The organism is Actinomadura coerulea (assembly GCF_014208105.1).
Classification (GTDB): domain Bacteria; phylum Actinomycetota; class Actinomycetes; order Streptosporangiales; family Streptosporangiaceae; genus Spirillospora; species Spirillospora coerulea.
The window spans coordinates 6,847,426-7,300,645 of sequence record NZ_JACHMQ010000001.1 but is presented as its reverse complement, the minus strand read 5'-3'; the positions used below and the strand labels follow the sequence as shown (position 1 = coordinate 7,300,645).

Genomic DNA, 453,220 nt, shown 5'->3' with positions numbered 1-453,220 from the left:
CATCGAGGTCGCCACGACGTCGGCCGGGTCGCCGCCCTCGGGGTCCTCGATGACGTCGGCGAGCTCGCCGTCGCCGTCCTCGCCGAGCGGGGTGTGCAGGGACAGCGGCTCGCGGGCCTGGCGCCGCAGCCACTCGACCTTCTCGGGGGTGACGTCGAGCTCGACGGCCAGCTCCTTCGAGGTCGGCTCGCGGCCGAGGTCCTGCATCATCCGCCGCCGGACGCGCGTCATCCGGTTGAGCACCTCGACGACGTGCACGGGGATGCGGATCGTGCGGCTCTGGTCGGCCAGCGCGCGGCTGATCGCCTGCTTGATCCACCAGACGGCGTAGGTGGAGAACTTCAGGCCGCGGCGGTACTCGAACTTCTCCACGGCGCGGATCAGGCCGAGGTTGCCCTCCTGCACGAGGTCGTTCAACGGGAGGCCGTGGCCCATGTAGCGCTTGGCGAGCGACACGACGAGGCGCAGGTTGGCCTCGACCATGTGCTCCTTGGCGCGGGCGCCGTCGGCGGCGATCCACTCCAGGTCGTGCTTGTCCTGGAGGCTCAGTTCGTCGCCCACGGTCCTGAGGCGCTCTCGGGCGAACAGGCCGGCCTCGATGCGCTTGGCCAGGTCGACCTCCTGCTCGGCGGTGAGCAGCGCGGTGCGCCCGATGCGGGACAGGTAGTCCTTCATCGGGTCGACGAGGTTCACGGTGGAGCGGGGGGATGCGCTCGGCGCGTGGCTGGCGTTCAGGGCTGTGTCCTTTGCTCGTCCGGCGGCCGGGAGGTAACGGTCACCCGGTCTCGGTACCCGTCCGGCCCCGAAGCCAAACTTGGATCCGACCTAATTATGTATCAGGTACGAACTTAGGTCGACTTATGAGAGGATGGCGCCATGGGCCTGCGGGAGACGAAGAAGCAGCAGACGCGCCAGAGCATCTCCAACCATGCGACCCGCCTGTTCCTGCGGCACGGCTTCGACCGGGTGACCATCGCCGACGTCGCGGCGGCGGCGCAGGTGGCGAAGATGACCGTCACCAACTACTTCCCCCGCAAGGAGGACCTGGCGCTCGACCTCCACGAGGCGTTCACGGCGTCCCTGGCGCGCACGGTCGCCGAGCGCGCGCCCGGCGAGTCGGCGCTGGCCGCGCTGCGCCGTGGCTTCCTGGAGGCCGTCCGGCGGCAGGACGCCGTGATCGGCTTCTCCGGTCCCCCCTTCGCCCGGATGATCACCGGGAGCCCGGCGCTGGTGGCGCGGCTCCGCGAGTTCCACGAGGAGCGGGAAGAGGCCCTCGCCGCCGTCCTCGCCGAGGAGACCGGCGCGGGCCCGGACGACGTCCTGCCACGCCTCGTCGCCGCGCAGCTCGGCGGCGTCCACCGCGTCCTGTTCCAGGAGACCCTGCGCCGCAACGTGCGGGGCGAGACCCGCGAGGAGATCGAGGCGGCCCTCGCGGAGTCCGCGAAGACCGCCTTCGACCTGCTCGAACCGTCCTTGGGAAGCTACGCGACGCGTCCGGCCTCCGAGGGACGCGGGGCGCCCTAGGCGCCGTCCTGGATGACCAGGAGGAGGTCGCCGGCCTGGACGGGCGTCGCCTCCGGGACGGCCAGCCGGGCGACGGTGCCCGCGACCGGGGCGGTGATGGCCGCCTCCATCTTCATGGCCTCGATGGTGGCGACCACGTCCCCCGCGGCGACCTCGTCGCCCTTGGCCGCCCGCAGCGTCACCGAGCCGTCGAACGGGGCGGCGACGTGGCCGGGCTCGGCGGGGTCGGCGCGCTCGACCGGCGGCGCATCGGACTTGACGGACTTGTCGCGGACCGAGAGCGTCCGGAGCTGGCCGTTCACCGAGCAGATGACCTGCCGGACCCCCGCCTCGTCGACGTCGCCGACGGCCTCCAGCCCGGCCAGGACGCGGACCCCGGGTTCGAGGTCGAACGCCACCTCGTGCCCCGCGCGGAGCCCGTAGAGGAACGGGCCGGTCGGCAGGACGGAGAGGTCCCCGTAGGCGGCGCGGGCTTCGCGGTAGTCCTTCGCCGGGCCCGGGAAGAGCAGGCGGTCGAGCGTGTCGCGAACCTCTGGGCCGGCCAGGGCCTTCTCTTCGGCACCGTCCAGTTCGGCCCGGGCGGGCGTGTACCGGCGTCCTGCGAGGGCCTTGGTGCGGAACGGCTCGGGCCAGCCGCCGGGCGGGTCGCCCAGTTCGCCGTTCAGGAACCCGATGACGCTGTCGGGGATGTCGTAGCGGTCCGGGTTCTCGGCGAAGTCGTCCGGATCGGCGCCCGCCGCGACGAGGTGCAGGGCCAGGTCGCCGACGACCTTGCTGGACGGGGTGACCTTCACGAGCCGCCCGAGGATGGCGTCGGCGGCGGCGTAGAGGCGCTCGATCTCCTCGAAGCGGTCGCCGAGGCCGAGGGCGACGGCCTGCTGCCGCAGGTTGGACAGCTGCCCGCCCGGGATCTCGTGCCCGTAGACGCGGCCGGTCGGCGAGGGGAGGCCCATCTCGAACGGCGCGTAGAGCTTCCGGACGGCCTCCCAGTACGGCTCCATGACGGTGAGCGCGTCCAGGTCGATGCCGGTGGCGTGCTCGGTGAAGTCGGTCGCGGCCACGATCGCCTGGAGCGGCGGCTGGCTCGTGGTGCCCGAGAGGGGTGCGGCGGCGCCGTCGACGGCGTCGACACCCGCCTCGATGGCGGCGATGTAGGTGCCGATCTGCCCGCCGGCCGTGTCGTGGGTGTGCAGGTGGACGGGCAGGTCGAACCGCTCGCGGAGGGCCTTGACGAGGGTGCGTGCGGCGGGCGCCCTGAGCAGGCCTGCCATGTCCTTCACGCAGAGGATGTGGACGCCCGCGTTGACGAGTTCCTCCGCCAGCCGCAGGTAGTAGTCGAGCGTGTAGAGCCGTTCGTCTGGGGAGGACAGGTCGCCGGTGTAGCAGAGCGTGCCCTCCACCAGTGCGTGAGTCTGGAGGGCCGCGTCAATGGCCGGACGCATGCGGTCCACGTCGTTCAGGGCGTCGAACACACGGAAGATGTCGACTCCCGTACTGGCCGCCTCCTTGACGAAGGCCCGAGCCACCGAGTCGGGGTACGGCGTGTAGCCGACGGTGTTGCGGCCGCGGAGGAGCATCTGGATGCACAGGTTGGGTGCAGCCTCGCGGATCGCGGCCAGCCTGTCCCAAGGCGACTCGCCCAGGAACCGGAGCGCGACGTCGTATGTCGCCCCGCCCCACGCCTCGATCGAGAGGAGTTGCGGCGTCATGCGAGCGAGGTAGGGCGCCGCTGACAACAGGTCATAGGTGCGTACTCGCGTAGCGAGGAGCGACTGATGCGCGTCGCGGAACGTCGTGTCAGTGACGGCCAGGGCGTCCTGGTTCCGGAGCTGCTCGGCGAACGCGCGCGCGCCGAGCGCCAGCAGCCGGTCGCGCGACCCTTCGGGGAGCGGCCCGTCGAGGTCGAGCGGCGGCAGCTTCGTCGCCGGGTCCAGGTCGGTGGGCGCTTCGCCGTGCGGCTTGTTGACCGTGACGTCCGCCAGGTACCGGACGAGCCGCGTCGCGCGGTCGCCGCTGGAACGGGCCGTGAGCAGGTCGGGGTGGTCGGCGATGTAGGACGTGGTGACGCCGCCCGCGCGGAAGTCGGGCTCGTCCAGCAGCGCCTGGAGGAACGGGATGTTGGACGCGACGCCCCTGATGCGGAACTCGGCGACGGCCCGGCGCGCCCGCCGCACCGCGTCCTCGAACGTCCGGCCGCGGCACGTCAGCTTCACCAGCAGCGAGTCGAAGTGCGGCGACACGATCGCGCCGCCGTAGGCCGTCCCCGTGTCGAGCCGCACCCCGGCGCCGCCCGGGGACCGGTACGCCGAGATCTTCCCGGTGTCGGGGCGGAAGCCGTTCGCCGGGTCCTCGGTCGTGATCCGGCACTGCACGGCGAACCCGCTCACGCTGACCTCGTCCTGCGCGATGCCGAGGCCGGCGAGCGTCTCGCCGCCCGCGACGCGCAGCTGGCTCTGCACCAGGTCGACGCCGGTGACCTCTTCGGTGACGGTGTGCTCGACCTGGATGCGGGGGTTCATCTCGATGAAGACGTGCTCGCCTCGGTCGTCCACGAGGAACTCGACCGTTCCCGCGTTCTCGTAGCCGATCTCCTGGGCGAACCGGACCGCGTCGTCGCAGAGCCGCCGGGTGGTCTCCGGGTCCAGGCCGGGCGCGGGCGCGATCTCGACGACCTTCTGGTGGCGCCGCTGCACGGAGCAGTCGCGCTCGCGGAGGTGGACGATGTGCCCGGCGGCGTCCGCGAGGACCTGCACCTCGATGTGGCGGGGCCGGTCCACCGCCTGCTCCAGGAACACCGTCGGGTCGCCGAACGCGCTCTCGGCCTCGCGGCGCGCCGTGTCCACGGCGGCCTCCAGGTCCTCGCGGTGGTCGACGCGGCGCAGCCCGCGCCCGCCGCCGCCCGCCGCGGCCTTCACGAACAGCGGGAACCCGACCTCGTCGGCCGTCTCCAGCTCCCGTCCCCGCTCGGGCGTCGCCGAGCGCAGCACCGGCAGGCCCGCGCGCCGCGCCGCCGCGACCGCCTCGATCTTGTTGCCCGCCAGGCTCAGCACCCGCGACGGCGGGCCGACGAACTTGATCCCGTTGCGCTCGCAGGCCGCCGCCAGCTCGGGGCTCTCCGACAGGAACCCGTAGCCCGGGTAGACGGCGTCGGCGCCGACCCGCAGCGCGGTCTCCACGATCCCGTCCACGTCGAGGTAGGCGCGGACCGGGTGGCCGTGCTCCCCGATCTCGTACGCCTCGTCCGCCTTCTGCCGGTGCAGGGACAGACGGTCCTCGTGCGCGTACACGGCGACGCTGGCGATACCGAGTTCGTACGCCGCGCGGAAGGCGCGCACGGCGATCTCGCCACGGTTGGCGACGAGCAGCTTACTGATCACGTGTGTCTCCCAGGAGAGGCTCGGGGCGCGTCCGGCCGCGCCCGACGGCCTCCTGGGCTCCACGCTGAGCCGCTCACGGCGGGACGACCCCGCGGGCGAACCGGATCCTGGGATACCTACCCAGCCGAGCGGTTCGGACGGCCCCGCCCGCCGTGGAGAACAAAGGGACAGATGGTACGATACGTGAAAAGAGGGGAAAGTTTCGCCCATGGTGGGGCGTGCGTCCCGGTAGAGGACGCCCTCACGAGGTGCGGCGGCGCCGGTCACGCCAGATGCGGCCGGCGACCAGGGCCAAGAGGACCATGGCTCCGACGAGGAGAACGGCGAGGAAGCCGGTGTGCGAGCCGTCCGGGGCAAGGAAGACCCCGCCGAGGAAGGCGGCGCCCAGAAGGGCGCCGTACCAGGCCATGAAGCCGTAGAAGCGCTTGCTCCAGAAGTTGTGTCCGGACGGCATCCGGGGGACGTCGCGGAGTCTCGCCTCAGGGCCGATGGACGCCGCCTTCGGCCGCTTGAAGTACTCGAAGCAGATCCACGTGCCGCAGGGCTCCCAGCCGTCCGGTGCGAGCCGGTCGACGACGGCGTCGCGGCGCCCCCGCAGGACGGTTTCGCGGCGGTACTCCCAGCGCTGCGGGGCGTCCGGGTCGCGGTGGCTGACGAAGCGGCCCGTGCCGTCGACCCGCTCCACCTCCCAGCCCTCGTCGCCGTACCGGTTGAGGACGTCGCGCTCGTGGAAGGCGTCGGCCCTCCACTTCCAGGTCTCGGCCTCGTCCGGCGGGACGGGGCCGGTGCGGGCGCCCGCCCGCGCCTCGTCCGGGGCGACCTGGGAGGCGAACTCCGCGGGTGCGCCGAACTCCTGCGCCGGGTCGGTGCCGGACTCGGCGGCGAAGGCGGCGAGATCGTCGACGGTGCGGGACACCTCGTCCTCCGGGAGGCCGCGGGCGCGCAGCCGATCCGCCAGTTCGTCGAAATAGGGGTTCGTCATCGTCCCGCTCCATCGGTGAGCATCCTGCGCACGGACTCGTCGAAGTCGAGCCACAGTCCGCTCTGTTCTGCGAGCGTCACGCGGCCCACGTCGGTGAGGTGGTAGTAGCGGCGGCCCGGGCCGCGGTCGGCGGCACGGAACTCCGCGGAGACCAGTCCCGCCTCTTCCAGGCGGTTGAGGATCGGATACAGGGTGCCGCCCTTGATCTGCCCGAGGCCCGCGTCGGCGAGCGTCTTGGCGATCTCGTAGCCGTAGCTCTCGCCCCCGGTCAGGCTGGCGAGGACCAGCAGGTCGAGGACGCCCTTGAGCCAGCTGGCGCGGCGGTCGGCGGGCACGGCGGTCATCCCGCGCGGTCCGGGTGCGGGCACCCGGGCCGGTCCGCGCCGTCGAGCGGAGTCTGCATGGTTCGCCACCTTTGAGTAGTCGGCCCATCTAGTTGGTCCAGCGAGCTAAACCGTATGGCAACCTAGTTAGGTATGCAACCTAGATGGCGCCGCCGTCCTGAGGGGCGAGTCAGAGCAGGTCGGCGATAAACGGAACGATCACTCGGAATAGCCGGAAGGATCTTGCCGTTGCAACGAACGTGCGTGACCCCGCCCGCCGGGGTAGCACCCATGTCAGGACCTATGGAGGTGAACCGTGCCGAGCAGCATTCCCCGCACCCGTTCCACCGGTGAGCGCAAACGCGTGAGAACCACGTCGCTCCGCGCCCTGGCGGTCGCCGCGCAGTTGGAACGCAACCATGCCCCGGAGGGTCCACCGGGCAACGCGGAGGGCCGGGCGGAGAGCCGCCGCCGCCGGCGGACCCCCGACCCGGCCTGACACTTCCCCGGCCCGGCCGCACCTCCGGGCAGGCATGGGAAAGCCCCCGCACCGCGGGGGCTTTCGCGTTTCCGGCTAGGCGCGGGCCAGGCCGAAGAACTTGTGGACGGTGGCGCGGGTCCGCTCCCTGCCGACGCTCTCCACCATCGCGGTGAGGTGCTCCGCGCCGAGGACGGCCAGAAGGGCGTGCGCGGCGGCCTCGCCGTCCGGAACGGCGTCGCCGCGCTGGTCGAGCAGGATCGTCAGGTGCCGGTGCCAGAAGCCGTAGGCGCCGATCCGGTACCGGGCCCCCGGTGAAGCGGTCTCGGACATGCGCACCAGCGACAGGTGGTCGAGCGCGTAGTCCAGGTAGGCGTCGGCAAAGGCGTGCAGCCGCTCGGACGGGGCCACGGCAGCGCCGTCCTCGCCGGGGCCCAGCGGAGGCGGTCCGGAGAGGATCGCGTCCTGAAGCGCGCGTTCGCGCTCGTTCAGAAGCGCCACGGCGAGGCCCGCCTTGTCGCCGAACCGGCGGAAGAGCGTGCCCTTGCCGACGCCCGCCTCGGCGGCGACGGCGTCCATCGAGACCGCCTCCACCCCGTGCCGGGCGAAAAGCGCGGCGGCGGCGTCCAGCACCTTCACGCGGTTGCGGGCGGCGTCGGCCCGCTCCTTGGGCGGCGGGGTCCGCATCAGCTCCAGATCCACGCGTCTCACACCGGCCGGACGACGGTCCATCATCGCCTCCTCCCCTGACCCTACAAGCGGACTATAGTCCATTAAGTGGCCGCGGCCACCATCGTTTGATCACCCGCTTCGCCGAGCGCTTACCATCGTTGGCCATAGTCTTGCGGAACGATCCTGGCACGATGCGGAACTACGGGGAGCGAGTGGTGTGACGGACAGGACGATGCCGGACGCCCATCCACTGAAGTCGGGGGACCCGGGCGAGCTCGGCGGATACGAGATCCTGGGCCGCCTCGGGGAGGGCGGGCAGGGCGCGGTCTTCCTGGGGCGCCCGCGCGGCGGGGCCGGGGCCGTCCGCGCCGACGACCACGTCGCGATCAAGCTACTGCACGGCAGGCTCGCGGGGGACGAGTCCGCCCGCGCCCGGTTCGTCCGCGAACTGGAGGTCGCCAAGCGCGTCGCGCGCTTCTGCACCGCGCAGGTCCTGGACGCCGACGTGGCGGGCGACCAGCCCTACATCGTCAGCGAGTACGTGCCCGGCCTCTCGCTCTTCCACGTCGTGCGGACGGAGGGCCCGCGCAGAGGCGGCGCGCTGGAGCGGCTGGCCGTGGGCACGCTCACCGCGCTCACCGCGATCCACCAGGCCGGCATCGTGCACCGCGACTTCAAACCGCGCAACGTCATGATGGGCCCGGACGGGCCGCGCGTCATCGACTTCGGCGTGGCGCGCGCGCTGGGTGCGGCCGGTGAGACGCAGAACGTCGGCACCCCCGCCTACATGGCCCCCGAGCACTTCACCGGCGACCAGGTCGGCCCTGCGTCCGACATGTTCGCCTGGGGCACGACCATGACGTTCGCCGCGACGGGACGCCCCGCGTTCGGCAACGACGAGATGGCCACGGTCATGCAGCGGATCCTGACGGGCGAGCCGGACCTCGGCGACCTGCCGAGCCCGATGCGCGAACTCGTCCTCGCGTGCCTGGCCAAGGACTCCGCGCAGCGCCCGACCGCTCGCGAGGCCCAGGAGCGGCTGGTCGGCGCGGCCAGCGGCACGTCCTCGGCCGTGTCCTCCGTCCCGCCGCTGCCCGCCGTCCCGCCGCTGCCCGCCGTCCCGGGGCTTCCCGCCGAGATCCCCGCGCCCCCGCACGCGTCCGCGGCGCCCGGATCGACCAACCCGTACCCCGCCCCGTCCGCCATGGCCGCCGCGGCGCCGCCTCCCGATCACGCCACGGACCCGTCCGGCGGCCGTCCGGGGACGGCTCCGCAGCCGCGCCCGTTCGCCGTCGCGGCGCCTCCCCCGGGCGGTCACGGCCACGGGGCGCTCGCGATGCCGCCGAGCCCTCCTGAGCCGCCCGACGGCCACGAGTCGGACGGCAGGGGGCGCGGACGCCTCGCCATACCGATCGCTGCGGCCGTGGCCGTGGCGCTGGTCATCGCGGGCGGCGCGGCGTGGGCGGCGACAAGGCCGAGCGGCGCGAAGGACCGGCCCGTCTCGGCGTCCGACGAGAACCACGGCGCAGGAGGCGGCACCGGCTCCGCGAACGGCGCGGCAGGCAGCGTCCAGAACCCGACGAAGACGAAGCCGGGGCAGCCGAAGCCTGGAAAGAGCGGGACCCCCGCGAGCCCCAGCGCGTCCCCGAAACCGGGTTCGCCCCAGCAGCCCGGCGGGTCGACCCCCACGAGGGGCACCGGCGGGGGCAGTACGACGCCTCCCAAGGAACCGCCCAACAAGTACACGCCGCAGTCCGCGTGCAACAGCGGCGGCAAGGGAAGCGGGTACTACACGCTGCGCTCCATGGCCGTGTCCGGCGGCGTCGCCTACCTGCTCTACAGCAACTCGACCAAGTACAACTGCGCCGTCACCATGAAGACGAAGCACGTCGGTACGAAGTCGTCCGTCTCCACCTGGATCCAGAAGAAGGGCGGAAGCGCCATCAGCGACAGCGGCTCGTTCGCCTGGTACGCGGGACCGGTGTACGTGAACGCGCCCGGCGCGTGCGTCCGCTTCGGCGGCAACGGCAGTACCGCTCCCTACGGCAACTGCGGCTGACGCGGGTCTACCCAGGGCCGGAATGAACAAGGCCACCCTCGCGCCTGGGGTGGCCTGTGTCTCCTGCGGAGGTCGGGTCGACGTTCGGGTGAACCGGTGCCGACCCGGCCGCTGCTGGATCAGTTACGGGAGGCGATGAGATGGTCGAAGTCGCCGTCCTTGGCACCAAGGATGAGCGCTTCTATCTCGGGGCGGGTGTAGATGAGGGCCGGGCCCTCGGGATGGCGGGAGTTGCGCATCGCGACCTGCCCATCGGGCAGTTCGGCGATTTCCACACAGTTCCCCTGGGAGTTGCTTCGCCGGGACTTCAGCCATCGTGCTCCGAGGAGCTCGGCGGCCGGCATCCCGTTGTCGTAATCGGTCTGGAGCATCATGTCTCTCTGAGAAGATCACCGAGAAGCTCGACGGTGCGCTCCGGGGTCGCACTGTCGACACACAGGCGTTCCATCGCCTGCAGGTAGGTGTCGACGTCGTCGCGCTTGTCCAGGTACATCGCGCCGGTGAGGTTCTCGACGTAAACCACGTCCGGCAGATCCTGCTCGGGAAAGCGCAGGATCGTGAAGGCGCCACCCTCGGCCGCGTGGCCTCCGAACCTGAACGGCATGATCTGGATGGTGACGTTGGGCAGCTTCGACATCTCGATGAGGTGCTCGAACTGGCCCCGCATCACCTCAGGCCCGCCGATGGGGCGCCGCAGCGCCCCCTCGTCCACCACGGCCCACAGGCGCGGGGCCTCCGCGCCCGTGAGGCGTTCCTGACGCTGCAGGCGCAGCTCCACGCGTTGGTCGATCTCGTTTTCGGCGGCCCCGGCGTTGCCCAGGCGGATCACCGCGCGCGCATACCCCTCCGACTGCAGCAGTCCCGGGACGAACTGCAGTTCATATGTGCGGATCAACGCCGCCGACTCCTCCAGGCCAACATAGGTCTGGAACCAGCCGGGCAACACGTCGTTGTACCGGTGCCACCAACCGGGGGTGTTGGCCTCCCGCGCAAGCTGTAGCAGCGCCTCGCGTTCCGTCTTGTCGCCGACGCCGTACAACGTGAGCAGGTCGTCCACGTCTCGTTCTTTGAAGCTGACCCTGCCGAGCTCGAGCCGGCTGATCTTCGACTCCGACGCGCGGATGACGTAGCCGGCGTCCTGACGGGTCACGCCCTTCTGCTCGCGCAGACGGCGAAGCTGCGACCCGAGCAGGATCCGACGAACCGTCGACCCGCTTCCCGGCGTCTCTGGAGTCACGCCCAACCTCCCGGCTATTCGGCGGACAGCGAACCTAGTGTGCCACTGGCCTCAGCGTCCTGCGGTTACCTCCGATCACCCGCATGCGATCCGCGTCGCCCCACACCCTCGCGACGCGGATGCACGTGCATTGGGCCTTGCATTCGCACGCTACGATGCGCAGGATAACGCACGAGACTTCCGAGCCACGGCTGCACAACGAGATCACTCTGCGGGGTCCGGTGGAATGACGTCACGCCACGCGCACGACGACACGCGGTGGGAGCTCGGCCCTCTCGCGGGGCCGGACGACCCACGGGCCCAGGCTGGGCGCTCGACGCCCGTCCCGGAGGCGTTCGACCTGCCTCCGCGCCTGGACAGGGCCGTCACGGCGCTGACCGAACTGCGGGGCTCCACGGTCTCGTTCATCGTCGAGCCCGATCCGGAATCGGTCACCGAGGCCCGGCACTTCGCGATCTCCAGGCTGGCCGAGTGGAGCATGGCCGAGCTCGCCGACGACGTCGGCCTCGTCGTCTCCGAGCTCGTCACGAACGCGCTGCGGCACAGCGGGAAGACGGCCGGCGGGCGGCCGGGCGACGACGTGCACCGCGAGGGCGTGTACGGCGACCCGGCCGACCCGCTCGGCTCCGCGCCGTCGGCCATCCGGCTGCGCCTCGGGCACGAGGGACCGTGGCTCCTGTGCGGGATCATGGACGCGAGCCGGACGGCGCCCCGCCGCAAGGAACCCGACTACATCGCCGAGACCGGACGCGGCCTGCACCTCGTCGAGTCGTTCAGCGTCCGGTGGGGGTGGCGTGCCCTCGCGCGCGGAAAGGTCGTCTGGGCGCTGTTCCGGTCCCCCTGACGGACACGACCAGAACAACGCGCGTAACGGCGCGCGACGGGGGTAACAATTGAGTTCCCCCGACGATGCCCTAGAACTTCTCCAGGGTTGGACGAGGCGAGGGGCAGAGAGGAGCACCGGTGGACTTCGCCGTCGAGCATCGCGTCGAGAAGGGCCTCACGGTCGTCAAGATCAGCGGTGAGATCGACGTCTTCACCAGCCCCCGCCTGCGCGAGGCCCTGCTCGAGATCATCGACAACGGCGGCGCGCACCTGGTCATCGACCTCGGCGAGGTGACCTTCCTGGACTCCACGGGCCTCGGCGTGCTCGTCGGGATCTACCACCGGCTGCGGGCGCGGGACGGATCGATGTCGTTCATGGGCGTCAACGACCGGGTGCGGCGGGTGTTCCACGTCACCCAGCTCACCAAGATCTTCGTTCTGCACCGGTCGCTGGAGGACGCGATCGCGGCCCACGAGTCCGCGGCGTCCTGAGGCTCGCGCCTCCCTGGTCCCCCGCCTCCCGCCCCGCCGCGCCCGCCCTCGCGCCTTTCCCCGGCGCGGGTTATCCACAGTTTCCGTCGGCGCTCCCCGCGCCGGGCGCACCCGGTACGGTGAGACCGAGATCAAGCCCGCCGCCTGGGAAGCCTCCCGACGCGCGCGGTGCTGTCCGGCCCATCGAACGGACGGGAGCGCTCCGTGGCAGAACAGCCGCTGCATGAGCACACGCTCGGCAATGGCCTGCGCGTGGTGGTCTGCGAAGACCACGTCGTACCACTGGCCGCCGTGAACATCTGGTACGGGGTGGGCTCGCGGCACGAGCGGGCCGGCCGCACCGGCCTCGCGCACCTCTTCGAGCACCTGATGTTCCAGGGCTCGGCGAACGTCGCCGAGGGCGAGCACGCCGCGCTGCTGGAGAGCGCCGGCGCCGCGTTCAACGCCAGCACGTCCTTCGAGCGCACCAACTACTACGAGACGGTGCCGGTCAGCCACCTGGAGCTCGCGCTCTGGCTGGAGGCCGACCGGATGGGCACGCTCCCCGCCGCGCTGACCCAGGCCAACCTCGACAACCAGCGCGACGTGGTGAAGAACGAGCGGCGCCAGCGCTACGACAACCAGCCCTACGGGACGGCCTTCGAGCGCCTGTGCGCGCTGACGTTCCCAGAGGGCCACCCCTACGCGCACACCCCGATCGGCTCCATGGAAGACCTGGACGCCACCACCCTCGACGACTGCACCGACTTCTTCGCCACCTGGTACGCGCCGGGCAACGCCGTCCTGTCCGTCGTGGGCGACGTCGACCCGGAGAAGACCCTGGAGGCGGTCGAGCGCTACTTCGGCGGCCTGCCGGCCGGCCCGGAGCAGCCCGCCGCGCGTCCCGGCGCGCTCGGGCCGCTGACCGGCGTCCGCGGCGAGACGCTCGACGAGGAGGTCCCCTCCCCCGCCTACTTCGCGATGTTCGCGCTCCCCACCGACGGCGGCGACGACATCGAGGCCGCCGAGCTCGCGGTCGAGATCCTCGGCGGCGGCTCCGGCTCCCGCCTCTACGACCGGATGGTGCGGCGCGACCAGATCGCCACCGAGGTGTGGGCCGGGGTCACCCGGCTCGCGTCCGGCCCGTCCCTGGCCATCGTGGACGCCGTCGGCCCGGACCCCGAGAAGATCGCGGCCGTGCTCGACGAGGAGCTCCAGAGGTTCGCCGCCCACGGCCCGGACGCCGACGAGACCGCCCGCGCCACCGCCCAGGCGGAGCGCGGCTTCCTTGAGCAGACCGAGACGGTGACGGGCCTGGCCAACGCGCTGTCCCAGAACGCGACGCAGTTCGACGACCCGGCCCGGGTCTTCACCGCCCCCGGCCGCGCCGCCGCGGTCACCGGGGACGCGATCCAGGAGATGGCGGGCCGCTGGCTGGCCCCGGGCGCCCGCACCGCCCTGACCTACGGAGGCACCTCGTGAGCAGCGGCCTTGCACTGCAGCCCCGTCCCGTCCCCGGTCCCGTCCCGGCCTGGGCGTTCCCGGCCGGCACCGCGGGCCGCGTCCCGGCCGGCCCCGCGACGCTGCGCTGCGACCTGCCCGGCCGGCGGCTCGCCGCCGTCCGCCTCGTCCTGCACGCGGGGGCGGGCCGCGAGCCGTCCAGCCTCGACGGCGTCGCGACGCTGGCCTCCCGCGCCCTGCTGGAGGGCACCGAGCCCGGCGGCGGCACCGCGCTGACCGCCGCGTTCGAGCGGCTCGGCGCCAGCCTCTACGCGCACGCCGACCTGACCGCCCTGCGCATCGCGCTGGACGTCCCGACCACGCGGCTCGGCGCGGCCCTGGACCTGTTCTCCTCGGTGGTGCGCCGCCCGGCCCTCGACGACGCCGACGTGCGGCGCCTCGTCCGCGAGCGCCTGGAGGAGATCGCCCAGGAGGACGCCGACCCCGGCACGCGCGCCATGCGCGAGCTGCGCGCCGTCCTCTTCCCCGGGCAGGCCCGCGCCTCCCGCCCGACGGGCGGCACCCCCGACTCGGTCGGCGCGCTGCAGGGCTCGCACGTCCGCGACTTCTACGGTTCCGTGGTCCCCGCCGAGGCGACCGCCGTGGTCGCGGGCGACCTGGCCGGGACCGACGCCGACGGCGCCCTCACCGCCGCCCTGGAAGGCTGGGCGGGCTCGGCCGCGCCGCTCCCGACCGCCGACCGGATCATGCCCGAGTCCGCCGCCCGCATCGTCGTGGTCGACCGCCCCGGCTCCGTGCAGACCTACCTCAGCTTCGGCCACGGCGTCCCCGACCGCTCCCACCACGACTGGCCGTCCCTGATGGTCGCGTCGCACGTCCTGGGCGGCGGTCTGACGTCCCGCCTCAACGCCGTCCTGCGCGAGGAGAAGGGCTACACCTACGGCATGCGCGCCGGCCTGCTGCGCATGCGGCACTGCGGCCTGTTCATCGCCCAGGGCGCCGTCCACACCGAGGTCACCGCCGACGCGGTCGCCGACGCCCTCACCGAACTGCGCGGCATCGTGTCCCGCGGCATCGACGCCGAGGAGCACGGCTCGTCCGTCCGCGCCCTGGCCGACCGTGCCCCCGCCGAGTACGAGACGGCCCGCGCCGTGGCCGCCGAGCTGGCCGACGTGTCCGCCAACGGCCTGGGCGCCGACTACCCGAGCGCCTACCTGGCCGCGGTCCGCGCCTCCACCCCCGACGGCGTGGCCCGCGCCTACCGCAAGCACATCGCCCCCGACGCCCTCACCGTCATCGCCGTAGGCGACGCCGCCCAGATCCGTGAACCCCTGGAAAAGCTCGCCTACGCCCCCGTGACCGTCACCCAGAAGGAGACCTGACCACCGCAGGCGCGCCGGGCGGGGAGTGACCACACGGTCACGGAGCCGGCCCCCGCCCGCCGCCACCGCGAAGGACCCCCAGGGGAGCGCGGCGGGCACGGCGTGACCCGCACGTTCCCAGGGTCCGCCCCGACACCACTCCATAGGAGACAGACTCCGGCAGGGCGCGCCGGGGACGGTGCAAGAGCCGCCAGGCGAGCGAAGTGGGCCGGGACTTTGAAAGACGGTCGTGGCGGCCGCGCCCGCGATGAGCACGGTGCGCCGGGGCGGGCAGGGCTTCGGACAGGACGCCGGCCAGGAACGGGCCGAGGCCGGCGCCGAAGACCATCGCGGACGAGGCGAGCAGCGCGGCAAGGCGGCGGGAGGGCCGGCGACGTCGGTGACGGCGGCCATTGAACGACGCGAGCGTCGGCCACGGGACCGACCGATTCGATGCTCACCGCGGCGTTCTCAACCGACCGCCGCACGCGCGAGGACGGCCGCAGGCCCCTGCGCCGACGGCAGCCGCCCCAGCGCCGGGCAAGTGCCAAGGGGCGGGCCCGCCCAGGACAAGGTTCGGCCGGACGACGTCGCCGGGGGTGGCTCGCGGCACCTATCGGCGGATGCGAGCACGTGGGTGGAAATCGGAGGATTGGTCCGGGCGGGGTGAACCGGTGGCATGGTGGAGGGGGTCTAAGTTTCTGGTGCGCGCGGCCGGTCCGCGCGGGCGGTGGGCGCGAGGCGTGTCGCCTCGCGGTGGGAGAGGGGAACGGCCTGTGTCCTACGGGCATATGGCGGGCGGTGGACCGTCCGTCGACACGATCCTTGCTGAGCCGAACTGCAAACCCGGCGGGGTCGTGGCGGGCAAGGTGCACCTGCGCGGCGGCGCCGGGCCCGCGGAGATCCGGCAGGTGACGCTCGCGCTGATGCCGCGCATGCAGAACCACGGCGGCGAGACCGCGGGGCCCGAGGTGTACCGGGGCGCTCTGACCCGCGGGTTCCGGTTGGACGCCGGAGGACAGCGCGACCTGGCGTTCTCCATCCCGCTGCCGTACGAGCTGCCGTTCACGACCGTCCTCGGCCACGAGCTCCCGGGCTTCACCATCGGGATGTGCACCGAGATCGACGTCGCGGGGCAGCCCGACCCGGGCGACATCGACCCGATCTCGGTGGAGCCGCTCGAGTCCCAGCAGTGGGTCCTCGCCTCGATCGCCCGGCTCGGCTTCCAGATCACGAACGTGACGTTCGAGTCGTCGAAGCTGCGCGGCGTGTCCCAGCAGCTGCCGTTCCACCAGGAGATCCACCTCAACCCGCCGCCGTCGCACCAGGGGCGGATCGAGAAGGTCGGGCTGAGCTTCGTCGCCAGCCCGCGCGCCATGGCCTTCGTCCTGCGCGCCGAGGACCGCGACACCCCGCGCGACGAGTCGTTCGGCGTGTTCACGGTGCCGCACGCCGAGGCCGCGGAGACCGACTGGAACGCCAAGATCAGTCAGTGGCTGGAGGCCGCGGCGGCGCTGCCGCGGTCGGCCCGGCCCGGCCCGGCGGCGCAGGGCGGCCCCCCGCCGCCTCCCGGGCGGGCGCCGCTGCCGCCGCCCGGCGGCCACCCGGGCTTCCCGCCACCGCCGCAGCCCGCGGCCGCCTACGGCGGGCCGGGCGAGTACGGGTCGCACGGCAACGCGCAGTTCCCGCCCCCCGCGCCGGCGCCCGGCAGGCAGCAGCCCGTGCCGATGGCCGACCAGGGTTACCCGCCGAATCCCTCCGGCATGCCCCCGGCGCCCGGGCACGGCTTCCCGCCGCCCCCGCAACCGCCGATACCCGGTCACGGGATGCCGTCGCACGGCGCCCCGCCCCATGCCGCGCCTCCACACGGGATGCCGTCGCACGGGGCACCCCCTCCGGCGCCGCCGGGGCCGGTGCCGTACGCGCCGGCCGCCCACGCCGGGCCGCCCCCGCCCGCGCCGCCGGGGCCCCCGCCGTACCCGCCGCACGGCCACCCGCCGCCGGCCCACGTCCACCACGGCCCGCCCGGCCACCACGGGCACCGCCACTTCGGCCACGGCGCCGCCGCGGCAGGGCTGGTGGGCGGCGTCGCGGCGGCGGGCGTCGTCGGCGGCGTGGCCATGGGCGCCATGGACGCGGCCGGGTACGCGCAGAACGTCGCGGGCTACGTCGGCGGCGCGCCCGTGGACGCCTTCGGCAACGCGCTCGCCGGGTACGCGGGCAACGTCGCCGGCAACGTGATCGCGGACGCGGCCGGCGGCATCGCCGGAGACATCGCGGGCGACGTGGCCGGCGAACTCGCGGGCGGCGCCGCCGAGATCCTCGGCGGCCTCCTGGGCGGCCTCTTCGGCTGACCCACCGCGCCCCCGGGAGCCCTGGTGTTCTCGGGGGGTGGCGAGTCGGGCTCGCGAGTGTCCGGGGGGCTTGGGCTCGTGTCCGCGTCACCGGGGTCCCGGGGGCGGTTCGGGTGGTGGGGCGGGGAGGCCGCAGGGCCCTGTTCAGCGGGGTTTCGGGTGGGTCTCGACAATGATCTCGGAGGGTATCCGGGGCGACGGCGGGTAAAGGAAACTAGGGCGTTTCAGACGGGATCCGCTGCGCACTCGGCCAACCCGGCCGGGGGTGGTTATCGTCGTGAGCGCAGCCCGCTTCCCGAGGAGTCACATGACCACCGTGATCCTGGTTCTGCTCTGCCTCGCGATCGCCGGACGCGAGCTCTACCTGGCGTCCGACAAACGGCTTCCGCAAGCCCAGGCGGAACTGCGCAACCTGCGCAAACAGCTCAACGAGCTCGCGCGGGACCACGACGTGCTCAAGCGGGTGGTGGACGAGGCGACCGAGCCGGTCGGCATTCCCATCCCGCCGCCGCAGCCCGAGGGGCCGCCGTCCGACGTCGCGGAGAGGCTGGAGACCGTCACCGGGCGGGTCGAGCGGCTGGAGAAGCAGTTCGGCGACCTGTCGGACGAGCTGGGAGGCCTCGACCTCGACCGCGACGCCCAGCACGCGCTGGCGCGGACGCTCGACGCGGTGGAGCAGGACGTCCAGGAACTGCACCGCGAGATGCTCGACCGGCTCGACCGGGAGGAGGGCGTGGTCACCGGGGCGCTGCTGAGCGAGGAGGGGGAGAGCGAGGCGCTGCTCGCGGAGGCCTACGAGCAGTGCGCCGCCGAGTGCGGGCTGCGCGTCCGGCTCCGCGACCAGCGCTCGGAGCAGGCCACCGGCACCTACTGGGGCACGGTGTACCAGATGTCCGGGCGGCGCCCCGACGTCCTCGCCGAAGACCTGTTCTCCTTTGTGCGCGGCCTCTACGACCCGAAGGACGCGGCCGCGGTGACCGTGCTGCTCTCCGAGCTGGCGTCGCTGCGGGGCGGCGGCGTCGCGCGGTTCGGGCCGTTCGTCGCGGTCAGCACGCAGAGCGCGGTGCTGTGCGGCGTGCTGCCGGACGAGGAAGCGCCGCCGACCGAGCCGTGGCGGCTCGTCGAGCACATCCGCGAGCTGCCCGCCGACCGGCAGCGCGACCTCACCTGGCTGCGTTCCGACGACTGATCAGGGGCGGACGAAGCGGGGGGCTCCGTCCGTGCGGTCCACCCTGAACGCCAGCAGGCACCTCGGGACGCGGGCCGCGTCGATCTGGAGGCACAGGCCGAGCCCGAGGTCCGGGTCGACGACCACGACGCGCCGCAGGGCCCGCAGCGCGCGGCGCGCCCGGACGCGCGTCTCCGGACGGCCCGCCTCGCGCACCGTGCCGGCGACCACCCGGCCCGCGTAGCGCCAGAGCGCCACCGAGTCCAGCACGCGCACGCCCGCCGACGTCAGGTTCGCGACGATCACGACGCCGCTGTCGTCGTCCTCGGAGGCGGACGGGGCCTGCAGGGCCCCCTCCCCCGGCAGGTCGCGCGGCGCCCGCGGCCCGCCGACCGCCCGGTGGTAGCGCAGCGGGTCGAGCGTGTCGATGACGAAGGCCCCCGCGTACGGCCGGGATGCGCGCGGCGGGCGTGCCAGCCCGTGGGTCCGCGCCCGCGCCGCCCGCGCGCCGAGGCGGGCGCTGAGGTCGAGGACGATCCCCGCGTCGTCCAGCCACGCCGGCACTCCGAGCTTGACCGCGGACGTCCGGTCGAGGGGGTCCATGGTCTGCCACAGCTCGTCGGTCCGGCGGGACAGCGTCGAGGCCATGCCCAGACCGGGGAACGCGCTCTCCAGCACGGCCAGGGTCGCCTGCCATGTGGTGCTGCCCACGAACTCCGCCACGAACGCGTCCGCCATCGCCCTGCGCCGCTCGGGGTCGGCCATGGGGCCGGGCCGCTGCGGAGGCGCCCACTCCTGGACCGGGATGTCCGGCGCGGTCACCGAGGGCGGCTCGGCGGCCAGCCCCTTCCCCGGCAGGAACGGCTCGTCGTCACTTCGCGCGTGCCGCCCCGTGGGCGCGGTCTCCGCGGGCGTCCAGGGCTCGCCTGGCGACGTCTCGCCCAGGCCGAACCCGGAGGGGGCGTCGCGCACCGCCCAGAGCGGCTCCTCCTGCGACACCGGTGTCTCCACGGGCGGAGCCGGGGGCGGCACCGGGGCGTGGGGGGTCCAGGGTTCCTCGGGTTCCGGCGGGGGCTGGACGGGGACCCAGTCGGACGGCTGCTCCTCCGGCGCGGGGGCCGGTTCCTGGACAGGGTCCGGGGCGTTGCCCTTGCCCGCCACGTGGACGTCCTCGGGGTAGGGGCCTGGGCGCGGGCTGGTCTCGGGTCCGGCCTCCTCGGGTCCGGGGTCTTCGGGCTGCGGGGTGCGACGGTCACGCGGGCCGAATCTCACGATGTCGATCCTGCGCTGAGATCACAGCCGTAGGCAAGCTCATCCGGGCCCGAAGAGCGTGGCGCACAGGGACCGGAGGCGGTCGGGGCCGTCCTCCACGGGCAGCACGGTGAGGACCGGGTCCGGGGACGGGTCGTGGCGCAGCCGCACGGGGACCTCGCGCCGCATCGGCTCGTCGGCGCCCTGAGCGGCGGCGATGTCGCGGAGGCCGACGGAGACCACCTCGGGGATCTCGACGACGAGGGGCTGCTCGCCGGCGGGCAGCTCGTCCAGCCAGAGGTCCAGGACGTGGTGGGCGAGACCGTTCAGCAGGCGCCCCCAGGGCTCGACGAGGCCCGGCGGGACGTGCTCGGTCTGCAGTTCGGGGAGGCCGAACCTGGCGAGTCCCCTGGTGGTGATGTAGGAGCCGTCCCGGCCGGTGGTGTGCGGCAGGAGGATCCAGTCGGTGAGCCGGACGGCGCCGCCGGGCCCGGGGAGGGAGCGGAAGAGCCGGTCGTGCGCGAGGACCTGCGGGGTGAAGACGTCGACCACCGGGGCGGACGTGGCCGCGCCGACGGCGCCCGCGACGGCGCGCGCCGCCCACTCGTGGGCGGGCGGCCGCCCTGGCCGGTACGCGGCGCGGACGGCGAGGACGTGCGCCGCGGCGGCGACCGCCTCCACCTCGGACGGGGGGCCGCCGTACACGGCGAGCAGGTCGGCGGGCAGCGGCGGGAAGCCCTCCGCCGGGCGCTGGTCGAGGGTGAGCATGGGGCTGCCGAGCATGCCGAGGACGAGGTCGCGCAGCGGCGGCGCGGTGCGCCGCAGCAGCTGCTCGCGGGCGAGGGCGGCCGGGTCGCGGATCGGCTCGGCGAGCGCCACGGCGTAGGTGCCGTAGAGCGTCTCGGGGACCGGCAGTGTCAGCTTCTCACCCAACTCATCTCCCGCGGCCTCGTCGAACGGCGACACTTCGATCAGAACGAAGCGGGCGTTGGAAAGTATCTGGCGCGAACGGGACAGTTACCTCACACCGTCGCGAGCCGCGCCCGCGACGGCGGCGTCAGCGCCGGGGACCCGCTGCTCGAACCAGACGACCTTGCCGCCCTCGGTGCGGTGGGTGCCCCAGCGGGCGGCCAGGTGGCCGACGAGCTGGAGGCCGCGGCCCGACTCGTCGGTGGCCTCGGCGTGCCGCAGGTGTGGCATGTCGGCGCCGTCGTCGTGCACCTCGCAGAGCAGCGTGCGCCCCCTGATCAGGCGGAGGCCCACGGATCCGGCGCCGTGCACGAGGGCGTTGGTGACGAGCTCGCTGACGAGCAGCCGCGCGGTGTCGGCGAGGCAGGGCAGGCCCCAGTCGGCGAGCCGGGCGCCGACCTGCGCGCGGATCCACGGGACGCTGGCGGGCACGGCTTCGAGCTGCCAGGTGACGACGTCGTCGAGGGGGATGCCGTCGAAGCCGACCGCGACGATGGCGATGTCGTCGGCGGGGGTGGGCCCGGCGAGCCGGTCGAGCAGGTCGTCGCAGGTGCCGTCGAGGTCGGCGGACGTCTCGGCGAGGCGGGCGCGCAGCTCCTCCAGGCCGGTGTCGAGGTCGCGGTCGCGGCGTTCCAGGAGCCCGTCGGTGCACAGCACGAGCCGGGACCCGTCCTCGACCTTGAACCCCACCGTCTCGAACGGCTCGCCGCCGACTCCGATGGGCACGCCCGGCGGGACGGGCAGCACGCGGCTCTCCCCGTCTGCCGTGACGAGGACGGGCGGGACGTGCCCGGCGCTGGCGACCGTGCAGCGCCGCTCGACCGGGTCGTAGACGGCGAACAGGCAGGTGGCGAGGTAGTCCTCGCCGAGCCGGCGGGCGAGGCCGTCGAGCTGGCGCAGCAGCCGGTCGGGCCGCATGTCCTCGGCGGCCAGGGTGCGGACGGCGGTGCGCAGCTGGCCCATGATCGCGGCGGAGGTGAGGCCGTGCCCCATGACGTCGCCGACGACGATGCCGAGCCGGCAGCCGGGCAGCGGGATGGCGTCGAACCAGTCGCCGCCGACCTGGGCGGCCTGCTCGGCGGGCCGGTAGCGGTAGCGGACGCGGGCCCCGGCGACGTCCGGCGGGTCGTCGGGGAGCATGCTGCGCTGCAGCTCCTCGGCGACCTGGACCTCGCGCCGGTAGAGCCGCCCGTTGTCGACGCAGAGCGCGGTACGCCGGGCCAGCTCGTCGACCATGGCGAGGTCGAGCTCGTCGAACCCGTACCGGTCGGGCTTGCGCAGCAGCATGAACGTGCCGAGCACCCGGCCCCGCGCGATCAGCGGGGCGACGAGCAGCGCCCGGCCGGTGAACAGAGGGCGTAGGTCCCGGGCCCCGAACGCGGCGGCGAGCCGGGCGGCCCTCGCCTCGTCGACGCGGGGGATGTGCACGGGCCGCCCGGTCCGCATGGCGTGGACGGACGGGGTGCAGGACGGCACCGACAGCGGCTCGTCCTCGGGGACGGCCTCGTCCCAGCGTCCGGGCTCGTCGTTGTGGGCGACGGCGACCCGGCGCATCGGCGTGGTCTCGTCGACCTCGCCGGCGGGCGGCGCGGAGTCGGCGACGACGCTTTCGAGCAGGTCGACGGCGGCGAGGTCGGCGAGCCGCGGCACGAGGACCTCGGCGAGCGTGCGGGCGGCCTGCAGGTGGTCGAGCGAGCTGCCGATCTGCTCGCCGGCCGCGCCGAGGTAGGCGAGAGGCTCCAGCGCGTGGGAGAGGTTCCGGCGGGCGCGCGGCGGCCGGGGCGCCGGGGCGCGCGTCAGCGGCCGGGGCAGCGGGACGGTGGGCGCGGGGGGCGGGACGGCCTCGGTGTGCGGGACGATGGGCAGCCGGATGGTCAGCCCCAGCGACACCGCCGGGCAGCCGAGGCCGAGGACCTGCGAGGCGATCCTCCCGAACGCCGGGGGGTCGAGCGCGGGCAGCAGTTCGGCGAGGCGGTCGGCGAACGGGCCCGCGAACGGGTCGGGCCCGTCCGGTGAGGGGCCCGCGAGCGTGGGCTCGACCCGCAGCAGCCGGACGGCGGCCGGGCGGAGCGCGGCGGCGCCGGCCGGGCCGGGCCCGGCGGGCGGGGCGAGCAGGAGGTCGCCGACGGTGATGCCGATCCCGTCGCGGCGGAGCCTGCGCAGGTCGGCGGCCAGCGCCAGCACCCTGACCCCGTGGTCGCCCGGGGCTCCGTCGATCGGGTAGATCCACCAGCCGATCTCGGCGGGCTCCCCGTTGTCGGCCCGCCGCAGGGTGCAGGCGCCGCACCAGACGTGCCCGAAGGCCTCCGGCTCGAAGGCGCCGCGGTGCTCCCTCGGGAGCCGGAGGACGTCGCCGGGCGGGCGGCCCAGGGCCTGCGGGCGCGCGGTGCCGAACAGGTCGGCGGCGGTGTCGTCCCAGTGGCTGATGCGGCCGCGGTCGTTCACCGTGACGGCCGTCATCCTCGTGACGCCCAGCAGATCCGCGATCACCATGCGGTCCCCCTCCCCCGAGTGGAACGACGCGCGACAGCCGTTGCGGCAACTCACGGTGAAAGTGAAGCTACATGCTGTGAGGGCGGTTCGCTCGGGATCCGCCGAATATCACCGGGTGAGCACCCACTCATCGTCTCCGGCCCGTGCTAACGTCCAGCGGGGAAGCGAGGTGCGGACGGTTTGGCGACACGGACGGAACCCATGCGGGACCGGATCCTGGCCGCGGCGGTCACGGTGATCCAGGCGCGCGGCATCGTCGCCGCGACGACCAAGGAGATAGCGCGCACCGCGGGCGTGTCCGAGGGCAGCCTCTACAACCACTTCGCGAACAAGACCGCGCTGTTCGCCGCGGCCCTCGCCGAGGTGACCGGGACCGCGCGCACCGCGATGGTGGAGCTTCTCGGCTCGGCCGGGCTGCACACGGTGGAGGAGAACCTCACCCGCCTGGCGACGGAGATGGTCCGCTTCTATGGCGAACTGCTGCCGATGACCGGGCCCGTCCTGGCCGACCCGGAGCTGATCGAGTGGCTGCGCGGCGACGGCCCCGGCAAGGCTCAGAACGATGTCGCCGCCAGGTCGCGCGCCCGGACCTCGGGCGGCCGCACCGGCGAGCCGCCCGCTCCGGGGGCGCCCGGCGGCCCTCCGGCGGGCCCGCCCGGCGGCCCGACGGCGGGCCCGGTGACGGGGCACGCCGCCCTGATCGGGTATCTGGAGGCGGAGCGGAAGGCCGGCCGCCTGCTGGACGGCGCACCCCTGCCGTTCATCGCCGCCGCCCTCCTGGGCGGCTGCCAGCAGCACGCCTTCCTGACCCGTCTCGCGGGCGCGGAGGCCGTGGCGGCGGGCGCCCGGCTCCCGGCCGCGCCGGCGGAGTTCGCGGCCCGGCTGGTGCGGGCCGTCCTCGCGGGCCACCTCGCCACGCCCTGACCGGAAGCGGGCGAGGGCGAGCACGCGTCTGATCATCCGCCCCCCTGCTCCCGGGCCCCGCCACGCGGCTCCGGGAGAATCGGGCTCTATACCGGCTGATCAGTACCGCTTTGACCAACAAACGACTCGGTGTGATGGAGGCCACGTAGATCCTGGCAACCTTTTGGCCCGTTCCATGCGTCTTACAGTGCAGGAAGACCCACCGGCGGATGGAAGCGCTCGATCGGGCAGGCCCGCGACGTCCCGGCTACGGGGTCGCTCTGGCACAGCCGAAGCGCGCCGAACCCTCGGTCCACGCCCCATGCGAGACCGAGGCCACACCGAACCCGCCGGGAACGGTGGCACGTACCACTTGACGGGGGGCGGTTCATCCGCCCGGCCCGCGCGTGCCCCCGACCACGCGCCAGGCAACCGTCCCCTCTCACCAGGGGCACAACCACGGGGAGCGACGATGACCGCTGTCACCACGCCCGTCCATCGCAACGCCAAGGGCGACAACGGCCGCAACGCCGACCGCACCGCGACGTCCGAGAAGGCGCGCCGCTACGAGCGCGACGTCCTGCCCCTCGCGGACCCGCTCTACATCAGCGCCGTGCGCATGACCCGCAACAGCGCCGACGCCGAGGACCTCGTCCAGGAGACGCTGGCCAAGGCCTACGTGAACTTCCACCAGTTCCAGGAAGGCACGAACCTCAAGGCGTGGCTGCACCGCATCCTCACCAACAACTTCATCAACACCTACCGCAAGAAGCAGCGCGAGCCCCAGCGCGCCGGCTCGGAGGAGCTGGAGGAGTGGCAGATCGCGCAGGCCGAGGCGCACGCGTCCGGCTTCCGCTCCGCCGAGTCCGAGGCCCTCGACCGCATCCCCGACTCCCAGGTGGTCGCCGCCCTGCGCGCCCTCCCCAAGGACTTCCGGGACGCCGTCTACCTCGCCGACGTCGAGGGCTACCCCTACAAGGAGATCGCCGACATGATGGGCACCCCCATCGGCACCGTCATGTCCCGCCTCCACCGAGGCCGCAAGCAGCTCCGCGACTCCCTGTCGGACCACCGCGCCGCCCACACGCTCGCCGCCTAGTCAGTAAACGTTGACCCCGTCGCTGCATTTCAGCGGCGGGGTTGTTCGTTCTCCTGCACGATCTGTTATTGGTCGGATACTTTGAGCGACATCCCTCGGAAACTCGGGAGTCGTGTATGCCGAACCTTCTCAGTGCGGTTGTCGTGGGGGCGGTGGTCGCTTTGATGCCCGCCGCGCCTCCCGGGGCGGAGACGTCGCTGCGGCTCTCCGTCACACATCCGGGCGGCGGTACGTCCGGGAGCCGGACGGTCACGCTGCGTTGCGGTCCGCCGGGGGGCGAGCACCCCGAGGCGGCGCGGGCCTGCCTGGAGCTGGAGGGGTCGGGCGGCCGGTTCGAGCACCGGCCCGACGGCCGGATGTGCACCGCCGTCCACGCGCCCGTGGTGGCCCGCGCCGAAGGGCGCTGGAAGGGGCGGCCCGCCCGCTTCCAGGCCGAATACGGAAACGACTGCGTGATGCTCTCGCGCACCGGAACCGTGTTCGCGTTCTGACCCGGCGCAGGTCGGCGGCCGATTCACAAACCGTCCGAATAGGGCCGCCGACCGTGGGTAGGGCGCGCACACACGGGCCACGCGAGGCGTCGGCTATTCGGGAGGATGTGCGCGCTATGTCATCGAGGGTCAGCGACGTGATGACGGCGGCGCCCCAGTCGTTGCCGCTCGACGCCACGCTCTACGAGGCGGCTCGCATCATGCGGGACGAGGGCATCGGCGACGTGCTGGTCACCTACGCGGGACGCCTGTGCGGCCTCGTGACCGACCGCGACATCGTGATCCGCGCGGTGGCCGAGAGCCGCGACACCTCGCTCACCCCGCTCGGCGACGTGTGCACGGCGGAGCTGACCACCGTCCACCCCGAGGACGACACCGACACGGTGGCGCGGCTGATGAGCGAGCACGCCGTCCGGCGCCTGCCGGTCGTGGACGCCGAGCACCACCCCGTCGGGATCGTGTGCATCGGCGACCTGGCCCTGGCGAACGGCGACTCCGGCCCGCTGCCGGAGATCAGCAAGGCGCCGCCGAACAACTAGGACCCCTCATGAGGCACCAGGGCCGCCCGGCCGAGCAAGGCCCGCCTGCGCATCCCCTGGGGCAGGCTACTCTCGGAAAGGTGACGCCCACCGAAACGGTCCTGACGGACCAGCTCGCGCTGGAGATCGCCCGGCTGGGCATGGTCGGGGAGTCGTCCGACGTGGGCACCCTGCACCGGGTGACCGAGCTCGCGGCTCGCGCCGTGCCCGGATGCGCGGGCGCCGCGACCGTGCGCTGGGCGCTGCCGAGCACGTACGGCGGCGCGGGCTCCACGGTCGTCATCCCCGAGCGGTCGAGCGGCATGCCGGACATGCCCCTGCGGGACGGGCGCGGCGCCGCCGCGGAGGAGAACCGGCCCGAACCGCTGGCCGCCGCGGCCAGCCATCCCGACCTCGCCGAGGTGACCGACCGGCAGCTGTCCCGCGGGCACGGGCCGCTATTCGACGTGGTGGCCGACCGCCGGGCGCGGACCTCCGACGACATCCTCGCCGAGACCCGCTGGCCCGAGGCCATGTCGGACATGCTGCGCCGCGGGGTGCGCTGCTTCACCACGAGCCCGCACCTGAACCCCCCGGTCCTCGTCACGCTCACCCTGTACGGGGTGACGCCGAAGTCGCTCGGCTCCGAGCGGCACGCGATCGCGTCGCTGCTGGTCGCGCAGGGCACCGCGGCCTTCTCGAACAGCCGGCAGTACGACGACGTGCACCGCACGGCCGTCCAGCTCCAGGCCGCCGTCGAGGCGCGTGCGGTGGTCGATCAGGCCAAGGGAATTCTCATGCACGCGCTCGGTTGCGATGCCGACGAGGCATTCGCCGAGATGCGTCGCATCTCACAGACGCGCCACGTGAAGCTCACCGCGCTCGCCCAGCGTATCGTCGGTCATCAGGGCCTGCCCTAGGTGCGGGCGGGGAGCATAGGCTGCGTGAAGCGGCCCCGTAGAACGGTGTCCGGCCCGGGACGGGCGGGAGCCGCCCTGGTTCCACCGTGGTGACGCGGACGAAAGGAGACCAGATGCACGATCGGCCTGACCAGCTCGAGCCCGAGTCCCTCCTACGGGAGATCTCGGATCTCGAAGGACGCATCGGCGAGCTGCGCCAGGCCGCCGGCGTGCCCGAGCCCGACCTGCGCGCCACGCTCGACGCGGCGCTGGTCGAGCTCGAGCTGGCGCTGACCGTGCTGCGCACGATGGGCGGCGAGCAGTCCGGCGAGGCGGGCGGGTCCGCCGCCGCCGAGAACGAGCGGCGCGTGCTGCGCACCGTCTTCCAGGACGCCCCCGTGCCGCTGTTCCTGCTCGACCGGACGACGAACGTCCGCCGCGTCAACCGGCAGGCGGCCACGCTGCTCGGCACGTCGGCGGGATACGTGTCGGGCAAGCAGTTCACGGCCTTCTGCGACATGGCGACCCGGGCGGCGGTCCGGTCGCAGCTGGCGGCGGCGATCCGGACGGGGCAGCGGCGCCGCGTCAACGTGCGGTTCCTCGGCCGCGACCATCCGATCGACGCCGTGCTGACGGTGGCGCGCGTGTGGATCCGCGGCGAGCCCGACCCGATGGTCGTGGTGGCCGCCGGGCCGACGACCACTCCCGCCGACGACGGCGGGCCCGCGGCGTCCAGGGCCCCGGCGGCGGGCGCCGCCCGGGTGCGGGCCGCCGACGGCGGGCAGGGCGACGACGAGGCCGTGGCCACGATCGTGCACCGGATGGACGTCCTCGCCACCGCCAGCGAGCTGCTGCTGGACGAGCCGGTCTTCAACGAGACCGTGGCCGTCCGGCGCTGCGCCCGGCTGCTGGCCGCCGAGCTGGCGGACTGGGCGTTCATCGACCTGACCGGCCCCGGGGCCGGCGCGCCGGGCGGCGCGCCGGCCGGCGCGACCAGGGCGGGCGCCGCACCCGCGCTGCGCCGCCAGGTCGTGATGGGCCCCGAGGACGAGCGGTCCGTCGAGGCCGCGAGGATGCTCGAAGAGGTGGACCCCGCCGAGGACACGCTCCCCCACGACGTGTTCGTCACCCGGCAGAGCGCGCTGCGCCCGCACGTGGAGGACCTCGACGTGCTCGGCATGTGCCCGGACGGGCTGCCGGTCTGCGGCAAGATCGGCGTGACGTCGGTGCTGAGCGTCCCCATCGAGGACGGCGACCGCGCCATCGGCACGATCACGCTGGCGGCCAGCGGCGAGTACGGCCCGTTCGACCTCATGGACCTCGGGGTCGTGCAGCGGCTCGGCCGCTACCTGGCCCTGGTGATCCGCGCCGCGCGGCTCTACCGGCGCCGCGCCGAGGTGGCGGACACGCTGCAGGCCGGGCTGCTGCCGAAGACGCTCCCGTCCATCCCGGGGGTGAGCGTGGCCGCCCGGTACCTGACGTCCACGCACGGCTCGGAGGTGGGCGGCGACTTCTACGACGTGTTCCGCACGGAGAACGGGTGGGGGCTCGTCCTCGGCGACGTGTGCGGCAAGGGCGAGGACGCGGCGGCCGTGACGTCGACCGCCCGGCACTGCGTCCGGCTCGCGTCGCGGTGGAAGGCCCGTCCCGGCGACGTGCTCGCGACCGTGAACGAGGCCCTGCTGGACGAGGACCGGTTCGTCACCGCCGTGATGGCGAGCCTGACGCTGGAGACCGAGCGGATCACCGTGTCGCTCGGCACCGCGGGCCATCCCCCGGCGATCGTCGTCCGCGCCGACGGGGTGATCAGGTCGGCGTCGCGCGGCGGCGTCCCGCTCGGCCTGTTCGAGGACTTCGAGGCCGGGCTCGACACGATCGACCTGTCCGTCGGAGACACGCTGATCCTGCATTCGGACGGGGTCCTGGAGGCGTGCGACATGACGCGGCAGGAGTTCGGCCAGGAGCGGCTGCTGGAGGCGCTCGCCGGGCACGCCGGAAAGCCGCCGGAGGAGATGCTCGCCGGGGTGGAGCGGGCGCTGCTCGACTACTGCGACGGCGACCTGCGCGACGACGTGTCCATGCTGGCGCTGCGGGTGGAGCCGCCGACGCTCGGCTAGAACGTTTCAGCCGCGCGACTGACGGGCGTTTTGCCGGGGTAAACGCCATCCATGAGCGTCGACCCCTCGCGCAGATTCCGCAACGAGACCGAGCACGAGCGGCTGGACCGGCAGCTGATGGAACTCCTCCAGGGCTTCCGCGTCGCGACCACCGGCGTGCAGGTGCTGTTCGCGTTCCTGCTGACCGTCCCGTTCTCGGCGCGTTTCGACACGAAGGTCGGCGACACGGGCCGGGCGCTGTTCTACGTCTCGCTGTTCGGGGCGGGGCTCGCGTCCGTCTGCTTCATCGCCCCCGTGATCCAGCACCGGATCCTGTTCCGGCTCGGGCAGAAGGCGCTGCTGATCCGGCGCGCGAACCGGTTCGGGATCGCCGGCGCCTTCGCGCTGGGCGTCTCGATGACGGCCGCGACCACGCTGGTCGTCCAGGCGCTGTCGGAGAAGGCGGCCGCCACCTTCGCCACGGTCGTGGTCGCGGTGCTCCTGTGCGGGTGGGCGTGGTTCGTCCAGCCGTACCTGACGAGGCGGCGAGCGGAGGCCCGCTCGGCGAAGGACGCCTGACCCGGGCCGTGGCGGACCGGCACTCCCCCTTGACGCCGCAGGGCGGGTCCGTCCACGACGGGCCCGCCCTGCCGCGGCCGCGGAATGCGCGGCCGGACGCGTCCTCAGTAGGCGCGGCCGAAGATGACGCGCTTGCCGTAGGCGGACGGGCGGTCGCACTTCACGCAGACGCCGGTCTCCTCGGGCGCGTCGGTGGCGATGACGCGCGGGGTCGCGGCGGTCTCGGCCTTGATGTCGTCCTCGCAGGCGGTGTCGCCGCAGTGGAACGCGCGGGCCCAGCCGGTGGCGACCTGCGCGGCGAACGCGTCCCAGCCGTCCACGACGGCGGTGTTGTCCTCGCGGAACTTCTCGGCCCTGGCCAGCAGGAACGACTGGAAGTCGGCGAGCATCCCGGGCAGCACCTCGGGCACCTTGTCGAGCGGGATCTGCTCCTTGCCCTGCCCCTCGACGGTCGGGAGCCGCCGGACGACGGTCGCGACGCCGTTCTCGATGTCGCGCTTGCCGAGTTCGATGCGGATGGGGACGCCGCGCATCTCCCACTCGTTGAACTTGAAGCCGGGCGACAGTTGCGGGCGGTTGTCGTCGACGTGCACCCGGATGCCCGTCGCCTTGATCGCCGCGCCGAGCCGGCGGGCCTCGGCCGCGGCCTGCTCGCCCTGCTCCTTGCGGCCGATCGGCACGATGACGACCTGGTAGGGCGCGAGCCGCGGCGGCATCACCAGGCCCTTGTCGTCCCCGTGCGTCATGATCACGCCGCCGATCATGCGGGTGCTCATGCCCCAGGACGTGGTGTGGGCGAGGGTCAGCTTGCCCTGCTCGTCCTGGTACTGGATCTCGAAGGCCTTGGCGAAGTTGGTGCCGAGGTAGTGGGACGTGCCGGACTGCAGGGCCCGGCCGTCGCGCATCATCGCCTCGATCGTGTAGGTGCGCACGGCGCCCGCGAACCGCTCGCCGGGCGTCTTCTCCCCCGACACGACCGGGATCGCCGCCAGATCCCGCGCGACGCTCGCGTAGGCGTCGAGCGCCCACATCGTCTCGCGCATCGCGTCGTCCTCGTCGGCGTGGGCGGTGTGGCCCTCCTGCCAGAGGAACTCGGTGGTGCGCAGGAACATCCGGGGGCGCATCTCCCACCGGACGACGTTCGCCCACTGGTTCAGCAGCAGCGGCAGGTCGCGGTGCGAGTCGATCCACTTGGCCATGTACTCGCCGATGACCGTCTCGGAGGTCGGCCGCACGATCAGCGGCTCCTCCAGGTCCTTGCCGCCGGCGTGCGTGACGACCGCCAGCTCCGGGGAGAAGCCCTCGACGTGCTCGGCCTCGCGCTTGAGGTAGGACTCCGGGATGAACATCGGGAAGCAGGCGTTGTCGTGCCCCGCCTCCTTGATGCGCCGGTCCAGGTCGGCCTGGAGCAGCTCCCACACCCGGTAACCGTACGGGCGGATGACCATCGTGCCGCGAACCGGTCCGCGGTCGACGAGCTGGGCCTGCACCACCAGCTCGTTGTACCAGGCGGAGAAATCCTCGCTCTGCGGCGTCACACCTTCTCGACTCACGGCCCCAAGGGTACTGACCATCACTCCTTGGTCAGGTCACCTTCGCTAGGCTCGCGTGATGCGCTGGTCCCAGATGTTCGCGCCCACGCTGCGGGAGGACCCCGCGGAGGCCGACGCGCCGAGCCACCGGCTGCTGCTGCGCGCCGGATACGTCCGGCAGCTCACGGCGGGCCACTACTCGCTGCTGCCGCTGGCGGTGCGCGTCCGAGCGAAGATCATTCAGATCGTCCGGGCGGAGATGGACGCGGTCGGCGCGCAGGAGATGCTGCTGCCGGCGATGCACCCGGCCGAGCCGTGGCGGCGGTCGGGCCGCTGGGACCTGATCGGTCCGGAGCTGTTCCGGCTGCGCGACCGGCGCGGCGCCGAGCACGCCCTCGGCCTGACGCACGAGGAGATCTTCGCGACGGTCGCCCGCGAGCTGGACTCCTACCGGCGGCTGCCGCAGCAGTGGTACCAGGTCCAGACGAAGTTCCGGGACGAGCCGCGCCCCAAGGGCGGCCTCCTGCGGACCCGCGAGTTCACGATGAAGGACGCCTACAGCTTCGACGTGGACGGCGCCGGCCTGGACGCCTCGTTCGAGGCCTACCTCGGCGCCTACACGCGGATCTTCGAGCGGCTGGGCCTGCCGGCGCTGGCGTGCGAGGCGTCCAGCGGCACCATGGGCGGTTCGGACTCCACCGAGTTCATGTGCCCGGCGGAGACCGGCGAGGACCTCGTCGTCCGCTGCCCGGCCTGCGGGTACGCGGCCAACATCGAGCGGGCGACGTCGGCGCTGCCCGCCGCGCAGGACGGGCCGGGCCCGGCCGCGCCGGAGCCCTTCGACACGCCGGGCGTCCGCACCATCGAGGACCTGCTCGCCTACGGCGCGCCCGCCGACCGGCAGGTCAAGACGCTCGTGTACGTCCTGGACGGCGCGCCGACCCTCGTGCTGCTGCGCGGCGACCACCCGCTCAACGAGCAGAAGCTCGTCGACGCGACGGGGGCCGCCGGGATCCGCGCCGCCGAGCCGGCGGAGATCCAGGACGCCCTCGGCGCGCTCCCCGGCAGCCTCGGCGCGGTCGGCGCGGCCCTTCCGGTGATCGCGGACGAGGCCCTGCGCGGCCGCCGCGACATGTTCACCGGCGCCAACGTCGACGATGTCCACCTGCGCGGCGTCGACGTCGAGCGCGACATCGGGGTCGGCGCCTGGGCCGACCTGCGCGAGGTCGCGGAGGGCGAGGCCTGCGTCCGCTGCGGCGAGCGCCTGGAGGTCCTGCGGGCGATCGAGGTCGGGCACATCTTCAAGCTGGGCGACCGCTACTCCCGCGCGCTCGGCGTCGAGGTGCTGGACGCCGACGGCCGCTCCGTTCCGGTGATCATGGGGAGTTACGGGATCGGGATCGAGCGGGCGATGGCCGCGATCGTCGAGACCCACCACGACGAGCGCGGGATCGTGTGGCCGGTGGCGGTCGCGCCCTTCCAGGTCACCGTCGTGACCGCCCAGTCCGACGACGCCGGCGTGGCCGCGGCGGCGGAGGAGGTCTACGCGGGCCTGTCGGCGGCGGGCGTCGAGGTGGTGATCGACGACCGGCCCGAGCGCGCGGGCGTGAAGTTCCGGGACGCGGAACTGACCGGCATCCCGTTCCGCGTGACCGTCGGGCGGCGCGGCCTTGCCGAGGGCGCCGCCGAGGTCACGGTGCGCGCGACGGGCGACACGTCCAAGATCGCCCTCGACTCCGTGGTCGACCACGTCCGGGCGCTGCTCGCCGGTTGACCGGACGGCGGCCGCACCGCTCCGGCCCGGCCCTCTCGGCCTCGGTCCGGAACGCGCTGCCGACGGCCTCGATGTGGGCTCCGAGTCCAGCGCGATCCTCTTCGGCGTGGACGACGACGCTGATGGACCTGCCCAGCACCAGGAGCCGGTCGATGTCCTTGAAGTCTGAGGTGAGAGGTTCCATGGGGCACTCCTGAGGGATCTCGTCGTTAATTGGATTGACGGTCCGGGGCGGGGTTCTCGACACTCGGCTGCATGGGACACGTCGAGGTGGGCCACGTCGGCCATGTGCTGCCGGACGGCCGGATGCTGCTCGACGACGTCTCCTTCCGTGTCGGCGACGGCGTCACGGCGGCCCTGGTGGGCCCGAACGGCGCGGGGAAGACGACTCTGCTGCGCCTGATCGCGGGCGACCTGGCGCCGCAGTCCGGGACCGTCGCGCACAGCGGGGGCGTCGGCGTCATGCGCCAGTTCATCGGCAGCGTGCGGGACGAGTCGAGCGTGCACGACCTCCTTCTGTCGCTGGCGCCGCCCCGGGTGCGGGAGGCGGCGGCCGCGGTGGAGGCGGCCGAGCTGGTGATGATGGAGCGCGACGACGAGCCCGCCCAGCTCCGCTACGCCACGGCCCTCGCGGGCTGGGGCGACGCGGGCGGCTACGAGGCCGAGGTGCTCTGGGACGCGTGCTGCGTAGCGGCCCTCGGCGTCCCCTACGACTCGTGCCGGTGGCGCGAGGTCCGCACCCTGTCGGGCGGCGAGCAGAAGCGGCTCGCGCTGGAGGCCCTGCTCCGCGGCCCCGACGAGGTCCTTCTCCTGGACGAGCCCGACAACTACCTCGACGTCCCCGGCAAGCGGTGGCTGGAGGAGCGGCTGCGGGAGACGCCGAAGACCGTCCTGCTGGTGTCGCACGACCGCGAGCTGCTCGACCGCTCCGCCGACCGGATCGTCACCGTCGAGGCGTCCCGGGTGTGGGTCCACGGCGGCGGGTTCTCCACCTACGCCGCCGCCCGCCGCGACCGCAACGAGCGCCTGGAGGAGCTGCGGCGCCGCTGGGACGAGGAGCACGCCAAGCTCAAGGAGCTGGTCAACACCCTGCGGACCAAGGCCACGGTGAACGACGGTTTCGCGTCCCGCTACCGGGCGGCGCAGACCCGGCTCCGCAAGTTCGAGGAGGCCGGGCCGCCCGAGGTCCCGCCGCGCGACCAGAACCTGAGGATGCGCCTGCGCGGAGGCAGGACCGGCAAGCGCGCGGTGGTCTGCGAGAGGCTCGAACTGACGGGTCTGATGAAGCCGTTCGACACCGAGGTCTGGTACGGCGAGCGCGTCGCCGTCCTGGGGTCGAACGGCTCCGGGAAGTCGCATTTCCTGCGGCTCCTCGCGGCCGTCGCCGAGGCGCTCCCGCGCGGCGCGGTCCCGGTGAGGCCCGTCGCGCACACGGGGGCGGCCCGCCTCGGCGCGCGGGTGGTGCCGGGCCTGTTCGCGCAGACCCACGCCCGTCCCGACCTGGCCGGACGCACCCCGTGCGAGATCGTCATGACCGAGCACGCGCGGCTGCGGAACGACGCGATGAGCGCGCTCACGCGCTACGAGCTGAACGTGTGCGCCGAGCAGCCGTTCGAGACGCTCTCCGGGGGCCAGCAGGCCCGCCTGCAGATCCTGCTGCTGGAGCTCGGCGGCGCCACCCTGCTCCTGCTGGACGAGCCGACCGACAACCTCGACCTGGCCAGCGCCGAAGCGCTCCAGGAGGGTCTGGAGTCGTACGAGGGCACGGTCGTCGCGGTGACCCACGACCGCTGGTTCGCCCGGGCCTTCGACCGGCACCTGGTGTTCGGGTCCGACGGCTCGGTGTACGAGTCGGCGGAGCCCGTCTGGGACGAGACCCGCGTGGCCCGCCCCCGCTGAACCGCGCGGACACGGCGGTCCGGTGCTCGCCCCTCCCGTCTCCGCACGACCTGCCCGGGGCACCGACCTTCAAGATCGTTTAGGATGGTCGTCGACCCGGTCGCCAAGGACCGGGTCGCCTCGCGTTCGCGAGGCTGAAACCAGACGACCCAAGGTTGTGATCTGTATGGGCGACACACACGACGCCAAGACGTGGAACACCGGCGTGGACATGATCACGAGCAGCGACCAGCAGGTCCGGGACGCGGGCTTCAAGGCGCTGGAACTCGCCGAGAACAACACGGACGGGACCCACCCCGGGGGCGGCACCAAGCCCCAGGGGGGCACGAGCCAGAGCTGACCGGACTTCGCCGCTGACGCGGTGAGGGCCGTTTTGGTGGCCGGACGTCAGTCCGGCCACCTTTTTGGTCTCGGCACCGGGGCGAAGCCCGTGTCCCCGTGTCCCGGTGGGGAGTCCCATGTGGGCAGGGACGAGACCCCCTGTCCCCTTTCGGGATGTCATGGATAAAGTGCCCGGGTGCGGGTGGTGGTCACTGGTGCGGCGGGGTTCATCGGAAGCCATGTCGTCGACGCGTTCTCGGGGGCGGGGCACGAGGTGCTGGCCGTCGACGCGCCCGAGCGTTCGCTGAGTCCCGGCGTCGCCCGGCGGACGTGGGCGAGGGTCGCGACCAGGCCCGGGGTCGTCGCCGCCGAACTCGACCTGGCGGTGGACGATCTCGCCGCCGTCTCGGCCGCGGACGTCGTGGTGCACCTGGCGGGACGTCCCGGGGTGCGCGACTCGTGGGGTCCGGGCAAGGCGGTCGTCGAGCGGGACAACGTGGCGGCGACGCGGCGCCTGCTCGCGGCCTGCGTGCAGCGGCCGCCCCGCTCGCGCCCGAAGGTGGTCGTCGCGTCGAGCTCGTCGGTGTACGGGTCGGCGGGGCGGCGTCCGAACCGGGAGGACGATCCGCTGAAGCCGGCCAGCCCGTACGCGGTCAGCAAGGCGAAGGCGGAGCGGCTCGCGCGGACGGCCGCCGGAAGCGGGCTGCGGACCGTCCTGCTCAGGTACTTCTCCGTCTACGGGCCCCGGCAGCGGCCCGACATGGCGTTCCACCGGTTCGTCGAGGCGGCGCTGGAAGGGCGCCCGCTGCCGGTGTTCGGTGACGGGCGCAGCTCCAGGAGCTTCACGCACGTGCGGGACGTCGTCGCGGCCACGCTGGCGGCGGCGGCCGAGGATCTTCCGCCCGGCGTCGCCGTCAACGTCGGGCATCCCGAGCACGTGGCGGTCCGCGACGCGATCGCGTCGCTCACCGGCGCGCTGGGCGTCCCGGCGCAGATCCGGCGCGAGACGCCCGTGGCCGGGGACGCGACGCGCACCTGGGCCGACACGTCCCGCGCCCGGGAGCTGCTCGGCTGGACGGCCGCGACGGACCTCGCCGAGGGCCTCGCGGACCAGATCGCCTGGCACCGGGGGCTGCGGACGGTGCCGGAGGGGGCGGCGGTCGGATGAAGGACGGTGCCGGCCAGCACGGGCCCATGCGGCACAGGGCGGCGTACGTCGCGTTCGACCGGTTCCCGTCCAGCAAGGGGTCGGCGGTCCACATCGCGCAGATGGCCGACGAGCTCTTCACGCGGTTCGGGGGCGGTCTGCTCGCCGCGATCGGCGGCGGCGACCTGCCGCGCTACCAGCGGGAGGGGACGCGGGAGGTCGCGCGGTTCGACGCCGCGGTCCCCAACCTGATCGACCGGGCCGAGGCGTTCTCCGGCTGGGTCGCGGCCCATCTGCGGCCGCACTGGGAGACGCTGGAGGTCTGCCACGTGCGTGACCCGTGGAGCGCGCTTCCGGCGGTCGCGGACGGGCGGCGCCACAAGGTCGTGTACGAGGTCAACGGGCTGCCGTCCATCGAGATGAGCCACACCTGGCCCTGGGCCGCGCCCGCCGCGCTCGGCAAGATCCGCGAGCTGGAGCGGTTCTGCCTGGAGCGCAGCGACGCGGTGGTGGTGCCGTCGCGGGTGATCGGCGAGGCGGTCCGTGGCCTCGGGGTGCCGGACGGCCGGATCCACCTCGTCCCGAACGGCGCCGACGTCGTCGGCAGGCCGCGGCGTCCCGCGGACGCGCCCGAGCGGTATCTCGTCTACGTCGGCGCGCTCCAGCCCTGGCAGGGCCTGGACGTGCTGATGCGCGCGTTCGCGCGGCTCGCCGACATGCCCGGTCTGCGGCTGGTGGTCTGCGCGTCCGTCCCGGAGCGGCGGGCCAAGCCGGTGCGGCGGCTGGCCGAGCGCATCGGCGTCGCCGAGCGGGTCGACTGGAGGTTCACGCTGCCGCACCACGAGGTCGCCGCGTGGCTCGCGCACGCCGAGGTGTCGGTGGCGCCGCTGACCGGCTGCGCCCGCAACCTGGACCAGGGGTGCGCGCCGCTGAAGGTGATCGAGTCGATGGCGGCGGGCGTCCCGGTGGTCGCCTCGGACCTGCCCGCCGTCCGCGAGTTGATGGCGGACGGACGGCACGGGCGCCTGGTCCCGGCGGACCGTCCCGCCGAGCTGGCCCGGGCCGTCCGGATCCTGCTGGAGTACCCGGATGAGGCCGCGGAGATGGGGCGGAGGGGCCGCGCGCACATCGAGGAGAGCCTGACCTGGGCGCGGTCGCGCGCCCGGCTGGCCGAGGTCTACCGCACGCTGACACGGGGTCGATAGGTGGTTCGTCATGTTCTGGCGTAAGCAGAAGGCCGCCATCGAGCGGTTCCATCCCCTGCACAAGGCGCTGACCTTGGAGAAGGGCTTCTCCGTCTCGCTGAGGCGGGACGACTGGGAGCCGATGATCCAGAGCCTCGCGCAGCACGGGGCGCACGTGCGGCGGCGCCGGTGGCGGCTGCACGATCGTGTCCCGGGCGTGCTCGTGCCGCTGCTGCGGGTGCTGTCGGCCGACATGCCCCCCGACGGGGTGCTGTCGGTGTCGGCGGACATGCGCGGGACGCGCGTGCCTGAGAAGAACGGTCCGATGCAGGACCTCCCCTCCCGGCCCCCGATCTCGGGGCTCAAGCAGTGGTACGCGATCGACCCGTGGCTGCGGATGCGGGCGGAGCTGCGCGACGGCAGCGTCATCGAGCTCTCGGTCACCGACCGGGTGCGCAACCGCAAGTACCGCAAGAAGAACGCGCGCGGCAAGATCAAGTTCAAGAGCAAGTCGAAGACGGTCCAGCTCGTGCGGGTCACCCGGCGGCTGGCCAAGGACGCGGCCGTCCGGCGGCCCGCGTCGCCGCCGCCCCGCTGGGTGAGGGTGCAGGTGAAGCAGGGCCGGCGGCTGGTGGTCCGCGCGAGCGGGAAGTTCCCCGGGCCGGTGGAGGACAGGATCCTGGTGGACCGGATATTGCAGGTGTCGACGGAGCCGTTCCGGTGGACGCCGCCCGGCACGGCCGCGAGGAGGACCACATGAACCGCTGCACCGTGACCACGGGGTTCTTCGTGCTCGGACGCTGCGGCCGGTCCGCTGTGGCGGCGTGCCCGCAGTGCGGCCGTCCCGTGTGCGGCGAGCACGCCGGGCCCAACGCGCTGTGCCCCGAGTGCGCCGCGGCTCAGGGGTACCGGACGCAGGACCCGCACCACCCGGGCTGGACGCACGGCTACCGGCGCGAGTACTACCAGGGCAGCTCGCAGGCCTACAACGACGGATACTGGTACTCCTCGTTCGACCAGTACGACCGCGGCGCCTTCAACCCGGGCGACGACTACTCCTACGGCGGCGACTGGGGACCGGACGACGACACCGGCTTCGTGGACAGCTGATGCACCGCGTCCTGTGGATCACCGAGCACTACCCGCCGAGCCGGGGCGGCATGGCGCAGTCGTGCGACCGGATCGTGCGGGGCCTGCGGGCCGCCGGGACCGAGGTCGACGTCGCCCACCTGACCCGGCGGTCACGACCGTGGGGCGTGTCGCGGGAGCACGGCGGCCGGCTCGTCACCGCGCCGCTCGGGGACGACTCCGAGCACGCGCTGCGCCGCCTGTGGACGACGGTCACCGCCGAGAACCTGACCGGGTACGGCCACGTCGTGGCGTTCGGCGGCGTGTACGCGATGCTCGCCGCGCCCGTCCTGTCCGCGCTGCTCGGCGCGCCGCTGGTGACGCTGCTGCGCGGCAACGACATCGACGTCGGCGCCTTCTCGATGCGGCGGCGCGGCGTGCTGGCGGACGCGCTGCGCGCCTCGTCCCGCGTGTGCGTCGTCGCCCGCTCGCACGCGCCGCTGGTGTCGGCGCTCGCCCCGGACGCGGCGGTCGCGTTCGTCGCCAACAGCGTCGACACGGCGCAGTGGCGGGTGCTGCCGTCCGAGCGGGAGCGGGGCCGGGCCTGGCGGGAGGAGAACGTCGCCCCCGGGCGCCGGACGATCGGGCTCATCGGCCAGCTCAAGGTCAAGAAGGGCGTCGGCTTCTTCCTGGAGGCGCTGGCCGCGTCGCGCCGCACCGACGCCTTCCATCTGCTGCTCGTCGGCGAGGTCGAGGACTCCGTCCGGGAGTGGCTGGCCGAGCACGACGTCCCGCACTCGTTCCTGCCGTTCCTGGAGCGGTACGACCTCCCGGCCGTCTACGCGAGCTGCGACCTGGTCGCGCTCCCCTCGTTCTACGACGGTATGCCGAACGTGGCGCTGGAGGCGGCGGCGCTCGGCGTGCCGCTGATCGCCTCGGACGCGGGCGGGCTGGCGGACGTGGCCGACGACGAGATCGGGTTCACCTTCCCGGCGGGCGACCCGCACGCGTGCCGCGCGGCGGTCGACCGGGCCGCGCGGGCGGGCGGCGAGGAGCTGGCCAAGCTCGGCGCGGCCGGCGCCGAGCGGATCCGGCGCGACTTCACCCCGGCCGCCGAGACCGCCGGATACCTGGCCGTCCTCGACGAGACGCGTTGATCCTCTGCTACGCGGCCGGTGACGGGCTGGGGCATCTCACGCGGCTCCGGGCCGTCCTGCACACCCTCGGGCGGGAGGGGCCGGTCACCGTCGTGACCGGGTCCCGCTTCGCGTCCGACGCGCGCGTGACCGAGGGCTGGGACGTGGTGGAGGCCGCCGGTCCGGCGGCCCCGCGGCCGGACGAGGTGATCGTGGACGCGTTCCCCGCCGGGTTGAGGGGCGAGCTGACCGGACTCCCGTCCGGGGCCGGGACGACGCATCTGGCGCGGCTGCTGCGCTGGGACGCCTACCGGCCGCTGCTCCCCGCGAACCCGCCCCGTTTCGACCGGACGTTCGTCCTGGAGGAGCTCGACCCGGCCCACCACGCCTACCTGCGCGAGGTCTCGGACGAGGTCGTGCCGTTGACGCTCGCCGATCCCCCGTCGGAGCCGGTGGACGTGGAAGGGTGGCTCGTCGTGCACAGCGGTCCCGACGCGGAGACACTCCAGCTCGTCGCCTACGCACAGGACATGGCGGCGGCCGAACGGGTCCGCCCGCCGATGACGCTGGTGTCGCCCGCGAGACCGGACGGCCTGCCCCCGCATGTCGTCCACCTGGACGTCTACCCCGCCTGGGTGCCGGGCCCGGACGTCGAGCGGATCGTCACCGCGGCGGGGTTCAACGCCGTCCGCCAGTACGCGCCTTGGCGGGAACGGCACCGGATGATGCCGTTCCCACGCAGCCTGGACGACCAGTACACGCGCGCGGCCCGCGCCAGAGGCGGGCGCTAGAAGTAGGTGGAGGTCAGGTCGCCGGTCGGCCAGGTCTTCACCGCGTTCGCGGCCTTGTGCAGCGCCGCGTCGATGTCGGCGTAGTTCGCCGCGCTGCCCTCCTGGCGCTGGTCGAAGAGGACCGCCCACGACAGCCCGTCGTACCGGCGGACCATCAGCGTGTACGTTCCGGCCAGGCTTCCGTTGTGCCAGGTGTTGCGGCCGCCGGTCACGGGGCGCACCTGCCATCCGCAGCCGTAGTACCAGCCGTCGGAGTTGATGCCCGTCTCCGGCTTGGCGAACGCCCGGCTGATGGACGCCGACGTCAGGATCGACCCGCCGTCGTAGATGCCCGCGAAGCGGGTGAGGTCCATGGCGGTGGCCAGCCAGCCGCCGTGCGCGTCCATGTTCTCCAGGTTGAACGCGCCGTACGGGAAGGGCACCTTGGTGCCGCTGTTGTCGAACACGGTGGCGCCGGTGTAGGTCGAGTAGTACGGAACCTCTCCGGTGACCTTGGTGCGCGATCTGCCCAGGCGCATCCGCGTGATGCCGCGGGGAGCGAGCACGGTCTGGCGGACGTAGTCCTGGTACTTCTTCCCGGTGACCTTCTCGATGATCCGGCCGAGCAGCATGTACCCGTAGTTGGAGTAGGCGTACTGCGTGCCGGGCGCGTGGTCGAGCGCGCGCCCCGACGTGTACTTCATGATGTTCGCCTGCGACACCGGCAGCGCGACGCCGAGCGCCTTGGCGATCGTCGCGTCGCGGAACATCGGGTCGGGCGTGATGTCGCGGTCCCAGCCGCCGAGGTGCTGCAGCAGCCGCAGGACCGTGACGTCCTTGAGGCGCGGGTCGGCCGTCGTGGAGAGCCCGAGCAGCGTCGCCACCCGGTCGGTGAGCTTCAGCTTCCCGTCCTGGACGAGCCGGAGCACCGCCGTCGCCGTCACGGGCTTGGAGATGCTGGCGACGCGGAACGGCGAGGTCGGCTGCGTCTTGAAGGCGCCGTCCTCGGCGTAGGTGTAGCCGCGCGAGAGGATCAGCTTGCCCTTGCGGACGACGGCGAGCTGCCCGCAGGGGATCGTCCGCGCCTGCATGAAGCTCTTGAGCGTGGCGTCGAAGCCGCCGAGGCCGGCGAGCGCCTTGCCGGTCACTCCCCAGGTGCGGGCCGCGGCCGCCGCCTGCGCCGTCCTGGTCGACCCGGACCCGCCGGACGCGCAGCCAGCGAGCAGCGCCGGCGCGGCCACCAGGCCCGCCGCCTTGCCGAAGTTCCGCCTGCTCAGCTCTGCCACCGCGGCCCCCTGAAGATCGTCTGTCCGGAATGCGGTGATCATGCACCTTAGTGCATTCGATCTTCAGAGACCGGGGAAACGGCGGCACGGGCGCCCCGGGCGACCCCGCCCGGTGCTCCCCGGCCGGTGCTCCCCGGCCGGTGCTCCCCGGCCGGGCCCTGCGGCGCTACCCGGGCAGCCGGACGTCGAACTCGATCTCGACCTCGTCGGCGAGCCGGAGCGCGCCGAAGAACGCCGAGTAGGGCTTGATGCCCCAGCGGCTCTGCTCGACGGTGACGCCGCCGCGGACCCGGTCGCCGTCCCTGGCGGCCGCGAGCCGCACCGGCTTGACCCGCCCCATGATCGTCAGGTCGCCCTCGACGGCGTCCGCGCCGATCGCGGTGGAGACGAACCGGATCTGCGGATGGCGCCGGACCTCCAGGACCTTCCGCAGGTTCTTCACGATCTCCGCGCGGTCCTGGTCGGTGAGCGGCTTCACGCCGCCGGCCCCCTCGCGCACCTCCAGCCCGTCCACCTCGACGGTCACCTCGACCGACGAGGCGTCCAGGGGCTCGCGCGCCTCGACCGCCGCCGACCAGCGCGTCGCCTCGATGGTCAGGTCGTGCCCGGCGCGCCGGCCGAGCCCGCTGCGCCCCGTCCGGACGAGCAGCCGCCCGTCCCGCGGTCCGAGCTCGAACTTTCCCTCCATGCCCTCCACCCTGCCACGCGGGTCAGAGGCACTCCACCTCGGGCTGCGGGCGGTACTCGGTGTGGAACCTCTGGCGGCGCACCTCGCGGCCGCCGGCCAGCAGCGTCCGCCACACGTCGACCTCGAAGCCCTCCCGGCCCGCCATGGGAATGCACTCGCCGCCGCGGCCGACGCCCGACTCGAACGGCCTGAACCCGTACCGCTCGGACGTCCGCGACCGCACCTCGTACCTGCGCCGGCCCCACAGGTTCACGGTCAGCGACGTCGCCGAGTGGGCCACCTGGATCCGCACCGTCTCGCGGGTGTCGTTCCTCCAGGTGAAGTCGAGTTGCGGATAGAACACCGCGGCCTCGCGCCCTTCCGGGTACTCCGGCATCCACAGGGTGTGGGCGCGCGCCTTCCGGATGTCCAGCCCGGCCAGGAACACCGCGTTGTACAGCGTCGTGGACACCTGGCAGATGCCGCCGCCCACGTCGTCCGCCAGCCGCGAGCCCATGATCGCGGGCGCGGGCACGTACCCGCGGCTCCTCGTGCGGGGTCCGACGGCGTCGTTGAACGAGAACGTCGCTCCGGGCTCGACGACCCGCCCGTCCAGGGTCCGGGCGGCGAGTTCGATGTTGCGCACGCGGGGCTCGCCCGGGGCGAACCGCGTCGTGAACGTGCTCATCAGGCGCTCGGACGGCAGCGCGCCGGGCCCGTCCCGCCCGCCCGGGCCGCGGTGCGGCACGGTGAGCGCCGCCGACACGCCCGACAGCCGCGGGCCCTCCAGGTAGGCGCCCAGCAGGAGCCCCGTCGACGCGACGGCGCCCGCCACGATGGGCCACCACCGCCGGACGCCGCGCCGCAACCGGTCGCGGCGCGCTCGCCCCTCCCGGCGGCGCCCAGGCCCGATCCGCCCCACAGCCCACACCCCCCGACGATCCCCACGGGACCACTCACGGACCCTGCCGCTCACCCGCGGCGGGCGCCCGCGCCTTTACCCGAACAGAACGAACGTCCGAACAACACCGGGCCCGCCACGGGCACCGGGGCCGTCCGGACGGCAGGCGCGGGGGGTGCGCGCCGGGCGCCGTCAGCGGGCGCGGGCCCCGGCGCGCATGCGCTCGGGGTCGATCTCCCTGCCGGGACGCCGGCGCAGGTACTCGGCCTCCATCTCGTTCATGCGCCGCGTGTGCTCGCCGTAGGCCTGGTCGGCGGCGTGCCGCAGCGCGTCCAGCCTCGTCTCGTACAGGTGGCCGAGCTCACGGAACAGGTCGTCGTCGCTGAGGTCGCCGGGCGCGACTCCCAGGTCACGGCTCGTCATCGTGTGATCTCCTCCTTGGTGGGCGTCCCGTGCCTTACCCGGTCACCGGGGCATGAATCGTGAACACCCGGAGTGCACGGGGGTGCTTGCCGAAACGCACCGCGCGGGGCAGCGACGCCACCTCGCCGTCGCGCGCCAGCCGGAGATCGCCGGCCGCCGAGATCACCTCCATGCCGGTCGTCCGCCACGAGCGGTACCCGGGCGTCAGGCGCAGGTGGCCCACGATGATCGCGGCGACCGCGCGGACGCGGGGCGCGCCGCCGCCTGCGGTGACCATCCGCACGTCGAGCCTCCCGTCGTCGAGGCGCTCGCGCCAGGTGGGCGCGGCGCCCCACGAGCCGAAGACGCCGTTGCCGACGAACGCGAGCCAGACCCGCCGGCGCCTGCCGTCCACCATCAGCTCGACGGGCTCGGCGTGCCTCAGCGTGCGGACGGCGGCGACCGCGAGCGCGGGCCACTTCCCGATCCGCCTCTCCAGCCGGACCCGCCTCTCGACGACCTCGGTGTAGGCGCCGATGCTCGCGGTGTTGAGGAAGACCTGCTCGGCCTCCTCCCCCGCCTCGGCGGACACGGGCGTCGCGTAGGAGACGTCGGCGCGGCCGACGCGCCCCTCCCGGTAGGCCCTGATCGCCTGCGTCGCGGTCTCGACGCCGATCGCCCGCGAGAAGTGGTCGAACGTCCCACCGGGGACGACCAGCAGCGGGACGTCGCGTCCGAGCGCCGCCCGCGCGGCCGCGCTCACGGTGCCGTCGCCGCCGACCACGGCCAGCACGGCGGCCCGCTCGGCCGCCTCGGCGCACGCCTTGTCGACGTCCGCGCCCGGCTCCACCCGGACGATCTCCGCCGCGGGCAGCTCGGCCTCGAGCAGCGCGAGCGCGATCTCCGAGCGCCTCGGGAGGATCCCGGCGCCGGTCTCCGCCGAGGGACCCGAGCCCAGGTTGACGACGGCCACGACGCCCCGCCCGTCCTCGGCGGTCCGCAGGACCCCGCCCCCGGCCGGGGCCACGCGCGCCACCGGAGGCCGCGAGGGCCACACCAACCGCGTCCCGGCCCCGGCGAGCGCGCCGATCCCGAGCCCCGCCAGGACGTCGCCCGGATAGTGGGCGCCGGTGTAGACGCGGGAGAAGGCCACCGCCGCGGCCGTCGCCGCGACCGGGACGGCCACCGCGGCCGGCGCCTCCAGCGCGACGCCCGTCGCGAACGCGGCGGCCGACGCCGAGTGCCCGGAGGGGAAGGCGTGCGAGGTCGGCAGCTTCCACCGGATCCGGATCGGGGGGACGAGGTCGACGACGGGGCGCCTGCGGCGGAAGGCCTGCTTTCCGACGATGTTCACCGCGGGGCTCGCCACGGCGATCGCGATGGCCCCGCGCAGCGCCGCGCGCCGCAGCCGGGGCCGTCCCGCGACGCCCATCGCGCCGGCCGCCGAGAACCACAGCACCCCGTGGTCGGCGAACCGCGACAGGCGCGGCAGGACGTACTCCAGCCCGCGCAGCCGCGCCGACGCCACCTGATCGAACGCCCACCGGTCCATCCGGCCGAGCCTGCGCAGCAGGGGGACGCGCTGGGGCCAGGCCCGATGCTCCTGAGCCTGCCGCGACCGGCGCCGAGTGACGGAACGTGACGGCACGAAAGTGCGCCGTGAATGGTTGACGCGCATGTCGCGGGTATCCCCAGGGAGGCCGACATGATTCCGTAAAGATCTCAAATCGGGGGTCACATGCGGGCGAACGTCACTGTGGACTCAACGACTGCAATAGGCTTCGCGACATGAGTCACCCGGAACGGCTCGGAACCCCGGGTGGCGAGTCGGTCGGAACGATCGCGGAGCCTCCTCACGTGAACGGAACCCTGGCCGACTACGCCGCACGATACGGGCTGAGGCAGAGCGCTGCGCGCCCCCCGCTGCGCAAGTACATCCAGGATGTGTGGGCTCGCCGGAACTTCATCTGGGCGTTCGCATCCGCCAAGAACATCTCGATGTACAACGACTCCCGACTGGGTCAGGTGTGGCAGCTGCTGACCCCGCTGCTCAACGCCGGGGTCTACTACCTGATCTTCGGTCTGCTGCTCGGCACCGGGCGCGGCGTGCCCGACTTCATTCCCTTCCTGGTGACGGGCGTCTTCCTGTTCGGGTTCACGCAGCGGTCGGTCACCTCCGGCGCCAAGTCCGTCGGCGACAACCTGTCGCTGATCAGGGCCCTGCACTTCCCGCGCGCCACGCTGCCCCTGGCGATCGCGATCGTGGAGATGCAGCAGCTCCTGCTCGCGCTGGTGGTGCTGTTCGCCATCGTGTTCGCGTTCGGCGAGCCGATCACCTTCCAGATGCTGCTGCTCGTCCCCGTGGTCGCGCTCCAGCTCATGTTCAACGTGGGCATCAGCATGGTCATGGCCAGGCTGGGCGCGTTCAACCGCGACATCACCCAGCTGCTGCCGTTCGTCATGCGGGTCTGGCTCTACGCCTCCGGCGTGATCTTCTGCCTGCCGGTGATGATGAAGCCGGGCGGCCGGCTGGCCGGGTACCCGTGGCTGGCGGAGCTGCTCCAGCTCAACCCGGCGTACGTGTACGTGGAGCTGAGCCGGTCCGTGCTGCTCGGCGAGTACCGGGGCTTCGTCGCGGGTATCCACAACGCCGCCTCGCCGGGGCAGTTGTGGCTCTACGGGATCGTGTGGGCCGCCGTGATGCTGGCGGGCGGGTTCCTGTTCTTCTATCGTGCCGAGGAGCGATACGGCCGTGGCTGACACGAAGGTCCGCGGAGCCGTCGACATCGACCCGACCCGGGAGCCGATCGTCGTCGTGGACGACCTGCACATCGTCTACCGGGTGTTCGGCGCGGGAGGCAAGGGCAACGCCGCCAGCGCGTTCTCGCGCATCCTGCGCCGCAAGCACCGCCCGTCGATGACCGAGGTCCATGCGATCAAGGGTCTGTCGTTCGTCGCGTACCGGGGCGAGGCGGTCGGCATCATCGGCACCAACGGCTCCGGCAAGTCGACGCTGCTGAAAGCGATCGCGGGGCTGCTGCCCCCGCACCGGGGCGCCGTCTACACCGACGGCCAGCCCTCCCTGCTGGGCGTGAACGCGGCCCTCATGAAGGACCTCACCGGCGAGCGCAACATCGTCCTCGGCTGCCTCGCCATGGGCATGACCCCGGCGGAGACGAAGAGCAAGTACCAGGAGGTCGTCGACTTCGCCGGGCTGAAGGAGGGCTTCATCCAGTACCCCATGCGGACGTACTCCTCCGGCATGGGCGCCCGCCTCCGGTTCGCGATCGCCGCGGCCAAGACCCACGACGTGCTCCTGATCGACGAGGCGCTCGCCACCGGCGACGCCAAGTTCAAGACCAAGAGCAAGCGCCGCATCGACGAGCTGCGCAAGGACGCCGGCGCGGTCTTCCTCGTCGCGCACCAGCTCGACACGGTCAAGGAGATGTGCGACCGCGTCATCTGGGTCGACGAGGGCCGCATGCACATGGACGGCGACCCCGAAGAGGTCATCGCCGCCTACATCGAGGCGACCGGCAAGTAGCGCCGCCGGTCCGGCGCCGGACGGCGCCGGACCGTGGTCGTGGCATCGCCGGGTTCGCCGCGGGGGCCGTCAGAACGCGACTCCTCCTGGTAGAGATGGGGTGTCACGATGATCCTGATAGAGGAGGTCGCCATGCCCGGCAAGCCCCCGCTTCCGCACGAGCACCTGCCCGACGTCCCCTCGTTCACGGTCGCCAGCGACGACATCGCCGAGGGCGAGCGGCTCGCTGACCGGCACGTGTTCGACGACTGGGGTTTCAGCGGCGGCAACGAGTCGCCGCACCTGCGCTGGTCCGGGTTCCCGGAGGCGACGAAGAGCTTCGCGGTGACCTGCTACGACCCGGACGCGCCGACCGGCAGCGGCTTCTGGCACTGGTCGCTGTTCGACATCCCCGCGAGCGTCACGGAGCTGCCGACGGGCGCCGGGACCGAGGACGCCAAGGTCGGCGTGCACGCCCGCAACGACTACGGGGTCAGGGCGTTCGGCGGCGCCGCTCCGCCGCCCGGCGACCCGCACCGCTACGTCTTCACCGTCCACGCGCTGGACGTGGAGTCGCTCGGCCTCGGCCCGGACACCTCCCCGGCCGTCGTGGGCTTCAACATCACCGCCCACACCCTCGCGCGCGCCGCCATCGTCGCCGAGTACGGCGTCTGACGCCGCCCGGCCTCCCAGGCCGTCCCGGATCCTCCCGGGGCGGCCTCGTCGGTCGCGGCGGGGGTCAGCCGGCTCCCATGAGGACGTCGCCCACGGCCGTGCGGCGGTAGAGGACGGAGCGGCCGCTGCGCTCGCGCGTGACGAGGCCGGACTCCCGCAGCACCGCGAGGTGGTCGCCGATCCCGCCGACGCTCATCCGGAGGCGGGCGCTCAGCCAGCTGGTCGTGGCGGGCTCGGCGAGCAGGCGCAGCAGGTCGGCCCGCGTGCGGCCCACCAGCCTGGCCAGAGCGTCCTCGTCGCGCGGCTCCCGGCTCTCCCAGAGGGCCGCCACTCCCCTGGCCCGGTACATGAGCGTGTACGGCCAGTCCTGTTCGAGCGCCGCGCCGAGTTCGGCGAAGACGACGGGCACGAACGTCAGCCCGGCGCCGTCGAGGCGGTAGGTGGCGTCGCCGTGCATGTCGGCCTCGATGACGCCGTCGCGCCAGCGCACCTTGCGGGACAGGCCGTCCAGCGCCGCCGCCCAGCCGTAGGCGGCCAGGCGCCCCGCGCGGTGGACGATGTCGCGTTCCAGGATCGAGCGCAGCACCGGCCAGTCCGGCTCCAGGAGGGCGCGCCAGGCCGTCTCCAGGCCCGCGGCGAGCCGCTCGACGACGTCGGGGGCCTCCAGCACCTCCCGGACGGCGGGCTCCGGCTCCGGCAGCCCCTCCAGGTTGCGGGCGAGCTCGCGGCGCGCCTGGCCGAGCGGTGTCGCCCTGACGGTGACCAGCTGGTCGGCGACCGTCAGGTTCGGGCGGGCGGGCGGCGGGACGACGAAGTCGGCCATGTACCCGTGCGGGCGGCGCAGGAAGACCAGCGCGCGCAGGGCCGGGTCCCCGGCCACCCGCCGGTACGCCGGCCGCACCCGCTCCACCCAGGGCCCGAGGGGCCCGACCGGCATCCGGCCCGCGACCACGCCGAGCGCGCTGTGCACCTCGATCAGCGGGGCGACCCCGAAGCGGCTGGCCGCGAGGTCGCCGGGGCCCACCACGATGCGGTACATGTTTCGCTCCTCCCCGAAACATTGTCCCGCACGTGGCCGGTGCCCGCAGAGTCGCCGCCATGACCGCTCCTACGACGACCTCCGCCCGGTACCGCGACGTGTTCGGCGTCCCGGAGTTCCGGACGCTGTTCTCCCTCCAGACGCTCCAGGTGGGCGGCGACTCGGTCCGGACGATCGCGCTGTCGGTCCAGACGTTCGAGCGCACCGGCTCGCCCGTCGCGGCGGCCCTCGTCTTCGCCGCCGGGATGCTCCCGTACGTGGTCGGCGGCGCCCTGCTGCTCTCCCTCGCCGACCGCGTCCCGGCGCGGCGGCTGCTCACCGGCTACCACCTGCTGCGCCTCGCGGTCACGGCCGTCCTCGCGGTGGGCGGGCTCCCGCTGCCGCTGATCATGGCGCTGCTCGTCGCGGCGGGCCTGTTCGCCCCGGTCGGCAGCGCGGCGGTCCAGGCCCGGCTGCCCGTCCTGCTCCCCGGGGACGGCTACGTGCTCGGACGGTCCCTGTTCTCGATGACCAGCGCGGGCGCCCAGATCGCCGGCCAGGCCGCCGGCGGGCTCCTGCTGTCGGTGCTCGCCCCGGCCGGGACGCTCTGGCTCGCGGCCGCCGGCGCGGCGCTGGCCGCGGGCCTCGCCCGGTTCCGCCTCCCGGACGCTCCCGCCCCGTCCCGGGCCGTGTCCACCGGGACGGCGCGGGCGACGTGGCGGACCAACCGGCTCCTGCTGGGCCGCCGCACGACGCGCGGGCTGCTCCTCGCCGGCTGGCTGCCGATCTCCCTGTCGGTGGCGGCGGAGGGGGTCGCCGTCCCCTACGCGGGGGGACTGGGGCGCCCGGACGCGGCGGGGCTGCTGCTGTCGGCCGCCGCGGCCGGGATGTTCGCGGGCAACCTGGTCGCGGGCCGCTGGGTCCGCCCGGACCTGCGGGACCGCCTCGCGCTGCCGCTGGCCGCGCTGACCGGTGCGCCGCTCCTGCTGTTCGCCTTCGGGCCGGGCCTGGCGGCGGCGTGCGCGCTGATGGCGGCGGGGACGTTCGGGCTGGGCTACGAACTGCCCGTGCAGCGGCGGCTCGTGGACGCGGTGCCCGAGGAGATCCGCGGGCAGGCGGTCGGCCTGTACGGCAGCGGCCTCATGACCGGCCAGGCGGCCGGCATCGGCGCGGCGGGCGCCCTGGGCGAGGTGATGGCGCCCGGTCAGGTCATGGTGCTGTGCGGCGCCGCGACGCTGGTCGCGTGCCTCTGCCTCCACCGCTCGCTGCGCTGAAGGGTGTGGCGTGTTCGCCCGGTCAGGGGCGAACACGCCACGGGCGTGGCTACTTCTGCCAGGGGAAGCGGTCGGCGAAGGCCGGCTTGAGGTGGTCCAGCCAGACCGCCTCGGGGTCGTACTGCGCGAAGAAGGGCTTGCCGACGAGATCGGCGTCGCGGCACTGGATGAAGTGCAGCGCGAAGACCTTCTGGCCCGCGATCTCCAGGACGCCGTCCACGCAGACCTTGCCCGGCGTGGCCGACATGGACGGGCCGCGGACGGTCCGCGCCAGCCCCGAGACGTTCTTGTAGGCGTCGCGGAAGATCTCGTAGGCCTGGCCGAGCGGCACGGCGAAGTAGTCCTGCGGCCCCGTGTCGCGCTCGACGAACATGTAGTAGGGGATCAGACCCATCCGGGTCTGCGTGCGCCACATGTCCTGCCAGACGGCGGCGTCGTCGTTGATCGTCCGGATCAGCGGCGCCTGGGTGCGGATGACCGCCCCGGTGTCGCGGATGCGGCGGCACGCCTCGGCGACCATGAGGGGTTCGAGCTCGCGCGGGTGCGTGAAGTGCGCCATGAACGCCAGGTTCTTGCCCGAGGCGGTGACCTGCTCGAACAGCCGGAGCATGTCGTCGGCGTCGGGGTCGGTGACGAACTTCTGGGGCCAGTACGCCAGCGACTTGGTCCCGATCCGGATGGATTCGAGCTGCTCGATGTCGAGCAGCGGCTCGACGTAGCGGCGCAGCACCGGCTCGCCCATGATCATGGCGTCGCCGCCGGTGAACAGGACGCTCGTGACCTCGGGGTGCGCGAGGATGTACTCGCGCAGCGCGGTGGGCTCGTCGCCCGCCATCTTCAGGTCGGCCTCGCCGACGAACTGGGCCCACCGGAAGCAGTAGGTGCAGTAGGCGTGGCAGGTCTGGCCCTGCTTGGGGAAGTACAGCACCGTCTCGTCGTACTTGTGCTGCATCCCGGGGATCTTGCCGTCCCCGAAGCTCGGGATGTTGAGCTCCATCTGGCCGGCCGGATGCGGGTTCAGCTTCATCCGCACCTTGTGGGCGGCGGCCTCGATCTCGGCCTTCGGCGCCTCGCGGCTCAGCAGGTCCGACAGGTGCGCGACGTCCCCGGCGGGGAGCATGTCCTCCTGCGGGAAGACGAGCCGGTAGATCGGATCGTCGGGCGCGGCCGACCAGTCGATGAGCTCCTCGATGACGTATGCGTTCGTCCGGAAGGGCAGGACCGTCGCCACCGCCCGGGTCGCGAGCCGCTGCGCGGGTGTCAGCCCCGCGCGAGCCGTGAGCTCGTCGAGGTGCTTCGCCGTGAAGGCGCGGAACTTGCGACCGGTGGATCGCACTGCGGGAGCCGCGTCGTTCACCAGTGTCACGTGTTGGTACTCCTTGCTGTCAGCGGGGGAGGCGCACCCGGGCGCGCCGCCACGTACCGTGATCAGAACCGCCTGGGCCACCCTCATTCAACCGTTTGGGGTGGCTTCATGCCGAATTAATACCCCCTGTACGTCCCCGACAAAGCCATGGTCAGGATGATCCCGACATATAGGCTCCGTCATCATCGTTGACGCCTCATGTCTTGTCCAACGACTACGGGACGTCAACTTCTCCGTCAGCCCCCGTTAAGGCTTCGGCCAGCGGATACTCCGCTAAGACCGACCCAGGTCATGAGCCTGCGGCCGGTTCGGAAATACTAAGGGGCGTGTAGGACCGATCGGCGCACGGGACGTGCGGGCGTGAGGGGGCCGGGTGGACTCTGACCAGCGGGGCGGGCCGGGTGTCGTCCCCATGCGCCTGATCGTCCTCGCGGGGCTCGCGTCGGTCACGTACGCCAGCTTCGTGCTGGAGAACGTCCTCAGCCCCAAGCTGGACTTCATCAACGGCTACGTGAGCGAACTGTCGGCCTCCGACCAGCCGTTCCACCTCGTCTACAGCGCCGGCGACCTCATCACCGGCGTGCTGTCGATCCTGGTGGCGGCCGGGACGCTCCGCAGGCTCACCCGCAAGCCCCTCGCCACCGCCGGGTGGGTGTTCCTCGCGCTGTTCGGCGTGTGCGCCATCGGCGACGCGTCCTTCCCCCTGGACTGCGCTCCCAGCCTGGAGACCTGGTGCGCCCTCCGGGAGCGGTCCGAGAACGTGTCGTTCTCCCACGAGTTCCACTCGGTGACCAGCAGCGCAGTGATCGTCTGCGGGGTGGCGGCGCTCCTGCTGCTGTCCCTGGCCGCCCGCCGGTACGGCTGGTGGCCCGCCCTGGCCCGCTGGGGCTGGCTGCTGGCGCTCGCCGAGTCGGCGGCCGCGCTCGGGACGCTGGTGGCGATGTACGCCGGGCAGTGGCTCGGGATCGTCCAGCGCGTCCAGATCGGCATCCTGTGCCTGGGGCTGCTGACCATCGCGTGGGCGCTGTACTCCGACCACAGGGACGCGGCGCGCGCGGCACGGCACGCGTCGGACGAGCGGGCGGAGGCATGCCTGTGAGCCGCACCGGCGGCGGGGCCCGCGGCCCCGGCGAGATCGTGAACGTGGGACGCGAGCAGGTCCACGTCGTCGAGTCGGGCCCGCCGGACGGGCCGCCGCTGCTGCTCAGCTCCGGGCTGGGCGGCGCCTGGTTCGACTGGGAGCCGTCCGCCGAGCTGCTCCGCGAGGGGTACCGGGTGATCGTCTACGACCGTCCGGGCCTCGGGCTCAGCCCCGCCGCCGCCGCGCCGCCCTCGCTGCGCCGCGACACCGCCCTCATGGGGGCGCTGGCGGAGCGGGCCGGCCGGCCGGTGACCGTCCTCGCGCACTCGATGGCCGCGTTCGCCGCCGAGGCGCTGGCCAGGACGCGCCACGGGCTCGTGCGGGGCCTGGTGCTGCTCGACCCGAGCTACGAGGGCGACGCGTGGGTGCCCGTGCGGCTGGCCGCCGCGCTGGCCCCGCTCGCCGCGGCGGCGGGCGCGGTGCTCGGCGCGACCCGGCTGGCGCGGGTCGCCGGGCCGCGCGGCCGCCGGATGGTCCTCAGGCGCACCAGTCTCCGGGAGGACGCCGTCCCGGAGGAGGTCGTGCGGTCGGTGTACGGGCGCGGGACGGTGCTCGGCACGGTCCTCGCGGAGGAGCTGGCCTACCGGGAGATGGCCGCCGACCTGGCGGGACTGCGCGAGCGGCGCCCCTTCCCGCCCGTCCCGCTGGCCGTGGTGACCGCGCTGGGCGACGTGGACGGCGACGACCGCAAGCGCGCCTGGGCCGAGGCGCACGAGCGGCTCGCCGCGATGAGCCCGCGCGGCAGGCGGATCGAGCTGCCGGACGCCCTGCACATGGTCCCGCTCGACCGTCCCGACGCGGTGGCCGACGCCGTCGCCGGCCTCCACCGGACGGAGGGAGCGGCATGAGGCGCCTTCCCGCCGCCGTGCTCGCCGTCCTGCTCGCCGTGACGATGTCCGGCTGCAAGGTCATGCAGAGGATCTCCGACGGGGCCTACCGCAACGCCGTCACCGACGGGGTCGTGGACGAGCTGGACGCCCGGGGCGTCGAGCTGCGGGAACGCCCGGAGTGCAGATCGCCGGGGCGGGAGACCGACGCCGTGGTGCGCGTCGACTGCACGGCCCGGACCACGGCCGGGGAGCCGGTCGCCGTCGAGGGGATCGTCCACGACGCCGACACCGAACGTCCGCGCGAGTCCTACGTGGTGACCGTCGGCGGGCGCCAGGTGCTCCGCAAGGACTGCCTCGGCCTCGGCTGCGAGCACCCGGTCGGCTGACCGGGCAACGAATCCGCATACGGAACGGAAAAACCCAACACGCAGCGCATACACACCCGTACCGTCGGTGACGTAGCGAGTGTGAAGATACCCAGCGTGAAGATGCCGCGCCTCAGGATCGGCCGCAAGCCGGCCCTGATCCTGGGGTCCGCAGCACTCCTCGTGATCGCCGCCGTGGGCGGCGGCGCGTTCCTTCTGCTGTCGGGCGGCGAGGAGTTGCAGTACAAGACGCAGGCCGCGCTGCGCAAGGCGCTTCCCGTGACGGCCGCCGCCGAGCTGCACGAGCACGGTGTGCGGCTGGCGGCGCCGCTGCGGTGCGCGGACCTGCCCGGCTGGACGAAGACGAAGATGCGGGTGTCCTGCACCGGCATGACCTCGGACGAGAAGCCGGTCGAGGTCATCGGCAGCGGTGAGCAGGAGACGCGCCGGAACTACTACACGATCCTCGTGGACGGCCGGCCGGTCGTGGAGAACGCGTCGTGCCTGGGCGCCGACTGCCGCAAGCAGGAGGGCTAGGCCGGCGGCGTGAGGATCGCCACTCCGGGCGTGGGGCGCCGAGGCAGGCGAAGGGACGCCATACGATGCGATGAGCTGCGTTCTTGCGGCCCACCGTGTTTCCTTTCGTCCTCCTGGAGCGGCCATGACCGGCACCGGCGAGCCGTCGCGGCCCGTGACGCCTCGCCCGGCGGAGCCCGGCCCGCCCGCGACCGGCCCGTCCGAGCCCGGCCCTCCTGAACCGGGCCCCGCGCCCCGCACGAACGCGGCGCCGCCGCGGCGAGCCGCCCAGCCGGCCAGGAGCACCGCACCGTCCACGAGCACGCCGCCCGGGAGCACCGCGCCGCGCCCGGCGCCGCGCCGCCCGGCGACGGTGCGCCCGCTGCCGATCGCGGTCGACACGATGGGCGGCGACCACGCCCCCGAGGAGATCATCGCGGGGGCGGTGGCCGCGGTCCGCGAGCACGGCGTCCGGCTGGTGCTGGTCGGGCGGGCGGCGCGGATCCGGCGGGAGCTGGACCTGCACGGCGTCCTCGGCACGATCCCCATCGTGAACGCTGACGAGGCCCTGGACATGGGCGAGGGCGCGCTGGCGAGCTGGCGCAAGCCCCGCTCGTCCATCGCGATCGCCTGCCACCTGATCAAGCAGGGGCGGGCGTCGGCGCTGGTGTCGGCGGGCAGCACCGCCGGGGTGGTGGCGACGTCGCGGCTGCGGCTCAAGGGCCAGCAGGGCGTGATGCGGCCGGCGATCGCCGTGGCGCTGCCGACGCGGCCGCACCCCACGATCCTGCTGGACGCGGGCGCCACCGCGGACGTCAAGCCGGAGGGGCTCGTCCAGTTCGCCGCGCTCGGCACCGCGTACGCGCAGATCCTCCTCGGCGTGGACCGCCCGTCGGTGGGGCTGCTCAACATCGGCGCCGAGCCGGGCAAGGGCAACAAGCTCACCAAGCGGGCGCACGAGCTGCTCGCGACCGGCAGCCACGGCATCGAGTTCGCCGGGAACGTGGAGGGCCACGACCTGCTGAGCGGGCGCGTCGACGTCGTCGTCGCCGACGGGTTCACCGGGAACGTCGCGCTCAAGGCCGTGGAGGGCACCATCGCCACCGCGTTCGCGGAGATCCGCGAGGCGATGACCTCCACCCCCGCCGCGCGCATGGGCGCGCTGCTGCAGCGGCGCCGCCTCCAGGACCTGCGCGACCGCCTCGACCCCGACACCTACGGCGGCGGCGTCCTGCTCGGCCTGAACGGGACGGTCGTGATCGCGCACGGCGCCTCCCGGGCCCGCGCCGTCACCTCGGCCTGCGACCTGGCGCACCGGCTGGCCGCCGGACGCATCGTCGAGCGGATCCGCGAGCAGGTCGCCGCGACCCGCACATCCCGGTTCGGGCGCTGGACGCACGGCGAGCGCGACGGCGACAAGCCCGCCGAGAGGCCGGCGGACCGGCCCGGCGACACGGCCCCGGAGGTCCCCTCCCCCGCCGCCGACACCGTCCCCGACCGCAAAGAGCCGCCCGCCGGGCACTAGCCCCGCGCAAAACCGATTCCGGGGCCCGGCGCGTCGCCGATAACCTTGGGACATGCCCGATCCGCAACTCGTACTCGCCGCCCGGGTCCAGGCCGCGCTGAGCGCCGCCTTCGGACCGTCGTACGCGGACACCGACCCGGTCATCCGGCCGTCGCAGTTCGCCGACCTTCAGGCCAACGTGGCGCTGCCGCTGGCCAAGAAGCTGGGCCGCAAGCCGCGAGACGTGGCGGAGGCGATCACCGCGCACCTCGACACGGCGGGCGTCGTGTCGCAGGTCCAGGTCAGCGGTCCCGGGTTCATCAACCTGACGCTCAGCGACGGGTGGATCGCCGGCGAGGCGCAGCGGGCCCTGGAGGACGAGCGGCTCGCCGTCCCCCTCGCGGACAAGCCGCAGAAGGTCGTCGTCGAGTACTCCTCCCCGAACGTGGCGAAGGAGATGCACGTCGGGCACCTGCGGACCACGATCGTCGGCGACGCGATCGCGCGGATCCTGGCGTTCCTCGGGCACGAGGTCGTCCGCGACAACCACGTCGGCGACTGGGGCACCCCGTTCGGCATGCTGATCGAGCACCTGCTCGACCTCGGCGAGGACGCCGCCGCGCGGGACGACTCGTCCGTCAGCGACCTGACCGCCTTCTACCAGGCCGCGCGGGAGAAGTTCGACGGCGACGAGGCGTTCGCCGACCGGTCCCGGCGCAGGGTCGTCGCGCTCCAGGCGGGCGACGCCGAGACGCTGCGGCTCTGGAACGTCCTCGTCGACGTGTCGAAGCGGTACTTCAACTCCGTCTACGGGCGGCTCGGCGTCACCCTCACCGACGACGACATCAAGGGCGAGAGCTACTACAACGACCTGCTGGCCCCGACCGCGCGGGAGCTGGAGGGCAAGGGCATCGCGGTGATCAGCGACGGGGCGCTGTGCGCGTTCCCGCCCGGGTTCACCGGCCGGGAGGGCGAGCCCCTCCCAGTGATCATCCGCAAGAGCGACGGCGGCTACAACTACTCCACCACCGACCTCGCCACGATCCGGTACCGGGTCGACACCGAGCACGTCGACCGGATGGTCTACGTGGTCGGGGCGCCGCAGTCGCTGCACTTCCAGATGGTGTTCGCCGTCGCGCGCATGGCGGGCTGGCTGAACGACGAGGTGAAGGCCGAGCACGCGCAGATCGGCAACGTCCTCGGCACCGACGGCAAGATCCTGCGGACCCGGGCCGGCGGCACCGTCAAGCTGGCGGAGCTGCTGGACGAGGCGGTCGAGCGGGCCGGGGCCGTGTTCGACGAGATCCAGCACGACGAGCCGTTCGACGACGCCACGCGGGCCGAGATCGTCCAGGCGGTCGGCATGGGCGCGGTGAAGTACGCCGACCTGTCGGTGGCGCGCGACAGCGAGTACACCTTCGACTTCGACCGGATGATCTCGTTCAACGGCAAGACCGGCCCGTACCTGCAGTACGCGGCCGCGCGGATCCGGTCGATCTTCCGCAAGGGCGGCCTGGCCCCCGAGGACGCGACCGGCCCGATCACGCTCACCCATCCGGCCGAGCGGGCGCTGGCGCTGGAGCTGCTCGGGTTCGGCGCCGTGCTGAAGCAGGCCGGCGAGACCGCCGAGCCGCACCGGCTGGCGAGCTACGTCTACTCGGTCGCCGACGCGTACACGACGTTCTACGAGAACTGCCCGGTGCTGAAGGCTCCCGACGAGGAGACCAGGGCGTCGCGGCTGGCGCTGTGCGCGGCGACGCTGCGCACGCTCGTCACCGGCCTCGGCCTCCTCGGCGTCCCCACCCCCGAGCGCATGTGAGACGGGCGCCGCGCGTCACGGCACGCCCGTGCCGTGCGGCGACGGACGGCCTGCCTGGGGCGGAGCCTCCGGCCGGGCCTCCCTCTGCACGGGCCCCTGTGCGGGCCCCTGGGCGGTTCCGGCCCGTTCGCGGGTGACCTGCTCCCGGACGGCCGGCACGATCTCCAGGGCGAACACCGGGAGCTGCTCGGGGTCGCCGCCGTACAGGAACGAGTCGACGCCGTGCCCGACGGCCAGCTCCGTCAGCTCGTAGATCCACTGGCGCGGCGGGCCGTGCAGGAAGCCCCGCGACTCCCGCCCGTCGACCTCCCCTTCGAGGACGTAGACGCGGCGGATCTCGCCGGGCCCGCGGCCGGCCCTCAGCGCGGCCTCGTCGATGCGGCGCTGCCCGTCCGCGAGCCGCTTCGGCGGGACGAGCGACGACGGCGCGATCCAGCCGTCGGCGACCCTCCCGGCGAGGTCGAGGCCGCGCGGACCGGTGACGCCGAGCCAGATGCCGATCTGGTGCGCGGGCGCCGGGCCCGCCTGCGCCGCCGCGAACCGGTAGTGCTCGCCCGCGAACCGCAGCCCGTTCTGGTCGCTCCAGTGCAGCCGGATGAGCTGCACGGCCTCCTCCAGGGCGCGCCGCGACGCCGCGCCGTCCAGGCGCGGCCCGCCGTAGGCCTCCACGCCGCCCGGCTCCATCCCCGTGCCGAGACCGAGCTCGGCGCGGCCTCCGCTGAGCCGGTCCATCGTCGCGATCGCCTTGGCGAGCGCGGCCGGCGGCCGCAGCGGCAGGCACGCCACCGCGGGCAGCACCCGGATCCGGGACGTGCCGGCCAGCACGGCCGCCATCAGCGCGAGCGCGTCGGCGGTGTCGCGCCGGTACGGCTGGTCGCGGATCCCGAGCAGGTCGAGCCCGAACCGGTCCGCCTCCCGGGCGGTGTGGAGCAGCGGAGCGGAGGCGTCCGGGACGACGGACAGGCCGAACCGCAGCGGGCGCCGCGGGCGGGGCGCCGTCATTGCAGGTAGCCTTCGACCTCGTCCGGCGGCCGGATCTCCGCGCCGCCGGGGTCCTCGCCGGCCTCCAGCCTGGCCCGGCGGCGGCGCAGCAGGTCCCAGCACTGGTCGAGCGCGACCTCCAGCCGTTCCAGCCGCCGGTGCTCCTCCTCGCGGTCGAGCTCGTCGCGCTGGTACCGCTCGCGGAGCCGCCGCTCCTCCCCCACGTACTCGTCGATGCGAGCCAGGATGTCCTTCTCGTCCATCGTGGTCTCAGCGCTCGCGGCCGACGTCGGTGAGCCCGCTCAGGAACCCGCCGTCCGTCCGCGTCGAGTGCTGGAGCGAGTTCGTCTTCGGCTCCACGACGGGCGGCGGCGGCGCGGGCCGCGCGGCGGACGTGCCCGCGGTCGTCGTCCGCGCGGGCGTCTTGCGGGCCGGGGCCGCGGACTTGGCGGCCCCGGATCTGGCCGACCCCTTGGCGGTGCCGGACCTGGTGCTCGCGGTCGTCCGCGACGACGTCGACTTGCGGGCGGCGCTGGTCCTGGACTTGGGCGCGGCCGCCTTGCGGGCCGTTCCCGACGTCTTGGCCGCCCCCGACGTCTTCGCCGCGGAGGTCTTCGCCGCGGAGGTCTTCGCCGTGCCGGACGTCTTCGCCGAGGCCGACGTCCGCGACGTGGCCGCCTTGGACGTGGACTTGCGCGCCGCGGACGTCTTCGTGCCGCCCGTCCGGGCCGACGCCGTCCCGGACCGGCTCGACGCCGCCGCGGTGGACTTGCGGGCCGTGGTCCGGCTCGTGCCGCCCTTGCTCGCCGCCGTGGTCTTCCTCGCCGTCGTGGCGCGGGTCCCCGTCGACTTGGCGGTGGTGGTGATGACCTTCGCCGCCGCGTCCATCGCCTTGGCGGCGTCGGACATGGCCTTGGTCGCGCTGGTCATCGCCTTGGTCATCGCCGTCATGGCCTTGGCCGACGAGGACGCCTTGGTCGCCACCGACTTCATCTGCGTCGCGGCGGTCTTGGCCTGGCTCGCGGCCTTGGTGACGCGGGTCGCGGCGGCAGACGACGACGCCGACGACCGGCTGGACGACGCCGGCTTCTTCGCCGTGCCGCCCTTCGCCGCGGTCGTCCGGCTGGTCGTGGACCGCGACGGCGCCTTCGCCGCCGAGGTCCGTTTCGCCGCCGGCTTCTTGGCTGCGGTGGACTTGGTCGCTGATGTGCTCTTCGTACGGGCGGCCGACCCTCGGCTCGCCGTACGCGGTGCTGTCTTGGTAGGCACTGATCTCCCCCCACTGTGATCAGTTACGGGGAGATCTATTCCACACTTCGTGACCCTCTACACACGCGGCGTCATTTCCGCTTAGACGCCCACCGGATGCCAGACGGTCTTGGTCTCCAGAAACGCGGTCATACGTGCCGTTCCCGGCTCACCGGCCCAGTCGTCGCCCGTCGGGCGCAGCACGCGCTTGAGGTTCCCGGCCGCCTCGTCCTCCAGTTCCCGGACGTGCTCGGGGAGCGCGCCCGCGAGGTCGACGGCGTTGACGTCCATGTGGGCGGCCAGCCAGGGCGCGATCTCGGTGCGGCGGCCGGTGAGGAGGTTCACGACACCGCCCGGCAGGTCGGAGGTCGCCAGCACCTCGGCCAGGGTGACGGAGGGCAGCGGCGCCGGTTCGGAGGCGACCACCACGGCGGTGTTGCCGGACACGATGACCGGGGCCAGGACGGACACCAGGCCGAGCAGCGGCGAGTCGGGCGCGACGACGGCGACGACCCCGGTGGGCTCGGGCGTGGAGAAGTTGAAGAACGGCCCGGACACGGGGTTGGCGGCCCCGGCGACGGCGCCCAGCTTGTCGGCCCAGCCCGCGTACCAGACCCAGCGGTCGACGGCGGCGTCCACCTCCGTTCCGGCGGCGCCCTTGGACGCGCCGGCCTGGCGCAGCTCGTCCACGAACTGGTCGCGGCGGCCTTCGAGCATCTCGGCGATCCGGTACAGGATCTGGCCGCGGTTGTAGGCGGTGCGTCCGGACCAGCCGGGGAAGGCCTTGCGGGCGGCGACCACGGCGTCGCGGGCGTCCTTGCGGGACGCCTGGGAGGCGTTGGCGAGGAAGCGGCCCTTGGAGTCGGTCACGGGGTAGGACCTGCCGGATTCGGACCGGGGGAACGCGCCCCCGATGTAGAGCTTGTAGGTCTTGCGCACGGAGAGACGGTCAGGCATTGAGGTAGGCCTCCAGTCCGTGGCGTCCGCCCTCGCGGCCGAACCCCGATTCCTTGTAGCCGCCGAACGGGGAGGCCGGGTCGAACTTGTTGAACGTGTTGGCCCACACCACCCCGGCCCGGAGCCGCTGCGCCGTCCACAGGATCTGCGACCCCTTCTCGGTCCAGATGCCCGCCGACAGCCCGTACGGGGTGTTGTTGGCCTTGGTGACGGCCTCCTCCGGCGTGCGGAACGTCAGCACGGACAGGACGGGCCCGAAGATCTCCTCGCGGGCGATCCGGTGCGACTGCGCCACCCCGGTGAACAGGGTGGGCGCGAACCAGAACCCCTGGGACGGCAGCTCGCAGGGCGGCGACCAGCGCTCGGCGCCCTCGGCCTCGCCGGCGTCCGACAGCTCCCGGATCCGCGCCAGCTGCGCGGCGGAGTTGATCGCCCCGATGTCGGTGTTCTTGTCGAGGGGGTCGCCGACCCGCAGCGTCGCCATCCGCGCCTTCAGCCGCTCCAGGACCTCCTCGGCGACCGACTCCTGGACCAGCAGCCGCGACCCGGCGCAGCACACGTGGCCCTGGTTGAAGAAGATCCCGTTGACGACGCCCTCGACGGCCTGGTCGAGGGCGGCGTCCTCGTAGACGATGTTGGCGGCCTTGCCGCCGAGCTCCAGCGTCAGCCTCCTGCCGGTCCCGGCGAGGGTGCGGGCGATCTGCCGGCCGACGCCGGTGGAGCCGGTGAAGGCGACCTTGTCGATCCCCGGGTGCGCGACGAGGGCCGCGCCGGTCTCGCCGGCGCCGGTGACGATGTTGACCACGCCGGGCGGCAGCTCGGCCTGGCGGCAGATGTCGGCGAACAGCAGCGCCGTCAGCGGCGTCGTCTCCGCCGGCTTGAGCACGACGGTGTTGCCGCACGCCAGCGCGGGGGCGATCTTCCAGGCCAGCATCAGCAGCGGGAAGTTCCACGGGATGACCTGCCCCGCCACCCCGACGGGCCTCGGGTCCGGTCCGAACCCCGCGTGGCGCAGCTTGTCGGCCCAGCCGGCGTAGTAGAAGAACCACGCCGCCGCCAGCGGCACGTCCACGTCCCGCGACTCGCGGATCGGCTTGCCGTTGTCGATCGACTCCAGCACGGCCAGCTCCCGCGACCGCTCCTGGACGATCCGCGCGATCCGGTACAGGTACTTGGCCCGCTCGGCCCCGGGCATCGGGCCCCAGACCTTGTCGTGGGCGGTGCGGGCGGCCCGGACGGCGCGGTCGACGTCCGCTTCGTCCGCGCAGGCGATGTCGGCCAGGACGGTCTCGTCGGCCGGGTTGACGGACTTGAACGGCTCGCCGTGCCCGTCGGTGAACTCGCCGTTGACGAACAGCCCGTAGGAGCCGCGGATGTCGACGACGGACCGGGACTCGGGTGCCGGCGCGTACTCGAAAACCATGATCAGTCCTGCGTGAAGTAGTCGGGACCGGAGTACACCCCGGTGGCGAGCTTGCGTCGCTGCATCAGCAGGTCGTTCAGCACCGAGGAGGCCCCGAGCCGGAACCACTCGGGCGCCAGCCAGTCGGGGCCCGCGGTCTCGTTCACCAGCACCAGGTACTTGATCGCGTCCTTGGTGGTGCGGATGCCGCCCGCGGGCTTGACCCCGACCTGCCGCCCCGTGGCGGCCCGGTAGTCGCGGACGGCCTCCAGCATGACCAGCGTCACCGGCAGCGTCGCCGCGGGCGACACCTTGCCGGTCGAGGTCTTGATGAAGTCGGCCCCGGCGCGCATCGCCAGCCACGAGGCGCGCCGCACGTTGTCGTAGGTGGCCAGTTCGCCGGTCTCCAGGATCACCTTCAGGTGCGCGGACCCGCAGGCGCCCTTGACCGCGACGATCTCGTCGTGCACCTTGGCGTAGTCGCCGGCCAGGAACGCGCCCCGGTCGATCACCATGTCGATCTCGGCCGCGCCCGCCGCCACCGCCGCCCGGGTGTCGGCCAGCTTGGCCTCCATCGGCGCCCGCCCGGACGGGAAGGCCGTCGCCACGCTCGCGACGCCGATCCCCGTCCCGGCCAGGGCCCGCACCGCGGTCTCGACCATGTCGGGGTAGACGCAGACCGCCGCCACCGTCGGGACCGAGGCGTCCGCCGGGTCGGGGTGCGCGGCCTTGGCGCACAGGGCCCGCACCTTCCCCGCCGTGTCGGCGCCCTCCAGCGTGGTCAGGTCCACCATCGAGATCGCCAGGTCGATCGCCGCGGCCTTCGCCGACGTCTTGACCGACCGGGTGGCGAGCCGCGCCGCCCGCTCCTCGGCGCCCACCTGGTCCACCCCGGGGAGGCCGTGCAGGAAGGCGCGCAGCTCGGCGGCGCTGTTCAGAGTCTCCATTGACACTCCCCCAGCATCGCCGAACTACGTCCCAGGCACAAAACGGGCGCTCAGCGCAGTGGTTCGGTCGTCCACCGGGCGGGGTCGGCGCCGAGCGGCGTCGTCCTGCGGTACAGGCCCGTCAGCCCGCCGCCGGCCTGGAGGCGGCGCAGCGGCTCCCCGGTCGCCATGAGGTCGACGTCGAACCCGCGCACCCCGTAGACCGTGAGGATCTGCGATCTCGACGGGGGCACCCGCCCGATCTTCGGCCCGGGGTGGGGCAGCCGCGTGTCGAACGCCGGGTGCCCGTCGAGCGTCGTGTTGGGGTGGCCGGACCGGCCGCCGTCCGGGCGGGACGGGCTCACCGAGATGACCAGCTCACCGTCCCGCCCGGGGACGGCGAGCGAGATCATCACCTCCGCGGGCGCGGCGACGGAGGTTCTCGTGGACCTGAGCCCGTCCGGGAGCCCGGTGACGCGCACGGGGAACGCCGCCGGGCGGTCGCCCCCGAACGTCACCCCCGCCGCGACGCGCTGGACGGTCGCCGGGTCGGCGACCGCGCGGTCGTTGACCGAGAGGATCGCCCAGCTCTTCGGCCGGTACTCCCACCGGAACTCCGCCGGCACCTGGTCGGACCCCGGCCCGCCCGGTGCGATCGACCAGTAGGCGGGCCGCCCGTTGACCGGATCGGCCCTGGTCAGGTGCCCCTTCCGGCCTCCCGGCAGCAGCGGCACGCCCGGTGCGACCCCGGGAGGGCCCACGGTCAACTCGATCGACGTGCTGCCCGGCGCGCGCCCGGCCGACACCGTGAACACCGTCCCCCGCTGGGCGTCCTGGCCCACCCGGGTGCGCGCGTAGCCGGGGGGCAGCCAGCCGAAGGCGGCCTTCTCGACCAGCGGACTCGGAAACCTGGACGGCCCCGCCACCGCGCTCGGACGGTCGCCCGAGGACGGGGGGACCACCGCGATCCCGGCGGCGCCCGCCACGACTCCGGCGGCGACGGCCAGGGCGGCCGCCCGCCTCCTCCGCCGGATCCGCCGTGCCCGCGCCACCGCCGCCGCGACGTCCACGGCCGGGGCGGGGGCGGGGGCGTCCGCGAGGCTTTCCAGCCTCTCCTTGAGGTCGTTCATGCCAGCCTCTCCCCTTCCGCGAGATCCCGTGCCGGCTCCAGCGCGCGCCGGAGCGCGTCCAGGCCGCGCGCGGTCTGGCTCTTGACGGTCCCCGCCGAGCAGCCGAGGACGTCGGCGGCCTGCTCGATGGACAGGTCGCAGTAGAACCGCAGCACCACGGCGGCCCGCTGCCTCGGCGGCAGCGCCGCCAGCGCCGCCCTCAGATCGATCCGGCCCGCGTGGTCGGCGGACTCGGCGGCCTCGTCCGGGATCCGCTCGACGACCCGGACCCGCTGCCGCCACCCGCCCCGCTGCTCGGCGAGGAACACCCTGACCAGCACCGTCCGCGCGTACCCGTCGACGTTCTCGGCCGCCGACGCCTTCCGCCAGTGCAGGTACAGGCGCGTGATCGCGGACTGGACGAGGTCGTCCGCCCGGTGCCAGTCCTGGCACAGCAGGTAGGCGACCCGGCGTAACCACACCATCCGCGCCGTCACGTAGGCGGTGAACTCCTCGTCACGGCTCGAGGACCGCGCGCTTCCCGACTGTTCCACACCCCCCTGATGCGCCGGCCCCCGCAAAAGGTTGCACGCCCGTCCGGAAACCCTCACACCGCGATCCGGGCCCAGACCCATTTGCCGCGCGGAACGGTGGGAACCACGCCGCACTGCGCCGCCAGCGCATCGACGATCATCAGGCCGCGGCCGCCCATCCCGTCGTCGTCACCGGGGCCGGGGGCCGCGGCCTCCGGCGGGCCTCCGGCGGCCGTCGCCGCCGGGGGCGGCCTGCGCACCGGCCGCCGGTCGCAGGCGTCCCACACCTCCAGCAGGACGCCGTCCGCCTCCCGGGTGAACCGCACGCGGATCTCTCCCTCGCCCGCGTGCAGGACCGCGTTCGTCACGAAATGCTGGTCACACCGCACCTCGCCTTTCTCGTGGGCCATGACTCACCGATGTTCCACATAAAGCGGCAGCAGGAAGACGGGCTGTACGACCGTTTCGCCTATCACGTCGCCGAACTCTGGAACGGCGGGCGCTCCACCACCGAACTCGCCGCCCGGTAGCACCGCCACCGGTAGCACCGCCACCGGCGGTGGCCGGCGCCGCGCCCTCACCTTCTGGACCCGCTGCCACGGCGTCCTGTCCCTGGAGCTCGCGGGCCATTTCGCCGGGATGGGGTTCGACCCGGCGCAGCTCTTCGCGGCCGAGGTGGACGGCCTGGCCGCGCACTGACCCGGCGGCGCATTCGAGGGGCGCCCCGCCGCCCGGAACCCGGCCGGGGGTTTCCGCTTCCGACCAGTGGAAACTTCGATCACATGAGCCAGCGAACCCACGAGCACGTCGACGAGCGGACGGCCCGCAAGGTGGCCGAGGAGGCCCGGGAGGCCGAGTGGCGGCTGCCGAGCTTCGGCAAGCAGCTGTTCCTGGGCGACCTGCGCCTCGACCTGATCCATCCGCATCCCCGCCCGTCGCCGGAGCAGCGGGCTAAGGGCGAGGCGTTCCTCGCCCGGCTCTCCGCGTTCTGCGCGGCCGAGGTCGACCCGGCGCGGATCGAACGGGAGGCGCGCATCCCCGACGAGGTCGTGCGGGGCCTGCGCGACCTCGGCGCGCTCGGCATGAAGATCCCCGAGAAGTACGGGGGGCTCGGGCTCAGCCAGCTCTACTACGGCCGCGCGCTGATGGTCGCGGGGTCGGTCAGCCCGGCGCTCGGCGCGCTGCTGTCGGCGCACCAGTCGATCGGCGTCCCGCAGCCGGTCAAGATGTTCGGGACGCCCGAGCAGAAGGACGCGTGGCTGCCGCGCTGCGCCCGCGAGGTCAGCGCGTTCCTGCTCACCGAGCCCGACGTCGGCTCCGACCCGGCGCGGCTGCGCGCCACCGCCGTCCCCGACGGCGACGACTACGTCCTCGACGGCGTCAAGCTGTGGACGACCAACGGCGTCGTCGCCGACCTCGTCGTGGTGATGGCGCGCGTGCCGAAGTCCGACGGGCACCGCGGCGGCATCTCCGCGTTCATCGTGGACATGGCCACGCCCGGCATCACCGTCGAGAACCGCAACGCGTTCATGGGGCTGCGCGGCATCGAGAACGGCGTCACGCGGTTCCACGGCGTGCGGGTCCCGAAGGCGAACCTGATCGGCGCGGAGGGCGCGGGCCTGAAGATCGCGCTGACCACGCTCAACACCGGGCGGCTGTCGCTGCCCGCCATCTGCGCGGCGGGCGGCAAGTGGGCCGCCGGGGTCGCACGGCAGTGGTCGAGGGAGCGGGTGCAGTGGGGGCGGCCGGTCGGCGAGCACGAGGCCGTCGCCACCAAGATCGCATTCATCGCCGCGACGGCGTACGCGATGGAGGCGATGCTCGACCTGTCCGGGCAGCTCGCCGACGACGAGCGGGGTGACATCCGGATCGAGGCCGCCCTGGCGAAGCTGTGGTCGTCGGAGATGGCGTGCCGCGTCGCCGACGAACTGGTGCAGCTGCGCGGGGGGCGCGGCTACGAGACGGCCGAGTCGCTCGCGGCGCGCGGCGAGCGCGGCGTGCCCGCCGAGCAGCTGCTGCGCGACCTGCGCATCAACCGGATCTTCGAGGGCTCCAGCGAGATCATGCACCTGCTGATCGCCCGCGAGGCCGTCGACGCGCACCTGTCGGTGGCCGGGGACATCATCGACCCGGACGCCTCCACCGGCCGGAAGGCGCGGGCCGCGGCGAAGGCGGGCGGGTTCTACGCGCGCTGGCTGCCGACCCTCGTCACCGGCGCCGGGCACCGCCCGAACGCCTACGCCGAGTTCGGTCCGCTGGCCCGGCACCTGCGGTACGTCGAGCGGGCGTCCCGCAAGCTCGCCCGGTCCACCTTCTACGCGGCGGGACGCTGGCAGGGCGGCCTGGAGTACCGGCAGGGGTTCCTCGGCCGCATGGTCGACATCGGCGCCGAGCTGTTCGCGATGAGCGCGGTCTGCGTCCGCGCCCACGCCGACGCCTCCGCGGAGGGGCCGCTCGGCAGCATGGGCGCGAACGGCACCGGGCCTGCCACGGCGCCCGGCAAGTCCGCCCTCCTGCTCGCCGACGCCTTCTGCCGGCAGGCGCGCGTCCGCGTCGAGGAGCTGTTCGACGGGCTGTGGCGCAACACCGACGCGATGGACGTGAGGCTGGCGCGGGCCGTCCTCGCCGGGAACTTCGCCTGGGTGGAGGAGGGCGTCCTGGACCCGTCCATCCCGGGGCCGTGGATCGCGCCGTCCGAGCCGGGCCCGAGCGAGCGGGACGACGTGCACCGGACCATCGGCTGACCTGGCGGGACCGGGCACGACACGCCCGGCGGACCTGCGACGGGGAAGGGCGCCCCGCCACCTCGGGGCGCCCGGCTTCGGCGCGGGAGTAGACTGTCCCGACCTTCGCGCCAGAGATCGAACCGTCCCGAGGGGGCGGGCGACCGGTCCGGCGAACGAGAAGCCGAACGCCAACGCACCCAGCGAGCGGGAAGTAATGCAGTCATCTGGTCAGAAGAAGTCCATCGCAGGCACCCTCCTCAGCCTCCTCGGCAGCGGCCCGAAGAAGGCGGGGCCGGCCGCCGGGCCCGCCCCTGACGGGGACGTCGTCCAGCCCGCCGCAGGCGAGGGCGCGCTGGAGAACCACCTGGGCGGGGACGAGGCCCGCAACTACCGCAAGTACGAGTTCGAGACCGTCGCCCCGCACGTCGGCCGCTCCATGCTGGAGGTCGGGTCCGGCCTCGGGCACTTCTCCGAGCAGTTCGCCGGGCGCCTCGACTACCTCGTCGCCAGCGACAACGACCCGTACTGCGTCGCCGAGCTGCGCAAGCGCCACGAGGGCAACGACGACGTCGAGGTCATCGACCTGGCCCTGCCCGCCGACATCAAGATCCGGCGCAAGGTCGACACCGTCGTCATGATGAACGTGCTGGAGCACATCAAGGACGACGTCCAGGCGCTGCGCGACCTCGCCGCCGTGACCGAGCCCGGCGGCCGCATCGTCATCTGGGTGCCCGGCTACATGCAGCTCTACGGCGACTTCGACCGCAAGGTCGGGCACGTCACCCGGTACACGCCGGCCACGCTGGAGGCGTCGGTCCGGGAGGCCGGGCTCGTCCCCGAGGTGCTCAAGCCGATCAACTTCCTGGGCGGGATCGCCTGGTGGTTCGCGGTCCGCCGCGGCGGCGCCGGCTACCCCGACCCGAAGCTCGTCAAGATCTACGACCGGACGGTCGTGCCGCTCACCCGCACCATCGAGCGCTTCGTCAAGCCGCCGTTCGGCCAGACGGTCTTCTGCGTCGCGCGCGTCCCGCGCTAGCGCCGCGCTCCTCGCCGCGGACGGGGACGGATCACCACCGGTGGTCCGTCCCCGTCGCTTTTTTCTTGACGCCGAAACGGTATGTCCCGCCTCGCCGTGCGGGCCCGGGACCGCGAGACTGTGCAGTGGCCGGAACGGGACCCGGTCCGCCTCTCCGGGCGGAGAAGCACCGCCTGCTTCCGCGGGCCGCGTCCCCGAAAGGCCAGCCACGAAAGTTCCCGTGTGGTCCGACGGTTCGCGGTGGGGGATCCGGGAGGGGAGATTCCCCGCCGTGAATCAGGCGGGCGGCTCAGGCGCCGACCTTCGGGGTGGCGAACAGGGCCATCCGGTGAGCGGTCGCGGCGGCCTCGCCGCGGCTCGCCACCTCCAGCTTGCCGAGGATGTTCGACACGTGGACGCTGGCCGTCTTCACCGAGATGAACAGCGCCTCGGCGATGTCGCGGTTGCTGCGGCCCTCGGCGACCAGGCGCAGCACCTCGAACTCGCGGGGCGTCAGCCCGAGCGGCGCGGAGGCGTCGCCGCGGCGCGGCATCCGGGTGCGGCGCAGCAGGTCGGCGACCCTCTCCGCGAGCGGCCGGGCGCCCAGCCGGTCGGTGAGCTCGGCGGCGGTGTGCAGCGCCGCCGCGGCGGCCTCGTGGTCGCCGGCCGCGAGCGCTGCCTCCGCCGCGCGGGCCAGGGCCCGCGCCCGGTGGTAGGGGTTGCCGAGCGCCTCCCACGCGGCCGCGGCCTCCTCCCAGGCGGCCCGGTCGAGGATGCCGCGCGCCCGGGACAGTTCGGCGGCGAACGTGAGGCAGTGCGCGTGCTGGAGCGGACCGGTCGTCGTCAGTGCGGCGGCGCGCTCCTCCAGGCGGCGCAGGCGGTCCTCGGCGGGTCCGCCGATCTCGCCGCAGGCCGCCGCGCCGACGATCAGCGCGGGCCACGCGTAGCGGGCGTCGTCCGGCATGCCGGTGTGTTGGAGGACGGGCTCCAGCGCCGCCAGCGCGGCCTCGGGGCGGCCCTCGGCGAAGGCGATGTTCGCCTCCAGCCACAGGGTGCTGAAGTAGTCCTGCGTCTTCATCCACTTCAGCTTGAGCTTCATGATCTCGCGTGACCTGGCCAGCTGCGCCTTGGCCGTCGCGATGTCGCCGCGCGCGAGCGCCACCCAGCCCAGCAGGACGAGCAGCGAGGTGCGGGTCGTGATGGCGGGGTCCTGCTCCATGGCGTGGTTCATCACGGCCAGGGCCTCGTCCCACCGGCCGAGCGAGACCAGCGGCTCGGCCTCGTTGATGGAAAGGAACGTTCCCTGCGTGCGGCCCACGCCGTACTGGCGGGCCAGTTCCGCGCCGTGCCCGGCGACGGCGGCGGCCTCCTCGTGCCGCCCGGTGCCCTCCAGGAAGTGCGACCTGATCACGTAGTAGCGGAGCAGCACCCGGTGGTTGCCGCTGCGCTCGGCGCTGTCCCCGACCTCGGCGATGCGCGTCTCGTCGTCGTAGTCGATGTCGGCGCAGAACAGCGTGATCAGCGCCTCGGTCTCCGCGACGGGGTCGCCGAGGGCGCGCGCGATGGACAGGGACTCCAGCGCCGCCTCGCGGGCCTCCTCGATGGAGGTGGTGATGCGCACGTAGTTGCCCAGCGTGGACAGGGCCCGGGCGCGCAGGATGGTCGGCGGGTCGGCGGGCAGCGCGTCCACCGCGGCGCGCAGGTCCTCGACGAAGCCGGGGCGCGCCACGTGGTAGAGCATCCGGCCGCGCTGTTCGAGCAGCGCGGCCCAGCGGGCGGTGTCGCGCTCGCCCGCGGCGGCCTCGACCTCCTTCAGCGCGGCGGTGGTGAGCTTGATGCCGCGGTCGAACTCGCCGGCCAGGTCGGCGGCGTTCGCGGCGTCCTCCAGGACCGAGACGTGGTCGGCGCCGATGCGCTCCGCCGCGTCCGGGACCTTGTCCCACAGCTGGAGCACGCGTTCGAGCATCGCCAGGCACTCGGCGTAGGCGACCGCCTTGCGGGCCTCCCGCGCCGCGCGCCAGGACGCCACCAGGGCCCATGTGCTGTCGTGGGCCTGCGTCCAGTGGTAGCTCAGCTCGACCCAGAGCCGCCCGGCCGGGACGAGCCCGGGCTCCTTCTCCAGGGCCTCGGCGTAGCGGGTGTGCAGGCGCGTGTACTCGCCCGGCAGCAGGTCGTCGTGGACGGCCTCGCGGATCAGGGCGTGGCGGAACGCGTAGCCGTCGCCGTCCACGACCAGGACGTTGGCGGCGACGGCGGGCCGCAGGACGCGGGTCAGCGCGGCGTCGTCGAGCCCGGACACCGCGGCCAGCAGCGCGTGCTCGATGCGGGTACTGCCGCCGCTGGCGTCCCGCAGGACGTCCTGCGTCTCCTCGGGGAGCCGCTGGACGCCCGCCAGCAGCAGGTCGCGCAGCGACTCGGGCAGCTCGCAGGCCAGCGTGCCGTCGTCGTCGAGCAGCGCCTCGATGAACAGGGGGTTGCCCTCGCTGCGGGCCTCGATCCGCTCGACGAGGCCGGGCGGCGGGACGTGGCCGAGCAGCTCGGTGACGAGCGCGGCGACGTCGGCGCGGGCCAGCCGGCCGATCTCCGTCCGGCGGACGCGTTCGAGCCGCTCCAGGCCGGCGAGCAGCTGGCGCAGCGGATGGGTGCGGTGCAGCTCGTCCGACCGGTAGGTCATGACGATCAGCACCGGCGCCGAGCCGAGATTGCGGATCAGGAAGGCCAGCAGGTCGCGGGTGGACCGGTCCGCCCAGTGGGCGTCCTCGATGACGAGCACGACCGGGCCGCGCTCGGCGAGCCGCTCCAGCAGCGTCAGCACGACCTCGAACAGCCGGGCGCGCTCCTCGCCGGACGCGGCGTCGCTCTCCGGCTCCCCGAACTCGGGCAGCAGCCGGGCGAGGGCGCCGGTGTCGCCGCGCGGGACGAGGCCGGCGACGCCCTCGATGCCGATGTCGCGGACGAGCCCGCGCAGGACGGTGGTGAACGGCGCGAAGGGAAGGCCGTCGGAACCGAGCTCCAGGCAGCCGCCGACCAGCGTCCTGGCGTCGGCGTTCCGGCTGAACTCCCTGATCAGGCGGGTCTTGCCGAGCCCGGCGTCGCCGCCGAGCAGCACGGCGCCCGGCGCGGCGCCGAGGGCGTCGCGCAACTGCCGCAGCTCGGCCGACCTGCCGATCAGGACGGGACTCATCGCACGCGCGTTCACGTCACAACTATGCCAAAGGGATCGGACAATCCCACCCGTATATCACTCCGTGAGACGCCAGCCCTGGCCCCGGTGCTCGTCCAGCTCCGGAACCGCTCCCCGCGGAAGCGGCGGGTGGACCGCCGTCCGCACCGGCCCCTGCTCCTGGACCCCGCGCGCCCTGAAGTGATCGAGTTCGAGCATCTCGGCGCGTGACAGCAGGGGCGCCACCGGGGCGCCCGCCCGCGTCAGGCGCTCGACGGCCTCCCGCGCGGTGAGGCCGGACACCGCGGCGGCGACCGCGCCGTCCAGCTCGCGGATCCGCCCGAGGCGCTCGGCGAACGGGACGGCGGCGTGCTCGCCGATGCCGAGCGCGCGGCAGGTCGCCGCCCAGAGCCCGTCCTCGGACACGACGCCGAGGGTGATCTTCTGGCCGTCCCGGGTCGGGTAGACGCCGTAGCCGGGCACCGGTCCCGCGCCCGACCGCCGGGTCGCCGCCGGGACGGTGCCGACCCAGTGCGCCAGGACGTCCGCCATGCCGAGGTCGATGCGGTCGCCGATCCCCGTCTCGCGGGCCCTGAGGCAGGCGGCGGTGATCGCGAAGGCGGCCGTCGTCGCGGCCGCCATGTCCGCGAGGGGCAGCTCGTCGGCCTCGGGCGACACCGCGTCGGGCGGCAGCGCCGCCGCGTGGGCGCGGTAGTTGATGTCGTGTCCTGGAACGTCCCTGAGCGGCCCCTCCGCCCCGTACCCGGATATGGAGCAGTAGACGAGCCGCGGGTTCGCCGACCTGAGGGTCCGGTGGCCCACGCCCAGCCGCTCGGCGACACCGGGCCTGAACCCCTCGACGAAGACCTCGGCGTCCCCGGCCAGCTCCCTGAGCGCGGCGAGCCCGTCCTCGGACTTGAGGTCGAGCACCATGCCGCGCTTGTGCCGGTTGAGGACGTCGAAATGGTCGCGGAACATCCGCATCGGCTCCCCGCCGGGCGGCTCCACCTTGATCACGTCAGCGCCGAGCTGGGCGAGCAGCTGCGTGGCGTACGGCCCGGGCCGCCACATCGTCAGATCGAGGACGCGGAGTCCGTCCAGCGGCGCCATGGCGCTCCTCGCTTGTCGGAAAGCATCACCGTGCCGGTCCGGCGCACCTGGAGTCAAGCGAGCGCTTGGTTCCCAAGGTTCGCGCGGAGCGGCCGCCGCCCCCCCGTCCCGGAAAGAAGAACGGGCCGCACGCCCGGCGCCGGTCGCTCGGAAGCGACCGGCGCGGGGTGCGGCCCGCCTGTTGCGCGTGGAGGCCCGGCGGGGCTTCCCCGTTGTCGCGTCCGCCCGGCGCCGGGGCGCCGGGCGGACGCGGTCTTGATCAGAACGCGTCGCTCACATCCAGTCGGGTGCGGGGACGCCGAGGAGGTCCAGGCCGGTGACCAGCGTGCGCAGTGTGACCGCGCACAGCGCCAGCCGGGATGCCTTGATCTCCTCATTGGGGGCCTTGAGCACCGGGCAGGCCCAGTAGAAGGCCATGCTCAGCACGGCGAGGTCATAGAGATACCTCGCCAGCAGGTGCGGTTCCGAGGCCGCGCCCGCCTGCCCCAGCGTGAGGCCGAAGTCCAGCAGGTGCAGCACCAGGGCCCGCTCCTCCCCGGTCTTGATCATGATCGGGTCCGAGGCCGGTTCCGGCGCCCGCTTACCCTTGCGGAGGATGGCCGCCATCCGGGCGGTGGAGTACTGCACGAAGCCGGTCGTCCTGCCGGTGAACCCGATCATCCGGTTGACATCGAACGAGTACCGGTCGTGCCGCGCCACCAGCAGGTCGGCGAACCTCACCGCACCGTCGGCCGTGGCGTCGATGATCGCGGCACGGGCCTCGGCGTCGAGCCGCGCGCCGCGCCCGCTCTCGTCGAACACCTCGGCGGCCCGCTCACGCACCCCGGCCAGCAGGGCGGACGCCCTGAAGGCCTCGCCGGAACGGCTCTTCAGCTCGCTTCCGGTCCTGGGGTCGATCACGAGACCGATCTCGGCGTGTTCGAGCGCGGCCCCGGAGGGCTCCATGCCCGTCATCCGGGCGACGGCGAACAGCAGTTCGAGGTACTCCCTCTGCTCGCCGCCCGCCAGATAGACCAGCCGGTCGACGCGCTGGTCCTCGATCCGGTGGCGGATCGCGGCGAGGTCGGCGTTGAAGCAGTCGAGCCTCGCGCCGGCCGCGGTGCGCGAGGACGCGCCCCGGTCGCCGGCGCGCCTCTCCCGGATCACCTGATTGCCCAGGAACTCCAGGATCCGGGCGACGGCGTCGCCCACGATCTCCGTCCGCAGGTGACCGGCATGCATCACCTCCGCGACGTCGGGTGAGGAGTACTCCAGCAGGACCCGCTGAGGCGTGGCGGCGACGGGCACCGCGAGGCGCTCGGAGGCCGATATCGGCGAGAGCCGCTTGGCGACCCACTCGGTGTTCAGCGTCAGGTTGATATGGCCGAGCGCACTGATCCGGACATCCGAAACGAAATCCCCGACACGGAGCATCTTGACGATCTCCCCCGCCACGTACGGGGCGGGAAACGGTTTATTGGCCAACGCCAACGCGACGTTGGCCTGCAGATCCGCATGACGCGACCGCCGGACGAGCGGGTCGGTACCCGCGTACTTACCGCCGAAGGCGACCCTCAGCGCGGCCCGGAACCAGGCCTCGATCAAGGGCACCGGCGACCGGCCGGTGACGGTGAACCCATCCTGCAAATGGCTCATCGCACTTTCTCCCTGTTCTGGTTTGTGGCTCTGCGGGACTATCCCGCACCGGTTACCGTTCGCCACCGCCCGGGAACGGCAACCCGGCGCCCGCCGCCGCTACGACTTGATGGACGGGCGTCCGGCGATCAGGTCGCTCAGCCGGTCCCCGAGGCGCTGGACGGGGAGGCGGTACCTGCGCTCCCGGGTCCGCGCCCGCCGCTCCTTGCGGGACCCCTCCGCGTAGCGGCGCCGGGCCCACGGCGAGTCCGGCCGCGCCAGCCGGATCGCCCCGACGATCGCGACGAGGCCGATGAACAGGCCGATGACGCCCGTCCAGACCTTGCCCTTGAGCAGGGCGATCATCGCGACGCACAGGTTGAACAGCAGGATGCCCGCGATGCCCCACACCCCGTCCCCGGCGGCGTCGTCCACGCCGAGCGGCCGCAGGCCCAGCAGCATCAGCCCGCAGAGCGCGATCGTGATGAAGACGACCTCGACCGACAACCGGCCCTGCTCGCTCCAGTAGACGTCCTGGAGGTGCAGGACCAGGGCGAACTCGTCGAGGACGAGCGCGGTGCCCGCCCCGAACACCGCCGCGGTGGCGGCCGCCCATCCGGACGAGTCCGCCGTGATGGCCAGGCCGCCCACGCCGCCGACGCACATGAGCACGAGCCCGAACACGACGTGGTGGATGTGCCGTCCGCCGGGCGTCACGTTCCCGGGCCACCACCGCACCTGCCGCCGGATCATCCGCACGCTGAACCGGATGAACAGGAACGCCGCGACGAACGCCACGAGGAAGCAGAACAGCCGGAGCCGCCCGGCGTCCGCGATCTCGCGCGTGAACCACTCCCCCACATCCGCCCCCTTCCCCGGGGCGGGCAAAGGCCACCTTTACCCGCCGGCCCTCTCCGCGGGGCGGGGGCGCAGGCCGAACCAGACGAGGACCGCGCCGGCGAGCGTCACGGCCACGTCCACGCTCAGCGCGAGGCGGATGCCGGCCAGTTCCGCGCTCCGCGTCGCGGCGACCGAGGCGAGGATCGGGATGCCGACGGTGATGGCCACCTGCTGGGTCATCAGCGTCAGCCCGGTCGCCAGGCCCTGCTCCTCGTTCGGCAGCCCGGAGGTGCCGGTCACGGTGTACGCCACGATGGCCGTCACGTGCCCGAAGAAGCCGATGAACAGCGCGGGGACCAGGATCAGGAGCGCCGTCCGGCCGGTGCCGAGGAGCACCAGGGGCAGGGTCGCCAGGCCCTGCACGGCCAGGCCGCAGGTCAGGACGGTCCGGCCGCCGAAGCGCCCGATGGCCCGCCCGGCGAGCACGCCGGCGCCGACGGACGCCAGGCCGGGGACGCCGAAGACCAGTCCGGTCGCCAGCGGCGAGAGGCCGAGGACGTTCTGCAGGTAGAGCGTCGTCAGGAAGATCATGGCGGGCTCCATGGCGAAGACCAGCAGGCCCGCGAGGTTGCCCCACTTCACCGTGGGGCGGCGGAGGATGCGCACCGGGGCGAGCGGCGCGGGAGAGCGCAGTTCGATCACCCAGAAGGCGGCCAGCAGCACCACGCCGGCGACGGCGGCGACGGCGTTCCGCTCGATGACCGCGTAGATCGCGGCCAGCAGGCCGCCGGTCACGGTGACCGCGCCGGGCAGGTCCAGCCGGAGCCGGGCGGGGCGGCTGCTCTCCCCGATCAGGGCCGGGGCGGCCACCAGCACGGCCACGGCGACCGGGACGTTGATGAAGAAGGCCGCCCGCCAGCTCAGCAGGCTGACGAGGGCGCCGCCGACCAGGGCGCCGACGGTGAAGCCCGCGGAGAGCAGGGCGCCGTTGAGGCCGAGGACGCGCTCGCGCAGCGGGCCCTCCGCGAACGTGCTGGTGATCAGGGACAGCGCCGCTGGGGTCGCCATGGCGGTGGCGACCCCCTGGAGGGCCCGGGCGGTCAGGAGCGTCCCGGGGCCGGCCGCGAAGCCGCCGAGCAGGGAGGCCGCGGTCAGCAGCGCCATCCCGGCGAGGAACAGCCTGCGGCGGCCGAGCAGATCCGCCAGCCGGCCGAACACCAGCGTGAAGCCCGCGGCGGGCAGCGCGTACGCGGCGGTGATCCAGGGCAGGCCGTCCACGCCGAGCCCGACGCCCTCGCCGACCATCGGGAGGGCGACGTTCAGGATGGAGAAGTCGACGGACAGCGTGAACCCGGCACCGAGCAGGACGAGCAGGATCAGCCGCTGCCTGCGGTCGATGCGCGGGGGTCCGCTCGCCGCCGTGGGCGGGGCCGCCGCCGTGGGCGGTGTGGTTTCCGTGGGCGGTGTGGTTTCCGTGGGCATGGCGAAGCGCCCTTTCCGCAGGGGTTCAAGGGGGCCGGACGATCAGGGCGTCGTCCGGCGTGAGGCGGCCGTGAGCGGCCGCCGGATCGGCGGGGGGCGGGGGGCGGGCCGGGGGCTCTAGCGGGCGTCGCGCTCCGCTGCTTCGGCGATGCGCTTGATGTTCGCCAGGCGGCGGTCCCAGTCGGCCGCCAGCGAGGCCATCCACCGCGCCGTCGCGTTCAGGGCGGCGGGCCGTACCGCGTACCGCACCTCGCGTCCGACCCGGCTGCTGGAGACCAGCTCGGCCGCGTCCAGGACGCCCAGGTGCTTGACCACCGCCTGCCGGGAGACCGGGAGCCGCTCGGCGAGGGTCGTGGCGGTGGCCTCGCCGTGTTCGGCGAGCAGGTCGAGCAGGCGGCGCCGCGTCGGATCGGCCAGCGCGTTGAGGACGCCGTCGACCGGCGCGGCGCCGCCGTCAGGACTGTCGGTCACGCGGATTCGACGCGGGTCTTGAAGGCGTCCAGCACCTGCGGCCAGCCGCCGGTGTTGTCCTCCACGGCCTTGCGGCGCAGGTCCTCGGATCCGGCGAGCGCCGCGAACCCGCTCTCGACGACGCGCAGCCGCGTCTTGCCGCCCTCGGGGGTCAGCGTGAACTCCACGAGGGTGCTGTTGTCGTCGCGCAGTTCCTCCCCGGGGAAGGCGCTGACCCATCGGTAGGCGACGTAGGTCGGCGGCTCGACCTTCTCCACGCGCACGGGGAAGTCGCCGTGCTCGGCGTTCCTCACCACCATCGACTCGCCCTCCGCCGCCCCGCCGGGCGGGCCCGGAACGTCGGCCACCCAGAAGCCGGGGTCGGCCACCAATGACCAGACCCTCTCCAAGGATGCCGCGATCAGGGTTTCGCGTTCAATTCGGTTCTCACTCATCCGGCCGCTCCCATGTCCGTCATTCTTGCAACCTCAGGGTTGCACATGGGGCGCCAGATGCGCAACCTTGTGGTTGCGCTTTGGTGGAGTGATCTTGTCTGGGCAGGTCAGGGGCGGGTGATGTCCGCTCCAGCCGGGCGCACTTCGCACGCCCCTTCCGCGCCCGCTTCGGCCTGACCCCCTCGGAGGCGCGGGCCGCCTCCTGACCTGCGGTTGCGCCGGTGAGCGAGCCCGGAAAGGATGATCCGCACGTTTAGCAAAGGCGGCGATATGGACATCTCGGTCAAATACCAGCCCACCGAAGACGAGGTGACCCGGGCTTTCACCCAGGGTTTCAAGAGGCAGCTCACGATCCTGTACGCGTTCCTCGTCGTCGTCCTGCTCGGGGGCGCGGCGTACAGGTTCGCCGCGGGCGACCTGGGATTGGGCATCGGCGCGCTGGTGGCGGCGGTCCTCAGTCCCGCGGCGGGGACCTGGTGGCTTCGCAGGCGCGCCAGGCGGATGCTCGCGTTCCTCTGCGTGCCCACGACGGTGCGGGTGACCGACAGCGGCTACGAGTGCCTGACCGAGGAGTCCACCACGGCGATGCGCTGGACCATGTTCTCCCACGTGTTCCCCACCCCGGAGTTCTGGCTGCTGTACGTGAACAACCAGCCCGCCGCCTTCCTCCCCAAGGCCGCCTTCGACGCCGCTCAGCGGAGCGAGATCGACGCCTTCCTGGCCGCTCGCAAGATCAGTCGGAGTCGGTGACGGCCAGCACGGCCACCGTCCGCCGGTCGGAGCGCAGGGCCGCGATGCCCACGTCCAGCGGCGGGACGACCTGGAGGTGCCAGTCCGAGCCGTAGAAGAGCCATGTGCACCGGTCGGCGGCCTGCTCGATCGCCGCCGGGCCGGTCGCCTGAACGCCCGCCAGCGCCGCAAGCGACTCCCATGACGCCTTGCGCGCATAGGCGCCGTGCATGCGGGGCCCGTACGCGCCGCCGGAAGCGGCCCCGCTGAAGAGCGTCCGCAGGACGTCAACGGTGGCGACCCGCCGCACCCCGGTCACCGTGGCGCCGGTGCTGGCGGCCGGCAGGAGCCGGAGCAGCGAGGCGCCGAAGTCGGCCGGGGCCAGCGGGCGGTCCAGTCGGAACAGCCGGGCTTCCATGGCGTCGGCCCCCGGCGGCCAGTCGCGGTAGGCGCTCAACGCCTGCCGGGCCCCGGGCCAGTCGACCGCCGCCGCATCGATGTCGGGACCGGAAGGCCCTGGAGCGTCCGGTGCCTCCGCGCCGGGCGGCCGCCAGGGCTCGGCCGGGCCGGGGTGCCGGGGCAGCCCGAGATGCCGCTCCGCCCCGACCGGACGAAGCGGCAGGTCCGCCAGCGGATGCCCGGCGGCCCGCAGCCTCCCGGCGAATGCGGCGGCGGTCGTCGCGTCGTGGCGCAGGGCCGTCTCCTGGAGCAGGCAGGCCGCGAGTTCGTCCGACGCGTCGGCGTCGTCGAACACCGCGAGGAGATGCTCGGGGGGCTGGGCGCAGGCCAGCCACTCCGCGACCTCCGGCAGGCCGTACCGGAGGTCGCCGCCCCACCTCCGCCCCTCGGCCGCGAAGGCGCGGACGCGCGCGGTGCGCTCCGCGTCCCCGGGCGCGCTCGCCAGCCGCCTGAGCGCGACCTCGAAGCCGTACCGCATCGGGTAGGTGGGCCTCTCCACCTCCAGCAGCGCGGCCAGAAGCCCTTCGAGCCACTCCGGCTCCGCCTTCTGGACGGCGTTGTCGGTCACCTTGACCGCCCTGCCCCAGTGCCGGTCCCTGTAGGTGTCCGCCATCCCCATCCGCCGGACGGCCTCCTCGATCTCCACACCGCGCAGTCTCACACCCGGAATGCCGGAGAGCGACCCTAGGCTGACCCGATGATCACGTTTCCGCGGTATGCCACCACCTACAGCCTCTTCGTCCCGGACGAGGAGTCCGCCCGCGAGGGGGCCCGGGTGCTCACCGGACGCGGTCACGCGATCGTCCGCGTCGCCCCGGACACCACGACCGACTCCGGGTGGCGGATCGACGGCCTCGACGAGGGCCCCTACCCGGACGGCGACGACCGGTGGTGGGCGGCCGCCGAGCACCGCGCCGTCGCGGCGCTGGCCGAGGAACTCGGCGGTCGCCTCTCGACCTCGATGGCCCTCCCCGAGACCGCCCGCCGCTTCTTCCCCGAGGGAGAGGGCGTCCGCGACCCGGGAACCGTGCGCGAACTGCGGTTGGGCGTCCTGTCGCGCGAGCCCGCCCGCACGCCCGCGCCGGCCGTCGTCCACGGCCTCGGCAGGCGCGAGCCGTCCGGGGGCCCGACCGGCGGGCCGATCGTCCTGGACGGTCTGGACGACGTCGACTGGGCCTCCCTGACCGGTGCCTACGGACCTGCCGACGAGGTCCCCGACATCCTGCGGGGCCTCGCCGCCAACGACGAGGAGTGGGAGGGGGCCGTCGAGGAGTACTTCAGCACGGTCGTCCACCAGGACACCTGCTACGACTGCACTCCGGAGACCATCAGGTTCCTCGTCCAGCTCGTCCGCTCACCGCGGCTGTTCCCGGCCTACCGGCTGGAACTGCTGATCCACATGGCCTACGTCGCCACGATCGACCCCGTCCCGGCCACCGGCGAGGCCGACTCGGACGAGGCGGCCGCCTGCCGGGCCGTCGTGGATCACCTTCCCGACCTGCTGGCCCTCTGGCCGGAGGCGTCCGCGGCGGTGCGCGCGTGGCTGATCGTCCTGGCGGCCGTGCGGCCCGGCGCGCAGCCGCGGCCCGAGTTCGAGGAGTTCCGGAGGCGGCTGGACGGCCCGAGCCCCGCCCTCGATCTCGCGCTGGCCCTGACGTCCGGCGACGGCGGCGCCGTCCGCGACCTGACGCTCGCCGCGGCCTCATGGGACGAGGAGGTCTCCGCCATGCTGGAGGAGCCCTTCACCCGCCGCACCCGCGAGCTGAAGATCCTCTTCCACCTCGCCCTGACGGAGCTGGCGCCCTCAGACTAGGGCGGCTCAGTGGCCCTGGAAGTCTGGGGGGCGGTTCTCCAGGAAGGCGGTGATGCCCTCCTTGGCGTCCTCGGTGGCGGTCAGGCCGACCAGCTCCGACAGCAGGTGGGCGACCTGGTCCTCCAGGGGGCGGCCCTCGATGGCGAAGAACGCGTCGCGGCCGCGGCGCAGGCCGACGGGGCTCTTGGACGCGATCACGCGGGCCAGCTCGTCCACGCGGGCGTCGAGTCCGGCGCGCGGGACGACCTCGGTGACGAGGCCGATGTCGCGGCCCTCGGCGGCGGTGACGCGGCCGCCGGTGTAGTAGAGCTTGAAGGCGTGCTTCGGGGCGACGTTCCGGTTGATGATCGCCATGATCATCATGGGCCAGAGGCCGACGTTCACCTCGGGGGTCGCCAGCTTGACGTCGTCGGCGGCGATCACCAGGTCGCAGGCGGCGGCGAGGCCGAGGCCGCCCGCGACGGCGTGCCCGGCCAGCCGCGCGATGATCGGCTTGCCGAGCCGGGGGAAGGCCGTGAAGAGCCGGTAGGGGGCGCTGTCCCGGACGGCGGCGGGGTCCGCGACCGAGCGGCCGTCCGCCTGCGCCCGGCCGAGGCCGCCGAGGTCGGCGCCCGCGCAGAACGCCCGGTCCCCGGCGCCGGTCAGGACGATCACCCGGACGCCGGTGTCGGCCCCGGCCCGCTCGAACGCGTCGAGCAGCTCGCCGATCATCTGGTCGCTGAGCGCGTTGCGGGCCTCGGGACGGTTCAGCGTGATCCGCGCGATTCGCTCGTCCACCGAATACAGGATCGTCTCGTACATGTCCCCTCCCACCTCCGAACGGAACCGCCCCCTGGAGCGGGCTCCAGGGGGCGGTTCCCCAGGCGTGCCTAGATGCGCTCGATGATGGTGGCGTTGGCCTGGCCGCCGCCCTCGCACATCGTCTGCAGGCCGTAGCGGCCGCCGGTGCGCTCCAGCTCGTGCAGCAGCTTGGTCATCAGGACGCCGCCCGTCGCGCCGAGCGGGTGCCCGAGGGCGATCGCGCCGCCGTTGGGGTTGGTCTTGTCCAGCGAGGCGCCGGTGTCGTGCGCCCAGGCCATCGGGACCGGGGCGAACGCCTCGTTGACCTCGAAGACGTCGATGTCGTCGATCTTCAGCCCGGCGCGGCCCAGGGCCTTCTCGGTGGCGGGGATCGGGCCGGTCAGCATGTAGACCGGGTCGGAGCCGCACACCGCGAGGGTGTGGATGCGGGCGCGCGGGGTGAGGTTGTACCGCTTGACGGCCTCCTCGGAGGCGATCAGCACCGCGGAGGCGCCGACGGAGATCTGCGAGGCGACGGCGGCGGTGATCCGGCCGTCCTCGCGCAGGGTCTTCAGGCCCGCCATCTTCTCCAGCGTGGTGTCGGCGCGGGCGCCCTCGTCCTTGGACAGCCCGGCGATGGGGGCGATCTCGCGGTCGAAGTAGCCGGCCTCGATGGCCTTGGCGGCGCGCTGGTGGCTCTCCAGCGCGAACCTCTCCAGGTCCTCGCGGGTGAAGCCCCACTTCTCGGCCATCAGCTCGGCGCCGCGGAACTGCGAGATCTCCTGCATTCCGTAGCGCTCGATCCAGCCGTCGCCGTACGGGAAGGGCATGCCCTTCTCCAGGGCCATGGCGACCGAGGACCCCATCGGGACCATCGCCATCTGCTCGACGCCGGAGGCGACGACGAGGTCCTGGGTGCCGGACAGCACGCCCTGGGCGGCGAAGTGGATCGCCTGCTGGGACGATCCGCACTGCCGGTCGATGGTCACGCCGGGCACGCCCTCGGGCAGCCCGGCCGACAGCCACGCGGTGCGCGCGAGGTCCAGGGACTGCGGGCCGACCTGCATGACGCAGCCCATGATCACGTCTTCGACCCCGGACGGGTCGACCCCTGTGCGGTTGACGAGCTCCTTGAGCACGTGCGCCCCGAGGTCGGCGGGGTGGACGTCCTTGAGGGCGCCCTTCTTGGTACCGACGGGGGTACGGACCGCGCCGACGATGTACGCCTCGGCCACTACGCCTCCAAAGATCTGGGGTTCCGTCCCGAAACCGAGTGTGATTCGGTTAGTCGGTACGAGATTACATCCTCCCGGCGCGCCGCGCTGTGAGGTGGATCTCGGGCACCTACGTCCCCTGCCCGGCGGACCGCGTCCCGGGCCCGAGGACCTCGCCGTCCGCCTCGTCGCCGAGGGACGCCTCCGCCAGCCGCGACAGGACGTCCGCCAGCTCAGGATGCTCCTCGGGGGCCCAGCCGTCCAGATGCCGGGCGAGCCCCTCGCGGCGGGCCGCGAACAGGCGCTCGGCGGCGTCCCGCCCGGACGGCGTGACGGTGAGGGCCCCCTCGCGCCGCAGGACGTAGCCGGCGTCCACGAGCCGGTCGACGTACGGGCGGCCCTGCTCGACCGGGACGCCCGCGCGGTCGGCGAGGTCCCGGCCGGTGACGGCCTCGTCCTTGGCGATCCGGCACAGCGCCCACACGCTGCCCGCCGGCAGGGACACGCCCGAGAACGCGGCCAGCCGGTCGTACAGCTCGAAGGCCCTCGCGTCCCTGCGCATCAGCTGGCTCAGGGCGCGCTCCATCTCGTGCCTGGACGACCGGGCGGTCGGCGCCGCGCCGAACCCCTCCCCGTAGTCGTGCGTCTGCGAGGTCTCCCGCAGCGGGACCTCGCGCAGGAACCAGGTCAGCACGAACGCGGCCGCCGCGACCGGGACCGCCCAGAAGAACACCGAGTCGATCGACTCCGCGTAGGCGTGCAGGACGGCGTCCTTGACCGCGGCCGGGTACCGGTCGAGCAGCCCCGGGTTGCCCTGGACGGCCGCCGGGTCGAACCCCGGCGGAAGGATCCGCGCGAGGTCCGCCACATGGCCGGCGAGCTGGTTGCTGAAGATGGAGCCGAACACCGCGACGCCGAACGACCCGCCGATCTGCCGGAAGAAGGTGACGCCGGACGTCGCGGAGCCGAGGTCCTCGTACGACACCGCGTTCTGGACGGCGATGACGAGCACCTGCATGACCAGGCCCAGCCCGAAGCCGAGCAGCGCGAACCGCAGGCTCATGCTGAGCGTGGTGGAGTTCTCGTCCAGCGACGAGCACAGGTAGAGCGCCAGCGCGATGATCGGCGTGCCGACCACCGGGTAGATCTTGTAGCGGCCGTACCGGGTGATCAGCTGGCCGGAGCCGATCGAGCTGAGCAGCATGCCGAGCATCATCGGCAGCAGGTAGACGCCCGACAGCGTGGGCGAGACCCCGTGCACCACCTGCAGGAAGATCGGCAGGAACGTCAGCGCGCCGAACATCGCGAAGCCGACCGCGAAGCTGATCGCGGCGCCGAGGGCGAACACCGGGTGGCGCAGCAGCGACGGCGGCATGATCGGTTCGGCGGCACGCCGCTCGACCAGAAGCCACACCGCGATCAGCACCACCGAGCCGGCGCCCAGGCCGATGATCGGCGCGGACGCCCAGTCGTAGCGCGTCCCGCCCCAGGTCGTCATCAGCACCAGCCCGACGGCCCAGCCGACGATCAGCAGCGTGCCGAGGTAGTCGATGCGGTGGCGTTCCCGCTCGCCCGTCGCGTGCAGCACGGCGGCGATCACCGCCAGCGCCACCACCCCGATGGGCAGGTTGATGTAGAACACCCAGCGCCACGTCAGGTTGTCGACGAACCAGCCGCCGAGCAGCGGGCCGCAGACGCTCGCCACGCCGAAGACCGCGCCGAACAGGCCCTGGTACCGGCCGCGCTCGCGGGGCGGCACCACGTCCCCGACGATGGCGACGGCGAGCACCATCAGCCCGCCGCCGCCGAGGCCCTGCAGGGCGCGGAACACGATCAGCTGCGTCATGTCCTGCGACAGGCCGCACAGCGCCGACCCGATCAGGAAGATGACGATCGACGCCTGGAACAGCCGCTTGCGGCCGTACTGGTCGCCGAGCTTGCCCCACAGCGGCGTGGACGCCGTGGAGGACAGCAGGTACGCCGTGACGACCCACGACAGGTGGTTGAGCCCGCCGAGGTCGCTGACGATCGTCGGCAGCGCGGTGGACACGATCGTCTGGTCCAGCGCCGCCAGCAGCATGGCGAGCATGAGGGCGCCGAGGACCACGTAGAGGTCCCTGCCCTTCGGCATGGCCCGCTCGTCCCGCGCCGCCGCCGTCGCCGTCATGTCGCCGTCGCCGTCATGCCGTCGTCCCCCTGCCGCCGCCCATCCGCCGGGTACGTGCGGAGAGATGCCTACCCACGAGCCGGACGGGATCACCCGGCCCGGGCGGGCGGTCGGGGGGAGGGGTCAGCGCACCAGGTCGCGGGCGACCTTCGCGGCGCCGATCGAGGCGGCCCCTCCGGCGACCGCCACCGCGCCCGCGGTCACCCACAGCGGCAGGCCCCTGCGGGTCTTCAGGCCGCTCACCACGTCGATCGAGTCGACGGCGAGGCCGATCCCGGCCCAGAGCCGGCGCCCGGAGGCGTCGCCGCTGAGCAGGTAGCCCGCGCCGAGCGCGATCTCCCGGGCGGCGAACATCCGCGCCACGTAGTCGCGGCCCGGGTCGGCGGCGCCGCCGAGGCCCATCAGCCTGGCGGTCAGCCTCGGCGCGGCGAGCGCCGCGAGCCCGAGGGCCACCCGGCCGCGCGCCAGGCCGGTCGCCAGCTCGTCCACCCTGTCCCGGCCGTCTTCTTCCTTCGCATCTGCCACGAGGGTGAGGGTATCGGCCCGCCTCCGCTCCCCGACCGGCGGGTAACCCCTGCCTTACACGTCTATGGTTCAGAAGGCGGCTCTCCCCGGACGAAGGTGGCCATGGAAGGCATCCTCACTCTCATCGTCGTGTCGCTGCTCGCGGCGTTCTGCGTGCGCTGGGCCGCGGCGCGGCTCCGGCTGACCATGCCGGCCCGTGCCGCGGTGATCATCGTGTTCGTCATCGTCGTCCTGGCGCTGTACGGCCAGCACCTGCGGAACTGACCGGCGGACGTGCACGGCGGGTGAATTTCCGGGACCGGTTCCGAACCTCCCGGCCCCCCGGAGAGTCATAACTGGCGAAACCGGCTTCACGCCCGTTCGCTGCCCGCCGGCGCCGACGCGCCCCGCCCGTCCCGGGCGGGATCCCCCCGGCACGCGCCTGCACGGTGGACGCGAACGGTACCCCGCACGGCGAAGCCGGCCGAGCCGAGGGAGAGCACCCGTGCCGCATCCGGCGCCCGCCGTCCAGGAGACCGGGGGCACGATCGCCCCGCATCTGAGGCGCCTGCTGGAGTTCGTCGAACCCCATACCGGTGACGTGTGCCTGGACGTCGCGCGCGGCCGCGGCCCGATGCCCGCCGCGCTCGGCCCGCACGTCCGCCACGTGACCGCGGTGGACGCGACGCCCGTGGCGGCGCCGTCCGCGCGGGCCAGGACGGGCCGGATGGAGACCGTGGAGTTCGGGACGGGCCCGGTCCGCATCACCGGCGAGACCCGCGGCCCGGACGGCGCCCGCCACGGCCACGACGGCGGCGCCGCCCGCCCGAGACCCCCGTCCGCCATGACCCGCGAGGACCCGCGGCCGGGGGCCGCGCGTCCCGCCCCGCGCGTCCCGATCAAGGCGGACGCCACCGCGCTGCCGTACAGGGACAACACGTTCTCCCTGGTGACGGCCCGTTTCTCGCTCTACAACCTGGGCGATCCGGGTGACGTGCTGCGGGAACTGCTGCGGGTGTGCCGGCCCGGCGGGCGGGTGATCGTCGCCGACCTCGTCCGCGGCAACCTCGCCGGGCCCGAGCGCGACCGGATCGAGCGCCTGCGCGACCCCGACCACCCCGGCACCCCGTCCATCGCCCGGCTCACCGAGATGATCACCTCGGTGGGCGGCAGCATCCGCCGGCTGGACGTGTTCACCGTGGAGCGCCCGGTCGAGCCGTGGCTCGCCGGGGCCCGTGACGGCGCCGCGGCCGACCGCATCCGCGCGGCCATGCTCGACGAGGTGGACGGCGGCCCCCGCACCGGCGCCAAGCCCCGCGTCATAGGCGGCGAACTATGGTTCACCCAGTCCTGGGCGCACGTGGCCGCGGAGCCCATCTAGCCGTCGAGTTGCGGCGTGTTGCCCTTATAGGCGCTCCCAGAAGGGCAACACGCCGCAAGTCAACGTCTACTTCCTGCGGATGGTCATCTGCGGGTACATCTCCGCATAGCCCTTGCCGCCGAAGTACGAGGTCAGCTGCGCGTGGTTCGCGCCGGACGCGGAGGGGAGGCCGCCGCGCAGGTCGGCGATCGGCGCCGCGAACCCGCAGCCGTTGGTCTTCGGCACGGCGAACGTGTCGTCGGTGGAATTGATCTTGACCCAGAACGTGCCGTCCGCCCCCGAGGCCCCCGTGATCTCCTTCAGGTCCAGGTCGAGGTCGATCGGCGCCGCGTTCGAGCCGACGTAGCACGTGTCGCCCAGCAGCTGGTTGATGAGCTTCATCTTCAGGCTCAGCCGGGTCCTGCGGTTGGGGATGTCAAGGTCGATCTTCCCCGCGTACTGCGGCTTGACCTTCAGGGCGAACAGCGGGATCCCCTCGGTCCCGGGGACGCCGAGCGCGCCGCCGGCCACGCTCATCGCCGTGCTCCGCATCTTCACGAACTTGGAGATCTCGGCGCCGGTCTTCGGGTCGTAGCCGGCCAGCAGCGTGATCCGCATCGGCGCGGTGATCTGCTGGTCGATGTTGCCGATCTTCATGCTGCCGCCGCTGGTCACCAGCACGTTGCAGTACCAGTTCGCGGGATCCGCGCCGACCGGCAGGACGTCGGGGCAGTCCGACAGGTCCAGCGACGCGGGCGGCGCGTCCGCGGCCGCCTGGGCGCGCGGCTTCGGGGCGGTCCGCGCGGACGCCGCGGGCACGGCGGCCACGGCGGTGGCGGCGAGGCCCGCCGACAGGGACAGCGCGGCCAGCCGCTTGAACATAGGCGACACGGGGGTCCTCTCGCTGGGGTGGAAAGCGCGGCGGGGGGCCTCCCGAGTCGACCGGCCCGAGCTGGCTACTCGCGAGTATGGAGCGATCCAACGGCATAGAAGACGCAGTGTCAACAGGGGTCCGGCACAACCGCCGGAAGGCGGCGAGAGGGACGGGCCGCGGAGGACTCCGAGCTCAGCGGCGCCGACCCCCGAAGCGGGACCGAGCCGTAGCGCGGAGCGAAGCCTCTAGGGGACGAGGACGGCCGCGCCGGTGAAGCGGTCCGCGGCGAGGTCGGCGAGGGCGCGGTCCGCGTCGTCGAGGGTGTAGGCGTGCGTCGTGACGGCGACGTCGAGGCGGGCGGCCAGCGCCAGGAACTCCTCGCCGTCGGCCCGGGTGTTCGCCGTCACCGACCGGACCTCGCGCTCCTGGAACAGGTGCCGCTGGTAGTCCAGGGGCGGGACGTCGCTCAGGTGGATCCCCGCGACGGCGCACGTCCCGCCGCGGTCGAGGCGTTCGAGCGCGGCGGGCACCAGCTCGCCGGCGGGCGCGAAGACGATCGCCGAGTCCAGCGGGGCGGGCGCGGCGTCGAAGGAGTCGCCGGCCCAGGACGCGCCGAGCTCGCGGGCCAGCCCGCGGGCCGCCGGGCTGCGGGTGAAAACGTGCACGTCGGCGCCCTCGGCGAGCGCGATCTGCGCGGCCAGGTGCGCCGAACCGCCGAACCCCCAGATGCCGAGCCGCCCGCCCGGCGGCAGGGACGCGCGGCGCAGCGCCCGGTAGCCGATGATCCCGGCGCACAGCAGCGGGGCGGCGCGCACGTCGTCAAGCTCGGCGGGCAGCGCGTAGGTGTAGGCGTCGGCGGCGAGCGCGTACTCGGCGTAGCCGCCGTGCGCGTCCCAGCCGGTGTAGACCGAGGACGGGCACAGGTTCTCGGCCCCCCGGCGGCAGAACCGGCACGCGCCGCACGTCCCGCGAAGCCAGGCGACGCCGACGCGGTCGCCGGGCCCGTGCAGGCAGCCGGGGCCCGCGGACTCGACCCGCCCGACGATCTCATGGCCCGGCGTCACGCCCGGCAGGTGGACGGGCAGATCCCCCTCGGCGACGTGCAGGTCCGTCCGGCAGACGCCGCAGGCCAGCACGCGGACCAGCAGTTCGCCCGGACCGGGCGAGGGGACCTCGCGGTCGGCGCGCCGCAGGGGCCCCGCCTCTGTCGGGGACGGTGTCTCCACCACCCAGGCGCGCACCGGCTCACCCCGGGTTCAGCGGCAGCTCGAACCAGACGGCCTTGCCGTCGGACGTCGGGCGGGCGCCCCACCGGGTGGCGAGCTGGTCGACGAGGTAGAGGCCGCGGCCGCCCTCGTCGGTCTCGCCGGCGCTGCGGATGCGCGGCAGCCGCATGTCGGAGTCGAACACCTCGACCCAGATGGCGTCCGCGCCGCGCCGCAGCCGGAGCCGGAACTCCTTGGTCGGCGGCTCGCGGCGGCCGAGGTCGGCGCCGAGGTTCCAGTCGTCCTCGTCGAACGCGCCGCCCTCGAAGGGATCGGCGTCCAGGGCGCCGAAGTCGGTGTTGAACTGCACCGCCGGCGGCGCGCCCAGCGGCTCCCCGCCGCGCCCCGGCGGCCCGGCCGGGACCGGGACGACCATCTCGCGGCGCGGCGAGGGCGTGGCGGTGGCGTGCAGGACGACGTTCGTGACGACCTCCGACACCAGCAGGCACGCGAGCTCGGCCTGCTCGTCGAGCATGCCCCAGGTCGCGAACGCGTCCGAGGCCATCCGGCGCGCCTCCGACACCATGATCGGCTCGGCGGTGAAGGTGCGCTCCTCCACGGCCAGCTCCTCGGCGGCGGTGCGGATCACCACGATCGCGACGTCGTCGTCGATGTCGCCGGGCACCGCGTCGTAGGCGGCGTTGGCGATCGCCTCGACCCCGCCGCGGGCGACCCCGGCGACGGCGGCGCGGACCATCTCCCGCGCCTCCTCGCGCGTGTGGTAGTCGCCGTCGTCCTTGGAGCGGCGGTCGATCAGGCCGTCGGTGTAGAGGACGAGCGTGGAGCCCGGCTTCAGCTCGGCCGACTCCTCGTTGAACAGCAGCTCGCCGCCCATGCCGGGGGCGCGCAGGCCGAGCATGCCGCCCTCGCTCTCGAAGTCCAGCTCGCCGACCTCGCCGTCGACGATCAGCAGGGGCGGGTCGTGCCCGGCGTTGGCGAACTCCAGGACCCGCGACCAGGCGTCGTAGACGAAGTAGGTGCACGACACCAGCGGCGGGCGGACGAGGTCGTCGCTGTTCCAGCCGGACCGCATCCGCTCGGGGCGCGTCATCGTGCGGACCCACTCGTCGAGCTTGCGCAGGATGTCGGCGGGCGGCTTGTCGTCCTGGGCGAAGGCGCGCAGCGCGGCGCGCAGCTGCCCCATGACGGCGGCGGCGCGGGCCCCGCGCCCCTCGACGTCGCCGATGACGAGGCCGACGCGTCCCGCCGACAGCGGGATGACGTCGTACCAGTCGCCGCCGACCTGCGTCTGGATGCCGTGGCCGTGCGCCTCCAGGGGCCGCGCCGGCTCGTACCGCCAGGCGATCTGCAGGCCGTCCAGCGGGGGCGGCCGGTCGCCGGGCAGCAGGTGCTTCTGGAAGGCGAGCGCGGTCTCGCGCTCCTCCTCGAACAGCATCGCGTTGTCGACGGCGAGCGCGACCCGGCTGGCGATCGCGCCGAGCAGGTCGCGGTCGAAGCCGTCGTAGTGCGGGTCGGGGCGCTTGGAAAGGTTCGACAAGGCCAGGCTCATCACGCCGAGCAGCTCGCCGCGCACCAGCAGCGGCGCGGAGATCACCGAGGTGATGCCCATCTCGTGGCCGAGCCGCTGGGACGACTCGTTCGGCGCGGTGAACCGGTGCTGGATCATGTCCTCGACGAGGACGGCGTCGCGGCGGTCCATCGCCTTGGCGCTGAAGTGGCCGGGCGGGTAGGAGACGGGCTCGCCGACCTCCGCCCAGGTGCCGGGCGGCGGCTCCCAGCCGCCCGCGTGCCGCGACACCCGCCGGTAGAGGCGGTCGCCGCTGTAGAGGTCGATGAAGCAGTGGTCGGCGAACTGCGGGACGAGCGTGTCGGCGACGCGGCGCAGCGTGCTCTCCAGCTCCAGGGACCCGGCGAGCCGCTCCCCGATCCGCTCCATGAGGCCGTAGCGGTCCTGCTCGCGCTGGTTGGAGCGCAGCGCCTCGCGCGCGAAGATCACCACTCCGTCGACGGCGCCGGAGGGGTGCCGCAGCGGGACGGCGTGCGCCCGCGTGTACACGGTGGTGCCGTCGGCGCGCAGGTTGCAGAAGGTGCCCTCCCACACCCCGCCCTTGAGGACGTGCTTGGCCAGCTCGGTGGCCTGCTCGTGGTCCTCCTCGGCGATGCCGAGCGACAGGATGGAGTGGCCGATGATCGCGTCGCCGCCGAAGCCGAACAGCTGCCGGGCGAAGGAGTTGCCGTAGATGATGTTGCTGAAGCGGTCGCAGACGATGACCGCCATCTCCATCTGCGCGAGGACGGTCCCGGGCGGCAGGTGCGCCTCGTCAGGCGCTTCCCCCCAGTGGTTCATCTCCCCATCCCGATACCAGTCCCGATCCTCGCCCCGATGACCACCGCGCGTCGCGGCGCGGACGTCCTACGTGGTTGCCTCGTCGTATTGAACGACGAACCCGCCGCCGGGATACGCCCGAAAGGCGCGATGTTATGGAGATCTTCGGTATAGACCGTCGAGGCGGGGGTGCGCACGCCGACCGTGTCAGCGCCTGCTGACGAAGACGTGCTCGGCGATGCCGCGCGACAGTTCCGTCGCGGGACTGTCGTCCTCGTCGTCACCGATCACCCGTACCCCGTCGTCGGTCGCCCGGAGAATCACCTCTCGTCCCGGTTGTATCCCTATCTGCTTGAGTCTAAGCATCAGGTCGCTGTCGCTCTGCACCTGCTCGCTGATCCGGCGGATCACCGCGCCCGCGCCCTGGGGGCTCGCCACCGCGGTCATCACCGCCAGCGGCGCCTCCTCGGCGTCGTCGCCGTGCCCGCCGAGCTCGTCCAGGCCGGGAATCGGGTTGCCGTGCGGGCAGGTGGTCGGGTTGTCGAGCAGCGCGACCAGGCGGCGCTCGACCTCCTCCGACATCACGTGCTCCCACCGGCACGCCTCGATGTGGACGTCCTCCCAGGGCAGTCCGATGACGTTGACCAGGAGGCATTCGGCGAGGCGGTGCTTGCGCATGACGCGCGTGGCGAGGCCGCGCCCGCTGTCGGTCAGTTCGAGGTGCCGGTCGCCCTCGACCCGCAGCAGCCCGTCGCGCTCCATCCGCGCGACCGTCTGGCTCACCGTCGGGCCGCTCTGGGAGAGCCGCTCGGCGATGCGCGCGCGAAGGGGGATGATCCCCTCCTCCTCCAGCTCGAAGACCGTCCGGAGATACATCTCCGTGGTATCGATCAGGCCGTGTGAGGTCACAGCTCCCTCCAGTCTTATGGGCAAGAGTCTACTTGCTGGGGCCCCACGTCGCCGGGCCCTGCGAATTTCCCCCTGAAGCCGGGTACGGATGAACGCGAGATGAACGCGAAACCTTCCCATGACGCGGAACCTTTCCTGCCCGGGACGCCCGAGGAGCGGGCCGACCTGGAGGCGCTGCGCCGCACCGCGGCCGACTGCCGGGGCTGCGACCTCTACCGGAACGCCACCCAGACCGTCTTCGGCGAGGGCTCTCCCGGCGGGCGGATGCTGCTCATCGGCGAGCAGCCCGGTGACCAGGAGGACCGCAAGGGCCACCCCTTCGTCGGCCCCGCGGGGCGCGTCCTCGACCGTGCCCTGGAGGAGGCCGGGATCGAGCGCGGCGACGTCTACGTCACCAACGCCGTCAAGCACTTCAAGTTCAAGCGGCAGGAGGGCGGCAAGCGGCGCATCCACGAGGCGCCGAACGCCGGAGAGATGCGGGCGTGCCGCCCCTGGCTCCTCGCGGAGCTGCGGCTCCTGGACCCGGAGGTCGTCGTGGCGCTGGGGGCGACGGCGGGCAAGGCCCTGCTCGGCTCGTCGTTCCGGGTCACCAGGCAGCGCGGACGGCTCCTCCCCCTGCCCGGCCTTGAGGCGATCGGCACCCCGGCCGCCGCGCGGGAGGCCGGGGACGAGCCGCCCGGCGACGGCGGCGCGCGGCTTCTCGCGACGATCCACCCGTCGGCCGTGCTGCGCGCCGAGGACCGCGAGGACGTCTACCAGGGCCTGCTGGACGACCTGAGGATCGCCGCCTCGGCCCTGCGCTGACGGCGGCTCAGTCCTCCACCGGCAGAGGCTCGGCCGGGACGTCCCCCGCGGTGCGGATGTCGTAGCGGAGCAGGGAGGGGACGGCGAGCCCCGCCGCGACGACCAGCGCGGCGCAGGCCAGTCCTCCGCCGACCCAGGAGGCGGTCGCGCCCACGGCGCTCGCGGTCGCCCCGGCCCGGACGTCCCCGAGGCGGGGACCGCCCGCGACGACGACGGTGAAGACGCCCTGGAGCCGTCCGCGCATCTGGTCGGGCGCGTACGTCTGGAGCATGGACTGGCGGAACACCGACGACACCAGGTCGGCCGCGCCGCCGACGGCGAGCAGGACGACCGCGAGCCACAGGCTGCCGGCGAGCCCGGCGGCCGCGACGGCGAGGCCCCACACGGCGATGGCCGCCACGAGCGCGATCCCCTGCCGGTGCACCCGCCCGATCCAGCCGGACGACAGCCCGCCGAGGAAGGCCCCGACCGCGATCGCGGCGAACAGGTAGCCGACCGCGCCCTCGCCGCCGAACCGGGTCTCGGCCACCTCGGGGAACAGGGCGCGCGGCATGGCGATCGACATCGCGATGACGTCCACCGCGAACGACATCAGGAGCACCGGCTGCGTGGCCAGGTAGCGCAGCCCGTCGAAGACCGACCGCAGGCCCGGCGCGCCGGTGACGTCGCCGAGCGGCGGGATGGGCGGGAGCCTGAGCGCCGCGTACAGCACGACGGTGAACAGCACGGCGTCGAGCGCGTAGGCCGCCGCGTAGTTCCAGCGGGCCAGCAGGACGCCGGCGAACAGTCGGCGGGGGGCTGCTGTTCCGGTGTCACGGGGACAGTCTTTCCGCCACCCATCCCTCCGGGTCCCCGGGGGCCGCCCGGCGGTAGCGGATCCGGTCGTGCAGCCGGTCGCGGCGGCCCTGCCAGAACTCGATCGACTCGGGCTCCACGCGGTAGCCGCCCCAGAAGTCCGGCAGCGGGACGGCGCCGGCGGCGTCCCCCTCCGGCGCCTCCGCCTCCCCGGAGGCCGGATCCGGCCAGCGCTCGGCCGCCTCGGCGTAGCGGCGCTCCAGCACCTCGCGCCCCGGGATGACGCCCGACTGGTTCTCGCTCGCCCATGCGCCGATGCGGGACCCGTACGGCCGGGTCCGGAAGTAGGCGGCCGTCTCCTCGCGCGGAAGTTCGGACACCGGGCCCGCGACCCGCACCTGCCGGTACAGGTCGTGCCAGGGGAACACCAGCGCCGCGCGCGGGTTCTCGGCGATGTCGCGGCCTTTGCGTGAGGTCAGGTTGGTGAAGAACCGGAAGCCCTGCGGCCCGTACCCCTTGAGCAGGACCGTCCGGGCGCTCGGAACCCCGTCGCCGGAGGCGGTGGCGAGGATCATCGCGTTCGGCTCGGCCAGCCCGGAGGCGTGCGCCTCGGCGAACCACGCGGCGAACAGGGCGAGCGGATCGGAGGGGAGCGCCGACTCGGACAATTCGCCCATCTCGTAGGATCTGCGGAGCCGTGCGGGGTCCGGCGTTGGGGAATCCACAGCGTCAGAGCCTCTCACCCCGAGCCCTGTGCAACTTGCAGGGCCCCGGGGTACTGGTCAGTAAGGCGGGCAGGGTTCAATGGCACGGCACCGCCTTATCACACGGGACGAAAGGCAGGACGACATGTCCGACTTCAAACCCGGTCTCGAAGGGGTCGTCGCCTTCGAGACGGAGATCGCCGAACCGGACAAGGAGGGCGGCGCCCTCCGCTACCGGGGCGTCGACATCGAGGAACTCGTCGGGCGTGTCTCCTTCGGCGACGCCTGGGGCCTCCTCGTGGACGACAGCTTCGACCCGGGCCTGGCCCCCGCCGAACCGCACCTGCTCCCGGTCACCTCCGGGGACGTGCGGGTGGACGTGCAGAGCTCCCTCCCCACCCTCGCCACCGCGTACGGGATGAGGCCGCTGCTCGACATCTCCGACGAGGAGGCCCGCGCCGACCTCGCCCGCGTGTCGGTGACGGCGCTGTCGTTCGTCGCGCAGTCCGCGCGCGGCGTCGGCAAGCCGATGGTCCCGCAGCACCGGATCGACGAGTCCGGCACCATCACCGAGCGGTTCATGGTCCGCTGGCGCGGTGAGCCCGACCCCAAGCACGTCAGGGCCATCGACGCGTACTGGGTCTCCGCCGCCGAGCACGGCATGAACGCCTCCACCTTCACCGCCCGCGTCATCGCCTCCACCGGCGCGGACGTGGCGGCCAGCATGTCCGGCGCGATCGGCGCCATGTCGGGGCCCCTGCACGGCGGCGCCCCCGCCCGCGTCCTGCCGATGATCGAGAAGGTCGAGCAGCTCGGCGACGCCCGCAAGGTCGTCACCGACATCCTCGACTCCGGCGACCGGCTGATGGGCTTCGGGCACCGCGTGTACCGCGCCGAGGACCCGCGCGCCCGCGTGCTGCGCCGCACCGCCAAGGAGCTGGACGCGCCCCGCTTCGGGGCCGCCAAGGCCCTGGAGGACGCGGCGCTGGCCGAGCTGCGCGAGCGCCGCCCGGACCGCCCGATCGAGACGAACGTGGAGTTCTGGGCCGCGGTCATCCTCGACTTCGCCGAGGTCCCGACCTCGATGATGCCCGCGATGTTCACCTGCGGCCGCACCGCCGGGTGGGCGGCGCACATCCTGGAGCAGAAGCGCACCGGGCGCCTCGTTCGGCCGAGCGCCCGCTACACCGGCCCCGGCAGCCGCTCCCTCGACGAGGTCGCCGGCGCGGCGGAGGTCCTCAAGCGCAAGGCCGGCTGACCCGGTCCGTCCCCCGCCCCGACGCGCCTGAGGCCCCCGGTCGAACCGGGGGCCTTCGCCGTGCCCGGGCCCGGCCGCGCGGGCCGCTTCCCCGGGTCCGCTTCGCGGTGGCTACTTCGCGGTGGCGCCGCCCCGCCCCTCCCCCGGCGGGCAGTCGGCCCGGCCCTGCCCGCCGGCGACGAGGCGGCCGCACACCTGCCTGACCTCGGTCGTCCCGTCCTGCCGGATCGTCGCGAGGATCACCGGCCGGTCGATAACCTGGTGGCCCGCGCCGCGGGAGCCGAACCGCAGCACGCCGCTGGCGCCGTTGCGCAGCACGTCGTGGTCGGGGTCGTTGAGCGCCGCGAACACCGAGCCCGCCGACGGCAGCGCCTTCTCCTGCCAGTACACCTTGCTCGCCACGGTCGCGACGAGGGTCGCCGCGTCGTACCCGACGGCGGCGCGGGTGATGGACGGCCGGCGCCCCGACGGGTCGTCCTCGTCGTCGGTCATCTCCCGGACCCCCGGGTCGTAGTCGGAGTAGAACGTCTGCGGCGCCTGGTCGCCGATCCAGCGCCACGTCCACGCCTCCCGGGCGGCCAGTGGCGTGAAGAACAGGTCGAAGGTGTTCTTGCGGCCGAGCTCCTCGGCGTTGTCGCTGACGTACTTGGCGATCTCGTCGTCGGCGAGGACCAGCGGCCGCTGGGGGCAGGAGAGCTCCAGGACGTTGACGAACGAGCGGAACTCGTCCGACCGCCCCGCGTAGTAGAAGAGGTCGGGCTGGTCCTGGCACGCCTCCCTGACCGACTTGTTCAGCTCGCCGGGGTTCCGGTACGGGCGCATCAGCGCCCTGCCGGGCCGGAACGACCGCTGGAAGTCGGCCGCGAGGTTCGCGCTGTAGAGGTCGTCGGGGTCGCCGTCGTAGATGACGACGGCGCCGTCGACCTTCCTGCCGCCGACGTCGCCGCGCCGCGCCCAGTACGCGGCGTGCCGGGCGGTCCGCGCGTTCGGGGACGCGAGCCGGAAGTAGTAGGGCGAGTAGCCCGCGTCGCCGTCGAGCAGCGCCGTCCCGTCGTAGCTGTTGGCGGTGCCGACCAGCGGCAGCGCCGACTTGGCCAGCAGCCTGATCGCCCGCTGGGTCTGCCGCCGGCTCTGCTCGAACCCGATCACCGCGACGATCGAGCGGTCCTTCAGCGCCCGCCCGCGGATCTGCTCGGCGACGTCCTCGGCGTAGCGGAACTTGGCGCCCGCGTTGGCGACCAGCACCCGCAGCCGCAGGTCGTCGCCCTCGGCGGCGTCGTTGAACCGCTTCTGCGCGATGGCCAGCCCGATCAGCTCGCCCTGCACACCGGCGAGCAGGTCGATCCGCTTGTTCTTGATGGACGGGTCGGCGGTCACCGGGCCGAGGTAGACCACGGTCGCGTACGGCTTGCCGGACTCGGTGACGTGGTCGTTCAGCGACTCGATCCGGTCGAGGACCTTGTTGAGCCGGTTGTCGTTGTTCTTGCCGCCGGAGTCCTCGCCGAAGCGGAACGACCCGTCGGTGATGCCGACGCACTCGCCGTTCGCCATCCGCCTGATGCCGAACGGCGAGCAGTACCGCACCACCTGCACGGAGATCACCGAGACGGACGCGGCGGCGACCGCGACCATGGCGATCCACGGCAGCGCCGGGTGGGCGAGCCGGGGCCGCCGCCGCACCGGCCGCACGGGCGGCAGGTCGCCGCCCGGGTCGCGGGTGACGTCCACGCGCAGCTCGCGGCGCGAGCCGAGGGCGCCGACGCGCCGCTGCTCGCGGGTGTAGCGGTCCCACAGGCCGCGCGCGGCGATCACGCTCTGCGGCTCGTCCGACGCCACGTCCACCCGGACGGCCCGCGCGAGCCGCTCCAGCAGCCGGGGCCCGGGCGGATCGGCCGGTCCGGCGCTCGCGGGGGCGGCCGGGTCGACCCCGGCGACGACCACGAGCGGGTCGAACCCGGGCGGCCGGTCGCCCGCCTGGCCGTCGGCGCGGACCCGCTCGACCAGCTCCACGAACGCCACCCCGGGATGCCCGGCGGACAGGTGCTCGAAGATCAGCACGGGGTAGCGGACCCGGGCCCAGGCGGCCCGCCGGTAGTCGCGGCGGTAGTTGCGGCGCAGGTCCTCCAGGAAGGCGGCGACGAGCAGCAGGTCGAGCTGCTCGCCGTGGTCGTCCGGCTCGACCGGGCGGGGGTCGAACACGCCGAGCGCGAAGCCGAGGAACCCGGTGGAGTCGCGGTCGATGTAGGGCTGGCGCAGGAACCAGCCGTAGCGCCGCACCCCGTACCAGCCGCGGGTCCGGGCGGCGATCTGCACGGTCACGAACGCCAGCCCGATCACGGCCGCGAGCACGGCGGAGGCGAGGTCGAGCGCCGCCGCCGTCCCGGCGCTGATCAGCGCGACGGCGGCGATCCCGATGGGAGCGATCTGCTCCAGGAACGATAAGAAGGTGGCGCGCCTGCTCGGCACCTCCTCGAGGTCGCGCAACACGTCCCGGCCGCGCCGGCGGATCACCCGGTTGAGCTCGCGGCGGCGCGCGTTCTCGTTGTCGCCGACCGGCGGGTGCGTCAGCCGCCGGACGAGCAGGTGGTTCTCGCGCTCGGACGAGGCGGCGCCGCGCGGCGGCGGCCGGTCGCCGGCCAGCCGGATCTCCCGCAGGTCGCGCAGCCACAGCGCCATCTCCAGCAGCGGGAACCGCAGCGCGGGCTCGCCCCGGGCGCGGCTGCTCGGCTGCGACAGCTCGCGCTTGGCCTCGCGCAGGACGCCCGCGACGCCGGTGGCGGGCGTGTCGGCGGCGATGTGCGACACCGGGGCCCGCTCGTCCTCGCAGCGGGACTTGAGCATCTCGGCGGCGTGGGAGGCCGCGCGCTCCGGCCCGAGCAGCAGGAGCAGGGGCCGCAGCCGCTCCCGCCACCGCCACGGCGGCCGCTCCCGCAGCCGCTCGAACAGGTCGAGGACCCCGCGCAGCCGATCTTCGCTCAGGATCCGGTCGCCGCCGCCCGCCATGCGCCACGCCTCGCTTCCCTGTCTCGCCCGCCCCCCGCTTCCGGCCCGGCCGCCCCCCGGCTCGTCCTTGCCCTCGTTCAGGTTGGACGCGGCGGACGGCCGATCGGATCGGAAATTTCCGCTGATCATGCGCCGGTCCCCCCGGAGCCCGGCCGCTTTGTCATCATGGGCGCCATGAAACGAGCCCCCGCCGGAGACGACGAGCCCCTCGAAGGCGACATCGGCCCCGCGGCCGGCGCCGTGTCCCCCGCGGCCCCCGGCCCCGCCCCGGCGCCCCCGGTCTCGGAGGCCGCGGAGGCGGCGCAGGCGCTGAGACGCTTCGACGCGGAGCGCGAGGAGCGCCGCCGCGCCACCAACGCCGCCGCGGGACGGATCGCCGTCGCGCTCGCCGCCCTCTTCCTGGCGTTCCTCACCTACGACTCCGGCGCCACGGCCGTGCGGGCGCACTCCCGGGGCGACGCCTGGATCTACCCGCCGGCCATCGTCGGCGGTGCCTGCGCCGCCGGCCTGGTCGCCCTGCTGACCTGGGGGTGGCGCCGCCGCCGTCTCGCGATGTGAACTCGACCCACGATCTTCGCCGCAGGTCAGATAGCCTCGGGTGAGTGACCGACAGCGCGAATCCCACCATCGACATCCCCGCCGATCTCAGGCCCGCCGACGGCCGTTTCGGGTGCGGTCCCTCCAAGGTCCGTCCCGAACAGCTCGCCGCACTGGCCGAGTCCGGCTCGACCTACATGGGCACCTCGCACCGGCAGAAGCCGGTGAAGTCCCTCGTCGGCCGCGTCCGGGAGGGGCTGGCCGAACTCTTCTCGCTGCCCGAGGGGTATGAGGTCCTGCTCAGCAACGGCGGCACCACGGCGTTCTGGGACGCCGCCGCGTTCGGCCTCGTCCGGCAGCGGTCGCAGCACCTGACCTTCGGCGAGTTCTCCAGCAAGTTCGCCAAGGTCACCACTGGTGCGCCCTGGCTGGGGGACCCCACCGTCATCTCCAGCCCGCCCGGGACCCACCCCGAGGCGTCCGCCGAGGAGGACGTGGACGTCTACGCGCTCACCCACAACGAGACCTCGACCGGCGTCGCCATGCCGATCAGGCGCCCGGCGGGCACGACCGCGCGGGACGGCCTCGTCCTGGTGGACGCCACGTCCGGCGCGGGCGGCCTGCCCGTGGACGTGTCCGAGACCGACGTCTACTACTTCGCGCCGCAGAAGTGCTTCGCGGCGGACGGCGGCCTGTGGGTCGCGCTCGCGTCCCCCGCGGCGCTCGAGCGGATCGACGAGATCGCCTCGTCCGACCGGTACGTCCCGGAGTTCTTCAACCTGAAGACGGTCGTCGACAACTCCGCCAAGGACCAGACGTACAACACCCCGGCCGTGGCCACGCTGCTGCTGTTCGCCGAGCAGATCGAGTGGATGAACGGGCAGGGCGGCCTCGGCTGGACGACGTCCCGCACGGCCGACTCGTCCCAGCGGCTGTACACGTGGGCCGAGAAGACCTCCTACACCACGCCGTTCGTGGTCGACCCGGCGCAGCGTTCGCAGGTCGTCGGCACGATCGACTTCAGCGACGACGTGGACGCGGCGGCCGTGGCCAAGGTGCTGCGCGCCAACGGCATCGTCGACACCGAGCCGTACCGCAAGCTGGGCCGCAACCAGCTGCGCATCGGCATGTTCCCCGCGATCGACCCGAGCGACGTCGAGGCGCTGACCGCCTGCGTCGACCACGTCGTCGAGCGCCTCTAGGACGAGCCGGAGCCCTCGGGGGGCCACGCCGCTCCCCCGAGGGCCGGTTCAGGCGACGGTCAGCAGACCGCCGGTGCCGCCCGGCTGCTCCACGACCCGGTGGAGCAGGCCGGCCCGGTCGCCCTCGGCGTCGGCCGGGGTGAAGCCCGCCCAGACGCGCGGGTCCATGTCGGTGTCCCGCGCGGTGGGCACGAACGCCGCCGTCGCGAGGACCTCGGGCAGGTCGCGGCGCCCGGGGCGCCGCTCCATGCCGACCTTCAGGTAGGTGCCCTCGCGCAGCAGCACGACGGTGGCGAAGCGCACCCGGGTGTGCCGCTCGACCTCCCGGAACCAGCGCGGGTTCGACGCCCAGTAGATGTTCTGGTCGGTGTCCACGGCCACGGTGAGCGGGCTGAGCGCGCCGCGCGCCAGGTGCACCTCGGTGGGGCGGTCGCGCTCGACCCACGCCAGCGCGACCCGCCCGACCAGGGCCTGGAGGACTCCGGTGATCTCGGCCGGGGTCCGGCGGCCGGCCAGCAACTGGAAGATCGGCTCACTGTCGGTGGCGCCGGACGCGGGCGGCGGCGCGAACCGCGCCCGCAGGCCGGCGGCGTCGACGTCGCCGTTGTGCGTGCCCACGACCGTGGCCGACGCCCCGGCGACGACCATGGGACCGGCGTTGGCGGCCTCGGCCGGGGACCCCTGCGTCGCCCAGCGGGTGTGCCCGACGGCCACGGCGGCACGGTCCAGCTCGGGCAGGAACTCCGGCCGCCAGACCGCCGAGAACCGGCCGCGCCCCTTCACCACCCGGCAGCCCCCGCCGCCGGCCCCGCCGAGCCCCGGGGCGGCGCCGAGCAGGGCCAGGCCCGCCGAGTCGGTCCCCCGCTCCTCGGCGAGCGCGCCCAGCATGACGAACACGTCCGACGCCCGACCCGGGTCGGCCGCGAACGGCGAGCGCACCACCCCGAACAATCCGCACATGCAGGTTGAGATGCGGGCCGCGCCCGGACGGTTCGAGCCTCTTCCCCCGGCCCCGTTCGCCAGTATCGCCCCATCAGCCACATTGGTCCCGATTAATTCCAATCATTGATCGCGCATCCGGGGTACGGATCTGTCCAGGGCCCTGGGGCCTACTTCCCTGGCCGCATGTGGACCTTTCACTCGCCGTTGATCAACACTCGGCACTTCGGCGAGAATGGCCAGGCAGGGCGGCCTCCGGAGGGAGAGTGGAAAATTCCACTCTCCCGGGAGTGCGTCGGCGGCGGCGGCGGACGACTCTCGCACTCACGCGCCCTGAGCAGGCAGAACACCTATTCCGTCGACCGCGTGTCAGGACGGATGTGACAGGATTTCTCGAACGTGTCACCGGCCCCGGGAACCTTGGTGCCGCACGTGGCATCGAACAATGCGATGCTCCCCGGTATTGGCGCCGACATCCCTGCCGGAAGGACTAATCCCTTGAATGGTGACAGCCGTAATGACTATAGTCAGCGATTCCGTGACCAGGCGAATAGATCGTCTGCCGTTCGGTCACCGTTCAGGACGGGAGGGTTCCGCCCGGTGAGGCCTAAAGATCATCTGGGGTGCCCGTGACCGCGGTGGTGCTCGTCGGAGACTTCCCCAGCACGGGCGTCCTGCAGGCCACGGTCGCTCAGCGGGTGGCCGTAAAGGGCCCGGGCGACGAGGCCGCGCCCGCCTTCGTCGACCACATGGCGCACGCCCTGCGGCAGCGCGGCGCCGTGCTGGTGCTGTATCCGGCGTGGAGGAGGGGCCGCGCGCAACGGCTGGTGCGCCTGGCACGCTCCGCCCTGCTCACCGACCGGATCGCCGGGCTGCCGCTGGACGTCCCGCCGCTCGCGCTGTCGCTGGTCGCCGACCAGTTGGCGTTCGCGTCGGCCCACGCACGGCCCGGCGTCCTCGCGACTCTCGCCCACCGGCTCTGCGAGACCCTTCAGGCGGGGGCCTGGGTGAACAGCGTGGCCCGCCTGGAGCACGTCAAGACCGGGCTCGGGGCGCACGTCTCCTCCTATCTGCCCGGCGGCGGGTTCGCGGTGACGGCCGGCGCGCACCCCGCGGTGCACCGCATCACCGCCTCCAAGCCCGTCCCGCGGCTGACGTCGCGGCCCGCCGACCCCGTGCTGATGCTCGTGGCCGACGCGAACGGCGATGCCGGCTGGCTCCAGGACAGGATGCAGCCGGTGCTCGCCGCGGTGACGTCGACCGCGGTGGCCCCGCAGCCGATGGGCGCGGAGTACTGGGGGACGAAGAAGTACACCGAGTTCGTCGCGTTCAGCGGACACCCGCAGGCGCTGCGGAGCCTGCTGGCCGGCTCTCCGTACAGGCCGTGCGGATGGTGCGGCGAACCGACCGCCCTGCCCGAGTGCCCGTTCTGCCTCATGGTGCAGCCGGCCCGGGAGGCGGCGCCCGCCGGATCCGTTCCCTCCGGTCACCCCCAGCGGCCGTCCCCCCAGCCCTCGGGGCACCAGCCTCCCCAGCCCTTACCGTCCCAGCCCTTACCGTCCCAGCCCTTACCGTCCCAGCCCTTACCGTCCCAGCCGTCCCCGTCCCAGCCCCAGCACCAGGCGCCGGCTCCCCCGCAGGTCCAGCGGCCGGCCGTCCCGCCGCAGCCGTCCTGGCCGCAGGCTCCGCATCCCCCCGCGTCTCAGCCCGGCCCGCCTTCGCCGGTCCAGCCAGACGAGGAGGCGCCCCCGACGCGCCCGCAGTACCCGCGCCGCCAGGGCGGAGGTCCGCCGCCGGCGCCTCCGCCGGCGCCGCCCGACCAGACCGGCGACGCCCCGTCCCTCACCACGCTCCTCAACGGCGCCGCGCAGGACGCGGCCCCGGACCCCCCGCCGGAGCCGACGCCCCGGACGACTCCCGACGACGAGTGGCGCGCAGGAACCGTCGTCTTCCGTCCGCCGCGCCGCCAGTGAAGCCTCCCTGACCCCCCGACCAGAAACGGAGTCCCATGAACCCGCGCCAGCGACGTGGAGTTCTGCTGATGATCCTGGCTGCGCTCGGCGCCGTTGCCGTGTTCATCAGCATCATCGGCTATGTCGGCTCTGTTCGGGCCGAGGTCGGTGTGAAGACCGACGTGCTCGTGCTCAAGCGCGCCGTCCCCGCCTTCGGCCCGGTCACCGCCGCGGACCTCGACCGCATCCGGGTGCCGAAGCGGTGGTCGCCGCAGACGATGGTGACCGACACCGCGGCGCTCGCCGGCAAGGTCGCGGCCGCCGATCTCCCGGCGGGGGCCTACCTGCAGACGGGGATGCTCGTCCCCGGCCCGACGCTCCAGCCCGGCCAGCGCGAGATCGCGATCATGATCGACGCGGAGACGGGCGTGGCGGGCAAGGTCCACGAGGGCATGCCCGTCGACATCTACGCGACCTACCAGACGCAGAAGGGGAACCAGCAGCAGTCCTGCGCGGCGCGGATCGTCCGGGCGGCGAGGGTCATCCAGATCGGGCAGGAGACCCAGGTCAAGGACGAGAAGAACAGCTCGGTGACGCAGTCCCAGGTTCCGATCACCTTCGCGCTGAGCGCGCAGGACAGCCTCAAGCTCACCCGTGAGGAGAGCTTCGCGACGAAGATCAGGCTCGCCCTCATCGGCGGGGCCGGAACCGGCCTGGACGGCACCCGGCTCCCGCCGGTCTGCGAAACGCTCCCGGCGAGGTGAGACCGGTGAACATCCAAGTCCTCCTCGGCGCCGAGGACCGCGATCTCGCCGCCTCCCTCAGCGGGCAGTTCCGCGAGATCCCCGACATCGAGCTCGTCGCGGTCGAGACGACGTCCAACCACCTGGCGGGAACGGTCGCGACGACCCCGAACCTCGACGTGGTCCTGGTGCACCAGGGCCTCGGGCCGCTGCCGGCGCTCGATCTCATCCGCGACCTGGTGATCCGCCAGCCCCAGCTCGCCGTCATCCTGATCGCCGACGACGCGACGGCCGAGATGCTGGCGGCGGCGATGGCGGCCGGCGCGCGCGGGGTGATCTCCAACGAGCCGACCCTTTCGGAGCTGCAGAACCGCGTCCAGCAGGCGTCGGAGTGGTCGCGCAGCATGCGCCGGCACTTCACCTCCGCCGAGATCCCCGGCCGCCCGGGCCGCATGGCCAGGCTGGTCACGCTCACCGGCGCGAAGGGCGGCGTCGGCACGACCACGCTGGCGATCCACCTCGCCATCGCCGTGTCCAGCGCCGGGCGGACGGTGTGCCTGGTCGACATGGACCTGCAGAACGGCGACATCCCGGGCTACCTCGACGTCCAGCACCGGCACAGCCTGGCCGACCTCGCCGCGGCGGCCGGCGACCTCGACGGGGCGGTCGTGGCCGAGGCGCTGTTCGTCCACCCGGCGGGCCCGCACCTGCTGCTCGCGCCCGCCAACGGCGAGGACGCGGAGGAGATCTCGGCCCGCGCGGTGCGGCAGATCCTCACCGTCATCCGGTCCCGGTACGACGTGGTGATCGTGGACGGCGGCACCCATCTCGCCGACGCCAACGCGATGGCGGTGGAGCTCGCGGACGAGGCCGTCATCGTCACCACCCCGGACGTGCCGGCGCTGCGCTCGGCCCGCCGGCTGGCGCAGATGTACGCGCGGCTCGCGATCCGCAAGGAGGACGAGGTGAGCGTCCTGCTCACCCGGCAGGACAGGCGCAACGAGATCCAGCCCGAACTGGCGAAGAAGATGGTCGGCTCGCCGCTGCGCGGCGTGACGGTGCCGGCGGTCTTCCGCGCGCTGGAGGAGGCGGCCAACACCGGCTCGCCCGGCGCGGTGAAGAACGCCGACTTCCGCAAGGCGATCGGCAAGGCGGCCATGGACCTCGGACTGCTCGACTCCGGGGCCGGGCAGGGCGCCGGCGCGGCGGCGCCGGCGCCGCCGGATACGGGCGACCGGGGCGAGGCCGCGATCGGGTTCGCCGGCGTCTTCCCGCTGATCCTGCTCGTCCTCGTGCTGGTGTGGCAGGTCGTGCTGGTCGGGCTGACGTCCACCTACTCCAGCCACGCGGCGAACGAGGCCGCCCGGGCGGTCGCCGTCATCGGCTACGACAAGCGCGACACGCCCGAGGCGAGAGCCAACCGGGAGGAGGTGCGGCGCCGCGCCGTGGCCCGGATCAAGGGCGGCTGGAAGGACCGCGACCACCTCACGATCGACGTCGTGGACGGCTACGCCGTGGTCACCATCGACACCCCCGTCCTCATCCCCGGGCTCCGCAGCTCGTGGGGCATCCGGACCAGAAGCAAGATCGTCTATGAGGGTGAGGGGTGAGGGACGTGGCGGCGCATGACTTTCGGCGCCGGGACGCGGGCGCGGCCGCGGTGGAGTTCGCGGGCGTTCTCCCGGTCGCGCTCCTCGTCGTCTTCGTCGCCTTCCAGGCGTACATCTCCTTCACCACGGTGTCGCGCGTGGAGAACATCGCCCGCACCGGGGCCCGCGAGGCCGCCCAGCACTACGACCCGTCCCGCTGCGTCGAGTACGCGAACCGGGTCAGGCCGTACTGGCTGAACGACTACAAGATCGATGGAGGGCGGACCGAGGTGGCCGGAGCCGACGCCGTGTACTGCCATGTGGAGGCCAGGTTGCCGGTGCTGTTCAAGGGGGTCCCCCTCGACTACACCGTGAACCGGACCGTCACCATGCCGCTGGGATAGCCGATGGCACTCAAGGACCGTCTCGACGACGACCGGTCGTCCAGCGACCGGATGAGCAAGAGCACCGTCCAGCACTGGCGGCAGCGCCTGCTGGAGGAGGTGAACCTCGACGAGCTGGCGCGGCTGACGATGGCGCAGCGGCGGGCCCGGCTGGAGAAGGTCGTCGGCCTGCTGGTGACCCGGGAGGGCCCGGTGCTGGCCGCCGGGGAGCGCGCCGGCCTGATCCGCCGGGTGGTGGACGAGGCCCTCGGCCTCGGCGTGCTGGAGCCGCTGCTCGCCGACCCGACCGTCACCGAGATCATGGTGAACGGCCCGGACTCGATCTTCGTGGAGCGGGCGGGCCGGGTCCACCGGCTGGACGCGGGGTTCGCCAACGAGGACCAGCTGTACCAGACCATCGACCGGATCGTCGCCCAGGTGAACCGGCGGGTGGACGAGTCGAGCCCGATGGTGGACGCCCGGCTGCCCACCGGCGAGCGCGTCAACGTGATCATTCCGCCGCTGTCGCTGGTCGGGCCGATCCTGACGATCCGCCGGTTCCCGCGCTCCTACAGCGTCGAGGAGCTGGTCTCGCTGGGCTCCATGGACCAGGCCACCGGCATGCTGCTGGCCGCGTTCGTGCGCGCCCGGCTCAACCTGGTCATCGCCGGCGGCACCGGTACCGGCAAGACCACCATGCTGAACGCGCTGTCGGCGTTCGTGCCCGAGTCCGAGCGCATCGTCACCATCGAGGACTCGGCGGAGCTGCGGCTCAAGCAGGAGCACGTGCTGTCGCTGGAGTCGCGTCCGGCCAACATCGAGGGCAAGGGCGCGATCACCATCCGCGACCTGGTACGCAACGCGCTGCGCATGCGGCCCGACCGGATCATCGTCGGCGAGGTCCGCGGCGGCGAGACGCTGGACATGCTCCAGGCGATGAACACCGGCCACGACGGCTCGCTGGTGACCGTGCACGCCAACTCCACCGAGGACGCGGTGTACCGGTTGCAGACGCTGGCCAGCATGAGCGACGTGCGGCTGCCGTTCGAGGCGATCCGCGACCAGATCGGCAGCGCCGTCGACGTGATCGTGCAGCTCGCCCGGGGCCCGGACGGGTCGCGGCGCATCGTCGAGGTGGCGATGCTGGAGCACGCCCGGCGCGGCGAGATCACCACGCGTCCCGTGATGCGGTTCGAGTCCGATCCGATCGGCGCGGACCGGGTCGTGCGCGGGCGCTTCCGGCCGGTCCCGCTGCCGCGGGACCTGCTGACCAAGCTCTTCCACGCCGGGGAGAGCGTGCCGCCCGCGTTCGCCGGCGCGCCGTCCCCGAACGGGACCGCGCATCCCGGCGGCCGCCTGCGAGGGGAGCAGTCCTCATGAGCCTTCCACTCCCGGTGATCCTGGCGATGCTGGCCGCCGTCCTCGCCGTGGCGACCTGGGGCATCGGCGACCTGGTCGCGGGCTGGGGGCAGCAGCGCCGGCTGATGGCCCGCACCGAGATCGGCGGCGAGGGCGACCGCATCGACGGCCTGCTCGGCCGGCTGGACGTCGTGCTGCGGCGCACCGCGGTCGGGCAGGCGCTGGCCCGGCGGCTCGCGGCCTCGGGGATGCGGATGCGGGTGTCCACGCTCGTGCTGCTCATGACGGGCAGCGGGCTGGCGGCGATCGTGCTGATCAGCCAGTGGATCGCGCCGGTGTTCGGGGTGGCCGCCGCGATCGGCGTCGGCTTCGCCTTCCTCGCCTACCTGCGCCGCAAGGAGGACCGGCGCCGCGAGGCGTTCATCGCCCAGCTGCCCGAGCTGGCGCGGGTGCTGGGCAACGCCACGCACGCCGGGCTGGTGATGCGCACCGCCATCGAGATCGCCGCCGACGAGCTCGCCGACCCGGCCGGGGAGGAGGTGCGGCGCACCGCCGACGCGCTGCGCCTCGGCCAGTCGGTCGAGGACGCGCTGCGCGACCTCGGCGGGCGGCTGCCGTCCCGGGAGCTCGGCGTGCTGATCAGCACCCTGCTCGTGTCGGCGCGGGCGGGCGGGTCGCTGGTCACCGCGCTGCGCACCATCGCCAGCACCCTGGAGGAGCGCAAGGAGACCCGCCGCGAGGTCAAGACGATCATGGGCGAGGCGGTGGTGACCAACTGGGTCGTCGGCGGGTTCAGCGTGATCGGCGTCATGATGATCAACTTCATGGTGCCGGGGGCGCTGCGCACCATGAGCGAGCACCTCGGCGGTCAGATCGTCCTCGCCGCCGCGGCCGCGATGTTCGTGGTCGGCCTGGTCGTCATCGGCCGGATCACCCGGATCGACGTGTGAGGCGGTGGACGAACAATGATCATTCTGGCCATGGCCGGCGCCGCGGCGCTGTGCGTCATCCTGGCCGCCTGGGGGGTCTCGCTGGTGGCCGCGGGCCAGCGGGTCGCCGCCTCGGCGGTGCCCGAGCCGCCCAAGGCGGCCAAGAACGAGGTGTTCATCCTCGACGCGATCGCGGACCGGGTGGGACGGCCGTTCACCGGCGCGGCCATGGAGCTGCTCAGCCCGTGGCGGGCGGCGATCCGCAGACGGATCGACGCGGCGGGCCGTCCCGGCGGCATCACCGTCGAGGGCTACGCGCGCAGGACCGCCGGTTACGTGGTCTTCTTCCTCGCCTTCGCGCTGCTGCTGGCCCTCAACGGGCATCCGCTCTACGGCGCCGTCTGCCTGATCGGGTGCCTGCAGAACGAGTTCGTCATGTACGGGAAGAGGGTCGCCAGGCAGGACGAGATCCAGCGCTCCATGCCCGACTTCCTCGACGTGCTGGCGGTCACCGTCAGCGCCGGTCTGAGTTTCCGCCTGGCGCTGCACCGCGTCGCCGAGAGCATGCCGGGCGCGCTGGCGGACGAGTTCATGGTGGCGCTGCGGCAGATGGAGCTGGGCACGCCGCGCCGCGAGGCGTTCGAGGACCTGCGCGACCGCAACAACTCCGAAGCGGTCAACCAGTTCGTGACAGCGCTGCTCCAGGCGGAGGAACTGGGCGCGCCGCTCACCACGGCGATGATGGACATCGGCAACGACATGCGGCGCGAGGCGGCGCAGTGGGCCAAGCGCAAGGCGCAGCGCACCACACCGAAGATCACGGGAATCACCCTGGGGCTGACCCTGCCCGCGCTGATGCTCGTGGTCATGGGGGCCGTCTACTACGGGTCGGGGGTGGGAGCCGGTGGTGGGCTCTTCGGCAACTGAACACGTCTTACCCGCGGGGGGCACGATGGGCGACGCGCCGGGTTCGCCGGGGGGCGCCCGGGCCGCGGCCTGGGAGCGGCCGATCCAGGAGGAACTGACCGAGCAGGTCGGCGGAGCCTTCCAGCTGCTCCTGCAGATCCGCATGTTCATCACGGCGGTGACGCTGTCGCTGGTCCCGCTGGAGGTCGAGTACCTGGGCGTCTTCCTTCTCGTCCTGATGGTGGCGCTGCTGTCCTGGCTGGCCGGACGGTACTGGCGCCATGTCGCCCCCCGCCTCGCGCGCCACCCCCTGCTGTTCGCGCTCGACATGGCCGCCTCGTTCACGGTGCTCGGCCTCGGCGGCACGTCCGGCCCGTACCTGCTGGCGACCGTCGCCACCGCCGCCCTCGCGGGCCTGCTCTACCACTGGCGCGGCATGCTGACGGTGGCCGGGCTCCAGATCCTCTGCTACTACGTCACGTTCGCGTTCACGATCGACTCCCTGCAGACCCCGACCTTCCAGGACGTCCTCGGACAGCCCCTGTGCTACCCGCTCGCGGGGTTCGCCGGCGTGGCGCTGCGCCGGCAGCTCGACGCCAACGCCGAGCAGGAGGCGGCCCGCCGGCTGGCCGAGGTCAAGGCGGCCGCGGCCGAGGAGCGCGCCCGCCTGGCCCGCGAGATGCACGACTCGCTGGCCAAGACGCTGCGCGGCATCGCCCTGGCCGCCACGGGGCTGCGCGTCTGGGTCGACCGGGACCGGGACCGGGCCCTCGCCGAGGCCGACCGCATCGCCACCGCCTGCCAGGTCGCCTCCCGGGAGGCGCGCAGCCTGCTGTCGGAGCTGCGCCGCGACGCCGTCCCGCGCTCGCTGTCGCAGGTGGTCGCCGAGGCCGCGCGGGACTGGTCCGACGCCGCGGGCGTCCCGGTGGACTGCGACATCGCCCCGGACATCGACCTGCCTCTGCGGGTGCGCCACGAGGCCGTGGCGATCCTGTCCGAGGCGCTGACCAACGTCGAGCGGCACGCCGGAGCCGGTTCGGTGCGGGTCCGGCTGGACCGCGGGGACGGCGAGGTGCGGCTGACGGTACGCGACGACGGGACGGGATTCCGCCCGCCCGACCTCACCACGCTGGCGCGGGAGGGCCACTACGGGTTGATCGGCCTGCACGAGCGGGCCCAGCGGGTCGGCGGCGTCGTGAAGATCCTTTCGACCCGGGGAGAGGGCACGACCGTGCTGGTCAGGCTGCCCATCGACGAGCGAGCGCACCGATTGGCCGAGGTGAGTTGAACCATGGACGCTGCCCGAGTCGTCGTCGTCGACGACAATGTCGTCGTGCGGTCCGGATTAGTGTCGCTGCTGGAGGCCTCGGGCATCGAGGTGGTCGGCGAGGCCGGCGACGGCCGGACCGCCATCGAGATCGTGGAGCGGGTGCGGCCCGACCTGGTGCTGCTGGACGTGCAGATGCCGCTGGTCGACGGCGTCACCGCCGCGCAGACGCTGAGCCGCGTCACCAGGGTGATCATGCTGACCTACACCGAGGATCCGCGGATCGTGCGGGAGGCCATCGGCAACGGCGCCTCCGGCTACCTGGTGCACGGCCAGTTCTCCGCGCAGAGGCTGGCCGACGCGGTCCACGGCGCGCTGCGCGGGGCGAACCCGCTGTCGGAGGCCGCGGTGTCGGCCCTCGTGGGGGCGTTACGCGAGGTCTCCGCCCGCCCCGACCCGCCCGGCGCCGACCCCGGCGCGGAATCCGGCGGGGAGCCCGACGGCGACCCGCCGGCGGGGGCCCGCCCACCCGGCCGGCCGGCGGGGGCACCGTCCGACGAGGGCGAGCGGCGGGTCGCACGGTTCGGCCTCTCCGCCCGGGAACTCGACGTGATGCGGTTGATCGTCCAGGGCAGGACGAACGTCGAGATCGCCGGACACCTGTTCCTGGCGGAGAAGACCGTGAAGAACCACGTGAACCGGATATACGCGAAACTCGGCGTCACCTCGCGCGCCGCCGCGATCGCGCAGTGGATGGGAACCGCAGGGGAGACCACCCGGTGACGGCGGCCGGGAATTCCAGGGGATTGGGCCTGTGGACCCTACGGGAATTAGGCCCGCGCCAGGCCCGCGATTGGGCCGACGGACCCTGGGACTCCATCGCCGATTTCCGTAATGTTCCAGTCAATGGAGCGGACGGAAACGGCGGCCAGGAGGCAGAAAATGAACCCGATCCTTCCCCTGTACGTGCACACCGACACTTTTGTGCGGAATCGCGCCGACGACGTCCAGGACTTCGTCCGGACCCGGATCGAGCGCATCCGCGACGCGGAGGACCGCGGGGCCAGCGCGATCGAGTACGCCGGCCTGGTGCTGATCGCCGGAATCATCGTCGTCTTCCTCATCGGCGCCGCGAAGAACACCATCCTGCCGAAGATCACCGACGCCATCAACCAGATGTTCGGTGGCGGCGAGGGCGGGGACCCGAAGAAGAAGTAGCGCCTCGACTGACCGCGGTCGCCGAGCTGCGGCGCGGACGACAGGGAGAGCCACCGGCCGGGCCGGTGGCTCTCCCTGTCGTTTTCACATGGATTATCCATTCCGTGGGACGGGAGCAGAGAGATGTTCGAACGTGACCGGGAACAGTCTTGGGGCTTTCGAGCCGGAGTGGGGGCGGCCGCCCTTCTTTTGGCCCTGTCCGCATGCGGCGGTGGCGACGACGGTTCCGACCCGCCGAAAAAGACCGGCGGACCGGCCGGTAAGGCGCCCGGCACGGGGATCGCGGTTCCCATGGCGCACCGCGCGGGGCCGGCGCACGTTGAGCTTCTCGCGTTGAGCCGGACGTCCGGCAGCGCAGTCACCGGGCAGTTCCGCATCGTCAACGACGGCCAGAGCCAGCTGAACCTGCACATCAGCCTGTTCGAAGGCGGCCGCGAGGGCGACATCCGCAGCCTGGAGGCCAACGGCATCGGCCTCCTCGACGGTGCGGGCGGGAAGCTCTACATGCCGCTGAGGACGGCCGACGGCAAGTGCCTGTGCTCCTCACTCGGCGACAAGGAACTCGCCCCCGGTGCCTCTCTGGACATCTACGCCGTGTTCCCCGCTCCGCCCGCCGGGGTGAACAGGGTGACGGTGACGCTTCCGCTGACCGTGCCCATGCAGGACGTCCCGATCTCAGGCAACCCCGTCCGGGCGCTGCCGGACCAGACCGATCCGGCTTCGGTGTCCCTGGCGTCACCGCGCGTCCTCACCGTGGCGGGCGTCGCCGAAGGCGACGAGCAGTCCGTGGACGACGACGGCGACAACCGTGCCGTGCGGCTGTCGTCGGACGTGCTGTTCGCGCTGAACAAGGCCGAACTGACCCCGCAGGCCGACAAGCTCCTGCGCGGCGTCGCCAAGCAGGTCGACGCCTCCCGCGGGAGCACGGTCAAGGTCGACGGCTACACCGACTCCAGCGGCAACAACGCCATCAACCAGCCGCTGTCCGAGCGACGCGCCACGGCCGTGGCCGACCGGCTCAAGCAGCTGGTCACCCGCACCGGCGTGACCTTCCAGACCGCCGGGCACGGATCGGCCGACCCCGTGGCCCCGAACGACACCGAAAGCGGACGCCGCAAGAACCGCCGGGTCACCGCGAGCTTCACCATGCCTCCCCCTCCGCCCGCCCCGGCGGGCGGACAGCCCTACCGCTGGGCGCCCGGCAAGCCGGCCTCGTCCAAGACGGCCCCCTTCACCGCGCAACAGGCCAAGGGCCTGCAAGTGGAGGTGAACTCCATGCACCGCGATCCGGCGGGCCTGACCACTTTCGTCTGGACGTTGCGCAACAACGGCCAAGCCCAGGCGAACGTGGGCTCGGCGTTCCAGCTGGACCCCCAGTACAACGGCAGGCTGAGCCCCGTGGCGCAGAGCACGGACGGCATCTCCATCCGCGACACGGCCAGCAACGTCTGGTACTACCCGCTGCGCGCATCGAGCGCCGAGTGCGTCTGCACGTCCCTGCCCCGCGGTGACGCGAAGAAGGTCCTCGCCCCCGGGGAGAGCGTGACCTACTCGGGCGTCTACCGGCTTCCCGCCGATGCCCGGACGGTGGACATCGACTTCCCCTGGTCCGGCCAGGAGGGCCTCCGCATGAAGGGCGTCGCCGTCAGGTGACCGGGGCGAACCGGCGTGGTCCGTGCGGCCCCCGAGACCGCACAGACCACGCCCGTCAGCGGCGGTTCATCTTCAGCAGCTCGAACAGGGCCGAGTGGGCGTCGGTCCACACGGGCCCGCCGCCGCGGATCTGGTGCCAGCGGGCGGAGCGGACGGCAAGGGGACGCAGGTCGTCCGCCGACCGGGCCATCGCCACCCACTCGGACGAGAACGACAGCCTGTCGCCCTTCGGGGCGGTGTCGGACGCGGTGAGCGTCGCCAGCCCGGCCGCCCGGCCGGTCGCGCCCAGCATGGGGGCCAGTTCCAGGTTGCGGTTCGACACGTTGAAGACCAGGACGCCGCCCACCGCGAGCTTGCGTGCGTACAGCCCGATGGCCTGCCGGGTGAGCAGATGGGTCGGCACCGCGTCGGAGCTGAAGGCGTCCAGGAGGATCATCCCGTACGAGTGGTCCGGTGCGCGCTGGAGTTCCAGGCGGCCGTCGCCGACGATGGTCCGCGCGCGGCAGCCGCAGTCGCGGAGGTAGGTGAAGTAGCGCGGGTCGCGGGCGATGCGGACCACCGCCGGGTCGATCTCGAAGAAGTCCATCTGCTGGCCCGCGCGACCGTACGCGGCGAGGCCGCCGGCGCCGAGCCCCACGACCGCCACCCGCCCGGACGGGGGCCGCGCGCCGTAGGCGGCGAACACGTCGCCGATCGGCCCGCGCCGCGCGTAGTACGAGACCGGCGTCATGCGCTGCCCGGGAGCGCGGAGCTGGAAGCCGTGGACGGTCGTCCCGTGCACGAACGTGGCCCGCTCGTCGGTGAGCCGCACCTGGTACTGCCCGAAGAAGGTGCGCTCCCGGTCGGTGTTGTGCGCCTGCTTGACCGTGAACGGGACCAGCACCGCAAGCACCGCGACGGCCGCCAGTACGCGGGGCCGCCGGGCGATCAGCAGGATCCAGGCCGCGGCCAGCGCGAATCCGGCGCAGCGCAGCGTCGGCGTGTGCATGAAGCACAGCAGCAGCGCGGCGGGCGGCGCGGTCACGAGGAACGCCCACCGGGTGAGCGCGGGCCCCGGGATGCGCCGCGCCGGCCACCGCGCCGCCAGTGGCAGCAGGCCGAGGCTCGCCACCACCACCGGGAGTTCCGCGGTCCAGTTGAAGACCAGCGGGGCCGCGATGCCGTTGAACAGACCGCCGAGCGCGCCGCCGACCGAGGTGACGAAGAAGAACTCCGTCAGGCGCCGGGGGGCCGGCCGGTCGGCGGCCAGCAGGCCGTGGCAGGTGAGGCCCGCCACCGCGAGCAGGGCCAGGTCGAGCGCGATGGCCGCCGGCGCGTACCCGATCCCCCCTCTGATCAGCGTCCAGGGCAGCACGACCGCGGCGACCGCCGAAACGACGACCGCGGCGGGCAGCCGGCGGTGCGTGCGCAGCGCGAACGCCACGATGAAGGTGACCAGGTACAGCGCCAGCGGGATCACCCACATCAGCGGCACGGGCGCGATGTCGGTGGACATGTGCGCCGTGACGCCCAGCATGAGCGAGGACGGCACGAACGCGAGGAACAGCCAGCGGCCGCGCCGGCGCCAGTCGATGCGCTCCTCCCCCGTGTCCTTCCGCGCGTCCTGGGCGGTGGTCTCCTCCGCGGGCCCCGGTTCGGGAGCGTCGTCCGCGCCGGGCCGGGCCGCCCGTCGGACCACCACCGCGCACGCGGCCATCAGCGTCACGAACACGCCGTAGCCGATCGCCCACCAGGTCGCCTGGCCGCGCACCTCGGCCGCCGGCTCGATGAAGAGCGGGTAGGACAGCAGCGCCAGCAGGCTTCCGGTGTTCCCGGCCGCGTAGAGGAAGTACGGGTCGCCGGAGCGCGGCAGGTCCGACCAGGAGTACCAGCGCTGGATCAGCGGGCTGGTCGCGGCGACCGCCGTGAACGGCGCGCCGACCATGACGGTCAGCACCAGCAGGAGCCACAGCGCGGGTGGAGCGGACGCCGGGGCGCCCACCCATTCCGGCGCGGCGATGGGAAGCAGCGGGAGCGGCAGCAGAATGAGGACCGCGTGGAGGATCGGCTGCTTTCCGGCGCCGAGCCGCTGAGCGAAATGCGCGTACCCGTAACCGAGCAGCAGCGCCCCCTGGAAGAACAGCACCGCCGTGTTCCACACCATCGGCGATCCGCCGTACGCCGGCAGGATCATCTTGGTGACCATCGGCTGCACCACGAAGAGCAGGCCCGCCCCGACCAGGCTGGCCAGGGTGTAGATCCCGACCAGGGCGGTCGACCGCCACCGCCCGCTCCGCGCTGCCCGGTCGCTCCGGCTCGGGGACTCGACGACGACGCTCAACTGCGCGCTCCTCGCGATAGGTCGGTGTCCGCATGCGGCGGTATTCGTCGATGAAGACTTCTCCGCGGCCGAGCGTAACTGTGCTCTGGAGTCATTTTTGAGGGCCCGTGGGCCCAAATTCGGCCCGCTGTGCATGGGAGAGAAAACCTGGGTCCGAGGGCCTAGCAATGCCCACTCGGGAGAAATGCGCGAAGAGGTGTCCGTACGGGTCGCCGGCGGCTTAACGGGCCGCCCCGCTCAGCGGTCGAGGCCCCAGCGGTAGAGCACGTCGCGGCCGTGGGTCAGCCACGTCCCGTCTCCGAACGGCACGGCCGGGGTGAGGTCGTCGAGGTGGCTCTGCTCGGGGTAGGCGATCATCCCGAGCGCCCGTCCGGACCTCACCAGCCAGTGGCTGGACGGGCGCCAGCGCTCCGCCCCGAAGAGCTCGGTCTCGATCTCGTCATAGGCGTCCTCCATTTCGAGGAGCAGGAGATCGTCGCTCAGATGACCACCGCTGTGGCCGGTGAGGTTGGGGGCGATGTGCACCGGCTCCGTGTCCCGTTCGGAGGCGAGGAGGCCGGCGCATGTGACCACGGTGGCGGTGTCGTCTCCGCGGGCGGAGTGCCATCGCACGTCGGTGGTGTCGCCGCCGTCGCTCAGGCCGACGGTGACGAATCCGGAACCGCTGGGGTCGCCGTCCAGGAGTGCGCGGTCCGCGGCGTGCGAGACCGCGCCGCCGGGGCCGACCCGGAAGGTCATCGCTCGGGCGGCGACGCGGACGCCCGCCGCTAAGGGGCGCGCCTCGGGCCCCAGGACGAGGTCGACCGAGCGCTGACGGCCGCCGACCGGGAGGGTCAGCCGGTCGAGTTCGTCGCCCGCGACGCTGTAGAGCGCCAGGTCGATCGCTTCGTTCGGGCGCCCGCCGCCGGGAGGGACGGCCAGCCACACCCGCGGCTCGGCTCCGGACGGCTGGGCCCAGCGCACGTAGCGGACGGGGTTGCCGGCCGGGCCCGTGTCCGGGCGTTCCCACAGCAGGGTCCCGTCCCGCGTGACGAGCCGGTAGGAGTCCTCGTCCACGAGCACGGCGTGGGACAGGTCCGGGGCGACGGGGCCGGCCCCGATGATCGCTCGTCCCCGGGCGCGACCGGGGAAGAAGGCCGCGGGCTCGGCGGACCGGGCGCCTTCCGCCGTCATGTCATGGACGGCCAGACCCTTCTCGGTGCGGATCAGCAGGCGCGGCACGGACCCGGTGCGGTCGATCACTCCGGCTCCGCTGCGCAGCAGCCTGGTGTGTTTCGTGCGGTACACGAGCAGCAGCCGTGGACGAATCACTCTGCCTACCTCCTCCGGGCGGCGCGCCGCCAAAGACGATGCTCGGGGACCACGACTCGCTCCCACCGTGCCACACCCCGAATTGGCGGCACGGTGAGGCCGTCATGGCGGATTCAGGGCTTTCACCGGGTCGGGATACATGGTGTAGAGGTACGGTTTCCCGTTCGCGTCCAGCTTGTAGATGGCGCGGATCGTCGCGTTCTGGAAGTCGATCGCCTTGAACTGCCTGGGGTCGGCCGCGTCGCGGTACCAGCCCTTCATCCGGCTCGCCGCCCCGGCCGGCAGGTCGTTGATCGAGACCTCCACCGCCTGCGTGCCGCTCGGAGGGAAGTTCGTGAGCTTCGCGCGGGCGGCGCCCTCCGCAAGCGCGAAGTCGAGCGGGTCGCTGAACTTGGTGGAGAAGGGCCCGACCTTGTGCGTTCCGTTGGTTATGGCGTCGGTGTTGTCGAGCGTGCCGTCCGGGCGGCGGGGATTCGGGTTCATGGGGTCGACCTTGGTGGCGTTGTCGCCCTTGACGTACCCCTGGTAGTTACTGGTCGGGCCGTAGAGCTGCGGCGTCCCGTCCGGGTTGTACTTGGGCTCGCCCAGGCGCAGCTTGATGCGGTCGTCCGGTGGGTCGAGGTGGCGCTGGACGCCGTGGGCGCCGGGGCCGGCGTTGCGGAGCTGCGCGATCTTCTTCAGGGCGGCGTCGCGCAGGGCCTGGTCGACCCTGGTCTTGCTCGCGTCGGCCTTCTCGCACGGGGTCTTCGGCGCCGCCGCGCGCAGGTGGACGGCGAGTCCCTCTGCGCCGCGGAGGACCGGCAGCGTCAGCGCGCCCGCGGGGGCCGAGAAGGATCCCCCGCGGGGCGGGCCCAAGGCCCCGGGTTTGCAGCCGGCCAGCCGTTTGGCGTCGTCGGCCTTCTGTTTCGCCTCGTCGGCGGCCTTGCGGGCACCGACGAGATCGCCGGACTTGGCGGCCTTCGCGGCGCGTTCGGCGGCGCCGGCCGACTCCTCGGCCAGCTTGCCGGCCTTGCCGAGCTTCGAAGCGGCCCTGCCCAGCTTGCCGAGCTTGCCTATCTTGCCGACGCCCTTGCCGACGTCGTAGTAGGGGATGAACCAGGAGCCGACGTTCCAGATCGTGCGGCCGGTGGCGCCGAGGTAGTTGCCGTCGTTCCACATGTCGACGGTCTCGTCGTCGACCACCATCTGGCGGAGCGCGTCCCAGGGGTGCTCGAAGATGTACTTGCCGGCGTCGATGATGGTGCCGGGGTCGGTGACGAGGTCCACCAGGCCGGTGACGTCGTCGACGATCGCCTTGCCGAGGCCGTCCCAGAACAGTTGCTTGACACCGGTGCCGAGGCCGCTGAAGAAGTTGCCGACCTGGTCGCCGAAGCCTTGCGTGACCGCGTGAAGCGGCGATAACCCGGTGTACGCCTGGTTCCAGCCGGGCCCGTTGCCGCCGTTGTTGCCGCCGCCGTTGCCGCCGTTGCCGGTTCCGCCGTCCGTTCCGGTCCCGCCGTCGGTTCCGGTTCCGGTTCCACCGTCGGTGCCCTGGCCGGTGCCGCCGTCCGGATTCCCCGTACCCCCGTCGGCTCCGTTCCCTCCCCCGCCTTCGGGCGAGACGCAGCCGTCGCCCTGGAACACCTTGCAGATCGCGCCCCTTGTCCTGGGCGAGACCACGTTGGGAATGGACATGGCCAGCAGCCCGGTGATGATCGCGGAAGCGACGAGCACCAGGCTCGCGTACTCGATCGCGGAGGCGCCGGAATCCCCTTTTCGGCCCTGCCAACGACCGCACCACATCGCGCGAACCCCCGCTGCCCCGTGCATATCAAGATTGATGAGAGTAGACGGAGTTTCTCTGCGGGGCTTGGGCCCTGGGACCCAATTCACTTGCCGGAGACTAATGCCGCGCCGACGCGTGGGCGCATGAAGCTCCGCCGCTGGGCCCGCAGGCCCAGAACCCGAGCGGAAATGCCAGGACGCGCACGTCCGGACGGGTCCGGAGGCCCTGGGATTTCCTCGTTAAATGTTTACCGTGCTGGACTATGCGCGCTCTGCTTTCGGCCTGGTTCGCGGCCGCGCTCGTGGCGGCGCTCGCGGTCTGCACGTTGAAGGTGGCGGCCCCCGCGATCGAGCGGGGCGAACCCGTCGACGAATACGCTCAGGTCCTGCGGGTTCACCTGCCCTGGCTGCTGTTCTGCACCTTCATGGCCATCACCTCCGGCAGCTACGTGCGCGACCGGAGAGGCGGGCCGGGCCGGGTCCTCGCCGCGCTCCCCGTCCCCCTGCTCGGCAGTCTCGCCGCGGCCGCCCTCGGCATCCCGTTCTCCGACACCGCGGTCGGCCTGATCCTCCATCTCATCGAAGCCGTTCTCGGCGTCGCGCTCGGTCTGGCCCTTTCCAGAACCCTTTCCCGCCGCTGGGCCGCGGAAGTGGCGGACACCGGCGAACGCCGCGGCCGGCGAAAGGCCCGCCGGTGAGCGGATGGGCCGGGAACTGGGCCCGAAAAAGGGTCCAGGGGCTCTGGGAGGCACGACTCGCCCCGATCTAGTTTCGAGCGATGCGGTCAGAAGGCTCACGGCATGTGTTCAGCGGGCGAGCACATCACGAGCGAGGTGCGAGCGGCCTGGAATACGGCGCCCTCATTCTCGTCGGCGCCATTATCGTGGGCACGCTGGTGACGCTCGTCTCGACCCGGGTCGAAGGACGCCTCGGCAACGCGGTCTGCGGTGTCTTCGGAGGGCAGTGCGCGGACACTCGGCAGGGGGCCGGCGGCGCCGGTGACGGCGGAGGGGGCGCGGGCCACGGCCCGACACGGCTGCCGAGTCCGAGCCCCGGGCCGCCCGTCCCGCAGCCGCCGGCACCGCCGCCGCCCAAGGAGCAGCCCGAGACCGAGGCCGTCCTCAACGAGACGCAACTCGGCCGGGACGCGCTCACGTGGGTGAAGGACCACGGGGTGCGCGTCATCTACCGGCCGGGCGGCGGGTCGTACTACGACGGTGACGCGAACGTCTTCTACGTCGACACCAAGCAGTCGCCGGAGGGCCGGGCCAACACGTTCGTGCACGAGGTGAACCACGCCGAGCACCGGAACGACCCCGATATCAAGAAGCTCAGCCGCGCCGAGTTCATCGACAAGTCCATCGATGAGGAGACCGAGGGCACGGTCGAGGCCATCCAGAACAACCAGGAGTTGCAGAGGAACCGGAACGGCAACGCTCCCGGCACCCTTCTGCAGCAGGAATACGAAGACGCCTACAACGCCGCCGTCGCACAGGAGAACGCCGCACGTCAGAAGGCACAGCGCCCGCCGCTGGACGCCGCCGGCGAGAAGGCCGTGGGAGAAAAGGCGGGGCGTGAGAGAGTGAAGCAGGCATTTGTCAACGGAGAGGTCGTCTCCTCGGTGGACAAGCACAAGTACGCCGACAACTACGGGAAGGCATGGGATGACGCACACGACTGTTTCCTGTGGATCTTCTGCTGACCGGCGTCGTCCCGGCCGCCTCTTCGCGGGCCTGGCGCTCGCCCTCGCGGTGCTGGTCCTGGCGGGGTGCGCGTCGAGCTCCGGGGCGGACGGCTCCGGGACGCCCCGGCCGAGCGCGAGGCCGGACGAGCGGCTCCGCCAGACGATCAGCCAGGGGTTGCTGGCCGAAGGCCGGCAGGAGGAGGCGCGGATCGTCGCGCTGGGCGGCAGCCGGCTGACCCGGGTGGAGGCGCCGTTCCTGCGGACCTGGGCCATCTACCGCGTGGACTACCGGCAGAGCCCGCATCCGGTCCAGCTGCACGTCGCCACGGGCGGCGGACGGGTCGAGCTGCTGACCGGCGTCCCCGAGGCCTTCGGAAGGGTGACCGCCGCCGACGGGACGGCCGTGGGGGACGCCGCCACCGCGGTCGCGCTCGCGCGCGCCTACGTGGAGACGACCCGCCCGGGAGGCGTCCTCACCTATGTGGTCGGACGGGTGGAGGACATCGAGTTCCGGCCCGGCATCACCGGCGCCGCGGCCGAGCGCCGCGACGAGATCCTCGCCGAGTACCGTCCGCGCATCAAGCAACCCGCGGCCGAGGCGAGCGGCAGAGGCTTCACCGCGACCGTCTATGCGGTCAAGGACAAGGCACTGCAGCGGCACGACATCGGAGTCACCGCGAAAGGGGCCGTCGACGACAGGGTGAAGACGCTCGTGCCGGATCTCCCCGTCCCGTACACCCTCTGACGCGCCAGGGCCGGCGGGCCGCCGGCGCCATTTCTCATTGGGCCTCAGGGCCCTGTCTTCCCGATCAACGGCTCCTTAGAGTTTTTCCGGGGGTAATGGGGCCGATCTCGTGAAGATGGGGCGCAGATGCTGCGACGGATCAGATCCGCTGGCGGGCACGGGGGCGACGCGGGGGTCGCGACGTCGGTCCTTGTCATGGGCGTCGCCATCATGCTCGCCGGCGGCTTCCTCATGTTCGGCCGGATCGCCCAGGCGGGCGACATGCGAAACCAGGCGCAGATAGGCGCGGACGCGGCGGCGCTCGGTACCCTCGCGCCGCTCCGCGACAAGGCCGTCGACCAGCTGGTCGGCTGGGGCCGCGACCCGTCGTCGGTCGGCTACTGGATGGTGGACTCCCCGCCCGAGAAGGTCGCGGAGAAGTACGCGGACAAGAACGAGACCCGTGCGACCAAGGTCCGGTTGAGCGGGATGATGGGCTACACGGCCATGGTGCAGGCCGCCACGAAGCTCTGCCAGCTCAAGCGGGAGGACGAGCTCACCGAGCGGGAGAAGGACGATCTCCGGAACGGCCGGAACCTGTGCACCGACAGGGCGGGGAAGAAGGGCATCGGCCGTTCGGGGACGGCACGGGCCGTCGCGAGGTTGATCCCGCCGCACTGCGACTACACGACCGGGCCGGGCCCGGAGGGCTCCACGGGCAGCGGGCCCGTCGTGGAGATCAGATGCGGCGACGACGACATCCTGGCCTTCCCCAACGGCGACCGGGCGGCCATCACCCGGCTGTTCAAGATCAGGCTGGTCGACGACGAGGACCCCGTCGCCTACACCGGCGCGCCGGACGGGCTGAGCGGCGGCAGCGGCGCGGTCGTGTCCGAGTGCGCGAAGACCGGCAAGAAGCCGGCGGAGGACCTCGAGTTCGGCGCCGCGGTGGTGGCCTGGTCGCTGTGCTGGCTGGGCACGCCGTACGCGTGGGGCGGCGGCAACTACAGCGGGCCCACCCGGGGCATCTGCTGCTCACCGGGCGGCTATGACGGGCGCCTGTACTTCGGGTTCGACTGCAGCGGCCTGACGCTGTACGCGGTGTACCAGGCGTCCCGGGGACGGATCGCGCTCGGGCACTACACCGGCGACCAGGTCAGCGACCCGCGCGGCAGCCATGTTCCGACGAACGCCCTTCGGCCCGGCGACCTGCTCTTCTTCGGTTCTCCGCCGCATCACGTCGCCATTTATTACGGGGACGGCAAGATGGTGGAGGCTCCGCAGACGGGGGACGTCGTGAAGATATCCCCGCTGCGGCCGGTGACCTCGGCGCGCCGATTCGGCTGAGGCCCGCGGCAGGGCCCAATAGCATATCGGGCCCCCCTCCGGGTCCGCGGGCCCTGGCAGCAGAAAAAGGGCCGGTCTAGCGTTTCCGGCATGCGTGATGGATCCCGTCGAAACGTCGGCGCGCAATGGCGCGATTCCGGAGCCAGTGCGATCGAGTACGCGGCCCTGGTCGGCATCGGATCGATCCTGATCGGCATGCTCGTGCTGATGATGCCCAATCCCGTCCTCCCGGCGGTGAAGAAGGCGATCTGCGAGGTGTTCGGCTCCGGCTGCGAGGCGCCGGAATACAACTACAAACCTCCGGCGTCGGCGTGCGTCACCGGCTCCGACTCCAAGAAGGTCGGTTATTCGATCACCGCCTTCTCCGTGAAGTTCGGGCAGAACTTCCAGTTCGTGAAGATCAAATATGCGGACGGCTCGACGCGCATCACGATCGTGCCCGCCGACTACAAACTCGGCGCGGAGGCCGAGATCGGGGCGAAGGCGCAGTTCGGCAAGGCCGGCTTCGGCGGGGATCTGGGAGCGAAGGTCGAGGGGTCCGTCAACTTCAAGTACGGCGACACCTGGGTGTTCCCCGACGACAAGGCCGCCGAGGACTGGCTCGACGACGTGAAGTGGGACCTGGCGCGCAAGGAGGCCGAGAAGGTCAGCCCGGGGCTCTGGGCCTTCGACAAGATCACCGGTTGGGAGCCCAGGACCCGGGATCCCGAGATCACGCAGTGGGAGGTCGGCGCCGAGGGCGTGTTCAAGGTGGCCGCCGCTCTCGGGAACCTGACCACGAGCACCTCCGGCGAGAAGAAGGTGAAGGACGCGGCGACCGGACTCGAACTGGAGGGAAAGGCCGGGGACGCCGTGCTCGTCACGACGGACCGGAGCGGTTCGGCGAAGGACGGCTATCCGAAGACCACCTACACCTTCCAGGTGAAGGGCTCCGTCAAGGGCGGGGCCAAGGTGCTCGGCTACGGGACGGGCGGCGAGGCCACCTATCTGGGCCAGACCAGGATGACCTTCGACAAGGACGGCAGATTGGCGAGCATCACCTGGCTCACCACGCAGGAGAGCAACTCCAGCGAGAGCCTGAAGAACCCGGGGAAGAAGACGGGGAGCGGAACGGGGACCGGCAAGCAGGTGACCACCACCGCGACCACGGTCAACTTCGACGACTCGAACCGGGCGATCGGTGAGAAGTGGATCCGCGACAACTCCTTCATGATGCCGTTCCAGACGATCCGCAACGCCGTCGACGAGAACGGCTCGGTGGTCTCGAAGGACCCCGGGCCGAACGCCGATCCGCTCGACCGGCTGATCTACGAGCGCGGTCTGGTCAGCCGGAACGTCTACACGGGCGACGTGGACGAGTTCAAGATCGCGGCAGAGCTCGCCGCGGAGATCAAGTTCGGCGTCGAGGGCGGTTACGAGGGGGAGACGCAGCAGATCACCGACTCCCGGTACCTCGGCCCCCCGCAGAATGGTGAGCGGACCTTCCAGCAATGGCCGGAATGCGCGAAGAACTGAGAGGGCTGCGATGGGTGTGAAGAGACTGACGGTGGTGGCGGCGGGCGCTCTCACGATCATCGCCGCGGCGGCCGGCTGCTCGTCCGGCGGGTCGGGCAGGACCCCGGACGGATACGTCCGGGGCGACGCGAAGGCGCTCACGGTCGCCTACCCGAAGGACTGGGGGCGGGGCCCGGACGGTGACGCCGCGCTGTCGGTGCAGGATCCGCGGCGGACGGCCACCCTGTCGGTGATCACGGAGCTGGGCGAGCGGGGCCGTCCGGAGATGCTGGAAGCGACCATCGAGGCCGCCTCGATGATGAACGCCAGGAACTACCACCGGACGGGGTCGAAGTCGATCAAGGTCGCGGGCGCGGAGGACGCCCTGCGCGTCGACTTCACCTTCAGCGGCTTCCGGGGCACGGGCGCCCCCGGGCAGGCCGCCGACGTCGGCGTGATCGGCAAGGACGGCACGATGCACGTGGTGCGGCTGATCTGGCAGCGCGGCCGGCTCGAGAAGGACGTCGTGGACGGCGTCATCGACTCGATCAGGGTGCGCTGAGATGGTCCGGGTGCTGGGCGCCTGGGGCGCCGCGCTGGCCGTCTGGCTGCTCGGCTTCTCGATCGTGGCGCGGCTGGCGGCGGGGGCCGGGGGCGGCGGCGAGCCGTTGTCCGACCTCGACCGGATCCTGCGGCTGGACCTGCCGTGGATCCTGGTCAGCGTGTCGATGGTCGTGGTGGCCGGCGCCGTCCAGCGGGACCGGACGCGGCGGGCGCGCTGGCTCGCGAGCGTCCTCGCGGTGCCGCTGCTCGCCCTCCTCGCCGGGGTCGCCGCCCCGGTCGGCGGGGACGCCGACGCGCTCTCCGCGGTGCTGTACGTCGCCGAGGGGGTCGCGGGGGCGGCCGGAGGCCTGGCCCTGGCCGCGCTCTTCGGGGCCGGGCGCGAGGAACTCGGCGGGTACTGGTGACGCCGCGCCGCGGCGCCCGCGAGGTTCAGAAGTAGGAACCGGCCGCCGTCGCCCTTCCGCCGAAGTAGGCCTTCGCCTCGGGGCGGAACAGCAGCACCAGGATCACGATCGGGAGCGCCAGGTTGAGGACGCCCCGGGGGTCTCCCTGCCCCAGCCTGGCGAGCGAGAGCAGGATGTAGAACACTTCGAGCGCGATGATGCCGCGCCGCAGGCCCGTCCCGCCGTTCGGGACGCGCAGCGCCAGCAGCAGGCTGAGGGCGCCGGGAAGGGCGAACCAGAGCGCGGCGCCGATCGCGGCGGCCGTGACCCCGACGGCGGCGAAGAACGCCAGGGTCATGACGAGCGTGAGCCCGGCGGCGACGAACATCAGCACGCGCACGGTCTTGACCTGATTCGGCATGACACCACCATCGCTTGGAAAGAGCCCTTCGCACAACGCCCGGCCGCGGCGCCGACACAATTCGGGCCCTTGCACCGGCCATTTTTAGGTCCCAGGACCTAATGCGGACCCAGTGGAAGCGATTCGCATTCATCGCGGCATGCCCGTAGCGCATGAACCGCGCTTTCCTCGATGCCAGTGGCCCGGTTGGGTCCTGGGGCCCATGTGCGGGCCCGGCACGGCGGATTGAATGGGGCGGGGCGCCCGGCCAGGCGTCCGCCCGGTCACGTGCCGGGGCTCGGACAGGGGCGGATCGGGGCGAGGGTCGATGGTCGCGTTGGTGCTGATGCCCGTCGGGCTCGTCGTCGGTGTGCTCGCGGTGCCGCTGGCGGCGCCCTACGTCGGTGACGTCACTCGCCGGCACCGCGTCGTCCTGGGCTTGGTCACCGCGGCGCTCTTCGGTGTGCTGGGGTGGCGGGTCGGGTTCGAGCCCGTCCTGCCCGCGCTGCTGTACCTGGCGGCCGTGGGCGCGCTCCTGGGCTTCATCGACGTCGGCGTCAGGCGGCTGCCCGACCGGTTCACCCTCCCCTCCTACGGCGCCGCGGCGGCACTGCTCGCCGCCGCCGCGCCGTTCACCCAGGACGGCCCGCGGCGGTTCGGGCACGCGCTCATCGGCATGGCCGCACTGCTCGCGCTGTACTTCGCGCAGGTACTGCTGGTCCCGTCCGGCATCGGGCTGGGAGACGTCAAACTGTCCGGCGTCCTCGGCCTCTACCTCGGCTGGTTCGGACAGGACACCTGGATCACCGGCCTGCTGGCCACCTACCTGCTCGGCGGCCTCGCCGCCCTCGCCATCATGATCGCCCGCCGCTCCCGCAAGGGCGAGTTCCCCTTCGGCCCCTACATGCTCGCGGGTGCGCTCGTCGCGGTGCTGGCCCTGAACGCGGGATGAGATGCAGATCATGGGCGGACGGTTCGAGGCGGCCGGGAGGCCGAATAAGCTCAGGAGCGTGAACCGCGCGCCCCAATGGCTGCTGCCCACCGTGCTGACCGCGCTCATCCTGGCCGTGGTCGTCGGGGCGCTGCTGGGCTGAGCGGCGCTGATCAGGTGATCGTCGGGGCGCGGAACGGGGATGATCGATCCATGTCAGCACGCCGGACCGCCGTCCGCGCGGGCACCGCGGTCGTCCTCGCCGGAGCCCCGGTCTGCCTCCTGCCCCCCACCGCCTCCGCCTCCTCCCCCGCCGCCGGCACGGGCCGCGGCGACGCGGTCGCCTTCACGATCAAGGACCCGCGGATCACCGAGTCCAGCGGGCTCGCCGCCAGCGCCCTGCACCGCGGCGTCGTCTACACGCACAACGACTCCGGCGGCGTCCCGCAGGTCTACGCGCTCGGCCCGGACGGGAAGGTCGCCGCGGTGCTCACGCTCGCCGGCGCGGGGGCCCGCGACTGGGAGGCCATGGCGCTCGGCAGGGACGGCCGCGGCCGTCCGGCTATCTTCGTGGCGGACATCGGCGACAACCTCGGCGGCGCCTGGCCGTACGTGACCGTCTACCGGATCCCGGAGCCGACCCGGCTGGTGAGCCAGACGCTGCGGGCGACCCCGTTCCGGATGAAGTACGAGGACGGGCCGCGCAACGCCGAGACCATTATGGTCAACCCGCGCACGAACCGGCTCTACATCGCCAGCAAGCTGTTCGGCGGCAAGGTCTACGAGGCGCCGGCGCGGCTGCGGACCGGCGGCTTCAACACGCTGCGCGAGACGGGGGACGCGCCCCCCATCGCGACCGACGGCGCGTTCGCCCCCGACGGGCGGACCTGCGTGATCCGCACCTACTTCGGCGCCCGGCTGTACTCGGTCGGCGCCGACGGCCGCCCCGGCAAGACGATCAAGTCGCTCGACCTGCCCCGGCAGGTGCAGGGCGAGTCGGTGGCCTACACCCCGGACGGGAGGTCGCTGCTGGTGGGGTCCGAGGGCGGGAACCAGCCGGTCTACCGGCTGCCGCTGCCGGAGGAGGCGCGCCCGTCCCCGGCGTCCTCCCCCGGGAGCGCGGGCGAGGACACCACCGGCGGCCGCCGGGACGCGACCAACACCCGGACCGCGCTGCTGTTCGCCCTCGCGATCGCGGGGGCGGTCGGCTACGGCCTGGTGCGGCGACGGCGGTGAGAGGACGGCGGTTCCACGGAGGCGGGGCTCACGCGAGCGGTGAGCCCCATGTGACGGCGGTGGAGTCCCGACCTGACCGGCGCGATGGAAGTCGGTTCCGGAGGGCGACCGGATCGTGGAAGGGGGCGACGGTCCCGCGGGGACCCGTGTGAGGATGCGGACTGTGGAGCATGAGCTGGTGGGCCTCGCGGGATCCGGCGGCCGGTGGCGCCCCGTCGCCGCGGGTCCGTTCACCGTCCTCGCGGTGGCGCTGGCGCTGCTGCCGATCTGGCCGGTGTGGCTGTGGGCCGCGCTGATCGGCGCCGTCGCGGCGTTCCCGTGGCTGCTCGGCGCGGTCCCGGAGGCGCGCCGCCGCCGCCCGCGACCGTACTGGCGGCTGTCGGCGGCGGGTCTGGAGCGCGTCGGCCCCGGCGGGCTCGTGATGGACTCCTACGAGCGGTCCCGGATCATCGGCCTGGCCATCACCACCGGCGACGGCGTGCTGACCGTCTTCCACCGGTTCGGCCGCACCGCCGTGGGCGGGATGACGGCGATGGGCCTGGAGCCGCTCGCGGTGTTCGTGGCGGCCCGCAGGCTCGGCATCCCCATGCACGTCCTGGACGGCGAGGCCACCGACCTGCTCGACCCGGCGCTCGACGAGGCCCTGCGCGTGTCCGGGCTGGAGGACGACGTCCCCGGCGGCGGCCCCCTGCCGCGCGACCACGCGGCCGAGAAGCGCCTGCTGGACCAGGAGGCGGCCCTGCTGGCCGCGGCGCACGAGCCGCCCGCCGCGACCTCCTCCCGCCGCCCGTCCCGCGCGACGCCCGAGGAGCAGCGGCTGGCCACGCCGGAGCCGCTCCCGAGCCGCCGCCGGATCGTGCTGCTCGGCGCGCTCACCGCCCTGCTCGGCGCCGTCATGATCGTCCGGATCGCGCTGGACGGGACGGGCGAGTTCGGCGCCCGGCTCGCCGCGGGCTGCTGGGCGCTCGCCGCGATCGGCGGCGTCCTCGCCGCGCGCCGCCGACTGCTGCGGGCCGCGCAGGTCCGCTGGACGATCACGGCGGAGCGGCTGCTGGTGCGGGCCCGCCCCGGCCGCCGCCGCGAGACCCAGGACCTGCGCGCCGAGAACGTCGCCGCGGTCGTCGTCGGGCCCGGCCTGCGACTGGACCCGGTGAGCGGCGAGCCGCGCCGCGCCGACCTCGCCGCGCTGGCGTTCGGGCACCGGCTGGAGCTGGTCGCCCGGCTGCCCGCGCACGGCCTGGACGGCTTCCAGCTCGCGCACGCCCTCGACGACCACGGCTACCGCGTGATCACCTCGGGGGCGCGGTCGCCGCGCCGTCCCGACTACGGGCTCGAAGGGCTGCCGGAGATCTTCGCGCAGGTGCCCGGCGGACGCCTGGTCGTGGAGGGCGACGGGCTCGGCTGGGCCGACGCCGCCGGTGACGTGGTGCTGAAGATGCCCCAGGACCGCATCGGCGGCATCGAGCTGCTGACCGTCTCCGGGCACGCCTGGGTCCGGCTGTACGACTCCGACGGCGACGAGTTCTTCTCCGCGCCGCTGTCGGCGCTGCGGATCTCCCGCACCGATCTGCGCGACTCCGCCCGCCGCGCCGGGCTGCCGGTCAACGACGCCGAGTACGACGCCTACCTGAGCGCCGCGTTCCACTCGGCCATGTCCTCGCTGTCGGCCCCCGGCCCCGAGCCCGCCGCGGCCCTGACGGCGCAGGGCACCGCGCGCGAGGGAGCGGCGGCGCTGCCGGAGCCGGCGGAGGAGTCCGGTTTCGTCTTCCCCGCCCCCACTCCGCCCGGCCCGGTGACCGCGCCGGGCGCGGTCCTGGACGCGACCCGCCGGTCCCGCGCCGGCGCCTACGGCACGAGCGTCCTGCTGTGCGAGGCGGTGGCGCTGCTGGGCGCGGTGTGGCTCGGGCCCGACCTGGGCGGGTTCAACACCACGGCGCTGTGGTCGATGCCGGCCGGGGTCGTGGCCGGGCTGCTCGGATACTGGCTGTACGACCGCGACCGGTCGCAGCTGCGCGTGTCGTCCGCCGGGGTCGCCGTCATCACGCGGCGCGGCCGGGTCGAATGGGAGCTGGCCCGCGACCGCCTCGGCGGCGTCGGCATCGACGACGCGGTCGAGCGGATGCCCCGCCTGGTGGTGTGGGGGCCGTCCGGGCGGGTGCTGCGCCAGATCACGTTCCCGCCCGACCTCGGCGAGCTGCGCCGCGCCTGCGAGCGCTACGGGCTCCCCTGGGGCCCGCCGGACGCCGACGCCCCCGCCCCTCCGCCGCCGGAGCTCTGACGCAGCGGCCACGTCATCAGCGGCTCGTACGCCAGCTGGGCGTTGTCCTTGCCGGGCAGGTGGCTGCGCATCAGGTGGACCGAGTCCGCCGTCCACGGCATGCCCGCGAACGATGAGAGCGCCTCGACGAGCGACCGGACGTCCACCGGCCGCCGCGACCGCGCCAGCGTCATGTGCGGGCGGAAGCCGCGGTGCTTGTCGGGGATCGTCCCGACGCGGCGGCCCGCGGCGGTGGTGGAGGCGGCCAGCCTCGCCAGGGCGCGGCGGTCGCCGTACAGGCCCGTCCACAGGACGCGGGCGTGCGCTCCGTTCCCGGGGAACGCGCCCGCGCCCGCCAGCGACAGCGTCATCCGCTCGTGGCGGCGCACGGCGCGCTCCAGCCTCGGGAGCAGGCGCTCCAGGGTGCGCTCGTCGACCTCGTCGAGGAACGTCAGCGTGACGTGCATCAGATCACGCCGGATCCAGCGCAGCTCGGAGACCGTTCCGAGATGGGGCCGGACGGCCTCCGCGAGCTCGTCCAGAACGTCCGTCGGCGGAACGAGCGCCACGAAAAGCCTCATGAACGCTTCCACAGGGCCACCCCGTCAGCTTTTCAGCAGGCGGCGTTCCTTGTCACGCAAATAGGGTCAACCGAATCGCCGTACCGCGCCGGTCTTATGGGGCCCGTGCGAGGGCTTTACCGCTCGGCGACCCGGGCGCGGCGGAACCGGGCGAGGGCGGGGCGCACCGCCCCGTGCCGGTCCGGCGCTTCCCTCTGCTCGTCGGTCCTCCAGCGCAGGGCCAGGGCGCCCACGGCGAGGGCGGCGACCACGGAGACCAGCCCGCCGAGGACGAGGGAGGCCCGCGCGCCGAAGTGCTCGGCGAGCCAGCCGACCGCGGGCGCGCCCAGCGGGTTCGTCCCGAGGAAGACCAGCATGTAGAGGGCCATGACGCGGCCGCGCATCTCGGGCGCGACGCCGAGCTGGACGGACGCGTTCGCCGCCGTCATGATCGTCATCATCGCGATCCCGGTCGGCACCAGCAGCGCCAGGAACGACCAGAACGTCGGCATCAGGCCGGTGAGGACCTCCAGCGCCCCGAACGCCAGGCCCATCGCCACCAGCAGCCGCAGCCGGGGCCGGGCGACCCTGCGGGCGGCCAGCAGGGCGCCGCTGAACGCGCCCAGCGCCAGCATGCTGGACGCGAGGCCGAACGCGGAGGCGTCGGTGTGGAAGACCTGCTTCGCCACCAGCGCGACCGTGGTGCCGAAGTTCATCCCGAACGTGGCGAGGAATCCGACGAGGATGAGCACGAGCATCAGGTCGCGGCGCCCGCGCACGTAGCGGAGCCCCTCGCGGAGCTGGCCCTTGGCGCGCTTGACGGGGGCGTCCGGGCGCAGTTCGTCCGCCCGCATGGCGTAGAGGCCGAACAGGACGGCGCCGAACGACGCGGCGTTCACCAGGAAGACCGGGCCGGTGCCGATCAGCGCGATCAGCACCCCGGCGACCGCCGGCCCGAGCAGCCGCGCGCCGTTGAAGGTGGCGCTGTTCAGCGCGATCGCGTTGGGCAGGTCGCGCTTGCCGACCATCTCGACCACGAACGACTGGCGGGTCGGGTTGTCCACCACGGTCGCGACCCCGAGCCCGAACGCCAGCACGTACACGTGCCACACCTGCGCCGCGCCGGAGATCGTGAGAAGGCCGAGGACCAGCGCGAGCACGCCCATCGACACCTGCGTCAGCATCAGTACGCGGCGCTTGGAGTAGCGGTCGGCGATGACGCCGCCCCACAGGCCGAACAGCAGCATCGGCAGGAACTGCAGGCCGGTCGTGATGCCGAGCGCGGTACCGCTGCCGTGGGCGAGGTCGAGGACGAGCCAGTCCTGCGCGATCCGCTGCATCCACGTCCCGGTGTTGGAGACGACCTGGCCCGCGGTGTACAGGCGGAAGTTGTGGTTGCGGAGCGAGCGGAACATGCCCGCGCGGCCCTCGGGCTCCTCGGCGGGCGTCTCGTCCCGGTCCGCCGGTTCCGGGCCAGCGGCCTCGGGGACGGAGGATTCGGCCGCGGAAGGCTCGGCCGCGGAGGCTTCGGCGGCGGAGGGCTCGGGCGCGGGTTCCGGGACGTCCGCCACGGTCTCGTGGAACGTTCCGGCCTGGTCCTTCACGGGCGCGGCGGGGGTGGCCTCCGGGCGCGCGGCGGGGCGGGCGGGCGCGTGCGGGGCGAGACGCGGGGCGGTACGGCGGCGAGCGCGGGCAGGACTCGCGACGGCGGCGGCCCGGGCCGGATGTGCGGCCCGCCGCCCGCGGGCCCCGCGCGCCGCGGTCCCGTCGGGTTCCTCAGGGGGTTCGTTAGCAGAAGTCATTACCAAGGCTAACGGTAATCGTCCCGCCCGCATTCCGGCAAGTGCGGGGAAACCCGATCAAGCGGACACCGCCGCCCGCGGGCCCCGGGCGGCGGCTCAGGAGCGGCTGAGCTTGTCGATGACGGGAGCGGCGCGGCGGAGGATCTCGCGCTCCTCGGCGGTCAGCTCGCCGAGGCGCATGGCGAGCCAGGCCTCCTTGCGGCGGCGCTCGTCGGCGAGCAGGGCGGCGCCCTCGTCGGTGGCGTTCAGCACGACCTGGCGCCCGTCGGTCGGGTGCGGGCTGCGCGCGACGAGCCCCCGCTCCTCCAGGTAGGCGATGACGCGGGTCATCGAGGGCGGCTGCACCTTCTCGTGGTCGGCCAGCTCGCGCGGCGTCATCGACCCGTGCCGCTCGATGGCGGCGAGCGCCGCGAACTGCGTGAGCGACAGCGGGCTCGGGACGCCCTCGCCCGCCGCGGACGGACGCAGCGTGCGCAGCCGGCGCGACAGCCGCGCGATCGAGATGCGCAGCTCCTCGGCCAGCCCGGGCGCGGACGCCGCGCGGCCCCGGATCGGTGGCGTTGTCATCGTCTTCGGTCTCCTGTGCTGCCCATGCTGCCACGCCCCACTTGACACCTTCGCTACTCTTCTTAGCCTCGAAGCTAAGTAGATTAGAGGAGGTCGCCGATGCCCCGTGCGGGACTGTCGCCCGACGCGGTCGTGGACGCCGCCGTCGCCGTCGTGGACGCCGAGGGCCCCGGCGCCCTCACGCTGGCGGCGGTGGCGGGAAGGGCCGGGGTCGCGACACCCTCCCTGTATAAGCATGTCCGCAATCTCGCCGAGTTGCGACACCTGGTGACGGCGCGCGTCCTGGAGGAGCTCGCCGCGCGGCTCGGGGAGGCCGCGCTCGGACGGTCCGGCGACGACGCCATCCGGGCGGTGATGTACGCCTACCGGGCGTACGTGGTGGAGCATCCGGGACGCTACGGGGCGATGGAGCAGACGGCGGTCCCGGAGGGCGGGCCCGCGCACGAGGCGGCGGAGCGGCTGCTGAACATCCTGTACGGGACGCTGCGCGGCTACGCCCTGGAGGGGCCGGAGCTCGTCCACGCGGCGCGCTGCCTGCGCTCGGCCGTCCACGGGTTCGCCGTCCTGGAGGCGGCGGGCGGCTTCGGCCTGCCCGCGGATCTGGAGGCCAGTTATGAGCTGCTCATCACGATGGTCACCGGCGGACTGCCGGGCCGCGCCGCGTAGCCTGATCGCATGAGCCCTCCGCGCCGCCCGGATCCGCCCGCGATGCAGACCAACGACGTACGCGTCGCGGCCGCCGGGACGGCCGCCTGGGCGGTGGCGCTCGTCGTGCTGCTGATCGTCGGGCTGCCACCGCAGGACCGCTGGTGGCTGTGGGTGTGCTGCGCCGGCATCGGCATCGGGCTCTTCGCCACGTGGTACGTCCCCCGGCTCCAGGCCGGGCGCGCCCGGCAGGAGGCCGAGCGCGCCGCCAGACGCGAGACGCCCCGCTAAGGCGTGTTCCGAAGTGAGATGAGCGGCGGCGTGTCATGCGCCGGACGCAGTGAGGTCTCCGGTAGAGCGGTCATCGACCAAGAAGAACAACACCGGGCCGACCCGCCCGGTGGAAGGACGCCCGAGCCCGACGATCACGCCTAGGGACGTTCGCGGGGCGGGCTGTCGACCAAGCCACTCCTTGCCTGCGAGCAGGGCCAAAGCCGTTGTCGCTGGTGGTCACCGCCGGGCAGCGGGGGGCGCTCCCCTGTTCGAGGCGGTCATGGCCGGGATCCGGGTCGCCCGCGCCGGCGGCGGGAACCCGCGCGCTCGACCCGAACGGGTGCGCGGGGCCAAGGCGTACTGCTCCAGGGCAATCCGGGCTCACCTGCGGCGGCGGGGCATCGCGGCCACGATCCCCGAACCGGCCGACCGGGTCGGCCACCGCGGCGGTGGGGTCAGGGAGCGGCGCGTCCGATGCGGGCGGCGATGCCGTCGAGGATGAGATCCAGGCCCAGGGAGAAGTCCGCGTCGGCCACGGCCGCTCCGGCCTCGGGGGGCGCGGACGGCGCCTCGAACAGCGCCGAGGCGAGAAGGCGGGCCGTCTGGGGGAAGCGCCCGGGGTCGACGAGCCGGGCCAGCGCGCGAGCGTAGTCCCGCTCGGCGTCGGCCTGCTCCCGGCCCTCGCCCCTGCCCTCGGCGAGGTCGCTGTGCTGGCGCACCGACTGGACGACGTAGCCGCCGATCAGCGACAGGACGCTGACCTTGTCGACCCAGTCCAGGCCCGTGCCGGACATGGCCGCCAGCGCGACCTCCATCCAGGCGATCTGGTTCGGCCCGGAGGGCGGGCCGGAGACGGGGACGCGCGTCAGCCACGGCCGGCGCTGGAACACCGCCCGCTGCTCGAACGCCCACGCGCGCAGCCCTCCGCGCCAGTCGCCGGAGTCTGGTTCCGGGGGCGCGCCGAGGGCGGCGTCGGTCATGAGTGTGAGCAGTTCGTCCTTGGACCCGACATGCCGGTAGAGCGACATCCCCGTGAACCCGAGGCTTTCGGCGACCTTGGGAAGGGTCACCCCGGCGAGGCCGTCGCGGTCGGCGATCTCCACCGCCGCGGTGACGACGGCGTCGACGTCGAGGGCCGGGGGCCGCCCCAGGCGCGAGGGCTGCGACATCCTCCACAGTCGGCGCAGCGGCGCCGGAACGGAGTCTTCGCTGGTCATGGCTCCCTCGTCCGCCCGCGGAACATGGGCCCCCATCATGCCAGGGCGCATTTAGTTTATCTCTGATACTTTGTCACTGAAACTAATACGGAGCGTGAAGGGGCACAAACGTGAGCATTGACACCGCACCGCGGTCGACGGGAGGGCCGGTCCGGCGCGCCGAGCGCGCCCTCGCACCGGACCTGGCCCGGGGAGCGATGCTGCTGATCATCGCCGTGGCCAACGCCGCCGGAGTCGTCTTCGCCGGCGAACCCGGCCTCGACACCGCGCCCGAAGGCGCCGACCGGGGCCTCAACTTCCTGCTCTTCGATCTCGCCCACGCGCGCGGGTATCCGGTGTTCGCCCTGATGTTCGGCTACGGCATCGTCCAGCTCGCCCGCCGCCAGGACGCCTCGGGCGCCACACCGCGGCAGGTCCGCTCGGTGCTGATGCGCCGCAACCTCTGGCTCGTGGTCTTCGGCGCCGCGCACGCCGCCCTGCTGTACTACGGCGACTTCCTGGGCGCCTACGGGATCGTCGGCGTCGTGATGACCCTGGTGCTGCTGCGCCGTGGCGACCGGTTCCATCGGATCGTGCTGGTGATCTGGGCGCTGTCCGCGGTCGAACTCCTGGTCGTCGGGGCGATCGTGGTGAACGGGATCGTGTCCGGTCCGGGCGGTCCAGTCCCGCTTCCGGTGGGCCACGTCGACTCGCTCGCGGCCTCCGGCTACCTCGACTCGGCGCTGGACCGCGTGCGCGAATGGCCCGCGCACACGCTGACCACGCTCCCTCTCGTCATCATCGCCTGGCTGGGCATGTGGGCGGCCCGCCGCCGCATCCTCGAGGAGCCCGCCCGCCACCGGGTCCTCCTCGTCCGGACCGCCGTCGCCGGGCTCGGCGTCGCCGCCGCCGGAGGACTCCCGGCCGCCCTGATCAGCGCCGGATGGCTGAGCGTGAACGAGTCGACGGCCGGCACGGCGCTGCTGCTGCACGGCGGCAGCGGCATGTTCGCCGGTCCCGGTTACGTGGCCGTCCTCGGGCTCGTCGCGATGCGGGTCACCCGTCCAGGCGCGGTCGTCGGAGCCCTCTCCGCGCTGGGACGGCGGTCCCTGTCCGGATACCTCTTCCAGTCGGTGGCCTGGATCGTCCTGCTGGCGCCCTACACCCTGGACCTCGCCCACCGTTCCGGCAGCCCCACGGCGGTGGGCCTGGTCATCTCGGTCGTGGTCTGGTTCGGCAGTGTCCTGCTCGCCCGTCTGCTCGACGGGAGCGACCAGCCTGGCCCCGCCGAGCGCGTCCTGCGCCGCCTCACCTACGGCCCTCGCACCAGGTAGCCGTCACGCACGGCGCACCCGGCCCGGGAACCTGCCGCGCCGCCAGTGCGGCGGGTTCCCGGGCGGAACGTCAGTCCAGGTCGTGGTGGGCGCCGTGGAGCGCTCCGCCCGGGACCCTGGCGGCCGCGAACCGGCCCCGCGGCCGCCGCGCGCCGACCGCGCCGATCATGGCGGCGAGGAGAGCCAGTCCCCCCATGGCGCCGACCGCGACGTGGAAGGCGTCCACGGAGGCCGCCGAGAGCACCTCCCGTACGCGGGCTCGCTCCGAGACGGGGACGTCCGCGGAAGGAGTGCTGGCCAGGGGCCGGTCCTCGGCCTGCCGGACGACGGCGGGCGGCAGGCCGTGGTCGTCCAGCGCCGCCGGGAAGGTCGCGGAGACCACGAGCCCCACGGCGACCGTACCGAGGAGGCTCCCGATCCTCGCCACGGCGTTGTTCATCCCCGAGGCGGCGCCCGTGAGTCCGTCCGGCGCGGCGCTGAGGACGGTCGAGGTCAGCGGCGCGACCAGCATCGCCAGTCCCACGCCGTGGACCAGGACCGACGGGAGGACGACGGAGAGGAAGTCGGCGTGGGCGTCCGTCCGCAGCATCAGCAGGATCCCGGCGGCGACGACGAGCGCGCCCCCGACGATGAACCGCCGGGGCCCGTGGCGGTCCGCCAAGGCGCCGAAGCGGCGGGAGAGCACGAGCAGGACCACCACCGGAACGGCCGCCGCCAGCCCCGCGGCCGCCGGCGGATAGCCGGCCGTCTGCTGGAGGAACAGCACGGTGTAGAACCCGGAGGAGATCAGGGCGCCGTAGAGGACCAGCGTGACGGCGTTGAGGGTCATGAACGCCGGGACCTGCAGCAGGCGCACGGGCAGCAGGGGGTCGCACGCCCGCGGTTCCCACCACGCGAGACCGGCGATCGCCGCGGCGCCGGCCACCAGTGCGCCGACGACCAGCCTGGAGCCCCACCCGCTCCCGGGTCCCTCGATCAGGGCGAACACCGGGCCGCCCACCGCCGGGACGGTGAGGAGGGCGCCTCCCCAGTCGACGCTTCCCGCCTGGGCCTCCCGGGCTCCGCGCGGTGTCGCGCGGAGGATGAAGAACAGGGTGAGGGCGGCCATGGGCACCAGCACCCCGTAGACGGCCCGCCACGACACCACATCCACGAGCACCCCTCCGGCGAGCGGGCCCCCGATCACCGAGAGGCCGCTCCACGCGGTCCAGGAGCCGATCGCCCGGGACCGCTCGTCCCCCTCGAAGGTCGTGGTGATCACCGCCAGCGCGCCGGGGACCAGCAGGGCGGCGGTGGCGCCCTGCGCGAGCCGCCCGGCGACCAGCAGCGAAGCGGTCGGGGCCACCGCTACCACCAGGGCGGACGCGCCGAAGCCCGCGGCGCCCGCGGCGAAGATCCGCCACCGGTCGACGACGTCGCCGAGCGCGCCGCCGACCAGGAGCAGGCTGCCGAGGGCGAGGAGGAAGGCGGCGACCACCCACTGCTGTACCGCGAGCCCGGCGTTCAGGTCGTCGGCGAGGTCGGGCAGGGCAACCGGCGTCATCATGCCGTCCATCCCCACCAGAGAGGACGACAGGATGCAGGCCATGAGGGCGGTGCGCTTCGGGGCGAGGTCGCGAGGCCCCGCCGCCGCCGCGGCCTCAGCCGGCATAGGTCAGTTCGGCCCTGGTGATGGCCGAGCCCTCCACACTGAAGGCATAGTTTGCCTCGAATCCTCCCGTGCCGCCCGGCGCGAAGCGGACCAGGAGGCGCTGGTGGCCGGGACGGTTCTCGGCGACCCCGAGCACCGTCAGCCTGCCGCCGACGACCTCCTTGGCGGCCCAGTCGCGGATGGCGGCACGGCCCTGGATCCGGCGCCCGACGTCGACGACCTCGGCGTCCTCGGCGAACGCCCCCGCCAGTGCGTCAAGGTTCCCGCCGTTGACGGCGCCAACGTAGGCCTCCACCGGCGCCAGCAGGCCGTGCACGCTTCCCGGCGCCGTGGCGGAGCAGGCGGCGGGAGCCTTCGCGGGGTCCTCGGCGGACAGTTCACGCCCGACGGCCTTGATGTTCTCCTGCACGATCGTCGGAAGGTCCGCGACCGGCGGGTGGCCCGGGTAGGCGCGGTCCATCTCGACGGTGATCGACTTCTGCTCGCCCGCGTCGACCGTCCGCCCGCCGGGCGAGTCCGCCGCGACGGCCGGGCGGACGAGGGCGCGGAACCGCTGGAGGTAGCGGCGCTGCTCGTCGATCAGCGCGCGTGCCGGGCCCGGCGCGCCGTGCCCCGGGTAGATCGTCCCGGCTCGGGGGAACCGCCGTCCCAGCCGGTCGAGGATCTGGAGCCAGCCGCAGCTGTTCCCCTCGATCAGCGCGGGCGTGACCTTGCCGCCGGCCAGGTCGCCGGAGAAGAGGTCGCCGGTGTCGGGACGGAAGTAGACGGTCGCGTTGTCAGACTCGCCGGCGCCGAATCCGGCGGTCTCGAAGCGGAGTCCGCCGACCCGCAGCGGTGTGCCGTCCTCAAAGGTCCGGTCGGCGTAGGTGACCTCGGCGGGGAAGTTCTTGTTCGCCGATCGGGCCAGGGGGTAGAAGCCGCGCCTGTCCTCCCGCATCGTCTTGTCGGTCGCCTTCGAGGCGTGGACGGGGGCTTCGGGGAACGCCTCGTGCAGGGCGCGCGCGCCGCCCACATGGTCGGGATGGGAGTGGGTGAGCAGAATGGCGGCGACGGGCCTGCCGGCCTTCCTGATCTCCGTGATCGCCTTCTGCGCGTCGGCCGGGGTGCGCAGGGTGTCGATGACGACCAGTCCCCGCGGAGCCTCGATCCAGTAGGTGTTGACCGAGCCCGGATGGGACGAGGCGAAGCGCCCCGGCCGCGCCGTCTTCGCGTCGCCGCCGTCAGGTCCGTCGTCCGAACAGCCCGCCACCGGCGCGATCGCGCATGCGGCGGCGGAGCCTGCGGCGAGAAGGCGCCGCAATCTCTGGTTCATCTGAAGCCTTGGTGAAAGTGGGTGAGGTGTGGTGGCCGCGGGGCTAGCGGAAGTCGTCCGCGTGGGCTAGCGCCCACTGCCTGAAGCTGCGGGGCGGGCGTCCGGTCAGCTTCTCCACGGTGGGGTAGATCTTCGACTCGTCGAGGGTCCCGTCGGCGTAGAAACTGAAGAACGCGTGGATGTACTCCTCTGGCACACGCCCGGTCATGTCGGCCCGGGCCTCCTCATCCGTGAGGGCCCGGAAGCGCAGGTCGCGGCCGAGGACCTCGGCCAGGACGGCCAGGCGCTCGGCGGGCAGGAGCCGTTCCGGGCCGCTCAGCTCGTACACGCGCTCCTCGTGCCCGGAGTCGAGCAGGGCCCGAACCGCGACGGCGGCGATGTCGTACGGGTCGACGGAGGCGATGGGCACGTCGCCGAAGGCGTCCTTGACGACGTCGCCCTCGCGCAGCTGCGGCAGCCAGCGCAGGGCGTTGGACATGAAGGCGTTGGGCCGCAGGAAGGTCCAGGCCAGTCCGGACTCGCGGACCGCCGTCTCCGATCGGATCATGAACTCGGAGATGGCGTTGCGGGTGTCGGCGGAGACGGCGGCCGGGCTCGACAGCAGCACCGCCCGCTCCACCCCCGCCCGCCTCATCGAGGCCAGCAGGCCCGGCATGTCGCGGTAGCCGGGCAGCAGGAACACCCCCCGGACGCCGTTGAGGGCGCCGGCGAGCGAGTCCGGCTCGTTCAGGTCGCCGACGGCCTCCTCGACCGGCAGGCCGGCGGGTTCGCGCACCAGCGCCCGGACCGGCCGGCCGGCTCCGACGAGCGCCCGCACGACCTCACCGCCGACGTTCCCGGTGGCTCCGGTGACAAGGATCATCGCAGGGTCCTTCCGAAGTGGGCGGTCACGGTGTCGGCCGCGAGCGTGACCTGGGGGTCCTGGTCGTAGAAGTCGAACTGGGTCCCCTCCGTCCAGAGGATGTCCTTCCGGCCGGTGAGCCCGGCGTGGAAGCGGCGGGCGCCGTCGGGGATGGCGGCGTCCTCGCTGTGGACGAGCAGGGTGGGCTGGGTGATCTGCGGCGCGATGGCGATGGAGTCGTAGGTGAGCCACCCCTCCCAGGCCATCACGGCGAAGCGGTTGGGCCAGGCGGGGATGCCGCCGCGGGCCGGGTTGAGGTAGAAGTCGATGTCGTAGGGCATGGCCGCGCGCTCGTCGGTGGTGCTGACCACCGGGACGTAGTCGATCTCGCCGGTCTTCTCGAATCGCGCGCGGGCCTCCCGGGCAGACTTGATCTTCTGGGCGACCGCCTCCGCGCCCCCGTAGGCGGCCTCGCAGACGGCGGCGTCGTGCAGCCACGGCGCGACCAGGGCGAGGGAGCCGACGCGAGGGTCGGCGGCGGCGTTGCCGGCCATGTACATCCCGGCGGCGCAGATCCCGAGGGCGCCCAGCCTGCCCGGGTCGATCGACGGGTGGCCCACCAGGAACGTCACCGCGTGGTGGATGTCACGGATCTTGCGCGCGGGGTCCTCCACGTCGCGCGGCCCGCCTCCGGACTCGCCGAAGCCGGTGAAGTCGAACGACAGCGCGGCGTAGCCGCGGTCGGCCAGCCGTTCGGCGTACCGGTCGGCCATCAGCTCCTTGACGCTGGTCCAGGTCCCGGCCACCACGACCCCGGGGGCCGGGGCCTCGGTGCCGGGCAGGAACAGGTTGCCGGTCAGCGTGGCGTCGTCGCTGCTGAAGGTGACCTTCTGCTGAGTCGTCATGAACGGTCCTTTCTCGTATGGCGTCGGCTCGGGGGGAGATCGGCCGGACGGTCCGGCGGGGCGGCCCGGTGCCGCGGGATCATCCGGCCGCCTCCGCGGCCGGCGCCATCAGCTCCCGGTTGCCGTCCGCCCACGTCGCCGTCATCACGACACCGCCGATCCTCCATCCGCCGCCGGCGCGGACCAGGTCGAACCGGTAGGTGCCGCCGAGCGTCCAGAGCGGCGAGCCGAAGGGGTTCGCCAGCCGGTGGGTGGCCTGGAACGACGCCGTGCACACCGCGGTGTCGCCCTCGATCGTCACCAGGTGGTTGCCGACCAGGTGCTGCGTGGCGTCGAACCCGCCCAGCACGCCGGACCAGGCGTCCGCGATCTGCCGCGGGGACAGCACGGCCGGCTCGCCGCCGTTCAGGCTCGTGTAGTCCAGACGCACCTCGTCGGCGAACACGCTTTCCATCGCGTCCCATTCACGTTGGTCGGCGTGCCACGCCATGCGCGTGCACACCTCGACCACGGCCTGGCGGTCGACGAGACGAAGCATCTCCGCCTCGAGGCCGGGACTGGCGGTCGTGCTCACTGGAAACCCCCTGTCATCGCGTTCCGAATCGGTTCGGGCGGCTGCCGCGACCGGGTCGCGGCGCGAGACGCCTGCACCGCGTCCTCCGTCCGCCGCGATCGATTCTGGGCGCCGCGATGCCGCGAGAGGAAACAAGGATGAGCTGGGGCGAGCACAGCGGATCGTTGTGGCCGCTATCTTGAGTTTTGTGAGCGACCTCGATCTCCGGCACCTGCGCTCGTTCCTGGCCGTGGCGCGGGAGCGGTCCATCACCCGCGCGGGGGCGGTGCTGCACCTGACGCAGCAGGCGGTATCGACGCACATCCGGCAGCTGGAACGTTCCCTTGGCGTGGTCCTGCTGGTCCGGACCTCGCGCGGGGTCCTGCTCACCGCCGCCGGGGAGGAACTCGCGGCGGGGGGCGCGACCGTCGTCGACGACGTCGACCGCTTGGCCGACCGGGTCCGTGCCGTGGCCGACGCTCAGTCGGGCACCCTTCGCCTGGCCTGCTGCCCTGCCTCCACCTCCCTGTTCGCCGTCGACGTGGCCGACGCCCTTGAGGGGATGGTGCCCGGCCTGCGCGTGACGTTGCAGGGCGCGCGGCACCCCAGACACGAGCTCGAGCTTCTCAGCGACGGCCGCGCGGACGCGGCCTTCATGTGGATGCCGGTCGGGGACGTCGGGCTGCACCACGCCGTCGTCCGCAGGGATCCCCGGGCCGTGGTGCTGTCGCCCCGCCATCCCCTCGCCGACCGCTCGGCCGTGACCATGGCCGACCTCGCCGGCGAGCCGGTCGTCCGTCCCGACGTCCTCACGTCGCCGGAGGCCGAACGGTTCTGGATCGTGGACCCGAGGCCCGAAGGCGGCCCCGCGCCACGCGGCCCGCTCGTGCCCAGCGTGGAGGACTGCCTCCTGGAGGTGGGCCGCCGCCGCGGCGTCTGGCTCGCCCCGCGCCCGTTGGAGGTGCTGGCGCCCACCGGCAACCTGCGCTGGATCCCGGTCACCGGCGCCGAGTCATTCGACCTCGCCGTGGTGTGGACCGACCGCGCGCCCCAGCCGCTGATCACACGCCTGATCAGCGAGGTCCGCACCCTCACCGGACACAACCAGGGTCTGCACGCCGCCTGAGGTCGCGCCAGGCCGCTAGGCCTCCAGGTCGTCCTCGGCGAGCAGGACGGGCAGGGTCTCGGGGGCCCGCAGCACGGCCTCCACCAGGAGCCGGTCGGCCCAGTTCCCGGTGGACCACGCGAGCGCCCGCGCCAGGCCGGCGACGCCGTTCGCGTGGACCCGGCCGTCCCTCGTCCACCACGGGACGTCCTGGCCGTCCACGACGAGGCGCTCATGGGCGAGATAGCCGGCGGGGGCGTCGGGCAGAACCGCCCTGACGGCCTCCGGGACGGGGCGCCCCTCGCCGTCCGACTCCACGAGCCCCGGGATCTCCTCCCCGGCGAGCGGCAGGTCCAGGAGTTCGGCCAGGCGCGCGTCGCGGCCCTGCGCGGCGATGACGAGGGGCTGCCCTTCGAGGAGGGGAAGCACGTCGGGGCCGTCGAGGACGAGGGCGTCCGCCGCGTCGACCACCTCGACGTCGCCGTCGACGACCGCCCGCACGCTCTCGGGCGGCTCGACGTCCGCGTCCGGGGCGTCGGCCAGCGCCGTCCAGAGCCCGCCCAGCTGGGACCGCCCCACCCGCCGCCGGGCATCGCCCAGGCGATCGAGCAGTTCCTGCGCGCCTCCGGGCTCATCGAGCAGTTCCACCAGTGACGTGCGGACGCCCAGGGCGAGCAGGAAGTGCTCGTCCAGTCCCTCCGGCGCGACGTCGTAGAGCCCTGCGAGCGCTTCGTCGCCGCCCAGGCGGAACTCGCCCGGCCTGCGGCCGTCCAGAACGGGGTGACGGCTCAGCCACCACGCCGTGTACGACGGGACGACGACCCGCCGCCCGTTGTGCAGGGCCGCATGGGCGGGATCCACGATCGCGGACCGCCACGGCGGCGCGGCGAGAACCCTGAGCGCCGCCGCCCAGTCGTCGACGAGTTCGAGGTCGCGGACCGCCGCGAACTCCGGGACGAGCGGTGGGAGGTCCTGCTCGCCGATCCGGCGCAGCACGTCGTCCGCCCACACGTCCTCGTCGTCGAGTTCGAGGCTCTCGGCCTCGTCGGCGAGGCCCGCGAGGTTGACGTCCTCGGCCCTGGCCAGCGCGAACCCGTCCAGGACGCCGGCGGCAGCGAGCGTCTCCGCGCCCCACCGCTCCAGGACCTCGCCGTCCACCACGCCGAACGGCGCGTCGCCGGCCATGATCCCCCGCAGCGGGCTCTCCGGCAGCAGCAGCTCGCCCGCCGGGTAGAGCTCTCCGTCGTCGCCGGGCAGCGCCAGCTCGGCCAGCCACGGCTCGTCGCCGGGATCGGCGTGCGCGGCCGCGACCAGGCCCAGCACGGCCTCGGCGACCGCGTCGGGGTCGTCGGCCTCGAAGGACTCCTCGACGGCGGCCCGCACGGCGGCGTCGGCCAGGACGGCCCGCGGCCCGGCCTCGACCGCGCCGAGCCGCGCCAGGAGCGGGTGCACGGCCTCCGGGTGGACGAAGCGCAGCCCCAGCGCGTCCAGGCCCGCGGGATCGACGCCGTCCGCGATCAGCAGGCCGCGCGGCCCCCGCACCACGCGTCCCGCCTCCCCCGCCAGCGGCACCGGCAGAGCCCCCAGAGCGTCCGTGGCGGCCCCGGCGAGCGCGTCGTACACCCGGTGCCACCACGCCGGTTCCCGGTCCACAGCGGCCAGCTCGTCGATCACATCGGCCAGTTCCACCCGCCGCACCCCGAGCGCCGCCAGCGCCGGGCTCCGCGCGGGCCACTCCGGCGGCAGCAGGCCGCCCACGACGGCGTCGGGCTCCGCCTCGGCGCCGCGGCCGCCGAGCACCTCGACGAACGCGGCGGGCGCGTCCACGGCGATCGCGTCGCGCCCGCGGGTCCGGTGGGGCAGGACGGGCGCCTCCGGAAGCCGCTCCCGGATCCCCCGCCGGATCCGCGCGTCCAGCTCCCCGGCGGCGATCGGCCCCGGCACGAGCTCCAGGACCTTCGGGGAGACGGGCAGCTCGCCGAGCAGCCGCACGTACGCCTCGGCCGCCCGGTCGACGAGCAGGTCCGTCAGCGCGCCGGGCGCGACGTGCCGCCGGTCGGGCGCGAGCGGGAACGACGCGATGAGCAGCGCGGGCAGGTCGAGGCGCTCGTCGCTGGGCGTGGGCGCGTGCAGGACGCCGGGCGTGTCCTCGGGGAGCCCGCCCTCGGGCAGGGCCCACCGCACCTGCCAGAACGGCCGGGCCCGCTCCTCCACGGGACGGTCCCGCAGGAGCTCCGCGGGGATCTCCCCATGGCCCTCGGCCGTCCGCCACAGGCCGCCGTCGATGACCACCTCGCCGGGGGCGCGCCGTTCGGCGGTCAGCGTCCGGACGTCCCCGTCGACGTCGATCTCGACGTGCTCCAGCGCGGGCAGCGCCAGCATGAGCGCCGCCCCCACCTGCCGGAGCTGCCGCAGGACCGGCTCGACCGCCTCGTCCCGCAGCGGCAGCCGCACGACGCTGTCGAAGCCCGCCGGGACCTCGGGGGCCCGTTCCAGGGCGAACGGCAGCCGCAGCAGCGGCACGTGGCCGCCGCGCCGCTCCAGCTCCTCGGCCAGCCCCGGGATCCCCTCGACCAGTTCCCGGGCTCGTGTCAGCGACCACTCGACGCCCGCCGCCCCGGACGCGATGGCCGGGGTGTCGGACACGGCGACGACGGCGGCGAAGCCCACGCCGAACCGGCCGGCGGTGGCCGGCTCGTCGCGCTTGGCCGAGGCGCGGAGCGTCGAAAGAGCCTCCACCCCGGCGGCGTCCAGCGGCGCCCCGGTGTTCGCCGCGGTCAGCAGCGGCTCCCCGCCGGTGCGCAGCGTGAGCCTGAGGCGGCCCGGCACGGCGGCGCGCCGGGCCGCGTCGGCGGCGTTCTGCGCAAGCTCGATGACCACACGGTCGCGGTAGCCGCCGAGCGCGTGGTCCTCCTCGGCGTTGGCGTCCTCGCGGAAGCGCGCCGGGGACTCGGCCCAGGCGCGCAGGACCCGCTCTCGCAGGGCCCGCGCGCCGAACACGTCCTCCATGGGATCAGCTGTGGCCGAGCGCCTCGTCGTCGAGGGACGCGGCGTCCTCGTCGCCGCCCGTGGGGACGACCTCGTAGCCGAGCTCGTCGATGACCGGCGGGTTGTGCTCGGACACCGCCGGGAGGGAGACGGCCTCGGAGTGCGCGCCGCAGCCGTGGTCGGCGGAGACGACGCGGCCGTCGTCGGGCGCGTACTCGTTGGCGCAGACGCCGAACACCTGCCGCAGCCCGCCCGCCAGCGCCACGTAGAAGCCGCAGGTGGAGCACTGGGCGGGAGCGGACGCGGCGATCGGGGCGCGGGGCCCGGCGACGCCGTCGTACCAGCGGGCGGCGGCCTCGTCGCGGCCCTCCCGTGACAGCACCCGGACCCGGCCGAGGCCGAGCTCCCACTGGGCCTCGCGGTCGGTCGACTCGTCCACCTGCGTGAAGCCGGGCGCGAGCCGCACGTCGTCGGGCGCGGTCGGCAGCAGGTCGCCGGGGCCGAGGTCGCCCGGGCGCAGCCGCTCCAGCCACGGCACCCACGGCGGCGCGAGGAGCGCGTCGTCGCCGGGGAGCAGGACGCACTCGCTGACCGTGACGTTCTTGGCGCGCGACGCGCGGGTCACCGTCACGGCCCACCGCCAGCCCGTGTACGCGGGGTCGAGGCACACGAAGTAGTGCGTGACCACCCTGTCGCCCTCGGCGCGCAGGCCGAGGTGCTCGCCGACCTGGGCCGAGCCGGCGGTGTCCTCGGCGGCCTCGCGGGCGAGGTCGACCGCCTCGGCGCAGGCGGAGTCGACGGCGGGTGTGCGGGACCGGCGGGCGGCCCCGGGAGTGGTGCGCGCGGCGGCGGATCGCGCGGGGCTGGACTGGCGCTGTGGGCTCACATGTCAATTCTCGCCCATGCGGGCACGTGTCCCGCACAAGGCGGGCGTCGTCCGCGAGGTGATCCCGCATTCCAGCGGGGAACGTACTCTCAGTCGAGGACTCCGATGGCCGCCCCCGGCCCCGTGCCGGGACGACCGCGAGGAGAGATCAGGGCGGATGGCAGACCGGACACGGGCGGGTCGGTCCGCGCGCGCCGTCACCGGGGGTGCGGCGCGGGCGTGCCGCGCAGCGCGCTCGGCGGCGCTCGGCACGGGGCGGCTCACCCGCCGCGCCACCCACGCGCAGGGCGCCGGCCGCAGCGGGCTCGGCAGCCTGATCGAGGCGTGCGCGTTCAACTCCGCCGGGGACGCGCTGGTCACGGTCGCGCTCGCGGGAACCCTGTTCTTCGGCCTCGACGTCGACCAGGCGCGCAGCCAGGTCGCCCTCTACCTCGTCGTCACGATGGCGCCGTTCGCGCTGGTCGCGCCGCTGATCGGCCCCGCGCTGGACCGGGCCCGGCACGTCCGCCGGTACGCGATCGCCAGCACGTTCGTGATGCGGGCGCTGCTGTGCTGGGCGCTGGCGAGCGCGCTCCCGCACGGCGACCAGGTCACCTTCCTGCCGGCCGCGTTCGGCGTCCTGGTGCTGTCCAAGGCCTTCGGGGTGCTGCGCGCCGCGGTCACCCCGCGCGTCCTACCGGAGGAGATCCCGCTGGTCACGGCCAACGCGCGCTGCTCGTTCGCCGGGCTCATCGCCGCGTCGATCACCGCGCCCGCCGGGGCCGGCCTCGCCGTGCTGGTCGGGCCGGGCTGGGTGCTGCGCATCGGCACCGTCCTGTTCCTGCTGGGCGCCGTGTTCACCATGCGGCTCCCCCGGCACGTGGACGTCCCCGAGGCCGAACCGGCGGCGGAGAACGCCTCCCCGCGCCGCGCGTGGCGGGCGTGGCCCCGCGTCGGCCCCGTCGTCGCGGAGGCGATGCAGGCGAACGCGGTGCTGCGCGCGTTCTCCGGCTTCCTGATCATCTACCTGGCGTTCCTGCTGCGCCAGGAGCGGTTCGACCCGGTGTCGCACCACGTCGCCCTCGGCCTGCTGGCGGCGTGCGCGGGCGCGGGCGGGCTGGTCGGCACCGGGCTCGGCGCCTGGATGAAGGCGCGGGCGCCGCGGTTCATCGTGTCGGCGACGCTGGCGTGCGTCACCGGCGTCACCGCCGCGGGCGCCGCGTTCTTCGGGCTGTGGGCGGCCCTCGCCGTGGCGACCGCGGCCGGGCTCGGGCAGGTGCTCGGCAAGCTGTCCATGGACGCGGTCGTGCAGCGCGAGATCGGCGAGGAGGTGAGCTCGTCCACGTTCGCGGTCTCGGAGACCCTGCACCAGCTCAGCTGGGTCCTCGGCGGACTGCTCGGACTCGGCATGTCGATCGTCGCGGACGGGCGGCTCGCGCTCGCGGTCGTCGCGGCGGCGCTGGCCCTCGCGTTCGGGCTGCTGGTGATGCGGCAGGCCGGAGTCCAGCGCCGGGCCGGGGGGCCCGACCCCGCCGGCCCGCTCAACGACGCGCACCACGAGATGCGCGCCTGACCGCCGGCGCCGGGGCGCCGGCCGCGGTCAGGGCGCCAGGTCGTCGGCGACCGCGCGCAGCACTATGGCGATCTTCCTGGCCTCCGCGGGGGCCGGGTGCTTGCCCCGCCGGTAGGTGTTGGAGATCCCGTCGAGCAGCTTGATCAGGTCCTCGGTGATGACGACCATCTCGTCGGGCTTCTTGCGCCGCTGCTTGGCGATGGTCTTCTCCACCGACGGCAGCGTCTCCAGCACCCGCACCTGCAGGGCCTGCTGACCGCGGCGCCCCTCGACCACGCCGAACTCGATGCGCTGGCCCGGCTTGAGGGTCGTGACCCCGGCCGGCAGCGCCGACGAGTGCACGAAGACCTCACCGCCGTCGTCGCGGGTGAGGAAGCCGAACCCCTTGTCGGAGTCGTACCACTTGACCTTGCCAGTCGGCACCGGAGACCTCGTTCGGTAATCGTCCTGAATCGACCCCAAGATTAGTGCCTCGCCGCGGGCCGGTGAACATGCCGGGGCCACCGCGAAGCCCACGGGGCAACGGGATCGACGCTATCCCGGCCGCCCCGGGACGGCATCCGAATATCGCCGCGCAGCTCAGCCCGCCGGGGCGGCGGGTCAGCCCGCCCGGAAGCCGCCGAGCCAGCCGGGGAACGCCAGCAGGTCCGGCAGGACGACGTCCGCGCCGTAGGCGGTGAGGGCCGCCGAGTCGTACGCGCCGGTCGCGACGGCAACCGCCACCGCCGAGGCGGCCCGGGCGGCGTCCACGTCGCCGGTGTGGTCGCCGATGTAGGCGCGGGCGCCGTGCTCGCGCAGGGCGGCGCCCTTGTCGGCGCCGAACAGGCCGCCCACCACGGCGTCCGCCGCGACCCCGAGGAACCGGACGGTCCGCTCGGTGTCGGCCTGGTTCTTGCCCGACACGACGACCACCCGCCCGCCGCGCGCCCGCACCGCCTCCAGCGCCGCGGCCGCCCCCGGCATCAGGACGGTCGCCGGCACCGCGACGTCCGCGTAGATCGCCCGGTAGCGCGCCGCCATCGCCGGGACCTCCTCCGGCGGGAACCAGTACGCCAGCTCCTCCTCCAGCGGGGGCCCGATGCGCCGCACCACCTGAGCGGTGTCGATCGGCACGCCCGTCTCCGCCGCCAGGGCCGCGTAGACCGCGCTGATCCCTGCGCGGGTGTCGGCGAGGGTCAGATCGAGGTCGAAACCGATGGCGAGGCTTTCGCGGGACGGCGCCGAGGAGGGGAGATCGAGCACGTTCACAGGGTAAGGGGGGTGGACACACGCAAGGACCCGCGCTCTCCTGGTAGTGGCGATGCGACGGGATCCGAGTAGGAGAGCGCGGGACCGTGCCTGCGATATACCCGGGCCCTCGGCCACAAACCACCTGACCAGGGAAAACGCAGCACAGGAACGCACCACCCCCGCCCCAAGTATGATCAGCGCCCGACCCGGTGAAGGAGGCCGCAGATGGCAGGGACCCAGACCGAGCCGGGCGGTGACCACCGCGCCCCGCGCGCCCGCCGGCTTCCGGCCGCCGCGGCCCGCCGCCGCGCCGTCGACCTGCTCGCGGCGGCGGTCTCCATCGTCACCACGCTCGTGGTGACGGTCCTGGCCGTGCACATCGCCTTCGTCGCGTTCGAGGCCAACACCGCCAACGACCTCGTCCGCTGGTTCGGGGACCGGGCCGCCGACCTGTGCTGGCAGTTCAAGGACGTCTTCCAGCCGGACGACCCCAAGGTGGACGTCGCCGTCAACTACGGTCTGGCAGCCGTCGTCTACCTGGCGGTCGGCCGCATCCTGGTCCGCCTCGTCCGCCGCCTGGGCCAGTCGCGGCCGGGCTAGTCGCGGCCGGGGAAGCGGACCTCGTCGAAGGGCCACGCCGTGCTGACCCAGCCGCGGACGAACCCCTCCAGCTCCTTCTCCAGGACGGAGTTCTCCTCGTCCGACCGCACCCAGAACACCACCACCGCGTCCGAGCCGGGACGGTCCGACGGGGCGACGTGGATGCGGCCGAGCTGCCGCTCCCCGTCCGGTGTGGTCACGACGTAGCTGAACGAGCGCCGCAGCTGCCCCTGCTTCTGCAGCCACGCGACGTCGATCAGCGCCTGCTCGAAGGTGAACTCGCGGTCGGGCCAGCCCCACTCGGGCCCGAACCGGCCGGCCAGCCGGTCCAGGCTGCCGATCACGGCGCCGTAGTCCTTGACCACGTCGTGCACGGTGATCGGACGGATCTGGAAGTCGGGCCCGGCCACCAGGGCGGGTACCACGAAGTCCTCGGGCAGGAAGGCCCCGTCGGCCGCCTTCCGCGGAGACTTGAACATCGCCGACCTTTCCTGGCGACGCCCCTCCGGCGACGGGGCGCGGACGAAGGAACTCTAGTCGCCGGGCACCTCGCCGCGAGCGGCATCACGGATTCGGGCGCGCCGCGCGCGACGCGGGGGACCGGCCGCCTGAACATGCCTTACTGTTCTTGCGGAGGAATTCATCACCATGACGACATCTACGCGCGACCGCATCGTCTCCGAGTCGCTCCGGCTGTTCGCCGACCGGGGCTACGCGGCGACGTCGGTCGCCGAGATCGAGGCGGCGGCCGGCCTGTCCCCGGGCGCGGGCGGTCTCTACCGGCACTTCCGGTCCAAGGAGGAGGTGCTCTCCTCGGCCATCCGCGAGCACATCGAGCGGACCCGCCGGCAGATCAGCGACGTCCTCACGCAGTCCACCGCGTTCGAGGAGCGCCCGCTCGAGACCCGGCTGCGCATGACGTGCCAGGCCGGGCTGGCCAAGATGCGCGAGGAGCAGGACCTCATCCGGGTCCTGTTCCGCGACCTCGACCAGTTCCCGAACCTGGTGGCGGAGATGCGCGAGGGCATCGTCAACCCGCTGTACGACGGGATCGCCACCTGGCTGGCGGCGCAGCCCGAGTTCGAGGGCTTCGACGAGGACTGGCCCGCCGTCGCGTCCATCCTCGGCGGCGCCGTGGTGAACTACTGGCTCGCGAACGAGGCGATGTACGAGCCGCCCACGCGCATCGACGAGAAGCGGTTCGTGGAGAGCTGGGCGCGTCTCGGCCTCGGGCTGGTGCATCTGGAGCGCACACCCGCCACCTGATCGCGGTCCGCCGGAGTTCCCCACCTCGCGCGGGCCTCTAACCTGGAGGCCCGCGTGCCTGCGGCATGCACGCGACTTAAAGTTGGGGAACGGCATGGAAACGTATGCGGACTGGTTGCGCGCGCGCGGCGACGACGAACTGCGCGCGCTGCTGGCCGCGCGTCCCGAGCTGCTGGCCCCCGTCCCCGCCGACCTGACCGCGCTCGCCGCCCGCGCCGCCACGCCCGCCGCCGTGTCCCGCGCGCTCGACCGGCTTGACCGCTTCACCCTCGCCGTCCTGGAGGCCCTGCTCGTCCTGCCCGCGCCCGCCGGGCCGGACGCGCTCGCCGCCGCCCTCGACGCCACCCCCGGGCAGGCCGAGGGCGCGCTCGCCACCCTCCGCCGGTTCGGACTGGCCTGGGGCGACGGCGCCCCGGCCACGGCGCCCGGCGTGCGGCAGAGCCTGCCGCACCCCGCCGGGCTCGGCCCGCCCGCCCGCGAGGTCTTCGCGGGCTACTCCGCCGAGCGGCTCACCGACCTGGTCACCGACCTGGACGGCGAGGCCCCGCGCGGCTTCGCCGACTCCGGCCGCCTCCTCGCCCGGCTCGCCGAGCTGCTGGGCGACCCCGCCGCCCTGATCGAGGACGCCGGGCCCGAGGCGCGGGCCGCCCTCGACCAGCTCGCGTGGGGCCCGCCGGTCGGGCGGGTCGCCGACGCACGCCGTCCCGTCCGGCTCGACACCGCGACCACCCCCATCGAGCGGCTCCTGGCGCGCGGCCTCCTCGCCGCCGAGGACGACCGCACGGTCACCCTGCCCCGCGAGGTCGCCCTGCACCTGCGCGGCGGACGCCTGTTCCGGGACGTCCCCGCCGAGCCGCCGCCGCTCACCCCGGCGGCCGAGCCGCGCCGCGAGGACGTGGTGGTGCGCGCCGCCGCGGGCGAGGCCGCGGGCGCCGTCCGGCTCATCGAGGAGCTGCTGGAGCGCTGGGGGCTGGAACCGCCGCCCGTCCTGCGCAGCGGCGGCCTCGCCGTCCGCGACCTGCGCGCCGCCGCGACGCTCCTGGACGTCCCGGAGTGGAAGGCCGCCCTGCTCGTCGAGGTCGCCTACGCGGCGGGCCTGCTGACCCGCAGCGGCGACCTCGACGGCGAATGGCTGCCCACCCCCGCCTACGACCTGTGGCTGATGCGCGACACCGCCGGGCGCTGGACGGAGCTGGCCCGCGGCTGGCTGAAGTCCGACCGCGCCGCCGGCCTCGCCGGCGACCGCGACGACCGCGACCGGCTCATCAACGCCCTCAGCGAGGCGATGGTGCGCAGCAGCGCGCCGTCCACCCGCCGCGCCGTCCTCGACGTCCTCGCCGGCGCGGGCCGCGGCGTCGTCGTCGGTGAGGACGCGCTCCTGGCCCGGCTGGCGTGGCTGCGGCCCCGCCACGGCGGACCCGCCCGCGACCGCCTCGTCGGCTGGACGCTCCGCGAGGCCGCCGCCCTCGGCCTCACCGGGTTCGGGGAGCTGGCCCCGTTCGGCCGCGACCTGCTCGCCGGCGACGACCCCGAGCCCGCGCTGGAGAAGTACCTCCCGGAGCCCGTCGACGAGATCCTCGTCCAGGCCGACCTGACCGCCGTCGCGCCCGGCCCGCTCGTCACCGAACTCGCCCGGGAGCTGGCCCTCGCCGCCGACGTCGAGTCCACCGGCGGCGCCACCGTGTACCGCTTCACCGCCGAGTCCGTCCGCCGCGCCCTGGACGCCGGGCGGACCGCCGCCGACGTCACCGACCTGCTCGCGCGGCACTCGGCGACCCCGCTCCCGCAGCCGCTCGTCTACCTGATCGACGACGTCGCCCGCCGGCACGGCCACCTGCGCGTCGGCGCCCTGTCGTCCTACGTCAGGACCGACGCGCCCGCCACCCTCGACGAGATCCTCGCCGACCGGCGCGCCGCACCGCTGCGGCTGTACCGCCTCGCCCCGACCGTCCTGGCGTCCGGGCTGCAGCGCGCCGACCTGCTCGACGGCCTGCGCGCCATGGGCCTCGCCCCGGTCGCCGAGGCGCCCGGCGGCGGCGTGATCGTGACCCGGCCGGACGCGCAGCGCGCCGACCCGCCGCCCACCGCCGAGATCGTCCGGCTCCGTCCCGACGACCGCACCGACGCCTCGATGATCTTCGCGGCGGTGCGGGCGCTGCGGGCCGGCGACGAGGCGTCCATGCACGGCGCCGAGCACGCCCGGCAGGCCCCGTCCGGCGAGCCGCCCCGCTCGCCCGCGATGGCCACCGTCGAGCGGCTGCGCGGCGCCGTCGAGCGCGGAGGCCGCGTCTGGATCGGCTACCTCGACCAGCAGGGGCAGGCGTCCAGCCGCATCGTCGAACCCGTCCGCGTCGAGGGCGGATTCCTCACCGGCTACGACGCGACCCGCGCCGCCGTGCACCGCTTCGCGCTGCACCGCATCACCGGGGTCTCCGAACTGGACGACGCCTCCTGAGCAGCCCCGACGTCATCCGCCGCTGTCCGGAACCGGACGCCGGCGACGGCGGGAACCAGCGAACCTCGCATACGGTCCAAACAAGGGTCCATCGGACGGGATAGCGTGTCCGGGCGAATGGTGCGAGGAGGCTCCCGATGAGCGGGTACGGAGGGCGTCCGCCGTCGGGCTGGGACGACCCCTACGGCGGGGACCGGAACTGGGACGCGGGCGGCGTGTACGGACAGCCGCACGGGCAGGGCTACGGCTACACCCAGCCCGGATACGGCCAGCCCGGATACGGCCAGCCCGGATACGGGTACGGGCCTCCGGGCGTCCCCTACCGGCCCGCGAGCAACGGCTCCACCATCGCCGCGCTCGTCTGCAACGCCATCGCGATCGTGATGTGCTGCAACATCGTGGCGATCCCCGGCGTGATCACCGCGGCGATCGCGCTCGGACGCGTCCAGACCGACCCGCGGTCCGCCCGGAGGCTGACGGTCTGGAGCTGGTGCCTGTTCGCCGCGGCCATCGCCATCGGCGTCATCCTCCTGATCGTCTACATCGCCATCGGCGTCATGTCAGAGCCGGACTACAGCTCCTCCGAGGGCATCTGACCCGCGCCGCGCCGGCGCGGCCGCCCGCAATAAAGGCGGCGGCCCGGGCGTTGAAGACCCCAGTCCCTCTCCGGAACGCGCGAACCGCGGTCGCCGCTCGGGTAGCGTGCGGCAGCGATGCCACCGTCCGGACGAGGCATCGATCTTCCGAAACCCGACGGGGGCTTCTGCTTTGACCGACGGTCCGCTCATCGTCCAGTCCGACAAGACGCTGCTGCTGGAGGTCGACCACGACCTGGCCGACGCCTGCCGCAAGGAGATCGCCCCGTTCGCCGAGCTCGAACGGGCGCCCGAGCACGTCCACACCTACCGGGTGACGCCGCTCGCGCTGTGGAACGCGCGCGCCGCCGGCCACGACGCCGAGCAGGTAGTCGACACCCTGATCCGCTTCTCCCGGTACCCCGTCCCGCACGCCCTGCTCGTGGACGTCGCCGACACGATGGCCCGGTACGGGCGGCTGCGCCTGGAGAAGGACCCCGTCCACGGGCTCATCCTGTCGTCCTCCGACCGGTCGGTCCTGGAGGAGGTCATGCGCGCCAAGAAGATCAAGGGCATGATCGGCGACCGGGTCGGCGACGACGCCGTCGCCGTCCACCCGAGCGAGCGCGGTGCCCTCAAGCAGGCCCTGCTCAAGCTCGGCTGGCCCGCCGAGGACCTCGCCGGCTACGTGGACGGCGAGGCCCACGCCATCTCCCTCGCCCAGGACGGCTGGGAGCTGCGCTCCTACCAGAGCGACGCCGCCTCGGCGTTCTGGCACGGCGGCTCCGGCGTCGTCGTCCTGCCCTGCGGCTCCGGCAAGACGATCGTCGGCGCCGCCGCCATGGCCCGCGCCCAGGCGACCACGCTGATCCTCGTCACCAACACCGTCTCCGCGCACCAGTGGAAGCAGGAGCTGCTGCGCCGCACGTCCCTCACCGAGGACGAGATCGGCGAGTACACCGGCACCAAGAAGGAGATCCGGCCGGTCACCATCGCCACCTACCAGATCATGACGACGCGCCGGAAGGGCGCCTACGCGCACCTGGAGCTCTTCGACGCCCGCGACTGGGGCCTGGTCGTCTACGACGAGGTCCACCTGCTGCCCGCGCCGATCTTCCGGATGACCGCCGACCTGCAGGCCCGCCGCCGCCTCGGCCTCACCGCCACCCTCGTCCGCGAGGACGGGCGCGAGGGGGACGTGTTCTCCCTCATCGGCCCCAAGCGGTACGACGCGCCGTGGAAGGACATGGAGGCCCAGGGCTGGATCGCGCCCGCCGACTGCGTCGAGGTCCGCGTCACCCTCACCGACTCCGAGCGCCTCGCCTACGCGACCGCCGAGCCCGAGGAGCGGTACCGCTTCTGCGCGACGACCGACACCAAGACCAAGCTCATCCAGGCGCTCGTCGACCGGCACCGCGGCGAGCAGACCCTCGTCATCGGCCAATACATCGACCAGCTGGACGAGCTGGGCGCGCTCCTGGACGCCCCGGTCATCAAGGGCGAGACCCGGATCCGCGAGCGCGAGCGGCTGTTCGACGCCTTCCGCAGCGGAGAGATCAACGTCCTGGTCGTCTCCAAGGTGGCGAACTTCTCCATCGACCTGCCCGAGGCGTCCGTCGCCGTCCAGGTCTCGGGCGCCTACGGGTCCCGTCAGGAGGAGGCTCAGCGGCTGGGCCGCCTTCTGCGGCCCAAGGCGTCCGGTGCGGGGGCGCGCTTCTACGCCGTCGTGGCCCGCGACACCCTGGACCAGGACTATGCCGCCCACCGTCAGCGCTTCCTGGCCGAGCAGGGCTACGCCTACCGGATCGTCGACGCCGACACCGTCCTCGCGGGCGACGAGTTCTGACGCCTCACCGCAGGTCCCGCTCGCCGACCCTTGACGGGGTCGGCGGGCACCGGCCGAGGGCGAGCCGGCGGTCCGCACGGTGCCTCTCCACCAAGCCCTTGAATGGTCGCGGGGCGACGGCGTCAGCCGGTCTCCCTGCGATCCATCCAGCGAAGAGGTCGACCATCTGGATCCGAGGTCAGCCAGGATCCGTCCCCCAGCGGCTCCAGATCGTATGAATGGCGGGAATGTGCGTCGAACCGGTCGGTCACGCCACCGGTGCGCAGATCGACCCGATAGTGGACGTACCATTCCCGTTCCTCGTCCGCCACATCGTCCTCCTCCCGCTCACCGCAGATCGTGACGACGGCGGTGTCGGCGTCCAGATAACCGCCGCTCCACTCGAAGGTCGCGCTCTCGGGATCGTGGCCGAACACCGCCACCGGCAGGGTCAGCACGACCTCGCCGCTCGGACACTCGTGGAAGGCCACGTCGGCCTGCCCGTGGTCGATGCTCATGAACTGCCCGCCGCCCGGCGCCAGGGCCATGACGCACCGGTCGTCCCACGGGTACCGCTCCACTTCGAGCGTCTTCCCCTTGAGGGAGCCGGCGAAGACGAGTGAACCGTCCTGGCCCTCGCCCACGTCGAGCAGCATCCGTGACCCGTCCGGCAGTGGCAGGTGCTCCCCGCCGTGCCCGCAGGACCCCAGATCGGCCTGTGCGCGGACCTCACCGGACCAGGCGTCGAGGACCACCCAGGTGTCGGGGCTTCCGCGACCTGCCATCGCATCCGGCCGGTACACCCAGAGCAGCGTCCCGTCCGGCGAGAACGCGGCACTCGGCCTGTGCCCGTACTTCTCGGTCGACCTGGGGAGCAACGCGTATCGCCACAGCTCGGTACCGTCGCGGCCCAGGCAGACGAACTCGTGCGTCGTCGCGTAGACGATCCGGTCCCCCTGAGGGGCGACGGCGAGCCCGCACACGTCCAGGCCGGCACCGACCGGAACGGACCGCACCGCCTGGAGGAGGCCTTCCGCGGCGGCGTCGATCTCGTAGACGCGAAGACACCCGTCCAGATACCGGGCGAACAGGTCATTCATGGCGCGCAGACTAACAGCGGGTTGTGACAGGAAAAACAGAAAAAGGGCCCCGCCGGCAACGGCGGGGCCCTTTTCCAATATGTGTCCGGCGGTGTCCTACTCTCCCACACGGTCTCCCATGCAGTACCATCGGCGCTGAAGGGCTTAACTTCCGGGTTCGGGATGGGACCGGGTGTTTCCCCCTCGCCAAAACCACCGAACGTCTCAACGCACCACCCCCACAAACACCAGGAGGGCGTGCAAATCCACGTCCGAACCATTCGGCTCAGAATTCACTTATCAAAACAGCGGTCACCCAGTTGTTTCCTGGGAACCACACAGGGACGCGAACATCGTCTCGCAGCGACTCACTCTGAACGTTCAGTGTGTTCAAGCCACTCGGCCTATTAGTACCGGTCGACTCCACACGTTACCGCGCTTCCATCTCCGGCCTATCAACCCGGTCGTCTACCGGGGGCCTTACACCCACAAAGGGGTGGGAGAACTCATCTCGAGGAAGGCTTCCCGCTTAGATGCTTTCAGCGGTTATCCCGACCGAACGTAGCCAACCAGCCGTGCCCCTGGCGGGACAACTGGCACACCAGAGGTTCGTCCGTCCCGGTCCTCTCGTACTAGGGACAGACCCTCACAATTCTCCTACGCGCACAGCGGATAGGGACCGAACTGTCTCGCGACGTTCTAAACCCAGCTCGCGTGCCGCTTTAATGGGCGAACAGCCCAACCCTTGGGACCTACTCCAGCCCCAGGATGCGACGAGCCGACATCGAGGTGCCAAACCATCCCGTCGATATGGACTCTTGGGGAAGATCAGCCTGTTATCCCCGGGGTACCTTTTAGCCGTTGAGCGACACCACTTCCACACGTAGGTGCCGGATCACTAGGCCCTGCTTTCGCACCTGCTCGACACGTCCGTCTCACAGTCAAGCTCCCTTGTGCCCTTGCACTCGCCACCTGATTGCCAACCAGGCTGAGGGAACCTTTGGGCGCCTCCGTTACATTTTGGGAGGCAACCGCCCCAGTTAAACTACCCACCAGGCACTGTCCCCCACCCGGATACACGGGTGCGGGTTAGACGCTCAAAACGACCAGAGTGGTATTTCACCAACGACTCCACCCAGACTGGCGTCTGAGCTTCACAGTCTCCCACCTATCCTACACAAGACGCTCCAAGCGCCAATGCCAAGCTATAGTGAAGGTCCCGGGGTCTTTCCGTCCTGCTGCGCGAAACGAGCATCTTTACTCGTACTGCAATTTCGCCGGGCCTGTGGTTGAGACAGCGGGGAAGTCGTTACGCCATTCGTGCAGGTCGGAACTTACCCGACAAGGAATTTCGCTACCTTAGGATGGTTATAGTTACCACCGCCGTTTACCGGCGCTTAGATTCTCAGCTTCGAAGGAACAAGTCCCCCTAACCGGTCCTCTTAACGTTCCGGCACCGGGCAGGCGTCAGTCCGTATACAGCGTCTTACGACTTCGCACGGACCTGTGTTTTTAGTAAACAGTCGCTTCCCCCTGGCCTCTGCGACCCCACCCAGCTCAGGCAGCAAGTGCCATCACCGAGCGAGGTCCCCCTTCTCCCAAAGTTACGGGGGCAATTTGCCGAGTTCCTTAACCACAGTTCACCCGATCGCCTTGGTATTCTCTACCTGACCACCTGAGTCGGTTTGGGGTACGGGCCGCCGGTACACTCGCTAGAGGCTTTTCTCGGCAGCATGGGATCACTCACTTCACCTAAAACGGCTCGGCATCAGCTCTCAGGATACGCGAGAGACGGATTTACCTGTCTCTCTCCCTACAGCCTTACCCCGGGACAACCATCGCCCGGGCTGAGCTACCCTCCTGCGTCACCCCATCACTCACCTACTACCCCCTCGGGTCCCACGCTCCCCATCCAACAGGCCCGAAGGCCTCAAGAATGGTTCGGGTGGTTAGCATCAGAGGATTCAGCGTTGGCGCATACCAGCGGGTACGGGAATATCAACCCGTTGTCCATCGACTACGCCTGTCGGCCTCGCCTTAGGTCCCGACTTACCCTGGGCGGATTAGCCTGCCCCAGGAACCCTTGGTCATCCGGCGCACACGTTTCTCACGTGTGATTCGCTACTCATGCCTGCATTCTCACTCCCGCACCCTCCACCCCTGGGTCACCCCGAGGCTTCACCGGATACAGGACGCTCCCCTACCCATCAACACTTACGTGTCAATGCCACGGCTTCGGCGGTGTGCTTGAGCCCCGCTACATTGTCGGCGCGGAATCACTTGACCAGTGAGCTATTACGCACTCTTTCAAGGGTGGCTGCTTCTAAGCCAACCTCCTGGTTGTCACAGCAACTCCACATCCTTTCCCACTTAGCACACGCTTAGGGGCCTTAGCCGATGATCTGGGCTGTTTCCCTCTCGACTACGAAGCTTATCCCCCGCAGTCTCACTGCCGCGCTCTCACTTACCGGCATTCGGAGTTTGGCTGACGTCAGTAACCTGGTAGGGCCCATCAGCCATCCAGTAGCTCTACCTCCGGCAAGAAACACGCGACGCTGCACCTAAATGCATTTCGGGGAGAACCAGCTATCACGGAGTTTGATTGGCCTTTCACCCCTAACCACAGGTCATCCCCCAGGTTTTCAACCCTGGTGGGTTCGGGCCTCCACACCGTCTTACCGGCGCTTCACCCTGCCCATGGCTAGATCACTCCGCTTCGGGTCTACAGCATGCGACTAAAAACGCCCTATTCAGACTCGCTTTCGCTACGGCTACCCGCCACCGGTTAACCTCGCCACACACCATAACTCGCAGGCTCATTCTTCAAAAGGCACGCCATCACCAACAGAAACCCCGAAAGGTAACTGAGGAGGCTCTGACGGCTTGTAGGCACACGGTTTCAGGTACTATTTCACGACCCCTCACCGGGGCACTTTTCACCTTTCCCTCACGGTACTGGTCCGCTATCGGTCATCAGGAAGTATTCAGCCTTACCACGTGGTCGTGGCAGATTCACACGGGATTTCACGGGCCCCGTGCTACTCGGGAACACACCCAGAAGCCACTGAAATTTCGTCTACCGGACTCTCACCGTCTACGGTCGGCCATCCCAAGCCATTCGACTATCCCAGCGGTTTATAACTCCTCGCCGTCTCGGCAGAGACGACCGGGTGATCCCACAACCCCGCACACGCAACGCCTGCCGGCTATCACACGCGCACGGTTTAGGCTCCTCCGCTTTCGCTCACCACTACTCACGGAATCACTATTGTTTTCTCTTCCTGCGGGTACTGAGATGTTTCACTTCCCCGCGTTCCCACCAACCTGCCTATACATTCAGCAGGCGGCGACACCCCATGACGGGTGCCAGGTTTCCCCATTCGGAAATCCCCGGATCAAAGTCTGGTTGCCGACTCCCCGAGGCATATCGCAGGCTCCCACGTCCTTCATCGGCTCCTGATGCCAAGGCATCCACCGTATGCCCTTAAAAACTTGAACACACAAAACGATCAGAACAAATCGCAGATAAACAACAAGACCAACCCGAAGACACCCTCCCGAAGAAGGGTCCCTTCAAAGCGGCTCTCATCGTTCACCAGAGATGCTCGCGTCCACTGTGCAGTTCTCAAAAAACAACCGGGCCCACCAAAACCCCACCACCTTCCGGTGATGCGGTCCTGGTCCCGCAGTCCGAGGTCACCCGGGCTCGCGCCCGTTCCCTCAGGACTCAACAGCGTGTTCAGCCTCCCAACCGCCCGGAGCTCACCTTTCCCACTCCCCGAGGTCACCCTCGAAGCGGTACTAGCTGAGCCGCACGGCCAGCAGACTGAGTAGCCAGTGCTCCACATCTATGAGCAGCCACCTGACAGACATTCGCTGTCAACGGCAGCCACCGACCTGAGCCTTCCCCGAGAGGAAGCAGCTCCGGCCAGTTGGTGCTCCTTAGAAAGGAGGTGATCCAGCCGCACCTTCCGGTACGGCTACCTTGTTACGACTTCGTCCCAATCGCCGGCCCCACCTTCGACCGCTCCCCCCACACAAGGTGGTTGGGCCACGGGCTTCGGGTGTTGCCGACTTTCGTGACGTGACGGGCGGTGTGTACAAGGCCCGGGAACGTATTCACCGCAGCGTTGCTGATCTGCGATTACTAGCGACTCCGACTTCACGAAGTCGAGTTGCAGACTTCGATCCGAACTGAGACCGGCTTTAAGGGATTCGCTCCACCTCACGGTATCGCAGCCCTCTGTACCGGCCATTGTAGCATGTTTGCAGCCCAAGACATAAGGGGCATGATGACTTGACGTCATCCCCACCTTCCTCCGAGTTGACCCCGGCGGTCTCCCATGAGTCCCCACCCGAAGTGCTGGCAACATGGAACGAGGGTTGCGCTCGTTGCGGGACTTAACCCAACATCTCACGACACGAGCTGACGACAGCCATGCACCACCTGTCACCGGCCCAAAAGGACCCACCATCTCTGATGGTTTTCCGGCGATGTCAAGCCTTGGTAAGGTTCTTCGCGTTGCGTCGAATTAAGCAACATGCTCCGCCGCTTGTGCGGGCCCCCGTCAATTCCTTTGAGTTTTAGCCTTGCGGCCGTACTCCCCAGGCGGGGCGCTTAATGCGTTAGCTGCGGCGCGGAATCCGTGGAAGGACCCCACACCTAGCGCCCAACGTTTACGGCGTGGACTACCAGGGTATCTAATCCTGTTCGCTCCCCACGCTTTCGCTCCTCAGCGTCAGTACAGGCCCAGAGAACCGCCTTCGCCACCGGTGTTCCTCCCGATATCTGCGCATTTCACCGCTACACCGGGAATTCCATTCTCCCCTACCTGCCTCTAGTCTGCCCGTATCCACCGCAGACCCACGGTTAAGCCGTGGGCTTTCACGACAGACGCGACAAACCGCCTACGAGCTCTTTACGCCCAATAATTCCGGACAACGCTTGCGCCCTACGTATTACCGCGGCTGCTGGCACGTAGTTAGCCGGCGCTTCTTCTGCAGGTACCGTCACGTTAGCTTCGTCCCTGCTGAAAGAGGTTTACAACCCGAAGGCCGTCATCCCTCACGCGGCGTCGCTGCGTCAGGCTTCCGCCCATTGCGCAATATTCCCCACTGCTGCCTCCCGTAGGAGTCTGGGCCGTGTCTCAGTCCCAGTGTGACCGGTCGCCCTCTCAGGCCGGTTACCCGTCGTCGCCTTGGTAGGCCATCACCCCACCAACAAGCTGATAGGCCGCGAGCCCATCCCCAACCGAAAAACTTTCCACCACACGATCATGCGACCAGTGGTCATATCCGGTATTAGACCCAGTTTCCCGGGCTTATCCCAGAGTCAGGGGCAGGTTGCTCACGTGTTACTCACCCGTTCGCCGCTCGAGTACCCCCGAAGGGGCCTTTCCGCTCGACTTGCATGTGTTAAGCACGCCGCCAGCGTTCGTCCTGAGCCAGGATCAAACTCTCCATCAAGGTCCAACGACCAACCAGGGGGCGAACCCCAGCCGGCCAAACCTCAGGAAACAATCCCGGCATCACCATCCCCAACGGGATGGCATTGCCTCAAAGAAATCCCCACCACCCCACAAAGTGGAGCGGCACGGGGCGACCCGGCCAAAACATGGCCGAGCCGATAAAGGCACTGGCTTTTAACACGCTGTTGAGTTCTCAAGAAACGGACACCCACCGCGCTGGACTCGCTTTCGCGTTTCCCGCCCCGGGGCGACTTGTCTTACTTTATCAGATCCGCTCGGACTGTCAATTCCGGGCTTTTCCGATCTGCCATTCCGGTTCCGCTTGCGCGGTTCCTTCCCGGCAGTGGTGCTATTTCATCAGATCCGGTCCGATTGTCAAATCGAGCCTTTTCCGACCCATCCCGCTCGTGCGGGCGCGACGAAGCCGCGTCAGCTGATCGAGGATGGTTCCCCCGGGCCGGCCGCCGTAAGGCGTCCCGCACTCCCGTGGGGCGAAGTGAACAGTATGCCCAAGCGGGGGGGACGTCAAACCAGGTCGCACGCGCCAATGGCGCCGGCGCGCCCGCGCGGCCCGCCCCGGGGCGCTCCAGCACGCGACCGACCTCGGGTTTCGTCCTGCTTCGCCCCTGCTTGAACCGTCCGAACAACGCATTCGCGCGGTCGAGGTTTCTTTTCGGCAACGCCGGCCGTTCGGCGCGTCTCAGGGCTTGGCGAGATATCCGCCGATGAAGAGCACACCTTCGGCGATCACCCACAGGAGGGCCGCGACGGCGAGGGCCGCGCCCAGGCGGCGGGCCTTGCGCCGGACGACGGGCGTCGACCACGCGGTGACGGCGAGGGCCGCGGCGATGGCGGCGGCGGGTGCCGAGATCCGCACGGCGTCCTCGAACCCGGCCGCGCATCCGGGGTCGCGGCCCTCGTCCTCACCGCAGAAGGCTGCGTCGCCCCACCCGCCGAGAGCCGAGAAGGCCCAGAGGACGGCCAGCGCGCAGTTCGCGATCGTCGGAATCGCCGGCGAGATCCACCAGCCGTTCGGGCGCCCGGACATGGCCTGCACGTCCGGAACGTACCGCGCTCGGCGGGAGCCGGGAACCCCTCCGGCGGGCGTCCGCCGGCCCGTCAGGTGATCTCTTTGGCCTCGTGCAGGTTCATGTCCATGACGATGGCCGTCATGACCGCCATCGTCCGCAGCGGCTCACGGACGGGATCGGAGATCTCCACCGTGTACCGGTCGGCCGTCGTGAGCAGGTGGGTGGCGAGTCCCGCCCACTTCTTGCGGACGTGCGCCACCTTGCCGCCGTCGGCGTCCTTCACCTCGAAGTTGTTGCGCGGCACGTCCACCTCGACCGTGCCGATGAGCGTCCCGTCGTCGTCGTAGATGACGTAGCGGCGCCCGACCCTCTCGGTGACGAAGGAGCCGACGCGCTCCCCGTCCGGCCGGAGGATCTCGGTGTACTCCCGGCCGCTCGGCTTGTCCACGACGTACAGGGGGTCGCCGTCGGGCGTCGTCAGCAGGACGGCCCGGGCGTCGAGGTTCGACTTGCCGGGGAACAGGCCGCGCATGACCGCGGCGTTGCCCTTGTCGTCGGTCGGCGCCGCGATGGCGAGGACGGTCCCGCCATCGTCCAGCACCTTGTACCGCGACTTGGCCAAGGGTCCCCTGCGAGGCTGTTCGACCCTGAGCACCGGGGAGCTGAACACTTCGCTCACGTGTTCTCCTGCCTCGTCGACCGCGTCGGCGGCCGCGTCGGCGACCGCCTCACTGTTCACTTTGCCGGCGCTCACACCCTCCGTGGCGCCCTCCAACCGGCGATCCTGCCAAGCGCCGGGCCCGCAGGGGAAGCACTTTGCGCGCCCGTCTCCGCCCGCCGGAACGGCCGCGCCCGCGCCCGGCTCACTGACCTGCACCGGCGCGGACCGACGTGGGCGGCCGAGAGACATTCTTCTTTCGGACCGGCGTCCCCCGACCATCCCCGCGGCCATCCCCGGCGCCCGTACGGCTCCCTGGGGCGCCGTGTCCCGGACCGGGCGCCGCGGGCAGGGAAAAGGGCGGTCCCCGAAGGAACCGCCCCTTTCACATGCACTCGGAAGTGCGAACCGCGGACCTGCTCAGAAGTCCATGCCGCCGGCGTCGGGCATGCCGCCCGCCGGGGCCGGGTTCTTCTCGGGCTTCTCGGCGATGACGGCCTCGGTTGTCAGGAACAGCGCGGCGATCGACGAGGCGTTCTGCAGCGCGGACCGGGTCACCTTGGCCGGGTCGAGGATCCCCGACTCGAACATGTTGACGTACTCGCCGGTGGCGGCGTTCAGGCCCTCACCCGGGGTCAGGTTGCGGACCCGCTCCACCACGACGCCGCCCTCGAGGCCGGCGTTGACGGCGATCTGCTTCAGCGGCTCCTCGAGAGCGCGCTTGACGATGTTCGCACCGGTGGCCTCGTCGCCCGCAAGCTCCAGCTTGTCGAACGCCTTGGTGCCGGCCTGGAGCAGCGCCACGCCACCGCCGGGGACGATGCCCTCCTCGACCGCGGCCTTGGCGTTGCGGACGGCGTCCTCGATGCGGTGCTTGCGCTCCTTGAGCTCGACCTCCGTCGCGGCGCCGGCCTTGATGACCGCCACACCGCCCGCGAGCTTGGCCAGGCGCTCCTGGAGCTTCTCGCGGTCGTAGTCGGAGTCGGTGTTGTCGATCTCGGTGCGGATCTGGTTGACCCGGCCCGCGATCTCGTTGGCGTCACCGGCGCCGTCCACGATGGTGGTCTCGTCCTTGGTGATGACGACCTTGCGGGCGCGGCCCAGCATCTCGGTCGTGGTGTTCTCCAGCTTGAGACCCACGTCCTCGCTGATGACCTGGCCGCCGGTCAGCGTGGCGATGTCGCCCAGCATGGCCTTGCGGCGGTCGCCGAAGCCCGGCGCCTTCACGGCGACGGACTTGAAGATCCCGCGGATCTTGTTGACGACCAGGGTGGCCAGGGCCTCGCCCTCGACGTCCTCCGCGATGATCAGCAGCGGCTTGCCGGACTGCATGACGCCCTCGAGGACGGGCAGCAGGTCCTTGTTCGCCGACGCCTTGCCCTGAACGATCAGGATGTACGGGTCCTCGAGGACCGCCTCCATCCGCTCGGGGTCGGTCACGAAGTAGTGCGAGATGTAGCCCTTGTCGAAGCGCATCCCCTCGGTCAGCTCGAGCTCCAGACCGAAGGTCTGGCTCTCCTCGACCGTGATGACGCCTTCCTTGCCGACCTTGTCCATCGCCTCGGCGATCATCTCGCCGATCTGCGGGTCGCCCGCGGAGATGGAGGCCGTGGAGGCGATCTGCTCCTTGGTCTCCACGTCCTTGGCGAGCTTGGACAGCTCCTCGCTCACCCGCTCGACGGCGGCCTCGATGCCGCGCTTGAGCGACATCGGGTTCGCGCCGGCGGCCACGTTGCGCAGACCCTCGCGCACCAGCGCCTGGGCCAGCACGGTGGCGGTGGTGGTGCCGTCACCCGCGACGTCGTCGGTCTTCTTGGCTACTTCCTTGACGAGCTCCGCGCCGATCTTCTCCCACGGGTCCTCGAGCTCGATCTCCTTGGCGATCGACACACCGTCGTTGGTGATCGTGGGAGCGCCCCACTTCTTCTCCAGCACGACGTTGCGGCCCTTGGGACCAAGGGTCACCTTCACGGCGTCGGCGAGCTGGTTCATGCCGCGCTCGAGACCGCGGCGGGCCTCCTCGTCGAACGCGATCATCTTTGCAGCCATAGGCTCCAGTCCTCCCGGAACAAGGTGGCTTAGACGGATCGAGCCGACGCCCGCGACGGACGGCCCCGCCGACGACTTCCATTCCGCCGCCGACCTGAGGCCTCATCGCCCCGACCCATGACTGTGTGAAGTTGTCACTCTCCACAGCAGAGTGCCAATGTTTGTTTAGCACTCTACCCCGTCGAGTGCAAGCGCCACACATCCCCGTCGCCCGGTGTCTCCCGCGGCCGCCCAGTCCGCCCTGACCAGGGGCGGGACGTCCAGAAGACCTGTTCACAACCGGCCCATGGGCCACCGCGGGCGGCGCGGGTCGGCCGGAAGTTCCGCCGGTGGCGTAGCGGGCCGGGCGACCGTCAGGACGTGTTCACGAGTCCGCCGCCCCGCCGCCTCCCAGCCGACGGGTGGCGGGCGAGGCGCGGGCGGCGACAACCGGACCGGGGGTACCGGGATCTCACCTCCCAGTGAGGACGGATACCCCTGCGGCCCCGCTTCCGCGCACCGGCGTCCGCCGAGTCGGCGCACCCGGGGGGCCAGCGGCGATCAAGGTCTCACTCTTCGGGCAGGGCCATCGCAAATGTGGACGGCCGGTGCAGAAATGCGTCTGCCCTGTCGGGCGGCCGGGCCCGTACGGTGGTGCGCTCGTCGAGGGGACACCGCATGCGCGCACTTGCGGCGGCGCATATTCGCGAGGGCGTTTGCGGCGGCCCGATGCCCCGGGGTCACCACGGCCCGGTGGGCCGCTTCGTGGAGTGTGGCGAATGGTGAGGATGTTTCTTCGTTCCCGGGCAAAGGGCCACCGCAAACGGGTCCGGACATTGGGCGGCCGCTCCGGCGTCGATGCGTGACCGGGCCGGAGCGGCCTTGGTGCTCGTGTGTTCTGCTAAGAACCGCGGTTCACCGCTTGGTGGACTCCTGCTCGGGGCCCTCGATCGCGTTGATCACGGTGTTGTGCGTCCCGCCGTGGATCCGGTTGGTGATGGGCCCGGTCATCGTCGCGCTGTTGCCGGCGTAGACGTTCGAGCGGGGCGATCCGCTGAGGTTCGTGAAGATCGCGTCGCCCGAGCCGTTCTCGCTGTTGGAGACGGGGCCGTTCTGGCCGACGACCGCCTTCTTGACCGCGTGGACGTTCACCGGCTTGGGGTGGTCCCCCGTGGTGGCCAGCCGCTGCCCGGCCTGAGGAGCGTTGGCGTCGGCCTGCTGCTGCTCCGGAGCGTTCTGCTGAGCCTCCTGCTGCTGAGCCTCCTGCTGCTGAGCCTCCTGCTGCTGGGCCTCCTGCTGCTGAGCCTCCTGCTGCTGGGCCTCCTGCGGGGCGGCCTGCTCGGCACCCTGCTCCGGCGCGGCCTGCTGCGCGTCCTGCTGAGGGGCGGCCTGCTCCGCCTCCTGCTGCGGGGCGTTCTGCTGGGCCTCCTGCTGGGGAGCGGCCTGCTGCTCCCCCTGCTGCGGGGCGGCCTGCTCGGCACCCTGCTCCGGAGCCGCCTGCAGGGACTCCTGCTGCGGAGCGGCCTCCGGGGCCGCCTGCTGCTCCGCGGCCTGGTGCTCGGCCGCCTTGGCGAGGGCGACCTTGGTGGCCTCCTGCTCGGAACCCTCGACATCGGTGACGGCCGTGTTGTGCTTCCCGCCGTGGAGCTTCGTGGTGATGTCACCGGTCTTCACCGGCTTGTTCCCGATCACCGGCGCGGCCTTGGGAGACCGGACGATGTCGGTGTAGATCAGGTCGCCCGGGCCCTTCTCGCTGATGTACGAGGGGCCGTTGTGCCCCACGTAGGCCTTCTCCACCGCGTAGAAGTTGATGTCGGCCATGGCCGAGGGAGCCGCGAGGACGGCCGCTCCCATCGTTATCCCGGTCACGGCCATCGTGCGCAAAATGCGCTTCATGCCTTTCCTCACTCTCGTATGCCGATCGGCGCCCCAGGGAGCGCCACTCCGGATTCAATCTTCCAGGACGCGGCCTGCGAAAAACCCAAGCGACGGGGAGGCGGAGATCAAGATCAAAGCCGCGAAACTGGCGCTCGCTAAAGCTTTTCCCATGTGCGTTTAGCCGGGCGGGCAGAACAGTCACCCAATCCAGCATCCACCGGGGCAATCGCGTTTCTGAGAAGGGGGGAATCGGCCGGTGTGCAAGGAAAAGCCCCGGCACGGTGGACGTGCCGGGGCCTCAGGGACGAGACGGACGTCAGCCGCCCGCCACCGCGGGGATGATCGAGATCTGGGCGCCCTCGGGCGTCGGGGTGTCGAGACCCTCGGCGAAGCGGACGTCCTCGTCACCGACGTAGACGTTCACGAAACGGCGGATCTTGCCCGCGTCGTCCAGGATGCGGGCGGAGATGCCGGAGTAGCTGGCCTCGAGGTCGGCGACGACCGCGCGCAGGGTCGCGCCCTCGGCCTTCACCTCGGACTCGCCCCCGGTGTAGGTCCGCAGGATCGTCGGAATACGGACGGACACGCTGCTCATGCTGCTCCTTCGTTCTCAGGCGATGCCCGCGGCGCGGAACGCCTCCAGGGACGGGGCGATGTTCGCCGACGGCGCGACGACCGGGGCGACGGCGTCCAGGGTCTTCAGGCCGTCCCCGGAGTTGATGATCACGGTCTCGGCGCCCGGGTCGAGGGAGCCCGCCTCGACGAGCTTGCGCAGGGTCGCGACGGTGACGCCGCCGGCCGTCTCGCCGAAGATGCCCTCGGTGCGGGCCAGGAGCCGGATGCCCTCGACGACCTGCTCGTCGGTGACGTCCTCGACGGCGCCGCCGGTGCGGCGGGCCACGTCCAGGACGTAGGGCCCGTCGGCGGGGTTGCCGATGGCGAGGGACTTGGCGATCGTGTCGGGCTTCACCGGGCGGACGACGTCGTGGCCCGCCTTGAACGCGGCGGCGACCGGGTCGCACCCGGCGGCCTGGGCGCCGAAGACGCGGTACGGCTTGTCCTCCACCAGGCCCAGCTTGATCAGCTCCTGGAACGCCTTGTCGATCTTGGTGAGCTGGGAGCCCGACGCGACCGGCACGACGATCTGGTCCGGCAGCCGCCAGCCGAGCTGCTCGGCGATCTCGTAGCCGAGCGTCTTGGAGCCCTCGGCGTAGTAGGGGCGCACGTTGACGTTGACGAAGGCCCAGTCGTCCTGCTCGCCCGCGATCTCGGACGCGAGCCGGTTGACGTCGTCGTAGTTCCCGTCGACCGTCACGAACGTCCCGCCGTACACGGCCGTCGTGATGATCTTCTGGGACTCCAGGTTCGACGGGACGAACACCGCGCTGCGGATCCCGGCGCGGGCCGCCGCGGCGGCGACGGCGTTGGCGAGGTTCCCGGTGGACGGGCAGGCCAGCACCTTGAACCCCAGCTCGCGGGCGGCGGCGAGCGCCACGGCGACGACGCGGTCCTTGAACGAGTGGGTCGGGTTACCGCTGTCGTCCTTCACCCACAGGCTCTGCAGGCCGAGGCTCTCGGCGAGGTTGTCGGCGCGGACGAGACGGGTCAGGCCCGGCTCGGTGTTCGGGGTGTCGGCCACGTTGGGCGGGACGGGCAGCAGGCCGCGGTACCGCCAGATGTTGCGCGGCCCGGACTCGATGGACTCCCGGCTGACGCCGCCGAAGTCGTAGGCGATCTCCAGGGGGCCGAAACACTCTTCACACGCGTAGAAGGGACCGAGGTCCCGGGACGAGCCGCATTCGCGGCAGACGAGAGCGGTAGCCGGTCCGAGGTCTGTGGCAGGCGTGAGTGCCATGAGGGCGAGGCCTTTCTCCCCATCTTCCCTGCGCCACCTTGGTCGCAGGCCGGAGTTGGCACCATCTCCCGGCCGGCCTCGCAGGATCGCGACGCGCCGCAGCCGGGTGGTTGCCGGGGCTTCGCAGGGCCGGTCCCTCCACCCCTCTGGATGAGCAATATGAAGTTGTCGATCATGAGAGCTTTGAGCTCGTATGCGTGACTTTACATGAACTGACCGGATGCCAGACAGGTGGGTCCAGCGAGTGAGACGTTACCCGGCGGAGGTCTTGATCACGCGCTGGGTGGGGTCGAGGAAGACGTGCCGGACGGTGGGGACGCGCTCGCGGAGCCGCCGGTCGATCTCGCCGGCGACGTCCTCGGCCTCGTCGGCGCTGATGTCGTCGGAGAAGTGCACCTTCGCGGCGACGAGGAGCTGCTCGGGGCCGAAGTGCATGGTGAGCAGCTCGTCCACGCCGGTCACCCCGGGCGCGCCGCAGATCTCGGCGCGGATCTCGCGCTGCTCGGCGGGGTCGGCCGCCCGGCCGATGAGCAGCTGCACGCTCTCCCGGCCGATCGAGAACGCGAGGACGACCAGGAGCACGCCGATGAGGGCGGACGCGAGCCCGTCCCAGAACTCCGAGCCGGTGATCTGGCGCATCGCGAGCCCGCCGGCGGCGAGGGCGAGGCCGACCATCGCCGCGGTGTCCTCGAACAGCGCGGTCTTGAACGTCACGTCGGGCGACTTGCGGACGTGCTCGACGAGGTCGCGGTCGCTCTCGCGCGTCTCCTTCTTCGCCTGGTGGAAGGCGCGGATCCAGGACGCCCCCTCCAGCACCGCGCCGAGGCCGAGGACGGCGTAGGCGAGCCACACCGTCGTCCCGCCGGCGCCGTGGCCGGTCATGGTCAGGATGCCCTCGAAGATCGAGAATCCCGCGCCGGCCACGAAGATGCCGAACGCGGCGAGCAGCGACCACACGTACCGCTCGTTGCCGTATCCGAAGGGGTGGCGCCGGTCGGGGGGCCGCTCGCTGCGCCGGAGCGAGGTGTAGAGGAAGCCCTGGTTGAGGGTGTCCGCCACCGAGTGCGCGCTCTCCGCGAGCATGGCGCTGGACCCGGCCAGCAGGCCGGCGAACAGCTTCGTGATCGCGAGGATGAGGTTCGCGGCACCGGCGACGAGCACGGTTTTCGTCGTCTCGGACTTGCTCATTGCCGCCGGATACCCCCTGGGTGAATGACTAATCGGGCGGAACGGACACAAGCGCGGGCGACGGCGGCGACCTCGCGGGTCCCTTTGGTGCGCCTCGGCCGCAACTGAGACCCTTCCCGTATGAGCCAAGTGCTGGTGGCCTCGAACCGGGGCCCGGTGTCGTTCTCGCTGTCGGACGACGGCGGGCTCACCCTGCGGCGCGGGGGCGGCGGCCTCGTCTCGGGCCTCGCCGCCGTCACGGGCGCCCCGCGCGACCCGGGCCCGCCGCGGCCGGCCGGGACGGCGCGGGAGCCGTCCCCCACCGGATCCGACGTCCTGTGGGTGTGCGCGAGCCTCGGCGAGGCCGACCGCACGGCCGCGCGCCGCGCCCCGGACGGACGCCTCGACCTCGCCGGGTACGAGACCGGCGGAGCCGCGGTGCGGATGCTCGACATCCCGGCGGCCACGTTCGACCGCGCCTACAACGGCGTCGCGAACTCGACGCTCTGGTTCATCCACCACCTGTTGTACGACACACCGCGCAGCCCGCACTTCGACGCCCGCGCCCGGCGCGACTGGCAGTCCTACGAGGCCTACAACGCGGCCTTCGCGGACGCCCTCGCACGGGACGCCGCCCGGGGCGCGAAGGCGGCGATCCAGGACTACCACCTGTCGCTGGCTCCGCGGATGCTGCGCGACCGGCGTCCCGACCTGAAGATCGTGCACTTCTCCCACACGCCCTGGGCGCCGCCGGAGTACTTCAGGCTGCTCCCGGACGACATCGGCGCGCAGGTCCTTCTCGGCATCCTCGGCGCGGACCACGCCGGCTTCCTCACCGAGCGGTGGGCGTCGGCCTTCCTCGACTGCTGCGAGCTGCTGCCCGGCGCGCGCGTCGACCGCGTGGCCCGCACCGTCACCTGTTCGGGCCACACCACGCGCGTGGGCGTGCACGGCCTCGGCGTGGACGGGGCGGCCCTGCGCCGGCGCGCCGCCGAGCCGGACGTCGTCGAAAGGGCCCGCGCGCTGCGCGAACAGGTGGGAGACCGCCGGCTCATCGTGCGGATCGACCGGACGGAGCTGTCCAAGAACATCGTGCGCGGGCTCGCCGCGTACCGGGAGATGCTGGTCAACCATCCCGAGTGGCGGGGCCGCGTCGTGCACCTCGCGTTCGCCTACCCGTCCCGCTACGACCTGCCCGAGTACCGGGAGTACACCGAGGCCGTGCAGCGCATGGCCGGGCAGATCTCGGAGGAGTTCGGCACGGCCGACTGGGACCCGCTGATCCTTCAGGTGAACGACGACTACCCGCGCTCGCTCGCCGCCTACGGCCTGGCCGACGTCCTGCTCGTGAACCCGATCCGGGACGGGATGAACCTGGTCGCGAAGGAGGGGCCCGTCCTGTCGCGGAACGGCTGCGCGCTCGTGCTGTCGCGGGAGGCGGGCGCGGCGGCGGAGCTGTCCGAGGACGCGCTGGTGGTCAACCCCTACGACGTGTCGCAGACGGCCGAGGCCCTGCGGCAGGCCCTGCTGATGCCGCGCGCCCGGCGGGCCGAACACTGCGCCCGCCTCGCCGACGCCGCGACCGCCCTGCCCCCGCAGCGCTGGTTCGCCGACCAGCTCGCCGCGCTGGACTACTAGCCCCCCGCGAGAGGGAGCGGCGTCCTGCTCTGCGGGCGTCAGGGCGACACGCCGGGGGTCCGGTCAGGGGGCGGTGCTGGTGGACCGCTCGGCGGTGAGGAGGCACTCGACGGGGTTCGGCTCGTGGTGCTGCCTCCAACGTTCGCGCAGCGCGGCCTTGCTCTGCGCCATGCGCCGGTGGGCGGCGGTACGGGTGAAGCGGGCGAGCTGGGCCGTGGACGGCTTCGGCAGGCCGCTCGGCTCGTAGCCGTACTCGGCGAGCCGCTCGCCGAACGCGGCCTCGGCCAGGCTGATCTCCCAGGCGTCGAGGCGCTCGGCCCACGAGCCGACGCGGTTGGTGGTGACGGCGTCGTGCGTGCGGCCGTGCCACTTCTTGGTGGACGGGACGATCCGCTTCGCGAGGCCCTCCGGGTGGATCATCTGGGCGTCGAAGTCCTCGCCGAGGAAGCCGCAGAGCCGGGCCAGCTCGTCGGCGGGGTCGGCGACGAGCCGCTCGTACTGCAGCTCGTAGTAGGAGTCGGGGCCGAGGCGCTCGGCGAGCCGGCGACCGCGGTCGATCGTCTCCCGCCAGGCGGAGACGGCGTGGTGGATGTCGGCGTCGAACCACGGCATCTCCATCAGCGAGGCGACGCAGTCGCGGCCGTCCCGGATGAGATGGACGAACTGGGCGTCGGGGAACATCCGCAGCAGCGCGCCGACGTGCTGGGAGTAGCTCGGCCGCTTGTCGCCCCACCGCGGCTTGCCGTGCAGGCATGCGTAGGCGCGGAAGACGATCCCGATCGCCGAGCCGAGCGTCGGCGGCCCGCCGGCGATCTCCTCGATGAGCCCGTCGGGGTCCACGCCGAGCGCCCGCACCTTGGTCGACCGTTCCCCGACGATCCACTCCGCGAGCATCCGCCTGTTCTTGCTCTCCCGGAGGTCACCGTAGTCGCACCTGGCCGTATAGGCGGGCAGGACGAACCTGGTCTCCGCCGGGATCGCGATGCGGGCGTGCGAGTGCAGCATCAGGCGCAGCAACGTCGTGCCCGAGCGAGGACAGCCGAAGATGAAGATCGGACGATCGTGGCGGAGGGCCGGTCCTGGTGACATGCACCGCATGCTGGTGCAGAAGCCCAGCTCAGGACCCGGCTTCTGCACTCACTGTTACCGGCCGATGACCCACCCTTGACCGGCGGTCAGGTGTAGGACTCGCCGAGCGTCTGCCTCACCTGCTTGCGCGCCTCGTGGATGCGGGACTTGACCGTGCCGAGCGGAAGCTTGAGCTGCTCGGCGATCTCCGCGTACTCCAGCTGCGAGACGTCCCGCAGCACGAGGGCCTGGATGAGGTCCGGCTTGCGGGCCTCCAGGTCCTCCATGGCGTCCAGGATGTCGACCCGGGAGCCGGCGATGACGCTCGTCCGGCGCGGGTCGGGGCGCTGCTGCGGAAGCTCGCCCGCCTGCTCGACCGAACGCCGCTTCAGCGACCGGTAGGTGGAGCGGGCGGAGTTGGCGACGACGACGTGCAGCCAGGTGCTGAACCGCGACCGGCCCTCGAACCGGTGGATGTTCCGGGCGACCTGGAGCAGCGCGTCCTGGCACGCCTCCTCGGCGTCCTGTCGGCAGGGCAGGAACCGGGAGCTGTGCCGCAGCACGTCCGGCTCGATCTTGCGGAGGAGCTCGTTGAGGGCGCCCTGGTCGCCCTGTGCGGCCTTGACCGCCAACTCCTCGGTCCTCTCGTCGAATGCCATGCCGCCTCATTGCTCGTTCGCGCGCTCACCCCGTTGTTGGGATGATACGGGAGTGTCTTTCCCACCATCAGTAGGCCGTTACCGGATCGATCGCGTCCTGGGTTCGGGGGCGTTCGCCTCTGTGTGGCTGGGTCACGACGACGCCCTCGAGTCCCAGGTCGCCATAAAGGTGCTGAACGGCAGCCTGATCGACGATCTGGACGTGCGCAACAGGTTCCTGGAGGAAGCCCGGATCCTACGCCGCGCCGACTCCGAGCGGCTCGTCCGGGTCCACGACATCGGCGAGCTCCCTGACGGGCGCCCCTACTTCGTGATGTCGTACGCCGACCGCGGAACGCTCGGCGATCGAATGCGTGAGCGGCCACTTCCGGTCAGTGAGGCGGTGGCGCTCGCCGAGCAGATCGCCTATGGCGTCGAGGTCATCAACACGCTGGGCGTCATCCACCGCGACCTGAAGCCGTCCAACGTGCTGTTCCAGTCGACGCCGGACGGCGGCGAGAAGCTGCTCATCGCCGACCTCGGCCTCGCCAAGGCGCTCGCGCACGCGTCCGGCGCCTTCACCCTGCCGGTCGGCACGCCCGGGTACATGTCGCCCGAGCAGGCGCGCTTCGGCGGCGGGCTCGACATCCGCGCTGACGTGTACGGGCTCGGCGCGCTGACGTACCACATGCTCACCGGACGGGCCCCGGGCCCGGCGCCGGTCAAGAAAGCGCCGAGCGAGCTGCGCGAGGGCCTGCCCCCCGCGTTCGACCAGGTGGTCCTGCGGGCGCTGGAGGTCGAGCGGGAGAAGCGGTGGCCGAACGCCGAGGCGTTCGCCGAGGCGCTGTCCACGCTGCGGCCGACCTCCGCGCAGGGGGCGCCGGCGCAGGCCGCACCGGCGCCCGTCCACGCCGCGCCCCCGCCTCCAGAGACTCCCGCGCCGCAGATCGACGCGGACGCGACCGTCCAGGACTTCTACCGCGAGGGCGTCCAGGGCCAGCGGCAGCCCACTCCCGCGCAGCAGCCCGGCCCCGCGCAGCCAGGTGCGGCGGCGGGGCAGGGCGCGCCGCCCGGCATGCAGACACGGTTCGACCAGCCCGGCGAGGACGACCTCCACACGTCCGAGATGGGCGTCCCGCCCAGTTCGTCGTCCGAGGATGCGACGGTCGTCGACCGCCCCAGCGGGCGCTCCGCCCCCTTTACCCAGGTGGAGGGGCCCACGGCCCCGGACAACGACAACAACCCGACGATCGCCTACCAGCCCCCGCCGCAGGGCCGGCAGCAGGGCCGACCGCAGGCGCCGCCCCAGCCCCAGGCGCCTGACGACAAGACGACCGCGTTCCCGACCCAGCCGCCGCAGGGCGGAGCCCCGCAGGGCGGCCCGATGCAGCAGATGGGCCCGGGCGGCCAGCAGCCCTACGGGCCCCCGCCGACCGGGTTCCAGCCTCCGCCCCCGGGGCCGGTCCAGGGCGGCGGGCAGGGCGGGCCGCGGGGCGCCGGCGCGCCGAAGAAGTTCGTCACGCCGCTGATCATCACGGCGGTCGTGCTGGTGGTGGCGGTGATCGGCGGGCTGACCCTCGGCATGATGTTCTCCGGCGACGACGGCAAGGACGGCGGCAAGGACGGCAAGGGCAAGAAGCCGGCGGTGCCGAAGGACTTCGCCGCGGTCGCCGACGGCTCCGGCAAGATCAAGACCGCGGTGCCGAAGGCGTGGCCGGTGCAGGGGCAGGAAGCGACGTGGACGCCGTCCGCCGTCGGCCTCACCGACGCCCAGCCGCGGCCGGTGCTGCGCGCGACGCCGGACAAGGCCGCCTTCCTCGGCAACGGCAAGGGCCCCGGCGTGTTCGTCGGCGTGACCACCGACCTGGGTCAGGGCCAGCTCCCGCCGCCGCGCGCCGCCGTCCATCCGCAGTGCACGAAGGCCGCGCCGGAGAACTACACCACACCGGACGGCGCCCTCAGCGGGACGATCACCCGCTTCACCGCGTGCAAGACCGGCACGCCGTCGGTCACCGAGGTCGGCCTCAAGGACAGGTCCGGCAAGTTCGGCCTGTGGATCCGGGTCAAGGAGACCGACGGCCGCGACGCCACCAAGGACATCCTGGACAACCTGAAGGTCACCGGCCCCTGATCCAAGGCCCGGACCGGTAGTACGAAGACCCGCGTATCGAGGCGCGGAGCGGCCGCCGCTCCGCGCCTCGTTCCGTTCGGCACGGGCACACTCCGTAGTGATCTGCATCACACTTGTTGCATCGCGACATGTTAGCGATATATCGTCGAAGCATCGCAACCGATCAACAGGAGAAGGAGACTGCGATGCACGAGCACACGATGAGAAGGCGCGGCGGCTTCGCGGGCCCCAGGGAGCGGGGGCGCCGCGGCGACCCGTTCGGCCCGTGGGGACCCGGCGGCCCGGGCGGACCCGGCTTCGGGCCCGGCCAACGCGGACGCGGCGGCCGCGGCCGGCGCACCCGGCGCGGCAACGTCCGGGCGGCGCTGCTCGCCCTGCTGGCCGAGCGGGCGATGCACGGCTACGAGATGATCCAGGAACTGGACGGCCGCACCGGCGGCGTCTGGCGTCCGAGCCCCGGCTCGGTCTATCCGACCCTCCAGATGCTGGAGGACGAGGGCCTGGTCACCAGTGAGGAGCAGGGCGGCAAGCGGCTGTTCTCCCTCACCGACTCCGGCCGGGAGGAGGCGTCGGCGCAGACCGCCGCCCCCTGGGACGAGGTCACCGAGGCCGCCGGCGAGAACGTCCTGCGCGGACGCGAGGCCGTCGGCCAGCTGATGGGCGCCCTCCACCAGGTGATGGCCGTGGGCAGCGAGGCGCAGAAGGCGCGCGCGCTGGACGTGGTCAACGACGCCCGCCGCCGCCTCTACGGGATCCTCGCCGATGACCCCGAAGCCGAGTGAGCCTCAGGAAGCACCGACCGGAACCGCCGTGGCCGCCAAGGCCGCGGCGGTTTCACTTTCCCTTCGGGAAGGGCGCCCGACTGGCGAGGCGGTCGGCCATGTAGAGCTGCTTCCACACGTACAGGGCCATGTCCGAGCGCCTGACGCCGCGGTCGACCGGGACGCTCACCGTCGCGCGGACCAGGTACGACGAGCCCGGCGGCAGGTACTTGTCGCCGCCCTCCCCCGCGATCAGCGCGCCGCCCGCGAGCCGCCGCACGAACTGGCTGGCGGTCGGCGGCGTGCACAGGGCCTCGGGGACGCCGGCCTGCGGCATGCAGCGTCCCCGCGCCGCCGGCGTGACGAGGTCGCGCCTGACGAACACGTCGCCGGGGAAGTCGAGCAGGACCTTCCCGCCGCTCGGGTTGCCGAGGATGTACTCGATGTAGGGGAACGCCGTCCCGGACGGCGGCGCGGACCTGGCCGTCGTCACGACGCCGTCGCTGATTCCGGACGTCACCGCGGCGATCCGGTACCTGGAGCCGTCGGCGGTGCCGACCGTGATGGGCGAGCCCGCGGGCGGCAGCTTGGCGGCTCCGCCCGGCGCCCGCTCGCCCGCGGCGGGGGCCGCCTCCGTCGCGCCCTCGCCGCCGGAGCCGGGCGTGAGCACGAGCCCGGCCGTGACCAGACCGGCCAGGACGAGCACGCCGGCCGCGACCAGGCCGCTGCGGCGTCCCTTGCGCCGCCGCTCCCGACGCTCGCGCTCGCGCTCACGCGGCCCGAGCCGCACCTGGACGCCGCTGGTCTCGCGGACGCCCATCGGCCCGGTTGTCGACGACCGCTCCTCGGGCGCGGAGTAGGCGTCCTGCGCCTCGGGCACGGCGGCCCACTCTGGCCCTCCGAGCGGCTCGGGACGCGGCCGCGGCGGCTCGGGAGGCGAGGGCGGCGGCGTGCCCCAGACACGCGGCGGCGCCTGCGCCGCCGGAGCGCTGTGGACGATCGGACGCGTCGGTGCGTCCGGTGGAATGGGAGGCCCCGACGGACCCGGGCCGCCGGGCGGTACGTGGGCGCCGGGCGGGCGGACCGGAGTTCCTTCCCTGGGCGTGGCCCTCGGGATGCCCTGGGAGGGCGTGTGCCTGGTCTCGCCTGGACGGCGCGGAAGTCCCGGTTCCGTGTCCACCGTCTAGCCTCCCGATGTCCCTCGTGCGGCTCCCCCGTGAAGCCGCACTCCCCACAATTCATCACATTTTGACTTAATCGCCTCCTCGCGCCACACCGGCCCCCGGAGTCTCGCGAGATACGACAAGTCGAGCCGCGGCTCTTGTCACCTGACGGACAACTCTCCGCGCTCCGGCGCCCGGGTGGCGCCGGAGTCCGCGGGAGGAGTCGGACGAGGGAGGGCTCAGGAGAGGGAGTCGGCGAGCGAGCCGATGAGGTCGACCACGCCGGCGGGCCCGTCGACCACCAGGTCCGCCCGTTCGGCGAGCGCGGTGACCTCGGTCGAGCCGCTGCACACCAGAACGCCGGGCACGCCCTCGGCGCGCAGCGCGTCGACGGCGTCGAACGCGGCGAGGTCGCCGAGGTCGTCCCCGGCGAACAGCACGGCGGAGGGGCGCGTCCCCCGGTCGTCGAGGTACGCGCGCAGCGCCTTGCCCTTGTCCATGCCGGGCGGGCGCAGTTCGAGGACGTACCGCCCGGGCTCCACGGCCAGCCCGGTCCGCTCGGCGAGCGCGGCGAGGATGCTGCGCAGCCGGTCCAGCGCGACCTGCGGTTCGGCGCACCGCCGGGTGTGGACGGCGAGCGCCTGGCCCTTGTCCTCGACGAACGTCTCGGGCGGGGCGCCGGCGGCGGCGAGGACGCCGGGCAGCTTCGCGCGGGCCTCGGCGACGCCGGGCGGCGGCTCCGGCACGGTCAGCGCGCCGGAGTCCCAGCGTTCGAGGCCGTACTGCCCGAGGACGACGAGCCCGTCGACGTCCTCGAATCCGCCGTACTCGACGGCCACGGCGGCGGGCCGTCCGGTCACGATCAGCAGCGAGCCGACCAGGGGGGCCAGCCGGGCCAGGGCCGGCGCGGCGTCCGGATGGGCCCTCGCCGCGGCGGGGTCGGCGACGATCGGCGCGAGGGTGCCGTCGAAGTCGAAGCCGAGCACGGCTCCGGCCGGGTTCTCGCGGATGGCGTCAAGGCCTACGGCACCTGCGGCCGTCAGAGAGCGGGGAGAGTTCACGTGACCAATGGTGGCCAGCTCAGGGCCGGATGCCGAGCCGCCGCGCGGCACGGCTCCGTTGCCGCTGTGTCCGCATCCGGCGCAGGCGCTTGACGAGCATCGGGTCGCACTCCAGCGCCTCGGGCCGGTCGATCAGGATGTTCAGGAGCTGGTAGTACCGCGTGGCCGACATGTCGAACGTCTCGCGGATGGCCTGCTCCTTGGCCCCGGCGTACTTCCACCACTGCCGTTCGAAGGCGAGGATCCCGCGGTCGCGCTCGGAGAGCCCTCCGGCGCTGAACGCCGCGTCGTCCGCTCCGTCCTCCGCGTCGGCGGGGCCGGGCTCGGCCGGGGGGCGGCCGTCGTCCATGGCTCGGCCCTGCGGGGGGACGTCACCGCGGGGGTCACCGGGGGCGTTCGCCGCTCGCATCAGGTCCCCTCTGTGGTTACTGATCCCGGGTCGTCCGGGTTCGGGCGGGAGCCATGCTACGCGTCCTGGCGGACAAGTACCGGCGGATCCCGGGGAACGGACGCCGGTGGTTCAGTGCATCACATCCCCGTTCACCTGGGGCTCTTCAGCGCCAGGTGTCTCACCGGCAACGAGGTTCACGCCGCACCGGGAACGTATGTACTCTGCATACGTTAGAGTGGGTGATCCGCAGCGTTCGGCGTCCGGAACGGAGACCTTGCATGGCGACGGAGACCTCCGCCACGGGACGGACCGCCGAGCGGGCCGCGCCCCGGGACGGGACCCCTCCCGAACCCCCCGTCGACGGCGTCCTCACCGATATCGCGACCGCGCTGTTCCATCTGCGCCGCGTGTGGGCCAAGCCCGACCTCGTCAAGCGCGTCCGCGCCCAGACCTCCACCGCCGCCGACGGGCGCCCGCTGCAGCTGTCGAACCTCATGGTGGTGAACGCGGTCGCCGCCCTCACCGGCTGCGAAGGCCCGGACGACCCGTCCTGCGAGGTCACGGTCGGCGCGGTCGCGGAACGGCTGGAGATCGACCCGTCCACGGCGAGCCGCCTCGTCGGGCACGCCATCGACGCCGGCCTGGTGTCCCGGCGCCCCTCCCCCGTCGACGCGCGTCGCGCCAACCTCGGCCTGACCGAGTCCGGGCGGCGCGTCAAGCAGGTCTCCGACCGCTTCCGCCGCGCCTACCTCGACGACCTGATGGCCGACTGGTCGGAGCGGGAGCGCACCGAGTTCGCGCGGCTGCTCACCCGCTTCGCCGACGCCGCCGTCCAGGCCCCGATGTACCCGGACGGCATCGACCGCATCTTCGAAGAAGCGGCCGCCGACTAGCCGGGCCCGGCGTCGACTTGCGGCGTGTTGCCCTTATCAGCGCTCGCAGAAGGGCAACACGCCGCGACTCAACGCGCTAGTCACGTAGGGCGGACATGCGGACGTGGTACTCGTCCTCGTCGATCTCGCCTCGGGCGAACCGCTCGGCCAGCACCGAGCGCGCCTTGGTCATCGGGTCTGCCGCCGCCCTGGCCGCCGCCGCGCCGTCGTGCACGCGGCGCCGGATGAGGTAGAAGGCGCCGCCGAGCACGGCCAGCCAGAACAGGCCGAACGTGATGGGGAAGACCGGCCAGAACGCGGGGGCGTCCCCGTCGTGCCAGCCGCCCGGGTGCATCGCGGCCGCCTGCGTCGCCAACGTCGTCAACATGGTTCTTCGACCTCCCTGTGTCGGATAGGTCGATGCTCGGCGAGAGGTACGGGGGGCCGCGTCGTCCGGCCGGAGGCACTCGCGCTACGCCCGCCGGAGTACCGCGCTCACCACCAGGGCGGCCGGTAGTCCTCGTCTTCGCCGGGCCGCGGCCGCCGCGAGTGCCGTCCGCGCGGCTCACCGTCGGCCGGGTCCGGCGGCGGGACGGGCCCTTCCGGCGGCTCGGCGCCGCCCAGGCCGGGCGGCGGAACGTCGGGGAACGGCTCGGCCGGTCCCTGGTCCGCGTGGGGTACGGGCGGAAGCGGCGGTTCGCCCGGCAGTTCCGGAGGTACCGCGAAGGGCGGATTCGCCGTGCCGGGCTCGGGCGCGTCCGGCGGCTCCAGGGCGCCCCGGCGGAAGGCGTTCCAGTCGTCGTCATCGAGGATCGACGGCTCGTCCCGCGCCGCCCCGTTCAGCCCGTCGCCGTTGCGCCCGTTCCCATTGAGAACGTCGTACCCGTTGAGCGCGTCGCTCCCGTTGAGCGCGTCCCTTCCGTTGAAAGCGTCGCTCCCGCTAAGAGGGTCGTGGCCGTTGAGGGGGTCGCTCCCGTTGAAGGCGTCGGCCCCGTTGGAGGCGTCGGCCCCGTTAAGGGGGTCGGTCCCGTTAAGGGGGTCGGCTCCATTGTGGAGGGGGTCGGTCCCGTTGCGGGGTCCGTGGGCGCCCGTGCCGAACTCGCCGGGGACGAACGGGCGCAGCTCGTTCGGCATCATCGGCGGCTGCTTCGGCTCGATGGGGGGCGGCAGCCGCCCGTCCCAGCCGGGGGACGGCGGGGGCTCGGCGGGACCGGGGTCCGGCGGCATGAAGGAGACGGGGCCCGGCGCGGGCTGCGGCGGGTCCCACAGCGGGGCGTCCTGCGGCACGGCGCCTGGAAGCGGAGGCTCCTCGAAGGCGGCCCCCGAGTAGACCTCGTTGTTCTGGAAGAGCGGCGCGTTGACCGGCGCGACCACGGGCGCCGCGTACGTCTCGGCGGGGGCCGCGGGCATGGCGGCCGCGGGTTCGCGCGGCGCGGCCGGGGCCGACGGCAGGCCGTAGTCGGCGACGGCGTCGGTGTCGGCGGCGTCCTCCTCGGGGCGCCGCCGCTGCCGCCACCCGAGCACGAGCCCGAGGAGGACCAGCAGCCCTCCGCCGCCGAGGACGAGCGGGAACAGCACGCCGGAGTCGCGGTCGCCCGGCTGCGCGGCCGGCCGCGGCGTCGCGGCGGGGGGCGGTGTCTCCACCGGCCCGCTGGAGGTCTTGTTGATCTGGTTGGCGGCGACGAGGGTGCGGACAGCGTCCACCGTCCCGCGGCATTCGGGCGTCCCCGTGGGCTGGGCGGCGCGGGCCGGGGAGCCCTGGATGAGCGCCCGCCGGACCTCCGCGGGGCTCAGCCTCGGGTAGCGGGAGCGGACGAGCGCGGCGACCCCGGCGACGATCGCGGACGAGGCGCTGGTGCCCGTCCCGACGACGTAGCCGTTGCTGGCGTCCGCGCTGACGATCTCGACGCCGGGCGCGCAGACGGCGGCGCCCGAGCGGCGGTTGCTGTCCTTCCAGAGGCGCAGGCGGCGGTCGAGCGCGCCGACGGCGATCACGCCCGGGTAGGCGGCGGGGAAGTTCCTGCGGTTGGCTCCGGAGCCGTCGTTGCCGGCGGAGGCGATCAGCACGACGCCCTTGGAGAGCGCGTACCGGATCGCCTTCTCCTGCGAGGGCGTGCCGTTGTAGGACTGGCGGCCGCCGCCGAGCGACATGTTGATGATCCCGGCGCCGTGGTCGACGGCGTACCGGATGCCCTGGGCCACCGCGTCGCGGTCGCCGCCGGCGCCGGGCTGCTGCCCGTTGTCGCGGCGCAGCGGGTCGTCGTTCTCCAGCGTGACGCGGACGGACAGGACGCTGCTGAGCGGCGCGACGCCCATCATGCCCTGCGACAGCTCGGGGCCATGCCCGTGACCGGCGATGATGCTGGCCATGGACGTCCCGTGCAGGCCCCAGTAGCGGCTTCCCGGACGCCGTACGCCGCCGGTCAGGTCGGGGCCGGTGACGACGCGGCCGGTGAGGTCGGGATGCCGCCGGTCGACGCCGGTGTCGAGGACGGCGACCGTGACGCCGCGCCCCCGGGAGTACCGCCACGCCTTCTGGGCGCGCAGGACGTCGAGGTGCCACTCGCGGGAGCGGATCTGGTCGGTCGGCGCGTGCAGCAGGGGCCCGGCCACGGCGCCGGCCGACGCACCGCGAACCGTCCGGCCGTGCGCCGGGGTGTCGGAGACGATCGCCGCGGGCACCGCCACGGCGGCGCCGAGCGTGAGCGCGGTGAGGGCCGCGGTCGTCCGGGCGCCGAGCCGGAGCAACGGCACGGCCGGTCGGGGGTGCGCCGGACGGCGCCGACCGGCTTCGGACACGCCGCCCCTCCCTCTGGCTGACCGCCGCGCTCCACGGCGGGTGACATTCTGCCACGCGAACCGCCCCCGGCCCGGGCACTCGGCACATTAGGGCACGGGCCCGGACAGCGCGGATCTTCCCGGCTCAGCCTTCCGTACTCACGGGTAATCAAACCGGGCACGGCATGCTAACCCGTGCGCGCCGTCCTGGTCACTGTGATCCCGCACCCGTCAGGGCCCTGACCGACAGGTCGTCGTAGCGCTCCCGGTCGGCCTTCTCCCGTCCGGCGAAGGTGCCGGCGACCGCGCACGCGAACCCGATCGGGATCGACACGAGGCCCGGGTTCTCCAGCGGGAACAGGTGGAAGTCGACGCCCGTGGGGAACAGCGACAGGCTCTGCCCCGTCACCGGATCGACCTTGCCGGAGACGACGGGGGAGAAGAAGACCAGCACCAGCGACCCGATCAGCCCCCCGTAGATGCCCGCGACGACCCCGGCGGAGTTGAACCGGCGCCAGAACAGCGACAGCACGATCGCCGGGACGTTCGCCGAGGCGGCCATCGCGAACGCCAGCGCCACCAGGAACGCCACGTTCAGGTCGCGGGCCACCACCGCCAGGACGATCGCCAGCGACCCGACGAGGAACGAGGCGAACCGCGCGACCGCGACCTCCTGCGACTCGCGCGGGCGGCCGAGCATCAGCACCTGGCCGAAGTAGTCGTGCGCCAGCGACGCCGACGACGCCAGCACCAGCCCGGACACGACCGCGAGGATCGTCGCGAACGCCACCGCCCCGATGAACGCCAGCAGGACGTCCCCGCCGACCCGCCCGCCGACGTGCTGCCCGACGGCCTGCGCGAGCTGCGGCACCGCCGTGTTGCCCGACGGGTCCTGCGCGACGATCGCGGACCGCCCCACCAGGGCCGCCGCGCCGAAGCCGAGGGCGAGCGTCATCAGGTAGAAGACGCCGACCAGGCCGATCGCCCAGGACACCGACGTGCGCGCGGCCCGCCCGTCCGGGACGGTGAAGAACCGCGCGACGACGTGCGGCAGGCCCGCCGTGCCGAGCACGAGGGCGAGGGCGAGGCTGATGAAGTCGAGCTTGTTGACCACCGTCCGGTAGGCGTCGCCCGGGACGTCCTGCCCGTACTGGAGCCCGGGGCGCAGGAACGCCTCGCCCTTCCCGCTCGCGTCGGCGGCCGACCCGAGCATCGCGCTTGCGTCGAACCCGAACCTGCCGAGCACCAGCGCCGTCAGCACCACCGCCCCGGCCATCAGCAGCCCGGTCTTGATGATCTGCACCCAGGTCGTGGCCTTCATCCCGCCGAACGCCACGTAGAGGATCATCAGCGCGCCCACCGCCACGATCGTGACGGTCTTCGCGGTGCCCGCGCCCATCCCGAGGAACCGCTCGCCGCGGTGGATGCCGAGCAGCAGCGACACCAGCGCCCCGGCCCCGACCATCTGCGCGAGCAGGTAGAACACCGACACGGTCACGGTGGACACGGCCGCGGCCCGCCGCACCGGCGCCTGCCGCCGCACCCGGCGCACCAGCACGTCCCCCATCGTGAAGCGGCCCGCGTTGCGGACCAGCTCGACCAGCAGCAGCGCGAGAAGCCACGCGACGAGGAACCCGATCGAGTACAGGAACCCGTCGTACCCGTTCAGCGCGATGATCCCGGCGATGCCGAGGAACGAGGCCGCCGACATGTAGTCGCCGGCGAGGGCGATCCCGTTCTGCGGGCCGGTGAACGTCCGCCCGCCCGCGTAGAAGTCGTCGGCGCCGCGCGTGGTCACCCGCGCCCGCACCGTGATGGCCAGCGTGACCAGGATGAACACCAGGAAGAGCCCGAACGTCAGCGCGCCCCCCGTCACCGCAGCTCACCGGCCAGCGGGTCAAGCCGCCTGCGCGCGTACACCAGGTAGCCCCAGGTCAGCGCGAACGTCGAGGCGAACTGCAGCAGCCCCAGCAGCAGCGCGACGTTGACGCTCCCGGCGACCGTCCGCGCCATGAAGCCGCGCGCGAACGCCGCCAGCCCGACGAAGACGAGATACCACCCGAGGAACCCGGCCGTGACCACGACCGCCGCCCGCCGGAACCGCCTCCGCAACAGCAGGAACCTCTCATGTCCCGCAACGGGCGCAAGTCCCCCCGCCATTCGGTCTCCCCCCGCCCCTTCGCTACTCTCCGCGTCCTTTCGGTCGCACTATGAGAGCAAAGAATCGCCGACCGCAAGTGCCGTTTGACGAGATCCGCATGGCGGCGGCCGGAGACGGCCAACGCCCGCGACGGCGAGGCGGCAGCCGCGAGCGCGCAGGCCAGGAAGGGGTCGACGCTGCTTCTGGACCCTTTTGCGGGACCGCGGTCAGCGTTCGTAGCGGCGATGGCCGCGCCTTGCCCGGAGACCGGCGACGATGGCGACACCGAGCACCGCCAGGCCGATCTGGAAGACCAGTTCGATCCAGTCGATCCCGTTGGTCGTGGCCACGCCCACCTGCTGCGCGACGGCCGTCCCGACGATCGCGGCGACGATACCGACGATCACGGTCAGGAGGACGCCGATCGGCTGGCGGCCGGGGAGCACCAGCCGCCCGAGCGCCCCGATGATCGCGCCGATCACGATCGCGCTGATGATGCCTGAGATGTTCATGTCCTGGCCTGTGCCCATTACAGCCCGGACGTCACCTTCCCGGGGCGTCCCCCATGGACCGCGGGTCGCCGAAGGCCGGCGCCGTCCCGCCGAGCTCCCCGGGACGTCCGGCGCGCAGGCCGTCGATGAGCAGGTCGAGGTGCCGGTGCGCGGGGTCCTCGCCCGTGTCCCGCGGCGGCGGGCCCGGCAGCGGGCGCGACAGCCGCACGAGCAGCATCCCGACATCGCCGTGGGTGACGTCCGGACGCAGGTCGCCGTTCTCCTGCGCGGCGGCGACGAGTTCCTTCATGACGGCGGCGCCCTCGTCGCGAGCGGCGGCGATCTCCTCGTCGTCGAACGGGATCTGGTCCAGCAGGACGGGGAAGACGGCGCCGATGCGGATGTCCAGCACGCGGTGCATGTAGCGGACGAGGGCGTCGAAGGCGGTCCGCTCCTCGTCCCGCGCGCGCTTGAGCTCGTCCCTGGTGCGCTCCAGGGCGTCCAGGGCGACGGCCCTCGTCAGGGTCCGCCGGTCCGGAAAGCGCCGGTAGAGCGTGGCGATGCCGGTGCCCGCGCGCCGTGAGATCTCCTCCAGCGGCGCGCCCGGGCCCTGCTCGACGAACACCTCACGGGCGGCGGCGAGGATCCGGTCGCGGTTGTCCCGCGCGTCGGCCCGCAGCGGCCGCTGCTTCGCACCCATGAGCACAGCGTAGTGGAGGCCCGTCCTCCGATTCTGGCCCGCCCCGCCGACCGTCCGAGCCGCCTACCTCCGCACGACCCGCATCGGAAGGACCCCGGCAGGACGGAACGTGATCTCCGCCCGGACGGGCACGGCCACGCCCGGCACCAGGTCGAGCCGGTGCGTCCGGGCGATGGTGGCGAGCACCAGGGTCGCCTCCAGCATCGCGAAACCGGCGCCCACGCAGATGCGGCGCCCGCCGCCGAACGGCAGATACGCGTACCGGGGGTGTGCCTGCTCCCCCATGAACCGCTCGGGCTGGAATCCCTCAGGGTTGGGCCAGACCTCGGCGTTCCGATGGATCAGGTACGGGGGGACGGCGATCGTCGATCCGGCCGGCACCCGTACCCCGGCGACCTCGTCGTCTTCCAGAGCGTCACGCTCGATGGTCCAGGCGGGCGGGTAGAGCCGCATCGCCTCCGACAGGACGGCCTTCGTCCAGGGCAGCCGCTCGACGTCCTCGGCCGTCGGTTCTCTGCCGCCTAGGACCTTGTCCACCTCGTCCTCTAGGCGGTCCCTGGCCGCCGGGTACTTCGACAGGAGCATGAACGTCCAGGCAAGGGAAGCCGCCGTGGTCTCGTGTCCGGCCAACAACAGGGTGAGAACCTCGTCGCGCAGCTCCGCCTCGCTGATCTGACCGCTCTCCTTGAGCAGATTCAACAGTTCGCCACCGGACGAGCCCTTCACGACCCGCTGGACCATGCCGTCAAGGTGCTTCATGGCACCCCCCAGCCCCGGCACCCGCTGGTACACGCCCCGCTTGGCGGTCGCCCCAGGCAAGAAGGTCCCGACAACGGCCGCTCTCTGGAGCGCCTCAAGCGCCCGCCCCGTCCTCTCGGCCTCCCCTTCGAGCTCACTGCCGAACAACGCCCGTCCCACGATGCCCAACGTGAGGCGTCGCAATTCCCCTGCCGCGTCTAACGCGACCCCGTCGGGCCACCGTCCGACGGCTTGAGCGGCCGTCTCGGCCATCTGCGACGCGAACCCGACGACATGCCGCTGCGCGAACACCGGCTGCACCACCCGCCGATGCCGCCGCCACGTCTCACCTTCGCTGGTGAGGAGCCCGTCCCCGAGGACGGCCCGGAGCGGCCGATACGTGAACGCCTTCACGTAGTTGTCCTGGTTGGCGACGAGGATCCGCTCGGCATGCTCGGGACGCGACAGAAGGAAGAACGCCCGGTTCGGTCCGAACGGCACCCGAACGGCGTCCCCGTAGCGTCTGGCCAGGGCCCCGTAGGTGCCGATCGGGCTCCGGGCCATCCGCCCCCACCACCGAACAGCCTCGAACGCCCCCGGTCCCCGCACACCCCGTTCGTCCATGCCTCAACCGTAGGAACCACCCCAGCCCACGACAACCCACTCTTCGCTCCCCGCTACGGGTGAGAGCACGGATGGCTCACACGCTGGATGTGCGCCCGAAGCGCCGCTCCTTATCGTCCCGATGCATGATCACAAGAAGCCTGATCCCCCGCGGCGCTGCGGCCGTCGTCCTGGCCCTGGCGGTCGGTGTCTCGGCCACCCCGGCGAACGCGGCCACGCCCCGCCCCACGAACCTGCGACAGGTGGTGGAGAGCCTGAGCGGTCCGGACGGCGCTCCGGGGGCGCTCGCGCAGATCCACGACCGGCACGGCCGTCTGACGGCCACCAGCGGAGTCGCCGACATCCGCACGAACACGCCGGTCAACCCCCGAAGCCGCTTCCGGATCGGCAGCCTGACGAAGCCGTTCGTCGCCACCGTCGTCCTCCAGCTCGTCGGCGAAGGCCGCGTCGAACTCGACGCTCCCGTGGAGCGGTACCTGCCCGGCGTGGTGCGCGGCGCGGACAACGACGGGCGGCAGATCACCGTCCGCCAGCTGCTCCAGCACACCAGCGGGCTGCCGGACGTCCTGGACCACATGTCACCGCTGGAGGTGCTCAAGGACCCGCTCCGGCACTGGGAGGCCCGCGAACTGGTGGACATCGCCCTGCCGCACCAGCGGGAATTCGAACCCGGCAAGGGCTGGAGCTACTCCAGCACCAACTACCTCCTGGCCGGGATGATCATCGAGAGCGCGACGGGGCACCCCTTCGGCGAGGAGATCCGCCGGCGCGTGATCCGTCCCCTCGCACTGCACGACACCTTCGTACCGACGGACGCCCCCGGGATCCCCGGCCCGCATCCCCGCGGCTACGTCCGGCCGCAGTCCGACCTGGTGGACATCACCCGCCTCAACCCGACCGTCGCCGGAGCCGGAGGCGGCATGATCTCCAGCGCCTCGGACCTCAACCGCTTCCTGGCGGCCGTCCTCCAAGGACGCCTGCTGAGGCCGGCGCAGGTGCGGGAGATGCTGACCGCCCGCCCCACGGGCCGCACGTCAGGCTCCAAGTACGGCCTGGGGCTGGAGTGGACGCCCGTCGAGAACTCGTCCATCTGCAAGGACGGCTTCTGGGGCCATGACGGCGACATGCTCGGCTTCAGCGTCCGCGCCGGCGCCACCACGCACGGCCGGCAGGCCACCGTCATGGTCAACCTCAACCCGGGCGGCGGCCCGGCCCTGGACAGTGCCATGCGTGCCGCCCTCCCGCACGCCCTCTGCGGCACCTGACCACCATCATCACGAACAGTAGCCATCTGACCACATAAGGCCATCGATGCAGGCTGACGGGATGTCACTCTCCGTGTAACTCTTGTCGCGCGGCGTCACCCATGCCGCGAACCACGACATACGAAACGGAGAGCCCCCCATGGCCAATTGGAAAGCGCGCCTCCTGGTGACCACGACCGCCCTGGCCGCCTGCGCCACCATGACCGGCCCCGCTATATCGACCGCCGCCCAGGCCGCCACCGTCACGGCGCACCCGGCCCTGGCCGACCTGCCCCCCGGCGTCGTCAAGCTCGACGACGCCGAGGGCTGCCCGCCGGGCACCCTCTGCCTCTACCGGGACTACAACCGGCAGGGCCCGGCCTACGGCATCGGCGCCGGCTACAAGGTCGACCTCAAGGCCCTGCCCATGGGCGACGACACCGCCGCCAACAACGTCTCCTCATGGGTCAACAACGCCCACGGCCTCGCCGTACTGATCGACGAGGCCAACGGCAAGGCCCGCCCCCTGTACCCCGGCCAGCCCCTGGAGGAGCCGCCGTCCGACAACGACACCGTCGACCTGGTCGACTGGGCCTGACGATCTAGAACTGGCCCCCCGCTCCCCCTCGGCCGTCCGGCCGGGACGTCCGATCCCGGCCGGACGGTATCACCTCCCCACGCCGCAGCACCTCACCTCTCCGATCCGCTTTCCTTGCGCGCTGCCACGAGAACGACACGGTAAGGAACCGACCGTCCGCACCAGGCGCGGGCGGTGACGCAAAGCAAGGGAGGACCACGTGGCGACTCATGTCCGCAAACGCGGGAAAAGAAAGTGGTGGGTGCTGGAAATCGGCACCGACAAACCGATCTCCGGGCCTCACGACACCAAGGAAGAGGCCGAGAAGGCGAGGGACGCTGCGAAAAGCTGACCCACCTTTCTAACTGGACTACCGGCTCCCCGCGCGCTGCGCGGGGAGCCGGTTTTGTTCACGCCCTGCGATAACGGCGCCCCACCCCGACGAGCAGCGGCGCCGGCCGGATCAGCCCATGCGCTCCCTCCGCCCCACGCGCCCGGGCATCCCCTAAGCGAACGGACGGCGAGCCAGAAGTCTCGCCGACCGGTTCGGCGAGACCACCTCCGCGCCCTTGGGGGGTGACCGGTCCGCACCAGAAGCTTGCGCAGCGGGCCGCCTTGGGGACGGTCAGAACCGCAGGCGTGCTCGGCACGAACTTATTCCGACAACCCCAATCATTCGCGGCCGCACTCAGCGCGGCCTCTCACAAAGGAAAGAATTCATGCGCATCAACCGCGACAACGACACCGCGACCCTCGTCACGGCCGTCATCGCCCTCTTCTTCGTCCTCGTCACCTTCCTTCTCAACGACGGGGCCGACTTCATCTGCATCGCCATCGGTGGCGGCCTGGTCGTCGGCGGCTACGTGCTCAACCGGCGCTCCTGGACCAGCCACTCGGGGACCGACTCCGTGAAGCGCCCCCTCACCGGCAGCATCGTGCTCACGTCCTTCGTCATGCTGGCCATCTTCGGCAGCGGCGGAGACAGTGGGCTGTCCCACATCGTCACCGGCTTCGGTGGCACCGGCCTCGTCATCGTGCTGTGGCTGCTCTTCAAGCACTTCGTGTTCGCGACACCTCGCGACTCGAAGTAGAGCCATCGGGGCTCCCGCCGAGCCCCGATCCGATCCAAGAGCGGCCCCCCGGGGCCGCTTTATCGGTTTACCCGGGTCAGCGGCCGATGGCCGCGAGGACGTCGTTGGCGATGGCCTCGTCGATCCTGCCGTCGGGTGCGCCGCCGACGCCGATGCCGGCGATGGGGAAGCCCCTGTACTTGACGGGGACGCCGCCGGGCAGCACCAGAGTGCCGGGGATCTGCTTGATCGTTTCGTTTCCGGTCAGGGCGCTCGTGGGCTGGCCGAACGCCACGGCGGTGTAGGCCTTGCGCTTGGCGGACTCGTAGGTCTGCGGGCCCGCCTTGCGAGTGCGGACCACGAGCCGGATGGTGCCGGCCCGTTCCATGATGACCATCGTCACGTGCTGGTTCCCGTGCCGCCGCGCCGAGTGCACCAGGGCCCTGGACGCCCGGACGAGCGCACTGTCGGACAGGACCCGTTCCGGTGCCGTGGCCTTGCCGTGCCCGCCGTGCCCGCCGTGCCCGCCGTGCCCGCCGTGGACGGTGATGGCGGCTGCCGGCGCCGCGGCCGACGCCGTCCCCGCACCTCCGAAGGTCCCGGCCGCGACCGCGGCCAGCGCGACGGCGCCGCCGACGAAATGTCTGATCGACATGTCTCCCCGATTCCCCAGCATCCGATTACATAGAGTGATCGTTCAGACATGCACGGTAATCGGATCGGGGGCCGGTAACAACCCGCGGTGCACTGTGCGCTGAGCAACACTCGGAAAACGAACCACCACGGGGCCCCAAAGCGGGGCCGGGCGGTCGTCAGCCGAGCGCCAGGGCGAGCACGAGCGCGAGGAGGAGAGAGTCGAGCCTGTCGAGGAGGCCGCCGGCGCCCGCCAGCCATGAGCCGGAGTCCTTGGCCTCGACCCCCCGCTTGACCATCGACTCCAGCAGATCCCCGAGCGGGGCGCCGAGCGCCACCGCGACGGCCCAGGCGGGTGTGAACGCACCGAGCACGGCCAGTGTGCCCAGGCCCGTGACCGTCCCCGCGAGCAGGCCGCTCCAATGCTTGGACGGCGACAGCGGGGACAGGAGCGGCCCACCGAGGGACCGGCCGGCCAAGGAGGCGGTGATGTCGGCGATCGACACCGCGGCGAACAACGCCAGGCTCTCCCGTCCGAGCAGGACCACCCCGGCCAGCGGCGCGAACCAGACCACTCCCAGCACCCCGAAGCACAGCCTGGAGAGGCCGCCGGCCGCGTCTCCGGCCAGCACCGGCACCAGGGCGACGGCCGCGAGGGTGAGGGCGAGAACCTGGGGCAGCTGAGCGGGCGCCGCCCAGGCCGCCACAGGCGCCACGGGCACGACGACGGCGAGCACCGCGCGGTCCGTCCGCGGAAGGCCGGTCAAGCCGCCGTATTCAAGGGCGCACGCCACTCCCGCCGATGCGGCGAGGACGGCCGCGCCACCGGGGCCCATGGACAGGGCGACGACCACGACGGGCACGCCCACCGCCCAGGCGCACCAACGGAGCATGTACTCCCGCCGTCCGGACAGCACCACCGCGATGCCCCCGACGAGCAGCGCACCGGCGAGGTAAGGGAGCGGATCCGCGACCCCGCTCACGCCATGCCGAGCGGGGCGCGCAGAGCCTCGGCGACGGTGACCGCCACGCGGGCGTTAGCCGCGGCGTCACGTACCGCGATCCGCACCGTCCTGCCCTCGAACGCCGACGACATCGGCGACAGGTCGCGCAGGAACACGCCCCGCCGCCGGCACCGGTCGACGAGCCGGGACGCCGTGAGCCCGCCCTTGGGCAAGGTGAGCAGGACGAAGTTCGCCACCGACTCGTGAACGGCAAGGTTCTCGTCGATCTCAGTGAGCGCCGCGGCCAGCTCGCCGCGCAGTACCGCCGTCTGGGCCCACCTGGAGGCGTAGTAGGCGGGATCCCGCAGCGCGCTCACCGCGGCGATCTGGGCGGGCAGGCTCACCGCCCACGGCGGGGTCCAGCGGCGCAGGTCCGCCGCGATGGGCGGAGGCGCGGTCAGGTAGGCCGCCCGCAGGCCCGACAGGGCGTACATCTTCGACAGCGATGTGCTGACGACCACATTGTCGGCCTCTGCCGCGTAAGGCTCCAGCGTCTGCTCCGCGCCGACGTAACCGGCGTACGTCTCGTCGATCCAGAACCGGGTCCCGTCCGGCGCGCTCTCCAGCACCTCCCGCAGCCGGGCCGCGTCGAGATGGACGCCGGTCGGGTTGTTGGGGTTGACGATGACCACAAGGTCGTAGCGTTTCCGCAGGACGCGGGCGAGCCGTTCCGGGTCTATCCGCCACCCCTCCGCGCGGTGCAGCGGGAACCGGTCGGCCCGGCAGCCGATCACCCGCTCGACGACATGCGCGTACTCACCGTAGGAGGGGTCGATCAGCAGCACCCGGCTGGACGCGTCCAGCCAGCCGCGGAACGCGCGGAAGATCAGGTCAGAGGAGCCCGCGCCGACGGCCAGGACGTCCTCGGGCAGGCCCCGCCGGCGCGCGATCTCCTCGATGAGCCCGTCCGCCCGCACCGGCGGAGACGTCCGGGAGATCCAGTCCAGCCCGCGGGTCAGGGCGGCGACCGCGGCGGGAGCCGGCGGAAACCAGGCGTCGAGCACGTCGGCGGGAACCACGTCGCCGCTCGCGTCCAGGGTCTCGAATCCCCGTCCCAGCGCCTCGACGGACGCACCGCCGTGGGAGCAGGAATCGTCCACGGGCAGGAACGGGACCTCAAGCCCCCACCGCAGCGTCCGTCCCAGATCGCGCAGCAGCGGCTCGTGCCGTCGCGCGGTCCGGCCGGTGAGCTCGGCGACGTCGCCGGTCAGAAGCTGGAACTCGACGGCCCCAGAGCGCACCGCCGCGCCGGTGGACGCGAGCCCGAGCGCCAGGTACATCGGCAGCAGCTCGATCCGGCCCAGGGCCACGATGCCGCGGCCCCCCTGCCCCGCCACCCAGCGAAGCGCCGCGTACATCAGCAGCCTGCCGATCATCCCGCCCCGCAGGCCCGGATCCACGGCCAGGATCCGGATCTCGAACAGGCCGTCCTCGTCCAGCGCCGGATGCTCGTCCCTCCGCAGGTGCCTGTCGATCGAGAAGCGACCCGCCCACGGAGGCGTCACGCTGATGAACCCGGCCGGTTCCCCGCGGCGGACCGCCACGATGTAGACGTTGCTCCCGTCGAGGTCATCGGTCAGCAGACCGGTGGCGGTGGGGGCGTGCTGGCCGAGTTCCCTCGCGTAGACCTCGTGCCGGAGACGGCCGATCCACTCACGGTCCGCTTCGGACGACATGCGGATCTCCAGCTCGTCGACGACCGGCGCGACGAGTGGCCCGGCGGCGGCCGGTCCCGGGGATTGCTGGTTCATGGTCATTGACATCACCTCGGGCGCCACTTTGCCGAGGCCATCGCGCCGGCGCCTGGGTACTCGTACTCAGCCGTCCGGCAGCTTCTACTCAACGCCGCCGGACCCGGTCGCCCCGTGGCGGTGCCATCGAACCGGGACATCTGGTTACATCGAGTCACCCGGACGCGGGAGGACGCGGCGACGGCCTGGAATGATCTCCGGCCCGGATCGGGCCGGGATTCCGTCCGTCTCGCGTCCGCAGCGTGCCGCACGCATCAGCCGCACCCGACAAGGAGCCCTGTGACCGAGCGCGCCACCGACGGCCAAGTCTGGGATCCCTACGGCACGCTTCGCCGGGTCCTGTGGATCGGAGGCGGGCAATGGGCCGGAAAGTCCACCGTTGCCCGGCTGCTGGCCGACCGCTACGGGTTGACCGCCTACAGCTACGACTTCCACGACGCCCGCGGCCACAACGACCGCCGGATCGCCCGCCGGATCAAGCTCGGCCACTCGCCGGCCGGCCCCGACCCCGAGGCCACCTGGGTGGATACCGCCCCGCAGGACATGGCCGCCGAAACGCTCGCCGGCTTCCCCGTCCGCTTCGAATGGGCCCTGGACGACCTGCGCGCCCTCGTCTCGGGACGTCCCGTCCTCGCCGAAGGCTGGGGCCTGCGCCCCGAACTGGTCGCGCCGATCATCGACTCGCCCCGGCGGATGGTCGTCATGGTGCCCACCGAAGCGTTCCGCGACCGGCAACTGCGCGAACTCCCCCGGGCCGCCGGCGTCGGACACGACCTCAGCGACCCCACCCGGGCCCAGCGCAACCGCCTCGAACGAGACCGCCTCGTCGCCGAAGACGCGGTCCGCTCCGCCCGGCGCCTGGGCATCCGCGTGATCGAAGTCGACGGCACCCGCGACGCCGACGCCGTCGCCGCCCTCGTCGCCGACCACTTCCGCCCCTATCTCCCGCCCGCCGAGGACCGCAAAGCCTGACCGGCCGCCCAGGTGGTCAAGGGGGGGTTCAGGGGGTTCGCGCCGGCGGCACGATCTCGCCCACGGCCCCCGAGGTCTCCAGACGGACAACGGTGGCGCCGCGCTCGCATTCCCATGTGGTGACGTTGGCGAAAGTCGTCTCCCCGTGGCGCCAGAGCCCCCCGTCCTGGTGAATGTGACCGAACAGGTGCAGCTTGGGACGAACCTGCCGTACCCGGGCCAGCAGGTCCTCGCAACCGTGGCGTCCGGGGTAGGCGTTCGCGTCACCGATCCCGAGCGGAGGCCCATGAGTGACCAGGACGTCGACGCCGTCCGGAATCAGAGCCCACTTCTCCGCGAGGGGACGACCCCGGGGGAGATTGAACGCCCACTGGTTGAACTCCGGCTGCCAGGGACTTCCCCAGAACGTGACGCCGCAGATCTCCGTCCCGCTGTCCTCCAGATAGCGGATGCCGCGATCGGCCAAGACGGCACGGGCCCGCCCCGGATCGTCCAGGAACATCCAGTCGTGGTTGCCCGCGACGACCACCTTCGTCTGGTGCGGCAGGGCATACATCCAGTCTGCGGCGTCCTCGAGTTCTCTGAGGTCCTTACCGCGCCGGCACAGGTCACCGGCGTGCACGAAGACATCCCCCTCGGGGACAGCGAGCTCGCGATGATAGGTGTGCGTATCGGCGACCGCGACAATTCGCATGACAGAAGCGTACTGAGCGTCCACACCACCACCGGAGCCTGAAATTGCCTCTGCGCTCAACCGGTGTAGGCAGTCATTCGCGTAATGCGTCTTCGGCGGCGGATGCATCCTGATTACCTGGCGCCGCTGGTCGGCCGGTGCACCGTCCAGGTGTGGACTCGGCCAGCTAGAGTGCGCGCGTGGAATGGAAGATCGGGTTCGATTGGCAGGCGGTCGTCCACCGGGACTTCGACGTCGACCTGGACGAACCCGGCCGGCGCAGTGGCGCGGCGCTGGAGGCGCTGCTGGCCGACCTGAACGTGGAAGCCGAACCCCCGCTCTCCTTCGGCGAGTGGGCCGACCGGCTGCGCGCCTCCGCGAGCGCGGAGCCGACCGCGTTGCTGGAGCGGCTCGACCACCCGGACGTGCGGATCCGCCGAATCCTGGCCGTCGCGCTCGCCTACCTGGACATGCCCGACGATGCGGTCTTCGGCATCCGCGCCAGCGTCGCGAGGGAGCCGGACGCCCCGACCAGACTCGCGCTGCTCCTGGCCCTCGGCCGGTATCCCCAGACCCATGACTACCTGCGCCGCCACCTGAATCGCGAACCATCCGACGCGCTGGGCGCCGCGCTAGGCCTGTTGCTGCACAAACCCGAAGCGGTGGACGACACGGTGCTCGACGCACTCGCCCACTGCGACGGTGAGGCCGGATCGGCCCTGACCGAACTGGCCTGGGCCGACCCCGAATGGGCCGGCTTCCCGCCGTCCGGCGCCGTCGAGACCGTCGACGACTGGCTTCACCCCACGCCCGACCTGCGCTCCCGCTGGCTGACCCGGATGCTGGCGCGGTTGCGGACCGGCCGGCTGGACGCAGCGACGGCCGGAATCCTGGTCAAAGCCGCAGACCGCCTGTACCAGCGGTTCCCAGAACACGCCCCCGCCGTCGCGTCCCTGCTCCGCCACCCAGACCCCGCCGTCCGGCGAGCGGCCGCGACCACGAACTATCTGCCGTCTCATGACGCATACGCCGATGCCCTGGCGGCCTCCCTGAGCGACTCCGAGTTGTCGGAGAAGGCCCTCATCGCACTGACCCCGCGCGGCGACCCTCGATGCGTCCCCCCGCTCCAGCAGCTGATCCGCCATGGGACGTTGGACCTCCAGCTCCAGCACCGGTTCCGTGCGGCATCGGCGCTGGCCGAGCACCTTTGGCCACAGGTCCGAGCGCGGCTCACCGCGTCTCCCTCTGCCGTCGAGGCCAGGGCCCTACTGTCGTGGACCAAGAAATGGCCCGATGGGCAACAGGCCGTCCCCGAGGTCACCGCCATCCTGAAGGGGCTGGCCCCGCGCCTCGACGTCCCCGCCCCCGACAGCAACGAGCTTGAGACCGCCGCCGCGTGCTGCGTGTTCCTGCGCAGATGGGGTCTGACCGACGAACAGGCGCTGAGCGTCCTCCGGCAGGTCGCGTCGGGCCCGGACCCGGAGACCGGCCTCGCCGCCGTCCGCGCGCTGATGGGCCTCGGCGAACCGGCTGACGAAGAGGTCGTCGGCCTGCTGCTGAACATCCTGGAGCGACGCCACCAGTTCGGCCGCAAGGCTGGACGCCACGGCTGGCGCTTCGACGTCAACGCCTGCGACCGGCTAGGCGAACTCGGCCACCGGGCCCGTGCAGCCGTCCCAGCCCTGCGCGACTTGCGCGACGCCCCCGCCGAACCCGCCCGCGCAGCCGCGGCCTTCGCACTCTGGAACACCACCCGCGACGCCGACGAAGCGCTGCCCGTACTGATCGAGCAAATACCCGACGACCCGGTGCGCGCGCTGTACGACCTCAGCCTGATGGGTGACGCGGCCCGCCCCGCGCTCCCGATCCTCCGCGACTACGCCGCAGGCGAGGGCGACATGGCGGACCGCGCCCGCCAGGCCCTCATACGCATCGACAAGGCGGATTGAAAGCCTCGCCGCTCACGTTCGACGGCCCTCCCCAGCAATGACCGGCGTGCGCGAAGACGCCCCTCTCGGAAACAGCGATCCTCGATAGCGGGAAACAACAAGGGCCCGGTGATGCCGGGCCCTTGCTTGCTCGAAGGCACAGCCAGTGCTGGAACCCCTGATCGTGTAGGTGGCGGATGGATCACCCCTTGCGAAGGGTCACCTTCCCGCCCTCTTCACGTATGTCCAGGGCGTCCTCGTCCCACTGACCGGAGACCTCGACATCCCCGCCCCCAGTGCTGATCAGGAGTTGGGTGGGATTGTCCGCCCGGAGGGTGGCCTTCCCGCCATGGGTGTACAGGTGGACCTTGCCGGTGGCCCTGCCCACATCGATCGGGCCGAACCGGGAGGTGAGGGCGCCGAAGGTGAGTTCTTCGATCTTGATGCCCTTGCGACCGTCCAGGTGCACCCAATCCGCGGGGCCGGTGACGGTGATGGCGCCTCCGCTGGTCGCGTCCATCTGGCGGACGCTGAGCGGTAGCCGGACGGTGACACTCTTGATCCGCGACAGGCCGCGTCGATGACGGCCCTCCACGGTGTCGACGTGGACATCGGGGAACAGGAAGGCGCGGTCGGGCACCTTCGTGAGTCCGCGTCCGCTGTAGTCGAGGACGACCGCGATTTCCTCTCGGTCTTCGACGACGATGACCACGTCAGCGGCTCCGCCGTGGACGACGACGGCCCTGTGGGTGTGGAGCATGGCGATACGACGAATCATGTCGAATCTCCCTAGGTGAGGTGTTTGGGTTGTTTCACGCGACGATGTACGAGCGCTAACCACAACCGTCCCGCAAACGACCTCGACCGCCAGCCGCCGCTATCACCGTGCGAAACGGCCGCGCACCAGGATGGCTCGATGGACAAGACGGCGAACTTTGGCTCGCCCACCCTGCTCAGGGGCTCCGTCCACCGCAGCCAGGACGACCGGGAAGACGTATCCGCCAGGCTGGAGAGTGAGCGGCCTCCGGATGACCGCTGAACAACTCCAACAGGTCGGAGCAGCACGGCGACTTCGGACAACACCGGACGGTCCAAATCTCGGCCGCATACAACTGCAAGTGCGGCGTAGCCCCCCGGTCGGCAAACAGCCGGCCAGTCCGGATCAGCCCGCACCCTCGACCGACCCCGAGATCATCCTCATCCCGGCTTCCACCGGAGCTACGAACGCTCCCGGGGCGGTCCGAAGCCACCCCAGAAGACATACCCGGAGAGCGAGTCGACGTCCTGGGGCACCGAGCCCGTGGATCCCGCTGAGGTCGGCGCGAGCTTCCAGTCGCTTTCCCACTTCACCGTCGTGGTCCTGGCCGTGTAGCCACCACGCACCGGGTCCCGCGACACCGTTCCAACCACGGCGGTCTCAGGCGTGTAGGAGACAACTCGAAAGCCCATGATCTGGCTCGCTCTCCCAGCCGGTACGCGTTGACCGGCAGCACGTACCCGAGCGAAAGCCTGCTTGCCCACTCCCTGCACGACCTGCTTCTCCATGATCTTCCGCCATCGTGTCGACCGGTCCAGCCGCACGCTGATCTGCACTGCGGCGAACAGGGCTCCGCGCGCCGTGTGCGCGTAGCAGCGCGCGATGTCGCCTCGGACATCCAGTGGTCCGACCGACGACGAGAACGGCACCGCAACGCCCTCGAAACGCTTCCAGAAGACCTGCCTGGGCGCGGTCCTGGGAATGCCCTGGTCACTGTCATCGCGGGTACACGCGCTCGCCCCCGCTGAACCGGTAGAAGGCACCACAGGCGCCGTTGCAACCGCCGTCCTCCGTTGCTCCTTCCCCGTGCAACCGCCAACGCCCAGCGCGACAACAACGATCGAAAGGCAGGCTCTCTTGAGCATGTGGGAACCCATCTCAAACGGCGGATCTAACACGAGCAGGCAGATCCTAAGCCCTCTTGATCACGAGCCCCCTACAGCACGCGACCTGAGACGCACCGCGAGTCCGAAGTCCATCCGCGCGAATGCCCGAAACACCGTGACAGACTCCCGGCGCGAAACGTTGGCGGGCGAGCAGTCTCAGGGTGTGGTTTGCTGGCGAATCGCCGGCAGCACGTGATCCCGAACTCCTGCGATCACCTCGCGAGCAACGACCTCTGTTGGTTCCCCGTCCTTGAGTTGCCACCAGACGTCTCGTGGTTTCGGTGGCAGCAAATGGCCGATCCGGTGCTGCCACAGCACGTTGGGCGCGTAATAGCGATTGGGGTTCGGCTGTTCGGGAAGGTGCGACCTCTGCTCACGCCGCTGATCCCAGTCGGCCTTCGAGAACGCGAGCACGTTGATCGTGAACGAGATCACGTCAGGAGCCGCCCAATAGGAGCGCTGAAACCCGATCATTGCCCAGTGGTCGGGAACGTCCAAGCTGTAGGTCTGGCCGGAACCCCTGAACCCCATCTCGCGGAGGGCCGGAGCAATCTGGTCCTTCAGCATCTCTCTAAAGCTGGTCTGCACTCGGGCTTTTGCGTCCACCATCAGGCTCCGGTTGTCGTTGCCGCGATGCAAGCCAATGTCTACCAGGCCCCTCGAATCCTCTCACCACCTCCACGGTCCGGAGTGCTCGTTCGCGCGAACGGCGAGACGGTGCGACAGACGGATTCACGTGAAGATGCCGTCCGGCCCGCAGGGGCTGGGGGCCATCGCCCGCTGGTTGCTGCGTCGACTCTCAACGGGAGTTGCGGATCGTCGAAGCCGCAGGACGGTTACGAGCGATGCCCGATAGTCGGGTGTCGTTTTCCCCAAAGGGGGCTTTTCCATGAAGCGTCGTCGGATCGCCATCGGAGTCGCGGCCGTCGTGGCCCTGCTCGCCTCGCTCACCGCCTGCGGTGACAAGGTGACGGAGCCCTTCAAGGACGCGCCGCGCAGCTCGACCACGAACCGCGAGGCGGCGGACATCATCGAGATGCCGGACGGCTTCTCGAACCTCAGCACGAAGTGCGACCACGGCAACCGGGTCTACGTCGTCTACAAGGGCGACGACAACCGGGCCGCGCTCGCCGTCGTGTCGCAGGACCCCACCTGCAACCACTGATCCAAGGGTCTCCGAACCCAAGGATTCTCCCTCGACCCCCGGCACCAGCCGGGGGTCGACTTCTTATCCGCCGGAATCCCTCGCCCTTGTACGGAAGACCGCCCACGACGTGGTTCAGACCGCCACCTGCCCCGGCGGGGCAGAACCGGACGGGACAGGCCGCATGCCCGACACACCTTTCGGACGCTGCCTCGGTGACCCGTCATGGGCGCAGCCCATGCTCTCTGGAGCCTGAGCGTCCCCCCATAGAGGCCAGAAAAGACCTCGGGCACGTGCTGACCTGAGCCTTGGGCGGAAGCGCGCCCCTGATCTCCGGTGGTCGGCGGTGGCAGGACCCGCAGCTGTACTGCCTTCCCTGGGCGAGGTGCTCCGGGCTTCATTGCTGGTTCTCGACTGTGAGGCTGCGACGCTGCGGCTCATGCACGCGGTGAAGCAGACCGAAGCCGACCACCTCACGGCGGACTCGCGCGCTCACACGGGGGACCATGATCAAGCTGCACGCCGACCAAGCGACCTCGCGGCTCACGCTCAGTGAATCCTGACTGGGTCACGGGCTACTCATGAGCTGCGACGCCACTGCATGTGGTCTCGGGAAACCGTTGAGCACGTGGGCATCGCCATCAGCAAGGACACCACGGGCACTGCTCGTGGACGACAAGCGCGCTGCCGCCGAGAAGCTGGATGCCGCGGCTCCCCCCGCTATGCGAGAGGCCCTTGCGGGGGTCGCATGGGACTTCTGAGCTGGGAGCCGGCGAGGGGACTTGAACCCCTAACCTTCTGTTTACAAGGTCCCCAAACGATCACGGGTCCCGTCCGCATCAGTCCGCACGCTCGGCTGATGACTTGCGGCTCGTCCGGATCCGTTCGCCATGATCCAAGATCATCTGTCCGTGTGGCTCCCACTGTGGCTCCCAGGGAGCCACGCACCAGCAACCTTCCAGAAGCTCGTTGGGCCCTGGTCACCGGGCGTGTGTGCTCCGGCGACGCCACCAATAGAAGGCGGTGTAGTCGTCCGGCCAGGGAGCCAGAGAGACAAGGCGAGGTTCGAAGCGGTCCCGTTGAGGGTCGATGGCACGCCAGCTCAGGTCTGTCGGTTCGTCGTCTCGGGCCAGCCGGACGTGCCTCACCATCTGCTCCTCGCAGGCGCCGAGAATCTTGAAGTTCTGCTGTGCCTGGATCAATGAGACCCGGTTGGCGCCCATCGTCTGGTCGGGCCACCGAAGCTGGGTCACGTCGTCCTCCCAGAAGCACACCGGGCAGATCTGATGAGAACCCGGCAATGCCTCCATCGTCAGGTGGCCGCAGCACACGCACGGGTACCTCAAATCCATGGTCGCCATCCTGATGGATTCCGGCGCAGCACTCCAACGAGAGAACGCTCACGCTCTCGGCAACACGCTTCCGTCCGCGGCTCGATCACATCGGAGGGCGGTCTGCTTCTTGCCCGTCATCGAGGATCGCGCCACACCGGTCCGAGGTGTTCATTCGCGCGAACGGCGAGGTGGTGCGACAGACCTTGGCGCGCGAATGGGCGCCTCGGCTCCAGGAGGGGTCTGGGGAACCACGGGGTTCCCCAGTAGCGCACGCTCAACCGATCTTCCGGCAACTCCCCTGACGACTCCAACGGCGCTCGACCACGGTCACGCCCTGGCCCTCGTCGCTGAACGGGGTTAGAGGGTCCGGCGTCGATTCGTCACTGCGGCGGCGCGCCCCCGCAGTGAGCGGTCGGGGCGGGGCCGGCGGGCGTGGCACGGCGTGCGGCCCGGCGCGGTCGTCCGGTGACCGGCGCCCACGCCGCACGCTCCGGGCGGCCTGGCGCGGGGCCGCGCAGCGGCCTGAGCGCCGCCGCCCCTTGACTGGGAGGCCGGGACGCTGCGGCTCACGCACGCGGTGAAGCGAATCAAGGATCGCGACAAGAACAGCGGTCGCAAGACGCGCATCGTGCTCAGCGAGTTGAAGACGGCCAAGTCACGGCGGACTCTCGTGCTCACCCCAGAGATCATGAGCAAGCTCCGCGTACTCCACGCCGACCAGGCGAAGGCACGGCTCGCGCTCGGTGAAGCCTGGCAAGATCACGGGCTGATCTTCCCGTCCGAGGTGGGCACCCCTACCGACCCGGACAACTTCTCGCACACGTTCTCCAAGCTGACCCAGCGAGCGGGCCTCGGGCACTGGCATCCGCATGAGCTGCGGCACTCGGGGGCCTCCCTGATGCTCGCGCAAGGCACGCCGCTGCATGTGGTCTCCGAGATCCTCGGGCACGCGGGCATCGCCATCACGAAGGACACCTACGGTCACCTGATCGTGGACGACAAGCGCGCGGCGGCCGAAGCCATGAGCGGCGCACTGTTCGGCGGCTGAATCCCGTGGCTCCCACGGTGGCTCCCGCGGTGTTGCAAAAGCCCCCTTCCAGCACTGGGAAGGGGGCTTTGAGCTGGGAGCCGGCGAGGGGACTTGAACCCCTAACCTTCTGTTTACAAGCAAGATCAGCGATGTCCAGGCATGTCCCCACGTGCCCGCTGACCAGCGCCGCAACCTCCCGGACGTCCACACCCATCCAAGATCATCCGACCCCGTTGTTAGCACCACCGTTAGCACGCTCATCGCTCGGAAGGTGACCGTCCTCTCGGAGCTTGGCGTGTGCCTGGTCGCGAAGCCGCCACAAGTCGCTGTAGTCATACCCGATCTTGTCCAGCTGGTCGCAGGCCCACTCCAGTTGCCTGGGTGAAGCCACCTTCCACAGGTACTCAAGTTGTGCAACAGCTCGCCGGTGTCGTTCGCGTCTCCGCTTGTGTCCCAGAGATCCCGTGAGATTGAGACACGCGTCGGCAAGTTCGCGGATCCACAAGACGAAGTCCTCGCCCTGGTCCCGAGCAGGCTGTCCTAGCGGCCTGCGCCGGCCCGCCGTGGCCCGGATGTGGATGAGGGCGACGGACACCAAGTGTGCTACAGCTTGCTCCGGCGAGGGGCGTCGTGCCCGCATGTCACTGCCTCCACATCACCCGGTCCCTGGCTCGATGATCGTCTCAAGACGCTAGGCCCAGGGCCAGGAGTTGCACCAGTCCAGGGAAGGTGAGGGGCGATGCACTGGCCGCAGCGGATTTACAGTCCCACCGCCAAACTCTCCTGACCTGCGCCATCGCCGACCAGCCGCCGAACTTCGGCCCACATTCGGCACACGACCGGATCCGGGTGGACCGATGAGCGACACGTGGACTACTCGAAAAGCTCCGTCCGCCAGCTGTCTCGGATGTCGTCGTCATAGCGCCCATCCTCGACATGGCTCAGCGCGGCCGCATAACCGACCTCGATCGCTCGCTCTAGCATCTCCAGCAGCTCAGGTGACTCATATAGAAGGCCAGTGCCTGACATGAGGTTCGCAGCCGCCTCGCTGGCCGAACGCTCATGTCCGCTCCTGCTCACCTTGATGCCCCACAGAGCATTGATCCGCTCGGCGCACTCGGCGATGTCCTCGCCCGATACCTCAGCCATAAGGCCAGTATCCAGCCGCCCGAGTGCTCGCGCCGACCGTTCCGGAGGGCGCGCCCGCGCGAACGGCGAGACGGTGCGACAGACAGTTTCGCGCGGGTGTGCCCTCCGGCCCGCGGGGGGCTGGGGGCCGCGAGGCCCCCGCTTCACGCTCGCTCCGCCCTCTCCTCGGCCTTTGGCGGCATCAAGGCAACCACTTCGCGCATGATTCGGCGCAGTGGTGGGTGTAGCCTGCTGGCTAGCATCAGCCAGCCTCATTTTGACCGAGGTGACATCCTTGATTCAGCCTTCTGCCGCCAATTCTCCAGGCCTGGCCGCGTTCAACGCTCGCACCGATTTGACCAAGTATGGCGACAATGCATTGCTGTTGTTTGCGCTTCAAATTGGCCTGGAAGTTGAAGATATTGACAGCATCGCAACGAATTCACTAACCGATGGAAGTGACGACAAAAAGTGTGACCTCGTTTACGTGGACCGCGATAGTGGCCGCGCCATTGTCGCGCAGGGATATTATTCCCGCAAGGAAAGGTCAGAAGCGCCAGCCAACAAGGCAAGTGACCTAAACACGGCAGCCGCTTGGCTACTGGGGACTGATTCCACAGTTGTGCCCGAGAGGCTTAAGCCGGCGCAGAGCGAACTTCATGAGGCCATTTGTGCTGAGGAAATCCGCCGAGTCGAGATCTGGTTTGTCCACAATCTCCCCGAGAGTAAGAACGTAAAGGAGGAACTCGAGGTCGCCAGAAGGACGGCACGCGCACACCTTGATGATGCTTTTCCGGGCAACTCGGTTGAAGAAGTTTTTTCGCGCGAGATCGGCCGCAACACCCTAGACAGGTGGTACAGGACCTCACAAGTACCAATTCTCGTTACCGATGAAATCTCGGTACCGGCACATGGAGGATTCTTTGAGGAGGGCGACAACTGGGAAGCATACTGCACATCGGTAGCTGCGGAATGGCTGACTGAACTCTTCAAACAGCATGGCACCGATCTCTTCAGCGCCAATGTGCGGGACTATCTCGGCAGTATCAATCGCGACGTTAATATAAATAACAACATCAAAACGACGGCTGAAGCGAGTCCGGATCGCTTCTTTGCATACAATAATGGGCTAACTGCGCTCGTCAATGAGTTCGTCCACCCAGAATCACCTTCGGATGACTTTGGCATCCGTGGCCTCTCGATCGTCAATGGCGCGCAGACCACAGGCGCGCTAGCCAGTAGCTCGGCGACTGCCGTATCGCTCGCAAAGGCCCGAGTGATGATTCGCTTCGTGAAGTGCAGCGATCAGCGAGTAATCCAAGAGATCATTCAGTTCAACAACAGTCAGAATAAGATCGAGGCCGCTGACTTCAGAAGCAATGACAAGACTCAGGATCAGTTGAGGCGCCAGTTCAAGGACATCCCCGAGGCAGAGTACAAGGGGGCACGAAGGGGCAGCGAGAAAGACGTCATAGAACGCCGCCCCAATCTCATCGCCACGCAAACGGCCGCTCAAGCCATCGCGGCCTTTCACGGGAAGCCTAGTATCGCCTACAATGAGACCAAACGAATCTGGTCTTCGGACGAGGTGTATTCACAAGTATTTCCAGAATACATATCCGCTCGCCACGTCGTTTTTTGCTACTCGCTCTTGAAGGCTATAGAAGAAGCCAAGCTCACGCTCATGAGCGTACCTGCTACCCAGCGAACGGACAGCCAGAAGAAGCAGCTGGCCTTCTTCCAAAGGCGGGGGTCGATAGTCCTGATGACCACCGCGGTAGCATCTTGCCTCGAATCTATCCTCGGACGGCGGATTCAGGATATATGGCGACTCCGGTATGAGTCGAACCTGAGCCCTCGTGACGCTATTGCAGCGTGGCGACCGATACTGCTCCCCATGCTGTCATTCGTCAACCAATTGGATGATGCACTTACGGGCTACCTGAAGAACAGTGAAAAAAATGAATCTTCGATCGAGCGCTTCAAACAATTGGTCGAGGCGACTCATCAGGCTTTGCCCGTAGGCGTCTATGAGACATTTGCGGCATCTGTGACGGACTCTTTGAGTTAGCCCAAGCTATTGTGCCTTACGGCTGCTTTGTCCTAGAAGGCTTGAACTCGGGGAGGTAGAGAGCTAGACGCGCACGGATGCTATCTAGCAGCCGATCCGCACTGGCTCCCTCTTCGAGGGCCGCGGCCGGCGCGACATCCAGTGCATAGTGAGACAATGCAGCCGCATCTGTGCCAATTACCTTTACGAGTTGGATCTCGTTTGGTGTGGTAGTCGCCGAGAGATCCAATTCGAAGACGTAAATCCAGGAAGTTGGATTCACTGCAAGTTCCTGGCCTGCTCGGGCAAGACGGTACGTTCCGTCGGACTGCTGAACTAGCTCAGGCTTGCCAAGATGCCTCTGCCAGCTATCCCAGACAGCCGAAGGAACAGCGAAGACGCATCCAGCAGACTGACCGTGTGCCCCAATCTGGAACTTGAACATCATTTGATAGAAGGTCCGCTTGAATACGTTTGCGATGTTCGGACCTTCGACCTTTTCTGAGACCCAATCACTATGTTGCTCTACCGCTTCCGAAAAATCTTGCTTGTGGAGCCTGAGAGCGTCCTTTAGGTTACGTACTGCTGCAGCGTACGTGCCGTGAAAGTCCATGGTCTGAATCTCGAATATGCCATAGCGTCCGAGAGCGAGCGAGCCATCCGGTTCCCATTTTATCTCAACCATGGTGGCATCGAAAGAAAATTCAGGAGACCGATCTGTAGCGCTCAGACTGATTTCTCCACCTAGCTTATTCTGAAAATAGACCAGGCTGGGGATGCCTTGGCGCACTGCTGAGCGAAATTGATTCGCCTGCTCCTGATTTTCTAGAACAGGCGCAGCAACGAGATTGAGACTAGTTCCGGTTGGATGGCCAAAGAGGCGACGAGCGGCATCGTCCAGAACATCGAGATCGAGAGCTCTAAACGGGCAGACGAGCCAGTCTTGCCGCGGACCGTTGCTTACACTACTGATGGTGCAGACGCCACTGGAGCGCTCCGCCTTCACGCAGTCGTGCTTCTCGCCCGTTATGGTGCTCAGGAACGGGCAACGTCCATGCTGTTGGTCGTTGAGACTGTTGTTCGTCGCTGCGACGATGGGGAATACCCGATGGCCGTACCACTCAGCAACGTGGTTGCCTGGGCCGCGCTTCTTGCCGCTTCTCTTGGGGGGCGTCATGAGGCAACCGTATCGTCGTTTCCCTCATCAACACCAGTGATGATCGGTTGGACTGATGAGAGGTTGATCTGCGCCGCTCGGACGAACTCGGGCGACTTCTCGAACCCTAGTGCCCGACGCCCATTCATGGCTGCCACGACCAGGGAACGGCCAGTGCCACAAAAAGGATCAAGCACTAGGCCATCTGGCGGGGATGAACTCAAGATTCTCGGCTTGATCAGGTCGATTGGAAATGTCGCCGAATGACCATCCGATCCTGATTTGACGTTAACTGTAGTTACGTCTCTGGCGCCTTCCTCTACGTGATCCAGATCGTAAAAGTAGCTAGCACGCCCCTCCTTAGGGCGCTTGACAAAATGAAAGAAATGTTCGTGAGCCAGTCGGAGCCGATCCTTTTCGGGGCGCGGTGGAACGTTGGGCTTGTGCCATATCAGGTCATTCCGCAAAATCCACCTTTGCTCTTGCATGGCGATGGCGAACCTTGCAGGAATCAGAAGTAGTTGTTTTTCCTGTCTATAACCGCCCATCGGAGTACGTCGACGCATTCGCGGATTGTCTCCAAGCCCTTGGCGTCCATCCATTCTCAAGCTAGACCAACGAGCAAAGTACGTGTCCCCAATGTTGATCCACATGCTTCCTCGCGGCTTGATGGCCTTTGCTGCACGTTGAAATATCTCAACTAGATGATCTACGTACCATTCGGGGAGTGGTTCAAGACCAAGTACTCCATCATGTTCGCGATACCACTCGTAGGATGGAGTGTCGCTTGCCGAATTTCCTTCTGATTTCCACTCGTTAAGGATCTCCTCGTTATGATCCATGCCATAAGTCCTCAAACCCCAATATGGCGGAGAGGTGATGAGCAGATCGACGGACTCCGGTGCGAGTGTGGCCATGAGGTCGTAGGCGTCCCCAGCCCGAACCGTGACGTCCACCGTGCCCCGTGCGGCGTCCGATGCACCTTCAAGATCAGAGATCGCCTCAGTAGTCATGAGCAACAGGGTAGGGCCATGCGCTAAGTACCTGCTCTAACATCGTCGGCCTGTGGATAACCGGGCGGCCGGGGCGGGTCGGCCCGGAGAGGCCGCATGCCCGGCCCGGACCGGCCGGCGGCGGCCGCGGAGCGGGCGCCCTTGAAGACGTAGAGAAAGTTCTCATCCGGCGGACAGGACTCTCAAATGATCTTGAACTCTGGGTACGCGTCGACCCCTGAGTTGCCTGGCCAGGGACCTTGTGACGGCAGCTCAGGGGCCGAGGCTTACCGGTGTTCGGTGGCGTTCACGTCTGACGCCATGGCCACGCCTTCGTGAGGGTGATCTGCTCGCGTAGTTGGTGAACGTCGGGGGCCGACAGTAGGCGGTCCCCGGTCGGTAGCGAGATCATCGCCCACCACTCCCCCGTCGCCTCGCCGTACCAGGCTTGGACTCCGGGGAACATCTCTGTGAGGACGCGGGCGGCCCGCCTGGTCTCAGCGTTGCCGCTCATGCCGTCGAGCCTTTCGGGGGCTCGGCTCGTGGAGCTGGCCCCGAAGGATGCGCTCGACCTCGGTGACCGCCTGGTCCAGGTCGGCGCATGGGATGGGTCGGGGGTTGCTGCGGGTGAGGTAGACCCAGCGGCCGAAGTGGGTGGCGCTGAGTTCCTCGATGGCCGGCGCGTGCTTGGTGGGGCCGACGCACAGTGTTGCCGGGGAGACGTAGAAGCGGCGGTATGTGCGCCATCCCTGGGCGGCGAGTGCTTCGCCCAGGCGGTCAAGGTGCCACATGGCCTTGCGGTCCTGGCGGTCTCTGGTGGCGAACCAGCGGACGAAGCGGCGGGCTCGGCGTCCCCATAGCCGCAGGGTCACGGCGGATTCGTCGATCATGCGTCGCTCTCCTGGGTGAGAGCGAGGACGCGTCCGATGCGGTCGGCTGCCAGCTCGGTCTCCCACAGCGGGCACAGCGGTTCCAGCTCCGGCTCGGATCCGCGGGTCGGACCGGACCAGACCCAGTGCCACCACAGTTCGCGGTCGGGGTGGTGAGGGTGGCATCTGACTTCTTGGCGTAGGCCGGGGCTCAGCACCTGGCCCAGGGCGTTGTCGGGTGCTGGCTCGCCGGCCAGGTTCGCGGCCATCACCGCGCCCTGTCCCCATGGCTTGGCGGTTAAGCCGCGCTGATCCAGGGCCGCTATCAAGGCAAGTGCTGCGTCGCGCCATTCGCGTGGGTTGCCGCCTGGTGGACGTGGGCGGGTGTCTGCTGCATCCGGCTGCGGGGCGTCTGGGGGAACGGGCATAAGGGTTCCTTCGGACGGTCTTCTGCGAGGTTGATCGGCCTGCTCATCGCGGTGATCTTGCTGGTCAGAGCCCGATCAACATGGATTGGTATTCAAAGTACGGGTACAATACTTCAAGTACAAGTCACTTCGCGTACTTGCGCCGCACAATAAGTACTGATCTCGTAGAGGCGATGAAGGAGGGTGCCGATGTTCGGCTTGATGGTCCGGTTCACCTGCAAGGACGAAGAGAGCGCCGGTAGGTTCGATCAGCTGGTCTCCGAGACGATCGGCAAGATCGAAACGGACGAGCCGGGCACGCTGATCTATGCGGTGCACAAGGTCGACGGGCAGCCGCTGCAGAGGATCTTCTATGAGCTGTACCGGGACCGGGCGGCCTTCGACGCGCATGAGGAGCAGGACCACGTCCGGCGGTTCCTCGGTGCCCGTGATGACCTGCTCGCCTCGGTGGAGGTCGACTGGTTGGGCCTACAGGTAGGCAAGGGAACGACAGGGTGAGCACTGAGTATCAAAGGGCGCTCGGGCGGCGGATCGCTCAGGAGCGGAAGCGGCGAGGGCTGTCTCAGCCTGAGCTGGCGCGGCTGATCGATCGGTCCGTTGCCTGGGTCTCCCAGGTGGAGCGCGGCGTGCGCAAGGTCGACCGCATGTCGGTCTTGGAGAAGGTCGCCGAGGTGCTGGAGCTTCCGCTCTCGGAGTTGGCGGCCGAAGCTCCGGTAGTCGCCGCGTCGAGCGAGGAGATGCCGGGGTCGGCCGGGCTGCGGCTGGTGCTGTCGGGTGCTCACTCGCTCCGGGCCATGCTGCACTCCGCTCCCGTCCCGCCGACGGCGGAGATCAAGCCGCGGGTGGATCGGGCTTGGGAACTGACGCATGAGAGCCACTATGTAGAGCTGGCTGACCTGCTCCGGGGCCTGGTGCCGGCGCTGGAAACAGCGGTGCGGTCGGCGCCGGAGGAGCGGCGGGCAGAGCTGTTCAACCTGCTGGCAGCGACCTATCAAGCCTGCTCGGCGGCCCTGTCCAAGCTCAACGAACCGGAAGCGTCATGGATCGCCGCTGACCGCGCCATCGTCGCGGCCGAGCGTGCGGGCGATCCGCTGATGATGGCCGCCGGCGCCTTCCGGCTCGGGTTCGTCTTCCTGGGAGCGCGGCACTTCGACCAGGCCGAGGAGAACGCCCGGACGGCTACTGACGCGCTGTGGTTCCTGGTCGACCAGGGCAAGCCGGAAGCCATGTCCCTATGGGGCGGACTGACGTTGCAGCGGGCTATGGCTGCGGCGCGGCTCAATCAGGCGGATGTGGCATATGAGCATCTCGCGCGGGCTCGTGAGGTCGCTGAACGGCTCGGAAGCGGTCGCAACGACTACAACACCGAGTTTGGCCCGGCGAACGTCGTCCTGCATGAGGTCACCGTGGCGGTAGAGCTGGGAGACGCGGGCCACGCTCTTCGGGCCGGGAGCGAAGTCGATACCTCGACGTTGTCCCGTGAGCGCCGGGCAAGGCTGCAAGTCGACCTCGCGCGTGCGCACGCCCAGCGGCGGCAGGTCGACGGGGCTGTCGCGGCCCTGCTGGAGGCGGAGTCGATCACGCCGGAACAGGTACGGAACCACCGGGTCGTGCGTCAGGTCGTGTCCGATCTACTGACGATGCAGGACCCGCCTTCCTCTGACCTGCGAGAACTCGCGGAGAGGGTGGGCGCGTAGGAAAAGTACGTCTTCTAGTACTCTAAGTACTAGAAGAAACTCTGAGTACCGGGTAGCGTTCGTGTTGACGCTGAAGCACTCCTGATGGAGGTGAAGGCCCAACACGAACGCTCTTCGCGTTTCAGGGGCGGGAAGGCCGCTCTTGGACGGCGAAACAGGCCACTAATGAAAGTGGCCTGAGCGGGAGACCCGCCCAGGCCCGGATGCGGTTAGCACCCTAGTTGGCGCTTCGATGCTACCTCGTTCGTCCTGATGGCGTGTGCTCCCTTCGGTCCGTAACGCCTGCTCAGCAGGCGGACGAGAGGTGTACTCAGCATGCGCAACATTCCTGTCGACGTCTCCGCCCTCACCTTCGTGTGCGTGTCCGCGCCGCGCCCCAAAGTGCTCAACCAGGAGACGGGCGAGGTCAAGGTCGACCGCGACGGACACACGGTGTTCACGGTCGGCCTGTCGGCTGCCGACGCGATGGGGCGGGTTGACCTGCTCCAGGTGGCGGTGACCGGTGACCAGTCGGTGACGATCGGGGAGGTCGTGACGCCGGTCGGGCTGGTCGCGTTCCCCTGGGAGGCGGTTCTCGGCGGTGAGAAGCGGTGGGGCGTCGCCTTCCGCGCTACCCGCGTCGTCCCCGTCTCCTCGTGGTCGGCTTCGGCTTCGTCAGACGTGGCCTGAACGGGGTCGCCGTCATGACTCACTCGCTTCTGGTGCTCGGGGTCCTCGCCGCTGCAGCGGCCGGGCTCTGGGCCTGGCGCCGGTGTCACCCGGTGTCGTTCTGGTACAGCGTCGGCTTCCCGGCCCGTGCGGTGCTTGTGTACCTGACGTGGCATCACGTCGCCTCGGGCTGCAAGCTGACCCGCAACCGGCGCCGGTTCCGGCTCACCCCGGACGCAATCCCCGTGGTCGGGCCCGCTTCCCGGTCGGCTGCGACGGTGGTCGAGCACAAGCGGCGGGTGCGGCGGGTCGACGTCGAGCGCTCGCCCCGCCTCGGCATCCTGCGACCTACCCGGCTGGGGTGGCGGATGCGGCTGCGCCTGCACGACGGCCAAGTCCCCGCCGACTACGAGAAAGCCGCGGAGGGCATCGCGCACGCCTGGCGCGTCCACTCGGTGCGCGTGGTCGACGTCCGGCCCGGCCGCGTCACCCTGTGGGCCACGATGCGTGACCCGCTGGTCGAGGTGGTCAGCGTCCCGGAAACTGGTGAGCTGCTGACCGTACGGCCCGGCAAGCTGGAGAACGGCCGTGACTGGGTGATCGACTTCCGCACCGTCCCGCACTGGCTCAACGTCGGCGCAACTCAGTCGGGGAAGTCGAACCTGGCCAATGCCCTGCTCAAGGGGCTGGCACCGCAACCGGTCGCCCTGGTCGGCTTCGACCTCAAAGGCGGCGTCGAGTTCACCCCGTACGCACCTCGACTCTCGGCCTTGGCGACCACCCGCAAAGAGTCGGTCGATCTGCTGGTCGACCTGGTGGACGAGGTCGAGAACCGCATGGCCACCTGCCGGGCGCACGGTGCGCGCAACGTGTGGACGCTGCCGGAGGATCTGCGGCCGATACCCATCGTGGTCCTGGTGGACGAGGTCGCCGAACTCTTCCTCATGGCCGACAAGAGCGAGAAAGACGAGGTGGCCAAGACCGCTACCGCCCTGCTGCGAGTCGCCCAACTCGGACGGGCGTTCGCCGTCTACCTGGTCGTGTGCGGGCAACGCGTCGGCTCCGACCTGGGGCCCGGTGTCACCGCGCTGCGGGCCCAGTTGTCGGGGCGGGTGTGCCACCGGGTCAACGACCCGGAGACGGCGAACATGGCACTCGGCGACCTCGACCCCGCCGCACTGGACGCCGCCCGCGTCATCGCGGCCGAGACTCCGGGGGTGTGCATCGTCGCCGGACAAGACGGCTCATGGCACCGGGCCCGATCGGTCTACGTCCCCGAGGGCGAGGCCGAGCAAGCCGCGCGCGACTTCGCGCACCTGACCCCGGACTGGGAGACCCTCGTCGGCTCTGCCCCGGTCGTCCGCCCCGCCGCGTAACCGGTCCGGTCCCTTCTCTTCCCGGCTTGGCGTGAGCCCTGATCACGCCACGTCCCTACCCGACCCATGTCCGAAACCGGTCCTGGAGGCTTCCGTGGCTCCCCGCGTCCTCGCCGTTCGTCCTTGGCCCGTCCCCGTCCTGTCCGCCTCGGTCCCGGCATCGTCCCGGCCGTCCGCTGTCTCGTCCTCTTCCTCGTCGAGCCGCCGGCCGGTGCGCGTTGTGTGGGACGAGCTGCGGGGCCTGGACGTCGCGGTCTGTGACTCCTGCGCCGAGTCGTTCGCCTCGTCCCGGACCGGCGAGGTCAACGGCTGGGCCGACGAGCACGGATGTGACGCCGAACTGGCCGCGCTGCTCGCGCTCGTCACTTCCCGGCGGGTGGCGTGATGCGACGGCTCGCCGGAGCGGTGGCCGACTCCGGGCCGGTGGTGGTCCTGGCCGGGATCGCGGCGGCAGGGTCGTTCACCCATATCCGCGACACCGCCACCGAGCACGGTCAGCGCGGATGGATGGCCTGGGCCATCGCGGTCTGCATCGACCTCACCTGCGTCATGGCCGCCGCGGAACGCCAGCGAGACAAGAGCACCGGACGGGACACGGGGCGGCTGACGTGGCCGACGGTGGTCCTGGTCGGCGGAATCCTGCTCTCCCTCGCCGCCAACCTCGCCCAAGCCGACCCCTCGGTCTGGGGCTGGATCACCGCGGGCACCCCGGCGGGCGCGTTCCTCGTCTCGGTCTCCATGCTGGAACGCCGAAAGGCCGGCACCCCGGCGACGGCGCACACCTCACCCATCCCCGAGTCGTTCGGCCGTCCCGACCCGGCCCCGGCCCCGGTCGTCTCGTCCCCGTCCGGCTCGTCCTCGCCGTCGTCCCCATGGGTGGTCTGGGAGGACGAACGCCCCACCGTCGCCGCAGCCGTCTCCGCTGCCCAGGACGAACCCCGCGACCGCGACGAGCAGGACGGCCAGACATCCATCCCCGTCCCGGCCCCGGTCCCGGCCGCCGAGCAATCCGCGGTGCCCTCGTCCGAATCCGCTCCGGCCGCCCCGCTGGTCGACTTCGCGCGCCGCGTCGCCACCGAGCACGAAAGCCGCCACGGGCGGCCGATCACCCGTGACGCGCTGCGCGCCCGGCTCGGCGTCTCCAACCAACTCGCCTCAGACCTGCTCCGCCAACTCCGCACCGAACAGCCCCACGCAACAGCGCCCGTCTCCTGACCCCTGTGGAGGAACCTGCCATGACCGCGTCCACCGAACTGACCGGCCAGTCTTCACCGCTGGTGCCCGGTGACCTGTTCGCCCGCCACCAGACCATCACCGGCCTGCGCGCGCTCGCTGACTTCTTGGAGGCCAACCCGGCCGTGCCGGTCGACGAGTACGGCCAGCACTTCCACGTGTTCATCCGTCTCAGCGAGGACGCCTCGACGGCGCTGGTCGACCAGACGGCCGCACTCATGGGGGTGCAGGTCACCGACGACCGTCAGTGCGGCGGCCACTACTTCGCCGAACGGACCTTCGGCCGCATCACCTACAGCATCGTCCACATCCCCGAACGGCACAGGCGCGAGTCCCGCGCCCGGCGCAGCTACGACAGCAACATCGTCCTGGACCCCGACGCCGACATGGACCGGTCGATCGACCGCGACCGGTTCGGAGGGTTCGCCTGATGGCCACACCGCCCCCGGCATCACACCCGACCCAATCCCGCCGCGAGGCCCGGGACGAGCGGCCGCCGCTCCAAGTACGGGCCTGGGTGTGCGGGACGTGCGGCGGAGGCGGGGTCGCCTCCGATGGGTCTACCTGTTCCGACTGCCACGGCCACGGCCACACCTGAGGAGGGCACCTGATGTTCCTGCGTCGCTGCGCCTTCGGCTGCATGTGGGTCGTGCTGGGCCTGTTCGCCGTCCGCCATCCCGAACGCGCCGCCGCGACCGTCCGCGTCGTCGCTCACGGCCTGGCGCTCGTTGCCGATGGGCTCGCCCGGCTCACTTCGGCCTTGTAGTTCCCGGCGTGGCCGCTGTCGCCGGCAAGCAAGTGCGGCCACGCCGGGCCCATCACCCGATCCATCCGCAGACGGACAGGAGACCCGTTCATCGTGCCCGATCCCGCCTCGGCTCCGCTCATTAACGGTGTGGCCGCGCGTGACATGGCCAACCGGTACAACCGCGCCGACTTCCGCGCCTGGGCACGCCGCGCACACTCCACCGGCGGTTGTGCCCAACCCGTCCACCTGCGGGGCCGCGTCACCCACCTGGACCCCCAGACCGGCGAGATCCTCCGGCACTACTCCACCGCCCAAGAGCCGGGCGGGACACTGCGGGTGGCGTGCAAGACCCGGCGCGCGTCCCGGTGCCCGGCGTGCGCCGAGACCTACCGCGCCGACACCTACCAACTCGTCCGCGCTGGCCTGGTCGGCGGCAAGGGTGTCCCGGACACCGTGAGCACTCACCCGGCGGCGTTCGTCACGCTCACCGCGCCCTCGTTCGGGCCCGTCCACACCCGCCGCACCGGCAAGGCCGGCGGCGTGGTCGCCTGCCGTCCTCGACGCGATGGCGGGACGTGTCCGCACGGGCGGCCGGTCTCCTGCACCGTCCGGCACAGCGACGGTGACCCGCGCCTCGGGCAACCGATCTGCCCGGACTGCTTCGACTACGCGGGCGCGGTGTTGTGGAATGCGCACGCTCCTGAGCTGTGGCGCCGGTTCGCTCTGGCCTTCCGGCGGTACGTCGCCCGGTCGGCAGGCCTCCGAGTCTCAGACCTGCGGGACGTGCTCACGGTCTCGTTCGCCAAAGTCGCCGAATACCAGCGGCGCGGCCTGGTCCACTTCCACGCCGTGATTCGGCTGGACGGTCCCGGCGGCCCTGACGCGCAACCGCCCGCCTGGGCAACCCTCGACCTCCTCAAAGCGGCCGTGGATCACTCGGTTGGAGCGGTGACGGTGTCGAGTCCAGCGGCCGGTGACGTCCCGGCCCTGACGCATGCGTGGGGCTCACAGGTCGACGTCCGGCCGATCACCACCTCCGGGGAACTGACCGATGCCGCTGTGGCGGGCTACATCGCCAAGTACGCCACCAAAGCCGCCGAATGCGTCGGCACCCTCGACCGCCGAATACGCCCCACCGACGAACTCACCGACCTACCTGTTAGCGGCCACGCCCGGCGGCTCATCGCCGAGTGCCTCCGGCTGGGCGCGCTGGAGGAGTTCGCGGGGCTGCGGCTGGCGGAGTGGGCTCACATGCTCGGCTTCCGCGGCCACTTCTCGACCAAGTCCCGCCGGTACTCCACCACCCTCGGCGCTCTGCGCATGGCACGTATCGAGCACAACCAGCAACAACACGACGAGATCACCACCGGACGGCTCCCCTTCGATGACGACCAGGTCCTGGTCGTCGCGCACTGGCGCTACCTCGGGCAAGGCATGACACCTGGCGAAGCGCTCCTCACCGCCGCACTCACCGGCAAGCCCATGCCGGCTCTCTCCACCGATGAACGGAGTTTCGCGTGCCCAAGCTCCTGCTGACCGTCCCCGAAGCGGCCAAAGCGCTGGCCATCTCGCGCAGCAAGCTCTACGAACTCCTCGCCTCCGGCGCCGTCCGCTCCGTCCGCATCGATGGTGCGCGCCGCATCCCGCTCAACGCCCTCAACGACTACGTCAACGCTCTGATGGAAGAGGCAGCCTGATGACCAAGACCGCTCTCGCCAACCCCGAAGAGCCACGCCGGCCCGGTAAGTCCAAGCTTCGTGACGGCGTGATGAAGCGGGGCAAGACCTGGTCCTACGTCATCCGCGTCACGGACCCCGAAACCGGCGTCTCGAAACCCAAATGGGTCGGCGGCTTCCCGACCGAAGATGCCGCCAAGGAAGCGCGCGACGAGGCACGTGTGAGGGCGCGGCGGGGTGAGTACATCGACCGCAACGCCATCACTGTGGGCGAGTACCTGGACGAGTGGCTCGACGCTCACGCGGTCGAGATCAAGCCCAAGACCCTGGCCAACTACCGGTACCTGATCGACCGGCACGTCCGGCCCAACATCGGCGGCCTGCGGCTCCAGGCCGTCCGGCCCGGCCAGATCACCAAGCTCTACCGCGACCTCCTCACCGTGGGCGGCCGAAAGGGTGCGGGGCTCTCGCCTCGGACGATCGCGCATGTGCACTCGGTACTTCGGAAGGCGTTCGGTGACGCTGTCCGGGTTGATGAGCTGATCGCGTCCAACCCCACCGAGCGCGCGAAGCGGCCTCGGCTGCACCACGGTGAGCCGGGGAAGGTCTGGACGCCTGCGCAGCTCCGGGCCTTCCTCGTCTCCGCTGAGGGCCATCGGCTGTCGGCCTTCTTCCACCTGGCCGCCTACACCGGTGCTCGCCGCGGTGAGCTGCTCAACCTGCGGTGGCCGGACGTCGACCTCGACGGGGCCTCGATCCACATCAAGGGGTCGGTGGGGTTCGTCGCCGGCGAGCGCATCGAGGGGACGACCAAGAGCGGCCGGTCTCGCGTCGTGAGCCTTGATCCCGGCACGGTCGACGTCCTCAAGGCCCATCGCAAGCGCCAGCTCGCCGACAAGCTCAAGGCCGGTGAGTTCTGGAAGGGCGCAGAGGACGGCCACGTGTTCGCCACAGGATGGGGTGAGCCGGTCCACCCGGACACGGTCTCGTCCCTCATGGCCACGCTGATCAAAGAGCACAACGCGGCGGACGGTGTGACGCCTCTCCCCCACGCAAGGCTCCACGACCTCCGCCACGTCCACGCGACGACTCTGCTCCTGGCGGGCGTTCCCGTCCACGTCGTCGCGGCCCGGCTTGGGCACGCTGACCCGGCGATCACGCTTCGGGTCTACGCGCACGTCGTCAGCGAGCAGCTCGCCGAAGCGGCCACGATCTTCGCCGACAGGATCGACGGCGCGGCGTAGGCGGCTGTTAGCAAACCCGTTAGCAAAAGCCCCCTTCCAAGAGCCGGAAGGGGGCTTTGAGCTGGGAGCCGGCGAGGGGACTTGAACCCCTAACCTTCTGTTTACAAGACAGATGCTCTGCCAATTGAGCTACGCCGGCGGGCTCGTCCCGCATCGTAGTCGACTTGGGGGCTCGGGGGGATCCGGGGAGATTTTCCGGGGTGGGTGTCGATCTGCGGGGGGCTCGTTCGTCTAGGGGTGCGCACGGCCGGGCATCGCGGGGAAGGACTGGGGGAGGGGTGCTGGCGGTGGTCGTGGAGGAGGAGAGATGAAGTCCTACGTGCTCAACATCATCCAGCCGGTGGGGGAGGTGCCGCCGCCGGAGGTGCTGGAGCCGATCATGGCGCGGCTGGCCGAGGTGCGGCGGGATCTGGAGCGGCAGGAGTGCTGGGTGTTCGGGCGGGGGCTGGAGCAGCCGGAGGCGAGCACCGTGGTGTGCATGCGGGGGGACGAGATGATCGCGACGGACGGGCCGTGGACGGAGGGCAAGGAGCACATCGGCGGGCTCGCCATCGTCAAGGTGAAGGACCTGGACGCGGCGCTGAAGGTGGCGGCGAGGTTCACGCAGGTGACCGGGTTGCCGATCGAGGTGCGGCCGTTCCTGGGCGAGGGGTGATCGAGCGGGTCTTCCGGGAGGAGCACGGGCGGGCGGTGGCCGTGCTGGTCCGGGTGTTCGGCGATGTGGACGCCGCCGAGGAGGCGGTCCAGGAGGCGTTCGCCGAGGCGGTGCGCCGGTGGCCGCGGGAGGGGACGCCGGCCGCCCCGGCCGGGTGGATCATCACGACGGCGCGGAACAAGGCGATCGACCGGCTGCGGCGGGAGGCGGCGCGGGCCGGGAAGTACGCGCAGGCCGTGCTGCTCAACGCGGCGGAGCCGGTCGAGGCGGCCGCGGTGGAGGACGATCGGCTGCGGCTGATCTTCACGTGCTGCCATCCGGCGCTGGGGATGGAGGCGCGGGTCGCCCTGACGCTCCGGTTGCTGGGCGGGCTGTCGACTGCGGAGATCGCGCGGGCGTTCCTGGTGCCGGAGAAGACGATGGCGCAGCGGCTGGTGCGGGCGAAGGCGAAGATCCGGGACGCGGGGATCCCGTACCGGGTGCCGGAGGAGGGGGAGCTGCCCGGGCGGCTGTCCGGCGTGCTGGCGGTCGTCTATCTGGTGTTCAACGAGGGGTACGGCGGGCGCGAGGAGCTGGGGGCCGAGGCGGTTCGGCTGGGGCGGGTGCTGCGGGAGCTGATGCCGGACGAGCCCGAGGTGCTGGGGCTGCTGGCGTTGATGCTGCTCGTCGAGTCCCGCAGGGGCGCCCGGCGGCGGGACGGGGAGCTGGTGCTGCTGGCCGACCAGGATCGCGGGCTCTGGGACCGGGAGCTCGTGGAGGAGGGGCAGGCGCTGGTGCGGAGGTGCCTCCAGATCGGACGGCCCGGGCCCTACCAGATCCAGGCGGCGATCAACGCGGTGCACGGGGACGCGGCGCGGGCCGAGGACACGCGGTGGGATCAGGTTCTCCAGTTGTACGACCAGTTGATGGTCGTGGCGACCAGTCCCGTGGTGGCGCTCAATCGGGCTGTGGTGGTCGGTGAGGTACGGGGGGCCGGGGCCGCGCTGGAGCTGGTGGAGGGGCTCCATCTGGGCCGGTACTACCTGTTTCATGCGGTGCGTGCTGATCTGCTGAGGCGGCTCGGGCGGGACGCGGAAGCCGCTGAGGCTTACGAGGAGGCCCTGCGGCTCACGGAGGACGAGGCCGAGCGGGCGTTCCTCAGGAGGCGGCGGGCCGCGGTCTCCGGTTGAAGGTCTGGCCGGCGACGAGGGCGCCGAGGGCGATGGTGAAGCCGACGACCTGCCACGGGGTGAGGGTCTGGCCGAGGATCAGCAGGCCCGCCAGGGTGGCGACCATCGGGTTGGTGAGGCCGAGGAGTGAGACGGACGTCGGGGGCAGGCGGTCGATGCCGCGGAACCACAGGGCGTAGGCGATCGCGGTGCCGACGATGCCGAGGTAGGTGAAGCCGAGGAGGTTCTCGCCGGACAGCGAGGACGGGGCGCCTTCGAGCGCCAGGGTGAGCGGCAGGAGGACGAGGCCGCCGACGGTGAGCTGCCAGCCGGTCATGACCAGGGGCGATTCGGGCCGTCCCCACTTCTTGGCCAGGATGATCGCGGTGGCCATGAGGGACGTCGCGGTGAGCATGGCGGCGATGCCGAGGGGGTCGAGGCGGGCGTCGGCGCCGAGGGTCAGCAGCGCGACGCCGCCGGTGCCGGCGAGGGCCGAGTACAGGACGGCGCGGGCCGGGCGGATCCGCAGGACGCCGATCGACAGCAGCGCCACGACCAGGGGCTGGACGGAGCCGATCGTCGCGGCGACGCCGCCGGGGAGCCGGTAGGCGGCGAAGAAGATCAGCGGGAAGAAGGCGCCGAAGTTCAGCAGGCCGAGGACGATCGACTTCCACCACCAGTCGCCGCGCGGGAGGCGGCGGGTGGCGGCGAGCAGCACCAGCCCGGCCGGTAGCGCGCGCATCGTGGCGGCGAGCAGGGGGCGGCCGTCGGGCAGGAGCGTGGTGGTGACCACGTAGGTGGTGCCCCAGCTCGCGGGGGCGAGCGCGGCGAGCGCGAGGTCGGAGGCGTAGCGGGTGCGCAGCGCGGGGGCCGGGAGGGCTGTCGTCTGATTCACCTCAACGTCAATTATCTGAACGTTGAGATTATTTCCGGTCTCAGGCGCGGAGCCGGCTGATCTCGTACAGCGCGATGCCCGCGGCGACTCCGGCGTTGAGCGACTCGGCCCGGCCCGGCATCGGGATCGTGACGAGCATGTCGCAGGTGTCGGCGACGAGCCGTCCGAGGCCCTTCCCCTCCGAGCCCACGACCAGCACGAACGGCCCGGACGCGAGCTCCAGGTCGGCGACGGTCACGCCGCCGCCGGCGTCCAGCCCGGCGACGAAGCAGCCGGCCTTCTGGTAGGCCTTGAGCTGGCGGGAGAGGTTGGTGGCCTGTGCGACCGGGATGTTCGCGAGGGTTCCCGCGGACGACTTCCAGGCGCCGGCCGTGACGCCCGCCGCGCGCCGCTCCGGGACGACCACGCCGGTCGCGCCGAACGCGGACGCGGAGCGGACGATCGCGCCGAGGTTGCGGGGGTCGGTGATGCCGTCCACCGCGACGATCAGCGGGGCCGTGCCCTTGAGCAGGTCGTCCGGGTGCGCGTAGCGGTAGGGCTTGACCTGGAGCGCGATGCCCTGGTGGACGGCGCCGTCGGTCAGCCGGTCGAGCTCGTTCTTCCCGGTCTCCAGCAGCGGGATGCGCCGGTCGGCGGCGATCTGGATCGCCTCGCGCACCCGCTCGTCGGTGCTGGACATGACGTACAGGGCCGTGCCGGGCACGCCCGCGCGGAGCGCCTCGACGACGGGGTTGCGCCCGGTGACGAGCTCGGGGACCTCGCCGGTCGCGCGCCGGGCGCCCGCGGGACGTCCCGCGGGGCGGTTGTCCGAGGAGGTCTGGTCGCGGCCGCCCGGCCCCAGCGTCGGCGTGCCGGTGCGCTTGGAGCTCTTGACGGCGCGGGCCTTCTGGCGCTTGCCGTGCCAGTGCCGGTCCTCGGCTTTGGGAGTGGGTCCCTTGCCCTTGCGCTTGGCCATAGTCGGTTACGCCCCTCGCGACGATTGCGTGCTCGCCCCTGCCGGGCGGCTCAAGATCTCAGCGGACGGCGACGAACCCCCGCGAACGTTCGATTTTATCCGCAGTACGGGGTGCGCCACGCACGTCAGCCGCGTTTCAGTTCCCAGCGAGGGCCCTGCGGGGTGTCCTCGACGAGGACACCGGCCTCCGAAAGGCTGTCGCGGATGGCGTCGGCGGCGTCGTAGTCCTTGCGGGCGCGGGCCGCCTGCCGCTGCTCCAGCGCCACCTTGACCAGGGCGTCGACGACGGGGCGCAGGTCGTCCTCCCCCGAGGCCCGCCACTGCGGCGAGAGGGGGTCGATGCCGAGGACGCCGGCCATCGCCCGGACGGACGACAGGTGGCCGCGCACCGCGTCGCGGTCGCCGGACGCCAGGGCGCTGTTGCCCTCCCGGACGGTCTCGTGCAGCACCGCCAGGGCCTGCGGGACGCCCAGGTCGTCGTCCATCGCGGAGGCGAACGCGGACGGGACGGAGGACGGCGAACCGGCCCCCACCTGCTCCGAGGCCCGCGTCACGAAGCCCTCGACGCGCTGGTAGGCGGAGACGGCCTCGGCCAGGGCGGCGTCGGTGTAGTCCATCAGCGACCGGTAGTGCGCCGAGGCGAGGTAGTAGCGCACCTCGACCGGGCGGGCCTTGCCCAGCAGGTCGGGCAGCAGCACCACGTTGCCGACCGACTTGCTCATCTTCTCGCCGTCCACGGTGAGCAGGCCGTTGTGCAGCCAGTAGCGCGCGAAGCCGTCGCCCGCGGCGCGGGACTGCGCGATCTCGTTCTCGTGGTGGGGGAAGATCAGGTCGACGCCGCCGCCGTGGATGTCGAACGTCGGGCCGAGGTACCGGGTCGCCATCGCCGAGCACTCCAGGTGCCAGCCGGGGCGCCCGTCCCCCCAGGGGGTCTCCCAGGAGGGCTCCCCCGGCTTCGCGCCCTTCCAGAGCGCGAAGTCGCGCGGGTCGCGCTTGAGGTCCTCGTTGGGGGTGTCGCCGGCGGAGCGCATGTTCTCCAGCCGCTGGTTCGACAGCGCGCCGTACTCGTCCGCCCAGGACTTGACGTCGAAGTACACGTCGCCGCCCGCGGCGTAGGCGTGCCCGTTGCCGATCAGCCGCCGCATCAGGACGATCATCTCCGGGACGTGCCCGGTGGCGCGCGGCTCGATCGTCGGGGGCAGGCAGCCGAGGAGGTCGTAGCCCTGGGTGAAGGTGCGCTGGTTGCCCTCGGCCACCGCGAACCAGGGCACTCCCTGCTCCGCCGACACCGCGATGATCTTGTCGTCGATGTCGGTGACGTTGCGCGCGAACGTCACCTCGTAGCCGGACGCGCGCAGCCAGCGCAGCAGGACGTCGTAGATGACGCCCGAGCGAAGGTGCCCGATGTGGGGGGCCGCCTGCGGGGTCGCACCGCACACGTACATCCCCACGCGGCCCTCTTCCAGGGACTCGAACGTGCGGACGCTACGGGTACCGGTGTCGTAAAGGCGCAGGCTCACGGGTTCAGGTTATTGGATCGGCGTCCGGCTCCGTGGCGCATCGCACAGGCCGGAACACGCCATCGCTCCGCGGCGGTCATTCCACCGGGAACGCCTCCGCCAGCCGGGCGGCGAACGCGGCGGCGTGCGGTCCGAAGCCGCCGTGGTCGCCGGGGTAGATCTCGGCGGACGTCCCGAGCCGCTCGGCGAGGACCAGCGCGGCCCGGTGCGGCGGCTCGCCCGCGGACTCCTCCCCGGCCGCCGGGACGATCCGGACGGACGATCCGCGCAGCGCGTCCACATCGGGCGTGTACCGCCCGAACCCCGGCACCTCGTACCCGACGAAGAACTCGGTGTTCTTCTCGAAGCGGGCGAACATCTCCAGCATCTCCGGGCTCGGGGGCTGCTGCTGCTCGGCGGAGGCCTGCTCGGCGGAGCCCTCGTGCTCGCCGCCGCCCATGCCCAGCGCGGCGCCGAACGTCCCCATCGCGGGGCCTGCGCCGCCGTCGCGGTAGGCGCGTTCCACGTCCGCCATGACCGCCTCCCAGTGGTCGGCGTCCGGCAGCAGGGTCAGCAGCGGCGGCTCGTGGGCGACCAGCGCACGCACCTGCTCCGGATGCCGCGCGGCCAGTTCCAGCCCGATCTGCGCGCCCGAACTGTTGCCGAACACGTGGGCGGGGCCGTCCGCGACCTCGGCGAGGAGGAGGGACGCGTCGTCCGCGTGCGTCTCGACGCGCTGCCGCTCCGGCGGCCCGTCGAGCGGGCTGCGCGAGTTGCCGCGCCGGTCGTACGTCACGACCGTGTACCGGTCGGCGAGCAGGTCGGCGAGGCCCGCGTAGCCCGCCGCGTCGTAGATCCCGCCGCAGATCAGCAGCAGGACGGGCCCGGAGCCGCGCACCTCGTAGAAGAGGGACGCGCCGGGGACGTCAAGCTTTCCCATCAGAATCTCCTTCGTTGAGCCGGGCGGCGCGGGATTCGAGGTAGCGCCGCTCGGGCAGGCTCGTCGTGCCGCGGGCGGCGTCCCGGTACGCCTCCCGCGCGGCCGGCGCGTCGCCGGCCTGCTCCAGCAGGTGGGCCCGGACGGCCGCCAGCCGGTGGTGCCCCTTCATCCGGGTGTCGCCGTCCAGCGTGCGCAGCAGGTCGAGCCCGGCGGTCGGCCCGTCCACCATGGCCAGCGCGACGGCCTCGTTCAGCGTGACCATCGGGTTCGGCGACAGGTGGGCCAGCAACCGGTACAGCGCCAGGATCTGCGGCCAGTCGGTGTCCTGCGGGCGGGCGGCCTCGGCGTGGACGGCGGCGATCGCGGCCTGCACCTGGTACGGGCCGGGCGGCGACCAGGTGAGCGCGTCGGTGATCAGCTCGGTGCCCTCCCGGATCTCCTCGGCGTCCCAGAGCGACCGGTCCTGCTCGGTGAGCGGGACCAGCAGCCCGCCGTCGGCGGTGCGTGCCGCGCGGCGGGCGTCGGTGAGCAGCATCAGCGCGAGCAGCCCGGCCGCCTCCCCGTCGCCGGGCAGCAGCCGGCGCAGCTCCCGCGCGAGCCTGATCGCCTCGGCGGTGAGGTCGGCGCGCCGCAGGTCGGGCCCGCTGGACGCGGTGTACCCCTCGTTGAAGACCAGGTACAGCACGTGCAGGACGGCCCGCAGCCGCTCCTCCCGCTCGTCCGGCGGCGGGGCCCCGAACCGCGCCCCCGCCGCCTTGATCTTCTGCTTGGCGCGGCTGACCCGCTGCGCCATCGTCGCCTCCGGGACGAGGAACGCGCGGGCGATCTGCGCCGTCGTCAGGCCGCCGACGGCCCGCAGCGTCAGCGCGACCTGCGAGGACGGCGACAGCGCCGGATGGCAGCACAGGAACAGCAGGGTCAGCGTGTCGTCGCGGTCGGCCGCACGGTGTTCATCCGGGCCGGGCTCGGCGGGCTCCTCCGCGGCCACGGCCGCCTCGCGGTCGCGGCGGGCCCGCTCGCTGCGCCACTGGTCGGTGAGCCGCCGGGTCGCGACGGTCAGCAGCCAGCCGCGCGGATTCTCCGGAACGCCTTCCCCCTGCCACTGGACGGCGGCGGCGAGCAGCGCCTCCTGCACGGCGTCCTCGCACGCGTCGAAGGCGCCGTGCCGCCGCACGAGCGTGCCGAGGACCTGCGGCGCGAGGGCGCGCAGCAGATCCTCGACGGCCGGGGGCGTCCTCACATCTCCGTCCCGGACTCCTGCATGACCGCCCGGACCTCCATGTACCCGCCGTACTTGACGTCGGGCCAGCGGGAGGCGATCTCCACGGCCCGCTCCTCGGTCTCGCAGTCCACGCCGACATAGCCGGCGAAGTGCTCCTTGGCCTCCAGGAACGGGCCGTCCGTCACGGCCGGCTGCCCGTCCCTGCCCACCACGGTCTTGGTCAGGGACGGGTCGGCCAGGGCCGCCCCGCCGACCAGTTCGCCCGACTCCGACAGCTCGGCCATGATCGCGTCGACCTCGCCGAACAGCGCGGTCCGCTCCTGCTCGGTCAGCTCCTCCAGGAAGCCGGGGCGGTTGTAGATCATCAGCATGTACTTCACGGTTGCCTCCTCGTGGTCCGACGGCCCCGCCTCCGGGTCCGTCAGAGAAGGATCGGAGCGGCCGGCCGGCTCTCGACATCTCCGGCGAGGAATTCTCAGAAATCTTCTACCAGGTCTCTGACCTGGTGACACAGGACGCTGAACGCCAGGGCGTCCGGCATCCGGGAGGCGACCGCGGCCAGATCTGCCCGGCCCGGGCGGGCATGGACGGTGACCAGTCCGCCTCCGATCACCACGTCCTGGACGGCGCTCCAGGGCAGCCGCTCGCCGTCCTTGCCGACACCGTCAAGGTCCACGGTGAACGGGCCGATCCGGACGGGCTCCCCCGCCTTCACCGCCGCCAGGTGGCGCGGGACGATCCGGGCGGTCACCTCCTGGGCGACGGCGACGCCGAGCGTCCGGACGTCGGGGATGTCGTCGCCGAGCCTCAGCACGCTCCCGTCGTCGGCGACGACCGTGAAGCACCACCGGACGCGCCCGCCGGGCCCGTCCGGGACGCCGGCGACCGTCACCGAGACGAGCTCGTCCCACGTGTGGGCGCCGCCGCCCGGCCCGGTGACCGCCAGGCCGCCGGTGTGGAGGACGGCGACGCGGGCCCGGACGCGGGGACGGTCCCGTCCCGCGATCCATCCGGCGGCGGCCGCGTACCCCATCGACAGAAGCAGCGCCGGTAGGCCCACCCACCACACGCGGTCGTGCAGGTACGCGACGGCCGCCGGGACGAGCGCCGCGGAGGCCAGGCACAGCAGCGCCAGCCACGCCCAGGTGCGGCGGGCCGCGGCCCGCCCGTCGAAGATCCGGACCGGTTCGCCGAGCCGGTCCCGCGGTGGCGCCACGACGGCGCTACCCGGCCGCCCGGGCCCGCGCGGCCCGCACGAACCTGCCGCCCGCCATCACTGCCTCCCTCGCCTGTCGTCACCAATACCGTACGTCTCCCCACTTATCGTGCGCAGCGTCACAGTGATCACTAAGAAGTTGCGGTTCGGCGGCGTCCTGGCTGGTTAATCTCGGCGGAGGACCCCTCCCTTCCGGAACGAGAGACATGCCGACTGATCCGACCCGTCCCTCCTACACCGCCGTGCAGCGGCGGCTGCTGACCACCGTCGCCGGTCTCGTCGTCGCCGCGCTGGCGGGCGGCGCCTTCGCGCTGACCTACGACGTGCTGCGCGAACTCGCCGAGGCCGGCGGGGTGGGCCGCCGCTGGGCGCCGCTGTACCCGGCGATGGCCGACACCCTCACCGCCGTGACGATCCTGTCCCTCGTGGTCACCCGCAACGCCCGCTGGTGGACGCGGCTGCCGCGCTGGACGCTGCTGGCCCTGCTCCTCGCCGGGGGCGCCGCGGCATCCGTCCAGCACTCGGTCCGCGGCTTCGGCCCGCTGCCGGACGACGCGGTGCGGACGGGCGTGGCCGTGGCACCGCACGCGATGCTCGTGATCGCCGTCTGGCTGTGGCTGGCGATGGTCAAGCACATCCGGGTGGCCAGGCCCGCCGCGGGGGACGAGACGCCGGTCGAGGCGCAGCGCGGCCACGTCAAGGTCCTCGGGCCCGCGGCCCCGGCGCTCGCGCTGGAGGCCCCCGCGGCGCAGGAGGCGCCCGGCGCGCGGGAGGCGGAACCGGAGCGCGTGCCCGCGCCGGACGTCGAGCCCGAGCCGGAGCGCGAGCCGATCCTGCCGTTCAGGGACGAGCCCGAGTGGCCCCCCGCCGAGGAGCCCGCGCCCGTGGCGGAGGAGCCCGACTTCTTCGCCTACGAGGAGAGCCTGTCGTCGGAGCCGGCGCCGCCTCTCGACCCGCTGCCGCAGCCGCGCCTGCCGCTGGACGCGGTACCGGACCGCCTGCCGACGGACGTCGAACTCGTCCGGGGCCGCGACCGCGCCGCGCCGGAGCCGCCGCCCGCCGCGACGACCCGCCCCGACATCGTGGTGCCCCCGCCCTACGGCACCGGCGAGGACGACGACGACGGCCCGCCCGCCGACCGCGCCGAAGACCCCGACGCCGGAGACCCCGACGCCGGAGACCCGGACACGGGCAGGCCGGACACGGAGGGTCCCGGCGCCGGAGACCCCGCCACGGGCGATCACGACACGGGCGAGCCCGCCTCGGGCGACCGTCCGGCGAGGGACGACGGGAACCCGCCGCCGTCCGGCAACTTCCGCAGCGGCCCCGTCCCTCCCGCCGAATAGGGGGCCGGCCCGGCAGGTCAGCCGGGCCTTTGCCGTGATCTGAAAAGCCCCCTTTCCCCCCACCTGGGCTGATCTACCCGCATCGGATGAAAGGGAGGCGGCGGGGAAGGTATGCCACCATGACGACCGTTTCGTGGGTCGAGGGAAGCCAGGACGGCGGCTTCGGCATCGAGAACCTGCCGTACGGGATCTTCTCGCGTCCGGGAGAACTGCCGCGCGTCGGCGTGGCCATCGGCGACCGCGTCCTGGACCTGGCCGGGATGTCGGCCGCGGGGCTGGTGGAGGACCGGCGGTACTTCGCCTCCGGGTCGCTGAACGCCTTCATGGTCGCGGGGCGCGCCGCCTGGCGGGCGAACCGGGAGCGGGTGACGGAGCTGCTCACCGACGAGGCGTACCGCGGGCGGGTGGAGCCGCACCTGATCCCGGTCGCGGACGTGGAGCTGCAGAAGCCGTTCGAGGTCGCCGACTACGTCGACTTCTACTCCTCCGAGCACCACGCGGCGAACGCGGGACGGATCCTGGGGCCGCGGGGCGAGCCGCTGCCGCCGAACTGGAAGCACATGCCGGTCGCCTACCACGGCCGCTCCGGGACCGTGTACCCGGCGGGGACGCCGGTCATCCGGCCGTCCGGGCAGCGGCGGGCGGAGGGCGACCCCGCGCCGTCCTACGGCCCGTCGCTGCGCCTGGACTTCGAGGCGGAGGTCGGCTTCGTCGTGGGCGTCCCCTCCCCCGCCGGCCGCGGCGTCCCGGCCGCCGCCTTCCGCGACCACGTGTTCGGGTTCGTGCTGGTGAACGACTGGAGCGCGCGCGACCTGCAGATGTGGGAGTCGCAGCCGCTCGGCCCCTTCCTCGGCAAGTCGTTCGCGACGTCGGTCTCCTCGTGGGTGGTGCCGGTCGCGGCGCTGGAGCCCGCGCGCGTCCCGCCTCCCGTCCAGGACCCGGCGCCGCTGCCCTACCTGCGCTGCGACGAGCCGTGGGGCCTGGACCTGTACCTGGAGGTCCTGATCAACGGCCGGGTGGCGGCGCGGCCGAGGTTCGCGTCGATGTACTGGACGCCGCCGCAGCAGCTCGCGCACGCGACGGTGAACGGCGCCCCGCTCCGCACCGGCGACCTGTTCGCGTCCGGGACGGTCTCGGGCCCCACGCGCGAGGAGCGCGGCTGCCTTCTGGAGCTCAGCTGGAACGGCCAGGAGCCCCTGCTGCTCGACGACGGCACGGAGCGCACGTTCCTGGAGGACGGCGACACCGTGACCATCCGGGCCCTGGCGCCGGGCGCCTCCGGCTCCCGCATCGCCCTGGGCGAGGTGACGGGTACCGTCCTCCCGGCTCAGGCGTAGCGGCGCCGGTTACTCGGGCGGGAGGACGAGAGCGTTGGCGATGGCGGCGAGGCCCTCGCCACGGCCGGTCAGGCCCAGGCCGTCGGTGGTGGTGGCGGAGACGGCGACCGGGGCGCCGGACAGCGCCTCGCTCAGGGTCTTCTCCGCCTCGGCGCGCCGCTTGCCGATCTTGGGGCGGTTGCCGATGACCTGGACGGCGACGTTGCCGATCGTGTAGCCGGCCTCGTCGACGAGCCGGGCGACCTCGCGCAGCAGGTCGACGCCGGAGGCGCCGGACCAGCGCGGGTCGGAGGTGCCGAAGACGGCGCCGAGGTCACCGAGACCGCAGGCCGACAGGAGCGCGTCGCAGGCGGCGTGCGCCGCGACGTCGCCGTCGGAGTGGCCGGCGAGGCCGGCGCCCTCACCCGGCCATTCGAGCCCGGCGACCCAGAGGGCGCGGGGCTCGGACGCGAACGGGTGGACGTCGGTACCGACGCCCACCCGAGGGAGCCTTAGGTTCAACGCGGCCGGCCTCTCAGCTGGCCAGGACCTCGTCGAGGAGGGCCTCTGCCTTGTCCTCGTTGGTCTTCTCGGCGAGCGCGAGCTCGCTGACGAGGATCTGGCGCGCCTTGGCGAGCATCCGCTTCTCACCCGCGGACAGGCCCCGCTCCTTGTCGCGCCGCCAGAGGTCGCGGACGACCTCCGCGACCTTGTTGACATCGCCGGAGGCGAGCTTCTCAAGATTCGCCTTGTACCGGCGCGACCAGTTGGTGGGCTCCTCGGTGTATGGTGCGCGAAGCACCTCGAACACCTTCTCCAGCCCGTCCTGGCCGACGACGTCCCGGACGCCCACGTCCTCGACGTTCTCGACCGGGACCCGTACCGTCAGGTCACCCTTGTCAACCTTCAGGACCAGGTAGGTCCTGTCCTCACCCTTGATGGTGCGAGTCTCGATGGCCTCGATCCGAGCAGCCCCATGGTGGGGGTAGACGACGGTGTCGCCGACCTGGAAAGTCATGTGACAAGTACCCCTTCCGCTAGAACCAGGGTAGCACGGAAACGAGCGTGCCCGAACCCGCCTTCCCGACAAATGCGCAGGTCAAGCCACATATTGAGGTATTGACAAACCCCTTTATTGGTGCATCGGCGACCAGTTCCCCTCGCTCAGCGTAGCCGGAAGAACACCGTGATCCCGCCCCCGCGCCCTTACCTGGAAGCGGCCCCCCGATACAAGCATCGTCCCGCCGGCGGTGCGGGCGGGTTCCATACTGGGATGTGAGCACCCTGGGCCGCGCGGGTACGAAGCGCCCGGGAGGGTCTTAATAGGACACGGCGTCGGGACGCGCGTCCCGCGGGAACACCGATCGGCGAGGGAGGTGCCGCGTGAGGCCGGACGGCGGCGACCCGGAGCCCGACGACTACGGGCTCCCGCGCGTTGACGTCGTCGTGCCCGACGACGCCCGCGAGCTGGAGCGGGACGTCGCCGCCTACCACCGGGAGCGGCGCCGGAGGCGGCGCAGGGCCCGGGTGCGGCGGCTGTACCGCCCGCTGACCCGGTTCGGGGTCGCCGTCCCGATCATCGCCGGCGCGCTGCTGGTCGCGCTGCTGAGCGGCGTGCTGATGACGGCGTTCGGCCCCCGCCCCGCGCCCCGGCCGACAACCGCCCAGCTGGCCCCGCGCCCCACCGCGAGCCCCGGCCGGGTCGGCGGGCTGCTGCCCGACCGCCGGGTCGACCTCGTGACGGCGGGCCGCGCCTCCAAGCCGCTGCGGGACGTGCGCCCCGGCGTGATCGCGATCGTCCCGCCCGGATACCGCTGCGAGGGCCTGGTGGCCGAGCTGGCCGGCCGGACGCAGGAGTACACGCTCACGTTCTGGCTCGTCGCCGACCCGCGTCCCGCGGGCGCCAGGAAGCCCATGCCCCTGAAGGACCTCAAGGCGTGCGCGGGCACCGCCCACAACGGGACGCCCCAGCTCCTGGAGGACCGCGCCGGCGTCCTGGCCGGCGCCTACTCGCCCGCGCCGGGAACGCCCGGACCGACGGGCACCGGCATCACCGCCGTCTTCGTACGGCCCGACGGCGTCGTTTCCGACGTCCTCCGGGCGCCCCGCCCCGGGCCCGAGCTCACCGGGAAGATCAAGAGTCTCGGTTCCGGATAGGCCCCCCGCCAGGCGTGTCGGCCACCCCGGGGAGGGGTTTCCGGGGAGACCTCGCTACGCTTCCCCTGGCGTATCTCACGCCTGCCCCACAACTTTCTGAAGCCACCTCTTCACCTGATATTTCGCGAGGAGACCGCCGCAGTGATCCGAAACAGCCGTCGAATGGTCGTGCTCGCCGTCGCGGGCGCCGTCGCCATCGCGCCGGTGGTCTCCGGCTGCGGCGCCGGCGAGAAGCCCCAGACCGCCGCCCCCACGCAGCTCACCGAGGGTGTCAACGTGTCGGTGCCGAAGGACCGGCCGGGGGCGGCGCAGATCGACCTGCGCCACATGTTCCTGCTGGGCCCGGAGGCGGGACGGCCGATCCCCGCGGGCACCTCCATCGCGCTCTACGGCGTGATCATCAACCAGGTGAAGGGCCGCCAGGACCGCCTGGTCTCGGTCAGCTCCCCGGCGTTCGGCGGCGAGGCGAAGATCGAGGGCGGCGCGCTCACGCTGCCCCCCGCCGCCCCGGACGGGACGGGCAGCTTCACCAAGCTGCTGGGCAAGCCTTCGGCGACCCCCGCCCCGCAGCAGCAGGGCGGCAAGAAGAAGACGCAGCAGCCGGGCGCCACACCCTCCGGCGGCGCGTCCTCCGGCCCGGCCGCGCCCTCGGGCGGCGCCACCCCCGAGCCGACCGGCCAGGGCGCGACGCCGAACGTGTCGGAGACCCCGACCTCGGAGAACACCACGGGTCCGCAGGGCGGCGGTCCGTCGGCCACGCCGAACACCGGCGGGGAGCAGCCGCTGGTGGTGCTTCCCCGGCTCAACAAGGAGCTGACCGCCGGGGCCACGGTCCCGCTGACGATGCGGTTCGAGCGCGCCGGCTCCGTCGAGTTCCAGGTGCCCGTCGTGCCGCGGCAGGACGAGTTCAGCACCTACCCGCTGCCCATGACCCCCGCCGCGCCGCAGTCCCCGGGCGGTCAGACGCCCGGCCAGACGCCCGGCCAGACGCCCGGCCAGACGCCCGGCGGGGAGACGAGCACGTCGCCGTCCCCGGGCGCCGAGCAGGGCGGGCCTGAGTCGTCCCCGTCCCCGGGCGCCGTCCAGACGCCGGCCACCGAGGAGACCCCGGCCGCCGGCTGACCCGCCGAGCCCCGGCCTCCGCGCACACCAGAACGGCCCGTCCCACCCCGGGACGGGCCGTTCTCGTTGATCAGGGACCTCTCGAGCGTGTCGGATCTAGCCTGAGAGGACGTGGGACTTGGCCAGATCGTATTCCGCGCTGGTGAGATCGCCGTGATTCTTGAGATCGGCGAGCCGCACGAGTTCGTTGGTCTGCGCTCTGGTCAGCCTGTCATCGCCCGTTCCGGCCGTTGGGAGCGTCTCACGGCGGTACTCCCGGGCCGATTCGCGGCCGCCCATGCCGCTGCCGCGTGCCATCAGGTACACGAAGACGCCGAGGAACGGCAGGCAGATCACGAAGATCGCCCAGGCGGCCTTCGCGCCCCCGCCGAGGGTGTCGTCGCGGAAGACGTCCCCGATGACGCGGATCACGAGCCAGAACCACATCACCATGAGGAAGAACCACACCATGGTCAAGAATATGTTGAGCAGCGGGAACTGCATCGATGGCTCCTCTGTAGTCGAGTGGCCGGCGAGGCGAGGCCACCAGCTATGACCGCCGCGAGAGCCGCTTCCGTGGACTACCGCGGGGAGCCACCTCGTCTTTCTGCTCCATGTCATGACCTGCCCTGGACCAGGGGGATGACGCGTCGCCCGATGCCAGTTTTGTCGGCATTTGTCATGTCAAGAGGGAACCCAGGGCCGCCTCCGGCCTCGATCGCCGACGGGGGGCCGCGAACCATCGGCCGGGTACCGCGGCGTCACCGCATCACCGGCCCCGATGGCCGCCCTTCCCGGGCATCACCCGCCTCATCAGGGCACGCCACGGACCCGCATGGCCACGGAGGGACATGCGGGTCACGGCGTTCTGCTAGGGCTCGAACTTGTAGCCGAGGCCCCGGACGGTGACGATGTAGCGGGGGGTGGAGGGGACTTCCTCGACCTTGGCGCGGAGGCGCTTGATGTGGACGTCCAGCGTCTTGGTGTCGCCCACGTAGTCGGCGCCCCACACGCGGTCGATCAGCTGCATCCGGGTGAGGACGCGGCCGGCGTTGCGCAGCAGCACCTCCAGCAGCTCGAACTCCTTGAGCGGGAGCTGGACGGGCTCGCCGCCCACGCTGACCACGTGGCGTTCCACGTCCATCCGGACCGGCCCGGCCTCCAGCGTCGCGGGCGCCGGCTCCTCGACCTCACCCTGGCGCCGCAGCACGGCCCGCATGCGGGCGATCAGCTCCCGGGTGGAGAACGGCTTGGTGACGTAGTCGTCGGCGCCGAGCTCCAGGCCGACGACCTTGTCGACCTCGCTGTCCTTGGCGGTCAGCATGATCACCGGGACGCTGGAGCGCGCGCGCAGCTCGCGGCACACCTCGGTGCCGGGCAGCCCGGGCAGCATCAGGTCGAGGAGCACGAGGTCGGCACCGTTGCGCTCGAAGATGTCCAGCGCGTCGGGGCCGGTGGCGGCGACCGCCACCTCGAAGCCCTCCTTGCGCAGGTTGTACGAGAGTGCGTCGCTGAAGGACTCCTCGTCCTCCACGACGAGCACGCGGGTCACGGTGTTGCCTCCCGGGCGGTGTTCTGTGGGGCTGGAAACGCGGTGGCGCCGGCCGCCGGGCGGCGCGGCGTGTCGATCAGGGGGAGCCGGATCGTGAACGTGGACCCGTGCCCCTCCTTGCTCCACACCGTGACGTCGCCGCCGTGCTTGCTGGTGACGTGCTTGACGATGGCGAGGCCGAGGCCGGTGCCGCCGGTCTGGCGGGAGCGGGCGGGGTCGACCCGGTAGAACCGCTCGAAGATCCGCTCGATCTCGGCCTCCGGGATGCCGATGCCCTGGTCGGTCACGTTGATCTCGACGTGCGTCTCGTCGCACCGGCGGGTGGAGACGACGACCCGGGTGTGCTCGGGGCTGTAGGCGACGGCGTTGTCGACGAGGTTGCGCAGCGCGGTGACCAGCAGCTCCTGGTCGGCGCGGACGCGCAGCCCGTCCTCACCGCCGGCCGCGAGCTGGATGTCCTTGGCGACCGCCTTGATCTGGCACCGTTCGAGCGCCTCGGCCATGACCTCCTCGAGGGTGACGGGGGTGAGCTCGGGCAGCGGCTCGTCCCCCTGGACGCGCGACAGCGTCATCAGGTCCTGGACGAGGTTGTTCAGCCGCACCGACTCGTACTGCATCCGGCCGGCGAACCGGCGGACGGCGTCGGGGTCGTCGGCGGCGCCCTCGACCGTCTCGGCGAGCAGGGACAGCGCGCCCACCGGGGTCTTCAGCTCGTGGCTGACGTTCGCCACGAAGTCGCGGCGGATCGCCTCGGTGCGGCGCATGTCGGTGAGGTCCTCGGCGAGCACGAGGACGAGCCCGTGCGACCCGAGCGGCGCGACGCGGACCGCGAACCAGCGCCCGTCGGCCCGGCGGCGGGCGCCGTTCGGGCCGATCTGTATCTCGGTCTCGCGGATCTCCCCGTCGCGGCGGACCAGCCGGGTCATCGCGATCACCTCGTCCACGACGAGGTGGTCGCCGCTGACGAGTCCGTACGCCCGCGCCGCCGAGCTGGCCCGCAGGACCCGGTCCTCGCCGTCCACCACGACGGCCGAGGACCGCAGGACGCTCAGGACCGAGGCGACGCCCGGCGGGAGGCTGCCCACCGGGTTCGCCGCTACCGCCGTCCGCTGGGCTCGCTCGCTCACCCGCACCGCCAATCCAGTCGCGAGCCCGATCGCGAGCCCGGCGAGCCCTGTCAGGCTCGCGATAATCTCGACCTCCACACCTCGGATCGTAAGCGGCAATCGAAGTAACGCTTCCCCCCTGCCCTGGTCAGCGCCTTCTCGTTACCCGAAAGTTCACCTTTCCCTTCGGATGCGTTCACGCCCGTGGGGCAAAGTGTGGCGTGGGCGAGTCCGCCCCGCCCCGCCCGCCCCCGTCCACATCGAAGGATTCCCAAGTGCGCGACGCCTACCACGAGGAACTCGACTCCCTCACCGACAGCCTGGTGGAGATGACCCGCCTCGTCCGGTCCGCGATGGCCCGCGCGGTGACCGCCCTCCTGGACGCCGACCTGCGGCTGTCGGAGGAGGTCATCAGCGGGGACGAGCACGTCAACAAGATCGACGCCGACATCGAGGCGACGGTGTTCGACCTGATGGCCCGCCAGCAGCCGGTCGCTGGCGACCTGCGGACCCTGATCACCGCGCTGCGGATGAGCGGCGACCTGGAGCGCATGGGCGACCTCGCCGTGCACATCGCCAAGACGGCCCGGCGCCGCCACCCCGAGTCGGCCGTCCCGCCCGAGCTGCAGGCGACCGTGCTGGAGATGGGGCAGATCGCCGAGCGGATGATCGCCAAGACCGGCAGCGTCATCGCGTCCCAGGACGTGGAGATGGGCCTGGAACTGGACGCCGACGACGACCAGATGGACCGCCTGCACCGCCGCCTGTTCGACATCCTGCTGTCCCCGAAGTGGCGGCACGGCGTCGAGCCGGCCGTGGACATCACGCTCGCCGGGCGCTACTTCGAGCGCTTCGCCGACCACGCCGTGCACGTCGCGGAGAACGTCGTCTACCTGGTCACCGGCCAGCGTCCCGAAGAGATCGTCGACACGCCCTGAACCGGTCCCGCCCGCGTGCCGGGGGCGGGCAGGGCGCGGGGGTCTGGACGGCTTGATCAGCGTCGGTTAGCTTGCGCGTCATGAGACCGATGCCGGCGGTGGTCCGGGCGATGGCGGCGGCCGCGGTGTGCGGAGCGGTGGCGGCGGCGTCCCTCGCGGTGCCGGGCACCGCGTCGGCGCGGGCGACGCCGGGGGCGCACCGGCCCGCCTGGCGGCTCACCCCGACCGGCAGCGAGGCGCGATTCCGCGGCCTGGCCGCGGTCGGCCGCGAGGCCGCCTGGCTGGCGGGCTCCGGCGGGACCGTGCTGCGGACGACCGACGGCGGCCGCACGTGGCGCGACGTCGCCCCGGCCGGCGCGGCGGGCCTGGAGTTCCGCGACATCAAGGCGTTCGACGCGCGGCGGGCCGTCGTGCTGGCCATCGGGGAGGGAGACGCGTCCCGCCTCTACCGGACCTCCGACGGCGGCGCCACCTGGACGCTCGGCTTCGGGAACGACGATCCCAGGGCGTTCTACGACTGCGTCACGTTCTTCGACTCCCGGCACGGGCTGGCGGTCAGCGACCCCGTGGACGGCCGGTTCCGGATCATCTCGACCGACGACGCGGGCCGCAGCTGGCGGGTCCTGCCGTCCGGGGGCATGCCTCCGGCGCTGGACGGCGAGGCGGCGTTCGCCGCCAGCGGGCAGTGCCTGGTGAGCCACGGGCCGCGGGACGTGTGGCTGGCGACGGGCGGGGCGTCCCGCTCGCGCGTGTTCCATTCCGGGGACCGCGGCCTCACCTGGACGGTCGCCGACACCCCGCTGCCGTCCAGTCCGTCCCAGGGCGTGTTCGCGGTGGCGTTCCGCGACGCCCGGCACGGCGTCGCGGTCGGCGGCGACTACCGGCAGGGGCAGCCGTCCCCGGCGGCCGCGGCGACGACCAGCGACGGGGGCCGCACGTGGCGTCCGGCGCGCCGCCCGCCGGCCGAGTACCGGTCGGGGGCGGTCTGGCCGGCGTACGCGGGCCCCTCGGCGCTGCCGGCGTACGCGGGCCCGGCCGCGCTGGCGGTGGGCCCCACGGGCAGCGACGGCACCCTCGACGGAGGCCGCACGTGGACCCGCTTCGACACCGGGAGCTTCGACACCGTCGACTGCGCGCCCGACGGCGGCTGCTGGGCCGCGGGCGAGAAGGGCCGCGCCGCCCGCCTCACCTTCACTCGCTAGCCGTGTCGCTCGCCGAACGGGTTCCTCGCTAGACGGACTCCCCCAGGAGCGCCCGGAGAAGGTCGCGCAGGGACTCCTGCTGAGCCGGTGCGAGCGCGGTCAGCGGCGAGTCGGCGTCGAGCCGTTGGAGGACGCCGGCGCGGCAGCGTTCGCCCTCCGGAGTGAGGACGATCTGCTTCGCGCGGCGGTCGGTCGGGTGGGGGCGGCGCTCGACGAGGCCCTGCCCTTCGAGGCGGTCGATCAGGAAGGTCGCGTTCGACGCCTCGCACGCCATGCGGTGGGCGAGCTCGCGCGCCGTGATCGGCTCCGACAGCTCGCGCAGCGCGACGACCTGGCCGGCGGTCATGCCCACCTCGTCGGCGACGCGGCGGGCGTGCGCGTCGAGCCGCTGCGCGAACCGGTGGACCAGCTTGCACACGTCCCGCTCCATCCGCTCGCCCATGCCCGACCGCGCGGCCGTCCCCGTGAGCGCCGGCTGACCGGGCCGGCCGGGTTCAGCGTGCGAGGGGCCGCCGGGGGCGGCCCCTCGCCGCTACTTGCGCTTGCCGCGCCTGGGCTTGCGCTCGTCCTTCGGGGCGGGGCTCTTCGCGGCGGGCTTGGCGGCGTCTCCGCCCTTCGCGGCGCCCTGGTTCTTGACGGCCTCGATGGCGGCCTTGGCGGCGGCCGGGTCGAGGTACTCGCCGCCGCGCTTGAGCGGGGAGAAGTCGTCGTCCAGCTCGTAGACGAGCGGGATGCCGGTCGGGATGTTCAGGCCGACGATCTTCTCGTCGGAGATGTCGTCCAGGTGCTTGACCAGGGCCCGCAGGGAGTTGCCGTGCGCGGCGACCATGACGGTCTTGCCGGCGGCCAGGTCGGGGATGATCGAGTCGTACCAGTACGGCAGCATGCGGTCGACGACGTCGGCGAGGCACTCCGAGCGCGGGATCAGCTCGGACGGCAGCTCGGCGTAGCGCAGGTCGTTGACCTGCGACAGGGGGTCGTCGTCCTTGATGGGCGGCGGCGGGGTGTCGTAGGACCGGCGCCAGGTCATGAACTGCTCTTCGCCGAACTCCTCGCGCGTCTGCGCCTTGTTCTTGCCCTGGAGGGCGCCGTAGTGGCGCTCGTTGAGGCGCCAGGAGCGCTTCACCGGGATCCAGAGCAGGTCGGCCACGTCGAGGGCGATGTTGGCGGTGCGGATGGCCCGCTTCAGCAGGGAGGTGTGCAGCACGTCGGGGGTGATGTCGGCGTCGAGCAGCAGATCGCCGCCCTTGGTCGCCTCGCTCTCGCCCTTCGCGGAGAGGTCGACGTCCACCCAGCCGGTGAACAGCCCTTCCGCGTTCCAGACGCTTTCGCCATGCCGGAGCAATACCAGGGTCGCCATGGCACCAGAGCCTAGCGGCCCCGCGCGTGTCACTCGCGGTTGGCCGGGTCCGCGAAGGAGGCGAAGGCCTGGAGGTTGGCGAGGCTCTCGCCGCGCTTGACGCGCCAGTCCCATTCGCGCTGGATGGACGACTTGAACCCGCGCTCCAGCGCCTTGTCGAAGTTCTCGTCGGAGTAGGTGAGGACGCAGCCGAGGAGGCGGTCGATCTCGTCCGGGGACACCGATTCGAGCGGGACCTTCCCGACGAGGTGGACGTCGCCGACGTCGTCCAGCGCGAAGGCGACCCCGTACATGCGGCCGTTCTTCTCCAGGAGGAACCGGTAGAACTCGGCGTGGTTCTCGTCGGGGCGGCGGCAGAAGAACGCCTCGACGTGCAGCGAGTGGTCCGCGGCGATGAGCCACGTCATGGTGGCGAGCTTGTGCTGTCCGGGCAGCTTGACGAAGAACGCGTTCTCGCGCGGCTCCTCGAACTCCAGCTCGTTGGACCTCAGCGTCTCGCGGATGGTCTCGGCGACGGTCACGTGTGCTCCCCCCTGGAGGGCGGTTCCTCCGCGCCCCCGGTCGGCTCGGCTCAAACGGTGGCCTGCACGGCCGCGGTCGGCACCGGCATGGCACCGGTATACACGTCGAGAAGGCGGTCGACGGTGGCGTCCCAGCCGAAGTCGTTCGCGTGCCGGACGGCGCCGCGGGCGAGGCGGGCGTGCAGGCCGGGCTCGGCGTGCAGGCGCCGCAGGACGGCGGCGTAGTCTGCGGGGTCGTGGCCGGGGATCAGCACGCCGGACTCGCCGTCGGCGACCGCCGTGCACAGGCCCCCGACGCGGGACGCCACCACCGGGGTCCCGCAGGCCTGGGACTCGGCGGCCACGAGTCCGAACGACTCGCTGCGGGACGGGACGACGGTGACGTCCGCGGCGCGGTACCAGTCGGCCAGCTCGCGCTGCGGAGCCGGCGGCTCGAAGCGCATGACGTCGGAGATGCCGAGTTCGGCGGCGAGGAGTTGCAGGCCGGCGGGGCGGCACAGCCCGGAGCCGCTCGGGCCGCCGACGACGGCGACGACGAGGCGCGAGCGCATCGCCGGGTCGTCGGCGAGCATGCGGGCGACGGCGCGCAGCAGCACGTCGGGCGCCTTCAGCGGCTGGATGCGGCCGACGAACAGCAGCACGTAGGCGTCGCGGGGCAGGCCGAGGCGGCGGCGGGCGGGGCCGGTCCGGTGCGGGAGGAGGCCGGTGCCGCGGGCGATGAGGGGCGACTCGGGGCGGAACAGCGACAGGTCGACGCCGGGGCTGACGGTCGCGACGCGGGAGGGGTCGGCGCCGTAGAGGTCGACGAGTTCGCCGGCCTCCTTGGCGGTGTTGGCGACGAGCTGGTCGGCCGACGCCACGACCTGCTCCTCGCCGAGGACGCGCTCGGGCGGCTCGGGCTTGTCGTCGTCGGCGAGGGCCGCGTTCTTGACCTTGGCCATCGTGTGCATCGAGTGGACGAGCGGGACGCCCCACCGCTCCTTGGCCGCCCAGCCCGCCTGGCCGGAGAGCCAGTAGTGCGTGTGGAGGAGGTCGTAGTGGCCGGGCTCGTGGGTCGCCTCGGCCCGCAGCACGCCGGAGGTGAAGCCGCACAGGTGCCGGGGGAGCTCGGCCTTGTCGAGCTCCTCGAACGGACCGGCGACCACGTTGCGGACGAGGACGCCCGGCGTGAGCTCCACCAGGGGCGGAAGGGCCCGCGAGGTCGCGCGGGTGAAGATGTCCACCTCGACGCCTCGGGCGGCGAGCCGCTTGGCGACCTCGACCACGTAGACGTTCAGCCCGCCCGCGTCGCCGGTGCCCGGTTGGTCCAGAGGGGACGTATGCACACTGACTGTCGCAACCCGGCTGATACGACGCGACACCCGACACCACCTCCGACAGTGCAACCTACCGACCGGGTTTCGTGTTCCCTCAGTTAGGGGGACAAGCGCGGGCCGCCCGCCACAGTGACGCACCTCACCCGGGGGCAACGCGCGGATAGGCTGCCGTTCGGGCTTACTCTGCCGATCCACGCCCACCCACCCGGAAGACTGGACGCATGCGCAAGACGGCGATAGTGACCGGAGCAAGCAGCGGCATCGGCGCCGCCACGGCGAGGCGCCTGGCGGCCGAGGGGTTCAACGTCGTGCTCGCCGCGCGGCGGCGCGACCGCCTCGACGCCCTGGCCGCGGAGATCGCCGAGAGCGTGCCGGGCGCGGGGAGGGTGGCGGCCTTCACCCTGGACGTGACCTCGCAGGAGTCGGTGGACGGGCTCGCGGCGGCCGTCGGCGCCTGCCACGTCCTGGTGAACAACGCCGGCGGGGCGCTCGGCCTGGACAGCGTCGCGACCGCCGACCTGGACGACTGGCGGTCGATGTACGAGAGCAACGTCATCGGCCTGGTCCGCGTCACCAAGGCGATCCTGCCGAAGCTGGTCGAGAGCGGCGCGGGCCACGTCGTCAACATCACCTCGCTGGCCGGGCACGTCCCCTACGAGGGCGGCGGCGGGTACAACGCGGCCAAGCACGCCGCCTACGCGGTCAACGAGGTGCTGCGCCTGGAACTGGTCTCCGAGCCCGTCCGGGTCACCGAGATCGCTCCGGGCCTGGTGAGGACCGAGGAGTTCTCGCTGGTCCGCTTCCGCGGGGACGAGGAGAAGGCCGCCAAGCCGTACGAGGGCGTCCCCGAACCGCTGGTCGCCGACGACGTCGCGGACTGCGTGGCCTGGGCCGTCACCCGCCCGCCGCACGTCAACATCGACCGCATCGACGTCCAGCCGCGCGTCCAGGCCGCCCCGCACAAGCTTCACCGCGAGTAGGAAGCCTCACCGCGAGGGCGCGACGGCGCTCCAGGGAAGAGTGACCTCGCCGAGGCGCCAACGGTTCCGGCCGCCGTACGGGGGCCGCGCCAAGACGGGGTGGTTTCGCGCCAGGAGCGACACCGCCTCGACCCAGCGCGTGCGGGGGCCGAACGCCGAGTGCGGCGCCGCGGTCGCCCAGCAGCGGTCGAACGCGGTCAGGAACTCGTGGACGGGCTCGCCGGGGACGTTCCGGTGGATCAGCGTCTTGGGCAGCCGCTCGGCCAGCGCGGACGGCCGGTCGAGCGAGCGCACATGGGCGGCGAACGTGATGGTCCGGGGGCCGTCCCCGGTGAGCGTCACCCAGACGGCGCGGCGGCCGATCTCGTCGCACGTCCCCTCGACCAGGACGCCGGACGGGGCGAGGCGCGCGCGCAGATCGTCCCAGGCCTGCCACGCCGCCGCCTCGTCGTACTGCCGCAGCACGTTGAACGCCCGCACCAGCACCGGCGGGCGCGGCACCGGCAGCTCGAAGCCGCCGCGCCGGAACGACAGCCCTTCGTGGGGGCCGGTCGCGGCGGCGAAGGCGACCCCTGCGGCGACCCGGGCGGGCTCGATCTCGATGCCGACGACCTCCAGGCGCGGCGACACCGGGCGGAGCCGCGAGTACAGCTCGAAGGTGGTGACCGGGGACGCGCCGTAGCCGAGGTCGACGGCCAGCGGCCGCGCGGCGGAGCGCAGCGCGGCGGCCTGGGTGGCGGCGATCCAGCGGTCGATCCGGCGCAGCCGGTTGGGGGCGGTCGTGCCGCGGGTCACCTCCCCCCGCGGCCTCAAAACAGGGGGCACGGGGTAATTGTCGTTCACTTCACGAGATCCCACCCACTGAACCAGATTCGGTAAGTCATCGGTTACGGTGCTGCCGACGCCCCGTCCCCCGGAGGAGTGCCGATGCTCGACCTGGCGACCCTGCACGAGGCCATCGCCGCCGCGATCCCCGACCGCGAGTGCCTGGTGTGGCGCGAGCGCCGGGCCACCTGGCGCGAGGTCGCCGACCGGACGCGGCGGCTGGCGAACGTCCTGCACGCCCACGGCCTCGGCGCGCACCCGCGGGACGGCGACGGCAAGGCGCCCGAGCCGTGGGAGTCGCCCCACGACCATCTCGCCCTCTACCTGCACAACGGGCCCGAGTACCTGGAGGGCCTGGTCGGCGCGCACAAGGCCCGGGTCGCGCCGTTCAACGTCAACTACCGGTACGTGGACGACGAGCTGGCCCAGCTGTTCACCGACGCCCGGCCGGCCGCCGTCCTCTACCACGCGCGGTTCGCGGACGCGATCGGCCGGGTGGCCGACAGGCTCGGCACCGGCCCGCTCCTGCTCCAGGTGGCGGACGATTCGGGCACCGCCCTCCTCCCCGGCGCGCTCGACTACGAGGACGCGCTCGCCAAGGCGTCCTGCGAGCCCCTCCCGGGCCGTCCGAGCCCGCACGACCTGCACATCCTCTACACAGGGGGCACGACGGGGCTCCCGAAGGGCGTGCTGTGGCGGATCGGCGACCTGATGACCGGCCCGCTCGGCATGCGGCGCCGCGACGGCACGCCCGTCACCGACCTCGGCGAGGCCGTCGAACGGGCCGTCCGCGGCGACGTCCGCGTGCTGGTCGGGCCGCCGCTCATGCACGGCGGGGGCACGTGGTCGGCGCTCGGCGGCTGGTGCGGCGGCGGCTGCGTGGTGTTCCCCGACCGGGTGGACGGCCTGGACGCCGCCGACCTGATGGCCACCGCCGAGCGCGAGCGCGCCACCCGGATGCCGCTGGTCGGGGACGCGTTCGCCCGCCCGATCGTCGCGGCCCTGGAGGCGCGCCCGCACGACCTGGGCTCGCTGCGGACGCTGATCAACTCCGCCGCGGGCATCAGCCCCGGCGTGAAGGCGCGGCTCCTCGAACTGCTCCCCCACGCCCGGCTCGTGGACGTCCTCGGATCCTCCGAGAGCGGGTTCCAGGTCACCCGGCACGGCCCGGCCGCGCGGACGTTCCGCGCGGCACCGGGCACGGCCGTGCTCAGCGCGGACAGGTCCCGGCGGCTCGCGCCCGGCGAGGACGAGCTCGGCTGGCTGGCCAAGGGCGGCGACGCGATCCCGCTCGGCTACCTCGGCGACCCGGGGAAGACGGCGTCCACCTTCCTCACCCTGGACGGCGAGCGCCTCGTCGTCGCGGGCGACCGGGCCCGGCTCCTCGCCGACGGCACCGTCGAGGTGCACGGGCGCGAGGCCACCACGATCAACACCGGCGGCGAGAAGGTGTTCGCGGAGGAGGTCGAGACCGTCCTGCGCGGCCTGCCCGGCGTCGCCGACGCGCTCGTGGTCGGCCGGCCGAGCGAGCGCTGGGGGACGGAGATCGTCGCGGTGGTCGGCCCGTCCGGCGCCCCCTCCGACGACGAGCTGCGCGCCGGTTGCGCCGCCCAGCTGGCCCGCTACAAGATCCCGAAGGCGTTCGTGCGGACCGACCGCGGGCTGCGGCTGCCGAACGGCAAGGCCGACTACGCCGCCGCGCGCGAGCTGCTCGGCTGAACGCGTCCCGTCCGGCCCTGTACCGGGCGCCCCGCGGCACGGGATCATTGCGGGATGCCGGACCTGAAGCTCCTGCTCGCCGACCTCGCCGCCGAGGGCGACTCCGTCGACGCCCTGGTCGTGCCGCTGGCCCCCGGGCGCTGGGCGGACCCGACCCCCGCCGAGGGCTGGACGATCGCGCACCAGATCGCGCACCTCGCCTGGACGGACGCGCAGGCGTCCGTCGCGGCCACCGACGCCGCCGCGTTCGCGGGGATCGTCGAGGAGGCCCTGGCCGACCCCGGCGGCTACGTGGAGGCCGGCGCGCGGGAGGGCGCCCGGGAGGAGCCCGCCCGCCTGCTCGCCCGCTGGCGGGAGGGGCGCCGGCGGATGGTGGACGCCCTCGCCGCCGTGCCGCCGGGCACCCGCCTGCCCTGGTTCGGCCCGCCGATGAGCGCCGCGTCCATGGCGACCGCGCGGCTCATGGAGACCTGGGCGCACGGCGAGGACGTCGCCGACGCGCTCGGCGAGCGCCGCGCGCCCACGTCCCGCCTCCGGCACGTCGCGCACATCGGCGTCCGCACCCGCGACTTCGCGTTCCGGAACCGGGGCCTGGAGCCTCCCGCCGAGGAGTTCCGCGTCGTCCTGCGGGGCCCGGACGGCGACGAGTGGGCCTGGGGGCCGCCGGACGCCCGCCAGTCGGTCACCGGCCCCGCCCTCGACTTCTGCCACGCGGTGACCCAGCGCCGCCACCGCGCCGGCCTGGACCTCACCGCGACCGGCCCCGACGCCGACCGCTGGCTGGACGTCGCGCAGGCCTTCGCGGGCCCGCCCGGCACCGGCCGCGGCCCGTCCCGCGGCTGACGGGGCCGCGCGGCTGAGAGATTCGCCACTGACCTCCGCGTTCGCGTTCGCGGCGCGCGGGCGTGGAGAAGTTGACCGCATGACAGTTCTCATCGCATACGACGGTTCCGACGACGCGCGGGCGGCCGTGGAGTACGTCGCCCGGCACCTGCGCGCCGGGCCGACCGTGATCATGACGGTGTGGGAGCCGCTGCTCACCCAGATCTCCTGGGCGCCGCTGGCCGCCGCGGTGCCCGTGGCGGGAAGGATCGACGAGGGCGAGCAGTACGAGGAGGAGAAGCAGGCGGAGCGGCTCGCCCGGCAGGGCGCCGACATCGCCGCCAAGGCGGGGCTGACCGACGTCGCGGTGCGCGCCGAGCGCGGCGGCGGGCCGGTGTGGGCCGCGATCGTGGACGTCGCGGAGGAGCTGAACGCCTCCCTCGTCGTCACCGGCTCGCGCGGCCTTGCGGGGGCCCGGTCGGTGATCCTGGGCAGCGTTTCCACCCGCGTGCTGCACCATGCCCACCGCCCGGTCCTGGTGGTGCCGCCGCCGAAGGAGGACGACGAGGGCTGAGAGGTCCCCGGTGAACGCTAGAGCGCTCCCACGACGCGCTCGAAGGCGTCGTAGGCGGCCTCGGTGAACAGGACGAAGCGGGCGTCCATCACCTGCGTCGGTGTGGCCCGGACGGTGCCGACCGCGATGCGGGCGGCGTCGTCCATGGGCCAGCCGTAGATGCCGGCCGACACGGCGGGGAAGGCGATCGAGTCGACGCCCAGCTCGTCGGCGATGCGGAGCGACTCGCGGTAGCAGGAGGCGAGCTGGTGGGAGCGGTCCTCGGAGGAGGAGTACACGGGGCCGACGGTGTGGATCACCCACGCGGCGGGCAGCAGCCCGGCCTTCGTCGCCACCGCCTGGCCGGTCGGCAGGCCGCCGCCGTAGTGGGACGAGCGGAGCCTGCGGCACTCCTCCAGGATCTCCGGGCCGCCCCTGCGGTGGATCGCGCCGTCCACCCCGCCCCCGCCCAGCAGCGACGAGTTCGCCGCGTTCACGACCGCGCCCACCCTCTGCTCGGTGATGTCGCCGTGGACAAGAGTGATCTTCATGTGCCGCCGATCCCTCGCGTGCCGAATCCCGTCAGAGAACAAGAATTCTCGCCCGCGGCGCACGCGAAACGCGTTCGGGCGCTTCCCGGCGGTACGCTCATGGCGGACGAGCCGCCGGGGGGCGGTGTGGCCCGTCCGACTTCGTCCGGCCGGACGCAGGGGGGTGTCCATGCGGAACGCCGGGCGTGACCAGTGCTGGCACAGCCCACAGCAGACGATGCACGATGGCGTGAAAGTCGCGGAGGTACCCCCTTGAAGATTCTCCTCGCCGGAGCGACCGGAGTAGTCGGCCGCCGGCTGATCCCGCTGCTCGTCCAGGCGGGCCACGAGGTCGCAGGGACGACGCGCCGGACCGAGCGCACCGGCATGATCCGCGACCTCGGGGCCGCGCCGGTCGTGCTGGACGTGCTCGACGCGGCCGCGGTGCGCGAGGCCATGGCCGCCGAGCGCCCCGACGCGGTGGTCCACCAGCTCACCGACCTCAGCGCCGAGGACTTCGAGGCCAACTCGCGCCTGCGGATCGTGGGCACCCGCAACCTGGTCGACGCGGCGAAGGCCGCCGGCGTGCGGACCATGGTCGCGCAGAGCATCGCCTGGCTGTACGTGCCGGGCGACGCGCCCGCCGTCGAGACCGACCCGCTCGACTCGCACCTGCCGCCCTACGCGGGCATCGCGGCGCTGGAGGAGGCGGTCTCGGAGATGCCGCACGGCGTCGTCCTGCGGTACGGGGCGCTCTACGGCCCCGGCACCTGGTACGCGCCCGACGGCGCGATCGCCGAGCGGGTGCGGGCGGGCGTCCTGCGCGAGGCGCCGTCCTGGACGTCGTTCGTGCACGCCGACGACGCGGCGTCGGCGGCGCTCGCCGCCCTGGACTGGCCCGCCGGGGTCGTCAACGTCGTCGACGACGAGCCGGCGACCACGGCGGACTGGCTGCCGGTCTACAGCGCGGCGCTCGGCGCGCCCAGCCCGGGCAGCGCCGGCAAGCACGCGGCGGCGACGGGCCGTCCCGCGTCCAACGCCAAGGCGCTGAGCCTCGGGTGGAAGCCGCGGGTCGCGTCCTGGCGCACCGGTTTCGCGGGGATGAACGTGCCCGTCCGGACCGACTGACCTCCGTCAGCCGAACTGGAACGACCGCTTGGCCAGTCCGAGCCAGTAGCCGTCGATGACCGACCGCCGCCCCGAGGCGGCGTCGGCGTCGGCGCCGAGCGCCACGAACAGCGGCGCGAAGTGCTCCGTCTGCGGGTGCGCGATGCGCGCGGCCGGGGCCTTGGCGCGGAAGTCGAGCAGCGCGTCGACGTCGCCGCCCCGCACGGCCCGGTCCGTCCACTCGTCGAACTCCGCCGACCACGCGGGCGGCGCGGCGTCCGGATCCGGGCGCATCTCCCGCAGGTTGTGCGTGGTGAAACCGCTCCCGACGATGAGGACGCCCTTGTCGCGCAGCGGCGCGAGGCTCCGCCCGACCTCGAAGAGGCGCTCGGGCTCCAGGGTGGGCATCGACATCTGCAGCACGGGGACGTCGGCGTCCGGATACATCTCCACGAGCGGGACGTACGCGCCGTGGTCGAGCCCGCGCTCCTCGTCCTGGTGGACTCCGGGAATGAGCTTGCGCAGGTCGTCCGCGAGGGCGGGCGCGCCGGGCGCGTCGTACCGGACGGTGTAGTAGCGCTCGGGGAAGCCCCAGAAGTCGTACACGAGCGGCACCGGCCGGGTGGCGCCGATGCTCAGCGGCGCCTCCTCCCAGTGCGCCGACACCATGAGGATCGCCTCCGGTTTCGGCAGTTCCGCCGACCAGCGGGCCAGCTCGGCGGTCCACCTGGCGTCGTCGGCCAGCGGAGGCGCGCCGTGGCTGAGATAGAGCACCGGCATCCTGGTCATGTCCGTCCTCCCCTTATTTGAGAGTTCAACCATACTCGACTTCGTTGAACTTTCAAGTCTTGAGGGTTCAAATGCCGGGTAGAGTGGAGGCATGGCCGAGACGATGACCGGCGACGCGACGACCACCGAAGAGACGAAGGCCCCCGCGACCACCGGCGAGACGACCACCGGCGAGACGGCGCCCGGGGAGACGGCGCCCGAGCCCCACTGGCTCGACGACGACGAGCAGGAGACCTGGCGCGCCTTCCTGTGGACGTCCCGGCTGCTCGGCGAGGCCCTCGACCGCCAGCTCCAGCGCGACTCGGGCCTGCCGCACGCCTACTACATGATCCTGGCGATGCTGTCGGAGGCGCCCGGCCGCGCGCTGACGATGACCGGGCTCGCCGAGATCGTCCACTCGTCCCCGAGCCGCCTGTCGCACGCGGTGAACCGGCTGGAGGAGGCCGGCTGGGTGAGCCGGTGCAAGCCCGCCTCCGACCGGCGCACCACGATCGCCCGGCTGACCGACGAGGGCTACGCCGTCCTCGCGAAGGCGGCGCCGGGCCACGTCACCGAGGTCAGGCGGCACCTGTTCGACCCGCTGACCCGCGAGCAGGTGCTGGAGTTCCGCGAGATCCTCCATGCGTTGCTCGGGTCCCTCGACCCGGACCGCGAGGCGCCGTGCGCCCGCGAGGCCTAGACGAACTCCACGCCGTGTGACTTCGCCTTCGGGTGGGCGGCGGCGAGCAGGCGCAGGCCCTCCTCCTCCAGCGCGGCGCGCTCCGGCCCCGGGACCGGCGCGAACGGCTCGATCCGCAGCACCGCCTCGCCCCGCCCCTTCTCGATCTTCCACATGCCGTGGACGAAGCCGTCCACGAGGAACGTCGCGCGGATGATGCCGTTGACGGTGAAGACGCGCTTGCGGTGCTCCTCGGAGATGATCCGCGCCCGGTCGGCGTGGGACAGCAGCAGGTTGTCGAAGTCGGGGACGAACCGGACCGGCGCCTCCGCGCCGGGCCCCGGGCGCGGCGCGTCCGGCAGGTCGTACAGCGTCCGGCCGTTCTCGTCGCGGAAGGCCACCAGCTCGGGCCCGAGGCGCTCGACGACCTCGCCGAGGCGCGTCAGCCCGGCCCACTGCTGGACGTCCTGGACGCTCGCGGGCCCGAACGCCCCCAGGTAGCGCCGCACGAGGTCCTCCAGGGACGGGTCGGGCACCGCGGGGCCGAGCCAGTTCTCCAGCGTCGTGTGCCGCGCGGTTCCGGAGGAGCCCCAGATCCCGCGCGGCGGGACCTGCACGAGCGGCAGCCGGCAGCGGACGGCCCAGGCCAGCAGCGCCGGGTCCTGGTCCGGCCACCGTTCGGCCAGCAGCGCGCGCAGGTCCTTGTCGGAGCGCGGCTCCTCCTCCAGCAGGGCCCGCGCCCACGCGACGATCGCCGCGAGGTCGAGATGCCCCAGTTCGGCCGCCCGCGCCTTCAGGTGGTTGTCGAGGATCACCTGGGTGATCGGCCGCAGCGCGCGGGCGTCGCGGGCGCTGACCAGGTGCAGCGTTCCCCGCATCAGGACCATCCGCAGCGCCCGGCGGTCGGCGATCAGCTCCCCGGCCTCGTCGAGCCGGTAGTCCGCGAGCCGGGTCCACAGCCCGAGGTGGGGCGGGTTCGGGGCCTGCGCCTGAAGGCCGACCAGATGCTCGATCGCCTCCAGCGCGGGCATGGCGTGCCGTTCCAGCAGGAGCTGGCGGGCCAGCAGCGCCCGGTTGAGCGCCCGTCGTCCGAGCTCAGTCGTCATAGCGGGTGGCCAGTTCCTGCCAGCTCGGCGCGGGACCGGGCAGCGCGTGCCGGTCCGCGAGGTTCATGGCGTCCAGGATCAGCGCCAGGTAGCGGTGCCGCAGCCGGTTCATCCGCTCGTCGTCCCCGATCCGGATGCCGTGCAGATATTCGAGGATCACCGAGACGTCGCCGACCTCGATCTCGGGCCGCAGCCCGCCCGCCTCCCGGGTGCGCTCCAGCAGCCGCTGCGTCGCGAGATGGATCTCCCGGCCCTTGCGGCTCATGGCCTCGGTGACCTCGAAGCCGCCCGCCAGCCGCATGGTGAGCGAGCCCGCGCCGATGTCCAGGCAGCGGCGCATGAACGCGGCGAACGCCTCCCACGCGTCGCCGTCGTCGGCGAGGGCCGCCTCCACCTCGGCGAGATAGCGGTCCATGCCCTCGTCGGCGAGCTTCTGGAGAAGGTCCTCCTTGCTCTTGTAGCGCCGGTACAGCGCGCTGATCCCCACCCCGGCGTGCTCGGCCACCGCCGAGATCGGCGCGCCGGGGTCGGCGGTGAACACCGCCCGCGCCGCCTCCCGGATGAGTTCGTCGTTGCGTGCGGCCTGCGCCTTCCGCCCGCTCATGGGCGCTCGTGCCGTCTCCATGACCCCATTCTAGGGGAACGAACCATTCCGTTCTACTGTTCGCGGAACCCGTCGCCCTCATCCGCCCCCTCGACTCGGCCCGCCTTGACTTCACCGCCGTCCCGCACCGATTATGAACACACGTTCATGAACATGCGTTCATAAGGAGGAGACATGACGGAGATCGTCAACACCCACCAGGCGGAGGCGTGGAACGGGTACGAGGGCGAGCACTGGGCCGAGAACCACGACCGGTACGACGCCATGAACGGCGGGTTCAACGACGCCCTGCTGGAGGCGGCGGCGATCGGGCCGCGCGACCGGATCCTCGACATCGGCTGCGGGAACGGGCAGGTCACCCGGCTCGCCGCGAGGCGGGCGCCCCTCGGCGCCGCCACGGGCGTCGACCTCTCCCGGCCGATGCTCGCCCGCGCCCGCGCGCTCGCCGACGAGGAGGGCGTCGCGAACGCGGCCTTCGAGCGGGGCGACGCGCAGGTGCACCCGTTCCCCGCCGCCGGCTTCGACGTCGCCGTCAGCCGGTTCGGGATCATGTTCTTCGCCGACCCGGTCGCCGCGTTCGGCAACGTCCGGCGGGCGCTGCGCGAGGGGGGCCGGCTGGCGTTCCTGTGCATGACGCCCCCCGCCGAGAACGACATGGGAGCCCTCATGGCCGCGCTGCCGCCCCTCGACCGCCCCCCGATCGGGCACGACGGCGGGCCGCTGTCGCTGTCGGACCCGGGCCGCGTCCAGGAGATCCTCGGCGGCGCCGGCTTCCACGGCGTGTCCAGCCGCCGGGTCGAGGCCCAGCAGATCTGGGGCCGCGACGCCCGCGAGGCCGGGGAGTTCTTCGCCGGGTGGGGCCCGATCCACTACAACTACGGCACGGGCGACGAGGTGCGCGACGCCCTCGTCGAGGCGATGCGGCCCTTCGAGCGCGACGGCGCCGTCCGCCTGCGCGGCACCGCGTGGCTGGTCACGGCACGGCGGTGAGGCGCGCCGCCGGGCCGGGGCTCGCCGCGCACAGGCCCGGGCCCGCTCATTACGATGCGGGGTGATGTCACCTCGAAGAGCGGCGGCGCTGGGCGCCGGCGGCCGCACCCTGCCCGACCACCTGATCGCCACGGCCGAGCGGATGATCGCCGAGCGCGGGACGGCGGGCCTGACCGTCCGGGCGATCGCGCGGGAGGCCGGCGTCGCCGACGGCGTCCTCTACAACCACTTCGCCGACAAGGAGGAGCTGCTCGCGCACGCGCTGCGGGCGCACGCCGAGTCGGTCGCGCGGCCGCTCGGCCCGCTGCCCGAGCCCGGCGCCGGCACGGTCGAGGAGAACCTGCGCGCGTACGTGGCGTACGGCCTCGCCCTGCACGACGGGATGCTGCCCGCGCTGACCGGGCTGGTCGGCAACCCGGCCGTCCTCGCCCGGTTCGCGGCGCTGACCGGCGGGGGCGGTACCTGGAACGAGCGGCTCGCCTCCTACCTGCGCGGCGAGCGCGACCTCGGCCGCCTCGCCCCGGACGCCCGGGTGGAGGCGGCCGCCTCGCTGATCGTCGGCGCGTGCCACGAGCCGGTGCTGTCGCTGCTGTTCCGTGGCCAGGGCCTCGCCGACCGCGTGTCCCCCGAGCTCGTGGACGACCTCGTCGCGACCGTCCTCCACGGCATCGCCCCCCGCTAGGACGCCACGCCTCTCACGCCCCGCCGTTCACGACGCCATCGCCTCCCTGACCTCCGCCAGCGTGCGGTCCGCGATCGCGTTGGCGCGCTCGTCGCCCTCGGCCAGGACGCCGCGCAGGTACGCGCGGTCCGCGGCCAGCTCGGCGCGGCGGGCGCGGATCGGCCGCAGGAACTCGTTCACCGAGTCGGTCACGACCTTCTTCAGCGCCGCCGAGCCGCCGTCGCCGATCTCGGCGGCGACGGCGTGCGGGTCGCGGTCCTGGCAGAGCGCGGCGAGCAGCACCAGGCTGGAGACCTCCGGGCGGGTCTCGGGCGCGTAGGCGATGGTCCGGTCGGCGTCGGTCACGGCCCGCCTGATCAGCCGCGCCGTCTCGTCCTCGGTGGCGGAGAGCGCGATGGCGTTGCCACGGCTCTTGCTCATCTTGCGGCCGTCGGTTCCGAGCAGGACGGGCGCGGCCGACAGCAGGGCGTCCGGGACCGGGAAGACGGGCCCGTAGCGCTCGTTGAAGCGGCGCGCGACGGTCCGGGTGATCTCCTGGTGCGGGAGCTGGTCCCGGCCGACGGGCACGAGGTTCGCCTTGCAGAACAGGATGTCGGCGGCCTGGTGGACGGGGTAGGTGAACATCAGCCCGCTGACCGCCGCCTGCCGGGACGTCGCGATCTCGTCCTTCACCGTGGGGTTGCGGCTCAGCTCCGCGATCGACACCAGCGACAGGAACGGCAGCATGAGCTGGTTCAGCGCGGGGACGGAGCTGTGCCGGAAGACCGTCGCCGTGGACGGGTCGATCCCGGCCGCGAGGTAGTCGGCGACCAGGCCCTCGACGTACTCCGAGAGGTGGTCGGCGACGTCCCGGTCGGTGAGCACCTGGTAGTCGGCCACCAGGACGAACAGTTCCACGCCCGCGCGCTGGAGCCGCGCCCGGTTCGCCAGGGTGCCGAAGTAGTGCCCGAGGTGCAGCGGGCCGGTGGGGCGGTCGCCGGTCAGGATCCGGAAGGCTCCGGGGTCGGCCGCGACGCGTTCTTCCAGCTCGCGGCTGCGGGCTTCGGGGGTGATGTCCATGGGGTCCTCCTCGTCGGGTCTCCGGACGTCCCGCCGGTCCGGCCCGGTTCACCGAGGAAGAGAAAGGGCCGTCCAGGGGACGGCCCGATCGCATGCGTCGCTGTGGCCGTCCTAGGACGGCCACCAGCCGAGACATGCGGTGCGCTTCACCCCTCCATGCTAGCCCATGCGATGCCGGGGCCCCGGATGCCGGCCCGCCGGATGCCGGCCCGCCGGATGCGAGGGCTGCCAGATAATCTGGAACGGAACCATCTTGGGTAGGCTGGGCGCATGACCTCGATGGCGCCCGCACGCACGCAGACGGACCTGTCCTTCCTGCTCGACCACACCAGCCACGTGCTGCGCGGCCGCATGACCGCGGCGCTCGCGGAGATCGGGCTGACCCCGCGCATGCACTGCGTCCTGGTGCACGCGCTGGAGGAGGAGCGCACCCAGATCCAGCTCGCCGAGATCGGCGACATGGACAAGACCACCATGGTCGTGACCGTGGACGCGCTGGAGAAGGCCGGGCTCGCCGAGCGGCGCGCCTCGTCCCGGGACCGGCGGGCCCGGATCATCGCCGTCACCGAGGAGGGCGCGCGGGTCGCCGCGCGCAGCCAGCAGATCGTGGACGGCGTCCACGCGGCGGCCCTCGACTCGCTGCCGGACGACCAGCGCGAGGCCCTCGTGCGGGCGTTGAACACGCTGGTCAGCGGGCATCTGGCCACCCCGCCGGAGGCCTCGGCGCCGGCCCGGCGCGCCCGCCAGCGCACGAAGTAAATCCGTCTCAGATAGTCTGCAACGAAACTATCTGCTACGGTTTCTCCTGTACCTCCCGACAGGAGAAGACCAATGCCCTCCCTCTCGCTCTCCCCGCTCCGCTCCCGATGGGCGGCGCTCGGTGTGCTGTCCGCCACGATGCTGATGACGATCCTCGACGGCAGCATCGTCACGGTCGCGGCCCCCGCCATCCAGGACGACCTCGGCTTCTCGCCCGCCGGGCTCAGCTGGATCATGAACGCCTACCTGATCCCCCTCGGCGGCCTGCTGCTCCTCGCCGGCCGGCTCGGCGACCTCGTCGGCCGCCGGACGCTGTTCCTCGCCGGGAACGCCGTCTTCACGGCGGCGTCGGTGCTGGCGGGCGCCGCCACCACCTCCGGCCTCCTGATCGCCGCCCGGTTCCTGCAGGGCGTCGGCAGCGCCCTCTCCTCCGCCGTCGTCCTCGGCATCCTCGTGACGCTGTTCACCGACCCCCGCGAACGGGCCAAGGCGATCGGGGTGTTCAGCTTCACCGGCGCGGCCGGCGCGTCCATCGGGCAGGTGGTCGGCGGCGTGCTCACCGACGTGCTGAGCTGGCACTGGATCTTCCTGATCAACCTGCCGATCGGCCTCGCCGTGATGCTGCTCGCCCTCCCCGCGCTCCCCCGCGACCGGGGCGCCGGCCTGGCCGCCGGCGCCGACATCGCCGGCGCGGTGCTGGTCACGTCCGGGCTGATGCTCGGCATCTACACCGTCGTCAAAGTCGAGCGGTTCGGCTGGCTCTCGGCGCACACGCTCGGCCTCGGCGCCGTGGCGCTGGCGCTGCTCGCCGGGTTCGTCCTCCGCCAGTCCCGCGCCGCGACGCCGCTGATGCCGCTGCGGATCCTGCGCTCCCGCAACGTGTCCGGCGCCTACGTGGTCCAGTTGCTCACCCTGTCGGCGATGTTCTCCTTCCAGGTGATCGTCGCCCTCTACATGCAGCAGGTCCTCGGCTACAGCGCGCTCGGCACCGGCCTCGCGATGCTCCCCGCGGCCGTGTCGATCGGCGCGGTGTCGCTGCTGGCCTCCGCGCGGCTCTCCAACCGCTTCGGCGAGCGCTTCGTGCTGGTGGCGGGGCTCGTCCTGCTCATCGGCGCGATGGCCTGGCTCACGACCGTCCCGGTGGACGCGGACTACGTCACCGACCTGCTCCCGGTGTTCGTGCTGATCGCCGGCGGCGGGCTCGTGCTGCCGTCACTGACCGGGCTCGGCATGTCCAGCGCCCGTCCCGAGGACGCCGGCCTGGCGTCCGGGCTGTTCAACACCGTCCAGCAGGTCGGGATGGCGCTCGGCGTCGCGGTCATGACCACGCTCGCCGCGTCCCGCGTGGAGTCCCTGCGGGCGGACGGGCGGGACACCGCCGCGGCCCTCACCGGCGGCTACCACCTGGCGTTCACCGTCTCGGCCGGCCTGCTGGTCGCCGCGCTCGCGGTGTCGCTGCTCGTCCTGCGCCGCCCGGCGCCCGTGGCCGGCGCCGCGCCCGTCGAGTCCGTCCCCACCACCGTCTGACCCCACCACCGAACACCACCCGAAGGAGATCACGATGACCGAGTACGGCCCCGGACAGGGACCCGGCCCCAAGCCCATCGGCGAGGACGAGCTGTCCCGCCTCCTCGGCGAGCAGCAGTTCGGCGTCCTCGCCACGACCAAGAAGAGCGGCCACCCGCACGTCTCCACGGTCGTCTACACGTGGGACCCGGACGAGCGCGTCGTGCGGATCTCCACGACGGCCGACCGGGCGAAGGTGAAGCAGCTGCGGCGCGAACCGCGCGCCGCGCTGCACGCCTCCGGCCCCGGCCACCTGTCGTTCGCGGTCGCCGAGGGCGCCGCCGAGCTGTCCCCCGTCACCGAGGAGCCCGGGGACGCGACGGGGCGCGAACTGCTCGCGATGACGCCGGGCTTCGCCGACCCGGCCGACGAGCGGGCGTTCCTGGAGCAGATGGTGAAGGACCGTCGGCTGGTGATCCGCCTGCGCGTCACCCGCCTGTACGGGACGGTCCTGGCCGACTAGCGGTGCGGCCGGCGGCGCCGGCGGATCAGTGCGGCAGGACCAGGAGCAGCAGCGGGAGGACGGCGATGACCGGGACGGCGATCGACGCGGCGAGGCGCGTCCGGCGGGGCAGCGGCTCCGGCTCCAGCAGCCGCTGCACCCGCGCCATCACCGGGATGTCGCTGTGCGAGGCGACGCCGAGCGTGCCGGACGGCGCGGCGGCCGGGCGGGCGGCGGCGAAGCGCAGCAGCGCGGTCGCCAGCTCGCGCGGCGGGCGGCCGTGCCGGGCGCGGTCGTCGGCGGCCATCTCGATCAGCAGCTCCACCGCGTCCAGGCACCGTCCGACCAGCCGGAACTGCGGGAAGACCTGGCGCAGCGACGCGAACGGCAGCAGCACCAGGTCGTGGCGCTCGCGGGCGTGCGCGCGCTCGTGCGCGAGCACCGCGGCCAGCTCGCCGCGGTCGAGCAGCTCCAGCGTCCCGGCGCTGACGACGACCTTGGACGAGCGGACGCCCGGCACGCAGTACGCCGCGGCGCCGGGGTGGTCGAGGACGAGGGTGCCGGGCACCGAGGAGTCGCGGCGCGACACCAGCGCGAGCAGGGCCCGGTGCCGTCGCCGGGCCCGCACGACCCGCAGCACCGCGAACATCAGCATGACCAGCAGCACGCCGGTCAGGCTGATCGCGGCGAGCAGGGCCGCCACCTGCACCGGGTTGAGCCGGGCCGCCTGGTCGTCGTACAGGCCGGGCAGACCGCCGAGGACGCCCTTGCGGTACGGCAGGAGGGCGAGCCCGAGCAGGGCGCCGATCGTGGCGACGCCCCAGCACAGCCCGAGGGCCTGCCAGAGCGCGATCCCGATCCGGGGCGTGCGCCACGTCCACCGGGCCCGGGACAGCAGGTGCGCCCCGCCGACGGTCCCCAGTGAGATCAATGCGAGCAGGGCGGTGCCGGTCATGCCGGAGGTTCCTTACCGGTGAGGCCCGCGAGGGTCTCACGGATCACGTCGATCTCGTCTCGCGACACGGAGCGGACGAAGTGCGCGAGCGCCGCGTCGCGGTCACCGGTCTCGTTCAGGGCCCCGAGCATCAGCTCGGTGACGTACATCTCGCGGCTCGCCACGGGGTGGTAGCGCCAGGCGCGGCCGTCCCGCTCGCGTTCCAGGAAGCCCTTCTTCGCGAGCCTGTCGAGGACGGTCATGACCGTGGTGTGCGCGAGGTCCCGGTCGTCGGCGAGGGCACGGCTGACGTCGCGCGCGGTGGCCGCCGGGTGCCCGGCTTCCTGCCGCGCCCACAGGACCTCCATGACCGTGCGTTCAAGCTCTCCCAGACCCTTCACGCGGTCCAGATTATCCGACGGTCACCGCACTGACCACGTCAGGTAGTACTACCGCCCGTAGGGGGCGCGACGAGGCCGAACTCGTAGGCGATGATGACGAGCTGGACGCGGTCGCGGGCGCCGAGCTTGGCGAGCAGCCGCGCGACGTGCGCCTTCGCGGTGGCCACGCTGATGACCAGTTCCGCGGCGATCTCCTGGTTGGACAGGCCGCGCCCGACGAGGGTCAGCACCTCCAGCTCGCGCTCGGTGACGCCCTCCACCCGGCGGGGCTTCCCGGCGGCCGGTTGCGGACGCGCCGCGAACTCCTCGATCAGCCTCCGGGTGACGCTCGGCGCGATCAGGGCGTCCCCGCCCGCGACGACGCGGATCGCCGCGAGGATCTCCTCCAGCGCCATGTCCTTCACGAGGAACCCGCTGGCGCCCGCCCGGAGCGAGCCGTAGACGTAGTCGTCGTCGTCGAAGGTGGTCAGCATCAGCACGCGGGCGGTGCCGGGTCCCGCGCCGCGGATGCGGCGGGTGGCCTCGATGCCGTCCATGTCGGGCATGCGGATGTCCATCACGACCACGTCCGGGCTCGTCTCCGCCACGAGCCCGACCGCCTCGGCCCCGGTCCCGGCCTCGCCCGCGATCTCCAGGTCGGGGGTGTCGGCGATCAGGACGCGCAGCCCGGCGCGGATCAGCGGCTGGTCGTCGGCCAGCAGGACGCGGATCGTCATGCGGCCGCCGCCGGCGCCGGGATCCGCGCCGCCACCCGGAACCCTCCGCCGGGCCGCGGGCCCGCGGCGAACTCGCCGCGCAGCAGGGCGACCCGCTCCCGCATCCCGACGAGGCCGTACCCGGTGCCGACCACGCCGCCGTCCCCGTCGTCCTCGATCTCGACGGACAGCTCCCCGTCGCCGTAGCCGACCGTCACCCGGCAGCGGTCGGTGCCCGCGTGCCGGACGACGTTCGTGACCGCCTCCTGGACGATCCGGTAGGCGGACAGGTCGACGTCCGGCGGGAGCGCCCTCGGCTCGCCCGAGGTGAGGACGTCGACCGCGACGCCCGCGTCCCGCGCGGCCTCGGCGAGGCGGGCGAGGTCGTCCAGGCCGGGGGCGGGCCCGAGCGGCGCGGCGCCGGGGTCGTCCTTGCGGAGGGCGGTGAGCATCCTGCGCAGCCCGGACAGGGTGTCGCGGCTGGTGGCCTCGATGGCCTCCAGCGCGTTGCGGGCCTCGGCGGGCTGGGTCCCGATGACCCGTCCGCCCACGCCCGCCTGGATCGCGATGATCCCGATGCTGTGGGCGACCATGTCGTGCAGCTCCCGCGCGATCCGGAGCCGCTCGGCCGCGACGGCCCGCGCGGTGGCCTGCTCCCGCATCGCCTCGGCGTGCGCGCGCCGCGTCCTGACCGAGTTCCCCGCCATGAACGTGACGGCCGCGGCCAGCAGGACCGTCATCAGCAGGATCTCGTCGGCGTGCAGGAACGCGGCGACGGCCGCCGCCTGGAAGAGGCACGTCGCGGCCACGACGGGGACGGAGACCTTCCGCGGGCGGGTCGCCGCGATGTAGCCGGACGAGACGTCGGTGATCACGATCAGCAGGCCGGCGGCCGCCCCCACCGGCAGCGTCAGTAGCGCGAAGATCCAGGCGAGGAGCAGGAGCGCGTGGGCGGCGAGAGCCCGCCGCCGCAGCAGGGACAGCACGAGGACCGTGAGCCCGGTCGCGACGGGGATCTCCAACTGCTGGAAGGCGGACCGCCCATGGGAGAACGTGAGGAACAGGACCACCGGGTACACGGCGGCGCCGCACCAGGCGAGGACCGTCCCCGTGCCGCGGCTGACGCGGCGCACCGACAGGGCTGACATGGGCCGATCGTAACCGCCGCCCCCGTCCCGGCACATTGGCCCGGAGGCGTAATCCCGCAGGCTACGAGCGCCTTTCACCAATGTGTCCGGCGGCCCGATGCGCGACGGGCGCGTCCACCGAGACCGTCGCTCACATGAAGCGCTGGGCATCTCTCGTTCTGGCCGTCGAAGTCCTCGGAATCGTCGTCTTCTCCGCCGCCTACGACTCGCTGGATTTCCGCATCTACCGGCTCGGCGGGCAAGCCCTGACGGACGGAGCGCACCTTTACCGGGAACAGCTCGCCGGGCACTACTTCACCAATACGCCTTTCATGGCCGCACTGTTCACCCCCCTGGCCGCCCTGCCGCTCGGCGTCGCCCGCATGCTGTGGCAACTGTCCTCCCTGGCGGCTTTCGTCTGGGCATGCGCGCTGACGCTGAGAATGGCCGGCCGCAGAGCGCCCCTCGTGGCCGTGGTGGCGGCGGGCCTTCTCCTCCAACCGGTCTGGCAGTCGTTCTTCCTCGGGCAGGTCAACCTCGTCCTGCTCGCCCTGGTCCTCGCGGACGTGGATCGAGTCGCGCGCGGCCGCCCGGCCGGAATCGGCATCGGCATCGCCACGGCGGTCAAACTGACGCCGGCCGTCTTCGTCGTCCTGCTCCTGCTGGGCAGGCGGACGAAGGACGCGGTCACCGCCACCGCGACCTTCGCCGCCTGCACTCTCCTCGCCTCTTCCGTCGCCCCCGAGGCGTCCCGCGTCTATTGGTCGCGCACCTTCTACGACACCTCGCGCGTGGGCGTCGCCTACATCAGCAATCAGTCCCCCTATGGCGCGCTGACCCGCATATTGCGGGGAACGGCCGAGGTCGGCGACTGGTATACGGCCATCCCTCTGACCATCGCCGTCTTCGGCCTCGCGATCGCCGCCCTCTGGGCCAGGAGAGGCGACTGGCCGACCGCGACGGCGGCCACCGGGGCGACGGGCCTGCTCGTCTCCCCGATCTCCTGGGCGCACCACTGGGTGTGGATCGTCCCGGCGCTGGCGGTGCTGCTCCGGAACGGCCACCGGAAGAGCGCCCTGGCCGCCTACGTCGTCTTCGCCGTCTCACCCCTGTGGTGGACGCCCCACGGCGGCGACCCGCGCGAGTACGGCTTCCACGTCCTGACCCCGGTCGCCAACTGCTACCTGCTGGCGGGCCTGGCCTTCCTGGCGTACACGGCGATCCGCCTGCGGGTCAGCCCGCCGGCTCCCTCCAGCGATCGTGGTGGACGGCGGCGTCCAGCGGCCTGCGGCGCCGCCAGCCATGCCGCTCGAGATCCGGAACCGGTTCCAGGTGGGTGACGGGGCCGAGGCAGAGCCAGGCGACCGGGCGGATCGCCTCCGGGATGCCGAGCAGGCCGCGCAGGTGCGGCTCCCGGTAGAACGACACCCACCCGACGCCGAGGCCCTCGGCGGTGGCGGCGAGCCACAGGTTCTGGATCGCCAGGCACACCGAGTACAGCCCCGCGTCGGCGATCGCGTGCCGCCCCAGGACCGCGGGGCCGCCGCGCTCGGGATCGTAGGTGACCACGACCGACAGGCTGGACTCCAGGATGCCGTCGATCTTGATCCGGGCGAACCGCTCGGCGGCGGCTCCCGTCAGGGTGGCGGCGAAGGCGGCGCGTTCCGACTGGACGTGCTCGTGGAAGGCCCGCCGGATCCCCGGGTCTCCCACGAGCACGAAGTCCCACGGCTGGGACAGCCCGACGCTCGGCGCGGCGTGCGCGGCCTCCAGCACCCGGTCGAGGACGTCCCGGGGTATGGGCTCCCCGGTGAACTCGCCGCGCACGTCGCGGCGGCGGTGGATGGCGTCGTAGATCTCCATGGCAGGCGATTGTGCCCACGCCGGTGACCCGGCCGCCCCGCCGGGCGGGACGGTCAGGGCCGGCCGGCGCCCGGGACGTCGACCTCGACGGCGAACACCCGGCCGCTGCCGGGCGCCACCGGCTCGGGCTCGGTCATCCCGCGCCATTCGGCGGCCGTGACGAACAGGGTGGTCCCGCCCGGCCCGCCCAGGACGCAGGCGAAGCCCCCGCGGTCGAGGTCGACGACGCGCAGCACCGCGCCGCCCTCCGCGACGCGCACGCACCGCCGGTTGGGGACGTCGGCGTACCAGACGGCGTTCTCCGCGTCCACGCAGATGCCGTCCGGTACGCCGTCACCGAGGTCCGCCCAGGTCCGGCGGCCGGACAGCTCCCCGTCCGCGCCGATGTCGAAGGCCTCCAGGCGGCCGCCGTAGGAGTCCGCGACGATCAGCGTGGAGTCGCCGGGCGTCACCGCCATGCCGTTGGGGAAATCGATGCCGCCCGCCGCCTCCCGCACGGAGCCGTCCGGGCGCACCAGAGCGACCGCCCCGGGCGCGAACTCCTCCCCGGCCATCGGGTCGAAGCCGGGCCGGTTGACGTAGACGTTGCCGCGCCCGTCGGCGACGACGTCGTTCCAGCCGGGCCGGCCCAGGTCGGCGTGGGTGGCCAGGGAGCCGTCCGGTTCCCGGCGCAGCAGCCGTCCGTCCGGCGACGAGACGATCACCATCCGGCCGTCCGGCAGCCACGCGGTGCACAGCGGGAGCGACTCCACCCGCGCCACCACCTCGCTCGCGCCGTCCTGCCCGACCGCGACGACCTCGCCCGCGGTCCAGTCCGAGAAGTACAACCTGTCGCCGTGCCAGCGCGGCGACTCGACCAGTCCGCGGCCGTCGACCAGCGTCCGGACTTCGTCCATCTCGCTCACCGTCCTCTTCCGGTACCGATGTTCCGCCCTCTACACGAACGGCCTCCCGCCGGATCGACACTTCGCCGCCGCCCGTCCCGCGGCCCGCGTTCCGCGGAAGCCGGGACGACCCGAGTACACACTCGGAGGCCTCCGAGTGTGTATCGTGTGCCCCATGGCGAGACTCAACATCACGCTGCCCGACGAGCTTGCCGCCACGCTCCAGGGGCTCGCCGAGGACAAGAAGATCGCCTCGGTGTCGGGGTTCCTGGCGGACGGCGCGCGGCTGAAGCTGGCCTACCTGCGGGACGCCTCCACGATCGACGACCTGTTCGGGCCGCCGAGCCCCGACGAGCAGGCCATGGTCGACCGGCTGGTCGAGGGCGGCCCCTCGTCCCGCCGGGACGTCGCGTGATCACCGGTCACGTCTTCGACGCGACAGCCCTCCTGGACCTCGCCACCGGCAAGACCGTCTACGTCCGCGCCCGGCTCCGGGCGTCCATCGCCCAGCACGCCACCATCGTCATCCCCGCGACGTCGCTCGCCCGCGCCTGGCAGCTCGTTCCCGACCACGGCCGCGCCGTGCTGGAGCGCCTTCCCGGCATGCAGGTCGTGCACGTCGACGACCTCGACGACGTGATCGCCCAGCAGACGGGCCTGCTCGTCACCACGATCCCGAACCTCGGCATGGACGCCGCCCAGGCGGCGTGGTCGGCCCGGTGGCGCCGCTGGCCCCTGATCACCGCCGAGCCCGGTCTCTACGCGTCCGTGCCGGGCGTCCGCGTGGAGCAGATCCCCTAGCCGGCCGCGGTCAGGTCGTGAGCTCCAGCTCCAGCTGCTCGGGGACGGGTTCCGGGGGCGGCGGCGCGACCGGACGCGAACGGCCCGGCCACCACCAGTTGGCGTGGCCGAGCAGGCTCATCAGCGCCGGGACGAGCATGAGGCGCACGATCGTGGCGTCCATGGCGACCGCGACGGCCAGCCCGAGCGCCATCATCTTCACCATCGGGTCCGGCTGCGGGACGAAGCTGGCGAACACGAAGATCATGATGAGGGCGGCCGAGGTGATGAGGCGGGCGGTGGCCCCGATGCCGGTCACGACGGACTCGTGCGGATCGCCCGTCCGGTCGTACTCCTCCTTGATCCGCGACAGCAGGAAGACCTCGTAGTCCATGGACAGCCCGAAGATCAGGGCGAACATGAACAGCGGGATGAACGACATGATGGGGATGGCCTGGTCGACGCCGAGCAGCTCGACGCCCCAGCCCCACTGGAAGACGGCCGTGACGACGCCGAACGACGCGCCGATCGACAGCAGGTTCATCAGCGCGGCCTTCACCGGGACGATCAGCGACCGGAACGCGACGACGAGCAGCAGGAGGGCGACGCCCACCACCGCGACGACGACGATCGGCATCCGGTCCCCGACCGTGGCGGCGATGTCGATGATCGCCGGGTTCTCCCCGCCGAGGTAGATCCGGCTGCCCGGATGCGCGGCCCGCACCTCGCGGATCTCCACGTTCCGCAGGCGGTGGACGAGATCGGTGGTCGACGCGGCGTGCGGCGCGTCCCGCGGGACGACCTGCACGATCGTCGTCGTCCCGGTCACGATCGGCTCCCCGGTGAACACCACGCCGGGCACCTCGGAGAGCTTCTGCCGCAGTTCCTGACCGAGCAGGACCGCCCGCTTGTCGGGCTTCTTGGTCGTGTCGGGCGCCCCCTTGGGACGGGCCGGCTCCGGTGGCGGGCTCGGCGCGGAGGCCGCCGGGCCCGTCAGGCCGGACAGCCCCTCGCGCCCCTTCACGGTCGGGACCACGCGCTTCGGCCTGGTGCGCCTCTCCTCGCCCGGCACCTTCGCGACCACGATGAACGGGCTGTAATGGCCCGCGCCGAACTCCTCGGCGACGATGTCGTAGGCCTGCCGCGTCTCCATCTTCGGGGACGACATGCTGTCGGCCATCACCCCGAACCGCAGGCTGAGCGTCGGCACGGACAGCGTCAGCAGGACGAGCGTCGCGACGATCGCGTACGGCCAGGCGTGGCGGTCGACGTGGCGCCCCCAGGCCGTCCAGCGGGCGGAAGCGCGGTCCGGGCGCACCCGGGGCAGGCGGTACCGGTCGATCCGCGGGCCCAGCGCGCCGAGGACGGCGGGGAGAAGGGTCAGCGCCGCGGCGACCATGATGGCGACGGCCAGCGCGGCGGCGATCCCGATGCGTCCGATGAAGGCGATCCCGGACAGGAACAGCCCGCAGATCGCGAACACGACGGTGCCGCCGGCGAACACGACCGCGTGGCCCGAGTGGGCCATGGCGCGCCCGACCGCGGTCTCGGCGTCGTCGCCCTCGGCGAGCTGCTGCCGGTAGCGCGTCACGATGAACAGGGCGTAGTCGATCCCGGCGCCGATGCCGAGCATGGCGGCGACCATCGGCGCGGTCGGCGCGATCTGGAACATCGACGCCAGGAAGTGGATCAGCGAGTACGCCACCGCCATCCCGCACAGCGACACCACGATCGGGATGCCCGCGGCGAGGAACGAGCCGAACGCCAGCAGCAGGACCAGCATCGCCAGCAGGATCCCGACGCCCTCCTGCGGCCCGCCCTTCGGCTGGTTGAGGATCATCGCGACGATCCCGCCGAACTTCACCTCCAGCCCGGCCATCCGCGCGGGCTCCACGGCCCGGTTCAGCGCGTCGAGGTCCGCGTGGCCGACGTCGCTCATCGTGCCGGCGAAGTTGAGCCTGACCACGACGGCGGCGTCGTCCTTCAGCCCGCCCATCCCCTGCGCGTAGGGGTTCTCGACGAACGCCACCCGGTCCAGCTTCGAGATGTTCTCGATCGACTGGCCGACGGTCAGCGCGACCCTCCAGTCGGCGGGACTCGCCTGGCGCGTCTCATGGAACACCACGGTCGCGGTCGGCCCGGTCATCGCGGGGAAGTCCTGCCCGAGCGTGTCGAGGGCGCGCTGGGTCTCGGTGCCCGGCAGTGTGCTCTGCTGGACGAACATCCCCCCGTGCGTCAGGCCGAGGACGCCCGCGCCGAGCATCACGGCGACCCAGAGCTCGAACACCGCGCGGCGCCGTCGCACGCAGAGCCGTCCGAGTGCCTCCAGGAAACGCGCCATGCCCGCAGAAAACACCCATCGCATGCAGTTTTGCAACAGATGCAACTTTGCAGTCATGGTAACGTCCGTCACATGCAGGAGGACACCGGCCGGCCGGGGCTGCGGGAGCGCAAGAAGATGCGCACGCGGCAGGCCATCGCGACGGCCGCGCTGCGCCTGTTCGCCGAGCGCGGTTACGAGGAGACGACGATCGCCGACATCGCGGCCGCCGCCGACGTCTCGCCCCGCACGTTCTTCAGCTACTTCCCCTCCAAGGAAGACGTGATCTTCGCCGAGATCGACGACCGGCTCGCCGAGGTCGCCGAGCGGCTGCGCCGCACCCCCGGCGAGTCCCCCATGGAGACGATCCGGCGCAGCATCGTGGACGTCCTGGAGGCGATCGTGGCCGAGCACCGCGACTACGGCCCGGTCCAGATCACCCTCATCCTGGAGCGCCCCGCCCTGCGCGCCCGGGCGCTCCAGCGCATGACCGACGCCCAGGACGCCATCGAGGCGCTGCTCCGCGAGCTGTGCCCCGGCATCTCCGAGATCGACGCGGTGGCCGCGGCCGGCATCGCGGTCGGCGGCATGCAGGCGGTCGTGGCGCACTGCCGCCGCGAGGGCTACGACCCCCTGTCCATGCGCACCGCCCTCGACCGCGCCGTGGACATGGTCGAGCACGGCCTCGTCTCGGTGGACGCGCTGTCGCGCCCCTCCCCCTGAACCGCCGGGCACCGGGCGGCGGAGGCGCCCGCCGGCCGGTGCCCGGCTCAGCGTCCGTCCGTCGCCGGTCGTCCGATCGGTCGGGCGAAAGATCAGCGAATGTCACCGGCGCGGTATAGGAATGCGCCGTGGCTGACGAGACGGGGCAGACGGACGACCGCGCGCGACTCTCCGAGCATGAACGCAAGCCGCATGAACGGAACATGGAGGCCGCGCTGAGCCAGCTCGTGACGAGACACGGTTTCGGCGGGCTGGCGGGAAGCACCCTCGCCCACATGGACATGGTCGGCCGGTTCCTGGCCGGAGCGGTGGACCCCGCGACGGCCGCGGCCGGGCAGACGTCCGATGTCTGCCCGTGGGGGCCGCTGGTCGGCCGGATCGGGGCCGTCGCGCTGAGGGCCGCCTCGCCCGCCACCGCCGACCCCCATCGGGAGACCCTGCTGGTCCTCCTGGAGCTCTGGTCGCGCACGCCCATGGCGGATCCGGCCGTCCGGCCGCGCAGGGGACGCGTGACCGCGAGCGTCACCGCCGTGCGGGACGAGCACGGCGCGGCCGTGACGATCGGCGGCGCCGACGCGGAACGGGTCGCCCGCAAGAATCCGGAGCTGGCCTTCCTCGACCGCGCGTTCGGGCAGGGCGCCCCGCCCGCCCTCGGCAGCGTCGTGGACGTCACGGACGCGCCCCTGAGGTGGGGTACCGCCGACCAGCTCACCCGGCTGATCGAACTGGTCCGCGCCACGGGCCCGGTGAGCTTCCGGCCGGTGACCCGGTCCGGGAGGGCGCACCCGCGGCCTACGACCTGCTGCTCCAACGGCTGGCGAACCCCGGACTGCTCCTGCCGGCCTGCCTGTTCGACGTCGGGGCGCAGGGGCTGGACGCGATCACCGACAGGTTCGGGACCGTCCCCTACAGCGGACCGGGCGAACTCACCGTCGACTACGTCGACGACGGCCTCACGGTCGCCTCACTTCGCGAACACCAACAACTCGCGAACCTGTTCTTCCGCCCCGCCCTCTACGGCGTGGACGCCCGGACCGAGCGTCTGGCCGAGGTGGTGGACGCGTCCCGCGACAGCAGGCACGCCTTCGAGCGCGTGCGCCTGCTACGAGGGAAGGGCGCCGAGGCCATGGCGCGCCGCATCCGATCCGGGGCTCTGCCGGAGGGCGCGTACGAGGCCGATCCGTCGGCGTCGGCGCCGTCCCTGGTGGAGGAGGCGGCCGGGCGCCTGGACGTCCCGCCGGACTCCGCCGCGCTCTACCTCCAGCTGCTGACCCTGAGCGCGCCGACGGACCGCAACGTGCGGAAGTGGAACCGCTGGACCCCCGCCCGCCTCCGCAAGGCCGCCGACCCCCTGGTGGCCCGCGACCTGGTGGTCCGGCACGAGCACCGGGACACCGGACGCAAGATCTTCCTCCCCGGCCCCTGCACCCAGGGCCCGCCGCCCCAGGAGACGTGGAAGGCCGACCTGAAGGCCGCGGCGGACGCGGAGGACCCCCGGACTCCCTTCGTCTGGCGACCGCTCCCCGACCGCTTCACCTACGCCTGGCACCACGCCCACAAGCACCCACCCGCGTGACACGCCCAGGCGTCAAAGCTCGGGGCCCCGGGCCCGGCCAGGCGACGATCTTGACGCGGAGGCGGCGGAAGCCGCGGCCTCCGTCACTCGTGGACGGCGATCTGCTGGATGATGATCGTGCCGGTGCCGTAGGCGTTGTAGTAGAGCGTCACTTCGTCGAGTTCCAGCCAGAACGCGTCGGCTACGCCCTCATATGGTCGGCTTCCCGGCGGATGCGGTTGCTCTAACAGCAGGAGGACGACGTCGAAGACGAGTTTGCGGAGCCCCTCGGGGAGCGCTGCGATCTGGTGACGGACGGCTGGGGGGATCATGAGATGGTCAGGCATTGAGCTCGCCCGCAGCCCATTCCTCGGGCGTAGCCTCGCGCCAGCGCTCGAGATCGTCGCGGTGGATGACGAGGGTCCCCTCGGGCACGGTCCCCTCGTCCAGTGCCTTCCGAAACCGTTCCGCCTGCCAACGGAGATGGTCTGCGAACATCACGTCGTACATGGTCTTGGACACCACGACGACCGGGGCGGACCCGTGACGGGTGATCTCGACCGGCTGCCCATGCGCGGCCGAACTATGGATCCTGCCCAGCCGTGAACGCGCATCCTTCAAAGGGACACTTTCCATAGCCGAAGTGTACACTTCGGCGCTTCGTCAGGTGCCTGATCGCCGTCGCCGGGGCGCAGGGGTCACCAGGGGCCGTAGGGCCCCTGGCGGGAGCCGCCGCGGCCGCCGTTCTTCTTGTACGGGCCGACCGCCGGGCGGACGTCGGCCAGGTAGACGGCGGCGGCGATGAACGCGGCCACCGGAAGGATGCCGAGGAGCAGGGCGATGGGGCTGGCGCCGAGCGCCACCGGCGCGACCGCGTACGCGGCGCCGACCACCGTCGCGACGATCAGGATGATCATCCACAGCTTCTTGCTCTGCTTGCTCGCCGCGGCGTAGGCGTTCACGGGCACGGTCAGCGAGTCGACCAGCGCCCACGCCTCCATCGCGAACGCGATGATCAGCAGCAGCCAGAAGAAGTAGTCCAGCACGTTGAAGCCCGACATCGGCGATCAGCGCTCCTGCTCGTCTCGGACGGCGACTCCTCGTCGCACGCGGGTCTTCCTTCACCGCAACCCTATGCGCACCGTCCACCAGGGCGGCCTGATGGAGCAGGCACCTGTAGGGACGACGGAGCCCGGCCGGGTGTTCCCGGCCGGGCTCCGTCGTTCGACGCCCTACTTCTTCGTGGTGGAGCGGGACTGCCCGGTGGCCCGGCTCTGCGCCGTCCGGCGCTGCGCGGTGCGGGCCTTGGACGCCTGCTTCGCGGCGGCCTGGTCGGCCGCGGCGATCTCGGCGACCTCGGAGGCCTCGCGGTGCACGACCTTCTTGCCGCGCTCGGCGAGCTCGTCGATGAACTCGAAGGCGCGGGTGCCGAAGTGCGTGGCGTACGCGACGGCGGCGCCCGGCAGTTCCCTGGCGTCCACGCGCTCCTGGTAGCGGGAGACCTCGCCGCGGTAGCGGCCGACGGTCTCGCGCACCTGCACGCGGTAGCGGTCGACGGTCTCGCGGACCTCGCCCTGGTACCTGGTCACCTGCTCGGGGACCTCACGGATCTTCTCCACCGCGAAGTCGCCGGCGCCGGCCACGGCGTAGACGGCCTTGTTCTCACGGAGGTTGCTGGCCAGCGTCATCCGACCTCTTCCCTTCCCTTGCGCTCTGGTCCGGCCTGGTTCGGCCCGGCCTGTTCTGGTCCGGTCTCTTCCGGTGCGGCGGTCTCGGCGGGCTCGTCGAACTCGTCCGGCTCGGCGCCGAGGACGCCGCTGGCTTCGTTCTCCTTGAGGAACGACGCGTAGATGTCGAGCAGAACCTGCTTCTGCCGTTCCGTCAGGACGAGGTCGGCCCGCACGGCGGCCTGCACGTCGGTGTCGGCCTCGCGGTCCTCCAGGATGCCGGCCTGCACGTACAGCGCCTCGGCGGAGATCCGCAGCCCCTTGGCGATCTGCTGCAGGATCTCGGCGCTCGGCTTGCGCAGGCCGCGTTCGATCTGGCTCAGGTACGGGTTGGAGATCCCGGACACGTCCGCCAGCTGGCGCAGGGAGATCTTCGCCCGCGTCCGCTGCTCCCGGATGTACTCCCCGATGGAGCCGACCTTCGAACTCGCCATGTCTCCACTCTCCGTCATGGTGCTTGCTATTGCAAGCACCATAGCTAGCACTTCGTGGTGAATCGCCTCACATGTCGCAAAAGCCGGGTTGATCGCTCATCGCCGCTGGTCAGGCGGGCGGGCGGAACCCGTGGCGCAGGTCACTCGCTCCGGTGTCACACGGGTTCCCGCGCCGGTGTCTTGGGGGCGGACCCTTCGTTCCACCAAGGAGGAAGCTCATGAACGTGGCGCTGTGGATCGTGGCCGGGTTGCTGGCCGCGGTGGCACTGTTCGGCGGTGCGACCAAGGTCCTCGTGCCCAGGGCCAAGCTGGCGGAGGCGCCCGGCGGACAGTGGACCGCGAGCGCCGGCGACGGCTTCGTCAAGACGCTCGGCGGCCTGGAGATGCTCGCCGCGGTGGGTCTGATCCTGCCCGCCGTGGTCGGCGTCGCGCCGTTCATGGTGCCGGTGACCGCCGTCTGCTGGGTCCTGCTGATGGTCGGCGCGATGGTCGCGCACGGCCGGCGCGGCGAGGCGAAGTTCGTGGCGTTGAACCTGGTCTACCTGGCGCTCGCGGTGTTCATCGCCGTGGGCCGCTTCGGCGCCTGGTGACCGGCGGGGCCGGGCTCACCGGGACCGGCTCAGAGGGACGGGGCGGCGTACGGGTCGTGCTCGGCGAGGAGCTTGTCGAGGCGCGCCTGATCGACCCGGGTGCTGATGGCCTGGGTCTCCTGCCGGTCGCGGACGCACTTGGCCAGCGTGAACGTGGACGTGATCACGTACAGCAGGCCGAGCGCCAGGAACGCGCGGACCCACGCGCTGACCGGCAGGTACGCCACCCCGACGGCGACGGCGGTGCTGGAGACGGCGAACGAGATCGCCGCCTGGACGAAGAACGCGGAGGAACCCGCCTGGGCCGGCGGCTTGGAGGTCGTCATGGGACGAGTCTGCGGCCGCCCCTCGTCCCGGGCATGAGTACCGGCACTCAACCGCCCGTGTGCGAAGAACTCAACGCCGGCCCGCGCACGCCCGCCCGGGCTCGGCTCACCTTGGACGGGGTCAGCTCACCTTGGACGGGGACGCGATCCAGGTGTTGCAGACGGTCAGGTCGCGCCCGTTGAAGCCGGTGATCACCCAGCCCGCGTAGTGGCGGCCGGAGCCGTGGTCGCGCTTCTCCGGCGGCTGGCGGTCGTCGCCTCTTCCCAGCACGTCGTTGACCATGGCCGTGTACTGCTCGCGCGTCATCGGGAGGGTGGTGCGCTCGCTGCCGAGGAACGCGCCCGCGAAGCACTGGGCCTGCAACTCGATGCGGCGGCTCGCCTCCGTGCGGGTGGCGGTGTCGCCGGACTCCATCTGGCCGTCCCCGTAGAGCAGGATCCCGGCCCGGTCCTGGACGTGGTGCCCGTACTCGTGCGCGATCACGCGGGCGTAGACCGCGTAGTGGGACAGCGGTTCGCCGCCCGAGGTCTCCACGACGTGCCGGAGCCCCACGTACATCGTGTTGTTGGCCGGGCAGTAGAACGCGGACGCGCCGGGCGCCGGGTAGGAGCCGCACGGGCTGCGCCCCGGCTCGACCCAGAACACCCGGTCGGGCTTGTCGAACGCGATGCCGGCCTTGGTGAACTGCTTCGTCCACGCCGTGTCGAGGCAGTCGCTCAGGGTGTCCATGAAACCGCGCATGGACTCGGCGGACGGCTGGATCTGCGGCAGGCGGCAGCTCACCGGCGTCAGCGGGCCCGTCTTGTAGATCTTGCTGTTGGTGGCCTTCTCGCGCGGCGTCGAGGGGCCGCCGGCCGTGGTGGTGGACGTCCCGGTGCCGCCGGCGGCGCCCTGGCCCCCGCCGAACAGCGAGATCCCCAGGATCGCCAGGACGACCAGGGACGTCAGGCCGCCGAAGATGCCCGCGATCGTCCCGCCCGCGCTGCGGCGCGGCGGCGGGCGCATCGGGGCGTACCGGTACTGCGGCGGCCCGTAGGCAGGGGCCCCGTAACCCGGACCGCCATACCCCGGACCGCCGGACGGCCGGCTCCCTTGCTGCGGCCCGCCGTACGGCGGGCGGCCGTAGGGCGGTCCGGGAGGCCGCGGCGGAGGGGGCGGCGGGGGGTAATGACCTGCCATAGCGCAGAATCATCGCACGCATTGCCGATACCATTTGCGGCCATGTCTGCTCTTGCGGCGATGTTCCGGTCGCGTCCGGCGGTCCTGGTGGTCTCGGCGACGCTGGCCGTCCCCCTGCTGACCAGCACTTCCGCCGCGGCGGCCGAGGTCGGAGAGGCGTCCGGGGCCGGTGCGGCGGCGTCCGGTCTCGCCGCCGAGCGGGTGCTCAAGGACGACGTCGTCCTCACCGCGGTCCGGGGCGGCACGGTCAGGGTCAAGGAGACGATCGTGTACCGGTTCGCCGGGCACGACGGCTTCCAGCGGACGTACCCGACCAGGACGCACGAGAGCGTCACCGAGGACCGCGTCCACCGGATCGAGAACCTGCGGGCGGCCAGCCCGGACGGCGGGCCGTCGAAGGCGACCGCGTCCACCGCGGGCCTGCACACGACGGTCAAGGTGGCGGGCGGCCGGAAGCTCACCGGCGACCACACGGTCGTCCTGGAGTACGACGTGCGCGGCGCGATCACCCGGATGGGCGCGGCGGAGGAGCTGCGCTGGCCGGTGGTCGGCGGCTGGAAGGTGCCCGTCGACGAGGCCAGGGCCGTCGTCGAGGGCGGCGCGATGATCCGCAACGTCAACTGCTTCACCGGCCCGATCGGCAGCACGATCGGCTGCACGCAGTACTACACGAACCACACGCACACCCAGGGCGTCTTCGCGCAGCAGGGGATGCTGCCCGGCGAGTACCTGACGGTCGTCGCGGGCCTGCCCGCCGGGACGACGGGCGGGCGCGCGATCTACGAGCGCCGCCACACGGTGGCGACCGCGTTCTCCGTCAACGCCGTGACCGGCGCCGCGCTCGCCGGCCTGCTGGTGCTGCTCGTGGGCGGCGTCCTCGCCCTCTACCTGCTGCGCGGCCGGGACGCGCGGACCGTCGGCAAGCGGGCCGCCGAGGGCGACCAGGTGCCGGTGGCCGGGACGGAGTTCGAGCCGCCGAACGGGGTGCGGCCCGGCCAGATCGGCACGCTGGTCGACGAGCAGGCCGACGTGATCGACGTGACCGCGACGATCGTCGACCTCGCCGTGCGCGGCTACCTGCTGATCGAGGAGGAGGACCGGGCCGTCACCGGCCGCCTCGACTGGACGCTGCGCCGCCTGGAGCGCCCGCAGACCGACCTGCTCCCCTACGAGCGGACCCTGCTGGACGCGCTGCTGACCGCGCCGGACGGGTCCGCCCGCGACGCCGTCCGGCTGTCGGAGCTCGGCGGGACGTTCGCGACGAAGCTGGCGCAGGTCAGGTCGGCGATGTACGACGACGTGGTGAAGCAGGGCTGGTTCGCGCGGCGGCCCGACACCGTCCGGTCCCGGTGGACGGTCGCGGGCATCCTCGTGACGCTGCTCGGCATCGCCGGGACGGTGGCGCTGGCGCTCACGACCGAGTGGGCACTGGCCGGGCTCGCGCTGATCATCGCGGGCGCGGCGCTGGCCTATGGCGGCCAGTACATGCCGGCGAAGACCGCGCGCGGCGCCACGGTCCTCGCACACACGATCGGTTTCCGCGCGTTCCTGGAGCGCGGCGCCCTGCCCGACGACGACTCCATGGCGGCGCGCCAGCGGATCGCCCTGTTCTCGCGTTTCCTGCCGTACGCGGTGGTGTTCGACCTCGTGGGGAAGTGGGCCGAGACGGTGAAGGACGCGGGCGAGCGTGCGGAGGGCGCCGACAACCTCTACTGGTACGAGGGCCCGGCGGAATGGGACCTGTCGAAGTTCGCCGAGTCGATGCGCACGTTCACGCTGGCCACGTCGGGGTCAATCTCCCAGTCGCGCGGGCTGTGACGGCGCCGGGCGGTTAACCGCCCGACGCCGGGTAGATCCCGGGGCGAGGAGGTGTCGCCCCATGGTCGCCAGCGCGGTGCTCGCCGCCCCCTTGGCCGCGCAGTCGAACCGTCTCGGGGACGCCTACTTCCTGGCCATCGGCCCCGCCGTCATCTTCGTGGCGCTCATCGCCTGGGTGACGATCGTGCTGACGACGTCCCGCAAGCGCCACCACTACCCCAGCGCCAAGGACGGCCTGCCGCACCGCGGGCCCGTCATGGGCGGTGTGATCATGGGCAGCCCGTCCCAGCGGACGCGCCGCGACCCGGCTCCCTCGGTGACCCATCGCGAGGTCATGGCCCACATCGAGCAGGGGCGCGCGGAGGAGGAGGCCCGCGAGCGGGAACGGGCGGAGGCGGAGAGGATCCGCGCCCGGCCTCCCGCCGGGAACCGCCGCAGATTCGGCCTTCCCAGGCTCCGCTGACGCGTAGGGCCCGAGCACAGGACCCGGCGCCCGCCGGTCGGGTCCGGCGACCCCGCGTCCGCACCCGTCCGGCGGGCGCCGCAGCCGCCCGCGGTGGCGGCCGAGACCCCTCCCGGCCGCCACCGCGGGTCCGCCCGCCGGACCGGTCTCCTCGTAAGATGTCTGACGTCTTACTTTGGAGGCTTTCGTGGCGTTGAGTCCCGTACCGGGCGGATCGACGGTGGACGCCGTGCTCGACCAGCTCCAGGCGCAGGTCAGCGGGGGCGCCTGGCCGGTCGGCGGGCGGATCCCGGCCGAACTGGAGCTGGCCGCGCAGCTCGGGGTGAGCCGGCCGGCCGTCCGGGAGGCCATCCGGGCGCTGTCGCACGTCGGGGTGCTGGAGGTGCGCCGCGGCGACGGGACGTACGTGCGCAGCAGCGCCGACCCGCGCCCGCTGCTGCGCCGGGTGTCCCGCGCGTCGGCCCGGGACGTGTTCGAGGTGCAGCTCGCCTACGACGTCCAGGCGGCCCGGCTGGCGGCGCGCCGCCGCACCGGCGCCGACCTGGCGCGGCTGGAGGAGCTGCTGCGCGCCCGCGACGAGGCCACCGAGCCGGACGCGTTCGGCGCCGCCGACGCGCGCTTCCACCTCGGCGTCGCGGAGGCGTCCCGCAACCCGGTGCTGATCGAGGCGATGCGGTTCTTCATCGACCGGCTGCACGAGTCGATGCGCGCGATCCGGCTGGACCGCGAGGTCCCCGAGGCGGGCCCGGCCCGGCACCGCGCCGTGCTGGACGCGATCGCGGCGGGCGACCCGGAGGCCGCCGCGTCGGCCGCCGCCGCCGTCGTGGAGCCGACCCTCGCCGTCCTCGCGTCCCTGCTCGGCGACACGCCCGGGGAGGACGCGTGACCGGGCGGCGCGCCGGGCTGGCCGGCGCCCTGCTGATGATCGTCCTGCTGGCGGTCAACCTGCGGCCGGCGATCGCGGCGGTCGGGCCGCTGCTGACCGAGATCAGCGGTGCCTTCGGGCTGTCCGGGACGGCGGCGGGCGCGCTCACCACTCTGCCGCTGGCGTTCTTCGGCTCCTACGGGCTCGCCGCCGCCTTCCTGCGGCGCCCGCCGCGCAGCGAGACGCTGCTGGTGTGCGCGATGGCGCTGCTCGTCGCCGGGCTGCTGCTGCGGCTGCCGGGCGGCGTGGCCGCGCTGTTCGCCGGCTCGCTGGTCGCGGGGATCGCGATCAGCATCGGCAACATCGCGGTGCCGGCCATCATCAAGCGGGACCACCCGTCGCGGATCACCACGGTCACGGCGGTCTACACGGTCGCGGTGACGGCGGGCGCGTCCCTGTCGTCCGGGCTCGCCGTGCCGGTGGAGAACCTGTTCGGCGCGTCGTGGCGGCTGCCGCTCGGCCTGCTCGCGATCCCCGCCGCGCTCGCCGGGCTGCTGTGGCTCCCGAGGGCGCGGCGGGCGGCGCACGCCGCCCGCTCGGCCCCGCCCGCGGCGCCCCCGCGCGGCGTCGCGGCGCTGGTGTGGCGGTCGGGCCTGGCCTGGCACGTCACGGTGTTCATGGGCCTGCAGTCGCTGCTGGCCTACGTGGTGATCGGCTGGCTGCCGACGCTCTGCCAGGACCGCGGGATGGACGAGGCGACCTCCGGCTACGTGCTGGCGCTGGTGGCGGCGGTCCAGGCGGTCGGGTCGCTGGCCGTCCCGGTGCTGGCCCGGCGGACCCGCGACCAGCGGCCCCTCGTGATCGCCACGGTCGCGCTGACCGCCCTCGGCTTCTTCGGGGTGACCTGGGCGCCGATCGCCTCGGTGTGGGTCTGGACGGTGGTCCTCGGCCTCGGCCAGGGCCTCGGCTTCGCGACCGCGCTGTCGTTCATCGGGCTCCGCGCCCACGACGCCCACGTCGCCGTCCAGTTGTCGGGGATGGCGCAGGGCGTCGGCTACGTCATCGCGGCGCTCGGTCCGCTCGCCCTCGGCGCGCTGCACGACGCCACCGGCGGATGGACCGTTCCGATGCTGGGGGTGCTGGCCGTCTGCGCCGCCCTGGCCGTGCCCGGCCTGCCCGCCGGGCGGCTCCGCACCGTGGGCGCGCCCGCCGCCCCGGCGCCCGGCACGGTTAACACGGGATCCAGCGGACACACCCCTAACTGACCTGGCGTGGGCCGATCCGCGCCGCGGGAGGTGGTCCGCCTTGCTCACCACGATCGTCGCCGACCCCGTGCTGGCGAACACGGCCCCCACGGGGGCCCGCTACTTCGTCTGGATCATTCCCTTCGCGATCGTCGGCGCCCTGCTGACGTGGCTGTACGCGACCCGTGCCGCCTCGTCCAGGAAGCTGCACTTCTCGCGCAGGAACAACCAGCTGAACCAGCGGGGCATGGAACAGGGCGGCTACTACACCTACTCCCCGGGGATGTTCTCGCACAGCTACCCGCCGGCCAAGGAGGGCCAGCCGGAGGAGTTCCGCAAGGACAACCCCCAGCCCGGCCGGGAGCCGCGGTGCCCGTGGCCCGAGGGCGTCCTCTACGAACAGACGATCTTCAAGGAGGAGTTCGAGACCCTGAAGGCGTCCAAGAGCACCGAGAACCGCTAGCCCGTCCGACCGGGAGGCGGGCCCGGCTCACGCGTCCGCCGCGCGCGTGTAGATGGTGACGACGAGCCCGGTGTCGAAGGCGTGGGCGGCGGACGGGGTGAACGCCGCGAGGGAGAAGGGGCCGTCGAACAGGGGGATCCCACTCCCGATCACCAGCGGGTGGCGCTTGATGACGAGCGTGTCGATCTCGTCCACCAGGGCGGCGGCGAGTTTCCCGCCGCCCGCGAGCCAGATGTCGAGCCCCTCCCGCTCCTTCAGCCCGCGGACGAGGCCCGCCGGATCGTCCGCGACGACGGTCACCGCGGGGTCCTCGATGCCGAGCGTCGTCGAGACCACGTACTGCTCCAGGTGCGGATAGGGGCTGGTGATCCCGGCGGCCAGAGCCGGCGCGTAGGTGCCGCGCCCCATGACGACCGTGTCGAAGTGCCGGTTCGGGGCGCCGGCGATGCCGAGCGGTTCGCGGGCGTGGGCGGGGAGCGTCTCGGGGTACTCCGCCTTGATCATCTCGGCGGGCTCGCCCTCGAAGGGCAGGAAGTCGTACTGCCCTTCCGGCCCGGCGATGTAGCCGTCGAGGGTGGCGGAGACGTAGTAGACCAGCTTGCGCATGCGGTGCTCGCTTTCAGGCGTCGGGTACGGGCGCGGGGACGGGCGACGGGTCAGCGGACGGAGCCGGGCTTGCGCGGCGGACGCGGCCGCGGAACGGAGCGGGGCTTCGGCGTCTGCCGGGTCCGCGCGGGACGTCCCGCGCGGCCGGGAAGCGCGGTCCGCCCCGGGAGCGCGGTGCGGTCCTGGGGCAGGCGGAGCGCGGAAGGGATGGGGGACCGGGCACGCATGCGATCTCCTCTTCACTGGCCTTGATGTACTCTAAGTGCAGTGGTTTGAACTTAGTACTGCACTTGCAGTGATTGCAAGGCGATGTGATGGAGGTCACAGTGCGACGCAACCCCGCCCGCCGGACGGCCCTGCTGGACGCGGCGATCGAGGTCCTGGCCCGCGAGGGCTCGCGCGGCCTGACGCTGCGCGCGATCGACGCCGAGGCGGGCGTCCCCACCGGGACCGCCACGAACTACTTCGCCAACCGCGCCGACCTGCTCACCCAGGTCATGCACCGCACCCGCGAGCGCCTCACCCCGGATCCGCGGGCACTGGCCGAGACGATGCGGCAGGCGCCCACGCACGCGCTGGTCACCGAGCTGATGCGCCAGCTCCTCGGCCGCATGCGGGCCGACCGGACCGGCTACCTGGCCATGCTGGAGCTGCGCCTGGAGGCGACCCGGCGCCCGGAGCTGCACTCGGAGCTCGGCGGCTTCCTCACCGCGGAGCACGAGGAGGTCGTCCGCTTCCACCTGGACGCGGGCCTGCCCGGCGACGCCACGGGCGTCGGCCTGCTCTACTTCGCGATGGCCGGGCTGCTCCTGGACGACTTCACCGTCCCCGCCATCACCGAGCCCTACGACACCGGCGCCCTGATCGAGACGATGGTGGACCGGCTGCTGCCGGAGGCCCGCTAGACCGCCCGGTCGAAGACGCCCGGCGCCGGGCGGATGGCGCCGACGACCGCGTCCCCGCCGCGCACCTCGACGGCCGCCAGCTCGTCCAGGGCCGCCCGGTCGGCGCCGTCGTGGACGCCGAGGGCGCGCAGCAGCGCGACGGTCACGGGCGTGCGGGCCCGCATCGCCCCATCGTCGATCTTGACGACCCCGGCGCGCCCGTCGGCGAACGCGAAGGCGTCCACCCCCTCGGCGCCGCACTTGACGAGCAGGCCGGGGACGGCGTCCATCAGCTGCCGCTCCTCGCGCCGGGTCCCGGACGTCCACTGCGGATGCGTCCGCATGGCGTCGGCGACGCGCCGCTCGTGCGTGCCCGGCTCGGCGAGGACGAGCGCGCGGAACGCCCGCGCGACGCCCGCGATGGACACGGCGAACAGCGGCGCCCCGCACCCGTCCACGCCGACCGCCGCGGCGGGCTCGCCGGCCAGCTCCTCGACGACCTCCCGGACGGCCTGCTGCAGCGGGTGGCCGGGATCGAGATAGGAGTCGACGGGCCAGCCCGCGGTGACGCAGGTGGCGAGCATCGCGGCGTGCTTCCCGGAGCAGTTCATGCGCAGCCGCGAGGCGCCGCCGCCCGTCCGGGCGGCCTCCTGCTGCGTCGCGGGGTCGAGCGGCCAGCTCTCGGGGCAGCGCAGGTCGCCGGCTCCCAGCCCGGCGCCCGCGAGGACCTTCTCCACTCCCTCGACGTGGAAGTCCTCACCGGAGTGGCTGCCGGAGGCGAGCGCCAGCAGCTCGCCGCCGAGTTCGAGGCCGCCGCGCAGCATCGCGACCGCCTGCAGCGGCTTGTTCGCCGACCGGGGGAAGATCGGCGCTCCGGTCTCCCCGGCCCGGAAGGCGACGCCCCCGTCGGCGGCCAGCCCGATCGCCGCCCCCCGATGCCGGGACTCCACGAACCCGGAACGCTCCACCTCGACCAGCACAGGATTGACGTCCACCGCACTCCCCCATCACCACGACACCGGCGCTCCCCCACCCCGCGACGGCCTCCCGCCCGCAACGGCGATCTCGAAGGTCAAGTACCCGGCACACCGCATGAAAGCAGCACCGGGCACCACGAAAACGGCCAAGTTCCCCCATCCCGGCTTGACTCACCCGGAGGGGACGCGGTCTTCCGCGGTTCAGCGGGGCTTCGTGGCGAGGAGGGCGCGGGCTTCGGCGGCGGGCATGGGAGGACGCTGGGCCAGGCGGGCCGCCTGGGCCGCGCGCTCCACCAGCTCGGCGTTCGCCGTGACCGGCCGGCCCTTGGCGAAGGTGACCGTGTCCTCCATGCCGACCCGCAGGTGGCCGCCCGCCGACAGGGCGGCGAACATGACCGGCAGGGACGTCCGGCCGATGCCGGTGGCCGACCACGTGGCGCCTTCCGGAAGCGCCTCGACGGCGGCCACCAGGGTGCGGGCGTCTCCCGGCATGCCGCCCGGGACGCCCATCACCAGGTCGCAGTGGACGTGCCCGCCGTAAGGGAGCCCGTGCTTGTCCAGGAGGCGGTGCAGCGACGTGATGTGCCCGAGGTCGAACAGCTCGAACTCGGGGACGACCTCCAGCTCCTGGGTGCGCTTGTACAGCTCCACCATGAACGACCACGGGTTCATGAACACGTCGTCGCCGAAGTTGACCGTCCCGCAGGTGAGCGAGCACATGTCGGGCCCGGCGTCCAGGACGCGGAGCCGGTCCTCGTACGGGTCGGTGACCGCGCCGCCCGTGGACAGCTGGACGATCAGGCCCGTGCTCTCCCGCAGCGCCGTCACCGTGTCCCGCAGCAGGAACGGGTCGAGTGTGGGCCGCGTGTCGTCGTCGCGGACGTGCACGTGGATCACGGCCGCGCCGGCCGCCTCGCACTCCTCGGCCGTCCGGACCAGTTCATCCAGGGTGACGGGCAGGGCCGGGACGTCCGCCTTGGCGGACTCCGCGCCCGTGGGCGCCACCGTGATGAGCGTCGTTGCTCCCATGGCGGCAGAATGCATGGTCATGCGTGCTGTAGTCCAGAGGGTGAGCCGGGCGAGCGTTTCCGTGGACGGTCGCGTCGTCGGCGCGATCGAGGGGCCGGGACTGCTGGTCCTCGTCGGCGTGACGCACGACGACGGCGCGGAAAGCGCCCGCAGACTGGCGTCCAAGCTGTGGGGGCTGCGGATCCTGGAGGGCGAGAAGTCGTGTTCCGACCTGACCGCGCCGCTGCTCGTCGTGAGCCAATTCACTCTCTACGGGGACGCGCGGAAGGGCCGCCGCCCGTCCTGGACGGCCGCCGCGCCCGGCCCCGTCGCCGAGCCCCTGGTGGACGCGGTGGTCCGGGAGCTGCGCGAGCTGGGCGCGAAGGTCGAGACCGGGGAGTTCGGCGCGGACATGAAGGTCGCGCTCGTCAACGACGGTCCGATCACGCTGATCCTGGACGTCTGACCGCGCGGCCGGTCGAAGGCGCGCCGCCGGCCCGGAACGCCCGGGTCAGCGGAATCCGTAGACCATGCCGACGAGCGCGGCGACGGTCCCGCCCGCGGCGAGGAGGATGAGGGCGCGGTCCTGCGGGACGAGGCGGCCGCGCACGTCCGAGGACACCACCACGGTCCCGGTGTCGCTCTCGTCCCCCACGGGGCCGTGCTCGAACGGGTTGCGGAGTCCGGCGAGGCGCCACAGCGCGTCGTTGCGGAGCCGCTGGTGGGCCGGGCCGCAGGCGAAGAGCCGTCCCCGGGTGCGCTCGGTGCAGGACGCGCCCTTCGGCGTCAGCACCCTGCACAGGGTGGGGACGAGGGTGAACTCGTACAGGCACCAGCCCAGCACGCCGAGCAGCGCGAGGCGCCACGAGTGCTGCCAGCACGCGAGCCCGGCGATCGCCGCGAACACGGCCCACCAGGTCAGGGCGGACTCCCGGCGCGGGCGGCGCCGGGTCCCTCCCCTCCGCGCCGCAGGCGGCTCCCCTTTCCCCAGGTTCGGGACCATCGGTAGGAATCCACCTTCCCCGGGCACAGAACGGTCAGAAATCGTCTTATCAGACGATATTCGTCCCGGGGGCGGGCTGCTACCCGGTGTTCCGCCTACCTGGCATTCCGCCTACCCGCGTCCCGCCGGCCGGCGGCGCAGGGCGATCTGCGCGTTCGCGCCCGTCTCCGGCGACACGACGACCTCCTGCGCCGCCGCGACGCCGCCCGCGAGCAGCTCGGCGTCCACCGGGACGTTCCGCTTGACCAGTGCCAGCGCGACCGGCCCCAGCTCGTGGTGCCGGGCCGCCGACCCGACGAACCCGACCGTCCGGCCGCCGGGGATCTCCACCGGGTCGCCGTGCGCGGGCAGCCGGTCGACGCTGCCGTCCAGGTGCAGGAACACCAGGCGGCGCGGCGGACGCCCGAGGTTGTGGACGCGCGCGACGGTCTCCTGCCCCCGGTAGCAGCCCTTGTTCAGGTGGACGGCCGTCTCCACGTACCCGGCCTCGTGCGGGATCGTCCGGTGGTCGGTGTCGAGCCCGAACCGGGGCCGGTGCTCGGCGATGCGCAGCGCCTCGTACGCCCAGATCCCCGCCGGCCTCAGATCCGGCGGGAACTCGCCCCGCGGGACGATCCGCGTCGTCGTCCCGGCGACATCCGGCCAGGCGGGACGGCCGTCGTCGGGACCGCCGGGCCCGGTGACCACCATGAACTCGTCCGACACGTCCGCGACCTCGACGCGCAGCATGAACCGCATCCGGTCGAGGAACTCCACCAGCGCCGGGGCCGTCCCCGGCTCGACGTGGGCCCACACGGCCTCGCCGTCGTCGACGAGGAACAGGTGGTGCTCGATGTGCCCGTTCGGGCTGAGCAGCAGCGCCTCGGTCGGCTCGGACGGCTTCAACCCGTCCAGATGCTGGCTCAGAAGGCTGTGCAGCCAGCTCAGCCGGTCCGGCCCCGAGACGCGCACGACGCCCCGGTTGCTCCGGTCGACGAACGCCGTCCCCTCCTCAAGGGAGCGTTGCTCCCGTGAAGGGTCCCCGTAGTGCGCGGCGACCTCCTGGTCGGGCGCGTCGGCGGCGACGGCTCCGGGCGACTGCAGCAGAGGGCTCTCCATGCCGTCCAGACTATGCCGCGGACCCGCGAACCATGCCGCCGTGACCCTGCCGCCGTGACCCTGCCGCCGTCACTATGCCGCCCGGCTATCTCCCGCGGCAGTCCTTGCAGCGCCCGTAGACGGTCAGGTGGTGGACGTCGGTCTCGAAGCCGAAGTCGCGCGCCAGGACGTCGGCCAGGCCGGCCGCCGCGCGGGGGTCGACGTCCTCCACGGTGTGGCATCCCCGGCAGACGAGGTGGATGTGCTCGGCCTCGGCGGCGAGGTGGTAGTTCGGCGGGCCGTGCCCGAGGTGGGCGTGCTTGACGAGCCCGAGCTCCTCCAGGAGTTCGAGCGTCCGGTACACGGTGGAAATGTTCACGCCGCGGGCGGTGCGCTGCACCTCGGTGCAGATCTCCTCGGGGGTCGCGTGCTCCAGGTTGGTGACCGCTTCGAGCACCAACTGGCGCTGCGGGGTCACCCGGTAGCCCTTAGCCCGCAGCTCCTCCTGCCACGACTCGACCATGCACCGAGTCTAGGCTGTGCTTTCAAAGTCCCGGCCCACTTCGCTCGCCTTGCGCCTCGCCACGTGACCGGGCCTGGGCGAACGTCCGGTTTCAGCCCTCGGAAAACCCGCTTGCCTCTCCGCGCGGGCTTCGCATACTTTCGTGAGACGCGCGAAAGGAGGTGGTCCTAACTAATGGTTGCTTGTAGGACTCGCGAGGTGACTGTCCGCTAGTCGCCGTTCCGCCTCGGATCCTCCGCCCACGGGCTGAGGTAGCCGGTCGCGACGGTGACCGGCGAATACCAGGCAGTTACCCGGTCCCCGGACCGATGGACCCGTCCTGTCCATCGCCCGCCACCCGGCGGGAAGGTCCGGGGATCGTTCATGTCCGGGGGTCGTTCCCCCGACGCTCACATGCGCGGCCCGCCGGGTCCGGCGCTCAGGAGACCTTCTTCAGCTGGGCCGACAGGTGCGACTGGAGTTGGTGGCCCATCGCCGCCATGTCGTACGCCCAGCCGAGGTCCTCGCCGATCAGCCCGTAGAGGCGGTGGCCGCCGGTGACCTCCTTGGCCGACTCCGTCCGCGCGACGACGTCCGTGTGCAGCTCCACCCGGTTGAACGCCACGTTCCCCACGTAGATCTCGACGATCCCCGTCGGGTGGGCCAGCGTCACCTCGACCTGGTGGTCGGGCCGCGGCCGCCAGTACCCCGTCTCCATGCCCAGCGGACGCCCGAGCGTGCCGTCCTCCTCGATCTTCCAGGTCCGGCTCGCGTAGACCAGGAAGGGCTTCCCGACGTGCGTGAACGAGATCTCCTGGCCGAAGTTGAACGACTCGATCGTGGGATAGCCGCCCACGCCGGCGCCTTCCCAGGTGCCGAGGAGGAACTTCAGCGGCTCAAGGTCCGGGTGCAGCTCAACGTCCATGGGCACCGAGCGTAGCGGCGCGCGCCGCCGTCCGCGCCGCGAGTACCGGCGCCGAGCGGTGATGTTCACGGGCATCGGGTACGGCGGAGGCGCGGCCGTCTTCCTCGCCTGCGCCGCCGTGGTCGCCGTCGACCACCTCTCCTTCGGCTGACCCGCCCGGCCTACTTCAGACGGCCCAGCTTGATCACGAGGAGGACGGCGGCGACCGCCATCAGCCCCAGCACCACGACGAGGATCCCCGCGTTCACCAACCCGGCCACATCGCAGGATGCTACGCGGAACACCGGGCTAGAGTGCCCTCCATGGCAAGACCACTGGTCATCAAGGTGACGGCTGGCGCGGACGCCCCCGAGCGGTGCAACCAGGCGTTCACGGTCGCGGCGGCCGCCGCGGCGAGCGGGGTCCCGGTCTCCCTGTGGCTGACCGGGGAGTCCGCGTGGTTCGCGCTGCCGGGGCGGGCCGCCGGGTTCTCACTCCCCCACGCCACTTCCCTGGACGACCTTCTCGGCGTCGTCCTCGCCGCGGGCCGCGTCACGCTCTGCACCCAGTGCGCCGCCCGCCGCGAGATCGGCCCGGACGACGTGCTGCCCGGCATCCGCATCGCCGGCGCCCCGACCTTCGTCGAAGAGATCACCCTTCCCGACGTCCAGGCCCTCGTGTACTGACACGAGGCGGACGTCCGCCGGCACGGGGCGGACGTCCGGGCGCGCGCTCTCCGGGCCGGCCGCCCGGTGCCCGGACGGCCGTGCGCTCCGGAGGCCGAGCAGGAGCCCCGCGACGGCGGACCCGGCGAGGCCGAGCATGAGGTCGCCGATGGTGTCGCGGTAGATCGTGACGGTCTCGGGGGTGTCGAGGATGAAGACGCCGTACTCGAAGAACTCCCACAGGATGGCCGCGACCGCGCCCAGGCCGGTGCACGTCAGAGCCAGCGTCCAGGAGCCGAGGCCCGCCCAGCGGCGCAGCGCGACGCCGGCGGCGGCGCTCAGCAGGGCCCAGTTCCCGAAGTGGCAGGCGTCGTCGAACCAGCCGACGGTGTCGTAGAGGTCGGCGGCGTTCCCGGCGACGTCCACCACGAAGGGGGCGGTGACGAGGAGGTCGACGTCCCAGGGGAAGGGCCGCCCCCGGCCGCGCAGCGCCCAGACGAGGGTGATGACCATGACGGCGGCGGGGTAGGCGGCCACCCGCACGCCCATCGCCTTGTCCGCGAACCGGTCCCAGTCGGGGAAGGCGACGGCGAGCGCCAGCAGCGCGGCGAGAGCGGCCTTGGCCGCGAGGGCGGGCGGGCGCCAGCGGCGCGAGGTGTCCATGACCGAAGCATGTCCGCCCGCCCTGGCCGGCGGCATCGGTGCGAGTACTCAGGCCCGTCTGAGTGCCTTCGCCCTGCTTCGGAACCGGATCTGGCGGCCGGGGCGAGGGGCCGTCGCGGTAGAACCGCCGAGGAACGGAAATAGGAGTGCCGACCCGCCCCCGATCCTGGAGCCGCCGGATGGCCGACATACCCGCATGGGCCTGGGGCGCGACGATCGCACTGATCATCGCGCTCTTCGTGTTCGACCTGCTGGTCGCCGTCCGGCGGCCGCACGCGGTGCACATCCGGGAGGCGACGTTCTGGTCGGTGTTCTACATCGCCGTCGCGGTCCTGTTCGGCGGCGCGGTGTGGATGCTCGCCGGGTCGACGGCGGGCACCGAGTACTTCTCCGGCTGGATCGTGGAGAAGAGCCTGTCGGTCGACAACCTCTTCGTCTTCGTGATCATCATGGCCAGGTTCTCGGTGCCGGCCGAGTACCAGCAGAAGACGCTGCTGTTCGGCATCGCCGCGGCGCTGCTCCTGCGGGCGGTCCTGATCGCGGTCGGCGCCGCCGCGATCAACCTGTTCTCCTTCACGTTCCTGGTCTTCGGGCTGGTCCTGATCTGGACGGCGGTCCAGCTCATCCGGCACCGCAACGAGGAACCCGACGTGGAGGACACCTTCCTCGTCCGCCGCGCGCGGAAGATCCTGCCGGTGAGCCAGGACTTCCACGGCGGGCGGATGCTCGCCCACGAGGACGGGCAGCGCGTGATGACGCCGCTGCTGCTGGTCTTCGTCGCCATCGGCAGCACGGACGTGCTGTTCGCGCTGGACTCCATCCCGGCCGTGTTCGGCGTCACCGACGACCCGTTCATCGTCTTCACCGCCAACGCGTTCGCCCTGCTCGGGCTGCGCGCCCTCTACTTCCTGATCGAGGGCCTGCTCGAACGCCTCGTCTACCTGTCGATCGGCCTGTCGGTGATCCTCGCGTTCATCGGCTGCAAGCTGATCCTGGAGTTCCTGCACCAGGACGTCTCCAAGTCCGTCCCCGAGATCCCGACGACGCTCTCCCTGGGCGTGATCCTGGTGATCCTGCTGTTCACCACCGGCGCCAGCCTCGTCCGCGTCCACCACCATCCGGAGGAGAAGGCCAAGGCCGGTTCCCTGCGCGGGCGCCGCGAGAAGAAGCCCCGCGAAGAGGAACCGGCCGCCCGCTGACCGGGCTCAGCCCATGCTCCTGGCCCCGTCCAGCGACTCCCGGATGATGTCGGCGTGGCCCGCGTGCTGGGCCGTCTCGCTCGTGATGTGCAGCAGCACCCGGCGGACCGACCAGTGCGTCTCGGTGTTCCACGGGGCCTTGGGCAGTTCGTGCCGGGCGTCCAGGTCGGGCAGCGTGGGGACCAGCTCGTCGGTCCGGCGGGCCACCTCCTCGTAGGCGTCCAGCACGCCGGCCAGCGTCTCGCCGGGGAGCATCCTGAACTCGTCCGCCCGGCGCTTCCAGTCCTCTTCGGTCATCTGGGTGAAGTCGCCCATCGCGGCGGCACCTTCGAGGATGAAGTCGACCCAGCCCCGCTCGCAGGACGTGACGTGCTTGACGAGGCCGCCGAGGCACAGCTCGCTCGCCGTGGTCCGCTGCCCGGCCTGCTCGTCGGTGAGGTCCCGCGTGGTGAACCGCAGGAAGTGCCGCGCCTTGGCGAGCTCCGCCAGCAGATCCGCGCGCTCCCCGGTGAGGGCCCGCGTGTTGTCAACGTTCATGGTTCCCGCCTTCGGTCATGTCGTTCGGCTGCGGGACCACGCTAGGAACCAAGGCGGTCAGATCCCGGCCTCGATCGCCGGACGGGAGAACTTCTTTGGCCGCGTCAGAGCCGCGCCATGGGCTTTCGCGTGAAGTCCCCTTCCGCCCGGGCGCCGAGGGCGTCCCAGCTCCTGGCGGCTCGGGCGAGGCCGCCGGCGTCGCCCTGCACATCTACGGGACGGACCTCGACCGCGTCGGCTCCAGCGTCCGCCGCTTCTACGACCTCCCGGTCAGGGACTGAGCCGGGCCCTGCCCGACCGGGGGGCGCGCTCAGCCGAGGACGAAGGGGACCCTCACGGCGAGATCACCCAGCTCGGCCTTCTCCGCCCCGGTCGGCATCCGGCGTCCGGTGCCGACCAGCAGCGCGTCCCGGTCGGAGAACGAGCCGGGGAAGGGGCCTCCGGCGATCCGCTCCAGCAGCGCCCGGGCGGCCGCGAGGGTCTCGGCGGGCGGACCGGGCGCCTCCGGCACGTGCGCGATCAGGTCGAGGTGGTGCAGCGTCCACTCGACCACGTACGCGGACAGGTAGTCGCCGACCGTCAGGACCTCGTCCTGGGTCCCGACGCGGGCGGCGGGATCGGCCAGCCCCGCCGCGCGGCCCGCGGCCGAGCCGACGTCGTCGAGGTGGAACCTGAGCAGCCGCGGCTCCCCGTAGGCGGCGGCGAGCCGCGGGATGAGCGCGTCGAGCGGGTCGTCGCCGGTCGGGGGCTCCACGAGCTTCCAGTAGCCGGCCGCGTCCACGGTCGGTTCGGCGTCGGCGGGAGTGACCAGGGTGATCAGGACGTCCTGGGCGTCGATGACCAGATGGCACACGAGGTCCCGCACGAGCCAGCCGGCGCAGCCGGACGGGCGCGCGAAGTCCTCGTCCGGGAGGCCGGCGACCGCCGCGAGCAGCGCCGTCCACGAGCGCGAGAAGTGATCCACTCTCGGCACGGTAACGCCGCGCCGCTACGGCGGACAAGCGGGTCGGGCCGCGCTAGACGGCGGTCGCCGGTGCGGCCGTCCGGGCCTCCAGTGCGCGCACGACCGCGGCCATGTCGGCCTCCCCGTGCCCCAGCGCGACGGCCTCGCCGTAGAGGGCGTGGCACACGTCCAGCAGGGGAGAGGCGAGCCGCGCGGCGCGGGCGGCCTCCGCGATCAGGCGGTTGTTGTCCAGGACGTTGACGAGGGACGCCTGGACGGCGAAGTCGCGGTCGAGCAGCTTGCGGGCCTTGGCGCGCGACACGGTGCTGGCCATCGGCCCGGCGTCGAGCACCTCCAGCAACCGCCGCCCGTCCAGGCCGTGCCGCTGCGCGAAGTGGAACGCCTCCGCCAGCCCGGTGACCATGGTGATCAGGTACAGGTTGACGGCGAGCTTCATCTGCAGGGCCTGCGGAACCGGCCCGCAGACGAACACCTCGCCGCACATGGGGGGCATCAGGGGGCGGACGGCGTCCACGGCCGACGGCTCCCCGGCCAGCATCGCGATGAGCTCGCCCGACTCGGCGGGACCCCGCGAACCGGACACGGGCGCCTCGGCATACCGTCCGCCGGCGGCCCGGACGTCGGCTTCCAGGCCGCGCGAGTAGCCCGGTGACGTCGTCCCCATGTGGACGACGGTCCGTCCCCGGACGTTCGCCGCGAAGCCGGGCGTCCGGCGTCCCAGAACGGAGTCGATGGCGGGGCCGTCGGCCAGCATGAGAAACACCACGCGCGTGCGGCGGAGGACGTCCGCGGGATCCTCCGCGACCGCCGCGCCCGCCGCGCGCAGCGGCTCGCACCTGGCGGCGGTCCGGTTCCAGACGACGAGCCCGGTGCCCGCCCGGACGAGGTTGAGCGCCATGGGCAGCCCCATGACACCGAGGCCGATGAAACCGACGTCGCTGTCCACCATCGCCTCCAGAACTTGCGAGTTATGACAGTGGTCATGATAATGACCCAGGTAAATAGGGCAATAGCAGGTGAAGTTTCGTCGAGGGAGGCGGTCTTGGCGACCGGCGAGAGGGGCCCGCGGGAGCGGATGGTCTTCAGCGCGGCGCAGCTCATCCGCCGCGACGGCGTCACCGCGACCGGCCTGCGCGAGGTCGCCGAGCACGCCGGGGCGCCGCGCGGCTCGCTGCAGCACTACTTCCCCGGCGGCAAGGAGCAGCTGGTCAACGAGGCGGTCGAGTGGGCCGGACGCTATGCGAGCGACCGCGTCGCCCGTTTCGTGGCCGCCATGGCGCGTCCCACGCCCGGCGGGCTCTTCGCGGCGATGGTCCGCCAGTGGACCGACGAGTTCACAGCGACGGGCTTCGACCGCGGCTGCCCCGTCGCCGCCGCCACGGTCGACTGCGCGGACTCCGCGGCGTCCACCCGGACCGCCGCGGCCGCCGCGTTCGCCGCCTGGCGGCGGCCGATCGCCCGCGAACTGACCGCCATGGGCGTCCCGCCCCGCAGGGCGACCGCCCTGGCGACCCTGATGGTCAGTTCTCTGGAAGGCGCCATCCTCCTGGCCAGAGCCGAACAGAGCGTCCGCCCCCTGCGCACCGTCGCCAGAGAACTGGCCCCCTACCTCGACTCCTGCGCCGACCCCCGCGCCCCCGAGGACCCCGCCTGACGCCGTGGCTCAGTGCTTCAGGACCTCAGTGCTTCATGAACTCAGTGCTTCATGAACTCAGTGCTTCATGACCTCAGTGCGACATGACGCCGGGGAGGCGGGTCCGGAAGTCGATGACGCCGGCCCAGGCGGGGCGCAGCGCGATCCGGGCCATGCGGGTCTCGGGGTGGTCGGCGCCGGCCACGTAGCCCGCGCCGCCCTCCTCGCCGAGGAACCGGCGGGCCGCCTGCGCCTGCTCGGGCACCATGCCGTCCACCTCGGTGATCGAGACGCGGCCGCGCAGGAGGAGGACCTCCGGGGGATGCGTGTCGGTGTCGATGCTGACGGCGACGTCGGGACGCTCGCGGAGCGCGCGGACGCGGGCGGCCGGGCGCAGGATCCCCATGGGCGGGCAGTGGAGGTAGGTCGCCATCACCAGTTCCTCGCCGGTCCAGGTGAACCAGGACGGCATGATGCGCGGCGTCCCGTCGACGGCCGTGTAGGCGATGCGGGCCGGGATGGTGGAGTGCAGCAGGCGCTGCGCGACATCGGTTTCGAGCAGGCGCACGTCGCCCTGGGGAAGGTCCATGGTCATCTCCTTCATGGGTTGTCGGAGGGAATGACCATGGACGTCCCGGAAACTCATCGCCGGGCGGCGAGATCCATCGTCGGATGGTCGACGTAGCCGGTCGCGGCGCGCTCCCCCGCGCGGCGGCCGGGGAAGTCGGGGACGCGGTTCACGACCGCACTGTCAGCTGAGCCCTGAAAGGTCGCGGTTCACGACCGTGTTGCGGTCGGTGGGACGGTTCCCGAGGGAAAGCTGAGGCCATTGCCCGGACAGTTCCTGGCGGCTGCGCTCGCTCCAGGCGCGGGCTTCGTCCCCGCGGGTCTTGTAGAAGTTGAGCGCGTACCCGCCGGTGTGGACGCGCAGGAGCGTGAAGCCGCCCGGGTACTCCTTGACCGCCCCGACCTCCTGCTGGACGACCCGGGGTGCGAGCGGGAAAACGGAACGCTGGTTGCGGTGCGTGTGGCCGGCGTGGTGGAGGAAGACGCCGGGCGTCCGGTTGTAGGCCGTGAGGATTCGCAGTGACTGGCCCGCGTCGAGCGAATGGGCCCCGGTGATGGCGAGCGGGTCGTTCTCGGTGAAGAGGGGGTGGTGGCCGAAGACGAGGGTGGGGCGCTCCGGGTCCTTCTTCAGCTCCGCTTCGAACCAGGATTGCTGCTCCGCCGAAAGCCCGCCGGAGTCACCGCCGTCGCCCGGCTTGTCGTAGGTGTCGAGCCCGATGACGCGCAGCCCCCGCAGGTCGTGGGAGAAGTACGTCCGGCCGGACGTCGAGAACGCGTCCTTGAAGCAGTCGTTCCCTTGGTGCTCGCCTGGGCCGCACTCGCCGTAAGGCTCGCCGGAGTGCGCCCGGTCATGGTTGCCCCGGGCTATCAGGTAGTCGTCGCCCAGGGTCCCGAAGGTGTCGAGGATGCTCTTGGCGCTCGCGAGATCGGCGGGGGCGGCCTCGCTCGACACGTCCCCGGCGGCGAGGAGGCAGTGCGCGCCTCGGGCCCGCGCGTCGGCGATCAGAGCCTTCGCCATCACCTCGGGATACGGCGGATGGCCGGGCACCTGCTCGATGCCTTTGATCCAGGGGAGCTGCCCGACCAGCCCGGCCACCGTCTCGCCGAGGTGCAGGTCGTTGCAGAGGGCGACCGAGAAGAGGTGGCTGCCCGGAGGCGGTTGCGGGGTCGTGAAAGCGAAGACCTCCCCGTACGGGGTGCCCGCCGCTTGGCCCGCCGCCAGCCAGGTGGGTGCGGCGTCCCGTCCTCTGGAGCGGGCTCTGTAGTAGTAGGTGCGGCCGGGCTCCAGGCCGGTCAACTCCACGTAGTGGTACGGAGTGCCGGAGGGGCCGTGGGCCACGCTGGTGAGGCGGGACGGGTGCGTCCCGTACAGGACCTCGGCGTCGGACGGCGCGGGTCGCATCCGTCCCAGACCGTCGTCCGTCCCAGGGACGCCCGTGTACCAGGTGAGGACGGCCGTGGTCTCCGTGACGGTGACCAGTTCGAGGTTCACCGGCCGGACGTCGTCCGAAGCGCGCGCGGACGACGCCTCGACGGCGGGAAGGAGCGAGGCGCCCGCGACGACGGCGCTCCAGCGCAGGAGCGCCCGGCGGGAGGGACGGCAGCAGATCACGATCGCTACGGTGGCAGCACGAGGCACACCGCACCAGGCCCAAACCGGCGACGTCCGACGAACCCGGCCGCCGGGCGGCGAACCACCCGAACCGGCCGGGCCTGTCACGTCACATGCTGGTCAGCCAACAAGCAGGCCAGCTCACGAGCAGGTCAGCTCACGAGCGGTCAGGTCATCACGGCCTGGAGGCGCTCCTCGCGGAGGCGGCCCGCCCACGAGTCGTCCAGCGGGGGGAGGTCCCTGCCGACGGCCCAGCGGAGCAGGAGGTCGGCCAGGCCGGGGTTGCGGACGAGCGCCGGGCCGTGCATGTAGGTGCCGAGGACGCGGCCGCTGTAGGCGCCCTCGAAGCCGTTCCCGTCGCCGTTGCCGACGCCGTGCAGCACCTTCGCGAACGGGCGCGCGTTCGGGCCGATGTGCGTGACGCCCTGGTGGTTCTCGAAGCCGGTGATGCGCGGGACGTTCAGCTCCCCCGCGACGTCCCCGACGATCTCGCCGACGGCGCGCTGCTCGCCGCGGCCGGAGCGGATGTCGAGCAGGCCGAGGCCCGGCACGGGCTGGCCCTCCTCGCCGCCGAACTCGTGGCCGAGCAGCTGGTAGCCGGCGCAGACCGCGAACACGACCGCGCCGGACTGCACGGCCCGCGCGAGGCCGCCGTCGCCCCGCAGCCGCTGCGCCGCGAGGATCTGCGGCCGGTCCTCGCCGCCGCCGAGCAGGTAGATGTCGCCGTCGGCGGGGACGGCCTCGTCGGACCGGAGGCTGACGGTCTCGGTGGGGATGCCGCGCAGCGCCGCGCGCCGCTCCAGGACGATCGTGTTGCCCTGGTCGCCGTAGGTGCTGAGCAGGTCCGGGTAGATCCAGACGATTTTGATGCGGTCAGACGACACGGCCGTACCTCGTTCGGATGGTCTGGAAGGCGGTGTAGTTGGCGATCACGTCCAGGTGCCCGGGCGGGACGGCCATGACCGCCTGGTCGATGTCGTCCACCACCGTGAAGGACACCTCGGCGGCCTCCAGCCGGGCGGCGAGGTCGATGCGGCGCTCGCCGGTCACCCACACGGGGCGGCCGCGCAGGATGCGGTAGTCGACGTCCCACAGCCAGGACGTGTCGCGGCCGTCGGGGCCCTGCGCGTTGATCGACAGCGCGACGGGGCCGGGCGCGGGCTGCAGGACGTCGAACGCCTCCAGCCATCCGGCGGGGTTCTTCGACAGCAGCAGCCGCAGCGAGCGGCCTTGGTGCTCGACCGTCGTGTAGCGGCCGGCGACGGAGGTGACCTGCGACAGCAGCGGGAGAGCCTGCTCGGGCGGCACCCCGAACTGCGCGACGACCGCGAGGGCGATCAGGGCGTTCGAGCGGTTCGCGCGTCCGGGCAGGGACAGGCCCGCCAGGGAGTACGCCCGGCCGTCGGGCGCGGTGATCGTGTCGCCCCGCAGCGCCCAGTCGGGGCGGGGACGGGCGAAGTGGCACTGCCGGCAGCGCCAGTCGCTGTCCTCGTCGGTGTCCTGCCGGTCGAGGGGGCCGCCGCACTCGGGGCAGCACCAGGAGTCCTCGCGCCAGTGCTGGCCCGCGGCGACCCAGGTGACGCTCTTGGCGGTGGACGCGCCCCAGGTGACCAGCGGGTCGTCGCAGTTGGCGATGACATGGCTGGTCGGGGACGCCTCCAGCGCGCGCCGCCACTTGCCGGCCAGCAGCCAGATCTCGGCGGCGCGGTCCATCTGGTCGCGGCTGAGGTTCATCAGGGCGACGAGGTTCGCCCCGGTCTCCCTCAGGACCATCGGGACGTACTTCTCGTCGCACTCCAGCACGCCGTAGCGGGCGGACGGGGCGGACGCCAGCGCGGACACGTGCCCGGTCGGCATGTTCGCGCCGAACGCGTTGGTGGCGACCTCTCCGAGCGGCGTCATGGCCGAGGTGATCAGCCGGGTCGTCGTCGTCTTGCCGTTGGTGGCGCTGACGAGGACGAGCTTGCGGTCCTTGGCGAGCCTGGTCAGCAGCTCCGGGTCGAGCCGGAGGCCGACCCGGCCGCCGATCACCGAGCCGTCCCCACGGCCCGCCATTCGGGACATCTTGGCGGCCGTACGACCGAGCGCGACGGCCAGCTGCGAACGCAGCGGAAGATCGCTCATGGACTCCGTCTTCTCTGGATGCGCCGGGAAAACCGCTTTGAGCCTAGCCGCTGAGGGCGGCGCTCGCGGCGTGCCGGGCGGTTCGGGCGACGTCCGTCACACCATCGGTGCACAATGTGAGCAGCATCACAACGATCTCGGTAAACCACTGGCAGCAATCTTGACCAGTACCGACATGTCGTGATTGCGTGCGACCTCCGACTGCGGTGCGCCGGATTACCAACCACGCGTCCAAGAACGGCGTCACCCACTACTTTTGTCGGGAGCCCCGCTGATGATCGCGGGGAGCGGTGCCCGCCCCGGGCGGCGGGCCTGGATCGCAAGCGTGGACAAGCGGCTAAAAGGCGAGGTCTGAGCGATGCAGTGTCCGACGTGCGGGAATGACACGCCTGGGACGCTCGGCAAGTGTTCGCACTGCGAGGCGCCGATCGACGTGTACTCGGTCGGGCCCGCCGTTCCGCTGGCGTCGCCGGTCGCGGAGGCCGCCCCGGCGGGCGTGCCGGGCGGCGCCGACCTGACGATGACGGCTCCGCCGTCCTGGGCCTCCGGCCCGCAGGGCGCGCCCGAGCCTCCCGCACAGCTGCGGCTGTCGGCCGAGCCGCCGATCCGGGTGCCCGCGGAGCCGCCCGCGATCGCCTCGGCGCCGACGCCCGCCGTCGCGTCCCCGCTGCCGGCCCCCGACCCCGACGACACCGCCGCCTGGACGTTCGACCCCGACGCGGACGACGACTCCGGCGCCTTCGCCGCCCCGCCCTCGCAGTCCCCGTGGGCGGGCGGGCAGCAGGCGCCGCCCGCCGCGGAGCACCAGAGCCCCGCCTCGGCGTCCAACCCGTTCGGGCTCCAGGACCAGGCCCCCCGCTCGGAGTCGATCGTCCCGGACTCGTGGTTCGCCCAGCCGCGCAAGCCCGAGGCACCGGACACCGACGCCACGCAGGCGTGGGGGCAGCAGCCCCCCGGCGGCCCGCAGTTCCCCGCCCATCCGGACGCCGAGGCCACGCAGATCGCCCCCGGAGCGGGGACGGGCCTGGCCGTGCCCGGCGCCCAGGGCTTCGGCGACGACCTCGACCAGACGCGGATGGACCCCGGCTCCCCCATGGGCGCCCCCGCCCCGATGGGCGGCATGGGGAACATGGGCCAGGGCCCGATGCCGACGATGCAGATGCAGCACGGGCCCATGAACCAGGGGCCCATGCAGCAGGGCCCCATGAACCAGGGCCCCTTGCAGCAGGGCCCGATGTCGCCCGGGCCCATGAACCAGGGCCCGATGGGCCCCGGGATGCAGCCCATGGGCGCGATGGGCCCGGGCGACCCCGCGTACGGCGGCTACCCGCCGGGCCAGTTCCCGCCGGGCGGGCCCGACCAGGGCAGGAGCGGGACGAGCAAGCCGCTGATCGCCGCCGTCGCCGCGCTGGTCACGGTCGCGGTCGGCGCCGTCGCGTTCGTCGCGTGGCCGTCCGGTGACGACTCGCCGACGGGCGGCGACCCGTCCCCGGCGGCGTCCCAGAAGCAGGTCGCGCAGAAGAACGCGATCCCGCCCGAGATGAAGCAGCAGGCCGCGGTCCTGAACGGGATCCTCAACGACAGCGTCGCCACCCGCCGGGTCCTCGCCGGGGCGCTCGGCCGGGCCGGCAAGTGCAAGACGCTGCCGCAGGCCATCCAGGGGTTCCAGACGGTCGCGCAGCGCCGCACGAACCAGATGCGCCGCACGCAGGGCCTCAAGGTCGACAAGCTGGCGAACGGCGAGCGGCTGCGCGGCTCGCTGCACCAGGCGCTCGGGGCCTCGCTCCAGGTCGACCAGGTCCTGCTGAAGTGGGCGCAGACGAACCAGCGCAAGTGCAAGGGCAAACCGCGTCCGAGCGCCGCGCAGGTCCCGGGACGCGCTGACGCCGAACGGCGCGCGACGGCCGCGAAGAAGCAGTTCGTCGTCCTGTGGAACCCGGTCGCGAAGAAGACCGATCAGCCGCAGCGTAGCTGGAAACGGGTGTAACGGTCGGTCACGCAGTATCCTCTGACCGTTCGAACTCACCGGGCAGGGGGCCGTCATGCGGTGTCCGAACTGCGGAACCGACTCCGCTTCTTCGTCGCCCAGGTGCGCGCAGTGCGACGCGCCCCTCGTTCCACCGGGCGCCGACGACGCTACCGCCCTGGACAGCGCGGCCAGGGCGGGCGACGCGGGCTCCCGTGACCAGACGTCCCGCGACCCGTTCGGCCCCCCACCGGGCGCGAGGACGCCGGACGCGGACGACGCCACCGTCCAGGACCACCCGTACGGCGCCCCGTACAGCGCCCCGTACGGCGGCAGCGCGATGGGCGGCCCGCCGCCGGCCGGCAACCCGTCTGACACGGACGACGCGACCGTCCAAGACGACCCGTACCGCTCCCTGTACGGCGGCAGCCCGATGGGCGGCACACCACCAGGCGGAAACCCCCCGGACGCGGACGACCCCACCATCCAAGGCGGCCCGTACGGCAGCGCCCCCTACGGCGGTGCCCCTTACGGAGCTGCCCCCTACGGTGGCGGGGCGCCGGGTGGGAGCACTCCCGGCGGGGTGCCGGTGCCGCGTGATCCGGTGCCGCCGCCGTGGGGCGACCAGAACCCCGTCCAGTGGGAGCCGCGGCCCGACCACACGCTGAACATGCCGCCCGCCGAGGAGCGGACGACGCACCTCTCCCCCGAGCCGTGGGCGGCCGAGCCGTGGTCCGAGCCCGCGATCTGGCAGCCTCCGGCGCCGCCGAAGCGCAGCACGATGCCCTACTTCCTGGGCGCGGCGGGGGTCGTCCTCCTGATAGGGGTGGCGCTCGGCATCGTGTTCTGGCCGAGCGGATCCGACAAGCCGCCCCCCGCGGCCTCCGGTCCGTCCACGGGGCAGAGCCAGGGCGTCGCGTCCGCGTCCGACAGCCCCGCGAGCGGCGGCGACCTCGACGCGCAGGCGGCCGCCGTGAACGGCCTGCTGGAGGAGATGGGCGGCACCCGCTCCGACCTCGGCACCGTCGTCACCCAGGGCTGCCCGGTCAGCGGGGTGCGGCGCGTCCTCGACGCGCGCCGCGGCGAGCTGGAGAAGGCGCGGGGCCTGGAGGTCGGCGCGCTCCTCGACGGCGAGGAGATGAAGGCCGCGCTCGTCCGCGCCCTTGAGGCGTCGACGGAGTCGAACCGGCGCTACCTGGAGCGCGCGCCCGGCTGCCCGTCCGAGAGCGAGGTCGCCGACGTCAACCAGCGCGCCAGCTCCGCCAAGAGCGAGTTCATCGGCTACTGGAACGTGGTCGCGGAGAAGGCGGGCCTCCCCACCCGCGCCGAGAGCGACATCTGAGTCACTCGGCCTGCGGGTTGAGGAACGCGAGCCCCTTGGACGGGTCCTCGAACGGTATGACGAAGCGGTCGTACCAGCTCAGGACGGGTTCCAGCCATCCGGTGACGCGCATCGTCCCGGCGACGTGCTCGATCTGGTCGTCCTCGTCGAAACCGATCGCGACGACGGCCAGGTCCTTGAAGAAGCCCGACTGGTCGTCGTCGCCGTAGAGGGCGGTCGCGGCGATCGGACGGTTGCGTTCCAGCTCCATGGACAGCGGATGGCGGCGCAGGGCGCGGAGCCGGTGGCCGAGCTTCGCGTCCGGCGGCTGCTTGAGACCGGGAAGCTGGTAGTCCAGGGGCGGCGCGAGGGCGTGCTTGTCGGGCGCGCCACCGCCGTAGGGAAAGAGCCGGTCGAGCTCGTGCAGCCATCTGACCTGCGGCACCACCCACTGCGGCCCGGGGGACGCGCCCGGCGGGCCGCCGCCGAGCAGGCGCTGCGCGACCTCGGCGACGGCGGCGGTGAGGTCGGCCGGCGGGTAGGCGGTGCGCAGCCCCCGCGACCGCCGTGACACCGCCCGTTCCAGGACGGTCGCCAGCGCGCACTCGCGGAGCCGGGGCGTGAGCCGCGACCAGGCGCGCCCCAGTTCGGGCGGGACCGACGGGATCGGGCGGTTCGCCACGTGCGCCAGGACGAGCGTGTCGGCCCACAGGCGCAGCCACGCCCAGTCGGCATGGCCCGCGATCAAGTCGGCCTCGCGCAGCTCGTACAGGGTGCAGGCGCGCCCCGAACGGCACTCGCAGCCGCACGCCGCCGACCGCCGGCCGTCCACGGGCGGCGGCGGGCCGGGCAGCTCCGCCTCGCGGCCCTCGCCGAGCGGCACCCGCACGCGCAGCGGACGGTCCATCCCGTCCGCGAACACGGCGGCGACGCCCGGCCGGAGCGACACCACCTCGCGGGACTGGTCGCCGTCCAGGTTCATCGCCGCGCCGACCTGGTGCCGGTCGTCGAACGCGGGCAGCCGGTGCACGACCTTCAGCGCCGTGTTCTTGATGACGTCCGGGACGAGCTTCGTCGGGATCTGCTCGGCGACGATGATGCCCTCGCCGTACGCGCGGATCTCGGCGAGCATCCCCGCGAACAGCTCGACGGCGTGGGAGCTGCCGCGCTCCGGCCCCCGGTTGCGCAGCAGCCGGTGCGCCTCCTCGATCACGATGACGTGCCGCAGCACCGAGCCCGTGGCGCGGTCGCGCTTGCGCTCCCGCATCCGCAGGTGCTCGACGATGCGGATGATGAGGGTCCCCATGAGGAACGCCTTGTCCTCGTCGTTCGCGACGTCCTCGATGGCGAGCACGATGTTGTCGCGGAGCATCCCGCCGATGTCGGCCGGGTGTCCGCCCTCGAAGAACCTCCCGGCCGAGCCGATGCGCAGGGACCGCAGCCGCACGTCCACGAACCCCTGCACGTCGGCCATCAGCTCGCGGCCGTAGCCCACGTCCTGGATGACCTGGAGCGCCGCGTTCTGCAACTGCTCCAGCGTCGGCACCGCGGGCTCGATGAGCGACCCGGGCACGCCCCCGCCCGTCACCACGTCCCACCCGTTGTTCTCGTAGACGCGCTGCAGCGCCTGCGCCATGATCTGCGGGAACGGCTCCTCGGCGTCGAACGCGGCCTGGAACAGCGCCCGCACCATGTCGATGTGCGCCTGGACGGGGTATCCCGGCTCCGGCGCGAGCGGGTTCACCGACAGCGGCACCGAGTCCGGGTCGGACGGGTTGACGACCGTGACCGGCCCGCCGAGGTCCTGGATGCGGCCCGCCATCGCCGCGTACTCCGACTTCGCGGGCTCGATCGCCAGCCACGGCACGCCGGCCCGGGTGAGCTGCTCCAGCAGGTGCCGGACCGTCTGCGACTTCCCCGCGCCGGTCGCGCCCGTGACGAACACGTGCCGGTTGATCGTCGAGCGGGGCACGGCGAACCGCCCGACCTCGCGGTCCTGGCCGTCCAGGATGGCGCCCAGCTCGATCTGCGCCTCCCCGCTCGCCGGCGCCGTCTCGGACGTCACGTCGAAGTACCCGGCGTCCAGCACCCGCAGCCCCGGCACCTCCCGGCGCGGCAGCCCCGCCAGCGCCGCCAGCGCCCCGGCCGTCGCCGTGAACGGGAACCGCTGCTCCGCCTCGCCCATCGGCCGCGCCGGCGCGGGCGCCGTCCCGGGGCCCAGCATCTCGGCGAACGACCCGCTCCCCTGCCCCGACCGCAACCGGTACGGGTGGTGCCCCAGTTCCATGGACCCGACCAGCACGGGCGCGATCTGCCCCAGCTCCGCCTGCGACGCCGCCCCGGCGACCACCCGGACCTGCCAGAGCCCGGCCTCGCGGAACGCGTCCAGCTCGGCGAGCCGCCGATCGGCCCGCGCGACCGCGAGCCGCGCGTGCTCGTCCTCACCCCGCCGCAGCATCCGCAACTCGTGGTGCAGCTCGCGCATCTCGGCGTCGATCAGCCGCTCGTCGCACGGGTCGGCGACCACGAACCACCCGAACGGCCGCTCCATCAGCGTGACGAGCGTCGCCTCGAACAACCCCGGCCCGGCGCCGGACCCCTGCGGAGCCGGCCGCCCCGGACACCGCGTCCACTCCATCCGCTCGGCCTGCCGCAGCCACCCCTCCCCGATCGGCACACCCCGCGCACCGCTGGGGAACAGCAGCCCGTGCGTCTCGGCCCCGGCCTCGGGCGTCCCGATCGGCCCCGCATTGGTGATCAGCTCCAGCGGCGCCCCGCCGCCCGCCGACAGCCACCCGACGACGAACGGCCTCCCCAGCCGCGCCGCCGACAACGCCGCGGGCAGCACACTCACGAAGTCCCACTCCGCGGAAGCCTCCCGCTGCGGCACCGGAATCGCCTGAATCCGATACCAGGGCCCCGGCAACACGAACGGCGCTCCCTGCCCAGCGACCGGCGGCCCACCCTGCGCCACCCCACCGCCCCACCCAGAGGGCGGCCGACCACCACGAGACGAACCAGGGGGCATAGTCACCCCAGCATCCAACCCCGCCCCCACCCCCCACGCCAATGCCCGCCGAAGAAGAACCCGACCCTTCACCTTGCACCGACAGCGTCAAGCGCCAGAATCCCCCAGGCACCTTCCAATAACGGACACACCGCGACACGCGGAGAGCGCGACGACCGCTAAATCCTGCGCGGCGCAGACACTGACGCAGCCTGACTCCCCTGCACCCACGCCGCCGCCGCTCCGGGCCGCCCCGACTTGAACTCCTTCTGGCCGGCCTATGCTGCACGCCCGCCACCGTGCGGCCCGGACCATTACCCCCGCAGGGGATCCGACACTACGGCCGGACGGCAAAAGAGAGCCCGGCTTGGACCGGGCTCCCCTCTCCGTGCGGATGCGCTGATGGCGCCTCGACGTCCATCGTCGCGGCGTCATCTGGGATCACTCCCTGTGCAGCGCCTTCCCTCGCTCCTTCTCAGTGGGATCGACGGCCTGAACCGCCGCCGAGTCCACCTTGACCGCGTAGGTCGACGCGATCGCGACGATCGCGAACGCCGTCCACTGCGGGGCGTCCGGGATCAGTGTCGGCACCTGGATGAACAGCGAGACCAACGGGGCCAGGAGCATGGCCACGATCGGCTGTACCGCCGGGGCGGTCGCTGCCCAGGCGCCCATGTCCGAGCGGCTGATGTACTTGGCCGCGCGGGTCTGCATGACGGCGGCGAGCGCCGTCGCCAGCAGCCCTGCCATCGCCATGGCCACGATCTCGGCGTAGCCCCACTTCCATTCCCCGATCGGTGATCCGAGATAGCTGGAGAGCGGGATGCACACCGGGAGGACGAAGATCAGGCAGATGACGTTCGCCTGAGCGACGCACTGATCGCGCTTTTCCCCCATCAACTTCGCCTGGTTCGGCAGGTCGAACGGGTGGGTCGCCGCAGCGAACGCCGCGACGAGTCCGAGGGGATTCACGTTTCCGGGCTCTGCCAGGACATTGGTCGCCTGGAGCACCCCGAGGATCACGATGACGCGAAGCCAGCGCCCCATGATCGAGGTCAGGGCGACCCCTGCGAGAAGGCTGCCCAAGGTGGTGATGGAGGAGTAGGTGCCCGCGCCGATCGCGGCGAACGCGAGCGGTCCTCCGATTTTCATGAGTGACGAGGTCACGGAATGCCGCAGCATTCCCTTTCTCTGTTCCGGCGTCAGTCGACGCGGGTTCAGTCCCCCGAGTCCCTCCCGCCACAGCGCGAAGAAGATGAGGAAGCCCCCTCCGAAGAGGGTCATCCCCACCGTCCCCTGGATGGAGGGCAGCGACCGGGTGAACACGAAGCCCGCACCGACGATCGCGAGCGACCCCAGCATGAAGGTCCGCCCTTTGGCGGGGTCCCCGAGCTGGGACCAATATCTCGATCTCATTGTTTGCTTCCGTTCCGGCTAAGCCGGGTCGGTCCATGGCCGTTAAGGCCATGGATCATTCCCGTGGAGATCCATGGCCTGTCTGGCCACGTTTCCAGGGACAGTCCTCCCGAGACCCAGATCGGCAAGCGCCGCCCCGCCTCAGACCACGCCCAGAAGACTCCACACCCAGTGGACACGGCCCCAGGGAGCGCTTGCCGCCCCTGCTTCGCAGGTCAGAGGCGCGGCTTGGTCATGAGCCCGGGTAGGGCCCCTGGAAGGTGCCTTGATGAGGCTGTTCGGCGGACGGCGGGCACCGACCCCCTTCCAAAGTCGGTGGTCGGCCTCTCTTTTGAGCGGGTCGGTGTGTCCTGCGGTGTGATGCGCCGTTCCTGCCCATACCGCGATGCTCATCGGCATGAGCAACGACACGCAGCAGACCGGAAAGACCTGCACCACCGCTCGACGCAGGGGACGCGCGATCAACGTCGCCGCCGGAGCGGCAGGCGCTCTGATCCTTTGGGCCGTCAATGACCCCTGGGCCGGCATCGACCTCACCGTTCACCAAGGCGACTCCACCCAGCACATCGGCCCGGCCGCCGTCGTGGGCGCCGCGCTGGCCGCCGGACTGGCCGCCTGGGGGTTGCTCGCCCTGCTGGAACGCACCGTCCGCCACCCCACCCGGACCTTCCGGATCATCACGCTGATCACGCTGGCCCTCTCGCTGGCGGGGCCGCTGGGCAGCGGCGCCGACACCAGCAGCCGGCTCGTCCTGCTCGGCATGCACCTGACCGTCGGGGCCGCGCTGATCATCGGACTGCCCCACCGACGGAACCGCTGCTGATCAGACGCCGAGCGCGTCCCCTCCGCCGGTCTTCATGAGGTGTCGAGGACCGCGAAGACGACCTTGCCTGCGTTGCCGGACAGGGGACGGACGCCCCAGCAGCGCGCGAACTGATCCACGATGAACATTCCCCGGCCCGTCTCGCTGATGGTGTCCGCGCGCTGGATGCGGGGCAGATCGCACGTCGCGTCCTGCACCTCCATCCACAACGCGCCGTCGTCGGTGCGCCCGATCCGGAACGTCACGTCGTCGTCAGACGCGGACGCGTAGCGGAGGGCGTTGGTGACCAGTTCGCTCGCCACCAGGCACGGCACGAAGTCGTCCACGTCCCACTGACCGGCGACCAGCCGAACGAACCGCCGCACCTCCGCGACGACCGCGAGGTCGTTCTTCACCACGATCTCGTTCCCGTGACACGCCGCCTCGCCCATGATCGATCTCCTCACCCTGTGTGACGAACAGCCCACATTTAGCAAGGTTGCGGAGTATCTTGATGTTGCCAGGTCACGTTGGCGACGACTGGCAACAGTCGTGCCTTTCTGGCGATGTGCCGAGGAGAGGAAACGTTGCGCTCATGCCCCCACGACGCCAACGCCCCAAGGAGTCACCCGCATTGATCGCCTTCGGTGGCCAGATGCGCCGGATGCGCGAAGGAAAAATGATCACGCAACAGTCCATCGCTGATCACACGAACATCAGCAAGGGCCAGGTAAGCCGTATCGAGAACGGCACCAGGCGTGCCACTCGCTCCTTCGTCGAGGCGGTCGACCGACTCCTTGAGTCCGACGGAGCACTGATCAAGTTATGGGCGGACCTGAACAGAAACGGCCACCCGGTCCCGATCTGGTTCGACTGGCCCAAGGTCGAGACGGACGCGGCCACGCTGGTCTCCTGGGAACCCACGCTGATCGCCGGTCTCGTCCAAACACCGGCTTACGCATCGGCTCTCTTGAACGGCAACCAGGAAGCAGTGGAGGCCCGCCTCAGCCGCCAGGGCATCATCACCGGCAACGTGGAGCGAGTCCCTCCGAACCTGGTCCTGCTGGTGGACGAGCAGGCGCTCTACCGTCCCGTTGGCACGTCCGAGACGACCAGGGAGCAGCTTGAACACCTTATCGAGATGAGCATGTTGCCCAACATCACGGTTCAAGTAGTGTTGGCAAGTGGCGAACATGACGGCAATATGGGCGCGTTCGTGATCGCAACGATGGACGACCGCAGCGAAGTCGCCTACATCGAGACCGCCATACGCGCAATAACAACGGACGATCCCACAGACCTGTCCATGCTTACGCGAACTCTGATTGCGCTTCGCTCGCGGGCGCTCACCGAAGACATGTCACGCGACCTGATCGGAAAGGTCATTCAGCAGCGATGGACCTGACAAACGCCAGGTGGCGCAAGAGCAGCTACACAGGCTCCAACGGCGGCAACTGCGTCGAACTGGCGGACGCGGCCGGGGCGGTGGCGGTGCGGGACAGCAAGGACCCGGACGGGCCCGTCCTCCTGCTCACCCGCGCGGCCCTGCGTACCGCCGTGGACTCCGCCCTCACGACCCGCTGACCTACCCCCGACCGTCCCGTCAGGGGGTGGATGGGGGGTTGGCTTTGTGACGGCCGTTGGGTTTCAACGGTGGGACCTTGCGGGGCTGGCGGGGGGCCGTGCCTCTGGGGAGGGCGTGGCGGGCTTTGGGGAGGCGCGCGGGGGCGGACGGTTCGGGAGGCTTCGGGGAGTCGGGCGGGGCCGGTTCGGGTTGCTCCGGGGCCTGCTGCTGTTCGCGGAGGTATTCCTCGAACTCCATCGAGTGGGCGGTCGGCAGCGTGATGATGCCCGGGTTCGCGTCCACCAGGAGGGTGCGGCGGCCCGTCGCGCCCGAGTGGGTGAAGACCATGGCGGTCGGCGGGAGCTCCTGGAGTTGCGGGGGCTCGATGAGCAACTCGCGGAAGCGCTGCTTGCTCGGGCGGGGGCGGGCGACCGTGCGGCCCCAGGCGGTCGCGGAGCTGATGCCCTCCACCAGGACGGAGTCGTCGGCCGCGGGAGCGGGCAGCGGCGTCCAGACCGGGTCGGTGAGGCCGTCGCCGCGCGGGCGGGCGTAGGCGACCGTGCTGGCGTAGGTCTCGCCGGCGACGTCGAACAGCGTCTCGGCGGCCGAGTCGGTGATCTCGGCGACGAGCAGCGGCTGGCCTGCGCCGATGTGCTCGGCGGCGACGCGGGCGTCCTCGGGGTTGCCGAGCCGCATGAACCCGACGGCGGCGTGGCCGCGGCGGCCGAGGCGCTCGCGGACGTGGCCGGGGATCGACCGGTACATCAGGACGAGCCCGGTGCCGGTGGCCTCGCAGGCGTCGATGAGGCGGTCCAGGACGTCCCCGCGCAGCTTCTCGGCCCCGCACAGGAAGAGCGTGTGGTCCCAGCGGCCGCCGGGCGGGGCCTCCCGGATCCGGTGCGTGAGGGCGGTCGTCACGTAGGTGCCGAGGATGCGGTTGGTGAGGACGCCGGCGCGCCGGTCCATCGACACCACGTGCAGGCGCGAGGGCGGCAGCCGGACGGGTTCGGTGGCGAGCTTCTCCAGCTTGCGGAGCTGCGCCTCCAGAGCCCACGCGCGGCGGACGACGATGCGGTCGGTCGCGTCGCGGCCGAAGAGGGTCGCGATGCGCTCGTGCTGCTCGTCGGTGAGCAGCCCCTTCCGCAGGTCGTCGCGGGGGTCGCCGACCTGGGCGAGGACGCGGAGGGCCGCGGTGATCCGGGGGATCGTGGTGTCCGGGCCGAGGACCTCGATGAGGCGTTCCAGGATCGAGTTGTCGAACGACAGGTCGCGGGTGCCGCCCTCCTCCTCGCCCGCGCTGACCACCAGGGACAGCACGTCGGCGAGCGCCTCGGGGTTGAGGCCGCGGGTGGCGTCCAGGCGCGGGAGGTCGGCGGGCAGGACCCAGACGAGCGGGTCGTCGCCGCGGTCCGCCGCGAGCCGGAGGAGGTCGTGCGCGACCGCCCCCTCGGACAGGTCGATGACGGTCAGCCGCGCGCCGACGGCGAGCCTGGCCGCGCCCATCGTCGTGACGGCCGCGGACCACCCGGCGAGCGTCCCGCCCACGACGTCCACCCGGTCGACGCCGGGCGGGACGGCCACCGGATACCACTCGCGCTGGCCCTCGTACGCCGACTGGCGGCGCTCCCAGTCGGCGCGGTCCTTGGCGTAGGCCTCGTCGGCCTTCCGGCGGGCCCGCTCGCGGGCGGCCCGGTCGCGCGCCTCCGCGTCCCGCTCGTGGGCGATCCGCTCGCGGACGCCCCGCTCGTCCCGCCAGAGCGCGCCGCCGGTGATGGCGAGGACGACGCAGCACGCCAGCAGCGCCACGACGGCGAACGCCCACGGGATCACCCCGGCGGCGCCGCACACGAGGAACAGCCCGACGAACACCAGGGTGCCGGCGAACGCGATCCGCAGCGGCCGCCCGGCCATGTCCTCGCCGGGCCGCCGCGCGGGCGGCGGCAGCGGCGCCCGCGGCGGCGCCTCAGGCCGGTCGGGGGGCGGCCCCGGGTCGGGGTGCACCTGCGCGTAGCGCCAGCCCACGTAGACGCGGTCGGCCTGTGTGAGCCGCGCCATCGCGGACCCGCTCGCCATGTCCGTCACGTCGAGAGACCCCTGGGAGTCGCGGGAATGTATGGAACGCCTGGGGGTGGCCGGTTCGGTTGCTTACGGTCGGTTTCCTACACAGCACAGGGTAAAGAGCTTCCCGCGTTCCCGCGCCACGTTCAATGGAAGAGCCCCGCGGACGACCCGTCTCGTTCCACAAATCGGTCACCAGGTCAGCCCGTGGGAAAGATCGGACACGCCCCGGCGCGGGGGTGGCCGGATCCGGCCACCGTCAGCCCGTGGGGGACGCCTTCACCGGCAGGAACGTCTCCAGCTCCATCGTCGGATGCGGGTACTTCCACTCCACCCCGTCGAAGGGGACGTACATCCCCTCCGGCTGTCCGGCGAGGAAATAGTTCCCGTTCCATCTGTTCGGAACGGTCACCGGCGCGTCAGGAGGAAAGTTCGCACCGAGCGGCTCGTACTTGACCCCCACGCCGAACATCGCGGAGACGGCGGCGTCGACGAAGTTGAGGTACTGGATGTCGCCGCGCAGGTGGGTGGCATGGATCGCCAGTCCGTGGACGCGGTCGCGGACGAAGAACAGCGAGCTCAAGTCCCGGACGACCTGGTCGAAACCGTGGGCACCGTCGTGGTGCACCAGGGCGCGGGTCTGCGGCTCGGCGTCCAGCACACCGGCGACATAGGTCGGCAGGTCACCGTGGAACATGCGGACGCGCGTCATGGCGCGCGGGAAGATGCGGCGCAGCCGCTCGTAGGTGAACAGCAGGTAGGCGGCGTTGACGTCGACGAGGTCGAGTTCGAGTCCCATCGGCTCGACGCAGCCGGCGAGGACGGCCGAGGAGCCCCCCATGAAGACCCCCAGGTCGACCAGCCTGGTCAGCTCCCCGTGGCAGCGTTCGACGCAGCAGAACAGGTCGTAGTAGTGGTGGGCGCTGCACTGGTCCTCGTAGAGGGGTCCCGCGTCCGCGATCCTGGCCGCCGCGCGGTCGAAGACGGCGTTCCTGCCCGCGAACCTCCCCAGCTCGGCGCGATGGCCTCCCTGAATCCGGATGCGCAGGGCCTCGTGCAGGTTCTCGACGCCGGCGAGGTCCGGGTCAGGTTCGAGGAAGGTTCCCCAGGTGGCCCGGTGCATCGCCACGGTCGAGACGTAGTCCGTCATTGCCTGCTCCCTCTCCTGGAGTTGGGGCGTCCCCGGCCACGGAACCCGTGCCGGTGGCGGTGGCCGCGGCCGGCCGGCTCACCGCCGGCGACGGCGTCCAGTCGCCGGGCAGCGGGTTCACGGCCGGGACCCCGGCGGCTTGCGGATGCGGGCGGAGAGCGCCCGGCCGAGGTTGGACACGGCCGCCCCGAGCTCCTGGTCCGGAGAGGGCGGCTGAGCGGGCGGAGCGTCGCGCAGCCGCCGAAGCTCCTGGCTCCTGGACGCGTTCTCCGTGCCGGCGCGGTCGAGATCGGACTTCAGGCGGGTGATCTCCCGCTGCTGGGCGTTGACGGTCTCGGTCAGGCGGGTGGCGTCCTCGGTGCGGGCCGCCGCCTCGTACTGGAGTTGCAGGACGCGGGTGTAGAGGGCGATGCGGTTGTTCTCCATCGCGGCGAGCAGGCGCGAGGACGTGTAGGGCCGCAGCGCCTCGAAGACGGCGTCCGTGCCGGGCGCGCCCGTCCTGGCGAGGACGCCGAACCCGAACACGGCCGGGACGATCTCGAACCGCCAGCCGTCGGTGCCGTCCAGCGCGTCCTCGACGGCCGTGAGGACGCCGTTGCGGGGACCGCCCGCCCGTTCGGCCACGGTGTAGGCGCCGTCGCCGACGAACCCGGCCGGGGTGAGCTCGTCGTGCCAGACCGTGGGGCCGTCGGTCGTGGCCGGGTGCGCGTCCTCCGGCGCGACCGGCGACGGCTGGTAGTAGAAGTCGCGGCGCCCGCACGGCCACAGCACGTCGTGCAGGACGACCACGGCGTCCGGGGCGTTCGCCATGATCCAGGCGAGTTCGTCGCGGACGACCGCGTAGTTGTGGTCGCCGTCCAGGATGTAGAGGTCCGCCACCGGCAGGTCGGGCAGCACGGCGGGCGAGAGGCACTCCACCAGGTTCAGGCGGGGGTCCGCGCCGAGGACGGCGCGCAGTTCCTCGCCGGGTGCGGGCTCGACGCAGTGGACGGTCGCGCCGAGGTCCGCGTACAGCGCGCTGACCTGCCCCGACTCCACGCCGACCTCGACGACGACGCGGACGTCGCGGCAGCGGAAGACCGTCTCGAACAGCTCGCGGAACACCGCCATCGAGTGCAGCAGCAGCGGCTGCTCGCGGGCGGCGCGGGACTGCTCGTGCGGATCGTCCGGGGATCCGGCCGCGGCCGCCCCGAAGTCACGTGTCACCGAGCTTCCTCCTGGCCACTCGTCCGGCGCCGGCGGCGATGCCGCGGACCCCGGCGGTCCGGTACTCCGTGCGGACGCGGTCGGTGAGCCGCGCGGCCCGTGCGGCCCGCTCGGCCTTCCGGTCGACCGGCATGCGCGGCGCCATGCCGGTCGCCGACTGCGGAAGCATCGCGAAAGCGATCGTGATCTGCCCGGACGAGACCGCCGGCACCCCGGCGCGGCGGGCGAGCGGGAGCCACACGGCCGCGTAGGAGGTGTCGAACTCCATGAGGTTGCCGCCGAGGTAGCGGCAGTCGGCGTAGTGCAGGCCGACGAAGTCCTCCGGCTTGTCCCAGCGCAGCACCTGCTCGCGGTGCCGCCCGCCGGCGATGACCCTGGCCTCGATCCAGTCGACCCGCACGATCGCGGGACGGCCGGGGATCGCGAGCGAGATGTCGACCGTGTCGTGGTGCTCGAACGAGAGCCGGGAGAACGACAGGCCGTTGTGGTTGATCCGGACGCGGCGCCGGATGGGCTCGTGCCACCGGTCGTCGGCCGTCCGGAACCGCAGCCGCGTCTCGTGCTTCTCGCCGGACGGGTCGAACGCCTCGGCGTCGATGGCGCCGTCGGCGACGGCCCTCGCCATGGCGCCGAGCCCGGTGTCGGACGCGGCGATCAGCGCGGGCCAGAACGAGTCGCGCATGTGCAGGTCGCCGAGGTCGCCCGGCGACAGGTACGGGACGGCCGCCTTGAGGTCGGCGGGCAGCAGCGTGGTGACCAGGGACGAGCCGAAGTTGTCCTCGTGGGTCCAGTTGCCGAAGACGGCGGCCTCGTCGGGGGTGGGCGACTCCAGCGCGGCCACCAGGACGCGCGCGAGCCGGTTCCGCGCCGCCGGCGGGCGGGCGAGGTCGGGCCAGGCGCCGTCGGAGGCGGCGACGTACCTGTTCCACGTGTGCTGGAAGGCCAGGACGCCGTCCTGCACGGTGCGGCGCTCGGCGTTCTGGGACGGCGAGTCGGCCGTCCGGCCGAGGACCGGCGCGCCGTCCTCGGTGTAGCCGATGAGGGAGCCGCACAGCGCGTTGACGCACTGCTCCACGATCTCGGGGCTGCGCGTGACGGTCGCCGCGACGTTCACGGGGTGCCCGGACTGGGCCAGGTACCCCTCGGCGCGCAGGCCTGCCATGTAGACGCGCTCGGCCCGGCCGTCGGTGGCCAGGTACAGCCCCGCCGGCCTGACGTCGATGCGGGCGATCTCCAGGGCGCGGGCGAGCTGGCGCTGGATCGTCCCGCCCCAGCCGAGGTCGACGAGCGTCAGCTCGCCCGCGGCGAGGGCGTCGTCGTCGAGGGCGCCCGCGTCCCGCAGCGACCTGATCATGCGTTCGCGGGCGGCGGTGACGGTCACCGCGAGCCGGTTGCACAGGTGCGGCGTCTCGGTCAGCGCGCGGGCGACGCGCTCGGCGATGTCGCCGTTGTCGATGACGGTGTCCAGCTCGGTCGCGAGGCCGGGCACGTCGCCGGGCTGGAGTTCCAGGACCGACAGCGCCTGCCGGACGGTCAGCCGGTACCCGGTGCGGACGAAGGCGTGCACGGCGCCGGTGTCGTGGGGGTCGAGCCCGGCGAGCGAGGTCGTGAACCGCGACAGCCACACCGGGGCGGCGCGCACGTCCCAGCCGCGCGCCCGCGCGGCCTCGTTGATCAGCCGGGACAGCAGCTCGCCCTCGCGCATCGGGCACCACAGCCGGCGGGTGCCGGTCTCGTGCGCCCGCCACGCCGCCCATTCGGCGAAGCCGGTCAGCACCGGGCCGAGGACGCCGGCGCCGTAGCGCCACGCGACGTCCAGCGCGGAGGTGGTGAACGGGACGCCGGAGTGCACCGCCTTGGCGCGCAGGCTGGTGAGGCCGAAGTCGCCGTGCCGGTCGTCCAGGTCGGGGGCGTGCTCGCCGGACGGCCCGACGGGTTCCTTCTCGCGCGCCAGCACGTCGAGGTAGGGGTCGTCCAGCCTGCGGTAGTGCACGGTGCGGATGCCGAGCTTGCGGGGCACCTCGTGGTCGGCGATCTCGTGGTCGCCGACGTGCACGATCTGCTCCGGGCCGCGGTCGAGTTCGCGCAGCACGATCTCCCAGAGGCCGGACGCCTTGTCGGTGCCGTGCTGGTTGGAGCGGAAGACGCGCACGCCGTCCAGGGGGCCGAGTTCCGGCCGGTCGAGGAGACGGGACAGGTGGTCCTCGGTGAAGTAGGTGTCGGACACCAGCACGACCTGGAGGTCCCGCTCGCGGGCCGCCCTGACGACCTCGGCGACGTCCAGGTCCACGACAGTCAGCTCGCGCTCCAGCCCGACCTCCGCCTCGACCAGCTCCTCCAGGGACGCGGCGCCGAAGATCCCGTCCGGCATCGCGCGCCAGACGTCGAAGAGCGAGACCTCGGTGCCGAGGGCGTCGCGGCCGCGGCGCGCGGCGTCCTCGGCGGCGATCCGCATGCGGCGGAACGTCGCGTCCGTCACCCAGGGAGGGCAGAGGCCCGACTCCCGCATCCGGGACCCGAGCAGGGCGAACGCGTCGGTGGGACGCGGCACCCGGCGCCACAGCACCGTGTCGAAGACGTCCAGCGACAGGACGGCGCACGCCCGGTCGGCGATGACGCGGTGGACGTCGTCGAGCAACGGGCTGCCGGACTCCTGCTTGGTCAACGCCGCACCCCTCCCCTGGTCCTGCATCCCGTGGTCCCGCACCGGCGGGCGCGGCCCCCGGCCGCGGCTCGGGACACCCTATCCACCGAGATCTCCGGTTCCCCCGGAAACGCCCGGCGCGGCCGGGGTCCCGGCCGCCGTTCCGGCCGCCGCGGCGGCGCGGCGGGCGGCGCGGTCCTCGCGGACGAGCCGGCCGGCCTCCGCCGTCGGCCCGTCGAAGATGACCCGGCCCTGCCGCATGGTGACGCCGCGGTCGCAGAGCCCGACGAGCATCCTGATGTCGTGCGCGACGACGACCATGGTCCGGCCCTCGCCGCGCAGCTCGCGGATGCGGTCCAGGCACTTCTCCCGGAACGGCGGGTCGCCGACGGCCAGCACCTCGTCGATGAGGAAGACGTCCGGCTCGGTGTGCGCCGCGATCGAGAAGGCCAGCCGCATGAACATGCCGGACGAGTAGAACTTCACCTGGTCGTCCAGGAACCGCTCGACGCCGGAGAACTCGACGATCGCGTCGAACTTGCGGGCGATCTCGGCCTGCGGCATGCCGAGGATCGCGCCGTTGAGGTAGACGTTCTCGCGGCCCGTCAGCTCGGGGTGCAGGCCCGCGCCCACGTCGATCAGCCCGGCGACGCGGCCCCGGACGAGGACCGACCCGCTGTCCGGGCGCAGCACCCCGGAGATCATCTTGAGCAGGGTGCTCTTGCCGGAGCCGTTCAACCCCATGAGCGCGACGGTCTCGCCCTGGCCGATGGTGAGGCTCACCTCGTCCAGCGCCCGGAACCGGTCCGACAGGGGCTGCCCGCGGAACGCGCGGACGCTCATCTCCTTGATCGAGCGCGCGTGCCGCAGAGTGAAGTTCTTCGTGACGCGGTCGATGACGATCGACGGGGTGGTGGAAGGGGAGGTGTTCAACGGCTACAGCTCCTGCGCGAAGCGCGCCTGCATGCGGGAGAACGCCGCGTGCCCGGCGGCGAACACCAGCGCGCTGACGGCCAGGGCGGCCCCGGCGTGGGCGTAGAGGTGGGGCGGGAAGGCGTAGTCGCCGCGGGTCCCGGGGAACCAGAAGGCCCGCTGGAACAGGGAGACGGCGCTGACGAGCGGGTTGGCGAGGTAGAGGTCCAGCACCCAGCCGGGCGCGTGCTCCCGGACGTGGGTCCACGGATAGATCATCGGCACCGACCAGGTGATGACGATCATGGAGATGTCCACGACCTGCTCCAGGTCGCGGAAGAACACGTTCACGGCCGCGAAGAGCAGCCCGAGCCCGAAGCCGAGCACGAGGACGATCGCGAAGCCGTAGAGGGCCGCGCCGAGCTCCGCGGGGGACGGCCGCCATCCGGCGGCGACGGCCCCGCCCAGCAGGATCATCATCCCGGGCAGGAAGTGGACGAGCGAGACCAGCACCGACGCGGTCGGGAACAGCTCGCGCGGCAGGAACACCTTGCGGACGAGCGCCGCGTTGCCCGTCACCGAGCGGGTCGCCGAGTGGAGCGTCTCGGTGAACAGGTTGAGCAGCACCATGCCCGAGAACAGGTAGACCGGGAAGTTCTCGACCCGGTCGTCCATGCCGAGGAAGACGCCGATGACGTAGAAGTAGACGGCGAAGTGCACGGCCGGCCGCACGTAGGACCAGCCGAGGCCGAGCAGCGAGCCCTTGTAGCGGGCCCTGAGCTCCCGGCGCACCAGCAGCCGCAGCAGGTACTTCTCCCGGAAGGTCCGCCGCAGGCCGCCGTCGCCTCCCGGGGCCCGCAGCCCCTCGCCGGCGAGGAACGGCGCGGCCGTCATCCGGGCCCGTCCCCGCCGGGGCCGCCGCCCGCGGCCTCGAACGTCGCCCGCCAGGTCTCGGCGGAGGCGAGGTCGGCCATCGCGGCCCGGTAGCGGCGGCTCAGCTCCGGCCACTCGCGCCCGAGCCGGGCGTGCAGCAGCGACGTGCGCCGCAGCAGCGCCCGGAAACGCTCCGGGTCGCGCTGGTACCACGCCACTCTGGTGCCGTCGGCGGAGGACACGAGCGCGCTGTCGACCTGCGACAGCAGGCTCCAGTGCCGGTCGATGTGCGGGACGACGGCCTGCGGGTTGCCGCGCGAGCCGGGTTCGACCGGACGCAGCTGCCTGACGGTCCCGAGCATCGCGCTCGCGAGCACGTTCGCCGTGCCGCGCGGCGGCTTGAACCCGCGCCCGCGCTTCGGCGGCTTGGCGCGCCGGACCTGCGGGAACTCCTCGTGGCTGGCGCGGTTCTGCGCGTCGGGGAAGTCGGCGCGGAACGCGAGGATCTCGGGCAGCTTCGAGGCGATGCCCGCGTGCATGTGCTCGGGCCCGGTCAGCACGTCCTCGATCGCCGACAGCATCAGCTCGGCGGTGGAGTACTGCATGGCCAGCGCGTGCTTCACCGAGATGATGAAGCTCTCCTTGAGCAGGTTGCCGCCGCGCTCGTACGGGGAGTGCATGAGGGCGGTGACCAGGCGGTTGCGCTCGTGGAAGTACGCCTGCCAGTCGATGCCGTCGTCCTTGTCCTGCCAGGGGACGTGCCAGGCGGCCATGCCCGGCAGCGTCACGGTCGGGAAGCCCGCCTCGCCTGCGCGGACGCAGTACTCGGCGTCGTCCCACTTGATGAACATCGGCATGGACAGCCCGACCTTGCGGACGACGTCGGTGGGGATGAGGCACATCCACCAGCCGTTGTAGTCGACGTCCACGCGCCGGTGCAGCCACTTCGTCTTGAGCAGGCTGCCGGAGCTGGTCCGCGCGCGGGGGCTCGGGTCCGGCGGCTTGGCGAAGTCGTGCTCGCGCTTGGTGTTCGGGGCCTCCTCCCACCACCACCGGTACCGCCCGATGGTCTCGCCGTAGGCGTGCAGCTGCGAGCGGACGAACAGGTTGAACATGTGGCCGCCCACGATCGTCGGCGTCCGGGCGAAGTCCGCGAACGCGACGGCGCGCAGGACGCCCTCGGTCTCGGTGACCACGTCGTCGTCCAGGAGCAGGACGTAGTCGCTGGTCCCGGCCTTGAGGGTCTCGTCCATCGCGCGGGAGAAGCCGCCGGAGCCGCCGAGGTTGCCCTGCTCGATGACGCGCAGCTTCGGTCCGAGCAGCGCGGCGGCGCGTCCGAAGTCCTCGTCGTCGCGGACGCGCTGGTCCCCCTGGTCGACGACGTAGACGGCGTCCACCACGTCCAGCGCCTCGGGGGCGCCGCCGAGCGCGACGAGCTGGTCGACGCAGAAGCCCGGGCGGTTGTACGTGGTGATGCCGAGGCTGACCCGCCCCTGCCGGACGGGTCCGGCGGCGCTCGTGTCGGCGCACCAGTCGGCCCGCTCCAGGACGGCGTTGCCCTCCCCCGCGAGCACGTCCATCCAGTACCAGCCGCCGTCGATGAACGGGCGCAGCGTCAGCCGGAACGTCTCCTCTCGGGAGGTCTCCGAGTCGACGCGGACGGAGTCGACCCGCTGGACGTGCCCCTTCGCGCTGGACCGGTAGACGATGACCGTGGCCTGGCCCCGCACCCGGACCCGCAGCACGACCTCCTCCACCGACGTCCAGCGGCGCCAGTAGCTGGCGGGGAACGCGTTGAAGTAGGTGGCGAACGACACCCGGCGCCCGACCGGCACGACCACGCTGCGCCGGCCGACGTCGTCGCCCCCCTCCGCCAGAGCCCCGGCCTCGGCTCCGCGGGCGATCTCGCCCTCGACGTACAGCTTGAGCACGTCCAGGTCGCGGTCGACCGGCATCACGACGCGCTGCAGGATCCGCGGTCCCGGGGCGGCGCCGGACTCCCCGGACGCCTCGGCGTGTTCGGTCACTCGTCCATACCTCCGCTGGTGAGACGCGAACCCTCGCCGAAATGGGGACGCAGCCGGTTTTCGACCATGGTGAGCGCGCTGGCGATGGCCATGTGCATGTCGAGGTACTTGTAGGTGCCGAGCCGCCCGCCGAAGATCACACCGTCCTCGCGTCCGGCCAGCTCCCGGTAGGCGAGCAGCCGGGCCCGGTCGGCGGCGGTGTTGACCGGATAGTACGGCTCGTCGCCGCGCGCGGCGGCCCGCGAGTACTCCCGCATGATGACCGTCCGGTCGGACGGGTAGGCCGCACGCTCGGGGTGGAAGTGCCGGAACTCGTGGATCCGGGTGTAGGGGACGTCCTCGTCGGCGTAGTTCATGACCGGGGTGCCCTGGAAGTCGCCGGTCGGCACGACCTCCGTCTCGAAGTCCAGCGTCCGCCAGCCCAGCTCGCCCTCGGCGTAGTCGAAGTAGCGGTCCAGCGGGCCGGTGTAGACGACGGGCACGTTGCCGACGGCGTCGTCCCGCAGGTCGAGGAAGTCGGTGTTCAGCCGGACCTCGATGTTGGGGTGGTCGGCCATGCGCTCCAGCCAGGCGGTGTAGCCGTCGACCGGGAGCCCCTCGTAGGTGTCGTCGAAGTAGCGGTTGTCGAAGGTGTAGCGCACCGGGAGCCGGGTGATGATCTCCGCCGGCAGGTCGCGGGGGTCGGTCCGCCACTGCTTGGCGGTGTAGCCGCGGATGAACGCCTCGTACAGCGGGCGCCCGATCAGCGAGATCGCCTGCTCCTCCAGGTTGGCCGGGCGGCTGATCTCGGCGGCCTGCTCGGCGATCAGCGCGCGCGCCTCACCGGGGGTGAAGACCCGGCCGAAGTACTCGCAGATCGTGCCGAGGTTGATCGGCATCGAGTAGACGCGGCCCTTGTAGGTGGAGTACACGCGGTGCCGGTAGCCGGTGAAGGCGGTGAACCGGTTCGCGTACTCCCACACCCGCTCGTTGGAGGTGTGGAACAGGTGCGCGCCGTAGCGGTGCACCTCGATGCCCGTCTCCGGCTCCGCCTCGCTGTAGGCGTTCCCGCCGATGTGGTCGCGGCGGTCGAGCACGAGCACGCGCAGGCCGAGCCCGGCCGCGCACCGTTCGGCGACCGTGAGACCGAAGAACCCGGCCCCGGCCACCACGAGATCAACGTTCACTGGACGGCGTCCATCCGACTCGGGCGGGGGGAGCGAGGACCTGGCCGCACGGGGGCGCCGGCCGGATCCCTATGTACGGAATGCGGCTAAGATACCCGGGGTTCGTCACGTACCGGCGCAGGAAGCCAAGGATCGCGGTGGCCCCACCCACTCCCGGCAGTGCGGCGCACAGTGCTCTCGGCAGAGCGGCGCCCAGCGGTGCAGTGCCCCATGCTCCCCTTGATTCAGAGCACAGCGCTCCCCTTGACGCAGTGCACGCTGCTCCCGCTGGCGGTACGCGCCCCTCGGTCTTCCTGCACGTCGGTGCCGCCAAGAGCGGCACGACCTTCCTCCAGCAGGTGCTGTGGCACAACCGCGACCGGCTGCGCGAGCGCGGCGTCCTCTACCCGGGCCGCGACCAGGCCGCGCACGTCCGCGCCGCGTTCGACCTGCGGCGGACGTTCTTCCGCGAGGCGTCCGACCCCGCCACCCGGGGCGCGTGGCACGACCTCGTCGCCGAGGCCCGCGACTGGCCCGGCAACGTGATCATCTCGCAGGAGTTGTTCGCGCCCGCCCGGTCGCGCTGGATCCGGCAGGCCATGGCCGACCTCGGTTTCGCCGACGTCCACGTGGTCTTCACCGCGCGCGACCTCGGCCGGCAGATCCCGGCGCACTGGCAGGAGGACGTCAAGAACCGCTTCACGACCTCGTTCACCGAGTTCGTGACGTCGCTGCGACGGCGGGAGTGGCACGCCTACGAGAGCGCGCGGCTGTTCTGGGGCCTCCAGGATCCGGTCGCGGTGCTCGGCCGCTGGGGCGAGAACGTGCCGCCCGAGCGGGTCCACGTCGTCACCCTCCCCCGGCCCGGCGCGCCCCGCGACCTGCTCTGGAGGCGCTTCTGCGCCGCCACCGGCCTCGTCCCGGACGACTACGACCTGTCCCGGACGTTCGCCAACCCGTCGCTCGGGCTGAGCGAGACGCAGTTCCTGCTGCGCCTCAACGAGACGCTCGGCGACCGCGTCGGCTGGCACGCCTACAACGAGGACGTCAAGCTCTTCCTCGCGCAGCAGGTCCTGACCGGACGTCCGCATCCGGTCAGGATCGAACTGCCCGGCGAGCACGTCCCGTGGGCCACGGAACGGGCCGTCGAGACCGTCGAGGGGCTCCGCGCGGCGGGCTACGACGTGGTGGGCGACCTGTACGAGCTGATGCCGGCGGCGGCGTCCGGCCCGGCTCTCGGCACCGCGCCCGCGCCGCCGCCCGACGAGTCGCGCTGGGCGGAGATCGCGGACGTGGGCGTCGACGCCGTCGCGGCGCTGCTGCGGCGCGTCCGGGAGAACCGGGAGCGGAGCGAGGCGGTGCCCGGCGCCGGCCTCCCCGTCCACGACCAGATCGACATGCTGCGCGAGGGTTCGGCCGCCCTGCTCGAAACGACGGACCGGCTCCTCCAGGACGCCGCGCCGTTCGTCGAGCGGGCCAAGCGGACGGCGCGCGAGCGCTACCCGGCGACGCTCCGCCTGCGCGGCGCCTACCGCAGGATCCAGGGCGGGACGCAACGCCCCGACGCCGAGACGAGAACGAGGTGAGCGCCCGCATGGGGGACCCGGGCAAGTCCGTCTATCTGCATGTCGGGGCACCGACGGCCGAGGCGGCCTTCCTGCACCGAGCGCTGTGGAGCAACCGGCGGCGGCTGGGCGACGCCGGTGTCTGCTACCCGGTCACCGGGCCGCAGGAGCACTTCGGGGCCGTGATGGACCTGCGCGAGATGAGCTGGGGCGGCCACCGGGACCCGGCCTGGGACGGCGCGTGGGACCGCGTGGTGCGGCGCGTCCACGACTGGGACGGCCCCGCGGTCGTCTTCTCCCAGCCTCTGCTGGGCGGGGCGACCGAACAGCAGGTCAAGCGGGCCGTCTCGGCGCTGGAGCCCGCCGAGGTGCACGTGGTCTTCGCCACCCGCGACCTGGGCTGGCAGCTGATCCTCGACTGGCAGGAGCAGATCCGCCACGCGCACACCATCACGTTCGAGCGGTTCGTCGACGATCTCGTCGAGCTCGGCATCGACGCGCCGGAGCCGTACGGGGAGATGTTCTGGGGCCTGCACGACCCGGTGCGGGTGCTGCGGGCCTGGGGGTCGGCGGTGCCCCGGGAACGCGTCCACGTCCTCACGCTGCCGCCGCCCGGCGGTCGCGCCGCGATGTGGGAGAGGCTCCGGACCCTGGTCGGCGTCCCGGACGGGGTGTGCGACCTCGGCGGCCTCCCCGGGGACGAGCCGCTGTCGGCGGTCGAGGCGGAACTGCTGCGCCGCCTGAACGAGAGGCTCGGCCCGGCGCTCGGCGGCGACTACGAGCGCATGGTCCAGGAGCACTTCCTCGGGCACGGCGCCTCCGAGGGCGGTGTCTCCAAGGGCGCCGTCTCCGGAGCCGGTGTCTCCGGAGGTGGGGCCGGATCCGGGGGGCCGGCGCGGACCGCCGGCGGGACGGCCGGCGCGGACCGCACCCGGATGGGGCTGCCCGCCCGGCACGCCGCGTGGGCCGCGCGCCGGACCCGCGAGCTGGCCGAGTCGCTGCGCGCCTCCGGGTACGACGTGGCCGGCGACCTCGACGAGTTGACGACCTCGCGGGCGCCGGAGGCCGCGATGCTCCCCGGCGACGTCCCGGAGGAGCTGGTCGCGACCGCGTCCATCGGGGTGGTGGCGCACCTGCTGGAGGAGCTGTCGCTGGCGCGCGAACGCGTCGGCCTCGCGCACCTGCACAGCGAGATGGAGGGCGTGAGGGAGAACCTGGAGCGGCTCATGGAGACCGCCGCCTCGCCGTCGCCGGCGCTGCAGCGCGCCGCCCGCCGGGCCACGGGCAGGCGCAACCCGTGACGCCGGGCCCGCGGAGCCGCGGCGGACCGTCCGTCGCCGCGGTCGTCGTCACCTACAACCGGCGCGACCTGCTCGACGAGGCCCTGACCGCGCTCGGCGCCCAGACGCGCCCCCCGGACCGGATCATCGTGGTCGACAACGCGTCCGCCGATGGAACGGCCGCGATGGTCGCCGAGCGGTTCCCCGGCGTGGACCTGCTCAGCCTGTCCCGCAACATCGGCGGGGCCGGCGGGTTCAGCGCGGGCATGGCGCGGGCGATGGGCGCGGGCGCCGGCCTGCTCTGGCTGCTGGACGACGACACCGTGCCCGAGCCGGAGGCCCTCCAAGCCCTGCTGGACGCGCGGCGGGAGGCCGCGACCGGGGAGGACGGGCCGCCCGTCCTCGTGGCGAGCCGGGTCGTGTGGACCGACGGCCGGGACCACCCGATGAACACCCCCCGCCCCAAACCGCGGGCGACGGCCGCCGAGACGCGGCTCGCGCACGCGGCGGGCTGCGTGCCGATCCGGTCCGCGTCCTTCGTGTCCGCGCTGGTGGACGCGGCGGCGGTGCGCGAGCGCGGGCTGCCGGTCGCCGACTACTTCCTCTGGAACGACGACTTCGAGTTCACGACGCGGCTGCTGCGCGGGCGCCGCGGACTCCTCTGCCCCGGCAGCGTCGTGGTGCACAAGACCAGGGAGTTCGGCGGGACGGACGCGGACCCCGGCGACCGCTTCTTCTACGAGGTGCGCAACAAGATCTGGCTGTTCACCGGGAGCCGCGGCCTCGCGCCGCCGGAACGCGCGCTGTACGCGGGGTCGACGGCGCGGCGCTGGGCCCGCACGTTCGCGGGCTCCTCCGACCGCGCGGTGCTGCGCCGTGCGCTGGTCCGCGGCGTGAAGGACGGCCTGTTCACCCGCCCGAGGCCGACCGCCGCGATCCTCCGGGAGGCCGGGGTCCGGCAGAGCGCGGAAGCCGAGTTACCTCCCCACGGCCGAGGTCATGATCGAGACGGCTAGCCGGTCGCGGGACGGCACGGCGCGCGCCGGCCGCCGGCTCGCCGGGCCGCTGCCCCCGCTCGCCTGCGCCGCGCTGACGCTCGCCGCGGCGCTCGTCGGCATCGGCTCCCCGTCGCTGTGGCTGGACGAGGCCGCCACCGTCAGCATGACGACGCGGTCGTACGGCGACATGCTGCGCGTCTTCCCGCACCTGGACCTCGTCCACGCCCTCTACTACCTGGTCATGAAGCCCTGGGTGGCGGTGTTCGGGACGGGAGCGCTCGCGTTGCGGCTGCCCAGCGCGCTCGCCATGGCGGCGGCCGCCGCGGGCCTCGCCGTCATCGGCCGGCGCTGCCTCGGGCCGCCGGCCGGGCTCGCCGCCGGGCTGGCGTGGGCCGCCGGTCCGCAGACGAGCCGGTGGGCGCAGGAGGCGCGCTCCTACGCGATGACCGCGGCCGTCGCGGTCCTCGCGACCTACCTGCTCGTCAGGGCGCTCGACCGGGACGAGCGGCGGCCATGGCGGTGGTTCGCGGGCTACGCCCCCGCGGTCGCGGTGCTGGGGTTCCTGCATCTGGACGGGGCCCTGCTACTCGCGGCGCACGGCGTGACCCTTCTCCTGACCCGCCCTAAGGCCGGCGTGTGGCTGCGCTGGCTGGTGTCCGCGGCGTTGGCCGCGGCCCCGCTCGTTGTTCTGGCGCTCGCGGCGCAGGACCAGAAACGCCAGGTGAAATGGCTTCCCCGGCCGTCGTGGGACGTCGCGTGGGCGCAGCTCCAGTTCCTGACAGGAGACCGGGCACTCGTCGCACCGGTCCTGGCGCTCGCACTGCTCGGCGTGGTGGCGAGCGTCCTGGGACGCGCCTCCGTCCCGCATCGCACGGCTTCCCTGCCCGCCGTCGCGCTCCCATGGGCCGTCGTGCCGACCGTGCTGCTGCTCCTCGTCTCCAGCGTGTCGGACCCGGTCTTCTACTACCGGTACACGACCTACTGCCTGCCCGCCGTCGCGCTGCTCGTCGGCGCCGGCCTGGCCGGGCTGCTCACCGCCGCCCGCCATCCCGCCGCCCGCGCCGCCCTGGTGACCGTCGCCGCGGCGGTGCTCGCCGTCCCGTCCCTGCGGGCCCACGACTACCTCCGCCGCCAGGACAGCCGCCCCGACGACATGCGCGCGGCCGCCGACGCCGTCCGCGCGCACGCCCGGCCCGGTGACGCCATCGTCTACCTCGCGGGGAGCGCCCGATGGAGCGCCGCCGCCTATCCGGACGCCTTCGGACGGCTGCGCGACGCCGGTGTGAGCACGGACCCGGTGGCCGCCGCCAACCTCAAGGGCCGCGATCTGCTCCCCCGCGAGCTGCCGCCGAGGCTCGCCCGGACGGACCGGGTGTGGGTGATGAACCACCGGTCGCTCGACCCGCACGGCCCGATCATCGAACGGCGGGAGCGCGCGGTGCGGTCGGCCGGGCCCTGGCGCAGGGCCGGGACGTGGACCTACCGGGGCGGCTGGCTCGTCCTGTTCGAGAGGACGGGCCCCTACCGCAGTTCCAGGTAGTCGACCTGCCCCTGGCCGTCCAGGCGGCGAAGGCCGATCGTGTTCCAGCCCGCCGCCAGCTCCACCGTCGCGGTGACGTACGCCCAGTCGGCGCCCGCCGTGGCGCGCAGCCGCACGGACGTCGCGGCATAACCGTTCACCGACATCTCCAGGTCGGAGTCGCGGCCGGACCGGTTGGCGTACCGGGTGCGGACCGAGTAGCTCCCCGCGGTCGGCGCGAACACGGGCACCTCGGCGCGGCAGTCGTCGCGCGCGAAGGGGCCGACCGCCGACCCCCCGGACGCGTTGGGGCGCCCCAGCGCCGAGACGCAGCCGTTCAGCCGCCCCCGCTCCGCCTCGTACCGGACGGGAACGCCCCGCACGACGGGCCGCGCCCCGTCCCAGCCGAGACGCGCGACGTACATGCCGCGCGTCACCCTGGAGCCGCCGCGGTGGTCGAGGATGCCGTGGAAGACGAGGTAGTCGCCGGTGTCGTCGCCGAGCACGTCCGCGCTGCCCGGCCCCTCGACCTTCCCGCCGTACAGGCCGGTGGACTGGACGGGGCCGCCCTTGGCGTACGGCCCCTCGATCGACGAGGCCACCGCGTAGCGCGTCTGGTAGTTCGACTTGAAGTACCAGCCCGCCGAGTACAGCAGCACGTACTTCCCGCCGCGCCGGACCAGGTCGGGGGCCTCCACCAGGACGGGCTCGTCCGCCGCGCGCCCCATGATCAGCTTCGCCGGGCCGGCCGGGCGCAGCCCGTCCGGGCTCAGCCTGACCAGGTAGATCGCGGCCGTCTTCTGGGCGTCGGTCTTGTAGAGCAGGTAGCGGGTGCCGTCCCGCTCGATGTAGGACGCGGGGTCGATCGCGCCGCCGAGGTCCAGCGGGCAGACCAGCGGCCCGCCCTCCTGCGGGACGAACGGGCCCGCGGGCGAGGACGCGGTCGCGGTCCCGATGCACTGCTCGTCGCCGTCCTTGCGGCGCGCGGAGAAGTACAGCACGTACGTGCCCGGGGACTCGCGCGGCGGGACGACCTCGGGGGCCCAGGTCCAGCCTCCGGCGGCCCATCCCGGAAGCCGCGCCAGGCCGTCGCCGGGCGCCGCCTTCCACGGCCCCGTCGGCGAGGGGGCCGTCGCGACGGGCATCGTCGCGTCCGCGTTGTTGGTGCCGTAGGCGAAGTACGTCCCCGCCACCTTGATCACGGCGGGGTCGGCGAAGGACCCGTCGATCACCGGCTCGGCGGGCGAGTAGCCGGGCGGGTCGATCGCCGCCGGAGTGCCCGCCGGGCTCGGCGGCGGCGCGCCCGGCGACGCGCCGGGGCCGGTCCGGCCGGAACCGCCCGGCGGGCGGTCGCCCGTGCCGCCGGCCGGCGGCGCCACCGTCACGGCCAGCCAGACGACCAGCGCGACCAGGGCGCTGATCGCGGCCCCCGCGACCAGCGGCAGCAGCGGTGCGAGCGCCCGCGGATCCCGGTCAGTCCACCTCATGGCACCCCGCATCATGCCAACAACCGGGGCGGGACGGCCAACGGGCGCCGCATGCGCGACCGGCGCCCGGATCGTTACGCTTGCCCGGCGCCCTGGTCACAAAAGGGACACGCTCGTCACGAGGAACCACGCTCGTCGCGGAGGGACACGCTCGTCACAGAGGGGACGCGCTCATCGCGGAGGGGACGCTCGACACGAAGGGGACACGGACGTTGATCCGACATCGGCGGCCGGCGGCCGTGCTGTGCCTGCTCGCACTCCTCGCGGCGAGCGGCTGCCTCTTCCGGCCGGCCGACCGTCCCGCGCCGAAGGCGGTGAAGCCCCCGAAGAAGCCGAACATCGTGTTCGTCCTCACCGACGACCTGTCCTGGAACCTCATCGCGCACATGCCGCAGGTGGTGCGGATGCAGCGGGACGGCCTCACCTTCACCGACTTCATCATGGCCGACTCGCTCTGCTGCACCTCGCGCGCCACGATCTTCACGGGGCGGTACCCGCACAACACCGGTGTCCGCACGAACTTCCCGCCCGACGGCGGCTACGAGGTCTTCAAGGACAAGGGCGGCGAGCAGGCGTCGTTCGCCCCGTCCCTGCAGAAGGCCGGCTACCGGACGGCGCTCCTCGGCAAGTACATGAACGGCTACCAGCCGAACGACACCCAGGGCGACACGAAGCCGTACGTGCCGCCGGGATGGGACGAGTGGCACGTCAGCGGCAACGGCTATCCCGAGTACAACTACAACCTGAACGAGAACGGCCGGCTCGTGCACTACGGCACCCGGCCGCAGGACTACCTGACCGACGTTCTGGCGAACAAGGGCATCGAGTTCGTCCAGCGGTCCGGGGCGTCCGGGCAGCCGTTCTTCATGGAGATCGCGACGTTCGCGCCGCACGGGCCGTTCGTGCCGGCGCCGCGCCACGCCTCGCTGTTCGGTGGCCTGAAAGCGCCGCGGCCGCCGTCGTTCAACGAGGCCGACATCCGCGACAAGCCGTCCTGGCTGCGGTCGCACCCGCAGTTGCGCAGGTGGGGGATCGGCCGCATCGACGAGGGTTTCCGCGACCGGGTGCGGATGGTGCAGTCGGTCGACGAGATGGTCGGCCGCATCCGGACGGCGCTGAAGGAGCGCGGCCTCGACCGCGACACCTACCTGGTGTTCGGCTCCGACAACGGCTTCCACCTGGGCGAGCACAGGCTGGCCGGCGGGAAGATGACCGCGTTCGACACCGACATCCGCGTGCCCTACATCGTCGTCGGGCCGGGGGTCCCCGCCGGGCGCGAGGTCCGCGAGCTCGCGCAGAACACCGACCTGGCCCCGACGTTCCAGGAACTGGCGGGCGTGCGCCCGCCGGCGACGACCGACGGCCGCTCGCTCGTCCCGTTCCTGCTCGGCGCCGCCCCGGCGGGCTGGCGAGAGTCGGCGCTGGTCGAGCACGTCAAGCCGCCGCCGTCCCCGCTGGACCCCGACCGGCAGGACTCCGCGCCGGGCTCGCCGACCACCTACAACGCGATCCGCACCCGCGACATGCTGTACGTGGAGTACTCCGGCGGGGAGACCGAGTACTACGACCGGGCCCGCGATCCGCACGAGCTGAACAACATCGCCGCCGGGCTCCCGGAGCAGCGGCGCCGCCACCTGTCCGACCTCCTGTACGCGCTGACCCACTGCACGGGCTCCGGCTGTACCCCCGCAGGCCGGAGCCGGTGACGAAGTTCCGTCCTGTATGCGCCGCTATCATCGCTGACGACTGCGGACGCGCCAGGGCGATGTGCAGGGTGAGACGTGCAGAGTGACCGGAAGCTGGGAGAGGGCGTGACTCCAACCGGAAAGCCGGGGGACGACCACGAGGGTGAGCGTCCCGAACCCGGGCGGCCGACGCAGACGCCTCCGCCCTCCCACTGGCTGGACGACCAGGACTCCTCGTCCGGCCCGCTGCTCCCGGCGGACGATCCGGAGGACGACCTCGAGGACGACGCCGAGGACGAGGGCGACGCGCCCGAGGACTTCCCGGAGGACACCCCCGAGGACGACCCGGACGCGGACATGGCGGACCGCACCGTCATGGACCCCAACTTCAACCAGACGATGGTCCTGCCGAAGAGGCAGAAGTCCGCGGCCGGCAGGCCCGCGGAGACCGCCGGAGAGGGCGGCGGCGATGGCCGGGAGGCGGCCTCGCCCGTTCTGCCCGCTCCTGTCGCGGAGGCTCCGGCCGCGTCCACCGACGCCCCCGCGCCGCCGTCCTTCCCCTACGGGCAGGACAAGGCGGAGGTGACGAGAACGGAGATCCCGCTTCCGCCGCCCTCCTCCTACGAGGAGGACATGGCGGACGTGACGAGGATCGAGTCCCCCGGCCAGCCGCCTCCCTCCTACGGGCAGGACATGGGAGACGTCACAAGAATCGAGTCCCCCACCCAGCCGCCTCCCTCCCACGAGCAGGACGCGGAGGAGGTGACATGGCTCCAGCCCCCTCCCTCCCACGGACAGGACGCGGAGGAGGTGACATGGCTCCAGCCCCCTCCCTCCCACGGACAGGACGCGGAGGAGGTGACATGGCTCCAGCCCCCCAGCCAACAGCCCCCCTCCCGCGAGCAGGACGGGGAGGAGGTGACATGGATCCAGCCCCCCGACCAGGCGCCTCCCTCCCACGGGCAGGACATGGGGGACGTCACCAGGACCGAGTTCCCCGCCCTGCCGCCCCCCTCCTACGGGCAGAACATGGCGGACGCCACCCGCATCGAGAAGCTGCCGCCCATCCCCCCGCAGGCCGCGCATCCGCAGGCGGCGCATCCGCAGCCCGCGCCTTCGCAGAGTCCCCCTGCCCACGAGCCGTTCCCCTGGGCCCAGGAGATTCCGGGCACCCCTGCGCGCCCGGCCCCCGAGCCGTTCCCCTACGCGCAGGAGATGCCGGGCGCGCGGACTCCCCCGGCCCAGCGGACCCCTCCGGCGGCTGAGCCGTTCCCGTGGGCGCAGCAGGTCCCCGGGACGCCGCCCCCCGGGCCGGAGGCCGTCCACCCGGTGGCGCCCCCGCCGGTGATCGAGGAGCCGTGGCGGACCGGAGCGCCGCGCGGCCCGAAGGGCCCCCGGAAGAGCATCAGGAAGCCGCTGCTCATCGGCGCGGGCGGGCTCGCCGCCGTGGCGCTGGTCGCCGCGGGCGTGCTCGTGGTGCCCGGCCTGATCGGCGGCGGCGATGACGACGGCGGCGGCGCGGGCGCCAAGCTCGCCGGCGCGCTTTTCCCGGTGGACGCCGCGGCCCGCACCGACGGCCGCGACCAGCAGGTCACCGGTGTCGCGGCGCGCGGCTCGACGGTGGTCGCGGTCGGCGGCGAGACCGACCCGCAGAGCTCCCGCGGCATGTTCCTGGTCTCCGCCGACGGCGGGCGCACCTTCCGGTCGGTCGACCAGCAGGGCACCGACGGCGGCGTCGCGCCCTCCGGCGGGGTGCCCGAGGCGGTCGGCGCGTCGCGCCGCGGCTGGGTCGCCGTCGGCAGCCGGGCCGGTGGCGGCGGCGCCGTGTGGACCAGCAAGGACGGCAAGGAGTGGCGCCGCCAGCCCGACGCCGTCGGCGACGTCTTCGGCCCGCACGACCGGGTGACCCGGATCGTCGGCACCGGCGGCGGGTTCCTCGCCGTCGGCGAGAACTCCCCGAAGGGCGACTTCAGCGACGCGCGTCCGGCGGTGTGGCTGTCGAGCGACGGGCGCCGCTGGGAGGCGCGGGTCGGCGACCAGATCGGCCTTCAGGTCCAGAACGGCGAGCTCGCCCTGGTCGAAGCCGCGGCGAACGGCGATGTGATCCTGCTGGAGGGGCTCATCACGCCCGACTCCAAGAAGCCGGGCCCCTACCGGAAGGTCTGGCGCTCCGACGACGCCGGCCGGACGTGGGCGGCGTCCGAAGTGCCGGCGCCGAAGGGCAGCCGCGGCCTGATGATCGGCGGTGGCGGCGGCTCGGGGTTCCTCGCGATGCGCGAGATGTCGGCGTCCGGGAAGGTGTTCGGCCAGGCCTTCACGTCCAAGGACGGCAGGTCGTGGACCAGGACCGGCAAGCTGGAACCCGCCGGCTACCAGCGCACGAACGGGATCGTCGCCGACGGTCAGGGCTTCACCGCCGTCGTCGTGCGGGGCACCGACGTGCTGCTCGCGCGCAGCGCGAACGGCGCCGCGTGGAAGGCGGCGGGCTCCGCCGAGTCGAAGGCGGGCCGGGAGGTGCTGGGCGCCGCCGCGTCCGGCGGCCAGACGGTGCTCGTCGGGCGCGAGCCCGGCGGCGGCGACCTGGACCCGCTGCTCGGCGTGTGGGACGCGGGCGGCGCCGCGGTCCCCGTCGACCTGGCGAAGATCCCTGGTGCCATCCGGCCCGACCACGCGGTGCGCGCCGTGGCCGCCGCGAACGGCCTGGCGGTCGCGGTGGGAAGCGCGAGCGGCGACGCCGCCGTCTGGTCGTCGCGGGACGGAGCGTCCTGGAAGGCCGCGCAGGGGCTCGGCGCCGCGTTCACCCGGCCCGGCCCGCAGCGGCTGGACGACGTCGCCGCGGGCGGCGCCGGCTGGCTGGCGGTCGGCTACGACCAGTCCGCGCCGCGCCGCCCCCTCGTCGTCACCTCGCAGGACGGCTCGACGTGGCAGGCCGCCGACACCGCGCCCGCGTTCGCGGCGAACAAGCAGGGCGCGCCCGTCACCAACGCCGCCGCGGCCGGCTCCGCCGGTTACGTCGTCGTCGGCACGCAGGGCTACTCGGGCGCGATCTGGTACTCCCCCGACCTGAAGAACTGGGCGCGCGGCGCCGGCGCGGACCCGAGGATGACGGCGGGCACCAAGACCGCGAGCCGCTGGATGCTGGACGTCACGTCCGGGTCGTTCGGGTACGCCGCCGTCGGCGGCAGCCGGGACGGCAAGGGCAACCACCCGTCGGTGTGGCTGTCGCCCGACGGCAAGCGCTGGACGCTCCAGGAGCTCCAGCTCCCCGGGGCGGGGGTGACCGAAGGCCACCTCACCCATGTCGCCGCCAAGGGGAACACGCTCGTGGCGGCGGGAATCGCGGCCACCCCGAAGGGGATCGACTGGCTCGGCTACGTGTCCACCGACGCCGGCAGGACATGGCGTCCGCTGCCGTCGCCGAGCGGCGGCACGACCGTCGGCGTCACCGCGCTGACCGCGACCCCGAAGGGCTTCGCCGCGACCGGCACCACCGGGCGCGCGGGCGCGACCGACGTGGTGTCGTGGACGTCCGCGGACGGCTCGTCCTGGCAGGCCTCCACGCCCGGCGGCACCGGCCTCGGCGGCGTCGGCGACCAGGAGGTCACCGGCCTCGCCGCCTTGGGGGGCACGCTGCTCGGAGTGGGCCGCAACGCCGACTCCAACGGCGTCCAGCCCGTCCTGTGGAGCCGGCCCGTGCCATGACCAGAACGCGTGCCGTGACCAGAACGCGCCGTGACCCGGCCGGGGCGCGGGCTCGCCGCTACTTCTCCGGTTGCGGCGGGGCGGCGTCCAGGCCGGGGAGCCCCTGGTGCCCGCCGCCCGCCGGGCGCGCGTGGCGGGGGATGTAGGGGATGGCGGGGCGGGTGGTCGTGCGGGCCCTGCCGCGGTCGCGCAGCCGGTTGCGGCGGGCGCCGTAGGGGGCGACCACCGCGCGGTAGAAGGGTTTGCGGATCAGGGTGGGGACGAGCCGGTAGCCGCCGCGGACCATGACGTTGCGCCAGTACTGGGGCTGGGAGATGAAGCCCTCGCGGAGCATCTCGCGCTGGAGCCGCAGTTCGGAGCGCAGCAGGTCGCGGCCGCCGCGCCGCTCGTAGGCCCCGTCGCCGACGCGGTAGTAGACGAGGGGCTCGGCGACGTTCACCATCCGCGCGCCACCCGCGATCATGCGGGCGAACAGCCAGTAGTCCTCCATCAGGGGGAGGTCGCCGTAGCCGCCCGCGGCGACGACGGCGCTGCGCCGGTAGACGACCGTGGGGTGGTTGAACGGGTCGTGCAGGCGGGAGTAGCGCGCGATGTCGGCGGGGTCGCTCGGCGGGATCCGGCGGCCGACGATGTCGGTGATGTCGGTGCCGAACTCCAGCAGGCCCGCGCCCACGAGGTCGGCGCCCGCGCGCACCAGCGGGACCTGCGTCTGGAAGCGGTGCGGCATCGAGTAGTCGTCGGCGTCCATGCGGGCGACGATGTCGTGGCGGGCGGCGTGCAGGCCGGCGTCGAGGGCGGGGCCGAGCCCGCGGTTGCGCTCCAGGTGGACGAACGTGACCTCGACCGGGCTGATCCTCAGGAGTTCGCGGAGGCCGGCGGCGAGCGCGGGCGGGACGGGCCCGTCCTGGACGAGGACGACCTGGTCCGGGCGGAGGGTCTGCAGGTGGACGGCACTGCGGAAGGCGTCCCGGACATGCTCCTCACGATCACCGCCGTAGACGGTCATCAGCAGGGTGAAGGGTTCGGGCAGCATGCATCCGTCCGGGGGGCGTGGAGGCCGCGGAGGCACCCGCGCGGAGGCGGGCCGGCGGACCTGGTCGGGGGGTAGGGGGCGCCGTCCTAGGTGGGACGCTTTGGAACGTTCGATGGTTTGCGCGCGCCAAGATACCGCTGAAAGACGGCCGCATCGGGTTTGGGCGCGGAATCTGGTTCGGGCGCAGGGATCAGGTCGGTGCGCCGGCTCGGCGCGCGGGATCAGGTCGGCGCGCGGGATCAGGTCGGCGCGCAGATGTTGCGATCGGCGCGGATCTCCCCGGCCATCTTCGGCACCATCGGTCCCAGTCCCCGCAGGGTGGCGCCGTCCCTGCCGATGACCAGGTACACGTAGCCGGGCTTGGCGGACGCCCACGGCCGCGACTGGTGGCCGGGCACCGCGATCGACACGCGCGCGGCCTGCCGCTCGGCGCCCGCCCCGTAGAGGATCTGCGTGTGGGGGACGGGCTTCCTGGCGGTGCCGACCTTGACGACCTGGAAACCGCGCTCGGTGAGCTGGTCGGCGGTCCGCTGCGCGAGGCCGCCGGTGCCGGAGGCGTTGTAGACGCCGAGCCTGACCTGCGTGGGCGGCACGGGCTGGACCTTGTTCGGCGCTGCCACGGGTTCCGGCTGCGGGAGCTTGTTGTCCTCCCGGACGGCGCGGAACAGCGGCTCGGCGGCGGCCTGGGCGAACTGGACGCGGTTCTTGTCCTGCGGGAACGCCTCCACGGGCACGGTGACGAAGCGGACCTTGCCGGCGCTCATCCCGCCGAGGGACCCGGCGAGCTTCTGCATCACCGACAGCGTGAGCCCTTTGTCCGCCTTGATGGACTTGGTGGCGGCGGACAGGAAGTCGTAGGTGCGGCCCGGGTCGGTGAGCATGCCCTTGTCGGTGGCCTTCTTCACGACGGAGGCCATGAACGCCTGCTGCCGCTTGATCCGGTCGAGGTCGGAGCCGTCGCCGAGGACGTAGCGGGTGCGGACGTAGCCGAGGGCCTGGTCGCCGCGGACGGTCTGCCGCCCGGCCCTGAGGTGCAGTTCGGCCTTGGGGTCGTCGATCCGCCGGGGGACGCAGATCTCCACGCCGCCGAGCGCGTCCACGACCCGCTTGAACCCGGCGAAGTCGACCTCGACGTAGTGGTCGATGTGGATCTTGGTGAGCGACTCGATCGTCCGCCAGGTGCAGGCCGGGCCGCCGTTGGAGAAGGCCGCGTTGATCATCCCGAACTGGGCCGGGACGGTCGTGCCGTTCCTGCGCTTGCACGGCGGCATCTGCACCATCGAGTCGCGCGGGAAGCTGATGCCGATGGCGCTCTGCCCGCCGGGCGAGATGTGCAGCAGGATCGTGGTGTCGGAGCGCTGCCCGGCCTCCGTGCCGTAGCGGGCGTTCTCCCCGGCGCGGCTGTCGGAGCCCATCATCAGGATGTTCAGCGAGTTGTTCAGCTTGGGCGGCCGGTGCTCGCCGAGCCTGCCGCCGACGTCCTCCCGGTCGATCTGGCCGTCGAGCCGGCGCCAGAACCCGTAGGCGGTGAGGCTGCCCGCCACCAGCACGACCGACAGCCCGATCGACACCCAGCCGAGCATGCGCCAGAGGCGCCCCCGCACCGGCGGCTCCGGTGGCGGCGGGGCGCTGTCCGCGTAGTACACGGGCGGTGGCGCGACGGCTCGCTGCATCCGGAACATTTCAGCACAGATTGGACATGCGCCAGGGGCGTCACGAGAAAGAGCCAGGCGCCGCCGCAAAGGGGGCACCGGGTAGATGATCTACCCGTAAGGGATGCTGTACGGTCCTGCCCATGGAAGAGGCCGGTCGGCTCGACGCGCTTGAGCGGGCCGTCGAGGGGACGCTCGCCGAAGGGTCGTTCGAGTTCGACGACGACGAGGCGGTGCTCCGCATCGAGGGGTCTCTCATCCTCACGACCGGCTGGTTCCTCTGCCTCGGGGCGGGCGGCGTGTCGCTGCTGCTCACCGGCGCCGTCCTGTCCCTGACCGGGCTGCCGGACCAGGCGCGGTGGGCGCTGGCCCCCGGCGCCGTCCTGCTGGCCCTGGTGGGCGGGTTCGTCCTGCTGCTGCGCTTCACCCCGCTCGCCCGCCTCTGGTCGGACCTGGAGCTGCGGTTCGCCGAGCAGGCGATGGTCCACCGGCGGACGCGGATACCATTCGGCGACCTGCGCCCCGAGCACCTGGTGTGGAAGAACGGCCGGTTCTTCCGCCGCCTCTACGTCCGGCACCCGGCGCTGCGCAAGCAGCTCGCCGGGTTCTTCGGCAGCGAGGAGCGGCAGGCCGAGGAGTTCCAGCGGCGGCTCTGGGACCTGATCCGCGCGCCCGACCTGGACGGCGTCCTCGCCCGCGGCGGCGACCTCACGCCGGTGCAGCGCTGGATCATCGCGGCCGGCGCCCCCTACGGCGCCGTCAACGGGTTCCGGGTGGACCGGCTCGGCGCCGCGCCCGGCGCGTCCGCCGCGGCCGCCGACCGCCGCGCGGCGCAGGACCTCCTCCAGGACCCCTGGGGCGCCTACGACCTGGAACAGCTCCTCGCCGCGGTCAACTGGCTCGTCCAGGACGGGCACCGCGCCGACTTCACGCAGGACGCGCACCTCGCCGGACGGCCCCCCGCCGAGCAGCGGGAGTACGAGTCGCTGCTGCGCGAGGTCGACGGCCTCATCGCCGGCGACCGGCTGGAGCCCCCGTTCGTCGAGCGGCTGATCGAGCTGGTCCGCGTCCGGTACGGGGACGAGGGCGGCTCGTACGCGCGGCTCGTCCCGCCGCTGCTGCGCGACGAGCCGGGCGCGGACGCGAGCGAGGAGGGCGCCGAGCTGGCGCTGTTCCTCCACCAGCTCTTCAACGACCGCAACCACGCGACGGAGGAGCTGCACCGCTTGAAGGCCCTCGCCGACCCGGCACTGCGCGCCAACGTGGGCCGGTTCCTGATCTGGGACTACGGGCGCGCCCTCATGCTCTTCCGGTGGGGCCACATCGTCGGCTGGCTGACCGAGGAGTACTGCTGGGACCGGATGCTCCCGCTCGCCCTCGACATCCAGCGGCGGTACACGTCCTGGCGTGACATGGCGACCTGCTACCTCCAGGGACGCCTGCTCTGGTCGGGCGGCGGCGGCGGCACGGCGCAGGCCGAGTACGAGCGGCTCGTCGAGGAACTCGCCACCGAGCCCCGCAGCCCCTGGAACCTCGTCCCCTGGGACCTGGAGCTCACCCGCGACTGGGCCTAGTCCGGCGACCGCCGCCCGCCGCCACCGGACGGGCGCGTGATCTATCTCTCAGCGTCCCGAACCCTTGCCGCGGAACGGTTGTACGGGCACGGCCATCTGTATATGGGAAATCAGCCATGAAATCACCATTCAACGCACGTAATCTGGTGCGACCTCAGTCGGCACCCCGCACGTGAACCGCCCGGAGCGACCATGAACCCCCCACCTTGGCCCGGCCAGCAGCCCGGTCGGCCGGGATTCCCGCCGCCCGCCGCACCCGCCGGCCCTCCACCGATGCCCGGCGGCCCCGGTTTCCCGCCCCCGTACCCGCCCCCGAGGCGCGGCGGCGGCAGCACTCTCGTGTGGCTGCTCGTCGTCGGCGCGGTGCTGGTGGTGGCCATCGCCGGCACGTGCGCCGTGCTCGTCTTCGGCGGCGATGACGACGACCCGGTCCGGCCGGTGGCGCTTCCGTCCACGACGCGCCTCCCGAGCTACGGCTCCACGACGGAGCCGACCTTGCCCTCGCCCACCTACTCCAGCGGCGGGACGGTCGACCCCTCCGGCGTCCTGAAGCGGACGATCACGACGGCGAAGGGCAACGTGTTCACGCAGGCGGGGACGCGCACCGAGTCGTGCGTCACCCGCGCGAACTCCGTGCTGCTGCCGGCGCTGCGCCGGCACCCCTGCGTGGGGAGCATGTACTCGGCCGTGTACGCCAGCCCGTCCAAGCAGATCATCACCTCGGTCTCGATCCTGAAGTTCGCCACGTCGACGGACGCGTCCATCGTCAAGAGCTACACGAACCAGGAGGGCTGGCCGAAGCTGCTGACCCCGTCGGACGCCAGCGGCCTTCGGCAGCCGAGGGCCGACCCCGCGTACTGGACGCGGACCTGGGCGCAGGGGTCCACGGTCGTCTACGCCCAGTCCTACTGGGTCAGCGGCGGCCCGACGGGCGACCGCACCGGCAGCGTCTTCGCCACCGCCGGGGAACTCGGCGTCGAGGTCACCAACACGCTGGTCTGGAGCAACTGACCCGGAACGCGGGCGACAGCCGACTGGGCCCGAAACGCGACGAACCCCGCCCCCCGATAGGGGAGGCGGGGTTCGCGGACCCGCAAGCGGGTCAGATCGTGACTTCGAGACCGGCGACCTCGCCGGTCTTCGCGGTGACGCCGGTGTCGACGCTCACACCGCCGGCCGCCAGGACGCGGACCGTCCAGTCGCCGTCGGCGGCGAAGAAGCGGAACACGCCCTCCTCGCCCGTCACCACCTCGGCGGTGAACTCGCCGGACGAGTCCAGCAGCCGGGCGTAGGCGCTCGACACGGGGGCGCCGTCACGCGTGACGGTCCCCTGGATGACGGCCTCGTTGGCCAGGTCGACGGTCGCCGGAAGGTGCGCCGTCTGCTCGGGCGCTGCGCAGCCCTGGGTCATGGTTCCTCCAAGTGTGGTGCTGCGGGACTTACTTGCCTGCGCCGAGCTCGATCGGCACGCCGACGAGCGAGCCGTACTCGGTCCACGAACCGTCGTAGTTCTTCACGTTCTCCAGGCCCAGCAGCTCGCGCAGCGCGAACCACGTGTGCGAGGACCGCTCGCCGATGCGGCAGTAGGCGATGGTGTCCTTGTTCAGGTCGACCCCGGCCTCGGTGTAGAGGGCGCGGAGCTCCTCGTCGGACTTGAACGTGCCGTCGTCGTTGGCCGCCTTCGACCACGGGATGTTGGCCGCGGTCGGCACGTGGCCGGCGCGCTGCGACTGCTCCTGCGGCAGGTGCGCCGGGGCGAGGAGCTTGCCGCTGAACTCGTCCGGCGAGCGGACGTCGATCAGGTTCTGCTTGCCGATCGCGTCCACGACCTCGTCGCGGAAGGCGCGGATCGCCAGGTCCTGGTCCTTGGCCCTGTACTCGGTCGCGGGACGGCTCGGGACGTCGGTGACCAGCTCGCGGGAGTCCAGCTCCCACTTCTTGCGGCCGCCGTCGAGGAGCTTCACCTTGTCGTGGCCGTACAGCTTGAAGTACCAGTACGCGTACGCGGCGAACCAGTTGTTGTTGCCGCCGTACAGGATGACGAGGTCGTCGTTCGCGATGCCCTTGCTCGACAGCAGCTGCTCGAAGCCGGTCCTGTCGACGAAGTCGCGGCGGACCGGGTCCTGCAGCTCGGTCTTCCAGTCGATCTTCACGGCGCCACGGATGTGGCCCTTGTCGTAGGCGGACACGTCCTCGTCGACCTCGACGAGCACGAGCCCGGGGTCGTCAAGGTGGGCCTCGACCCAGTCGGTGTCCACCAGGACGTCTGAGCGGCTCATGCGGGAACCTTCCCTTCGGAGCGGACTTTCGCGGTGATGCGGCGGAAGAGCGGATACATCTCGCAGCCGAGGCAGAACCCGAACGCCGCGTTCAGGAACGCCGCCGCCAGCGCGAGGGCGGTGGCACCGATGCCGAGCCAAGTGGTCCCCGTCGCGTACCCGACGGTGCCCAGGAGGGCGAAGGCGAACCCGACACCCTGCGCGAAGCGGGGCGCGGCCTCGTCCTCCAGTTCCCTGGGAGGGGCGAGACGGGGACGGACGAGCACTTTGAACACCAGTCCGTACGGGGCGTACCGAAGGCCGAGGGAGGTCGCGATGGCGAACACGACGGCCTGAGCGGCGAGCAGTGCCCAGCTTCCGGTCACCAGGACGACGACGAGGACGACCGTGGTGACGGAGGCGCCGAAGCGCGGCCCGCGTGGATCGACCTGCATCAGGGATCTCCTGGCGGAGTGGAAGCGTGCGTACGAGCTAGAAGGAGAAGGTGCTCGGGGGCGGACGGGCTCGATGCCTCAGGCCATGCGACAGAGCGAGGCGGCCACGCGGCAGAAGTCCACCGCGCGGCGCTTCGTGAGCATCTGCTCTGTCCAGTAACGCACGGACACGATGTTAAGCCGACAATCCACGGGCTGTCACATCCGTCTCGCCTTGCGAGACAGTGACATTCGTCTTAGCGCAGGTCATGAGGCTGCTGCTCAGGTAGTGGCTCATGTGATGACCTCCCCCAGAGCCGCGATGACGTCGGGTTTGCGGGGCGCGCCGGCGGCGCGCCGGACGACGCGGCCGGCGGCGTCGAGCACCAGGACGGTCGGCGTCCGCACGACGTTCAGCCGCCGGACGAGATCGAGATGCGCCTCCGCGTCGAGCTCGACATGCGCGACGCCGTCCACCATCCGGCTCACCTCACCGAGCACCCGGCGGGTGGCCCGGCACGGCGCGCAGAACGCGCTGGAGAACTGCAGCAGCGTGGCCTTCTCGCCGAGCTCGGCGCCCATGTCGTCAGGGCCGACGGTCTCCCCCACCTGCCCGCCCTCCTCCCGCCGGGCGCGCAGCACCCCGTCACGGCGCCGCCTCACCAGGCCGAACACCGTGGCCGCGAACAGCACGCCCGCTGCGGTCAATGCTCCGATCATCGTGGGGAACAACCCCCGGGGCGCGCGCTTTTCTTCCCGCGGCCCGCCTTCTTTGCCTTCCGGCCTTCGGTCAGGTGGGGATCGTGAGGAGGGGCCGCCCGTCCAGGCCGACGATCTCGAAGGAGAACAGCCGGCCGCGCGGGAACATCGTGGACCCGCGGTACTCACCGCAGCCCTCGTCGTACGGGACGTACCAGCTGCCGAGCGCGTCCCGGCGGCCGTCCCTCGTCGGCGGCCGGTCCCACACCACTGTCACGTACGCTCCCCCGGCGCGGTTCACGGGTTCCGGGATTACTTCGGCGCGGTCGCCTGGAGATCGTTCAGCCGGACGTTCTCGGCGGTCGCCGCCACGCGCAGCCCGTCCGGCGTGGGCTCGATCTTGCTGATCCGCGACCCGACCGGCAGGTCGGAGACGGGCACCACCCACGTGAGCTGCCGCTTCACCAGCGCCAGCGGGATCTGCGCGGCGCCGTTCGACCCCACCGACACGGGCGAGATCGCGATGCCCTTGGCGGTCGGCCTGACCTCCACGACCGCGGTGCCGTTCACCGGGAAGTTCAGGATGTTGCCGGTCAGGTCGACCGACAGGTCGTCGCCCTTGGGCCCGATCCGCTTGACCTCCTTGGGCGCCTGCTTCTGGATCACGTCGTAGGGGACGACGGCCGAGGCGGTCGCGGTGCGCGCGGTCACGTTGGCGGCGCTGCCCTTGGTGACCTCCGACAGCGGCGCGTCGACGCCCCGCATGTCGACCTTGACGCCGGTGACGGTCACGCCCTGCTGCGTCCAGTCGCCGATCGCCACCTCGATGTGCTTGTACTCGCCGCCGACCGCCTGCGTCAGGAACGGGATGCCGTGGATCGTGACGTCCGGCCGCTCCTGCAGGTTGTACTGCGCGGCCACCTGCTCGCCGATCTTGTCCTCAGCGACCCGGACCCCCAGCCGGTCCGCGGCGACCAGCCCCGCGGCCACGAGGATCAGCAGGACCAGCAGTACTTTCCGCATGTCTCTCCTTAGGCCTGGGGCATGCGTTCGCCACACGATAGTGAACGAACCGCCCCAAAAGGGTCGCTCCGGAGAATGACCTCTCCACCCGAGAAATCACTCGCCCGCGGCGACCGGCCGCCTCACCCGCCCGCGAAGGGCGGCAGCACCTCCACGACCCCGCCCTCCGGCAGCGCCACCGACGCGTGCGGCCGCGTCCCGACGGGATCCCCGTCGACCAGGAACGAACTCCGCCCGACGACCCGGGCGAACTCGTCGCCGCGCCCGTCCCTGGCCGCGGCGACCGCGTCCTCCAGCGTCGCCGCGTCGTACGGCTCCTCATGCGTCCCCGCCGCGGCCTTGGCGGCCGCCCAGTACCGCATCGTTCCCTTGGCCATGCCTACAGGCTCTCATCTCCCGCTGACACGGTCCGGCCAGGTCGCGACATGGCCGCCGGAGGCACCTCGGTTATGCTCATGGGTGAGGGATCCGGGCGACGAGGCCATGGAGTTCATCCGAAAGGCCCTGCATGGCCACCTCGTCTTCGAGCCACCGGCCGTGCGCCGGTCTTGGGGGTGAGCCGCCTGGGTCCTACGTCTTTTTAGAGACGGGAGGCGGCACTTGAGCAGCTTGCTCTTGCTGACCAACGCGTTGGAGCCCTCTGACGAGGTCCTGCCGGCGCTGGGACTTCTGCTGCACTCCGTGCGCGTCGCGCCCGCCGAGGGTTCCGCGCTCATCGACGCGCCACCGGCCGACGTCGTCCTGGTGGACGCCCGCCGCGACCTGGTCCAGGCCAAGGGCCTGTGCCGCCTGCTGCGCACCACCGGACTCGACTGCCCGCTGCTCGCGATCGTGACCGAGGGCGGGCTCGCCGCCCTGAGCTCCGAATGGGGCCTGGACGACGTGCTGCTCCAGACCGCCGGCCCCGCCGAGGTCGAGGCGCGCCTGCGCCTGGCCGTCGGACGCGCCGCGGCCGGCGCGGAGGCCGACGAGGTCCCCGGCGAGATCCGCAGCGGCGACCTCACGATCGACGAGGCCACCTACACCGCCCGGCTCCGCGGCCGCGTCCTCGACCTGACGTTCAAGGAGTTCGAGCTGCTGAAGTACCTGGCCCAGCACCCGGGCCGCGTCTTCACCCGGGCCCAGCTCCTCCAGGAGGTCTGGGGCTACGACTACTTCGGCGGCACCCGCACGGTCGACGTCCACGTCCGCCGCCTCCGCGCCAAGCTCGGCGCCGAGTACGAGTCCCTGATCGGCACCGTCCGCAACGTCGGCTACCGCTTCGTCCCCGACCACCGCCCGGGCGACTCGGAGGAGAAGACCCCCGCCCGCGCCTGACCGCCGTCCCGTTCCCCGCCCGCGAAGCCGCCCGCCCGGAGCAGCACCGGGGTCAGGACGAAGAGGACGGCCGCGAGCGCCGCGACCGCGACCATGGCGCCGCGCAGCCCGACGGCGTCCGCCCAGAGCCCGACATAGACCGGCCCGGCCAGGAACCCGAGGTAGGACACGGTCGTCACGACCGACGTCGCGCGCCCCCGGTACTCGTCCTCGACGTCCCGCGCGACCAGGCGAAGCAGCGTCGGGAACAGCACGGCGGTCCCGGCGGCGGCCATCGCGAGGCCGATCCCGGCGAACACCAGCGAGGACGCGGCCGCGATGACGACGGCGCCGCCCGCGGCCCCCGCCGCCCCCGCGAGAAGGACCCGGCGGACGCCCCCGGCGCCCCCCACCGAGAACCGCGTGATCGCCACCGTCCCCGCGAAGACGGCGGGCGCGACGGCACTGAGCCCACCCGATCGCAGCTCATCGTCGGCGAAAACGGCGCTCCAACTCTGGTGCGCGTTCTCGCTGGCGAACGCGAGCGCACCCAGCACCCCCACGAGCAGCAGCGGGACGACCCGATGCCGCCCCAGCGGCGCCCCGGCCTCACGCTGGACCGCGAAATCTCCAGGGAACACCCATAGGCACAACCCAGCGGCCAGGCAGCCGCAACCGGCCACCACGAACGGCACCACGAGCGGCAGGGACGAGGCCACTCCACTGGCGAGGCTCGCCAGAACCACCAGGCCGGAGAAGACACCATGGGCCCGGGTGATGACCGCCCTCCCGGCGACCCTCTCGGCCCTCCCGGCGACCGCGTTGATGCCCACGTCGGCCGCCCCGCTGGCGGCGCCCACCACGGCAAGGCCGGCGCACAGGCCGGCCAGGTCCACGGCAGCGAACGCCACGACGACTCCGGCTCCGCCCAACGCCATGACGGCCGCGCCCGCGACTCCCGGCCCCCACCGATCCAGTGCCCGCCCTGTCAACAGCATCGCCGGGAGGGCGCCCGCACCCACGAACAGCAGCGCGAAGCCGAGCGCACCGTCCCCGATCCCCGCCTGGTCCTGGACGCGGGGCACGGAGGCGCCCCACACCCCCCAGAACGTCCCGAACGCAGCAAATCCCGCGAACGCGCGCCACGAGACCCGGACACCCATGTGTGTAACGATACACAGATATCATCGAGCGTCATGGAGCCGTCCGGAGGCGCGAAGCGCGCGACCCTGGCCCAGGTGGCGGAGCGAGCAGGCGTGTCCGTCATGACCGCCTCCTACACCTACAACCGCCCGAACCGCGTCTCGGAGCAGGCCAGATCGAGGGTCCTGGCCGCGGCCGCCGAGCTGGGCTACGCCGGTCCCGACCCGAGCGCCCGGTCCCTGCGCCGAGGCAGCAACCGCACGCTCGGAGTGGTGATGGGCGAGCATCTGACCTACGCGTTCGAGGATCCGGAAGCGGTGTCCTTCATGGCGGGCATCGCCGGCGTCTGCAGCGAGCACGGGTACGGCATGACCCTCGTCCCCGTCACGGGCGCCGCCGACGACGTCACCCGGATCACCGACGCCGCCGTCGACGGCTTCATCGTGTGGACCACCTCCGACGACGACCCCGTCCTGGCGGCCGTCCGGTCGACGCGGCGCCCCGCGGTGGTCCACGGAGGCCCGGCGGTCGAAGGCATGGAGCTGGTGACCATCGACAACCGCGCGGCGGCCCGCGCGGTCGGCGCCGCCGCCTGGGCAGGCGCCGAGCGCCCCGCCGTCGTGTGCTTCCCGCTCGACCGCGACCGGAGAACCATGGTCACCAAGGGCGGTGCCCTCCCCGGCGCCGCCTTCCCGGTGACGCGCGAACGCCTGGAGGGCTACCGGCAGGCGGCCGAGGCCGCCGGGATCGCCTGGCAGGACGTGACCGTCGCGGTGTGCGCGCGCAACGGCGCGGACGAGGCCGAGCGGATCACGGCGGCCCTCCTCGCCTCCGCGGAGCCGCCCGACGCGATCGCCGCGATGAGCGACCGGCAGGCGTCCGGAGTCGTCCGCGCCGTCCGCGCCGCCGGCCGCTCCATCCCCGGCGACGTGGCGGTCACCGGCTGGGACGACGCGGCGGCGGCGGCACGCCTGGGCCTGACGACGATCGCCCAGTCCCTACGCGACCAGGGCGCGTCCTGCGCCCGGATCGCCCTGGGCGGGCCGAGCACCCGGACACCGGCATGGTCCCTCGTCCACAGGACCAGCACCCGCCCCTGACAGCCGGACGACCAGGATCAGGAGGGCTCGGGAGCGCCGTTGAAGCAGAACCGCGGCGGCGCCTTCAGGATGGGCGGCTCGGAGCCGGGAAGCTCGGCGATCTCGATGCCCTCGCGCTTCGCCATGGCCGTCACCGTGGGCAGGTGGTCGTGGTAGAAGACCGGAACCCAGCGGTCGGACGGCTCGCCGTGGCCGGCGGGCAGCTCCACCAGCCCCTCCTCCCGAGTGACGCCCGCCCGGGCGGCCACCTCGAGCGCCTCCCGCGGGTCGGCCTCCCCCACGTCCAGCGCCGCGAGCAGCGCCTCGACGGCGGGACGCTCGACGTTCCCGGCGGTCACCGCGCGCATCAGATCCTGGTAGGCCAGCGCCGACGCGGAGCCGGCCTCGCCGATGAACTCGTCCATGCGCTCGGCTCCGTCGGCCAGGATGATGGACAGACCGTCCTCCACGTGCTCGGGGAGCGGAGGCCCCTCCCAGGAGCCGTCCCACCAGCGCAGGAAGGCCACGGAGTAGTCCTCGTTGACCAGGAGGTCCTGGAGCCACTCCCAGGGAAGCCACGACGGGCCTCCGGCGAGCAGGTCGACGGGCAGGTCCTGGATGTGCGTGTCGGAGGCCTCGTTGTCGTAGCCGTACAGCAGCGCCCGGCCGCCCTCCACCCAGCGCAGGGCCCAGAAGCCGTTCCCGATGTCCTCGGTGCGCAGGGTGCCGCCGTCAATGTGGACCCGGCCGGAAGAGTCGTCGAGGTAGGGGATCATCATGGCCTTGACCACGCCCTGGGCCCAGAGCTCGGCGGGCGGCGGCACGTCGGTGGAGACTTGGTCGAACACGGCACTCCTTCTCGTCGGACCTTTACCGGCCGTCCGACGCTTGGGGAACCGGACTGGTTCCCGGACGCGCCCGCCGCGATCGCCGCCGTTCTCGCCGACGTCACCGCCTGCGGCGCATTGACCTCAACATAACTTCAGGTCCTACGGTGCCCGTACCAATGATCGTCCGACAAGGGGCACCGCGCATGACGACAGAACGAGCTTCCGACGCCGAACTGGCCGCCCAGCCGGCCGCCTACTGGACCGGACTGGCCTACGAGGCCCTCATCGCGTTCACCAGAGCCCGGCAGGCCGAACTGGGCTTCACCCAGCCCCAGTTCTGGCTGCTCCGCAACCTGTCGGAGAACGACCTCTCCCCCGACGGCCGTGGCATGACCATCCCCGAACTCCGGGAGGCGATGAAGTCCTACCTGAGGCCGGAGGACGACCTGGAGGCCGAGGCCGAGGTCCTCCTGGAGCACGGCAGGCTGACCCGCGACGGCGAAGGACGCCTGTGGATCACCGAAGAGGGAGAGAAGGCCCGAACAGAAGTGAAGCGCCACGCCCCCGAGATCCGCGCCCGCATCCACCAGGGCATAGACGACGCCGACTACGTCACCGCCCTGAAGGTGCTCCAGCAGATGATCCGCAACACCGACACCCCGAGGCAGACCACACAAGTTGATGAGTAGAGACCGGCGGCCAAACCCGCGCGAATCACGCGCCTGAGGAGTGGCTCCAGCCAAAAAAGGGACCCACTCCTCCAAGGGATCCGCCCGACACCAAGCCATCGGCTTCCAGGGCGTGAGTCGGAAAGTGACGTCTCAGCCGGATTCCGAGTCCCCGCCAGCCGACGGACCGGTCAAAACGCGGGTCAGCAGGTCACGAAGGTGCTTCTGGTCGGGGCCAGGGAGCTCGAAGAAGGTCCGGGCCAGCGCGTGGGACCTGGAGCGCAACTCCCGGCGCTTGTGCTCTCCGGCCTCGGTCAGCACCACATGCTTGACGCGGCGGTCGCCCGGGGCGGGCTGGCGGGTGACCAGGCCGCGGCGTTCCAGGCCGTCCACGATGCCGGTGACGTTCGACGGTTCGCATGAGAGCCAGTCGGCCAGCTCACGCATCGGGGCGGGCCCGGCCAGGTTGGTCAGGACGAGCGCCTGGGCCGGAGGAAGCCCGAGTTCCGCCGCGGCGGCGTTGAACTGGGCGCGCAGCCGCCCCGTGACCTCGAAGACCAGGCCGCTCAGGTCAGCCACGACCGCATCCGCTTCGGTACCGGCATCAGCGTCGGCGTTGGGGCTCATGCCGCCAGCATAGCCAGCCATTAAGCAACCTAACTGTTCAGCTCCTGAAACACCTGCTACGATCCGCCACACGAGAAAGTTAAGTTCCTCAACTATCGAGCAGCTGAAGGAGACGTCGCGATGGCGCAAGTCAGCACGCGCGGACACGCCGGCCTCAGAAGTCCACGACGCGCACGGGCACTCGCCGTGGCGGGCGCGGTCGCGGCCGCGCTGGCGGTCTGGGCGGTCGGAGAACCACTGCTGGGCCACGACCTGGCCGTCCAGCAGAAGGGCCAGGAGCCCCGAGACCTCGGAGCGGCCGCCATCGGCGTCTTCGCGCTGGCCCCGTCGCTGCTCGGCTGGGCACTGCTGGCCGCGCTGGAGCGGGTGACGCCGCTGGCGGCCCGGATCTGGACGGCCATCGCCCTCACCCTGCTAGCGGCGTCGTTCCTGCCCGTCATCGGCGTGCAGGCCTCCGGCGGGACCAAAACGGTGCTCGCCCTCACCCACCTGGCCGTCGGAGCCGTCCTCATCCCCGTCTTCTGGCGGACGGCCACATCTCGCAGCGCCGACCCGGGGAGCAAGCGATGACAGCCCCCGAGGACGAGGTCTTCGACAGCCCCACCCCCTGGGTCGCCGACCACATCCGCGCCTACCTCGAGACCGACGGCGCCCAAGGCCACCTCTACCAGGGCTGGCCGACGCTGCTGCTCACAACACGAGGCCGCCGATCCGGCAAACTGCGCCGCACCGCGCTGATCTACGGCCGGGACCAGGACCGGTACCTGCTGGTGGCCTCCAACGCCGGCGCCGTCCAGCCCCCCGCCTGGTACCTCAACCTCACCGCACACCCGCACGTGACCGTGCAGCTCGGAGCCGACACCTTCACCGCACGGGCCCGCACCGCCACCCCGCAGGAGAAACCACCGCTCTGGGCCCAGATGAGCTCGATCTTTCCCCTCTACGACAGCTACCAGGCCACCTCCAAACGAGACATCCCAGTGGTGATCCTGGACCAAACCACCCCCTGACTCGCTCCGGGAGCGGCGGCCCCGCCGCGCGACGACGGCGGTTTCCAGCTCACGATGAGGACGCCCGGTGCCACCTGAGGAGGAATCCGAAGACCTGGCACGCCTGGGCCGTGTTTCGAAGTAGGTGGAGCCATTCGTTGATGGCGGTGATCTCCAGGGTGGCCTGGTAGCGGACGGAGAGCTTGTCGTATCGGGTGGCCACGGCCCGGTGGCGCTTGAGGCGGTTGATGCCGCACTCGACGGCGTGGCGGCCACGGTAATCGACCGGGTCGAAGGCGGGTGGGCGGCCGCCGCGGCGGCCTCGCCGCTGCCGGTGGCCCGCCTGGTCGGCCGGCACCGGGATCGTGCCCGCGATACCGCGGCGGCGCAGGTGAGCACGGATCGCCCGGGAGGAGTAGGCCTTATCGGCCCAGACCCGGAGTGGCCGGGTCCGGGGACGACCCCGACCAGGCCGGGCGACCCTGATCCCGGCCATCACCGCCTCGAACTGCGGGGCGTCGCCCCGCTGCCCGGCCGTCACCACCAGCGACAACGGTTTCTGGCCCTGCTCACAGGCCAGATGCACCTTGGTCGACAGCCCGCCGCGGGAACGGCCCAGTGCGTGATCGTCCGGCTCGGTGGCTGTGCCGCCTGGCGGCTCGCGCTGCAGATCGCCCCGTCGCCGGGCACCGGCGGCGTGCTGATGGGCCCGCATGATCGTGGAGTCGACGTTCACCTCCCAGGTGATCAACCCGGCCGCGTCCGCCCGCGTCTGCAGCCCGGCCAGGATGCGCGCCCAGGTGCCTTCACGCTGCCAGCGGCGGAACAACCCGTAGACCGCCTGCCAGGAGCCGTAGCATTCGGGCACGTCCCGCCAGGGTGCACCGGTCCGTACCCGCCAACGGATCCCGTCGATGAGCTGCCGCTTGGTCCATCTCGACGGTCGACCCGATCGCCTGGGAACGGGCAGCAGCGGCCCCAGGATCGCCCATTGCGCGTCGGTCAGGTCGAACCGCCTCGTCACCGCTAGGGTGGCCACGAGGTCTCCGGTTATGGGTTCTTCTTGGTCGATGAAACCATCTACCGGAGACCTCACTGCGTCCGGCTCACAACACGCCGACACTCACCCCACTTCGAAACACGCCCTAGTGTTCTGCGCCTGAAATCCGTTGCAGATATCGGGCGAGGGAGTCGAGGATCTCTTCGGCGGTCTTGGTCCATACGAACGGTTTGGGGTTGGTGTTCCATTGCTGGACCCAGGCGCGTACGTCGGCTTCGAGGGCTTGGACGCTTTTGTGGACGCCGCGTTGGGTGAGTTGGGTGGTGAGGTAGGCGAACCAGCGTTCGACCTGGTTGAGCCAGGACGACCCGGTCGGTGTGAAGTGCAGGTGGAAGCGGGGGTGGCGGGCCAGCCAGTCGTGCACGAGCGGTGTCTTGTGGGTGGCCAGGTTGTCGCAGACAAGGTGCACCTCCAACTCGGCTGGCACGGCCTTGTCGATCGCGACCAGGAACTTTTTGAACTCAGTCGCGCGGTGCCGGCGGTGCAGTTCGGTGATGACGGTCCCGTCAGCGATGTTGAAGGCGGCGAACAGGCTGGTGGTCCCGTGCCGGGCGTAGTCGTGGGTGCGCCGCTCGGGCATGCCCGGCATCATCGGCAGCACCGGCTGTGACCGGTCCAGGGCCTGCATCTGCGACTTTTCGTCCACGCACAGCACCACGGCCCGCTCGGGCGGGTGGTGGTAGAGCCCGACCACGTCCACGACCTTCTCCACGAACAGCGGGTCGGTGGAGATCTTGAAGGTGTCGGCCCGGTGCGGTTTGAGGTCGAACCGGCGCCAGATCCGCCCGATGGTGGACTTGCTCAGCCCGGTGCGCTCGGCCATTGAGGCCCTGGACCAGTGCGTGGAGTTCGGCGGGGTCTGCTCCAACGTCAGCGTGACCACCTCCTGCACCTTGTCCAGCAGGATCGAGGGCGGACGGCCGGGGCGGGGCTCATCGGCCAGCCCGGCCAGGCCGTGCTCGATGAACCGGTGGCGCCACTTGGCCACCGTCGGCGGCGAGACGCCCAGCTCAGCGGCCACATGCGTATGGAAGGCCCCCGGCTGTGCGCAGGCCAGCACGATCCGGCACCGCAACGCATACGCCTGCGTCGAGGTCGCCGCCCGGGCCCCGCGCTCCAACTCCGCCCGCTCGGCCGCGGTCACTGAAAACGGCTGCTTCGGCCGCCCCGTCCTCGCCATCGGCCCAGCATAGATTTACACAACAGATTTCAGGCGCAGAATACTAGCTCAGAAGCCGAGGGGAGCGACCAAGGAAGCGACGACCAGTGGTTCGTCAGGACGCAGGCAGAAGCCCGTCCCACGGAGCACGAGCGGAGGACGAGGAAAGCAATGCCCTCCCACCGCAATCACCACCAGGGCGGTATTGCCCAACGAGCGGCGGCCACCGCACTGACCACGGCTGACCGGCCAACCTAAGCGGCCAGGATGCCTACCAGGCGTCCCAACACTGCGGCGTGCGACTTGCCAGCGAGCACGATTCGGGAGATCCGAGCCACCGCGAGAACCAGCCGCGGCCAGGCTTTTCGTCAGGTCAGACCTCGGCAAGGTTCGGCGAGCGCGATCACCGAGGGCGGCGTGAGGGTAGTCGTAGCCAACGGGCGTGCCTGTGGCGGCCAAGCAGGATTCCGAGCCCGCGAGCCACGCTGACCACCGCGTCGCACAGTGTGGTGCGGCGGCTGGTCATGACGGCCAGGCGCCCAGGCCTCGGCGGAGCACGTTCGCTGGTCCAGTACGCGGCGCAACGCACCCAGCGATGCGCGCACTGCCGCGAGACTGCTCTACGGGCTGCTCGACCTGTCATCGACCTGCAACTCACGGCTGCCCAGGCGCTCGACGACGGGCACGCGGCGGACGATGTCGCGCGAATCGGCATAGTCCAGGAAGACCTCCAAACCAGATAGGCACAGCTCTCCCACCTCCACCCGGAGGTCTTCGCTTTACTCCACCGCCAGCTCGGCGCGTCACCGCCAGAGCGGGCAGCACATCGGGGCAGCTGTCGGCAGCGGCGACCACCTCATGGCCGCCCGCGTCCAGGAGCACGGCCCGGCCCTCTAGACGATCATCGGGTGCCCGGGCAGTCCCCCGGGGGCCGCCTCCGACAGTTGAGGCTGAGTACGGGCAGGCGGGTGACCGGAGTTCGCTCCGGTGCATGGGCGCGGGGTCTCACGCGGCTTGAGCCCAGGGTGGGGGTCGTCCGGACACGTTGATCGTGTGAACTGCCGCTGTGTCGGGTGGGTGAAGACGGTAGAGGTAGCGACCGTCTTGATTGCGAGTGATGTGGATGCGGTGGGGGTGGGTGTGTTTGTAGCGGTTGTGCCAGCCGCAGCAGAGCGTGAGTTGGTCGATGTCGGTGGGTGCGCCGAGGGCCCAGCCGTAAACGTGGTCGATCTCGCAGAGGGTGCCGGGGACTTGGCAGCCTTGGACGGCGCAGGTCGGGTTGAGGGCTTCCAGTACGCGACGTTGGGCGGGAGTGGCGAAGCGTTGGGTGCGGCCGAGGTAGAGGGGGTGGCCGCCGACGCCGAGCAGGAGGGGTGAAATGCCCGCGTTGAAGGCGATGCGGCGGGCTTGAGCGGCGGGGATCGTGGTGCCATCGGGCAGGCGGGCCGGGGTGGTGCCGCCAGTAAGGGTGTCCAGGTCACAGATGAGGGTGACCTTTGTGGCTTTGTGGCCGCCGGACAGAACGGATGCGAGTGCGGCGGCGGTGCGTTCGGGGAGGTCGCGGTTGTCGTCGGGTCCGGCGGGTCTGGCCAGGGGGCCGAGGGTGCCGTCCCAGATGGCGGCGTCTTCGGCGTTGAGCCAGCCTTTGATGTAGCGGCCGCCGTCCAGGGAGCGGGTCGCCTGGATCCAGGAACGCTCGTAGCCGCGTTTGGCCTCGGCGGGCTCGGGGTCGCTGTCGTCGCGTTCGGTGATGACCTCGCGGATCCGTTTGCCGAAGGCGGCGACCTTCCCGGCGCAGAAGCCCTGGTCGACCATGCCCAACAGGACCTCTTCGGCGGCGGCGCAGTCGGTGTCGTGCAGCCGGTTGACCGCCGTGGCGATGGTGGCGGCGTGGCCGGTGGGCAGGTCACCGGCTGCCCATCGAGCGGCGAGTTGGGTGAGACGGGGGCGCTGGCGAGCCAGGGCGAGGCGTTCCCTGGCGCGGGCGTCGCGCATGCCGAGCCGGTTGCGCAGCCACGCCTGAGTGGAGGGGAACCCCCACTTCTGCACTTCTCGGCCGGAATCGACCACGCCGACGAGCCCGGCGAGTGCCGCTTCGTTCATGTCGCCGGCGCGGGCGAGGGTTTCGGCGAGCTGCATACACGCCGCCGCCGATTCGGGCGGCGTGCGTCGAGCGAGTTCGGCCGCGATCACAGACGCGGCGTTCACCAATTCCATGGTGGACGTCTCGTCCAGATCAATCGCAGCCAACTCCATACCTCAATGGTACCTCCTTGACCGCCTCTTTAACCTTCCAACGCACAGTAGATTCGAACGAATTATCGAACCTATTAGGCAAATGACCCCCACCTCTCCCATACAAGACATTGAGCCCAAGCATCATTTTTGGGGCAGCACACCAACCCCACGCCCCCACTCCGTGGCTCCGTCTCCGGCGCTCCGACTCCCGCTACCGCGCTCTTGGCCGGGGTGGGGGCGGCGCGTCGGGCGGGGGCAGGCGGAGCCTGCCCGACGAAAGCTGCACCAGGGGCCGCAGAGGCTCCGAAGTCAAGGGTGGGACGAAGTCCCATCGCGAAGCGACGCCGAAGGCGCCCTTGACTTCGGAGGGGCGGCCCCGTACGCAGCGCCGCCCCCACCACGTCCGAACAACTCAGCACGAACGAGGGAGCCCGGCACGAATGACGACTCGGCACGAACGACGAACTCGGCACGAACGACGAACTCGGCACGAATGACGAACCAACGCGGACAAGGAACTCGGCACGGATAACCCGACACCACAGAAGAACTGACTTATAGGACGCTCAAGACCTCGCCGAAACCACTCCCGTGCTCGGGTCGATGAGAACGCGGCGCGCCCTTCCACCGGAGAAGTCGAACATCGAGTTCAGAGTATTGGCACGGGTGTCGAAGGAGGCGTCTCCGATGCGGCCAACACCCCAATTGTCCTCAATGAGGCGCAGGATCGATGCCTGCTCCACAGGACGATGGTCCACGTAGTTCACCTTGGCGTACGGCGAGATCAAGATCAGGGGTAGGCGCTGGCTGGGCCCGCATCGGTCCTGGTAGCCCCCGACCGCCCCGACCTTTCGGCAAGCCGGCGCGTCCTGCGCGGGGTCGTTCGAACCGTTCGTGATGTGCGGCGGGGCGTGGTCGTACCAGCCGTCGGAGTCGTCGTAGGCGAGGATCACCGCCGTGGAAGCCCATTCAGGTGACTTCTGGATCGCGTTGACGGTGGACGCGACGAACCTCTGCTCGTCCAAAGGGTCCGAGTAGCCGGCGTGACCGTCCTGGTAGGCGGGAGCCTTGAGGAAGGAGACCGCCGGCATGTGGTGGGCGGCGAGGGCGGCATGGAAGTCGGCCAGGTCGTACTGGTGGTTGGCCTGGTCGGTGTGGCCGATCGCAGCCACGTCTGACGGAGGCAGATGCTTCTCGTTCGCCGTCGACTTGTAGTACTGGAACGGCTCGTGGTGCGGGCTGTAGTCGATGACCCGGTTCTTGCCGATGTTGGCATGCGCGGCACCGCAGACCTTGTAGCCGTCCCTTATGCCGGTCGGACGGAACCCGCCCTGGAACCACCCCCACGTCACGTGCTTCGCGTTCAGCAGGTCGCCGATGTTGCGACCGGTCATGACGGTGAGGTTGTTGCCGGACGCATGGCTGTTGCCGGAGCAGTCGTCGAAGGCCGGATCAGGGTCGCTGATGACCGTGCCCACGCCATCCCCGTCCGGAGACGAGACCACGGACGGATCCGAAACTCTCTGGTGCGTCTTCGGATCGACCGCGTAGCCGCCGTGCGTCTGCCCTGAGACGAGATTGAGGGCGCCCGGGGTGGACGGCCCGAACACTGAATCCCAGGAGTCGTCGCTCATCGCATAGTTCTGCGCGTAGTTCCACATGGCGGTGACGGTGTTGCCGTCGAAGTAGTCCATGACGAGGCCGGGACTCCCGAAGAGGGGCCTGCCACTGCACTCACCGCGCTCGGTGAACTCGACGAACTTGTCCATGCGGCCGCCGTTGACCGCCTTCTGCTCGGCGGCATAGCCGTGGTCCTGGTCACATGTGAGGGCCTGGGAAGGACCAAGCCGCTTTGGGTTGTACCGGTTGGGGTTCCTCTTCAGGAGCTCGCCGCTCAGTCCGTTGACCTTCGGTGTCCTCTCCGCAGCATGGAACGGAGTGCCGTCGGTGTCGGCGGCCTTCGGGTACGTCCCGAAGTAGTGGTCGAAGGAGACGTTCTCTCCGTAGATCACGACGACGTGCTCGATCGGGCTACGCGCCTCTGCCGTAGTGCGCATGGAAGGAGCGGTTTCCTCGCCGCCCCCGCAGCCGGCACTCAGAGCCACGACCGCGCCGACCACGACCATGGACGCGGCCAGCACCGGGGGCTTGCACATCTCTCCACCACCCCAAGGACCTAGACGACCTACGAACGAACCCATCCCCGAACGAACCCCGCATCGAACGAACCCCGCATCGAACCAACCCTGTCCCGAACCAACCCGGTCCGCACGGGCCCACCCTGTACGAAGCCGCACGGTCTCCGTACGAACCCACCGACTGGACGAGGCGGCAATCGATCTATATGAGCGATGCCCTGCCGAAGAAGTCCGCGCGGCAGAATCATGATCAACGAAGCCTGGGAAGGGCCCTGAGGTGATCGAACAGCCCGAGCCCGCAGAGCGACTCTGTCACCGTGGCTGTGGCCATGACCCGGCTTGTGAGCGGGACCGGGCCACGGCTGGGACTGAGCTCCAGAACCGTGGCCGGAACCGTGGCTGTGGCAGGGACGGTGGCCGGGACCGTGAAAGAGGCCGGGCCCAGACCGAGGCCGAGCCTGGGACTGTTACCGGAACCGTGGCGGTGATCGGAACCCAGGCCGTGACTCGATCGGGACCGATGCCGTGGCCCGGCCCGTGGCGGTTGCCGGGGGCGGGGTCGGGGACGGGGCCCGGATCGTGGTTGGGGTCGATCGAAGCGGGGTTAGCCGAAGCGGCCGGTGATGTAGTCCTCGGTGGCCTTCTGTTCGGGGTTTGCGAAGATCTTGCTGGTGTCATCGATCTCGATGAGCTTGCCGGGCTTGCCGGTCCCCGCGATGTTGAAGAAGGCGGTGCGGTCGCTGACCCGGGCGGCCTGCTGCATGTTGTGCGTGACGATCACGATCGTGTACTGCGTCTTCAGCTTCTCGATCAGGTCCTCGATCGCGAGGGTGGAGATCGGGTCGAGCGCCGAGCACGGCTCGTCCATCAGCAGCACCTGCGGCTGGACGGCGATCGCGCGGGCGATGCACAGCCGCTGCTGCTGCCCGCCCGACAGGCCGGCGCCGGGCTTGGCGAGCCGGTCCTTGACCTCGTTCCACAGGTTGGCCCCGCGCAGCGACTCCTCGACGACCTCGTCCAGCCGGCCCTTGCGGCGGACACCGTTCAGCTTCAGCCCGGCGGCCACGTTGTCGTAGATCGACATGGTGGGGAACGGGTTGGGCCGCTGGAACACCATCCCGACGACGCGCCGCACGGCGACCGGGTCGACGGCCGAGTCGTACAGGTCCTCCTCGTCCAGCATGACCTTGCCCTCGACGCGCGCGCCGGGGATGACCTCGTGCATCCGGTTGAGGGTGCGCAGGAACGTGGACTTGCCGCAGCCCGACGGCCCGATGAACGCCGTCACCGAGCGCGGCTCGATCGTCATCGAGATGTCCTCGATGGCGTGGACGCCGCCATAGTAGGCGTGCAGCCCGGATACCTCGATCCGCTTGGCCATGGGGTCAGGGTTCCTTTCTCTGGATCAGCGGGCTCCGCGAATGCGCGGCTGCCGGGTCAGGAGGGGGTCAGCGCCCCGCGGGCGCCTTGCGCCGCGCGACGAGCCGGGCGACCAGGTTGAGCACCATGATGATCCCGATCAGCACGAGCGCCCCCGTCCAGGCCCGGTCGATCGAGTTCTGGCTGGGGTCGGCGGCCTGCTCCCAGATGAAGGTGGGCAGCGAGGCCTGCGCGCCGTTGAACGGGTCGTTGTTGATCGCCTTGGTGAAGAAGATCGTGAGCAGCAGCGGCGCCGTCTCGCCCATCACGCGGGCGACGGCGAGCATCACGCCGGTGACGATGCCGGTCATCGCGGTCGGGAGGACGACGAAGCAGACCGTCCGCCAGCGCGGCACCCCGAGCGCGTAGGACGCCTCGCGCAGATCGTTCGGGACGAGCTTGAGCATCTCCTCGGTCGCCCGCACCACCGTCGGGATCATGAGGATCGTCAGGGCGAGGGATCCGGCGAGCCCGGAGAAGTCGAACCCGAAGGTCAGCAGCCACAGCGCCAGCACGAACAGCCCGGCGACGATGGACGGGATGCCGGTCATCACGTCCACGGTGAAGCTGATCACCTTGCCAAGGCGGCCGTTCCCGGCGTACTCGACCAGGTAGACGGCGGTGAGCACGGCGATCGGCACGGCGATCAGGCTGGTGATCAGCACCTGCTCCAGCGTGCCGATGATCGCGTGGTAGGCGCCGCCGCCGGCGTCGCTGCCGCTGACGGCGTTCATCGAGAACTGGAAGAACGTCGGGTCGAGGCGCTCGGCGCCGTTCACGATGACGGTCCACAGCACCGACACCAGCGGGATGAGCGCCAGCGCGAACGCGAGGTAGACCAGGCCCTGGACGACCCGGTCCTTGATCTTGCGCCCGGCCGACACCGGCGCCAGCCGGGCACCGGGGGCGGGCTTGCGGGTGGAGACGGCGGTCACACGAACTCCTTCCGGCGCGCGACGACCGCGCGGGCGGCCATGTTCACGAGCAGGGTGATCACGAACAGCACCAGGCCGGAGGCGATGAGGGCGCCGCGGCCGGTGGTGGACGCCTCGGCGAAGCTGTTGGCGATGTTGGAGGCGAACGTGGCGCCGCCGTTCTCCAGCAGGTGGATGTTGATCCCGGGCACGAAGGTGAGGACCATCGCGACCGCGATCGTCTCGCCCATGGCGCGGCCGAGCCCGAGCATGGCGCCGCCGATCATGCCGGAGCGGCCGTAGGGCAGCACCGCCAGCCGGATCGTCTCCCAGCGGGTGGCGCCGAGGGCGAGCGCGGCCTCCACGTTGGCCCGCGGCACCTGCAGGAACACCTCGCGCGAGATCGACGAGATGATCGGCAGGATCATGATCGCGAGCACCACGGAGGCGGTGAAGATCGAGCTCTTGCCGGGCGAGTCGCCCCCGAACAGCGGGATCCAGCCGAGGACCGAGTTCAGGAACTTGCTGATCCCCTCCATGTGCTGGGACAGGAAGGCCAGACCCCAGAGCCCGTAGACGATGCTCGGCACCGCCGCGAGCAGGTCCACGACGTACCCGAGCCCGGAGGCGAGCCGCCGCGGCGAGTAGAAGGAGATGAACAGCGCGATGCCGACCGCGACCGGCGTCGCGATGAGCATCGCCAGCAGCGACGACACGACCGTCCCGAACGCGAGCTGCGCGATGCCGAACCGCGGCGGCGCCGCGTTCGGGTTCCACTCCTCGGCGGTCAGGAAGTTGGCCTTGTTGTCCTGCAGCGCCGGGACGGCCTTCCACACGAGGAAGACCGCGATCGCGGCCATGATCAGCAGCACGATGATGCCGGAGCCGCGGGCCGCCGAGACGAAGATCTTGTCTCCGGCCCGTCCGGTGCTCATCCGCCTCGCGGCGGCACGGCGGTCGACGCCGGCGGCCGCGCCGACGCCGGTCTCGCTCATCACGGGACGTCCTCCTTCGATCATGTCGCCGGAACCCGCGTCGGCCCCGCCGCCGAAGTGCTCGGCGGCGGGGCTGCGGTTCCCGTCTTCTGCTGTCAGGACAGGGCCTTGACGGACGCCTGGACCTTGGTCAGCACGCCCTGCGGGAGCGGCGCGTAGCCCTTGTCGGTCAGGATCTTCTGGCCGTCCGCGCTGGAGGTGTAGGTGAGGAAGGACTTGACGAACTTGCCCTGCTCGGAGGGCAGCCCCTTCTCGCACGCGATCTCGTAGGTGACCAGGACGATCGGGTAGGCGCCCGGCTCCTTGGTCGCGTAGTCGATCTTCAGGGCGACGTCGTTGCCGGTGCCGGTGACCTGCGCGCCGGCGACGGCCTTGGACGCGCTGTCGGGCGACAGCTCGGCGAACTCGCCCGCGCCGTTCTTGACGTGCGCGGTCTGCAGCTTGTTGTTCTCCGCGTACGACAGCTCCACGTAGGAGATCGCGCCCGCGGTGCTCTTCACCTGGCTGGTGACGCCGTCGGACTTCGGCGCGCCCTGGCCGGTGGCGTTCGGCCACTTCTTGGCCTTCTCCCACGTCCAGGTCTTCGGCGCGGTGGTGTGCAGGTAGTTCGTGAAGTTCTCGGTGGTGCCCGACTCGTCCGACCGGTAGATCGGCTTGATCGGCTGGGACGGCAGCTTGGCGCCGTCGTTCTCCTTGGCGATCGCCGGATCGTTCCAGGTCTTGATCTTGCCGGAGAAGATGCTGGCGAGCGTCTCGGGCGAGACCTTGAGGCCGTCCACGCCCTGCACGTTGTACACGACCGCGATCGGGCCGACGACCATCGGCAGGTTCAGCGCGTTGCTCCCCTGGCAGCGCTTCTGCGCCGCGGCGGCCTCTTCGGGCTTGAGGGACGAGTCGGAGCCGGCGAACGCCACCTGCCCGCTCGTGAACGCCTGGATGCCCGCCCCCGAGCCGCTCGGGTTGTAGTTCAGGTTGGCGCCCGCGCACTTGGACGAGTAGAGCTTCGTCCACTCCTCCATCGCGTTCTTCTGGGCGCTCGACCCGGCAGCGTTGACGCTGGCCTTCGCGCAGTCGATGTCGCCGGACGGCGCAGCGCTCGAGCTCGCCGTCGTGTTGTTGTCGCTCCCGCAGGCGGAGAGGGCCAGCGCCCCCGCTACGACCACACCGCCCAGGGCAGCGAGTCGGGAACCGTTCTTCACCGGAGGGTCTCCTTGAGTTTCGTCGGGCGGGTCCCCCGAGCCGCCGCGGCCCATGTCGACCGGACGACGGGTTCGCCGTCGAATGCGACGCTAGGCAGGCGAGGTGACCAGCCGCCCCGATCCAGGTGAACGGCAAATGAACGCAGACGAGCACAGTTGCGAAGAATGCCCCGATTTGCCGTGGCCGCCGGGTTAACATCGCAGCTCACCAGCCCAAAATCCCGGTCGAGACAACCCCGAGCAGGGTTGGCTGACCGGTATCCGGGTAACCACGGGTCTTCCGAGGTGACGGACGTCCACACGGCGGCCGGAGCACCCCGCGCCAGCCCCCTGCGCCAAGCGCTCACCCGACCCCGAGAGCGAGCGCGGTGAGACGCGCTACGCGGTGAGGCCGGCTACGCGGTGGGACGCGCTACGCGGTGGTGGCGTACATGACGTCTACGGCGTGGCGGGTGAAGCCCAATGACTCGTAGAGGCGGACGGCCGCCACGTTCGACTCGTCCACGTACAGCATGATCTGGTCCATGCCGATGTCGCGCAGGTGGTACAGGCCCCGCAGGGTGAGCGTGCGGCCGAGCCCGAGGCCCTGCGCGGAAGGGTCGACGCCCACGACGTAGACCTCGCCGACGCCGCCCGGGTGCACCTTCGTCCAGTGGAAGCCGGCGAGCCGGCCGTCCCGCTCGGCGAGGAAGAAGCCGCCCGGGTCGAACCAGTCCTCGGCCTCGCGCTCGCGGACGTCGTCCATCGTCCAGGCGCCCTGCTCCGGGTGGTCGGCGAACGCGCGGGCGTTCACCTCGAGCCAGGCGCCCTCGTCCCGTCCCGGCTCGAAGGCGCGGATCGTCACGCCCTCGGCGACGCGCGCCTCGGGCAGCGGATCGGCCGCCGGGCGCCGCATCTGGAACAGGGCGCGGGCCCGCCTCATCCCCTCGGCGGACGCGAGGGCGGCGGCGGCCGGAAGATCACCGTGCGCCCACACGCGCAGCGGCCCGCCGGCCTCGTCCCGCAGGGCGCGCAGCAGCGCCCGCCCGTACCCCCGGCGCCGGTGCTCCGGATGGACGACCAGCTCGCCCGCCGCGGGCTCCTCCCCGGACGCCGGATCGAAGTGGGCGTAGGCCACGACGGTCCCGCCGTCGGTCACCGCGAGCCCGGACCGGCCGCCCCGCAGGGCCAGCAGAGCGTGCTCCGACAGCGGCCCCACCCCGTCGGCGTCGGTCGCGGCCCTGGCCGACTCCAGCGCCCCGGCCACCTCGGCGTCCCCCAGCGTCCCGCGCGCCCGCAGCTCACTCACGCCCCACACCCTATGCCGACGCCACCCCCGCCAGACGAGCCCCTGATCCCGCGCACCCATACAGCCTCCGCCCCCCGACCAGCCCGCCCCTGGATCGCAGTTGCCGGCGGCACGGCTCCTGTTGGATTCGTCACAGAAACGTCATCAGGCTGCCGGGTCCCGTATGCCGGGCGAATCTAGCGTCCTCAGAATGATTCGACGACGCACCTTCCTGGCCTGCGCCGCAGCGGGGTTAACGGGCGTGGGCGTGACCGCGCAACCCGCCGCCGCGGGTCCCGCGCCGACCGCGTCCGTGCGGCTTCTCGCGCTGAACGACTTCCACGGCAACCTCGAACCCCCGTCCGGCAGCTCGGGGACGGCCATCGACGAGAACGGCGACGCCGTCCCCGCCGGTGGCGCGGCCTACGTCGCCGCCCACCTCAAGCGGCTGCGCGACCGCGACACCCTCACCGTCGCCCAGGGCGACCTGATCGGCGCCTCGCCGCTGATCTCGGCCGCCTACCACGACGAGCCGTCCGTGCAGTTCCTCGGCGACGCCGGCGTCACGGCGTCGGCGGTCGGCAACCACGAGTTCGACGAGGGCTACCAGGAGCTGCTGCGCATCCAGAACGGCGGCTGCCACCCCGTCGACGGCTGCTCCCCGGCGGGCCCCTGGCGCGGCGCGAAGTTCGACTACCTGGGTGCGAACGTCCTGCTGAAGAAGAACGACGGGCCCGCCGTCAAGCCGTGGACGATCCGCCGCGTCAACGGCGTTCGGATCGGCTTCATCGGCCTCGTCACCAAGACCACCCCGAGCATCGTCACGGCCGAGGGCGTCAAGGACCTGAAGTTCCAGGACGAGGTGGGCGCCGCCGACCGGGCCGCGCGCGAGCTGAAGCGCCGGCACGTCCGTGCGATGGTCGTACTCGTCCACGAGGGCGACCAGGTCAAGGCGGGCGAGCGGCCGGACGAGTGCGGCGTCGTGCCGGGGGCCGGGACGCGCATCGCCCAGCAGGCCGATCCCGAGATCGACATGGTGCTGTCGGGGCACACCCACCAGCAGTACCTCTGCTCGGTCAAGGACCCGGCGGGCAACGCGCGGCTGTTCTCCTCCGGCTCGTCCTTCGGCCGCGTCATCACCGAGGTGAACCTCAGGGTGAACCGGCGGACCGGCGACATCGTACGGTCCTCGGTCAGGGCCGACAACCACGTCGTGACGCGGGACGTCCCGCCGGACCCGGCGACGCAGGCCTTCGTGCGGACCTGGAAGGACCGGGTCTCCGTGATCGCCGACAGGCCCATCGGCAAGATCACCGCTGATCTGACCCGCGCCCCGTCCGCCGCAGGCGAGACCGCGCTCGGCGACGTCATCGCCGACGGCCAGCTCGCCGGGACGAAGGAGCTCGGCGCCCAGGTCGCGCTGATGAACCCGGGCGGCGTCCGCACCGACCTCGTCCACAAGGCGAGCGGCTCGGAGGGCGACGGGGTCGTCACCTACGGCGAGGCGTTCGCCGTGCAGCCGTTCAGCAACGTGATGGGCGTGACGTCGCTGACGGGCGCGCAGATCGACGCCCTGCTGGAGCAGCAGTGGACGGCCGCCGGTGAGAAGATCCTCCAGCCGTCGGCGAACCTGCGCTTCACCATCGACCGCGGCAGGCCCGCCGGCGACCGCGTCTCGGCGATCACCGTCGACGGGGCCCCGGTCGACCCGGCCGCCCCCTACAAGGTCGCGGCGAACAACTTCCTCCTCGGCGGCGGTGACGGCTTCTCCGTCTTCACCGAAGGCAAGGACCAGGTCCTCGGCCCCATCGACCTGGACGCGTTCGTCGCCTACTTCAGCGCCCAGGGCACGATCTCCCCGCCCGCCCTCGACCGCATCTCGGGTCAGTGACCGCGAACCCGGGTCGGTGAGCCGTGGCCCGTGTGCCGGGACGCCTTCGGGCGTCCGGCGCACGGGCCACGCGCAGGCCGGCCGGCGCTCCGCTCAGGGGCGGCCCCTGATATCAGGCGCCGAAGAAGTGGACGACGTAGTAGACGGCGGCCGCGACCGCCGCGGCGGCGGGCATCGTCAGGACCCACGCGACGAGGATGTTGCCCGCCACGCCCCAGCGGACCGCTGAGAGCCGCTTGGTGGCCCCCGACCCCATGATCGCCGAGGTGATCGTGTGGGTGGTGGAGATTGGAGCGTGCCAGATGAACGCGGTCGCGTACAGGACGATGGAGGCGGTCGCCTCGGCGGCGAAGCCCTTCGGCGGATCGACCTCGATCACCTTGCGGCCCAGCGTGCGCATGATGCGCCAGCCGCCCGCGTAGGTCCCGGCCGACAGCGCCCCCGCGCACGCGATGATGACCCACCAGGGCACCGAGTTGCCGTCCGAGTGCCCGGTCGTGACCAGTGCGAGGACGATGATCCCCATGGTCTTCTGGGCGTCCTGCAGCCCGTGCCCGAGCGCCAGGGACGCCGCGGACATGGTCTGCGCGATGCGGAAGCGGCGGCCGACGCGGCTCGGGTTCGACCGGCGGAAGATCCACAGGATCGCGACCATCGCCAGGTAGGCGAGGCAGAACCCGACCACCGGCGACACCACCATCGGCACCGCGACCTTGTCGACCACGCTCGACCAGTTGACGTCCGACAGCGAGGCCAGCCCGGCCCCGACGACCCCGCCGATCAGCGCGTGCGAGGACGACGACGGCAGCCCGAAGTACCAGGTGATGAGGTTCCAGGTGATCGCGCCCAGCACCCCGGCCGCGACGACGGTGAGGCCGTGCAGACCGCTCGGCGGCGTGATGACCTCGCTGATCGTCTTGGCGACGCCGACGCCGAGCAGGGCGCCGATCATGTTCATCGCGGCGGCCATGCCGAGCGCCACCCGTGGAGTGAGCGCCCGGGTCGAGACCGCCGTGGCGATCGCGTTGGCCGCGTCGTGGAACCCGTTGGTGTAGTCGAACACCAGGGCCACCACGACGACGAGGATCAGCACCGCCGTCTGCGCGCCCGACCGCAGCCCGAGCGCGCCCGCGATCATGACGACCAGCACGCCGGCCAGCAGGAGCAGCCAGGCGCGGCCGGTCACCCGGCGGGTCGCCTGCTCGCCCAGTGTCTCGGCGTTGGCCGGGGACTCTCGGGTGAGGGTGGCGCCGGGGTCCTCGGCAGCGCTCATGATTCCTTGACCGCTATGGTCTCGACCGTGTTCGCCACGTGCTCGAAGGCGTCGGCGGCGTCCTCCAGCCGGTCGATGACCTGCTTGAGCTTCAGCACGGTCAGGGTGTCGTACTCGCCGCTGAACAGCTGGGCCAGCAGCTTGCGGTACACCTGGTCGCCCTGGTTCTCCAGCCGGTTGATCTCGATCCAGTACTCGTTGAGCTCCTTCATCGACCGCAGCCGGGGCATGGCCTCGGCGGTCAGCTCGGCTGCGCGCTCCAGGACCTCGACCATGTGGACGATGCCCTTCGGGAACTCGTCGATCTTGTAGAGCACGACGAGGTCGGCGGCCTCCTCCATCTCGTCCATGACGTCGTCGATCGTGGAGGCCAGCCGGTAGATGTCCTCGCGGTCGAAGGGCGTGATGAACGTTTCGTTCAACCGTCGCATGATCGCGTGGGTGCATTCGTCGCCCGCATGTTCGCAGGCGCGCATCTTCTCCGCGATCGCCGCCCGGTCGGCGCCGTCGCTGATGAGTTCCACGAGCAACCTGGCGCCGGTGACCAGGTTGTTCGCCGAGTCGGCGAACATGTCGTAGAAGCTGTCCTCACGCGGCGTGAGACGCAAGCGCACGTCGTTCTCCTGAAGTGCCGGAACAGTCCGCTGAGGATCGTAGGCGCAACCAGCCGTAAAAAGAACCTTTGCCCCGGCTTCGGCTGCTGTCCGCCATCCTCTCACCTACAAGATTGCCCTAGATCAGGAGGTACATACCCCGCGAGAAGGCCCCTATCTGGAGGAAGGTTCGCCGGTTCGGGCCGTGCGGGCGCCCCGAGCGCGCCGACGGCGGTGACGATGAGTGAGATTCGTTACAGTGCCGCGACCTGGGCGGCGAGCTTCGGCGGTGCTGAAATGACGAACCGGGGACGCCCCGAAAACGGCGTCCCCGGTTACGGTGCTCAATCTCGTGGCGTCAGCTCACGTCGACCTGCGTCGCCGGACCGCACTCCTAGTACCATGTCGATCTCGGCGACGGTCAGCGGCCGCTCCGCCGCCGCCACCGCGCCGAGCATCTCGGCATAGAGTTCGATCTCGTCGAGCGCGACGCGGTCGTGGACGCGCATATCGAGGTTCTGGCGCACCGCGTCCACCTCCGTTCGTTCCCCACACCCGTCGTCGAGGCTACGCGTCTCGTCGCGGCGGGCACATGACCCAAGAGGGCCATTCGAGGGCCACCTCGGCCCCGTCCGTCCGGGGGAGGTCCGCATGCGCCGCCGGCCGGCCGGCCGCACGCACCGGTTTCGGGAGCCGCACCCCGGACTGGCTAGCCTTCCCAGGTGATGCCCGTCTGATGCGCATGACCCATGCCCAGGAGGGGAAAAGCGCGCGTACGGGCCGGTCACGGCCCCTACTGGAACCCCGGCGGCGTTCCCTGGTGGAAGCCTCCGAGCATCTGCTCCAGCGGCGATTCGGGCAGGTCGCGGACCGTCAGCCGGGCCACGGTCGCGGCGTTGACGTCGGCCCCCGCGAGCCGGGCCGCCTGCCGCGCCACCGTCTGCTCGAACAGCGCGCGGACCGTCCGGGCGTAGGCGAACTGCGGGTCGTCCCGCAGCCGCGAGAAGCGGTTGAGCAGCTCGACGCGCAGTTCCTCGTCCAGCATGTAGAGGTCGCGTTCGGCGTGGCTCTGGAAGAGCTGGACCATGTCGCGGTCGCCCATCCCGGTGAACTCCAGCGTCCGCGCGAACTCGGCGCGGAAGGCGGGGTTCCCCGCGAGGAAGCCCTCCATCTCCGCCGCCGGGCTGGAGCAGATCACCATGAACCTGGCCCGGCCCTGGCCCTCCGCGCCCCGCTTCATGTGCCGCAGCAGCTCCCCCACCACGGCGGGTGACCGGTCGAGCAGGTACGCCTCCTGGATGAGCAGTACGCCGCCGAGCGCCTGCTCGACCATGCCCGCGACCCGGTTCTCGGTGTCGACCCGGTCGCGTCCCGCCAGGTGGACGGGACGGCAGGCGACCACGTGCCCGGAGTTCAGCAGGCCGAGCGCCGCGTAGATGCCGCCGACGAGGCCGGCGACGGTCGTCTTCCCGGTGCCGGGCGGCCCGGTGAAGACCAGGTGCCGCGCGTCGCCGCCGGACATCCCGTACCGGGCCCGGTCGGCCGCGAGCCCCGCCTCATCGGCCAGTTCCGCCACGGCCGCCTTGACGTCCTCCAGGCCGGTGAGCTGTTCGAGGCGGTGCAGGTAGCCGTCGATGTCGCCGGGCGGGCGCAGCGCGGGCTCGATGCCCTCGGCGACGCCCGCGAGATCGTCCGGGGTCAGCACGAGCCGGTCGTGGGACGCTCCGGCGCGCTCCATGTTCCGCTGGGCCGCCTGGTCCAGGTAGGCCTCGACCAGCCGGGCGTTGACCAGGTCGCCGGGCCCGCGCAGCCGCTCCAGGTCGGCGCGGACCGTCTCCAGGGCCGCCGCGCCGATCGTGACGCGCCGCTCCTCCGCCAGCAGGTGCAGCAGCGTCATCCGGTTGTCGAGGTCGCCGAAGTCGGGCAGCCGGTGGACGCGGAACGCCTGCACGAGCTTCGGGTGGTCCTGGAGCAGCCGCTTGTAGGCGCGCGGCTCGCAGGTCGCGATCACCGGCGTGGTGTTCACCGGGTCGCGGCGGGCGCGGCGCACCGCGCCGACGAGGGCCGCCGGGTCGGACGCGCCGGCGACGGCCACGTCCAGCCGCTCGAACAGGATCACCGGGCCGGGCTGCCCGAGCAGCTGCCCGAGCCGCTCCGGCGGCGCGTTGCGGACGTCCTCGGCGTCGTGCGCGCGGATCGACCCGTCGCCGAGGCCCGCGTTGGCCAGCGTCAGCGCGATCATCCGGGCGAGCCGCCGCTGCCCCGAGTGCGGCGCGCCGACCAGCAGCACGCCGGGGACGCCGGACCTGATCGAGCTGGGCGCGCCGTCCACGCGGGTGCGCTCGACGTCGTCGTCCGACGAGGCCCTCCACTCCTCGGCGTGCGCCTTCAGGTCACCGAGGAGCACGGCCGCGTCGTGCTCGCCGTACACGAAGCCGAACCCGAACCGCTCCAGGACGCGGCGGGTGCTGCGGTCGCTCGGCGGCGGGATCTCGTGGACGGGCTGGTCCGGCGACGGCGTGTCGTCCAGGAAATCGAAGCCGCCGACCATCGTGCCGGACATGACCTTCGTCCCCGGGCCGCCTCCGGGAGCGGGCGGCACGGGGTTCGGCGGCACGGGGTTCGGGGGCACGGGGCTCGGGGGCACGGCGTTCGGGGGCACGGGGTTCGGCGGGGCTGGGTTGGGCGCGTCTTCGAGGTCGCCTGGGCCGAGGATGCGCGTCCCCGGCGGCTGGCCCTGCTGCTGACCCGGCTGGTTCGGCTGGCCCTGCTGGTGCTGCTGGTGCTGCTGGTGCTGCTGCGGGGGGCCGCCCTGGCCCTCCATGCGGGTCGCGTACGGGTCGAACGCCTGCGGCTCGGGCGCGGGCGGCGCGGGGTTCGCCGCGCCCGGCCGGACGTTCGGCTGCGCGTTCGGCTGGGGCGGCGGAGCGGCGCCCGCCGCCTGGTACCCCAGCTGCGTGTACGGAGGCACGAAGTTCTCGTCCTGCTGCTCCTCCTCCGGAGGGGAGAAGCCGCCGAGCTCCTGCGGGGGCGCGACGGGCTGGGCCGGCGGCGAGGGCTGCGCCGGGCTCTGCATGGGCGCGGGGCTCTGCATGGGCGCGGGCGGCGCCGGATTCTGCATGGGCGCAGGGGGCGCCGGGTTCTGCATGGCCGCCGGAGGGGCCTGGTGCTGCGCGGGCGCGGGCGGCGCAGTACCGGCACGCTGGAAGCCCAGCTCGGTGTACGGCGGCGCGACGTTGCCCTCGTCCTTGCCCTCCTCGGCGGGCGAGTGGCCGCCCATCATCGGGTCCGGGGACGCGAACCCGGGGGCGGGCGGGGAGGGGAACGCCGCCTGCTGGCCGGGCGCGGGGCCCTGGGCGTGCCCGGCGGCCGGGCCGGGCGCGTTCTCCCAGCCGGGCTGCGCGGGCGGCTGGACGAACGGGCGGCCGGGCTCGGACGGCGCGAAGTGCGCCCCGGACGCCTCCTGCGGCGACGCGCCGGGGGCGATCCCGGGCTGGCTCGGCATGTTGAACGGCGCCGGCTGCGGCGCCGCGGAGTTGGGCGGCGGTGTGTTCGTCGGCGCGGCGGCCGTGGCGCGGGCCCGGTTGCGTCCGATGATCCCGGCGACGACCGCGGTCGGGACGGGGAAGCCGCGCGGACGGGCCGGCATGCCGCCGAGCCGGCACCACGCCAGGTCGACCTCGTACATGGCGGCGAGCAGCGACTCGGCCCCCGGACCCGATCCGGCGGCGGACCGCAGCGGCTCCGGAAGCCGCATGTCCTGCGGCCAGAGCCGGCGCAGCGGATGGCCCTTCTGCTGCGACACCGCCTGCACGGTGTAGCGGATCTCCGGGTCCAGCCAGGGCACGATCGTGCCGACCATGTCCTTGCGGACGACGTCGAGATCGGCGGCGAGCAGGGCGGCGGCCACGAGCCGGGGCTCGATGTAGGCCGGTTCGGCGGGGTCGCCCGACAGGTCGGCTATCAGCTCGCTGAGCGTGTAGAAGGCGTGCCGGAAGTTGTCGCCCGGGGAGCTCTCGTTCCTCAGCGCGGGCACGAGGTTGGGCGGGCAGCGCGTCAGCCACTGCTGGACGATCGCCTGGTCGCCGTAGGGCAGCGCCCCGTAGTCGACCGTCGGGTTGGACAGGGTGGTGCCGAGGATGGCGAGCAGCGCGTCCGCCCTCACCTGGAACCGGACGTCGTCGCGGAGCGCGCTGGCGACGGCCCACATCGTCCGCAGGACGACCACCGCGGCGTCCACCCGGCTGGCGCGCAGCCGCTCGGCGTAGAGCGCGACCAGCGACTCCAGGGCGGGCGGGGTGAGCCAGCGCGGGCCGTCCACCTCGGGGAGGGGCCTCGCGCGGTAGGGCTTCCACAGGTCGAGCATCTGGGCGTCCAGCCGCGAGTCGAACGCGGGCGCGGCGGAGCACCACAGCATCACGCCCCAGGCGACGGCGACGGTGGACGGCGTCTCGCTCGTGAACTCCCGCCACCAGTGCGGGTAGTCGGGCGCCGCCAGCGTGGCCGCGGACTCGACGGTCGAGCGGACCCGCGAGGTCAGCTCGGTGGCGAACCCGTGCGCGACGAAGGGCAGCCCGGACGGCGGGTCGTAGGAGAAGTCGGGCCCGGCCGGGATGACGTGCGGCGGCAGCGCCGGGACCTGCCCGGCCCCCTGCTGCGCGGGCCTCGCGGCCATCCGGACGGAGGGGATGCGCGGCGGCGGGCACAGGTACCACTGGCCGTCGGCCGGGTGCAGCCGGTACCAGCGGGCCCACGCGCCGAACAGCCACCACGTCCCGTCGGGCAGGACGAGCATGCGGCCGGCGATGGCGTGATGGCGCTGCTGCGGAGGCGCCGACGGCCACCACGCGGCGGCCACCATCGCCCTCGTGTCGCGCTCTGCCTCCGTGAACGGATCGTGCCCCGCAGGGGGGCTCGGCGGCGGAGCACTGCCATAGCCCGGTCCCCACACCACGATGGTCATCGTAGTCAGCAGAATCCGGCCGAGGCTCCCCCGAGCGCCCCCTTCTCCGCGTTTTCGCAGGTCAGGGGTTTATGAGAGGCAGGGAAACAGGCGCGCCGGGTAAGGCCGGGCGCACTGGGCGGCGCTGTTCAGTCCCACTGGGCGGTGCGGTGCCGGTCGGCCTTCTGCATGTAGACCTCGGGCGTGTACCGCAGGACGGCACGGTCGTCGTCGGTCAGCTCCCGGACGATCTTGCCGGGGGTACCCGCGACGAGCACCCCGGACGGGATCTTCTTGCCGGGCGGGACGAGCGCGCCGGCGGCGATGAGCGTCCCGGAGCCGATGCGGGCGCCGTTCAGCACGATGGCGCCGATGCCGATGAGCGAGCCGGTCTCGACGTGGGCGCCGTGCACCATCGCCTTGTGGCCGAGGCTGACCCGGTCCTCCAGGACCGCCGGCATGCCGGGGTCGGAGTGCATGCAGCAGAGGTCCTGGATGTTGCACTCCTCGCCGACGACGATCTCCTCGTCGTCGCCGCGCAGCACCGAGCCGTACCAGACGCTGGACGCGCGGCCCAGCGTCACCCGTCCGACCACGACCGCGCCGGGCGCGACCCACGCGGTGGGGTCGATCTTCGGCCGGTCCTCGCCCAACGCTCCCAGGTAGCTCATGGCGCCGATGGTAGCCGCGCCGCATCCCGAAGAAGGCGCGCCGCATCCCGAAGAAGGCGCCCCCCGGTGAAGCGATTTATCCGTAGATTGGATAGTTTGTCGCGCACGCCCGTGTGACGAAACGGCAGCGAGAAGTGCGTTCCGGTTGCGCGAATGGGGTGGACCGGACAAGAGTCGTCCTGACGTTTCCCACCGTGGGCCGCTCACCGGCGGGTGAGGATCGCATCTCAACCGACCCTGACGGGGCGCCGACCCCCGCCAACGACCCCCAAGGCATCATGAGCAACGAAGCCGAAATCCTGCCGAACCTCCTCCAAGAAGAGTCCTTCGAGATCGTCATGCGCGGCTACAACCGCCGCCAGGTCGACGACTACATCGCCCGCGCCCAGCAGAAGCACCGTGAACTAGAGGCGCGGCTCGCCCGCGCGCAGGACGAGGTCGAGCGGATCCGCCGCGAGATGGCCGAGGTCCGGGAGGCCCGCAAGCCGACCGGCGACGACCTGAGCGACCGGCTCCGGCAGATCATCAATCTGGCCGAGGACGAGGCCCGGGAGAAGCTGGCCGAGGCCGAGGCCAAGGGCGGCGAGATCCGCGAGGACGCCGAGCACGAGTCCAAGCGGATCATCGACGAGGCCCGCGGCCACGCCGACCGGAACCTCGCCCAGGCGCAGGAGAAGGCCGAACACCTGCTCGCCTCCGCCAAGAAGGAGTCCGACAGCGTCCTGTCGTCGGCCAAGCAGGAGGCCGAGCAGACGGTGACCAGCGCCCGGTTGGAGGCCGAGCGCACCCTCACCGCGTCCGAGCGCCGCGCCAGCGTGATCAACGAGGGCGCCACCCAGCGGCTCACCGCGCTCACCAAGAACCACACCCAGGCCCTCCAGCGCCTCACCGAGATCAGCGACACGCTGCACCGGCTGCTGACCGCCGAGAACGAGGCCGGTCCGCTGGAGAAGATGGTCGAGGACGCCGTCCGGCAGAGCCCCGCGCCCCGCGCCCAGGCCAAGCAGGCCCCGCAGGCGCAGCCCGCGTCCGCGCCTGGGGCGAAGCCCGCACCGGCTCCCGCCAAGCCCGCGGCCGCCAAGCCCGCCCCTGCCAAGCCCGCCGTCCCCGCCGCTCCGGCACAGGCCAACCCGGCACAGGCCAACCAGGCGCAGACCAACCCGGCGCAGGCCAACCCGGCGCAGACCAGCCCGAACCCGGCGAACCCTCCGCAGACGCCCCCGGCACAGGCCAACCCGGCACAGTCCGCCCCGCCGCAGGCGAGCCCGCCGCAGACCGCGCCGCCGATCAAGAAGCCCGAGCCGGCCCCGGCCGCCGACGCCCCCAAGCCGCAGGTCCCGCCGCAGGCCAAGCCCGCCCGCACGGACGAGAACTCCGGCGGCCCCGCGACCACCCCCATCCCGCCGCAGCAGCGCGGCCCCATCGAGCTGTAGAGCGAGACCGAGCTGTAGAGCGAGCACGCCGTCGGGCGGTGCGCCGGGTCCTGAGCAGGCCGGGCGCACCGCTCGACGCGTTCAGGGGATCCGGCGTTATATAGGATCTTCAACGTGAGCAAACGGACCCATCCGCGCGGAACCGCCCGCCCGGTCAGGCTTCTCGGCGATCCGGTCCTGCGCACCGAGTGCGACCCGGTCCGGACGTTCGACGCGTCCCTGGAGCGCCTCGTCGACGACATGTTCGTCACCATGTACGAGGAGGACGGCGCCGGCCTCGCCGGCAACCAGATCGGCGTCGGCCTGCGGATCTTCGTCTACGACGTCGAGGACGACCGCGGGCGCCGGCACGTCGGCCACGTCGTCAACCCGGTGCTGGTGGCCGCCGACGGCGAGCTGGTCGTCGAGTCGGAGGGGTGCCTTTCGGTCCCCGGCCTGCGTTTCGACACCCCCCGGTACCGGCACGCCGTCGTCGAGGGCGTGGACGTGAAGGGCAGGCCCGTCCGCGTCGAGGGCACCGGCTACTTCGCCCGCTGCCTCCAGCACGAATGCGGGCATCTGGCGGGCAAGGTCTACATCGACGTCCTGTCCGGGGACGCCCGGCGCGAGGCGATGCGCGCGATCCGGGCCCTCCGCGAGTAGGCGCCGGCCCCGGGCCGGACGCGCGGGCGCTCAATCTGGACACGGCCGCATTCAGGGGACGTTCAGGTTGGGATGGCACCCTCTGCGATGATGTGGAGGGGGACTGTGCCAGTGGTCGAACGTACGGCGAACGGCGGCAGGGCGGCGGAGGCGACGCTGCTCGTCGTCGAGGACGAGCCCAACATCCTGGAGCTCCTCGCCGGCAGCCTGCGCTTCACCGGTTTCGAGGTGATCACCGCCACCAACGGCGCGGACGCGGTGCGGTCGGCGCGGCGGCACCGCCCGGATCTGATCGTGCTGGACGTGATGCTGCCCGACATCGACGGCTTCGACGTCGCGCGGCGGCTTCGGTCCGGCGGGGACCACACCCCGGTGCTGTTCCTGACCGCGCGGGACGCCGTCCAGGACCGGATCAAGGGCCTGACGATCGGCGGTGACGACTACGTCACCAAGCCGTTCAGCCTGGAGGAGGTCATCGCCCGCATCCGGGCGGTGCTGCGGCGGTTCCGCGGCGGCGCGACCGAGCCGCCGGCGCGCATGGTCTTCGCCGACGTCGAGCTGGACGAGGACAGCCACGAGGTGTGGCGCGGCGGCAGGCCCGTCCAGCTGTCGCCGACCGAGTTCAAGCTGCTGCGCTACTTCATGGCGAACGCGGGCCGGGTCGTGTCCAAGGCGCAGATCCTCGACCACGTGTGGAACTACGACTTCCGCGGCGACGCGGGCATCGTCGAGTCGTACGTGTCCGCGCTGCGCCGCAAGGTCGACAACACCGAGCCGCGGCTGATCCACACGCTGCGCGGCGTCGGCTACGTGCTGCGCGAGCCGTCGAGAACGGGCTGATGGCCACGCGGGCCCCGGCGGCGGCCGCCTCTCCGGCGGGGGGCCTCGCGCGGCTGTGGGCCCGCACGTCGCTGCGCGTCAAGCTGATCGCCGGGATGCTCGTCCTGGTCACGCTCGGCATGACGGTGATGAGCGCGGCGGGCGCGTCCGTGCTGCGGCAGTACCTCGTCGGACGGGCCGACGACCAGCTGCGCGGTTCGGTGGGGCGGGCGATCGACCAGGTCGTCCCGCAATTGGAGAGCGGGCAGACGCGGATCACCGTGCGGATCCCGAGCGAGATGTACGGGCAGGTCCGCACCACCGACGGCCGCTCGCTCGGGCAGAACGAGGCGTGGAGCGAGGCCGGCCATCCGCGCCTGCCGTCCGACCTGAACAAGCACGTCGACCGGCCGTTCACCGTGACCGGGACCGGCGGGTCGACGTGGCGGATCCTGGCCGAGCCGATCCCCGGCGGCGCGGTGATCGTGCTCGCGTTCAGCCTGGAGGAGATCGACCGGACCGTGCAGCGGCTGGTGGTGATCGACGCCATCGTCGGGCTCGCCGTGCTGGCCGTGCTGGCGGTGGTCGGCGTCGGCGTCGTCCGGGCCAGCCTGCGCCCGCTGTCGGCGGTGGAGGAGACGGCGGGCGCGATCGCGGCGGGCGATCTGTCCCGGCGCGTCCCGGAGGCGGACCCGGGGACCGAGATGGGCCGGCTCGGACGGTCGCTGAACACGATGCTCGGGCAGATCGAGGCGGCGTTCGGTGCACGCGCGGAGTCGGAGGCGGCGGCCCGGCGCTCGGAGGAGGCCGCGCGGCGCTCGGAGGAGACGGCGCGGCTCTCGGAGGAGCGGATGCGGCGGTTCGTCGCGGACGCCAGCCACGAACTGCGCACCCCGCTGACCGCGATCCGCGGGTTCGCCGAGTTCTACCGGCAGGGCGCGGCCCGCAGCCCCGCGGAGCTCGACCGGCTCATCGGCCGGATCGAGGAGACCGCCTCCCGGATGGGCCTGCTCGTGGAGGACCTGCTGCTGCTCGCCCGGCTGGACCGCCAGCGCCCGATCGAGCGGCGCCCGGTGGACCTGCTCGCCGTCGCCGCCGACTCTGTCCAGGAGGCGAGAGTCCTGGCACCCGAGCGCACGATCGACCTCACCGTGGAGGGAGGGCTGGCGTACCAGGTGCTGGGGGACGAGCCGCGGCTGCGGCAGGTCCTGGGCAACCTGCTCGCCAACGCCGTCACCCACACCCCGGAGGGCACGCCGGTCGAGGTGCGGCTGTCGCCGGGCACGCTGCGGGACGAGCCGGCCGCGGTCGTCGCGGTCGCCGACCAGGGGCCCGGACTGGCTCCCGACCAGGTGGAACGGGTCTTCGAGCGCTTCTACCGCTCCGACGAGGGCCGCTCCCGCGACGACGGCGGCGCCGGTCTCGGCCTCGCCATCGTCGCCGCGCTCGTCGCCGCCCACGAGGGCGTCGTCCGGGCCGACTCCACGCCCGGCGAGGGCGCGACGTTCTCGGTCGTCCTGCCTCTGGCGGACGACTAGGGACGGCGAGCCGGAAACACGTCGGCTATCGGAAACGTGGCGGCGATCAGGAAACACGGCCCCATTCAGGAAACGTTCAGGATCGTGGGTTCAAATGGATCCACAGGGCGCGCCCCGGTCTCGACGGGGAGCGGGAGGCCGCGCCCTGGCCAACTTCACCCCGACCGCCACAGTCCACCACGGCGGCACGGTCGGGAGGGCGGCTGGAGGGATGACCCTTCGGCCGCTTTTTCATGTCATGTGGGCGTTCAGCACACTTTCAGGTCGGCTCCAGGCGGCCTGCAGACCCGCGGCGCACTCTTCATGGTGAGAGAGCGACAGGGGGATCCGATGAACGCCGACCGGCCGCAGCAGCAGCCCTGGGAGCCCACCAGCCCCGGGGGGTCCAGCAGACCCGGCTTCGACCCTTACCCGCAGTGGGGTGACGTCCCGCCGCCGCGGCAACCGGCGGCGCCGCCCCGTCCGGGCATGTTCGAGGGGGGCATGTTCGGCGCGGGCGTGTTGGGCACGACGCGGCACAAGCTCGCCGCGGTGGGCGCCGCGCTGGCACTGGCCCTGGGGGCGGGCGGCGCCGGCGCGGGCGTCGTGCTGGCGCTGACGCACAAGAGCACCGTCTACGCGAGCCCGACGGCCGTGTCGGGGGTGTCGTCCAAGAGCACGACCGCGCAGGTCGCCGCCGCCGTCCAGCCGAGTGTGGTGTCGATCCAGGCGCAGACGGCGTCCGGCGTGGAGGGCGGCTCGGGGGTGGTCCTGCGCTCGGACGGAGTGATCCTCACCAACGCGCACGTGGTGTCGGGCGCCCAGCAGGTCGCGGTGAAGTTCAGCGACGGCAGGACCGCGTCGGCGCGGGTCCTCGGCACCGACAAGGCGGAGGACATCGCCGTGGTCAAGGCGCAGGGGGTGTCGGGCCTGAAGCCCGCGACGCTCGGCGCCGGCGGCCGCGTCTCGGCCGGCGACGAGGTCCTGGCCGTGGGCAGCCCGCTCGGGCTGGACGGCTCGGTGACGTCCGGCATCGTCAGCGCCCTGGGCCGCGAGATCCAGGAGGGCGACGACCAGCAGCAGCTCCCGCCCGGACTCCGGGGGCAGCTGTCTCAGCAGCAGCAGACCGTGATCAAGAACGCGATCCAGACGGACGCCGCCATCAACCCCGGCAACTCCGGCGGCGCGCTGGTGAACGCCGCGGGCCAGGTGATCGGCGTCAACACCGCCATCGCCACGTCCGGGAGCAGCGAGGGGAACATCGGGGTCGGCTTCGCCATCCCGATCGACGCCGCCAAGAAGGCCGCCGACGAGATCATCGCCGGCGCATCGGTCTGACCCGGGACGCCGTCCGGCCAGGGCTCTGGGGGGAGCGGGCGGCGGACGGCGCCCCGGGCAGGTAGGTCCTTCCGGCCGGGCCGGGCGGGAGGACCGGGCAAGGGAGAGCGGCCGCGTGACCTGCCTGTGAGTCACGCGGCCGCTCACATCCGTCCGGCGCCTCGCCCACTCGGGCCTGCGGTCAGCCCTGGTCCGGGGCCACGCCCCGGACGACGGCGGCCGGGCGGCGCTTCAGCTTGGCCAGCATGCGGCGCGTCCTGAGCAGGTAGTACTCGCGCGGCAGCGTGCGGACGCGCAGCGGGAGCCGCGGGTACACGAGTGCGATCACGCCGACCAGGAGACGGAACCGGCGTTCCCGTGCCGCGTTCCACGTCCACCCGTACTGCTCGCGGATCGGCGCGGGCATCAGCCCCGCGGTGAGCAGCCGGATCGCCGCCAGCCCGGGCGCGTGCAGCGGCCCGCCCGGAAGCCTCGGATCGAGCACCTGCTCGGCGATGGCCCGCGACGCGTCGGTGATCTCCAAGGTGCGCAGCATGCCCGCGTAGTACTCGCGGAACTGCGGGTAGGTCCCCGGCATCCGCTCTTCCGGGCAGCCGAGGATCGTCGCGTAGACCTTGGTCTGCCGGTAGAACTCCTCCAGCTCCGCGTCGGTGAAGGTCCGCCGGAAGACCAACTGGTAGAACTGCACCGCCACCGCGAACAGCGTGGCCGCGACCCACACCTGCAACTCAGGGTCGTTCGCCTCGTAGTCGGGGCCCGTGACGGCCGCGTGCCCCTTGGTGACCAGGGCGCTGAAGGTCTCGGCCTCCTCCCTCGTCCCGAACTGCACGGCGTAGAGCCAGCCCATGGTGTTCCGCAGCCTGCGCAGCGGGTCGTCCGCCGTGTAGCTGTGGTCGTAGACGCCCTGCGCCACCTTGGGATGCGCGGTCTGAAGCAGCGACGCGGCCCCGCCCGCGGCGATCAGCACGCCCTCCCGCGTGATGACGCGGATGAGGTCGTCGTCCCGGAAGAGCCCCTCATCGGCAGGGCCGTCGGCGGGGCCGTCGGCGGGGTCGTCGGCATGCTGATTGGCGATCACGGTCATGGCGACCAGTGTAAGTAAGTACTTTCAGTTGTCGCCAGTAGGGCCCGCGAGCCAGACGTCGCCGGAACGACGCGACGGCGGGGACGAGACGGGAGCGAGACGGGGCGATATTGAAGCGACTGGGCCGAGCCTTCCCTGCGACAATGGGGCCATGCCCGCCCAGATCCACGTCCGCGGCTCGGTCTCCATCCCGGAGTCCGAGCTCAGCTGGCGCTTCTCCCGCTCCTCGGGGCCGGGCGGGCAGCACGTCAACACCAGCGCCACCGCCGCCGAGCTCTCCTTCGACGTCGCGAACTCCCCGTCCCTCCCCGAGCCGCTGCGCGCCCGCGCCCTGGAGCGCCTGTCCGGCCGCCTGGTCCGCGGCGTCCTCATGATCCGCGCCGAGGAGTACCGCTCCCAGCAGCGCAACCGCGACGCGGCCCGGACCCGCCTGGCGACCATCCTGGGCGAGGCGACCGCCCCTCCCCCGAAGAAGCGCATCCCCAAGAAGGTCCCCCGCGGCATCAACGAGCGGCGGCTGGAGAACAAGAAGCGCCGCAGCAGCGTGAAGCGCCAGCGCAACGCCCGCTGGGACTGACCCCGCGGCGACAACGCAAGGCGCCGGAGACGCAGCGCGGGTTCTGATGGCGCAGTAGGCCGCGAGGTACCGGGGCGTCATGTGCGGCCGCCCGCCCAGGGGAGGCGCCGGGAGCCGCCGCGCCCGTTCGAGGTCGCCCGCGTAGTCGCCGCGTCCCTCGATCAGGGCGATGTTCGCCCGGATGGCGAGCGCCCGCGCCTGCAGGTCGGTGTCGCCGGCGGGCGAACCCGCCACAACGCCCTGTTCGGCTCAGCGGCGGAACAGGGCCTGGCTCGTCCCCATCATGATCCGGTCGTGCGGCCGCAGTGTCCGCATGACGGACTCCAGGACGGGCCGGGCCATCGAGACGCACCCCGCGGTCTGCCCCGCGCCGATGTGCATGAAGATCGCCGAGCCGTTCCCCTGGACGACCGGCGAGTCCGGAGGCCGGTTGTAGTCGATCACCACGGCCTGCCGGTAGGGGCCGTCCAGCATGATCTGCGAGAGGTCCTCGTCGGCGGGCAGGCACGCGCCGCGGTAGTAGCGGTTGTAGCGCCGGTCGCCGACCGTCGAGCCCCAGCAGTCGCCGCTCGCCCGGAGCCTCCGGTAGGGGAGGCGGGTCCCCGGGTCTCCTTCGCCGAACGCCTGGGTCAGGCTGTAGGAGCCGGTCGGCGACTTGCCGTCGCCCTCCCGCTTGGCGCCCGCTTCGGCGTACCCGTTCCGTCCCACATGCCCCGGTGCGGTCAGGAGCGCCTTCCACGAGCGCCCTACCCGGACGCATTCGGTGACGACCACCTCGGTCGTCCCGTACCCGGCCGCCACGGCGAACACCACATGCCGTGCCGCACCCGCCTCGTACCGCGTCTTCCCTTCGTCAAGGGCCCGGCAGGGATCCTCCGCGCTCTCCCGGGCGAACGCCTGTGGAGCCTGAACACCCGCCGCGACCAACACTGAAAGACAGGCGAGAACCCCCATGGCACCCGAACGCATGACGCCGCTCCCCGCTCCCCGAACAAGCACGCCGATGATCGCGTTCCGGTCCTACCCGTTCAGGGGCGTGCCGACCGTCTTCCAGGACGTGCCGTCGAAGTGCATCACCAGCCCGGTGACGGACGTCCCGGTGGCGGACGTCGTGCCGGCGAGCCACACGTCGTCCTCGGCCCGGACGTCCACGGCCGTGACGGATGAGGAGGGCGGCAGCGGGACCTTCGGGTCGACCCACGCGGTGCCCGTCCAGCGCAGCACGGCGCTCGGGCCGCCGGACGCGGCGTCGACGCCCGCGATGGAGTACGCGGTGCCGTCGGCGGCGGACACGGCGGTCGGGAAGCCCACCATCGGGTAGGCCACCTGGCTCCACTTGGTGCCGTTCCAGTAGAGGCCGAGGGTGCCGCTCAGGTTGTAGCCGAGGACCCACGCCTACTGGCGCTGGACCGGATCAGGACACCACGGAAACCGCAAAACGCCCGGAACCGTGAAGTTCCGGGCGCTCTGCGTACCGCCGCCCTGCCGGAGGGCACTCGTACCGGGGGCTACTCGCCCTTCCAGTTCGGCTTGCGCTTCTCGGCGAAGGCCGCCGGGCCCTCCTGGGCGTCCTTGGACATGAAGACCGGCAGGGTGATGTCCTGCTGCTTCTTCCACGCCTCGTCGGACGTCCAGTCCGCGGACTCGACGATGACCTTCTTGGTCGCCGCGAGCGCCAGCGGGGCGTTCTCGGCGACCTTCAGGGCCAGCTCCTTGGCCGCGGCGAGCGCGCCGCCCGGCTCGGCGAGCCGGTTGACGAACCCGAGCTCGGCCATCCGCTCCGCTGGGTACTTGTCGCCGGTGAGGGCGATCTCCATGGCGATGTGGAACGGGATGCGCTGCGGCAGCCGCAGCAGCCCGCCGCCCGCCGCGACCAGTCCGCGCTTCGGCTCGGGCAGCCCGAACTGGGCGTCCCGCGCCGCGACGATCATGTCGCAGGACAGCGCCACCTCGCAGCCGCCGGCCAGGGCGTAGCCCTCGACGGCGGCGATCAGCGGCTTGGCCGACGGGCGCTCGGTGATGCCGGCGAACCCGCGCCCCTCGACGGTCGGGTTGTCGCCCGTCAGGAAGCCCTTGAGGTCCATGCCGGCACAGAACGTCCCGCCCGCGCCGGTGAGGATGCCGATGGACAGGTCCTTGCGGGAGTCGAGCTCGTCGAGGGCCGCCGCGATCCCCTTCGCCACCTCGCCGTTGACCGCGTTGCGGGCCTCCGGGCGGTTGATGGTGATGATGAGGACCGCGCCGTCTTCTTCGGTCAGCACCGCGTCGTTGCCGGGGGGCGCGGGGGGTCGTCCCCCCTCGGGCGATACAGCATCGGTCATTCAGGGCCTCACTTCGGCTGGAAGCGGATACCGCCGTCGAAGCGGATGGTCTCGCCGTTCATGTAGTCGTTCTCGATCAGGGACTTGACCAGGTGGGCGAACTCCGACGCCTTGCCCATCCGCTTCGGGAACGGGACGGGGGCGGCGAGCTTGGCCTTGAACGCCTCGGCCGCCTCGCCCTCGCCGTAGATCGGGGTGTCGATGATGCCGGGGCAGATCGTGTTGACCCGGACGCCGATCGCGGCGAGGTCGCGCGCGGCGGGGAGCGTCATGCCGATGATGCCGCCCTTGGACGCGGAGTAGGCGAGCTGCCCGGTCTGCCCCTCGATGCCGGCGATGGACGCGGTGTTGATCACCACGCCGCGCAGGCCGTCCTCGTCGGCGGGCTCGGTCTTGGAGATGGCCGCGGCGCCGATCCGCATGAGGTTGAAGGTGCCGATCAGGTTGATCCGGATGACGGTCTCGTAGGACGCCAGGTCGTGCGGGGTGCCGTCGCGGTTCACGGTCCGCGACGCCCAGCCGATGCCGGCGCTGTTGACGATGACGCGCAGCGGGGAGCCGGAGTCGACGGCGGCCTGCACCGCCGCCTGCACCTGCTCCTCGTTCGACACGTCCGTCTTGACGAAGACGCCGCCGATCTCGTCGGCGAGGGCCTTGCCCTTGTCCTCGTTCAGGTCGGCGATGACCACCTTGGCGCCTTCGGCGGCCAGCGCGCGGACGGTGGCCTCACCGAGGCCGCTCGCGCCACCGGATACGACGGCGGAAACTCCGTTCAGGTCCATAAGCGACACCTTACGTGAGGGACCGAATGTGGTTCGGGGTGATGCTATCCAGACGCCGCCGCGCGCTCTGCTCACACCCCTGCGGATCGCGGACGCACGGTGTTGGACAGGACGCACGGTGTTGGACAGGACGCACGGTGTTGGACAGGATGCACGTCTTGCACAGCACCCACGTCTTGCCCGGGCGACGAAGTTACTCGGGAGTCACAATAGAGAACGTTTGCTGCCCCCTGGCAAGGGCACCCGAACCCCATGAGCGAGCGTCCCGCACAGAGCCAGTCCTACCCCGGGCGAACCAAGGACATGACGCCCGAACCTCGCGACGAGATGCGCGGCTACACCGGCAGCGGCCTGCTGGACGGCCGGCGCGCACTGGTCACCGGCGGCGACTCCGGCATCGGCCGCGCGACGGCCGTCGCGTTCGCCAAGGAGGGCGCGGACGTCGCGATCACCTACCTGGAGGAGGACGAGGACGCCCGGCACACCGCGGGCCTCGTCGAGGCCGCCGGCCGGCGGTGCGTGACGTTCGGCGGCGACCTGGCCGAGGAGCGGCACTGCCGGGAGGTGGTCCGGCACACCGTCCGCGACCTCGGCGGGCTCGACCTGCTCGTCCTGCACCACGGCACCCAGACGCCGGTGAAGGACGTGCGCGAGATCGACGACGCCCAGCTCCGGCGGACGTTCGAGGTGAACGTGTTCTCGCTGTTCTGGACCGTTCAGGAGGCCCTCGACCACCTGGGCCCCGGGTCATCCGTGATCATCACGGGGTCCATCAACGGGCTGCGCGGCAACAAGACGCTCATCGACTACTCGGCCAGCAAGGCGGCGGCGATGGCGCTGACCACGTGCCTCGCCCAGAACCTCATGGACCGCGAGATCCGGGTCAACTGCGTCGCGCCCGGCCCGGTCTGGACGCCGCTCATCCCCGCCACGTTCGACGAGGAGAAGGTCGAGGACTTCGGAAAGCAGGCCCCGATGGGACGCGCGGCCGACCCCGACGAGATCGCGCCGTCCTACGTCTTCTTCGCCTCCGACCGCCAGTCGTCCTACTACACCGGGCAGACCCTAGTCCCCGCCGGCGGTGAGATCCACCCGGGCTGAGGGAGTTCCGATGACGGAGCTGCGACGCAGCGATCTGAGCGAGCCCGGATTCGGACGCCGGAAGTGCGGCAAGGGGTTCGTGTACCTGGGGCTCGACGGCCGGACCCTGGCCGACCCCGAGGAGAAGGCGCGGATCAAGGCCCTCGTCATCCCTCCCGCGTGGAAGGACGTCTGGATCTGCCCCGACTCCGACGGCCACATCCAGGCCGTCGGCACGGACGCCGCCGGGCGCCGCCAGTACCTCTACCACGACGCCTGGCGGGAGCAGCGCGACCGGGAGAAGCACGACCACGTCCTGGAACTGGCCGAGCGGCTGCCCAAGGTCCGCCACACGCTCGGCGAGTACCTGGCCGAACGCCGCTACACGCGCGAGCGGGTGCTCGCGGCGGCCGTCCGCCTCATCGACCTCGGGTTCTTCCGGATCGGCGGGGAGGCGTACGCGGCCGAGAACGGCACCTTCGGGCTCGCGACCGTCCTGCGCGAGCACGTCACCTGCGGGCGGGACCGGGTGACGTTCGACTATCCCGCCAAGGGCTCGAAGGACCGGTACCAGGCGGTCGCGGAAGAGAACGTGTGCAAGGTGGTGAGCGGGCTCAAGCGGCGCGGCGACGACTCGCCCGAACTGCTCGCCTACCGGACGCCCACCGGCTGGCACGACGTCACCACGTCCGACATCAACGAGTTCATCCGCGAGGTCACCGAGGGCGACTTCACCGCCAAGGACTTCCGGACGTGGCACGCCACCGTCCTCGCGGCCGTCGGGCTCGCGGTGTCGGTGCGCGCCGGGGACAGCGAGACCGCCCGCACCCGCGCGGTCGTCCGCGTCGTGAAGGAGGTCGCGTCCTACCTCGGCAACACCCCGGCCGTGGCGCGGGCGTCCTACATCGACCCCCGCATCATCGACCTGTACGAGGAGGGCACGACGATCGCGCCCGCCCTCGGGCGGCTCGGCGTGGACGTCGCCGAGGGCGAGCTGGCGACGCAGGGGCCGGCGGAGCAGGCCGTCCTCGACCTGCTCCGCGCGGCCTCCTGAGTCCGTCCGGTCAAGGGGCCGGCAGGGCGGAGACGCGCGTCCTCACGCCGCGCGGCGGTAGGAGGCGGGCGGGGTGGGCGTCGTGCCGAGGCAGGTGGCGACGGGGTCCTCGATCGAGCACCAGCCGGGCTTGCGCACCGGCACGTATCCGGCGGGGACGCCCCGGTTCGCGATGATCGACCGGTAGGTCGGGACGGCATCGGTCGGACGGCGCGCCAGGGACGGATCGGTCAGCGCGTCCACCGTGTAGAGGCCGAACCGCGGCCGGTAGCTGCCCCACTCGTAGTTGTCGGTGAGGCTCCAGTAGTTGTAGCCCATCATCTTCACGCCGTCGGCCATCGCGCGCTGGATCCAGTAGATGTGGTCGCGCAGATGGTCCGAGCGCGTGTAGCCGTCCTGGCGCGGCTTGCCGTTGTCCGTGGCCATGCCGTTCTCGACGATGTAGACGGGCAGGTTCGGCAGTCGCCGCTGGTAGTTCCTGAGGACGTAGTACAGCCCCTCGGGCTCGGGGTCGATCTTCCAGAACTCGCCCATGAGCGCGTAGGCCGCGGTCCCGTTCTGGAGGTTGGCGCCGTAGTAGTAGTCGATGCCGATGAAGTCGATCTTGTCGGTGACCTCGTTGAACAGGGCCGCGTCGAAGATGCCGTTGACAGGTGACCCGTAGGCGACGTTGCTGGACACCGGGGCGCCCGGGTCCACCGCGTGGATCATGTCGTAGGCGGCGCGGTGCGTCCTGACCAGGGCGTCGCGCATCTTCATCATCTGCCCGAGGTCCATCGGACGGGCCGTCAGCTCCTTGTAGATGTAGGCGCTGGCCTCGTTGAACGTGATCCAGACGACCCCCTGGCGCTTGTACCTGTCCACGACGAAGCGGGCGTTGCGCAGCCAGTCGTCCTGCGTGCGGGGGTTGTCCCAGGCCCCCTGGTCGGCGACCCAGCCCGGGTACACCCAGTGGTCGAGCGTCAGCATCGGACGCATCCCGGCCGCCTTGACGCGGCGGACGAGATCGTCGTAGTAGGCGATCGCCTCGGGGTCGCGGTGACCGCGACGCGGCTCGACGCGGGACCACTCGATGGACGTCCGGAACACGTTCGCGCCGAGCCCTCGGGCGAGTTTCAGGTCGCTCGGATAGCGGTGCCGGAAGTCGACGGAGTTGCCGTACGGGTCGGTGGCACCGCCGGCCTTGCGGTCGGCGTACCTCGTCCAGTTGCTGTCGGGAAAGGAGCCCTCGCTCTGGAAGCCGGACGTGGCGACGCCCCAGAGGAACCCCGGCGGGAACTTGCCGGTGGCGGGTTTGCCGGTGGTGGCCTTTCCGGTGGCGGTCGGGGCGGCCGCGGTGGCGGGGGACGCGGAGGTCAGCGCGAGGGCGGCCGCCAGGCCCAGGGCCGAGAGGAGGTGGACGGGGCGTGCTCTGCGGGGCCTGCCGAACACGGGACTCCCTCCGGAGACGGACATGAATCTCCTTCGCACTACAGGGGTCGCGCGAGCCCCCGTCAATGGCCGGACACGGCCGGATCCGGCAACCGCCACCCCGCCCCGGGCTGTGCCGCGAATCACAGAACAATAAATTGATCATGCTCATTCGGCCGCTTGTGACTCACTTCACAATTGGCGAAAGGGGTCGTTGATCGCCGCTGGCAGGGCGCTGGACCAGCGTCTCAAACGGACCGCCGCCACCGTGGAGAAATGGCGGATGATTTGCCAGCCCGGCCGGGCGCTGGCTAGCTTCCTGCCCGGTTCATGCGGCGCCCGAGCCGCCCGGACAACAGAACACGCACCCCGACGCGCGGCGGCGGCGCGCACGGCCTTCCACGGGAGGCCGGCGCGGACCCCCAGGTCGTCCCCTCCAGGGACCCCGTCCGGAAGCCGTCGTCGGACGCCGAATCCGTGCAGACGAGAGGCACGGAACCGGAAGCGGCCGCCATTTCTCTGCGTCTCCCCTCAATGACGCTGCGAAATCGGCCGCGGCATCTCGAACCCTCCAGGAATTTCGGAGGGTGACGGCTGCCCGGTAGGCATCAACCGCGAGGTCTGGAGACATTCTGCATACCCCTCGAAACCCCCTGAAGGCCGGATTCACCGTGAGCGGGCTCGTGCTCACCACGACCGCCGCGCTCGGCGCGTCCGTCCTTGCGGCGGGGCCCGTGCATGCCGCGGCGCCGCAGCGGGCGACCCTCGCCGCGGCACCGGCCTCGACGGTCACCACCACGACCCTCACCGCCAAGCAGGCCCGGATCGCCAAGCAGAGGAAGCGCGCCGACTACGCCGTGAAGTACGCGGCCAAGCAGATCGGCGACCCCTACCGCTACGGCGGGACGGGCCCCGGTTCCTGGGACTGCTCCGGGCTCGCCGGAGGATCCTGGCGCAAGGCCGGGGTGAAGCTCCCCCGGACCACCCAGCAGATCTACAAGGCGGTCCACAAGAAGGTCTCCTGGAAGGGCGCCGTCAAGGGCGACCTGCTGTTCTTCTACGGCGGCAGGAGCCACATGGGCATCTACGCCGGCCACGGCTACATGATCCACGCGCCGAGCTCCGGCAAGCGCGTCAAGAAGATCAAGCTGAACGGCTACTACAAGCGCAACTTCCACGGCGCCGTCCGGCCGGGCATCTGACCCCGGACGCACGCCAGGCCCCGCGCCGCCCGCCCGGCGCGGGGCCTTCGCCACTCCCGGCGGCTAAACCGGCAGGGTCCGCCGCAGAAACTCCTCAGTGAGCCGCCAAGCGCGCGCGGCAGGCTCCGGCTGGTAGAACATCGGCGCCTTGCGGTTGTGGAACGCGTGCCCGCCGTCCTCCTGGACGTGGATTTCCATGTGGTCCCTCTGCTCGACCGCACGCTCCACCTTGGCGACGTCCTCCCGGGCGATGTACGCGTCGTCACCGCCGAAGTGGAACTGCGTGGGCGCCTGGATCGCGTCGAGCTTGTCCAGCATGTCCGGCACACCGGACCCGTAGTACGAGACGAGCGAATCGACCTGAGCCTCGGCGGCCACCAGGTAGGCGAGCGTCCCGCCGAAGCAGAACCCCAGGACGCCCACCTTGTCCACCTCTGGCAGCCCCTTGAGAACCCCTAGGGCCGCCACAGCGTCCTCTACGCCCTTCTCCCAGTCGAACTGGGAGACCATCGACATCCCCTTGGGCAGGGCCTCCTCGTTGTGCGCGGTCGACCAGTTCGGCTCGATCCGCCAGAACATGTCGGGCGCCGCCACGACGAAGCCCAGCGCGACCAGGTCCTCGGCGACCGCCTCCATGTAGTCGCCGACCCCGAAGATCTCCTGGAGGAGCAGGACCCCGGGACCGCGCGTCCCCCACACCCGCAGGTCGAACTCGCCGTCCGCGACGACGACCTTCTCTGTACGCGTCATGTCAGCCGATGATGGCGTAAACCGCGCTGGCATGCGCGGCCGTCCTCCCGTCCGCGGTCATGTCGATCTCCGCGAACGCCAGCGTCCGGCCCAGCTTGGACAGCTCCGCGCGCACCAGCACGTCCTGTCCCACCACGGGCCGCTGGAACGTCGTGCTGAGCTGCACCGTCGTCATCGGCACGAAGGCCCCCTCGGCCCCCGACACCGCCAGCACCACCGCCGTGTCGGCCGCCGCCATCAGCGCCTGCCCCGACAGCGCCCCGCCCTCCCTGGCGAGACGGTCGGACCAGGGCAGCCTCAGCACCGCCGTCCCGTCCCCGACCTCCTCGGGCACGAGGCCCAGGTCGAGCACCCACGGCGCGAAGTTGTCACGCAGGATCTCTTCAGGCTTCAACGTCACCCCGTCATGATGCACTCTGAGGGCATGCACGAGGAGATCTTCCTGCCCGCCACCTACGCCGCCGGTGTCCCCTACGCGACGTTCGCCGAGCTCCGCGCCGCGTCACCCGTCGCCTGGGTGGACGAACCGGCCGTCGGCCCCTGGCCGGCGGGCCCCGGCTACTGGGCGGTCTTCCGGCACGCCGACGTCAAGCACGTCCTGCGCTCCCCGGACCTGTTCTCCTCCAACCTCGGCGCCACCCAGATCCGCGACCCCGACACGCCCGAGGACCTCGCCTTCGTCCGCGCGATGATGCTGAACCAGGACCCGCCCGACCACTCCCGCCTGCGCCGCATCGTCGCCGCCGCGTTCACCCCCCGCGCCGTCCGCGCCCTGGAGGACACGATCAACGAGCGCGCCCGCACCCTCGTGGCCTCCGCCCTCGGCGAGGACACCGACTTCGTCGAGCTCGCCGCGGACCTCCCCGTCTGGACGCTGGCCCACATCATGGGCGTCCCCGACTCCGACCGCCGCCTCCTCTACGACTGGGCGTCCCGCGTCATCGGCTACCAGGACCCCGACTACGCCGGGCTCTCCACCGCCGACGCCGCCGCGACGAGCCCCATGGCCCGCGAGGCGATGAAGCACCGCCCGTCCGAGACGGTCCGCCCCGACGGCCGCCCCATCAACCCGCGCTCCTACACGGCCCTGGCCGACATGTTCGCCTACGCCCACGCCCTCGCCGCCGAGAAGCGCTCCCGCCCGTCCGGCGACATCATGTCCCGCATGCTCGAAGGCGGGCTCACCACCCAAGAGTTCGAGAACATGTTCTTCCTCTTCGCCGTCGCCGGGAACGAGACCCTCCGCAACGGCATCCCGGGCGGCCTGCTCACCCTCCTCGAACACCCCGCCGAACTCGCCCGCCTCCGCGCCGACCCGTCCCTGCTGCCGTCCGCGGTCGAGGAGATGCTCCGCTACTGGCCCCCGGTCATGGACTTCCGCCGCACCGCCACGACGCCGCTCGCTCTCGGCGGCCAGAACATCGCGGCCGGCGACAAGGTCGTCGTCTACCACGCCTCCGCCAACCGCGACGAGACCGTCTTCCCCTCCCCCGACCGCTTCGACGTCGCCCGCACCCCCAACGACCACGTCAGCTTCGGCTTCGGCCCCCACTTCTGCCTGGGCGCCCACCTCGCCCGCACCCAGATGCGCGCTGTCTTCCGCGAACTCCTCCCCCACGACGCCACCCTCACCGGCGCCCCCGTCCGCCTGGCCTCCAACTTCCAGAACGGCCTCAAGCACCTCCCCGTCCACCTGACCCCCACCCCCTAACCCCGTCGCGAACCCCCCGCCGATCTCGGTACGCTTGCCGAGACGGGTCGCTAGCTCAATTGGCAGAGCTCCGGACTTTTAATCCGTAGGTTGTGGGTTCGAGTCCCACGCGACCCACCCAGCCCGACCAGGGCAAACGCAGAAGATGCCTGGTTCGTCCCCTGCCGGACATGCCCCGGTTCGTCCCCGTGGCTGCTCGATGGCTGCTCGGCGGCTCGATCCGGGCTCTACATCCGCCCTGGTAGTGCTCCGAAACCGGGTACTCGTCACCCGCTCAAGCCGGTCATGTCGCCCACAGAACCGGCGCTCAGACCCACCAGAGCAGTCAGCAAGGCACTGCCGTCGGCGTGAGTCCGCAGGCTCGCGGGCCGGAGCGGGCGGCACCATCGGGCACCCCACACCAAGTCGGTCCTGAAGAACAGCGTGATCAAAACATGACTCTGGCGATGACGCGCCTCCAGCGAGGACGCCACCACCTAAGCCCGGGTGGCACAAACTCTCGTCCACCGACTAAACGGCATGCATCACTCATACGACTGCCGCCCAGCCTCCGATGCTGCGGTGTGCGCCGTCCTCGATAACCCGTACGATGTCGCATACCTCCTGCGTGGCTTGCGTGCCTCAGCTGTTCAAGGCTGTCCGAGACACCGACGACAATCGCGGGTCGGGCGGGTTCCAGATCGGACGGTTCAAAGGCGTACGCACGTTGCATCCGCTGCTGGCCACGATCTGCACTCCGATCGCCCGCCCGGTCGTGGCCGCGGTGCGGCCGGGCCAAGGCAGATCCGCCACCCCACCGGCGTGCCCGATCCCGACACCGGCGAGCTGATCTATGATGCACGGGTCGCCGAGATACCGGCCTACACCGCCTTCACCGTCCGCGGGAAGAGTGAGCAGGTCACCGCCCGGCTGATCACTGGGCCCAGGCCTGGACACACCTGTTCGACACCGTCCACGCCCCGCCCGACAGCCGCTGACCTGCTGTCATCCACCGCCCGAGCGGGCCCGACCAGAACCTGACACGTGGAAAAGCTGGGCAGACCAGCCGATCACCCCTGCCCGCCGGCCGCCGACAACTCGATACCCCCTACCGAAACCGCCGAGAGATCAACCCTCGATTCACCATCGGTGGATTGAGGCTAGGCGGTGGTGGCCAAGAATGGCCAGACCAGCTGATACCTTCGCGCTCTCAGACATCAGGGCCGCCATCCTAGCTATCGTCGCGGCATGCGCGATCACATGTACGTTCAGGTGCCTAGCGGACTCTGGACTCTCCTCGAACAGGACGGATTCGACGAGATCGAGATCAGCGACCGTGGCTCCGACGAATGGGTGCAGGTGGTCCAGATCGCTTGGGCAGCCGGAAGAGACGGCCTGGGAGTGGCCTCAAGCGTGGTCGGCGTATACCTTGCGCGGGACCAGATTCGCTCGTTCGTCCGCAAGTTGGCCTTCTGGGTCGACGAGCGCCAGTCTCCAGGCAGCGAGGGGGACGAGAATCATTTTTCACTGGAGCTCACAAGCGGTGCCGGAGTCGACGCGGTACGGATATCGATCGATTGTCCCCGGGGTCCCGACGGCAAGCCCGAAGTGGACGTCGAAGCATTGACCGACGTGATCGGCTCCCTCATTGACGGCAATCCCTCCGGAACCACTTGAGCATTATCCGGGAGGCGAGATGTCCCCATTTGCCGGTCCTGAGATCGGTCGGGCCTATAGAGAGATAGAAGATCGTGCCCGGGCCAACGGGATCGATTCTGTGGAAAACGAGGCATGGGAACTGCTGAAGCAAGCTCATGGCCTCCTCATGCAGGGCGACGCGAGCGTTGCTCACCCGCTCTTCTTCGTCGCCCGGCTCTCCTTCATGATCGAAGCGTCACACAGTCAGTGGATCGTGGCGACGGCCGCCGCAATGGGGTTCTCCAGCGCATTGAGGGCCATCGATCTCCAATGCGAGGCTGCTGGAAGACCCTTCCCCGAAGAATTGAGGCCCGCGATACAGGCCATGGCCGATGCCGCCGGGTATGTGGCCCATCGCTCAGGGGTGCCGCTGGCCGGCTGCATCCTCGCCGAGTCTCTGACCAACCAGATGTTCGGTGACCGTTTACGCGCCCGGGAGATATCGGCAATCATAGGGCGCAGGAATCCACGGAAGGAACTGCGGCGGATCTATCGGACTTTGCAGGGCATGGCCGCCACATCCCAGGCCGCTCTGGCGGGATCAGCGAATGCGGCCGCCGCTCCCCGTCACGAACTCCGGCGGATGGTCGAGGCCATGCTCCTGGACGACCTTCGAGCGGGTGCCGCCCAGTCCTCAGAGGCTTATGTGCTCACCGCGGCCGGTCCGGTGCACGCCGTCCACGGGGCAAGTTTCACCCGGCGATCGGTGATCTACCTGACGCCCGGGCCTGATGCGGGAGCCGCGATCCGGCTCGAGGCGCCCGAGACCGGTCGTCAGCTCTGTGAAAGCATCGAATTGCCTGGCCTCTCACTAAATGCTCTCGATGCGCAGGCGCGAACGGTGCGCGACGTCCTGTCGTCAGGGGAAAAGCGGGTCAGGGTAAGGAACGAGGCGGTGACGGAGGCCCTGCAGAAGGCGGCCGAGACCGTATGGCAGCCCGTCCTCGAAGCCTGGCCCGACTTGATGGGCACGAAAGTCGCACTGGTGCCGCTCGGCAAATGCGCCCTGTTGCCACTTTACACGGCGCTGATCGGCGACACGCCGGTGTGCGCCATTATGGATCTCACGATCGTGCCGTCGGGTGACAGCCTCATGCTCGCCGCCATGTGGCCCAGGCCTGATGACGGCAAGGTCTTCGTCGCTGCAGATCCCTGGTTCGGCAGCAAAGAGATCCCGGTGACGGTACGGGAGGCGCAGAACGTCGCGGCGCTGCTGGAAGTGCGACCGCGGATCCTGAGGTGGCCGAGCGGCGCCGCACCGGAAGGGGAAAGCGATGAATCGGATCGGCTGCGCGGCGTGTACGAGTTCCTGGATCCGGCGCTCGGCGCGCCGGACCTTGGGACGGACGGCGATCTGGTCGGCGAGTTGGCAAAGGCCGGGCTTGTCCACCTCGCCTGCCATGGTCACCCGAACCCGCAGGATCCCCTGCGGTCGGCGCTATTGCTCGGCCGGCCGCTAGAACTTTCGGTGTTGCTCAACCAAGATCTCAGGCCCGGCGCAACCGTCGTGCTGTCCGCCTGCCAATTGGCGGACATCGGTACCGAGTTCGCCGCTGAGCAACTCGGGTTTCCGGCCGCTCTCCTGGCCATGGGCGCGCGATCGGTGATCGGTGCTCTCTGGCGGATACCTGACTCGGACGCGATGGTGACCTTCATGATGGATCTGCACCGCAACCTAAGGAGCCACCCACCGTCCGTTGCCCTGGGTCAGGCGATCGGGCAGGCGTGCGCCGAGGGTCAACGAGCGACCGTATGGGCGCCGTTCGCTCATTTCGGTGCCTGATGGCCATGCCGGGCCTCGGATCCTGCGTGTCGGCGCTGGGCGGCCTTCCTGCGCTCCCAGGCCGACGCGCTGCTGGCCTGCGACTTCATCGAGACAGTCACCCTCACAGGGGCACGCCTGTACCGATTTCAGCCCGGAACGGGCGTCCTCGCAGGGAAATCGAGGCTAAGCACCCTGCGGCGGTCAACCCTGATTAGTGACGAGCGGCGGCGCGGAGTCGGCGGTTCGGGTCCTCCGGGAGGGATAGCAGTGGGACACTTCGCACGGGGGGCGCCGACGCGCAGTGGCAGCGGGAACGCTTCGGGAGGTCGACCGCGGCATGGCGAACGGGAAGAAGGACGCCATGCGACGGCGCCGAACCAAGCGGCTGGCGGAGCGCGCGGAACGGTTCGAGCGTCATGCGGCGCTGGTCAACCAGCGCAGCGGTGACCCACGCTATGTACATCATGTCGCCAATCCCGACGGGTCAGTGACTCTGACGCCAGCGGTGTCGGATGTTGACGACTTCCAGGATGTGGTGGAGAAGGCGGCCCAGCAATTCCGTGCCAAGTTCGGCCGAGAGATTGGGCCAGATGCCCCTGTCTCCTTCGATCCCGACGCCGATGAGCCAGTGCCGATCGACGAGCAAAAGATGGTCGCGGAGGTCCGCGAACAGGCCGAGCGCATGGATGGCCCCGTGATGCGCATGCACATGCTCGCCTTCGCCGAATTCGGCTACGTGGTCGCCGAGATGAACCAACACGCCTTTTCCGCCCACGAGGTCGATGCGTACTGGATGCAGTCGCCCCGCACATTGGCTGATAGCGAATCAGCACGGCCTGGCAAGTCTCGCCGTGATCGCCTGACCTGTGCTAGAGCATCACAGCGCGATCCGGAGCCAAGCTCTCATTCATTGCTAGGCCCGTTGGAAAAACCCTCACTGATGGAGCGGACATCGATCGAGCGGAGGCATCGCCGAAATGCGCGGACTCCTAGGTAGACGACTAGCGCTGCCCTCCGGATTTCGGCGCAGTGGGGTTTGGGCTGCGGTTGCGGTGACGGCGGTGGCTGGTGCGGGCGGCGGCGCTGCCCGCGCACTCACCGACGGTCCGGACTCTCCCCCTCCCGGAGCAGGATCGAAGCCGTCAGCAACTTCACTGCCGCCGCTGTGGGTAGAACGGGTGGACGCCTACGCCGACGGCACGGACGGCTTGGCGGTGCCTGCTGGGGCACGGCTGTCGGCCCGGCACGAGCAATACCTGGCTGGCGCGAGGATTCCCGAAGTCAACAGCGAAGAACCGCGGGTCAGGCAAGAGCTCCGCGACCACGCCGGAGCGGCGCCGGTGAGCCAAATGAGGGTTTTCGTGCATCTGAGGATCTTGCCTGGCAAGAAGATCACCATCACCGATATTGCGCTCGTGGAGCTGGTGCGTAGGGCGGCGCTCAACGGAACGTTGGTGCATGAGGTCGCCGATTCGATGAGCAACGGCGACGGCCCCGATGTTCGGAACTTCCAGAACGATGTTGTCTTCGACCTCGCCGAGAGCAATCCCGTCGCACGCAGGTACACCGTCCCATATCGCCGGCTGGCCCCGCACAGGCCCATGGGAACTTCCGATAGTCCCACCGGAGCCCACCGTCTGGCTCCGCTTGGACGTCCCTACTTCGCGGGCGCCACCCGCCTGCAAATGAACGGCGGCCCTTCGGCGGAGGATGTACGGCTCGACGACGATCCGCCCCAAGACAAGTGGCGGGTCGACATCCGCGCGCGTCTGGCCGATGGCCGCTCATCGGCGACCTTCAAACTGAAGCTGAAGTACCACGATGGCCAAGCGACACACCACGTGACCATCGATGACCGCGGGCGGCCGTTCCGACTGACCTCCCCCCACTGTGTCCACCCCGGCATCGCCTCCTACCAGCGCGCCCGCACCACCGCGGGCAACCAGACCCTCTCCGGCTGGCAAACACCTTGGGCTCCCTCCCCTGACTTCTTCTTCTATTTCCGCTGTTAGGCCCCATGCGGGTTGATGAACCACGCTCTGTCCACTGATACAAGAACCCCAAATCATGATCAATTCACGGCCCGGTCGACGCCCCCCCAGGAGTCCACACCCACCACGAGGACGGTTCAGTCCGAATGGCTGGTTCACCAGAAACCGCGGCGGGGTGATCGTCACAGCGATTTCCGCCGCACTCTCGGCTGGTATCGGCTGGTATTTCGCCGCCGTGATCGGTTCAGACCGACTTACTGACGCAGGGCGCGAGTTCCTGCCCGGCGGGCACCGAGACGAGGTCGAATACAACATAACCGATACCATCGCCAACGGTGACACTGTCGCGCTCCCCAGAGACACCGTCCTCAGTCCCGAACTGCGGCACTTCCTGACCAAAGGAATTCCGAACTCCGACTACGGCGGCTCCTCTCATGAACTCAATGACGAACTCAACGCGAAAGGCGCCGTACCGGGTGAACGGACACTCGCCCTCTACCTCCAAGGCAGACGCCGACAGGGTATCCGGGTCACTAACATAATTCCCGTGGAGATCCGCCGCGGCCCCGTGTTTGACGGCGCCCTGGCTGTGCTGCCTCCGCAAGGCCCGGAAAGGTCAATGAGAATGCAGATCGACTTCGATGAAGTCATGCCCCGGGCCCGCACGATCACAGATAGCACCAGCGGCAAGCCGAATAAGCCTGGAGACTACTTCTTCCCTAGAAACACCATTCCCCTCCCCGATGGCAAACAGAATCCTCCAATCGAAATCAACACAGTGATCAGCAAGGGGTCCGTGTCCTTCAAGATACGTGTCGAGTTTCTTGTAGGGGTCAAACCTCGTCACCTAATCATAGACAACCGTGGGCAGCCATTCCGACTCACGGCATACGCCTGCACCAGTGCCAACCGAGCGTCATACAGATACGCTGTTCGGATGGGGCCAGGAGGCATCCTGCCACTCAGAAATCCCCGCCAAACTCCGCTCAAGGAATGCTGAGCATCACCCCGCTTCGGGGAGGTGAGGCGTTCGCCGAGGGTCATCAAAGATGACCAGAACCCGCGGCGTCGGCCCTTAGGGCTGACGCCGCGACCGTGGCAACGGCCCCAAGACGGTCGACGACGCACTGGACCAGCTGCTGAGCTACCTGGTGTGGGGCGATACCAAGGCCGCGCTGCTGATCTTCATCAGGAACAAGAATCGTGGCCGCGGCCATTGGCAAAGCCGTCGAACGGTTCGAGGCTCACGCCAACTACAAGCGCCGCGGCGCCCACGACGACGAGGAGCGCCTGGACTTCGTCCTGCACGCCAACGGCGACACCGACCGGGAGATCGCCTGGCTTTCCTGCCGTTCGCGCTCCCGGGCGACGCCACCAGCCGCTTCACGCGCTGAGCCGACTGGCAAGCTCGCCGCGGCGCCGGGTTCCTGAGCCTCACGACGCTCAGGACCCTGACGTCAACAGTTCGGCGAGCAGGGCGCGGACGCGGGCGTCGATCTCATAGCGGAGGGCATCACACTTGAGGACGAACTCGCCCCGCGGCAGCCACTCCCGACTTCGACGACGAACAGACCTCAGCGCCCTCCACTTGGCCCAGTTCCGCCTGGCTAGAACCGATCTCCATGACGCAGGCCTGCGTTGCAGGAACCTGCGGGGCGCGAACCCTGCACTTACCGAAAGCTCCGTCCGTAAAGGTCGGGCGAAGCCGCCGCCAAGCAACCCACGCGATCACCAACAGCCCATGGCGGCTCGTTGTGGGCTCGGCGGTTCTGAAACGAATTGGCATGCAGTGGCATTGGACAGCAGAGAAATCGGACGAGATCCGGACGGTTCGGCATACAATGCCACTGCGCAACACGTTCCGACACGACAATTCCGGACTTTTAATCCGTAGGTTGTGGGTTCGAGTCCCACGCGACCCACCATCCTGACCAGGGGAAACGCGAGAATGACGGGCTTGTCCACCGTCGCGTTTGCCCCCTTCGTCCCCATGTCGGCTCGAGGACGGCTCGGCGGCTCGATCCGGGCCCCACTTCCCCCCGGTCGCGCCTCAGGGCCCGGCAGCCCTCACACGCTCAAGCCGGTCATACCGCCTACAGAACCGACGGCCATGACCACCAGCACAGTCAGCAACGCAGCTTTGCAGGGGCTGCCCATAAGGTGAGTCAAGGAGAGCACGGCACGCCAAGAACACGACGCGGCCTTCAAAGACGCTCGGTCATCACACCAAGCAAGATCATCACACTGGATGAAGGTCCCGGGATCCCACCGTTAAGAGCGATCGCGGGACCTCCCTTTTTTTGTCCGGGCTGTACCGTCACCGAAGAGCGGCACGGCCTCCCCCTGTAAGAGCGGCGCTGAAGAATCGCGGGATCACCATGCGGGGGTTGCTGCCAGGCCCGAAAGCCGGGAAGAACCGCAGCGCGACCGTACTGAGCTGGGAGCCGGGGCAGCGCGCGTACGCCAGCGCCGGTCGTTCGGCGGCGAGCTTGGCGACACCGTACGGCGAGGTCGGCTCGGTGGAGTCGCTCGCCCGAACCGGCTCCTCACCAGAGGTGGCCGGGCCGTAAACGTGGGCCGAGGACGCCACCGCCAGCCGCTGCGCGTCGTGCCGGATACAGGCGTCCAGGAGACGCTGAGTGGCCAGAACCGACGTGGCGTGATCGGTGAAGCCCTCACCCCGAGATCGAGGAGTCAACCCGCACCCCGCCCGGCGCCGGCCACCCACAAGCGGCCGACCTCCGCGCGCCCCGTATCGCCGCCATTCTGCGAAAGTGCACGGACCGAGGCATTTTTTTACGCCGCCAAGGCCGGGGCGGCACCGGTGAGCGCGGCCAGGGCGACTGCGACGACCTGCTCGGGCCCGATGTCGGCGTAGCCGGCCAGCACCGACAGCACCGCCACCCAGGCCGCAAGCGCCACGGCGAGGGCGCGGGCGCTGCGGCCGGGCGGTGCGGCGACATGGCCGGCTCCCTTCGGGCGGACGCGCGGTCTCTCCGGTAGGGCGTGCCCTGCACACCACCCGTTTCCCTCAGAAAACCGGCGCGGTGTCGGCAACTCGGCGCGGCGCGATGCAATCCGGCACTCGAGTACGGCACGCATGAGCTGCTGCGGGCCGCCGAGCTACGTGACCACCCCGCGGCCGAGCGCCACGACTCGCGTCTCCAGGTGCGGACCCGCGGGGCGGCCGCAGATCGCGACCGCAGCTACCGTCCGCCGGACCTTGGAGCGGGCCGTCGCCGGCGACGGCCCCCACCTCATGCTGGACCGGTGGAATCCGGGCCGTCCGGCTCCTCGGGGGTGAGCAAGCACACACGCGCAGCCGACTTGAAGTTTTATGCAATTGGTTAAACTTGCATTTTGTCTGGTGGTTGATGTCGCTGGGAGCGAGGAGGCCGATCGTGGGGCGTGGTCGGGCGAAGGCCAAGCAGGCGAAGGTCGCACGCAAGCTGAAGTACGACACCGGTGGCGTCGATCTTGATCGGTTGCGCAGGGAGCTGGCTACGGCCGGCGGCGGGGCGTGGGGCACCCGCGCGGAGGGTGGACGTCCGCAGCCGGCCGAGGGCGGGGGAAGGGAGGCCGCGGATGAGTGAGTGCGGCGCCGAGGTGCAGGAGCCGGTGCGGCGGACGTTGGGCGCCCCACGCAGGGAAGCCGATGTCCACGGCGTATCACCCAACGCGGACGAGGCGATGGAACCGGAGCGTCGGGCCGTCCTGCGCGGTGTCGCGTGCAACGCCGGAGAACCGGTGCCCGGCGGTCGAAGTGTGAACGACAAGGTGGAGGGGTGAGCGTGCCGGTCCCGCTGCATCAGGCCAAGGCCGCGCTGTTCAAGACGCTCGGGCATCCCGTGCGGGTCCGGGTGCTGGAGTTGCTGTGCGAGGGGCCGCAGGCGGTTCGCGACCTGCTGGCCGCGACCGGTGTGGAGGCCTCCAGTCTGTCGCAGCAGTTGGCGGTGTTGCGCCTGGCCGGCATCGTGACCGCGCGCCGCGAAGGTTCGACGGTGGTGTACGAGCTGGCGGGCGCCGATGTGTCGGAGCTGATGCGTGCGGCCCGGCGGATCCTGACCGACCTGCTGACCGGCCAGGGCGAGCTGCTGGCTGAGCTGAAGGCCGACGCGCTGACCGGGCCGGCCGGCCCGACCGGTGAGAAACGCGCATGAAAGTCCCGGCGAACCTGCGCGATCTGCCGGGGCCGCTGGCGCGGTTGCTGCCGCGACGCGCCGACTGGACGGTCGCCCGGCGGTCGTGGGGCCGTGACCTGGTGGCCGGGTTGATCGTGGCGGTGGTGGCGCTGCCCCTGGCACTGGCGTTCGGGGTCAGTTCCGGGTTGGGCGCCCAGGCGGGGCTCGTCACCGCGGTCGTCGCCGGGGCGCTGGCCGCCGTCTTCGGCGGCAGCAACCTGCAGGTGTCCGGGCCGACCGGCGCGATGACGGTGGTGCTGGTGCCGATCGTGGCGCGGTACGGGGCCGACGGCGTGCTGCTGGTCGGGCTGCTGGCCGGGCTGATCCTGATGGCGGCGGCGGTGCTGCGGGTGGGCCGGTTCGCGGCCTTCCTGCCGACCCCGGTGATCGAGGGCTTCACCGCCGGCATCGCGGTGGTGATCGCGTTGCAGCAGGTGCCCGCCGCGCTCGGCGTCACCGGCGTCCACGCCGAGAAGGTGTGGCGGGCAGCGGGTGAGGCCGCGGCCCGGTTCGCGGCCCATCCCACGCTCGCCGCCCCGATCATGGCGGCGGGCGTCGCGGCGCTGATGCTGATCGGTGGCCGCCGGTGGCCCGGCGTCCCGTTCTCGCTGGCGGGCATAGCGGTCGCCACGATCGTCGCCGAGGCCGCCGGGCTCGACCTCGCGCGGATCGGCGCCCTGCCCGCCGGGCTGCCCGCCCCGTCGCTGGGGTTCGTCCGCCTCGACGCCGTCACCGCTCTGCTGCCGTCGGCGCTGGCCGTGGCGGCTTTGGCGGGACTGGAGAGCCTGCTGTGCGCCACGGTCGCCGACGCGATGAGCGTCGGGGACAAGCACGACCCGGACCGGGAGCTGTTCGGTCAGGGCCTCGCTAACCTCGCCGCCCCGATGCTGGGCGGCGTGCCCGCCACCGCCGCGATCGCCCGCACCGCGGTCAACGTCCGGGCCGGGGCCCGTTCCCGGCTGGCCGCCCTCATCCACGCGGGCGTGCTGGCCGTCATCGTGCTGGCCGCCGGCGGCCTGGTCGGCAGCATCCCCTTGGCGGCGCTGGCCGGGGTACTGCTGGCCACCACCGTCCGCATGGTCGAGGTCGGCTCCCTGGCCGCCCTGGCCCGCGCCACCCGCCGCGACGGCGCGGTGCTGGTGCTGACCTTCGCCATCACCGTGGCGTTCGATCTGATCACGGCCGTGGCCGTCGGTGTCGCGGTGGCGATCGTGCTGGCGTTGCGCGCCCTGGCCCGCACCGCCCGGCTGCACCCCGTCCCCCTCCAGGACGGCGACCACACCGCCCAAGGGCGGTCCCTGCTGGAAGAGCACATCGTGGCCTACCGGCTGGACGGCCCGCTCTTCTTCGCCGCCGCCCACCGCTTCCTGCTGGAACTGTCACAAATCGCCGACGTCCGCGTGGTCATCCTGCGGATGTCCCGCATCACCACCCTGGACGCCACCGGCGCCGGCGTCCTGGGCGACGCCGTCACCCGCCTGGAACACCGCGGAATCCTCGTCCTGCTGTCGGGCATCGACCCCGCCCACGACCAGGTCCTGGCCACCCTCCGGATCGCCGAACACCTCCGCCGCGACGGGCTGCTCTTCCCCGACACCCCTGCCGCCATCGCCCACGCCCGCGCCCACCTCCACGACCACAGCATCGGCGCAGAGACCGGCACGGCACCGGCCACTGCCAGCGCCACCCCGCCGACCGGCCAACCAGGCGGCCGCCCACCCTTGACCAACGCGCCACAGCCGATGGCGTAGGCACCCAGGGACCTTCGACCGGGTCACCTTCTTGCCGAGTCGAAGCGGATCACGGGCGGCGGCGCGTTCGGTCCGGCCGCCCTTCCGTGTCGGAGCCGACCGCGCAGGCCCGGAGTTGCGCCGCCCGTCGCCGATGCCCGGCCGCCCGCGTCCGCTCCTCCTCCCGGGGCCCTCCCGGCGGCCAACGGCATCCGCCGCCGCGCGCACTCCTCCCAGGCGCGTAGGGCCGCGCGTCCGCAGCCGATGGGACCAAGGTCCTGCCGTCGCCCGCCCCACCCCAGGGAGCCGGCCGCGCGGCGAGGCACTCGGCCCCGTTCGGCGGATCGCCCGGTGGATCGCCGAAGTGCCGGCCTGAACCGTCCCGGCTCCACCCGCGTGCGTATCGGGCGAGGCTCCTTCCCTGGCCTGCGGTGCGTCCGGCGCCGAAGGCCCCGGCCATGCGGGGCCGGCGCCCCTGGGGAGGTGATCGTCCCCAGGCGCAGGCTGGTCCCATGGTCACCAGGACGGCGCTGCTCGCCGCTCGGCGGGGCCCCACTTCCGACGAGGCCGCCGCGCGGCTGCGGCGGGACGGGCGATCGCGCTGCCGGCGATGGTGCCGTCCGGGTTGATCTGGACGGAGCTGGGCCACGGGTCCCGGTGGGGGGACCGGCGGTAGGTCTTCTCCGAGTTGGCGGGCGAGGCGGTGTCGTCTTCGTAGGGCAGGTTGATCAGCGCTGTAACGGATTCCCGGCGGGATTTGCCGGTCCAGGGCCTGGAGCGATGGTTGCCCAGACGGGCCTGCTTGGTTTGAGAGCGCCCAGGCTGTCGGCGAGTGCTCACCGCAGGTTGTAGGTGCGGGTCACGGTGGTCAGGTCGCCGTCCTCGCGCGTGGAGGGCACCAGATCGCGTGGCGGCGGCACGAAGCCGGGTACGGTCGTGAGACCGGTCGTCTCTGCGATCGCGGTGAGCCGTCGGCCGCCCGGTACGCGCACGGTGATCGAGGCGCCGCTGGCGGGGAGGCCGCGGAAGCGGACCTCGCCTGGCCAGGTCTTGGGTCGTGTCCCGTCGACCGCCACCCGTGCGGGCCTGGAGCCCGGTACGGCCGCCGACGCCTCGGTGATCGGGTGGTCGAAGCGCAGCGTCACCGAGCGGGCGCCGCGTCCGGTGCTCACCCGCAGCCTGAGCAGGTCGCCGTCGCGGGAGACGATCTGGACCCTGGGCTCGGCCGCCCGCATCGGCTGGGCCGGACCCGTCCATCGCAGGTTGCGCGCGTATCCGGGCGGGAGGCCGCCCTGGTCGTGGCCGGAAGCGTACCGCCGGGTCCAGGAGCCGGGATCCGCGTCACCGCTCACCCAGTGCGCGGTGCCGCTGTCGGCGTTCATCACGTAGGCCAGGTGGGTGCGGCGGGGGCGCGTCTGGTCGTAGGTCTCGACGGTCATCCCGGTCACGGCCAGCGCGATGGCGAGCGCGAGGGCCGACGGCACGGCGAGCGCGGCTCGCCTCTCGGGGAGAACGAGTTCGGCGAGGGGAAGAAGCGTCAGCCCGAACAGGGCCAGCGCAAGTGCGGGCACGCCCGCCAGCGCGAGCCCCATGCCGTCGAAGGCAGCCTGCGCCCACGCGGGCAGCAGCAGCCCGGGGACAACGAGCCCGAGCAGCAGCGCCGCAAACCGTCCACGCGGCAGCAGGACGGCACCCAGACCGCCCAGTGCGCACGCTAGGGCGGGCAGCGTGCACAGGAACGCGGCGCCCGGCGCGGCCCACGTGAGCAGGACGCCCAGACCAGTCGGCCAGGCGAGCGCGCCGACCGCGAGCGCAGCCGGGCCGAGCCTGCGGCGCAGCGGGACGTACCACAGCGACAGCGCGAGCACGGCCAGCGCGGCCACGGCGGCCCGGTAGGGCACCGGCCGGTGCAGCAGGCCGCCCATCGTGTCGTAGTCGGGCCGCACGCCCGCCAGGACGCTCCACAGCACCTGCGCCAGTACGGCCGCCAGCAGCAGCGGCAGGATCGCGGACACCGCGGCGATCAGCATGCGCGGCAGGCTCGCGAGCCGCCGTTTCCGCACCGCCGCGACCAGCCCGCCGAACGCCAGGACCGACAGGACCGTCAGTACCGGCACCAGCGCCCCCGGGTAGGTCACCATCACCCCGGGCAGCCGGAAGTAGGTCGCGTCGCCCCGACCGTCCAGGTCGGCCATATCGGTGTTCCCGAGGGTGCGGGTGAGCGCGAGCATGGTGGCGCCCTGGTGCTGGAGGCTGCCCCGATCAAGGTTGCCGATCGAGTCCGTGGCCGTGTGGTAATGGGAACCGCGCTGGATCCAGGCGAAGTTCATGCCGCGGAACCCGGCTTCGGACAGCGGGGTGAAGTCGGTGTTGTTCGGCAGCATCCGGTAGAGCTCGACCATCGAGGAGTCACCGTGCGGCCTCGGGGCCGCGTGCGCGAACGCGCTGACCAGCCGGGCATTGTTCCGGGTCGTCTCGAACATCAGGGTGGGCCCGCCCGCCCCGCGCGCTTCGAAGTTGAGGAGCACGCCCTTGGCGCGGCCGAGCGGATGCTCCCGGACGAACGCCTCGGCGCCGAGCACGCCGTCCTCCTCCCCATCCGACAGCAGCAGGACCAGGTCGTTGCGCAGCGGGCCGCGCTCCCGTAGCGCGCGGGCCGTCTCCAGGATCGCGGCCACGGCCGCACCGTCGTCGGAGGCGCCGGGCCCCATCGCCGCGGAGTCGTAGTGCGCGGCCAGCAGGATCGTCCCGGTGGGGTCGCTGCCTGGGAGCGTGGCGACCACGTTCTCCACCCGCCCGAACGTCGCCAGCCCCGCCCCCGAGGAGGCCCCGACCGCACGTTGCACCTGCACGCCGAACCCTTCGGCGCGCAGGTGCCCGACGAGGTAGTCGCGTGTCCTCGCGCTCGCCGCACTGCCGATCGGCCGCGGCTCGGTGGCGAACCGGCTGAGTTGGCCGAGGGCTCGCGCGGCACTGAACTCGTCCGGCCGTGCGTCCACGGGCAGCGGGCGCGGTGGGCCGTCCGCCCTCGGCGCGGCGAACATGACCACGCCGAGGGCCAGCAATCCGAGAACGCCGGCGAGTACGCGGCGTGGTGCGTCGAGCAATTTCTCCGTCACGCGACCTGACGCTAGGCCCGCCCGCACGGGCCCGAAATGGGGTGCGCAACCCGGTCGGGCTGCGGTTTTCCGCACTCCTGTTCATGTTGAAAATTTCAAGGTGCGGATCGAACCGGCGGCGATGTCCGCCTTTCGCCTGCGAGTCGATGTGCCGTTCGGATCGGCGGATGACTGTGGACGCACCGCCTGCTCGGTCGCGGCACCGATGGTCGACCGTGGCGGCTGCATGTCCAGGGGGACGCACGTGCCGAGGTGGATCCGGGCGGCCGTCGCCGAGCTGACCGACCATCCGCGCGGATCTTGACCGAAAACGAGAACACGTTACAGTTTCTGCCATGACAGCAGTCACTTGGGACGCGCCGGACGGCGACCACCCCGCGCGCCGGGCGGTACGCGCGGCGATGGCCGCGGCCGCGGGCGGGCGCAAGCAGGAGTGGCTCGCGCTTTTCGGCCCGGACGCCGTCATCGAGGACCCCGTCGGCCCCTCGATGCTCGATCCCGAGGGCAAGGGGCACCGGGGGCCGGACGGGATCGAGCGGTTCTGGGACGAGAACATCGCCCGGGTGCGCACGTTCCACTTCCGCGTGAGCGACTCGTTCGCCAACGGCCCCGCCTGCGCCAACGTCGTCACCATCACCGCGACGCTGGACGGCGGGACCACCATGACGATCGACTGCCTGACCGTCTACACCGTCGATGACGACGGCCTGATCACCTCGTTCCGCGCCCATTGGGAACCGGACCGCGTAATGGCCACCCTGACCTCCCCGTAAGACGCAGGGAAGCGGCTTCAGGGCCATGCGCACTCCCCCGCACCGCAGTGGCTCCCCACGCTGGCGGTCGTGCTGTACACCGCCGAGCTGACGGTCGCGCTCGCGGTCATGCTCACCGCGGTCCCACCCCGCGGTGAACGAGCGCGCTTTCCGGCTGCTGCACTGGATGACCGGCCGCCCCGAACCGGCCCACCCGGACCATGGCGCACTGGGACCGGTGCCGAGCTTCTGGTGATGGGACGGCCCGGTGGAGCCCTTTCCGGCGGATAGAGGTTTGGCTTCCTGATCGTTTGGCTTGCGGGCGGAGGGTAAAGCAGGGACAAGGGCAGTGATGAGGGAGGCAACGCATGCTGGAGGGGTCTGCGCAGTCTTACTGGATGGCCTCGTCGAAGAGCCCGGAGTATCCGACGCTCACTGAGGACGTCGATGTGGACGTCGCGGTGATCGGCGGGGGTATCGCCGGAATCAGCACTGCTTGGGAACTGACCCGGGCTGGAAGGCCCGCGATCGTCCTTGAGGCCGACCGTATCGTCTCGGGAGTCACCGGTTTCACCACGGGGAGGCTTTCAGCGCTACACCCGTGGGTCTTCGCTCCGCTGCGTGATTCTCTCGGCGCGGAGGCCGCCCGGCTCTATGCGCGTTCCCAGCAGGAGGCAGTCGAGCATGCGGTCCAGATTGCTGACAAGCTCGGCATACAGTGCGATGTGGAACGCCGGCCGTCCTACCTGTATGTCGAGCCTGTCGAGCGGACGGGCGATCTGAAGGCCGAGGCCGCTGCCGTCCGGGAAGCCGGGCTCGCCGCCTCTTTCGTGACCGAGACGCCCCTGCCGTACGACGTCGCCGGGGCGGTCAAGCTCGACGAGCAGGTCCAGTTCCACCCGCGGCACTATCTGCTGGGCCTCGCGGAGGACCTGGTTCGCGGTGGGGGCCGGATCTACGAGCAGACCCGTGTCGTCGATCTGGTCCAGGGGCGGCGGCACCGGCTCACCACCGACGCCGGCGTCACCGTGCATGCCCGTGAGGTGGTCATCGCCACCCTCTTCCCGGTGTTCGGACGGGCCTTGCTCGACTTCAGGCTCGTCCCCTTGCGAGAGCTGGTCATCGCCGCGCCCATCGCCGAGGAGGACGACCCGGGCGCCATGTTCATCACCCGCGAGGACAACACCCGTTCGGTGCGGACAGCACCGTATGGGGAGGGACAGCGGCTGCTGCTGATTACCGGTGAGTCGTTCGAGCCGGGCAGTGGCGAGACGACCGAACGGCACCGGACGCTCGTGGAGTGGACCCGGCGGCACTTCAAGATCGGCGATGTCCATTACTGGTGGGCGGCCCAGGACCTGGACACCACCGACAAACTCCCGTACGTGGGCCGCGTCGACGACAACCTCTACGTCGCCACCGGTTACGCCAGATCGGGTATGAGCCACGGCATCATGTCGGGCCGCTTGCTCGCCGGCCTGCTGACCGGCGAGGAACAACCGTGGACGGATCTCTACGCCCCCCGACGCAAACACCCGATCAGGGAGGCAGGACCCGTACTGAAGGTGGGCCTGTCCCACCTCCGCCGCCGGATCGCCGACCAAGTCCGGGTCACGCGCATGCCCGTCGCCGAACTGAAGCCTGGGACGGGCGCGGTCGTCCGTATGCGGGGCCGCGTCTGCGCCATCTACCGCGACGACCACGGCACGCCACATGTTCTGTCGGCCCGGTGCCCTCATTCGGGATGTCTGGTGACCTTCAACGACGCCGAGCGCGTCTGGGAATGCCCGTGCCACGGCTGCCGTTTCGCCGCCGACGGGTCAGTTCTTCAGGGGCCCGCAACAGCCCCACTAAGTCCCGAGTATGAGTGTATGAACCCGTAAACAACACACTTCAACTCAACTGGCTCCGCATCTTCGCCTCCCCAGCGCTTTTCCTTGCGCTCTGCCACCGCGACCGCCTGCGTGCCGACATCGTCACCCTCAACACCGGCTCCGCCGCAGGCATCGCCCGCCACTACGACGGGCGCGGCGAACCGGTAGAGGATCGACAAGCACGCCCTGCGACCTCGCCCAACTACCCGGAAGCTCCCCCGGATGTCGTTCGGCAAGGCACCGCTCGGGTAGCTCCTCGGCAAGCCGGGCACCGCGGGCCAGCGGTACGCAGCCGACGTGAATTGACCGGACGGGGCAGGGAAGAGCTGATCCCATGGGGCACGAGGTGATCACATCACTGGAGGAGCTGGCCGAACTGCTGGAGGCCCGCTCGCGACTGTTCGTGCGCTGGTCGGCCGACCCGGCGGCGGACCAGTCCCGTCCGCACAGCAAGGACGGCTTGACCGGCGCCGAACTGCCGGGCTTGTCGGCCAATCCCCTCGCGGTGGAGCCATGGTGGGGCGACCGCTCGACCGTCCTGTGGGTGGCGCGGCGCCTGCACGACTACTCGCACCTGGAGAGGGCCCGCACCCCCGGCGCGCGGCCCTGGGTACTGGCCGGCGAAGAGGTGGGCCGCGGCCCGGACAACGAACCCATCGTCACCCACCCCGACCTCGTGGCCCTCGTCGACAAGACGGTTCTCGACCAGGCCGAGGAACTTCTGGAGCGCGACACGAACGGCCCGTGGGGCCCCCTGGCTCGGGCGGGAGGCTGATCGACTGCCGCGCCGAAGCCGCCGCCAAGACCAGCCCGCGCACTCCCCCACCTCCGAACTACCTGCCGCCCTACGCCCCCGAACTCGACCTCATGGTCGAGGCCGTCCTGACTGAGACCGACCTGGCCTGGAGTCCGGCGGTGGTGAGCGCCTCCATACTCCGCGGCCATGAGCCGGAGGCCGAACCGGTCGCATGAGGGAGTCCTCCGGGGCCCTGTTTGCCTCAGCCGTGAGCGGTAAGCACTTCGCTGATGCGAAGGGAGCCAATGTGTCGACCGTCCAGACGAGAGAGCAGACTGCCGAGGCGCCGCCGGCCAAGGCCACGGTCGCCGACACGCTCCGGATCGGTGCGGCGGTGTTCGGCCCGACGCTCGCCCGGGGCGTGCTGGCACGGCGGCCGCGCCTGGTCGCGCTGGCCGAGGCGGCCCAGGCGGACGGCCGGGCGGGACGGCTGCTGCGGCGGCTGCGCGCACGGTACGGGAGCGGGCCGCTGCGGCTCACCGTCCCGGGGCGCTCGTTCGCCCTGGTCCTCTCGCCGCGCGACATCGAGCGCGTGCTGACCGGATCGCCCGAGCCGTTCGCGATCGCCTCGAAGGAGAAGCGCGCCGCCGTCGGGCACTTCCAGCCGCACGGCGTGCTGGCCTCGCATGGCCGGGCGCGCGCCGGGAACACGCCGAACGGGCGAGGCGCGAGGCCGAGTCGGGTGACGCCGACCTGCCGTTCCTGCGCGCGTGCGTCCAGGAGTCGGTGCGCCTGTGGCCCACCACCATGACGATCCTGCGCGACGCGACCCGTCCGACCGAGTGGGCGGGCGAGACCCTGCCCGCCGGCACCGGGTTGCTCATCCACACGCCGTTCCTCCAGCGCGACGACGAGACGCTGCCGTACGCCGACGCGTTCCGGCCCGATGTCTGGCTGGACGGCACGGCGCAACGCGACTGGGCGGTGGTGCCGTTCAGCGGGGGGCCGGGAGAGTGCCCTGGACGGAACCTGTCGCTGCTCTCGGCGACCCACTTCCTCGCCGCGCTGCTGCGCGCCTACGACCTGCGGCAGGACGCGGGCCTGCGCCTCTCCGGCGACCGGCCGCCGCCGCGGACGCTGAGCCCCTTCCGGCTGGGCTTCGACGCCCGCCCCCGCGACGCCCGCACGGGTCGGCCTCGCGACCCACGACGGCGTCGAGGAACTGTACGCGGCGGTGCGGGCCACCGGACGCGCACCGGCCGCGGTGGCGATCAACGTGGAGGGCCCGTCCACGGGTCACTGCGGTGGACGAGGACGCTTGCCGATCACGATGACTCCTGTGCCGCGGACAGAGAACCGGCAGTCCTGCGAGTGCACGCCAACTCGCAGGCGGCGGCGAGGTCGCTGGCCGTGGGGACCAGCTCGGAGACCTCGGTGATCTCGAAGACTCTGCGGACCGAGCCGGTCTCGGGGACGGCCAATACGAGCGGCGTGGTCAGGGCCTTGGCTCGTAGATGGGTGCGGACGATGACATTGACCCCGCTGGCGCCGCAGAACCGGGTGCCGGTGAGATCGAGAACCAATGCTGGAACCCCGGTGTTCAGCAGCCGCAGCAACCGATCGCAAATCCCAGGGGCGTCTGCCAGATCAATCTGCGCCGGGAACCGAACTACAGTACATCCGCGTCCGTGCTCGACCGGAAGATGGGGAAGGGGAGCCGTTCGCATCGACGCACCACCTCGAACTCGACGAACTCGATGAGACGAGAGTGGCCGCACTGCTGGACCGGGCCTGCCGACCGGGACCAGCCGCAGGCTGTACATCGATACTGCGTTAGGTGGGTGACGGCCGTCAACCAAGTCCCCCCGCGCTCGGCCGCCCGAAGGCCGTAGCCGAGTGCTCAGCCACCGAGCCTGGAGGAATCCCTCGGTTCGGCGGCGGCCGACAAGGAAGCCAGCAACGCACGGGCGACATCGCGCAACTTGGTGTTGGTGTCCTGCGACTGGCGTCGAAGCACCTCGAACGCCTGCTCGGCGGTCAAGCCGTGGGCGGCCATGAGCACCCCCTTGGCCTGATCGATCTCAGCCCGCGATATCAGTGCGGTCTTCATCTGCTCGGCCAGGTCCCGGAAATGCAGATAGCGGCGCGCGGTGACGATCGCGGTGGAGGCGGCGGCGGCGAACAAGGTGATCAGTGCTTCGTCCAGCGCGTCGAAGGCCGTGTGTTCACGTCCGTACAGGTTCAGCGCCCCGACGACGTCGCTGTCACCGCCCTCTCCACGGTCGAGAACCAACGGCGCGGACAGGTACGCGTGCATTCCCGCCACCTCCGCGGCGCGGGCGAAGTTTGGCCACCTGTCGCGTGCCTCCGGCAAGGTGACGCGAATCGTCCGGCGTTCGGCCGCCGCTCGCAGGCACGGGCCATCGCCCGCAGCGTACTGGTCCCGGTCGATGGCGATGACCGCCTCGTCGGTGGCCGCCGCGGTGAAGACCCGGCCGTCGGCCACCACGGTGACGCTGACCACCGATGCGTCGCCGATCGTCCGCTGCACCATGGCGACCAGGCGGTTCAGCGCGGCATCGAGCCCCTCGTCATTGTCGAGCAGCTCATGAAACTCCTCCAGCGCGATCGAGAGCTCATCGAGCCGTTCGGCTCGAGAGGTCGACTCGCCTTGCCGATCACCCGCAGCCGCCATCCCTACCCTCAGCCGGTACCCGAGCACGTCGCTCACATAGTCGGTCACGAGGATTTTACCTACGGTGTCGGATTCGTAGTGGTCGTGGCCGCGCGGACGGCATGTTACGCGTGAGACTAGTATTGGTTGGCCGCCTGCCCACGAACCTGGGGCCGGGAGGACCCTCGACGTCCGCCGCACTCTCGTCTCCCTTACGGCCTGCGACCATCCCCGTGCACGTCCGGGCCCCGGACCGCGACAAACGCGAAATTCATCCACATCGGTGGAACAGAGGACGGCGAGATCGACCCTACGTCGACCGTAATGCCAACCATGCTCGCATCTGTCACCCGAGGGAATTATGAGAGGCGATAGTGGTGAATCGACGGGTTTCCAGGGCAGATGCACTGAGCCGTCTCTGCGGGCCCCCAGGGTCATGTGCGGCGTTGAGGGCGCCCGGCGTGCGGCGGCCCCTTAGCTTGTGCGTTGCATGGTGAGAGGTTCGAGATCCGACTCTTCCGTCGGGAGGATATGAGGTGGACCAGCCGTTGGAGGGACGGCACCGGAGGCGACTGTGGCATGCGATCGCTGAGCGCGCCGACGTGCCGGGCCAAGACGGCTGGGCACAGGCGGTGTGCGTGGCGTGCGTGGAGACACTGGACCGGTTGGACGGGGCGATCGTGGCGTTGCGGGGAGACGTCCGGGCGCAGCAGGTGCTCGGAGCCAGTGACTCGTGGGCGGCTCAACTGGCCGAAACGCAGTACACCGTAGGTGAGGGACCGGGTGTGGAGGCTTACGTTACCGGGGGCCCGGTACTGGCCCCGGATCTGAGCGGCGAGGACGAGCGGTGGCCGGGGTTCGTCAGGTCAGCGACGGCGGTGGGCGTGGCGGCGATGTTCGCGTTCCCGATGCAGGTCGGGGCGATCCGGCTGGGCACGTTGGAACTGGTCCGCCGCCACACGGGGAGATTGTCGACCCGGGAGGTCGGCGAGGCGATCCTCCTCGCGGAACTGGCGACCATCGGGTTGCTGGAAGAGGCAGGCGAGGCCGAACGGGCGGGTCGAGAATTCGCACCCCGCCCAGTGACGTCCTTCCGGGACGTCAACGTGGCCACCGGAATGCTCGCCGCGCAACTGCGAATCAGTCTGGACGACGCATTCATCCGGTTGCGGGCACACGCCTTCGGCCAGGGCCGCTCGGTACTGGCGGTGGCCCGCGATGTGCTGGATCGGCGTATCCAGCTTGAGGAGTTGGCCGAATGAACCGCCCAGACCTGGAGGAACGATGACCGATCCCCTGCTCAGAGAAATACCGGATCTCCGTCCACCGCATCTGGCCGACGCTCTAGCCGAGATCACCTCGCAGCTGACCGGTGGCCCCGACAGCGCCACGGTGCTGCGGTTGGTCACCGACGCCGGAACCGGGATGCTGGGCGCGGCGGCGACAGGGGTGATGCTGGTCGATCCACGCGGAGGTGTGGAGGTGGTGGCCGCCTCCGACCGGCCCGCCCGGTTCGTCGAGCTACTGCAAACCCAGACCGAGCAGGGGCCCTGCCTGGACTGCATCGCCACCGGCGCGATCGTGACCGCCCAGGATCTGGAGTCCGAGCGGGCGCGGTGGCCGGCTTTCGTCCCGGCGGCGGTAGAGATGGGCTACCGGGCGGTTGCCGCTGTCCCCCTGCGGCTGGACGGGCAGGCCATGGGAGGACTCAACCTGCTTTACGGTGAGCCGACCAGCTGGCCGGTATGGCACTTGCGGCTGGCGCAAGTCGTGTCCGACCTGGCCGTACTCGGCCTCGTGCAGGAACATGGCGATCGGCGTGCGGACCGGCTCGCCGAGCGCACCATGACGGTGCTCAACGACCTTGTGCATCTCGACCACGCCGTCGGGATGGTCGCCGGCACGCTGGATCTCGATCCCGATGCGGCCCGCAGCGCGATCATGTCCTATGCCCGGCGCCTCCAACGGCCGCTGCTCGACGTGGCGCGGGCAGTGACCCAGGGCGACCTGAACCCGGCCGACCTGACCGCCGACCGGCCCGGTTAGTCCCAGTCCGGGTCGGCGCGTCCGTCAGCCCGGTCATCGACCAGGGCGGCCAGCCGGGCCGCCTCGGCATCCTGCCCCGCCACGCCCTCGCCTTCCACCAGGCTCCGGCGGGCTTGGACGGGGCCACATCTCTGCCAGCCGCTCACAATTCCCACGGCCTCATCGAAAGCGGTCCGCCGGGCCAGCACATGCTTCAGACGGCGCGCCATCGCGATCTGCTCTGCACGTTCGTCGAAACCAGCCATACCCATGTTTCAACGCTCCTCCCCGTACCGCCGATCCACCACGGGACCCCCCGGCGGTCTCATGGACAGCGCCCCGATCGATCACCTGACCTCGCGAGTCCTGATCGGTACGGTTTCAATGGTGCACGCGCGTACATTGTCGCGCCACCCGGCCAACTCCCCCAAAGGGCAAATCCCTGGCCCGGTCAGCGCAAGTGGGTGCAACACTGCTGACCGTCTACCAACCTACCTCGCTCCCCCTCCCGCGAAGCGGCGACGTAAGCGCCGCCATCGCCACTATCCGGGCGGTAGCACGCAGGGCGTAGCCGGACGCGCCCCCACACTCAGATCCTGGGAACGCGAACTAATACCGCTGGGCATACCAGGTCGGTTGCTCGCCGAACATGCTCTTGAAGTCGCGGATGAAGTGGCCCTGGTCGACATAGCCGAGGTCGGCCGCCAGCGCGGCCCAGTCGATCGCCCCACCGGCGGCCATGCGTGCGGTCACCTCGTGCAGGCGGTAGCGGCGGATCACCCACTTGGGCCCGATGCCGACGTACTCCGCGAACAGCCGTTGCAATCCTCGCATGCTCAGCCCCAGCTCGCCGGCGAGGTGTTCGACCCTGGTCAGGGCCTTGTCCTTGGCGATCAGCTCGACCGAAGCCACCGCCTGGCGCACCCGGGGGTCATCGTCCGGCAGGTGTTCCAGCAGGAAGGCTTCCACGGTCGGCACGTCGAGCGTCGTGGGCAGGTCCGGGCCGAACACCTCGGTCGCCGGGACGACGCGGTCGGTGATCGTCGAGACGGAGGCACCGAGGAACAGGCGGAAGCCGCCCGGCCGGAACGCGACGCCGAAGACATGATCGCGGCCCTCGAGGACCTTGATCTGGTAGCCGCTGCACACGCCGTTGACGTCCGCGCGGCCGCCGCCGAACGACAGATGCACGTTCGGGTACGGCACGATCTTCTGCCGGTAGGGCTCGGCGTAGTCCCAGCGAGCCTCCCAGTACCGCTCCACCCATGGCGCGAGCGCCGGCGACGGGCTGTGAAACGTGTGGCGCTGATACCTGGCCCACGCACCGCGCAGCTCACGAACGTCCCGCTCCACACGGCAGAGTGTATGTCGCCTTTGTCCAATACCCCTCCGGCCCGGGCCGTCTAGCGTCGCCGCCATGTCACATCTGTCCAATGCTGCCGAGGCCATGGCCGCAGTCGCCCGCACCATCACCGACGACCAACTCGCCAACAAGACTCCGTGCACGGAGTACGACGTGCGGGCACTGGTCAACCACCTTCTGTTCTGGGGCCCGTCGCTCGCCGGCGGCGGCCGCAAGGAGTCCGTTCCGCAGCCGGCGGGCACCGAGTCCGAGGTGGACTTGGCGGCCGGCGACTGGCGCGGCCACCTGCTCGCCCTGCTGGACGACATCACGTCGTCGTGGGCGCCGCCGAGCGCCTGGGAGGGCGAGACGAGCATGGGCACACCGCATACGCTGCCCGCGCCCGTCCTGGGCGACATGATCGTCGGCGAGCTGGCCATGCACGGCTGGGACCTGGCGGTCGCGACCGGGCAGCGGCTGGAACTGCCCGCCGACCTGCTGGCGCACCTGCACGACACGGTGTTCGCCAACGTGGAGCAGGGGCGGGAGATGGGCATGTACGGACCGCAGGTCGCGGTGCCGGCCGACGCCCCCGCCTTGGACCGCATCCTCGGCCTGACCGGCCGTGATCCCGCCTGGACGTAGTCACCGACCGGTGATGTCGGCCACATCTGAACGGCGCGGCGCCCCAGCCATAGCCACCTCCGGTGGGGCCCACGCCGTCATCATCTGGACGGCGTCCATGCACGGCCGGCCGTGCGCATCTCCTTGCGCAGCCGAGTGAGGACGTGCCGGGCATCGGCGGCGACCCCGCGCAAGGTCGCCGAGGCGAAAGAGCGCTGCCATTCCAGCCCCACGTACCCCAGCCCTGGACGGGTGAGCGAGACACCGCCGCGATGGCGCGGCTGCCCGTCCTCGTCCAGCGCGCCCAACCCGGTGAGATGGTCCACGCCCGGTCGGTACCCGGTGGCCAGCAACACCACGTCGACGTGTTCGCGGGTGCCGTCGCTCCACACGACCTGGTCTCCCTCCAGGCGGGTGAACATCGGACGGCGGTCGGGGTTGCCGGCGGCAATGGCGTCCCGGTAGGTGCCGGTGTCCATCACCGGCGTGCCCTTGCCGCCGGTCAGCAGCGGGCGCGCCCAGCCCGCGGTGTCCAGCCCGGTGCGCCGCAACCAGATGTGCATGTCGACGCCCAGAAGGCGCTGCGCCATGAAGCGGAGAGGGTGCCGGGTGGCCAGCGTGACGTCGGCGACCCCGGCGAGCTCGATCGCGATCTGCACCGCCGAGTTGCCTCCGCCCACGATCACCACTCGCCGGCCCCTGAACGGACCGGGGCGCCGGTAGTCGCACGAGTGCAGCACCGTGCCGGGGAAGCCGTCCAGGCCCGGCAGATCCGGGCGATGGGGGCGGCTGAACCCGCCCGTCGCGGCGATCACCAGCGGTGCGGCGAAGACCTCGCCGCCCGCCGTGACCACCTCGAACCCGCCTCGCGAACCGTCCGGCGCGGCCACGACCTCTGTGACCCGGTGACCGGTGCGGATGTCGGCGTCCAGGCGGGCGGCGTAGTCGGTCAGGTAGGCCACGACCTCGTCCCGCGCGGGATAGCCGTCCGGGTCACCGGGGAACGCCGTCCCGGGCAGAGCGCTGCGCCGGGCCGGGGAGAACAGGGTGAGGCTGTCGTAGTAGTGCGGCCAGGACCCGGCCGTCTGCTCGGCCGCCTCCAGGACGATGGGCGCCAGACCGAGGGAACGAGCGGTGTGGGCGGTGGCCAGACCGGCCTGGCCACCGCCGATGATGACGAGCGGTGCGGTGGTGGGCATGACCGAAACATATCAATAGTTCATGAAATGTTGAAGTGTTGATATGTGACGTAGGATGGGCCCGTCTCACGGAGGAGCAAGCAGCGATGGGCGAGCCGGTGACCAGCCAGCCGATGCCGGCGGAAGGTCCGGTCGGCGGCGCGGCCACGACGCCGGCCGGCGAAGGATGCGAGGGAACGCCCGCTGCTTCGCTCGGCGCCGGAGCACACGAGTTCCTCAAGGCGCTGGCCAGCGAGCAGCGGCAGCAGATGCTCGAACTGTTCGCCGGCGGCATGGAACTCAGCGTCGGCGCCGTCGCCGAGCGCCTGGGCGTCGGCCAGTCAAACGCCTCGCAGCAACTCGCGCTGCTGCGCCGGGGCGGCCTCCTCACCTCGCGCAGGGACGGCAAGCAGGTCCTCTACCGCATCGACTCCGCCGCGATCGACCGGTCGCTCACCGAACTGCGCGAGTACCTGCGCACCTGCTGCCCGCCCGCAGACTGACCCCGCCCGGGCCCGGCTCTTCTCCTGTCCGGCGAGGACCACGGATCGATCGGGACGAACCGGAGCCGGAGAGCGAGAGCGGTACCGCATACCGGCGGGCAGGAAGCGTAAGTCCAGAACTCAATCCATTCGCCACGGCACCTGTGTTCTCACGCCTCCGGCCGCAGCTCGCTGAGAAGGTTCGCGATGCGCCTGCGGATCTCGTCGCGGATCGGTCGTACGGCGTCGACACCCTGCCCGGCGGGGTCGTCGAGGGCCCAGTCCAGGTAGCGCTTGCCAGGGAAGACGGGGCAGGTGTCCCCGCACCCCATGGTGATCACCACGTCGGACGCCTGGACGGCTTCCGTGGTCAGCACCTTGGGGATCTCGGCGGAGATGTCGATGCCCTCCTCGGCCATCACCTCCACCACCGAGGGGTTGACCTGGTCGGCGGGCGCGGACCCTGCCGAGCGGACTTCGATCTCATCGCCGGCCAGGCTGGTGAGGTAGGCGGCGGCCATCTGGGAGCGACCGGCGTTGTGCACGCAGACGAACAGGACGCTGGGCTTTCCGGAGAGAGACTGATCAGACATCAGGGTTCCTTAGCTGGTCGAAACTGTGGCGGCCATGGCCGGCGAGCAGGTCGGTGACGAGCAGGTCCAGTTCGCCGGTCAGCGGCGGCGCAGCCACAGCGACACGTACACCAGCCCCACCAGGACGGGAACCTCGATCAGTGGGCCGACCACGCCCGACAGCGCCTGACCGGAGGCGACGCCGAAGGTTCCGATCGCGACCGCGATGGCCAGCTCGAAGTTGTTCCCGGCGGCGGTGAACGCCAGCGTCGCGGTACGCGGATAGGACAGCCGGAGAGCGCGGCCGAGGGCGAAGGACCCACCCCACATCAACGCGAAGTAGGCCAGCAGCGGGAGTGCGATGCGGGCGACGTCGGCGGGCTGGTTGGTGATGGTGTCGCCCTGCAGGGCGAACAGGATGACGATCGTGAACAACAGCCCGTACAGCGCGACGGGACCGATCCGAGACAGGAACCGCTCCTCGTACCACTCGCGGCCGCGGGCGCGCTCACCGAAGCGGCGGGTGAGGAACCCGGCGGCCAGCGGGACGCCCAGGAACACCAGCACGTTCACCACGATCCTGCCGACCGGGAAGTCCGCCTCGTCGGTCGCCAGCCCCAGCCAACCGGGCAGCACCTGGAGGTAGAACCAGCCGAGCGCACCGAACGCGACGACCTGGAAGACGGAGTTGAGGGCGACCAGGACGGCGGCGGCCTCCCGGTCGCCGCAGGCCAGGTCGTTCCAGATGATGACCATGGCGATGCACCGGGCGAGGCCGACGATGATCAGCCCCGTGCGGTACTCGGGCAGGTCGGGCAGGAGAATCCACGCCAGCGCGAACATCACCACCGGGCCGACCACCCAGTTCAGCAGCAGCGAGGCGAGCATCAGCCGGCGGTCCCCGGTGACCGTGTCCAACCGGTCGTAGCGGACCTTCGCCAGCACCGGATACATCATCACCAGCAGGCCGAGCGCGATCGGCAGCGAGATCCCGCCGACCTCGACCTCCGCCAGCGCGCCGTCCAGTCCAGGGACGGCGCGCCCGAGCCCGAGGCCGAGTGCCATGGCCGCGATGATCCACACCGGCAGGAAACGGTCGAGCGCCGACAGCCCGGCCACCACCCCCGCCTCCGCGGGACGGGCGATGGCGGTGCCCGAGTCTCGCGTCCCGGTCACGTGCAGGGCCTCTTCCGCTGGTGGGTCTGAACCTCGCGGGCGGCGGCGGCCAACTCGCCGAGTTCGGCGGCCAGTTGCTCCAGCGCCTCAGGGCGCAGCCGGTAGTAGGTGAAACGCCCGCACGGCTCGGTGTCCACCAGCCCGGCTTCGCGCAGCACCCGCAGGTGGTTGGAGATATTGGACTGCCTGGCGCCGGTCTCCTCCACGAGGTGGCAGTTGCACAGCGCCTCCGCGGCCAGCAGCGACACGATCCGGGCACGCAGCGGATCGGCCAGCAACCTCAACACATCAGTTTCAACTGACATCATCACAGAATGATACGTTAGCAGGCGTCCGGAGACGGCCGCCCAGACGTCCGCAAGCGTGATCGCCGTTACGGACATCCGGCGCCGGGGGCCTGGGGATTGCCCGGTGCCATCGCTCACCCGGGCTTGGGGCCACCGTCTGCCGTGCCCGGTTCGCCCGGGGGCTCAGCGTGGCCGATCCACCGTTCGGCGGCGGTGACGCGCGATGCCGCGGTGTGGAGCCGGCCGTCGGGTGGGAGGGGCGTGGCCGGCAGGGTCCGCGGTGCCTGAGGGGCGATGGCATGGGCGAGCGCCGCGTCGCGGAGGTCGTGGATGCCATCCCGGGGGAATTGGCCGGGAGGTGCGGGCGGCCGGGATCCTGCTCACCGGCCGGGCCGACAGCCCGCAGGTGATCGCCGCCTCCACCGAACGGACCCGGCTGCTGGAGTCGCTCCAGCTCCAATCCCGCCAGGGCCCTGCCTGGACTGCTTAGCCACCGGCCGGCCCGTCAGGGTCGCCGACCTGACCACCCCGGGCCGAGCGGTGGCCGGTGTTCACGCCCGCGGCGCCCGTCCCGCCCGCGGATCCCGGCGTGCCGGCGTTTCCGAGTCAGTGACCAGTGGGGCATGGGGGGTTGTTGAGGCCGCGGTCCAGGCCGGTGATGCGCAGCAGCTTGGCGACCTGCGGGCGGGGGGCCGACAGGTGCAGGATGACGCCGAGTCCGGCGGCACGGCGCTGGACGCCGATCAGCATGGTCAGCCCGGCCGCGTCGCAGAAGGACACCTCGCTCAGGTCGAGGATCAGCAGCCGCGGGCCCGGGGGCAGTGCGGCGAGCAGGTGTTCGCCCACTGCGGGGGCGGACGCCATGTCGAGATCGCCCCGCAGGGCGAGAATGGCGACGCCCGATCGTCCCCGGGGAAGCGCAGTGGCCCCGGCGGCCACATGGGAGCGGCGGACTGCTGTGAACCTGGTGCGGCCGGCGTACCCGGTGGTCATGGCGGCGGACGTGCTGCCGGTCATGGCGGTCTCCGATCGCGAGGTGGTGGATCCGGCCGTGTCGATCGCGTCCGCGGGTCAGCGCGACATCGACGGTTCACGCCGCCTTTCGCCTTGCCGTGTCGAGGCGCTTCGGGGTCGGCCGACGACCCACCCGCCCCGCGGCTCGCGTGGAGCGGTCGATGCGGCCGGTACGTCGGCGGCGGGCGGGCGGCCGGCCGGATCGGCGGCACTCTCCAGGACCGCCTGAGCCGCTGCGTTGCCGGTGGCGGCCGGGACCGTGAGCAGGTCGATGCGGTGGCCGTCAGCGTAGATCGCGGTGAGCACCCCGGCGGGCAGGTGGTCGAACCAGCTCAGCCGGACCTCGCGGGTGTCGTCTGGGCCGTTGACGAGCAGTCGGCGCGGATGGCTGTGCCAGTCGGCCGCCCGCAACAGGACGTGGCTGATCGGCTGGCGGTCGTCGAGCGGGCCGTAGGCCCGCAAGGCCAGCAGCAGCCCCGGCAGTTCGGCGACCGGATCGGCCGAGCGGGGCCACCATGCGCCGTCCAGAAGCCTGGGGCCCCGCCCTGAACGGGTCCGCCTGAGCGGGGCGGACGGCTGCAGGACGAGCCGGGGGGCCGAGGGCGGCGGAAGGTCGATGATCGTTGTTGGTTCCGAGGCGGTCCTCATGGCATCTCCCCTTTCCCTGGAACCGCGAGGCGGTTCCGAGCAGTGTGAACGAGCCGGTGCGGCGGATCACCCTCTAGGGCGGGGATGTCGTCTTTGCCGGATAAATTCACTCTAGCCGCCGACCTTCGGCGGCTCAAAAAACTGGAGTAATATCTGCCCATGTTTTCGACATTTTTCCTCGCCTTTTGACTCCTGGGGTTTGACGGGCGGATTTGCACTCCCAAATTTCCGCGCGTCCGCAGGTGCCGAATCCGTGCCGGCAGGGCCGACCTTGGGTTTGCTCGGCGGCACTACCTGTTTCGAAGGGACTGCACGCGAAGAGACGGGCGCGCAGATCGTGGCCATGCGAGCCTGGCGGGCGCGCTGCGGTTCAGGCTCGGATCTCCCGGGAAAGTTCCTCAGGCGGCCCTGATCTGTAGTGATCGGAATTGGAGCGCTGCACGGAAAACGTCTCCTGGTCACTTAGCGTGGCGAGAAATGCAGGCGCAAGGAGAGTTGCCGAGGCCCGCCGTGCCTCAACCGCCCCACCGGCTCCGGCGGTAGCCGCTGGGGTCAGCGTGAGCGCAGCCTGTCGAGGCGATGAGCCGGCACACCGAGCGCCTTCTCCCACCGCCCGCGGGCGGCCGAGTCCGCCACGCGCCGCAGCGCCGAGGCGGGCAGCCGATCCTGGAAACCACCGGGCAGGCACCGCATGGCGTCAGCCAACTCCCGATGCCGCGCGGGCGCCAGCGGTGGGCCGGATGCTGGTTCGGGCCGGGCCGGTTTGAGACCGAGCAACCGCAGCATCTGATCCGTCGCACCCACAGCGCGCCCTGTCCCTTGCATCGTCTTGCCAGCCCGAAAAAGGCGCACCCGGCGTGCGTGCCCGTGATTCCGGAGGAGTGGTCAGCTCATACCCCCGGATACACAGGCCCACTCATCGCGATGAGCCAGCGCAGGGCGGTCCGGCACCCCAGCGACCTCGATCGCCGGCGGCTACCGGGGGCGGGCCCGGTGGCGTAGGCTCGGTGATACCGGAGGCACTTCGCGCGTAGGCCGCCATGTCGGCGCCGTCTCCGGCGATCACGACCCGGTCCTCCACAGACCGAGAACGAGGCCTTCGAAATGGCCGGCACAGTGCTCGATTCGCACACGTTTCCAGACGGCGGTCCCGATCGGCCATGTGCTGCGGAGGAGATCCTCGCCTCCCGTGCCCCACGACTCGGTGTCATTCATCGTGTCATTCATCGCCTACCTCTCGGGTCCGTAGGGCGTTCAGTGATCGGAGATCACCAGTGAGCACCATGACCGTCGCGTGCACTGCCGATGGCCTGACCGCGGCACGCGCCGAGGTACGGATGCCCGCCCACCGGCGCCCCGGCCACACCATCATCGCGCTGCACGGCGACTTGGACTCCGCCGCGGCGCCGGCGCTGCGCGAGCACCTGATCGGCGTGCTGCGTCCCAGCGGCCGTCTGCTCATACTCGACCTGGGCGAAGTGTCGTCTTGCGACGCGGCCGGGCTCGCCGTCCTGGTCGGCCTCCAGCACCGCGCCGCAGGACTCGGGATCATCGTCCGCCTCGGTGCCGCGAACCGGCAACTCACCGACCTCCTCCACCTCACGGGCCTGGACCGCGTGCTGATGGTCCAGACGGCTTCGCCCGCCCAGGCGGCATCCGCGGACTGAGCGGGCGGGCACGTGGCCCCCTGCGGGACCGAGGTGTTCCGGTGGCCGTGAGGGGCAGGGATCGTGATGTCCGACCAGGAGGAACAGATGAGCGGGCAGCCGCACGACCGGGTCGGCGCGGAGCACCCGGGCCTGGTCGAGGCGATGAACTCGGCGATCGTGGCCGTCAGCGCGTCCGGCAGGGTCACGGCCTGGAATCCCTGGGCCCGGCATCTGCTGGGATACACCTCCGAGGAGGCGCTGGGACGGCCGGTGGAGCGGATCCTGCACCGCGTCACCGAGGACGATCTCCCTCCGAGGCCGGACTGCCGCATTCTGCGGGTACTGCGGACCGGTGTCCCCGACCACGCCGACGGCGACTCGTTCACCCATCGTGACGGGCACGCGGTAACGCTGGCCTGGTCATCCGCCCCGGTCTACGCCGACGAGCCGGGCGCGGAAGAACGCGGAGGCGGCGCGGTGGCCGGAGCGGTCATCGTGCTGCAGGACGCGGCCGAGCGGCTCCGGATCGAGCGGGAGCAGCACGACCGGATGGAGCAGGCGCGGCGGGCCAACTCCCGGCTGGCGCTGGTCGCCGAAATCACCACGGTGCTGTCGTCCACTCTGGACGAGAACGAGGTGCTGCGGCGGCTGGTCCGGTTGTCGGTGCCCGCGCTCGGTGACTGGGCGGAGGTCGACCTTCTCATCCCCGACGGACGCATCGAGCGGGTGGCCGCGACCCACCGCGAACTCTCCCCCGCCGACATCGCTCGCCTGGAGGGGCCGCTACCGCCGCTCCCTCGGTCCCCGCGCGGTCCCCTCGCGCGAGTGCTGCACGACGGCACGACCCTGGTCATCAGCGGCGACGACGCCCGGCCGTACTCCGACGAGCCGCTCACCGCCGCGCAGCACGAGTTCTTCCAGACCATGGACGCCCACAGCGTGATCATCACCCCGCTGGCGGCCCGGGGCGAGACCTACGGCGCGTTGACCGTGGGCTACTCGCGTCCCGGACACGGCTACGGTCCTGACGAACGGCTCGTCGTGGAGGACATCGCGCGCCGCACCGGCCTCGTCCTGTCCAACGCCCGGCTGTACACCACCCAGCGGAACACGGCCGAGGCCATGCAGCGCAGCCTGCTCACCCCTCTGCCCCAACCGGACGACCTGCAACTCCAAGCCCGGTACCTACCCGCCGCCCAGGCCAGTTGGGTGGGCGGCGACTGGTACGACGCCTTCCCCCTCGCGGGCGGCGCCACCGGGCTGGTCATCGGCGACATCATGGGCCATGACCTGCACGCGGCGTCCCGCATGGCGCAGGTCCGCAACATGCTCAGGGCCCTGGCCTGGGATCTCGCCGCGCCCCCGAGCACCGTTCTTGAGCGCCTGGACGCGGTGATGGACGCCGTCAGTGACGCCGAACTCGCCACCGCCGTGTTCGCCCGCGTCGAGAAGACCGCCGCCGGATCCTGGCACCTGCGCTGGTGCAATGCGGGCCACCCCCCGCCGCTCCTGATCACCTATGACGGCACCACGACGTTCCTCGAAGAGCACGGAATGCTGCTCGGAAACCCCGGCCTCACCGGGGGTCGCCCCGACGGCATTTGTGAACTGCCGGCCCTGTCCACCCTCCTGCTCTACACCGACGGCCTCATCGAGACCCGCGGCACCGACCTGACCGACAGCCTCACCGGACTTCGTCGCCACAGCGCCCACCTGGCCCGGCTCCCCGTGGCCGCCCTGTGCGACCAACTGCTGAAGCGCATGGAGCTCAGCGGCGAGGACGACGTCGCCCTCCTCGCCCTCCGCGTCCCCGCATGAAGGCGCAGACCGGCGACCCGGCGGTCCGGTCCGCGCCCCCGCTCACAGGGGCTCGCTGATCCAGCGCCAACCGCCGTCGACACGCCGCGCACTGATCAGCTGCGCGCTACCGGAGTCCGCGACCTCGGCGATCATGCGGACCAGCCGCCGGTGGAAGTCCGCGGGCGGACGGGCGTCGCCCGACGCCCCCTCCAAGAGGGACACGCTGACCTTCGCCTCGTCGCGCAGCTGCACGGTCAACCGGCCGGTCCTGTCCAGACGCAGGACCACGATCGCATCAGCACGGATCAAGTCGCCTTCAGCGGCTGAAATCCATACCTCCGGTGCATTACCGCTCATGAGCGCCACCTTCCATGAGTCCGGGAGCCCGCCTCACCCCTGAACCTAGCCCGGACTCCGCCCCGGGCCCCTCGGCGCGCCGATGAAGAAGGATCTGCCGCGCCTGACAGGAACGCCGCTCCCGCAGGTATCCAGGGGACGCTCGAGGGCCACCGCGCGGTCGAGACGGAGTACATGACCGTTCAGCCCGGCGACGGTCGAGCCCATCCGGCGACTCTCGCCGTCCATGACCACTCCCGGATACCTGGAGTCATCTATCCGGCGATGGGGACTTAGACAGCTGTGGGAGAACCAACCGGACCGGAGGACGCCGTGGAGCGCGGCGAAGGCTTCGGAGAGCGGCTGCTGGGCCAGTTGCTGGACCGGGCGCACGAGATGCCGCCCCAGCTCATCGCTCCGCTGGTGGCCGAGGAGGTGCGCGCGATCGGCGGCCGGGACGTCGCGATCCTCTTGCAGGACTACGCCCAGATCTCACTGGCACCGCTCCCAGGCCGCGGCCTCACCGAGGGTGAAGCACTGCCGCTGGAGGGGTCCCTGGCCGGGCGCGCGTTCCTGTCGGAGAGCATCGTCGAGCACCCGCAGACCGACGGTGTGCGCATGTTCCTGCCGCTTCTGGACGGCAGCGACGAGATCGGCGTGATGGCCCTGACCCTCGACAAGGTCGACGATGACGATCGCCGGCTGCTGCGACGGCTCGCGGGGCTGGTCGCCGACATGCTGGTGACCAAGAGCAGCTACACCGACCAGTTCTTCCGGGCCCGGCGACGCCGGCCGATGAGCGTGTCCGCGGAGATCCAGTGGTCGCTGCTGCCCCCGCTCACCATGACGACGCCGCAGGTCGCCGTAGCCGGGATCCTGGAGCCCGCCTACGACGTCGCCGGCGACAGCCTCGACTACGCCCTCAACGACGACGTCCTGCACCTGGCCATGATCGACGCGATGGGCCACGGGCTGAACGCCGCCGTGCTGGCCACCGTCGCGGTGGGCGCCTACCGGCACGCCAGACGCGCCGAAGCCGGTCTCGCCGAGCTGTACACGTTCATGGACACCGCCATCGACCAGCAGTTCGGCCCCGACCACTTCGTCACCGCGCAGATGATGCGGCTCAACATCGCGACCGGCCGGCTGGAGTGGGTCAACGCCGGCCATCCGGCGCCGATGCTGATCCGTGATCACAAAGTCATCGGGGCGCTGGAGGGCCCCGGCACGCTGCCCGTCGGCGTCGGCGGCTCGACACCCCGGATCAACCGGGAACAGCTCCGCCGGGGCGACCGGGTCCTGGCCTACACCGACGGCCTCATCGAAGAGCACACGGCCGGCGGAGAGCTGTTCGGCGAGGAGCGCCTGATCACCACCATCGAACGCGTCGGCCCCGTCAGCGCCACCGTGCAACAGATGGTGCGGACACTCTCCCACGCGCTCATGCGGGAAAGAGGCGGGATCACCAGCGACGACGCCAGCCTCTTCCTCATCGAATGGCGCGGCGGCAGCGCCGATCACCTCACCAGACCGCTCTTGTGACGGAAAGCGCCGGTCATGGTCAGCGTTCAGATGTGCAGACGCTGGAGGGAAGCTCAAGGTGCCGTCAGAAGGCCTCACGATGACGCGGTCGTAGAGCCATGTCATTTGCTCGGCTGGGGAACCTTGCAGTTGGCGGTGGGGTTGAGACCGATGTAGTTGAGCGGACCAGTGGCCAAGGTGATTCCGATCGTGGCGACTCTGGCGCAGCTGCCGTCGAACTGGGCGTAGTAGTGGCGCTGTCCCGCGGCGAGCGCTCCTACGACCAACCAGGCGACGAGCATCCACCGTCCGGGCCTCATCGCTACCTCCGGTGACCGCTTCGCTGACCCTGGGGTACGACAGTAACGACAAGATCGTCCATAGTTAAGCAAGTCGGGCCGGGTGTGTCATGAAGCAGGTGCCGCTGGTTCCAGATCAACATGCGGTCGAGCAGCGCAGGAGTCGGTCGAGCTTGAGGTCGGTGAGGCAACGGCCGCTTCAGGATGTGGCAGAGCCCGCGACCGGGCTCAGAAGCGGGTCGGGGTTGGTGGCGACGAAGTCGCGGGCGGCTTGGCAGAAGGCGCGGACGCGGTTGGTCTCCGCGGACGTGCGCCAGGTCAGCCGCCATTCGAATGGAAGGCCGTCGCGTATGGGTACGTAGGCGACGTCCGGGCGCCCGTCGTACAGGCTCGCGTGCGCGGGGACCGGAAAGATGCCGCGGCCGGCGCCGACCAGGGCGAGTAGTTCCTGGATGGTCCCGAACTCCATGCCCCGCTCGATGGGCTTGCCCGTGGGGGTGGTGGTCGGGGTGGTGAGGGCGTCCAGTTCGGCGGGGACGCCGCGTGGGCGCAGGACCTTGTCGCGAGAGAGGTCCTCGATGGAGACCGAGGAACGGCGGGCAAAGGGATGCCTGGCCGAGACGGCCAGCATCGGCGGCTCGTGGAAGAGGATCGGGCCTTCGCTGAGGTCGGGCCCCGCAGCCCGGGCCGCTGTGAGCAGGAGGTCGACGGCGTCGCCGAGCAGCGGGGCGAAGCCGTCGGTGTACCGGGTCTCCTCGATCTGCACCTGGCAGGCCGGGTGCCGGGCGTGGAAGGACTCGACGACGTGGAGGACGAACTGGGCGGTGGCGGTGCCGATGAAGCCGACGCGCAGGAGCCCGTCGATGCCCCGGCCGGCGGCGACCGCTCGTTCGATGCCGTCGAGGATCTGCTGATAGGCGGGCCGTAGGTCGTCGTAGAGCCGCCGGCCGATCGGGGTCAGCGCGACCCGGCGGCTGGTCCGGTCGAACAGCGCGGCACCGACCGCCCGCTCCAGCTTCTTGACCGTCTTGCTGACCATCGCGACCGAGACCCGCAGCCGCTCGGCGCTCCGGCCGAAGTGCAGCTCCTCGCCGACCGTCAGGAAGATCTCGATCTCGCGCTGCTCCACCATGCCCCCCAGCCGTCAACCCCCAGGTTAACGATCCTTGCATGATCGGCTGTTGTTGACGATCCCCGCGCACCCGATGGTTGTGGTGTGGCCAGAACGGCACGGCCACCGCTTCGGAAACTGAGGAGAGTCCTATGGCTTCCCGTGATCTGACCCTTGTCCTGGGCGGGACCGGCAAGACCGGCCGACGCGTCGTCCAGCGGCTGACCGGACGCGGCCTGCGGGTCCGGATCGGCTCGCGATCCGGCGGGGTGCCCTTCGACTGGGCGGACCGTGCGACGTGGGCGCCCGCGCTCGACGGTGTGCACGCGGTATACGTCGCCTACTATCCGGACCTGGCCGCCCCCGGTGCGCCGGAGACGATCGGCGCGTTCGCCGAGCTCGCGGTGGAGTCGGGCGCGCGGCGTCTGGTGCTGCTGTCGGGGCGCGGCGAGGACGAGGCGCTCGCCTGCGAACGGGCGCTCGCCGCTTCGGGCGCCGACTGGACGGTGTTGCGCGCCAGCTGGTTCGCCCAGAACTTCAGCGAGAGCTACCTCCTCGACCCGGTGGTAAGCGGCGAGGTGGTGCTGCCGGCGGGTGAGGTGCGCGAACCGTTCGTCGACGCCGACGACATCGCCGACGTCGCCGCGTCGGTCCTCACCGAGGACGGGCACAGCGGCCGTACATACGAACTGACCGGACCGCGGCTGCTCACCTTCGCAGAAGCCGTCGCCGCCATCAGCCAAGCGGCCGGCCGCGACATCGCCTACGTGCCCGTCCCCGTCGACACCTACGCTCGCGCGCTGGCGGCCGAAGGCGTCCCGGACGAGGTCACTGGCCTGCTGACCTACCTGTTCACCACTGTCCTGGACGGCCGGAACGCTCACCTGGGCAACGGTGTCCAGCAGGTCCTGGGTCGCCCGGCCCGCGACTTCTCCGACTACGCCAGCGACACCGCCGCCACCGGCATCTGGACCTCGAAGGACGCGATATGAAGATCCTGCAGACCGCGACCATGCTGGCCGCCCTCATCTCCACCGGGCTCATGGCCGGGCTGTTCGCCGGCTTCGCCTACGCCGTCATGCCCGGCCTGAACCGATCCTCCGACCGAACGCTCATCGAGGCCATGCAGGGCATCAACAAGGCGATCCTCAACCCCGCTTTCATGCTGCCGTTCATGGGGTCCATCCCCCTGATCGCGCTGGCGGTGTTCCTGGCCTGGCGCGGCCACGGCCGGCCGGCCATGCCCTGGCTCATCGCCGCGCTCGCGCTCTATCTGATCGCCTTCATGGTCACCAGCGGCGTCAACGTCCCCCTCAACGACCAGCTCGCCAAGGCCGGCGACCCCCAGCACATCAACCACCTGGCCACCGTGCGCGACCAATTCGAGAACAAGTGGGTCATCGGGAACATCGTCCGAGCGCTCCTGCACACCGCGGCGTTCGCCTGCCTGGCCTGGGCCCTGGTCGTGTACGGCGCACACCGCCTCGACGAGGGCCGCGGCACGAACGTGTCAGCGGTGCCTTCGACGCACAACAACGCTGCGGCAACCATCCCTGCCGCCCACCACCACCCGTGACCAGGGCAAGCACGAGGATGCTCCGGTTCGTCCGCTGCCAGGTTCGTCCTGTCCGGAACGCGAGGACCACCTTCGGACCCGGATCGCGCACCGATTAGGTTTCCGCGCCGCGCCCGTCTGTACGTGTGAGATCGACTCACAGGAGGCTGACACGATGCGGAAACTGGTCTACGGCATGAACCTGAGCCTGGACGGCTACATCGCCGCGCCCGGCGACGACCTCGGCTGGAGCGCGCCGAGCGACGAGCTGTTCCAGTGGTGGTCCGACCGGGTGGGGGCGACCGGCCTGACGCTGTACGGGCGCAGGCTGTGGGAGACGATGAGCGCCGACTGGCCGACCGCCGACCAGCAGCCCGGCGCCACACCGGCGCATATCGAGTTCGCCCGCCGCTGGCGGGACATGCCGAAGGTGGTGTTCTCCTCCACGATCAGCACGGTCGACTGGAACGCCCGCCTGGTCACCGGCGACGCGATCACGGAGATCACCCGGCTCAAGGCCGAGGACGGCGGCCCGATGGACATCTGCGGCGCCGCACTCGCCGCGTCGGCGATGAAGGCCGGGCTGATCGACGAGTACGCGATCGTCACCCACCCGGTCCTGGTGGGCGGCGGCACGCCGTTCTTCACCGCGCTGGACAGCTGGGTGAACCTGACCCTGGTCGAGACGCGGACATTTCCCGGCGACGTGGTGCTGACCCGATACGAGACGAGGCGATGAGCACGTGACGGCGTTCTAGGGATGAAGACGCCCCGCCGACAACGTCGGCGGGGCGTTGGTGGTCAGCTGGCCGGGGGGGCCTCATTCCGCGGTGACGCCGGCCCGCGCGCTGGACTCGTCGACGGTGGGGACGTGTCTGATCACAGCGTCGCGGGCAGGCTCAGCCATGGTTTGTCGGTGGCGTCGAATCCGGTGAGCTCGGCGATCTTCCCATCGACGATGTACAGGACCGCGATGTTCAGCAAGCGGTACTCCGGATCGTCGGGGGTGCGGAGGTACAGCACGGCGGCAGGCATGCGGTTGACCGTCGTGGGGATGCAGCGCCAGTCGTCGTGGCCGGGCTGGAAGAGCCCGCCGGCGACCCAGCCGTCCACCGCGTCCTTGGCCGTGACGGTCAAGGTGCCCTGCTCGGGCAGCATCGCGAAGCGCAGGTCGTCGCGCAGCAAGGCCATCAGCCCGTCGAGGTCGTTGCGCTCATGGGCGTCGATATACGACTTCACCACGCCGCGCTCGTCATCCGACAGCTCGTGCGTGGCGGGGCTCCGCCAGTCGAGGCGGCGGTCGGGCAGCTGCTCGCGCATCGTCACGCGCGCCCGCTGCAGGGCGCTGGTCACCGATGCGACGGTCAGTTCGAGGGCGCCCGCGGCCTTCGACGCCGGCCAGCCGAGGACATCGCGCAGGATGAACACCGCTCGCTGCCGCGGCGGCAGGTGCTGGACGGCGACGATGAACGCCAGCTCGATCGTCTCCCGCGCCACCACCGATTCCTGCGGGTCCTCCGGGAGCATCCGGTCCGGGTAGGGCTGAAGGTAGAGCAATTCCGAGCCCGCGTCCGGCAGCTCGGCAGGCACGGGTGTTCGGTCGTTGCGCTTCTCCAGGAAGTCGAGGCAGGTGTTCGTCGCGATCCGGTACAGCCAGGTCCGCAGCGCGGCGTCGCCTTTGAACGACTCCCGCTTGTTCCACGCCCGCAGGAACGTCTCCTGCGTCATGTCCTGGGCGTCCTCGTAGTTCGCGAGCATCCGGTAGCAGTGCACCTGCAGCTCACGCCGGTAGCGCTCCGTGATGTGGGCGAACTGTGCCGTGTCATCGGAGCGGGCCGCCGCGATGAACGCGGCCTTGTCGGCGCCCAGCGGTCTGGCGTCGGTCATGGTCGTCAATCCTTCCGCGGGTGGCGAGGGGCTACCAGAACTGACGACATGGCAGAGGATTTCTGATCGGTGAAGCAGCTGACACCAGGCCGTTCATCATGCCGGATGGGCGAGGGTCGATCCAGGGACCGGCTCCCGAGACGCCCGGCCGTCTCAGCCGCAGCCGAACCGACGGATGGAGGATCCGGGGCCCGCAGGGAAGCAGCGGCGGCACCGGGCTCACGCTGGGCAGGGCAAGGCCGGGCCGCTCGAAGTGGGGCGGCGGAAGGTGCACAATGCTCTGCACGGCCATCTCGTTCCGGCCGGCTGGTACTCATCTTTCCCGTGAGTGTGAACATGGACGCTGAGAAGCAAGGGGCCCCCGTTCAGCCTGGCCGGCTCGCGAACCTCCGGTTCAGGCTCCGCGACGGGCAGGACCGCCCGCCGACCTCGGTGTTCGTCGTCGGCACGCTGTTCTCGGGCTCGACCCTGCTCGGGCGCGACATGACCACTCGGATCCGGGGCGCTCACTACGTCGGCGAGCTGAACAACTTCACGCAGATGCCCGAGTACAGCCACAAGGACGCCGGTCGAGAGTGCGGGCCCTGCTCACTGCTCGGCAAGGAGTGCCGGCACTTCACGAACGCGCTCCGGGAGCAGGTGTCGTACGACGACATCCTCGGCATGCACCGGCGCTTCGCCCGGTCACTGGGCGTTTCGGTGGTCGTCGACGGAAGCAAGTACGTCGCCTGGCTCCGGCAGGCCATCGAGCAGCAGTTCGCCGATCCGGCGAACCGGGCACCGGTGAACGTGATCGTCACGGCGCGGAACCCGATCGCCTTCGCGATCAGCTACCGGAACCGGACGGGAGAGCCGCTGTGGCGGGGCGCGGGCCTCTGGCGGGACACGTACGTGGACGCCCTCCGCACCGCCAACACCTACGGTCTGCCGCACATCGTCGTCCGCTACGAGGACTACATGGCGCGGCCGGAACAGTCGCTGGAGCGGCTGGCCGGCTTCCTGCACCTTCCCCTGGACTCGGAGCCCGACAACACGAGGATCCACGACACCGGCGGCAATTGGAGCTCCTTCGTCCCGTACGTGGGGAAGGACCAGCTTGAGGAGTACATCCGGCGGCTCGACGGTCCCGGGCGTGCGGAGGCGGAGGACTTCGTGAGGCATGCCCGGGCGTACTGGAACGACGAGAGGCCCCGGGAGGACACCCGCTGGCGAGGCAGCTTGGAGACCGGTGAGGTCAACGCGGTACTCAGCACTCCGGGGCTGACCGACTTGGCGAGCGTCCTCGGCTACAACGTCGCGGAGGTCGTCCACGCGGCCGTCCGGGGCGCGCCGACGAAGCCCTGCTAACCCCCGCCCGCCGCCGAGCAGTGACGCTCGCCGTATAGGCGGACGTCGCGCCGCCGCGACGGGCCGTGGAGGGACGGGTGGTCAGCCGCGGGCGTCCTGCCGGCTGATCGATTCCTTCGTCGACTTTCAACCGTCGTGGACCCGCTCGACAACGCGCCGGTTAGCGGCGTCGAACTCGGTCAGCGCAGTCGCCGAGTCGGCGCCGTCCGGCTCGACCGCGGCCCAGGGCACCGATCACTCCATTTCGTCGCCCTGCCCAAATCAGCGCCAGGTCAACGGCGCCCACCATCGTGCTCATCTTCGATCGGCTCGCCGTTTTCCGCCCAGCGACGCTTCGTGAGCAGATTGCCCCTGTCATCGAAGTGCTGTTCCTGGGCGAGCCGACCGTTCGGGTGCCAGCGGCGCCATGGGCCAACGGGCCTGTTCCCCCGCATCAGCCCCTCGGCCAACAACGCACCATCGGGATACCACTCGCGGGATAGCCCGTCCTCAAGGCCGTCCACGTAGCTCGTGAGGGCGATGACGGTACCGTTTGGATGGGTTTCGACAGCCTCTCCCGTATAAAGTGCTCCCTGGTAGGTGATTCGCCTGGCCGAGTCCATGTCGACATCTTCATCGTCTATATCAATACGCATTTCATCCACCTAATCCCTAATAAAGTCCGAATCCTGCGGGGGATACTTAGGGAAACGCCCGGCCATGCTTTTGACATCAAGGAGCATGTAGTGGCAGTTCGCACAGAAGGGTGCAGGCTTTCCTCCGCCAATGAACGGGAAGTAGGTGTACATCAGCATATCCCCCAAGGCGGCTTCACTGTCATCCTCGCCCGCGCGATGCCGGGCCCAGAGCATCTCATTGGCCACCTTGACCTCCGCATGTCCCAACGGATTGTCCACGTGAGGAGTTTCGAGGGTCAGGCCACCGTCTTGGTCGGGGTACGGGCCTCGTTCCTTCATCTCGGAGAGTCTCGTTTTTAGCACTGGATGCAGATCTCCATCTTTGATGACGTCATCCGGACGTCCGTTTATGCCCTCGTACACTCTGCCAGTAAGGCGGTCGACCCCAACTCCAATACAGTTGCCTGCAGCCTTGCGAGAAAACCTCCCCTCGAGTTTAGCGACCTGGTACCCTTCAACTCGTTCCTCGGTTATCGCTTCGAGCCAGGAATTAACTGGCCTTCCTTCGACCTCAACGATCAGTCCATCGACCATTTCTGGCTTGCCTGGCAAAAGTTCGTAGAGCAATTTTGTTCCCGGGCCGATGTCCGGAACTGCTTCCGAGCCGGAGGGAAGCGGCTGGTCGCGGTTGCCGACCGGGTCGCCGTTGTCGGCGGTCGCGCCAGGTGGCACCTCGGGCGCTGGAGGCAGTGCTTCCGGGCCGCGCCCATCCTCTGGCGGGTTCTCGCTCTGCGGTGGGGCGTCCCTGTCTCCGCGTTCGCCAGAGGCTTCTGGTCCGGTGCCGTTAAGGGGCTGGGCCTCTTGGTCTTTGGCCCGTACTTGTTCCGCGTATTCGAGCAAAGCTTCGCGGGACCGGGCGAGGTCTTCCAGGCGGGAGGGCGGCTTAGGCGCAGCGGTATTGTCGGTGGGAAGGGAGTTCTGCTGCCCGGCTGGTTCGGGGCCGTCGGTCTTGTCAGTGGTGGTGCCGGCGTTGTCCTGGGCACGCGGATCCTCGGCGGTGCGGTCGCCCTGGCCTCCCGCCTCCCCGTTCTCGGACTGGCCGGTCTTGGATCCGCGGTCGTCGTTGCCCTGCTCAACCTTGTCCTCGCGCGGGTTTTCGATCGTGGCCGGGCTAGGCTTCTCCGCTTCCGGGTTACCGGTACCGGTCTTGCCGGTCTCGGAGTCATTGGTGGAGCCCGACTTGGCTTCGGCCGGTGGGTCACCAGGGGCCCTCTGCTTGTCGCCGGCTGGGATGGTGGAGGAGGACTCGGGGGCGGACCCGTTGGTCTGAGGATCGCGGTCACCGGACTGCACGTTGCCGGTCTCGGGGCGGCCGGGAAACTTCCAGCCTGCTGCGGCGAGGCTGTCCAGGCGGGGCGTCTTCCCATTCGCTCCCGGACGGTCACCTGACGACTTGTCCCTGGTGTCCGGCGGGACGGGCTTGTCGGGGGTTTCGGGGCCTTCACCCGGCCCCCCGAGGTGATCCACGCCCACGCTTCACGATCCTTCCATCGGGCAAGGCGAACCGGCCGACCGGACGGCTCGCCGGGCGTGTCCGCGACGCGCGGGGGCCACCGCCGGATCACACCGCGCCCTATGCAATCGCGCACGTGCGAACTTTGCACGTGCGCAATGGCTTGGCCGAGGCATCCGCATGCGTCTCACGCTGGATCGCCCCTCCAAGGCCGCGATCCCGTTCTCATTGCAATGACAGACAGGACGAACAACGGTGAAGGCGATAGTTTTCAAGAGATATGTCGATGCTTCATCCGCCAGGGCTGTGCGGCGAGGCCTGGAGGAGCCCGTCGAGTGTTGCGCCGCCGCCAGGAGCCGCCTTCCGCCGGACCAGCGCTATGCCGCGGCAGGTGTCACCGCCCCAACCGTCCTCGCACACCTCGAGGTAGATGATCGGTCAGGCCGTGTGCACCGAGCCGGACGTCGGCCCCGCGTGCGCGGGAATGGTCCTCTTGCGCATCGGCCTCAACGGGCGCGCGTCCTGCGTCCAGCTGGCCGGGGCTGGTCGTGCGGCCGTACTTGTTCAGAGCCCGAAATGGTCGGCCAGCGTCTGACCGGGCCCGCGCGGGCGACTTCCCGCAAGTCAGCGCCGCCGAGCCGGAGCACGGCAACAGCTCGGCAACCTAGGGTGCCTCAGTCCCGCACCTCGGCTGGGGGCATCATGGGAGTCAGGCTTTGGTGCGTTGCTGCTTGAGGCGGAGTTCCTCTTCGCGGACTTTGGTTCGGATGGCTTGCTCGCGTTCCAGCCAGTCGGGGTTTTCGGCCTTCAGGTTCTCGATCTCGGCTGTGGTGAGGGGGCCCGTGATGCCGGCGCGGGCCAGACCTGAGGCGGAGACACGGAGCTTGGCGGCGACGACCTGGCGGGGGTGGGGGCCCCCGCGGCGAAGGTCGGCGAGCCAAGAGGGCGGGTCAGCCTGGAGCGCGTTCAATTCGTCCCGGGAGACAGGGCCTTCCTGGAACTCGGCGGGCGCTGCCGACAGCAGGATCCCCAGCTTCTTGGCCGCGGTCGCGGACTTCATGGTCTGCGGGGTCTTTGCCCTTGACGTGCTCATAACCCAAGGGTAGCCAGCGGAAGGGGCCTGCCTGGACGTGACTAGGCTGTGGGAGTGACCGAAGCTGAGTTCCGGCTGGCCTACGTGCCGGGGGTGACGCCCGGGAAGTGGGCTGGGGTGTGGGCCGAGCGAGTGCGGGATGTGCCGCTTCGGCTGATGCAGCTCCCCGCCGCCGATGTCGTCCCCCTGCTGCGGAAGGGTGATGTGGACGCGGCGTTCGTACGCCTGCCCGTCGACCGCGAGGCCCTCCATGTGATCCCGCTGTACCTGGAGACAACCGTCGTGGTGGTGCCCAAGGATCACGCGGTGGCCGCGGCGGAGGAGGTGGAGCTTGCCGATCTCGCCGACGAGGACGTGTTCGAGCCGCTCGACGAGGTCTTGACCTGGGACGACCGCCCCGGGCAGCCTGCCTTCACCCGTCCCGAGAACACCGCTGGTGCGATCGAGTTGGTGGCGTCGGGGGCCGGCGCCCTGCTGCTTCCGCAGTCTCTGGCCCGCCTCCACCACCGCAGAGACCTCACCTACCGCACCGTGACCGACGCTCCCCAATCCCAGATCGGCCTGGCCTGGCTTGAGGCCGTGACGACCGACCTCATGGAGGAACTGATCGGCATCGTCCGCGGCCGCACCCCCAACAGCTCCCGCGGCCGCAACGCCCAACAACAGCCCGCCCGCAAGAAGCCGCCGCGCGAACGCTCCACCCCTAAGCAACGCTCCTCCCCTAAGCGCAGCCACCAAAAGCGCCGCCGGACGTGAAAACCGACGCAAGGGCGGGGCGCGTCGGCGCCCGAACGTAAGATCAGTTCTGGGGGAGCGGGGGGAGGTCGACGTGGGTGACCGTGTAGCCGCCTCTGGTCACCGGCGCGAACGGCGCGGGCGCCATGCTGGTCCCGACCGGGGTTTCGTCGTTCCAGTTCCCCTTGGCGTCCTTGGACAGGTTCGTGAACTCCCAGGAGTAGCCGAGCCGGTCACGGGAACGGCCGGGCTTGTCCTTGCCGCCGTCGTACACGCTGAACCCGAGCCGCCTGCCGGTCCATGGCGGTCCGCCCGGGCTGACCCATGTGATGATCGCCGTCACGGTCGCGTATCCCGGGGCGGTCACCATGGAGTCGACGGTGCCCTTGGCCGTGTAGGTGACCTTCTCGCCCTGCACGTTGGTCGAGTGCGAGACCGTCACGGTGCCGGTGGCGTCGTTGGGAGAGCCGGGCAGGCCCGGCCCGCCGCCCTGGCCGGGGAGGGGACGGCTGTAGGGCGCGGCGTCGGCGTGGATGGTGAAGGAACGGATGTCGTCGTCGTGGTGGTAGGTGCGGCGAATCTCCGCCGAGCCGGTCACGTGAGCGGTCTTCGCCTTGTGCCGCACGGGTGAGCTGGTGGCGGCGGTGGAGCCCGCTGCCGTGGCGGTGATGGCGGCGGTGCCGGCGGCCGCGGTCACCAGTGTCAGCACGATGATCTTCTTGGGGTTCACGGGACTGTTCCGATCTTGTTGAGGCTTCAGGACGCCGTGGCGCGACGGCGCAGGTGGTAGTGGACGGTGACAGCGGAGAGCAGGGGACCCCAGAGCAGGAGAGGCAGGTAGAGGATGTTGATCAGCCAGGGCGCCCAGGCGGTGCCGTCGATGTGGGCGTGGAGGCTGGTGTAGACCAGCAGGCCTCCGTAGACGGTCGTGGCCACCGAGCCGAGTGCGGCGGACGCGGTCACGGCAAGAACAGGGATCCGCTTGCCGTGCAGGAATGGGACCCACCGCGGCCAGGTCTCGCCCCAGGGCTGGATCAGCCCGAGTGCCAGGAAACCGAACAGCTCGGACAACGCGGCGAGCGCGATGAGGTACAGCGAGCCCCAGCCGGGTGTGTGCAACTGCCTCAGCTCCGCATCGGCGAGCCCGAAGCTGATCCCCGCGGCGAGGCCGAGCCGCCACAGCCCTGACGGCACGTTCACCAGAGCGATCACGTGCGCGGCCCGCTCGGCCCACAGGGGCACCCCCGGGACGGTGTTCCACGGCGACGCATGGTTTCCGGGCCGCGAGGCGCCTCCTGTCGGGCGAGGCAAAAGCGTGGTCATCACAGCCTCCTGGAGTAAGAGCCGATCACGGCCCGTCGGGCTTGGTGATCTCTGCCGGGCACAAACATGCCGTTCCGCCCCTGGTGGCCGCCTCCCCCGCCGGAGTGGATCACCTCTGCCCCGTTCCCTCCTATGGGGGAGGTCGGCGCCCCAGCCGACTTTGTGCTGGCCACCGTCCTGCCGCAGGGCATTTCCAGCGCCCCGTCGATTGGCGATTCCAGCGCGCGGCCGGTTGGGCAGGCCCCGGCTCGCCAGATCTGCGAACGGGCGCGTTCGGATTGTCAGAGCCGGACGGCAGGCTGAATGTCCCGGCCCATGGTGGCCAGAGGTACTGCTGGCTTGCGTCCGCTCCCCCATGTCAGCCAGCGGGTGAACGTCCCGCCCGGGCAGGGAGAGAGTCTGTTCCAAGAACAGGGCCTCACCGTGGCCGCCTGGATCCGTGAGCGCCGCCTGGAGCGCTGTCGTCACGACCTCGCCGACCCGCGCCTGCTCGCCCGGCCCGTTCAGGGCGTGGCCACCCGGGACCTGGGGCTACTGCAACAAGAACATGCACGAGAACAGTCTGATAAGGATGCGGTCCTGTGACTGGGACGACGCATATGCCGACTGTAGCCCATGGATAAAGACGCGCACCTAGTACGGCGATGAGCCAGACCGCCCTGCCGACTCGCGGCTCAGCCGGGGAGGTCGGCCAGGGCGGCTTCGGCGGCGCGGCGGCCGGACACCAGGGCGCCCTGGATGGATCCGGTGTCGCGGTGGTCGCCGCAGACGTAGCGTCCCCTGTGCATCCGCACCGGGCGGCGCAGCCGCAGTGGCGAAGGCATCGCCGGAAGAGCGGCTCTGATCGGATAAGTGGCGATCAGCTGCCACGCGGCGGTGTCACCGTAGATCTCGTCCAGCCGGCCGCGCACGCGCGACTCGTCGGCGTCGATCCCGAGCACGGAGGTCGAGATGAGCGCGCGGCCGTCGGCGGAGTACTCGGGCGCCGCCTCGGTGAGGACGAGGGTGTCGGTGATGACCCCCTCGGCGTCCAGGATCTGCAGGGGCTCCTCCAGCGGGGACTTCGGCGCCGCGTGGTAGAAGGTGGTGACGTCCCGCATGACGGGCGCCTCGATCTCGGGGACGAGGGCGGCGGCCTGGACGGGGTCGGTCGCCACGACGACGGCATCGGCCTCGAACGTCTCCCCATCGGAGGTCTGCACCCCCTCAGCGGTCACCGCCCGCACGGCGGTCTCCAGTGATAGCGCTCCGTCCGGCAGCCGCGCCGCGAGTTGCTCCGCCATCCGTCCCATCCCGAGGGCGGGGACGCCGATCGTGCCGCGCGCGAACGACCGCCAGATCAGGTGGAAGAAGCGGCTTGAGGTCTCCAGCTCCCGTTCCAGCAGCACTCCGGCCAGAAACGGGCGCAGCAGCTTTTCGGTCATCTGCTCGGAGATGCCCCAGTGGCGGAGCTCCGCGGCCGTGTCGCGTTCGGCTTCGTGCAGGATCCGGGAGACTGGGAACGTCAGGTCGCGGGCGGTCATCGCGGCCAGCGCGGCCTTGTCGCGGACGGAGCCGATATCGGCAAGGGCCCCGCTCAGCGCATGCCGGGGGTGCTTCCATGGGAGCATCACGCGCTCGCGCCGTCCCTGATGGAATACGAGCAGACCGGAAGCGAACGGCCTCACGTCCAGGGCCCGGATGTCCAGGACACGCCTGGCCTCGGGATAGGCGGTGTTGAAGACCTGGAACCCCCGGTCAAGACGGAATCCGTCGACGATGTCGGTCCGCGTCCGGCCCCCGGCCCCGTCGGACGCCTCCAGCACCTGCACCGGCACCCCGGCCTCATGCAGCCTCACCGCACACGCCAGCCCGGCCAGGCCGGCGCCGACGATGACCACGGCACCAGACACTTGCCCCCCACTCTCCGTACCGGCCCCCCGAATGGGCGGTCTGACTTCATGGGGTCCTGCCCAGCCTGTGACCCTCTATCCGGTCGTTCCCCGCCGAACCGGGACTGGGTTCTCAACGGTCATGGCCACCGGTGCGGCCATCGCGTTTCCGGTGCAAGTGGAAGAACCTCCAAGTCGCCCGGCGCTCGGCTATTAATGCAAAGAATTTCGCGTTACTCTCGGAGGCGACCCACGGAGAGGGGCGCCGCATGGACGGGAAGCCGCGCGCGACGGGGGCCGTGCGGCCCGGCGGCCGGACGGCGCGCACCCGTGCGGCGGTGCTGGCCGCGGCCCAGGACGAACTGGAGGCCGGCGGATACGCCGGGCTCACCCTGGAGAAGGTGGCCGAGCGTTCGGGCGTGCATCTGGCCACGCTGTACCGGCGGTGGCGGACGGTCGAGGGACTCGTCGTCGACCTGCTGGGCGAACTGGGCAAGACCGAGATCCCGATCCCGGACACCGGCTCGTTCAGGGACGACCTCCGGGCGCTCGCGCTGGAGATCGCCGCCCTGTACCGGCAGCCCAGGGCCCGGGCGCTCGTCGAGGGCGTCGTGGCCGCCGCCGTCCGGTCCCCCGAGGCGTCCACCGCCTGGGCGACGGTGATCGCCGAGCGCAACCGCCTCGCGTCCCGGATCGTCGATCGGGCCGTGGGACGCGGCGAACTGCCGCCGGGGGCCGACGGCATCGCGATCATCAGCGCCGTCGGCGCCCCCCTCTACTACCGCCTGCTCGTCGCCCGCGGGCCGGTGGACGACGAGGTCGCCGAGAGAGCCGCCGCGGCCGCGCACGCCGCCGCCCTCGGCGGCGCCTTCACCCCCGGTTACTCCCCCGGCCCTCCATAGGCCGCGGCGCACACCCGCCGCACCAGCGAAAGGACCCGCAAATGCGCCAGGACATCGAGTTCGTCTCGGCTGGGACGACCCTCCGCGGATGGCTCTACACCCCCGACGGCGGCTCCGGCCCGCACCCGGCCGTGGTCGTCACCCACGGACTCGGGGCGGTCAAGGAGCAGTACACCGACGACATCGCCGAGGCGCTCGCCGCGGCCGGGCTGGCGGTCGTCCTCTACGACCACGCCTCGTTCGGCGCGAGCGACGGCGAGCCGCGCCAGGAGGTCGATCCCTGGACCCAGATCCAGGGGTACCGGGACGCCATCACCTTCCTGTGCACGCGTCCCGAGGTGGACGCCGAGCGCATCGGGGTGTTCGGGTCGAGCTTCTCAGGCGGGCACGTGCTCGTCGTCGGGGCCGTCGACCGGCGGGTCAAGGCCGTCTACTCGCAGGTGCCGGTGATCAGCGGCGGGACGACCCTGTCGCGGTTCATCCCCAGCGAGGCGCTCGCCGAGGTGCGCAGGAGCTTCGACGCCGACCGGCTCGCCCGGTTCAACGGCGAGGCGCCGGCGATGATCCCCCTCATCACCGCGACCCCCGGGGAGCCCGCCGCGATGGCGGACCGGGAAACCTACGACTGGTACCAGACGATCGAGCCGGAGCGCCTGGCGACGTGGCGCAACGAGGTCACGCTCCGGTCGGTGGAGGCGATCGCCGGCTACGAGCCGGGCGACTACATCGCCCGCATCTCCCCTACGCCGCTCATGCTCGTCGTCGCCCAACACGACATCCTCACCCACAGCGACCTGGCCTTCGCCGCCTACGAACGGGCCCTGCACCCCAAGCGGCTCGTCACCCTGCCCGGCGGCCACTTCGTCGTCTACAACCAGGAGTTCAAGAACACGCTCGCCCTCATGACCGAGTTCTTCCTCCAGCATCTCGCCCCCCGGCCGGCCGCCTGACCGACCACCCGAAGTCCCGGCGCGGTGAAGGGCGTCGTGGCGTTCAAGCGCCTGCGCGGCACCCGTCCTGCCGACGCCGGCGCCGTCCGCGGTCGGTTCCCGGATGACGCGCCACAGATCCTCGCGCCTGCCGGGGCCCAGGTCCAGGCCCACCATTCTCTCCTTAGATGATGCCATCATTCGGATGGTGAGAGTATTTTAAGGTTCGCGGGGATGGGAGGGAGTGATGGGATGGCCCGGCTGACACGGGTTCAGCAGCAGGCACGCACACGCTCAGCGGTGCTGGCGGCGGCCAGGCAGGAGTTCATCGAGCGGGGTTACGCCGCGGCGAAGGTCGACCAGATCGCCTCGCGAGCGCAGTTGACCCGGGGTGCGGTCTACTCCAACTTTCCGGGAAAGCGGGCGCTCTACCTGGCGGTGCTGGTCGAGATGGTCGAAGGCGCCGGCGTCGTGGAGTCCTCGCGACGGCCGGAGTCCGTGGGCGAGGCGCTCGGCTCGTTCGCCCGGGTGTGGCTGGAGCGGTTGCCGCTGACCGGCGAAACGGCGCCGGAAGGCCGTCTGCGGCTGCGCTCACTGGCGGAGGTCGTCGATGACGAGCAGAGCCGCACCGTGCTGGCACAGATCGCCCGGCTGGAGGCGCTGCTGCTGGCCGTCGGGCTGGAGAGCTGCGCGCGGGACGGCTCGGCGCCGCGGCAGGTCCGGCTCGCCGAGCTGGCACTGACCTTGCTGGGCGGATCCGGTCTGCTCGCGGAGATGGCACCCGGTTTCGGTGACGTCTTCGACCGGGTCCGCGCCTGCGAACATCTGGCCGGCCTGCACCTGGCCGACACTTGGGCGCCGCCGTACCTGCCCTTCGTCAAGCCCGCTCCCACACGCCGTGACGCTTGGTCCCCACCAGCGGGACTGACCGATCGGCTCACTGGCGATCGGATCGACCTCCGCGCCGATGGGCTGGTGAGCGTGCTGGGCGCGCACCGCATGGAGGCGGCCGAGGAGGTCGTCCGGTCGGCTCGTCCCGGCGAACGGGTCACGGTGGCCGTCGTCACCGGCGACCCCGACGAGACGGGGCCGCTCCTCCGGCTGCGAGTCGCCGACCTCGCCTCCTGCCTGCGCCGCGTGTTCCCCGCCGAGACCTGGCGGCGGCTGCGGCTGGTCATCGGCGACGACGCGGTCGCGTTGGCGACGGCCATCGGCCTGGCCGACACCGGCGACTTGGCCGAGGCCGCGGTGCGGGTCCAGGACGGCGCGATCGTCGCCCGGGCCGACGGACGGGGCGCCGCCCACGCGGCCGCCACCGCCGCCACGACCGAGACCACTGGCCCCGCGGGCACCGCTCGTTCGACGCGGTCGCGGAAGGCGGGGACGTGACTTCGCCGGGACCCGCCTCGACCGACGGCGACCTGCTGGTGCTGCACGCCCTCCGCTGCTGCGGACACACGGGCACCGCCCGCCTGGCGGCCGCCACCGGTATGGACGAGTCAGCGGTCGAGTCCGAGCTGATCGACCTGGCGGTCGCCGGGCTCGTCACCTACGAGTCCGGCGCGTTCAGCGCATGGGGGCTGACGGACGCCGGCCGCGTCGCCGCCGGTGAGCGCGTCACCGCGCAGCTCCAAGCGGCCGGCGCACGTGCGGCCGTGGCCGGGGCGTACGAGCGGTTCATGGCGCTCAACCCGGAGCTCCTGGACCTCTGCACGGCATGGCAGCTGAGGCCTGTCGACGGCGTCACGACCGTCAACGACCACGGTGATCCCGCCTACGACGCCCGTGTCCTCGGCCGGTTCCGCGACCTGGACCGGCGGGCAGCGGCTGTTTGCGCAGACTTGGCGGCGGTGGTGTCGCGCTTCGGCCTCTATCGGGAACGCCTTTCCGACGCCCTGTCCCGTGCCGACTCGGGGCAGTTGGAGTACGTGGCCGACCACATCGCGTCGTACCACACCGTGTGGGCCGAACTGCACGAAGACCTGCTCGCCACCCTCGGGATCCCCCGGTGAAGTGGATCCGCCAGATCTCTGCCCAGGTCGAAGACCCCGCCGAAACGCTCGGCGCCAAAGCACACGGTCTGGTGGTACTGCACCGTTTGGAACTACCGGTGCCCGCCGCATTCGTCGTCACCACCGAGGCATGCCGGGCCTTCCTCGGCGAAGGGAGTCTTCCCGCCGGGCTCGACACCGAACTCGCGACCGCGATCAGCGGCCTGGAGGCCGCGACGGAACGGCGTTTCGGCGGTGGCCGAACGCCGCTGGCGGTATCGGTCCGCTCGGGGGCGAGCGTGTCGATGCCCGGCATGATGAACACCATCCTCAACCTCGGTCTCACAACGGGAGCGACCCAGGCGCTGGCGGCCGAGACCGGCGACGCGCGGTTCGCTCGCGACTCGCGGCAGCGGTTGCGGGCCGGATTCGCCTCCGCCCTCGCCGACAGCGGTGCCGCCGACCGCCTCGGTGAGGCGGCTCACCCGTCCCGGGCGGGCCGGCAGCGGCGCGGGGAAACGATTCCGGACGACGCGTTCCGGCAATTGGAGGTGGCGGTCGAGACCGTGTTCTCGTCGTGGAACGCGCCGCGCGCGCGGACCTACCGCGAACTCCACGGCATCCCGCACGACCTCGGCACCGCCGTGATCGTGCAGGCCATGGTGTTCGGGAACCGCGACGATCGCAGCGGCTCCGGGGTCGCCTTCAGCCGCGACCCCAACACGGGGAAGAACGTCCCGTTCGGTGACGTCCTGTTCCGTCACCAGGGCGAGGACATCGTCTCGGGCCGGTCGGCGGCTCGGCCCCTGCACGAGCTCCGCTCGCGAGAACCGGCCGTGTGGGCCGCCCTGACCGACGCCCTGGCACGGCTGGAGCGGCACCACCGCGACGCCTGCTACGTCGAGTTCACCTTCGAGGCCGGCGAGTTGTGGCTGTTGCAGGTCCGGCCCTGCCGGTACGGCGGCGCCGCCGGCGTGGGCGTCGCGGCCGATCTGGCCGACGAGCACCTGATCACCCGTCACGAAGCACTGCGCCGAGTCTCCCCGCACCATCTCCAGCACGTCCGCACACCGCGCATCGCGGCCTCCCCGCAGACCGACGTGCTCGCCCGAGGGGTGGGGGCCTGCCCAGGCGTCGCCGCCGGCAAGGTCGCCACCACGACCGAGGCGGCGGTGCGGATGGTCGCCGACGGCCCCGTCATCCTGGTACGCCCGGAGACGTCCCCGCACGACATGCGCGGCCTGGCCGCCGCCGCGGGCATCGTCACCGCCCTCGGCGGGCCGGCCAGCCACGCCGCGGTCGTCGCCCGGGCGATGAGCAAACCCGCCGTCGTCGGCATCACCGGCCTGGAGATCGACGCCGGCGCCTCGGTGACGGCCGGTGGACGCGTCATCGGCGAAGGCACCCCGGTCACCATCGACGGGACCAGCGGGACGGTGGCCCTCGGCACCCCCCCGACCACCACCGGCACGGCCGACTCGCGTCTGCGCCGGCTGCTGTCATGGGCGGACGAGGTATCCGGCGACCGCACTGAACGCGACGAGCTTCAGCGTCTCAGAGCGGCCCACGCCGCGTTGGGCCACACACCGCGAGGATGACGATGGCGGCCCCTGCCCGCGCCGCAGGTGAACAGGTGCGTTGGGGACGAGGCAGCGGGTGCGTCATGTGCCGGTTCTGGCCGCTTCGACGGCGCCGCCATCGGCCCGACCACCAGGTGCTCGGAGCTGCCGAAGGGGGCGTAGAGCCTGCCGCAAGGCATCGCTCCGTTCTCGGTTGAGGCCGCGGATGTCGGCAGGAGGTCCGCGGGTGGCGCCGTCAGCTCGTCCGGCGTCGCTTCTTCCATTCGGCGACGACGGCCTCGACGTGTTTGCGGATGTCGTCACTGCGGTCCGCGCTGCCGTTGACGTCACGGCACGCCTGGCCGTACTCGGCCCACAGGGCATCGTCGGCGAGGCGGAACCTGCGTTGCGGGTTGCCCGGTGTGGGCATGTCAGCCGCCCAGCTTCACGACCAGCGAGCGCAGGTGCTGTGTCGCGGCGTTCTCCTGGCCTCGCTTCACCCACGCCGCGATGTGTTCGCTGACCAGTTCGGCGAGGCTCGCACACTCGTCATCGCTGAACTCGACCGTGGTGGTGGTACTGGTTCGGCAGTCGTAAGCCGTGAAGAGGATGTCTCCGACCGCCTGTTCGGCCGCGGGCGGCTTGAGGTTGCGCTGAGCGTGCCACCCGGCGCTGCTGTTGACGACGCCCCAGCCGTGCAGGGCTTCGTAATTGGTGAGTTCGAGCCTCATGGGCCGGTACCTCTCGCTGAAGAGGGTGTGGCCACACCCCTACGCAGCACACTACGCGGGTAAGGCGCGCAGACCGATCGGACGACACGCCCGACGCCGAGGGGCGGGCCGGGCGGCGGGGCGGGACGACCTTGCCCGCGGCGGGTAGTGCAGTGGCGCGGCCTGGGAACGTCCGACCCCCGCACTATGGTGCGTCTTTATGAACACACTCCACACCAGCCGTGATGAGAAGGCCCGGACGTGAGCCGGTACCGGGGATCCGCCACCCTGATCGACAGCGGGGGAACCGAGGTCGAGGTCTACGTCGATCTGCGCGCCAAGCAGCGGGAGTGGTCCGGGACCGCGACCATCGCCGACTTCGATGCCGGCGCCTCTCACGACCAGACGCTGAGACTCCCCGACGGCCGCGAGGGGCAGGTCACGCTCGGCGGTTCGCAAGCCTGGTCCGACGTCATCACGCTGGTCGGAAGCGGTCCGCCGCCCTTCGCCTGAGCGGAGGGCAGGGTTGTTCGGGCACCCCGGCGGTCACTTGACGGGCTTGCCGCGCGCGCCGGTCGGCGCGCAGTCGGCTCCCTTGCAGGTCCCGCTGTAGACGGCGACCGGCCAGACGGTCCCGCCTACTGCCCCCGCGCAGCATGCCCAAATGCGCGCCGGCAGCGCCGTGCCGCTCGACGGCGACGACACCGCGGCCCGCGCGGGTGACGGACGTGGCATGCATGGACGCAACGAGGGCCCCGGGCGGTGCTGTCACACGTCCGGGCCCGGTCACGGATTTCCTTGCTGCGGATTCGCCTGAGTGTCATCGCGCCGGAACGCGCGCCTGCGGTTGCGTCAGTGAGGTCGTCCGGGTGATGCTGCTACCAATCCGGCAGCGTCAACAGCTTCGGTGGGTCATGGACGTGGTCAGCTTCGCCGCCATTCCAGCGGAAGAGCGGTTCGCCTTCTGGCGCGAGATGAGCGCGAAGATGTGGATGCCGCTCGACGCGCACTGCGAGCCGCATCTGGAAGGCACGTTCCAAGCCCATGTCGCTCTCGGCGGGTTCGGCTCCGTTCAAGCGACCCTGTTGACCGCGAAGTCGCTGACGATCCAGCGCACGCCCAGGCTCATCCGCCGGTCCGACCCGGAGACCTTCTTCGTGACCTGCGCCGTGCGCGGTCACGCAATAGGAGAACAAGCTGACCGGGATGCGGAACTGCGTGCCGGGGATCTGATGCTCCGTGACAGCTCCCGCCCCTACCTGACTCGATTCGGATCGGCGGATCCCGCGGGCGGGCAACTGCTCTCGTTGCAGTTTCCTCGTTCGGTGCTGCCCTTGCCCGAGCGGGGCCTGCGCGAGCTCAGCGCGGTCCGCATCCGCGGCGATCGGGGTATCGGCGCGCTGGCCTCGCAGTACCTGCTGGAGTTGGCTCGCCGCCTTGAGCACTTCAGCGCGGCCGAAGCCTCGCGGGTTTCCACGCTGACTCTGGACGTCCTGACCGCCGCGCTGGCCAGCGCACTGGACGCCGGCAGCGAGGTTCCGCCGGGCGGCCGGCGGCGCGCACTGCTCGCCCAGATCCACGCTTTCATTCGAGCGAACCTGGGCGATGCGCACCTGACCCCGGGCGCGATAGCCGCCGCCCACCACATCTCGTTGAGCTACCTGCACCAGTTGTTCCGGGCCGAAGAGCACACCGTCGCCGGCTTGATCCGCGAACGCCGCCTGGAGCAGTGCCGGCGCGACCTGAGCGACCCGCTCCTCACCGCCACCTCGATCGGCGCCATCGCGGCCCGGTGGGGTTTCACCAGTCCGGCCCACTTCAGCCAGGCCTTCCGCGCCGCCTACGGCCTGTCGCCCCGCCAGTTCCGCCGGCAGTGCGCTCCCTAAAGAGCCCTTCGGGGCGGCCTCGCGGCCTCCCCGCACACCGCAGCACCATCTTCCAGTTGATCGCCACGAAGATCATTTGTCGCTTATTTGCCGCTGACGCTCACCGCGATCACGAGGCACCGGACGGCGCGTTCCTGGCCTGAGGCGGTCGTCTGACCTGATGCCAAGGCCTTTTTAGCCTCGAACCCAATGGGTCGATCCATCCGTCCGTTCCCCACCCGACGGGCTGTCACCTGTCATTCTGAGTCAAACCGCCCCTGCTCGGGTGGTGGCTTCGATGAGACGCGTGGCCGTCCGCATCGCGTCGCCCACGCGACCGGCGGGACAGTGATGCGCTGACGGTGTTTGAATGGAGCCATGGAGTTCACGATCATCATAGATCTGTTGATGCTGCTCATTCTGGTCTATGGAATCATGAAAAGGAGGCGTCTTCGGCGGGTGGGGGTGCGCGCTACCGGCGTAGTGGTCCGCCACATCGAAAGACGGGGAGAGAAAGACACTTACGAGGTTCCAGTGATCGCCTTCTTTGACGAGACGGGAAAGAGGTTCGAGTTTATCCCGCCCGCATCCGTCTTCGAGCCCATAGCTCGCGAAATCACTATCCTGTATCCATCTGGAGAACCACACAAGGCGGTGGTCGACAACCATAACTACCGTGAACATGATTATTGGTTCGCGGGCATCCTTTCGGCTGTCATTCTTCTTTTGGTCATCATTTGGATATTTGACTGACTGATTTGAATGGACCGGGCTGGCCCCGCCCCTTGATGTCGGACCGGGCTGCGGTTCCTGCAGTCGCGTATTTGCGAGTGCCTCGTCTTGGGTCGTCCTTCCTGTGCCGGCTATCCTCTGAGGGTCACGAAGATCATCGCGACAGAGGCCGCCGTGTTGAGCGCCTGGAGGACCAGGCCGAGGACCGTGACCCAGTATTCGTGCGGAAACGGCTCCATGTCCGGCTCGAAGTTTTCGATTTGCGTCATCACGGGTCTCCGTCCGCGAGGCGGGAGTGAGGACTCCAGCAAGCCAGCACGCCGGCAGGTTGCGCTAGCCCGCAACCCCCGCCGGAGGGGGAGTTGCGCAAGGTGGCAACCCCGTTGCGCGGTGGCAACCCCCTTACGCGCGCCGATCTCGCCGAATGATCAGGCCGGCGTGGTGCAAGATAGGGGCATGAGCGAGTCGATCCCCGGGCAGCCGGCGCCCAGCACGAGTCGGCTAGCGCAACTGGACGCGAACCTCAGTCCTGAGGTGAAGGCATGGGCTGAGGAGCTGCGAAGGCTCTGGAAGGCCACCGATATGTCGATGAACCGCTTTCTCAGTGAATCTCCGCTCAACCTCAACAAGGGCACCCTCTCTCGCTATCTCAGCGGCAAGCGCGTTCCGGGCGACACCTGGCTGATGAACAAGTTGTTGGACACTATGGCCGCCCAGGGCAAGGAGGTCCCCCCGGAAGTCCGAGATAACCTGACCAACCTGCATCTACAGGCCTTAGAGAAGGCCCACCCACACGCGTACAAGGTGCGGCAGGTCAGCGACCAGCTGCAGCTGGCGGAACTCCAACAGCGCAACGCCGAGCAGTATGCCCACAAGTTGGAGGAGCAACTGGCCGACCTGACCCGGCAGTACCGCGAACTCACCGATCAGCTCAGCAGACTCCGACTGGAATGGAACGCCGAGCGCGCTGCCCTCCAAGCCGAAAAGAACCACCTCGAACAGGAGATCTCCGACCTGAAACACCGCTTGGAGAACACCCACCAGTACATCAGCGCCACCGAGCAACGCCGTCGTCAACTGGAGCGCACCCTCGACACCCTGGACAGCCTGGACACGGTTCCCGATTCAACGTCCGAGTTTCCGCAGATCACTGCCAAGGCCATACGCGATAAGGAATTCGGCACCGTCAGGCTCCGCACTGGCTACAATCCGAATCAAGTCGACCAATTCCTTGAGATGATCGAGCGCGAGGTCGATCGGCTCAACGCCGACCGAGCAAGACTGGCGGAAGAGAACGTCAGGCTCCGCCAATTTCTGTTCGATGACGGCCGGGCACAAGCGTAGTCGGTCCATCCTCTCTGCCGAGGAGCTCCAGTCCCAGCTCGACACGCTCGCCGGACTCCTGGCCCACACCGGCCCGCCCCTCGAAACAGCATGACCCTAAAACTCGGCCTCAGTAACGGGTCCAAGTGTCCGCCTTGCCAGGGCACTACGAGGCAGGCATCGCGCAAGCCGACCAACGCCCGGATTCGGCATTCCCCAGCCGCGGGCGCACACTGGCAGCCAGCCTCGATCGAGGTTCGCACGCCATGGGCGTTGCTAGAGCTGAAATCAAAATCCTGGGTCTTGTGCAGCGCTGCACAAGTTTGCGGTTGGCGGCGTAGCCGCTGTTCTTCCCCCGCCTTCCTCCCCCCGGGCCGACGAGACCTGTACTTAAAGAAGTGTGCGCTCACTAAAGAAGTGTGCACTCGGCCGTAACGACATGATCCTCTCCGTCCCGCATCCTCGATCGCAGAGAACCCGACTCGTTCCAGGAGGCAGAAGGACGATGAAGTACGGCAAAAGATCGATGGTGCTGGTCCTGGGTGTGGCCGCCACGCTCCCGCTGAGCGTCACCGCGAACGCCGCGCCCGCCGGATCCCCCTCGAACGCCAGAGCGTGCTCGCCAGGAACCAGCTACATCAGCAACCAGGGCGACATCGGTCTCGGAGTGATGTTCGACTGGCGGGGCTACGGAAAGATCTACGCCGAGGGCTACTACGACAGGGTTCTGCCGGTCGGCCAGCGCACGGACTGCGCCAGCGGCTTCGGCTGGCCCTATGCCGACGGCTACTACGTCGCCTCCGGGTACTGCGCCGAGATCAGGACCACCGACTCCAGCGGCAGATGGAAGTACTACAGCACCGTCACGGCCGGGCAGTCGTGGCGCCCCGACCTCGGCCGGTCCTACGAGAGATGGGAGGTCAACCAGTTCCGCTGCTGAGGCGGGACGCCCGGCAGGGACGGTGGCCGGCGGGTCAGTGCGGCAGCACGTCCGGGAAGCCGAACATCGCGACCAGCGCGGGATCGTGGAACTTCACCACGCGGGAGACGCCGGTGGCGGTGGGGGCCAGCACCACGGCGCCGTCGGCTCGGAGCGCTCCCCCGGCATCGCGGCGGTAGACGACGGCGGCGGGCTGGCCGTTGGCCGCGGTGGCGATCATCCGCCAGTCGCCCGGGGCGCCGAGCACGTACGCGTCGAGTACGCGGACGCACATCGCCCGGCCCGCCTGCCATTCGCGGAACGGCGTCGCCTCCAGCGTGGCGTCCTCGCGCAGCACCTGTTCCATCAGGCCGGCGTCGGAGCGCTCGAAGGCCGCGATGTAGCCGTCGAGCAGCGCGCGTGCCCGCCGGTCGGCCGGTTCGAGCAGTTCCTCGGGCTTCGGCTCCAACTCGTCCAGCCGGGCGCGGGCACGCTGCAGACCGCTCTTGACCGCCGCCGTGGTGGTGTCGAGGATCTCCGCGGTCTCGGCCGCCGAGAACGCCAGCACCTCGCGCAGGATGAGGATCGCGCGTTGGCGGGCGGGCAGGTGCTGCAGGCCGGCGATGAGCGCCAGCCGCAGCGACTCGCGTTCGACCGCCACAGCCGCCGGATCGTCGGCGGGCGGGGCGGTCCATGCGTCCGGCAGCGGTTCCAGCCACGAGACCTCGCCCGGCGCGACGGGTCTCGGCGGATGACCGAACCGGTCGTCCGGGCCCGCCAGGCCCGAGGGCAGCACCCGGATCGGGCGCGGCTTCAACGCCGTCAGGCAGACATTCGTGGCGATCTTGTAGAGCCAGGAGCGGATCGACGCCCGGCCCTCGAAGCCGGAATAGGACCGCCACGCCCGCAGATAGCTCTCCTGCACCAGGTCCTCGGCGTCGTGGGCCGAGCCGACCATGCGGTAGCAGTGCGCCAGCAACTCCCGGCGGAACCGCTCGGTCTCGGCGGCGAACCGGTCTCGGCTCGGCGCCGCCCGCGGATCCGATGTCACGCCAGGAGCCTAGTCCCGCGCCGCTCCGGGCTTTTGCCGTGCGCGGCGTCACCGGCTCGGCTTCAAAAGGTTTCTCAGGGCAGCAGGGCCAGCTTGCCGACGGTGGCTCTGGCTTCCAGTTCCGCCAGGGCCTTCGGACCGTCGGCCAGTTCGTACACGGCCGGCCGGCCGGGAGCGATCACGCCGGCCGCGATCAGCTTGGACAGCTCGCCCATCAGCTCGCCGAAGATCTGCGGTGCGGCCTGGATCAGGACGCCGAGATTGAGGCCGATGACCTGGACCTGGTGCTCGTACACCAGCTCCCAGTTGGTGATCGGGGCCTCGCCGCCCGCCACGCCGAAGACGACGACCCGGCCGGTGACCCGCTTGGCCGCCGCCAGGCCGGCGGCGAAGGCGGCGCCCCCCGCCGACTCCAGCACCAGATCGACGCCGGAGCCGCCGGTCAGCTCCATCACCGCGGCGGTGAGATCGCCGTCGACCGAGTCCAGGACGTGGTCGGCCCCGAGTGCCAGCACCGTCTCGTGCTTGCCCGGTGAGGCGGTGGCGATGACCGTCGCGCCGTAGTGCTTGGCCATCCTCACCGCAGCCTGGCCGGTCCCGCCCGCCGCTGCGTGGATCAGCACGACGTGCCCGGCGGCGATGCCGCCCAGAGGCTTGAGCGCGGCCAGCGCGGTGGGCCAGTTCACGGCCAGCCCCAGCGCCTGCTGCTCCGTCCAGCCCGCGGGCACCGGCACGGCCGCGGCGGCGGGCAGGGCCATGTACTCGGCGAAGGCACCCGATCCGACGCCGATGACGCGGGCCCCCGGTCGCGGGTCGGTCACCGCCTCCCCCACCGCGACGACCTCGCCGGCGGCCTCGAAACCCGCCAGGTACGGCGGCCGCGGGCCGCCTGCGAACGTGCCGCGGGCCTTCGAGATGTCGGCGAAGTTCACCCCGGCGGCGGTGACGCGGATGAGGATCTCGTCCCGCCCGGGGCTCGGCACCGGCGCGTCGGTGATCAGGCGCATGTCCTGCGGGCCGTTGAGGGACGTCTGCCGCAGCGCGCGCATGGTCGCGGGAATGCTCACTGGCGATCGGCCTTCCTTCTCGGGGTGCATGGGAGAGACCGACCGTCCCGTCGCGCGGGCCGCGCCTCCCACCATGTAGACCTCACGCGCCGGAGAAAGGAATCGCCCCCTCCCGAACCGCCCGGCCCCGCCCCGACCCGGGCCGCCTGAGCGCTCACCCTGCCGGGCCACGCGGGGACGGCGCGCGGCGTCGCCCTGCTGAGCCCCGCCCCTCCAAGTCCTTCGCGCGGGGCGGCGGACATGTGCCGCCCCGCGCGTGCCGGTGTCTCGACGGCCGTCCGGCTCTCAGCGCCGCGGAGAAGGGGCCTGCCCCGACCGGTCACTCAGGTCATGTGCGGGCAGGGGTCAGGCGCGGAAGGTGACGTGGGCGGAGAGCCGTTCGCCGCTGAACAGGAGGACTCCGGCGCTTCCCGTGGTGGTCACGGACCAGTTCTGGTTGCCGGAAGGGTTGTTCACCCACCCCTTGACCGTGCAGGACTTGACGTCCCGGCACAGGTGCTGGGCAATGGCCGGCTTGCCCGGGTTCACGCCGGACACGACGTCGATGATCGCGGTCTTCTTGTTGCACTCGATCTTGCCGTAGTGCCAGACGCGGCCTCCGACGGTACCGGCGCTGGCGTAGGTCCGGCACTTCAGACTCTGGTTGGCGAAGTGGCCGTTCCAGGGGCCGTAGTCCGTCTTCTTGATCGCTGTCGCGGCGGCCTGACCTCCAGCCGCCTGACCACCGGCCGCCTGACCACCGGCCTGACCACCGGCGGCCTGACCTCCAGCGGCCGCGACGGACCCCGTGGCGGCGACGCGCGCCGCGGGCTTCGGCGAGGACGTCGACTCGATGGTGAGACCGGAGACCACCGCTCCACCGGCCAGGGCGACGCCCAAGGCGCCCGCCGCGACGAGTGCGTTCTTCCGTTTCATGGCTGAACCCTTTCTGAGGGACGGGCCACATCGGCTGAGCGATTCGGTCCCGTCGTTGACATTCAGCGAAGTTAACGAGCCGAACCGTTCGCGATTCAGGGCCTTAGGGCCCTGAAACCGGAGGGCGGGGACCTCAGTCAGTCTCGGCAGCACGAACCGGCGCCGTCCGCTCCAGCCGCCTCCGCGCCGGCGCAACCACTGCGCGAACGGTGCAATTAGCCTGAAGAGGCGTGGTCCTCCCCCTGTTCAGGAAGCCGGCGATCCCAGACGCGAGAACCTGCCTCCACCGCTGGCCCACATGGTGAAACGCCGAAAGCGGCGGGAGCGGGCCGTGTCGGGCCCGCTCCCGCCGCTGCCGGAGTTTCAGCTCTTTCGCAGCGCCGCGAAGAAGGTGCGCAGGTCGGCGGTCACCGCGTCGGGGACTTCGAGGGACGCGAAGTGGCCGCCGCTGGGGAACTCGCTCCAGTGCACGATGTTGGTGTTGTCGCGTTCGGCGAGGGAGCGGATGGTCTGGAAGTCGTCGGCGAAGACCGCGACGCCGGTCGGTGCGGTGTTGATGGCCGGCTCGGCGCCGGAGTGCGCCTCGGCGTAGTGGTAGCGGCCCGCGGTGGCCTGGGTGTTGGTGAGCCAGTACAGCGTGACCTGGGTGAGGATCTGGTCGCGGGTCACCAGGCTCGTTCCGTTGCCGAAGGAGTTGAACTGCTCGCTCCAGGCCAGCTGGCCGACCGGCGAGTCCGCGATGCCGACCGCGACCGTCTGCGGCCGGGAGGCGTTGATCGCGTTGTAGCCGCCGACCGACTGGAACCACTGCATGTGCTCCAGCGCCGCGTACTCCTTGGGGCCGAAGCCGGCGAACTCGGCCGGGTCGCCCGAGGGGAAGGAGAACAGCTGCAGCACGTGCATGCCGAGGTATCCGGGCGGCTTGAGCAGGCCGAGCTCCCTGGAGACCATGGCGCCGGCGTCGCTGCCGTGCGAGCCGTAGGACTCGTAGCCGAGCCGGCGCATGAGGGCGTCCAGGGTGCGGGCGACCCGCGCCATCGTCCAGTCCCCGTCCGACAGCGGGGTGCTGAAGCCGAAGCCGGGGATCGAGGGGACGACCACCGAGAACGCGTCCTCGGCCCGTCCGCCGTGCGCGACGGGGTCGGTGAGCGGGCCGATCATGTCGAGGAAGTCGGCGAACGAGCCGGGGTAGGTGTGGATGAGCAGCAGGGGGGTGGCGTCCGCCTCGGCGGAGGGCACGTGGATGAAGTGGACGTCCTGGCCGTCGATGTCGGTGATGTAGTGCGGGAACTCGTTCATCCGCGCCTCCTGCTCCCGCCAGTCGAAGCCGTCGCGCCAGTGGTCGACGGTCTCGCGCAGGTACCCGTTCGGCGTGCCGAGGTCCCAGTTGTCGACCGCGGCGGGGCGGGGCAGCCGGGTGTTGGCCAGCCGCTGGGCGAGGTCGTCGAGCTCGGCCTGCCCGATCTGCACGCGGAAGGGGCGGATCTCGGCGGAAACGTTCGTCGTCGTCGTCATGCCCCTACGGTAGAAGCCATATAGGAAGACTTGATTCCTATTGGTGCGGCATCATGAGATTCATGCTGGAAACTTCGGCGAGGCTGCTCGCCCTGCTCTCGCTGCTGCAGTCGCGACCGTCCTGGCCGGGCTCCGAGCTGGCCGAACGCCTCGGCGTGAGCGGACGCACGATCCGCAACGACATCGCGCGGCTGCGTGAACTCGGCTATCCCGTGGACGCCACGCGCGGCACGACCGGTTCCTACAAGCTCGGCGTGGGCACGAAGCTGCCGCCGCTGCTGCTGGACGACCAGGAGGCCGTCGCCATCGCGATCGGGCTGCGCGCCGGAACCGGCATCAGCGGCATCCAGGACAGCAGTGCCCGTGCCCTGGCCAAACTGGAGCAGGTGCTGCCGCACCGGCTGCGCCGCCAGGTGGCGGCGATCCACCAGTCCACCTCGCATGGGCCGGAGAACACCGGTTCCAACGTCGAGGACCCGGAGATCGACCCCGGGGTCCTGACCCAGATCGCGACGGCCGTCCGCGACCACGAATGGTTACGCTTCGACTACACCGGGGCCGACGGCCAGGAGGGCGAGCCGCCCTCCGGCACGGCGGCGACGTCCGGGCACAAGCTCGTGGAGCCCTACCGGCTCGTCAGCTGGGCGCGCCGCTGGTACCTGGTCGGCCGCGACCCCCAGGCCGGCACCTGGGCGACGTTCCGGGTCGACTGGATCACCCCGCGCACGCCCACCCACCGCGTGTTCGCCCCGACCCCCCTGCCCGGGCTCGACTACACCAGCTTCGTCCTGCGCGACGTCGCCTCGACGGGCTGGAAGGTGCACGCCCGGATCACCGTGTTCGCCTCCGCGCAGGAAGTGCTCTCGCGGATCAACGCCGCCGTCGGCGTGGTCGAATCGGTCAACGACCAGCAGTGCGTACTCGTGACCGGGGCCGACAGCCTCGAAACCATCGCGGTGTACATCGGCATGCTCGGACTCGACTTCGAGGTCACCGGACCGCCCGGTCTCATCGACCACCTCGCGGTCCTGGGCGAACGCTACCTGCGCTCGATCGGCCGGTGAGCGAGAGTTCAGCGAGACGGGCGCGCGGTCGGGTCGCCGGCCACCAGGACCCGGTCGACGCTAGGCCGAGGCCGCTTTCGGCCCCGTCATCCCAGGTCGGCCGGAATCCATCGCGGGCCACTTCGTTGCTCGATATGGTGCACCCATACTGGGCGGAAGGGTAGGAATGCGGGGGCTTAGGCCAGTTCGATCCGGGCTGCTCGTCCTTCTCGCCCTCGCTTTCGTTCCGGTGGCCGCCGCTCCCGCCAGCGCCGCCGCCGGAGACACCGCCGATGACGCCCGCCTCGTCCACTGCCTCAGCCCTGCGCACCAAACCGAACTGGTCAACGCGGCGGTCGCGCTCGGTCTCGGAGAACGCGCCGCGGCTCGCACGCACATCAAGGTGGCGGGCAAGGCAACGCCCCTGGACGCCTGGCGCAAGCAGAAGCCCGAGGCGTTCGACCGCGCGTGCAAGGCGCTGTACGAGGCGTCCAAGGAAGGCGGTTCGAGCGGGGGCGGCTCAGGGGCCCTGAGTCTGTCGGAACTGGTGAAGATCCTGCTCGCCGCCGCGGCGGGCGCGGTCCTCACCATGCTCGCGGGCGACTGGCGCAGCGCCCGCGACACCGGGATGCTCCGGGCCGACGAACTACGCCGGGCCGCACGCCAGTACGGCTCCGCGGCTTCCGAGTACGCGCAGGCCTGGGTGTCCTACAGCGCCGGTCCTCTGCCGTCCGACGAGGCCGTCGGCAAGGCCGGAGCCGAGTTGGACGCGCAGTTGCGCCGCTACGAGCTCTTGCGCAAGAGATGGCGTGCGCCCACCAGGCTCCGCACCACGCTGGCGACCGCACCGCTGGGAGACGCGCTCGGCAGCGGATGGGGCGGCACGTCGTCCCAGGACCGCGCGTCCCGCAGCCAGGACATCGACACGGCCCTGGCCGAGGTGCGGGACGGCTGCGAGGTGCTGGCCCTGGCGCTGGAGCGCCCCGGACGTCTCCATCCCGAGATGAAGGCATGACATGACAACGAAGGAGCGAAGGTGATTCCGTTCCCGGAGCTCGGGCCGCTGTGCCCCTGGGAGACGCCGGACCACGCCGACCGCTATGCCGCTGTGGACCATGCCCAGCACGCGTTCGAGGAGTTCCAGGGCCACTTCGCCGACTGCTCCCCGCTCCTGGCCAAGGGGCGGATGGTGCTGGTCTCGGGCGGCAGCAAGTGCGGGAAGACGTCACTGATCCACCGGTGCGCGCACTGGCTGCGGGACCATCCGCCCGCCGACCACCGGCCCATGATCATCGATCTGACTCGCGACCACGCGAAGGCGGGGTCGATCGACGACCGCATGGGGGAGGTCTGGAAACGGCTGCTGCGCGAGCTGAAGTTCTCGGGGATCTTCGAGAAGGAGGAGCTCGGGCTGCTGGGCGAGGAGACCGGCGGGCCGCTCGCGCTGGCGTACGAGACGCTTTCACGGCTGCTCCAGCAGAAGAAGTGGATCTTCATGCTGCTGCTGCCGCAGTCGACGGTCCCCGAGGAACTGGTCCGCTACGGGGGCCTGGCCGCCGAGCGCAACCTCCTGTTCTTCGCCGAGACCTCCTACGAGGACGTCGCCGAGACCAGCGCTCGGCAGCTGTACGCCGCCCCACCGCTCCGGCTGCGCGTCGGCACGCTCGGCGCGGAGGACGGCTGGGCCTACCTGAGCCACTTCGTCCCCGACGGCTCCGGCCCCACCGTCAGCGAGGAGACCATGCGCAAGGTCATCCAGGAGCGCAACCTGGGGGTCCAGCCGATGACGGTCACCGAGCTGCAACGGCTGATGCGGGGCATCTGGAGCTACGCCGCCGAGCACGGCAGAACCGACCTGACCTTCGACGACTTCAAGACGTACGCCTACCGCACGGCGGAGTACCTGTGAACTCTTCGCAGAGCACGGGCAACCAGGGCACGGGCAGGCAGAGCACGGGCAACCCGTTCCCGGCCGCCGCCGTGGCCCGGCGCTCGGCCCTGGCCGACGACCTCGTCACCGTCCGGACCGCGGCCATCCGCGAGGCCCTGTCCTTCGCCGACGACTATCTCGCGGGCTGGAACGCCGACGGCGCGGCGAACGCGGCCTCGGGGAGCGTGGTCGCCGTCGTCGGCGAGTACGGCACGGGCAAGACCCACCTGGCCCTGGAACTGATGCTGCACATCTCCGGGGCCGCCGGGCAGGACGTCCGGCACCTCTACCTGGACGCGCCCGCCGACACCTTCCTGGCCCTCTACAAGCAGCGCTTCCTGGCCGAGCTGACCAAGGACGAACTCCGTGAGCGGGTCCAGGAGTACTACGCGGACCTCGTCGCCGACTCGCTCACCCAGTCGAAGCTGACCGACCACGCCGCGCAGCGGCTGCGCGACCGCGAGGTCCGGGCCGAGGAGGTCATCGAGCAGCTCGGCCTCATGAAGAGCGCGTTCGTCCAGATGCTGCGGGAACGGCTGCGAGCGATCACCGAGAACGACGCGTTCGCCACGGCCCTCACGCTGTTCCTGCAACCCGAGTTCGAGCACGCGGTCTGGGAGTGGCTGCGCGGGCACGTCCCCGACCAGGCCCTCGCGGAGCGCGGGATCACCGCGGCGATCGACACCGACACCGCCGCGCTCGAGGCCATCGGCGTGGTGGCGTTCCTGTACGGGCGGCAGAGCCGCCGGTTCGTGGTGGTGATCGACGAACTGGAGAAGGTGCTCTCCTGGCAGCACTCCCCGGCCACCGACACGGCGCGGGCCTTCAAGAAGCTGCTGGAGGTGTTCGGCGCCGCCCGCGCGTTCCTGGTGCTGTCCGGGCTGCCCGACTTCCTGGAGGCCCTGCCGGAGGACGTGCGGCAGCGGATCGGCTGCATCGTCCGGCCGTCGGCGCTGACCCCCGCCGAGACGCGGCAGTACATCCTCGACAGCCAGGAACGCGCGGGCCACCCCCGCGAACTGGCCCCGTTCACCGAGGCGGTGACCGACTACCTGGTGACGCTGGCCGGCGGGAACGCGCGCACGATCGTCAAGCTCTGCCACCACGGCTACCGCATGGCGCGGACGGCGGGCACCGACGTCACCCGGGCGATGATCCGCGAGGCCGCCCGGGACCAGTTCCAGCTGGCGACCCGCGACGACGTGCGCGCCGAGATCGCCCGCGTGCTGGACCTCGGCGGCTGGCCGTTCGAGGCGCAGGCCGCCCCGAAGGGCACCGGGGTACGCGCCGACTTCTGGGTCGTCCACGGCGAGGACGGCGGCGGCTGCGCGGTGCTCATCGCCGACTCGCTGCTCGGGCCCAAGGACGCCTCGGCCCTGGCCGCGCAGGTCGAGAAGGTGAAGGCCGGTCGTGAGGACCGCGCCGCCCTGCTGGTGGTCAACGGCTACCTCGCCGAGACCGCGGTCCCGGTCCTGGCCGGCGCCGGGGACCGTCCGCCGCTCGTGCACAGCCGACGCCGCTTCGCCGAGGACTTCGAAGCCGCTATCAAGGGCGTCATGCAGCGGCTCGAGGCCGCCGGCCAGGAGAACGAACTGAAGGTCCTGCACCGGCGGGTCGAGCGGCAGGGGCGGCAGCAGTCGCAGATCCTCAGGGAGATCCAGTCGCTCGGCGAGGAGCGGGACGAGGTCCGCCGCGTGCTCGGCGATCTCGGCCGCACCCAGCGCCAGGACACCGAGACGCTCGCGGCGTCGCTCAACGAGCTCGTACGCCTCACCCGGCAGGGCGAGTCGGGCATCGCGAAGACGCAGACCAGCAACGAGGCCGTTACGGGGCTGAACAACCCGACGATCAACGGCGACGTCCACATGCATTTTCACGGGCCCGCCGATGATCCACCGGAACCCGTCGAGCCCAGCTTCCTCCCGGGGGAGGTCGACGCGCTCTTCACCGGGGCCCTGGACCGGCTCGAGGAGCTGACTCCGCACGAGAAGATCATCACTTCGCTGTTCGACGACCGCGCCGACCGGCCCGGCAGCTGGAGCATCTCCGACGTCACATCGGACTTCCTGCGCGTGGTCGGCGTGTGGGTGATGCTGCGGGACACCGTCGCGGGTTTCCGCAACGCCATCGCCGCGTGGTTCCGTGCCGGCCCAGAGCGTTATGAAGACCTGAGGAACCTGTGCAGAAGCTATGACATGGTCGTCAGTCTGCTGTCGCCGCGGGCGATCGAGGAGCTCACGAGGGCGCTGGGCCCGAGCGAGCAGGACGACGTTCGCCGCGTCTTCCTGGAGCTGGGTTCCCAGGTCTACGGGGCCGCGCGCCTGACCACAAGGAATCAGGGGCGCGAGGAGTTCATCTGACCCTGTGGCTCCAGGGTCGTGCCGGACGGCGCGTGCCCGCGCCCGCGCCGTCCGGTGGTGTCAGGCTTCGGCGGGTCGCTTGGGCAGCTTCCAGCCGGGACGGGGGAAGTGGCAGGTGTAGCCGTTCGGGTACTTCTGCAGGTAGTCCTGGTGCTCGGGCTCGGCTTCCCAGAAGTCGCCGGCGGCGGTGACCTCGGTGACGACCTTGCCCGGCCACAGGCCGGAGGCGTCGACGTCGGCGATGGTGTCCTCGGCCACCTTCCGCTGCTCGTCCGAGGTGTAGAAGATCGCGGAGCGGTAGCTCGTGCCGACGTCGTTGCCCTGGCGGTCCACGGTCGTCGGGTCGTGGATCTGGAAGAAGAACTCCAGCAGCGCCCGGAAGTCGGTCTGGTCGGGGTCGTAGACGACCTCGATGGTCTCGGCGTGGGACCCGTGGTTGCGGTAGGTGGCGTTGGGCACCTCGCCGCCGCTGTAGCCGACGCGCGTGGAGACCACTCCGGGCCGGCGGCGGAACAGCTCTTCCATCCCCCAGAAACAGCCGCCCGCGAGCAGTGCCCTCTCGGTTGCCATGTTCTCTGTCCCCCTCGTGTCCTTCGTCGATGGCTAAAGCGGGCGTCGCACCGGCGTTATTCCATGGGCCGCCCCTGTCGCTGCTCGGCGAGCCACTGGTCGAAGGTCGTCGGCATGATGCGGGCGTCCGGGCCGGGCAGCAGCACGTTGCCCGCCGTCTCCGGGCTGAAGATCCCCGACCACGTCGGCACGAGCTTCACCGTGCGGCCGCGCGCCTGGTGGGTGCGCCGGGCCATGTCGACCAGGTCCTGCGGGTCGGGCCCGGCGACGTCGCGGTAACGCCCCCGCGGCTGCCGGCCAGGCGCGATCTCGGCGAGCACGGCGGCCACGTCCGCGGGGGCGACCGGCTGCACCAGCAGCGGCGCGATCGTGGCGACGCCGTCCCGCTCGGTCCAGCTCGTCACCATCGCGGCGAAGTCGTGGAACTGCGTGGCCGGGACGATCGTCCACGGCACCGGACCGGCGGCCACCAGGCGCTCCTGCTCTCGTTTGCCGGCGTAGTGCGCGTTGCCCTCGATGCGGTCGACA

At 71.8% G+C, this 453,220-nt stretch carries 432 protein-coding genes, 2 tRNA genes, 3 rRNA genes, 5 pseudogenes and 1 riboswitch (2 of these 443 running past the window's edge); of the genes and pseudogenes, 211 read left to right on the top strand and 231 right to left on the bottom strand.

Going from position 1 to position 453,220, the window contains the following annotated elements:
• A pseudogene (locus BKA00_RS33930) lies at positions 1-720 on the bottom strand (RNA polymerase sigma factor); its annotated part reaches 222 nt to the left of the window's first position; the annotation flags it as partial.
• Positions 721-876: 156 nt separating this feature from the next.
• Here BKA00_RS33930 and BKA00_RS33925 point away from each other — a divergent pair.
• Positions 877-1,524 carry a TetR/AcrR family transcriptional regulator gene (locus BKA00_RS33925; RefSeq protein WP_185032026.1) on the top strand — a complete coding sequence of 216 codons (648 nt, stop codon included), beginning with the start codon at positions 877-879 and terminating at the stop codon, positions 1,522-1,524.
• Here BKA00_RS33925 and BKA00_RS33920 read toward each other — a convergent pair.
• The 4 genes from BKA00_RS33920 to BKA00_RS33905 form a co-directional block, all read right to left on the bottom strand.
• Positions 1,521-4,901: a pyruvate carboxylase gene (locus BKA00_RS33920; protein ID WP_185032024.1), complete on the bottom strand. Its 3,381-nt coding sequence runs from the start codon at positions 4,899-4,901 to the stop codon at positions 1,521-1,523. The genes BKA00_RS33925 and BKA00_RS33920 overlap by 4 nt on opposite strands.
• Positions 4,902-5,142: 241 nt before the next feature.
• Positions 5,143-5,883: a hypothetical protein gene (locus tag BKA00_RS33915; protein ID WP_185032022.1), complete on the bottom strand. Its 741-nt coding sequence runs from the start codon at positions 5,881-5,883 to the stop codon at positions 5,143-5,145.
• On the bottom strand, positions 5,880-6,227 hold the full coding sequence (locus BKA00_RS33910; RefSeq protein WP_185032020.1) for a PadR family transcriptional regulator: 348 nt from the start codon (positions 6,225-6,227) through the stop codon (positions 5,880-5,882). The genes BKA00_RS33915 and BKA00_RS33910 overlap by 4 nt, the downstream gene beginning before the upstream one ends.
• Before the next feature lie 553 nt (positions 6,228-6,780).
• The gene (locus tag BKA00_RS33905) at positions 6,781-7,416 is read right to left on the bottom strand and encodes a TetR/AcrR family transcriptional regulator (protein ID WP_185032018.1); all 636 of its coding nucleotides are present in this window, start codon (positions 7,414-7,416) and stop codon (positions 6,781-6,783) included.
• 157 nt (positions 7,417-7,573) lie between these two features.
• On the opposite strand from BKA00_RS33905, the gene BKA00_RS39505 reads away from it, so the two are divergent.
• On the top strand, positions 7,574-9,415 hold the full coding sequence (locus BKA00_RS39505; protein ID WP_230298885.1) for a protein kinase domain-containing protein: 1,842 nt from the start codon (positions 7,574-7,576) through the stop codon (positions 9,413-9,415).
• 119 nt (positions 9,416-9,534) lie between these two features.
• On the opposite strand, the gene BKA00_RS33895 is transcribed toward BKA00_RS39505, so the two are convergent.
• Positions 9,535-9,789, bottom strand: a complete 255-nt coding sequence (locus tag BKA00_RS33895; protein ID WP_378188451.1) for a DUF397 domain-containing protein — start codon at positions 9,787-9,789, stop codon at positions 9,535-9,537.
• Positions 9,786-10,607: a helix-turn-helix domain-containing protein gene (locus BKA00_RS33890; RefSeq protein ID WP_221494348.1), complete on the bottom strand. Its 822-nt coding sequence runs from the start codon at positions 10,605-10,607 to the stop codon at positions 9,786-9,788. The genes BKA00_RS33895 and BKA00_RS33890 overlap by 4 nt, the downstream gene beginning before the upstream one ends.
• Before the next feature lie 271 nt (positions 10,608-10,878).
• Between BKA00_RS33890 and BKA00_RS33885 the strand changes: the two genes are divergently transcribed.
• The 6 genes from BKA00_RS33885 (at position 10,879) to BKA00_RS33860 (ending at position 18,313) form a co-directional block, all read left to right on the top strand.
• Entirely contained in the window at positions 10,879-11,496 is a 618-nt protein-coding gene (locus BKA00_RS33885; protein ID WP_230298884.1) for an ATP-binding protein, read from the top strand.
• Between the two features lie 119 nt (positions 11,497-11,615).
• Positions 11,616-11,969 (top strand): STAS domain-containing protein, encoded by a 354-nt coding sequence (locus BKA00_RS33880; protein WP_089311207.1) that lies wholly within the window; start codon positions 11,616-11,618, stop codon positions 11,967-11,969.
• A gap of 204 nt (positions 11,970-12,173) precedes the next feature.
• Positions 12,174-13,430, top strand: coding sequence for a M16 family metallopeptidase (locus tag BKA00_RS33875; RefSeq protein WP_185032014.1), 1,257 nt, complete (start codon positions 12,174-12,176; stop codon positions 13,428-13,430).
• Positions 13,427-14,791, top strand: coding sequence for a M16 family metallopeptidase (locus BKA00_RS33870; RefSeq protein ID WP_185032012.1), 1,365 nt, complete (start codon positions 13,427-13,429; stop codon positions 14,789-14,791). The genes BKA00_RS33875 and BKA00_RS33870 overlap by 4 nt, the downstream gene beginning before the upstream one ends.
• 755 nt (positions 14,792-15,546) lie before the next feature.
• Positions 15,547-17,124: a sporulation protein gene (locus tag BKA00_RS33865; RefSeq protein ID WP_185032010.1), complete on the top strand. Its 1,578-nt coding sequence runs from the start codon at positions 15,547-15,549 to the stop codon at positions 17,122-17,124.
• A 307-nt stretch (positions 17,125-17,431) separates the two neighbouring features.
• The gene (locus BKA00_RS33860; protein ID WP_185032008.1) at positions 17,432-18,313 is read left to right on the top strand and encodes a hypothetical protein; all 882 of its coding nucleotides are present in this window, start codon (positions 17,432-17,434) and stop codon (positions 18,311-18,313) included.
• Here BKA00_RS33860 and BKA00_RS33855 read toward each other — a convergent pair whose 3' ends face one another.
• The 3 genes from BKA00_RS33855 to BKA00_RS33845 form a co-directional block, all read right to left on the bottom strand.
• Positions 18,314-19,564: a hypothetical protein gene (locus BKA00_RS33855; protein ID WP_185032006.1), complete on the bottom strand. Its 1,251-nt coding sequence runs from the start codon at positions 19,562-19,564 to the stop codon at positions 18,314-18,316.
• Between the two features lie 39 nt (positions 19,565-19,603).
• Entirely contained in the window at positions 19,604-20,476 is an 873-nt protein-coding gene (locus BKA00_RS33850) for a hypothetical protein (protein ID WP_230298883.1), read from the bottom strand.
• Positions 20,477-20,560: 84 nt separating this feature from the next.
• Positions 20,561-23,005 carry an ATP-binding SpoIIE family protein phosphatase gene (locus tag BKA00_RS33845; RefSeq protein WP_185032004.1) on the bottom strand — a complete coding sequence of 815 codons (2,445 nt, stop codon included), beginning with the start codon at positions 23,003-23,005 and terminating at the stop codon, positions 20,561-20,563.
• 201 nt (positions 23,006-23,206) lie between these two features.
• Here BKA00_RS33845 and BKA00_RS33840 point away from each other — a divergent pair, with 201 nt between their 5' ends.
• From BKA00_RS33840 to BKA00_RS33810, 7 genes are all read left to right on the top strand, one after another.
• Positions 23,207-23,929 carry a TetR/AcrR family transcriptional regulator gene (locus tag BKA00_RS33840; protein WP_185032002.1) on the top strand — a complete coding sequence of 241 codons (723 nt, stop codon included), beginning with the start codon at positions 23,207-23,209 and terminating at the stop codon, positions 23,927-23,929.
• A 451-nt stretch (positions 23,930-24,380) separates the two neighbouring features.
• The gene (locus BKA00_RS33835; RefSeq protein ID WP_185032000.1) at positions 24,381-25,007 is read left to right on the top strand and encodes a sigma-70 family RNA polymerase sigma factor; all 627 of its coding nucleotides are present in this window, start codon (positions 24,381-24,383) and stop codon (positions 25,005-25,007) included.
• A 152-nt stretch (positions 25,008-25,159) separates the two neighbouring features.
• Entirely contained in the window at positions 25,160-25,498 is a 339-nt protein-coding gene (locus tag BKA00_RS33830) for an SSI family serine proteinase inhibitor (protein WP_185031998.1), read from the top strand.
• Positions 25,499-25,614: 116 nt separating this feature from the next.
• A complete protein-coding gene (locus tag BKA00_RS33825) occupies positions 25,615-26,037 on the top strand; it encodes a CBS domain-containing protein (RefSeq protein WP_179844153.1) in 423 nt (140 codons plus the stop codon).
• An 80-nt stretch (positions 26,038-26,117) separates the two neighbouring features.
• Entirely contained in the window at positions 26,118-26,936 is an 819-nt protein-coding gene (locus BKA00_RS33820; protein WP_230298882.1) for an ANTAR domain-containing protein, read from the top strand.
• Positions 26,937-27,049: 113 nt separating this feature from the next.
• The gene (locus BKA00_RS33815; protein ID WP_185031994.1) at positions 27,050-29,032 is read left to right on the top strand and encodes a SpoIIE family protein phosphatase; all 1,983 of its coding nucleotides are present in this window, start codon (positions 27,050-27,052) and stop codon (positions 29,030-29,032) included.
• 51 nt (positions 29,033-29,083) lie between these two features.
• Positions 29,084-29,590: a DUF6328 family protein gene (locus BKA00_RS33810; protein WP_185031992.1), complete on the top strand. Its 507-nt coding sequence runs from the start codon at positions 29,084-29,086 to the stop codon at positions 29,588-29,590.
• A gap of 104 nt (positions 29,591-29,694) precedes the next feature.
• Here BKA00_RS33810 and proS read toward each other — a convergent pair whose 3' ends face one another.
• Positions 29,695-31,143, bottom strand: a complete 1,449-nt coding sequence (gene proS / locus BKA00_RS33805) for a proline--tRNA ligase (protein ID WP_230298881.1) — start codon at positions 31,141-31,143, stop codon at positions 29,695-29,697.
• A 58-nt stretch (positions 31,144-31,201) separates the two neighbouring features.
• On the opposite strand from proS, the gene BKA00_RS33800 reads away from it, so the two are divergent.
• The 9 genes from BKA00_RS33800 to BKA00_RS33760 all read left to right on the top strand — a co-directional run bounded on the left by BKA00_RS33800 (position 31,202) and on the right by BKA00_RS33760 (position 40,442).
• The gene (locus BKA00_RS33800) at positions 31,202-32,896 is read left to right on the top strand and encodes a proline--tRNA ligase (RefSeq protein ID WP_185031988.1); all 1,695 of its coding nucleotides are present in this window, start codon (positions 31,202-31,204) and stop codon (positions 32,894-32,896) included.
• 255 nt (positions 32,897-33,151) lie between these two features.
• Positions 33,152-34,795, top strand: a complete 1,644-nt coding sequence (locus BKA00_RS33795; RefSeq protein ID WP_185031986.1) for an ABC-F family ATP-binding cassette domain-containing protein — start codon at positions 33,152-33,154, stop codon at positions 34,793-34,795.
• Between the two features lie 166 nt (positions 34,796-34,961).
• On the top strand, positions 34,962-35,135 hold the full coding sequence (locus BKA00_RS33790) for a hypothetical protein (protein WP_185031984.1): 174 nt from the start codon (positions 34,962-34,964) through the stop codon (positions 35,133-35,135).
• 177 nt (positions 35,136-35,312) lie between these two features.
• Positions 35,313-36,284, top strand: a complete 972-nt coding sequence (locus BKA00_RS33785; RefSeq protein WP_230298880.1) for an NAD-dependent epimerase/dehydratase family protein — start codon at positions 35,313-35,315, stop codon at positions 36,282-36,284.
• The gene (locus BKA00_RS33780; RefSeq protein WP_230298879.1) at positions 36,281-37,468 is read left to right on the top strand and encodes a glycosyltransferase family 4 protein; all 1,188 of its coding nucleotides are present in this window, start codon (positions 36,281-36,283) and stop codon (positions 37,466-37,468) included. Before BKA00_RS33785 ends, BKA00_RS33780 begins: the two co-directional genes overlap by 4 nt.
• 10 nt (positions 37,469-37,478) lie before the next feature.
• The gene (locus BKA00_RS33775) at positions 37,479-38,207 is read left to right on the top strand and encodes a hypothetical protein (RefSeq protein WP_185031982.1); all 729 of its coding nucleotides are present in this window, start codon (positions 37,479-37,481) and stop codon (positions 38,205-38,207) included.
• On the top strand, positions 38,204-38,557 hold the full coding sequence (locus tag BKA00_RS33770; RefSeq protein ID WP_185031980.1) for a hypothetical protein: 354 nt from the start codon (positions 38,204-38,206) through the stop codon (positions 38,555-38,557). The genes BKA00_RS33775 and BKA00_RS33770 overlap by 4 nt, the downstream gene beginning before the upstream one ends.
• Positions 38,557-39,672, top strand: coding sequence for a glycosyltransferase family 4 protein (locus BKA00_RS33765; RefSeq protein ID WP_185031978.1), 1,116 nt, complete (start codon positions 38,557-38,559; stop codon positions 39,670-39,672). The genes BKA00_RS33770 and BKA00_RS33765 overlap by 1 nt, the downstream gene beginning before the upstream one ends.
• Positions 39,669-40,442, top strand: a complete 774-nt coding sequence (locus BKA00_RS33760; RefSeq protein ID WP_185031976.1) for a hypothetical protein — start codon at positions 39,669-39,671, stop codon at positions 40,440-40,442. The genes BKA00_RS33765 and BKA00_RS33760 overlap by 4 nt, the downstream gene beginning before the upstream one ends.
• On the opposite strand, the gene BKA00_RS33755 is transcribed toward BKA00_RS33760, so the two are convergent.
• The 5 genes from BKA00_RS33755 to BKA00_RS33735 all read right to left on the bottom strand — a co-directional run bounded on the left by BKA00_RS33755 (position 40,439) and on the right by BKA00_RS33735 (position 45,325).
• Positions 40,439-41,707, bottom strand: coding sequence for a serine hydrolase (locus tag BKA00_RS33755; RefSeq protein ID WP_185031975.1), 1,269 nt, complete (start codon positions 41,705-41,707; stop codon positions 40,439-40,441). The genes BKA00_RS33760 and BKA00_RS33755 overlap by 4 nt on opposite strands.
• A 166-nt stretch (positions 41,708-41,873) precedes the next feature.
• Positions 41,874-42,395: a YceI family protein gene (locus BKA00_RS33750; RefSeq protein ID WP_185031973.1), complete on the bottom strand. Its 522-nt coding sequence runs from the start codon at positions 42,393-42,395 to the stop codon at positions 41,874-41,876.
• A 22-nt stretch (positions 42,396-42,417) separates the two neighbouring features.
• Positions 42,418-43,305: a VanW family protein gene (locus BKA00_RS33745; protein WP_185031971.1), complete on the bottom strand. Its 888-nt coding sequence runs from the start codon at positions 43,303-43,305 to the stop codon at positions 42,418-42,420.
• Positions 43,306-43,467: 162 nt separating this feature from the next.
• The gene (locus tag BKA00_RS33740; protein WP_185031969.1) at positions 43,468-43,698 is read right to left on the bottom strand and encodes a DUF6158 family protein; all 231 of its coding nucleotides are present in this window, start codon (positions 43,696-43,698) and stop codon (positions 43,468-43,470) included.
• A gap of 34 nt (positions 43,699-43,732) precedes the next feature.
• Positions 43,733-45,325, bottom strand: coding sequence for a phosphatase PAP2 family protein (locus BKA00_RS33735; RefSeq protein ID WP_230298878.1), 1,593 nt, complete (start codon positions 45,323-45,325; stop codon positions 43,733-43,735).
• Positions 45,326-45,534: 209 nt separating this feature from the next.
• Between BKA00_RS33735 and BKA00_RS33730 the strand changes: the two genes are divergently transcribed.
• The 3 genes from BKA00_RS33730 (at position 45,535) to BKA00_RS33720 (ending at position 47,875) form a co-directional block, all read left to right on the top strand.
• Positions 45,535-46,437, top strand: coding sequence for an ABC transporter permease (locus BKA00_RS33730; protein WP_230298877.1), 903 nt, complete (start codon positions 45,535-45,537; stop codon positions 46,435-46,437).
• Entirely contained in the window at positions 46,430-47,221 is a 792-nt protein-coding gene (locus BKA00_RS33725; RefSeq protein WP_185031963.1) for an ABC transporter ATP-binding protein, read from the top strand. The genes BKA00_RS33730 and BKA00_RS33725 overlap by 8 nt, the downstream gene beginning before the upstream one ends.
• Before the next feature lie 132 nt (positions 47,222-47,353).
• On the top strand, positions 47,354-47,875 hold the full coding sequence (locus BKA00_RS33720; protein ID WP_185035151.1) for a YbhB/YbcL family Raf kinase inhibitor-like protein: 522 nt from the start codon (positions 47,354-47,356) through the stop codon (positions 47,873-47,875).
• A 64-nt stretch (positions 47,876-47,939) separates the two neighbouring features.
• Here the strand turns inward: BKA00_RS33720 and BKA00_RS33715 are convergent, their stop codons facing one another.
• Positions 47,940-48,914, bottom strand: a complete 975-nt coding sequence (locus BKA00_RS33715; protein WP_185031961.1) for an ArsR/SmtB family transcription factor — start codon at positions 48,912-48,914, stop codon at positions 47,940-47,942.
• Positions 48,915-48,973: 59 nt separating this feature from the next.
• Here BKA00_RS33715 and BKA00_RS33710 point away from each other — a divergent pair, with 59 nt between their 5' ends.
• A complete protein-coding gene (locus tag BKA00_RS33710) occupies positions 48,974-50,167 on the top strand; it encodes an MFS transporter (protein ID WP_185031959.1) in 1,194 nt (397 codons plus the stop codon).
• Positions 50,168-50,216: 49 nt separating this feature from the next.
• Here BKA00_RS33710 and BKA00_RS33705 read toward each other — a convergent pair whose 3' ends face one another.
• Positions 50,217-51,533 carry a KamA family radical SAM protein gene (locus BKA00_RS33705; protein ID WP_185031957.1) on the bottom strand — a complete coding sequence of 439 codons (1,317 nt, stop codon included), beginning with the start codon at positions 51,531-51,533 and terminating at the stop codon, positions 50,217-50,219.
• A gap of 373 nt (positions 51,534-51,906) precedes the next feature.
• Here BKA00_RS33705 and BKA00_RS33700 point away from each other — a divergent pair, with 373 nt between their 5' ends.
• From BKA00_RS33700 to argS (BKA00_RS33675), 6 genes are all read left to right on the top strand, one after another.
• Positions 51,907-52,632, top strand: a complete 726-nt coding sequence (locus BKA00_RS33700; RefSeq protein ID WP_230298876.1) for a DUF998 domain-containing protein — start codon at positions 51,907-51,909, stop codon at positions 52,630-52,632.
• Entirely contained in the window at positions 52,629-53,522 is an 894-nt protein-coding gene (locus BKA00_RS33695; RefSeq protein ID WP_230298875.1) for an alpha/beta fold hydrolase, read from the top strand. The genes BKA00_RS33700 and BKA00_RS33695 overlap by 4 nt, the downstream gene beginning before the upstream one ends.
• Positions 53,519-53,890 (top strand): hypothetical protein, encoded by a 372-nt coding sequence (locus BKA00_RS33690; RefSeq protein ID WP_185031953.1) that lies wholly within the window; start codon positions 53,519-53,521, stop codon positions 53,888-53,890. The genes BKA00_RS33695 and BKA00_RS33690 overlap by 4 nt, the downstream gene beginning before the upstream one ends.
• 102 nt (positions 53,891-53,992) lie before the next feature.
• Positions 53,993-54,406 (top strand): hypothetical protein, encoded by a 414-nt coding sequence (locus BKA00_RS33685; protein WP_185035147.1) that lies wholly within the window; start codon positions 53,993-53,995, stop codon positions 54,404-54,406.
• A gap of 382 nt (positions 54,407-54,788) precedes the next feature.
• Complete coding sequence (plsX, locus tag BKA00_RS33680) at positions 54,789-55,910, top strand: phosphate acyltransferase PlsX (RefSeq protein ID WP_185035145.1); 1,122 nt, start codon at positions 54,789-54,791, stop codon at positions 55,908-55,910.
• Between the two features lie 52 nt (positions 55,911-55,962).
• Entirely contained in the window at positions 55,963-57,708 is a 1,746-nt protein-coding gene (gene argS / locus BKA00_RS33675; protein ID WP_185031952.1) for an arginine--tRNA ligase, read from the top strand.
• Positions 57,709-57,723: 15 nt separating this feature from the next.
• Here the strand turns inward: argS (BKA00_RS33675) and BKA00_RS33670 are convergent, their stop codons facing one another.
• Both BKA00_RS33670 and BKA00_RS33665 read right to left on the bottom strand, forming a co-directional pair.
• A complete protein-coding gene (locus BKA00_RS33670) occupies positions 57,724-58,710 on the bottom strand; it encodes an LLM class flavin-dependent oxidoreductase (protein WP_185031949.1) in 987 nt (328 codons plus the stop codon).
• Positions 58,707-58,952: a DUF2630 family protein gene (locus BKA00_RS33665; RefSeq protein WP_185031948.1), complete on the bottom strand. Its 246-nt coding sequence runs from the start codon at positions 58,950-58,952 to the stop codon at positions 58,707-58,709. Before BKA00_RS33665 ends, BKA00_RS33670 begins: the two co-directional genes overlap by 4 nt.
• A 29-nt stretch (positions 58,953-58,981) precedes the next feature.
• Here BKA00_RS33665 and BKA00_RS33660 point away from each other — a divergent pair, with 29 nt between their 5' ends.
• Positions 58,982-59,977, top strand: coding sequence for a hypothetical protein (locus BKA00_RS33660; RefSeq protein WP_185031946.1), 996 nt, complete (start codon positions 58,982-58,984; stop codon positions 59,975-59,977).
• A gap of 62 nt (positions 59,978-60,039) precedes the next feature.
• Here BKA00_RS33660 and BKA00_RS33655 read toward each other — a convergent pair whose 3' ends face one another.
• The 6 genes from BKA00_RS33655 to BKA00_RS33630 are packed head-to-tail and all read right to left on the bottom strand — an operon-like array spanning position 60,040 to position 65,274.
• Entirely contained in the window at positions 60,040-60,894 is an 855-nt protein-coding gene (locus tag BKA00_RS33655; RefSeq protein WP_185031943.1) for an aldehyde dehydrogenase family protein, read from the bottom strand.
• Positions 60,887-62,317, bottom strand: a complete 1,431-nt coding sequence (locus BKA00_RS33650; protein ID WP_185031941.1) for an aldehyde dehydrogenase family protein — start codon at positions 62,315-62,317, stop codon at positions 60,887-60,889. Before BKA00_RS33650 ends, BKA00_RS33655 begins: the two co-directional genes overlap by 8 nt.
• A gap of 2 nt (positions 62,318-62,319) precedes the next feature.
• Complete coding sequence (deoC, locus tag BKA00_RS33645; protein WP_185031939.1) at positions 62,320-63,243, bottom strand: deoxyribose-phosphate aldolase; 924 nt, start codon at positions 63,241-63,243, stop codon at positions 62,320-62,322.
• Between the two features lie 50 nt (positions 63,244-63,293).
• Positions 63,294-64,352: a hypothetical protein gene (locus tag BKA00_RS33640; RefSeq protein WP_185031937.1), complete on the bottom strand. Its 1,059-nt coding sequence runs from the start codon at positions 64,350-64,352 to the stop codon at positions 63,294-63,296.
• Positions 64,349-64,885 (bottom strand): SigE family RNA polymerase sigma factor, encoded by a 537-nt coding sequence (locus BKA00_RS33635; protein ID WP_230298874.1) that lies wholly within the window; start codon positions 64,883-64,885, stop codon positions 64,349-64,351. The genes BKA00_RS33640 and BKA00_RS33635 overlap by 4 nt, the downstream gene beginning before the upstream one ends.
• Positions 64,886-64,938: 53 nt before the next feature.
• Positions 64,939-65,274: an ATP-binding protein gene (locus BKA00_RS33630; RefSeq protein ID WP_185031933.1), complete on the bottom strand. Its 336-nt coding sequence runs from the start codon at positions 65,272-65,274 to the stop codon at positions 64,939-64,941.
• 166 nt (positions 65,275-65,440) lie between these two features.
• On the opposite strand from BKA00_RS33630, the pseudogene BKA00_RS40725 reads away from it, so the two are divergent.
• The 3 genes and pseudogenes from BKA00_RS40725 to BKA00_RS33615 form a co-directional block, all read left to right on the top strand.
• Positions 65,441-65,563, top strand: a pseudogene (locus BKA00_RS40725) (TetR-like C-terminal domain-containing protein); the annotation flags it as partial.
• Positions 65,564-65,646: 83 nt separating this feature from the next.
• Positions 65,647-67,608, top strand: a complete 1,962-nt coding sequence (locus BKA00_RS33620; RefSeq protein ID WP_185031932.1) for an acyl-CoA dehydrogenase family protein — start codon at positions 65,647-65,649, stop codon at positions 67,606-67,608.
• 196 nt (positions 67,609-67,804) lie between these two features.
• Positions 67,805-68,626, top strand: coding sequence for a class I SAM-dependent methyltransferase (locus tag BKA00_RS33615; RefSeq protein WP_185031930.1), 822 nt, complete (start codon positions 67,805-67,807; stop codon positions 68,624-68,626).
• 289 nt (positions 68,627-68,915) lie between these two features.
• On the opposite strand, the gene BKA00_RS40155 is transcribed toward BKA00_RS33615, so the two are convergent.
• The 7 genes from BKA00_RS40155 to BKA00_RS33580 all read right to left on the bottom strand — a co-directional run bounded on the left by BKA00_RS40155 (position 68,916) and on the right by BKA00_RS33580 (position 77,719).
• Positions 68,916-71,804, bottom strand: coding sequence for an AAA family ATPase (locus BKA00_RS40155; RefSeq protein WP_276530154.1), 2,889 nt, complete (start codon positions 71,802-71,804; stop codon positions 68,916-68,918).
• 42 nt (positions 71,805-71,846) lie between these two features.
• Positions 71,847-72,878, bottom strand: coding sequence for a CaiB/BaiF CoA transferase family protein (locus tag BKA00_RS33605; protein ID WP_185031928.1), 1,032 nt, complete (start codon positions 72,876-72,878; stop codon positions 71,847-71,849).
• A gap of 273 nt (positions 72,879-73,151) precedes the next feature.
• The gene (argS, locus tag BKA00_RS33600) at positions 73,152-74,513 is read right to left on the bottom strand and encodes an arginine--tRNA ligase domain-containing protein (RefSeq protein WP_185031926.1); all 1,362 of its coding nucleotides are present in this window, start codon (positions 74,511-74,513) and stop codon (positions 73,152-73,154) included.
• Between the two features lie 99 nt (positions 74,514-74,612).
• Positions 74,613-75,353, bottom strand: coding sequence for a hypothetical protein (locus tag BKA00_RS33595; protein WP_185031925.1), 741 nt, complete (start codon positions 75,351-75,353; stop codon positions 74,613-74,615).
• A 36-nt stretch (positions 75,354-75,389) separates the two neighbouring features.
• Positions 75,390-76,814, bottom strand: coding sequence for an MFS transporter (locus BKA00_RS33590; protein WP_185031923.1), 1,425 nt, complete (start codon positions 76,812-76,814; stop codon positions 75,390-75,392).
• Positions 76,815-76,931: 117 nt separating this feature from the next.
• A complete protein-coding gene (locus tag BKA00_RS33585) occupies positions 76,932-77,285 on the bottom strand; it encodes an ArsR/SmtB family transcription factor (RefSeq protein ID WP_185031921.1) in 354 nt (117 codons plus the stop codon).
• Positions 77,282-77,719 (bottom strand): SRPBCC domain-containing protein, encoded by a 438-nt coding sequence (locus tag BKA00_RS33580; protein WP_185031918.1) that lies wholly within the window; start codon positions 77,717-77,719, stop codon positions 77,282-77,284. The genes BKA00_RS33585 and BKA00_RS33580 overlap by 4 nt, the downstream gene beginning before the upstream one ends.
• A gap of 270 nt (positions 77,720-77,989) precedes the next feature.
• On the opposite strand from BKA00_RS33580, the gene BKA00_RS33575 reads away from it, so the two are divergent.
• The gene (locus BKA00_RS33575) at positions 77,990-78,469 is read left to right on the top strand and encodes a YcxB family protein (protein WP_185031909.1); all 480 of its coding nucleotides are present in this window, start codon (positions 77,990-77,992) and stop codon (positions 78,467-78,469) included.
• Here the strand turns inward: BKA00_RS33575 and BKA00_RS33570 are convergent.
• Positions 78,453-79,553 (bottom strand): DUF6183 family protein, encoded by a 1,101-nt coding sequence (locus BKA00_RS33570; protein ID WP_185031907.1) that lies wholly within the window; start codon positions 79,551-79,553, stop codon positions 78,453-78,455. The genes BKA00_RS33575 and BKA00_RS33570 overlap by 17 nt on opposite strands.
• A 51-nt stretch (positions 79,554-79,604) precedes the next feature.
• Between BKA00_RS33570 and BKA00_RS33565 the strand changes: the two genes are divergently transcribed.
• A complete protein-coding gene (locus BKA00_RS33565; protein WP_185031905.1) occupies positions 79,605-80,720 on the top strand; it encodes a hypothetical protein in 1,116 nt (371 codons plus the stop codon).
• A 6-nt stretch (positions 80,721-80,726) separates the two neighbouring features.
• Here BKA00_RS33565 and BKA00_RS33560 read toward each other — a convergent pair whose 3' ends face one another.
• The 4 genes from BKA00_RS33560 to BKA00_RS33545 form a co-directional block, all read right to left on the bottom strand.
• Entirely contained in the window at positions 80,727-81,521 is a 795-nt protein-coding gene (locus tag BKA00_RS33560; protein ID WP_185031903.1) for an enoyl-CoA hydratase/isomerase family protein, read from the bottom strand.
• A gap of 68 nt (positions 81,522-81,589) precedes the next feature.
• Complete coding sequence (locus tag BKA00_RS33555) at positions 81,590-82,735, bottom strand: acetyl-CoA C-acetyltransferase (protein ID WP_185031901.1); 1,146 nt, start codon at positions 82,733-82,735, stop codon at positions 81,590-81,592.
• Between the two features lie 109 nt (positions 82,736-82,844).
• On the bottom strand, positions 82,845-84,881 hold the full coding sequence (locus tag BKA00_RS33550; RefSeq protein ID WP_185031899.1) for an MFS transporter: 2,037 nt from the start codon (positions 84,879-84,881) through the stop codon (positions 82,845-82,847).
• A gap of 123 nt (positions 84,882-85,004) precedes the next feature.
• The gene (locus tag BKA00_RS33545; protein WP_185031897.1) at positions 85,005-85,406 is read right to left on the bottom strand and encodes a hypothetical protein; all 402 of its coding nucleotides are present in this window, start codon (positions 85,404-85,406) and stop codon (positions 85,005-85,007) included.
• 102 nt (positions 85,407-85,508) lie between these two features.
• On the opposite strand from BKA00_RS33545, the gene BKA00_RS33540 reads away from it, so the two are divergent.
• Positions 85,509-85,670 (top strand): hypothetical protein, encoded by a 162-nt coding sequence (locus BKA00_RS33540; RefSeq protein ID WP_185031895.1) that lies wholly within the window; start codon positions 85,509-85,511, stop codon positions 85,668-85,670.
• Positions 85,671-85,890: 220 nt separating this feature from the next.
• Positions 85,891-86,766 carry a class I SAM-dependent methyltransferase gene (locus BKA00_RS33535; RefSeq protein WP_185031893.1) on the top strand — a complete coding sequence of 292 codons (876 nt, stop codon included), beginning with the start codon at positions 85,891-85,893 and terminating at the stop codon, positions 86,764-86,766.
• A 66-nt stretch (positions 86,767-86,832) separates the two neighbouring features.
• On the opposite strand, the gene BKA00_RS33530 is transcribed toward BKA00_RS33535, so the two are convergent.
• The 4 genes from BKA00_RS33530 to BKA00_RS33515 form a co-directional block, all read right to left on the bottom strand.
• The gene (locus BKA00_RS33530; protein ID WP_185031891.1) at positions 86,833-87,627 is read right to left on the bottom strand and encodes a hypothetical protein; all 795 of its coding nucleotides are present in this window, start codon (positions 87,625-87,627) and stop codon (positions 86,833-86,835) included.
• A gap of 237 nt (positions 87,628-87,864) precedes the next feature.
• A complete protein-coding gene (locus BKA00_RS33525; RefSeq protein WP_185031889.1) occupies positions 87,865-88,860 on the bottom strand; it encodes a zinc-dependent alcohol dehydrogenase family protein in 996 nt (331 codons plus the stop codon).
• A gap of 4 nt (positions 88,861-88,864) precedes the next feature.
• Entirely contained in the window at positions 88,865-91,192 is a 2,328-nt protein-coding gene (locus tag BKA00_RS33520) for an ATP-binding SpoIIE family protein phosphatase (RefSeq protein ID WP_185031887.1), read from the bottom strand.
• A gap of 186 nt (positions 91,193-91,378) precedes the next feature.
• Entirely contained in the window at positions 91,379-92,080 is a 702-nt protein-coding gene (locus BKA00_RS33515; RefSeq protein ID WP_268248219.1) for an iron-dependent transcriptional repressor DtxR, read from the bottom strand.
• Positions 92,081-92,179: 99 nt separating this feature from the next.
• Here BKA00_RS33515 and BKA00_RS33510 point away from each other — a divergent pair, with 99 nt between their 5' ends.
• A complete protein-coding gene (locus tag BKA00_RS33510) occupies positions 92,180-92,884 on the top strand; it encodes a UdgX family uracil-DNA binding protein (protein ID WP_185031883.1) in 705 nt (234 codons plus the stop codon).
• A gap of 7 nt (positions 92,885-92,891) precedes the next feature.
• Here BKA00_RS33510 and BKA00_RS33505 read toward each other — a convergent pair whose 3' ends face one another.
• Both BKA00_RS33505 and pdxH read right to left on the bottom strand, forming a co-directional pair.
• Positions 92,892-93,671, bottom strand: a complete 780-nt coding sequence (locus tag BKA00_RS33505; protein WP_338072201.1) for an MFS transporter — start codon at positions 93,669-93,671, stop codon at positions 92,892-92,894.
• 25 nt (positions 93,672-93,696) lie between these two features.
• Entirely contained in the window at positions 93,697-94,404 is a 708-nt protein-coding gene (gene pdxH, locus BKA00_RS33500; protein WP_185031881.1) for a pyridoxamine 5'-phosphate oxidase, read from the bottom strand.
• 124 nt (positions 94,405-94,528) lie between these two features.
• On the opposite strand from pdxH, the gene BKA00_RS33495 reads away from it, so the two are divergent.
• Positions 94,529-95,641: a citrate synthase 2 gene (locus BKA00_RS33495; RefSeq protein WP_185031880.1), complete on the top strand. Its 1,113-nt coding sequence runs from the start codon at positions 94,529-94,531 to the stop codon at positions 95,639-95,641.
• 111 nt (positions 95,642-95,752) lie between these two features.
• On the opposite strand, the gene BKA00_RS33490 is transcribed toward BKA00_RS33495, so the two are convergent.
• On the bottom strand, positions 95,753-98,773 hold the full coding sequence (locus BKA00_RS33490) for an ABC transporter substrate-binding protein (protein WP_185031878.1): 3,021 nt from the start codon (positions 98,771-98,773) through the stop codon (positions 95,753-95,755).
• Positions 98,774-98,818: 45 nt separating this feature from the next.
• On the opposite strand from BKA00_RS33490, the gene BKA00_RS33485 reads away from it, so the two are divergent.
• Positions 98,819-99,202 carry a hypothetical protein gene (locus BKA00_RS33485; protein WP_185031876.1) on the top strand — a complete coding sequence of 128 codons (384 nt, stop codon included), beginning with the start codon at positions 98,819-98,821 and terminating at the stop codon, positions 99,200-99,202.
• Between the two features lie 44 nt (positions 99,203-99,246).
• Positions 99,247-100,383, top strand: a complete 1,137-nt coding sequence (gene serC, locus BKA00_RS33480; RefSeq protein ID WP_185031874.1) for a phosphoserine transaminase — start codon at positions 99,247-99,249, stop codon at positions 100,381-100,383.
• Between the two features lie 48 nt (positions 100,384-100,431).
• Here the strand turns inward: serC and BKA00_RS33475 are convergent, their stop codons facing one another.
• A complete protein-coding gene (locus BKA00_RS33475; RefSeq protein ID WP_185031872.1) occupies positions 100,432-101,343 on the bottom strand; it encodes a class II glutamine amidotransferase in 912 nt (303 codons plus the stop codon).
• A 602-nt stretch (positions 101,344-101,945) separates the two neighbouring features.
• Between BKA00_RS33475 and BKA00_RS33470 the strand changes: the two genes are divergently transcribed.
• From BKA00_RS33470 to BKA00_RS33420, 11 genes are all read left to right on the top strand, one after another.
• On the top strand, positions 101,946-103,295 hold the full coding sequence (locus BKA00_RS33470; RefSeq protein WP_185031870.1) for a hypothetical protein: 1,350 nt from the start codon (positions 101,946-101,948) through the stop codon (positions 103,293-103,295).
• A gap of 68 nt (positions 103,296-103,363) precedes the next feature.
• On the top strand, positions 103,364-104,038 hold the full coding sequence (gene cpaB / locus BKA00_RS33465; protein WP_185031868.1) for a Flp pilus assembly protein CpaB: 675 nt from the start codon (positions 103,364-103,366) through the stop codon (positions 104,036-104,038).
• A 5-nt stretch (positions 104,039-104,043) separates the two neighbouring features.
• Positions 104,044-105,627, top strand: coding sequence for a CpaE/TadZ family protein (locus BKA00_RS33460; RefSeq protein WP_185031866.1), 1,584 nt, complete (start codon positions 104,044-104,046; stop codon positions 105,625-105,627).
• 5 nt (positions 105,628-105,632) lie between these two features.
• Positions 105,633-106,010: a TadE/TadG family type IV pilus assembly protein gene (locus tag BKA00_RS33455; protein WP_185031864.1), complete on the top strand. Its 378-nt coding sequence runs from the start codon at positions 105,633-105,635 to the stop codon at positions 106,008-106,010.
• A 3-nt stretch (positions 106,011-106,013) separates the two neighbouring features.
• The gene (locus BKA00_RS33450; RefSeq protein ID WP_185031862.1) at positions 106,014-107,369 is read left to right on the top strand and encodes a TadA family conjugal transfer-associated ATPase; all 1,356 of its coding nucleotides are present in this window, start codon (positions 106,014-106,016) and stop codon (positions 107,367-107,369) included.
• On the top strand, positions 107,366-108,298 hold the full coding sequence (locus BKA00_RS33445) for a type II secretion system F family protein (RefSeq protein WP_185031860.1): 933 nt from the start codon (positions 107,366-107,368) through the stop codon (positions 108,296-108,298). Before BKA00_RS33450 ends, BKA00_RS33445 begins: the two co-directional genes overlap by 4 nt.
• Positions 108,299-108,313: 15 nt before the next feature.
• On the top strand, positions 108,314-109,204 hold the full coding sequence (locus BKA00_RS33440) for a type II secretion system F family protein (RefSeq protein WP_185031850.1): 891 nt from the start codon (positions 108,314-108,316) through the stop codon (positions 109,202-109,204).
• A gap of 25 nt (positions 109,205-109,229) precedes the next feature.
• Positions 109,230-110,471, top strand: coding sequence for a sensor histidine kinase (locus BKA00_RS33435; protein ID WP_185031848.1), 1,242 nt, complete (start codon positions 109,230-109,232; stop codon positions 110,469-110,471).
• A 3-nt stretch (positions 110,472-110,474) separates the two neighbouring features.
• On the top strand, positions 110,475-111,233 hold the full coding sequence (locus BKA00_RS33430; protein WP_185031846.1) for a response regulator: 759 nt from the start codon (positions 110,475-110,477) through the stop codon (positions 111,231-111,233).
• 159 nt (positions 111,234-111,392) lie between these two features.
• Positions 111,393-111,668: a Flp family type IVb pilin gene (locus BKA00_RS33425; RefSeq protein ID WP_185031844.1), complete on the top strand. Its 276-nt coding sequence runs from the start codon at positions 111,393-111,395 to the stop codon at positions 111,666-111,668.
• 333 nt (positions 111,669-112,001) lie between these two features.
• Positions 112,002-113,321, top strand: coding sequence for an OmpA family protein (locus BKA00_RS33420; RefSeq protein ID WP_230298871.1), 1,320 nt, complete (start codon positions 112,002-112,004; stop codon positions 113,319-113,321).
• Positions 113,322-113,376: 55 nt separating this feature from the next.
• Here the strand turns inward: BKA00_RS33420 and BKA00_RS33415 are convergent, their stop codons facing one another.
• The 3 genes from BKA00_RS33415 to BKA00_RS33405 all read right to left on the bottom strand — a co-directional run bounded on the left by BKA00_RS33415 (position 113,377) and on the right by BKA00_RS33405 (position 118,665).
• A complete protein-coding gene (locus BKA00_RS33415) occupies positions 113,377-115,641 on the bottom strand; it encodes a spermidine synthase (protein ID WP_185031842.1) in 2,265 nt (754 codons plus the stop codon).
• Between the two features lie 237 nt (positions 115,642-115,878).
• The gene (locus BKA00_RS33410) at positions 115,879-116,952 is read right to left on the bottom strand and encodes a hypothetical protein (protein ID WP_185031840.1); all 1,074 of its coding nucleotides are present in this window, start codon (positions 116,950-116,952) and stop codon (positions 115,879-115,881) included.
• Between the two features lie 102 nt (positions 116,953-117,054).
• Positions 117,055-118,665, bottom strand: a complete 1,611-nt coding sequence (locus BKA00_RS33405; RefSeq protein ID WP_185031838.1) for a hypothetical protein — start codon at positions 118,663-118,665, stop codon at positions 117,055-117,057.
• A gap of 314 nt (positions 118,666-118,979) precedes the next feature.
• Here BKA00_RS33405 and BKA00_RS33400 point away from each other — a divergent pair, with 314 nt between their 5' ends.
• From BKA00_RS33400 to BKA00_RS33370, 7 genes are all read left to right on the top strand, one after another.
• Entirely contained in the window at positions 118,980-119,414 is a 435-nt protein-coding gene (locus BKA00_RS33400; RefSeq protein WP_185031836.1) for a hypothetical protein, read from the top strand.
• Positions 119,415-119,611: 197 nt separating this feature from the next.
• A complete protein-coding gene (locus tag BKA00_RS33395) occupies positions 119,612-120,418 on the top strand; it encodes a M78 family metallopeptidase domain-containing protein (protein ID WP_185031834.1) in 807 nt (268 codons plus the stop codon).
• Positions 120,381-121,145: a hypothetical protein gene (locus BKA00_RS33390; protein WP_185031832.1), complete on the top strand. Its 765-nt coding sequence runs from the start codon at positions 120,381-120,383 to the stop codon at positions 121,143-121,145. The genes BKA00_RS33395 and BKA00_RS33390 overlap by 38 nt, the downstream gene beginning before the upstream one ends.
• 126 nt (positions 121,146-121,271) lie before the next feature.
• Positions 121,272-122,471, top strand: a complete 1,200-nt coding sequence (locus tag BKA00_RS33385) for a C40 family peptidase (RefSeq protein WP_230298870.1) — start codon at positions 121,272-121,274, stop codon at positions 122,469-122,471.
• Positions 122,472-122,561: 90 nt separating this feature from the next.
• Positions 122,562-123,986 carry a hypothetical protein gene (locus tag BKA00_RS33380; RefSeq protein WP_185031830.1) on the top strand — a complete coding sequence of 475 codons (1,425 nt, stop codon included), beginning with the start codon at positions 122,562-122,564 and terminating at the stop codon, positions 123,984-123,986.
• Positions 123,987-123,996: 10 nt separating this feature from the next.
• Positions 123,997-124,527 carry a hypothetical protein gene (locus tag BKA00_RS33375; protein ID WP_185031828.1) on the top strand — a complete coding sequence of 177 codons (531 nt, stop codon included), beginning with the start codon at positions 123,997-123,999 and terminating at the stop codon, positions 124,525-124,527.
• Position 124,528: 1 nt separating this feature from the next.
• Complete coding sequence (locus BKA00_RS33370; RefSeq protein WP_185031826.1) at positions 124,529-124,933, top strand: hypothetical protein; 405 nt, start codon at positions 124,529-124,531, stop codon at positions 124,931-124,933.
• A 25-nt stretch (positions 124,934-124,958) separates the two neighbouring features.
• Here the strand turns inward: BKA00_RS33370 and BKA00_RS33365 are convergent, their stop codons facing one another.
• Positions 124,959-125,333, bottom strand: a complete 375-nt coding sequence (locus tag BKA00_RS33365) for a hypothetical protein (protein WP_185031824.1) — start codon at positions 125,331-125,333, stop codon at positions 124,959-124,961.
• Positions 125,334-125,658: 325 nt separating this feature from the next.
• On the opposite strand from BKA00_RS33365, the gene BKA00_RS33360 reads away from it, so the two are divergent.
• The 4 genes from BKA00_RS33360 to BKA00_RS33350 all read left to right on the top strand — a co-directional run bounded on the left by BKA00_RS33360 (position 125,659) and on the right by BKA00_RS33350 (position 129,757).
• Positions 125,659-126,264 carry a prepilin peptidase gene (locus BKA00_RS33360; RefSeq protein ID WP_244994672.1) on the top strand — a complete coding sequence of 202 codons (606 nt, stop codon included), beginning with the start codon at positions 125,659-125,661 and terminating at the stop codon, positions 126,262-126,264.
• A gap of 10 nt (positions 126,265-126,274) precedes the next feature.
• Positions 126,275-126,406 (top strand): hypothetical protein, encoded by a 132-nt coding sequence (locus tag BKA00_RS40150; protein ID WP_268248262.1) that lies wholly within the window; start codon positions 126,275-126,277, stop codon positions 126,404-126,406.
• A 50-nt stretch (positions 126,407-126,456) separates the two neighbouring features.
• A complete protein-coding gene (locus BKA00_RS33355; RefSeq protein ID WP_185031820.1) occupies positions 126,457-127,479 on the top strand; it encodes a hypothetical protein in 1,023 nt (340 codons plus the stop codon).
• A gap of 163 nt (positions 127,480-127,642) precedes the next feature.
• On the top strand, positions 127,643-129,757 hold the full coding sequence (locus BKA00_RS33350; protein WP_185031818.1) for a hypothetical protein: 2,115 nt from the start codon (positions 127,643-127,645) through the stop codon (positions 129,755-129,757).
• Here the strand turns inward: BKA00_RS33350 and thpR are convergent.
• The 3 genes from thpR to BKA00_RS33335 all read right to left on the bottom strand — a co-directional run bounded on the left by thpR (position 129,694) and on the right by BKA00_RS33335 (position 132,665).
• Complete coding sequence (thpR, locus tag BKA00_RS33345) at positions 129,694-130,317, bottom strand: RNA 2',3'-cyclic phosphodiesterase (RefSeq protein WP_185031816.1); 624 nt, start codon at positions 130,315-130,317, stop codon at positions 129,694-129,696. The genes BKA00_RS33350 and thpR overlap by 64 nt on opposite strands.
• 116 nt (positions 130,318-130,433) lie before the next feature.
• On the bottom strand, positions 130,434-131,711 hold the full coding sequence (locus tag BKA00_RS33340; protein ID WP_185035137.1) for an MFS transporter: 1,278 nt from the start codon (positions 131,709-131,711) through the stop codon (positions 130,434-130,436).
• 483 nt (positions 131,712-132,194) lie between these two features.
• A complete protein-coding gene (locus BKA00_RS33335; protein WP_185031814.1) occupies positions 132,195-132,665 on the bottom strand; it encodes a MarR family transcriptional regulator in 471 nt (156 codons plus the stop codon).
• Between the two features lie 99 nt (positions 132,666-132,764).
• On the opposite strand from BKA00_RS33335, the gene BKA00_RS33330 reads away from it, so the two are divergent.
• Positions 132,765-133,331, top strand: coding sequence for a TetR-like C-terminal domain-containing protein (locus BKA00_RS33330; RefSeq protein WP_185031812.1), 567 nt, complete (start codon positions 132,765-132,767; stop codon positions 133,329-133,331).
• A gap of 9 nt (positions 133,332-133,340) precedes the next feature.
• Complete coding sequence (locus BKA00_RS33325) at positions 133,341-133,601, top strand: DUF2530 domain-containing protein (RefSeq protein WP_185031810.1); 261 nt, start codon at positions 133,341-133,343, stop codon at positions 133,599-133,601.
• Positions 133,602-134,038: 437 nt separating this feature from the next.
• On the opposite strand, the gene BKA00_RS33320 is transcribed toward BKA00_RS33325, so the two are convergent.
• Positions 134,039-134,800 (bottom strand): TetR/AcrR family transcriptional regulator, encoded by a 762-nt coding sequence (locus BKA00_RS33320; protein ID WP_185031808.1) that lies wholly within the window; start codon positions 134,798-134,800, stop codon positions 134,039-134,041.
• 110 nt (positions 134,801-134,910) lie between these two features.
• Between BKA00_RS33320 and BKA00_RS40720 the strand changes: the two genes are divergently transcribed.
• Complete coding sequence (locus BKA00_RS40720) at positions 134,911-136,113, top strand: DUF418 domain-containing protein (protein ID WP_185031806.1); 1,203 nt, start codon at positions 134,911-134,913, stop codon at positions 136,111-136,113.
• 70 nt (positions 136,114-136,183) lie between these two features.
• Here BKA00_RS40720 and BKA00_RS33310 read toward each other — a convergent pair whose 3' ends face one another.
• From BKA00_RS33310 to BKA00_RS33290, 5 genes are all read right to left on the bottom strand, one after another.
• Positions 136,184-137,764: an MFS transporter gene (locus BKA00_RS33310; protein WP_185031803.1), complete on the bottom strand. Its 1,581-nt coding sequence runs from the start codon at positions 137,762-137,764 to the stop codon at positions 136,184-136,186.
• The gene (locus tag BKA00_RS33305; RefSeq protein WP_185031801.1) at positions 137,754-139,076 is read right to left on the bottom strand and encodes an MBL fold metallo-hydrolase; all 1,323 of its coding nucleotides are present in this window, start codon (positions 139,074-139,076) and stop codon (positions 137,754-137,756) included. The genes BKA00_RS33310 and BKA00_RS33305 overlap by 11 nt, the downstream gene beginning before the upstream one ends.
• A 43-nt stretch (positions 139,077-139,119) precedes the next feature.
• Positions 139,120-139,938, bottom strand: coding sequence for an NAD(P)H-binding protein (locus BKA00_RS33300; protein ID WP_185031799.1), 819 nt, complete (start codon positions 139,936-139,938; stop codon positions 139,120-139,122).
• The gene (locus tag BKA00_RS33295; RefSeq protein WP_185031797.1) at positions 139,935-140,822 is read right to left on the bottom strand and encodes an alpha/beta hydrolase; all 888 of its coding nucleotides are present in this window, start codon (positions 140,820-140,822) and stop codon (positions 139,935-139,937) included. The genes BKA00_RS33300 and BKA00_RS33295 overlap by 4 nt, the downstream gene beginning before the upstream one ends.
• A 79-nt stretch (positions 140,823-140,901) precedes the next feature.
• Positions 140,902-141,396, bottom strand: coding sequence for a nuclear transport factor 2 family protein (locus tag BKA00_RS33290; RefSeq protein ID WP_221493408.1), 495 nt, complete (start codon positions 141,394-141,396; stop codon positions 140,902-140,904).
• A 187-nt stretch (positions 141,397-141,583) separates the two neighbouring features.
• On the opposite strand from BKA00_RS33290, the gene BKA00_RS33285 reads away from it, so the two are divergent.
• A complete protein-coding gene (locus BKA00_RS33285; RefSeq protein WP_185031794.1) occupies positions 141,584-142,501 on the top strand; it encodes a LysR family transcriptional regulator in 918 nt (305 codons plus the stop codon).
• Positions 142,502-142,516: 15 nt separating this feature from the next.
• On the opposite strand, the gene BKA00_RS33280 is transcribed toward BKA00_RS33285, so the two are convergent.
• Together BKA00_RS33280 and BKA00_RS33275 are read right to left on the bottom strand one after the other, a co-directional pair.
• The gene (locus BKA00_RS33280; protein ID WP_185031792.1) at positions 142,517-145,489 is read right to left on the bottom strand and encodes a sacsin N-terminal ATP-binding-like domain-containing protein; all 2,973 of its coding nucleotides are present in this window, start codon (positions 145,487-145,489) and stop codon (positions 142,517-142,519) included.
• Between the two features lie 4 nt (positions 145,490-145,493).
• A complete protein-coding gene (locus BKA00_RS33275) occupies positions 145,494-146,354 on the bottom strand; it encodes a DUF3027 domain-containing protein (protein WP_185031790.1) in 861 nt (286 codons plus the stop codon).
• Positions 146,355-146,511: 157 nt separating this feature from the next.
• On the opposite strand from BKA00_RS33275, the gene BKA00_RS33270 reads away from it, so the two are divergent.
• Entirely contained in the window at positions 146,512-147,906 is a 1,395-nt protein-coding gene (locus tag BKA00_RS33270; protein ID WP_185031788.1) for an MFS transporter, read from the top strand.
• 27 nt (positions 147,907-147,933) lie between these two features.
• Here BKA00_RS33270 and BKA00_RS40145 read toward each other — a convergent pair whose 3' ends face one another.
• Together BKA00_RS40145 and BKA00_RS33260 are read right to left on the bottom strand one after the other, a co-directional pair.
• The gene (locus BKA00_RS40145) at positions 147,934-148,329 is read right to left on the bottom strand and encodes a cold-shock protein (RefSeq protein WP_185031786.1); all 396 of its coding nucleotides are present in this window, start codon (positions 148,327-148,329) and stop codon (positions 147,934-147,936) included.
• 177 nt (positions 148,330-148,506) lie between these two features.
• Positions 148,507-149,148 carry an HAD family hydrolase gene (locus BKA00_RS33260; protein ID WP_230299319.1) on the bottom strand — a complete coding sequence of 214 codons (642 nt, stop codon included), beginning with the start codon at positions 149,146-149,148 and terminating at the stop codon, positions 148,507-148,509.
• Positions 149,149-149,361: 213 nt separating this feature from the next.
• Between BKA00_RS33260 and BKA00_RS33255 the strand changes: the two genes are divergently transcribed.
• Complete coding sequence (locus tag BKA00_RS33255; RefSeq protein WP_185031784.1) at positions 149,362-149,736, top strand: hypothetical protein; 375 nt, start codon at positions 149,362-149,364, stop codon at positions 149,734-149,736.
• Here BKA00_RS33255 and BKA00_RS33250 read toward each other — a convergent pair.
• Positions 149,733-150,215, bottom strand: coding sequence for a GNAT family N-acetyltransferase (locus BKA00_RS33250; RefSeq protein WP_185031782.1), 483 nt, complete (start codon positions 150,213-150,215; stop codon positions 149,733-149,735). The genes BKA00_RS33255 and BKA00_RS33250 overlap by 4 nt on opposite strands.
• Before the next feature lie 169 nt (positions 150,216-150,384).
• On the opposite strand from BKA00_RS33250, the gene BKA00_RS33245 reads away from it, so the two are divergent.
• From BKA00_RS33245 to BKA00_RS33230, 4 genes are all read left to right on the top strand, one after another.
• Positions 150,385-151,002: a TetR/AcrR family transcriptional regulator gene (locus BKA00_RS33245; protein ID WP_185031780.1), complete on the top strand. Its 618-nt coding sequence runs from the start codon at positions 150,385-150,387 to the stop codon at positions 151,000-151,002.
• Positions 151,003-151,096: 94 nt separating this feature from the next.
• A complete protein-coding gene (locus tag BKA00_RS33240) occupies positions 151,097-153,457 on the top strand; it encodes a helicase-associated domain-containing protein (protein WP_185031778.1) in 2,361 nt (786 codons plus the stop codon).
• 137 nt (positions 153,458-153,594) lie between these two features.
• Positions 153,595-154,053 (top strand): hypothetical protein, encoded by a 459-nt coding sequence (locus BKA00_RS33235; protein WP_185035407.1) that lies wholly within the window; start codon positions 153,595-153,597, stop codon positions 154,051-154,053.
• Between the two features lie 172 nt (positions 154,054-154,225).
• Positions 154,226-155,878: a DNA repair helicase XPB gene (locus BKA00_RS33230; RefSeq protein ID WP_185031776.1), complete on the top strand. Its 1,653-nt coding sequence runs from the start codon at positions 154,226-154,228 to the stop codon at positions 155,876-155,878.
• Positions 155,879-156,000: 122 nt separating this feature from the next.
• On the opposite strand, the gene BKA00_RS33225 is transcribed toward BKA00_RS33230, so the two are convergent.
• The 11 genes from BKA00_RS33225 to BKA00_RS33175 form a co-directional block, all read right to left on the bottom strand.
• Positions 156,001-156,957 carry a hypothetical protein gene (locus BKA00_RS33225; protein WP_185031775.1) on the bottom strand — a complete coding sequence of 319 codons (957 nt, stop codon included), beginning with the start codon at positions 156,955-156,957 and terminating at the stop codon, positions 156,001-156,003.
• Between the two features lie 83 nt (positions 156,958-157,040).
• A 5S ribosomal RNA gene (gene rrf / locus BKA00_RS33220) occupies positions 157,041-157,157 on the bottom strand.
• Between the two features lie 165 nt (positions 157,158-157,322).
• A 23S ribosomal RNA gene (locus BKA00_RS33215) occupies positions 157,323-160,434 on the bottom strand.
• 448 nt (positions 160,435-160,882) lie between these two features.
• A 16S ribosomal RNA gene (locus tag BKA00_RS33210) occupies positions 160,883-162,402 on the bottom strand.
• The 16S, 23S and 5S rRNA genes sit together here, the layout of an rRNA operon.
• Before the next feature lie 702 nt (positions 162,403-163,104).
• A complete protein-coding gene (locus BKA00_RS33205) occupies positions 163,105-163,461 on the bottom strand; it encodes a hypothetical protein (protein ID WP_185031773.1) in 357 nt (118 codons plus the stop codon).
• A gap of 62 nt (positions 163,462-163,523) precedes the next feature.
• Positions 163,524-164,114, bottom strand: a complete 591-nt coding sequence (locus BKA00_RS39480) for a phospholipid scramblase-related protein (protein WP_185031771.1) — start codon at positions 164,112-164,114, stop codon at positions 163,524-163,526.
• 399 nt (positions 164,115-164,513) lie between these two features.
• A complete protein-coding gene (gene groL, locus BKA00_RS33195; protein ID WP_185031769.1) occupies positions 164,514-166,142 on the bottom strand; it encodes a chaperonin GroEL in 1,629 nt (542 codons plus the stop codon).
• An 894-nt stretch (positions 166,143-167,036) separates the two neighbouring features.
• On the bottom strand, positions 167,037-168,017 hold the full coding sequence (locus BKA00_RS33190) for a hypothetical protein (protein WP_185031767.1): 981 nt from the start codon (positions 168,015-168,017) through the stop codon (positions 167,037-167,039).
• A gap of 298 nt (positions 168,018-168,315) precedes the next feature.
• Complete coding sequence (locus BKA00_RS33185) at positions 168,316-168,594, bottom strand: MoaD/ThiS family protein (protein WP_149262935.1); 279 nt, start codon at positions 168,592-168,594, stop codon at positions 168,316-168,318.
• A 15-nt stretch (positions 168,595-168,609) separates the two neighbouring features.
• A complete protein-coding gene (gene thrC / locus BKA00_RS33180) occupies positions 168,610-169,854 on the bottom strand; it encodes a threonine synthase (RefSeq protein ID WP_185031765.1) in 1,245 nt (414 codons plus the stop codon).
• A 16-nt stretch (positions 169,855-169,870) separates the two neighbouring features.
• A riboswitch (SAM riboswitch) is annotated at positions 169,871-170,011 on the bottom strand.
• A 95-nt stretch (positions 170,012-170,106) separates the two neighbouring features.
• Positions 170,107-171,042 (bottom strand): cation diffusion facilitator family transporter, encoded by a 936-nt coding sequence (locus tag BKA00_RS33175; RefSeq protein WP_185031763.1) that lies wholly within the window; start codon positions 171,040-171,042, stop codon positions 170,107-170,109.
• Positions 171,043-171,162: 120 nt separating this feature from the next.
• Here BKA00_RS33175 and BKA00_RS33170 point away from each other — a divergent pair, with 120 nt between their 5' ends.
• Complete coding sequence (locus BKA00_RS33170; protein WP_185031761.1) at positions 171,163-172,659, top strand: alpha,alpha-trehalose-phosphate synthase (UDP-forming); 1,497 nt, start codon at positions 171,163-171,165, stop codon at positions 172,657-172,659.
• Positions 172,660-172,722: 63 nt separating this feature from the next.
• Here the strand turns inward: BKA00_RS33170 and BKA00_RS33165 are convergent, their stop codons facing one another.
• On the bottom strand, positions 172,723-173,748 hold the full coding sequence (locus BKA00_RS33165) for a sulfotransferase family protein (RefSeq protein ID WP_230298798.1): 1,026 nt from the start codon (positions 173,746-173,748) through the stop codon (positions 172,723-172,725).
• An 86-nt stretch (positions 173,749-173,834) separates the two neighbouring features.
• Positions 173,835-174,386: an RNA polymerase sigma factor gene (locus BKA00_RS33160; RefSeq protein ID WP_089313869.1), complete on the bottom strand. Its 552-nt coding sequence runs from the start codon at positions 174,384-174,386 to the stop codon at positions 173,835-173,837.
• A gap of 121 nt (positions 174,387-174,507) precedes the next feature.
• Here BKA00_RS33160 and BKA00_RS33155 point away from each other — a divergent pair, with 121 nt between their 5' ends.
• On the top strand, positions 174,508-176,496 hold the full coding sequence (locus BKA00_RS33155) for a serine/threonine-protein kinase (RefSeq protein WP_230298799.1): 1,989 nt from the start codon (positions 174,508-174,510) through the stop codon (positions 176,494-176,496).
• Positions 176,497-176,681: 185 nt separating this feature from the next.
• A complete protein-coding gene (locus BKA00_RS33150; RefSeq protein ID WP_185031756.1) occupies positions 176,682-177,278 on the top strand; it encodes a PadR family transcriptional regulator in 597 nt (198 codons plus the stop codon).
• Positions 177,279-177,330: 52 nt separating this feature from the next.
• On the opposite strand, the gene BKA00_RS33145 is transcribed toward BKA00_RS33150, so the two are convergent.
• The 3 genes from BKA00_RS33145 to BKA00_RS33135 all read right to left on the bottom strand — a co-directional run bounded on the left by BKA00_RS33145 (position 177,331) and on the right by BKA00_RS33135 (position 179,830).
• The gene (locus BKA00_RS33145; protein ID WP_185031754.1) at positions 177,331-178,137 is read right to left on the bottom strand and encodes a hypothetical protein; all 807 of its coding nucleotides are present in this window, start codon (positions 178,135-178,137) and stop codon (positions 177,331-177,333) included.
• 522 nt (positions 178,138-178,659) lie between these two features.
• Positions 178,660-179,481 carry a trehalose-phosphatase gene (gene otsB, locus BKA00_RS33140; protein WP_185031752.1) on the bottom strand — a complete coding sequence of 274 codons (822 nt, stop codon included), beginning with the start codon at positions 179,479-179,481 and terminating at the stop codon, positions 178,660-178,662.
• 19 nt (positions 179,482-179,500) lie between these two features.
• On the bottom strand, positions 179,501-179,830 hold the full coding sequence (locus BKA00_RS33135) for a DUF3263 domain-containing protein (protein ID WP_185035129.1): 330 nt from the start codon (positions 179,828-179,830) through the stop codon (positions 179,501-179,503).
• A gap of 320 nt (positions 179,831-180,150) precedes the next feature.
• Between BKA00_RS33135 and BKA00_RS33130 the strand changes: the two genes are divergently transcribed.
• Complete coding sequence (locus BKA00_RS33130; RefSeq protein WP_185031743.1) at positions 180,151-180,765, top strand: MarR family winged helix-turn-helix transcriptional regulator; 615 nt, start codon at positions 180,151-180,153, stop codon at positions 180,763-180,765.
• 76 nt (positions 180,766-180,841) lie between these two features.
• Here the strand turns inward: BKA00_RS33130 and BKA00_RS33125 are convergent, their stop codons facing one another.
• The 7 genes from BKA00_RS33125 to BKA00_RS33095 all read right to left on the bottom strand — a co-directional run bounded on the left by BKA00_RS33125 (position 180,842) and on the right by BKA00_RS33095 (position 188,215).
• On the bottom strand, positions 180,842-181,132 hold the full coding sequence (locus tag BKA00_RS33125) for an SHOCT domain-containing protein (protein WP_185031741.1): 291 nt from the start codon (positions 181,130-181,132) through the stop codon (positions 180,842-180,844).
• 107 nt (positions 181,133-181,239) lie between these two features.
• The gene (locus BKA00_RS33120; RefSeq protein ID WP_185031739.1) at positions 181,240-183,543 is read right to left on the bottom strand and encodes a S8 family peptidase; all 2,304 of its coding nucleotides are present in this window, start codon (positions 183,541-183,543) and stop codon (positions 181,240-181,242) included.
• Positions 183,544-183,733: 190 nt separating this feature from the next.
• On the bottom strand, positions 183,734-185,398 hold the full coding sequence (locus tag BKA00_RS33115) for a solute symporter family protein (protein ID WP_185031738.1): 1,665 nt from the start codon (positions 185,396-185,398) through the stop codon (positions 183,734-183,736).
• The gene (locus BKA00_RS33110; RefSeq protein ID WP_230298800.1) at positions 185,395-185,634 is read right to left on the bottom strand and encodes a DUF485 domain-containing protein; all 240 of its coding nucleotides are present in this window, start codon (positions 185,632-185,634) and stop codon (positions 185,395-185,397) included. The genes BKA00_RS33115 and BKA00_RS33110 overlap by 4 nt, the downstream gene beginning before the upstream one ends.
• A 255-nt stretch (positions 185,635-185,889) precedes the next feature.
• A complete protein-coding gene (locus BKA00_RS33105) occupies positions 185,890-186,174 on the bottom strand; it encodes a GlsB/YeaQ/YmgE family stress response membrane protein (protein WP_185031730.1) in 285 nt (94 codons plus the stop codon).
• Positions 186,175-186,205: 31 nt separating this feature from the next.
• Positions 186,206-186,853 (bottom strand): TetR/AcrR family transcriptional regulator, encoded by a 648-nt coding sequence (locus BKA00_RS33100; RefSeq protein WP_185031728.1) that lies wholly within the window; start codon positions 186,851-186,853, stop codon positions 186,206-186,208.
• A 63-nt stretch (positions 186,854-186,916) separates the two neighbouring features.
• Positions 186,917-188,215, bottom strand: a complete 1,299-nt coding sequence (locus tag BKA00_RS33095; protein WP_185031727.1) for a cytochrome P450 — start codon at positions 188,213-188,215, stop codon at positions 186,917-186,919.
• Between the two features lie 125 nt (positions 188,216-188,340).
• Between BKA00_RS33095 and BKA00_RS33090 the strand changes: the two genes are divergently transcribed.
• From BKA00_RS33090 to BKA00_RS33080, 4 genes are all read left to right on the top strand, one after another.
• Entirely contained in the window at positions 188,341-189,480 is a 1,140-nt protein-coding gene (locus tag BKA00_RS33090; protein WP_185031725.1) for a serine hydrolase domain-containing protein, read from the top strand.
• A gap of 139 nt (positions 189,481-189,619) precedes the next feature.
• A complete protein-coding gene (locus tag BKA00_RS33085) occupies positions 189,620-190,057 on the top strand; it encodes a peptidase inhibitor family I36 protein (RefSeq protein WP_185031723.1) in 438 nt (145 codons plus the stop codon).
• Between the two features lie 199 nt (positions 190,058-190,256).
• Complete coding sequence (locus BKA00_RS40140; RefSeq protein ID WP_268248216.1) at positions 190,257-190,388, top strand: hypothetical protein; 132 nt, start codon at positions 190,257-190,259, stop codon at positions 190,386-190,388.
• Between the two features lie 367 nt (positions 190,389-190,755).
• On the top strand, positions 190,756-191,127 hold the full coding sequence (locus BKA00_RS33080; protein WP_185031720.1) for a hypothetical protein: 372 nt from the start codon (positions 190,756-190,758) through the stop codon (positions 191,125-191,127).
• 76 nt (positions 191,128-191,203) lie between these two features.
• On the opposite strand, the gene BKA00_RS33075 is transcribed toward BKA00_RS33080, so the two are convergent.
• From BKA00_RS33075 to BKA00_RS33065, 3 genes are all read right to left on the bottom strand, one after another.
• Entirely contained in the window at positions 191,204-191,761 is a 558-nt protein-coding gene (locus BKA00_RS33075) for a GlcG/HbpS family heme-binding protein (protein WP_185031719.1), read from the bottom strand.
• Positions 191,762-191,918: 157 nt separating this feature from the next.
• Positions 191,919-192,722 carry a phosphatidate cytidylyltransferase gene (locus BKA00_RS33070; RefSeq protein ID WP_230298801.1) on the bottom strand — a complete coding sequence of 268 codons (804 nt, stop codon included), beginning with the start codon at positions 192,720-192,722 and terminating at the stop codon, positions 191,919-191,921.
• Complete coding sequence (locus BKA00_RS33065; protein ID WP_221493405.1) at positions 192,719-194,500, bottom strand: aminotransferase class I/II-fold pyridoxal phosphate-dependent enzyme; 1,782 nt, start codon at positions 194,498-194,500, stop codon at positions 192,719-192,721. The genes BKA00_RS33070 and BKA00_RS33065 overlap by 4 nt, the downstream gene beginning before the upstream one ends.
• A 273-nt stretch (positions 194,501-194,773) precedes the next feature.
• Here BKA00_RS33065 and BKA00_RS33060 point away from each other — a divergent pair, with 273 nt between their 5' ends.
• Positions 194,774-195,466, top strand: coding sequence for a hypothetical protein (locus BKA00_RS33060; protein ID WP_185031717.1), 693 nt, complete (start codon positions 194,774-194,776; stop codon positions 195,464-195,466).
• Positions 195,467-195,494: 28 nt separating this feature from the next.
• On the opposite strand, the gene BKA00_RS33055 is transcribed toward BKA00_RS33060, so the two are convergent.
• Entirely contained in the window at positions 195,495-196,160 is a 666-nt protein-coding gene (locus tag BKA00_RS33055) for a metallophosphatase domain-containing protein (protein ID WP_185031715.1), read from the bottom strand.
• A gap of 179 nt (positions 196,161-196,339) precedes the next feature.
• Here BKA00_RS33055 and BKA00_RS33050 point away from each other — a divergent pair, with 179 nt between their 5' ends.
• Positions 196,340-198,088 carry a hypothetical protein gene (locus BKA00_RS33050; protein WP_185031714.1) on the top strand — a complete coding sequence of 583 codons (1,749 nt, stop codon included), beginning with the start codon at positions 196,340-196,342 and terminating at the stop codon, positions 198,086-198,088.
• A 181-nt stretch (positions 198,089-198,269) separates the two neighbouring features.
• Here the strand turns inward: BKA00_RS33050 and BKA00_RS33045 are convergent, their stop codons facing one another.
• From BKA00_RS33045 to BKA00_RS33035, 3 genes are all read right to left on the bottom strand, one after another.
• The gene (locus BKA00_RS33045; RefSeq protein WP_185031712.1) at positions 198,270-198,779 is read right to left on the bottom strand and encodes a hypothetical protein; all 510 of its coding nucleotides are present in this window, start codon (positions 198,777-198,779) and stop codon (positions 198,270-198,272) included.
• A 506-nt stretch (positions 198,780-199,285) separates the two neighbouring features.
• The gene (locus BKA00_RS33040; protein ID WP_185031711.1) at positions 199,286-199,969 is read right to left on the bottom strand and encodes a DUF8175 domain-containg protein; all 684 of its coding nucleotides are present in this window, start codon (positions 199,967-199,969) and stop codon (positions 199,286-199,288) included.
• 177 nt (positions 199,970-200,146) lie between these two features.
• The gene (locus BKA00_RS33035; protein ID WP_185031709.1) at positions 200,147-200,557 is read right to left on the bottom strand and encodes a DUF4304 domain-containing protein; all 411 of its coding nucleotides are present in this window, start codon (positions 200,555-200,557) and stop codon (positions 200,147-200,149) included.
• 322 nt (positions 200,558-200,879) lie between these two features.
• Between BKA00_RS33035 and BKA00_RS33030 the strand changes: the two genes are divergently transcribed.
• Positions 200,880-201,155 carry a hypothetical protein gene (locus BKA00_RS33030; RefSeq protein ID WP_185031707.1) on the top strand — a complete coding sequence of 92 codons (276 nt, stop codon included), beginning with the start codon at positions 200,880-200,882 and terminating at the stop codon, positions 201,153-201,155.
• Positions 201,156-202,114: 959 nt separating this feature from the next.
• On the opposite strand, the gene BKA00_RS33025 is transcribed toward BKA00_RS33030, so the two are convergent.
• Positions 202,115-202,486, bottom strand: coding sequence for a CPCC family cysteine-rich protein (locus BKA00_RS33025; protein ID WP_185031705.1), 372 nt, complete (start codon positions 202,484-202,486; stop codon positions 202,115-202,117).
• 559 nt (positions 202,487-203,045) lie between these two features.
• On the opposite strand from BKA00_RS33025, the gene BKA00_RS33020 reads away from it, so the two are divergent.
• Positions 203,046-203,516: a site-specific integrase gene (locus BKA00_RS33020; RefSeq protein ID WP_185031703.1), complete on the top strand. Its 471-nt coding sequence runs from the start codon at positions 203,046-203,048 to the stop codon at positions 203,514-203,516.
• Between the two features lie 855 nt (positions 203,517-204,371).
• Here BKA00_RS33020 and BKA00_RS33015 read toward each other — a convergent pair.
• Complete coding sequence (locus BKA00_RS33015; RefSeq protein WP_185031701.1) at positions 204,372-204,647, bottom strand: hypothetical protein; 276 nt, start codon at positions 204,645-204,647, stop codon at positions 204,372-204,374.
• 265 nt (positions 204,648-204,912) lie between these two features.
• Between BKA00_RS33015 and BKA00_RS33010 the strand changes: the two genes are divergently transcribed.
• Positions 204,913-206,697, top strand: coding sequence for an AIPR family protein (locus BKA00_RS33010; RefSeq protein WP_185031699.1), 1,785 nt, complete (start codon positions 204,913-204,915; stop codon positions 206,695-206,697).
• A 16-nt stretch (positions 206,698-206,713) separates the two neighbouring features.
• On the opposite strand, the gene BKA00_RS33005 is transcribed toward BKA00_RS33010, so the two are convergent.
• The 5 genes from BKA00_RS33005 to BKA00_RS32985 all read right to left on the bottom strand — a co-directional run bounded on the left by BKA00_RS33005 (position 206,714) and on the right by BKA00_RS32985 (position 209,962).
• Positions 206,714-207,853, bottom strand: a complete 1,140-nt coding sequence (locus tag BKA00_RS33005; protein WP_185031698.1) for a PDDEXK family nuclease — start codon at positions 207,851-207,853, stop codon at positions 206,714-206,716.
• Complete coding sequence (locus tag BKA00_RS33000) at positions 207,850-208,845, bottom strand: DNA-methyltransferase (RefSeq protein WP_185031696.1); 996 nt, start codon at positions 208,843-208,845, stop codon at positions 207,850-207,852. The genes BKA00_RS33005 and BKA00_RS33000 overlap by 4 nt, the downstream gene beginning before the upstream one ends.
• 286 nt (positions 208,846-209,131) lie before the next feature.
• Complete coding sequence (locus BKA00_RS32995) at positions 209,132-209,338, bottom strand: hypothetical protein (protein ID WP_185031694.1); 207 nt, start codon at positions 209,336-209,338, stop codon at positions 209,132-209,134.
• Entirely contained in the window at positions 209,322-209,714 is a 393-nt protein-coding gene (locus BKA00_RS32990) for a hypothetical protein (protein ID WP_185031692.1), read from the bottom strand. The genes BKA00_RS32995 and BKA00_RS32990 overlap by 17 nt, the downstream gene beginning before the upstream one ends.
• Entirely contained in the window at positions 209,711-209,962 is a 252-nt protein-coding gene (locus BKA00_RS32985) for a Rossmann-fold NAD(P)-binding domain-containing protein (RefSeq protein ID WP_185031690.1), read from the bottom strand. The genes BKA00_RS32990 and BKA00_RS32985 overlap by 4 nt, the downstream gene beginning before the upstream one ends.
• Positions 209,963-210,310: 348 nt before the next feature.
• On the opposite strand from BKA00_RS32985, the gene BKA00_RS32980 reads away from it, so the two are divergent.
• The 11 genes from BKA00_RS32980 to BKA00_RS32930 all read left to right on the top strand — a co-directional run bounded on the left by BKA00_RS32980 (position 210,311) and on the right by BKA00_RS32930 (position 218,743).
• Entirely contained in the window at positions 210,311-210,619 is a 309-nt protein-coding gene (locus tag BKA00_RS32980) for a putative quinol monooxygenase (RefSeq protein WP_185031688.1), read from the top strand.
• Positions 210,616-211,818, top strand: a complete 1,203-nt coding sequence (locus BKA00_RS32975; protein ID WP_185031686.1) for a helix-turn-helix domain-containing protein — start codon at positions 210,616-210,618, stop codon at positions 211,816-211,818. The genes BKA00_RS32980 and BKA00_RS32975 overlap by 4 nt, the downstream gene beginning before the upstream one ends.
• A 315-nt stretch (positions 211,819-212,133) precedes the next feature.
• A complete protein-coding gene (locus BKA00_RS32970; protein WP_185031684.1) occupies positions 212,134-212,487 on the top strand; it encodes an SCO3933 family regulatory protein in 354 nt (117 codons plus the stop codon).
• 14 nt (positions 212,488-212,501) lie between these two features.
• A complete protein-coding gene (locus tag BKA00_RS32965) occupies positions 212,502-213,842 on the top strand; it encodes an FtsK/SpoIIIE domain-containing protein (protein ID WP_185031681.1) in 1,341 nt (446 codons plus the stop codon).
• A gap of 211 nt (positions 213,843-214,053) precedes the next feature.
• Positions 214,054-214,227 carry a hypothetical protein gene (locus BKA00_RS32960; protein WP_185031679.1) on the top strand — a complete coding sequence of 58 codons (174 nt, stop codon included), beginning with the start codon at positions 214,054-214,056 and terminating at the stop codon, positions 214,225-214,227.
• Positions 214,227-215,057 carry a DUF2637 domain-containing protein gene (locus BKA00_RS32955; RefSeq protein WP_185031677.1) on the top strand — a complete coding sequence of 277 codons (831 nt, stop codon included), beginning with the start codon at positions 214,227-214,229 and terminating at the stop codon, positions 215,055-215,057. Before BKA00_RS32960 ends, BKA00_RS32955 begins: the two co-directional genes overlap by 1 nt.
• A 20-nt stretch (positions 215,058-215,077) precedes the next feature.
• Positions 215,078-215,506, top strand: coding sequence for a hypothetical protein (locus BKA00_RS32950; RefSeq protein WP_185031675.1), 429 nt, complete (start codon positions 215,078-215,080; stop codon positions 215,504-215,506).
• A 179-nt stretch (positions 215,507-215,685) separates the two neighbouring features.
• Entirely contained in the window at positions 215,686-215,841 is a 156-nt protein-coding gene (locus tag BKA00_RS32945) for a hypothetical protein (protein ID WP_185031673.1), read from the top strand.
• A gap of 144 nt (positions 215,842-215,985) precedes the next feature.
• A complete protein-coding gene (locus BKA00_RS32940) occupies positions 215,986-217,359 on the top strand; it encodes a replication initiator (protein WP_185035123.1) in 1,374 nt (457 codons plus the stop codon).
• Complete coding sequence (locus tag BKA00_RS32935) at positions 217,341-217,520, top strand: helix-turn-helix domain-containing protein (RefSeq protein ID WP_185031671.1); 180 nt, start codon at positions 217,341-217,343, stop codon at positions 217,518-217,520. Before BKA00_RS32940 ends, BKA00_RS32935 begins: the two co-directional genes overlap by 19 nt.
• The gene (locus tag BKA00_RS32930; RefSeq protein ID WP_230298802.1) at positions 217,520-218,743 is read left to right on the top strand and encodes a tyrosine-type recombinase/integrase; all 1,224 of its coding nucleotides are present in this window, start codon (positions 217,520-217,522) and stop codon (positions 218,741-218,743) included. The genes BKA00_RS32935 and BKA00_RS32930 overlap by 1 nt, the downstream gene beginning before the upstream one ends.
• Before the next feature lie 66 nt (positions 218,744-218,809).
• Here the strand turns inward: BKA00_RS32930 and BKA00_RS32925 are convergent.
• A tRNA-Thr gene (locus tag BKA00_RS32925) sits at positions 218,810-218,882 on the bottom strand.
• Between the two features lie 168 nt (positions 218,883-219,050).
• Between BKA00_RS32925 and BKA00_RS39475 the strand changes: the two genes are divergently transcribed.
• On the top strand, positions 219,051-219,398 hold the full coding sequence (locus BKA00_RS39475) for a YciI family protein (RefSeq protein ID WP_185031669.1): 348 nt from the start codon (positions 219,051-219,053) through the stop codon (positions 219,396-219,398).
• A complete protein-coding gene (locus BKA00_RS32915; RefSeq protein ID WP_185031667.1) occupies positions 219,395-220,567 on the top strand; it encodes an RNA polymerase sigma factor in 1,173 nt (390 codons plus the stop codon). The genes BKA00_RS39475 and BKA00_RS32915 overlap by 4 nt, the downstream gene beginning before the upstream one ends.
• On the opposite strand, the gene BKA00_RS32910 is transcribed toward BKA00_RS32915, so the two are convergent.
• The 7 genes from BKA00_RS32910 to BKA00_RS32880 all read right to left on the bottom strand — a co-directional run bounded on the left by BKA00_RS32910 (position 220,536) and on the right by BKA00_RS32880 (position 227,273).
• Positions 220,536-221,441 (bottom strand): EamA family transporter, encoded by a 906-nt coding sequence (locus BKA00_RS32910; RefSeq protein ID WP_230298803.1) that lies wholly within the window; start codon positions 221,439-221,441, stop codon positions 220,536-220,538. The two genes, BKA00_RS32915 and BKA00_RS32910, sit on opposite strands and share 32 nt — an antisense overlap.
• Positions 221,442-221,481: 40 nt before the next feature.
• A complete protein-coding gene (gene rlmB, locus BKA00_RS32905; RefSeq protein WP_185031665.1) occupies positions 221,482-222,396 on the bottom strand; it encodes a 23S rRNA (guanosine(2251)-2'-O)-methyltransferase RlmB in 915 nt (304 codons plus the stop codon).
• 125 nt (positions 222,397-222,521) lie between these two features.
• A complete protein-coding gene (cysS, locus tag BKA00_RS32900) occupies positions 222,522-223,916 on the bottom strand; it encodes a cysteine--tRNA ligase (protein ID WP_185031663.1) in 1,395 nt (464 codons plus the stop codon).
• A gap of 76 nt (positions 223,917-223,992) precedes the next feature.
• Positions 223,993-224,835 carry an alpha/beta hydrolase gene (locus BKA00_RS32895; RefSeq protein WP_185031661.1) on the bottom strand — a complete coding sequence of 281 codons (843 nt, stop codon included), beginning with the start codon at positions 224,833-224,835 and terminating at the stop codon, positions 223,993-223,995.
• Entirely contained in the window at positions 224,822-226,075 is a 1,254-nt protein-coding gene (locus tag BKA00_RS32890; protein ID WP_185031659.1) for an RNA polymerase sigma factor, read from the bottom strand. The genes BKA00_RS32895 and BKA00_RS32890 overlap by 14 nt, the downstream gene beginning before the upstream one ends.
• Positions 226,072-226,428, bottom strand: a complete 357-nt coding sequence (locus BKA00_RS32885; protein ID WP_221494323.1) for a YciI family protein — start codon at positions 226,426-226,428, stop codon at positions 226,072-226,074. Before BKA00_RS32885 ends, BKA00_RS32890 begins: the two co-directional genes overlap by 4 nt.
• Before the next feature lie 104 nt (positions 226,429-226,532).
• Complete coding sequence (locus BKA00_RS32880; RefSeq protein ID WP_185031655.1) at positions 226,533-227,273, bottom strand: DUF6585 family protein; 741 nt, start codon at positions 227,271-227,273, stop codon at positions 226,533-226,535.
• Positions 227,274-227,479: 206 nt separating this feature from the next.
• On the opposite strand from BKA00_RS32880, the gene BKA00_RS40135 reads away from it, so the two are divergent.
• Together BKA00_RS40135 and fahA are read left to right on the top strand one after the other, a co-directional pair.
• A complete protein-coding gene (locus tag BKA00_RS40135; protein ID WP_185031653.1) occupies positions 227,480-228,619 on the top strand; it encodes a DUF2637 domain-containing protein in 1,140 nt (379 codons plus the stop codon).
• 119 nt (positions 228,620-228,738) lie between these two features.
• Positions 228,739-229,956, top strand: a complete 1,218-nt coding sequence (gene fahA / locus BKA00_RS32870; protein WP_185031651.1) for a fumarylacetoacetase — start codon at positions 228,739-228,741, stop codon at positions 229,954-229,956.
• A 9-nt stretch (positions 229,957-229,965) separates the two neighbouring features.
• Here the strand turns inward: fahA and ispF are convergent, their stop codons facing one another.
• The gene (gene ispF, locus BKA00_RS32865; RefSeq protein ID WP_185031649.1) at positions 229,966-230,436 is read right to left on the bottom strand and encodes a 2-C-methyl-D-erythritol 2,4-cyclodiphosphate synthase; all 471 of its coding nucleotides are present in this window, start codon (positions 230,434-230,436) and stop codon (positions 229,966-229,968) included.
• A gap of 34 nt (positions 230,437-230,470) precedes the next feature.
• On the bottom strand, positions 230,471-230,953 hold the full coding sequence (locus BKA00_RS32860) for a CarD family transcriptional regulator (protein WP_021599843.1): 483 nt from the start codon (positions 230,951-230,953) through the stop codon (positions 230,471-230,473).
• A 365-nt stretch (positions 230,954-231,318) separates the two neighbouring features.
• Here BKA00_RS32860 and BKA00_RS32855 point away from each other — a divergent pair, with 365 nt between their 5' ends.
• Positions 231,319-232,092 carry a hypothetical protein gene (locus BKA00_RS32855; RefSeq protein ID WP_185031647.1) on the top strand — a complete coding sequence of 258 codons (774 nt, stop codon included), beginning with the start codon at positions 231,319-231,321 and terminating at the stop codon, positions 232,090-232,092.
• Between the two features lie 141 nt (positions 232,093-232,233).
• Complete coding sequence (locus tag BKA00_RS32850; protein ID WP_185031645.1) at positions 232,234-233,214, top strand: hypothetical protein; 981 nt, start codon at positions 232,234-232,236, stop codon at positions 233,212-233,214.
• Between the two features lie 96 nt (positions 233,215-233,310).
• Here BKA00_RS32850 and BKA00_RS32845 read toward each other — a convergent pair whose 3' ends face one another.
• The 3 genes from BKA00_RS32845 to BKA00_RS32835 form a co-directional block, all read right to left on the bottom strand.
• Positions 233,311-233,697 (bottom strand): PLD nuclease N-terminal domain-containing protein, encoded by a 387-nt coding sequence (locus BKA00_RS32845; RefSeq protein ID WP_185031644.1) that lies wholly within the window; start codon positions 233,695-233,697, stop codon positions 233,311-233,313.
• A gap of 367 nt (positions 233,698-234,064) precedes the next feature.
• A complete protein-coding gene (locus BKA00_RS32840) occupies positions 234,065-234,736 on the bottom strand; it encodes a winged helix-turn-helix domain-containing protein (protein WP_476692268.1) in 672 nt (223 codons plus the stop codon).
• A gap of 5 nt (positions 234,737-234,741) precedes the next feature.
• On the bottom strand, positions 234,742-235,950 hold the full coding sequence (locus tag BKA00_RS32835) for a sensor histidine kinase (protein ID WP_185031640.1): 1,209 nt from the start codon (positions 235,948-235,950) through the stop codon (positions 234,742-234,744).
• A gap of 176 nt (positions 235,951-236,126) precedes the next feature.
• On the opposite strand from BKA00_RS32835, the gene phoU reads away from it, so the two are divergent.
• Together phoU and BKA00_RS32825 are read left to right on the top strand one after the other, a co-directional pair.
• Positions 236,127-236,789, top strand: a complete 663-nt coding sequence (gene phoU / locus BKA00_RS32830; protein WP_185031638.1) for a phosphate signaling complex protein PhoU — start codon at positions 236,127-236,129, stop codon at positions 236,787-236,789.
• A gap of 80 nt (positions 236,790-236,869) precedes the next feature.
• The gene (locus tag BKA00_RS32825) at positions 236,870-237,991 is read left to right on the top strand and encodes a WD40/YVTN/BNR-like repeat-containing protein (RefSeq protein WP_230298804.1); all 1,122 of its coding nucleotides are present in this window, start codon (positions 236,870-236,872) and stop codon (positions 237,989-237,991) included.
• 28 nt (positions 237,992-238,019) lie between these two features.
• On the opposite strand, the gene BKA00_RS32820 is transcribed toward BKA00_RS32825, so the two are convergent.
• The 4 genes from BKA00_RS32820 to mshA form a co-directional block, all read right to left on the bottom strand.
• The gene (locus tag BKA00_RS32820) at positions 238,020-238,409 is read right to left on the bottom strand and encodes a MarR family winged helix-turn-helix transcriptional regulator (RefSeq protein ID WP_338072183.1); all 390 of its coding nucleotides are present in this window, start codon (positions 238,407-238,409) and stop codon (positions 238,020-238,022) included.
• Positions 238,410-238,523: 114 nt separating this feature from the next.
• Positions 238,524-239,351, bottom strand: a complete 828-nt coding sequence (locus BKA00_RS32815) for a phosphoglyceromutase (RefSeq protein ID WP_185031634.1) — start codon at positions 239,349-239,351, stop codon at positions 238,524-238,526.
• 29 nt (positions 239,352-239,380) lie between these two features.
• Positions 239,381-239,872 carry a type III secretion system chaperone family protein gene (locus BKA00_RS32810; protein ID WP_185031632.1) on the bottom strand — a complete coding sequence of 164 codons (492 nt, stop codon included), beginning with the start codon at positions 239,870-239,872 and terminating at the stop codon, positions 239,381-239,383.
• Between the two features lie 50 nt (positions 239,873-239,922).
• Positions 239,923-241,233 (bottom strand): D-inositol-3-phosphate glycosyltransferase, encoded by a 1,311-nt coding sequence (gene mshA / locus BKA00_RS32805; protein WP_185031630.1) that lies wholly within the window; start codon positions 241,231-241,233, stop codon positions 239,923-239,925.
• A gap of 176 nt (positions 241,234-241,409) precedes the next feature.
• Here mshA and BKA00_RS32800 point away from each other — a divergent pair, with 176 nt between their 5' ends.
• Positions 241,410-242,168 carry an SDR family NAD(P)-dependent oxidoreductase gene (locus BKA00_RS32800; protein WP_185031628.1) on the top strand — a complete coding sequence of 253 codons (759 nt, stop codon included), beginning with the start codon at positions 241,410-241,412 and terminating at the stop codon, positions 242,166-242,168.
• A gap of 6 nt (positions 242,169-242,174) precedes the next feature.
• On the opposite strand, the gene BKA00_RS32795 is transcribed toward BKA00_RS32800, so the two are convergent.
• Positions 242,175-242,993: a class I SAM-dependent methyltransferase gene (locus tag BKA00_RS32795; protein WP_230298805.1), complete on the bottom strand. Its 819-nt coding sequence runs from the start codon at positions 242,991-242,993 to the stop codon at positions 242,175-242,177.
• A 102-nt stretch (positions 242,994-243,095) separates the two neighbouring features.
• Here BKA00_RS32795 and BKA00_RS32790 point away from each other — a divergent pair, with 102 nt between their 5' ends.
• The 3 genes from BKA00_RS32790 to BKA00_RS32780 all read left to right on the top strand — a co-directional run bounded on the left by BKA00_RS32790 (position 243,096) and on the right by BKA00_RS32780 (position 246,108).
• Positions 243,096-244,712, top strand: coding sequence for an AMP-binding protein (locus tag BKA00_RS32790; RefSeq protein WP_185031626.1), 1,617 nt, complete (start codon positions 243,096-243,098; stop codon positions 244,710-244,712).
• Positions 244,713-244,766: 54 nt separating this feature from the next.
• Complete coding sequence (locus BKA00_RS32785) at positions 244,767-245,555, top strand: TIGR03084 family metal-binding protein (RefSeq protein ID WP_185031624.1); 789 nt, start codon at positions 244,767-244,769, stop codon at positions 245,553-245,555.
• Positions 245,556-245,634: 79 nt separating this feature from the next.
• Positions 245,635-246,108 carry a universal stress protein gene (locus BKA00_RS32780; protein WP_185031623.1) on the top strand — a complete coding sequence of 158 codons (474 nt, stop codon included), beginning with the start codon at positions 245,635-245,637 and terminating at the stop codon, positions 246,106-246,108.
• Between the two features lie 17 nt (positions 246,109-246,125).
• Here BKA00_RS32780 and BKA00_RS32775 read toward each other — a convergent pair whose 3' ends face one another.
• Complete coding sequence (locus tag BKA00_RS32775; RefSeq protein WP_185031621.1) at positions 246,126-246,638, bottom strand: O-acetyl-ADP-ribose deacetylase; 513 nt, start codon at positions 246,636-246,638, stop codon at positions 246,126-246,128.
• Positions 246,639-246,890: 252 nt separating this feature from the next.
• On the opposite strand from BKA00_RS32775, the gene BKA00_RS32770 reads away from it, so the two are divergent.
• Positions 246,891-247,745, top strand: a complete 855-nt coding sequence (locus tag BKA00_RS32770; RefSeq protein ID WP_185031618.1) for an NAD-dependent epimerase/dehydratase family protein — start codon at positions 246,891-246,893, stop codon at positions 247,743-247,745.
• A 6-nt stretch (positions 247,746-247,751) separates the two neighbouring features.
• Here the strand turns inward: BKA00_RS32770 and BKA00_RS32765 are convergent, their stop codons facing one another.
• Positions 247,752-248,513, bottom strand: coding sequence for a DODA-type extradiol aromatic ring-opening family dioxygenase (locus BKA00_RS32765; RefSeq protein WP_185031616.1), 762 nt, complete (start codon positions 248,511-248,513; stop codon positions 247,752-247,754).
• A gap of 91 nt (positions 248,514-248,604) precedes the next feature.
• Between BKA00_RS32765 and BKA00_RS32760 the strand changes: the two genes are divergently transcribed.
• Positions 248,605-249,192 carry a MarR family winged helix-turn-helix transcriptional regulator gene (locus tag BKA00_RS32760; RefSeq protein ID WP_230298806.1) on the top strand — a complete coding sequence of 196 codons (588 nt, stop codon included), beginning with the start codon at positions 248,605-248,607 and terminating at the stop codon, positions 249,190-249,192.
• Here BKA00_RS32760 and BKA00_RS32755 read toward each other — a convergent pair.
• Both BKA00_RS32755 and BKA00_RS32750 read right to left on the bottom strand, forming a co-directional pair.
• Entirely contained in the window at positions 249,189-250,277 is a 1,089-nt protein-coding gene (locus BKA00_RS32755; protein WP_185031614.1) for a winged helix DNA-binding domain-containing protein, read from the bottom strand. The genes BKA00_RS32760 and BKA00_RS32755 overlap by 4 nt on opposite strands.
• Positions 250,267-250,902 (bottom strand): TetR/AcrR family transcriptional regulator, encoded by a 636-nt coding sequence (locus BKA00_RS32750; protein ID WP_230298807.1) that lies wholly within the window; start codon positions 250,900-250,902, stop codon positions 250,267-250,269. The genes BKA00_RS32755 and BKA00_RS32750 overlap by 11 nt, the downstream gene beginning before the upstream one ends.
• A 153-nt stretch (positions 250,903-251,055) precedes the next feature.
• Between BKA00_RS32750 and BKA00_RS32745 the strand changes: the two genes are divergently transcribed.
• Together BKA00_RS32745 and BKA00_RS32740 are read left to right on the top strand one after the other, a co-directional pair.
• Positions 251,056-251,871: a class I SAM-dependent methyltransferase gene (locus BKA00_RS32745; protein WP_185031612.1), complete on the top strand. Its 816-nt coding sequence runs from the start codon at positions 251,056-251,058 to the stop codon at positions 251,869-251,871.
• 64 nt (positions 251,872-251,935) lie between these two features.
• The gene (locus BKA00_RS32740) at positions 251,936-252,553 is read left to right on the top strand and encodes a TetR/AcrR family transcriptional regulator (protein ID WP_185031610.1); all 618 of its coding nucleotides are present in this window, start codon (positions 251,936-251,938) and stop codon (positions 252,551-252,553) included.
• A 27-nt stretch (positions 252,554-252,580) separates the two neighbouring features.
• Here the strand turns inward: BKA00_RS32740 and trpS are convergent, their stop codons facing one another.
• Entirely contained in the window at positions 252,581-253,612 is a 1,032-nt protein-coding gene (gene trpS / locus BKA00_RS32735) for a tryptophan--tRNA ligase (RefSeq protein WP_185031608.1), read from the bottom strand.
• Positions 253,613-253,882: 270 nt separating this feature from the next.
• Between trpS and BKA00_RS32730 the strand changes: the two genes are divergently transcribed.
• The 3 genes from BKA00_RS32730 (at position 253,883) to BKA00_RS32720 (ending at position 256,400) form a co-directional block, all read left to right on the top strand.
• Positions 253,883-254,371 carry a MarR family winged helix-turn-helix transcriptional regulator gene (locus BKA00_RS32730; protein WP_185031606.1) on the top strand — a complete coding sequence of 163 codons (489 nt, stop codon included), beginning with the start codon at positions 253,883-253,885 and terminating at the stop codon, positions 254,369-254,371.
• A gap of 72 nt (positions 254,372-254,443) precedes the next feature.
• Positions 254,444-255,898: an MFS transporter gene (locus tag BKA00_RS32725; RefSeq protein ID WP_221493400.1), complete on the top strand. Its 1,455-nt coding sequence runs from the start codon at positions 254,444-254,446 to the stop codon at positions 255,896-255,898.
• 34 nt (positions 255,899-255,932) lie between these two features.
• Positions 255,933-256,400, top strand: coding sequence for a TIGR03618 family F420-dependent PPOX class oxidoreductase (locus BKA00_RS32720; RefSeq protein WP_185031604.1), 468 nt, complete (start codon positions 255,933-255,935; stop codon positions 256,398-256,400).
• 25 nt (positions 256,401-256,425) lie between these two features.
• Here the strand turns inward: BKA00_RS32720 and BKA00_RS32715 are convergent, their stop codons facing one another.
• The 4 genes from BKA00_RS32715 to BKA00_RS32700 are packed head-to-tail and all read right to left on the bottom strand — an operon-like array spanning position 256,426 to position 259,557.
• Entirely contained in the window at positions 256,426-257,334 is a 909-nt protein-coding gene (locus tag BKA00_RS32715) for a M56 family metallopeptidase (RefSeq protein ID WP_185031602.1), read from the bottom strand.
• Positions 257,331-257,714 (bottom strand): BlaI/MecI/CopY family transcriptional regulator, encoded by a 384-nt coding sequence (locus BKA00_RS32710; protein ID WP_276530152.1) that lies wholly within the window; start codon positions 257,712-257,714, stop codon positions 257,331-257,333. Before BKA00_RS32710 ends, BKA00_RS32715 begins: the two co-directional genes overlap by 4 nt.
• Positions 257,715-257,752: 38 nt before the next feature.
• Positions 257,753-258,430: a response regulator gene (locus BKA00_RS32705; protein ID WP_185031600.1), complete on the bottom strand. Its 678-nt coding sequence runs from the start codon at positions 258,428-258,430 to the stop codon at positions 257,753-257,755.
• Entirely contained in the window at positions 258,427-259,557 is a 1,131-nt protein-coding gene (locus tag BKA00_RS32700; RefSeq protein ID WP_185031598.1) for a sensor histidine kinase, read from the bottom strand. Before BKA00_RS32700 ends, BKA00_RS32705 begins: the two co-directional genes overlap by 4 nt.
• A 134-nt stretch (positions 259,558-259,691) precedes the next feature.
• Between BKA00_RS32700 and BKA00_RS32695 the strand changes: the two genes are divergently transcribed.
• Positions 259,692-260,876, top strand: coding sequence for a glycosyltransferase 87 family protein (locus BKA00_RS32695; protein ID WP_185031596.1), 1,185 nt, complete (start codon positions 259,692-259,694; stop codon positions 260,874-260,876).
• Here the strand turns inward: BKA00_RS32695 and bluB are convergent.
• A complete protein-coding gene (bluB, locus tag BKA00_RS32690) occupies positions 260,770-261,399 on the bottom strand; it encodes a 5,6-dimethylbenzimidazole synthase (protein ID WP_185031595.1) in 630 nt (209 codons plus the stop codon). The genes BKA00_RS32695 and bluB overlap by 107 nt on opposite strands.
• A 53-nt stretch (positions 261,400-261,452) precedes the next feature.
• On the bottom strand, positions 261,453-262,295 hold the full coding sequence (locus BKA00_RS32685; RefSeq protein ID WP_185031586.1) for an SMP-30/gluconolactonase/LRE family protein: 843 nt from the start codon (positions 262,293-262,295) through the stop codon (positions 261,453-261,455).
• A gap of 163 nt (positions 262,296-262,458) precedes the next feature.
• Here BKA00_RS32685 and BKA00_RS32680 point away from each other — a divergent pair, with 163 nt between their 5' ends.
• Both BKA00_RS32680 and BKA00_RS32675 read left to right on the top strand, forming a co-directional pair.
• On the top strand, positions 262,459-262,698 hold the full coding sequence (locus BKA00_RS32680) for a ribbon-helix-helix domain-containing protein (protein WP_149263024.1): 240 nt from the start codon (positions 262,459-262,461) through the stop codon (positions 262,696-262,698).
• Positions 262,695-263,084, top strand: coding sequence for a hypothetical protein (locus BKA00_RS32675; RefSeq protein WP_185031584.1), 390 nt, complete (start codon positions 262,695-262,697; stop codon positions 263,082-263,084). The genes BKA00_RS32680 and BKA00_RS32675 overlap by 4 nt, the downstream gene beginning before the upstream one ends.
• A 10-nt stretch (positions 263,085-263,094) precedes the next feature.
• On the opposite strand, the gene BKA00_RS32670 is transcribed toward BKA00_RS32675, so the two are convergent.
• Positions 263,095-265,404, bottom strand: coding sequence for an MMPL family transporter (locus BKA00_RS32670; RefSeq protein WP_185031582.1), 2,310 nt, complete (start codon positions 265,402-265,404; stop codon positions 263,095-263,097).
• Between the two features lie 72 nt (positions 265,405-265,476).
• On the opposite strand from BKA00_RS32670, the gene BKA00_RS32665 reads away from it, so the two are divergent.
• Entirely contained in the window at positions 265,477-266,106 is a 630-nt protein-coding gene (locus BKA00_RS32665) for a TetR family transcriptional regulator (protein ID WP_185031580.1), read from the top strand.
• A 688-nt stretch (positions 266,107-266,794) separates the two neighbouring features.
• Complete coding sequence (locus tag BKA00_RS32660; RefSeq protein ID WP_185031578.1) at positions 266,795-267,682, top strand: hypothetical protein; 888 nt, start codon at positions 266,795-266,797, stop codon at positions 267,680-267,682.
• An 83-nt stretch (positions 267,683-267,765) separates the two neighbouring features.
• On the opposite strand, the gene BKA00_RS32655 is transcribed toward BKA00_RS32660, so the two are convergent.
• The 5 genes from BKA00_RS32655 to BKA00_RS32635 form a co-directional block, all read right to left on the bottom strand.
• Positions 267,766-267,993 carry a hypothetical protein gene (locus BKA00_RS32655; RefSeq protein WP_185031576.1) on the bottom strand — a complete coding sequence of 76 codons (228 nt, stop codon included), beginning with the start codon at positions 267,991-267,993 and terminating at the stop codon, positions 267,766-267,768.
• 7 nt (positions 267,994-268,000) lie between these two features.
• Positions 268,001-268,297 carry a type II toxin-antitoxin system prevent-host-death family antitoxin gene (locus tag BKA00_RS32650; protein WP_185031574.1) on the bottom strand — a complete coding sequence of 99 codons (297 nt, stop codon included), beginning with the start codon at positions 268,295-268,297 and terminating at the stop codon, positions 268,001-268,003.
• A gap of 62 nt (positions 268,298-268,359) precedes the next feature.
• Complete coding sequence (locus tag BKA00_RS32645) at positions 268,360-268,722, bottom strand: DUF2516 family protein (protein WP_221493399.1); 363 nt, start codon at positions 268,720-268,722, stop codon at positions 268,360-268,362.
• A gap of 171 nt (positions 268,723-268,893) precedes the next feature.
• Positions 268,894-269,349: a hypothetical protein gene (locus BKA00_RS32640; protein ID WP_185031573.1), complete on the bottom strand. Its 456-nt coding sequence runs from the start codon at positions 269,347-269,349 to the stop codon at positions 268,894-268,896.
• Complete coding sequence (locus BKA00_RS32635; protein WP_230298808.1) at positions 269,346-269,822, bottom strand: helix-turn-helix domain-containing protein; 477 nt, start codon at positions 269,820-269,822, stop codon at positions 269,346-269,348. The genes BKA00_RS32640 and BKA00_RS32635 overlap by 4 nt, the downstream gene beginning before the upstream one ends.
• A 218-nt stretch (positions 269,823-270,040) precedes the next feature.
• On the opposite strand from BKA00_RS32635, the gene BKA00_RS32630 reads away from it, so the two are divergent.
• Positions 270,041-270,412 carry a DoxX family protein gene (locus tag BKA00_RS32630; protein WP_185031571.1) on the top strand — a complete coding sequence of 124 codons (372 nt, stop codon included), beginning with the start codon at positions 270,041-270,043 and terminating at the stop codon, positions 270,410-270,412.
• A gap of 29 nt (positions 270,413-270,441) precedes the next feature.
• Here BKA00_RS32630 and BKA00_RS32625 read toward each other — a convergent pair whose 3' ends face one another.
• The gene (locus BKA00_RS32625) at positions 270,442-270,738 is read right to left on the bottom strand and encodes a YiaA/YiaB family inner membrane protein (protein WP_179844340.1); all 297 of its coding nucleotides are present in this window, start codon (positions 270,736-270,738) and stop codon (positions 270,442-270,444) included.
• A gap of 121 nt (positions 270,739-270,859) precedes the next feature.
• Positions 270,860-271,744, bottom strand: coding sequence for a neutral zinc metallopeptidase (locus tag BKA00_RS32620; RefSeq protein WP_185031569.1), 885 nt, complete (start codon positions 271,742-271,744; stop codon positions 270,860-270,862).
• 216 nt (positions 271,745-271,960) lie between these two features.
• On the opposite strand from BKA00_RS32620, the gene BKA00_RS32615 reads away from it, so the two are divergent.
• From BKA00_RS32615 to BKA00_RS32595, 5 genes are all read left to right on the top strand, one after another.
• Positions 271,961-273,736, top strand: coding sequence for a DUF2207 domain-containing protein (locus BKA00_RS32615; protein WP_230298810.1), 1,776 nt, complete (start codon positions 271,961-271,963; stop codon positions 273,734-273,736).
• A 61-nt stretch (positions 273,737-273,797) separates the two neighbouring features.
• Positions 273,798-274,199, top strand: a complete 402-nt coding sequence (locus tag BKA00_RS32610; RefSeq protein ID WP_185031567.1) for a hypothetical protein — start codon at positions 273,798-273,800, stop codon at positions 274,197-274,199.
• Positions 274,200-274,386: 187 nt separating this feature from the next.
• Positions 274,387-275,085: a FadR/GntR family transcriptional regulator gene (locus BKA00_RS32605; RefSeq protein ID WP_221493398.1), complete on the top strand. Its 699-nt coding sequence runs from the start codon at positions 274,387-274,389 to the stop codon at positions 275,083-275,085.
• Entirely contained in the window at positions 275,082-276,329 is a 1,248-nt protein-coding gene (locus tag BKA00_RS32600) for a CynX/NimT family MFS transporter (RefSeq protein WP_185031565.1), read from the top strand. The genes BKA00_RS32605 and BKA00_RS32600 overlap by 4 nt, the downstream gene beginning before the upstream one ends.
• Before the next feature lie 40 nt (positions 276,330-276,369).
• A complete protein-coding gene (locus BKA00_RS32595; protein ID WP_185031564.1) occupies positions 276,370-276,771 on the top strand; it encodes a hypothetical protein in 402 nt (133 codons plus the stop codon).
• A gap of 27 nt (positions 276,772-276,798) precedes the next feature.
• Here the strand turns inward: BKA00_RS32595 and BKA00_RS32590 are convergent, their stop codons facing one another.
• The gene (locus BKA00_RS32590) at positions 276,799-277,377 is read right to left on the bottom strand and encodes a dihydrofolate reductase family protein (RefSeq protein WP_185031562.1); all 579 of its coding nucleotides are present in this window, start codon (positions 277,375-277,377) and stop codon (positions 276,799-276,801) included.
• Between the two features lie 314 nt (positions 277,378-277,691).
• Here BKA00_RS32590 and BKA00_RS32585 point away from each other — a divergent pair, with 314 nt between their 5' ends.
• A complete protein-coding gene (locus BKA00_RS32585) occupies positions 277,692-278,282 on the top strand; it encodes a TetR/AcrR family transcriptional regulator (protein ID WP_221493397.1) in 591 nt (196 codons plus the stop codon).
• Here BKA00_RS32585 and BKA00_RS32580 read toward each other — a convergent pair.
• Together BKA00_RS32580 and BKA00_RS32575 are read right to left on the bottom strand one after the other, a co-directional pair.
• Complete coding sequence (locus BKA00_RS32580) at positions 278,279-279,256, bottom strand: asparaginase (RefSeq protein WP_185031560.1); 978 nt, start codon at positions 279,254-279,256, stop codon at positions 278,279-278,281. The two genes, BKA00_RS32585 and BKA00_RS32580, sit on opposite strands and share 4 nt — an antisense overlap.
• A 183-nt stretch (positions 279,257-279,439) precedes the next feature.
• On the bottom strand, positions 279,440-280,267 hold the full coding sequence (locus BKA00_RS32575) for a beta-keto acid cleavage family enzyme (RefSeq protein ID WP_185031559.1): 828 nt from the start codon (positions 280,265-280,267) through the stop codon (positions 279,440-279,442).
• A 19-nt stretch (positions 280,268-280,286) separates the two neighbouring features.
• Between BKA00_RS32575 and dtd the strand changes: the two genes are divergently transcribed.
• The gene (dtd, locus tag BKA00_RS32570; RefSeq protein WP_185031557.1) at positions 280,287-280,712 is read left to right on the top strand and encodes a D-aminoacyl-tRNA deacylase; all 426 of its coding nucleotides are present in this window, start codon (positions 280,287-280,289) and stop codon (positions 280,710-280,712) included.
• A gap of 45 nt (positions 280,713-280,757) precedes the next feature.
• On the opposite strand, the gene BKA00_RS32565 is transcribed toward dtd, so the two are convergent.
• The 4 genes from BKA00_RS32565 to BKA00_RS32550 all read right to left on the bottom strand — a co-directional run bounded on the left by BKA00_RS32565 (position 280,758) and on the right by BKA00_RS32550 (position 283,753).
• The gene (locus BKA00_RS32565; RefSeq protein ID WP_185031555.1) at positions 280,758-281,249 is read right to left on the bottom strand and encodes a hypothetical protein; all 492 of its coding nucleotides are present in this window, start codon (positions 281,247-281,249) and stop codon (positions 280,758-280,760) included.
• Positions 281,250-281,360: 111 nt separating this feature from the next.
• A complete protein-coding gene (gene ygfZ / locus BKA00_RS32560; RefSeq protein WP_185031553.1) occupies positions 281,361-282,347 on the bottom strand; it encodes a CAF17-like 4Fe-4S cluster assembly/insertion protein YgfZ in 987 nt (328 codons plus the stop codon).
• An 85-nt stretch (positions 282,348-282,432) separates the two neighbouring features.
• Positions 282,433-282,849 (bottom strand): Fur family transcriptional regulator, encoded by a 417-nt coding sequence (locus tag BKA00_RS32555; RefSeq protein WP_185031551.1) that lies wholly within the window; start codon positions 282,847-282,849, stop codon positions 282,433-282,435.
• Positions 282,850-283,267: 418 nt separating this feature from the next.
• Entirely contained in the window at positions 283,268-283,753 is a 486-nt protein-coding gene (locus BKA00_RS32550) for a heme-binding beta-barrel domain-containing protein (RefSeq protein ID WP_185031549.1), read from the bottom strand.
• Here BKA00_RS32550 and BKA00_RS32545 point away from each other — a divergent pair.
• Together BKA00_RS32545 and BKA00_RS32540 are read left to right on the top strand one after the other, a co-directional pair.
• Positions 283,752-283,904, top strand: coding sequence for a hypothetical protein (locus BKA00_RS32545; RefSeq protein ID WP_185031547.1), 153 nt, complete (start codon positions 283,752-283,754; stop codon positions 283,902-283,904). The two genes, BKA00_RS32550 and BKA00_RS32545, sit on opposite strands and share 2 nt — an antisense overlap.
• 151 nt (positions 283,905-284,055) lie before the next feature.
• On the top strand, positions 284,056-284,418 hold the full coding sequence (locus tag BKA00_RS32540) for a DsrE family protein (protein WP_185031545.1): 363 nt from the start codon (positions 284,056-284,058) through the stop codon (positions 284,416-284,418).
• Between the two features lie 102 nt (positions 284,419-284,520).
• Here BKA00_RS32540 and BKA00_RS41010 read toward each other — a convergent pair.
• Positions 284,521-285,060: pseudogene (locus tag BKA00_RS41010) on the bottom strand (DUF2238 domain-containing protein); the annotation flags it as partial.
• 179 nt (positions 285,061-285,239) lie between these two features.
• On the opposite strand from BKA00_RS41010, the gene BKA00_RS32535 reads away from it, so the two are divergent.
• On the top strand, positions 285,240-286,259 hold the full coding sequence (locus BKA00_RS32535; RefSeq protein ID WP_185031542.1) for a TerC family protein: 1,020 nt from the start codon (positions 285,240-285,242) through the stop codon (positions 286,257-286,259).
• Positions 286,260-286,265: 6 nt separating this feature from the next.
• On the opposite strand, the gene BKA00_RS32530 is transcribed toward BKA00_RS32535, so the two are convergent.
• Positions 286,266-286,796, bottom strand: coding sequence for a DinB family protein (locus BKA00_RS32530; RefSeq protein WP_185031540.1), 531 nt, complete (start codon positions 286,794-286,796; stop codon positions 286,266-286,268).
• A 95-nt stretch (positions 286,797-286,891) separates the two neighbouring features.
• Here BKA00_RS32530 and BKA00_RS38425 point away from each other — a divergent pair, with 95 nt between their 5' ends.
• Entirely contained in the window at positions 286,892-287,077 is a 186-nt protein-coding gene (locus BKA00_RS38425; protein WP_221493396.1) for a hypothetical protein, read from the top strand.
• Between the two features lie 29 nt (positions 287,078-287,106).
• On the opposite strand, the gene BKA00_RS32520 is transcribed toward BKA00_RS38425, so the two are convergent.
• Together BKA00_RS32520 and BKA00_RS32515 are read right to left on the bottom strand one after the other, a co-directional pair.
• Positions 287,107-287,760 carry a maleylpyruvate isomerase N-terminal domain-containing protein gene (locus BKA00_RS32520; RefSeq protein WP_185031538.1) on the bottom strand — a complete coding sequence of 218 codons (654 nt, stop codon included), beginning with the start codon at positions 287,758-287,760 and terminating at the stop codon, positions 287,107-287,109.
• A gap of 52 nt (positions 287,761-287,812) precedes the next feature.
• Positions 287,813-288,709: an NAD(P)-dependent oxidoreductase gene (locus BKA00_RS32515; RefSeq protein WP_185031536.1), complete on the bottom strand. Its 897-nt coding sequence runs from the start codon at positions 288,707-288,709 to the stop codon at positions 287,813-287,815.
• 93 nt (positions 288,710-288,802) lie between these two features.
• Between BKA00_RS32515 and BKA00_RS40130 the strand changes: the two genes are divergently transcribed.
• A complete protein-coding gene (locus tag BKA00_RS40130; RefSeq protein WP_221493395.1) occupies positions 288,803-289,414 on the top strand; it encodes a TetR/AcrR family transcriptional regulator in 612 nt (203 codons plus the stop codon).
• Between the two features lie 73 nt (positions 289,415-289,487).
• Here the strand turns inward: BKA00_RS40130 and BKA00_RS32505 are convergent, their stop codons facing one another.
• From BKA00_RS32505 to BKA00_RS32490, 4 genes are all read right to left on the bottom strand, one after another.
• The gene (locus tag BKA00_RS32505; protein ID WP_230298811.1) at positions 289,488-289,982 is read right to left on the bottom strand and encodes a pyridoxamine 5'-phosphate oxidase family protein; all 495 of its coding nucleotides are present in this window, start codon (positions 289,980-289,982) and stop codon (positions 289,488-289,490) included.
• Between the two features lie 162 nt (positions 289,983-290,144).
• The gene (locus BKA00_RS32500) at positions 290,145-291,572 is read right to left on the bottom strand and encodes a fibronectin type III domain-containing protein (RefSeq protein WP_221493393.1); all 1,428 of its coding nucleotides are present in this window, start codon (positions 291,570-291,572) and stop codon (positions 290,145-290,147) included.
• 167 nt (positions 291,573-291,739) lie between these two features.
• Entirely contained in the window at positions 291,740-292,456 is a 717-nt protein-coding gene (locus BKA00_RS32495; RefSeq protein WP_185031530.1) for a type 1 glutamine amidotransferase, read from the bottom strand.
• Positions 292,446-293,696, bottom strand: a complete 1,251-nt coding sequence (locus BKA00_RS32490; RefSeq protein WP_185031528.1) for a Mur ligase family protein — start codon at positions 293,694-293,696, stop codon at positions 292,446-292,448. The genes BKA00_RS32495 and BKA00_RS32490 overlap by 11 nt, the downstream gene beginning before the upstream one ends.
• A 358-nt stretch (positions 293,697-294,054) precedes the next feature.
• Between BKA00_RS32490 and BKA00_RS32485 the strand changes: the two genes are divergently transcribed.
• Together BKA00_RS32485 and BKA00_RS32480 are read left to right on the top strand one after the other, a co-directional pair.
• The gene (locus BKA00_RS32485) at positions 294,055-295,683 is read left to right on the top strand and encodes a hypothetical protein (RefSeq protein ID WP_185035405.1); all 1,629 of its coding nucleotides are present in this window, start codon (positions 294,055-294,057) and stop codon (positions 295,681-295,683) included.
• Between the two features lie 55 nt (positions 295,684-295,738).
• Complete coding sequence (locus BKA00_RS32480) at positions 295,739-297,004, top strand: flagellar basal body-associated FliL family protein (RefSeq protein ID WP_185035403.1); 1,266 nt, start codon at positions 295,739-295,741, stop codon at positions 297,002-297,004.
• A 1-nt stretch (position 297,005) separates the two neighbouring features.
• On the opposite strand, the gene BKA00_RS32475 is transcribed toward BKA00_RS32480, so the two are convergent.
• Both BKA00_RS32475 and BKA00_RS32470 read right to left on the bottom strand, forming a co-directional pair.
• Positions 297,006-299,837, bottom strand: a complete 2,832-nt coding sequence (locus BKA00_RS32475; RefSeq protein WP_230298812.1) for a helicase HerA-like domain-containing protein — start codon at positions 299,835-299,837, stop codon at positions 297,006-297,008.
• Positions 299,838-300,431: 594 nt separating this feature from the next.
• Complete coding sequence (locus BKA00_RS32470) at positions 300,432-301,352, bottom strand: DMT family transporter (protein ID WP_185031526.1); 921 nt, start codon at positions 301,350-301,352, stop codon at positions 300,432-300,434.
• A gap of 451 nt (positions 301,353-301,803) precedes the next feature.
• Between BKA00_RS32470 and BKA00_RS32465 the strand changes: the two genes are divergently transcribed.
• Positions 301,804-302,229 carry a DUF6069 family protein gene (locus tag BKA00_RS32465; RefSeq protein ID WP_185031524.1) on the top strand — a complete coding sequence of 142 codons (426 nt, stop codon included), beginning with the start codon at positions 301,804-301,806 and terminating at the stop codon, positions 302,227-302,229.
• A gap of 32 nt (positions 302,230-302,261) precedes the next feature.
• Here BKA00_RS32465 and BKA00_RS32460 read toward each other — a convergent pair whose 3' ends face one another.
• A complete protein-coding gene (locus BKA00_RS32460) occupies positions 302,262-302,660 on the bottom strand; it encodes an ATP-binding protein (RefSeq protein ID WP_185031523.1) in 399 nt (132 codons plus the stop codon).
• Between the two features lie 182 nt (positions 302,661-302,842).
• Here BKA00_RS32460 and BKA00_RS32455 point away from each other — a divergent pair, with 182 nt between their 5' ends.
• Together BKA00_RS32455 and BKA00_RS32450 are read left to right on the top strand one after the other, a co-directional pair.
• Positions 302,843-303,613, top strand: a complete 771-nt coding sequence (locus tag BKA00_RS32455) for a helix-turn-helix domain-containing protein (RefSeq protein ID WP_185031521.1) — start codon at positions 302,843-302,845, stop codon at positions 303,611-303,613.
• Entirely contained in the window at positions 303,604-303,792 is a 189-nt protein-coding gene (locus BKA00_RS32450; protein ID WP_185031519.1) for a DUF397 domain-containing protein, read from the top strand. Before BKA00_RS32455 ends, BKA00_RS32450 begins: the two co-directional genes overlap by 10 nt.
• Positions 303,793-303,811: 19 nt before the next feature.
• On the opposite strand, the gene BKA00_RS32445 is transcribed toward BKA00_RS32450, so the two are convergent.
• The 8 genes from BKA00_RS32445 to glf all read right to left on the bottom strand — a co-directional run bounded on the left by BKA00_RS32445 (position 303,812) and on the right by glf (position 315,808).
• A complete protein-coding gene (locus BKA00_RS32445) occupies positions 303,812-305,845 on the bottom strand; it encodes a hypothetical protein (protein WP_185031517.1) in 2,034 nt (677 codons plus the stop codon).
• 244 nt (positions 305,846-306,089) lie between these two features.
• Positions 306,090-306,980 carry a class I SAM-dependent methyltransferase gene (locus tag BKA00_RS32440; RefSeq protein WP_185031515.1) on the bottom strand — a complete coding sequence of 297 codons (891 nt, stop codon included), beginning with the start codon at positions 306,978-306,980 and terminating at the stop codon, positions 306,090-306,092.
• A 117-nt stretch (positions 306,981-307,097) separates the two neighbouring features.
• Positions 307,098-308,186 carry a class I SAM-dependent methyltransferase gene (locus BKA00_RS32435; RefSeq protein ID WP_221493392.1) on the bottom strand — a complete coding sequence of 363 codons (1,089 nt, stop codon included), beginning with the start codon at positions 308,184-308,186 and terminating at the stop codon, positions 307,098-307,100.
• Complete coding sequence (locus BKA00_RS32430) at positions 308,176-310,851, bottom strand: HAD family hydrolase (RefSeq protein ID WP_221493391.1); 2,676 nt, start codon at positions 310,849-310,851, stop codon at positions 308,176-308,178. The genes BKA00_RS32435 and BKA00_RS32430 overlap by 11 nt, the downstream gene beginning before the upstream one ends.
• A gap of 78 nt (positions 310,852-310,929) precedes the next feature.
• Positions 310,930-311,763, bottom strand: coding sequence for an ABC transporter ATP-binding protein (locus tag BKA00_RS32425; protein WP_230298813.1), 834 nt, complete (start codon positions 311,761-311,763; stop codon positions 310,930-310,932).
• Between the two features lie 3 nt (positions 311,764-311,766).
• Entirely contained in the window at positions 311,767-312,636 is an 870-nt protein-coding gene (locus tag BKA00_RS32420; RefSeq protein ID WP_185031514.1) for an ABC transporter permease, read from the bottom strand.
• The gene (locus tag BKA00_RS32415) at positions 312,633-314,642 is read right to left on the bottom strand and encodes a glycosyltransferase (protein ID WP_230298814.1); all 2,010 of its coding nucleotides are present in this window, start codon (positions 314,640-314,642) and stop codon (positions 312,633-312,635) included. The genes BKA00_RS32420 and BKA00_RS32415 overlap by 4 nt, the downstream gene beginning before the upstream one ends.
• Entirely contained in the window at positions 314,639-315,808 is a 1,170-nt protein-coding gene (gene glf, locus BKA00_RS32410) for a UDP-galactopyranose mutase (protein WP_185031512.1), read from the bottom strand. The genes BKA00_RS32415 and glf overlap by 4 nt, the downstream gene beginning before the upstream one ends.
• A gap of 251 nt (positions 315,809-316,059) precedes the next feature.
• Here glf and BKA00_RS32405 point away from each other — a divergent pair, with 251 nt between their 5' ends.
• The 4 genes from BKA00_RS32405 to BKA00_RS32390 are packed head-to-tail and all read left to right on the top strand — an operon-like array spanning position 316,060 to position 321,170.
• On the top strand, positions 316,060-317,373 hold the full coding sequence (locus tag BKA00_RS32405; RefSeq protein ID WP_185031509.1) for a hypothetical protein: 1,314 nt from the start codon (positions 316,060-316,062) through the stop codon (positions 317,371-317,373).
• A complete protein-coding gene (locus BKA00_RS40715; protein ID WP_185031507.1) occupies positions 317,370-318,653 on the top strand; it encodes a hypothetical protein in 1,284 nt (427 codons plus the stop codon). The genes BKA00_RS32405 and BKA00_RS40715 overlap by 4 nt, the downstream gene beginning before the upstream one ends.
• Positions 318,650-319,648: a glycosyltransferase family 2 protein gene (locus BKA00_RS40710; protein WP_185031506.1), complete on the top strand. Its 999-nt coding sequence runs from the start codon at positions 318,650-318,652 to the stop codon at positions 319,646-319,648. Before BKA00_RS40715 ends, BKA00_RS40710 begins: the two co-directional genes overlap by 4 nt.
• Positions 319,632-321,170, top strand: a complete 1,539-nt coding sequence (locus BKA00_RS32390; RefSeq protein WP_185031504.1) for a glycosyltransferase family 39 protein — start codon at positions 319,632-319,634, stop codon at positions 321,168-321,170. Before BKA00_RS40710 ends, BKA00_RS32390 begins: the two co-directional genes overlap by 17 nt.
• Here the strand turns inward: BKA00_RS32390 and BKA00_RS32385 are convergent.
• A complete protein-coding gene (locus tag BKA00_RS32385; protein WP_185031502.1) occupies positions 321,152-322,636 on the bottom strand; it encodes a family 43 glycosylhydrolase in 1,485 nt (494 codons plus the stop codon). The two genes, BKA00_RS32390 and BKA00_RS32385, sit on opposite strands and share 19 nt — an antisense overlap.
• A gap of 212 nt (positions 322,637-322,848) precedes the next feature.
• Between BKA00_RS32385 and BKA00_RS32380 the strand changes: the two genes are divergently transcribed.
• Both BKA00_RS32380 and BKA00_RS32375 read left to right on the top strand, forming a co-directional pair.
• Positions 322,849-324,342, top strand: coding sequence for a sulfatase family protein (locus BKA00_RS32380; RefSeq protein ID WP_221493390.1), 1,494 nt, complete (start codon positions 322,849-322,851; stop codon positions 324,340-324,342).
• Positions 324,343-324,447: 105 nt separating this feature from the next.
• Entirely contained in the window at positions 324,448-328,023 is a 3,576-nt protein-coding gene (locus BKA00_RS32375; protein WP_185031500.1) for a hypothetical protein, read from the top strand.
• Positions 328,024-328,081: 58 nt separating this feature from the next.
• On the opposite strand, the gene BKA00_RS32370 is transcribed toward BKA00_RS32375, so the two are convergent.
• Both BKA00_RS32370 and BKA00_RS32365 read right to left on the bottom strand, forming a co-directional pair.
• On the bottom strand, positions 328,082-329,056 hold the full coding sequence (locus tag BKA00_RS32370; RefSeq protein WP_185031499.1) for a glycosyltransferase: 975 nt from the start codon (positions 329,054-329,056) through the stop codon (positions 328,082-328,084).
• A gap of 239 nt (positions 329,057-329,295) precedes the next feature.
• Positions 329,296-330,729: an LCP family protein gene (locus BKA00_RS32365; RefSeq protein WP_185031498.1), complete on the bottom strand. Its 1,434-nt coding sequence runs from the start codon at positions 330,727-330,729 to the stop codon at positions 329,296-329,298.
• Between the two features lie 122 nt (positions 330,730-330,851).
• Between BKA00_RS32365 and BKA00_RS32360 the strand changes: the two genes are divergently transcribed.
• Both BKA00_RS32360 and BKA00_RS32355 read left to right on the top strand, forming a co-directional pair.
• Complete coding sequence (locus BKA00_RS32360; RefSeq protein ID WP_185031497.1) at positions 330,852-332,282, top strand: DUF1266 domain-containing protein; 1,431 nt, start codon at positions 330,852-330,854, stop codon at positions 332,280-332,282.
• Positions 332,283-332,474: 192 nt separating this feature from the next.
• Positions 332,475-333,293 (top strand): hypothetical protein, encoded by an 819-nt coding sequence (locus BKA00_RS32355; RefSeq protein ID WP_185031496.1) that lies wholly within the window; start codon positions 332,475-332,477, stop codon positions 333,291-333,293.
• 91 nt (positions 333,294-333,384) lie between these two features.
• Here the strand turns inward: BKA00_RS32355 and BKA00_RS32350 are convergent, their stop codons facing one another.
• The 8 genes from BKA00_RS32350 to BKA00_RS32320 form a co-directional block, all read right to left on the bottom strand.
• Positions 333,385-333,693 (bottom strand): DUF1416 domain-containing protein, encoded by a 309-nt coding sequence (locus tag BKA00_RS32350; protein WP_185031495.1) that lies wholly within the window; start codon positions 333,691-333,693, stop codon positions 333,385-333,387.
• A 28-nt stretch (positions 333,694-333,721) separates the two neighbouring features.
• Positions 333,722-334,561, bottom strand: a complete 840-nt coding sequence (locus BKA00_RS32345) for a sulfurtransferase (protein ID WP_185031494.1) — start codon at positions 334,559-334,561, stop codon at positions 333,722-333,724.
• Positions 334,558-334,995, bottom strand: a complete 438-nt coding sequence (locus BKA00_RS32340; RefSeq protein ID WP_185031493.1) for a DUF4395 domain-containing protein — start codon at positions 334,993-334,995, stop codon at positions 334,558-334,560. Before BKA00_RS32340 ends, BKA00_RS32345 begins: the two co-directional genes overlap by 4 nt.
• Positions 334,996-335,073: 78 nt before the next feature.
• Positions 335,074-335,139 (bottom strand): putative leader peptide, encoded by a 66-nt coding sequence (locus tag BKA00_RS40950; RefSeq protein ID WP_353819285.1) that lies wholly within the window; start codon positions 335,137-335,139, stop codon positions 335,074-335,076.
• Positions 335,140-335,268: 129 nt separating this feature from the next.
• Positions 335,269-335,694, bottom strand: a complete 426-nt coding sequence (locus tag BKA00_RS32335; RefSeq protein ID WP_185031491.1) for a TlpA family protein disulfide reductase — start codon at positions 335,692-335,694, stop codon at positions 335,269-335,271.
• Between the two features lie 70 nt (positions 335,695-335,764).
• Positions 335,765-335,950 carry a hypothetical protein gene (locus BKA00_RS32330; RefSeq protein ID WP_185031489.1) on the bottom strand — a complete coding sequence of 62 codons (186 nt, stop codon included), beginning with the start codon at positions 335,948-335,950 and terminating at the stop codon, positions 335,765-335,767.
• A gap of 35 nt (positions 335,951-335,985) precedes the next feature.
• Positions 335,986-336,696 carry an LmeA family phospholipid-binding protein gene (locus tag BKA00_RS32325; protein WP_185031487.1) on the bottom strand — a complete coding sequence of 237 codons (711 nt, stop codon included), beginning with the start codon at positions 336,694-336,696 and terminating at the stop codon, positions 335,986-335,988.
• A gap of 122 nt (positions 336,697-336,818) precedes the next feature.
• Positions 336,819-337,073, bottom strand: coding sequence for a MoaD/ThiS family protein (locus tag BKA00_RS32320; protein WP_185031485.1), 255 nt, complete (start codon positions 337,071-337,073; stop codon positions 336,819-336,821).
• Positions 337,074-337,296: 223 nt separating this feature from the next.
• Between BKA00_RS32320 and BKA00_RS32315 the strand changes: the two genes are divergently transcribed.
• Positions 337,297-338,013, top strand: coding sequence for a winged helix-turn-helix transcriptional regulator (locus BKA00_RS32315; protein WP_185031483.1), 717 nt, complete (start codon positions 337,297-337,299; stop codon positions 338,011-338,013).
• On the opposite strand, the gene BKA00_RS32310 is transcribed toward BKA00_RS32315, so the two are convergent.
• Complete coding sequence (locus BKA00_RS32310) at positions 337,950-339,155, bottom strand: MFS transporter (RefSeq protein ID WP_185031481.1); 1,206 nt, start codon at positions 339,153-339,155, stop codon at positions 337,950-337,952. The two genes, BKA00_RS32315 and BKA00_RS32310, sit on opposite strands and share 64 nt — an antisense overlap.
• 33 nt (positions 339,156-339,188) lie before the next feature.
• On the opposite strand from BKA00_RS32310, the gene BKA00_RS32305 reads away from it, so the two are divergent.
• Positions 339,189-340,235: a LacI family DNA-binding transcriptional regulator gene (locus tag BKA00_RS32305; protein ID WP_185031479.1), complete on the top strand. Its 1,047-nt coding sequence runs from the start codon at positions 339,189-339,191 to the stop codon at positions 340,233-340,235.
• Between the two features lie 17 nt (positions 340,236-340,252).
• On the opposite strand, the gene BKA00_RS32300 is transcribed toward BKA00_RS32305, so the two are convergent.
• The gene (locus tag BKA00_RS32300) at positions 340,253-341,062 is read right to left on the bottom strand and encodes a hypothetical protein (protein ID WP_185031478.1); all 810 of its coding nucleotides are present in this window, start codon (positions 341,060-341,062) and stop codon (positions 340,253-340,255) included.
• A gap of 185 nt (positions 341,063-341,247) precedes the next feature.
• Between BKA00_RS32300 and BKA00_RS32295 the strand changes: the two genes are divergently transcribed.
• Positions 341,248-341,733, top strand: coding sequence for a MarR family transcriptional regulator (locus BKA00_RS32295; protein WP_185031476.1), 486 nt, complete (start codon positions 341,248-341,250; stop codon positions 341,731-341,733).
• Between the two features lie 132 nt (positions 341,734-341,865).
• On the opposite strand, the gene BKA00_RS32290 is transcribed toward BKA00_RS32295, so the two are convergent.
• Positions 341,866-342,339 (bottom strand): MarR family winged helix-turn-helix transcriptional regulator, encoded by a 474-nt coding sequence (locus BKA00_RS32290; protein ID WP_185031474.1) that lies wholly within the window; start codon positions 342,337-342,339, stop codon positions 341,866-341,868.
• Between the two features lie 120 nt (positions 342,340-342,459).
• Between BKA00_RS32290 and BKA00_RS32285 the strand changes: the two genes are divergently transcribed.
• Entirely contained in the window at positions 342,460-342,909 is a 450-nt protein-coding gene (locus BKA00_RS32285) for a DUF6069 family protein (protein WP_185031472.1), read from the top strand.
• The gene (locus BKA00_RS32280) at positions 342,906-343,349 is read left to right on the top strand and encodes a nitroreductase family deazaflavin-dependent oxidoreductase (RefSeq protein WP_185031470.1); all 444 of its coding nucleotides are present in this window, start codon (positions 342,906-342,908) and stop codon (positions 343,347-343,349) included. Before BKA00_RS32285 ends, BKA00_RS32280 begins: the two co-directional genes overlap by 4 nt.
• Positions 343,350-343,476: 127 nt before the next feature.
• Here BKA00_RS32280 and BKA00_RS32275 read toward each other — a convergent pair.
• From BKA00_RS32275 to mshD, 9 genes and pseudogenes are all read right to left on the bottom strand, one after another.
• Positions 343,477-344,352: pseudogene (locus BKA00_RS32275) on the bottom strand (IS5 family transposase); the annotation flags it as partial.
• A gap of 121 nt (positions 344,353-344,473) precedes the next feature.
• Entirely contained in the window at positions 344,474-345,568 is a 1,095-nt protein-coding gene (locus BKA00_RS32270) for an IS630 family transposase (RefSeq protein WP_185031467.1), read from the bottom strand.
• 984 nt (positions 345,569-346,552) lie between these two features.
• Positions 346,553-347,803, bottom strand: coding sequence for an HNH endonuclease signature motif containing protein (locus tag BKA00_RS32265; protein ID WP_185031465.1), 1,251 nt, complete (start codon positions 347,801-347,803; stop codon positions 346,553-346,555).
• A gap of 548 nt (positions 347,804-348,351) precedes the next feature.
• Entirely contained in the window at positions 348,352-349,941 is a 1,590-nt protein-coding gene (locus tag BKA00_RS32260) for a phospholipase C (protein ID WP_185031463.1), read from the bottom strand.
• A 586-nt stretch (positions 349,942-350,527) separates the two neighbouring features.
• Complete coding sequence (pstB, locus tag BKA00_RS32255; RefSeq protein WP_185031461.1) at positions 350,528-351,304, bottom strand: phosphate ABC transporter ATP-binding protein PstB; 777 nt, start codon at positions 351,302-351,304, stop codon at positions 350,528-350,530.
• 67 nt (positions 351,305-351,371) lie between these two features.
• Complete coding sequence (gene pstA, locus BKA00_RS32250) at positions 351,372-352,277, bottom strand: phosphate ABC transporter permease PstA (RefSeq protein WP_185031459.1); 906 nt, start codon at positions 352,275-352,277, stop codon at positions 351,372-351,374.
• On the bottom strand, positions 352,274-353,251 hold the full coding sequence (gene pstC / locus BKA00_RS32245) for a phosphate ABC transporter permease subunit PstC (RefSeq protein ID WP_185031457.1): 978 nt from the start codon (positions 353,249-353,251) through the stop codon (positions 352,274-352,276). The genes pstA and pstC overlap by 4 nt, the downstream gene beginning before the upstream one ends.
• A gap of 95 nt (positions 353,252-353,346) precedes the next feature.
• On the bottom strand, positions 353,347-354,450 hold the full coding sequence (gene pstS, locus BKA00_RS32240) for a phosphate ABC transporter substrate-binding protein PstS (protein WP_185031455.1): 1,104 nt from the start codon (positions 354,448-354,450) through the stop codon (positions 353,347-353,349).
• A gap of 412 nt (positions 354,451-354,862) precedes the next feature.
• Positions 354,863-355,738, bottom strand: coding sequence for a mycothiol synthase (gene mshD, locus BKA00_RS32235; RefSeq protein WP_420829702.1), 876 nt, complete (start codon positions 355,736-355,738; stop codon positions 354,863-354,865).
• Positions 355,739-355,985: 247 nt separating this feature from the next.
• Here mshD and BKA00_RS32230 point away from each other — a divergent pair, with 247 nt between their 5' ends.
• Positions 355,986-357,608, top strand: coding sequence for a bifunctional metallophosphatase/5'-nucleotidase (locus BKA00_RS32230; RefSeq protein ID WP_230298816.1), 1,623 nt, complete (start codon positions 355,986-355,988; stop codon positions 357,606-357,608).
• A gap of 112 nt (positions 357,609-357,720) precedes the next feature.
• On the opposite strand, the gene BKA00_RS32225 is transcribed toward BKA00_RS32230, so the two are convergent.
• The 5 genes from BKA00_RS32225 to BKA00_RS32205 all read right to left on the bottom strand — a co-directional run bounded on the left by BKA00_RS32225 (position 357,721) and on the right by BKA00_RS32205 (position 365,087).
• Positions 357,721-358,746, bottom strand: coding sequence for an inorganic phosphate transporter (locus tag BKA00_RS32225; protein ID WP_185035084.1), 1,026 nt, complete (start codon positions 358,744-358,746; stop codon positions 357,721-357,723).
• Positions 358,747-358,877: 131 nt separating this feature from the next.
• Positions 358,878-359,495 carry a DUF47 domain-containing protein gene (locus BKA00_RS32220; RefSeq protein ID WP_132199943.1) on the bottom strand — a complete coding sequence of 206 codons (618 nt, stop codon included), beginning with the start codon at positions 359,493-359,495 and terminating at the stop codon, positions 358,878-358,880.
• A gap of 323 nt (positions 359,496-359,818) precedes the next feature.
• Positions 359,819-360,010: a hypothetical protein gene (locus BKA00_RS32215; RefSeq protein WP_185035401.1), complete on the bottom strand. Its 192-nt coding sequence runs from the start codon at positions 360,008-360,010 to the stop codon at positions 359,819-359,821.
• A 257-nt stretch (positions 360,011-360,267) separates the two neighbouring features.
• A complete protein-coding gene (locus BKA00_RS32210; protein WP_185031451.1) occupies positions 360,268-364,437 on the bottom strand; it encodes an AAA family ATPase in 4,170 nt (1,389 codons plus the stop codon).
• Positions 364,438-364,565: 128 nt separating this feature from the next.
• On the bottom strand, positions 364,566-365,087 hold the full coding sequence (locus BKA00_RS32205; protein ID WP_185031450.1) for a gamma carbonic anhydrase family protein: 522 nt from the start codon (positions 365,085-365,087) through the stop codon (positions 364,566-364,568).
• A 278-nt stretch (positions 365,088-365,365) separates the two neighbouring features.
• Here BKA00_RS32205 and BKA00_RS32200 point away from each other — a divergent pair, with 278 nt between their 5' ends.
• From BKA00_RS32200 to BKA00_RS32180, 5 genes are all read left to right on the top strand, one after another.
• Positions 365,366-366,520, top strand: coding sequence for a DivIVA domain-containing protein (locus tag BKA00_RS32200; RefSeq protein ID WP_230298817.1), 1,155 nt, complete (start codon positions 365,366-365,368; stop codon positions 366,518-366,520).
• A 114-nt stretch (positions 366,521-366,634) separates the two neighbouring features.
• Complete coding sequence (gene def / locus BKA00_RS32195; RefSeq protein WP_185031449.1) at positions 366,635-367,162, top strand: peptide deformylase; 528 nt, start codon at positions 366,635-366,637, stop codon at positions 367,160-367,162.
• Positions 367,163-367,273: 111 nt separating this feature from the next.
• Positions 367,274-368,002 carry a response regulator transcription factor gene (locus BKA00_RS32190; RefSeq protein ID WP_230298818.1) on the top strand — a complete coding sequence of 243 codons (729 nt, stop codon included), beginning with the start codon at positions 367,274-367,276 and terminating at the stop codon, positions 368,000-368,002.
• Entirely contained in the window at positions 368,002-369,519 is a 1,518-nt protein-coding gene (locus BKA00_RS32185) for a sensor histidine kinase (protein ID WP_185031447.1), read from the top strand. The genes BKA00_RS32190 and BKA00_RS32185 overlap by 1 nt, the downstream gene beginning before the upstream one ends.
• A gap of 330 nt (positions 369,520-369,849) precedes the next feature.
• The gene (locus BKA00_RS32180) at positions 369,850-370,836 is read left to right on the top strand and encodes a S1C family serine protease (protein ID WP_185031446.1); all 987 of its coding nucleotides are present in this window, start codon (positions 369,850-369,852) and stop codon (positions 370,834-370,836) included.
• A 181-nt stretch (positions 370,837-371,017) separates the two neighbouring features.
• On the opposite strand, the gene BKA00_RS32175 is transcribed toward BKA00_RS32180, so the two are convergent.
• Positions 371,018-371,920 carry an oxygenase MpaB family protein gene (locus BKA00_RS32175; RefSeq protein ID WP_185031445.1) on the bottom strand — a complete coding sequence of 301 codons (903 nt, stop codon included), beginning with the start codon at positions 371,918-371,920 and terminating at the stop codon, positions 371,018-371,020.
• 151 nt (positions 371,921-372,071) lie between these two features.
• Here BKA00_RS32175 and arfB point away from each other — a divergent pair, with 151 nt between their 5' ends.
• Positions 372,072-372,497: an alternative ribosome rescue aminoacyl-tRNA hydrolase ArfB gene (arfB, locus tag BKA00_RS32170; RefSeq protein ID WP_185031444.1), complete on the top strand. Its 426-nt coding sequence runs from the start codon at positions 372,072-372,074 to the stop codon at positions 372,495-372,497.
• Positions 372,498-372,746: 249 nt separating this feature from the next.
• Here the strand turns inward: arfB and BKA00_RS32165 are convergent, their stop codons facing one another.
• The 4 genes from BKA00_RS32165 to BKA00_RS32150 form a co-directional block, all read right to left on the bottom strand.
• Entirely contained in the window at positions 372,747-373,310 is a 564-nt protein-coding gene (locus BKA00_RS32165; protein ID WP_185031442.1) for a L,D-transpeptidase family protein, read from the bottom strand.
• Between the two features lie 207 nt (positions 373,311-373,517).
• Positions 373,518-373,823 (bottom strand): hypothetical protein, encoded by a 306-nt coding sequence (locus BKA00_RS32160; protein ID WP_185031440.1) that lies wholly within the window; start codon positions 373,821-373,823, stop codon positions 373,518-373,520.
• Between the two features lie 182 nt (positions 373,824-374,005).
• A complete protein-coding gene (locus tag BKA00_RS32155) occupies positions 374,006-374,818 on the bottom strand; it encodes a crotonase/enoyl-CoA hydratase family protein (protein WP_221493388.1) in 813 nt (270 codons plus the stop codon).
• 8 nt (positions 374,819-374,826) lie between these two features.
• Positions 374,827-375,600 carry an SDR family oxidoreductase gene (locus tag BKA00_RS32150; RefSeq protein WP_185031438.1) on the bottom strand — a complete coding sequence of 258 codons (774 nt, stop codon included), beginning with the start codon at positions 375,598-375,600 and terminating at the stop codon, positions 374,827-374,829.
• Positions 375,601-375,903: 303 nt separating this feature from the next.
• Between BKA00_RS32150 and BKA00_RS32145 the strand changes: the two genes are divergently transcribed.
• Together BKA00_RS32145 and BKA00_RS32140 are read left to right on the top strand one after the other, a co-directional pair.
• Positions 375,904-376,701, top strand: coding sequence for an SDR family oxidoreductase (locus tag BKA00_RS32145; RefSeq protein WP_420829701.1), 798 nt, complete (start codon positions 375,904-375,906; stop codon positions 376,699-376,701).
• A gap of 10 nt (positions 376,702-376,711) precedes the next feature.
• A complete protein-coding gene (locus tag BKA00_RS32140; protein WP_185031434.1) occupies positions 376,712-377,734 on the top strand; it encodes a DNA topoisomerase IB in 1,023 nt (340 codons plus the stop codon).
• Positions 377,735-377,776: 42 nt separating this feature from the next.
• On the opposite strand, the gene BKA00_RS32135 is transcribed toward BKA00_RS32140, so the two are convergent.
• Positions 377,777-379,189 carry a glycoside hydrolase family 1 protein gene (locus BKA00_RS32135; RefSeq protein WP_185031432.1) on the bottom strand — a complete coding sequence of 471 codons (1,413 nt, stop codon included), beginning with the start codon at positions 379,187-379,189 and terminating at the stop codon, positions 377,777-377,779.
• A gap of 626 nt (positions 379,190-379,815) precedes the next feature.
• Between BKA00_RS32135 and BKA00_RS32130 the strand changes: the two genes are divergently transcribed.
• Positions 379,816-380,346 carry a C40 family peptidase gene (locus BKA00_RS32130; protein WP_230298819.1) on the top strand — a complete coding sequence of 177 codons (531 nt, stop codon included), beginning with the start codon at positions 379,816-379,818 and terminating at the stop codon, positions 380,344-380,346.
• Positions 380,347-380,409: 63 nt separating this feature from the next.
• Here BKA00_RS32130 and BKA00_RS32125 read toward each other — a convergent pair whose 3' ends face one another.
• Together BKA00_RS32125 and BKA00_RS32120 are read right to left on the bottom strand one after the other, a co-directional pair.
• Positions 380,410-381,096 carry a dienelactone hydrolase family protein gene (locus BKA00_RS32125; protein ID WP_185031430.1) on the bottom strand — a complete coding sequence of 229 codons (687 nt, stop codon included), beginning with the start codon at positions 381,094-381,096 and terminating at the stop codon, positions 380,410-380,412.
• Position 381,097: 1 nt separating this feature from the next.
• Complete coding sequence (locus BKA00_RS32120; protein WP_185031428.1) at positions 381,098-381,496, bottom strand: hotdog fold thioesterase; 399 nt, start codon at positions 381,494-381,496, stop codon at positions 381,098-381,100.
• A 24-nt stretch (positions 381,497-381,520) separates the two neighbouring features.
• Here BKA00_RS32120 and BKA00_RS32115 point away from each other — a divergent pair, with 24 nt between their 5' ends.
• The 8 genes from BKA00_RS32115 (at position 381,521) to BKA00_RS32080 (ending at position 389,671) form a co-directional block, all read left to right on the top strand.
• Positions 381,521-382,807 (top strand): cytochrome P450, encoded by a 1,287-nt coding sequence (locus BKA00_RS32115; RefSeq protein ID WP_185031426.1) that lies wholly within the window; start codon positions 381,521-381,523, stop codon positions 382,805-382,807.
• A 44-nt stretch (positions 382,808-382,851) separates the two neighbouring features.
• Positions 382,852-382,924, top strand: a tRNA-Lys gene (locus BKA00_RS32110).
• Positions 382,925-384,034: 1,110 nt separating this feature from the next.
• Complete coding sequence (locus tag BKA00_RS32105) at positions 384,035-384,463, top strand: hypothetical protein (RefSeq protein WP_173397769.1); 429 nt, start codon at positions 384,035-384,037, stop codon at positions 384,461-384,463.
• Positions 384,464-384,563: 100 nt separating this feature from the next.
• Entirely contained in the window at positions 384,564-386,267 is a 1,704-nt protein-coding gene (locus BKA00_RS32100) for a CHAT domain-containing protein (RefSeq protein ID WP_185031424.1), read from the top strand.
• 319 nt (positions 386,268-386,586) lie between these two features.
• Positions 386,587-387,246, top strand: coding sequence for a hypothetical protein (locus BKA00_RS32095; RefSeq protein WP_185031422.1), 660 nt, complete (start codon positions 386,587-386,589; stop codon positions 387,244-387,246).
• Positions 387,247-387,427: 181 nt separating this feature from the next.
• Entirely contained in the window at positions 387,428-388,261 is an 834-nt protein-coding gene (locus BKA00_RS32090) for a hypothetical protein (protein ID WP_173397766.1), read from the top strand.
• 154 nt (positions 388,262-388,415) lie between these two features.
• Positions 388,416-389,240, top strand: coding sequence for a hypothetical protein (locus BKA00_RS32085; RefSeq protein ID WP_185031420.1), 825 nt, complete (start codon positions 388,416-388,418; stop codon positions 389,238-389,240).
• A gap of 203 nt (positions 389,241-389,443) precedes the next feature.
• Entirely contained in the window at positions 389,444-389,671 is a 228-nt protein-coding gene (locus BKA00_RS32080) for a hypothetical protein (RefSeq protein ID WP_185031418.1), read from the top strand.
• A gap of 886 nt (positions 389,672-390,557) precedes the next feature.
• Here BKA00_RS32080 and BKA00_RS40945 read toward each other — a convergent pair.
• Positions 390,558-390,968: an NAD-dependent epimerase/dehydratase family protein gene (locus BKA00_RS40945; protein ID WP_420829700.1), complete on the bottom strand. Its 411-nt coding sequence runs from the start codon at positions 390,966-390,968 to the stop codon at positions 390,558-390,560.
• 68 nt (positions 390,969-391,036) lie between these two features.
• Complete coding sequence (locus BKA00_RS40120; protein WP_268248217.1) at positions 391,037-391,162, bottom strand: hypothetical protein; 126 nt, start codon at positions 391,160-391,162, stop codon at positions 391,037-391,039.
• 479 nt (positions 391,163-391,641) lie between these two features.
• Here BKA00_RS40120 and BKA00_RS32070 point away from each other — a divergent pair, with 479 nt between their 5' ends.
• From BKA00_RS32070 to BKA00_RS32060, 3 genes are all read left to right on the top strand, one after another.
• Complete coding sequence (locus BKA00_RS32070) at positions 391,642-391,833, top strand: DUF3073 family protein (protein WP_185031414.1); 192 nt, start codon at positions 391,642-391,644, stop codon at positions 391,831-391,833.
• 198 nt (positions 391,834-392,031) lie between these two features.
• Entirely contained in the window at positions 392,032-392,400 is a 369-nt protein-coding gene (locus BKA00_RS32065; RefSeq protein WP_185035078.1) for an ArsR/SmtB family transcription factor, read from the top strand.
• Entirely contained in the window at positions 392,397-394,172 is a 1,776-nt protein-coding gene (locus BKA00_RS32060) for a SulP family inorganic anion transporter (protein WP_185031412.1), read from the top strand. The genes BKA00_RS32065 and BKA00_RS32060 overlap by 4 nt, the downstream gene beginning before the upstream one ends.
• An 815-nt stretch (positions 394,173-394,987) precedes the next feature.
• On the opposite strand, the gene BKA00_RS32055 is transcribed toward BKA00_RS32060, so the two are convergent.
• Positions 394,988-397,270, bottom strand: a complete 2,283-nt coding sequence (locus BKA00_RS32055) for a M28 family peptidase (RefSeq protein WP_230298822.1) — start codon at positions 397,268-397,270, stop codon at positions 394,988-394,990.
• A 335-nt stretch (positions 397,271-397,605) separates the two neighbouring features.
• Here BKA00_RS32055 and BKA00_RS32050 point away from each other — a divergent pair, with 335 nt between their 5' ends.
• From BKA00_RS32050 to BKA00_RS40940, 6 genes and pseudogenes are all read left to right on the top strand, one after another.
• Positions 397,606-398,043: a nuclear transport factor 2 family protein gene (locus BKA00_RS32050; protein ID WP_185031410.1), complete on the top strand. Its 438-nt coding sequence runs from the start codon at positions 397,606-397,608 to the stop codon at positions 398,041-398,043.
• A 347-nt stretch (positions 398,044-398,390) separates the two neighbouring features.
• Positions 398,391-399,905: an FAD-dependent oxidoreductase gene (locus BKA00_RS32045; RefSeq protein WP_185031408.1), complete on the top strand. Its 1,515-nt coding sequence runs from the start codon at positions 398,391-398,393 to the stop codon at positions 399,903-399,905.
• 325 nt (positions 399,906-400,230) lie between these two features.
• A complete protein-coding gene (locus BKA00_RS32040; protein ID WP_185031406.1) occupies positions 400,231-400,671 on the top strand; it encodes a DUF6098 family protein in 441 nt (146 codons plus the stop codon).
• Positions 400,641-400,868 (top strand): hypothetical protein, encoded by a 228-nt coding sequence (locus BKA00_RS32035; protein ID WP_185031404.1) that lies wholly within the window; start codon positions 400,641-400,643, stop codon positions 400,866-400,868. The genes BKA00_RS32040 and BKA00_RS32035 overlap by 31 nt, the downstream gene beginning before the upstream one ends.
• Before the next feature lie 71 nt (positions 400,869-400,939).
• The gene (locus BKA00_RS38415; protein WP_221493386.1) at positions 400,940-401,443 is read left to right on the top strand and encodes a hypothetical protein; all 504 of its coding nucleotides are present in this window, start codon (positions 400,940-400,942) and stop codon (positions 401,441-401,443) included.
• Positions 401,440-401,661: pseudogene (locus BKA00_RS40940) on the top strand (cytochrome P450); the annotation flags it as partial. The gene BKA00_RS38415 and the pseudogene BKA00_RS40940, both read left to right, overlap by 4 nt.
• A 296-nt stretch (positions 401,662-401,957) precedes the next feature.
• Here the strand turns inward: BKA00_RS40940 and BKA00_RS32025 are convergent.
• A complete protein-coding gene (locus BKA00_RS32025; RefSeq protein WP_221493385.1) occupies positions 401,958-402,359 on the bottom strand; it encodes an STAS domain-containing protein in 402 nt (133 codons plus the stop codon).
• Between the two features lie 173 nt (positions 402,360-402,532).
• The gene (locus BKA00_RS32020) at positions 402,533-403,375 is read right to left on the bottom strand and encodes a GAF and ANTAR domain-containing protein (RefSeq protein WP_221493384.1); all 843 of its coding nucleotides are present in this window, start codon (positions 403,373-403,375) and stop codon (positions 402,533-402,535) included.
• Between the two features lie 467 nt (positions 403,376-403,842).
• Between BKA00_RS32020 and BKA00_RS32015 the strand changes: the two genes are divergently transcribed.
• Both BKA00_RS32015 and BKA00_RS32010 read left to right on the top strand, forming a co-directional pair.
• Positions 403,843-404,568, top strand: coding sequence for a GAF and ANTAR domain-containing protein (locus BKA00_RS32015; RefSeq protein WP_221493383.1), 726 nt, complete (start codon positions 403,843-403,845; stop codon positions 404,566-404,568).
• Positions 404,569-404,590: 22 nt separating this feature from the next.
• Positions 404,591-405,352: a GAF domain-containing protein gene (locus tag BKA00_RS32010; protein ID WP_185031402.1), complete on the top strand. Its 762-nt coding sequence runs from the start codon at positions 404,591-404,593 to the stop codon at positions 405,350-405,352.
• On the opposite strand, the gene BKA00_RS32005 is transcribed toward BKA00_RS32010, so the two are convergent.
• Entirely contained in the window at positions 405,349-405,603 is a 255-nt protein-coding gene (locus BKA00_RS32005) for a hypothetical protein (RefSeq protein WP_221493382.1), read from the bottom strand. The two genes, BKA00_RS32010 and BKA00_RS32005, sit on opposite strands and share 4 nt — an antisense overlap.
• A gap of 337 nt (positions 405,604-405,940) precedes the next feature.
• A complete protein-coding gene (locus BKA00_RS40115; RefSeq protein WP_221493381.1) occupies positions 405,941-406,684 on the bottom strand; it encodes a DUF6597 domain-containing transcriptional factor in 744 nt (247 codons plus the stop codon).
• Between the two features lie 64 nt (positions 406,685-406,748).
• On the opposite strand from BKA00_RS40115, the gene BKA00_RS31995 reads away from it, so the two are divergent.
• Positions 406,749-407,318 (top strand): TIGR03086 family metal-binding protein, encoded by a 570-nt coding sequence (locus BKA00_RS31995; protein ID WP_185031400.1) that lies wholly within the window; start codon positions 406,749-406,751, stop codon positions 407,316-407,318.
• A gap of 80 nt (positions 407,319-407,398) precedes the next feature.
• Here BKA00_RS31995 and BKA00_RS31990 read toward each other — a convergent pair whose 3' ends face one another.
• A complete protein-coding gene (locus BKA00_RS31990; protein WP_185031398.1) occupies positions 407,399-408,496 on the bottom strand; it encodes a flavin-containing monooxygenase in 1,098 nt (365 codons plus the stop codon).
• Positions 408,497-408,582: 86 nt separating this feature from the next.
• On the opposite strand from BKA00_RS31990, the gene BKA00_RS31985 reads away from it, so the two are divergent.
• A complete protein-coding gene (locus BKA00_RS31985; RefSeq protein ID WP_230298823.1) occupies positions 408,583-408,978 on the top strand; it encodes an ArsR/SmtB family transcription factor in 396 nt (131 codons plus the stop codon).
• 149 nt (positions 408,979-409,127) lie between these two features.
• Here the strand turns inward: BKA00_RS31985 and BKA00_RS31980 are convergent, their stop codons facing one another.
• The 3 genes from BKA00_RS31980 to BKA00_RS31970 all read right to left on the bottom strand — a co-directional run bounded on the left by BKA00_RS31980 (position 409,128) and on the right by BKA00_RS31970 (position 410,989).
• A complete protein-coding gene (locus tag BKA00_RS31980; RefSeq protein ID WP_185031396.1) occupies positions 409,128-409,550 on the bottom strand; it encodes an arsenate reductase ArsC in 423 nt (140 codons plus the stop codon).
• A 78-nt stretch (positions 409,551-409,628) separates the two neighbouring features.
• On the bottom strand, positions 409,629-410,675 hold the full coding sequence (gene arsB / locus BKA00_RS31975; protein WP_420829724.1) for an ACR3 family arsenite efflux transporter: 1,047 nt from the start codon (positions 410,673-410,675) through the stop codon (positions 409,629-409,631).
• 26 nt (positions 410,676-410,701) lie between these two features.
• Complete coding sequence (locus BKA00_RS31970; protein ID WP_221493380.1) at positions 410,702-410,989, bottom strand: ArsR/SmtB family transcription factor; 288 nt, start codon at positions 410,987-410,989, stop codon at positions 410,702-410,704.
• 361 nt (positions 410,990-411,350) lie between these two features.
• Here BKA00_RS31970 and BKA00_RS40110 point away from each other — a divergent pair, with 361 nt between their 5' ends.
• A complete protein-coding gene (locus BKA00_RS40110; RefSeq protein WP_268248218.1) occupies positions 411,351-411,482 on the top strand; it encodes a hypothetical protein in 132 nt (43 codons plus the stop codon).
• 116 nt (positions 411,483-411,598) lie between these two features.
• On the opposite strand, the gene BKA00_RS31965 is transcribed toward BKA00_RS40110, so the two are convergent.
• The gene (locus tag BKA00_RS31965; RefSeq protein ID WP_185031393.1) at positions 411,599-412,009 is read right to left on the bottom strand and encodes an STAS domain-containing protein; all 411 of its coding nucleotides are present in this window, start codon (positions 412,007-412,009) and stop codon (positions 411,599-411,601) included.
• A 54-nt stretch (positions 412,010-412,063) separates the two neighbouring features.
• Entirely contained in the window at positions 412,064-412,654 is a 591-nt protein-coding gene (locus BKA00_RS31960) for a DUF5994 family protein (RefSeq protein WP_185031392.1), read from the bottom strand.
• 1,283 nt (positions 412,655-413,937) lie between these two features.
• Here BKA00_RS31960 and BKA00_RS31955 point away from each other — a divergent pair.
• On the top strand, positions 413,938-414,321 hold the full coding sequence (locus tag BKA00_RS31955) for an STAS domain-containing protein (RefSeq protein WP_230298829.1): 384 nt from the start codon (positions 413,938-413,940) through the stop codon (positions 414,319-414,321).
• 66 nt (positions 414,322-414,387) lie between these two features.
• The gene (locus BKA00_RS31950) at positions 414,388-416,121 is read left to right on the top strand and encodes a SpoIIE family protein phosphatase (protein ID WP_185031389.1); all 1,734 of its coding nucleotides are present in this window, start codon (positions 414,388-414,390) and stop codon (positions 416,119-416,121) included.
• Between the two features lie 42 nt (positions 416,122-416,163).
• On the opposite strand, the gene BKA00_RS31945 is transcribed toward BKA00_RS31950, so the two are convergent.
• Entirely contained in the window at positions 416,164-416,460 is a 297-nt protein-coding gene (locus BKA00_RS31945) for a hypothetical protein (protein ID WP_185031387.1), read from the bottom strand.
• A gap of 312 nt (positions 416,461-416,772) precedes the next feature.
• Between BKA00_RS31945 and BKA00_RS31940 the strand changes: the two genes are divergently transcribed.
• On the top strand, positions 416,773-417,981 hold the full coding sequence (locus BKA00_RS31940) for a PP2C family protein-serine/threonine phosphatase (protein ID WP_230298824.1): 1,209 nt from the start codon (positions 416,773-416,775) through the stop codon (positions 417,979-417,981).
• A 477-nt stretch (positions 417,982-418,458) separates the two neighbouring features.
• Here BKA00_RS31940 and BKA00_RS31935 read toward each other — a convergent pair whose 3' ends face one another.
• Positions 418,459-419,391 carry a LysR family transcriptional regulator gene (locus BKA00_RS31935; RefSeq protein ID WP_221493379.1) on the bottom strand — a complete coding sequence of 311 codons (933 nt, stop codon included), beginning with the start codon at positions 419,389-419,391 and terminating at the stop codon, positions 418,459-418,461.
• Positions 419,392-419,522: 131 nt separating this feature from the next.
• Here BKA00_RS31935 and BKA00_RS31930 point away from each other — a divergent pair, with 131 nt between their 5' ends.
• The 3 genes from BKA00_RS31930 to BKA00_RS31920 all read left to right on the top strand — a co-directional run bounded on the left by BKA00_RS31930 (position 419,523) and on the right by BKA00_RS31920 (position 421,664).
• Positions 419,523-420,362: an NAD(P)H-binding protein gene (locus BKA00_RS31930; protein ID WP_185031386.1), complete on the top strand. Its 840-nt coding sequence runs from the start codon at positions 419,523-419,525 to the stop codon at positions 420,360-420,362.
• Positions 420,359-420,946: an anthrone oxygenase family protein gene (locus BKA00_RS31925; protein WP_185031384.1), complete on the top strand. Its 588-nt coding sequence runs from the start codon at positions 420,359-420,361 to the stop codon at positions 420,944-420,946. Before BKA00_RS31930 ends, BKA00_RS31925 begins: the two co-directional genes overlap by 4 nt.
• Positions 420,947-421,100: 154 nt before the next feature.
• Complete coding sequence (locus BKA00_RS31920; protein ID WP_185031382.1) at positions 421,101-421,664, top strand: dihydrofolate reductase family protein; 564 nt, start codon at positions 421,101-421,103, stop codon at positions 421,662-421,664.
• A gap of 140 nt (positions 421,665-421,804) precedes the next feature.
• On the opposite strand, the gene BKA00_RS31915 is transcribed toward BKA00_RS31920, so the two are convergent.
• Positions 421,805-422,812 carry an RNA polymerase subunit sigma-70 gene (locus tag BKA00_RS31915; protein WP_185031380.1) on the bottom strand — a complete coding sequence of 336 codons (1,008 nt, stop codon included), beginning with the start codon at positions 422,810-422,812 and terminating at the stop codon, positions 421,805-421,807.
• 336 nt (positions 422,813-423,148) lie between these two features.
• On the opposite strand from BKA00_RS31915, the gene BKA00_RS31910 reads away from it, so the two are divergent.
• Positions 423,149-424,159: a sulfotransferase family protein gene (locus tag BKA00_RS31910; RefSeq protein ID WP_185031378.1), complete on the top strand. Its 1,011-nt coding sequence runs from the start codon at positions 423,149-423,151 to the stop codon at positions 424,157-424,159.
• A gap of 272 nt (positions 424,160-424,431) precedes the next feature.
• Here BKA00_RS31910 and BKA00_RS31905 read toward each other — a convergent pair whose 3' ends face one another.
• The 3 genes from BKA00_RS31905 to BKA00_RS31895 all read right to left on the bottom strand — a co-directional run bounded on the left by BKA00_RS31905 (position 424,432) and on the right by BKA00_RS31895 (position 427,382).
• Positions 424,432-424,794: a toxin-antitoxin system YwqK family antitoxin gene (locus BKA00_RS31905; protein ID WP_185035057.1), complete on the bottom strand. Its 363-nt coding sequence runs from the start codon at positions 424,792-424,794 to the stop codon at positions 424,432-424,434.
• A 9-nt stretch (positions 424,795-424,803) separates the two neighbouring features.
• On the bottom strand, positions 424,804-426,309 hold the full coding sequence (locus BKA00_RS40705; protein WP_185031376.1) for a YwqJ-related putative deaminase: 1,506 nt from the start codon (positions 426,307-426,309) through the stop codon (positions 424,804-424,806).
• 689 nt (positions 426,310-426,998) lie between these two features.
• Positions 426,999-427,382, bottom strand: coding sequence for a DUF5997 family protein (locus tag BKA00_RS31895; RefSeq protein ID WP_185031374.1), 384 nt, complete (start codon positions 427,380-427,382; stop codon positions 426,999-427,001).
• A 54-nt stretch (positions 427,383-427,436) separates the two neighbouring features.
• Here BKA00_RS31895 and BKA00_RS31890 point away from each other — a divergent pair, with 54 nt between their 5' ends.
• Entirely contained in the window at positions 427,437-428,138 is a 702-nt protein-coding gene (locus tag BKA00_RS31890) for a LysR substrate-binding domain-containing protein (protein ID WP_230298825.1), read from the top strand.
• A gap of 43 nt (positions 428,139-428,181) precedes the next feature.
• Here BKA00_RS31890 and BKA00_RS31885 read toward each other — a convergent pair whose 3' ends face one another.
• From BKA00_RS31885 to BKA00_RS31875, 3 genes are all read right to left on the bottom strand, one after another.
• The gene (locus BKA00_RS31885; protein WP_221493377.1) at positions 428,182-428,847 is read right to left on the bottom strand and encodes a hypothetical protein; all 666 of its coding nucleotides are present in this window, start codon (positions 428,845-428,847) and stop codon (positions 428,182-428,184) included.
• Between the two features lie 26 nt (positions 428,848-428,873).
• Positions 428,874-429,359 (bottom strand): hypothetical protein, encoded by a 486-nt coding sequence (locus BKA00_RS31880; RefSeq protein WP_185031372.1) that lies wholly within the window; start codon positions 429,357-429,359, stop codon positions 428,874-428,876.
• Positions 429,360-430,114: 755 nt separating this feature from the next.
• On the bottom strand, positions 430,115-431,332 hold the full coding sequence (locus tag BKA00_RS31875) for an NAD(P)/FAD-dependent oxidoreductase (RefSeq protein WP_185031370.1): 1,218 nt from the start codon (positions 431,330-431,332) through the stop codon (positions 430,115-430,117).
• A 248-nt stretch (positions 431,333-431,580) separates the two neighbouring features.
• Between BKA00_RS31875 and BKA00_RS31870 the strand changes: the two genes are divergently transcribed.
• From BKA00_RS31870 to BKA00_RS31850, 5 genes are all read left to right on the top strand, one after another.
• Positions 431,581-432,213 carry a TetR/AcrR family transcriptional regulator gene (locus tag BKA00_RS31870; protein WP_185031368.1) on the top strand — a complete coding sequence of 211 codons (633 nt, stop codon included), beginning with the start codon at positions 431,581-431,583 and terminating at the stop codon, positions 432,211-432,213.
• Positions 432,214-432,254: 41 nt separating this feature from the next.
• Positions 432,255-433,163 (top strand): alpha/beta hydrolase, encoded by a 909-nt coding sequence (locus BKA00_RS31865; protein ID WP_185031366.1) that lies wholly within the window; start codon positions 432,255-432,257, stop codon positions 433,161-433,163.
• Positions 433,164-433,394: 231 nt separating this feature from the next.
• Positions 433,395-434,531, top strand: coding sequence for a TetR/AcrR family transcriptional regulator (locus BKA00_RS31860; protein WP_185031364.1), 1,137 nt, complete (start codon positions 433,395-433,397; stop codon positions 434,529-434,531).
• Positions 434,528-435,154: a transcriptional regulator gene (locus BKA00_RS31855; RefSeq protein WP_185031363.1), complete on the top strand. Its 627-nt coding sequence runs from the start codon at positions 434,528-434,530 to the stop codon at positions 435,152-435,154. The genes BKA00_RS31860 and BKA00_RS31855 overlap by 4 nt, the downstream gene beginning before the upstream one ends.
• Positions 435,103-436,731, top strand: a complete 1,629-nt coding sequence (locus tag BKA00_RS31850) for a pyruvate, phosphate dikinase (RefSeq protein WP_338072182.1) — start codon at positions 435,103-435,105, stop codon at positions 436,729-436,731. The genes BKA00_RS31855 and BKA00_RS31850 overlap by 52 nt, the downstream gene beginning before the upstream one ends.
• A 217-nt stretch (positions 436,732-436,948) precedes the next feature.
• Here the strand turns inward: BKA00_RS31850 and BKA00_RS31845 are convergent, their stop codons facing one another.
• Both BKA00_RS31845 and BKA00_RS31840 read right to left on the bottom strand, forming a co-directional pair.
• Entirely contained in the window at positions 436,949-437,122 is a 174-nt protein-coding gene (locus tag BKA00_RS31845; protein ID WP_185031359.1) for a hypothetical protein, read from the bottom strand.
• 1 nt (position 437,123) lies between these two features.
• Positions 437,124-437,423 carry a hypothetical protein gene (locus BKA00_RS31840; protein ID WP_185031357.1) on the bottom strand — a complete coding sequence of 100 codons (300 nt, stop codon included), beginning with the start codon at positions 437,421-437,423 and terminating at the stop codon, positions 437,124-437,126.
• Positions 437,424-437,663: 240 nt separating this feature from the next.
• Here BKA00_RS31840 and BKA00_RS31835 point away from each other — a divergent pair, with 240 nt between their 5' ends.
• From BKA00_RS31835 to BKA00_RS31825, 3 genes are all read left to right on the top strand, one after another.
• Positions 437,664-437,915: a DUF4873 domain-containing protein gene (locus BKA00_RS31835; protein ID WP_185031355.1), complete on the top strand. Its 252-nt coding sequence runs from the start codon at positions 437,664-437,666 to the stop codon at positions 437,913-437,915.
• Positions 437,916-438,316: 401 nt separating this feature from the next.
• Complete coding sequence (locus BKA00_RS31830) at positions 438,317-439,288, top strand: helix-turn-helix domain-containing protein (RefSeq protein ID WP_185031353.1); 972 nt, start codon at positions 438,317-438,319, stop codon at positions 439,286-439,288.
• 357 nt (positions 439,289-439,645) lie between these two features.
• Positions 439,646-440,020 carry a DUF3592 domain-containing protein gene (locus BKA00_RS31825; protein WP_185031351.1) on the top strand — a complete coding sequence of 125 codons (375 nt, stop codon included), beginning with the start codon at positions 439,646-439,648 and terminating at the stop codon, positions 440,018-440,020.
• A 110-nt stretch (positions 440,021-440,130) separates the two neighbouring features.
• On the opposite strand, the gene BKA00_RS31820 is transcribed toward BKA00_RS31825, so the two are convergent.
• On the bottom strand, positions 440,131-440,268 hold the full coding sequence (locus BKA00_RS31820; protein ID WP_185031350.1) for a hypothetical protein: 138 nt from the start codon (positions 440,266-440,268) through the stop codon (positions 440,131-440,133).
• 187 nt (positions 440,269-440,455) lie between these two features.
• On the opposite strand from BKA00_RS31820, the gene BKA00_RS31815 reads away from it, so the two are divergent.
• Entirely contained in the window at positions 440,456-441,343 is an 888-nt protein-coding gene (locus BKA00_RS31815; RefSeq protein ID WP_185031348.1) for a DivIVA domain-containing protein, read from the top strand.
• A gap of 484 nt (positions 441,344-441,827) precedes the next feature.
• The gene (locus BKA00_RS31810) at positions 441,828-442,262 is read left to right on the top strand and encodes a hypothetical protein (RefSeq protein WP_185031346.1); all 435 of its coding nucleotides are present in this window, start codon (positions 441,828-441,830) and stop codon (positions 442,260-442,262) included.
• A gap of 34 nt (positions 442,263-442,296) precedes the next feature.
• Here BKA00_RS31810 and BKA00_RS31805 read toward each other — a convergent pair whose 3' ends face one another.
• From BKA00_RS31805 to BKA00_RS31790, 4 genes are all read right to left on the bottom strand, one after another.
• Positions 442,297-443,292 carry an RNA polymerase subunit sigma-70 gene (locus tag BKA00_RS31805; RefSeq protein WP_185031344.1) on the bottom strand — a complete coding sequence of 332 codons (996 nt, stop codon included), beginning with the start codon at positions 443,290-443,292 and terminating at the stop codon, positions 442,297-442,299.
• Positions 443,293-443,366: 74 nt separating this feature from the next.
• Complete coding sequence (locus BKA00_RS31800) at positions 443,367-444,359, bottom strand: zinc-binding dehydrogenase (RefSeq protein ID WP_230299321.1); 993 nt, start codon at positions 444,357-444,359, stop codon at positions 443,367-443,369.
• A gap of 345 nt (positions 444,360-444,704) precedes the next feature.
• Positions 444,705-445,274, bottom strand: a complete 570-nt coding sequence (locus tag BKA00_RS31795) for a hypothetical protein (RefSeq protein WP_185031342.1) — start codon at positions 445,272-445,274, stop codon at positions 444,705-444,707.
• A gap of 363 nt (positions 445,275-445,637) precedes the next feature.
• A complete protein-coding gene (locus BKA00_RS31790; protein ID WP_185031340.1) occupies positions 445,638-446,789 on the bottom strand; it encodes an epoxide hydrolase family protein in 1,152 nt (383 codons plus the stop codon).
• A gap of 62 nt (positions 446,790-446,851) precedes the next feature.
• Between BKA00_RS31790 and BKA00_RS31785 the strand changes: the two genes are divergently transcribed.
• From BKA00_RS31785 to BKA00_RS31770, 4 genes are all read left to right on the top strand, one after another.
• On the top strand, positions 446,852-447,853 hold the full coding sequence (locus BKA00_RS31785) for a helix-turn-helix transcriptional regulator (protein ID WP_185031338.1): 1,002 nt from the start codon (positions 446,852-446,854) through the stop codon (positions 447,851-447,853).
• 229 nt (positions 447,854-448,082) lie between these two features.
• Positions 448,083-448,847, top strand: a complete 765-nt coding sequence (locus BKA00_RS31780; RefSeq protein ID WP_185031336.1) for a hypothetical protein — start codon at positions 448,083-448,085, stop codon at positions 448,845-448,847.
• 21 nt (positions 448,848-448,868) lie between these two features.
• Positions 448,869-449,741, top strand: a complete 873-nt coding sequence (locus BKA00_RS31775) for a hypothetical protein (RefSeq protein ID WP_185031334.1) — start codon at positions 448,869-448,871, stop codon at positions 449,739-449,741.
• A complete protein-coding gene (locus BKA00_RS31770; protein WP_185031332.1) occupies positions 449,738-452,122 on the top strand; it encodes a BREX system ATP-binding domain-containing protein in 2,385 nt (794 codons plus the stop codon). The genes BKA00_RS31775 and BKA00_RS31770 overlap by 4 nt, the downstream gene beginning before the upstream one ends.
• A gap of 60 nt (positions 452,123-452,182) precedes the next feature.
• On the opposite strand, the gene msrA is transcribed toward BKA00_RS31770, so the two are convergent.
• Both msrA and BKA00_RS31760 read right to left on the bottom strand, forming a co-directional pair.
• Positions 452,183-452,692: a peptide-methionine (S)-S-oxide reductase MsrA gene (msrA, locus tag BKA00_RS31765; RefSeq protein ID WP_185031330.1), complete on the bottom strand. Its 510-nt coding sequence runs from the start codon at positions 452,690-452,692 to the stop codon at positions 452,183-452,185.
• A gap of 56 nt (positions 452,693-452,748) precedes the next feature.
• On the bottom strand, positions 452,749-453,220 hold the 3' portion of the coding sequence (locus tag BKA00_RS31760; RefSeq protein ID WP_185031328.1) for an SDR family oxidoreductase. Its footprint extends 293 nt past the window's final position; only the last 472 of its 765 coding nucleotides appear in the window; its start codon lies beyond the right edge, outside the window; the stop codon is at positions 452,749-452,751.

Excerpts from the sequence above, each read along its gene's own strand:
- BKA00_RS33925 (WP_185032026.1), top strand. The coding sequence starts at position 877 with ATGGGCCTGCGGGAGACGAAGAAGCAGCAGACGCGCCAGAGCATCTCC.
- BKA00_RS33915 (WP_185032022.1), bottom strand. The coding sequence starts at position 5,883 with ATGACGAACCCCTATTTCGACGAACTGGCGGATCGGCTGCGCGCCCGC.
- BKA00_RS33910 (WP_185032020.1), bottom strand. The coding sequence starts at position 6,227 with ATGACCGCCGTGCCCGCCGACCGCCGCGCCAGCTGGCTCAAGGGCGTC.
- BKA00_RS33905 (WP_185032018.1), bottom strand. The coding sequence starts at position 7,416 with ATGGACCGTCGTCCGGCCGGTGTGAGACGCGTGGATCTGGAGCTGATG.
- BKA00_RS33895 (WP_378188451.1), bottom strand. The coding sequence starts at position 9,789 with ATGATGCTCCAGACCGATTACGACAACGGGATGCCGGCCGCCGAGCTC.
- BKA00_RS33885 (WP_230298884.1), top strand. The coding sequence starts at position 10,879 with ATGACGTCACGCCACGCGCACGACGACACGCGGTGGGAGCTCGGCCCT.
- BKA00_RS33860 (WP_185032008.1), top strand. The coding sequence starts at position 17,432 with ATGACCACCGTGATCCTGGTTCTGCTCTGCCTCGCGATCGCCGGACGC.
- BKA00_RS33845 (WP_185032004.1), bottom strand. The coding sequence starts at position 23,005 with ATGGTGATCGCGGATCTGCTGGGCGTCACGAGGATGACGGCCGTCACG.
- BKA00_RS33840 (WP_185032002.1), top strand. The coding sequence starts at position 23,207 with ATGCGGGACCGGATCCTGGCCGCGGCGGTCACGGTGATCCAGGCGCGC.
- BKA00_RS33835 (WP_185032000.1), top strand. The coding sequence starts at position 24,381 with ATGACCGCTGTCACCACGCCCGTCCATCGCAACGCCAAGGGCGACAAC.
- BKA00_RS33825 (WP_179844153.1), top strand. The coding sequence starts at position 25,615 with ATGTCATCGAGGGTCAGCGACGTGATGACGGCGGCGCCCCAGTCGTTG.
- BKA00_RS33815 (WP_185031994.1), top strand. The coding sequence starts at position 27,050 with ATGCACGATCGGCCTGACCAGCTCGAGCCCGAGTCCCTCCTACGGGAG.
- BKA00_RS33810 (WP_185031992.1), top strand. The coding sequence starts at position 29,084 with ATGAGCGTCGACCCCTCGCGCAGATTCCGCAACGAGACCGAGCACGAG.
- BKA00_RS33800 (WP_185031988.1), top strand. The coding sequence starts at position 31,202 with ATGCGCTGGTCCCAGATGTTCGCGCCCACGCTGCGGGAGGACCCCGCG.
- BKA00_RS33795 (WP_185031986.1), top strand. The coding sequence starts at position 33,152 with ATGGGACACGTCGAGGTGGGCCACGTCGGCCATGTGCTGCCGGACGGC.
- BKA00_RS33790 (WP_185031984.1), top strand. The coding sequence starts at position 34,962 with ATGGGCGACACACACGACGCCAAGACGTGGAACACCGGCGTGGACATG.
- BKA00_RS33780 (WP_230298879.1), top strand. The coding sequence starts at position 36,281 with ATGAAGGACGGTGCCGGCCAGCACGGGCCCATGCGGCACAGGGCGGCG.
- BKA00_RS33775 (WP_185031982.1), top strand. The coding sequence starts at position 37,479 with ATGTTCTGGCGTAAGCAGAAGGCCGCCATCGAGCGGTTCCATCCCCTG.
- BKA00_RS33770 (WP_185031980.1), top strand. The coding sequence starts at position 38,204 with ATGAACCGCTGCACCGTGACCACGGGGTTCTTCGTGCTCGGACGCTGC.
- BKA00_RS33765 (WP_185031978.1), top strand. The coding sequence starts at position 38,557 with ATGCACCGCGTCCTGTGGATCACCGAGCACTACCCGCCGAGCCGGGGC.
- BKA00_RS33750 (WP_185031973.1), bottom strand. The coding sequence starts at position 42,395 with ATGGAGGGAAAGTTCGAGCTCGGACCGCGGGACGGGCGGCTGCTCGTC.
- BKA00_RS33740 (WP_185031969.1), bottom strand. The coding sequence starts at position 43,698 with ATGACGAGCCGTGACCTGGGAGTCGCGCCCGGCGACCTCAGCGACGAC.
- BKA00_RS33720 (WP_185035151.1), top strand. The coding sequence starts at position 47,354 with ATGCCCGGCAAGCCCCCGCTTCCGCACGAGCACCTGCCCGACGTCCCC.
- BKA00_RS33715 (WP_185031961.1), bottom strand. The coding sequence starts at position 48,914 with ATGTACCGCATCGTGGTGGGCCCCGGCGACCTCGCGGCCAGCCGCTTC.
- BKA00_RS33710 (WP_185031959.1), top strand. The coding sequence starts at position 48,974 with ATGACCGCTCCTACGACGACCTCCGCCCGGTACCGCGACGTGTTCGGC.
- BKA00_RS33690 (WP_185031953.1), top strand. The coding sequence starts at position 53,519 with ATGAGGCGCCTTCCCGCCGCCGTGCTCGCCGTCCTGCTCGCCGTGACG.
- BKA00_RS33685 (WP_185035147.1), top strand. The coding sequence starts at position 53,993 with ATGCCGCGCCTCAGGATCGGCCGCAAGCCGGCCCTGATCCTGGGGTCC.
- plsX (WP_185035145.1), top strand. The coding sequence starts at position 54,789 with ATGGGCGGCGACCACGCCCCCGAGGAGATCATCGCGGGGGCGGTGGCC.
- argS (WP_185031952.1), top strand. The coding sequence starts at position 55,963 with ATGCCCGATCCGCAACTCGTACTCGCCGCCCGGGTCCAGGCCGCGCTG.
- BKA00_RS33670 (WP_185031949.1), bottom strand. The coding sequence starts at position 58,710 with ATGACGGCGCCCCGCCCGCGGCGCCCGCTGCGGTTCGGCCTGTCCGTC.
- BKA00_RS33665 (WP_185031948.1), bottom strand. The coding sequence starts at position 58,952 with ATGGACGAGAAGGACATCCTGGCTCGCATCGACGAGTACGTGGGGGAG.
- BKA00_RS33655 (WP_185031943.1), bottom strand. The coding sequence starts at position 60,894 with ATGCCTGACCGTCTCTCCGTGCGCAAGACCTACAAGCTCTACATCGGG.
- BKA00_RS33650 (WP_185031941.1), bottom strand. The coding sequence starts at position 62,317 with ATGGTTTTCGAGTACGCGCCGGCACCCGAGTCCCGGTCCGTCGTCGAC.
- deoC (WP_185031939.1), bottom strand. The coding sequence starts at position 63,243 with ATGGAGACTCTGAACAGCGCCGCCGAGCTGCGCGCCTTCCTGCACGGC.
- BKA00_RS33640 (WP_185031937.1), bottom strand. The coding sequence starts at position 64,352 with ATGAACGACCTCAAGGAGAGGCTGGAAAGCCTCGCGGACGCCCCCGCC.
- BKA00_RS33630 (WP_185031933.1), bottom strand. The coding sequence starts at position 65,274 with ATGGCCCACGAGAAAGGCGAGGTGCGGTGTGACCAGCATTTCGTGACG.
- BKA00_RS33620 (WP_185031932.1), top strand. The coding sequence starts at position 65,647 with ATGAGCCAGCGAACCCACGAGCACGTCGACGAGCGGACGGCCCGCAAG.
- BKA00_RS33615 (WP_185031930.1), top strand. The coding sequence starts at position 67,805 with ATGCAGTCATCTGGTCAGAAGAAGTCCATCGCAGGCACCCTCCTCAGC.
- BKA00_RS33605 (WP_185031928.1), bottom strand. The coding sequence starts at position 72,878 with ATGGCGCCGCTGGACGGACTCCGCGTCCTCGATCTGACGATGTGGCGG.
- argS (WP_185031926.1), bottom strand. The coding sequence starts at position 74,513 with ATGAGCCATTTGCAGGATGGGTTCACCGTCACCGGCCGGTCGCCGGTG.
- BKA00_RS33590 (WP_185031923.1), bottom strand. The coding sequence starts at position 76,814 with ATGCCCACGGAAACCACACCGCCCACGGAAACCACACCGCCCACGGCG.
- BKA00_RS33580 (WP_185031918.1), bottom strand. The coding sequence starts at position 77,719 with ATGAGTGAGAACCGAATTGAACGCGAAACCCTGATCGCGGCATCCTTG.
- BKA00_RS33575 (WP_185031909.1), top strand. The coding sequence starts at position 77,990 with ATGGACATCTCGGTCAAATACCAGCCCACCGAAGACGAGGTGACCCGG.
- BKA00_RS33565 (WP_185031905.1), top strand. The coding sequence starts at position 79,605 with ATGATCACGTTTCCGCGGTATGCCACCACCTACAGCCTCTTCGTCCCG.
- BKA00_RS33560 (WP_185031903.1), bottom strand. The coding sequence starts at position 81,521 with ATGTACGAGACGATCCTGTATTCGGTGGACGAGCGAATCGCGCGGATC.
- BKA00_RS33550 (WP_185031899.1), bottom strand. The coding sequence starts at position 84,881 with ATGACGGCGACGGCGGCGGCGCGGGACGAGCGGGCCATGCCGAAGGGC.
- BKA00_RS33540 (WP_185031895.1), top strand. The coding sequence starts at position 85,509 with ATGGAAGGCATCCTCACTCTCATCGTCGTGTCGCTGCTCGCGGCGTTC.
- BKA00_RS33530 (WP_185031891.1), bottom strand. The coding sequence starts at position 87,627 with ATGTTCAAGCGGCTGGCCGCGCTGTCCCTGTCGGCGGGCCTCGCCGCC.
- BKA00_RS33520 (WP_185031887.1), bottom strand. The coding sequence starts at position 91,192 with ATGAACCACTGGGGGGAAGCGCCTGACGAGGCGCACCTGCCGCCCGGG.
- BKA00_RS33510 (WP_185031883.1), top strand. The coding sequence starts at position 92,180 with ATGAACGCGAAACCTTCCCATGACGCGGAACCTTTCCTGCCCGGGACG.
- BKA00_RS33495 (WP_185031880.1), top strand. The coding sequence starts at position 94,529 with ATGTCCGACTTCAAACCCGGTCTCGAAGGGGTCGTCGCCTTCGAGACG.
- BKA00_RS33490 (WP_185031878.1), bottom strand. The coding sequence starts at position 98,773 with ATGATCAGCGGAAATTTCCGATCCGATCGGCCGTCCGCCGCGTCCAAC.
- BKA00_RS33485 (WP_185031876.1), top strand. The coding sequence starts at position 98,819 with ATGAAACGAGCCCCCGCCGGAGACGACGAGCCCCTCGAAGGCGACATC.
- BKA00_RS33475 (WP_185031872.1), bottom strand. The coding sequence starts at position 101,343 with ATGTGCGGATTGTTCGGGGTGGTGCGCTCGCCGTTCGCGGCCGACCCG.
- cpaB (WP_185031868.1), top strand. The coding sequence starts at position 103,364 with ATGATCCTGGCTGCGCTCGGCGCCGTTGCCGTGTTCATCAGCATCATC.
- BKA00_RS33450 (WP_185031862.1), top strand. The coding sequence starts at position 106,014 with ATGGCACTCAAGGACCGTCTCGACGACGACCGGTCGTCCAGCGACCGG.
- BKA00_RS33445 (WP_185031860.1), top strand. The coding sequence starts at position 107,366 with ATGAGCCTTCCACTCCCGGTGATCCTGGCGATGCTGGCCGCCGTCCTC.
- BKA00_RS33440 (WP_185031850.1), top strand. The coding sequence starts at position 108,314 with ATGATCATTCTGGCCATGGCCGGCGCCGCGGCGCTGTGCGTCATCCTG.
- BKA00_RS33435 (WP_185031848.1), top strand. The coding sequence starts at position 109,230 with ATGGGCGACGCGCCGGGTTCGCCGGGGGGCGCCCGGGCCGCGGCCTGG.
- BKA00_RS33430 (WP_185031846.1), top strand. The coding sequence starts at position 110,475 with ATGGACGCTGCCCGAGTCGTCGTCGTCGACGACAATGTCGTCGTGCGG.
- BKA00_RS33425 (WP_185031844.1), top strand. The coding sequence starts at position 111,393 with ATGAACCCGATCCTTCCCCTGTACGTGCACACCGACACTTTTGTGCGG.
- BKA00_RS33400 (WP_185031836.1), top strand. The coding sequence starts at position 118,980 with ATGCGCGCTCTGCTTTCGGCCTGGTTCGCGGCCGCGCTCGTGGCGGCG.
- BKA00_RS33390 (WP_185031832.1), top strand. The coding sequence starts at position 120,381 with ATGACGCACACGACTGTTTCCTGTGGATCTTCTGCTGACCGGCGTCGT.
- BKA00_RS33385 (WP_230298870.1), top strand. The coding sequence starts at position 121,272 with ATGCTGCGACGGATCAGATCCGCTGGCGGGCACGGGGGCGACGCGGGG.
- BKA00_RS33380 (WP_185031830.1), top strand. The coding sequence starts at position 122,562 with ATGCGTGATGGATCCCGTCGAAACGTCGGCGCGCAATGGCGCGATTCC.
- BKA00_RS33375 (WP_185031828.1), top strand. The coding sequence starts at position 123,997 with ATGGGTGTGAAGAGACTGACGGTGGTGGCGGCGGGCGCTCTCACGATC.
- BKA00_RS33370 (WP_185031826.1), top strand. The coding sequence starts at position 124,529 with ATGGTCCGGGTGCTGGGCGCCTGGGGCGCCGCGCTGGCCGTCTGGCTG.
- BKA00_RS33365 (WP_185031824.1), bottom strand. The coding sequence starts at position 125,333 with ATGCCGAATCAGGTCAAGACCGTGCGCGTGCTGATGTTCGTCGCCGCC.
- BKA00_RS33360 (WP_244994672.1), top strand. The coding sequence starts at position 125,659 with ATGCCCGTCGGGCTCGTCGTCGGTGTGCTCGCGGTGCCGCTGGCGGCG.
- BKA00_RS40150 (WP_268248262.1), top strand. The coding sequence starts at position 126,275 with ATGGGCGGACGGTTCGAGGCGGCCGGGAGGCCGAATAAGCTCAGGAGC.
- BKA00_RS33355 (WP_185031820.1), top strand. The coding sequence starts at position 126,457 with ATGTCAGCACGCCGGACCGCCGTCCGCGCGGGCACCGCGGTCGTCCTC.
- thpR (WP_185031816.1), bottom strand. The coding sequence starts at position 130,317 with ATGAGGCTTTTCGTGGCGCTCGTTCCGCCGACGGACGTTCTGGACGAG.
- BKA00_RS33340 (WP_185035137.1), bottom strand. The coding sequence starts at position 131,711 with ATGTTCCGCTCGCTCCGCAACCACAACTTCCGCCTGTACACCGCGGGC.
- BKA00_RS33335 (WP_185031814.1), bottom strand. The coding sequence starts at position 132,665 with ATGACAACGCCACCGATCCGGGGCCGCGCGGCGTCCGCGCCCGGGCTG.
- BKA00_RS33330 (WP_185031812.1), top strand. The coding sequence starts at position 132,765 with ATGCCCCGTGCGGGACTGTCGCCCGACGCGGTCGTGGACGCCGCCGTC.
- BKA00_RS33325 (WP_185031810.1), top strand. The coding sequence starts at position 133,341 with ATGAGCCCTCCGCGCCGCCCGGATCCGCCCGCGATGCAGACCAACGAC.
- BKA00_RS33320 (WP_185031808.1), bottom strand. The coding sequence starts at position 134,800 with ATGACCAGCGAAGACTCCGTTCCGGCGCCGCTGCGCCGACTGTGGAGG.
- BKA00_RS33310 (WP_185031803.1), bottom strand. The coding sequence starts at position 137,764 with ATGCCGGCTGAGGCCGCGGCGGCGGCGGGGCCTCGCGACCTCGCCCCG.
- BKA00_RS33305 (WP_185031801.1), bottom strand. The coding sequence starts at position 139,076 with ATGAACCAGAGATTGCGGCGCCTTCTCGCCGCAGGCTCCGCCGCCGCA.
- BKA00_RS33300 (WP_185031799.1), bottom strand. The coding sequence starts at position 139,938 with ATGATCCTTGTCACCGGAGCCACCGGGAACGTCGGCGGTGAGGTCGTG.
- BKA00_RS33295 (WP_185031797.1), bottom strand. The coding sequence starts at position 140,822 with ATGACGACTCAGCAGAAGGTCACCTTCAGCAGCGACGACGCCACGCTG.
- BKA00_RS33280 (WP_185031792.1), bottom strand. The coding sequence starts at position 145,489 with ATGGAGGACGTGTTCGGCGCGCGGGCCCTGCGAGAGCGGGTCCTGCGC.
- BKA00_RS33270 (WP_185031788.1), top strand. The coding sequence starts at position 146,512 with ATGGCAGACCGGACACGGGCGGGTCGGTCCGCGCGCGCCGTCACCGGG.
- BKA00_RS33255 (WP_185031784.1), top strand. The coding sequence starts at position 149,362 with ATGGCAGGGACCCAGACCGAGCCGGGCGGTGACCACCGCGCCCCGCGC.
- BKA00_RS33250 (WP_185031782.1), bottom strand. The coding sequence starts at position 150,215 with ATGTTCAAGTCTCCGCGGAAGGCGGCCGACGGGGCCTTCCTGCCCGAG.
- BKA00_RS33245 (WP_185031780.1), top strand. The coding sequence starts at position 150,385 with ATGACGACATCTACGCGCGACCGCATCGTCTCCGAGTCGCTCCGGCTG.
- BKA00_RS33240 (WP_185031778.1), top strand. The coding sequence starts at position 151,097 with ATGGAAACGTATGCGGACTGGTTGCGCGCGCGCGGCGACGACGAACTG.
- BKA00_RS33235 (WP_185035407.1), top strand. The coding sequence starts at position 153,595 with ATGAGCGGGTACGGAGGGCGTCCGCCGTCGGGCTGGGACGACCCCTAC.
- BKA00_RS33225 (WP_185031775.1), bottom strand. The coding sequence starts at position 156,957 with ATGAATGACCTGTTCGCCCGGTATCTGGACGGGTGTCTTCGCGTCTAC.
- groL (WP_185031769.1), bottom strand. The coding sequence starts at position 166,142 with ATGGCTGCAAAGATGATCGCGTTCGACGAGGAGGCCCGCCGCGGTCTC.
- BKA00_RS33190 (WP_185031767.1), bottom strand. The coding sequence starts at position 168,017 with ATGAAGCGCATTTTGCGCACGATGGCCGTGACCGGGATAACGATGGGA.
- BKA00_RS33185 (WP_149262935.1), bottom strand. The coding sequence starts at position 168,594 with ATGAGCAGCGTGTCCGTCCGTATTCCGACGATCCTGCGGACCTACACC.
- thrC (WP_185031765.1), bottom strand. The coding sequence starts at position 169,854 with ATGGCACTCACGCCTGCCACAGACCTCGGACCGGCTACCGCTCTCGTC.
- BKA00_RS33175 (WP_185031763.1), bottom strand. The coding sequence starts at position 171,042 with ATGAGCAAGTCCGAGACGACGAAAACCGTGCTCGTCGCCGGTGCCGCG.
- BKA00_RS33170 (WP_185031761.1), top strand. The coding sequence starts at position 171,163 with ATGAGCCAAGTGCTGGTGGCCTCGAACCGGGGCCCGGTGTCGTTCTCG.
- BKA00_RS33165 (WP_230298798.1), bottom strand. The coding sequence starts at position 173,748 with ATGTCACCAGGACCGGCCCTCCGCCACGATCGTCCGATCTTCATCTTC.
- BKA00_RS33160 (WP_089313869.1), bottom strand. The coding sequence starts at position 174,386 with ATGGCATTCGACGAGAGGACCGAGGAGTTGGCGGTCAAGGCCGCACAG.
- BKA00_RS33150 (WP_185031756.1), top strand. The coding sequence starts at position 176,682 with ATGCACGAGCACACGATGAGAAGGCGCGGCGGCTTCGCGGGCCCCAGG.
- BKA00_RS33135 (WP_185035129.1), bottom strand. The coding sequence starts at position 179,830 with ATGGACGACGGCCGCCCCCCGGCCGAGCCCGGCCCCGCCGACGCGGAG.
- BKA00_RS33130 (WP_185031743.1), top strand. The coding sequence starts at position 180,151 with ATGGCGACGGAGACCTCCGCCACGGGACGGACCGCCGAGCGGGCCGCG.
- BKA00_RS33125 (WP_185031741.1), bottom strand. The coding sequence starts at position 181,132 with ATGTTGACGACGTTGGCGACGCAGGCGGCCGCGATGCACCCGGGCGGC.
- BKA00_RS33105 (WP_185031730.1), bottom strand. The coding sequence starts at position 186,174 with ATGAACATCTCAGGCATCATCAGCGCGATCGTGATCGGCGCGATCATC.
- BKA00_RS33100 (WP_185031728.1), bottom strand. The coding sequence starts at position 186,853 with ATGGGTGCGAAGCAGCGGCCGCTGCGGGCCGACGCGCGGGACAACCGC.
- BKA00_RS33095 (WP_185031727.1), bottom strand. The coding sequence starts at position 188,215 with ATGGACGAACGGGGTGTGCGGGGACCGGGGGCGTTCGAGGCTGTTCGG.
- BKA00_RS33090 (WP_185031725.1), top strand. The coding sequence starts at position 188,341 with ATGATCACAAGAAGCCTGATCCCCCGCGGCGCTGCGGCCGTCGTCCTG.
- BKA00_RS33085 (WP_185031723.1), top strand. The coding sequence starts at position 189,620 with ATGGCCAATTGGAAAGCGCGCCTCCTGGTGACCACGACCGCCCTGGCC.
- BKA00_RS33080 (WP_185031720.1), top strand. The coding sequence starts at position 190,756 with ATGCGCATCAACCGCGACAACGACACCGCGACCCTCGTCACGGCCGTC.
- BKA00_RS33075 (WP_185031719.1), bottom strand. The coding sequence starts at position 191,761 with ATGTCGATCAGACATTTCGTCGGCGGCGCCGTCGCGCTGGCCGCGGTC.
- BKA00_RS33065 (WP_221493405.1), bottom strand. The coding sequence starts at position 194,500 with ATGACCATGAACCAGCAATCCCCGGGACCGGCCGCCGCCGGGCCACTC.
- BKA00_RS33055 (WP_185031715.1), bottom strand. The coding sequence starts at position 196,160 with ATGCGAATTGTCGCGGTCGCCGATACGCACACCTATCATCGCGAGCTC.
- BKA00_RS33040 (WP_185031711.1), bottom strand. The coding sequence starts at position 199,969 with ATGCTCAAGAGAGCCTGCCTTTCGATCGTTGTTGTCGCGCTGGGCGTT.
- BKA00_RS33035 (WP_185031709.1), bottom strand. The coding sequence starts at position 200,557 with ATGCTGAAGGACCAGATTGCTCCGGCCCTCCGCGAGATGGGGTTCAGG.
- BKA00_RS33030 (WP_185031707.1), top strand. The coding sequence starts at position 200,880 with ATGAAGCGTCGTCGGATCGCCATCGGAGTCGCGGCCGTCGTGGCCCTG.
- BKA00_RS33025 (WP_185031705.1), bottom strand. The coding sequence starts at position 202,486 with ATGGATTTGAGGTACCCGTGCGTGTGCTGCGGCCACCTGACGATGGAG.
- BKA00_RS33015 (WP_185031701.1), bottom strand. The coding sequence starts at position 204,647 with ATGGCTGAGGTATCGGGCGAGGACATCGCCGAGTGCGCCGAGCGGATC.
- BKA00_RS33005 (WP_185031698.1), bottom strand. The coding sequence starts at position 207,853 with ATGACGCCCCCCAAGAGAAGCGGCAAGAAGCGCGGCCCAGGCAACCAC.
- BKA00_RS33000 (WP_185031696.1), bottom strand. The coding sequence starts at position 208,845 with ATGACTACTGAGGCGATCTCTGATCTTGAAGGTGCATCGGACGCCGCA.
- BKA00_RS32995 (WP_185031694.1), bottom strand. The coding sequence starts at position 209,338 with ATGAGCGGCAACGCTGAGACCAGGCGGGCCGCCCGCGTCCTCACAGAG.
- BKA00_RS32990 (WP_185031692.1), bottom strand. The coding sequence starts at position 209,714 with ATGATCGACGAATCCGCCGTGACCCTGCGGCTATGGGGACGCCGAGCC.
- BKA00_RS32985 (WP_185031690.1), bottom strand. The coding sequence starts at position 209,962 with ATGGCCGCGAACCTGGCCGGCGAGCCAGCACCCGACAACGCCCTGGGC.
- BKA00_RS32980 (WP_185031688.1), top strand. The coding sequence starts at position 210,311 with ATGTTCGGCTTGATGGTCCGGTTCACCTGCAAGGACGAAGAGAGCGCC.
- BKA00_RS32970 (WP_185031684.1), top strand. The coding sequence starts at position 212,134 with ATGCGCAACATTCCTGTCGACGTCTCCGCCCTCACCTTCGTGTGCGTG.
- BKA00_RS32965 (WP_185031681.1), top strand. The coding sequence starts at position 212,502 with ATGACTCACTCGCTTCTGGTGCTCGGGGTCCTCGCCGCTGCAGCGGCC.
- BKA00_RS32955 (WP_185031677.1), top strand. The coding sequence starts at position 214,227 with ATGCGACGGCTCGCCGGAGCGGTGGCCGACTCCGGGCCGGTGGTGGTC.
- BKA00_RS32950 (WP_185031675.1), top strand. The coding sequence starts at position 215,078 with ATGACCGCGTCCACCGAACTGACCGGCCAGTCTTCACCGCTGGTGCCC.
- BKA00_RS32945 (WP_185031673.1), top strand. The coding sequence starts at position 215,686 with ATGTTCCTGCGTCGCTGCGCCTTCGGCTGCATGTGGGTCGTGCTGGGC.
- BKA00_RS32940 (WP_185035123.1), top strand. The coding sequence starts at position 215,986 with ATGGCCAACCGGTACAACCGCGCCGACTTCCGCGCCTGGGCACGCCGC.
- BKA00_RS32930 (WP_230298802.1), top strand. The coding sequence starts at position 217,520 with ATGACCAAGACCGCTCTCGCCAACCCCGAAGAGCCACGCCGGCCCGGT.
- BKA00_RS39475 (WP_185031669.1), top strand. The coding sequence starts at position 219,051 with ATGAAGTCCTACGTGCTCAACATCATCCAGCCGGTGGGGGAGGTGCCG.
- rlmB (WP_185031665.1), bottom strand. The coding sequence starts at position 222,396 with ATGGCCAAGCGCAAGGGCAAGGGACCCACTCCCAAAGCCGAGGACCGG.
- BKA00_RS32895 (WP_185031661.1), bottom strand. The coding sequence starts at position 224,835 with ATGGGAAAGCTTGACGTCCCCGGCGCGTCCCTCTTCTACGAGGTGCGC.
- BKA00_RS32885 (WP_221494323.1), bottom strand. The coding sequence starts at position 226,428 with ATGCTGATGATCTACAACCGCCCCGGCTTCCTGGAGGAGCTGACCGAG.
- BKA00_RS40135 (WP_185031653.1), top strand. The coding sequence starts at position 227,480 with ATGCCGACTGATCCGACCCGTCCCTCCTACACCGCCGTGCAGCGGCGG.
- fahA (WP_185031651.1), top strand. The coding sequence starts at position 228,739 with ATGACGACCGTTTCGTGGGTCGAGGGAAGCCAGGACGGCGGCTTCGGC.
- BKA00_RS32860 (WP_021599843.1), bottom strand. The coding sequence starts at position 230,953 with ATGACTTTCCAGGTCGGCGACACCGTCGTCTACCCCCACCATGGGGCT.
- BKA00_RS32845 (WP_185031644.1), bottom strand. The coding sequence starts at position 233,697 with ATGCAGTTCCCGCTGCTCAACATATTCTTGACCATGGTGTGGTTCTTC.
- BKA00_RS32825 (WP_230298804.1), top strand. The coding sequence starts at position 236,870 with ATGAGACCGATGCCGGCGGTGGTCCGGGCGATGGCGGCGGCCGCGGTG.
- BKA00_RS32815 (WP_185031634.1), bottom strand. The coding sequence starts at position 239,351 with ATGGCGACCCTGGTATTGCTCCGGCATGGCGAAAGCGTCTGGAACGCG.
- BKA00_RS32800 (WP_185031628.1), top strand. The coding sequence starts at position 241,410 with ATGCGCAAGACGGCGATAGTGACCGGAGCAAGCAGCGGCATCGGCGCC.
- BKA00_RS32790 (WP_185031626.1), top strand. The coding sequence starts at position 243,096 with ATGCTCGACCTGGCGACCCTGCACGAGGCCATCGCCGCCGCGATCCCC.
- BKA00_RS32785 (WP_185031624.1), top strand. The coding sequence starts at position 244,767 with ATGCCGGACCTGAAGCTCCTGCTCGCCGACCTCGCCGCCGAGGGCGAC.
- BKA00_RS32780 (WP_185031623.1), top strand. The coding sequence starts at position 245,635 with ATGACAGTTCTCATCGCATACGACGGTTCCGACGACGCGCGGGCGGCC.
- BKA00_RS32775 (WP_185031621.1), bottom strand. The coding sequence starts at position 246,638 with ATGAAGATCACTCTTGTCCACGGCGACATCACCGAGCAGAGGGTGGGC.
- BKA00_RS32765 (WP_185031616.1), bottom strand. The coding sequence starts at position 248,513 with ATGACCAGGATGCCGGTGCTCTATCTCAGCCACGGCGCGCCTCCGCTG.
- BKA00_RS32760 (WP_230298806.1), top strand. The coding sequence starts at position 248,605 with ATGGCCGAGACGATGACCGGCGACGCGACGACCACCGAAGAGACGAAG.
- BKA00_RS32755 (WP_185031614.1), bottom strand. The coding sequence starts at position 250,277 with ATGACGACTGAGCTCGGACGACGGGCGCTCAACCGGGCGCTGCTGGCC.
- BKA00_RS32750 (WP_230298807.1), bottom strand. The coding sequence starts at position 250,902 with ATGGAGACGGCACGAGCGCCCATGAGCGGGCGGAAGGCGCAGGCCGCA.
- BKA00_RS32745 (WP_185031612.1), top strand. The coding sequence starts at position 251,056 with ATGACGGAGATCGTCAACACCCACCAGGCGGAGGCGTGGAACGGGTAC.
- BKA00_RS32740 (WP_185031610.1), top strand. The coding sequence starts at position 251,936 with ATGTCACCTCGAAGAGCGGCGGCGCTGGGCGCCGGCGGCCGCACCCTG.
- trpS (WP_185031608.1), bottom strand. The coding sequence starts at position 253,612 with ATGGACATCACCCCCGAAGCCCGCAGCCGCGAGCTGGAAGAACGCGTC.
- BKA00_RS32730 (WP_185031606.1), top strand. The coding sequence starts at position 253,883 with ATGACCTCGATGGCGCCCGCACGCACGCAGACGGACCTGTCCTTCCTG.
- BKA00_RS32725 (WP_221493400.1), top strand. The coding sequence starts at position 254,444 with ATGCCCTCCCTCTCGCTCTCCCCGCTCCGCTCCCGATGGGCGGCGCTC.
- BKA00_RS32720 (WP_185031604.1), top strand. The coding sequence starts at position 255,933 with ATGACCGAGTACGGCCCCGGACAGGGACCCGGCCCCAAGCCCATCGGC.
- BKA00_RS32715 (WP_185031602.1), bottom strand. The coding sequence starts at position 257,334 with ATGACCGGCACCGCCCTGCTCGCATTGATCTCACTGGGGACCGTCGGC.
- BKA00_RS32705 (WP_185031600.1), bottom strand. The coding sequence starts at position 258,430 with ATGACGATCCGCGTCCTGCTGGCCGACGACCAGCCGCTGATCCGCGCC.
- BKA00_RS32700 (WP_185031598.1), bottom strand. The coding sequence starts at position 259,557 with ATGTCAGCCCTGTCGGTGCGCCGCGTCAGCCGCGGCACGGGGACGGTC.
- BKA00_RS32695 (WP_185031596.1), top strand. The coding sequence starts at position 259,692 with ATGAAGCGCTGGGCATCTCTCGTTCTGGCCGTCGAAGTCCTCGGAATC.
- bluB (WP_185031595.1), bottom strand. The coding sequence starts at position 261,399 with ATGGAGATCTACGACGCCATCCACCGCCGCCGCGACGTGCGCGGCGAG.
- BKA00_RS32685 (WP_185031586.1), bottom strand. The coding sequence starts at position 262,295 with ATGGACGAAGTCCGGACGCTGGTCGACGGCCGCGGACTGGTCGAGTCG.
- BKA00_RS32680 (WP_149263024.1), top strand. The coding sequence starts at position 262,459 with ATGGCGAGACTCAACATCACGCTGCCCGACGAGCTTGCCGCCACGCTC.
- BKA00_RS32670 (WP_185031582.1), bottom strand. The coding sequence starts at position 265,404 with ATGGCGCGTTTCCTGGAGGCACTCGGACGGCTCTGCGTGCGACGGCGC.
- BKA00_RS32665 (WP_185031580.1), top strand. The coding sequence starts at position 265,477 with ATGCAGGAGGACACCGGCCGGCCGGGGCTGCGGGAGCGCAAGAAGATG.
- BKA00_RS32655 (WP_185031576.1), bottom strand. The coding sequence starts at position 267,993 with ATGATCCCCCCAGCCGTCCGTCACCAGATCGCAGCGCTCCCCGAGGGG.
- BKA00_RS32650 (WP_185031574.1), bottom strand. The coding sequence starts at position 268,297 with ATGGAAAGTGTCCCTTTGAAGGATGCGCGTTCACGGCTGGGCAGGATC.
- BKA00_RS32645 (WP_221493399.1), bottom strand. The coding sequence starts at position 268,722 with ATGTCGGGCTTCAACGTGCTGGACTACTTCTTCTGGCTGCTGCTGATC.
- BKA00_RS32640 (WP_185031573.1), bottom strand. The coding sequence starts at position 269,349 with ATGACGCTGGCCAGCAACCTCCGTGAGAACAAGGCCGTCTACGCCGTG.
- BKA00_RS32635 (WP_230298808.1), bottom strand. The coding sequence starts at position 269,822 with ATGGCGAGTTCGAAGGTCGGCTCCATCGGGGAGTACATCCGGGAGCAG.
- BKA00_RS32630 (WP_185031571.1), top strand. The coding sequence starts at position 270,041 with ATGAACGTGGCGCTGTGGATCGTGGCCGGGTTGCTGGCCGCGGTGGCA.
- BKA00_RS32625 (WP_179844340.1), bottom strand. The coding sequence starts at position 270,738 with ATGACGACCTCCAAGCCGCCGGCCCAGGCGGGTTCCTCCGCGTTCTTC.
- BKA00_RS32620 (WP_185031569.1), bottom strand. The coding sequence starts at position 271,744 with ATGCGCCCGCCGCCGCGCCGCAGCGCGGGCGGGACGATCGCGGGCATC.
- BKA00_RS32615 (WP_230298810.1), top strand. The coding sequence starts at position 271,961 with ATGTCTGCTCTTGCGGCGATGTTCCGGTCGCGTCCGGCGGTCCTGGTG.
- BKA00_RS32610 (WP_185031567.1), top strand. The coding sequence starts at position 273,798 with ATGGTCGCCAGCGCGGTGCTCGCCGCCCCCTTGGCCGCGCAGTCGAAC.
- BKA00_RS32590 (WP_185031562.1), bottom strand. The coding sequence starts at position 277,377 with ATGCGCAAGCTGGTCTACTACGTCTCCGCCACCCTCGACGGCTACATC.
- BKA00_RS32585 (WP_221493397.1), top strand. The coding sequence starts at position 277,692 with ATGGAGGTCACAGTGCGACGCAACCCCGCCCGCCGGACGGCCCTGCTG.
- BKA00_RS32575 (WP_185031559.1), bottom strand. The coding sequence starts at position 280,267 with ATGGGAGCAACGACGCTCATCACGGTGGCGCCCACGGGCGCGGAGTCC.
- dtd (WP_185031557.1), top strand. The coding sequence starts at position 280,287 with ATGCGTGCTGTAGTCCAGAGGGTGAGCCGGGCGAGCGTTTCCGTGGAC.
- BKA00_RS32565 (WP_185031555.1), bottom strand. The coding sequence starts at position 281,249 with ATGGTCCCGAACCTGGGGAAAGGGGAGCCGCCTGCGGCGCGGAGGGGA.
- ygfZ (WP_185031553.1), bottom strand. The coding sequence starts at position 282,347 with ATGGAGAGCCCTCTGCTGCAGTCGCCCGGAGCCGTCGCCGCCGACGCG.
- BKA00_RS32555 (WP_185031551.1), bottom strand. The coding sequence starts at position 282,849 with ATGGTCGAGTCGTGGCAGGAGGAGCTGCGGGCTAAGGGCTACCGGGTG.
- BKA00_RS32545 (WP_185031547.1), top strand. The coding sequence starts at position 283,752 with ATGGGCACCGAGCGTAGCGGCGCGCGCCGCCGTCCGCGCCGCGAGTAC.
- BKA00_RS32550 (WP_185031549.1), bottom strand. The coding sequence starts at position 283,753 with ATGGACGTTGAGCTGCACCCGGACCTTGAGCCGCTGAAGTTCCTCCTC.
- BKA00_RS32540 (WP_185031545.1), top strand. The coding sequence starts at position 284,056 with ATGGCAAGACCACTGGTCATCAAGGTGACGGCTGGCGCGGACGCCCCC.
- BKA00_RS32535 (WP_185031542.1), top strand. The coding sequence starts at position 285,240 with ATGGCCGACATACCCGCATGGGCCTGGGGCGCGACGATCGCACTGATC.
- BKA00_RS32530 (WP_185031540.1), bottom strand. The coding sequence starts at position 286,796 with ATGAACGTTGACAACACGCGGGCCCTCACCGGGGAGCGCGCGGATCTG.
- BKA00_RS32515 (WP_185031536.1), bottom strand. The coding sequence starts at position 288,709 with ATGGTGGACAGCGACGTCGGTTTCATCGGCCTCGGTGTCATGGGGCTG.
- BKA00_RS32505 (WP_230298811.1), bottom strand. The coding sequence starts at position 289,982 with ATGGACCTTCCCCAGGGCGACGTGCGCCTGCTCGAAACCGATGTCGCG.
- BKA00_RS32490 (WP_185031528.1), bottom strand. The coding sequence starts at position 293,696 with ATGAGCGATCTTCCGCTGCGTTCGCAGCTGGCCGTCGCGCTCGGTCGT.
- BKA00_RS32485 (WP_185035405.1), top strand. The coding sequence starts at position 294,055 with ATGCAGTGTCCGACGTGCGGGAATGACACGCCTGGGACGCTCGGCAAG.
- BKA00_RS32480 (WP_185035403.1), top strand. The coding sequence starts at position 295,739 with ATGCGGTGTCCGAACTGCGGAACCGACTCCGCTTCTTCGTCGCCCAGG.
- BKA00_RS32470 (WP_185031526.1), bottom strand. The coding sequence starts at position 301,352 with ATGCTGGGGTCGCTCGCGATCGTCGGTGCGGGCTTCGTGTTCACCCGG.
- BKA00_RS32465 (WP_185031524.1), top strand. The coding sequence starts at position 301,804 with ATGAGCAACGACACGCAGCAGACCGGAAAGACCTGCACCACCGCTCGA.
- BKA00_RS32460 (WP_185031523.1), bottom strand. The coding sequence starts at position 302,660 with ATGGGCGAGGCGGCGTGTCACGGGAACGAGATCGTGGTGAAGAACGAC.
- BKA00_RS32450 (WP_185031519.1), top strand. The coding sequence starts at position 303,604 with ATGGACCTGACAAACGCCAGGTGGCGCAAGAGCAGCTACACAGGCTCC.
- BKA00_RS32445 (WP_185031517.1), bottom strand. The coding sequence starts at position 305,845 with ATGGCGAGCGGGTCCGCGATGGCGCGGCTCACACAGGCCGACCGCGTC.
- BKA00_RS32440 (WP_185031515.1), bottom strand. The coding sequence starts at position 306,980 with ATGACGGACTACGTCTCGACCGTGGCGATGCACCGGGCCACCTGGGGA.
- BKA00_RS32420 (WP_185031514.1), bottom strand. The coding sequence starts at position 312,636 with ATGACGGCCGCGCCGTTCCTCGCCGGCGAGGGGCTGCGGGCCCCGGGA.
- BKA00_RS32390 (WP_185031504.1), top strand. The coding sequence starts at position 319,632 with ATGATCGAGACGGCTAGCCGGTCGCGGGACGGCACGGCGCGCGCCGGC.
- BKA00_RS32385 (WP_185031502.1), bottom strand. The coding sequence starts at position 322,636 with ATGAGGTGGACTGACCGGGATCCGCGGGCGCTCGCACCGCTGCTGCCG.
- BKA00_RS32370 (WP_185031499.1), bottom strand. The coding sequence starts at position 329,056 with ATGCTGCCCGAACCCTTCACCCTGCTGATGACCGTCTACGGCGGTGAT.
- BKA00_RS32365 (WP_185031498.1), bottom strand. The coding sequence starts at position 330,729 with ATGCAGCGAGCCGTCGCGCCACCGCCCGTGTACTACGCGGACAGCGCC.
- BKA00_RS32360 (WP_185031497.1), top strand. The coding sequence starts at position 330,852 with ATGGAAGAGGCCGGTCGGCTCGACGCGCTTGAGCGGGCCGTCGAGGGG.
- BKA00_RS32355 (WP_185031496.1), top strand. The coding sequence starts at position 332,475 with ATGAACCCCCCACCTTGGCCCGGCCAGCAGCCCGGTCGGCCGGGATTC.
- BKA00_RS32350 (WP_185031495.1), bottom strand. The coding sequence starts at position 333,693 with ATGACCCAGGGCTGCGCAGCGCCCGAGCAGACGGCGCACCTTCCGGCG.
- BKA00_RS32345 (WP_185031494.1), bottom strand. The coding sequence starts at position 334,561 with ATGAGCCGCTCAGACGTCCTGGTGGACACCGACTGGGTCGAGGCCCAC.
- BKA00_RS32340 (WP_185031493.1), bottom strand. The coding sequence starts at position 334,995 with ATGCAGGTCGATCCACGCGGGCCGCGCTTCGGCGCCTCCGTCACCACG.
- BKA00_RS32335 (WP_185031491.1), bottom strand. The coding sequence starts at position 335,694 with ATGATCGGAGCATTGACCGCAGCGGGCGTGCTGTTCGCGGCCACGGTG.
- BKA00_RS32325 (WP_185031487.1), bottom strand. The coding sequence starts at position 336,696 with ATGCGGAAAGTACTGCTGGTCCTGCTGATCCTCGTGGCCGCGGGGCTG.
- BKA00_RS32320 (WP_185031485.1), bottom strand. The coding sequence starts at position 337,073 with ATGGCCAAGGGAACGATGCGGTACTGGGCGGCCGCCAAGGCCGCGGCG.
- BKA00_RS32310 (WP_185031481.1), bottom strand. The coding sequence starts at position 339,155 with ATGGGTGTCCGGGTCTCGTGGCGCGCGTTCGCGGGATTTGCTGCGTTC.
- BKA00_RS32305 (WP_185031479.1), top strand. The coding sequence starts at position 339,189 with ATGGAGCCGTCCGGAGGCGCGAAGCGCGCGACCCTGGCCCAGGTGGCG.
- BKA00_RS32295 (WP_185031476.1), top strand. The coding sequence starts at position 341,248 with ATGACGACAGAACGAGCTTCCGACGCCGAACTGGCCGCCCAGCCGGCC.
- BKA00_RS32290 (WP_185031474.1), bottom strand. The coding sequence starts at position 342,339 with ATGAGCCCCAACGCCGACGCTGATGCCGGTACCGAAGCGGATGCGGTC.
- BKA00_RS32285 (WP_185031472.1), top strand. The coding sequence starts at position 342,460 with ATGGCGCAAGTCAGCACGCGCGGACACGCCGGCCTCAGAAGTCCACGA.
- BKA00_RS32280 (WP_185031470.1), top strand. The coding sequence starts at position 342,906 with ATGACAGCCCCCGAGGACGAGGTCTTCGACAGCCCCACCCCCTGGGTC.
- BKA00_RS32270 (WP_185031467.1), bottom strand. The coding sequence starts at position 345,568 with ATGGCGAGGACGGGGCGGCCGAAGCAGCCGTTTTCAGTGACCGCGGCC.
- BKA00_RS32265 (WP_185031465.1), bottom strand. The coding sequence starts at position 347,803 with ATGGAGTTGGCTGCGATTGATCTGGACGAGACGTCCACCATGGAATTG.
- BKA00_RS32260 (WP_185031463.1), bottom strand. The coding sequence starts at position 349,941 with ATGTGCAAGCCCCCGGTGCTGGCCGCGTCCATGGTCGTGGTCGGCGCG.
- pstB (WP_185031461.1), bottom strand. The coding sequence starts at position 351,304 with ATGGCCAAGCGGATCGAGGTATCCGGGCTGCACGCCTACTATGGCGGC.
- pstC (WP_185031457.1), bottom strand. The coding sequence starts at position 353,251 with ATGAGCGAGACCGGCGTCGGCGCGGCCGCCGGCGTCGACCGCCGTGCC.
- BKA00_RS32225 (WP_185035084.1), bottom strand. The coding sequence starts at position 358,746 with ATGATCGCGGGCGCGCTCGGGCTGCGGTCGGGCGCGCAGACGGCGGTG.
- BKA00_RS32210 (WP_185031451.1), bottom strand. The coding sequence starts at position 364,437 with ATGACCATCGTGGTGTGGGGACCGGGCTATGGCAGTGCTCCGCCGCCG.
- BKA00_RS32205 (WP_185031450.1), bottom strand. The coding sequence starts at position 365,087 with ATGAGCTACCTGGGAGCGTTGGGCGAGGACCGGCCGAAGATCGACCCC.
- BKA00_RS32200 (WP_230298817.1), top strand. The coding sequence starts at position 365,366 with ATGAGCAACGAAGCCGAAATCCTGCCGAACCTCCTCCAAGAAGAGTCC.
- BKA00_RS32185 (WP_185031447.1), top strand. The coding sequence starts at position 368,002 with ATGGCCACGCGGGCCCCGGCGGCGGCCGCCTCTCCGGCGGGGGGCCTC.
- BKA00_RS32180 (WP_185031446.1), top strand. The coding sequence starts at position 369,850 with ATGAACGCCGACCGGCCGCAGCAGCAGCCCTGGGAGCCCACCAGCCCC.
- BKA00_RS32175 (WP_185031445.1), bottom strand. The coding sequence starts at position 371,920 with ATGACCGTGATCGCCAATCAGCATGCCGACGACCCCGCCGACGGCCCC.
- arfB (WP_185031444.1), top strand. The coding sequence starts at position 372,072 with ATGCCCGCCCAGATCCACGTCCGCGGCTCGGTCTCCATCCCGGAGTCC.
- BKA00_RS32155 (WP_221493388.1), bottom strand. The coding sequence starts at position 374,818 with ATGACCGATGCTGTATCGCCCGAGGGGGGACGACCCCCCGCGCCCCCC.
- BKA00_RS32150 (WP_185031438.1), bottom strand. The coding sequence starts at position 375,600 with ATGGACCTGAACGGAGTTTCCGCCGTCGTATCCGGTGGCGCGAGCGGC.
- BKA00_RS32145 (WP_420829701.1), top strand. The coding sequence starts at position 375,904 with ATGACGCCCGAACCTCGCGACGAGATGCGCGGCTACACCGGCAGCGGC.
- BKA00_RS32140 (WP_185031434.1), top strand. The coding sequence starts at position 376,712 with ATGACGGAGCTGCGACGCAGCGATCTGAGCGAGCCCGGATTCGGACGC.
- BKA00_RS32135 (WP_185031432.1), bottom strand. The coding sequence starts at position 379,189 with ATGTCCGTCTCCGGAGGGAGTCCCGTGTTCGGCAGGCCCCGCAGAGCA.
- BKA00_RS32125 (WP_185031430.1), bottom strand. The coding sequence starts at position 381,096 with ATGACGCGTACAGAGAAGGTCGTCGTCGCGGACGGCGAGTTCGACCTG.
- BKA00_RS32115 (WP_185031426.1), top strand. The coding sequence starts at position 381,521 with ATGCACGAGGAGATCTTCCTGCCCGCCACCTACGCCGCCGGTGTCCCC.
- BKA00_RS32105 (WP_173397769.1), top strand. The coding sequence starts at position 384,035 with ATGCGCGATCACATGTACGTTCAGGTGCCTAGCGGACTCTGGACTCTC.
- BKA00_RS32095 (WP_185031422.1), top strand. The coding sequence starts at position 386,587 with ATGGCGAACGGGAAGAAGGACGCCATGCGACGGCGCCGAACCAAGCGG.
- BKA00_RS32060 (WP_185031412.1), top strand. The coding sequence starts at position 392,397 with ATGAAAGTCCCGGCGAACCTGCGCGATCTGCCGGGGCCGCTGGCGCGG.
- BKA00_RS32050 (WP_185031410.1), top strand. The coding sequence starts at position 397,606 with ATGACAGCAGTCACTTGGGACGCGCCGGACGGCGACCACCCCGCGCGC.
- BKA00_RS32045 (WP_185031408.1), top strand. The coding sequence starts at position 398,391 with ATGCTGGAGGGGTCTGCGCAGTCTTACTGGATGGCCTCGTCGAAGAGC.
- BKA00_RS32040 (WP_185031406.1), top strand. The coding sequence starts at position 400,231 with ATGGGGCACGAGGTGATCACATCACTGGAGGAGCTGGCCGAACTGCTG.
- BKA00_RS32025 (WP_221493385.1), bottom strand. The coding sequence starts at position 402,359 with ATGCGAACGGCTCCCCTTCCCCATCTTCCGGTCGAGCACGGACGCGGA.
- BKA00_RS32010 (WP_185031402.1), top strand. The coding sequence starts at position 404,591 with ATGACCGATCCCCTGCTCAGAGAAATACCGGATCTCCGTCCACCGCAT.
- BKA00_RS32005 (WP_221493382.1), bottom strand. The coding sequence starts at position 405,603 with ATGGGTATGGCTGGTTTCGACGAACGTGCAGAGCAGATCGCGATGGCG.
- BKA00_RS31995 (WP_185031400.1), top strand. The coding sequence starts at position 406,749 with ATGTCACATCTGTCCAATGCTGCCGAGGCCATGGCCGCAGTCGCCCGC.
- BKA00_RS31990 (WP_185031398.1), bottom strand. The coding sequence starts at position 408,496 with ATGCCCACCACCGCACCGCTCGTCATCATCGGCGGTGGCCAGGCCGGT.
- BKA00_RS31985 (WP_230298823.1), top strand. The coding sequence starts at position 408,583 with ATGGGCGAGCCGGTGACCAGCCAGCCGATGCCGGCGGAAGGTCCGGTC.
- BKA00_RS31980 (WP_185031396.1), bottom strand. The coding sequence starts at position 409,550 with ATGTCTGATCAGTCTCTCTCCGGAAAGCCCAGCGTCCTGTTCGTCTGC.
- BKA00_RS31965 (WP_185031393.1), bottom strand. The coding sequence starts at position 412,009 with ATGACCGGCAGCACGTCCGCCGCCATGACCACCGGGTACGCCGGCCGC.
- BKA00_RS31960 (WP_185031392.1), bottom strand. The coding sequence starts at position 412,654 with ATGAGGACCGCCTCGGAACCAACAACGATCATCGACCTTCCGCCGCCC.
- BKA00_RS31955 (WP_230298829.1), top strand. The coding sequence starts at position 413,938 with ATGACCGTCGCGTGCACTGCCGATGGCCTGACCGCGGCACGCGCCGAG.
- BKA00_RS31950 (WP_185031389.1), top strand. The coding sequence starts at position 414,388 with ATGTCCGACCAGGAGGAACAGATGAGCGGGCAGCCGCACGACCGGGTC.
- BKA00_RS31945 (WP_185031387.1), bottom strand. The coding sequence starts at position 416,460 with ATGAGCGGTAATGCACCGGAGGTATGGATTTCAGCCGCTGAAGGCGAC.
- BKA00_RS31935 (WP_221493379.1), bottom strand. The coding sequence starts at position 419,391 with ATGGTGGAGCAGCGCGAGATCGAGATCTTCCTGACGGTCGGCGAGGAG.
- BKA00_RS31930 (WP_185031386.1), top strand. The coding sequence starts at position 419,523 with ATGGCTTCCCGTGATCTGACCCTTGTCCTGGGCGGGACCGGCAAGACC.
- BKA00_RS31925 (WP_185031384.1), top strand. The coding sequence starts at position 420,359 with ATGAAGATCCTGCAGACCGCGACCATGCTGGCCGCCCTCATCTCCACC.
- BKA00_RS31920 (WP_185031382.1), top strand. The coding sequence starts at position 421,101 with ATGCGGAAACTGGTCTACGGCATGAACCTGAGCCTGGACGGCTACATC.
- BKA00_RS31915 (WP_185031380.1), bottom strand. The coding sequence starts at position 422,812 with ATGACCGACGCCAGACCGCTGGGCGCCGACAAGGCCGCGTTCATCGCG.
- BKA00_RS31910 (WP_185031378.1), top strand. The coding sequence starts at position 423,149 with ATGGACGCTGAGAAGCAAGGGGCCCCCGTTCAGCCTGGCCGGCTCGCG.
- BKA00_RS31905 (WP_185035057.1), bottom strand. The coding sequence starts at position 424,794 with ATGCGTATTGATATAGACGATGAAGATGTCGACATGGACTCGGCCAGG.
- BKA00_RS31895 (WP_185031374.1), bottom strand. The coding sequence starts at position 427,382 with ATGAGCACGTCAAGGGCAAAGACCCCGCAGACCATGAAGTCCGCGACC.
- BKA00_RS31870 (WP_185031368.1), top strand. The coding sequence starts at position 431,581 with ATGGACGGGAAGCCGCGCGCGACGGGGGCCGTGCGGCCCGGCGGCCGG.
- BKA00_RS31865 (WP_185031366.1), top strand. The coding sequence starts at position 432,255 with ATGCGCCAGGACATCGAGTTCGTCTCGGCTGGGACGACCCTCCGCGGA.
- BKA00_RS31860 (WP_185031364.1), top strand. The coding sequence starts at position 433,395 with ATGGCCCGGCTGACACGGGTTCAGCAGCAGGCACGCACACGCTCAGCG.
- BKA00_RS31845 (WP_185031359.1), bottom strand. The coding sequence starts at position 437,122 with ATGCCCACACCGGGCAACCCGCAACGCAGGTTCCGCCTCGCCGACGAT.
- BKA00_RS31840 (WP_185031357.1), bottom strand. The coding sequence starts at position 437,423 with ATGAGGCTCGAACTCACCAATTACGAAGCCCTGCACGGCTGGGGCGTC.
- BKA00_RS31830 (WP_185031353.1), top strand. The coding sequence starts at position 438,317 with ATGGACGTGGTCAGCTTCGCCGCCATTCCAGCGGAAGAGCGGTTCGCC.
- BKA00_RS31825 (WP_185031351.1), top strand. The coding sequence starts at position 439,646 with ATGGAGTTCACGATCATCATAGATCTGTTGATGCTGCTCATTCTGGTC.
- BKA00_RS31820 (WP_185031350.1), bottom strand. The coding sequence starts at position 440,268 with ATGACGCAAATCGAAAACTTCGAGCCGGACATGGAGCCGTTTCCGCAC.
- BKA00_RS31815 (WP_185031348.1), top strand. The coding sequence starts at position 440,456 with ATGAGCGAGTCGATCCCCGGGCAGCCGGCGCCCAGCACGAGTCGGCTA.
- BKA00_RS31810 (WP_185031346.1), top strand. The coding sequence starts at position 441,828 with ATGAAGTACGGCAAAAGATCGATGGTGCTGGTCCTGGGTGTGGCCGCC.
- BKA00_RS31795 (WP_185031342.1), bottom strand. The coding sequence starts at position 445,274 with ATGAAACGGAAGAACGCACTCGTCGCGGCGGGCGCCTTGGGCGTCGCC.
- BKA00_RS31790 (WP_185031340.1), bottom strand. The coding sequence starts at position 446,789 with ATGACGACGACGACGAACGTTTCCGCCGAGATCCGCCCCTTCCGCGTG.
- BKA00_RS31785 (WP_185031338.1), top strand. The coding sequence starts at position 446,852 with ATGCTGGAAACTTCGGCGAGGCTGCTCGCCCTGCTCTCGCTGCTGCAG.
- msrA (WP_185031330.1), bottom strand. The coding sequence starts at position 452,692 with ATGGCAACCGAGAGGGCACTGCTCGCGGGCGGCTGTTTCTGGGGGATG.